The following is a 404,136-nucleotide window of genomic DNA, read 5'->3' as shown; positions in this document are numbered from 1 at the left end:
GCTGGTTTATTGATGGCCGCTTTTTCAAACGCCGGGCAGATCAGCAAATTGGTAACGGCAACCACTTCGGCTGTGGTAGGCAGTGGTGGTAAGCTAGAGTAAAAAAGGTGCGGAGCACGGCTGTTACAACAATAACTACTACCACTACAACTGATACCATGAAGACGGATGCAAAGCAGGGGAGTATTAACGCGGGGAATTTGAGGATTTATCAGCCCAACGAGTTTGGCGATCATACTTCACTGCAATTGCCTAATCATCAGTATACTACTTATCTGCTCAAGGAGCGGGGCATATTGTATCAGCTTAACTTAAAAGGGAAGACGTTGATAAGTATGCAGGTAAACGGGAAGGCAGTACCCGCTGAAAGTCTGGTAGTTTATCAGCCGGTGATTAACCAGATGCTGAACAAACAAGCTGAAGAGCCTGCCGAGTTAAAAAGTATCCGTATGGCAGATGAACTGGCCCGTATAGATAACCAGGCCAAAGTATATGATGCAAAAGCCCGGCTTGCCGATGCGGCAGCAGCAAAACAAAAGGCACGCCTGCAAAGAGAAGCCGCTGTTAAGCAGATAGCCCAAGTCAAACCGGTTGCCGAAGTCCGCGAAAAAGCCATCGAAGCAAGGGGTTTAGCCATAGCCGATTCTATCAACCAAACTATTTATGTTGACGCGGCTAACCTTAAGATTCAGGCTTATGCGGCCCGTGCTAAAACCCAGCCCAATGCCGAGCCAACAGACCGCAAACTATTGATTGCCGAATTGATTAAAGACGGCATTATTGATAAGGCCGATAACCTGTCGTCATTCAAATTAAGCACTCGCGAGTTTATTGTAAATGGCAAAAAACAACCCGAGGCCGTATACCAAAAGTTCAGAGCTAAATATGTGCGGGCAACAGGGCATAACGATTGGAGCTGGTACTATAATTACGATACCACAACCGAAACGAAGTAGACGATGGTCCATAGTCGATAGGCCATGGTCCATGGTGTCTTGTCCTAAGTTAAATGCCATGGTGATTTGCGCGCAAAGACACAAGGCGCAATTTGCTATCAGCTGATAGCGTACGTTGCCTTATAGCCTTACTCAATGTAAATGAGAATACAGGTTCGATTTTATTTCGTCGCCTGCCAAGCCCTTCTCACGGTAATTGCGCTATGGCGATGCCTTGAATTGAAATTTTAATGCCAAATGATACCACCGATGCTTTAGTCCTCTAATAGCTTCCTAAAAACAATACCTATGCAAATCAAATTAACAGCTTTTTTAGCTGCCTGGCTAACTATTGCCTCAATTGTAGCTTTCGTGCAAACTGGTGCCAGCCTATCAGGCCAGGTACTTGGCGCTGATGGTAAACCTGCCGATGCGGCCACCGTGCTGCTGGTGCAAACCCGCGATTCGGCGGTGGTGAAAACAGCCCTGGCCAATGTTGCAGGCAAATACCTTTTTGAAGGCCTTAAGCCGGGTAACTATCGCATATGGGTCACCATGATGGGGTATCAAAATTATAAAAGCGAAAATATAATAGTTGAAAAGCAGCCGCTTGTAATGCCGCTTATTAATTTGCAGCATAGCGGCACCTTGCTTAAAGCTGTTGCCATTACGGCGCAAAAGCAACTGATAGAGCACCAGCCCGACCGTACCGTGGTGAATGTGGATGCGCTGATAGGCAATGCCGGGGCAACGGCTTTGGATGTGTTAGAAAAATCGCCGGGGGTGATTGTTGATAACAATGGCGCCATCAGTCTGCAAGGAAAAAACAGCGTTAAAATATATATTGACGATAAGCCCACCTACCTGTCGGGCGCCGATCTGGAAAACTACCTCCGCTCGTTATCCGCCTCTACCATCAACCAGATTGAATTGATGACAAACCCACCCGCCAAATACGATGCGGCAGGTAATGGCGGTATCATCAACATCCGCACCAAACGTGGCAAGGCCAAGGGTTTTAACGGCGGCCTTAGTCTGAGTTATTCGCAGGGTAAATATGGCAAAACCAATAACAGCGCCAATTTTAATTATCGCGATAGCAAAATCAACCTGTTTGGCAACCTGAGCTACAGCACCGGCAATAATTTTAACGATCTGGATATTAACCGCTATTTTGAAAACGCCGATGGTAGCCTGCAATCTAAATTCCTGCAGAATTCATTTATCCGCCGTACTTCCAAAACCTACAATGCCAAACTGGGTCTTGATTATTACGCCTCGGCCAAAACCACCTGGGGGCTGGGCCTTACGGGTTTGCTTAACCCCGGCGATGAGCACACCATTAATACCAGCCGCTTGCTTAGTGCTCAAAATACGCCCGATTCTACCATTGTAGCCAATAACGCCGAGCACCGCAGTTTTAAAAACGGTGGCATCAACCTCAACTACCGCCACCAATATAATGCCGGGGGGCCTGAGCTTACCGCCGATCTGGATTATCTGCGCTATGATAATACCCTTAGCCAGGGCTTTGACAATTCGAGCTACCTGCCTAACGGAATGCTCATCAATCATGACCTGTTAACGGGGGCGCTGCCATCGGCCATTGACATCTACGCCGCCAAAACAGATTATACCCATCCGCTAAAAAGCGGACTAAAACTGGCCGGGGGGCTTAAAACCAGCTATACCCAAACCGATAATATAGCCAATTACTTTTATACCGTAAACCAGAACACCACGCCCGACTATGATAAAACCAACCATTTTATTTATAAGGAAAACATTAACGCCGCATATATCAATGCCAGTCGCGATTTTAAAAGGCTATCGGTTCAACTGGGCCTCCGTTTTGAAAACACGGTATCCAAGGGCCACCAACTGGGCAACGTGCAAAAGCCCGATTCGGTTTTTAAGCGCAATTACAACGGTTTGTTCCCCACCGTATACCTGCAATATAAGCTGGATACGGCTGGCAACCAACAGATAAGCCTGAACTATGGCCGACGGATAGACCGGCCGTACTACGAGGACCTGAACCCTTTTTTGGCCCCTCTGGATAAATTTACTTACTATACCGGCAACCCGTTTTTAAGGCCTGCTTATACGCAAAACATCGAACTGTCGCACACCTATAAAAAAATAACCACCACGCTGAGCTACAGCAAAACCAGGGATAATGTTGACGAAACCATCGAAATTGTAAACGGTATTTATTACAGCAGGCCGGGCAACCTGGGCAGTACCGTGGTTAAGGGCATCTCGGTTGATGCCAGTGTGGACCCTGCAAAATGGCTTAGCCTGCAGCTGTTTGCCACCGCGGTAAACATCCATACCCGCAGCGATTTTTATAACGGCCCCCTGGATACCAAAGGCACCTACTACTTTGTAAAACCTATGCTGCAGTTTAAGTTGCCGCGCGACTGGACAGCGCAGTTAAACGGCCTATACCAAAGCCGCGTTACCTCGGCCCAGTTTGTAACCGGCAACATGGGCAGGGTAAATGCCGCCCTCTCCAAAAAAATATCGGCCAGTACCACCCTTAAATTGGTGGTGAACGATATTTTTTACACCAACGTAAACAGCGGCGACATTAACAACCTGGCCAATACCCGCGCCGACTACCACAACCTGAGCGATACCCGAACGGCGGTACTATCGTTAAGCTACCGCTTTGGTAAAGCCATTGCCAACCAGCGCAAACACGAAAGCACCGGGGCCGAAAGCGAGCAGAACAGGGTTAAGAATTAGGGTGGGGGGAGTAAGAGGCAAGAAGTAAGAGGCAGGAGGTAGGAAGCAAATAACTTCCGCCATAGTTGGTGTCCCACCAACTATCCGTATGCTTTTTATGTCCCATCAACTGCGCCTCAATAAAATTTTAGAATTAAGCTTAGTTTTGACTTTTAAAATCCATACCTTTGCGAAAAATTATTTCTTGAAAATCAGTACATTATCAATAGCCTCATCTTCAACGACAATAATCAATACCCTTAAAATCTCATGAAAAAAATTGTCGACTACCGAAAGCTTTTAGGCGTAAACGAAGCAGCCGAATTAAAAGAATTAAAAACGATCTACCGTAATTTGATGAAAGACTGGCATCCGGATAAATTTCAGGACAGCCACGATCAAAAGCTGGAAGCCGAAGAAAAGAGCAAAACCATCATCGAGGCTTATCACTTTTTGGTAAGCATAGCTCCCGAAACCCGCCTGCAAAACCTTGATCATTATACCCAAACTACTACCACATCAAACATTGCCGATTTTGAATACAAATCGCAAACCCTGCAAATCACCTTTTTAGATGGCAGCGTGTACGAATATTTTGATGTGCCCAAAGCCACCTACGTTAAGTTTATCAATGCCGATTCGCCGGGCCGTTTTGCCCGCAGGCATATCTTTAACTCGTTTGTATACCGTAACATCAGCAAACGCGAAGAAGCAGTAGCTTAAGCTGCAGTAACAACAACGCTATAAATTATTAAAGCCCATACCCGAACGTTTAAGTTTAGGTATGGGCTTCTTTATGTTTTAAAATATTGCTTTTTTGTCTCAGCAATCTAAGCGTTTTTGCCTTCAACTTTTTGCATCTCGTATCTATCGTCAAAAAGTTTTCTGCATCTAACCTCATGCTCATAATGGAGTTGTTAAGTTGTTGATTTTCTCTCCATCATGTCATCCCGACGCAAGGAGGGACCTTTTACGCGCGGTAAGTATGCAGCATATCGGGTGCGCTGATTGTCAATGTGCTATATTTTCTCAGACAAGCAGTATTCTTAAATTAAAGCATCGTCCCGCTCAATCGCTGCGGGAAGGGGCTTGTTACTTTTTGTCTTGATACAAAAAGTAACCAAAAAAATCAAGACTGCCCGATCCTTCCGCCCGCAGGCCAGCTCCCGGCCCGGCGTGCAGTCTGGCCTCTGCCCGCTTTTTCTTGTACTCCAATAATTACCGAAGGTGCAAACGTTATCCCTATTTTTTCCGGGCACCCGGTGACTTACTCAGGATAACAGTTTTCGCAGAAAAAATGGGTGTCATGCTGATACTTCGTCAGGCTCAGTAGTCGAAGCACGGTGTGGTAGCCTCTATAAGCGGCATTGCATTGTCAGTTCATCCTTCACAAACCGCCTATTTTAAATCTCGCAATCACATAGCTTAAGAAGCTTTTCAAACGTCATCCCTTTTTTTTCCGGTTAGCCGGGGACATCCCTTATAACTACCAAAAACGCTATAAAATATTAAAGCCCATACCCAAACGTTTAAGTTTAGGTATGGGCTTCGTTATGTTCTTAAAATATTGTGTGTTTATCTCAGCAATCTAAACGTCTTTGCTTTCAACTTCCTTCAAAAAAGCTTCCAGCATCTAAGCTCCTGCTTCCTGCCTCTCACTTCTTGCTTCTACCCTTAATTAGCCATCATCTTTAAAAACGTAGCCAGTTTGGCTTTCATTTCGCGGCGGTCAACAATAAAATCTAAAAAGCCATGCTCAAGTACAAACTCTGCGGTTTGGAAACCTTTGGGTAAATCCTTTTTAATGGTTTCTTTAATTACGCGTGGGCCGGCAAAGCCAATCAGCGCGCCGGGCTCGGCAATGTTAATATCGCCCAGCATAGCGTACGATGCCGTAACACCGCCCGTGGTAGGGTCGGTTAATAACGATATATAAGGTATTTTGGCCCGCGATAACAAGGCAAGTTTGGCCGAAGTTTTAGCCATCTGCATCAGCGAGAAAGCCGCCTCCATCATGCGGGCGCCGCCCGATTTGGATATCATCAGGAAGGGGATGTTATTGGCAATGCAATAATCAATGGAGCGGGCAATCTTTTCACCTACAACCGATCCCATCGATCCACCTATAAAGTTGAAGTCCATACAGGCAATCACCAGGTCCTGCCCGTTAATTTTACCATGCGCCGCGCGAATGGCATCCTTCAGGCCGGTTTTTTCCATGCTCTCTTCCAACCGCTCGGTGTATTTCTTGGTGTCCACAAAATGCAGCGGATCGCCCGATATCAGGTTGCCAAACAACTCGGTAAACTCATTATTATCAAACAGAACCGAGAAGTATTCTTTCGACCCGATCCTCAAATGATAATTGCAATAGTGACAAACATATTGATTTTCTACCTGCTCAGAGTAGTGAAGCGGCTTTTTACAATTCGGACACTTGTTCCAAATCCCATCCGGCGCCTCTTTCTTTTCTTCGGTAGTAGTTATAATCCCTTTGGATTCTCTTTTAAACCACGCCATTACTGTTTCTTTCTCTTTCAATTCACTGCAAAGAAACAAATTTTTTTACTTACTTTATCAGTTCCTTCAACATTGCCCCGGCCTAAACCACAAAATAAAATACAAAGTTAAAAGCAGCACAGCATGTGGGCGTTGCCTCCGGCCCCCGCTGTACGCTCATACAGCGCAGGCCTTAGCCACAGGGCCGGTATCCGCTACCATCGGTAACGCGGGGATTTGGTTATTAGAGGTTACTGGGTTATTAGGTTATTGAGTTATTAAGTTAGCTGTAGGGGGGATTTAATAAAAAGCCTGTTTTTCAATTAACAAGCATCAGATAGGGGGCACCTCCGGAGGCAGTCCGCATCGCAAAATTGCTATAAACAGGATGCTCCTGCCGGAGCAAAAAGGCACTTTACTTGGTTAGGAGTGGCCTGCTTATAGCCGGGGAAGATTGTTTTTAACTACGGCAGGCGCTTTCTTGGTGGAGGGTGGGGCGGCAATGCCATTAAGTTAAGAATTTGATTGCTGATGAAAATTATAAAAAAGTCGCGCAAAGGCGCCAAGACGCTAAGAAACGAGCCATAAAAACTTCGCGCCTTCGCGTCTTGGCGTGCAAAATCCATAACTTAAATAGCTTTGAGGATGGAGGCCGAATTGGTGATACGTTGGCGTCAAGCCATTGCTAACTAACACAGTATGAATGCGCCCAATATACAATTGACTCTTTCACGCTGGGAGAGTACCACAAGCATTCCAGATTATAGTTTTTCTATTTCCTCGATAGTAAGCTTTGTGAATTTTGAGATCTGGGCAGCGGGAATACCGTCACGTTTCATTTCAAGGGCAATTTCTATTGCTTTTTGATATTCACCTTCCAATTTACCTTCCAATTTACCTTCCAACTTTCCTTCCAATTTTCCTTCCAACTTCCCTTCCAATTTTCCTTCCAACTTCCCTTCCAATCTACCTTCCTGTTTGGCCTCTTGGCGGGCATAGTCCAGTACGTTTTGATTGTCCCACTTATATTTCATGCTGCTGTCGTACATGGTAGCTACAACTTTTCTATTTCCTCGATAGGTAACTTCGTGAATTTTGAGATCTGAGCGGCAGGAATACCGTCACGTTTCATTTCAAGGGCAATTTCTATTGCTTTTTGATATTCACCTTCCAATTTTCCTTCCAATTTACCTTCCAATTTACCTTCCAACTTCCCTTCCAATTTTCCTTCCAACTTCCCTTCCAGCTTCCCTTCCAATCTACCTTCCTGTTTGGCCTCTTGGCGGGCATAGTCCAGTACGTTTTGATTGTCCCACTTATATTTCATGCTGCTATCGTACATGTTTTTTTCCTCCTTTGTCAAATTACTGTATTCAGCAATGTTGAATAGTTTTTCAAATATGGGTTTCCGCAGGTATAAAGGGATCTTGTCCATCTGGCTCATATTTTTTAGTACATAAAGCCATTTTTCCAGATCGGTTTCCAAATCGGCACCCTCTTTTACAAATTTACTTAATTCTATGTAAGTGTAGCCCAGCTTATCGTAAAATATTTCGCCGGTATCCCTGTTACACAGGCAAATATCGTGCAGATATTGCGCATCCCGGCTAAGGGCTAAAGTAAAATCTTCTAACAAGGCCACCAGGTATACTTCGGTTAACTGGTAGGCCCAGTTACTGCGCCTGCCTTTGGGGGCCTGGTTGCTGATGAGGCGCGAGGTATAAAACAGTGCCCGCTCTTTAAAGTTAACCTGCCTGCCACGCTGCACCTCGATGATGAATTGCTCGCCCTCGGCGCCTGTGCAAAGCAGATCGAAGATGGCCGCGCCTTCGTCGCGCAAGTCGCCGGGATGTTCGTTCTTGTTGTAAACCAAATCAACAATGTGTTTGCGGCCGCGGAACACTTCGTTTAAAAAGGCAATCAACAGATCCTTATTGGGTTCGCTGCCAAATATTTTTTTAAAGGCGAAATCTACCAGCGGATCGATGTAGCGCCCGGTATAGGGCATGGTGTTTTGAGGCATAGCCAAAGATAGGTTTTACATTTTTTGCCCGCAAATGGGGGCAGGTGGTTATTGGGTTATTAAGTTGCTGGTTTACTGGTCGACAGCGTAATAATAAAAGTTATTAGGTTATTGATTTACTGGTTATTAAGTTGCTGGTTTAGCTGACGACAGCGTAACGATAAAAGTTATTAGTTTATTGAGTTATTACGCTACTAAGTTGATTGACTAAATAACCACCAATAACTTCATAACCCAATAACCAGTAACCCAATAACTCAGTAACCCAATAACCATTAACCAATAACACCGCACCCCAACTAAAATGACCACCGTCATGTTTTTATTTAATTTTGGTGCTGATAATAATTTACTATTTTTTTTAACTTCGGAACGAAAACAAAAACTTGAAACATGGACATAAAAAATTATAAGGGCGTATTGCATGGCGACCAGGTGCAGGAGCTTTTTGAGGCTGCTAAAAAGCATCAGTTTGCTTTACCTGCTGTAAATGTTATTGGTACCAACTCCATTAATGCGGTTATGGAAACTGCTAAGGCTGTTAACTCGCCGGTTATCATTCAGTTATCGCATGGTGGTGCGCAATTTTACGCTGGTAAATCGTTAGATAACTCTAAGCTGCAAGCCTGTATTTTAGGTGCTGTATCTGCTGCCAAGCACGTACATTTATTGGCCGAACACTACGGGGTAGCTGTTATTTTGCATACCGACCACGCTGCTAAAAAGTTATTGCCCTGGATTGATGGTTTGCTGGATTATGGCGAAAAATTTTATGCCGAAACCGGAAAACCTTTGTTTTCATCGCACATGCTCGATTTATCTGAAGAGTCGTTACACGAAAATATTGAAATATCGGCCAAATACCTGGAGCGTATGGCTAAATTGGGGATGACGCTGGAGATTGAATTGGGTGTTACCGGTGGCGAAGAGGATGGTGTTGATAATTCGGACGTGGATAGCTCACGTTTATATACTCAGCCAGAGGATGTAGCCTACTCGTACGAGGAGCTATCGAAGGTTAGTCACCGTTTTACCGTTGCTGCTGCTTTTGGTAACGTGCATGGTGTGTACAAACCGGGTAACGTAAAGTTGCAACCGGTTATTTTGCATAACTCGCAGGAGTATGTTAAAAAGCACTTTAGCCTTGAAGCCGAAAAACCAATCAACTTTGTTTTTCACGGTGGCTCGGGCTCAACCCAGGAAGAAATCAGAGAAGCGATATCATATGGTGCCATTAAAATGAATATTGATACCGATATGCAATGGGCGTTTTGGGAAGGTATTAAGGATTACTATCAATCAAAAGAAGGCTACCTGCAAACACAAATTGGTAGCCCGGATGGTGCGGATTCGCCAAACAAAAAATACTACGACCCACGCGTTTGGTTACGCAAGGGCGAAGATACTTTTGTTAAACGCTTAACAGCTGCATTTGAAGATTTAAACTGCCTTGATGTACACAGCAAGTTGTAGTTAAAATAACATTAAAACCAGAAACGTCGGCAACAACGCCGGCGTTTTTTTGTTAATGATTAAAATCATTAACTTATGGGCAATCATAATAAAAAAAATTTCTTCGAGCGTTTTTCTAACTGGGCTACAACGGCCACGGGCAGCTCAACGGCTTTTATATTGGCCTCGGCCAGTATTGTGGTATGGGCGCTTACCGGGCCAATATTTAGTTATTCAACCACCTGGCAGCTCATTATTAATACAGGCACCACTATTATTACTTTTTTAATGGTGTTTTTGATCCAGAAATCGCAAAACAAGGATTCAAAGGCCATCCATTTGAAATTGAACGAGCTGATAGCCGCCCACCAGGGTGCCAGCAACCGGATGGTAAATATTGAGGATATTACGGAGAAGGAGCTGGACCAGTTGCGTAAATTTTATATACGTTTATCTATTTTAGCTAAACAGGAAGAAGAGCTGGGTTGCACGCACTCGATAGATGCCGCCGATGACAACCATTTAAATAAAGCGGAGCGGATTAATTACCACCGCGAGAGGGAAAATAAAAAACATGCTGCTATTAGTAAATAAGGTTACGGCCCCGGCCGATTTGGAAAATGTATTTGCCATTAGGCGGGAGGTGTTTGTGGGCGAACAAAACTGTCCGCCCGAGTTGGAGTGGGAGTTTGAGGATGAATCGATACACTTTTTAGCTACTGTTAGTGGCGTGCCTGCTGGTGCCTCGCGCTGGCGCAAAACCGATAAAGGTTATAAGTTAGAGCGTTTTGCCGTACTGGCCAAATTTAGGGGCGCAGGTGTAGGCCAGGCCCTGGTGCAGGCCGTTTTAGATGATTTACCGGCTGATGCACACTATGTTTACCTGCACGCCCAGGTACAGGCCGCAAGCCTTTACGAACGTTTTGGCTTTAAAAAAGTTGGCGAAGAGTTTGAGGAAGCGGGGATAAGGCATTATAAGATGGTGATGTAGGTTGAATCGTGATTGCGAGGCGGAACGACGAAGCAATCTATAAGCTATACAGGGCGAACCTACAGAGCTGCTCTGCCTATGTAGAGGTTGCTTCGTTACTCAATGACGGGTGTTGTTGTTGTTTTTGTCTTAGAACCAATACAAAAAAATCGTCATTGCGAGGAGGGACGACGAAGCAATCTCTAAGCTATACAGGGCGAACTTGCAGAGCCGCTCTGCCTGTGTAGAGATTGCTTCGTACCTCGCAATGACGGGTGGAGAAGGTTGTTTTGATTGATAGACAATGACTTAAAAAAAAACGTGATTGCGAGGCGGAACGACGAAGCAATCTCTAAGCTTTACAGGGCGAACTTGCAGAGCCGCTCTGCCTGTGTAGAGATTGCTTCGTCGTACCTCCTCTATGACGCGTGGTGGTTGTTATTGCGTGAGAAAAGTCTCCCCTACCGGGCATATGCGTCAACCTAACACCTTACATTATTGGAGAAGATGTTTGCGCGATTAATTTCACTTGTCTTTTTCTTGTTTGGGAAGATTAGTTTTGGCTTTCTTTACACGTTTTAGTACGAAGCTATTTCTATCTTCTATCAACCATTCCATTTCTTCGCCTTTTTCTAACAGGCAAGCATCGGCAACTGCTGCCGGGAAGTTTACATAAAACGATTTGGTGCCTCCTCGCTCAACTTTTTGAACTTTTACTTTATATCCCATTTTTTTTGATTAATTTACATAGTATATATACTATGTAAATATAAATTATTTTACCCATTAATCAAAAAGACATAATGAAAAAGGTCGATTTTTTAGCGTTGCTAAATGCCATGAACATTGGTGCTGATCAAATAAAGAAAATAGCAATTGATACCGGATTTCTGATACGGAAAGGTCTTATAGAGCCTGCCGATATTTTATATGCCATTTGCTGCGCGGCCACGCATGGAACGGTTAGCTTTAATGATCTGGCGGCAAAAATAGATGCGGAAACTACTGTTTCTGTAAGTAGGCAGGCAATTGCAAAAAAGACAAGCAAAGAATCATGTGTGCTTTTTTTAAAAAAGATACTGGCCCTTGTTATTATCAGTAGAATCGGAAAGGAAGAAATCGATTCATTGCGCAGGGCAGGTAAATTTAAGCGTGTTTTAGTGCAGGACAGCACAATCATTAAGTTGCCCCTTTAGTTGTTTTGCTTTTTTTTCCGGGGTCTCCAAACGCCCAGTCCCAGTGTTTGTAATGCCCGGATCAAGTGTGTTTACGATTTGATAACTGAAAGCTTTATTTATTTTACCATCGATTCTTATACTAAGAACGATCAGGAAGCCGCCCCCGAATTAACAATAGAAAAGGGCGACCTTGTTATTCGGGACAGGGGGTATCTAACCCTTAAAGAAATCGAGAGGCATTGGACAGCAGAAGCGGACTGCATATACAGGCATCAGAGTAATATAGTACTTTTAGACAGCCAAACAAAAGAAAGAATTAACCTGCTCACCGAATTACAATCAAAAAAACAGCTTGATTTTGAGGTTACTTTAAATAATGAAAAAGGTACAAAAATCAGGATAGTCGCCTTGCCTGTAAGTGACGAAATTGCAAACAGGCGCAGGATGAAGGCTAAGAAAGAGGCCAAAAAGGAACCGGGTAAAGAGTGCCTGGCCCTGATGTCATGGTCCATTTTTATGACTACCATTTCCAGACAGGACGCAGATTATAACTTTCTTTTCAAAGTATATAGCCTGAGGTGGCGGATTGAAATCATATTCAAATCCTGGAAAAGTAACATGGAGTTTTCTAAGATCCATAATGTTTCGAAAAAACAACTGTCACTTATCCTTTATGCGAGATTTATCATGATCATCATTTACATCCAGTATATCTTTTCGCCTGCCAGAATGATCATCAAAAAACATCAGAAAAGGGGCTTGAGTATGATAAAAGTAGTCCGGTATCTCATAAAAAATGCCTCTAAAATAATACAGGTCGTTAAAGCCATAGAAAGTTATAAGGGCAAGATAGGATATCATCTAATTACTTTAGCCAGGTACTGCTCCTACGATAAAAGAGTCAGACCCAATTTTGAACAGGATTTCGATATTGCCTTTTTACCTTAGGTTGACGCATATGCCTACCGGGGGAGATTATGCACCTTGGTTTGTTTTGGTGTGCATGAGCGCTACGCGGTTTAGAGGGGGCTCAATACCCATGCTTATGCAGCGGTTTCCCCGTGCGGATCTGGATTTTTTTGTCGCCTTTAAGGTAGGCTTGGTATTCGGTGGCGAAGGCCTGGGTGAGCAGGTAGCGTTTGGCATCGCTGGGGTGGCCAAATTCTTCGTAGCTTACTTTGGTTAGGGGGTGCTGTTTCTTGGTTTTTTTGAGGGTGCCGTCGCTGTCTTCAATGGCGTATTGGTAGTCGTGGAGCGAGCGGCGGCAGTTTTCGCCGATGATGATCTGCAGGCCGGGGATGCGCCCGGCGTAAATCTGGTTGATAAACCCTGCCGATTGCACAATGGAGGGGTTGGCGCTCTGCATGCGCAGCGTAGGTGCGTAGGGTTGCAGCAGCTGCAAAATACGGGTGAAAAAGTTTTCGCCTTTCTCGAGCTTGGTATCTTGCTTGATGGAGGTGCGGTCGCCGTAAATGTACAGGCCCTTTACGCGGGCTGGCGGGTAGCGACTGGCAAACTCGGCGCAAACATGGTGTACACGGTTGCGCGGGTCTTCCAGGCAAATCTCGTCAATCTGGGTGGCCGTTTTGCCCTCAATTTGCCATACCAGGCAGGTGAGGTAGGGGTTTACGTTCTCGTCCCAGCTCAGGTGCAGGGGCAGGGCCTCGTTCCAGTTCACCCGGGCACTGTTGCGACTGGCGTTAAAATCCTTCCAAAACTCGCCGCCGGTGCGCAGCTTGCCCCAGTTGCCCAGGCCGTAAATTTGGTAGTAGTTGTAATCGCTGATCTTATCGCGCTCAAAATCGGCAATGGCATGCTGGTCAACAAACTGCGGGCCCACAATGTAGCGATTGTCCAGGTAATTGGTTTTCAAAATCAGCAGGTTACCCGGCTCGTTGCGCCACATCCCGCTGATGTTGCTTTCTATGGGCTGTAGCACTTCCTGGTCGAAGATGTGGTTCTTGATCCAGTGATCCTCGCTCACGGGGTTAAAAATACCGATGATCTGCTGGCCCAGCTGCCCCCGCAGCCGCTTGCGGATCTGCTTGTAGTCCACCTCGTCAAACTGGCTCACCTCTTCCAAAATCACCTTCTTAAAATTGCTGATCCCCTTGATCTTTTCGCTGTCGTCCAGTCCGCGGAAACGGATGTACGAGCCGCTGGCCTTGCACAAAATATAGTTTTGCTGGATGCTGAAGTAAGCGCCCAGGCCCCAGTCGGCAATCAGGTTTTTAAAATCCGAGTAGATGCTGTCGCGGATGTCGACCCCGTATTTGCGCAGCACAAAGGTGTTTTGGTTGGTCTGCTCCAGCATCCGCACCAGCGTAAGTTGCACCACCGAGTAGGTTTTACTGGCCGACGAGCCGCCGTAAACCCAGATAAACCGGATCTGGTTGTCGTCAAAGGCCTTTAACAAGTGCCAGTACACGTTGTTAAAGAGGTTGGGGTTAAAGGTGATTTTGATTTCGTTCATGGTGGGGGAGTTGGAAGGTTGGAAAGTTTTAAAGTTGGAAGGTTGGAAGGTTTTTATCGGGTTGTTGGTTATTTGTTGTGAGTTGAGTTGTTGGTGAGGATATTGGCAACTTATGCAAACATCCTCCTTTCACCACCCTGTCATCCCGAGGTACGAGGGAACTTTTGCGAGCAATAAGTCTGCTGCAAAACAAGTAAGCGCAAATGGCCTCTCTGCTTCACCACCCTGTCATCCCGAGGTACGAGGGAACTTTTTTGAGCGATAAGTATGCATAACAAGCATTTGCAAATGGCCTCTCTGCTTCACCACCCTGTCATCCCGAGGAACGAGGGAACTTTTTCGAGCGATAAGTATGCTGCAAAACAAGCTTGTGCAAATGGCCTCTCTGCTTCTCCACCCTGTCATCCCGAGGTACGAGGGAACTTTTGCAGCGATAAGTCTGCGATCTAACAAGCACTTGGGAATGGTCTGTAGTAAATTCTGGCAAAACGTTCCTTGTGGCTTACAATAACGTGGGTTTAAGTCGCTGATCATCAATGCGTATTATTGCTCTGGTAATCAGTATTCTTAATTTACAATATCGGCCCGCTCAAACGCCGCGGGAAGGGCTTTGTTCTTTTTGTCTTGATACAAAAAGAACCAAAAAAATCAAGACTGCCCGATCCTTCCACCCGCGAGGCCAGCTCCCGGCCCGGCGTGCAGTCTGGCCTTTGCGCACTTCTGCCTCTGCACCAAGAAATCTACGAGGTTCAAACTTCATCACTGTTTTTTAGGCTGGCCGATCGGTTGCTTGGATGGCAAAGTTTTAGGTAAAGGTGCAGCCAGATAAAAAACTCATTTAACGACTAACCCGCTAACCCAATAACCAATAACCAATAACCAGTAACCAATAACTCAATAACCAATAACCCAATAACCAATCAATCCCCATACCCAATCCTAATCACGTTTTGCGGGGCCGATTGTTCGTTGTCCTTTTTATAGAGGCCGTGCATTTTGGCTAATTTCTCCTGGGCATCCAGGGCCGAGTACATCTCGATGCTGTAGCCCCCGGTTTTAGAGTACTTGATCGATTTTACTTTGCATCTCTCTTTATCGGCCACCACGGCCTCAATATCCAGCTGCATTTCGTTACTCAGGTAGGGCTCGCCATCCACAATGCGGGTGGCGTTGGGGTTTTTGTCGAGCTCAATTTTAAGGCGGGCAATATCACGCTCCAGCGCGCGGATGGCGGTGTCCAATTGCTTTTTCTCGGTCGCTTCGGGCTGTATGGAGTTCAGGTATTCGGTTTCAATGTCCAGTTGGCATTGCAGGTTATCAATCAGTTCTTGCAGGCCTTTGGTCACCTTGGGGATCACTATTTTTTGCACCGGCCTAAAGTAGTCGGTTAAGTTGCCCTGGGCGGTATCGCTAATCAGCTTGGTAAGCTCGGCGGCCGATATAGCGTATTGGTTTAGCCGCTCCTCAATATACTGCCGCACCCTTGGCCGGTTATAAATCTGGTAAGGCGAATTTCTCGATGCGTACCCCGCCTGCGCCGCCGCCCGGCTCTTGTTCAGGTGCGTGAGGTAGCTATCCGCAAAAAGCTTCTCCCGCGGACTAAGCAAATCTTGATCATCGTTTTGCATAAAGGGTAATAATTTATCTCAAAGATAAGGTTTTTAATAAATTATAACTAATGTTTTGTTTGGGAATAATTGGTGGAGCGGTTGAAAAGTTGTAAGGTTGTAAGGTTGTAAAGTTGGCAGGTTTTAAAGTTGGCAGGTTGAAAAGTTTTAAGGTTACAGGGCTTTAAGGTTTGATTGAGGGCTGGGCTATCCAATCGGGAGTGCTTCCTGCTTCTCGCTTCTTGCCTCTCGCCTCTGGCTTCCAGCTTCCTGCTTCTGGCTCAACAGGGCGTTGCCTCCGGCCCGCGCTTTCCGTTTATACTGCGCAGGCCTTAGCCACATGGCCGGTATTCACTGCAATCGCTAACGCTGGGGGAGGGGGCATTGATTGATTAATTGATTGATTGAATCCCAAAGTTGATGTCCCCACCAACTCTTCGTATTTCTTTAGTTAGCGCACAATTTGTTTTTGCCTATGCATGCTTGCTGCGCTTTACGCTCATGGTTTAGTTGTCTTGCTTTTTTTTTGCCTCCTGCTTCTTACATCCTGCCTTCTTGCCTTCGCTCACCACTCTGTCATCCCGAGGTACGAGGGACCTCCTATGATGAAATATGCAAGGTAAACGAGGCAAAAGGGCTTAAAAAGGGGTTATAACACGTATTGCTTAAATGTTTTAAATATTTTTGGTCAAAGCATGGCCCTGTTTGTTTAACTTTCCAGTGCAAATCAAAAGAGGAAACAGGCGCTGCTGAGGAGCAACCTGCCAGCAATATGATTTGCTGAACCACGGATAAAGGCCTCTGTCAAAGGAGGCTTTTTATTTATCCTGTTCACTGAATGGCTAAAAAAACCTTCACGAATTTTTATTTTAATGCGTTGATAAATGACCAGCTAACCTCCTATAAGCAGACACTTTGCAGGCTGCAGGATCGCGTTCAAATTATTTGGATAAAAGGGCAACCGTAACCTTTTGTATAGCAGACACCTTTCGGGCCGCAGATCCCTCGCTTCGGTTTGCCCATTTCATAAAAAAACCAAACCGGCTTTATCAGGCATTTGTCCTTGTGGACTTATTTGACAACCGAAGTTACGTAAGGTTTTTGATTCTTCATAACGAACCGTATCCGGTTGAGCATTTTTTTAGCTATCCTGATGATGGCCTTATTCTTTTTCATTTTTTTGCAAAGGTTATTGAAAGCCAGCGTCATGGCCGGGTCGAGCCTGACAGCTATCCAAGAGGCCTCGATAAGCTTCTCCCGTAATTGATGATGAGCTCTTTTAGTGAGCCCCAATATGATTTTTTGATCGCCGGAACTATGCATATCCGGTACCAAGCCTATATATCCACACAAGGCATCCAGGGAATCAAAGCGTTCAATGTCGCCGATCTCTGTGACAAATAATAAGGCGGTAATCTCGCCTATACCGGGGATGGTCCGGATCAGTTTTATAATTTGTTGATAACGTGGCTGCCTGGATAGGGCTCTGACTTCCCTGGTGGCTGTGAGTACCATGATACGGGTCTGCTGGTATCCCTGTAGCAGAATATCCAGGTTGATCCGTGCTGATGAAGGCAAGCAAAGGGCCTTGAGCAGGCAGATATAATGATTCGACCAGTATTTATCGGTGTCTACCGTCACCGACTGGTCCTGGAAGTTAAGCCATCCTTTTATTCGGTTCTTATAGCGTGTCTGATCTTTGATCATTTGCTGGTAAACACGGATAATACCGCGGTCATCCTGTTGCTCGATGCCAGGCACGAAGATACCTTTCAGGGCTCCTTCACTTAATGTTTTACTGAGTTTCCGGCAATCGACCGTATCTGATTTGCGCTGCTTTTCCTTGTCTGTCAGCGGGACATCGGCAGGATTTACGACGATGCAGGACATCCCCAGCTCACTAAACTGTCGCTGATAGCCAAAGCCGCAAAAACCGGCTTCGTAAACGAGCCTGTAATCGGCCGAAGGATAGTTCTGTTGTAGATGCCCGCTTAAGGCCTTAGGTGAAGGTTCCTGGGAAAACGTCTTTAGCTCCATATGGGTGCTGCGAAGGCTGACCTTCCAGGACTTCTTGTGTACATCTATGCCAACAAAAATAGTTTGTCCGCTAAAATCTAATTGTGTACCTTGTTTCATGAGTTCTTGGTTTAAAGTGTTTGTTAATGGTTCACTATTAAGCTACAACCTTTTTTTCAAGAACTCTTTTACATCATCTATCGAACCATTTCATACATACGACCTTTTGCGAGCGATAAGTATACTGCATAGCAGTGGCTCGCAACCCCGTTTTAACCAGCTTTGACAACTTTTTAAAAGTTGTCAAAGCTCTCGCCACCAGGGAACTTTTGCGAGCGATAAGTATGCTGTATAACAAGCCTGCGGAAAGCCTAAAGCAGACCTGGCCCGCGCAAAAGTATGCGGCATAACAATTTTTCGTAGATCCGTTTAACTCTTGCCACCCGGGAACTTTTGCGAGCGATAAGTTTACTGTACAACAGGCCCGTACAAAAGCCTGAAGCAGATCTGACACGCGTAAAAGGTCTCCCTCCAGGGGACATATTTTAGAGCGATTTTGCCAGCGCCGGAGCGCCACGCCGCAAACCCTTACTTCTCCATGTTGTTTAAAACAATAGCCGTTGTTTTTTGCGATATCTGGCCGGTGTAAGCTTTTGGTTGGCCTGATGTTTTGTTGGGCGTAAAGATAATTTGAAAGCCATCGCGCTGGTTTGCAGCCGGGGCCAGGCCCTGGATGGCGTAGGTATCTAAATATTCCGCATTGTTGGTGGCATCGCGGTAACTGATACCGATGGTATCTATGGGTTGCAAATTAGCCGTGGTGCGTATTAAGCTTAGCTCATTTACAAAATAGTAGTTACCATTATAGGCTATGGGGTTGCAGGTGTTTGCCAGCTCAGCAGGGTACTGTAAAACACTGTTGTTTTTAAGGTTGATGATGTAGCCGTTGCCTCGGTTAAAGCCATCCTCGTCAAAAAAAGTAAAGAGCGAAAAAAACAATTGATCATGGCTCAACAAAACCTTGCTGATGTTAACTATCGAATCGCGCTTGAAGATGAGCTTGCCACCCTGGGTAATTTTTAACTGGTAGGTATCTTCGCCACGTGCGGTTACTTTTAAGGTAAGTCCGTTTTTAAAGCGCAGGATATTATCGTCATCAAAAGGCAGGGGCATGTTTTGTTGTTTGGCGTGGCTCACTTTAAAAATGGCTGTATCGACGGGCTTTACAAGCTTGTGTTTGGCTGTATGATGAGCAGGCTGCGGCGCGGTAGCGCTGGGCTTTGTTGCCGGATGGCAGGCTATTGTAAAAATAAGGAAGATGCTGAGATGTATTGGTTTGGGTTTCATGGGATGATGACAAGGAATTGTTTAGTTTTCGTGCTAACGTTTTTTGAAGGAACTATTTGATGACATGGTAGCACTTAATGGCCGCCAAACAAATAAAAAGTATAATACTTGCTAAAGGCCAATAATTTACTTTACCAATTGCGAAATTGAGCCTAACTATTTTGCGACGATTATATAGCAATAACCAGATCAGGCATCCGGCCGATAAAAACAACCCAATATCATAATCGTGATACTTGATGCTCAATGCCGATAATAAAATTGTAAAAAACAGCAAGATGATGTTATACGCTATGGTTAGATACCAGCCGGCTGCTTTAAGCCTGATGTATAAGATGATACTTGTTAAACAGCCAACCCAAAATAAACTTTCGAACAAAATTTCACCTAAGGGCTTTGGGTATCCAGACGTATTGTATTGATAACCATGGTTTTGTGGGTATTGAACTAAAAAAATAACGCTTTTATAAAGAGGACCAATTAATAGGGCTAACATGAGTATCCCGTTTATCAATATTGTTTTTTTTCTTGAATTAAAAGCAGCCATTGTTGTGATCGTATTGCCGTGTTTAAGTTAAGTGAATTTATTTGATTGTACGGCTATATTTTAAATCGGAGCCGAAAATTGATTGATCTTTTTTCGCCATTGCCGGTGTTTCCATTAACAATTGTATATCAGTTACCTGCCGCCAAAGTTGGTGAGGACACCAACTCTCCGTATTACTTATTTACCGCACAAATCGCTTTTGCCGATGCACGCTCGCTGCCTTGCTTCCTGCTTCTTTTATCTTGCTTCTTAATTTCTGCCAAAGTTGGTGTCCCCACCAACTCTTCGTATTGCTTATTTAGCGCACAATTTGCTTTTGCCGATGCACGCCTGCTGTATAGCAAGTCCATGCGGAAAGCCTAAAGCAGATCTGGCACGCGCAAAAGTTCCCTCCGGTCGGGATGACAAAGTTTTAGAACCGCCTCACCACCCTGTCATCCCGAGGTACGAAGGAACTTTTACGAGCGATAAGTCTGCTGTATAACAAACCCGTGCAAAAAGCCTAAAGCAGATTTGGCACGCGCAAAAGTTCCCTCCCTCTGGTAGGGATGACAAAATTTGAGAACTCAAAAAATCAGTGTAATCAAAAAAATCATCCTTAAATCAGTGGTCAGTCTACCCGCGTTAACGATTGGCGCGGATACCGGCCCCGTGGCTAAGGCCCGTGCAGTATGAGCAGAAAGCGTGGGCCGAAGGCAACGCCCAGATGGTGGGAGAGGTGTCCATAGTCGATGGTCCATAGTCCATGGTGAGGAAGCTGTAATCCGTCTCTCTATCAATAACCCAATAACCCAATAACCACTAACTCAACAACCAACTTTCCAACTTTAAAACCTTCCAACTTTCCAACTTCTTCCCTCCGAAAAATATTCCCAAACAAAACATAAGTTATATTCAATTAAAATTGTTTATATTTGTTTCCATAATAACAGCGCCTGTACAGCGGGGTGCGCCTCACATTAAAATCGAAACTTCATTTTTTAAACAATTAAGTAATGGCTTATTTAATTTATGCCGACTTTAAAAAGTCTATCCAGCTGGCTAACCTGGCGCAGGTGATTGGCTCGGACGCGACTATCATTAACTCGTGGATGCTGGCCGCTCAGGAGAAGGTGACATCGTACCTAACCCAGAAGTACCAAACCGAGCTGGAGTTTACCGACACCCGCGTTTGGGGTGCTTCGCTAAGCTACCAGGCTGCCGACAGGGTGTACCTTGACGCGCCTGACTATGATGCCAATACTGCCTACACGCCAGGCCAGTACGTGGTAAATACCAATAACTTTTACCGTTGCCTGGCCGGTACCACAGGCGTTTTTAGCCCGGCTAATTGGCAGTTGGTTGGCCCCCGCTACGCGCTGTACTATGTGGCTTATCCGCAGCCGCGGTTTAACATTGGCGCCGCTTATAACAAAGGCGACCGGGTGTATTACCAGGGCAAGGTGTATACGGCCTTGCAGGCATCGGCAGTGTACAGCGACAGCTACTTGCTACAGGTGGGCAAGCTGCAAAATATACCGCCGGTTAATAGTTTCCCCGGCGCGCCGGGTTATAACCAGTGGGATGGGGGCGAGCCGTACGCGGTGCCAGCCGGTACGCTGATTACCGATACCGCTTTTTGGACGCCGGGCGATAACCGCAGCCAGCAGATGCTGCAAATTATGGCCGACCTGGTGCTGTTTTACGCTCACCAGCGCATTAGCCCCATGAGCATACCCGAACTGCGCAAGGAGAATTACCGCGAGGCCATTAACTGGCTGATTGATGCCGGGGAGGGTAATATTACGCCCAATTTGCCGCTCAGGCAGCCCTTTGCGGGCAATAAGATCAGGTACGGTGGGTCGGTTAGGTCGCAATACAATTATTAACAAAACAGCCTTATGGGAATACGAGTAAAAGCAACAAAAAACAATTTGCCGGGCCTGGGCTATGCCAACCCCATGCAGGGTTTGGCCGATGGGGTTAACGGCTTGGCCGGTAGCAGCACCCTGCCCGGCGCGGTAAGGCATAACCTGGCGCGCTATATGGCGCCGGTGCAGCTGATGCGCCTTAAAACCGATGTTAAAATGTGGCGCGATGCCATTACCGAGGCCGAGCTGGCCTATTACCCGCAGCGCATTAAAATGCAGCGCATGTATTTGGATACCGCCCTTAACGGCCATGTAAAGGCTTGTACCTTAAAGCGAAAGCGTTTAACCACCTTACGGCGCTTTGAGCTGCAGGATGCCGATGGCAAGGCGCTGCCGGAGGCTACCAAGGCGCTGGCCGAGTGCCAGTGGTTCCTCAACTTTCAGAACTATGTGCTTGACGCGATTTTTTACGGCTACTCGCTTATTGCGCTGGGCGATATTATTGATAACGACCTGCCCGACCTATCTATTGTAAAACGCTGGAACGTAAGCCCCGACAGGTTTAACGTTACGGCTTACGATTATGCCGTTGTTGGGCAGGATTTTAGGGCCGATGAGGTTAAAAACTGGCACGTATACGTAACCACCCCGAGCGAAACCGGCATAAGCCCCTGCGGCTACGGCTTGTTTTACAACGTGGCCCTGTACGAAATTTTTCTGCGTAATCTGCTGGGTTACAACGGTGATTTTGTGGAGCGCTTTTCCATGCCCTACGTACACGCCAAAACCACCAAGCAGGACGAAACCGAACGCGGCGAACTGGAGCAGGCCGTAGCCAACATGGGTGCCAACGGCTATGCCATTACCGACCCGAACGATGATATTGAATTTTTAGAGGCCGCCCTGGCCGGCACCGGCTGGAATGGTTACGACAACCTGGAGCAACGCTGCGAAAAAAAGATCAGCAAGCTGATTTTGGGCCACTCGGACGCGATGGACAGCACGGCGGGCAAATTAGGATCGGAGCAGGGCGGTAACGAGAGTCCGGTGCAAAAGGCCTTATCCGAAGTGCAGATTGAGGACGGCCGCATGATGGAGAACGTAATTAACAAACAGCTGTTCCCCAAGCTGGCCGCCATTGGCCAGATGCCCAAAGGGGTTAAGTTTGTATTGCAGAACAACGACGAGGTGCAGGAAACCCTCACCCGCCAAACCAGCAACGCCCTTAACCTGGCCAAAGTGGCCCAAACCCTGAAACAGGCCGGACTGGAAATTGATGCGGACTACTTTACCGAGCTCACCAAGATCCCTGTAAAACGGGATGAAAAATAAATCTGCGGATTTTAATATTCCAAAATAGTATATTGATTATATTTGTAGCACAGCAAATGACAATGATAAAAAAAGGCCCTTACAAACCCACCGGCAACATAGCCGTTGATATGGTAGCCGCCTGCATTAACCATTACACCCGGCAGGGCAAGCGGGTAGCGTACATCCGCTTAGATGCCATCCACTGGACAATGTTTAAAGGCTACGTGCTGGAAACAACCCCCGGTTGCGAACTGCCGAACGACGAGGTTGATTTTGACGGCGTAACAATAGCCAAAGGCAGCAGCCTGCAAATTAAACCCCTGTATTGGGAACTGGCAGCCGAAGCGCCGAAGGTGTATTTGATGAATTGATACAGTAAAAAAAGCGGCGGCCCGTGCGATTCCCCTCTCGAGAGCATAGCCGTCAACTTTAGAAAAAAAAGGGATAAAATTTTTTTAGAGCAAGAATCGGAACTGCAAAATTGCAGTCATTATTCGAGCGAATGAGTTCGGAACTATTTGAACCAACGGTGTTAGATGGCCTGGCCCGTAAAACAGAGGCTATACAACGCAAACGAAAAGTGGGAGGCAAGGAACTATTGGATATGGCGTTATTTGATGGAGATCAATCGTTTAACGGCATGAGTATGCAGTTAATGCGGAGGGATGGGCTTGATATTTCGAAGCAGGCATTGCATCAAAGACATCACAGCAATATGACAAAGTTTGTACAAGCCGTTTTTGAGCAATTAATAGCAGTTGAGTTACCGCAAGAGCAAACACAGGGCTTGGAGATCCGTATCAAAGATTCTACCCGTTTCGCGTTGCCGGAAGTTATTGCAGAGACATTCCCCGGAACAAAAGGAAGTGGGATGAAAGCGGGAGCATCTGTACAATTTGAATTTGAAATCAAAAGTGGTAAAAGCGATATCAAAGTAACTCCGGCCAACGCAAATGACCAGGGTGAGAGTCATCTGGACAAGGCATCAATTCAGCCGGGGGTATTATATATGAGAGATCTGGGTTACACTCACTTGAGTTATATGAACAATATTAACAAAGTCAAAGCTTTCTTTATTAATAAATTATGTCCGAAAACAACGATTTATCTATTAAAGGACGACCAATACCAAAAGTTAGAGTTGTCGAAACTACAAGGCATAACCGGCGTATTTGATCAACAGGTATATATCGGAGCTGATAAGATGCCGGTAAGGATAATAATAGAACCGGTAAGTGAAGAGCTCAAGGCAAGGCGGATAGCCAATACTGAAAAGTACAATAAAAAGAAAGGCAGTACCACCAGTAAGGGATTCAAAGAGCGGGCAGGGTTTAACTTTATTGTTACCAACCTGGTGAGCGAAAAATATAGCGCTGAATTGATCCAAAAGTTATATCACCTGCGATGGCAGATAGAATTGGTTTTTAAAGCATGGAAGTCGTTTTTAAAGATACACACGTTCCCCAAAGGAAGTTCGGATCGTATAACCAGTATATTATACAGTAAGTTGATCTGGGCAGTTTTGAGTTGGAAAATATGCATGGCTATCGGTAAGATAGGTCAAATTAGTGTTTTAAAGGTGCATCGACTAATCGCTTCTACGAAAGAAGAATTGCGAGCGCAGCTTTTAGGGATATGCTCAAAGTGGTTAGCTCTGTTGGAGAAATTAAACTTAAAGCACCTTTCAAAAGAGCACAGAAAACATAGGTTAAAAATAGAAGAAATTGTAATAAGTATTTGATTATTAGATATTTAAATACTATATTTAGATAGTTAAACAAAAATAAGAAAGGCGGGGTCATCTAAACCTCCCCGCCTTAAAAAACGAAAAATATGAGAGTAAAAATACATAGGTTTGCCCATGCGGGCAAACCGCGCCTAAAAATTAAATAACTGAAAATCAACAATATATGAGTACAGCTACTTAAATTGACGGCTATGCTCTCGAGAGGGGTGGAGGGGTGTGTTCTATGCGAGCGATTATAAAGCGCAGAGATTTTGTACTATAATATCCTGTTTGTTAGTGTATTATCGGTTTGGTGCGAATAGGTCATCAACTTGTAAGCAATCAATTTTAACTTAATGATGTTGGTCGTGGGTACGACACATATCCGCTGTATGATGCTACATTTTTTGAATTGCGATTATAAAAAAGCGAAGAAGTGGCGTACCTGACGGCACGCAAACTCCATTTCGCCAATATGCTACCGAGCTTTAACCCCCGATGGGGTTTTACTTAAAAAGATATGGGTACACGGTAGCCTACCGGGGAGGGTTGGGTGGGGCTTCTTCACTCGGCGATTGAGCGTGCCGATGCTATAAATTAAGAATACTGATTATCGGATAAAAAATAGCAAATTGATAATCAGTGCACCTAATCTAATGCATACTTACCGCTTTTAGAAGGTCCCTCCTTGCGTCGGGATGACATGATGGAGAGATATTTATCATTGAAAATCAATGACTTAACAGCATTTCATTATAAGCTCTAAAGAAGATAGCGTTTTGATCAAAATCAGGGCGGCGGAATTAATTAACGCTTCCATAACTGATAAAACTCAGCCTATCCGTTCCCGTACCCCGGAAAGACGACAGCCCCGAAGCGAGCTGAACGCTATACTCTAATTTTTGCGCATAAGTTGTAGGCGGTTAATAAGCAAACAGAAGCAACAAAATTGGTTTCATCGGGTTTATTTTTTGGCAGCTTGTAAATTCAGTTTCAGGTTAACGCCTCCTGCTCCAAATTTTAACTGTTGCGAGCCTAAGCCGTCGAGCGGATATTTTAAAAACGGTTCAATAATCAGGCGGTTTGTTTTGCCCAGCGGATACCCTATACCAAACGAAACATTGAGGGTGCGGGCAAAATCAAACGTGTTTAACATGTTTTCGGTTTTGGTGTTTTGTGGCAGCGGGTTTGATAGCGCCGATGCCGACGACAGGGCCGGGTAATTGTAAACAAACTGATAGGTTTCGTTAATATACGTGCCCGAACTTACACCTGCCGAAATGTAACTATCACTTTTGCCAAACTGATATTTTAAATTTAGCGGGATATCCAAAGCCACCAGGCTGGCCTGGTAGTTTTGTAGTATAGGGCTGGTATTTTGCGCAAACGCCACATAACTACCAGTTACAGGAGCCGCCGCTGCCGAAAGGTAGTTACCATTTCGGGGCTGCTCAAGGCTTGCCCTTAAATAAGAATTAGCGTTTTGCGGCAATGCCGATTTATAATTTAACGAGTTTTGACTGATAGCTACACCGGTTAACAATTTAAGGTTACCGATAATCCTGATCTCTGACGACATACCCGCGCCTACATTAAACTCATTATCGCTGCCCTTGGCGTAGTTAAAATAAGTGGCCGCATACAGGCCAAACTTAACCCTCTTGCTGGCCTCAGGCTTCTTCAATTCGGGTTCTTCACCTTTTCGCATGGCAAAAATTGATTTGGCCGGTGCCTTAACCATCGATTTAGTTGCCCTGCCCGAATCGGCTTTGGCAAGCGTATTAGCTGTAACCAGGCGTTCATCCGTTTGCGTGTTGCGGGTATCGGTACCTTTAACTGGCTGCTGGTTTGGTGTTTGGTTATCCTTGTTTTTATTGTTCAGCTGTGCCAGTACCGCGTTCGCTTGCTGCACAGCGGCTTTGCTGCCGTATACCGGCTGCGTGCTGGTGTTGCTTTTGTTGCCGCCTGTTATCCTGTTTCGAGCGCGGCTTAATTGATTTTGAGCCTTTGTTTTTGCCGCAGCATACCGGGCAACACCTTTGTTTGGTTTGGCGGCTGTTGTATCATTAAAGCTTTTAATGTGGCCTGTATTACCGGAGGCTTTTGCTATCGCACTGCTGCTTTGGCCATGGTATTGATTAATAGGGTTATGTTTTACAGGTGTTTTATTGATAACCAAAGCCGCGTTTTTCGTCGTCGTGTTTTTACTGTTTAGCCATATCCCTACGCCTAAAAAAACCAGCAAGAGTGCGGCAACCGACCCCCACCACAGCCACATCACCGGGCGGCGCTTTTCTTTCTCCGGATATTTTTCGCGGAGAAGCAGCCAGCCCTCATTGGCCGAATCATCTTCGTAATGATCGAAGAGCTCCGTTATGCGGCTTTTAAGCTGGTCGTCAAGCTCTTCGTTCATAGTTTTTTTCTGCTTTGCTGATCATCTCTCTCAGTTTTTCTTTGCCACGGCTTAAATACACGCGCGATGAGCTTGCCGGTATAGCCAGCATCAGGGCTATCTCATCGTGGCTATAACCGTCAATCTCGAATAAGTTAAAAACTACCCGGTGTATCTCGGGTAGTTTATCCAGTAATTTGAGAATATCACCGGCACTTAACAAATCAATTACCGATGCCGTTTCGGCTGCCATATGCTGTGCAAGTTCCAGGTCGGCCGTCCAGGCATGTTTTTTTTCTTTCCTGGTTTTATCAATCGCTGTGTTTACAATAATTCGCCGCAACCAAGCCTTAAAGGGCCTGTCGGCGCTAAAGGTGTTTAGTGAATTAAAAACTTTAATAAAACCGTCGTTAACTACCTCCAAAGCATCATCGCGATTGGCGCAATAACGCAAACCAACCCCCATAGCATAGCCATAGAAGTGCTTATAAAGCATTTCCAATGGTTTTAGATCACCAGTTTTACATTGCCGAATTAGTTCTTCTTCGGTAATGCCAGGGGGTAGCTGCATTAAGTCTGATTAATATTCTTTTAACTAATTTCTTTTTAAATCATATTGATATGCTAAGGTGTCGTTACCGGCTGCTATTTGAAAAACAGTGCCGTTATAATAATATTGATATAAGCCGTTTAAATGAATTTTTGCGGGATTATTGGATGTAGCCGTACTATCCTGAAATTGGATATAAATAGCATTTAACTGGAAAGCGCCATGGCTGCCGGCATGTACGGTTGCTGTATCGCCGGTTACTTTAAACAGGCCTGCAGTGGTTGTAGTTAATAAAATATTGGCTCTTAAAGTATCAATAGCGCCCGATTTTTTTTTGTGCAGCGATGTAAATTTACCCGCGAATGTACCGCTCGGTACCGGCACCGGCGTCGACTCGTTTTTGTTGCTTGCGCAGCCGCTCGCTCCGGCAACCACGGCAAGTAATAAAAGTTTAAACGTATTTTTCATAGTTGTGTATTTGTAACCCTTACGTTAGCAACTATGAAAACGCTACAACTTGTGTAACTATTTTTATATTTTTTTTGCTTCCTCCCAAAACAGGTCCATTTCGGCGAGCGTCATGTCTCGTAATTGCTTGCCGCTTTGGTGCGCCTTACTTTCCAGGTATTGAAAGCGTTTGATGAACTTTTTATTGGTTTTCTCGAGCGCATTCTCCGGGTTGATATCGATAAAGCGCGCGTAATTAATTAACGAAAATAGCAGATCGCCAAACTCGCCTTCGGCTTTCTCCTGGTCAATTACCTGGTTATCAACAGCGTTAAACTCATCCCTGAATTCGCGCATTTCCTCTTCCACCTTATCCCAAACCTGGCTTTTTTCTTCCCAGTCGAACCCAACGCCACGTGCTTTTTCCTGTATGCGCGATGCCTTTACCAGTGCCGGTAGCGAAGCCGGTACACCCGCCAATACCGATTTATTGCCTTCCTTTAACTTTAACTGCTCCCAGTTGCGCTTTACATCTTCCTCGTTTTTTACCTCCACATCGCTATAAATATGCGGGTGGCGGTGTATCAGCTTCTCGCAGATGCCGTTTAACACATCGGTAATATCAAAGGCCCCGGTTTCTGATGCTATCTTGGCATAAAATACCAGGTGCAGCATCAAATCGCCAATTTCTTTTTTTACCTCCTGCAGGTCGCCTTCCAGTATCGCGTCAGATAGCTCATAGGTTTCCTCAATGGTAAGGTGGCGCAAACTCTCCAGGGTTTGCTTCATATCCCAGGGGCAATTGGCCCGCAGGTCGTTCATGATGCTTAAAAGGCGTTCGAATGATAGGGCGGGCGTAGAGGCTGATGCAGGCGGAGTTAGTGGCATAAATTTAATAGGTAATAATTAAAGATAGATAAGTAATAGACACGAATTTTAATAGGCACGAATTTCACGAATTAAAACGAATTTTCACGAATAGGATTTTCACGAATTTATACGAATAGAATGATATGAATGGGGCAATAATTGAATGAGTGCTAAGTTCAGAAACTATCCGTTGAAATTCAAATACTCAAAAAAGGAATTCGAGAAAATTCGACCCCATTCGTGAAATTAGTGTCTACTTAAAAGAATTCAAGAAAATTCCATCCCATTCGCGAAATTCGTGTCTATCTAAAAGAATTCGTGAAAATTCGTTTTAATTCGTGAAATTAGTGTTAATTAAAATTCGTGCTAACTCAGTTTCGTTCCTCTCAGCATTTCGCGTTTGCCGGCGGCGCCGGGTACTTTTTCTATTTTGCAGCCCAGGGCTTTGAGCTGGCGCTTTAGGTTGCCGGTAATGGCGTAGGTAACAAATACGCCACCGGGTTTTAAAAAACTGATGGTATGGTTAATGGCTTCGGTGCTCCACATTTCGGGTTGATTGGCCGAGGCAAAGGCATCGAAGTAGATGATATCGAATTGCTGGCCCGACTGAAAGTCCATCAACGTGCTGTGCGCCGTTTGTAATTGGATAAAGGAGTTTAAGCTCACCCGATGTTTCAGCGAGGTTTGGTAATCCGTTGTAAACGAAGTCCATAAACCAGGCGATACGTAATCTTGGTAGCCGGTTTGGCTGATCATTTGCTGCGTTAAAGGGTATGCCTCAATGCCTACATAGTCCAGGTTAATTTGATGCCCGATGCAAAAATCGGCGCTGAGCAAAAAATTCAACCCCGTGCCCAACCCAACTTCCAATACCGAAACAGCTGTTAGTGCCCCATCTGCCAAAAAATGTTTTAAGCCGGCGTTTAAAAATACATGCTCACTCTCTTGCAGCGCCCCATTACGCGAATGGTAATTTTCGCCCACCTGCGGGTTATAGATGGTTTTGGAGCCGTCGGCGGTGGTTACAATGGTTAGTTCGGGGTTCATTGGCTTTTGTGTGTAGTCCATAGTCGGTGGTCCATAGTCCATGGTTGATGTGGTGAGTTAGCGTTGGTTGGTTTGTAGTCCATGGTTAATGCGGTGAGTTAGCTTTAGTTGGTGGGGAGTCCATAGTCGATGGTCCATAGTCCATGGTTGATGCGGTGAGTTAACGTTAGTGATCGTATTTGCTTTGTACGGAATCATATATCTACGAAAAACATCCATGGACCATCGACTATGGACCATGGACTACCAACTACCAACAAAAGGCCTCATCAATGCACAAACTCCGTAATCTCTTCACCCATATCGTAAACCGGGGCTGTTTCAATAGCGGCGGCAATCATGCTGCTGCCTGCTGCCGAGCGGTAGCCTGCTGCGCAGTGTACAATAATGGGTTTATCGGTTGGTATCTCGGTTATCCTGTCGCGCAGTTCGGGTAGGGGGATGTTAATCGCGTTAGCAAAAATTGGCGTATCCTTAACCTCGCCTGCATTGCGGATATCTACAATGGTATAATCGCCGGGGTTACGTTTAAAGTAATCGCGGTCAAAATCGGCACTCATTTGCAGGTTGCTTTCCGGAATTAATAAAATGCCCTTGATGTTGCCCTCGTAACCTATTTTGGCCGCCTTGCGGATCATCACCTGCAGGGTTTCTTCGTTGTCGGCAATTAAATAGAAAGCCTCACCGGGGTTAATGATAGATCCCAGCCAGGTTTCAAATTTTTCGCCATTTTGCAAATTAATTGATTTCCGGATATGCCCATGCCTAAAATCGGCTTTGGGGCGGGTATCAATAACGGGCACACCGGCCACTAACTCATCAGCGTTAATATGCGGAACTGCTTGAATGCTTTCTTCGAGCGTTGCGGCTCCCTGCTTATTCAGGTCTACATCAAAACCAAAGTAGCGGGGTATAAAAGGCTGGTCTTCGGTTAATATTTTTACAAACTGCAGCTCATCCATCAATTGCAGCGCATAGTTTTCGCGCAGTTCGCGGCCAATGGTGCTTTGCAAATCAGGGCTCATGTTTTTACCGCATAACGATCCGGGGCCGTGTGCGGGGTAAACCGCCACATCCTCGGGCAGGGTCATTAATTTTTGGCGGGTGGATTGGTACATTTGCCGGGCAAGCTCTTCTTTTTTCGCGGTAATATTGCCAACGTTTTCGCGCAGGTCGGGGCGGCCAACATCGCCAACAAATAAAGTATCGCCGGTAAAAATAGCCTTTTGCAGGCCCAGGTCGTCTTCCACAATAATGCAGATCGAATCGGGCGAGTGGCCGGGGGTATTAATGGATTTAAGCGTAACATCGCCTAACTCTATCCTGTCGCCCTCATCAAAAGTTTGATGCGGATAGGCCGCGCCAACCAGTTTACTCACATAAATAGTAGCGCCGGTGGTCTGGTGGATCTCCAGGTGCGAGCTTACAAAATCGGCATGTGGGTGGGTTTCAATTACTGCTACAAGCTGTGCGCCGTGTTCGGCAGAAAAATCGTAGTAGGGTTGCGGATCGCGGGCCGGGTCGATAACCGCCATTTTACCCTGGCTGATAATGGCATACGAGCCATGCGCCAAACCCTTATCGTAAAACTGATGAATAACCATTGTGCACAAAGATATAGGTTTTGCGCTTGCGATAAAATGTTTAAAGCGGCGGCTAAATGATGTGAAATGGAGATGACATAAAATGGCGATTATCGTCACTAATAATTTTTTCTAACTCGTTTGCCCCGGAAGCCACCTGCCATTGCAATTCAACCCAGATAAAAAGTTGATATATTTACGGCCAGGGCCATCCCTATGGGCATGCCTGTAAGCAAACTGACATGGTTAACAGGCGTATTTGCACACTTAAATTTAAAATATGTTGTTGAGAACTTCTATAACTTTGATGTTGTTTTTATCCGCTATCGCGGCTAATGCTCAGGATTTGAAATGGATACCCTTTAAATGGACCGGCGATACTGTTTCCAGAAAATATTTTGACAAGGCTTCTATAGTTATCCCCGTTAAAATAGAAAACATCCCAGCCGATTTCAATATGCAGTTTGATTTGGGTGCAGTGAGAACCGTAATTTACGGCAATACTATTCAACCTTATTTAAATGCTTATCCCGATTTAAAAAACAAAATAGACACATCGAAAAAGTTTTTAATTCAAGGTGAAAATAATCCGATGTTCACCAACATGATGCTCCGGATGGGCACTGCCTCGTTTAAAGGTATCGACATCGGTTATTTCAAAAACTTTGGCGGCAAAATGAGCGGGGATTCGATACATTCTCCTACCGAAAAACATATTGGAACAATTGGGCCCGATCTGTTCCAAAATCATATTCTGATCATAGATTATGTACATCAACAAATTGGTGTGTGTGACGAATTACCCAAGCAATACAAATCGGCAAGTTTCCAGCCCTTTAAAAGTGACGATGGAAGGCCAAAAATCCCGTTGCTTATCAATGGTAAAACGGAGTATGTGATGTTTGATACCGGATCCAGCATTTTTACATTGCAAACAACAAAAAAGGATGCGCTCCAGACTGCCAACCCTAAAATTGTAGATTCTTTAGGTGTATTCAGCTGGGGGAAAAAGTTAATGTATTACGGTGTCAAAATAAATAAACCAATAAAGTTTGGCAAAAAGGTACTTAACGGTTCGGTGATATACTATGACGAGCAGGAAACATTTCAGAAATTTTACGAGTTTGTGAAAATCTGGGGTTTAACAGGGAATGCCTTCTTTTTAAAGAACACTGTCATCATTGATTATAAAAATAAACTTTTTGGAGTATTATAGGTACCTCTTATGGCAAGCGCCACGCCTTAGGGGAATCATCCTTGTTTAAAGGGGGACGTGGGATTGTTTAGACGTTGATTGTAAGCCCACCTCTCTAAAACTTTGTCATCTCCTGCTATGTGTGTTTCATTATAAGTGCCATCCCCCGCGGGCGGGAAAAATGCAGATGACGTTTGAACCTCGCAGACTGTTAGGTGCAGTCAGGCTTTTGCCGGCTTTTTTTCTGCATATAATAGTCTTTAGGTTCAAACGTAATCCCCTTTTTTTGTGCGCGTAAGGTGTCATCCTGATACCTCGTCAGGTTGAGTAATCGAAGGACGTGCGGCATGGCCCTGTACATTGTTTTTTTGATGTGGCTATATACACTACCAGGCTCACCAAATATATTTACGATTCATAACGAACTAAGCTCTACTTATGCAAGTATGTGCATGTATAGAATGTGCTTGATTATGAATGCGATATCGTCTTCTTTACAAGGTTGAGCCAATAAAGTCATCCACTCAATCATTTCATACTATCCTTCTTATCTTTATAAGTATCGTTATATTTATCCCTTATTATCAGAAAAGAAAAAAGCTTGCCATTAATTATGCGCTATACTTACATCACTATGCAAAAAATAAAAAAAATCGTCCTGTTGTTATGTGCGGTGCCCTGCCTGGCTACGGCCCAAAATACACCGGCTGTTAATGTTTTACTACAACACTCAAACCAGCCTATAGCTTATGACCAGGTGAATGCTTCGTTAATTAAAACTGCGCTTGCAAAAACAATCGCGCTATCAAACAGCCGCATCAGCGCTATAACAGCTATCCCGCCAGGAAAACAAACCTGGGCCAATACCATGGAAGCTTTTGATAATTTGCAGTACGAGTTGGGCGATCTGGGTGGTAAGATATACCTGGCTTCGGCAACTTACACCGATGATGATACCCGAAACGAGGCTAATACGGCGGCAGAGCAATTGCAATCGTACACCACTGGTCTGTTTTTAAACGAGCCCCTGTACAAAGCCGTTAAACGTTTTGCGGCTTTACCTGCAGCGGCGCAGCTCAGCAGCAGTCAGAAACTGTTTTTAAAGGAAACCCTGATAGGTTTTGAGAACAACGGGATGAAGCTGGATGCCGATGGACGGAAAAAACTGAAGGCTACTAACGATAAAATAATTGCGCTGGGTGTACAATTTGATAAAAATATAGCCGAATATAAGGACAGCATAACTTTTGATAAGTCTGACTTGCAAGGTGTACCCGAAAAAACCGTGGCTCCATGGGCCCTGCCTGATGGTAAATACATGATCAGGATAAACGGCCCCAATTTTAACGATATCTTAAAATATGCCGATAAAGAGGATACCCGCCATGCCGTGTACCTTAAATACATGAACCGCGCTTACCCTAAAAACATACAGGTATTGGATAGCCTGTTTTATTACCGCCAACAGTTGGCGCAGCAGCTGGGTTTTAAAACCTATGCCGAATATGCTTTGGTTGATAAAATGGCCGGAAAGCCGCAAAAAGTGTGGGACTTTTTAAACGACCTGCGCGATAAGCTGAGCCCGCACGTAGGCCCGGAACTGGCCGAATTGGCTGAGCTAAAGCATCAGGATCATCCGGAAGCGCAGGCAGGTATCCAGGCCTGGGACATAGGCTACTATCGCAAAAAATTATTTGATACCAAATACAAGCTTAATACCGACGAGATTAAGGAGTATTTTGAAATGAACAGTACTATACAGGGGATGTTTACGGTTTACCAAAAGCTGTTTAACCTGCGCATTGTTGAGGTAAAGGGCGTGCCGCTCTGGTATGCTAAAGTAAAAGCATACGAGCTGTATATGGACGGCAAAAAAATGGGCACTTTTTATTTAGACCTATACCCGCGGCCTAACAAGTATACCCACTTTGAAACCGCCAACATATCGTTATATCATAAAACAGCCACCCAGGAGATTTTACCCGTGGGCACGCTGATCTGTAATTTCCCCGAAGGTACAGCCACCGAGCCGTCCTTGTTAAACCATGGCGATGTAGTAACACTGTTTCATGAGTTTGGGCACTTAATCCACTTCCTGCTTTGCCACCCGGCCATCGCGTCGCAAAATTCGTTTGCCACCAAGGGCGATTTTGTGGAAGCCCCATCGCAGTTTCTGGAAAACTTTTGCTGGCAGTACGATGTGCTGAAGCTTTTTGCCCGCAATTACAAAACCGGCGAAATGATGCCCAAAGCTTTATTTGATAAACTGAAGCAAACGCAAACAGTTGGCAGCAGCATGGCCAACATTAGCCAGGTATATTATGCCAGTCTGGATTTTACTTACGAGGACCGTTACGCCGCCATTAAAGGCCGCGACATTAACGATGTGTCTAAAGAACTGTCAGCCATGACGAAGGTGCCTTTTGCAGAAGGATCGCATTTTATTTGCAGCTTTGGCCATTTAAATAGTTATGGCGCCAATTATTACGGATACCTGTGGTCGAAGGTGTTTGCGCAGGATATCTTCTCGGTGTTCGAGAAAAATGGCGTGATGGATACCGCTACAGGCATCCGCTACCGTAAAGATATTTTAGAAAAAGGAGCAACCGTACCAGAGGCCACCATGCTGCGCAACTTTTTAGGTCGCGAACCTAATTCGGCAGCGTTTTTAAGGCTTTTGGGGATTAAGTAATTATTGAATTATTGAATTATTGAATTATTGAATTATTGAATTATTGAATTATTGAATTATTGAATTATTGAATTATTGAATTATTGAATTATTGAATTATTGAATTATTGAATTATTTATTCCTTTAACCCCATCTCAAACGATGTCATCCCGACACCGTAGGGGGGACCTTTTACGAGCGATGAGTCTGCTGTATAACAAGCCCACGCGGAAGTCTACAGTATACCTTGCACTTGAAAAAGCTCCCTCCCTCCGGTCGGGATGACAAATTTTAGAGCGGATTAAAAAGGAAATTCGGTAAAATTGATTTTGTATGGTTAGATTGAATTGTGCTGATTATCAATTTCTTTAAAACCCCATCTCAAACGATGTCATCCAGACCGGAGGGAGGGAGCTTTTGCGAGCGATAAATCTGCGGCATGCTTGTTTTTGAGCGATCCTTCAGAAATCAAAACAAATAAGCACGCGGGGCGTCAAATTACTAAAGTTTTTCTACTACTGAGATAGGGAGCTTGGTGAATTTGGCTATTTGTTCATTTGGGATGCCTTCTTTTTTCATTTCAATGGCAACCTCTACAGATCTTTTATATTCACCTTTCTCAATACCTTTCTCAATACCTATTTCAATCCCTTCTTCACGGCCTTTTTCTATACCTCTCTCTTCTGCAAAAGCTATCGAGTTTTCATAATCCCATTTGGCTTTTAAACTTGAATCGTACATTGCTTTCTCCTCCTTCGTCAGATTACTTAATTCGGTTATTTTGAATACCTGCTGAAAAATCCGTTTGTTTAATACAGCGGGAATTTAACTTCAGAAATCAAAACAAATAAGCACGCGGGGCGTCAAATTACTAAAGCTTTTCTACTACTGAGATAGGGAGCTTGGTGAATTTGGCTATTTGTTCATTTGGGATGCCTTCTTTTTTCATTTCAATGGCAACCTCTACAGATCTTTTATATTCACCTTTCTCAATACCTTTCTCAATACCTTTTTCAATACCTATTTCAATCCCTTCTTCACGGCCTTTTTCTATACCTCTCTCTTCTGCAAAAGCTATCGAGTTTTCATAATCCCATTTGGCTTTTAAACTTGAATCGTACATTGCTTTCTCCTCCTTCGTCAGATTACTTAATTCGGCTATTTTGAATACCTGCTGAAAAATCCGTTTGTTTAATACAGCGGGAATTTTTTCCAGGTGGCTCATATTTTTCAGTAAATAGAACCAACGGTCAAGGTCGGTTTCTAACTCTTCTTCTGTTTTAACAAAATTAGGCAATTCTAAAAACTTATAACCCAATTTATTGTAAAATATTTCGTGCGTATCGGTATTGGTGAGGGCTACGTTATGTAGATAACGATCTGGGTTGCCGTTTTTAAATTTGAACTCCAGTATGGCTATCAGGTATAGCTCGTCCAGTTGGATATTCCAGTGGCTCTCGCCTTTGGGCAGTTGCTCATTGATGAGGCGCGAGGTATAAAACACAGCCCTGTCCTTAAAGTTGCGCTGCTCGGCTTTTTGCATCTCGATGATGAATTTCTCGCCGTTTTTGCCCGTGCAATGCAGGTCGAAAAATACTTTCTTGATTTTATCGGTATCGCCAGCGTATTCGGTGGGGCTGTAAGTTAAGTCGGCAATTTCCTTTTGGCCCACGAACAGTTGATTTAAAAAATCGATCAATATATCCTTATGGGGCTCGCTTCCAAACAATCGCTTAAAACCAAAATCACTCAAAGGATCAATAAAGCGGCCAATTTTTTGTTCCATGTGGGTTAGAAAATTAATAGTTCATGGATGATGTGCATGGCTAAAAATAACTATTCCGGCGGAATTGATCAGGAAAAACAAAAATTAAAATTCAACAATGCTGGATGTTAATGTTCCACTAACAGGAAGTGGAGTTTGGTAACCCCTCAATTCAAAGTAATTTTGATCATCATTCAAAAAAAATACTCATAATATTTGTTTCGTACGAAAAGTTTTCTACCTTTGAATTGTGATGAATAAAGAAGATCAAAATAAACAGATTGAACCTACCCGGTCGGAGCTGGAGATATTGCAGGTTTTATGGGAGAAGGGCCCCTCAACTGTACGCGCCGTTAATGATGAGTTGCTGAAGCAAAAAGAAGTGAACTATACCACCACGCTTAAACTGATGCAGATTATGGCCGACAAGGGGATTGTTAAGCGCGACGAGAGCCAGATGAAACACATTTACAGCGTTGCCGAAGAAGAACAAAAAACAAAGGCGCATTTGCTGGATAAATTTGTTAACTCGATGTATAAAGGCTCGGCAAGTAAACTGGTGATGCAACTGCTGGGCAACAAAAAAACATCCCCGCAGGAGCTCCAGGAAATTAAGGATCTGTTAAACAAGCTGGAAGAATAATTGATTAACCCACTCAAAAAAAAACTGCCATGAATTTTTCAACTGTAAAAGTACTACCGGATGATGTGATGAAAGCGCTTTGCAATACTTTGTTGCATTCGTTATGGCAGGGCTTGTTGCTTGCTGCCATAGCCGCGCTAATTATAGTTTGTACCCGTAAACAAACTGCGGCAAAGCGGTACAACCTGTTGTTAGTTACATTGGGCTTGTTTGCTTTGGGTATAGGCCTTACTTTTGCCATTGAGCTAAAGGGCGCTTCTGCTGGCCTTAATACGCCGGGTATTGATCAAACAGCAATTGCGGCTAACAATCATCCGGCGCAGCCGATTACCAACCCGGTGTTGGCTCCGCTTACTTTTACAGATTATTTAACGGCTTATTTTAACCGCAATACGCAAGCGGTGGTGCTTATTTGGCTTATTATTGTTTGCGTGCGCAGCCTGCAACTGGTTACCGGGCTGCACAGTCTGTATTATTTAAGGCGCAAAGCCATTGCCCCGGTTGATGGGGTATGGCAAAGCCGGGTGCAACAGCTGGCTTTGCAGTTGGGCATAAGGCAGGTGGTGGGCATAGCGCAATCGGGCCTGGCCCGGGTGCCGATGGTAATAGGGCATTTAAAACCCCTGATATTGATCCCTGCGGGGATGATAACTGCGCTGCCACCTGCAGAGGTAGAAGCCATCCTGATCCACGAGCTGGCACATATCCTCCGGAAGGATTACCTGGCCAACCTGCTGATCAGCCTGATGGAAATCCTGTTCTTTTTTAATCCGGCGGTGTGGTGGATCACCTCCTTGATCAGGGCCGAGCGCGAAAACTGCTGCGATGATATCGCGATAGCCCAAACCAGTAGCAAGGTAAACTACATCAGGGCGCTGGTATCGTGCCAGGAGTACCAGTTATCGGCACCGGCCTACGCCATGGCCTTTGCCCGCAAGCCCAATCATCTGTTAAACAGGGCAACGCGGCTGCTGTCTAACAGCAACCAATCATTAAATCTTGCCGAAAAATCGTTGCTGGCTTTTGGTTTGGTAGCCGCTGGTTTATTGATGGCCGCTTTTTCAAACGCCGGGCAGATCAGCAAATTGGTAACGGCAACCACTTCGGCTGTGGTAGGCAGTGGTGGTAAGCAGAGTAAAAAGGTGCGGAGCACGGCTGTTACAACAATAACTACTACCACTACAACTGATACCATGAAGACGGATGCAAAGCAGGGGAGTATTAACGCGGGGAATTTGAGGATTTATCAGCCCAACGAGTTTGGCGATCATACTTCACTGCAATTGCCTAATCATCAGTATACTACTTATCTGCTCAAGGAGCGGGGCATATTGTATCAGCTTAACTTAAAAGGGAAGACGTTGATAAGTATGCAGGTAAACGGGAAGGCAGTACCCGCTGAAAGTCTGGTAGTTTATCAGCCGGTGATTAACCAGATGCTGAACAAACAAGCTGAAGAGCCTGCCGAGTTAAAATTTCCTCTTCATCTTCTGACGACATCAGTGGGAAAAACTCGGAATCTTCGTTTATTATCGGTAAAGCGTTCTTAAAATCAAATGGATCAAAACTCATGGAGTATCCTGTTATATTTAGTAAATAACGTCAAGTTGTCAGCCTGTTTTATAAAATCAGGCAATTATTTGTAGTTTTTGACTAACTTACGGTTAATGTGCTAATGTTTCAAGAGCTGTGCCAAGCTTTTATCCATCGGCAATAAATGTTAATTATTTTATTTAGTACTATTCATAATAATTTGGTACGAAAAGAGTTTACTACTATATTGAACGCCTAATATAGTTTTACCCCTGATGAGATTATCAGTCATTCTGTCTTTGTTAATTGTTTCTTCACTTGATGTCGCGCAAGCTCAAAACGCATATGTAAAATTAGGTCAACAGGCTTTAATGGACGGCGATTTTAAGCAAGCTGTGCGTCACCTGGAAAAAGCCTGCGTGGTAGATTCAACAAATGCAAACGCTTTGTGGATGTTGGGATACTCATACTATCACAGCGAGAATTACAAAAAAGCCATATCAACGTATTGCAAGGTGGTAGAAATAAAACCTACCGATTGCTCTGCTTATTACTACAGGGCCATGGCAAAAAGCTATTCGGCAAGGGATGTGCAGGCCACGCCGGCCGATAAAGAGAAATTTTTATTAGGGGCTATTGTTGATTTAACCAAGGCCATTACCATTAACCCCCAGGATATTAAATTTTACCAGAACCGTGGAATATTTTACCGGGAATACGGGATTTTTAAACTACAGAAAACCAGTAAGTTTTACGATAAAAACCGTGGCGTTAACTCGCTCAAAGCTTCCGTAGCCGATCTGGAAAAAGTATTGGGCGATAATCCCGACCGTAAGGATATCAGCACACAGCTCGATCTGTCAAAACAACAGTTGGCCATAGCGGCCCGATAAACCTGCTAAAGGATTTTATTTAAACTTACCTGTTATTTCGTAATTATTTGCACCCAATATCTTAACCGATTGGTGTTTTTCTATTTTATAAAGCGAATCAGGATAATAGCTTAAATTTTCTTTGGTTTGGTAAAGCAGGTTTTTGGTGAAGTTAACTATGCGGATGCCGCTCACCTGCTTAGCCTTTAAGTGGATTGAGATGTAACGGGTATTCAGGTTAGTATCCACAGCCCTATAAACAATGGAATCGTTATTAGCCGTTTTTTTGTAACTGTCCCGCCAGGATGGTTTGTTGATATCCGATTCTGTAAACAGGGCCAGTTCGCGTTGCCAGTTTTTAATGGCTACATCTTTTTCTTCGGGCTGGTTGTTATAATTAACCGTTTTTAAAATCAGGCGCTGTTGTTTGCCCAGCCTTTGCGCCTCGGCGGTAAAATAAGCCTTCAGATCAAAATACGGAGGCCTGCCATCATGGCTTACAACAGGTTTGCAGTTGCTAAAAAGTAAACAACTGCAAACCATTAAAGTTAAATTACGTGCAGGTATTTTATACCAATACATTCTCGCTCATTTGTTCGGGGATGGGCACACCTAATATTTTTAAAATAGTAGGGGCAATATCGCCTAATTTACCATCTTTAATTTCCTTGTAATCCTTATCAATTAATATACAAGGCACCAGGTTGGTGGTATGCGCCGTGTTTGGGGTACCGTCATCATTAATCATAAATTCGGCATTACCGTGGTCGGCAATAATAATAAAAGAGTAGCCGTTGGCTATGCCAGTTTCAACCACCTCTTTGGTACAGCTATCAACCGTTTCGGCGGCCTTAACTACGGCTTCAAAAACGCCGGTGTGGCCAACCATATCGGTATTGGCAAAGTTAAGGCAAATAAAATCGGCCCACCTGCTTTTTAACTCAGGGATGATGGCATCGCGGATACCTTCGGCGCTCATTTCGGGCTGCAGATCATAGGTAGCTACTTTAGGCGAAGGGATAAGCAAGCGCTTTTCGTTGTCAAACTCCTTTTCGCGGCCGCCCGAGAAAAAGAAGGTAACGTGCGGATATTTTTCAGTTTCGGCAATCCTGATCTGAGTTTTACCGGCATTCTGCAAAGTTTCGCCCAGCGTTTGTGTCAGGTCGTCTTTAGTAAAAATCACCTGTACGTTTTTAAAAGTTTCGTCGTAGGTGGTCATGGTAATATAATGCAGGTCCAGTGGGTGCATACCCTGCTCCGGGAAGGGCTTCTGAGTTAGGGCCTGGGTAATTTCGCGGCCGCGGTCGGTACGGAAATTAAAGCAGATCACTACATCGCCATCCTTAATTACAGCGATAGGCTCGTCCTGGTCGTTTGTTTTTACTATCGGCAATATAAATTCGTCGGTAACACCTTCGGCGTACGAGTCTGAAACTGATTTTAAAATGTTATGTGTTTTAGTGCCTTCGCCGTTCACCATCAGGTCGTAAGCTTTTCTAACACGTTCCCAGCGGTTATCGCGGTCCATAGCATAATATCGGCCAATAGCCGATGCCAGTTGCACGTTGGTATTGCTGATGTGGTTTTCCAGGTCGGTGATGTATTTAACACCGCCGTTAGGGTCGGTATCGCGTCCGTCTAAAAAGGCGTGTATATAAACGTGTGGCAATTGGTAACGCCCGGCAACATCGCACAGGCCCTTTAAATGTTTAATATGCGAGTGTACGCCACCATCGGATAGTAAACCTATAAAGTGTACATCCTTATTGTTTTCTTTAGCATAGTTAAAGGCTTGTTTAACCACAGGGTTCTCGTCAAACTCCTGCTCTTCAACCGCTTTATGGATGCGGCCCAGTTCCTGGTAAACTACCCTGCCTGCGCCCAGGTTCATGTGTCCAACTTCCGAATTGCCCATCTGGCCCGCCGGTAAACCAACCGACGTACCCGAAGCTTGCAATTTTGAATGCGGATATTGCTGAAGCAAAGAGTCAAAATAAGGCGTGTTTGCAGCTAAAATAGCGTTTGATTTATCGTTACGGCCATAACCCCATCCATCCAGGATAATTAAGGCAACTTTTTTATTTGTATTTTCCACGCAGCAAATATAGCCGATACTATTAATTTTTGTATATTTAAATAGTGTAACAACATTAAATTTATCAATTAGTTAGTAACTGATGATGATCATTTTTTAAGCCAATTTATGTTATGAAATTGCTCTGTTTTTTGTTTGTTTTTTCGTTGCTGGCTGCCCAGCCCAAACCGGCGGATCCGGTTGAAAAAACTTTAATTTTACTGAAGCAAAGCAGTTGGGCCGAGCTTTGCAAGGCCTTTGCGCCTAATATTGACCTGGCTATTATGGAAGATGGTAACACCTATACCAAAGAACAGGCTACGGCAAAAACAAATGCTTTTTTTGCAAAAAATGAGCCTTTTACGGTTAAATTGATCCACCGGGTAGACTCAAACCCCGATTATAAGTTTGCCGTGTTTGTTTTAACGGGCAAAACGGGCAGCTACCGAACGTCGTGCTCGGTGCGTAATAATAATGGTTTGTTGCAAATCAATGAGTTACATATTGAAATGGAAAAGATAAAGTAGTTGAAAGTATTTTTTTACTTTTGATGCTTTAAGAAAATATAAATTGGACATACCTGCAATTCGCAAACTTATTGCATCCTACCTCGCGGAAGACGTAGGAGACGGCGATCATACCTCGTTAGCTACCATAGCTGCGGGTACCCAGGGCAAAGCCAAGTTACTGGTTAAAGAAAACGGTATTTTGGCTGGCGTGAGCCTGGCGGTTGAAGCTTTTAACGTGATTGACCCCGCCCTGAGCGTTGAACTGTTTTTAAAAGACGGCGACCCGGTTAAAACGGGCGATATAGCCTTTAATGTACAAGGCAGTGTACACAGTATTTTAAAAGCCGAACGGCTGGTATTGAATTGTATGCAGCGCATGTCGGCCATTGCAACGCAAACCCATCAAATTGTAGCTTTGTTGCAAGGTACCGGCACCAAAGTACTGGATACCCGCAAAACAACACCCGGCTTTAGGCTTTTTGAAAAGTGGGCGGTGCAAATTGGAGGCGGTGTTAACCATCGTTTTGGTTTGTACGATATGATACTGATTAAAGATAATCATGTTGATTATTCGGGCGGAATTGCTAATGCCATCAACAATGCCCGCCAATATTTGTTAACTCACCATAAACAACTTGATATTGAAATAGAGGTGAGAAACTTTACTGAACTGCATGAGGCTATTAAAGCCGGTGGAATACAGCGTATTATGCTGGATAATTTTACCATACCCGATCTCAAAACAGCTGTTGAAATTATTGACGGCCAATACACTACAGAAGCATCGGGCGGAATAACCATTGAAAACGTACGCGCTTATGCCGAATGCGGGGTTGATTATATTTCAATAGGGGCCTTAACCCACTCGGTTAAAAGCCTTGATTTGAGTCTGAAAGCTGTTAATGCATAAAATAATATGGATAGTACAACGGCAATTAGTATTATTGTAGTGAGATGATTTCAATATATTCGATTTCAGCGCTCATACTGGCCTATTTATTTGGATCAATACCCACGGCTGTATGGATTGGGCAGGCTTTTTACAATGTTGACGTACGCGAGTACGGCAGTGGTAACGCTGGTGCAACCAACACATTCAGGGTATTGGGTAAAAAGGCAGGCATCCCTGTGATGCTTATCGATATCCTGAAAGGCTGGACGGCCACCAACCTGGCTTATTTTATAGGTATATCAACCACGGGCGCTTTCCACTCCACCGCGTTTGTTAATTTTCAGCTCGCCCTGGGTATTACCGCCGTAATGGGCCACCTGTTTCCAATTTTTGCGGGGTTTAGGGGAGGTAAAGGCGTGGCTACATTATTTGGAATGGTTTTGGCTGTACACTTGCAGGCGTCTTTGCTTTGCGTAACGGTATTTATTGTTGTTTTATTAATTACACGGTATGTATCTTTAAGTTCCATACTGGCCAGTTTTACATACTTAATAGGGGTTACATTTATATTCCCGTTGTATATTAAATCGGTTGTTATTTATGGCATGTGCATCTGCGTACTGATATTGGTTACCCATCAAAAAAATATCGAGCGTTTGTTAAAAGGCAAAGAGTCTAAAGTTAACCTGTTTAAACGTAAAACAACCTGACATGAATTTTAAGCCTTTACTAATTGGAGTTGTTGCCTCAACTCTGTTTGCGGCGTGCACCACAGTACCATTAACCGGAAGAAAACAATTTAATGCCGTGAGCGATTCGGAAGTGAATCAATCCGCGGCTCAAAGCTACAGCCAGTTACTGTCTGACCCTAAAACTACCGTTATTCGAGGTACAAGCGATGCCCAGCGTATTAAAAATATAGGGATCAGGCTATCAACAGCCATCGAGAAATATTTAAAAGATAATGGCTATGGCGATCAGTACAATTTTAAGTGGGAGTTTAACCTCATCCAAAGTAAAGAGGTAAACGCATGGTGTATGCCCGGCGGTAAAGTGGCGGTATATTCGGGCATTTTGCCTGTAACCCAAACCGATGCCGGTTTAGCTACCGTACTGGCTCACGAAATAGGCCATGCCATAGCCCACCACTCTGCCGAGCGCATCTCGCAGCAAATGGTTGCACAAGGCGTTGGTGGTATTTTAGGCAGTGCATCGTCAACCTCCAACAACAGCACGGTATCGGTTATCAATCAATTATATGGCGTTGGCGGCCCGCTGGTATTGCTCAGCTACTCGCGCAACCAGGAGTCGGAGGCCGACAGGCTGGGCCTTACCTTTATGGCTATGGCCGGGTATGATCCGCATGAAGCTTTAAACTTTTGGCAACGCATGGCCAGCCGCAGCCAGGGAAGCTCAACCCCCGAATTTTTGAGTGATCACCCTTCGGACGCACGCCGTGTGGCCGATATTGAGAGCCGCATTCCCGAAGCCATGAAATATTACCACCGTTAACAGATATACTAACGGCGGTTAACTACATTTGCAATATGGCTAAAATTAAATTTTTGACCGCCCAGTGGAACAACCTCCTGATGCTGAATTACGAGGTTGACCCCGAGATATTAAAACCCTATTTACCACCGGTAACCGAGCTTGATTTATGGCAGGGTAAAGCCCTGGTAAGCATGGTAGGGTTTTTATTTAAAAACACGCGGGTGTTTGGCGTCAAATGGCCTATGCATGTTGATTTTGAAGAGGTTAACCTCCGCTTTTATGTTAAATATTTTGACGGCAAGGAATGGAAACGGGGCGCCGTATTTATTAGCGAGCTGGTACCGCGGCGCGTAATCAGCGTTATTGCCAACAGCCTGTATAACGAGCCTTACCGCGCCCTGCCCATGCGCCACAGCATTACACCGGTGGACGCCAACCATACCGAATACTTATACGAGTGGATGCTCAAAGGCAAGTGGAACAAATTGGGCGCCGTAGTTAACAACCAAAAATCGGCCATTAAACCCAGCAGCGCCGAAGATTTTATTTTTGAACATTACTGGGGATATAATAAATTAAGAGATAACAGCACGCTTGAATACCAGGTTGAGCATGTATCGTGGCAGATAAACGACGTTAAAACCGCAGTTTTTGATGCCGATATTGTTGAATTGTACGGTAAAGAGTTTGTACCCTATTTAAGTGCGAAGCCTTACTCTGCCTTTTTTGCCGATGGATCGGATATTGCGGTCAGGGTTGCAGGTAAGGTGACGGACCAGCTCTAAAACTTTGTCATTTCGAACGAGGTACGAGAGAGAAATCTTTTTGAGGCGTCAGGTATGCTGTTTGTTTTGTGTATGTTCCTGGTTTGCAATAAACTGTTTGTCTGGCGTATACTTATCGCACGTAAAAGGTACCTCGCTCCGCTCGGGATGACATGGTGGCGATGCCGCGCTTCGACTACTGAGCCTGATGAAGTATCAGCATGACACCCCTTCTTTTGATTCGATATCCATACTTAGCCCTTTTGTTCGCAAAGGCTGTTATCCTGATGCTTGGGTCAGGCTCAGTAGTCGAAGGACGGTACTGCGTGGCTTGTACGAGGGGTTTGATGTGGCTCCGTAAGGTAACGTGACATTCCATTTCTGTGCGTAAAGGCTGTTATGCTGAGTATCCCACCGGGCCTCAGTCCGGAAAAAACAGGGATGACATTTGAAACCTGTAGGCTATTTTGCGCAGACAGGAAAAGTGCGCAAAGGCCTGACTGCACGCCGGGCCGGGAGCTGGCCTGTGGGCGGAAGGATCGGGCAGTCTTGACTTTTTGGTTACTTTTGTGTCAAGACAAAAGTAACAGCCCTTCACGCGGCGATTGAGCGTGCCGATGTTATAAATTAAGAATACTGATTATAAGAGCCAAAATAGACGTTTTGATAATCAACAACTTAACGATACGTGATTATAAGCCTGTCGAAGCACCGTATGGCCCCTATACGAGGTGTTTTTGATTTGTCACTATCAATGGCACAAATTAAACCTATGAGTGAGAAACCTTTACCCCATCCACGCAATACACTCAAACATTTTGGGGGTAGCGTTATTCAAGTTGCCAGCCTGATAGAGCGATGGTTACAATAACATCGGGCCAGGTTTCAAATGCAGCAAGTTTGGCCTCAACAGGTAATACGTCCGTTTTAACCCATTTGTATTGTTTCATCAGGAAGATACTGGCCTGATATTTCAGTTTGGTACCGAAGGGGTTGATCACTTTCAATACCATTTGCTGGTGCTTTTTTCCTTCCTTGTGCTGATCAAAACTAATGGTGATTGTTTTTTCAGGATTTACGATCGATTTTACGCTCTTTACAGCCTTTAACTCATGATTAACGAAGTCGGCTTCCAGGTATATTTTTTCTCCCGGATACATCTGGACGGTATTATCGGGCAATACATAGGCCGATTGCTTAATATCAACCGCATAAAAATTGGTATCATTAACGGCTAACGTTAGCTTAAAAGCATCGCGGGTCGGTAAATTATTATCCTGCGCATAACCGGTGGTTTTAATAAGCAGGAATGCTATAATCAGCAAAAGTGGTTTCATTGTTTTTCGTTTTTATGTTGCCCCAGCACCTCTAATATCGCTTTGGCTTTTAAAAGGCATTCTTCGTACTCCTTTTCTGCATCGGCATCATGGGTGATGGCGCTGCCTACCTGGAAAGACAGATATTGATTGCCAATGTTATACAAAATAGTGCGGATCACCACATTAAAATCAAAATCGCCATCGGGGGCAAAATAACCTACAGCGCCCGAATAAACCCCGCGTTTGCTGCGCTCATACTGGTCCATTAGCTTCATGGCGCTTACTTTGGGTGCCCCCGTCATGCTGCCCATCGGGAAGGTGTTGCGGATTACCTCCGCATCCGATAAGTTTTCGTCTTTTTCACAAACAATTGTCGATATCATCTGGTGCACCTGCTCAAAGCTGTAAATACCGAATAGCTCTTCCACCTTAACTGTTCCGGGCTTAGCAGAGCGCGTCAGGTCGTTGCGCACCAGGTCAACTATCATTACGTTTTCCTGCTGCTCTTTAGGGTGCTCTTTCAGGCTTTGTTTTAATGCCTCGTCTTCGGCTTTATTGGCGCTTCTTTTAGCTGTGCCTTTAATGGGCTGCGATATTAACTGCTTATCCCGCTTAGCCAGAAAACGCTCGGGCGATGCCGATAGGATATATTGATCGTTCAGCTTAAAATAACAGCCAAAAGGGGAGGGCGAGATCCTGGTAAGATGGTTGTAAACTGACAAAGGGTCGATCAGAACGTTTTCGGCATAAAACTCCTGGCAAAAATTGGTTTCGTAAATATCGCCCCGGCTGATGTGCTGCTGTATGGTGTTAACGGTTTGGATGTATTCGGCGCGGCTAAAACGGGACAGCAGATGCATCGCGGCTACCGGAGCTGTTTGCTCAAGCTCTTGCTGCTCAATTTGTAATAGCACTTGTTCGCTATCGGCAGAAATTAATTCAACCTCGTTATTTTTAATGATGATGACATGTTGCGGAACAAAAAAATAAATATCCGGGAACTGAAGATGATCCGGATTGCGGGAGGATACCTGTTCTGTTTCGTTTTTAAGATCATAGCCCAGGTAGCCCAGCACCCAGCCGGGATGTTGCTTTCTGAACAGATCTAACTGATGAAAAGCCTCGCCGCTTTGGCATACCAGTTGATGCTGAACGCCCACGGCAATCAGCGTTTCAAATTTGGAATAAGCGCCGCCTAAGTGGTTGGAGCTAAGGCAGGTGGCAACATCAAAAGTATTGGCCCATTGCAAGGCTTTCTGCTTAAATTGTTTCAGATCAATTGTATGCCCGGATAAATTCATTATTAAAAATAAAAGGCCGATATGCTCGGCCTTTATCAGGTTATTTTAATCATCACTGTGTTTCATCTTCATACCCGGCAAATTTTTATCGTCAGCGGAGTATTTTTTCCCTTTACGGGGATGAGATGGCCAAGCGGATATTAATGTAAAATCAAAGTCTGTTTTCTGTCTGGCCCTACAGATAGATACTGAATTGGCACTTCCAGCTCTTTTTCTAAAAAGTCGATATAATCTTTTAGTTTTTGAGGGATCTGGCCCAGCTCGGTAATACCGGTGATATCCTCGTGCCAACCATCAATTTCCTTGAATACAGGTTCAGGGTGTACGGTGCAAATATCATAAGGCATATAGTCTATCGTTTCGCCCTGATAATTGTAGTGGGTGCAGGCGTAAATTTTATCAAAACCGCTTAATACATCGGCCTTGGTCATCACCATTTGGGTTACACCGTTCAGCATAATGGCGTATTTTAGTGCAGGAAGATCTATCCATCCGGTACGGCGTGGCCTGCCTGTTGTGGCGCCAAACTCGTGGCCTATCTGGCGCAGTTCTTCGCCCATTTCGTTATCTAACTCGGTAGGGAAGGGGCCGCCGCCTACACGCGTGCAGTAAGCTTTAAATATACCTATAACCTCGCCAATTTGTTGCGGTGCAATACCTAAACCGGTACAGGCGCCAGCGGTGGTGGTATTTGATGAAGTAACAAAAGGGTAAGAGCCAAAATCAATATCCAGCATGGTACCTTGCGCACCTTCGGCCAAAACTTTTTTACCTTGTTTAATATAGCCATTCACCAGGTGCTCCGAGTCAACCAGCGGAAACTGGCGTATCAATTCTATCGCTTCAAAGAAGGCAGCTTCGCGTTCGCTAAAATCAGCCACTTCGCCATATAAGGCTTGCAGCATAGATGTATGTTTATCGGTCAGCTTTTGGTAGCGCTCTTTAAAATCGGGCAACAAAATATCGCCTATGCGTAAACCATTGCGGCCGGTTTTATCCATATAAGTTGGCCCTATACCTTTTAAGGTCGATCCTATTTTGCCATCGCCCATTTTCTTCTCGGATGCGGCATCCAGCAGTTGGTGGGTAGGCAATATCAGGTGAGCCTTTTTGGCTATCATCAGGTTGTTTTTGGCCAGCAGATCGTGCCCGGCATCCTTCAGCTTATCAATTTCGCGTTTCAGGGTAATCGGGTCAATTACAACGCCGTTACCAATCAGGTTTTGCGTGTTGTTAAAAAATATCCCCGATGGGATGGTATTCAGTACAAACTTTTTTCCGTCAAACTCTAAAGTATGCCCGGCATTTGGGCCGCCCTGAAAACGGGCTATCAAATCATAGTCGGCGCTTAAAACGTCCACTATTTTGCCTTTACCTTCATCGCCCCATTGAAGGCCTAATAATACGTCAACAGCCATTATTTATTTTTTATTTTTGTAGTAATTACCAATTGCTTCAATTATTACCTCTTTAACTTTGCTCCAAGTCATCCCTTCTAAGCATTCAGGATCAATGGTGTTTTCAGCATCCTCGAAGTAAACAATCGATCTAAATTACCGCAAAGGTATCATCATAACTGTATCTGTCATGATAAAATTGAAAAAGATCATTGATCGAATAAGTTTGAAGCAGTTTTGCTACATCCCAAAAATCTTTTTTTACTCCCCGGCCTTTAACCGCATTGAGCTTCAAAGCTATCAAATCTTTGATATCAGCAAACGGAATTTGATCTATTATTTGTATCGGGTTTAAGAAAGGGTCTCTAACCGAAACAAAATCAACTTTTACATTTTGAATAATGCACTGGTAAATGTGTTTCCTGTCATTAGTAGTAATGATCCTACCAAAAGCATCTTCCAGTGCAGGAATCAAGGTGTCTTTTTCAATAGGTTGGTCCGTAAACAGGTCTAAATCGATTGATTTTCGATGACCAAACAGCAGTGATAGCGCAGTACCGCCAACCAGCCTGAATTGTTTTAATTCCGGTAGGCTAACAATCTGTCTTAGAAGTCCCAGTGTTGCCGGTTCAACTGTTTCTTCTCGTAGCATTTAAAATCGGTTGGTTTAACTTTAAACAGAACGCAGCAAAAATTTATACTTATATCTGATAACCAATTTGCTTGCAATGCTAATTTACCCACTTTTTTAAACCCGTAAAATTTCAGTAAATTATCAAAATCTTCGGCTTTGCCTCTTTCTATCACCTTTTCAACAACGTGGGCGGCATTTTTCTCATAGTCGATCTTATCCATATCAACGTCCCAAAACGCTTGTTTGCTTAATATGGGTTTATCAGCAGTCATCGTTAATTCCGCCTGTCGCAAAAGCCCTCTTTCAATTTGGCGCAATTGCCGTACAGGTTTAGCGAGTGATGTTTGATTTCGAATTTAAGCAGTTCGCCCATCATCGACTGGATCTGCTGGATACGCGGATCGCAAAACTCAACTACTTTACCACAATCGATACAAATAATATGGTCGTGCTGTTTATAGCCGTATGATTTTTCAAACTGGGCCATGTTTTTGCCAAACTGGTGTTTGGTAACCAAATCGCACGATACCAGTAGCTCCAGGGTGTTGTAAACCGTAGCCCGGCTAACGCGGTATTTTTTATTTTTCATGTGGATGTATAACGATTCCACATCAAAATGGTCCGAACGCGAATAGATCTCTTCGAGTATCGCAAAACGCTCGGGAGTTTTTCTGAGATTTTTATTTTCGAGGTAAGCCTCAAAAATTTTTTTAACCATTGCTATGGTTTCTTGTACAGGCATTGATCAAAATTTTAGCAAGTCAAAGTTATTAAATTAAGTCCAAAGTTTTTAGTTAATCGTGAGGTGGTCCATAGTCGATGGTCCATAGTCCATGGTCCATGGTCGATAGTCCATGGCGTTTAGGACTAATTGAAAGTCCTCGGTCGATGGTCGATAGTTCATAGTCGGTGTTCTATGGACTATGGACCATCGACCATCGACTAAAAAACACCATGGACCGTTGTTCACGACGCTTTCTCCACCGCCGAATCAAAGCGGGTTACGGAGGTGATGCCTTTAACCGCATTTAACTTTTTAATCAGGTTGTCCAGGTGGTTGGTGTCGTTAACGTAAACCATAATGGAGCCTTCAAATATCCCGTTATCGCTATCTACGGTAATGGAGCGGATGTTTACCTTAAAATCGTTGGATATTACGGTTGTCAGTTTATTAATTAAACCAACATCATCAATACCGGTAATACGCAGGCCGGTTAAAAAAGCCAGTTCCTGCTGGTTGGTCCACCGGGCCTTTACAATGCGGTACCCGTAGTTCGACATCAGTTTGGTGGCATTGGGGCAATTGGTGCGGTGTATCTTAATCCCCTCGCTCACGGTGATAAAGCCAAAAACATCGTCGCCGGGTATCGGGTTGCAGCAGTTGGATAATTTGTAATCAATCCGCTGCATATCCTCGCCAATCAGCAATATATCGCTGTCTTTAGCCTTAATGCTGCGCAGCATATTCTGCACCTGGTCGGTTTCAATTTTTTCGGGCGATTTGATTTCGATGATCTTCTCCGATGCCACAAATTCCTTCAGGTCCTTCATGTCAATCAGCCCTTTGGCCACGTTAACAAAAAGGTCCTGGGTGGATTGCAGCTTGAAAAAGTAACTCAGTTTATAAATATTATCAGAGTTGTAAGTGATTTTGAGCGATTTTAGCTTGCGCTCCAGTATCTCCTTACCATCTTCGGCAATTTTACGTTTTTCTTCTTTTAAGGCCGATTTAATTTTGGCTTTCGCCTTGGCCGTAACCACAATATTCAGCCAGTCTTCCTTAGGTACCTGTTTGCTCGAGGTAATAATTTCAACCTGGTCGCCGTTTTGCAGCTTGTGGCCCAGCGGTACCAGCTTGTGGTTTACTTTAGCGCCAATACAGCTTGCGCCCACATCCGAGTGTATCTCGAAGGCAAAATCAAGCGCGGTAGCATTCAGCGGCAACTGGATCAGGGCACCCTTCGGGGTAAAGATGAAGATCTCGTCGGAGAAGAGGTTCATCTTAAAATCATCCAGAAAGTCGAGCGCGTTCGAGTCGGGATTTTTCAGCATATCCCGCACCTTTTGCACCCATTGGTCCAAACCGCTATCGGTTGATGATTCTTTATATTTCCAGTGCGCGGCAAAACCTTTTTCGGCAATTTCATTCATCCGCTTGGTGCGTATCTGTACCTCAACCCATTGCCCGCGCGGGCCCATTACCGTAGTATGGAGCGATTCGTATCCGTTGGCTTTGGGCGATGATATCCAGTCGCGCAGCCGGTCGGGGTTGGGGCGATACAGGTCGGTTACAATAGAGTAGGCCTTCCAGCAGTCCGATTTTTCGTTTTCGGGTGTACTATCCAGGATGATGCGTATAGCAAAAAGGTCATACACTTCCTCAAACGGGATGGATTTTTTCTTCATCTTATTCCAGATGGAATGGATGGATTTTGGCCGCCCGAATAAATCGGCATGCAGATCCTGGCCTTCCAGCACCTTGTGTACCGGCTGGATAAAGGAGTGGATAAATTTTTCGCGCTCGGCCTTTTTCTCGTTCAGTTTGGTTTTAATAAACTGGTAAGTTTCGCGCTCGGTGTACTTCATCGACAGATCTTCCAGTTCTGACTTTATGGCATATAAGCCCAAACGATGTGCCAACGGGGCATACAGGTACACCGTTTCTGATGATAGTTTGAGCTGCTTATCACGCGGCATAAACTCCATAGTGCGCATATTGTGCAGGCGGTCGGCTAACTTAATGAGTATCACCCGCACATCATCGGCCAGGGTGAGCAGCATTTTACGGAAGTTTTCGGCCTGTAAGGAGCTATTGGTATCAAATACGCCGGATATTTTGGTTAAGCCATCAATAATTTTGGCTACCTTTTTACCAAATTCGCGTTCAATATCTTCCAGGGTAACGTTGGTATCTTCAACCACATCGTGCAGTAAGGCGCAAACAATAGAGGTTGTACCCAGCCCAATTTCTTCGGCGGCAATTTGCGCCACGGCTATGGGGTGGTAAATATAGGGCTCGCCCGATTTACGGCGCATATCCTGGTGGCTCTCCAGGGCCATATCAAAGGCCTTGCGTATCAATCGTTTATCACCTTTTTGCATGGTTGGTTTACAAGCACGCAATAAAGCACGGTATCTTTTTAAAATCTCATTCTTCTCAGCTTCCAGGTCTATCACTAATTCTTTCATTCGGGGCCTTCGGTATAAATTTTGTACAAAGCAATTTAATTGCAACAAACTATTAATTATAGCTTTAATATATCAAACTCAAAAAAATAGCATTAATTTTGTAATAGTAAAAATATGAAATTTATCGGGTTTTTATTAGTGTTTTGTTGCTGCCTGGGAATATCAAAAGCCCAGGAAGTTAAACCGCGTAAACCAGTATTAGGCAAAAATGATACCATAAGAGTTGCTTCGGCCATACTTGACAATGAGTATGTGCCCTGGCTGGTAGCGCCCGAAACTGTTGTTAGGGATGCGCGTGTGTTTAAAACCGTTGACGACCGCAATAATTATTTCCGTTTGCGTTATAATGTGCTGAAGGTTGCGCCGTATGCGGTGTATGCCGGTAACCGTTACAGGCAGCTGGAACGCGATATTGCGACTACTGCCGATAAGAAAAAACAAAAAGAGATGGTGAAAATTTGTGAGAAAGAGATCAAGGATCTGTTTAATCACGAAATAAAAAATATGAGTATAACCCAGGGCGAAATATTAATTAAATTGGTTAACCGTGAAACCGGCGATACCAGTTACGAATTGGTAAAAGAGCTAAAGGGAGGAATAAATGCGTTTATGTTTCAATCGGTGGCCCGCATATTTGGCCATAACCTGAAACAAACCTATGATCCGCAGGAAGAGAGTGATATCGAAGGTATACTTAATTCGGCTGGTTATAAATACCACAGAAATTAATAAATGGATGATCAAAGTATTTACCAGTTTAACGTTGAAAAGTTAAACGGTGAGGAAATTAGTTTGGAGCGATACCAAAACAAAGTTCTTTTAATTGTTAATACAGCGTCGGAGTGTGGCTTTGCGCCGCAACTTAAAGACCTTGAAACCCTGCGTAAAGATTTTGAAGGCAAAGACTTTGAGATCCTGGCCTTTCCGTCGAACGATTTTGGCGGGCAGGAACCCCTGGATGGCGAAGCCATCAGCACTTTTTGCGAGCTGAACCATGATACGCATTATACCATTTTTAGCAAAATCAGGGTGAGGGGGCAGTACGCGCATCCGCTGTACAAATTTTTGGCCGATAAAAGCCAGAATGGCCACGTCAAATCAACCCCGAAGTGGAATTTTCATAAGTATTTAATTAGTCCGCAGGGCAAGGTGGTCGACTTTTTTTACCCCTTTACCAAGCCAACTTCATCTAAAATAAAAAAGCGGATAGAACGCTTACTTTCTTCGCCTAAATAATATGCTCAAATTAGATATTCTTGTTATTGCCGTACACCCCGACGATGCCGAATTAGGCTGCTCCGGAACGATATTGAAACACGTTGCCCTTGGCCATAAAGTTGGCATAGTTGATTTAACCATGGGCGAATTAGGTAGCCGTGGTTCTGCCGAAATACGGATGCGTGAAGCTGCGGCAGCAGCCGAAATAATGGGCCTCGATGTGAGAGAGAACCTGCAACTGGCCGACGGATTTTTCCAGAACGACCAGGAGCATCAGCTCAAGGTAATATCGGCCATCCGCAAATACCAGCCCGATATTGTGATTACCAACGCCTACCACGACAGGCATCCCGACCATGGCCGGGCCAGCGAGCTGGTGGTAACATCTGCATTTTTATCAGGCTTGCGTAAAATAGAAACTTATGCCGATGGCGTGCTGCAAAACGAGTGGCGGCCCAACCTGCTGTTGCACTTTATACAGGATGTGTATATTAAACCCGATATTATAGTAGACATTACGCCGCATTGGGATAAAAAGATAGCCAGCATACAAGCCTACGGTTCGCAGTTTTACAACCCCGCCTGGGAAGAAGAGCACCAAACGTATATCTCATCGGCCGAGTTTTACCCCATTGTAGAGAGCCGTGCCCGCGAGTTTGGTAAAATAATAGGCAGTAAATACGGCGAAGGCTTTTTATCTAAAAGAATATTAGGGGTTGATAACCTGTTTAATTTGAGGTAAGCGTTGCTGGGTTTGTAGTGGTTAAGCTCAATAGTTTCACGCTAAGGCGCTAAGACGCAATTGGATTTTGCCGTTTTTTATAAACAAGCCCATGTATAAAGTGCTAACCTGCAACATAATTGATTTTTCGGTTTAATTGAATGTTTAAATTATGATACTCGAAGTAGCAATATTGCAAGTTAAAGCCAACCAGGCAGCCAATTTTGAACATGATTTTAATATAGCCAGCCAGTATATCAGTTCGATACCGGGGTATCTTCGGCATAACCTGCAAAAATGTATCGAGCAACCTAATAAATATATTTTGCTGGTAGAGTGGAACACTCTCGAAGATCATACCATTGGGTTCAGGCAATCAGCCGCTTACCAAAACTGGAAACAATTGCTGCACCATTATTACGACCCATTCCCTACAGTTGAACACTTTGAAAGCGTATTTCAAAATCCACTGTAGTTTTCAGTATACTCATATTCTATCTGCGCTTTATAATCGCTCGCAGAGTACACACCCCTCCACCCCTCTCAAGAGGGGAATCGCACAGGCTTTCGCTTTTTTTTGTATATCTTATTGATAATCAGTATTTTTTTTAGTTCCCCTCTTGAGAGGGGGCGAGCCGGACGGTGCGGCTGCGGGGTGTGTTTCGCCGTGCGACGAACTCTGCAACACGATGTTAACTGCTTAACTTAATAGCGTTGGGTCCGGAGTGGGTGTTCTATACGAGCGATACAGCGTGTAAAAAGCCCGCAAAGTTAGTCGTGCGGCGAAACACACCCCCTGCCACTGCGCACCGCCAGGCCCGCCCCCTCTCAAGAGGGGAGCCTGAAAAAGGGAAAAGCGGCGGGAAAGCGCGATTCCCCTCTCGAGAGCAGGGCTGTTGCATTTAAAAGAAGAAGGATTTAAATTTGCAGAAAAAAGAGTATGGACAAGGGCATCATAACCTATTTGCAGAAGTTGCCAGACGTGCGTAGAAAGGCTGGTCAGCGGCATGACCAAACGTTTATTTTGTTATTATTTGTGATGGGGACGATGAGTGGTTATTACGGCTATCGTGCTCTGGGTGATTTTATAAAGCGTAATCAAAAAGATCTTTTGACTTATTTCACTCCGAAAAAATCCCGTTTGCCTACGTTTTATACCGTGAGGCGTGTACTGCAGAATTTAGATTTTGAAAGTTTAAGCGAAGTTTTTTATCAATGGGCCAGTCAGTATACAGAAATCAATAAAAATGAATGGATGAATATAGATGGCAAAGCGATCAAAGGGACAATGAGTGATTATGCGCTTGAAAAACAGCGATTTGTAAATTTGGTGAGTATCTATAATGGGAGCCGTGGTCAAGTATTAGCCCAGGGTCTTGTAGACAATTCAAAGGAAAGTGAAATTCCGGTGGTACGCAAGCTTATTGCTGAACTGGGATTGGAAGGGGTAACGTTTACGCTTGACGCCTTACATTGCCAAAAAAAACAGTTGAGCTGATAATAGGTACGAATAATGATTATATGATAGGCGTAAAAAAGAATCAAAAGGGCCTTTATGAAAAAATAGCGGCGCTGACATCGGATACAGCAAAGGTTTGCAGCAAGTTCGTTGAATTGGAGAAAAATAAAGGACGTACAGAGCGCAGATCGGTATGTATATGCCCGGCGCCAGAAGAAATCAGTAAAGCCTGGATAGGCGCCAGTCAGGTAATCAAGGTAGAGCGTTGGGTAAAAGACAAAAATAAGATCAGTGAGGATTGCGCATTCTATATCAGCAGTGTGAGGGAAAATGCACAATTGTTATGCTATGGAATCAGAAGTCATTGGGGGATAGAGAATAAGCTACATTGGGTAAAGGATGTCACGTTTAAAGAGGATGCCTCCCGCATTAGAACTTCTCATGCACCAGAAAATATATCGGTGTTTAGAAACATCGCTATTAACGTTTTCAGAGCTCATGGCTTTCAAAATATAGCACAAGCACAAAGACTCGTTTGCAATGACATCGGCAGATTGAAACAATTACTCACTTAGAATGCAACAGCCCTGCTCTCAAGAGGGGAGTCTGAAAAAGGAAAAGCGGCGGCCCGTGCGGTGAGGGGCGGAGGGGTGTGTCCTATACAAGCGATTGTAAACCACAGCCTGCGTCTTTTGCCTCAGATGCGAGCCAGCCCACTTTTCAGCATCCATCCCAAAAAAAATTAAGCATCAAATAGATTCCAACCGCAAAACCCAATAACCAGTAACCCAATAACAATTAACCAATAACCCAACAACAATTAACCAATCCCACCAACCCGCCAACAAAAAACCCAACTTGCTGTTTAAAACTGAAACCAATTATAAATGGCAAATGTGTTTTCAAAAGCGAAGGGGCTTTTTCGCCTGTTCCATACCATCGATATCGACCAGATCAGCACGCTGGCATCCAAAATTGATTTAGGCGAAGTAATGGCATCCGTTAGTAAAATGGACGACAATCAATTGAACAGTGTAGTGAAGATGCTGAAAAGCGGGCATCACCAGCACGAACTGCCGCCCATTGAGGGCGATTTTTATCATTTAGGCCATACACTTAGCCCGGAGCAACGTGAGCTGCAATTGAAGGTACGCGCCTTTATGGAAACCGAAGTGAAGCCCATTGTTAACGAATACTGGTTAAAGGCCGAATTTCCGTTTCAAATTATTCCCAAGCTTGCCGAGCTGAACATCTGCGGCTTAACCTACCAGGGCTATGGCGGTGGTGGCCAGTCGTTTTTAATGGAAGGTGTATTGGCGATGGAAATGGCGCGGGTAGATACCTCCATCTCTACCTTTTTTGGCGTGCAGAGCGGTTTGGCCATGGGCTCCATTTACCTATGCGGATCAGAAGAACAGAAGCAGGAATGGTTGCCCCGGATGCAGCAGTTTAAAGCTATAGGTGCCTTTGGTTTAACCGAGCCCGAGGTAGGTTCGGCAGCTGCCGGGGGCTTAACTACAACAGCCAAAAGGGATGGCGATACCTGGATATTAAACGGGCAGAAAAAATGGATAGGCAATGCAACTTTTGCCGATATACTGGTAATTTGGGCGCGGGATGTGGATGATAACCAGGTGAAAGGGTTTTTGCTGAGAAAAGATACTCCCGGTTTCAGCGTAGAGAAGATGCACGATAAAATGGCCCTGCGGATTGTGCAGAACGGCATAATTACGCTAAAGGATTGTGTGATACATGAAACCGACCGGCTGCAAAATGCAAACTCGTTTAAAGATACGGCCAAGGTATTGCAAATGACCAGGGCCGGTGTTGCCTGGCAGGCCGTAGGTTGCGCCCGCGGCGCTTATGAAAGCGCGCTTGATTATACCCGCAAGCGTAAACAATTTGGTAAACCGATAGCTTCGTTCCAACTCATCCAGAATCACCTGGTGGAAATGTTATCTAACCTTACGGCGATGCAAACCCTGTGTTTCAGGCTATCGCAACTGCAGGATGAAGGCAAGCTTAACGACGAGCATGCATCATTAGCCAAGGTTTTTTGCTCGTTACGTACCCGTGATGTGGTAAGCAAAGCCCGCGAAGTGATGGGCGGGAACGGAATTTTACTGGAGTATGATGTGGCCCGTTTTGTGGCCGATGCCGAAGCGATCTACTCGTATGAGGGAACTAAAGAAATCAACTCGTTAATTGTGGGCAGGGCCATTACCGGCTTTAGCGCCTTTGTATAAAAAAAGCCGGTATATGGGGATGTATACCGGCTTTGTAATTTTTTATTAAAATTTTACGTAATCAAACCGGTTGTTGTCGGTATTTCTTTCACGTTTCAATTTGCTTTCGTTTGAAAGTTTAAGCAGGATACCAGATAACTCTGACGTTTTAAAATCAGAATCATATTGTTCTTTACAATAATTAGCAATAGCGGCTATTGATCTGGGGACATCAAAAAAGTCGGTATGGATAATTTGATTTAAAATTTTTGTAGCACCAGGTTTTTTACGGCCCCTGATGCGGCTGTCGGCTCCATCATCTTCGCCTGATTCGCCTTTCAGCTTCCTGTTACGGCGTTCTTGCATTTTAGCAAAATCTCCGTCGGTATCGTGCCTTTCACCTTCCATAATACTATCAAGCAGCCTGTCAATAATTTTAACCTGCACGGCTTCTGATCGGAATGCGTTTACAACTTCTGAAATTTCTAACAATTGTTTTCTTAATTTTTCGGTGTGTTTGCTCATGACAATTAGTAATTTGTTGATTATTAGTTATTTGTGTTTAAAGAACAGCTTCTATGTATAAAACGGGGATATGAATCATACATATTCAGCAATTATACTACTAATCAACGTTTAATATCAGTAAAATTGTTATTATAATAAAAAAAATTACATAAATTTTATCTAAGGGTAACCAGGGTATAATATTTTAATTACAACAATATTTTTTTCATCACTTCCAGGCCTTCATTTATGTGATTTTGAGTCATGTTGAGTGCCGGCCTAAACCGGATGGTACGGCTGCCGCAACCCAAAAACATCACATTATGCTGTAAACCATCGTAAATAAATTTATCGCGCGTTTCCCTGTCGGGGAAATCAAATGCAGTTAAAAGTCCACGCCCGCGTACATTGCTTATGATATTGTATTTTTCCGACAGGGTTAATAATTCGCTTTGTAAATAATCGCCGTTTATTTGGGCCTTGCTGCAAAGGCCGTCTTCCTTTATAATTTCTAATATTTTAGTTGCGCGCACCATATCCACCAGGCTGCCGCCCCATGTGGAGTTAATACGCGATGGAATATTAAAAACATTATCGGTTACCTCATCCACCTTTTTGCCTACCAGTATGCCGCAAACCTGCATCTTTTTGCCAAAAGCTAAAATATCGGGCCTGGCGTTTTCGCCAAAATGCTCGTGACACCAAAATTTGCCGGTAAGGCCAACGCCGGTTTGTATCTCATCATAAATCAGCATGGCCTCGTTTTCATCCGCCAGGTGGCGTAACTGCTCTAAAAACTCCCGCCTTACGTGGTTGTCGCCGCCTTCCGACTGGATGGGCTCAATAATAATGGCGCAAACATCATCTTTATTATCTTGAAAGGCCTTTTTAATCTGCCCTATCGATATAGCTTCTCTTTGCAGCAAATCTTCATGACCTGCATCCGTAACCGGGAAACGCATCACCGGTACAGATACCCGGGGCCAGTCAAACTGGGCGTACCTTTGTGTTTTTTCGGGCGATGTATTGGTGAGGCTCATGGTATAACCTGTGCGGCCATGAAAAGCGTTTTCAAAATGGATCACTTTAAAACCTTTTTCGGTGCTGTATCCCCTGGCAAAATTTTTCTGCACCTTCCAGTCCATCGCAACTTTAAGCGCATTTTCAACAGCAAGGCCGCCTCCCGAAATAAAAAAGGCGTGGGGCAGGTATTCGGGTATGCCCACCTCGCCAAAAATTTTGATAAACTGTGCGTATTGCGTGGTATAGATATCTGAGTTGGATGGGTTGGTTAAGGCCGCCAGCATCAGGCTTTTTTTAAACTCTTCATCGTTAACCATTTTGGGATGGTTGTAGCCCAGTGGAACCGATGCAAAGCAGGTAAAAAAATCAAGCAGGGTGCGCTTATATTTTGAATCGTAAATGTACGCGCCCTGGCTTTTTTCCATATCAAAAATAAGGTCGAAGCCGTCGGCCAGAATATGTTTTTCTAAAACGGAATGAACATTGGCAGGTGTAACAGATAGATTATACATACAATAGTAGTTTTTCAAATCTATCAAAAACCGTTAACTAACGCAAATTTGGGCATATTTGAACCGGTCACTCAAAAAGTAACTTTAAACTGTTTAAACTTACTTTTTGTACCAAACCTTAATGCCGGTATAAATATATTTTGATCCGTTGTGTATAATTTGATCTTGTTTTAAACAGGTTTTTGCATAATTTAAACATTAAACTTGCCTGTCATCCCCAATAAACCCAAAATTCCGCCGGTATGAATGGCCAATATATGGCTGCCGGGTTTAAAGTGGCCCTTCGCTGCCAGATCAACAAGGCTGTACATCATTTTGCCGGTATACACGGGTTCTATCAATATCCCGGTTGATGCCACAAACCGTTCAATAAATTGGATTAACTCCGGGGTTGTTTTGGCATAGCCGCCAAAGTGATATTCGGTGTGCAAACTGTAGGGCAGGGGATAGGTTAAATATCTTTCCATTTCGGTGGCTATAAAGGCGCCGTTTTTAAAAACCGGTATAGCATGCAAATGGGTGTTCAGTTGGTGCTTGCCTATTCCGTTCAAAATTCCGGCTGCAGTAGTGCCAGTTCCGCAGGCGCAAAAAATATCATCGTAGGGCTGTATTAGTTCGTCCAGCAGTTCGCTGCAACCCAGGGCTCCCTCTGCTGACGCACCACCTTCGTCAATAAAAAAGGCCTGCTCATCGTTACCAAAATGCCGGTTAAATAAATCTGGTTTGTGGCGGTAGCTTTCCCTGTCGGTAAAAATTAATTTCATCCCGTGTAAACGGCACAAAAATAAGTGCGAATTGTCAACCTCTTCGCCCCGTACAATGCCGGTGGCCTTAAAACCAAATAAGGCCGCCGCCGCCGCTGTGGCTAATAAGTGATTGGAGTATGCGCCGCCAAAGGTTACCAGGTGGTTTTTATTTTGCTCGAAGGCCTTTTTTAGCACGTATTTGAGCTTGCGCCACTTATTGCCCGATATTAATGGATGAATCAGGTCGTCGCGCTTAATAAAAACATGGAGGTCGCGTTCGGTAAAAACCGGGTGATTGATTTTTTGAACCGGACTGTAAATTTCAAGATCTATCAAAGGGCGTAATTTTTAGGTTGGGAATTTATAGTAAGCATTAGTTCAATAGTGGTTTATAATGATACATTCTTAAGTTACTGATTATCAATGCTGTATTCCTCTCCATTATGTCATCCCGACCGGAGGGAGGGATCTTTTGCGCGCGATAAGTATGCAGCATATCGGGTGCGCTGATTGTCAATGTGTCTATTTTGGCTCTTACAATCAGTATTCTTAATTTAGAGCATCGGCCCGCTCAAACGCCGCGGGAATGGCTTTGTTCTTTTTGTCTTGACACAAAAAGAACCAAAAAAGTCAAGACTGCCCGATCCTTCCGCCCACAGGCCAGCTCCCGGCCCGGCGTGCAGTCAGGCTTTTGCGCACTTTCTTTCTGCACCTAACGGTCTGCGAGGTTCAAACGTCATCTCTGTTTTTTTCCGGTTGGCTGGGTCCATTACTTGTCGTGACGTTCTTTTTCTGTGCGTGAAGGCTGTCATCCTGAGGCCCCTCGAAGGACGTGCGGCATGGCCACGCACGACGTGTTTTTTGATGCGGCTTATTCATTGTACTTACTCCCCACTCCCGGCTAAGAACCCCACCCTCAAAACTAACATTTTTTTATATTGATTATAAACTTAGCAAATTAAGTATTTTTGCGGCGATGAACCAGGAAGCTGAATTATTTGAGCAGGAAGAGCAGGACCTGTATGAGCATTTACGGATAGTGGTGGATAAGGGCCAGTCGTTGCTGCGGATTGACAAGTTTTTGATGCACCGGGTTGAAAACGCGTCGCGTAACCGCATTCAAAACGCTATTGAGCTGGGTAACGTGCTGGTTAACGATAAGGCCATTAAATCGAGCTATAAAGTTAAGCCGCTGGACGTTATTTCGGTAGTGTTGCCGCATCCGCCGCGCGATACGGAGGTTTATCCGGAAAATATTCCGCTGGATATTGTTTATGAAGATGATGATGTACTGGTGGTAAACAAGCCGGCCGGCCTGGTAGTGCACCCCGGTTATAATAATTACACCGGCACGCTGGTTAACGGTTTGGTATACCACTTTCAGCAATTGCCTACCCTGCCCGGCAACGATGGGCGGCCCGGACTGGTGCACCGCATTGATAAGGATACTTCTGGCTTGTTGCTCATCAGCAAAAACGAGCGCTCCATGACCTGGCTTGCCCGGCAGTTTTACGAGCATACCATTGCCCGCAAATACCTCGCCCTGGTATGGGGCGACCTGGAAATCGACGGTACCGTTACCGGCTATATAGGGCGCAGCATCAAAGACAGGCGCGTAATGTCTATCTACGATGATCCCGAAAAAGGAAAATGGTCTGTTACCCATTACCGGGTTTTGCAACGCATGACGTACGTTACCCTGATTGAGTGCGAACTTGAAACAGGCCGCACACACCAGATACGTGCACACATGAAGCATATAGGCCACCCGCTTTTTAGCGATGCTACCTACGGTGGCGATCATATTTTAAAGGGTACGCTGTTTAACAAGTACAAACAGTTTGTTGAAAATTGCTTTGCCCTGATGCCCCGGCAGGCCTTGCACGCCCAAACCCTGGGCTTTGTACACCCTACCGCCCGGAAGCGCGTCCATTTTGAAGCCCCTTTGCCTCAGGACTTTGTGGCGGTGTTAGAGAAGTGGCAAAAATATATGTCGTCGCCAGCAGATCAAATTGGTTAATTTTGTGTTACAAACTGTTAAATGACTCCAACTTTTATCAATTATAACGGCGAAATTTTACCGGCTGATAGTAAGCTGCTCACTATTGGTAATCGTGGTTTTAAGTACGGCGACGGTTTGTTTGAAAGCATGCGCCTGATGAAGGGCCGCTTGAAATTTGTTGACCTGCATGCCGAGCGCCTGCAAAAAGGGATGAAAGCGCTGCATATCGACGGCTACTCGCAAATGGATGCTTACTTTTTAAAAGAGAAGGCCGAAGAGTTAGCCAGCCGCAACAAAGTAAAGCATGGCCGCCTGCGTTTAACCGTTTACCGGGATGCCGAAGGTTTGTACACGCCCACGCAAAATAAAATGGCTTACTGCCTGGAGCTACAACCCGTTGATGAGCCCCGTTACTTTTTAAATACGCGCGGCCTGATTATGGATATGTACCAGGACATGCCCAAGCCAGTTAATATTTTATCAAACTACAAAACCTGCAACTCCCTTTTATTTGTAATGGCGGGCCTTTTTAAGGCTCAAAATAAACTGGACGACGCCTTTATCTGTAATCAGTATGGTTTTTTATGCGAAACCATTAGTGCCAACGTGTTTGTGCTGTACCAAAACCAGCTATACACCCCGGCCCTGAGCGAAGGCTGCATAAGCGGCGTAATGCGGCAGGTGGTAATGGGGCTGGCCATAGCAAACAACATCCCGATGATTGAGGCCCAGCTGGACCCCGAGATACTCAACCAGGCCGACGAGGTTTTTTTAACCAACGCCAGCCGCGGCATACAATGGGTAATGGGCTTTGGCCGCAAACGCTATTTTAACGAAACCAGCAAGTTGCTGATTGATGAGTTGAATAAGGTGTAGGTCCGTTTTTCTGACGATGTAGTCCGCAGAAGGAGGTGGGAAGAATCCTGTAAAGGTTTATTATTTAATAGCTGATTACCAAATCAGGAACGCACTTCACCACCCTGTCATCCCGAGGTACGAGGGACCTTTTGCGAGCGATGAGTGTGCGGCATAACAAGCATGCGAAGGAAGCCTATAGTATATCTGTCGGGCGTAAAAGATCCCTCCCTCCGGTCGGGATGACATCGTTTTAGAGAGAGGAAAAAAATAGCAAAGTCGATTTTTATTTATCTATAGTTGATTACCAAATCAGGACTGCACCTCACCTCAACACCCTGTCATCCCGAGGTACGAGGGACCTTTTGCGAGCGATAGTGTGCGGCATAACGAGCGTGCGCAGAAGGGCCCCAGTATACCTGTCAGGCGTAAAAGGTCCCTCCCTCCGGTCGGGATGACATCGTTTTAGAGAGAGGAAAAAATAGTGAAGGTTGATGTTTATTATCTACAGCTCATTACCAAACCGCAAACGCACCTCACCACCCCGTTCTCTCTTATAGGGATACCATGGTTTTAGAAATCGCTTCCAATATCCCGTCCCAAAAATCAATACGGGCCTGGAGTGCTTCTTTTACGGCTTCGGTAGCTTGTTGCCAGCGGCTTTCATCGTCGGCGCAAAGTTCGGTGGTCATTTGGTAGGCCAGTTGCGAGTGGTGGTCGCCGTCAACTTCAATGTGCCTTTCCAGGTAATACAGCAGGGTATCTACCTTTCCTGGAAATTGTTTGCTGATCTCTTTCACCATGCTGATGAACATGGAAGGGATCAGGTCTTCGCGACCGAAGGTAAATACGGCAGCCTGGATATAGTCGGGCGTGTGGTTAATTATGTTAAAGGTATGTTGCACAAATAACCGGGCGGGGGTAAAAATTCCTTCCTCATTAAGCGCGGCGTCAACAGGTGTGCCGACGTTAAGTCCGCGCAGCAAATTACTGATGGCCAGCTCGCTGCAACCCGCTTGTTCCATCGCTTTTAAATAAAGCTCAAAATGGCTGGTGCGGTTACCATGCTGATCGATATCGCTTTCTTCGCCAGCCACAATTTCGTTAATTAAATAACGGGTATTGGCGCTGCCTACCGGTATCCAGGGGATGTTAACGCAGGTAAGTTTTTGTTGTAACGATTTCAGCAGCGACATAAAATCCCACACGGCAAAAACATGATGCTCCATAAAGATGCGCAGATCATCAATAGTGCTGATGCTTTTATATAAGGGATGGTTGATCAATTGATTGCGCAAGGGTTCAATTTCTTGATTAAGCTGCGCTATACGTGTATTTAAAGCCATGGAATAACAAATTACAGTTTGCCGCAAAAATCGTACATTATTCTGAGATTACACCGATTATAATATGATTTCACCGATTAGATTTTTTGGGATTACACCGATTGTAAATGTGATTTCACTGATTAGATTTTCTGGGATTACACCGATTGTAAATGTGATTTCACTGATTAGATGATTTTTGATTACAGGGATTTAGGAAGGCATATATTAATTGATGATCTCCAAGATTTGCACTAACGGTAAACCGCGTAGAATCACCAAACCATCCCATCGGTGTAATCACCAAATCGAATCGGTGAAATCAAAAAATAAAATCAGTGTAATCCCCAAAAATTATAATCTTACGCCGCGCAAAAACTCTTCAATGCCCATGCGTTTTTTGCCTTCCAGTTGTACATCTGTGGGGCATATAAAGCCATCGGTGCAGGCAAATTTTAAAAAAGTTTTCTGGTCGGTTAAAAAGCCACCGGCTGATATGCCGGGCTCGCTCATTTGCTTATCGGCCTTAAATATCTTGAATACTTTGCCGTTCAGCACTGTAAAGGCCGTAGGATAGGGGCTTAACCCGCGGATCAGGTTATACACACTTTCGGTAGATTGCAGCCAGCTTATTTCGCAGGTTTCTTTAAATATTTTGGGGGCGTGTTTCAGTTCAATGCCTTCGGCTAAAGCTTGCTGGGGCTGTTCCTGGTAGTCGCCGGTTTCAATGGCTTTAACGGTTTTAACCAATAAGGCGGCTCCGGTAGCCATCAGGGTATCATGCAGGTCGCCGGCGGTATCGGTTTCGCTAATGGGTACGCTCTCGGTAAATAAAATATCGCCGGTATCAATTTCCTGTTTTAGAAAAAAAGTGCTTACGCCGCTCTGTTTTTCGCCATTAATAACCGCCCAGTTAATAGGCGCGGCCCCACGGTAATGCGGTAATAACGAGGCATGCAGGTTAATGGTGCCTTTGGGCGGCATGCTCCATACCACTTCGGGCAGCATCCGGAAGGCTACTACCACCTGCAGGTCGGCTTGTAAAGCCTTCAGCTCGGCTAAAAATTCGGGGTTCCGCAGTTTTTCGGGTTGCAAAACTTTGAGGCCGTTGTTTACCGCGTATTGTTTTACCGCCGATTCGTTTATTTTTTGCCCCCTGCCTGCCGGTTTATCAGGCGCGGTTATTACAGCCACTATATTGTTGCCCGCCTTAACCAGCGCATCTAACGATGCTACTGCAAACTCCGGGGTGCCCATAAATATTATCTTCATCATTGTGTGTTAAATAGTGGTTATTGTTTATGAGGCTGTTATTGGTTATTATGTTATTGAGTTATTAGGTTGTGTGGCTATGTTGTTTCGGGTTTGATATTTTGATAAAAAACGCGTGATGTAGTTAACAAAGCTTCCTCAACTGCCGAACTCGTTATGAACCAACAAAAAAATCCGCATATTTGCTAAAGTACAAAAAAAACGTTTCCTGTCTTGAATTTTGCTTCTTTCATAGCTTCCCGCATTTCGTTCCGCTCCAAGCGTACCTTCTCTAAATTGATAGTGCGCATTGCCATTATTGGTATTATGCTCGGTTTGGGTGTGATGATACTTTCTGTAGCGATAGTGAAGGGTTTTAAAAGCGAGGTGCGCGAGAAGATCCGCGGCTTTGCGGGCGATATCCAGGTTGCCAAGCTCGATTTAAATGCCTCGTTCGAAAACTCGCCCATTACCGCTAACGATACCTTTGTAAGCCGGTGCAGGGCCAACAGGCAGCTGGTGAGCATAGCGCCTTTTGCTACCAAAAACGGCATCATCAAGGCCAATAACGAAATTGAAGGCGTGGTGATGAAAGGGATAGATGAGCATTACAACTGGGCTTTTATCAAGGCGATGCTGGTAACGGGCACCGTAATTAACTTTAAAGATCCGGTTGATGCGCAGAAGCAGATCCTGATATCACAATACACCGCTAACCGGTTAAAGCTTAAAGTTGGTGATGATTTTTTAATGTATTTTGTACAGGAGCCTTTACGGAAACGTAAATTCAGGATAGTGGGCATTTTTGATATCGGCGTAGAGGAAGTTGATAAAACCTTTGTGATTGGCGACCTCTCGTTGATTAAAAGGCTCAACAACTGGAACGATAACCAGATTGGTGGCTACGAGATACGGGTGACCGATTTTAACCAGCTAACCAATATTAATTCGGCTATCGGCAATATCATCCCGGTGGCCTTGCGCTCGGTTACCATTACCGAGAGCTACCAAACCATTTTCGACTGGTTGCAGCTATTGGATGTTAACACCCGTATTATATTGATATTGATGTTATTGGTGGCGGTAATTAACATGATATCTGCCCTGCTGATCATGATCCTGGAGCGTACCAGCATGATTGGGATGTTTAAAGCCATGGGCGCCACCAACTGGACCATCCAGAAAATATTTTTAACCAATGCTTTCTTCCTCATCGGCTTCGGCCTTTTGTTAGGTAATGTGTTTGGCCTGGGCCTGGGCATGCTGCAGTTTAAAACACACCTGTTTAAGCTCGACCAGGCATCCTACTACATGAGCTTTGTGCCCATCCAGATCGACTGGCAGGATATTGTGTTCCTTAACATCGGTACACTGGTTATCTGTTTGCTGGTGCTCATTGTTCCGTCAATGCTGGTGAGCAGCATATCGCCGGTTAAGGCCATTAGGTTTAAATAATTCCTGGTATTAGCCGCCGATAGATGTGGAGTTAAATTTAGTGATCTTACATTCACTGATAGAATGATTTTCATGACAAGGGCTCAGCTAACAAATAGCTGTTAAAAAATGGCCTGCCTGAATTTTGTAAATTTTATTTTGTCGCGATACTAAGTATTGCGACAAAAACTCATCCAAAAGTGTCGCAATAAATGGGTATTGCGACAAAAATGTAGGTGTTACGCGCTAATCCGCCAATCTCTCGGTACCCCTTTTAATTTAATGTATCGTAATCAAATTAGGGTTCTTGCCAGCACGACCATCACCGGGCTATGAGTGACAGACCCGGCCATTTGAAAAAAAACAGGGATGACGTTTGAACCTTATAGATTACCAAGCGCAGATAGGAAAAGTGCGCAAAGGCCTGACTGCACGCCGGGCCGGGAACTGGCCTGTGGGCGGAAGGATCGGGCAGTCCAAAGCCGCCCGTAGGTACGCTACCATTATTTAAGCAGTTCACTCAGGTTGCAGAGTTCGTCGCTCGGTGAACACACCCCTGCAGCCGCAATGCCCAGCCCACCCCCTCTCAAGAGGGATCTGAATAAATCGCTCATTATCAATGTAATATAAAAAAAAGCGGCGGCCCGTGCGATTCCCCTCTCGAGAGCATAGCCGTCAACTTTAGAAAAAAAAGGGATAAAATTTTTTTAGAGCAAGAATCGGAACTGCAAAATTGCAGTCATTATTCGAGCGAATGAGTTCGGAACTATTTGAACCAACGGTGTTAGATGGCCTGGCCCGTAAAACAGAGGCTATACAACGCAAACGAAAAGTGGGAGGCAAGGAACTATTGGATATGGCGTTATTTGATGGAGATCAATCGTTTAACGGCATGAGTATGCAGTTAATGCGGAGGGATGGGCTTGATATTTCGAAGCAGGCATTGCATCAAAGACATCACAGCAATATGACAAAGTTTGTACAAGCCGTTTTTGAGCAATTAATAGCAGTTGAGTTACCGCAAGAGCAAACACAGGGCTTGGAGATCCGTATCAAAGATTCTACCCGTTTCGCGTTGCCGGAAGTTATTGCAGAGACATTCCCCGGAACAAAAGGAAGTGGGATGAAAGCGGGAGCATCTGTACAATTTGAATTTGAAATCAAAAGTGGTAAAAGCGATATCAAAGTAACTCCGGCCAACGCAAATGACCAGGGTGAGAGTCATCTGGACAAGGCATCAATTCAGCCGGGGGTATTATATATGAGAGATCTGGGTTACACTCACTTGAGTTATATGAACAATATTAACAAAGTCAAAGCTTTCTTTATTAATAAATTATGTCCGAAAACAACGATTTATCTATTAAAGGACGACCAATACCAAAAGTTAGAGTTGTCGAAACTACAAGGCATAACCGGCGGTATTTGATCAACAGGTATATATCGGAGCTGATAAGATGCCGGTAAGGATAATAATAGAACCGGTAAGTGAAGAGCTCAAGGCAAGGCGGATAGCCAATACTGAAAAGTACAATAAAAAGAAAGGCAGTACCACCAGTAAGGGATTCAAAGAGCGGGCAGGGTTTAACTTTATTGTTACCAACCTGGTGAGCGAAAAATATAGCGCTGAATTGATCCAAAAGTTATATCACCTGCGATGGCAGATAGAATTGGTTTTTAAAGCATGGAAGTCGTTTTTAAAGATACACACGTTCCCCAAAGGAAGTTCGGATCGTATAACCAGTATATTATACAGTAAGTTGATCTGGGCAGTTTTGAGTTGGAAAATATGCATGGCTATCGGTAAGATAGGTCAAATTAGTGTTTTAAAGGTGCATCGACTAATCGCTTCTACGAAAGAAGAATTGCGAGCGCAGCTTTTAGGGATATGCTCAAAGTGGTTAGCTCTGTTGGAGAAATTAAACTTAAAGCACCTTTCAAAAGAGCACAGAAAACATAGGTTAAAAATAGAAGAAATTGTAATAAGTATTTGATTATTAGATATTTAAATACTATATTTAGATAGTTAAACAAAAATAAGAAAGGCGGGGTCATCTAAACCTCCCCGCCTTAAAAAACGAAAAATATGAGAGTAAAAATACATAGGTTTGCCCATGCGGGCAAACCGCGCCTAAAAATTAAATAACTGAAAATCAACAATATATGAGTACAGCTACTTAAATTGACGGCTATGCTCTCGAGAGGGGCGGAGGGGTGTGTTCTATACGAGCGATTGATGGAAATGGCAAGGGGCGAAGGGGTGTGTACTATGCGAGCGGCATAAAAAAGGCCAGTCACCAATTTATCTGTAATGATGCGCCCTTGCTGTTTGTTATTTAGAATATATCCAAATAAAACTTGACACCTATAAAGGGTTCTTTTACTTCGCATTTTTTGTAAATTCGCCCAAACCTTAAAAAGTGGCCTTAAAAATCCACTTTTTATTTACTTTCACCCATAAAATCAATATAATGGCTTTTGATTTAGATATGATTAAAAAGGTTTACGCCAGCCTCGGCAGTCGCGTCGAAGCAGCCCGTAACACGGTAGGTAAACCCCTTACTCTTACTGAGAAAATTTTATACACCCACCTTACCGAAGGCGCAGCTACACATGCTTACAGCCGTGGTGTTGATTATGTAGATTTTGCACCAGACCGCGTTGCCATGCAGGATGCTACGGCGCAAATGGCGCTTTTGCAATTTATGCAAGCAGGCCGCCCGCAAGTAGCCGTACCATCAACCGTACATTGCGACCACCTGATACAGGCTAAAATTGGTGCCGATAAGGATTTGAGCACAGCGAAAGATCAAAATAAAGAAGTTTATGATTTTCTGGCCTCGGTGTCGGATAAATATGGTATCGGTTTCTGGAAACCGGGTGCAGGTATTATACACCAGGTGGTTTTAGAAAATTACGCTTTTCCGGGCGGAATGATGATCGGTACCGATTCGCACACGCCTAACGCGGGTGGTTTGGGTATGGTTGCCATTGGTGTTGGCGGTGCCGATGCCTGCGACGTAATGGCCGGATTGCCCTGGGAACTTAAATTCCCTAAGCTGATTGGTGTAAAATTAACCGGAAAAATGAGCGGCTGGACATCGGCTAAAGATATTATTCTGCGTGTGGCAGGTATCCTGACTGTAAAGGGTGGTACCGGCGCTATTGTAGAGTATTTTGGCGAAGGTGCACAATCGTTATCGGCAACTGGTAAAGGTACCATTTGTAATATGGGTGCCGAAATTGGCGCTACTACTTCTATTTTTGGTTATGATACCAAATCTGAAGCTTACCTGCGCGGTACTGAACGTGGCGATATTGCTGACTTAGCTAACGCGGTTAAAGAACACTTAACCGGCGACCCTGAAGTTTACGCTAACCCCGAATTATACTTTGACCAGGTTATTGAAATTAACCTGAGCGAGCTGGAGCCGCATGTAAACGGCCCCTTCACACCGGATTTGGCTTGGCCTATTTCAAAATTTGCGCAAGCAGTTAAAGAAAACAACTGGCCTACTAAATTAGAAGTTGGTTTGATAGGCTCATGTACCAACTCATCTTATGAGGATATTACCCGCGCGGCTTCTATAGCCAGCCAGGCCATCAGCAAAAACATCAAAACATCGGCCGAGTTTACCATTACACCGGGTTCTGAGCTGGTACGCTATACCGTTGAACGCGATGGCTACCTTAAAACTTTTGAAAGCATGGGCGGCGTTGTATTGGCTAATGCCTGCGGCCCTTGTATTGGCCAATGGGCTCGTCATACCGATGACCCTTCGCGCAAAAACTCGATCATTACTTCGTTTAACCGTAACTTTGCCAAACGCCAGGATGGTAACCCCAATACCCACGCGTTTGTGGCTTCGCCGGAGATCGTAACTGCTTTTGCCATTGCCGGCGATTTAACTTTTAACCCGCTTACCGATTATTTAACCAATAACGATGGCGAGCAAGTTAAATTTGATGAGCCTATGGGTATTGAATTACCTGTTAAAGGTTTTGCGGTAGAGGATGCCGGTTATCAGGCCCCTGCCGAAGATGGCAGCACTGTTGAAGTGAAGGTTGATCCTAAATCAACCCGCCTGCAACTGCTTGATCCGTTTGCTGCCTGGGAAGGTACCGATATTTTAGGTTTGAAGTTGCTGATCAAAGCTAAGGGCAAATGTACTACCGACCATATATCGATGGCCGGCCCATGGTTAAAGTTCCGTGGCCACCTGGATAACATATCAAACAACATGTTAATTGGTGCCATCAACTATTTTAACGACAAGGCTGATACCGTTAAAAATGAATTAACCGGCGAATACGGACCAGTACCGGCTACACAGCGCGATTACAAGGCCCATGGCATCGGATCGATCGTAGTGGGCGATGAAAACTATGGCGAAGGTTCATCACGTGAGCACGCGGCTATGGAGCCCCGTCACCTTGGTGTTAGAGCTATCCTGGTAAAATCGTTTGCACGGATACACGAAACCAACCTTAAAAAACAAGGTATGCTGGGCCTAACCTTTGCAAACCCTGCCGATTACGATAAAATATTAGAAGATGATACTTTTGATATTATCGGCTTACAGGATTTTACTCCTGGCAAACCTTTGCATATTGTGATACACCATAAAGGCGGCTTAACCGATACCATCGAAGTAAACCATACTTACAATGCACAGCAAATCGAGTGGTTTAAAGCCGGTGGCGCTTTAAACATCATCCGCAGGCAACAACATGCTTAATTAAGCTGATGCCGAAAGGCCGTAGCTTAAAGCGCTAATATTTAAAAGCTCTCCGGTATTCCGGGGAGCTTTTTTTTATAGGCCCTTTATTTAATGTTTAAACATTAAAAATCAGTACTGGTACGTATAGGAAACGCATTTTGCATTAAATACATTTGTATAACCTATACCTTATCACTATGAAAAACAATATTTTAAAAAGTGGTATACCCTCCAAAGCGGGTATACTGCTTTTTTTGATATCCGTTTTTTTTATTACAGGCTGTAACATCAATAACCCTGGCCAAACATTACCTAAAAACCGCTCGGCCACACCTGCAAAACACAGTTACGGAGAAATTTCTACTAAAAAAGAAAGCATTGATATTTTGCAGAACAAGCAAAACCCGGCACCATCCTTACACGGGGATTTGAGGTTCCGGTCGCTCGATTAGGCTGTGCACCTGCCCTACCCGTATAATTTAAAGGCCAAAATTATAGCAATGATAACCATAACGCTTACAACGATGAGCTTCGTTGCATTGTTGATTTTGACAGGATATCGTATCATAGCATCCAGAACTGATGAGGTAAGTCAATTAACAAGGTTGCAGGCTTTTGCAACGGGTGCAATCTCCCCTTATCAATAACCTGCAACATGGGTTATAAATGTATGCTAATGATAAAACTGGTTTAAAGCCGGCCCATAAACTTTGATGGCTGATAGGATAGCTAAAATAATCATGGCGATAATGATAATAAATGTTATTACCTGGTTTATCTTGATGGTATAACCTAACATGGCGTTGAAATTTGTTAAACAAATATGCGGACAAAGCAATGGCAATAAAATGACGCAAGGCATATCTCAACCTGATATCAGGCAGCTAAATCAACACTAAAAGAGGCTTTTCCGGAGGTAGTGAGGCCATTTTTTGCACAGGAGCTTTGGCTGCGGACCGGCCAATATTTTGTGGTAAAAAAACATTAGGCGACGGGCTATTTTGTTTACATAATCATTGTATATTTAACTTAAACGTTAATCAATACCAATGATATGGAATCGTTATCTCCAAATATTTTCGTAAAGGATATTCGCGCCAGTATCCAATTTTACCAGTTATTAGGCTTTAATCTCATCGCAAGCGTACCGGAAGAAGGAGACAACTTTGTCTGGGCTATGCTGATGAACGGCAATGTGACGTTTATGCTGCAAACCTTTGAAAGCCTGGGAGACGCCTTACCCGAGGTAAACCGTACCGATGGCGGATCGCTTTTGTTGTACATTAAATTGAAAAACATCCGGGATTTTTTTGAAACTGTTAAAGATCAGATTACCATATTACATGGCCTCGAAAAAACCTTTTATGGGGCTACAGAGTTTTCGGTGAAGGATATTAACGGTTACGTATTAACTTTCGCAGAAGATGAATAAGTTGACTTTAAGTAAACCTTTCGCCCATCGTTACGTATAACAAAGCAACCTCGAGAATTTTTAAATTCTTAACCGCGTAATTAAGCTTGTTAAACTATGATAGCCCTTAAGCAAAAGCGCTTTAACGCGCATATGTTTTTTTTTACAATTTTGCTATCTTGTTTAGTCTGCTTTTTAAATCCGCGCAATTGCTCTGCGCAGGTTCCGGATTTAAAGTTTAAACACATTAGCACCGAGCAGGGCCTTTCGCACAGCGATGTCGACGCTATTTTTCAGGATAGCCGGGGCTTTATGTGGTTTGGTACGCGTTATGGCTTAAACCGCTACGATGGTGTTAAAATTATTGTTTATAAAAACATCCCTAATGACGACAGCAGCATTAGCGACAATACCATTCGTACCATTTGTGAAGATAAAAACCATCAGCTATGGATTGGTACCCGTAACGGACTAAACCGCTTTAACCAGCGCACCAATAACTTTACCCGCTTTAAAAACGATCCGCGTCATAACGGAAGCATAAGCAGCAACTTTATTACCCATATTTGCCTGGACAAGAATCAAAATTTTTGGTTGGGTACTGCCGGTGGTGGCCTCAACTTGTATGATGATAAAAAAAACCAGTTCATCAAATTCCGCCATCAAACCGGCCAGATCAACAGTTTAAGTAACGATACTGTTAACTATATTTTTCAGGATAAGGCGGGCAGCTTATGGATAGCTACGCAAAACGGTTTAAACCTGTTTAATACGATAACAAAAACATTCAACCTTTACCAATATGCCCCGGGCGGCGCCCAAGGCAACAATTTAGTGGCCATAGCCCAGGATACGGCAGGCAACCTTTGGCTGGGTAGCAAAGATAATGGGGTTTTGCTGTTTAATTTAAAAGCCAAAACATTTAAACAGATAAAACACGATGACCGGGATCCGCTAAGTTTAGGAAGCGATGTTGTAAAAAGTATTTTAGGCGATAAGGCCGGCCATATTTGGATTACCTGCATTAACGGCGGCTTAAACCGTTATAACAGCGTAAATAAAAACTTCAGCAAATACCGTGACGATCCTGGCAACACGGCCAGTTTATCGCAAACTTCCGCATCGGCCATATTTGAAGACAAACAAGGCAACCTGTGGGTAGGCACCCACCGCGGCGGCGTTAACCTGTATGCTCCCCAGGCGGCCAAATTTAACCTGTACCGCCAAAAGCAAGATCCTCAAAGCATTAGTTATAATGATGTAAAAACACTTTGCCAAGATAAAAACGGTAACATTTGGGTGGGTACAGACGGTGGCGGATTGAACTTATTTGATCGCAAAAAAAACACTTTCAGGCACTATCAGTTCAACCCTAACCTTCCGGGTACCATCAGCTCGAACGCGGTAATGGATATTTTGCAGGATAGGGATCAAAATATCTGGGTGGGTACCTGGAGCGGCGGCTTAAATCTTTTTAACCCGCAAAGCGGAACTTTTACAGCATTTAGAAACAACCCCAAGAATAAAACTTCCATCAGTTCAAACTTTATTCAAAAAATTTTCCAGGATAGTAAAGGCAACCTGTGGGTGGGTACTTATTTTGGCGGGCTTAATTTGCTTGATGCCAAAACACATCAATTTAAACATATCACCCAGGATGCAGACGGCCTTACCCACTTATCGGGCAACAACGTTTTAGCTATTGGCGAAGACGCGGAAGGCCATGTTTGGTTTGGAACCGACGATGCAGGCCTGAACTGTTATAACTTAAACACCAAAAAATTCTCGCATTATTTTAATCAGGGTGATGTGCCGTCTGATATCAGGGTAATTTTTACCGATCATAAAAAACGCTTGTGGATAGGCCAGTTAGGCTTATACCTGTTTAACACCAAAACAAACAGTTTTGAGCTCTATACCAAAAAAGGCGGCTTGGCTACCGAATTTATCAAAGGCATTATTGAAGACAAGCATGGCCGCTTATGGATCTCTACCTCTAACGGACTAACACAGTTGGACCCGGAAACAGCATCGGTCAAAAAATACGGTATACGCGACGGCTTGCAGGGCCTGGAATATGAAACAAACGCGTACCTGAAGACCAGCGACGGCGAGTTCTTTTTTGGTGGAACCAGGGGGCTTACAACTTTTTATCCCGATCAAATTAAAAGCAACAAGTTTGTGCCGCCGGTGTATCTTACCGGTTTCCAAATCTTTAATAAAAGCATCGTTGCAGGCGGACCTCACTCGCCCTTAAAAACCGAGATCAGCGTTGCCAAAGAGATTAATTTATCGTACAGTCAATCGTCCATATCGTTTGACTACGCGGCCCTAAACTACGTTATATCCGAAAACAACTCGTACGCCTATAAGCTGGATGGCTTTGATACGGGTTGGGTACAGGCGGGACACTTAAAAAGGGCATCGTATACCAATTTAGACCCTGGCAATTACACATTCCGGGTGAAGGCATCTAATAACGACGGCATCTGGAACGAAACCGGAACAGCTATCCTGGTAACCATCACACCACCCTTTTGGGATACCTGGTGGTTTAAAATAGCAACGGCCATGGTTATACTGGGCGCAGCTTATGCTTTTTACCGCAGCCGCATTAACAGCGTTAAAAAACAAAAAAAAATACTCAGAAAACAGGTAGCCGAGCGCACAGCAGAAGTGGTACAGAAGGTTAACCAGCTTCAGGAATTAAATGAAGAGCTTCAGGTACAATCGGAAGAGCTGCAGGCACAAGCCGAAGAATTACATTCGCAGGCCGAAGAGCTCAATTCGCAATCGGAAAACCTCCATTTACTGAACGAGGAGCTTAACAAACAAAAGATACAGGAACAGGCCGCACGCCTTGAAGCCGAAAAGGCCAACCAAGCCAAAAGTGTGTTTTTAGCCACCATGAGCCACGAGATCAGGACGCCGATGAACGGCGTGATCGGGATGGCATCGCTACTGGTTGAAACGGATTTGAATACTGAACAGCGGGAATATGCCGAAACGATTATCACCTGCGGAGATAGCCTGGTTAACGTGATTAACGATATCCTGGATTTCTCGAAAATTGAATCGGGTAAGATGGATATCGAGCATATTGATTTCGACCTGCGGCACAGCATCGAGGAGGTAATGGATTTGTTTGGCCCCAGAGTGGCTTTACGTGGCATCGATCTGATTTATGAAATTGATTATAACGTGCCCCGCCAGATTATAGGCGATAGCCTAAGGCTGAAACAGGTGCTCATCAACCTGATCAACAATGCCATTAAGTTTACCGAAAAGGGCGAAGTTTTTGTGAAAATATCCCTGCTCAAGCAAGATGATCATGGTGGGATCGACCTGGCTTTTACCGTTACCGATACCGGCATAGGTATACCCGAAGAGAAACTATCCAACCTGTTTAAGCCGTTCTCGCAGGTGGATTCGTCAACTACGCGCAAATACGGAGGCACCGGCCTGGGCCTGGTTATCAGCGAGCGGCTGGTTAAACTGATGGGCGACGAAATTTGGGCTGAAAGTAATTTTGGCAAAGGCTCGGTTTTTAGTTTTTCAATTAAGGCCGAAATCAGTACCGCGCAGCTTAAACGCATACAGGTATCTGTAAACATGGATGGGCTTGAGGGTAAAAAAATATTGGTTGTTGATGATAACCAAACCAACTTAACCATTTTAAAAACACAATTACAGCAATGGAAACTGATACCGGTTACGGCATCATCAGCCAAAGAGGCCCTTGCAATTTTAGCCGCCGACAACAGCTTTAACCTGGTGATAACCGATATGGAAATGCCGGATATGGATGGTGTAGGGCTTGCCAAAGCCATTAAACACGTGCACAGCAACCTGCCTGTTATTATGCTGAGCTCCATTGGAGACGAAAGCAGTAAAAAAAATCCCGGCTTGTTTGCATCGATATTGGTTAAACCCGCCAAGCAGAGCCAGTTAAGTAAAAGCATTAGGGCCGAGCTTGGCAACCAGCGGGAAGAAAAATCAACTGAAGAAAAATCGGCCAATACGCTGGAAGGGGGTTTCTCACTGCTGCACCCGCTGAGTATTTTAGTTGCCGAAGATAACCTGATCAACCAAAAACTAATTCAACGTATACTGAATAAGATGGGCTACACCATTGAAATAGTCGCCAACGGTTACGAAGTGCTCGAGCAAATGATGCTTAAAACCTACGACGTAATTTTAATGGATGTGCAAATGCCCGAAATGGACGGCTTGGAAACCACCCAGTTGATACGCAAAGGAAAGTTTAAACAGCCCTTCATCATTGCCATGACGGCCAACGCCATGCTTGAAGATAAGGAGATCTGTATCAGCGCCGGCATGGATGATTACATTGCCAAACCGATGAAACTGGACGAACTGGTTGCCTTACTGAAGCATGCCTGGTTAATGATCAGGGAAAAAGCGAATTAGGCTGTAGTGGGAGTTCTGAGTAGGGAGTTCTGAGCCATGAGTCTGGAGTTCTGAGCCTTGAGTTCTGAGCCATGAGTTCTGAGTCTTACGTTCTGAGTCTTGAGTCATGAGCCAAGAGTCATGAGCCTTGATGTATGAGCTTTGAGGTATTTTGATCTATGTAATACTGATCCGGCCACAAAGTGCAGGCCTGTGCGATTCCCCTCTTGAGAGGGGCGGAGGGGTGTGTTCTATGCGGGCGATTGATAAAAATGGCAATGCTGCGTCGTTTGTCGCGTGGTGCCCCCTTGCAGCAGCAGGGGAAATTAAAAACAAAGCGCGGGAAAGCTCGATTCCCCTCTCGAGAGTAATGGAGGGGTATGTTTCTGCACGTGTGTACTATGCCCCCCACCTTACTGCCCTTTGGTCATGATAAACATGTAGGTAATGGCACCTATCACCATAATGGCCAGCACAATTAAACCGGCTACACCTTTCTTTTTATCCTGGCGCATCAGCCAGATTAAAAAGGCGACAAGCGGCAACACAAAAATACCAAAGAAGATTAACGAAGGAGCACTCATATTTATTTAATTAAAAGGCATACGCGCCAAAGGAGCAACATTTTGCCCCACAAAATCATGGTTGAGGTATTTATAGTGCCCGGCAATGGCAATCATAGCGGCATTGTCGGTACAGTACGCAAATTGGGGTATAAAGCAATTCCAGCCCATCTGGCTCCCTAAATCGGTAAGGCCCTGGCGCAAACCGGTATTGGCCGATACACCGCCGGCTAAAGCAATATTTGTAATGTTATAGGTTAAAGCAGCTTTTTTTAACTTGTTGAGTAAGATGGTAACGATGCGTTTTTCTACCGAAGCGCAAATATCATTCATCCGCTTTTGTAAAAATTGCGGGTCGGCGGCTACCTCATCCCTGATAAAATACAATATCGAGGTTTTTAATCCGCTGAAGCTAAAGTTAAAATCGGGGATATTAGGCTCGGGAAATTTAAAAGCATCCGGATTACCCAGTCGGGCATATTTATCAATCAGCGGGCCGCCGGGATAAGGCAATCCTAATATTTTGCTGGTTTTATCCATAGCCTCGCCCGCCGCATCGTCCATCGTTTGGCCCACAATCTCCATGTCGAAATAATTTTTTACTAACACTATTTGTGTATGCCCGCCAGATACGGTAAGGCACAGAAATGGAAAATCGGGCTTAGGATGATCAATAAAATGGGCCAGTATGTGCGCCTGCATATGATTTACCTCAATTAAAGGCAGCTTTTTTCCGAGAGCAAAAGCCTTGGCAAATGATACGCCTACTAAAAGTGAACCTAAAAGTCCGGGCCCGCGCGTAAAAGCTACCGCATCAATATCATTTTTGCTTACTTTTGCGTTTAATAGTGCTTGTTGTACTGCGGGAATTATATTTTGCTGATGTACGCGTGAAGCCAGTTCGGGCACAACGCCGCCATAGGCTGCATGAATGGTTTGGTTGGCAATTACATTGCTCAAAATTTCGCCATCAACGCAAACGGCAGCAGATGTATCATCACACGAAGACTCGATTCCTAAAATAACAGGCACAATAGAAAAAATTAATTTTGCAAAGTTATTAAAAAACTACTCAATATAACGCTCTGGATCTTTTTGATATTGATATTGATCATCAGTATCCTACTGGCTGCACTACAGTACAAGCCTGTACAAACGTGGGCGGCAAAAAAGGCCACGGCTTACCTATCCAAAGAGCTGGGTACAACCGTTTCAATTAAAAGCCTTTACATAAAACCATTTTCATCCATTGTGTTGGAGGATCTTTTTGTGTTAGATCAACAAAAGGACACCCTGCTCCGAACGCCTCTGCTTACCGTGGAACTGGCAAACTTCCACATTTTTAGCAGCATCAAAAAGCGTGTTATTGATTTTAAGGTTATCCAACTGGATAACGGGTCCTTTTACCTCAAAAAACTAAAGGACAGCTCTACCAACCTCTCCTTCATCATCAACCATTTTAAATCTAAAGATACCGTAAAAACCAAGGGTAAACCCTGGACCATCAATTTTGAAAAACTGGTAATCAATAATTTACGTTTCCGTTATAAAAATTATTTAAGCAACGAAGTAAGCACACAGCAGGTAAACTTTAACGATGTTGACGTACAGCAATTTACAACCGTACTCACAGACATCGACTTAAAAAATCACTTGTTTAAAGCCAACATTCACGATCTGAGCCTGAAAGAAAAAACTGGCTTTTACGTAAAACATTTTGTGGCCAATGCCACTGTTGATACCAACCAGATATTGCTGAAGCAGTTGTTTATACAAACCAACCGCTCGAACCTGAAAAACTATTTCAGGATGAGGTTTAACTCGTTTGATGATTTTGACGACTTTGAGAACACGGTAAAGATGGATGCCGACTTTAAAGAATCGCGCATATCATCATTAGATGTAGCTTATTTTACCAATAGCCTGCAGCAAGTGTATTTCGACCTGGGCATTGATGGCCGCATCCAGGGACTGGTAAATAACTTAAAAGCCAAAAAGCTAACGGTTACCGCCGGGCAGGCCACCTACATTAAAGGCGATTTTAGCTTGAAGGGTTTACCTAACTGGGATAAAACCTTCCTTGAGTTGCAGTTTGAACAAATAGCTACCAATAAAAAGGACATTGACCTGCTGTACAGCCGCTTTACAGGCAAAAAAAACCAGCACGTGCCCGATATTATAGCCAAGTTTGGCAACATCAACTTTAAAGGGCAGTTTACCGGTTTCCAAAACGATTTTATAGCTTATGGCGAGTTTAAAACCAGGTTGGGCAGGTTTAACTCGGATATTAACTTAAAGCTGGATAAAGCCAATGTGCCAAGCTACAGCGGCAAACTCACTACCTTTGATTTTAACATTGGCGATTTGCTGAACCAGGATATACTGGGCCGAACCACTTTAACAGCCAATATTAAAGGCAGGGGCACCGAGCTTAAACAGCTCACAGAGCAGCTTGATGCAAAAATAAAATATTTTGATTTTAAGGGCTACCGCTACAATAACCTGAGCGTAAACGGCACCTTTGAAAAAAAGAAATTTGATGGAAAAGTTTTAATAAACGACCATAACATCAACCTCGACTTTAACGGTAACGTTAATTTAAACCCCGCGCTGCCGGTATTTAACTTTACAGCAGCTATTAAAGGAGCCAATCTCAATAAATTAAAACTATACAAGGATACCATTACCGTAGATGCCAATTTAACCAGCAATTTTTCGGGCAATAACATCAATAATATTGATGGCAGCATCCTGTTAAAAAACATCAGGCTGGTAAAACCCCATGCCGACTTCCTGGTTGACTCAATTTATTTTGCTGCCAGCGGCAAAGAGAAAGACCGCCAACTCATCTTACGGTCGGACATAGCCGATGGTGGCTTAAAAGGTAATTACGACCTGGCATCGCTCCCGGCCTACTTTAAAGCGGTAGCCAAAAAATATATCCCATCGTTAGCCATACCCGCGGTGATTGTAAAACCCCAAAATTTTGAGTTTAATTTAAAAATCAAGAACCTTAACCCGGTAAGTATATTATTTGTACCGGCTTTAAAGTTAACCGACACGGCTACCTTCCAGGGTAAATTTAACTCGGTGGATAGAACTGCAATTTTAACAGGCTCGGTTAAAAGCTTTAAATATGATAAAATTGTTTTTCATGATCTGATTATCGATGAAAACACGACTGATGATATGCTGGATCTCAACTTATCGTTGAGCAAGGTTGACCTCACCGACAGCCTGTTTATTAAAAACATCAACATTACCAATTTTTTAAAGCGCGACAGCTTAAATTTCAACATTAAGCTATCCGATAAAAACGCCACCAACCAGTTGGATTTGTATGGCCTGGTGCAGTTTGGTAAAGATACGACGGCCAAGTTATCCCTACTACCATCAGACATCATCTTAGAACATAACGTTTGGAAGTTAAAAGACCAGGTACGGATCAGGTTTCTGGCCGGGGGACGCACCCAGATTGACGGGCTCGGAATTTCAAACGGCAACCAAAAGGTAACCATCGACGGCTTTTTATCGGCAGACCCTAAAGATATACTGGGCGTCAATTTCAGCAAATTTGACATGGCAACACTTAACCAGTTAAGCAGGCCCTTTGGTATAGCTTTAAAAGGCGCCTTAAACGGCGATGTTAAACTTTCGGCAGTAACTACGCAACCGGGCATCGAATCAAACCTGGCCATTGATTCGCTGGCATTTAACAAAACATTAATAGGTAATGTAAAGTTTGTAACCCAGCTTGATAACATCAACAAGGTGTTGAATACCAAAATCAACATCATGAACCGCGGCCTCGAAACCTTAAATGCCACCGGTACTTACAACCTGGCCTCGGCGGATAACAGCCTGGATTTTAGCTTAACCATGAACCAAACCGAAGCGGTTATTATTGAGCCTTTTGTAAAGAGCCTGATATCAGACTTAAAAGGTGCCCTATCATCGGACTTAAAACTGACCGGAACTTTATCCAAGCCGTCCATCAACGGCAACTTAACCTTTGTAAATACGGGGCTAACGGTTAATTACTTAAAAACACCTTATGTAATTAACGATAAGGTTACGGTAGAAAACAGTGTGGTTAAAATTAATAACCTGGTATTAAGGGATAGCCGCGGCGGCGAAGGTGTAACCAATGGTACTGTTGACCTGACTGAAATTTCGAACCCTACTTTAAACGTTACACTTAAAGCCACCAACCTGCTGGCGCTCAATACTACCTTTAAGGATAACCGCATTTATTACGGTACCGCTTATGGCACAGGCAACTTTAGCTTTGTTGGCCCTATTGATAATATGCGGATAGATATCAAGGCAAAAACCCAGGACGGCACGGTATTCAATATCCCGTTAAACACATCGAGCAAGGCCGCCGAGTACGATTTTATCCGCTTTGTTAGCTCGAAAGATACCACGAAGCTCATTAGCCGCGAAAACTCGTTTAAAGGGGTTACCTTAAATTTTGAGCTATCGGCCGATGAAAAAACAATTGTTAAAATAGCTACCGACTACGGCCTTTTAACCGGCAGTGGTACGGCCAACGGTTTAAGCCTAAAAATAAACAGCCTTGGCGACTTTGATATGTACGGCGACTTTTTAATATCTACCGGCAAATTTGAATTTACCGCGAAGGATTTTATCACCAAAAATTTCCAGGTAAACCAGGGCGGAACTATTCGCTGGACAGGAAATCCGTCAAATGCGGAAATCAATCTAAAAGCTATTTACGAGGTTAGAACCAACATTGCGGCACTTTACCAGGCAGCGGGCCTACAATCGCCAAAAGAAAACCAGCAGGAGTTGGTGCAGGCCGAACTGATCCTGACGAAATCGCTTACGCAACCACAGTTTGATTTCGACTTTAACTTCCCCACCGATCCGTCTATTAAAGACGAACTGGGCACCTATCTTAACGATTATACCAATCGTAGCCAGCAGGCTTTGAGCTTAATTGTACGCCGAAATTTTGCTTCGGGAACAAGCAGCAACACCTTAACCAGCCAGGTTAGGCAAACGGCTCAAGATGCGTTGAGCGAGTTTGCTTTCAATAAGCTGAATAGTTTTATCGCTCAATCCAACATTAAAAACTTCGACCTTAACATCCGCTCCACCAGCGATGCCAGCGCGTCGCTGCATTTTTTTAACGACAGGATATTAATTAACGGTAGCTTATACGATGCGCAGGGCAGCAATGAACTTTTTGGCAATAACCAAAGTTTGTTTAATTCGAACTTTAGTAACCTGACCAAAGATTTTGGCGTACAGTACCTGATTAAAGCCGACGGAAGCCTTTTGGCCACTTACTCTTACAGGGTATTAAATAGTACAACCCTCAATACCATTAACCAGCAGTTGGGTGTACAGTATGTTAACGGCCTGGGTTTAGTTTACCGCCGTGATTTTGATACGTTTAACGAATTTTTTAAAAATATCTTCCGCAGAAGAAGAACACCGCCCAAAAAGAAACCGGTGAACAATACAAACAGCAATCCGGCTATAATTAACGACAGATCTGACGAATAGGTTTTTTGAGTCGGGAGTCGGGAGTCTTGAGTCTTGAGCCGGGAGTCTTGAGTCGGGAGTCTTGAGCCGGGAGTCTGGAGTCTTGAGTCTTGAGCCGGGAGTCTTGAGGCGGGAGTCTTGAGCCGGGAGTCTTGAGGCGTTTAAGTTCTGAATCCTGAAAATCTTAAAGTGATGGGCTCTATGACGAATAGTATGGGGTATAATAGTTTTAGTTTGTCGACTGGCATTCGAAGCCTTAATTTATAATAGAATACGCCCATTATCTTTTCTGATGATAAGCTATTGATTTTCAATGATAAATACCTATCCATCATGTCATCCCGACGCGAGGAGGGACCTTTTGCGCTCAGCAAGTCTGCAGCATATCAGGTGCGCTGGTAATCAATGTGCTATTTTTGCTCCAACAATCATTATTCTTAATTTAGATCATCGGCGTGCTCAGTCGCCGCGGGAAGAGGCCCCACCCAACCCTCCCCGGTAGGGAGGGCTTAAAAAAGGTTTGGTGTGAATGATTGCTAACGCAAATTGTCTTGACACAAAAGGTAACCAAAACCGCCCGTAGGGAGCTCATGAACACCTTAAAAAAAACAAACAATAGGTGAATAACGTCAAGACTGCCCGATCCTTCCGCCCTCAAGGCCCAATCCCGCCCGGCGTGCAGTCGGACATTTGCGCACCCTGCCTGTTCACCAGAGAAGATCACGGAGGTTCAAAAAGCTATCCTTATTTTTTAGGGCTGGCCGGATCTGTTACTTGTAACCAGTTGCGTAAAATCGGTGTATATCGCCCAATGTCTACCAGGGACAATACACACCGACCAGAATTCCCGATTAGGAACTAAAGGCTCTGACCTCTCCACTCCAGGCTCCAGACTCCGAACTTCAGACTCCGAACTAAAAATCAATGTTTCAGCAAAATAGAATGGCCCATTTTATCGCGTTTGGTTTCCAGGTAGTTTACATTATGTGGGTTAGGCTGAATTTCCATCGGCACGTTTTCTACCACCTCTAAGCCGTAGCCTACCAGGCCTGCGCGTTTTTTGGGGTTGTTGGTCATTAAGCGCATTTTGGTAATGTTAAGGCTCCTTAAAATCTGCGCTCCAATGCCATAATCACGCTGGTCCATTTTAAAGCCCAGCTCCAAATTGGCATCTACGGTATCAAAGCCGTTTTCTTGCAGGCTGTAAGCTTTTAATTTATTAACCAGGCCTATGCCACGGCCTTCCTGGTTCATGTACAGGATAACGCCTTTACCCTCCTGATCAATCAATTGCATAGCTTTGTGTAACTGCGGCCCGCAATCGCAACGGCATGATCCAAAAATATCGCCCGTAACGCAAGAGCTATGTACCCTTACCAAAATAGGTTCGTCTGGCTCCCAGCTACCTTTTACCAGGGCCAAATGGTTTTCGCCGGTATCCAGTTGCGTATAGGCAACCATATCAAATGTGCCCCATTCGGTAGGTAACTTAACTGATACTTCCCTGCGGATAAGCGTTTCGTGACCTAAGCGGTAAGATATCAAATCCTTAACAGAGATGATCTTCATGTTAAACTCCTTAGCCATTTGAAGCAGATCGGGCAAACGGGCCATTTCGCCGTCGTCTTTCATAATCTCGCAGATGAGGCCCGCGGGTTCAAAACCTGCTAAAACGGCCAGATCAACTGCCGCCTCGGTATGCCCTGCCCTGCGCAGTACACCACCATCCTTAGCTATCAGCGGGAATATATGCCCCGGCCTGCCCAGATCTTCGGGTTTGGTAGCAGGATCGATAAGGGCAAGGGTAGTTTTTGAACGGTCGGTAGCGGATATGCCTGTGGTACATCCCTCAAGCAAATCAACAGATACCGTAAAATTAGTTTCGTGCGAAGTAGTATTGTGGCTCACCATTTGCGACAGCTCCAACTCCTGGGCCCTTGCAGCGGTAACCGGCGCACAAATTAAGCCCCTGCCATACCGTGCCATAAAGTTAATAGCCTCGGGCGTTGCATTTCGCGCAGCGGTTAAAAAATCACCTTCGTTTTCGCGGTCGTCATCATCAACTACAATGATAATTTTACCGGCCTTTATATCTTCTATTGCTTCAGTTATGGTATTTAACATATTACAAGGGGTATAAAAATATTAATCATGAACAGCCTTTATTAAAGCTATACGGATGATTATGCATCAAAGTTAATTAAGTAAATAAATTAACGGGTCGGTTTATTGTAAAATCGATCAGGGGTTATCTTGCATCATTTTACTGGTTATCAACATATTGCTTGTTGGATATAACAATTCATCAAAAAAAATCGTTCCGTACCTTTTTATCTCCGTTTAATGCCTACCAATGTCCCCCTCGTTAAATAGCCATGCTTAAAACAGGTGGTAATTCCCTGCTCCCATCCACAACAGGTATAGCCTTGGTTTAACGGCTCTCCTTACGTTTAAACAGATTGGCAAAAAAGCGTTTGTAAAGCTCCATATCAAACAATACTGAATCGTTAGCGGCCTTGTACGACAGGAATAAGCCTATGGGTGCAAGCACAAAAATAGCCACCCAGGTGCCCAATACCGGAGAGATATTACCATCCTTGGCCGATTTCTCGCCGATGGTTGATATGATATAATAAATGAGGAAGAACACCACCGAGATAACAACCGGCAGGCCAAGCCCCCCTTTGCGGATAATAGCGCCGAGCGGCGCCCCTATTAAAAACAGCACCAGGCATGCCGCCGAAAGCGTGAATTTTTTTTGATACTCTATCAAATACCGCCGCAATATCTTATCATTCTCGATATAAGTATCGCCCTTAGGCTTAACAATATCTTTAAGTGACCTTGCTTCATTGCCCGCATTGGTTATGGCGTTGATCTGATCGGTAACGCTTCCGAGGGCCTCTAACACATGTTTATGCGGAATAACCGGCAGCTTACGCGGCGCAGGCTTATGCGGCATGTTAAAGTACTTGATATACGCGGTAACGGCACCCAAATTTTGTTCGAGGCCAAGGTTAACGCCCTTTTCTACCGAATCGCGCGAGTAAAGCAATTGTTTTGAGCTCAGCATCTGGAAGGCCTTGCTAAATTCGTTTTGCGGGGTACGGTTAAATTTAAAGGATGACAGGTCCATCTTTACTTCGGTTTCCTTAAACCGCAAGCGCATCAGGGTTTCGCGTGGGTTATAACCGCCATTACTGCTGGCATCTTCTTCGTAACGCACTCCATCTTTAAGCTTAATAATTAAAAAGGCGTTATCAAAGGATTTAAACATCCGGCCCTCCTTAGCAAAAATAACATTATTGCCACTGCTACTGGCCCCGGTAGGCTGCATAGAGGTACTGCCCCCTGCCCTCTCATAAATCATTACGCCGTGCAGTAACTGCCCGTCGGGATCTTTCTTTTGCACCCTTACCGAGTAGCCCGGAAAACTGTTGTTAAATACGCCTTCTTTAATTAACGATGCCGATTTTTGTTTGCGGGCATCATATAACAGTGAGTAGAACTTTAAATTGGCTACCGGCAGCATATAATCCGAAAAAGCGAAGGCCGCTACGCTCAATGCAGCTACTACAATAACCATGGGGTACAGCGCCCGGCTTAACGATATCCCGGCAGACTTGATAGCCACCAGTTCGTAATTTTCGCCGAGGGTACCATAAGTCATGATGGAAGATAAGAGTACCGACAGCGGGAGTGCCATGGCTACGTTGGTGGCCGAAGCATACATCATTAACTCTAAAATGGTGTACCACTCAAAGCCCTTACCAATCAGGTCGTCGATGTATTTCCACAGAAACAGCATCAGCAACACAAACATCACAATGAAAAAGGTAACAATAAATGGCCTGATGAAAGCCTTGAGTATTAATAAATGTATCTTTTTCACAATACAAAAATAGGGAATTATTCCCTGTTAAGCCCCCAGTACACTTATCAAATATTCTATTTGATTATCCCAAATTAATTTGCGGTCGGCAATGTTTTCTTCGGTGGCAAAATCAGTAATGCCCAGCGCCACATCGTTGGTTAACTCATCCTGCAAAATTTCCATCTCAAAAAAGCATTGAGGATCGTCGTCCAGCCATCTAAATCTGACAGACTTATTCTCTTTTATACCCAGCAATTTGGCCTTTTGCTCCTCATCATCCCAGGTAAAAGTATAAACTTGCTCCCTTACATTAACATCGTCGGCAAACCATTGGGCTAACCCATTTGGCTCAATTAAAAAGCTGTATAATATTCTTGGAGAGGACTTTATTTCGTATTCAATATTAAATTTTTTCTTTTCCGACATGATGAGCGAACCGTGTATTTTTAATCAAGATGTAAATGTTAACATTTTTTCTAAAGAAAACGAATTTTTACTATATTTGCAAACCTTTTTTAGAGGGCACCAGCACGAAAGCTTGAAAGACTTAAGCATGCAGGTAAAAACCTTTAAAACAACCCGGCGGGGTAGCTCAGATGGTTAGAGCGTAGGATTCATAACCACGGGGTGTTTGAAATGAAATGGCTTAAAATGAACTAAAATGGCGTTTCTCACTGCATGCAGTAATCATAAAACACCATCAAATCACAGATTAATCCAGTCAAACCGTTAACAAAACCGTTAACAAAATGCGACCTTTGAACGGGGCGTGGAAACAAATTTATTCACTTAAAATGTTTTCACATGGCAACCGCAAAAATTGTTACATGGAGCCGGGCAGACAAAAACGCCCAGTTTCCCATCGGAATTAAAGTATCACAAAACGGTATTCCCGCTTATCTATTCGAGGGTAATGCCCTTGCTTCCCGCGATCTTTGGGATGCAACAAAACAGCAAGTCAAGAAATCACATCCGCACCATATGCGGCTGACAAATTTCCTGATAAAAAGACTTGCAGAAATCAACGAGAAAATTCTCGAATTTGAAACCGACAGAAAACGCTATTCAGCGGAAGATGTTGTCAATGCCATAAAACCCAAGCCGATACAAGAGCCACCTCCGGCACCGAAGCCGCCTCTGTTCAAAGATGTAGCAGATAATTATCTCCAAGAGCAAAAAGGCTTAGGCAATTACGATGTTTGGAAGTCTGACCGAAGCAAACTGAAACGCTTTTATGAATTTGCTGGGGAAGATGTTACGTTCCCTAAAATAACGGTTGAATATTTGCGCCGTTACACGTTGTTCCTGCGCACTGGCCGCAACCTTAACAGGAAGGAGGGCCATACACCTTTAAGTGATCGCACAGTTACAAATCACCTGCTTGTGATCCGCACCATGTATAACCGCGCCAAAACTGCCGGATTGGTCGGAAACAAAACCTATCCGTTTGGCGGCAAAGAAAAGATTATCATCAAATTCGGCAAGACCGAAAAAATCGGTCTGAACGGCGATGAAATCAACCAACTTAAGCAATATCAATTTTCGGCACAACACACGCATTTACATGATAGCCGGAATATTTGGCTGGTGTGTTTTTATTTTGCCGGGATGCGCATCACAGATGCGCTGCTGTTAAAATGGTCGGATTTTCAAAATGGCCGCTTTTATTACACGATGTCCAAGAATGGCGAGCCGGGTTCGCTGCCAATCCCTCCTGTCGTGTCAGCCATTATCGAAGAATACAAAACCGCAGGCCATGCGCATGACCTTGTGTTTCCTTTCCTGAAAAATTTGGACGGCCTTGATAATCGTTACATGGTAAGGAGGCGCATTAATTCTGTCACAAGATTGATCGGTGAACACATGGGCTTAATTATGGGTTTGCTTAAAATTAATAAAAACGCTTCCCCGCATAAAGCCCGCCATGCCTTTGCGCAACGCGCCGAAGAAAAAGAAATCCATCCTAAAGTTCTGCAAAAGATGTATCGCCATGAGAGCATCACCACGACAATGCAGTACCAATCTAATTTCTCGCACAAAAAAGCCGATGAAGCATTAGAGGCGGTGATAGATTTTTAGTTATAAATCAAGTAAATAGGATAATCATAGACAATTATCCTATTTACTTTTTAATGTTTTAATGGTACATTTGCAATAAAGGTAAAGACCATGAAACTCGTAATCGACATAGCTGATAACAAAGCAGATAGCTTTATGGAAGTGCTTAAAAGCTTTTCCTACGTTAAAGCTAAGCCTTTGTCTGCGCCGGATGCTGCGGTACTGGAAGAATTAACCCATATTAAAAAGGCTTTCAAACTTGCCGATAAAGTAAAGGCAGGCAAGATTAAAAGCCGTCCAGCTTCAGAATTATTGAATGAACTATAATGTTCGTACGATCCAGCCGTTTGACAAACAGTTCAAACGCTATCTAAAAAAATATCCCTCACTTAAATCTGAACTGGCAACACTAATTGGCCAGCTTGGTCAAACGCCTGATATTGGTACGCCTATCGGTCACGATTGTTATAAAATTCGTGTCGCCATTGCTTCCAAAGGCAAAGGAAAATCAGGCGGTGCAAGGGCTATCACCTGTGTAATGGTCAAAGATGCAGAGGTTTATCTGCTCTACATGTACGACAAGTCGGAACAATCGACGATAACCGATAAAGAATTATTGCAGTTATTGGATTATATAGAATAATCGTTATATCACCCTAAAAACAAAAACGTGCCGCAGGACGTAAGCCACAAAAGCGGGCCGGCCTCTACGATATATAGAATTTAGATACCTGTTTATGTGTTGTACAATAACAGTGAAATTTAATTTCCCTACCCCATATCTGCCATAGCTGCTAATTAAAGAATATACGAGGTGGGAGAAAGTTAATCTTTAATATATCTCTTGGATATATATATGATGTAATAATTGGTATCAAAATCTTTCATGCGACTGACTGAAAATAAGACTTTCATATTACCCTTGTAGTATTCAATATCCAGCGATCCGGCATCATCTGTTTCAGTTTTTCCGATTTTATATCCTAACTGTTTAATAGAATTTTTAAATGCTAAATAATCGCTTCGTCGAGTTGTGCTGAAAGTTACATTTGGATAAAACCCAAGTGAAGTACTTTTGCTTATTGAAATATTGTCCTTATAATCTTGATAATGTTTTTTAAAAATGATGCTATAGGCAGTCCTTTCATCGCTGACAGTATCTTTTCGATCGTAATCAAATCCTTTTTTTGATAGGTAATCTTCAATATTACCTAAATCATGATTTAAGACATACGTAAGATCGCTATAAGTTACGCGTTGTGCATTGCAAATCAATGTACCAAAAGACATCAAGATAAATAGAGAAAATACTAATTTCATTGGGCTCAAAGGATGTGTTACTTAATTTATGGCTTACTCCATGCCACAAGGACTATACTCAACTTGTAAAATTCTTGCTTGTGGAATTTGACGGTTAGACAACTAAAATGGCTTCGCCAATAATTATCGCCTAATATATAAAAACGCATGGGGTAATTACGCCTGCGTTTTATATATTTATTGCATGGCAAGAATGTTTGAAAGCAAGTTTGATAGGTTCTTATATGGGGATAAACAATCCGATTTATTTAAAGCTTTTAATGATAAAGCGCAATTAATAGAAGACAATTACAAAGCTTACTTTGAGAGACATTCCATTTTCGAATTAATTAGATTTCAAATTGAAGATTTATCGAAACCAGCAATAGAGATAGATGATGACGGTATTCCTGATTTTATCGTTCAGGAAATAGGAGCCGCATTTACATCTACTTTTGGAAGGTAATATTTGCAATTCTCTTTTAGCCATACAAAGAACTATATATCCGTAACCAATTCCTATATGTGCAATAACTGCATTCGCTCTTGCGCTTGCAATTCGTAGTATTTGGGAATAAAGCGATGATAAAGACTGCATTGCGGGTCTTTCCCGTCAACTCTATAAACCGGACAACCGCTTGTACAAACGGAGCGATAGCGGCATTTTTTACAATCGTCCGATTTTGCATCTTCGTGATGTTCGCCGCTTGCAATCATATCCACAAGATCTAAACCTTCATCAAAAATAGACTGTGCTTGTGTACTATCGTCGCCAAATTGCACATGGCAATATTTAAACGATCCATCAACATAAATTGCACCGCCGGAAAAACCCGATGCGCATGTTTGAAAGCCTAATTCATTCGGTTTCAAGTCACAAAATTGGTAGCGTTTGGAAAATTGCCAGCCGTTCGCAATAGCTTCCTGCATAATAGCGTATGATGCGGAAAGATATTCTTCAAGTAATTCCGCATGTATTTTTTCACCTTTCACAATAGAATACCGAAACGGGATATCCAAGGCAATAAGATAGCGGGTTAGTTCAGGCAAGCCCGTTAGGTTAAGGTTGGTTATCACCGTATTGACCGACACGGCAATGCCATTCACCAATAATTTGCGTAAATTGTCGTGAACAATGCCAAATGAACCACAACCTGAACGGAAACTTCTTGTTGCATCGTGTATAGTTTCCACGCCGTCCAATGACACGCCGTAACCAATACAGTATTGCTTTGAAAAAGTAATTATTTCATCGTTCAGCAAGGTTAGGTTGGTTACAAACCCGACATCGAATTTGCATCCGGCATCGGCTAAAGCTTCTTTGGCTTCCGGGATAAAGGTTTTCCAAAGATTGAACTGCCCCATAGGTTCGCCACCGGCCAAACGCAACCTGATATGTCGGATACCTTTTACTTGTACCGCTTCTAATAATTTATGTAGCAATTGTTGTCTTACGACTTCCGTCATTCCCTTGCCAGTGTTCAGCGTAGAGATATAACAATAACTACATCCAAGGTTACAAGCGTTTGTTGTATGTATCCAGAAATTCAGCGATTTCGGGGCGGCTGGTTTTTGCGGTACGCTAAAGATATCATCAAAGCCGATAATTTCGGTTTGATTTAATAACAATAGAAATTTCTTCAACGCTTCGCTGTCTATCCCGCATCGTTTCGCAATGGCTTGTAAATCATCCCGGCCATTAACTGCCTGTAAGATTTCAAACTGGCGGCGGTTTAACAACCGGAATGAATTGGGGAAAGAACAATTTACCGCGTAAGCATAGTCATCACTGACGGGATTTAGCAGAAGTTCAGGCGATTTACGCGGCACCATGTTTATAATTGTTTGGGATCAAGATTTAATTGCTGCAATCGTAATCAGGTTTTAAAATTTCAGTGTAACCGGAGCAATTGCAATCCTGGCTAAGGTTTTCGGCAGCTTCATATCTGTTATCACAGTCATTATACATTACCGGGGCAGATTGTAATGCCGAACGGCCCGGTAGGTTGATTAACGCAACATCATCAAATAGGATGTCATTGTTGTTTGTTGTTAGCATGGCTTATTGATTTAAATTGTTTGTAATTCTTTTTCCTGCTTATTTATTCGGGTCAGTAATGTGTGGACGGAACTCGGATGCCATTTACCGCCGAAGCGGAAGGTAGGTACGCCTTTTCTGTTCAGTTCATCGCAAACCGCACGGCATGTAACAATGCCCCGTTTTTTCAGCTTTTGTATAATCGGTAACATCCCACGCGCAAAATCTTCCGCCGCCTGTTTATTGGCCACGGATAAAAACAGCTTGCCGTTTTTGCCAAGTTCAACGCCGCGGTTCTTTGCAGCCCTCAACGCTTCTTTTGTTGTTTCGCTGATCCGCTGGCGCTGGTCTTCGGCAACCGCTGCCAGAATATGGATCGTAAAACTGTTCGCGTGGGGATTATCCGCCACCTTGACTTCCACCTTTGATTTCACAATCCCGGCGATCTGCTCCACATCCCGGCCAAGACGGTCAAGCCGTGCGACAATCAAAGTTGCCTTGTTATGCCTGCACAAATCAAGTGCGTTGAATAAGCCTGCTCGGTATTTCCGGGTTGACTTCACTTCGATCACTTCCGTTACCAGATGATAATCATTCGTTTTGCAATATTGCTCAACGACAAATTGCTGTGCTTCCAGTCCTAAACCGCTTCTGCCTTGCATGGCCGTCGATACGCGGTAATAAGCGATTGCCTGCTTCATGGACTTTCTCTTTTGCTCACCATTAAACCATCGATTATATTTGAATAGAATTCGGTTAAAAATCGCTTAATGGATTTTCAGAATCTTTTGCAAATCAATAATTTGGAATTTGAGCGGAGTGGGAAAAACCGGGCTTTTTGTCCATGAGTTAAGGATGGTTTGGTAATAAGCAAACTCCACTTAAATTTTTATCACAGGGATGGCAGGAATGGCCCTTGCGCTATCAATCCTCGCTTTGTTAGCGACATTCTATCAAGCGTACTTACAACGTGTGCATAATGAAAAATCCGTCAAGCCCTTACCACAGATCGATTTGCGTGACCGCGAAAACACATTATTTATACGTATTCAGAATAATGGTGTTGGCCCGCTGATTGTCGATAAACTGATATTTACGAAAGAGCAGCAAGACTATCCAAGGATTCAGGATTGCATCACCATTGATCCCACGGAGTATAATCAGATAGAGATTACCGAAACGAACAAGAAAATTGTCATCCCCGGGGCATTTCTGGAAGTGTTTTCAAAAATATTTGATAAGGAAGATAGCGGAACAATGGTTGCCCTGTTCCGCCATGAGCTTTCAGTATTAACCCTGAAAGTTGAAGGTCGTGATATTTACAACAACAAAATTTCTATCGAAAAAAGCCTGCATTGGTTTGGCAGGCACAACTAAGAGCTTTCAGATTTCCTGCTGCTTGTCGGGATTGTGCTGCGTTTGTTGTTCCCTTGTTGCTTTGACCTGCGCAAGAAAGGCGGCACGTTTTTGTTCCTGGCTTTGTTCGCCTGTGCCGGATGATTGTTCCTCAACAACTTTAAATTGCACTTTTGGTGCCTCTTGCTGATAAGGATTTTGCGCTTTTAAAGTTTCGATATTTTTCTTTTCATGGCTCCGTACAGCTTCTTGGTGTTGTTCGCGTTCTTGCTGGCGCTTTTTTGCATGGTCTATCATGCCCATAAATTTTTCGCCCTGTTTTGTAAATTCTTTGTCGCTGGGCTGGTTCGGATCAGGCCCTTTATAGCCGTGTTGTTTTGCAACACTGTAAGCGCGTTGCTTGAAGCGGGTATCAATAGCCTTTAACCCCTCATCATAGTCCAATTTTTTATTTTGGCCTGTGGTGCGATTAAAATCATTTAAATATGCCGATTGCGTGGCATGTTTTCCCGGATATTCTTCCCGTTCCATGTGGAAATCACGCGATAGCTTTACAAAATCAGCATAGCCTTCATATTCCATTTTATCCAGATAATCCTGAACAAAGGGCGGGATTTTTTCTGTTTCATCATTCATAATAATTGAATTTAGGATTTTTTACTGATATAATACCTTATAAATAAGGGGGATATTTGGATGTATAAATACGAACTTTCTTTTTGGGATACACTTAAAGATAAAGACGGCGTGTTGTTATCCTCAAAATATTTCTACGGCGATAAATATTCCGATGACTTTTTGTTTCACGATCCAAAAAGCCTGCCACGCTTCGGACATCTTGCCCGTAAAGCGTTGATGCACTATTTGGGCGATCATTATAATCCGCACAAAGACGCCACTATTCATGAGCCATTTATACGTTTGCTCATTAAAGGTTTTATCGAATACCGGATCGCGCATAAGACAACCGACTATGACCGGGAGTTTATCGACAACTTTCTCAAAAAGGTAATTGGCGACCTGTACGGCGTTCCCCTTGAATACGATCAGAAGCGTATTGATCAGGGCATTTTGCCACCGTACAGGGGCGTCCTGCATGATGTCGGGCCACAATAGCCTTAAACTTCATATTCTATGTTGCAATTAGATTGTTGTTGCCGTTGATCCTGTATTTTTTGCAAGAAAGCCTGCCTGTGTCCGGTTTGTTCTTGTTTAGACATCTGTTCTGCTGTTTCCGTCAATTTAACCGCCGGGGTTGGTTCTGCAATTCCGAAACGTTTTTGTTGTTCTTCGCCGTTTTCGCTCCATTTGGCTTTATGGGCGGCGTAATCCTGTTTCACGATTTCTTTAATAGCATCCGGCATTTTCTTATAGCTGCCAAACGCATTGACCATTTTAGCATAGCGGCGGTTTAGATCCTGCTGGGCCTCCTGCGCATCTGCGTGAAAATTCAGCCATGCTTCTTGGTGCATGTTGTTCATGTCTGCCTCAGTTGGTGTCCATGTGGTTGTGGTTTCATTTGTTTCCTTTTCCATGATTGAAAAATTTAAAGGTGAATAATAATTATGTTGGTTTATAAAATTGTGCGGCTTCGATAAAACCAAGCATTTTGTCCGGTGGCTTTCGTTCCTGCTTTGCCGTAACTTCTTTCGCTGTAACAAACTCCTGTTTCAGCGTGGAGCGCTGTTCCGTGGCATTTCCTCTGAATGAAAAACATACACGTAAAGCAATGATAAAAGACAATGTGATCTCACGCGTTAGTGAACGGTTACGTTCTCTAACATCCTTAATGTTCTGCAAAAAGTTCTGCCGCGCGTCATGCTGTGCGGCGGTTTCAAGGGCAGGTGTTTTAGCAGAATCGCCTGAATGATCTTCTTTGCGTTTATCTGGCTCATCAATAGCGCGCCGTTGTTTTGCGGCCTGCATTTCCCGGATGGCTTCTTTTTCTTGCGGCAATTCCGTTTCGCCAAAACGTTCTTTTACGTCTTGGGTCTTTATCCCGTCCAGTTTGCGCACCAGGTCAAACCCTATACCATCAGAATCCACAACACGAAACGGCCTGTCTGTGCCTTTGGCGATTTTGTAACCGCTGGCCTCAGCTTGTTGCATAAATTCGCCTGCCGTATTGGTACGGTTCCATATCTCCGTTAGGGTCTGTTTATGATGGCCGCGGTTCTTATTCTTCTTTGGGGTCGGCTTGTGGCCAAACTCTTTTTCTATCTGATCCCGGGCCTCATCATGTGCCTTATAATTATCTTTGTAAGTCGCCATAGTACCACGCTCATGGTTATAACGCTCATAAACGATATGTGCGTGAACCCGCCCATTTCCAAGGTCATGCAAAACAGCACCATGCCGTTGGTCTTCATATTCCAATTTCTCCGTAAGGATTTCCACTGACCTAAGCCATTCCTCTTTGGTCATGACACGATCTATTAGTGTGGTATCCTCGGGATTTGGATTGATATAAGCATGATAAGAACTATTTTTGCTGCGGGTTAACTCACTATTTAATTCGACACTATACAAGAAGTCCATAAATTCTTCCTGCGTTGCATCTTCTCGCCCGTCTAAATGAAGGATTGTTATTCGTTCATTTTCGCCCGGTGCAAAAAAATATCTGCCTAATTGTGGTGCATTACCCCTTATTTTTCCTGCTACGAACATGTCTGATAACCTCTAATATTTCCTCCGTAAGGCGTGTTATTTCTTGTAAGGTGCGGTTGATAAAACCCGGATCAACTCGCGCCGATATACCAGTTTTTATCTCGATGTTTAATGCTTTGGCAATCTGATTAAGATTGCTACCTTGTTTTCCTGTTTCTGCCAGCAAACGGATCAGCGTATTCCGGTCAATACCAGAATTACCATTATCCGCTTTTTTGCGGATGTAGTCGCTAATGCTTAATCCTTCCCGGTCGGCGTTCTCTTTGATTATCTTTTTTTCAGCAGGCGTCACTCGAAAGCGGAAAACCGCATCGCGTTTTTCGCCGCCATTTTTCGGCGTGCGTTTCATCTTCTTTTCCATTTTTTTAAAGAGGGTCAAGGGAGAATCTCTCCCTTGCAAGGCGGGTTTTGTGGTAACAAAACCATGTCTTGCGTTATGATACTAAAGTATCATAACCGTGTCGGTCAGTCAATAATACGGTCTGTGTCAATACGTGTCTTGATGGTTCAATATGATAGATATTTAAAAAATATTGATCGATCCATCTGCCTGTTGCAGAGAAATTTGGAAAAAATATTATTAAGTATTATTTTGCGGCAACCTTAGATTATTACAATGTCGAATAATCCAATCAAACAAGGTTTGGATGTATCCGGCGAAGAAATACAGGAATTATTCCGTTCCGATCCCAACCCTGAAAGGTTGCCGAAAATCGGTTTGTTTCTTCTCGGGATATTACTCACACCGATTACCCTGACCGGGGCGTTGCTCGGCTATGGCAGAGCCTATAACCGTTTTTTAAAACCGCGCGATATTTATCCGCGATTGTACAGCCTGCCGCCAATCGTTCGCGTTGCAATGCTTATCGGTGCCGGGCTTATTTGGCTTGCCATTATCGCACTTGTGATCGTGATCCTGACATTTTCCGGTGCCGTCCGCTCTGTTCATAGTGCCGCCGTCATTGGTTATCTGCTGGTCAACCTGATTTTTACACTTATCGTTTATGGCGTATTCGCTGGTTGGCGCAACGCGATAGATGATATTGCCATTGAGTCCCGGAAATTCGGCACCGCACGTTTTGCACGGCCTGACGAACTCACCGAGTTCAACGGGCCGAAAGGTTTTTACATTGGTGGCGGTTTTAGCTTCCCGGATAAAGGCCATTTACTAACGGTCGCCGGAACGCGCGGCGGCAAGGGCGTAAATTTAATTGTGCCGAATCTGCTCGGCTTAGGTGGTTATGAAGGTTCATTTTTGGTAATTGATCCGAAAGCGGAGCTGGCGGCGATATCAGCGCGTTACCAGCGCGAAAGCGGTAAGAAAGTTGTTATCCTAAATCCATGGGATTTATTGTCCGATAGTGTCGGGCAATCCAGTACATACAACCCTTTGGATATTCTATCCGATAAATCCAGCCCGCATTTGGTTGATGATGCCGACATCATTGCCGAGATGATCGTACCTGTAGAGAAAGACGATAAGAATAAATTTTTTACTGATAATGCACGAAGCATGTTTTCAGGGTTGGTATTGCATCTTGTAACTACATACGACCGGGATGAGCGAACATGGGATAAGCTTTGGAAATGGGTTAGGTTATCCGGTGATGATTGGGATAATTTGCTGGCTGATATGGCCGTCAATGTTGACCCGGTTAATGGCGAAGCTGTTCGCACGGCAGCGAATGCCATTCTCCAATTAATGAAGGCAGGAGATAAAACCTTCGGCAGTATCTTGGCGACATTGATACAATGCACTGATTTTTTAAAAAGCCCATCTTTGCAAAAATCGATGGCACCGGGATTTGACCCGGCAGTATTAAGCGATGGCAATACCATTGTATATGTCGTGATACCAGTTGATAAACTGCAATCACATTCCCGGTGGCTACGGCTCGTAGTTACCACCTGTATGCGTGCGGTAGTGCGCAAACCGAAAAACCGCGTTTGTTTCCTGCTGGACGAATTTGCAGCCCTTGGATATTTACCTGAAATCGAAAATGCGCTATCAACTTATGCCGGGTTTAACGTCACCGTGTGGCCGATCTTGCAATCGCTTATTCAACTGAAAGGTATTTATGGCGATAAGTGGGAAGTGTTTGTTGGGAATACGGCTGTGAAACAGTATTTTTCAGTGAACGATAATTTTACGGCGGAATACGTTAGCAAGGCCATAGGGCAAACAAGCCATGTTACTGGGATAAAATCATGGCTTGGCATGAAAGACCCAAAGGCCAATGCCCGGCCATTGGTTTCGCCGGACGAAGTTCGGCGCGGATCGGGCGATAATATGTTTGTGTTTATTGGCACGAAGCCGCCAACGCTATTTGAAAAGAAGCCTTACTATCAAATGGTAGAATTATTTGGAAGTGATGGTAAAGCAAGGCATGATAAGAACCCTTATTTATAAAGATGCATATTGAATCGTTATATATAAATGGTTTTCAGGTGAACATAAAATATTACTTCTAAATTTTAAATAACAATTATTTATTGATCGAATGTAAACTGTTTCTCTCCATCGGGACCCATTTTTGTTTGAACTTCTGGTTCATCAATTTCATCCTCGCCGCTTTCAATATTTGGATTTTTGTCGGCACGACCTTTGAAAATATCTAAATAGAATCCGGCAGTTTTGTCTTTCTGCCAATATTGCCATCTTGACAAGCGCATAGGCCCCCATTCGGAGATTGTGATAATGTTAGGATCGTACTGAACAGCATTTGGTTCGATTAATGGTTGTGCATGATAAGCTTCATTGCTTGATGTTGAGTCACTTCGACCACTTGAAGAACTTCCACCACCTGCACCGTATGCAGAAGAATGGCTTGTATTTGTTCCCGATGTAGTCGATTGAGTATAAACTTTGACCGTCTTATTGCCGATTCGTTTGGAAATATATTCCTGCGTAACTTGATCCGTTACGCCAAACGCTTGTAAAACGCGAGCATTACCTAATATCTGATGAGTACCTTCTGTTTTATAAATTTGATCAAGTTGCGATAAACTTTGAGCAAATATCCAAAGGCGCATCCTGTATTCACGGGAATAAGCCAATGACTCTATGACTTCGGGAAATATCCCCATAGTTGGAAACTCATCCAATAGATAATAAACCCAAGCTTTAGGCTTCGCTGCTGGTTTTGAATTGGCACGTAAACAAAACCCTACAATAAGGCGACTAAATGTTGCAAAACCCTCTTTATTTTGTATAGGTTGGCATAGATACAATGTTATTCCCCCGTTTTCCAAATCATTGGGATCGAAGTCTGATTTCTTCATACAAGCCTGTAAAGACGGATTGCTAAGCCATTTGATTGAACCGTTTGCAACACTTCTTACCGATGTAAAAGTTTGCTCACTTTTTAGCATCATGTTAGTGAACCCGCTTGCAAAATCAGAAACTGCTCCATCTAATGTATCATTCAATATCATCCCTTCAAACAATTCATTGAAATCTCCTGTAAGCATTATTTTATAAAATGTAACTAAATTTCGTCTTCCGATATAACCTGCATCGGTCATAATGTGCATTAAAATAGCTTGGACTAAGTTTCTTGCATCTTGATTCCAAAATTTTTCGCCGTTTGGATCATCAGGAATTAATAAATTCGCAATCTGCGAAGTACCGTTAAAAATATCTTTTTCAATGTAGTCCAGCGGATTAAAATGAGAGGAAGCAATGCCGTGTGTTGCCCGATTTGCTTTTTGCAAATCCATCGGATCAATGATGACGACTTTATTTCCCTGTTTTTGCTGAAAACGTGCAGTTATACATGCATTTGTGCCTTTAGGATCAAAAACTACAAATGAATGTTTATAACTTTTTCTCTTCCACAATAAGTTAGGGATTATCAGCGCCCCACCTTTGCCTGTTCCGGGAGGAGCAATAGATACAAGGTTGCCCTCTTTATGATGGAAAAAACCGCCCCCTATCCACAATCCCTCAAAGCTTGGCTCACCATCTTTTATATCTGTTAGTTGGTTTTTACGTTCATCGCTTATCCAATGTGCCGCTCCATGTGATGTAAACTGCGGTGCTTCTACATGGTCGCCAGTAAACATTATTGAAATATCATCTCGTTCTTGATTTTGCTCTCCGTAATTACTGTTAGATTTGGCCTGGTTAGATTTAACAGGAGCTTGGTCATGCTTATTGTAATAATAGGCTACTAACAAGACCCCTGCACAAATACCAAGTAAAGGAGAAACCACCATAGGAAATGTTCTATCCCAAGTGTTACAGCAATGACTTGTAAACGCAGCAACACCATACATTAGCAGATAAATAACCCTTAACTTATTCTTTCCTATTATTTCGGTACTGAAATTTCGTTTAAAAATATCATCACTACCATGCAATTTGTAGTAAGCAATGCATCCACCGATTGCAAAAGCAAAGATGTTTTTTTCATTTATGGCGTAAAATCCCATAGGGAATAGTGCTAACATAAAGTTGAGCAGCCAAGAAATTACCGCTGTTAAAAGCCCTAATTTAACGATGTGCCAGATAACAATTTTGATAGGAGTCATTGTGATAATATTTAGCGCATTATACAAAAAATATTTCTTGTTTCAGTGCGAAAACATTTCAAATGTTGTTTGACAATCATATATTTATATGCAAGAATACCAATAAACATAGGAGTAGAAATGGACATTTTAAAAATAGCAGATGATGAAATCATTTTAAAACTAAATCGTCATGAATTATCTTTAGTAGCATTGGCTACAGATGCGGTATCAAATCAGTTTGAAGATATATCTGAATATCTACTTGATTACACAGAGCAAGATGTTGAAAAATTAGCAGACGATTTTAGCTACGTTAATAAGCAGTACGCAAAAAAAATATCTAATGAGGATAGTTTATAATCCGAACGATGTTTCTAGGGAAATAGCGAGTCACGACAATTTCAAACACTTTCATAGGGATGGAAAAAAGTGGGCAAAGCACGGCATTCATTTCGAAATTGGAAACTTCGAAAAACATGTCGCGAAAGTATTATCGGATAAAGAAACAGTTGTTCGGGCTGGACTAAAATCTAGAGACTTTTATTATAGCGAAAAGTATAAATCTACAGTAATTGTTGATTATGGGGGGAAAGATAAAGGGACATGCTACTATACAAAAAACAAAAATAACTTTAATAATATAGTATTAGAAGACAATAAACAAAGAAAATTATTGAAGCTGCAACTTCCTAAGGAATTAAAAGGCGGTCATAAAGCTCTTTATGATTTAAAAAGTATAAGAAAAAAAGAAAGGCAATTAAAAAATAACTTTAAAACCTTTAACAAGACTGGTCCAAATGCACGGAAACATCGTGCCACCAAGACATTAGAAAAGAAGATTAAACGCAATTCCGAAAAAAATAAAAATCAGTATAAAGCTAAAGAGAAATTAGCTGACCGTAAATTAAAAATAGAGCAGAACAAGCAAAAGCAAGCGCAAGCAAGGTTACAAAATGAGCGTAAAAAAGTATTGATAGCAGAACTTCATAAAAAGAAAGAGCAAGACGCTAGGTTAAAGCTGGAAGCCCAAAAGAAAAAGGAAGCAGCTATTGCTAAAGAACAGGCTATAAAAAATGCTCCACAAAAATCCGATGAAATGAAGAAGAACGAACAAAAGAAACAATTAGATATTGTCCAGCAAGAAGCATTGGAACGAGAACAAGCGCGCCAAAGGAGATTGAGGGAACTTGAAGAGGCTCGTTTACAAAATCAAAAGGATATAACAAAAGGGTATCATAAATAGGCCCTTTTATCCGTTTTATTATTCCATTCATTATAATCATCTCCATCATTGATTTGCCTTTACGATTCATGTATAATTTATAATCTGCTGAAAAGTAGACTTAGGGTAATTGTTGGGGTAAAGGACAAGCTATAAAATAAAGTTTGCTCTTTTTACAATGATTTGAAGGGATATATTCAACCCCGGTCGGGGCTACCAAATTTTAATTCACAAGATGCCACAAAGCATCAAATATTTGTTTTGAAACAAATAAATAGTGGGTTGACATTTAGGAATATATACCTATACTTCATAATATGCCACGTGAAAGCGGGTAAAAAATGGGGTAAAAAATCTGCGTAAGCATCCCCGACAGTTTCCAGTTTGTAACATTCTGTACTGAAAGGAGAGCGCTATGCTCCTTAACGATTCGTCCTGCAAAAATGCCAGGGCAAAAACTAAAACATATAAACTTAACGACGGTGAAGGGTTGTGGCTATTTGTCAATCCGAACGGAAAAAAATACTGGCGATATAAATACAAGTACAACGGGAAAGAAAACACGCTTTCCTTTGGTGCCTATACTGAAGTTTCTTTACGGGATGCAAGGGATAAACGAGATAATGCAAAATCCGATTTGAAAAATGGCAATGACCCAGCAATTTTGCGAAAGGGGGCAAAGCAATTAGCGGCATTCAACAATACTCAAACCTTTGAGGCCATATCAAGAGAATGGCATACACAGTATATCAATAATTGGTCGCCAAAACAAGCCGCTCGAATTTTGCGAAGGTTGGAAAATGAGTTGTTTGATGATTTAGGTCGTTATCCGATAAACAAGCTGCCTCGTAAAATATTTTTGGTTTGTGTGCAGAAGGCGGCAAAAAGATCGCCAGAACTTGGCAAACGATTACTTGGCTACTGCAAACAAATTTTTGAATTCGCTGGTCTAACAGATCGGCTTGATAAAGATTTGACTTTGGGTGTTAAAGCAGCATTACCTAAATATATTTCAGGTCATTTTGCTTGTATTGAATTAGAGCAATTACCTGATTTTATAAAAGCAATCTATGCCCCGCCTCCTAAACAACATAAATTAGCTAATCAAGCCGCACGATTGGCAATGTTGTTTGGATGTCGAACGATGGAAATGCTAAAATCAGAACGATCAAAATTCAATCTTGATACGGCTATGTGGATTATTATATCTGATAATGTGAAAAAATCAGCCGAACAAAGAAGAATAAAAAGAGATCATCTTGTTCCGTTACCTAAGCAAGCTATAGAGATAATTTTAGAACTTGATAGGGAATACGGGGAAAACAGGAAATATCTTCTACCAAGTCCGGTAAAAGAAAATCAGCCGGTTTGTAAGAATATTATACTGAGCGAACTTGACCGCTTAGGTTACAAATCGGTAATGACTACCCACGGCTTTAGATCGTTATTTATGAGCGTTAGTACTGAAAAACTGAAATACAGGATGCGTATAGTGGATCGTCAATTAGGGCATGTTCCCAAAGGCGAAGTGCTTCGCTCATACGATAGAGCCAAATATTTAGATGATCGTATAAAGCTCATGCAAGATTATGCAGATTATCTTGATAGCTTATTTAAACCACAACAAACTGAAAGGAACAATCATGGAAATTCATCAAGGTGTCGGTCAACCGTTTCGTATCACTACAGCAATGGTACTTCGGCAGTTGAATTTGAGTCTCTCAACACTCAACAGGCGTATCAAATCCGGCACGTTTCCTAAGCCCCACAAAGATGATGGCGGTCGCCTCAATTACTGGAATACGGATCAAATAAAAGATTATCTAAAAAGCCGTAATAAGGATTTCCAAAAATAAATTAATATGGCCCTGCATTTTTGCGGGGCCATGTTTATACATGGGATCATCCCAAGTAGCACCGTCTTAGCCTAAGTCCTTTTAAATTTTGAAAAGGTTGGTTTCCGGCAGGAAGCCCATACCCCCAATAGTTCTCTTATATCTGCTGATCGCAGATACAAGTATTACAGCGTTGTTTACCATAGCCGCAAGATTATCTTCTTAGGAAACGTGATAGATAGCAGCAAAATAATTAAAGATGAAATAAGGTAGCCCCAAGCCGGATGAGAAAAAAGATATATTAGTGCATTTTTCAAAACAAAAAACATAAAATAATTTTATTGCTACTCCCAGCTTTTGCCAAGTAATTTAAATTATCCTGCGTAAATTTTGTTTCGTAAAGCCAAGATTTTTGTCGAATTTCATTTCGGTGATTATAATTAAAAGGTATCATTACCCATCGTTATTAGACAGATATCTGACATGCTTACAACCGCTTTTGAAGCCTATGCACAATCACTACGTATCTTACTTGAAGCTGTTTGGCGATCCAATACATTAATTCTCGTAGACCCGCATGAAGCTTGCCTCCTGATGACACACAGAGACACACAGTAGACCAAATTTCCATTTTTTTACCGGCAATATTATCATTTTTTCCAGTTTGGATAGTCAATTAAACTAACTAGCTCTTCAAATATAATTCGTATTTCAGTTTTGAGATTATCAATATCTACTTTTTTTGCGGAGAAGCGTTTGCTATGAACACTAGAATCAGCAAGCTTCTTAATCTTGGGAATATCTTCGCGAGTGATTTTTGTTAAATGCCAATTATTTTCCGAAACAAGTTTTGAAATCAGGTCACTTAAAAAAAAGTAGCCGCCGTTCCCGTTTTTTATTTTGCTTTCTATACCGTGTTTTTCGAATAGCTCGATAATTAAAGTTTCGAGAAGCTTACGTAGCATAAAGAAACATGAGTTATATAGAGCAAAGTCATATGCACATGAAGCTTCTGTTGCAAAACCCGTTAAATAGCCTCTCGTATTTTCGAAAATGCTAAGTGCAAAAAGGTTATTTGAAGGTTCTGGAACAAACTCTTTTTGTATAACCTTCTCTATAAGCGCCCTGGTGTTACTCTCAAGACAGTAACCAGAGTTTCTTTTCAAGAATTTCTGACCTTTCGCTCTTTTCGAATACTTACTTAAATAACTAGAAATATTAGAATAGGGACTTAAATGTAAATCATTGAAACACTCGCTAATGTCACTTGCTTTGAATTGAGATACTTCAGTTTCGAATAAAATATAGTAAGCAAACAAATCAATTTTGTCGCTAGCAGACAAATCATTAAATTCTGGAATTTTTTTAACGAAAGATGAGATAGACATATATTATGACTTCGGTAAATTATCTGCTACGAACATTGCCCCTAATGAGGTTAAGTTGAACTTATTATTATCATCTTTATCAATCAAATTAGATTTTGGACCTTTTAAATTAATTAAAACTTGTTGTAAAGCATTCGGTACGTTTTTCGTTACTACTTTAAACATGTACATAATCTCTTCAACACTAGCGCCGTCTGAATTTTTATGTTCTGCATACCAATTCAAAAACACCAAAACTTCTTCATTTTGAGATTTTGGAGCTTTTAAACCATAATAACTTTTTAAAGCACTAATCTCGGCAAGCGCAAACTTCTGATCGACAAAGTTAACGCCTGTTTTAGCTGAGGATTTACCTTTAGAAGTTTTAGTTGCTTCTTTAGCTGAAGTTTGTTCGCTATTGCTTTTACTTGCCCCACCTTTTTTTATTTTTCGTTGTGTTGGGTTTGAAACGGACTTACCTGCTAGAATATCAGCAGCTTTATTCTTGCCTTTTTCTAATATTATAAAATTTGTTGCGTTAGTTGATTTAATATACTGGCTGGTTACAAGGCTCTTTATATTATTAGATAAGTTTGCAGTTCTATTTGCATCCTTCCTGTCAGTTTCTTCGTAAAGTTGGATTAAATTTTCCTTTGTAAATTCCTTTGACCCAAAGCCCGAACCATAAAAAGCATAAGTGAGTAGCCACTCAGTTTCAGATTTAGGCAGATCTCGCAATTTTACATCTTTTAAGATAGGATAATCTTGGTTGCCGACGGTTTCCGAATAGGCATTTGTCGTATCGTCTAATTCAATCAATCCTCTACTAACGCTTGAAACCCCTTTTGGCGACATAGTCGGGGCATTAGCCGTTATATTTACTGTAGATATTATGTGAGATAAAATATTTTCATTGAAGTTTTTGAATTCCTCTTTTACGACATCTTGGTTCCCTTCAACTTCAAATTCTAATGCGTGAAGTTTAAATTTCATTTTTAGCGTTTCCATGTATATTCTCTCAAATAAGGTTTGATAAGTTCTTATATGAGAGCAATTTACATGTTAATTGCCTTACTTGCAAATATAGGTTCTTCACAAAGAAATTTCGGGTCGGACATAAGGTAAATTCTGTATGTAAACTTGTTGATAGTAAATCTATTAACAGCTTATCATTTTTAAGTGTTGCTAATTGTTAAAAACAACAATCTTATAGGTTTAATACAAAATTTCTAATGGCAATGACAGGATACAGCTTTGATGACCTATGTTATTACACATATTAGATTGCTACACATAGCCTGATAAATTGTATCACAAAATTATATAACCTTACCTTTCTCGTTCACGAGACTGCTCACGACCTTTTTGTGAAACTTCCCGGATGCGTTCCAACTCGTATTGCCTTGCTCCACCAACCATGCCTTTAAATCGGTCATCTTCATCTTTAGCTGATAGAATTTGTTGCGCAACTTCGGGCATTTCTTTTTTCAGTTTGTACATCTGATTAAAGCCTTTGATGTATTCCGGCGATGGGTCTTGTTCTTCTTCCATTGTTAAAAGGTTTCGTAGGTAAAATCTTCAATAAAATCGCGGATGCTGTCGGCATCGTATAAGATGATTTTTTTCTCCGGCTGGCTATAACGGATTTTTCCCTCATCGCGGAATTTTTGCAATGTGGTCTTGCTGGTGATGCGTAGCATCTTCATAGCTTCCTCGCCGGAAACCCATTTGTCGCCTTGTGATGGTTTAGGTCTTTTGCTGTCGATGTAAGCTTCGAGCTTATCGATCATTGCAAAGAAAGCCCGGTCTTCAAAACAGATAACTTCCATACAAGCAAGGTAATAAGTTTTTTGATGAGAACAAAAGTGAAAAAGATTATAAAATAAAGGTCGTAATTCTTACCTTTGCGCTCCACGCACCGAAAGGCGCACCGTTAACAAAACCGTTAACAGGTTTGGATGCTGAAAAAAGCCTATTATGTTTCAATTCATAAAAAGCTGAATATCAGCAAGAAAAACAACCCGGCGGGGTAGCTCAGATGGTTAGAGCGTAGGATTCATAACCCTAAGGTCGGCAGTTCGATCCTGCTCCCCGCTACATTGATAATCAGGCTTTTAGGTGAAAACTTAAAAGCCTGATTTATTTTCATGTCACGTATGTGTCACGCTTTCCTAAACATTGTGACACGCCGGATTTTTTTGTGACAGGATTTTTCCTTACCTTGTTATCACCAACCTGTCACCCAATGGAAGTTATTTGTTTGCAAGATGAAGCCTTAAAGGCTTTGATTGATAAAGTTGTCGCCTACGTTAAAACCGAACATGGGATTAAAAAAGAAAAATGGCTTACACCCGAAGAAGCCATGAAAGCGTTAGGCATTACCAGCAAAACCACCTTACAGAAATATAAGGACGAAAAGCAATTTACGTGCGCTGAATTATCGCCGCGTAAATTTATGTATGATGCCGATTCCATCGAAGCATTTAAACAACGTAAATCCCGTGATACATTTTAATCATACAAGTATGGAAGAAGATTATATTACCTCTGAAACTGCATCCGCTTTTAATGCTGGATATATATTGCAAAAGCATGAGCCACAGTTACTGGACAAAATCTTGCAATCAACAGATAAGCAGAATGAATATATAAACGCATTATCAACAGGGAAAAAGCAACAGGAACGGGAAAAGATAGTTGAACAGCAGCAGGCAATCAAAACAAGGAGCCAACAAAAGAAACAAAAGCGATAAATCTGCTATTCGTTCGTTTATCAGTATGTTTGTAAATAATCAAATATTATGTTGAAGCCTTTAACTCAGTTCATTTGTGATCATTGCGGTCATATCATTGAAACTCCCGAAAAAGCGTATCTCGAGTGGGAGAACATTAATGATAAAGAGGGAAAGTCTCGCGCAACGAATTTTAAAATCGTTCACCATGATGCAGAAACTAACACTTTTTGTTCAGTAAGGCCAAGTACAGCTACTTTAAGTCTCGAGAAATTTACAGGTCCAGACGGCATAGGAGCATTGTTAAGTTTTTACGATCAGGGTGAATTTGTAGAACCGGTCTTTAGCGTGCCGAGGGCGTTAAATTTGAGGGAATTTACTGACATATTTAGACGCTTGACCATCCCTTTTTACGAAGAGGGTAGACAATATTTACAGTTTGCGTTTGATGATGGTTTCATAAGTTCAAATCAATACGGAATTTACAGGCCTGAAAAATTGCAAGCGTTTATCGAAAAATATAGCCCAGCCGTTCAATGACAATCAATAATTAATATGAGCATTTTTGATAAAGTGGTTAAAGAACCTTGTAATGATTGCAAAGCACTTGTTGGATGTGGTCGATACGATCGACCACATTGGAACTTGAAATTAACAGAATTTAAACCTGTAGATTCAATGTTCGGTGCTGTTGATGAAAGCTATTATAGTTGCAGAACTTGTGGAAAAGAGTGGTTGCATGAAACTGGAAATTATGGACAAGGATGGGTCGAGTAGTTTAATTTCAAGAAAAAAATAATAGTCAGACGATTTAATAAAAAGCGGGGCAATAAACCCCGCATTTTATTAAACAACTAAATTCAAATTATGCATGTGCCACGCATTAAAATCTTCATGGCCGCTATAAGTTTTATTCATCGGCTTATGTGTTAAATCTTCTTCCGTCTTGAAAAAAGCTGCCATCGCTTCCGTAGCTTTTTGACCTGATAGATCGTTATCAAACCATGTGGCCGCCATTCTATACCCATAACCTTTGATATAGGCCGTTGCGTAATTCAGACAGGCCAGCGAATTCAAAATGATTACATCATGTTCATGTGTTTTTTTGATGCTTATATAAGTCAGGTAATCCATCATGCCCTCAAATAGATGGATATCGTTGGATTTCGGTTTTGTGCCGCGTACAAACGTAATATACTTTTTGCGCACGCATCCTTTAAAGTACGGATTGCGTATCTCATATCCGTTTTCTTCGTTTCTCAAACCGAGGGCATAAAAACACTTTCCTGTTTTTTTATTTGAAACGTAGACCTGTTTCAAATGACGTTTTGCTAATGCCACGTCAATGCCTCGTTTTTCAAGGTACTGGACCAATGCCTGATGCTTGATTGCCGTTACCGATTTCAGGACAAGCGTTTTGTCCGTTTCGGTGCTGCCAGCAACATCATAAGGTACAAAGGCGATATGTGTGCTTGCGCCGATCATATTGCCCAGCCAGCGCAACGCATCCGCAACAGTATCATTCACACCGCTTTGGTTCAGATGAAACCGCACGAGGTCGATACCATCCCCATGTACGCCATCACCCCAATCGTGCCAACGGTTGGTTTTATAGCATACTTGGAAGCTTGCCGTTTTCTCTATCCGACGCGGGGATAAGTACCAAGCATCCTTGTCGGAATACTTAACAGGGTAACAGTTGATTTTTTCCAGAATTGAAGACAAGGGGATACACTTAGCTTGTTCAATGTTCATACGAAGCTCCAAATTAATAAAATAGAATATGGCTGATGTACAAAGGCGCTTAAGTTTCGCTTGGTTTGTTGAGCGATACATCAAGGAACCTGTCGAGTTCAGAACGGCGATATCGTACTGATCTCCCAATTTTCAGATAAGCGAGATTGTAACGCTTGGTGCAAGCCCATACGGCTAATGTGCCTGGTGTTACGCCGAGGTAACGTGCAGCTTCTTTTCGGGTGAGTATTGGGTCATGATTTTCTTTCGCTGTCATAAATGTCCTTTGGTTAAAGGTCAGTAATAGGATATAATACCTATCGAGCAGCGTTATATATTGAATATATTCCTATTAGTCAAGCGAAACAGTGTTACGTTAATCATAAACAATCATGATTAATTTTAAGGTATAATGAAGGGCATCAACTACACATGCGATTGTATTTGTTGCAATCTTATAAAACGATAATGGGGAAATAAGAATTCTGGCATTACCAGCATAAAATAAACTATGCCGCTTATTAAATATGCTCCACAATATTCGTATGTTTACTATTACAACCTAATTAACCTCACAGTTTAGAAATGACAATTGATTTTAGCGATGTAAATTCTGGCGCAAAATTCCACCGTGCCGACCTTCATATTCATTCTTTTGGTGAAGAAGGCTCTTTCGATGTTACAGATAATACTATGACTCCACAAAATATTGTGGATACTGCGATATCAAAAAATTTATCTATTATTTCTATCACCGATCATAATGAAATCGGTAATGTAAAGGTTGCATTGGCTCATGCTGAAGGAAAAAACATTCTCGTTATTCCTGGTATAGAAGTTAGTACAACCCAAGGCCATTTGTTGGTTTATTTTGAAGATTATCTTAGTTTAAAAAACTTCTATGGTAGGCTTAGTATTGCGCCTAATCGCGAAACTTGCTCACAAAGTATAGTTGATTGTTTGACCATCGCTCAACAGTTCGGCGGCATAGGTGTTTTAGCGCATATAGAATTAACCTCTGGCTTTGAAAGCGTAATAAATAGGTTCGGCCCCCAAATGGAAGCAGTTATCTGCCATCCAACCATCGTTGCGTTAGAAGTTTCTAATAAGGAGAATTCAATCAATTATACCGATGCCGATCTTAACGCGGATAGAAAACGATTAATTAATCTTCGAAGACAAACCTTATCCTTAAATAATGACTGGCAATTTCCAGTTTTAATGTCTTCAGATTCGCACATGTTGTCCAAATTGGGATTAAATGCCGAAGGTAACAAGAGGCTTACCAGAATTAAGATGGATAGCCTTTGTTTTCATGGTTTTAAAGTAGCGTTACAAAATTCGACATCCCGCATAATGTTGGAAGATTTAATTCCAGAAAGAACCCCCTGCTTTATCGGCGTTAAAATTGATGGAGGCTTATTAGACGGCTTGAAAGTGCATCTAAATAAAAATTTGACTTGTATCATCGGGGGGCGAGGTGCGGGAAAATCTACTTTGCTTGAGTGTGTTCGTACTGCGTCGGGTAATAGTTCAGGTTCGAATATTATAAATAGTGACGTTTGGCCGGATAAAATTTCTCTACTTTATGAGGATGAAGCAGGACAGTTAACTTATTTGTCGCGTGAGAAAAATGGGATAGTAACAAATACTCAAGATCCTATCAATGGAATAACTACTATAGATATTGAAACGTATGGCCAAGGAGAAACAGCAAATACAATTCAATATAGCGATGAAAATCCAACCACCTTGCTGAGTTTTTTGGAAAGCTTTATAGAGTTCGGTTCATTGAAAGATGAGCAAGATGAAGCAAGACAAAAACTTATAATTAATCAGGGTGAGATAGCAAAGTTAAGGGTTGAAGTCATTAATATTCCAGAAGTAGAAAAACAAAAAATTTACCATGAAGGAAAATTAGAACAGCTCAAAAAAGATAATGTTGGAGAATTAGTTGTCTATCAATCTGCTCTATTGCAGGAAAGGACGATTCGTACAAATATCATCACTGATCTTAAGAGGCTGATTGACCAATATAAAGGCATTTTGGATGACAGCTCAGTTTTTCAGTCCTTCGCGAAGTTAGAAGATAAAGATATAATCGTTGGCAAAGAAAACTTCACCAAAGTAAAAGAAATCGTAAATGAGTTTTCTGTTATTGTAAGCTCAAAATCCTCCGAGTTAAAAGGTTCGCTTAACGGAAAGATTGCTGAATTGAGAACGCAGTTAAATGATTGGGCCAGTAAGGAATCTGGTATATTAGCAAATATTGATGCGAAAAAGGCAGAATTGGCAGCTCAAGGAATTCCATTTGATATCGGCCAGATTAATCAAATAGCGTCAAGTGTTAATCATTTTCAAGAGAAATTAAAAACATTGTTATTAAAAAAGAATGACCTTGATGTGTTGCTGAAACAACGAAATGGATTAATTCAAGAACGAGCAGCCTTGCTAACAAAAATTTATAATCTACGACTCGCCTTCGGCATAAAAATAAAAGAAGATTTAAAAAATTCCGTAGATGGTTTTCTTGTAGACCTTAAGTTTCATGAAGGCAAATATTCTCCATTGTTTGAAGAAGCAATAAGATCACTTATGCAGTGGCGAACAGTACAAGTACCAAAAGCAAAGTTATTAAGTAGATTTATTTCACCTTGCGAATTCGCGAAAGCCGTTAAAAAAGGCAACTTAGATACCCTCAAAACGCTCACCAACAACGGAGCAAGGGTGTTTTCGGACAATGAAATTGAACAAATTCTGTCAACATCCAAGGCGAATTTTGCTTATGAAGAATTCGAAAGTACCATAGTTGAAGATTTGCCAGTGTTAACTGTGACAAAAATGGTTGACCAGCCTGATGGCAGTAAAAAACCAGTTTCCAGAAGTATTGCCCAATTATCTTTAGGACAACAACAATCAATTGTTTTAGCGATTTTGTTGCATTCTAATAGCAAGAAACCTTTATTGATAGATCAACCTGAAGATAATTTGGATAGCGAATTTATTGCTAAGCATATTGTGCAGAACTTGAAGAAAATCAAAGAAAAGCGACAAGTAATTATTGTTACCCATAACGCTAATATTGCCGTATTAGGTGATGCTGAACTGATTATACCTCTTAAAAGCACAAGCATTAAATCGCAAATAGTTGGCATGGGTTCTATAGATCGCGCCGAAACGAGAGCGATTTGTTGTGAGGTATTAGAAGGTGGCGCGCAAGCATTTAAAAAGCGGAAAGAAATTTATGGCTTAGATTGATAGCCCTTTCAAAGTCTAATCACTACAGCCCATTTTATAGGAATAATTATCCATCACCATTAATGTACATTAACATCAAAAACTAATTTCAACATTTATAAACTTCAAAAAAGAATTCTAACTCGTAGCGTAAGAAAAGGCTTGCAGAGCATGCGTTTTAGTGTATAATTTGATGATATACCCGCCGGGTATAAGTGAGGGTACCGGATAAAAATGACATTGAAAAATTCTATCAGTGTTAGGAATATAAAAAGTGGTTTCAAGAGTCTATTCTCTCCACCATTTTTAACAACATATATTCCTATCAGTCTAAAAAACCCGTATAAAAGCGGTGTTTTTTGGCACTTTACATTTAGGATTATATACCTATACTTATCCAAATTAACAACAAAAAAGGGTATAAAAAAGGGTATCAATGATACCCTGATAAATTCGATACCCTCATTTATTAAATATCTTATTGTAACTAAAGGAGGAATTCGTGTCACTTAACGACATGGCTTGCCGTTACGCCAAGCCTCAAACCAAACCTTATAAACTGTATGATATTGAAGGGCTTTATTTACGAATCATGCCTAATGGTAGCAAATATTGGCGCTACAACTTTAAATTTCATGGAAAATCGAAAACGTATGCAATAGGAGTATTTCCCAATGTTTCGTTAAAAGAGGCACGTAAAATTTGCGATGAAGCAAAAGAAAGCATCAAAGCTGGAATCGATCCAACGATATTAAAAACAAAAGCAAAGCAACTGGCCGCGTTTAATTCCGATCAAACCTTCGAGACAGTTGCAAGGGAATGGCATCAACACTATTACAAAACATGGAGTGAAAAACATGCTGATTATATTATCCGACGTTTAGAACTGCATGCGTTTCCGCACATAGGCCGTTATCCACTAAATCAGTTAACTCCACAGATCATCCTCACTTGTTTACAGCGCATTGAAAAAAACGCGCCGGAGATCGCAAGGCGAGTGTTACAAATGTGCAGTAAGGTTTTTCAGTACGCATCCTTAACGGGGAGGTTAGATAAGGATTTAACTTTCGGACTAAAAGGGGCATTTAAAAAATACAAGAAAGGCCATTATGCAGCGATTGACATTAGTGAGTTACCGGAACTGTTAGCCGCAATTAACAGCAATGAAGCCCGAGCCTACAAGCAAACAAATTTGGCTATAAAATTATTGCTTTACACATTTGTCAGAACAGGCGAATTGATAAACGCTAAGTGGTCCGAGATTAATTTTGCAAACGCTATGTGGACAATCCCAGCCGAACGAATGAAAATGGATTTGACACACTTAGTGCCGCTATCAAAGCAAGCTTTATCGGTGCTGTACGAACTTAAAGAATTGACAGGGCACCGCGAATATTTATTTCCCAGTATTCCCTACCCACGCAAACCAATGTCAGATTGCACCATTTTAAACGCCCTAAAACGTATGGGTTATAAAAACCGTATGACAGGCCACGGATTTAGAACTTTACCATTGGGCGTTGGTAAAGAGATTTTGAACTATCCGCATCATGTTATAGATAGACAATTATCACATGCTCCAAAGTCTAATAATGACCGTGCATACGATCGCGCTACATTTTTGCCTCAGCGAAAACAATTTATGCAGGAGTACGCTGATTATCTTGATAGCTTAATTGGAACAAAATCAAAGAAAGATCTTGCGATTACCTTAACGGAAGCACATAGCTATAATTTGGGTTTTCTATCGATGAGTTATAAAATAAATCAATAAACATTTGTATGCCTCTCTCATAATGAGATTATATCCTACAAGAATGTATTATTCCAATTGTTAACAAAGTCATCAATTGGAAGGCTGTTTATCTGCATCTTCAATTTTTAACTTCCTAATAAATTCTTCGACTGTACCTTTGTTCCAATCTTTAATAGCACCATAAGCAAAGTAAACAGTGAGAGCAAATGAACTAATACAAGCAAATAGAAATAGGCTTTTCCAAATAATAGGCTCGATCCCAAACCCCGTCTTAGTAAATTCCGCTGTCGCTAATGTTGCTAATAAAGTAATGAATATCCCTAATGGGGCGAGCCAATCAATTTTCCTTTTTATAACGTTATGATGTGCGATCAGTAGTAACTCAACTTTATCCATATTAGTTAATATGAACTCTTGTTTAATATTTTTGTAAATAATTGAGTGCTGGATTACATCGTTGTTAACATCAATATGAAGATTGCTATCCACCATTTCTACTGATTTAATAATCCTAAAACACCAAGAGCATGTTGGCTTGTAAAGCCACAATTATTGCATATCAACGCAATGGTTGGAATAGTTGGCCCACCAAGAACCATCCCACCTTTTAAATCGAAGTTTAGAATATTATTAAAGTATCCTTCAGCCAAACTAAAACCCTGATTGCTACACATAGGTCATCGCAAGTTTGGGGCTTTAGCCGTGATTTTTTGAATGATTTTCTGCTTTTCAGCTTCTGGAATTGAATTTGACATGATTTATAATTTAATATTGAGTTCTGGTACATAAATAATAAATATTGTCCTGCACCAAATATTATTTTGATTCTATGTTGGAGGCCATAGTAACAACAAGCTTTTAGTCCTAATATTAAATACCTCAAAGAAATTCGTAAGAAATTTTCAGTTCAGTTTTTTGGTAGTATTCAATGATTTATATAACGTAGAATGTCCTGCTTTTTGTTGGTTCAACTGTGGTGCATCTTTTTTTGATAGCACATTTAGTTAGCATTTAAACCAACTAATTTCAAGGCGGCAGATCGACAATAACATGAATCTTTTTGCCCGATGCTCGCCGCAATTTATCCGGCGTTACGTTACTGAAATTTAGTAGCGTTAAATATTAACTGCTCTTTTGATTTTTTTTTCTTATCAAAATAGTTAATCGCGTTACCGTTTTGGCCAATGGTAACATCACTGTATGCCGGGTTAATTCTGAAAATTTCCGCAATAAGAATTACATTGGTAAGATCACGTTTTTTGTAACATGGTAAAATTTTATAAAAATCATTATCGGATAAATTTGCTACTTCGTTCAATGTATATACATTATAATTTGCATTGATAAAATCGCCATGTGCAAATTCATGTGAGTTGTAAAAAACTGAAAATTCACTTTTGTTCAATTTACAACTCAACTCGGGAAATATATTCCAAGCTATTAAAACGGTTATCAATAAACACAATAAGAGTTTTTTCAATTTAAAAAGACCTTAATTCTACTTTTCGTGTAAGGTAAATGAGGCAGAACACCTACTTATAGGATTACCTGATAAATCATTTACAGTAAAGTAATATATGTAAGGCTGTGGGTAAACATTTCCTATTACCCTTACAAAATTCTCTAGTTGGATAAGTGAATTTAATAGGTCATACAACAACATTTAACCTGCATAATGAAGAGTAATAGTTATTGTTCACCAGGTTCACGAATTAATATCACACACTGTATAAATGTAGATTTATTAAAGAATGATACCGAATTAAACGGCTCATTTGTATCCGCGAATAATATATCCTTGTGTTCTCTAATTGTAGCAACAATAATTTCAGCCTTAGCTTCCTTCGTGTTAATAACATTTGGAACTAATTTATGGATTTGGCTTGTTGAAAGCCGATTTATAATGGCTAAAGACTTCGTTATATAATTCTCAGCGCTTAAATTTAAAAAATCATCTTTTAAAATAAGTTTTTCAAGTTCATCATGACTCACAGTTGCAGTGTTAGAAAATCTACAGCACACAATGAAAATTGCTAATGTTAAGATGATGATACTCTTAAAACGCTTCAATAAAATAACCTCTTAATTATCGATTCAGAACTATGCCTGTTGATGTTAATGTCTCCAAAATATTACCATGAATATCAAAAGTTTTAAAGATGTAAAGATCAACATATGGAATACTGGAGAATTTGCCGCCCAAAACCGTATTATATTCCCAGTATGCTAATTGATTACCAGTACCGGTTGATTTTCCGAATAGCATTGTTTGACCAGTGCTTACTGTAGTAACCGAAAGGGTTGAGGCTAAGTTAATTCCCGAAGAGTTATAAACATTAGCAAAGCCATAAAACATTACGGGATTACCAATGTAACCGAAGCTTGGTGATATAACAGCAGTCCCAGAATTATCCCTATTGATCAAAATTTGCGAATTATTTTGATCGAATACGTTTATAAGGGCATTTATATTAGCTCCAGGTACATTAGGTAATGATACTTTCTTGACACCAGGATCATAAGTTAAACTCGGTTTTGTGTTTGATAATGGCGTTCCTTCTTCAAGTAGAGACATTAGTTCCAATGAAATCATATTAGTGAAATAAACTCTCATTACCTGATTATAACCTTGATAGCCAATCGCTCCGTTTTTTAAAAACATGCCAGATAAATCATTGTTAATCGCGGATTCGCAAGCATCTATAAAAACTAATGAGTTTGGAAATTTGTCCGTTAAAGTATATTTGATGTATTCAGGTGATACACCAAAATAATGAACATTATTGATAAGATTAACAGATTCTCTTACCAGTAATCTTTCACCCAATTCAATTTCAGACAATTTTTTTTCATCATATATTTCACCTGTTGCAATGGTAGTAGAGGGAAATACACCTAAGAAATTATCTTGTGCGGTACCGTGGGTTTTAATATAAATTACGCCATATTTTTTTAAAAAGTCACCTCGAAATTTATCAAGCGTCGCTAAATTATCTGGAAATATATCTACTGAATATCCGGCATTAGCTAAAATAGTAGCTATTGCGTATAAATCTGATTTAAAAGAAGCTTCAAAAGGAGCGAGAATAACTGCCTTTTTGATTGTTGGTATAATTGCAGGATAATTGCGACCTCGCGATACTTCAGAAAATGTTTGTATTGGATTTACTGCAGGACTATTATTTATTTTTATGACAGGGTCTAAGCGGATGTCGTCTTGAGTTTTAATAATTAAGATGATATTTTTCCCATCAGTTTGTTGTACGATAATAGAAGAACCAGTTTGATTAGGAAAAGCATTTTTCACATTTTCAACTTTTTTTATTTGGTCAGCAATTTTTTGAGGATCAATAAGAATTTTATTTGTTATTAATTGATTAAAACTATCGTTAATGATTTTAGTGCCGTCTAATGTAATTCTATTTGTGATCTTTTCAGATGCAATAAGTTCATTATAAGTAGTTGGAGTATGAAGTGGTGTAATTTCAATTATTGTTTCTTGGCTTTGCTTTTTGCTGCAGCCGTTTAAAATTATTGCAATGCATATTGAACTTAAAATAATTATCTTATTCATAACTAATCAATTGTGTTTAAATATAAGGATTTTTATCAGCTCTATCATCCCATTCCGTCACTTCATAATAAGGCAATTTATCTACATAGGTCGGCGGCAGATTATTTATAAACATGAATATCCGCTTGCTTGATTCCCGCCTTAATTCGTCAGGTGTAACCAATGCCCGTTTATTTGTTTCCGGTTCATCACCATTGTTGCCTTTTTTAACTATTGTATGCGAAGTTTCGCCAATAGCTTTACTAATATAATCAGCAGAAAAATTATCGTTGATCGTAAAATATTGCCGTATGGTACAATTAGCAATAAACGTTTCCCAATTATCTTTATACAAATTCTTTAACTGGATAAGCGATTGCAGAATAGGCCACACCGTAACGTTATACCCGGCATAGGTGCTCAGTGCCGTTTCAATTTCCGGCAGATAGCCTAATGCTGCAAATTCATCGAGGAGGAAAGTTACACGGTTTTTCGGTTGCCTGATAACCGCACGCATCATGCTCGTAACGATCAAGCGTAAATATCGACCATGTGAACGGAGTTTGTCGGCAGGGATGATAACATACAGCGTTGTTTTGCCATCTGCCAGCGTTTCAGGCTTAAAACCACTTTTTAGCGATTGTTGCAACGCAGGAGATTTAAGAAAATCCGTTGCCTGTAATACATTGGCAATGATACCGCCGAAAGTATCATCGCCAGCAGATTGAAGCTTCAATATTTCATGGGCGGCATTTTTAACAATAATGCCGTTTACCGGAACATCACAAACACCCATATCTTGAATAAGCTTATCCCAATCATCCGAAACCAGCCTTACCCATTCCCACAATGTGGTAAGGGTCTGGTTGTCTTTCGGCTGTGACGTAACAAGGTGCAGTAATAGGCCACTTACAATTGTTCGGGCAGAATCCGTCCAAAATTTATCCCCGCTTCCAGCCTCAATCGGCACGATCATTTCGGCGATCACTTGCACATCATCCACCAAATGCGGGGAATCGAGTTTAAGAATATCGAGAGGATTGTAGGTTTGGGTTTCGCCTAAATCGGAACCAAATAAATCCCACGGATTTAGGATAATAACTTGTTGCCCGATAGAACGCTGATATTTTTGGGTGATATAAGTATTTTCCGCTTTTGGGTCAATGATTACCCAGCTTGTTTGCACTTTCCCAGCCCCTAATAAATTAGGAATTATAATATTGGTGCCTTTACCGCCGCGCGTTCCCGCCACAGTCAGGATATGGCCTTTGTCGTCAAACAAATGGCCGTTGCCGATATAGAAACCTGTATCGTTCCGTAATGTATAAAGTTCGTCATTATGAGCAAACCGAGCCGAGCCGAATTTATTGCCCTCTGCAATGGCACTATTAATTCTACGCTGCCATAGTTTGAAAATCCCAAATACAATGAGGGTAATGGTTGTGTTGATTACCAAATAACCAAGAATAAGTCCTTTGGTATAATTGCCAGCGGCAAACACCGGGATTGCAACAATAAACAGTGCCAGCATTAGCAACCAAAAGACAATTGCCCCTAAGATCATCGCCAATCGTGTGATAGGCCGCATCGGCCATAAATACGCCCTTACAGACCGGCCATCAAAAAAGCGCCTATATGCCCGAACATAACCTAATAACGATCCTGCCAGCGATATAGGCGTGAGCAGAACCCCAACGAGGAAAACGAAAACATTATTCCGTGCTTCGTAATTCGCCCTAAATTCTATAAGCGTATCAAATTCGGCTTTGGTAATGCCCAATCGGCTAAAGATATCATCATCGTCACTTTTATTGGCCGCTTGTTGATATGGATTGCGGTTTGGTATCGGCGGCACCGTGTTATTTTTTTCCGGTGGAATATCTGAGGCATCGTTTTTATCGTCTGTAGTATTCTTCGATGGCGCGTGGCTATATTTTGGCTCCTTTCGGGTCTTCCCGAAATGAATATAAAAAGGCTTTATATTCTCATCGTCTGGCTTTTTTTCGTCGCTCATAAATAATAAGGTTTAGGAATTGTGGCGCCGTAATATAGGGAAATAATATCTGCAAGTATTATTTTTTCTTTTACAGGCATAACTCTTTTTACCTTTAGATGCACCGCCATTGTTTGTAATGCATATATGCGATTTTTCCTGAAAAGTTCGCTCTGAATACGTATCTTGTAGTCGTGTTGCAAGATGTGGGTTGTAGCTACAAAAACCCTTACGGGTAATTTCCGCACAACCCAAACTTGCAAGGGGGGCGATGCATCCCCCCTTAACCCCCCTTACCAAAATTCAAGAGCAAAATGGCAAGACCTGAAAAACTGGATGATGATAAGCGTGAGCTTATGATACGCTTGCGCGTAACCTCATCCGAGAAATCACAAATTTGGCAAAATGCCAAAAACGCCGGGTCAACGCCGAGTGATTTTTTGCGTGGCTTGGCATTGAATGCCAAGCCGTCACGTACCGTGCCGACACCAGACCGTGAATTGTTGCTCAAAATTTTGGCAGAGTTAAACAAGAACGGCAGCAATCTTAACCAGATTGCCCGAGTGCATAACCGGATGCGTGAAGATGGCGAACCTATCAACATCTCCGAACATGCCATGAACAGCGCCATTTACGGTGTTGATACATTGGTAAAACACCTAATGGAAATTTTAGGAAAATGATCTTACGGGTAGATATTCGCGGCAATGGTGCGCAGCTATCAAATTATTTGATGGCTTTGGGCGACAATTCACAGGTTGAAATCTTGGAGATCGATGGCCGTGAAACGTCCGATCTTGATTACCTGTACCAAACTATTATCAGCATGGAACTTAATTCGGAATTGACCAAAACCGATAAGGCTTTTTTCCATGCGCAAATCAATCCCGCCTACGGCGAGGATAAGGCCATGACACGGGAGGATTGGTATCTGGCGGCTGATATTCTCGCAAAAGGTACGGGTTACGAGAACCAGCGCCGTGTCATCACCCTGCATACCAAAAAAGGCCGCACCCATGCGCATGTGGTTTGGGAACGCTATAATCATGAAACAGGTAAGATGATTGACAATAAGAACAGCAAATACAAAGCTGATGCCACGCGATCAATTATGGAGCAGGCTTTAGGTCACAAACAAACCCCATATCGAAACCCTCACCGCTTTGACCTTAAGCAGGCCGCCACCGAACTATGGAACAAAACCACCACAGGAGCAGAATTTATCAAAGAAGCTCGAAAGGCTGGCTACATGGTTGCTGCTGGAACCGGAAACCGCCCTTTTATGATTGTGGATGGCACTGGACGTGCCTTTGACCTTGTGCGGCAACTGGACGGGGTTAGGACGAAAGAAGTCCGCGCCCGTTTGCGCCATGAGCCCTTGATAACAGATAAGCAGGCCATTGAATTAATGCGCGAACAAAGCAGCAAATCCGGCAAAACAGAACAGCAGAAGCAGGAACAAAAACCATCTGCCACGAATATCGCCAAAGATTTTGCCGATAACCGTTCAGATGGAACCAAGGAAGATGCGCAGGTTACCAACCAGCGCAAATTTGACCAAGTGTTTGAAGAATTTAAAGCAGCAAGTAAAGAAGCTACCAAACCAGCCGAACCCGATAAAACCGAACAGGAACGCAAACAGGAAGCAGCACAACAATTTGCTGAAAACAAATCAAAGACCGTTAACCAGCCAACGCCACAGGAACTGGAACGGCAAAAAATCGTTGCCGAACAGGAGCGGATTAAGCAACGCAGTTTACAACGTAAACGCCATCGATAATTTAATAAATTCCCTATCTTGGAAGTAATAATTACTTCTAATGGATTTAACCGAACTATTTGCCAAGCAACAACAAGAAATCGAAGATTTTAAAAAATTGCGTGATGCAACATGGTCTAATTTAAAAAAGGAACATGAAACATTAACCGCAGCGTTTGGCGGCAGGGCAAACATGCCGGAAGAATACCGCAAACGCATTGATGGACAGGTAGCGGATTTTAGCAAAGAGTGGTCAATGCAAGGCGGCACGCGCCATAATGATATTGTTGAACAACATGCTAAACAGCGCGAGGCCATTACAGGGAAGAAAAGCGAAACGCCAGCTCAGGCCAAACAGCAGGAAAAAGATATGATTTCCGAAAAACAAAAAGACCTACAAAAAATAATTGCCATGCAGCAAGCAATCCGTATTAAAAATGAGCAAAAAAAGCGGAAGAGGTAATTATATAAGTAAGGTTGGCTGCCTAAGAGAAGATTTGGTAACTATCTCGCTTTCTCTATCGCCGCTTTTAATTTGTCAGGATTGACTGGCTTAGTTACTATATCAATTTCACCTAAATTTAATCCCTCGAAATCACTGATAAAATGCGCAGTCACGAAAATTACCGCGATATGTGACGGCAAACGGTTCTTTACATCAATGCCGGACAGCTTATTCATATCCATATCTGAAAGAACGAGATCAACATTGCCTAAATGTTCAATTTCTCTTAATGCATTTACCGGATTGGTATTGGTGCCAACTAATTTGACGTTAGGCATTTCACTAATGTAAAATTCCAGCATATCAATATTATGTTGTTCGTCATCTATGATATAGCAATTCATATTTTACTGATTTAAGAAAGACCAGGCACATTGCTTGGTCTTTCTGTTATATTAATTAACGGGGAAACCAATTACGGCAATATACAAAATGTTGCCGTCTTAATAATGCGGCCATTCTGGCCCTAACACCGAAACGGCCATATTTACAGGAATATAAGCCGCCTTGATTGCTGTTAGCGTCGGTGTGGTTGATGGTTTCGTTGTGAAGATCACTTCTAAACTCCCATCATAAAATCCGTCAGAGCTTAGGAATAACCGCATTTGATTACAGCCGAATATTTTAGGGTCAAGTCCTGCAACCCTCAAAAACACCTTGCTTGTACTATCCGCAGGGTCAACAACCTGATTTAAGCCGCCTGTTTTGATATTACCGAATATCGCCGCATAGCTATAATCATCAAGCTTGGACACCGTAGCGTTGTTGGCGTTCACCCATTCAATTTTTAGATTTTTCGTTGCACCCAAACTCCCGCTATTATTGAATAACGCCCTGAAATAGAGGCTGCGTAAATCAGGATTTAATGGTTTGCTATTCGCAACGTCCCAAACTGATTGCCCCAGTGATATAATTTGGTCTTGGGTAATATAGGGATTGGCGGATTGCGGTGCTGCAATTTCTACATCCGTTATATTTATGTTCCCCGTAAAAAGCCCTTTGATAAACGTAGCCCCATAACGCGAATTGGTTGCACCGCTTGGCCGTGTAAATGTTAAATAGGTTAAATTATTCTGATAGCCTGCCCATCCGGGATATTTGGCCCAAACGAGTTTATACATCACTAAATTTAATTGGTTATAGCCTGTTTTAGCTTTATCAAAACCTTTCAGTTTAATTACGGCCGCACTGGCGCCAGTGGTATCAGTTGGGACAGTGCCGTTATCAATAACCTTGTCGGCATAACTTAAAACACCGTCAGGGCCGTTGGTCAGACCATCCGGCACCGAACCGAAACTTGTATTCGGCATTTCCATCGTATAGCCGGTGCCAGCCTTTAATACGACACGGTTCCCGCCGCCGAACAAGTCAGCAACGGTAATTTTGAAATTGGCATCAACGCCAAGCATGATACGGCTTATGGCGATTGTTTTAACAACATAGCCATTTGTATTGCCTGTGCCGCCTGTAGACCCAGTGCTTCCTGTACTGCCAGTACTACCAGTTACCCCCGTGTTGTTAGCTGGCGCAGGGTCGTTTGATTTACCGCCACCGCAGGCAGCAAATAGAATGCTTATAGCGATTATTAAATAAGATACTTTTCTTTTCATGGTTAATTGAATTAATAGAAATCAGGGCCGCCCGCTTTGCGGATTGCGACACATAAGCGTTGTGAAAATTCAGGTGCTTTACCGTGACCACCCGAAATAGTAATCCGGTGAATAGGCTTTTTGAAATCATCCATTGATATCTCGACCATTCCAATCGTGGAGCGTATGCCGCCGCCGGGCTGGGTTACAGTGTTGATACCTGTAACCTTTTTGACATCATAAACTTTACCTTTAATGGTAATGGTGCCTGGCTTAAAATCAACACGAACGCCAGCTTGTTGAAAATAATCATCGTTTGCAGTTACTATATTGCTTGTGAACATCCTGATAAAACGATAAACAGCAAAAACGATAACAAGTAGAAATAGGATTGTAAGAAGAAAATTCATGGTTGTAGGATTTAAATTTATAATGAGTTATTGGTTACTAATTATCAGTCAATGCCGAACGCAAACACATCGACGGTTGTAGAATTGGCAACAGGTTTACCCGAAAAGAAATATTCGCCCGCCGCAAGCTTGTTGGTGAATACGAACTTATAAAGGCCGTTGCCAAGTTGCACGGTATTGAACGGGATGGTATTTTTAGGCGCTTTAACACCGCTGAAAACACTCATGGACATGGCGATTGCGCTTCGTTTCTGGCCGTCAACTTTCAACTTATAGAGCACCAGTTCTGGTAACGGGTTGTTACCCGTATTGATAACGAAGGAAACGGAATCCGCACCGTTGAGGCGGATAGGGGATTTTGCGCCATCTATATCGTAGAATACTTCCGCACCGCCGTAACCGAAGGCTTTGTTTTTCGTGCGCATGCCCGAAGAGGCCTTTTCGATAGGTTTATAAGCATTACCCGCATTGTCAAAGTAATAAGGGTAATTCAGTATTTGTAGGGATAGGCTTGCTTTCCGGCCTTGTGGCATTTTGGTTGTTTGCATAGCGGCGACCGCGGGGGGAGCGCCGTTTAATTTTGACATCATTGCATTGATGACAGCGCTATTTACCCCTGCCTTTTTTAATTCAATCAGTTTGACGGTTGATAAATCAAAATTGGATTGCGAACTCGCGATCTTTGAAAGGATAACATCGTCACCCAATCCCGCTTTGCTCAATTCGATGATAGAAGCATCGGTTAGCGTTTCTGAACTGGCGGCATTTTTTTTGACGGTTTTTTGTTGCGCATGGCAAGGCAGGCTTATGATACAAGCCGCCGCAAGTAATAAAATTCTTAGTTTCATATGGGGCTGATTTTATAATTCAAATCTATTAAATAAGATTTTAATTTAGGCACGCATGCCTAAATTTTATTTGTGTAGGTGCGTCACATTTGCTTATGGCTTTGTCATGGGAAAATGATGGTATAATATTATTCGGGCAGAATGTCCGTGCGTACAGGAAAGCAAAAAAGCTTTCGATGCAAGCTCTCGCGCATTTAGCTGAAATAGAGCTATCTCAAATTTCAAGAATAGAAACAGGGAAGATTAACCCCAAGCTTTCAACCATTTTGATAATTGCCAAAGCTTTGGATATTTCCCCAAATGAATTATTCACAAAGGGGTAAGTTTTTGTACATTTATCCTTGTGTTTTAAGCTATCAAAGATTTTTAACCATTACATTGTCGTACATGGAAACTATTAAGTTAGATCCACTCAAAGCAGAAATAAAAACACTCGTACTGGGTGGAAAGAAGCTAACTAAATCTATATTTAGACAAATAGAATTTAGGGATTGCGTTGATGAGAGAATGAATTTCACAGGCGATAAATGTTTCGGTTACGTCAAAGATGGCGAGCATCGTTTCGTTTTATGGTTGTATAATGGCAATTTAAGAAAAATGGGGCTTTCGCCATACATGCGTCTAAAAGAATTAGAATATGATAGCACCACACTAGATATTGAGCTGTTTGTGTTTAAATGCAAACTTGGATACTATGCGACCGAAGAAAGAGGTGGCTATACTATTGAATTTAAAGAAGGTGAAAGACAAAAATATAATGAATTGGTAGTTAAGGTTAAGAAATTAATTTCCGAAGTGATGGAAAACCAAATATTCTTATAATTTCAACGGCTATAATCATATTTATACTGAACAAATTGTTAGCCAGCAAAAGAAAAAATATTAATTACCTTTTGTAATCATATTTCATCATGTCAAATTCCAAAGAAAACCGCATTTGTGGTAGTGTGAATGTTTACGAAATAAAACCATTAAAGGGGCCTGATCGATTATTGCGTATGCATGTGTTAATAGAAAAGGCTTGGATGATGAAAGATAATATCAATATGCTTGCAGAATTATCAAAAGCATTAATCTATACCTATCATGGGATTGCTATTGATTTTCCAACGACTGCGCTTTTAGAAGCATTACCCACAAATGAACGTTATCGTCATATGAGATACGGGGAACAAATAAATGGCATATTGGGAATAGAAATTTTATTTATGCGTAACAGCGATAGTGTTTTCACTATGCGTTATTACACGGAACACATAGAATTTGAACGAAATTTAGGCGATGTAGATAATTATATAAGCCGCAATAAAATAGATATGAGTGAATACGAACCTAAATTTACGCTTAAAGATATGAGGGAAGGTATTTCAGTTGAGCCAGTTTCTATTAAAATAAATTATACAAAACCTTCCAATAAAGTAAAATAATTCCTCATCAACTACAATCATCCACTGCTTCGATTGAGCTAATTTATTATCATTGAGGCTTCATTCAATTTTATCCTGATATAATCAAAGAGCCGCGAAGACTGCGTTGGCATCTATTGTGTTGACCGTTCTTTGCTGTGCAGCCGATGCCGCGTAAGTTTTTGGGATATATAATATCTTATAAGTTGTAAAAGTAGCAATTGCGGCATGGGTTCCACCATACGTACGACATGCGCAAATAATATCATCACATTTGGCAGCCACTAATGTATCTAAACGATCATGCACTAAATCGTAGCTGTCCCCAGCACTTGTGATACCGAGTTTGAGTTTTCCTTTCGTGTAAATTTCCAGAAAGTCTTTCCCGTATACTTTTCTGCTGCCCGCCAGTAAAGTATATCCATTTGTGGCTAAAATTGACGGTAACATACCAATTGTTGTTGACTTGCCAGACTCGGCCCGTCCTTTTAAAGCGATTATTTTGCCCATTGTGATTTATGATTGAATGATAAATATATGATTTATGTATTCGAATGGGAAAATAAGTTATAAATAAAGTATATCAATATCGGAATAAAAGATTACATACGATGACTATTGCAAGCCACCGTATATAATAGGCCTATAAAATTTTAGGATTGTCTTAGGTGTCACTTGCGACTTTCTTTTTCACTTTATCTAATACCGTGGCAAGTGCCTTATCTGTTTCCTTATTGATAAAGTTACCCATATATTCCATCGTCGTCGTTATTTTAGAATGCCTAAATATTTTTTGAAGCATCACAAGCGGAATGTTTTCGCCCGCAAGGTTGCCAAATGTGTGGCGGGCAATGTGCAACGTCAGGCGGTGGACAATTTTGGCCGTAGGGGCGACGTTTTTTCGCAACCATTTATCCACCCGTACCACGCTGTCATTGATAATCTTCTCAACTAAAAACTCGTCGTTGAGGTTTTTTATCTGCTTAAGTTCAGGAAAGATAAAATCATGCGCATTGCGGCGGTCATGTTCATATTGTTTCAGGATGGTAAACACGTGCGGGTCAACCTCAATCGTTCCGGCGACATTGTTTTTCCCCATGGTATAATACAAGCGGTTTTCCCTGAAATCCGACCACTTCAACCGGAAGATATCCGAGGCACGCATCCCACCAAAATAGAAGGATATCAACCATAAGTTGCGGGCATGGTTATGGTTAGGATTGGTAAATTCCGCATCTATGATGCGTTGCACATCTTCTGCATCCAGCCCGATTTTGGCGGCTTTGGGTATTTTGATGGAAAGGCCGTTTTTACCGAACGGATAATATTTCTTTTCAGTGGCACCGTTTTCTATGGCTTTGCTGAATACCGAGCGAATAATAACAATGTGGTTTACGACTGTCCTTTCACCTATAGGGCGCTTTTCCTTGCCAACGGTGCGGGTGGAACGTAACCACACTTTATAGCGTTCCAATAGTGCAACGGTTATATCATTGAACGCGATATCATTGCCATTCAAAAACTCTTTGAAACGTGCGATGCGGGGAGTGTTAGCGTTATATTCATTAAAGTTGCCTGTCGCTTTCAGGTCATTCATAAAGGCTTCGGCTTGGACGAAGAAACTGCCGCCAGTTTTCGGCTTTATTTTCTTCATAAGCGTTCGTGATGAAATCTGTTCATCTACCGTTGAAGCATCTATCGCCGTGTTGTTGGCCTCGGCCAGCTTTTTCAGCAGGTAATTATTCAGTTTTGTTGCATTGGGGTGTGATTTTTTAACCTTGCGTTTTTGCGCATCCCAATGCTCATGCAACAGGTTTACGCCGATATGCGAGATTGAGGGTTTGCCGTCTTTCAGAACCTTTAAAACAAGCGGAGAAGTACCATCTGCAAGCAATGTTTTGCGAAGATAAAATTTGATTGTTGCCATATCCGTGTCACGTATGTGTCACGCAATTTACGAATTTTCTTGGATTTTATTGTTATATATTGGAGAAAAAAGTGCATTTTTAGGCCATTAAAGCACATTTTATATCAAGATATATTAGTATCCTTAGGATTCATAACCCTAAGGTCGGCAGTTCGATCCTGCTCCCCGCTACTGAAAATCAGCCTGTTACGATAAAAAGTAACAGGCTTTTTTATTTTGGTACAACATAGGTACAACATTTTTGGGAACAGCATTTATTCTTTTTTTTAACAAAAAAAGTGACTGTGAAAGCGGCTTTGCCGCACAGAAAAAATATCCCCTCCCCCATTCACCATTTCGCGCCTGGTATTTACAGAGCCGCAGTCATCAAACTTTAGCCTACAAAATAAGTTTCTAAAGGCCATTACGACGACATTAGTTAATTTTAATAAAGACAAAAATGGCTTCAACTTCAAGAAAGAACAGGAGCTGCAACATGCTTCTGAGCTCCCGGTGTTGTCATAACTTTTGGGGTTGGCGTCCTGCGTAAAGAAGATGGTGGCGGCCGGAATACCAGCTATGCGCTCAAAACCATCTAAATAAAAAACCGCTGCATAACCTGCGGCGGTTTTATCGAACAACAATTAAGGGGAAAAGGGCTCAATGCAGCCGTTAATTTTTGGCAGAGAAATGAGCAATTTGTCAACGTCAATTACTTCATCCTGAGCCATATAAAAACTGTAAGCCATTCTTTTGATTAGCGTGAAACAACCGGAACCGGGCACCCGGGATTTGGTGTTGCAGAGATACGCGGCTGGTGAAGTCGCCCAAGCTCCCCCATCTCCGCTTCTTGCGCAACATAAATACCCGGCTTGAATACGCCACATCCAGGCGCTTGGGTGAAAAGTGGTTTTTCCTCACCTAATTGCGCATTATCGTAATCACCTCGCCAAGGTTCGGCCGGGAAATGTTTTGCCATAAAAACATCAGTGTAATGGGTAGCGTCTTGTTCCCGGGCAGGACATCTATCCATAGCCATGACATAATGTTCCGCCCGCAATTTTTCATAAAATTGTGGATCTGTAAGTAGAGGATAGGTAAATGAACCTTTAGGTACTTTGGCCAAATCTGCCAGTTTCGTTAACAACTGTTGAGAATCATTTTGAAACTCTTTGTCAACAATGTCTCGTGCCTGATCACGCGATAATGTCGAATCATTGTGCATTAAACTGTCCACATGCTCTAGATAATATGTATAGGCTGCTTTCGTTACTGATTTGCGTTGATCGGGTGTGAGATGATCGGAAACCAGCATTTTATGTTGATCTATGTAAGCGAGAACAGCTTTACTAACGTTGAAATCAGCAAGGTGAAACATCTCATGCACTATCACGCCAGTAAGAGATAAATGTTGCGGGCCCTGTGGGGTATTCACAGTGACTTTTTTGATTTGATCAAGGTTTAAAAGAAGATTATTTGCGTCAAACATCGGCGCAGCCGAAGACCCAAATAATTTACTCGTATCGGGCTCAATGGTAATCGGCCCTTTACAATTAGCATATATCATTTCGATTAGTTCTTCGCCGTCCTTGCCAGTGGCGGCAATATCGTTCAACGCTTTTTCGACCAGTCCTTTATTTTCTTTAAACCTATCAGAAACTCTAATGTAGTTTTTCCAGTTAAAGGAAGAATCGGCCATATTGCTCTCCGGTTTATTAATAATGTAGCATAATGGAAGAACATTAATTTTTTATTAATGAAGCTCGTTCCAACATCTAACATAAAGCAGATTTTTATATGACTGAAAGGTTCGACCTTTAAATGATTTCATCATTTGGCGATCAACCTGTTACATATAGAGATGCCGATTGGCCTCAAAAGATGCGCGATAATTTGGTGTTTAATTGGGGATACTGCTGGAAAACCGCCCACCGTCTTTAAGCCATATGTTTATTTTGGAGACTGCACGCGAGACTAGCAGCTTCGCGCCATAAAAACGGCAATTCCTTCAATCTCGTTAAAAGATTTCATTATCTCCGCAAAAAAAACGGAGATAATGGATTCTCTTTAGGGCCTGAAAGGCATAGGCCCAAAATTGCAGGGTCAATTTTTCACTGCATACTCGAAATAATCTAGGTTGATAGCGAACAATGCCCACATTTTGCCATTCCATTGCTTAACATCTGTGTGAAATTGATCGGTGATTGCCTGCTCTAATTTATTGTAAGATTCTTTATCAATCGATTCAGTCAGCGTTAGCATCAAGGCAGCCGTTAAACCAAACGCATTAAAAGGCTTCACCACATCGCCATCATCGGGCGCGATTAGATCATTAAAATAAAACCCGCCCACCCCTCTTATCAACCGAACGGACGTATGGATATCACGATTGAACACGTGATCCTTGCTGATAAAAGTAACATCGACATAATCATCATGCACATCATAGGTGCCGCTTTCGTAGTCATTGGAGACATGCGCGGCCTGACATAAATCCTTCACCCCTTTGGAATAAAAAAAATCCTGCATTTTCTGCGCAGAGGCTTTTGGGGATGTGGTAAAAAACCCGGCAACAATAAGCAGGGTAAGAGCAAAAGGCTTCGCTTTTAGACGGTTCAAAACAATGGGTAATGCTGCCTGATTTCGATTTTTTGTTTTCATATTTTTTTATTTATCTGTGTCATTACTTTGTGAACCGTGCCCACGTGCCATTATTCCGATTGCTGCCGTTAGGTCGGAATCTTCAGCCGGTTCAGTTCGTCGGTGATCGCGCGCACCGTTTCAAAACCATTTTTCAATAAACCGCGGATCGTCGGCAGCATCGCCAATGCGAAGCGACAGCGATGGCGTCGATCACTTTTGGAATCTTATCCGGTATTTGACTGAATGACGTCAGAGGCGGTAAAAAACCAAGCAGAGATACCAGCATTCCAATTATTATAGGCAATTCAACGACATTCGAATCATTGATAAAACGATGTAATGTTAGCAAACTGCCCATTGATAAAAAAAGGTACTTTTACGGTATTTTTTGAGATTATATATTTTGATTAATGCAGAACCGGCAGAAAACTCACTAACCTGTAGCATGCAAAAAGCTTCAAAGGCCGTTACGACGATATTAGTTACTTCCAATAAAGACAAAAAGTAGCTTCATGACACGACCTTTTTATGTTTACCTTATGTGTCGATCATAACATCCTTTTTACAGAACTGCCTGAATGCATAAGAACTTGATTGAAGCCAGTTCATTTTACCGGCATTTTGCATGCAAAAAAAATCCTTTCGCGGTGACCGGAAAGGATTGGGAGAAATCAATAAGGGGAAGGGATATTGTAATACGCAGTAATTAATGGTTCACATAAACCCATTTACCATCAGGGCCGATATAGAATGACACAAAGCCGCCCTGATGCTGCAACTGATTCTGGTGGCTTGCGTTCTGATCGTTGTGCGGAATTTGCTTTTTTTGAAGGTGATTTTTTAGCCATGTGTAAGCATCCACCCCAGCAGCGCCTGCGGCTGCGTTGCGCATAAATATTAGCACTTCTTCGCCATGTTTGGCAGCGACTGTAATGAATCGTTTCATAATGATAAATTTAAATTGTGAATGAATAAATACGGTTGTTATTGGATAATTCTGAATTAGCTTCCGGCGGAAAGATTCTTTTGAGTTGCCTGGATTACGGCATTTGCAAACGCTTTCACGCCGCCATGCTCCCGGTAATAATCGGGGAGTAATTGCTCCAACACATCGTAGCGAGCACGTTGCGCTGCCATTCCAAGAAATCTTAACGTTGAGGGGGATTCTTTTTTCATAATGGTCAAATCTTCAGGCTCCCATCTTTTATAAGACTTAACCCATACCGTACGCTGACCATCCGTGTGATAATCCTGATCTTCGCAGTAGTAGGCTTCTTTAATTGAGTTTATGGCCGCTTGAATTTTGGGATTCTGCTGCGCCGATACCGTTCGGGCCGATAGCATCGTTATGACGAGTAAAAATGCCCGGGTAAGGATAAAAGACTTCGCTTTTAGACGGCTCAAAACATTAGGTAACGGTGCCTGATTTCGGTTTTTTGTTTTCATATTTTTTTATTTATCTGTGTCATTACTTTGTGGACCGTGCCTACGTGCCATTTGCTGCCGTTATTCCGATAGGTCGGAATCTTCAGCCGGTTCAGCTCGTCGGTGATCGCGCGCACCGTTTCAAAACCATCTTTCAACAAACCGGTGATCGTTGGTAGCATCGCCAATGCGAAACGATGCGACAGCTCACGGTTTTCCTTTGATAAAACATAGCGCCCATAGGTTCCAAGCTCGACGCCTTTGGCCTTCGCGGCCTGCAATGCGAGTGACGTACGTTTGCTAATCTGGTCGCGCTCGTGCTCGGCAACAGCCGCCATGATATGCATGACGAATTTCTCGCCGGTCGGCACATCAATCGCCTTAAAATCGATGCCCGCTTCAAGCAGACCAGTAACAAAATTTAGATTCCGGCTCATCCGGTCGAGTTTTGCCACCATCAACGTCGCTTGCCTACGCTTGCATTGAAGCAGCGCGCTTTTTAAGACAGGCCGGTGGTTATTCTTACCGGATTCTATTTCGATATATTCCTTTTCCAGGGAATAATCATTGTTCGTCGCGAAATCCCTTACCGCCTTGACCTGCGCTTCTATCCCTAAGCCGCTTTCCGCCTGCCGCCCGGTTGACACTCGGTAATACGCGATTGCCTTTTTCATATTTCTTGTTTTTCGCAAAGGTTAAAAACACCACTGCGCCAGACAATCCGTTATGAAGTAAACCAACGTTTACCTTTGAACAGAGCTATCGTCCAATTCAGTAATATTGAGAAAATCACTATCGTGGAAGTTGATGTTTATCAACGAATTATAGCTTTAAGGAAAAAATAAAAACGTCCGCTTGTGGTTGGGTTTTGTTCGGAAGCATACGTTGGTTTACACATGAACAAATTTTTTATGAAATATTTTCGCTTCGTTTCAAACGCAGGCTTTGAGCATTTGATTCTCTGCTTAACCCATCTGCTTTGATGTCGGTTTCGGCTTCTGACCAACTAACGGTGAAGCCACATCGTTCATGGTGAGTTTATCGTTCGCCGATTTGGGGTTCTCATCAAAATCCGCCATTGATACGCTATTATTTATAGATGTATTCTTATCTATCCCCGCCAAATCCCTATCCACCGCCTGATGCCGATCATCACTTTTCTTCTTCGCATCCTCGAACAGCGGCTTCGCTTCCGGGTGCTTCGCCATCTGCGGCTCCGCCTGTAACAGCATCGCGTCATCAACGGCATCGAGTTCTTTCTGTTTGGCGATGTCACGCGGGTGCGTTTTCAGATATTCCATCAATTCTTTGTGTTTGTTCCAAAGCCCATCATTCAAGTTGATGCCAGCTTTCCGCATCTTCTCGAAATCGTCGTCGATATCTTTGTTGTCCGCTTCAATCTGCTGCCACAGCTGCGCTTCTTTTTGCTGCGCGCTCATCCCCTTATCGCCAGCGCCATTTACCGCGGCGGCGGCTTCCGACAACGCCGCCGTGAGCGCCGCGCGCGAAAGCTTACCATTTCCCAAAGCACCCCGCAGTTTGGTGAGAGCCGCCGATAGTTTGAGCGCGGCGCTGTCATCCAGGTTGCCGCCGTCGAGTAATTGCTGGATATTTTCGACAACCGTTTCAGCCTGCTGCTTTAAATCCTCCACGTCATTTTTACCGGAAGAGGTTGTGTCAAACGACACCTGTTTGAGATTTTCCAACGCGCCGGAGGCTAATACAGCCGATCTGGCTTCGTCCGTTAATGCATCATGATCGCCCGCGTTGCTCATCACCTAACCTTTAGCCCCTTTTCTTTGAAGTATAACCGACAATCGTTAACAATTGATAAATTACCATCCATTTATTTTAATACGGCATATAAATTATTATTTTTAAAGGATATTTAACCTTACCAACTCTCAATCCAATGGAAGTCATCTGCTTACACGACGAGGCGTTTTACTCCCTCATCGAGCGCGTTGTCGAGCGCATCAAGGAAAAACAGAACAATATGTCTGTCAAATGGATCAGCGGCGAGGAAACGATGAAAATACTGCGCATCACCAGCAAGACCACCCTGCAAAAGCTCCGCGACGAGGGCAAAATCCGGTTCTCGCAGCCGGAGAAAAAAATCATCCTTTATGATATCGACTCGATCAATGCGTATTTAAATAAACACAGCTATTAAAAATTACCCGTTATGGACGAACAGGAACAAAAATATATTGATGGGTTTAATAGCGGCTATTTGCTGGCGAAACATGAGCCCACACTGGCCGCGCAAATTACCAGCAGCCCTAATGAGCACAACCCTTTTTTCAGCGGACTGGTAAGCGGCAAGGCCGAATATGAAAGAGAAGTGCGTGAATGGGCCAAAGGCTTTTCGCGCGGTGGCCCGGTTCAGGATGACAGGGATAAAAACCGGGATCGGTAACAGCATCGCGGAGGAAATGCGGAGAATCGACTATTTAATCTCCGCACATTATGCGGAGATAAGCAAGATACACGCAAAAAGCGAGTTCTCAAGCATACCTTCTGTCACTTTGCTGTAGGGAAAAGATGGTAGGGAAAAGCCACAATAGCGCCGACAGCGCTAAAAAAGAAACGGAATAATTGTTCTGATGGCCATTGAAAACCACAATTTTAAGTTGTAAGCCCGCCGCCCTTAGTAGCCTATGGAGTGGTATAACATTGCAGATCATCAAAAATTATCATCAACAAATAACACAAAAAGGCGTCTTAGTGATCGAGCGCATCAACCTCGTTTCTATTACTGAAAAAATTTGCTGCGATGAAAAATGCCGATACCCGCAGCTTGCTTTACGGATACTTATCCATGTCATGGCGGGGATGGATACCGAAGGGAAAATATACATCAGCGCAAGGCGACTTGCGCATGTCCTGGGTGCCCACTACGATACCGTTACAAAATGCATTAAGTACCTGCGTGAAATCGAAGTCCTTCAAAAAGAAGTTTGCTAATATCCGAATGCTACTTTGTGGTACGGAACGACATTCACCGCATAGCTTCGATAACAAATTGCATCCGACACAATCCAGTAAAGAACACCCAAAGCCATGCTATGCGCGAGTATAAACATGAGTAGATGTAGCGTAGGCCGGCATGCTTTCAGCCACCATTAAAGGTTAGAAAGAATTGTCCGGCTTCAACCCGTGGAGCCATCCGCCAATCCAGCACAGCCTACAACAATCTACGTAATCCAGGCTGACACAGGCCCACAAAGCGATTAGCCATCCCACCAGATATCCATTAATCTGTTTACATCCGCAACGGAAGTGAGTAGATTTATGAGTAGAATTATTTGCGGGAATCTATTTTATGGCACTCACAGAACTTGCGATTAAAAGCTTCAAGCCGAAGGCCAAGCTCTACCGTGTGGCCGATAGCAGCGGGCTATGTTTAGAAATTGCTCCGTCAGGCAGCAAATTATGGCGCTGGCGTTATTATTTTAACGGCAAGGCGCAGATGTTCGCACTCGGCAAATACCCTGCAATCTCCCTCTCAGAAGTCAGAAAAAAACGTGATGCCGCCCGCGAATTATTAAATGCAGGAAAACATCCGGGTCGCGAAAAGAAAATTCAAAAACTGCGCAAAGCTCACGAGATGGATAATACGTTTGAGAAAATTGCACGGCGCTGGCTCGAAGTCAGAGGCGAGGGAAAAAGTGAAAGATACAACACGCAATCTCTGGCAAGGATGGAAAGGCACGTTTTCCCCCTAATAGGTGGATTACCCCTTGTGGATATTACCATTCCAGACGTGGTGGAAGTTGTGGAAACTATAGGAAAACGCGGTACGATAGAGATCGCCAACCGCATGAAACAAGCCATTAACCAAACATTTCGCTATGCTTCACAACGCGGGCTTTGCACGCATAACCCCGCTGCCGATTTGCGTGATATTCTGCCCTGCTCCGAAGAAAAGCACCATGCTTGCGTTTCGCCAACTGAACTCCCCAAACTACTACGCGCCGTTGAATCCTACAATTCAGATCAGGCAAGAATCGCCATGCAACTATTGGCGCTCACTTTTGTAAGAACCGGCGAGCTGATCGGCGCACAATGGGACGAGATTGATTGGGATCGGCAGGAATGGCACATCCCTAAAGAGCGGATGAAAATGAAACGACCGCATGTGGTGCCGCTCTCCACGCAGGCCATTGCCCTGTTACGCGAATTACAAACGCGTACCGGACAGCGCAGCCATGTCTTCTACAGTGCGGCCAGCAAGAATAAACATATCAGCAACGGAGCCGTGCTCATGGCACTGCGGCGCATGGGTTATCGCGGGCGCATGACCGGTCATGGCTTCCGCACAATGGCAAGCACCATCCTCAATGAAAAAGGATACGCGCCGGATGTCATCGAGCGCCAACTGGCGCATGAGGACAGCGATAAAATCCGGGCGGCCTACAACCGGGCAGAATACTTGCCCGAGCGTAAAAAAATGATGCAGGAATACGCAGATTACCTGACTGCCATTAAGGACAAAGCCAGAGAAAACAAAATCGCCGACATGAAGGGGCAGCGCCTAAAGCGTATAGCATGATGATGCATTAGCATCCGGCATTGTACATTCCACAGAAGGATTGCCATGATTTTCTTTTTGGAAGTTTTGCCCCGATTTTTTTTATGGCAAAACGCCGCCGTCGCCAAGACAGCGACATCAACCAGAAAGGAAAGACGATGCACAAGATCATGCGATTGCCGGAAGTGATTTACAATACCGGCCTGGCCCGAAGCACCATTTATCAAAAGATCGCCGCTGCCAAATTCCCCGCGCCCATCACGTTAGGCCCTAAATCGGTCGGCTGGTTGCAAAGCGATGTACAAAACTGGATTCAGGAAAAGATCAACCAAACGCAAACCAACAGAGCCTAACCATGTCTAAAAACGCCAAATCGCCAAAAGAGCAGGTTTCCCACTATGGAAAGAAGCTTTATTACGTCAACCCGTCCCTGATCGTGCAAAAGCCGAAGCCCGACAAAAGCGAGCCTCAATTTTTATTTGAGGACGTCGAAGACGATCACGACAAATAAACCGGGCCTCCCTGAAAGATCGCGGAGGGCTGGCGGTTTCTTTTGCTACTTTTCTTTTCCGCCGGAAAAAAGAAAAGTAGTCGCCGCATGCCAAAGCATGAACTTTGCAGTCCATGCTATAGAAAACAATAAACCGATTAGCTTCGTGCGCGTCAGCGACCCAGTCGATTACCGCTTTTACGCTTCAGGTTTTCATCGCGTATCGTTTCGCTACCGTACTTGCTTCGGATGGCGTCAAGTGATTTGCCGCTCGATCTCGCGGTCTTATATTCGGCAGTACGGAAATACCATGCCTGCTTTTTAGAAGCAAAAAAGAAGCCCGCCTTTTTTAAAACATCCCGTACGGGGTAGGTATTGCCGGTCACCCAAATCCAATGACCAACAATTTCGATGGTGACGCCGAGCAGGTGGGCAATGTTTTCAATGGCCTGCCGGTAGGCTTCCGACGAGAGTATCTCGTGTTCCGTTTCCTCCTCGCTAAGCCCTGCCCCATTCATGATCCTGGCAGTAGCGAACGCATATTCCCGGTTGATTTCCTGCATGACGGCCGTATCGCCACCTAAATCCGGATGATGCTGCCGGGCCAGTTTTTTGTAGGTTGCCTTCACCTCCTGGAGGGTCCGGCATTCATGGAACCATTGCACCGGTCAGGAATGATAGTTTCCGTAAAAATTCTTGCAGGTGGTCCTGCCGTTAATTGCCTCGTTTGCGCTCGCACCTCCCTGCAACTCCGCGCCATTCTGATTTTTTAAATCCATTTTCTTGATGGTGTTTAGTGATTAAAAAAATGTTTCTACCCAAACCATTTCGGCATACGCCTCAATTGGTCTTTGATAGAGGCAGAATATTTGCGCGGGGGGCGGGCACACCAGGCTGCCGCAAAAAATACGACCCGGAGCACAGCGCAGGCGTGGAGATTTTTTAAGCGGCACTCTGCATGGCCTTGTGTGCCGAAGAGGGATAAATTTGCCTCGTCAAAGGCCAAATGAAATCAAACCAACAAAAAATGCCATATAAAATCCTGGCTGAGCCAGCCAAAAAAGAAATGCCGATATCGGTTTAAGGGGGACTGCCTTCACGGTTACCGTTACCGTGCGCGGCACCCGCAGGGCTTGGTTCCTCTTAAACCGCCTTCTTCCCGTGGTGGGAAGTGCAAGTGCCTTGCTGCCGGTAAGCGGGAAATTTGTGGGTTAAACGAAGTGTACGATCAAATTCGGGATTGCTGGGTTGGCACCGGCAGCAAGACTCTTGTAGCGCGGCCGGAAAAATCGCGGAACGAAAGAGCGGAGTAAACGCAGCGAATGAGTGAGGCGGTTTTGACGGCGTGGGAAATGCATTAGCGGAATTAAACGATATGAGACTTGCTATCTGTAAGTAAACGGACATTATAAGGCAACTGATCATCTGGGGATGAATATAGCTGCACGAATCACGTATGAAGCCAACCTTCCCGCGTATTAAATTTTCTTAAAGCAACGATCAAAATGAATCAGACAAATAAAAAGCTCAATATCCCACCGCTAAAAATCAGGCGTGCACGCGAGTTAAATAAGTTATTTTAATTCGAAAAAATATCATTCGTATTTATAAATTATACGATTTTTTCTATATTTATAGAACTAAAACTATTACAATATGGAACGCAAAGAATTTATTAAAATTACCTCACTGCTTAGCGCCACTGCAATTGTTAATCCTGAATCGCTTTTTGCTCAATCTTGGATAATCGACATCCTTGAGGAATTAGGTAAAGCAATTTTGGTGGAATTATCTAAAGAACCTATAGAAGATTTTTTGCGAGAAATCCTTGGGCTGCCGAAAATGGCGAAGGATATTAAGAAAAAAAATGATGAATATGCTAAAGATAATACTTTTGAAAAAAACCAATCTTATCTCGTAAATAAATCTATATTTTATCCTGTTGCATCAAACCAAAATTATAATCGCACTGGACGATATATTGTCCCATTCTATCAATATCAGGATGATCAAACTTATAACCATATTGGCGATTTAGAAAAACACGAGGCTGAAACAATGGCGTGGGCTGCGAGGCATCTCCATTTTGATGAAGGTATTGATAAGGAGAGAAACACTAATATTATATTGCCGAGTAAGATAATATACCAAAGAAAATCTGACGTTAAACTTGAAACGAAATTTATTAATAAGGAAGGTGGCCAAGTAATACTACATAAATTTAAACATTCTCAATATGCCAGTTGCTCAATTCAAACAAGTTCGTATTCCCCTAACACACCAAAGTTATTACCGAGTTTTCCGCTACTTACATAAAAAGTGCCAATATTGGCTTTTACTAAGTGGTATTCTTTCGTGTTTCAGCGGCTGTGTTGGAACGCAAAATTCCGTCAAAAATTATCCAGACACCGTCGCGGTAGATAGTACCCAAAAAGCTCCTGTTGATAGCTTTAAAAAAGAAAATGATGCGATATTAGAAGAATATAAACAGTACGTGGCTCAGTCAAAGCCAAACTCAGAGGTTTTTCTAAGCGCAATATATCTAAGTAAATTTAAAACGCTCAATAGCCTTGCTGAGATTGATTCCTCAATGCAAAAATTTACTACTTTTAAGTCTACCTACAAGACCTTACCACCCAATTCAACAATTTATGCTATATATCCTGATCGCGATACTTCAACCTATCAAATTGTAGGAGATCAACTAACTATTAAGAATACGGATGCTTTTTGGCGTTTATATCATTTTTGCATCGTGATAATGAACGATACCGTTCCAGCGAACCCTACCTATTAACCTTTTCTTAAAAAGTATGATTTTGATAGAGGAACGGCTATAAAAAATTTATAAATTAGGAGACAAGGCTATGAAAGACAAAAGGTACGATTCTTCCGTCAATGTTATTTGTTCTCAAAACGGATTTATTACGAAGATTGAGTTTAAACGACCAATCTCATCAAACGGCAAAATATGGGAACAAGATATATATTCTTGGTCAACAAAAACAAAAGCTTATCATAAAGAGAATTCGATAATTGAAAGAAATTTTCTGAAGGAAGAGAGTAATTTGGGCTCTGATAAATGCATATATTCAGAAAAACTCAATATATCGATGAAACAAGCCCATACAGAGCTAAAAAAATCTCTACTGGATATGAGTTCGCATTTCCATGTGGATATTAAAATTTCAAATCACAAAGTGAATTACGATGAGTTCTGCAAAAACCTCGACAAAAGTGAAGCAATATTTGAAGCACATACTCTTCTTAATAAAGGCGTTTCAAATTCTCAATTCGCGCAACATCAGCATGTAAAAACAAAATTATCTTCTACACGGAAAATTTTTCTTGAATAAAATTCAACCACTTAAAAAGGCATTTAAGGATCACTCAATGTCTTGATAAATTATACGCTCTGAACCGTAACGATATAGCAACCGTGTCTCGCCCATCAGCGTAAAACTCATTCCTAATTTGGTGGTGTGGTTGACGAGTAATTTGCGCATGGAAGCGGTGGGTGCAACCTTAGAGAGCTTAACCTGCGGGAATGGCTACCCTTTAATCAACCTGGGAAGTGCAAGCGCCCTGCTGCCGATAAGCTGGAATTTTTTTTGGGGGGGGGTAAACGAAGCGTGCGATCAAATTTGGGATCGCGGGATTGGCACCGGCAACAAGGCTCTTGCAGCGCGGCCGGAAAAATTGCTGAACGAAAGAGCGAAGTAAACGCAGCGAATGAGCGAGGCGGTTTTGACGGCGTGGGAAATGCATTAGCGGATTGAAGCGGCATCCTTCGAAGAAGATACAGCGGAAAGCCCGACCCTGACCCCGATGAAATCGCGGGCAGGGTAATGCCCAAAATTGGTTTTGTATTTAAACTCTAAACATCCTTATAGGCGCTATAAGGGAAGATGTCTGTTCTAATTAATATTCTTGTTTATTACCGACATAGTTATCTTAGTGGTACTACCAACGGCAATGGACGGTTGGTTTATATCAAAGGAAAAAGATGGTTGGCGTGTATCTTCGAGAAAAGTTCCGTCTGGCATTGTAGCAGAGACTATTAATACAGGAATGGATCGGTCACTAACTCTAAGTCGGTTATTCGTAACAGGAGTAGCCATAGTAGGATGATCGAAGCTAAGGTATTTTTCCATGTCCGAAGTAAATCTTACAGTAACACCAGGCACAGTCTGGCCTTTAGAGTCATAGACTGTTGCTCCCAAAAAATATTCAGCGTATACAAATGATGGTTTTGGCCCGCTTGCAGCAAAAACGAGATTGATTCTTAGTGATGTTAATAATGTGTATTGCGATTGGGGGTTGGTAAACCGAAAGACTTTATACCCCCTGCCGAAAAGAGATTTAAGTCCATCGTCATCCGGATTCATGGCGACCGGTCCATGCTTTATATCAGAATTTGTTTTGCAGTCATTTTTGGGTTTACCAAAAGAATTCAAAATTATTCTACTGGATTGGTTGCTAATTTGGCTATCAAAAACCATTCCCATATGGTGACCAGCCCGGACCACTATATCACCTTCACGGAGGTCATACTTTATATTGAGACCCTTGGTAATATCAATGGCCTTAATGCCAGAATAAATGGTCGATTTATCTAATGCAGAATTCCAGTTGCTTATATTTGCATACCCGCCAGTATTCATTCTGGCAATAAGTAGTCCCGCCCTATTAAATACTTGGTAGATTAAGCCGGAGCAATCAAGGCCATATCTCGCCACGTCACAGTTGCAGTCAGTTTCATTTGGATCTTCACTGCATTGATGCTGCTGATTAATATCACTAGCGTACCAAACGTAAGCAAGCCTATCTTGTCCGACCACATTTGGAAACTTAGTATGAAATTCTGCGATCTCCGACGGATATCGCAGGGCCAGATCAAAAGCAGCTCTTTTGCATTTATTGATCAAATCATTTAGAGCTGAGCCAGTGGATGTAGATTGCTGAGATTCAGATTGTGTTTTCAACAAATTATTGGATTGGTTGAAATTTAATGGGTGGGTCTTTATCCATTCGTCAAGGCTGCCACCTTCTATTGTTTTTAAGTCTGAGAGTCGCCAAGTTGAATCAATAGGAAAGCTTTCCCATAATTGATATTCACCATCGGCTGTTGTGAGCCCTACTTCTTTTTCCTGCGTAACTTTATCGTCTGTTGCTGAAGGGAGTTGTTCTTTTTTTTTGCAGCCAATAAACAAAATAATTATGGAAGCAAACAAGATTGTATTAAGTGACTTATAATTTCTCATTTATTGATGGATTTTGCTTTAATCTGGCTGATACTGCGTTTTTGGCTCATTAGAAGATTTGTCAAAATTAAAATTTAAAGGGTGCGACTTAATCCATTCATTTAAATTACCGCCTTCAATTGTTTTTAGGTCTGAAGATCGGGTTTCAACTACGGGAAAGCTTTCCCATAATTGATATTCGCCGTCGGATGTCGTGAGCCCCACTTCTTTTTCTTCTACCTGAGGATGGTCAACCCCCATTATTAGGTCCAGAGATTAAGTTACAGGATTGGGTGTATGGAGGCATGAAGGAAGGGGCCGAAGCGTAAGCGTAGGCCCCTTCCTTCATGCGGGCCAGCGGTGCGGGTGGCTTGTACCCGAGACTGGTGTGGGGACGGATGTGGTTATAATGATGCCGCCACTGTTCCAGGATCACCTGGGCTTCCTTCAGTGTATGGAACGTCTCCGCGTTTAGGCACTCATCGCGCAGGCGACCATTGAAGCTCTCATTATATCCATTCTCCCACGGGCTGCCGGGCTCGATATACAAGGTCTTGATGCCAAGTCTTTCCAGCCAGGATCTGATCGACTTGGCGGTAAACTCGGAGCCGTTGTCGGAACGGATGTGATCGGGAACGCCGCGAGTTGTAAATAACTCTGTCAGCACCGACATCACATCGTCCGATTTTAAACAGTAGCCCGTTCGTAAGGACAGGCATTCACGCGTGTATTCATCCACCACCGTTAATGTCCGGATCTTGGTTCCATCCGTGAGACGCTCCGCCACGAAGTCATACGCCCATACATGGTTGGGCCAGCATGGACGCAGCCGGATGCATGAGCCATCATTCAGATACAAGCGACCTTTCTTCTTATGCCGCGTTGGAACCTTGAGGCCCTCCTGCCGCCAGATCCGTTCCACCCGCTTGTGATTGACGACCCAGCCTTGCGTGCGCAGTAGCGCCGTAATCCGTTTGTAGCCGTAACGACCATACTGCCTGGCCAGAGTAATAATATCGGCGGTGAGCGCTTCTTCATCATCTGCTCGTATTGACTGTCGCCGCTGTAATCCACGACTTTGCCCCAGAGCCGCACATGCCTGCCGCTCTGTGATCCCCAGCTTCTGCTGCGCATAGATCACAGCCTCCCGTCGCCGCTCGGGACTGGTTAGAACTTTCCCGTCGATACTTCCTTCAGGATCAGATTATCTAGCGTCAGATTCGCAACGGCGCGCTTTAACCGCGCATTCTCCTGCTCAAGCTCCTTCAGGCGCCGAGCCTGATCCAACCCCAGTCCGCCATATTCTTTGCGCCACCGGTAATACGTGTTCCCCGTGACATCCAATGCACGCAACACATCCGCCATGTTCTGCCCTTGACCAAGCAGCACTTCAGCTTGTCGTAAATACCCAATAATCTGCTCAGCCGTATATCGCTTCCTTGCCATTAAAATACTCCCTATCCATGGTCCTTAATCTATCCAGACTAACTCTGAATGTGGACCTATTTATAGGGGGCGGCTCAAGGAGAAGTTTGCTGGACTATTACTGAAGGGTTTTGTTCTGTGCACCCAACAAAAAACGCGAGTGTCGATGCAATCAAAATAATGTTAAGTGAGAGAACAGTTTTCATTTTATCCCATTGCTAATTATCAATATTAGAAAGGTAATAGCTTTAAAATTTGCGAACTGCACGTATATTTGAAGGCGGATAAACAGGTGCACCGCCCCGAGCATTCCCATCAACCGAATAAGATGATCCATTACTGAAATTCAGAAATGAAATCGCTATGAACGTTGCACCTTTTCCAGTACCATAATAGTCTGGATCGGGATTAACTATCCAAGTCGATGAAGCATAATAATTCGACAAAAAGCCACCTACAATGTCTTTTTGTTTATATAATTCGGCCAATTCGAGACTCGATGGCAAATACCAATCCGAATAACCGCCACCTTTGTAATTCGAGCACAGGAGAGCGACTCCTTTAGCCGCAGTATTTGAACTTATTAATTTTTGTGTGTTCGTTAAACCACTGTAAATTGCAGATTCATTACCAGTAGTAGTTACATTTCCTGTCTCCGGTATGTCATGCGGAATTGTATAATTAGTACTTTGATCTTGTGTTGCAGCTATGAGTCCGTGCTGATTAGTATTATCTAAATAAAATAGGCTACCACCGAGCATTTGGTCACCAATTGCGACTATGCGAACGATCTGATAGCCCGTTTTCCAATACGGGTTTGATAAAGCCTTAGAAAGAGAAATAGCGTGCACTCCTCTTTTTGGCCCCCAGTTGTTCATCTGATCTTGCAGCGAAAGAGGTACCGGCGTCCCGTGTGACGAAAAAACAACCCAGCCCTTAGTTGAATTACTTAACATTCCAATATGTCTTTTGCCTGGCCAAATTATATAGTCACAATTTTTGAATTGGTCAGGACTTAACGCTCCAAGATTACAAACTCGCATACCAGTATAAGCAGTTTTTTTTGCTAATGCTTGTCTTAGCGCTCCTTCAAAAGTGATGGAGATGCAATCAGAAATTTGCACGCCGGCATTTCTTGAAAGATTAATCATTAATCCGGAACAATCGGTACCAAAAACGGAATATTTTCTATGTAGCAAATTTCCATCAGGAGGCGGAAGCCTGTGCCCGTAATCACGCTGACCATAGCTATAGGCATAGCCCATATGCTTGGGACTAAGTTCACCATCATCAGGGTGAGTTACAAAGATTTTTTCAGCACTAAGTTCAACCACATTAACCCACATGTCGTCAATCAGTAGATCTCTGGCCAATGCCGTTAAAGATTTATTGGTTCCGAGAGTGGTAAGTATAGGATTTGTAAATTGAACTTTTTCGCCTTGTTGAATTATTGCAGCATCTGGATACTTTGGTGTGCCATCAGAAAAGAAAATATCATCGTGCGAAATATCTACACTGATACTATCCATGAAGTCGGCATCTTCCGGGCTTAATCCGTCACCTGCTATATTTAAAGTTGCGTTAAAATCGTCAGTAGGTGATGCCGGAGATTCATCATGACGCTTACATGCAGATTGCATAAAGAGAAGGAATATCAAGCAGATCAGGAAGGAAAACTTATTTTTCACGTCGATATTTTTTGATAGGACAAGATACCAAAAAACATTATTATAGTCAGCCAATTATTTCTTTATAATTCAATCATTTTCTGATTTTTCGACAATCAACTTATTTGTGTTTGGCGCACCAGCAGGGCGGGTTATCTCTTCAGATTTTAGATCAACACTAATGCTATCCATAAAGTCGGCATCTTCTGGGCTTAACCCATCGCCAACCTTCGAATCCTCCATAAATTTTTTTGTAGCAACTAATGAGTGCGACGTATCATTAATTTGAAAAGCCGCTAAAAGCAGGATGAAGTATGTTATATATAGCCTCACGACATTTCGCTTATCCATCTTTGCACTCGCTTTATAAGTGAATCATAATATGTACTGCAAGGCCTCACGCCTGGAAACAAGTTAATTACAACGTCATTACTGTTTATGTACTATAAAGAAAAAGCAATAAAATATATCAATAAGTCTAACTAATAAACATTAATAGCGCTAAGGCTAATTATCGAGGCTCTGTCGATCAAGGCTCGTAGTTATTTTTTTTCGCTGTCTGCTCGAAACCGTACCGGGAATGTCCGTCCGATGTAAATAGTTCATCATAGGCGGGGTTTACACACTTAATTTTGTCCAAAACGAATCCGTCTCTGGGTCAGAGCGTCTACAGAGTATTGATAGGTGCGCGGCGGCAGCTTCAGCTTCTCATGAAAAGGACAGGATCAGCCCCGCCTACGCCGCGAACGATGCGGTGAGCAATACGTAATCTCAGGCAGTCCCCCGATAGCCATTTAGCTATAGCGGGCACCGGCAAATAGAGGAAACAGCCCATCGCCTCGCGACAATTGTGCAGGACAAAGATGCTGGTTTCCGCATTGGACATATCACCAGCGATAAGGGCGGCGTAACCCTCAGCCATGCAGAAAAAGGCCTTACGAAAATACCATATCAAACCACGTTAATCCACGTCAGACCAAAATTTTGCAGAGTCAAAAACGCGTCGTAATATGCAGGAAATCAGGCAGAAATGTTACGCATAACCATGAACAAATCCGCTTCCGGCGCTAAGAAATATTACTGCGAGCAGTATTATAAAGAGGGCCATTCGGCGGCGTTCAGCTATTACGGCGAAGGCAGAGAGCTGATCGGTAGATGGGGTGGAAAAGCCGCCGAAAATCTCGGCCTGACCGGCAGCATCGATAAAAAAGCCTTCGCGCAATTATGCGACAATATCAACCCGCTGACGCGCAAAACCCTAACGGGGCGGAACGACACCGACCGCACGGTCGGCTATGATTTTACGTTCAATGCCAGCAAATCGGTAAGCCTCGCTTACGCCTTTGCGGATGAGAGCGACAAACGAATCATTCTCAGCGCGTTCCAATCCGCCGTGCGCGATACGATGACGGATATCGAAAGCGGCATGCAGGCGCGTGTACGCGCGAAAGGAAAGAATGAAAACCGCGTCACCGGCAATCTCGCCTACGGCGAGTTCACCCATTTTACCACCCGCCCGATTGATGGGGTGCCTGACCCGCATTTGCACAGCCATTGCTTCGTGTTCAATGCCACGTTCGACGGCGAGGACCAGAAATGGAAAGCCGGGCAGTTTCAGCAGGCCAAGCAGGATGCGCCTTATTACGAAGCCATCTTTCATGCAAAGCTGGCGCAGCAATTACAGCAGGCCGGTTACCAGGTCGCCCGGACGAAGAACGGGTTCGAGCTGACCGGGATCGACAAGCGCACCCTTGAAAAATTCTCGCGGCGCACCCAGGAGATCGAAGATTATAGCCGCGAACACGGCATTACCGATGACACGCAGAAAGCAAAGATCGGTGCCAAAACACGCGAGGCCAAACGAACGCCGCTTTCGACGGAACAACAGGAAAGCGCCTGGCATTCCCGGCTCACGGCAGATGAGCAAACCGCCCTGCTCCGCCTTAAACAACAACCTGCCCCAACGAAAGACGAAGAGGCCGCAAAGCGCGCAGTGCAATTTGCCTTAGACCATCGTCTCGAACGCAAATCGGTAGCGAGTGATAAAGAAATTTTGGCCATGGCCATTAAATCCGCCATTGGCGAATCCTCGCCGGAACAAGTCCGGCAAGCGTTCAGACAGGAAAGCAATGTTCTGTCCGTAACCGAAAAACTCCGCACGTTTATTACGACGAAGGAGGCATTGAAGGAAGAAAAGCAACTGATTCAGCATTGCATCGCCGCCCGCAATAAATTCCGGCCCATCCATGAACACTACGCGCCGCAAAACCCACTGCTCAACCATCAGCAAAAAGCGGCGGTGAAACACGCGCTATCCTCGACGGACGGGATCGTCCTGATTACCGGCAAAGCCGGAACCGGAAAAACCACGCTGATGAAAGAAGTCCAGCTCGGCATCATCGAAAGCGGCAAACAAATCTTTTCGTTCGCGCCGTCGAGCGAAGCCAGCCGGGGCGTGCAGCGCAGCGAGGGGTTTGCCAATGCCGACACGGTGGCGCGGCTCGTGCAGCAAACCAGCCTGCACCCCCAATTCAAAAACCAGGTGATCTGGATTGACGAAGCGGGCATGTTGTCCAACAAGGATATGAACCGCGTCCTGGCGATTGCTCAGGCGCAAAGCGCGAGGGTAATCCTTTCCGGCGATACGAAGCAGCATACCAGCGTGGAACGCGGGGACGCCATGCGCATCATCCAACAGGAAGCAGGCATTAAGCCGGTCACGGTGAGCAAAATCCAGCGGCAAAAGAACATGGCCTATAAAGAAGCCGTGCAGCATCTATCCGAGGGCAAAGTAGAGCAAGGGTTTAAAAAGTTAGACCGGATGGGGTCCATCCAGGAAATAGCGGACAGCACGCAGCGCGTGAACGCGGTTGCTAATGAATATTGTACCGCCACTTATGGCGGTAACGGCCCGGCGAAAGAAGTGCTGGTGATCGCCCCCACCCATGCCGAAGGCGAGATCGTCACCGATAAAATTCGGGAAAAGCTCAAAGAGAATCACCTGATCGGCCAGGAAGACCGGACATTTGAGATACTCAAAAACCGTCAACTCACCGAAGCAGAAAAACAGCAGCCGGAAAGTTACAGATTGGGGGATGTGGTGATCTTCCACCAGCATAGCAAGGGCGTAAAAGCCGGGGAAAAACTAAAAGTATCGCAGGCGGATGAAGCAGGCGTGCAGGCGGTGGATGCCGCCGGGGCCGACTACCATCTCGCCCTCGCCGAATCCAAAAAGTTCTCGGTCTTTGAACCACGGCCATTAGCGATCACCGAGGGCGATAAATTGCGTATCACGGCTAATGGTAAAAGCAATGAGGGCAAACACCTGTTCAACGGCTCGGTTTTCCAGGTCGAGGGATTCGATCCCGAAGGCCAGATTCAGCTTTCCAATGGCTCGACCATCGCGCCGGATTTCGGACATTTCAATTTGGGCTATGTGTCCACCTCCCATGCCTCGCAAGGCAAAACGGCAGATCAGGTCATCATCTCGCAAAGCTCAGCCACCTTCAAAGCATCGTCGCTGGAGCAATTCTACGTCTCTGTCTCACGCGGACGTGAGGCCGTATCTATCTATACCGACGATAAAGCGCATTTGTTGGATGCGGTCAGCCAATCGGCAGAGCGCCTATCGGCCACGGAACTGATGACCAAACGCCAGGAACAGGTTCAGGCAATGAACCGGTTGGCGTATCCCGGAACGGAAAACACTTCGCATCACTACGATTATTTAACCCCACAAATCGCAACCCATGGACTTCAGACAGCGGCTCGAACAGAGCAAAATCCATCGCATCAGCGTTAATTCTTCCGCCGAGCAGGAAGAAAATATCGCCTCCCCGTATTTTATGACAGACCGGAGTAAAAACCCGGTTTGTCTTGAACTGCGCCTGTCAGACGGTAGCCGCAAGGCTCTTCCGTACACCTATTTCACGGAAATTAATTTTGAAGTGGATATGGGTATCGAAGTAGTGACCACGCAAAAACGTATTAGGATTACTGGTCGGAACCTCATGGCATTGTACGAATGCCTGGTTACCTACCGTGTTCGCTACGTACAGGCAGACATGGGAAACGATGCGCAGGAAGATGGGCTCTTTGTTTCGGGAATTGGGTTGGAAGATTTATAATGAACGGCAACCCGTCAGATTTCTATTGATCCTTATTCCCCCAAATTATTTAGCGATACCTTATGCGAGGCACAGCAACATTTATATTTTATGAATTTTATATTAAATTATTTACACATCCTGATTTATTGAAACTTAATATTTATATTGTGTTTAAATCTAAATACCTACCAAAATGGCTATTACAAATAATAACGACTTCACCCTCGCAATCACAGGCAAAGACTTAAACAATCCTAATAAACATATTGCTGTTAAATTAGAGATCTTAACAAGAAATGCGCTAATTGACCACTCTGGTCTACTTTTAGCATTTAGGAACGATTATGGCATATATGTATTTCATAATGGTACACATACTAAACCAGAAATGGCGCAGAAAATATTGGATGCTGCAAAAAAAGTAAATCCGTTAATATCCTCAGGAACATTAGGTGGAGCGGGTATGCAAGCGGGATTATCACATAATAAGAATACAGCAATTATAGGTGGAATCGCAGGTGCAATATTGGGATATTCTCTGCCAAGTATTGTAAGTTTCTTCGACCAGAAAATAAGTCCCGACGAAGGTTACTATCGCGATGGGCGCTTAGTTTATCCTGACAAGATATATTTAAACGTTAACTAATGTAATGTTATGGGCAGAGTTAGAATCGTTCGTGGGAATGAAATGTTTTGCCGATTTTCTCACATGAATGTTTTTATTGACGGGAATAATGTTGGAACAGTTGAATATCTTGATTATAAAGACTTTAGAGTTAGCGAAGGTAATCATAGTTTACATATAGAGCTTGGCGGATTTGTTAGCATAACAATGATGGTAGTTGTCGAGGCTTCTAAACCTACGATATATTCAGTTAAGTTGCCTAAGCGCACTTTCGCATGGAAAGAAGTGTTAGTGAATATTTTTTCCGGTAAAAGTAATATCGAATTTACGCCTATTGGAACTGATTATCGTGCAGAAAAGTACACTTAGTATTAGATTTTCCATATCAGCTTAAACCCTACTCATTAAATGGGGGTATGGTTCACGTATAGTCTTCTCTCCTCAATAAATTAGAAATAATTAAAATACTGTAATAAAACTGTAACAATCTTTGGCTATAATGCGACCAGCAAGATTAGGAGACTGTTCCATGGCTAATGACCCCAGATTAGCTACCGATAAAAAACCGACTTTTTTTAATAATTCGCTATGGATCGGTGTGCTCGCGGGGGTATGCGGCGGTGAGGTTGGTCAGATGTGGGGAATAGGCGGACTTGTTGGAAGCTTAGGATTGGGCGTTGCTGCCGGATGTGTGGGTGCCGCCATTGAAAAGAAGGGCATGGAGCATGATCTTAAATACGGTAAAGAAGTAAGAACACCCACCATTTGGAACAAGGATTTAGCCTTGTGGGGACTTGCGGGAATGGCGATAGGCTCAGTCTTGGAAACGTTAGTTCCGACACGCGGTATTCTTAGGTCAATAGCAGCTGCCTGGTTTACTGTTAATGGAGCTGAATGCGGTAAACGCAGGATGGAAGAAGATTATCAACGCGCAAAAGAGGATGATCAATGCAGGTCTATTCTTACTGGGAAAAAGAATAATGCTATAAAAGACGCCACTACTATCAACGCTAAGCAAGAAGAAACCGCGATTAAACCTGATAAAAAGTTTCAGAAAAAACTACTCAATGAACGGCTTGAAAAAGATAAGGTTGAGATGACGCTTTAGACGAATTTCTCAATTAACGCGCGCTACGTGCGCCAATCTTTTCCCTATTCATCTCTTCAATAATCGCCGTCAAATCCGGATAGGGCACGATAATGTGTGGCACAAAGGGCTGTTTTGTCTGCGCATCTTTTACAGGCTCTTTCTTTTTCCCGCCCGTTTTTTCCGTGGTCCCCTTCCTCAATTCCCGCATCATCTCCGCTTCGATCCGCCCATCCTGGAAATCGAGCAATTTATTTTTTTTCGCCATCTCTTTCCATTGCGCGTAAATTAAGACCGCAAAACCTGAAATATACAGCCAAAGACTTTCGACACTGGAAGACACCCAGGCGAAAAAAAACACAATCGCAGGTTCGATAAACATGCCGGTAAAAGCGGCCTTGTCTGTAATGAGCTTAGGAAAAGGCTTGCCTTTGCGCAATGCTCTCGGGAGCATATAAAAAAACAGCCATAACAAGGGAGCAGCGAGGATATTTAAAATCCACGCCACTATATTGGCTAACCATTGAAAGTTTGGTGTGCCATCATCGTAAGAATGCAAAGGAATATTGGCCTGGTTACGCCATTTGATCTTAAACAAATGGTAACAGCTGAACAATAAATAGAGCAACATGGTAGCCAGCATATCTTCTACCGCCCCTTTGACCCTCACGGCATAGCTGTAGGAGTAGAAAGCGCCGTGGGGACCTAAAATAGGCCATACCAGCTCCTGTATGGTTGGCATAATTCTGTAGGCTACCCCCTGCATTGCTGTAAAGGCGACCATCAAAAAAAAGCCCGCATAAAAATTGACTGGCGTAAACCAGCGTTGGCCGAAATCCCGCCGTAAAAATACTTCCACGGGAATCGTAAACCATCCGAGTACGAGCATGATCAAACCCATGGTGCGTGAGGACTGCGCCCACCTGTTGATTCCAGTGACATTCCGGGATTTATCGATTTTATCTTCGTTGCTGAACGGTTTGGTTATGATTTTATGCGCCATATTGTTTGAATTTTGCTACCAGATGCGTCTTTTCATTCGACCAGATACGCCCGTTCTGAAAGATAATGGCCTCGACCACGCGGTCATTCAGCGCACCGCCTTTGCGTAATTTGGTAAATGACTGCGGCGGTACGTCATAATCAAAGCTTTCATTGCTGCCGCTGCTCATATTGAAAAAGTCGGCCCCGTAGCTTTCCCCGGATGTTTGCCTGATCTGCCAGCTACGTCCGATCACTTCCGCCGCCTGCTCGTTCGTCATCGGGTCGCTGTTGGCGTGCCATATCTTCGTTTGCAGGTTGCCCATGAGCGAATCCACCCGGTATTTGCTTTGCGTGCCGCCCATCACCGCGTAATAGTTCGGCAGGTTTTGCGTCAGGTAGACCGTGCAGGCGCGGGTACTGCGAGCCGTTGCCTGGAACTGCATGTCGTATTCCGTCACGAAATTTTGCGCCTCGTCCACCCAAAGGAAAACCGGAACGGTTTGATTGGTGGTCGCCCGGCGTTCCACCGCCTGCTGCCAGAGATATTTATAGACCACCTGCGCCGCCCTGCCCGCCTCGCCAAATTCCTTTACCGGCAGGTTCAAAACGATCACCACGCCCCGGTGGGTTAATTCAGGGTAGGCGATCTTGCGCCGGTCCTCGGGCATTTCCGAAAACAACATGCGGAAGGGCCTGCGTAGAAAAATGTCCATCATCGTCGTGAGCGTCGATAAAATACTGCTGCGCGTTTTATCGGCAAGGTTGGGGTATTCTTCTAACCAGAACGATGCCGTGCTATCGAAATCATGCCTTGTCCATTTATTGAGGTCCTTTCCGTAGCCTTCCAATAACAGTTTCCAGCACAGGCTTTTATTTTTCCATTCGTCCGTATCGATCTGTGCGAGACTGATCGGCGCGGACAGGATCACGTCATGGATGAGCGGCACAGACACCGTGCCTCGCGCGATCATGCAAAGGTCTATCGTATTACGTAGTAATTGCTGCATGGCGCGTTCCCAATACGGGTCGCTGCCTTCGCTTTTGGAACTTCGATCAATGGCCTCGTAAATGGTGGTAAAGAGCCTCACCAGGTTATCGGTATAACCGGCTCCCTCCCCTTCGCGTTCGATCTCGTATTGCAGGAATGGAAAAACGAAATTACCCGACCCGTCGAAGATCAAAAGCTGTTCGGCCCGCCCGGTTTCGCGGGCGTAGCGTTTCCAGTCGTCCAGCACGTCTTTTTTGGCGCACAGCACCAAACCGCCGAAGCCGGAGCGCAGGAACGCGCGGGCAAGCGCCTCACCGCTGCCGCTGGTTTTCCCGGAGCCTATGCCGCCGAAAATCTGCACGCCTTCGCAGGCATTGCCGATGGTAAAATCTTCTTCGTCGTTGAATTGATAAATGGTTTGGTCAAGGTTGAAATCCATCGGAGCGATAAATTTAATTCAACCCAATATAAAAAATATTATTTGTGTTTATAAATAATATTAAAAATTATCGGCTCATGGCCTGCTCCTGCGGGTCCTGTTGCGGTGCTTCGTAAGCTTGCCGCGCCATGGCGCGGTCTACCGCATTCGGATTGAGGTAATTATTACCCCCGCCTTGCTCAATACTTTCGATGGTGGATTTGAACTCAGGATTAAGCGCTATAGGTTCGGTATTCACCATACCATGCATCGGCGGAGTGTTCATTGGAGGCGATACACTATCAACGCTTTGCATCGTTTCAGCAGGAATCGAGCGCTGTGCTTCTTCAATGATCTGCTCGTTGCGCGCTTTGATCGTGGCGGCATCCCCGGACGGGGAATAGGCCATTTGTATATCGGCATTGAGGATATTGCGGCGGGCTTCCCCAATCGTCGCCATCGCCCGTTCGCGTTGCTCGGCGCTTGCCCGGTTTAACGCGTCTTCTACTGCATTTGCCATCGCTGTTTGATTTGCTTTGGCTAAAGATACTATTTTTTAATAAAAAAATATCGGCCCAATAATAGTAGGTCGATACTTGCAGTGGATTTAAAAAAGATAAAAATGCCTCCCGTTGCCGGGAGGCATGGAGAAACGTCTTAGGCGTTCGGAAAATTAATCGTCGCCTCGATCTCTTCCAATTTCCGGTTGCAGGCTTCATAAATAAACTGTGACACCAGACGGATCAAACCGGGTGTGGTCGTGATAAAACGCCGTTGCTTATCATCTTCGATAATTAATTTGCAGCCCTGATAGGGATTCTCTTCCAATTCGTCATGTTCAGTCGCCAGGTTTACTTCAAAATCTTCCAGCTGCTGGATGCGGCCAATCAGGTTATTGCGTTGGATACTCCTTCGGTACAGGTCTTCGACAAGCTTTAATTTGCTTTCCAGGCTCAATACCGGTTTGGGAGCTGCGGCGGTTTCTTTCGGTTGTTCTGCGGATACCGGTTGGGCGATTGCTACCGGGGCATTGGAATCTGCGGGCGTGTCCGGTTTGTCATTGGGGGCGGTTTTCTCACTCGCCGAGTTTTTGGTGCCAGGCTTTTTCACATCAACAGGTTGTGAAACGTTCTTGTTGTTCTCTTTGGCAGCGCCATTCTTTTCGGCCACGCCATTTTGGTTTTGAAATTCCATTTTTTGATGGGTTTTAATGTTTAAAAATCTGTTAAGCATCAAGCCCAATTCAGCAACAGCTTCATTGACTTTGATAGAGGCAGAGTATTTGCGCGTGGGGATGGCAGGCAAGGCTGACGCAAAAAAAATACGACCCGGAGCGTAGCGCAGGTGTGGAGATTATTTTTGTGGCACTCGCCCTGGCCTTGACTGTCGGAAGAGGTATAAATTCGCCTCAATCAAACGTCATGGAAGCGGTTGATATGACCGTGAAGACAACAGGGTTTGATAGTAAAATGATTGAAGAATGGAAAAATCGCAAACGGTGGCTGGCCTATGAAAGTCGCATGAAGAACGACGATGAACCCATGCAGATTGATCGTTAAAATTGGGCATGATGCGAGGATAAAGAGATTGATTACAAGGATAAATCCAAATATAATTGAAGTGCATGGACAGGCGATATGGGCTCCTATGAAAGAATCGAAACAATCGAATATCATCAACCTTCCCTATCAATTGGCTGAGCCGAAGGATTTGCAGGACTGCGACGATATCGGGGTTTTTAGTTTTCAGTTGCGCCTGCACGGTGTCGAGCAAATCCGCTTAATCCAATCGGGACGATTGGCGCCGACCCCGGATGTGGTGAGGAATTTAAACTCTATCAACGAACTATTAAGAGAGTTCGGAAAACCGGAATTGCCGTTGGAGTTCCTGGCGGATAAACCGTGACCGGTCAGCATGTCGGCTAAAGAATGGTTTCATCCAAAATACCATGACTATTCGCCATTCAAACGGAAAATAATCATACTATTTTTCCGTTTGCGCTGAGTTAGATGCTATTGAGCATATCCTTTAACGCCTCGTACATCTGCTGATGCTTGGCCGCGTTACTTTCTTTCAAGCGCTGTAAATGGTGTAGCTTCCATGCGACAGAAGGAAATTTTGAAAAATCATACCTGCTCCAGTCCGGTGTCAATCCCTTTACGCTTAGTAGAAATGCTTTATCGTCCGGCATCAGGTTGGCGTGAATAACCCGAATAAGTTCAGCACGCGTGGCTTCATATTCTTCGTAGCTAAATGCCTCGTCACTCATCCCGTCAAATTGATTGGCCAGTGCTGACCGCTGATCTTGCAAATTAGGCTGTAGAATTTCCCTGATCGGCCTGTCACTGCCTAACAAGGATAGAAAGAAACCATGCTTGACCTGCGGTGAAAAACGCTCATTGGCCAGTAAATATTTTACGTCGAATAAATCCCTCGGATGCTGACGGTCCAGCGCCGCGCAAATCTTACCGCCATAAAGTTGGCCGACAGGCACCAACCGAATGGCACAAAACGCGTCGAAATCTTCCTGGGCTTTTGCGCATAGCTGCATTTCCACCGGATCGCTGATGGTTCCGCGCCCCACTAAACTCACTTCTAATTTGATATCGGCCCCCTGGACCGAGATTTGCAGCTTGGCGGCGTCCCTGCGGTGATTGACACGCACACCGCGCATCGTTCGTTCGATGCTGGCTTTAATGCGCTCCAACGCTTCCGCGATATGCTGTAGCGATGCAGCCCTGTCTTCAATCGGGAGATAGGTCAGGTCGATATCGACCGACAGGCGCGGCATGTCCCTGACGAAAAGATTGATGGCCGTGCCACCATGCAATGCAAAGCAGGATTCCCTTGCCACTTCCGGTAAAACATTCAGTAGCAGGCTGACCTGCCTTTTATACGCTTCGTTCATGCTCTGCTAATTCTTTGGGTACGGTTATTTGATAGCGGTCGATATAGGCCCCGTTCTTGACAATACTCCGTTTGCCACTTCCCAAATCAACTTTTTCGAGATTCAGAAATTTAGTCCAGTGATGATTCGCTTTTTCCGCAAGAAAAAGGAACAGGCGTTTTACTTTGATCGAGCCGCATTGTTCCAGCAATTGCTGAACCTGCCCAGGTTTCAGATTATTGAGCCCTTCCATTAGCTCGTAGCATTCCATCAGCGCCATTTTTTCAGGCGCGAGGTACAAACACTCCATCAGCGCGCGCGCAGCGCCGGAAACCAGGATAGAGTAACTTTTCACCTCCACTTCGGCCATGCCTATATCCGGTGGTAAAAATGAAGATTGATGGTATTCCACCGCCACGCCCCAGTCATGGTTGAGGAACCAGGTGGGCAACCTTGCGTTACTCTCGCCGAAAACCGTCACCTTCTTTTCCGATAAGGAAAGATAATGCGCTTTACCCAAAAGCGACAAAGCCGTTCGTCCGCCAGGATGTACGGGCAAATGACTTTGCCTCTGCAAAGCATAGATCGCGCCCTGGTAGCCCACGGCATCGCCATTGCGTATCATCGCACCCGTGCCGATAGATTGCAGCCATTGGCTCCGGCGGTAGGCCTTTTGTAGATCGAAGCTATAACCCTGCTCGGCAAGCCAAGAGGATTGCACCACTACCCCGCCGGGCAATGAAGATAATAGCTGGTTTATTTTTGTCTGCATATTGGTAGTCATGATACCATTATAGTATAAATTACAAACCTTAACAATGCTAAAGGTTTATAATAAAACACACAAAGGTATATAAAATACCGAAATTCAACCAGAATTAAAACTAAGATCACTTTTAAGCGATGGTCCCTTTTCGGCTCACTTGCAAGCAAGCATCCTTGTAAATCTAAAATCCAATATTATAATTACAAGGATACGCATTGAACGATAAAACCGGATTTTCAAAATCCGACCACCGCGTCCAAAGCATTATCTGCTTCTTCATGAATAAAATTCGACTGATAGCCCATCGTCGTTTTGATATCGCTGTGCCTGTATAAATCCTTCAAAACCTGGATGGGGATTTTATTGCCGGAAATATGGCCGAACGTGTGCCGGGCAATATGCATGGTCAGGGTTTTGGTTATTTTTACATCCTTATGGATCGCGATTTCTCCCAATGCCGTATTGAGCCGCTTGGTCGCATAGGAAATTTTGCGTTGAATGTGGTAGGGCTTGTCCAACGTATCAAGCACCTTGAGTTCCGGAAAAATAAGATCGTGCTTCATTTCCTGATGGCGGTACTGGTCGAGAATAGCGAAAACTTTCTGGGGTACTTTGAGTGACCCGACCTTCAGGTTTTTTCCCATCTGGTAATAGAGGCGCTCGTTCTGAAAATCCGACCATTTTAACCGGAGGACATCGGATACACGCATCCCGGCAAAATAAAAGGATGTCAGCCAGATATTGCGCGCGTGATTTTCATAGGAATCCAACGGCAATTCCAGCGCTTCAATTTTCTGCACATCCTCCACGGATAGACCCACTTTTTGGCTCTGCGGAAATTTGATCGCAATTTTCCCTTTACCAAAAGGGTAATGTTTCTGATCGACAATATTAGCCGCAATTGCCTGGTTATAAATCGTGCGAATCAGGATGAGGTAGTTCATCATGGTTCGCTCGTTCATCTTCACCACCCGCTCGCCAATCCTGCGCTCCCTCTTCAGCCACGCGGAAAGCTTGGCCAGCAAGGGCACATTGACCTCCGGAAAAGTCACATCCCTGTTTCCCAAAAATTCCTTGATCGCTTTGATCCGCGATTGCTCGGTGAGCACGCGATTGTATTTTCCCTGCGTCCGCAGATTTTCGACGAATATATCGGCCTGGGCAAAAAACGATGTTGCCGCCTTTGGTTTTATTTCGGCGGTGACCAGTTTTGATGAAATATCTTTGTTGTGGGTTTCGAGCTCGAGCAAGGTATCGTTTGCCTCCGCCGTTTTGGTGAGGATCAGATGATTCAGCCGCTTTGAATTGGGATAGGATGTTTTAACTTTTTGCCCTTTAGCATCCCAATCTTTTGCATGAAGGTGATGGCCTAAATGAATGAAGGATGTTTTGCGGTCTTTGGTTACCCGGATCGCCAGCGGATAGGTGCCGTCTTTGTTCGCTTTTTTGCGTAAAACCACTCTAAGTGAAGCCATAAAAATCGGATTTAAAATTGAGGCCTATTCTGTTGTTTTTATCACCTAAATATAAGCATAATCTTTGATATTTGGGTACAACATAGGTACAACATTTCGTGATTTTTTATGATTTTACATGTTGCAACATGAATCAAAAACCGCGTTTCTGAGCCATATAGGCACATTTTGGTTCATATCAATTCATGTTTTTCGCAATTCATAACCCTAAGGTCGGCAGTTCGATCCTGCTCCCCGCTACTTGAGCAGAAAAGTGATCTTCGAGGTCACTTTTTCTGTTTTCAAACGCGCCTAACTCCTTGTTTTTCAGATAGATTACCTCAATACCTTCATTGACCCGAACAGTTCGATATTTGCTTCCGTCATACCAAATTTTCTCCGGGAACACCGCATTGAACAGCCTCCTTTTGCCCATGGAATCGTAAGTTTTCCAATAAATTTGCAATTTTGACACATTTTCGACCGCTTCATGGAGTACTTTATCGATCTTTTGCACCCCTTCTGACATCTCGCCTAACTTCTTTTCCAGGCCAACCATCTCCGCTTCACACTCCGCTTTGTAGATTTTATAATCGGCAGCGTCCGTCTCTTCCATATAATATTTTTTCCGGGCCACACTCAGCCGGACATTCACCTCGGTGATCTGTTTCAACAGGTCTTTACGACTGCTGGAAAATGCCCCATGTTTGTTGGCATTCTGATATTCGACCAATAATTCATTTTCAAAGATCTCGGCTCTCTCCGGCCTGATGGTAAATCCTGCCAATACCTTTTCAAATTTTTCGTTGGCATCTTCCGCCTTAAACCGCACTTTACATTTATGCTGGCAGTGGTAATAATTATAATAGGCACTATAGCCTTTCGAGGCGCTGCCGGTCAGCATCCGCCCGCATTTCGGGCAGATCAATAGTCCCCGCAGCGGCAGTTTATCGATCGACACCATTTTGGCACCGTACGCACCTTTGGCACGGCTGGTCAGGATATCCTGCACATCAAAAAAGAGTTTATCGGAAATGATACCTTCGTGTTGCCCTTGTACCAGGTAGCCTTCTTCCTCCTTAAACTTTGGCACCTCGATCTTCCCGCAATAGACCGGGTTGCGGATGATGTTCCAAAAATGAGCGCTGCCACATTTGAACCCGCGCTCATTCGCCTGTTTACGTACCTGTTCTGCGGCATAATGACCATCCACCAACTGCTGGAATATCCAGCGGATATGTTCCGCCTCCTCTTCTACGATGGAGATATATTTCCGGCCATATTCGGTGATCTTGTTTTCATAGCCCAGCGGGGCGACACCCATATAACGGCCCTCTTTACGTGCCCTGCGCATCCCGTAAAAAGTATTCAATGCCCTGCGGTCGTTCTCTACTTCGGGCGCGGCCAGGTAAAAGGCCATCATGATCTTATTTTCCGGAATAGAGGGATCGAGGGGCTGTTCAATGGCTTGCGGCTCAACACCCAGTAAACGCAATTTGCTGATCATCATATAGGCGTCCCCAGCGTTCCGGCTGAACCGGTCCCACTTGGTGAAGAGGACATGATCGACCTTACCTTTACGTTTTTTCAGATCGGTCAGCAGTTCCGTCCAGGCCGGCCGTTTAAAGGTTTTCGCGGAATAATCTTCCATGACCACATCGATGACCTGGATGCTGTTGATCTCGCAATAGCGCTTCAAACGTTCCTGCTGGTCGCGCTGGGAATACCCCTTATCGGCCTGCTCGTCGGTACTCACCCGCACATATAAATAGGCTGTTTTCATTTCTTAAATTGTTGCTGCACTACCAATTTAGCCAATTTCCGGAAGGTTTCCAATAGCTGCCTCGCTTGTTCTATCGTAATAATTTCGCCTCCTTTTCGCAGGATCTGCACGACATCTTCGGGTGTATAGGGCCTTCTTTGCATGGTCGCTCTCGTTAAAAGTTATCAAAGAACGAATGTGCGTGCCCGGTGTAAAACAAATTGTAAGTTTAGCTTTCAGCACTGGGATTTAAACTCCTATGATGTCATTGGTAATGATTTTATTAGCTAAATTTACATACACAATTATAAACCACATTGGAAGAATTGACTACAAGGATCAGTTATGAAAAATCAACATTACTGGCGCATTTCGACGAAACTCTACCCAAAAAACTGATTCAACCGGCTAAAAGAAATGATCAGGATGAACCTGACGTAGGAATTAAATCTTATACGTTTAAAGACTATCATTTTTCAGGAAGTTACCAGGGCTTTCTTTTTAAAAGCTGCAAATTCGTTCACTGTACGTTTGAAGACGTTTGGGGTTTCTTTCTCTATTTCAAAAAATGCGAGTTTACGGATTGTGAATTTAAAAACTCCCGGTTCTCTCACGGACAATTCGGCTGGACAGAACTTTCATTCTATAACTGTAAATTCCGCAATGTTCAGATCGACGAAGGAGATATGGACAATACCATATTTGAAAAATGCGATTTTCATAAATTCGAATTAGCGGAAGACTTATTCAATGTACATTTCGTTTCCTGTGAATTCGAAGCTTCGATGTTCAGGTCATTCAGATATTATCCGCCGGGAACTGAAATTGAAGAAGATACCAAAGATGTTACTTTCGATAGCTGCCGTATCATGGATTGCTATTTTAACACTGTAGATTTGCGCAACACTTCCATTATAGATTCCACCTTATACTTTTCCGTTTTTCAGGACTGCACCCTCAATGACGAGACCATCGAAATCAGAGACATTGAAATTCGGCCGGTATATGCCTCGATGGATTTTCAGACCATTCTCAAAAGTGATCTAAACAACCCGGAAATTTTAAAAGCTTATTTCAATATACATGCATTCGATTATAAAGAGAAGATCGCTCAGATCTCTTCGCAAACCGATTACAAAAAGATATTCATCTCTTATAGTTTTAAAGACCGCGCATTCGCAGCAGCACTCGATGATACTTTAAGAAACTTCGGCATAAAAACTTTTTTATGGGAAAAGGATGCGCCCGGTGGTCAGTACCTGGAGGACATCATGACCAAGAACGTATGGGAACATGAGATCTTACTTTTCATCGCCTCTGAGCATTCCCTAAAAAGCAAGGCCTGCCAATTTGAATTATCGACAGCTCGTCAAAAACAGGAAGAACTCTGGAAAAATATCTTTTTTCCCATCCATATAGACCCCTACCTTTTCGAAGTCAAACAAAACCAGATACGTCCTATAGAAAAATCGCCCGAATACTGGAACAACATTCAAGAATTAAAACGGGTTAATTCGCTTGATTTTAGCCAGGCAGCAAAACTGTATTTGAAAGACCGTAAATCGTTCGACAAGTTTATTTTAGATAAAATCGTTAAACAAATTCAATCGACTTGACCTGCCTGTTTTATAAAGCGACGGTGCGAGAGGTACCGGCTATTCGTCAGCGGGCACATCTATTTTCAACGTTTGGCGAGAAAAACCACAGCTTCGGGGAAACTGCATTTTTGCACGTTCATGACCAGCTTAATTGCGTTCCCGCCGCTGCCGCCTTTGAAACATTTATAGACCTGTTTATCCGGGGAAACGGTAAAGGTAGCACCAGTGCCGCCATGTAGGGGACATGGGCCGGCCAGGCTGTTGCCCTTGGGGATCAGTTCCGTAAACTCCGCAGCCAGTTCCGCGATGTCGGTCTTGGCCGTTACGTTATCGACAAATGCCGGTGATATCATCGTTCCTATTTTCAACTATAACGCCTCCCGGCCAGTAATCGTGTGCCTTTAGGCCCTCCATCACAAGGAGATGTTTCGTTCTGACCGGAAAACTTTAGAATGCAGATACAGATATTCGAGCCCTTCGGGATGATCATGCAATGATTCTGCTACCAGCCTCGACATGCTTCGGTCATTGGCATTTTCCTGTAGCATGATCTGGTCCAGGTAGGATAAGAAATAATCCAGGCTTTTTTCCGGCAGGGGTAATTCGCCATCGGTACCGTAAAGTTGCAGGCCGCGGTCGGCGGCGATCTGTTCACATAAATAAGTAACCATTACGCTGCGCTGGATCATGACCTCATCCGCCCGGATATCATAACTGTATTCCTGGCTCGCTTTCTCGATCGTCCGGAATACGATCCGGTCCGGCTCCAGCCGCTGGGCATTGGCGGTGATCTCAGCGGACTTTTCCAGCGACCACAGCACGCCGAAAACATGATAGCCCAGGACCGCCGCCCGGAGCGTATAGGTCATCGCAGCCCGGTCCTCACCACACAGGGAAAGGCTACTGAATACCGCGAGCAAGTCACAAATGATTTCTTCCCGGAACCATTCATTGAAATTGGCTGCGATATAATCGGTAAATGGCTGTAGGGCCGATGCGTTCAGGCGGATAACGTCTTCATATATTTCAGGCTTAAAACGGCGGTAATAATGCCCCAGCTCGTGGTTGACCAGGAAGTTTCCCATGATGCCGGCGAGCTTATCGGCGACGATCTTCCATTTCGGGTCTTCATTCGCCGCATGAATGACCGGTATCATCCGGTGTTGTTCGTATAACAGGGTTTCCAGGAAAATAGCGCGGGAAAAAGTATTGTTATATTTATGCAACAACTGCTCGGCAAAGAACTTTTTAAGGTTATAGCGGATCAGCGGGTTGAATGTCTGGTGATCGATTGAACCCCGGCTCATTTCGAACTGCCAGGCCAGGATCAGGTTATATGCAAAAGAAGAAAGGTAGGTATTCCCGATCAGCAGGATGCCGCCCTCCACTTCCGTTAACGTGGAATTGATCCGTTCATCATATAAACTCACGAACATGAAGCCTTTACCGATCTCGGCCTCCAGGTCAAGGAAATCGTCCGTATGCGAATAAGCCGGGAACTTGGCGAAAGGCCGGGTAAGCCGGATCACCCGGCTGGCTTCCTGTTCGGTCATTTCACTTCAGCTTTTGGCGGATCTTTTCGATAGTACCTTTTTCGCCAATTTCGATGATCTCATCCGCCGAAAAACCTTCGAAGGTGACCTCCTTGTCTTTGATCCGGACCTTGCCCGACCGAATGGTTTTCTGATGGGCCTCATAAAATTTGAAAGCGCGCTGGATAACGGGCAGTGATGCGGCGATGATGGTCAGGATGATCGTGCCGTCAAAACCGCTAGACCGCATGGTTTCGTCAGCCGCGAACGTTTCGTTCAGCTGGGCAAGTGTGGCCTCATCGGCCGGATAAAATTCGATCACTATTTCCGGGAAATCTGCATTCATTTTTAAAGTATCTGGTTGACTAAAAGTACGAATTCCGATGAATATATGGCCGGCTTTTCAAGCTTGTCTGCGCGGCCGCTTCCCTTTCGGTTGCCTGACCTTTTCATAGCTCCGCTGCTGATGGGGCAGTTCATGACTTACCCGTGGGCGCCGCTGTTTGTCCGCCAGGCGCACGCCGAGGGTGCGGCCTTCCAGCGTCGAGCCGTCCAGTTCTTTGATGGCCAGGTTGGCGCCTACTTCATCTAAAAAATCGATGAACGCATAGCCTTTACTGGACCCGGTCTCCTGATCGGTAATGATCTTGACCGCGGCCACATCGCCGAAGTCGCTGAAAAAAGTATGGAGGGCCGCTTCATCCATTTCCTTGGGAAAGCCGACGGTAAAGAGCTTGATCATGAGCAGGCAAAGATAAATAATTTTCAGTGCAGGTTAGCGGACTTACAAAGCCTGGTGGTGGCTTTGCCCACCTTTGGGCATGAACGATCAGGTACCCTACATCAAACCGCACCGGCGTCAGCCCCGCGACGCCATCCGAAAACTCCTGCAAAGTTTCCCCCTCCCGGCGAAGTCGGCAGACCCAGGCGTTCCGCAGGAACAGCAAACCATTTTTAACCCGCAAAAGCGCGCGGTTTAAGCGCTTTTGCAAACACGCCAGTGTTTCGCAAGATGTACGTTTGTCCACACAAACGGTCTTCGGGCACGGCCCGAATTTTTCCGCGGCGGAACTTGCGGAAACGGCTAAAGCCAAAATATGAGCAGACCAAAAGCAACTTTACGTGACCAGCTTTACAGTTACCCTGTCCGCACCCGGGTGGATAAGGCCACACAGGAAAGGCTGGAAAAGCTGCTGGCCGAAAGCGCCTGCCAGTCCCTGGCTGAGGTGGCAAGGAAGATCCTGGCGCAGGAAAAAATCTTATGCCTCTACAAGGATATTTCGATGAACGGCGTGATGGAGGAGCTGACCTCGATCCGCAAGGAACTGAAAGCCATCGGCGTTAGTCTGAATCAGGTGACCAAAGCTTTCCATTCCAGTAAAAGTGAGAACCAGCGGGCCTTTTATGCGCTGCGACAAACGGAGCTGGCGAAAACAATAGAACAGAAAACCGACCGCTTACTGGTGCTGGTCGCTAAACTCACGCAGAAATGGTTGTAAGGATCGTCAGCGGGAAAAGCATCCGGGGCCTGCTCAATTACAATGAGCGCAAAGTGGACGCCGGGCAGGCGGAACTCTTAATGGCGAGCCGTTTCGGGAGCGAACTGGATGATCTGGGCTTTAACGAGAAATTGAACCGCTTCGAGCATCTGACCGACCTGAACAGCCGGGTGAAAACGAACGCTTTGCATATCATGCTGAATTTCGCGCCGGAGGAAAACCCGGCGGATGAATTGTTGCAGCAAGTGGCGGCTACCTATATGGAACGCATCGGCTTCGGGGAGCAGCCTTACCTGGTCTACCGGCACCATGACGCGGCGCACAGCCATTTACATATCGTAACGACCAATATCCAGCCGGACGGTAAACGCATCGCGGTGCATAATTTGGGCCGTACACTGTCGGAGCAGACGCGCAAAGAACTGGAAGTAGAATTAGGACTGGTCAAAGCGGACGGGCGGCAGCTCAAAAACATCCTGGGCATCAAAGCGGCCGAACCGGAGATCGCGCAATATGGCAGGACGCCGACCAAGCGGGCCATCGCCAACGTGGTGACCGCCGTGACGCAGAGCTATCGCTTCACCTCACTGGCGGAATTGAATGCGGCATTACAGCAGTTCAATGTGCTGGCTGACCGGGGGCCGGAAGACAGCGCGATGTATGAACGTCAGGGGCTGGTCTATTCCCTGCTGGATAAACAGGGGCAGCGGATCGGCATCCCGATCAAGGCCAGTGCGCTGCCTTATCAACCAACTTTAAAGAACCTGGAAAAACTATATGCGCCCAATAAACAAAAACGGGAGCCCAAAAAGGCACAGCTGCAAAAAACCATTGACCAGGTGTTTGGAAAATATCATCAACTCAGCAAAGCGACATTCATAAAAGACCTAGCGAAAAGGCAGGTCAGTGTGGTTTTCCGGCAAAATGAGCAGGGTTTTACCTACGGGGTAACCTTCGTGGATCATCGGAACAAGACGGTTTTCAACGGCAGTGACCTGGGCAAGGAATATAGCGCCAAAGCCTCGCTGGAAAAGCTGGCTACTTATGACCACCCTAAACAGCCGGGCCAGCAGCATAGCTTCCAGCCGAACGACAAGCAAATGCCGGAAGCACTCGAACCGTCGACCGGTCAAACGGAAAGCCTGACCGGGCAGCTGATCAAAGACCTCCTGGGCCGCGGCGCGCAGGATTTCATGCCCATCATCCCGCAGCAAAAACGCAAAAAGAAAAAACGTAAAACTTTATAAGTATGCAAACCGGAGAAGACATCACCGCACTACGAAAAATATTGGATATGACCCGATTGTTCAGCCTGTTCGTGCTGGCCATCCATTTTTATATCTGTCTGTATCCCGCCTTTGCCGGCTGGAACTGGACGGCGGGCATCACCGACCGGATCGTGGGCAATATCGCGCGTACGGGCTTATTTAATAGCCTGATGAAACCTAAATTGTTCGCGCTACTCTTACTGGGTATTTCCCTGGTGGGCGTTAAAGGGCGGAAGGAAGAAAAGATCGATGTGAAAAAGCAATCGATCTATATCAGTTGCGGACTGCTGCTCTATTTATTAAACGGACTGGCGTTTTATTGTTCAGCGGTCAACACGGTGGCCGTGCTCTATATGCTGATGGCGGTTAGCGGTTACCTGCTGATCCTGACGGGTGGGGTAAGATTGTCGCGCTTATTGAAAGTCAAGTTGGATAAGGATGTCTTTAATAAGGAGAACGAGACCTTTCCCCAGCAGGAGGAGCTATTGGAAAACGAGTATTCGGTGAACCTGCCGACGGAATACAACCTGAAAGGCCGGGTCCGCAAAGGCTGGATCAATTTCATTAACCCCTTCCGGGGCTTATTGGTGAGCGGTACGCCGGGCGCGGGTAAATCTTATTTTGTGATCCGGCATGTCATTACCCAGCATATCAAAAAAGGCTTTACGATGTTCCTGTATGATTTCAAATACGACGACCTGACGCGGATCGCTTACAATACTTTGCTGAATAATTTAAGCGCCTACCCGGTCAGGCCTAAATTCTTTGTCATTAATTTTGACGACCTGAGCCGCAGCCACCGCTGTAACCCGCTTGATCCGGCAGATATGGAGGATATCAGCGATGCGACTGAGGCGTCGCGCACGATCATGCTGGGGCTGAACCGGGACTGGATCAAAAAGCAGGGGGATTTCTTCGTAGAGTCGCCGATCAATTTCCTGACGGCGGTGATCTGGTACCTGAAAAAATACCGGGATGGCCGCTATTGTACCCTGCCGCACGTGATCGAGCTGATGCAGCGGGATTATAAGGAACTGTTTGAGGTGATCCGCATGGAAAAGGAGATCGAGGTTTTGATCAATCCTTTTGTATCCGCCTTTCAGAATAACGCGACCGACCAGCTGGAGGGCCAGATCGCCAGCGCCAAGATCGGGCTGGCGCGTTTGTCTTCGCCGCAGCTGTATTATGTATTATCCGGCAATGACTTTACGCTGGATGTGAATAACCCGAAGGAACCGAAGGTCATCTGCGTGGGTAATAACCCGGCCAAACTGCAAACTTATGGGGCGGTGCTGTCGCTGTATATTTCGCGGGCCATTAAACTGGTGAACCGCAAGCACCAGCGTAAATGCAGTTTGGTGTTCGATGAGTTCCCGACCATTTTCTTTAATAGCATTGACAGTTTGATCGCGACGGCGCGTTCGAACAAAGTGGCGACCACTTTGGGGATACAGGATTTCTCGCAGCTGAAAAAGGATTATGGGCGTGACCAGGCGGAGGTGATCATGAATATTGTGGGTAATATCGTCAGCGGGCAGGTGACCGGGGATACAGCCAAGCAATTGTCGGAGCGGATCGGCAAGATCGTGCAGGAAAGGCAGAGCGTGTCGATCAATAGTGATGATACGTCGACCAGTAAGTCTTCGCAGCTGGATTTCGCGGTGCCGGCTGCCAAGATATCGGCTTTGTCTTCGGGGGAGTTTGTGGGGATGGTGGCAGATGATCCCGATAACCCGGTGGAATTAAAATCTTTCCATGCCCGGGTGATCAATGACCATGCGGCTTTGAAACTGGAAGAGGATAGTTACCGGCCGATGCCGGTGATCAAGGAGGTGAACGAGGATATGGTGGAGGCTGCGTATCAGAAAATCAAACGGGAGGTAGCTGATCTGGTGGCGGATGAGCTGACGAAACAAAAAAAGGTACAGGAGGCGATGGGCGTCCAGCACGCGGATCATCAACAGGAAGAACCGGCCGTCAAAAAAAGGAATTCCAAGAAAAGCAGTAAGCCCTGGTCGGCTTGAGCATCTACTTAAAAATCCGCCGCGAAAACGTTTTTGGCTGCCGGGGGTAGCTCTCCCCGCCAAAGGATCGCGTTGTTCTCAAACAAATAAGGCAAGCCTTTGCCGGAATTGTCTTTCAGTACCTGTTGTGTGGACGGAATCGCAAAAACGCTTTCGATCTGCTCTTTGATGTTGCTTTCGCCGGAGGTTTGCTTCAAACGGTGATGGTAATAAAGCTCGCTGTATTTCAAAACGCTTTCCCCGTCGATCTTCAGGTCTTTAACCCCGAGCATCGTACCGGCCCAGCTGGTTTCTACTTCTTCCACGATCAATTCGACAGTGACGTTTGAGGTGTTGCCAGGCAAAACAAACAATTCCCCCAGGTGATGCTGGAGCTCGCGGTTGATAAATGCGATCGCCTCGGTGTAATTAGCATCTGTCTGGAAAGCAAAAACATCGCTTAATAAATAGGATTTCAGGTTATGCCCGCGGAACGAACCCTGGCTGTCAAAGTAGATTTCGTAAAACATGCCGGCAACGATATGGGATTTTAACTTGAATGCCATGTTCAGCCGGCTCAATTTATTTTCGATCAGGTCTATGGCGGAATAAGCGCCACCTGTCGCCGATTGATAAATATTTCTACCCAGCACGAAAAGGTCATTGTGGTAAAGACGGCTATTGTTGCCACGGTTCACATATTCCGCCAGTTCGTCAATGGCAGGGTTTTGGGTATACCAACTATGCGATTTTAACTTTTCAACGATATCGGCAATCTTGGGATCCACAAAACTGATATACGTTGCATCGGCCAGTGCAGCTTGCGCATAGGGTTGCTTCCGGGCAACGGGTGCCGGTTCTGTGTCAAAGGGCTCAGCCGCTTTCTCCACGGGGCTGGCTGTTGCCTCCTCCGACGGCAATTCCTCGGGAACGGCGAATGTTTCGCCAAGTTGCTCCTCCACTGGACCTTCGGTTTCCTCAGCTAGGGTACCTGAGCTATCCTCCATGGCAACCGCTTCTTCCTCTTCTTCCTTGGCGGTCTCCTCCTCTTTGACCAGTTGCAGCGCACGGGCGACGTTCAGCAGGTCCTTACGATTGTCTTCGATCGCTATTTTAGTCAGAGTCTCCAGATTGATGATGTAAAGCTCCTCGGAATAGGTAGCCAGCCGGAACTCATAGATCAGCCTGGGGTCTGCTATCTTCAGTTCCGGTTCATTGTTGGATACCCGCCGGCCTTTGATTAGTAATTGGTAAGGTGCATACATCCAGTCCGGCTTTTGGTCGTTGGTCAGGATCAATACTTTTTTGCGGTTCCGCGCTTTGCAAAAGGCCAGGATCTCCTGCCAGATGATCAGGTCGCCATAAGCGTTAAAGTCTTTGTGCCCATCTTCGAAGCCGGGGGGAAGTTCTGTGCGAAAACGGTGAGCCCCATAATTGCCGACCGGCTCGACCATGCTGAAGATATCGCTTTCGATGACCGTGCCCTCCAATACTCTTTGCAGGTCTTCGTTGATCTTGACAATATAGTCCGATTTGCGGCTCCTTAACGGACCGGATACTTTTTCCAGTGTCGTGCTGACCTTGTCCAAGTCCTGGATATAGGCTGGCCGGTCAGCATATTTGGCCAGTTTGAGGCTTTCTTCGTCGACATGCATGGACAGGAACTTGCGGACCTCTTTAAATTCCTTGATAATGGTTTTCAACTTATCGCCGGTACTCAGGTAATCCCCGGTCCGTTTTCGTACGAACCGTTTGGTGTATTCGTTCAACGCCCAGGTCGGAGTTTTTAAACGGTCCTTTTGGGTGAAGGTCTCCATCCAGTCCAGCAGCTCTTTTCTCGCGTCGGCATTGAGTTTAAAAAAGGTGGCCAGGATGTTCGTGTCGATAAAAAGCACACATTCATCATCGAGCAGCAGGGCTGAGATCTTCTGGAAATACAGGTCTTTATCAATGACGGTTACCGGGAATTTCATGTTCAGGATGTGCAAATAGCGGGGCTAATGTATGTTTTTTTCTGTAATAATGGGGTATTTTTACGGGTGATAGGATGAGGTAAAAAACGGGCGCGGGTCGCGCCCGTTTAAGCAATTCATTGGCCAAAACCGGCCCATAAAGAACGAGATGTTGCCTCACCACCTTGGTGAGGATCAAAGCTAACCCTGAGGATCTCAGCCCGCTTGTCCATCCGTGTCCGATCTTTTGTCAGTCTGCAAGGCCTGCCGGAATGCGGTGGGTGATTGCCCGTTATGCTTTTTGAGGAAATGGTTGAATTGCGCCATGTCCGCGAAATCCAGCTCATAGGCGATCTCTTTGATGCTGAGCGGGCTTTCGGCCAGCAGGCGTTCGGCTTCACTGAGCAGTTGCTCGGTGATCCATTCCTGGACCAGTTTGCCGGTAGCGCGTTTACAAGTCTCATTAAGTTTACGGACAGGCATCCCCAATTGACTGGCGTAAAACGCGGGCAGGCGCTCTTTGTGGAAATGTTCCTGGATCAGCGGGAGCAACTTTTCTGCGACGGCATAATTGAAGCTAACCTTGGGTATCTTGTTGACCAGGCGGTAGGCATTGGCGACGTGCAGCAAAATGGCGTAGAGGTAGGTCTGCGCGATGCTCAAGTTATGTTCGGCTTCCTGTTCCTGCTGAATGAACTGGGCCAGGCTTTGCAGAGCATGGGCAGTGGCCGGGATGATGTCGGTATAGCATTTTCGGCCGGCTGGCAGGAATAGCGGCAGCAGCTTTTCTTCGGGGTGGCGCTGAAAGAACAGGCGCAGCAGCCAGGGTTCGAGCCGGATGAGCCAGCCGGTACCTTGCCAGTCGATCTGTATACGCTGCCCCTGCGGCAGGAAAAAGATGCGCTGCGGCTGAATTTTATAATGTTTATAGTGGATTTCCAGGTCGCCTTTACCGCCTCTGATCCAAAGGAGTTGTAAATGGTCCCTTAAAGTGTCTATGCCGGCCGTCTTATCGATGCCCGCGCTGAGTTTTTCGATCCGGATCTGTCTTTCCATGGTTCGCTTTGTAAAAGGAAAGCGCGGGCCATGACTGTCCCCGAACGGTACGACCAAGCACCGGTGCAAAAACAAGCCATGCCCGCGCGCTTACCGCTGGCATACACTTGTTTCCCGATGCTTTATCAAAATTTGGTCGTTTTATCGGCAGGAAACGGTATACTGAATATCTTGACCGGCCTCGCAGCCGGTACGTTTTATTTTCAAAAAAGCGCCTTCCCGCTCCCGGAAAGACGCCACTGATTCATTAACTCACTCAAAAAAAACATACCCGCGGCTACTCGACCGCGGGATTATGCTCACATCATTAACGCATTCATTAACTATTAACTGACTTATAAAGAACGAAAGAGTATTGTTAAAAGAACCCGTCCAGTTCATCTCTGCCCTGGCAACGGTTCCATATCATTTTTATGATGACAAATAGCAGGATGATGATCAATAAGCCCAAACAGCCAAATGTAAGATCGTCGCCCAGGTTCATTCATCTTATCCTTGTTTAGTATTCATTTACTTGGCCATTATTCAATTCTTAAGACTATTGTACAACCCGCCTGAATTAGGCTGGGTTCCACGTTGCCTGTTTTCATTTCAACTTTTGTTGCCAGCATATTGCTTGCTGATCACTTATGCCAAAGCTCTTTAACTCCCGCTAATTCCGGTGGTCAAAAACTGCTGATTATTGGTTAAAAATTCATGCTGTTCCTAAACTCCGTTGGTGCCAGTCCGGTATGTTTTTTGACGAACTTGTAAAACTGGGCCATATCGGCGAAGCCTAAGCTGTAGGCGATCTCCTTGACGCTTAAGGCTGTGGTCAGCAGGAGTATTTTACATTCCAGTACCAGGCGCTCGGTGAGCAGTTGGTGTACGGTTTTGTTTAAAAGTCTTTTGACCAGGGTGTTCAATTGGGTGATGGTCATGCACATGCGGTCGGCATAGAAGGATACGGTCTGTTCGGTCATAAAATGGGTATTGATCAGTTCCTTTAATTTACGGACCTGCGTCATTTGCCCCGGCAGTTCGCCGGGTTCGGGCTGCCTGACCTGTTTGGCGGCGTAGAGCAGGATGAGCATGAGGTAATGTTCGGCCATGGCGATGTCGCTGTCGAAGGTGCCGGCCAGTTGCCCGACGAGTTCGTCAACGTTGCTGCCCATACGTGCGGACAGGTCGGCGAAGGGTACGGAGCCGAAGTAGTTCAGAATCTCTTCGCGGCGGTTACCGGTGAGCAGGCTTTCTTCAAAGAGGATGAGCCAGCCTTTGGCGCTGACATTGGCCATGCGGTGCACTTGTCCCTGGAGGACGAGGAACAAACGACCAGGGAGCAGTTCGTAGGTGGCAAAGTCGATCTCCTGCCGGCCGTAGCCTTCGGTGACCCACAGGAGCATGACGAAGGCATGGCGGTGCGGCAGCGCCGAGGTATGGTCTCCGGTGCTGTCTAAGGGCAGGACCCTGATCCTGCCGCCGCCTATGATCTGCTGAAATACCATGATTAAAAAGGCCTCCCCGTTGGGGGAGGCTCGTTTTCACTTATAATTAACTATTAACTAAAACATTTATTTTCGACTGGCCTCAAAACCACATTGCAGCCACTTTAAGTATTCCCCAGTATCGGGTGTATAACCCACCGGTGTATTCAGCAATTTTTCATCTTTGCTGAGCAGGACGTAAAGTGGCTGGGTGACTTGTTTAAAGTTGACCGATTCCATGGTCGCATACAGGTCACCCACGCTTTTGATCTCTTTTTTACCGTACATGAATTGCTGATCCAAGGGCAATTCTTTACGGTCGTCTACATAGAGAGAAATCAGGACAAAATGTGATCTGATATAAGCCGCGACTTCCGGTTTTGTCCAGACGTTTTCTTCCATTTTACGGCAGTTGACGCAGGCCCAACCGGTAAAATCCAACATCAGCGGCTTGCCTGTTTTTTTGGACAAAGCCAATGCTGCTTGGTAGTCATTCATGACATCCGGTTTGATGCCGCCCTCATGTGTTTTGTTATGTTTAAACAGGCTATAGCTGGTCGGTGGCGGGAAGCCGCTTAATAGTTCAAGCGAGGATTTGTTGAACAGACCGGCACCTAAATAGATGGCGAACATCAAAACGATACCGCCGGATGCGATCCGTCCATATCCGATCTTTTTGCGACCATTCAAATTGGCGCTCCTTTCAAAGGCCCCCAATAAATAGGCGGCCAGTAGCATAGCGATTAAAAGCCAAATCCCGATAAATACTTCACGGGGCAAGATACCCCAATGGTCGACCAGGTCGGCATTGGACAAAAATTTAAAAGCCAAACCCACTTCAACAAAGGCAAGTGATTTCTTAAATACGGCTAACCAGCCGCCACTTTTTGGTAGCGCTTTCATCCAGGATGGGAACATGGCGAATAAGGTAAAGGGTAATGCGAGTGCTAAACCGAATCCTCCCATTCCCGCGGTCAAGGCCCAGGCTCCAGAACTTGAAGACAAGGAACCGACGAGCAAACTACCCAGTATCGGCCCGGTACAGGAGAACGATACTAAAGCTAGGGTAAGCGCCATAAAGAAGATGCCTGCTATGCTACCGAGGTCACTTTTGCTATCGGCCTTATTGGTCAGTTTGCCTGAAACGGTGATTTCGAACAGCCCAAAGAACGACAAGGCGAAAAACACGAATACGCCGAAGAAAAACAGGTTTACCCATACATTGGTCGACAGGGAGTTTAGCAGTTCGGGTTTTAATCCGCTGATCAAATGGAAGGGCAAACTACCCAACAGATAGATCGATATGATGAATATGCCGTATAGCATCCCGTTCTTGATGCCACTTGCCTTATTTACGGATTGTCCGCTAAACCAGGATACGGTTAAGGGGATCATGGGGAACACACAAGGGGTTAATAATCCCAGCAAGCCGCCTGCAAAACCCAATAAAAATATCGCCAAAATTGAGTAATGGCTTTCTGACTTTCCAATACCACAATTTGACAAAGGTTTAGATATTTCTAAAGAAGTTATGTCCAATACAACATGGCTGGATTTATTATCTGCATCTATAACTAAATTGAGAGTATCGGTGATGGGAAGAAATTTTTGACCTTTAGAGGCAAAACCACTAAGTAATATGTTTAATCGCCCAGGAATACTTCCTTTGAAATGAAGTAATTGAGAAAAAGCAAAATGCCCCTTAAATACGGCAAGTGGCACGTTATTGAATAAATCATCATTTATTATAACTGGAGTGCAACGTTGCTTGGGTGACCCAAATTCAATTTCGGCATTATTGACTTCCATTTTAAGACCATTGAGTCCGATTGACTGATTGTCTTGACTATAAACAATCCATCCTTTATTGATTTCCCCCCTAATTTCAACCTCAACAACGTTCTTACTCCACTTGTTAGATTTTACTGAAATTCCAGATACTACCTGTGCATAGCCGTGATCATAAGAGAGAAAAAAACAAAAAAGTATTAAAATCACGGTTTTCATTTGACTAAGCTGATTAATTCCAATTCAAAGATCAAAGTTGAATAGGGAGGTATATCGTTCGTTCCGCCCACCCCATAACCTAGCTGATATGGGATAAAAACACGAAATTTAGAGCCGAATGGCATTAATTGCAATATCTCTTTCCATCCCTTAATTACTTGGTTAATTTTGACAATAACGGGCTGCCCTCGATCATAAGAGTTGTCAAATACCAAACCGTTGACCAACTCCCCCTTATAGTTTACTGTTAAGACATCTTCCGGCTTAGGGATTTCACCTTTGCCAAGCTTGATTATTTGATATTGTAGGCCACTCGGTGTGACGATAACATTCTCCTTTTTTTGATTCTCGAAAAGAAAGCGTTCTCCCAATTTGATATTGGCCTCATATTTACTCTTCCAAGCCGCGGATTCAAAAAGTCTAATTAAATGCCTGGTAATGGAATCCGGGTATCTACTTTTTAGTACTATACCATCTTTTACTCCCTCTAATAATAAATCGAAATTTAATTTTTCGACCCCTTTTGAGGCTAGGCTTTTCCCCAACATATTGCCATACAAATAACTAACGGTATCTACATTTTGACTTTTTGAAATCTTTGGGAAGATCAACATGGCTACAAAAAATACAATGCAAAAAATTGACAAGTAAATGCTATTCGGAAGGTTCATCCTATTAAAATTATTCATGACCGACCATCCATGCCGGGGCAGGCTTCCCCTTCAAATAATGGTCAAAAAATTCTAATTGCTTATTCGTGTAATCAACTACATTCTCTTTTTTAACCAAATTGTGCCCCTCGCCATTGTATGCCAATAGATAACAAGGCTTTTCATTCCTTCTTAAGGCATTAAATAGCTCAATACCCTGATACCAATCCACGGTGCCATCTTTATTGCCAACTTGAATTAATAAGGGCGTATGAATGTTTTTTACCTGGTAGACGGTTGAGTTCCGTACATAAGCTTCGGGAAGATCATAATTAGGTCCGGCAAGCCGCGCTTGTCCCATTTCAAACAAGCCAAGCGAAGAGTTGTAACTATTATCGTCCCATCTAATCCCCAAATACATACTCGTCATATCTGTAAGTGGGGCACCAGCAATGGAAGCCTTAAATAAATTTGTTTGTGAAATAATGAAACCAGCTTCATATCCACCCCAACTATGCCCCATTAGTCCTATATGGTCTTTATCAACTGACGGATTTTTTATAATTTCTTTTACAGCTTCAATTACGCATTCGGCTGCAGAAATTCCAGGATCACCAGTTCGCATTACAATGTCCGGTTCAAAGACAAAATAACCTTGATATTTAAAATTATTTTTATCGTAAGGATTCAACTTATTAGGTAAAGCAAAATCGTGAAGCATTTGAGACCGCTTTTCATAAATTTTACATACTACCGGATATTTTAAACCCTGCCTAAAATTAAATGGATAATAGAGCGCCCCATGTAACTTTCTTCCGTCTTTCAGTTTGAAAGTTATTAGCTCACTTTTTCCCGGGTGTTCTTGCTGGTAAAAAGAATTTGTTTGATACACAATGTTTTGACTGGAGAAATCTTTATCGGTAATAAATAAACCGGGCGATCGATCCGCATTTTCTTTAACAAAGGTGAATTCATGAGTCCTAGCTGAAATAGTCACATCTTTTACCGCGCAATTTTCAAAGATTAGTGGCTTTAATTCAAATTTATCTAACTTAAAAAGACCAGTATATCCCGACTCAACTCCTCTCGCATCCAAATAAATGGATTGTTCATTTTCAATTATATAATCAGGCCCACTTAATTTCGAGACCTTAAAGGCTATGCTTCGATCTTTAAAATTTGTGAGATTAAAATATCGGACTCCGTCTACTGTACAACAATAAACGTTCATCTTACTATTGACATACACCTTTTTAGAATCTTTACTCCAGAAAATATCGGAAATCGGCGCGATTGCTTTAGGCGTATCATAGTCTTCATCCCAAAAAATATCATTAATGTTTTTCGTAATACAGGTATGGGCTTTGGTTCTAAAATCGTAAACATAATATTGCTTGTTCAAGAAGTAGCAAAATAAATTTCCATCAGGAGAAATGCTCGCTATCGACTGCAGGGTGATATCTCTACCCCCAAACATTTTTTTATGGAATAGTTGCTCTATTTGCCCATTTTTAAGGTTTACAACTTCCACATTTGATTCATTGCCGAAAATTTCTTCGTAGTTCCTTTTAAGAGCGATGAAGCGAACTGCAAATTGACCTTTGACCGGGACTATAGCGTTAAATAATGCTCCTATGCTAGCAACTTTACCGCTCTTTAAATCTAATGATAAGAAGACAGTTTCAGTATTCGTAAAATTACTCTGCTGCATCTTAAAATTAATTTGAGAGACATCCCGCTCTTTTTTATCCCAACTCCATATCCGTAGCGCATCGGGCTGTCCGGATATCTTACGTTTACTATTTGTTGTGTCTGCCCTGTTTGCCAATAATAGGATATTATTAGGATCGCTATTGGGTAAATCATGGTTAAGCGCCTGATGAGGATTAAAATTAATTCCCGGTATTTTAGGCAAATTAATTTCAGTAAGCTTTTTATATTTTACAAAATACAAATATGCCGTGGCATTTAATTGTTGACTTGTTACAAACGATAGGGTCTCGCCATTCTTGTGGTAATTCAACTCTGTAAGCGACTTTGTCGTATTAAATATCATTACCGGATTCACGGCCTTTTGATTAATATAGAAAAGACTATTAGAATGGGAAATCGAATCTTCAACTGAAAAAAAAGCATTTTGGCCGTTGCTATCAAATACAAGCTCTTTAATCTTATATGAAATAAGGTGTTTTTTAAAATTGCTCGGTTGCACTATTTCAAGGCTGTAGTTAACACCTTGATATAATTCATTAACAATCAATAAATTATTTCCAAAAAATACAGCTGTTTGTACATTGTCAAAATCTATATGGCTACGATTCGTTAGCCTAATTAATCGATATCTTTTTTTTGAGGTTTTTATCAATACATATTTACTATCGTTTGAAAGGAGGGGCAGCTCCGGGCATTTACCCAATTCCGTTGTCGTTTTTAATTTATTGTTTCGCAAAAACCCAAAGAGCGCTGCACCTTTTTGCACAGTAAAAACCAGCCACTTTCCATCCGGAGATATTCTTTTTTCACCCAATTGCTCCCATAACGAGTCAGGAATAGCCATGTTATGAGCCTTGGCCCCATGGCCACAAATATTTGATAATAATGCAACTAAAATTGCCACTCTAAGTGCTGATTTCATCTTTTCGTTTACTTTAACTCGAATGAAATTTTTTGTTTCGCGGGTGGCATACACTGGCTTTCGTTGCAAACCATAAAACTGATCACACCACTAATCGAGGTCTGAATTTTGCTTTTAACTTTAACCAATTGGGTAAAGTCTACTGAATCCCTGTAGGACAAAACATAAACATTAAAAACGCTATTATATTCCCTCTTCCTATTTCCTATTTCTTTGACAGTACCAATTAATCCGAGCATCGGATTAGGATTGAATATGATTTTTGTGGGTACCGGCCCACCTTTGGGCGAATCCTGGGCGTAAATATGCCATGAATCTGCTAACTCCGCTTTCATATGTATTTCATACATATCATTTGAAACTTTTAGACATCTAAAAGTCCATTCTACCTGTGCGATACAACTCGATGTTAAACACGCAAGAGCGATAGTGAAAATTAATTGCTTCATATTCCTAGAATATTAATTTGATAAAATAACACCCTGAAGTCCCGACTGCAGCTTTTTCGAGTTAGTTGAAATGATAAAAGGCGCATCAGGCTTAAATACCCTTATCAAACGGCTCTTTAAACTTAATAAATGGGCTTTTGAATTCTGATCAGTGTATTTCGGTAAAGCTTTATCTATTCGAATAATCATCGTATTTATATGCGATTGAATAATCGGGTAGAAATCAGTCCTGCGAAGATTTAGGAACTCGTCTTTTTTGCTAATATCTGTCGGTACAAAATTCGCCTGGGTAATTAAACGATCAACATAGGCTTTTTGAAGAGTACGCCGGTAAACATCAATTGCTACCTTTCCGGTGAACTCCTTGAAGATCCCAGCCTCTAAGTCATCGAGAAGATCATCGAAGTAATAAGCTTCTTGCGGCTTCGCCAATTGAAAAGTGAGCATTTGTTCAAAATTCGTCGGGGAAACCAAGTTGTTTATGACCTGCTCTTGTAAAAAACCGGATAGTTTAGGCCCAGTTCCGCCTACTAAAGAGAATATTTGTTTGTTCATTAGCCATGTTGGTGTATCAAAAAGTTGTTCCTGTAAAAATTGAACAGCCCGCTTTTGTTTCAATTTTGGGATAAACGTTACCACAGTTCCGGCCTGTTCACTGCTTATGACGGTAGTTTTTGTCAAGCCGATATTATTCAATACATGAAAAAGGTACCGCTGATACTGCCCAATTACCTGGTCATTCATTTTTTGCAAATTGGAATAATCAGAATGCGGTTCCATTGTCCATTTCAATAAGTTATTCATTACCACTTTAAGGTTCTTTATACCATATTCTCCGGCTTTCATCGCATCGTCTCCGAGATCTTCAGTTTGTCTACGCGGATCTGTCACCAGCAAACCTGTTTCAGCACCAAACCAAAATCTATTATCCGTTTTTAGTTTGGATACTATCCAATTATCCATGAATTTAGCTTCTTGTTCTTTTGAAGTTAAATCAGGCAGCCATCTATACCCCCACTCAATCGCCCATTTATCATACATGCCAATGCGTGGAAATAAATTATTTTGACTGATCTTATCCTGTGGTTGCGCGACATAATTGAAACGCGCATAATCCATTATTGAGGGGCAAAACCCATTTTCTGTTAAGTATTTTTCATCCCGTAATTTTTCGACCGGTACGGTGGAAGACGCACCCATATTATGTAATAAACCCAATGTATGCCCCACTTCATGGGAAGAAACAAATCTGATAAGCTGGCCCATTAATTCATCGCTAAAATGCATAGTCCTTGCCTGTGGATCATTCGGTCCGGCCTGCACCATATACCAGTCGTGTAATAAGCTCATCACATTATGGAACCAACTGATATGCGTTTCCAATATCTCACCCGTCCTGGGATCATGGATATGCGGCCCCATCGCATTTGCCATAGCGGATGGCTTATAAACGACAGCATTATGCCGTGCATCATATAAATTAAAGTCAGGGTCATTTTTCGGTGCTTCAAGGGCGTAGATGGCGTTTTTAAAACCCGCTTTCTCAAACGCTACCTGCCAGTCGTTAATTCCCTTTATCAAATAGGGCACCCATTTTTTGGGTGTTGCGGGATCTATGTAATAAATAATCGGTTTTTTTGGTTCGACTAATTCACCATTTAAATACCGTTGTTTATCTTGCTCTTTAGGTTCAAGTCTAAATCGTGTGATCATCTCTGTCCGCTGTTGGTCATTTATTTTGTCGAAATCCGTAAAGGATTCTGAAAAATACCCAACCCTCGGATCAGCTGTTCGTGGCTTCATAGGTTCCAGCGGCAGCAAGACCAAAGAAGTGTTTATTTCAAATGTTGCGTTCGATTGTTCCACCTTAAACGTCTTTACCGTTTGAATTTCTACATTGATCGGCATCGATTGAATGGCTTCCAAATATGATTTGTCCGCCTGATAGCCTCCTAAACTGAACTTTGTCTTATCTGCTGCAGAAAAAAAGAACAGTGGATTGTCGCTATTTAAAATTTCGTTGACATCTATCACAACAGAAGCAGAATCTTTGGCGTAGGCTTTAATATCAAAAGCCGCAACAATTGGCTGCAAGTTTGAATTGGCAAGGCTTTTATACATACCATTCAACGTGGTGTCGCTGGCCCTTTCGCTATAAGAAATTTCCCTTATAAAAACTTTGTCGTTTCCGCCAAACTCAAAACGGATCACCCGGCTTCCGATCAAATCCCCGGCATATCCTTCATATTGATTGCTGGGCCGTATACCGGTTGCTCCCTTTGCAATCCTGGTAGTGACTAGAATATCCTTGTTTAAAACTGCTTTTGAAATTTCAAAATAATAATGATTGTCAATAATATGTACCAAAATTAAACCGGAATCAGACTTGGCTTTCGATGTGATCACTTCTTTATAAGGTTTAACTGACCCCGTTTTGGCTTGGCCCAGCAGACCTCTCTTGGTGCTATCGTTAATTGCAGTAGCGACTATTGACAACCCGGTAGTTTTCTTGTCGCCGTGATGAAAAATAGAACATGACGACCACGATAACACGAAGACAAAAAGAACAATGAGAAAGAAATTCTTGTAAATCTTAAATTGTAGCTTATCTAAACTACCCATATCGCAACATTTTTTAAAACATTTCATAATTATATACCTAAATGAGGGACTTATGCTTTTGGCTTTAACACCTTTTGCAATCTTTGATAAATGAATAATAGATGAGCTTTGGTCAAGGGATCTTCGCATTTCGGTAAAGCAATTTTAATCCTATCCCTCAAGCTAATCACATTGCTGAGTATGGTCGGATAGAAGTCAGACCTGCTGATATCGGCATACTCCTCTTTAGCGGTGCCTGCAAAAGCCCAAAAAGCGTTTTCCGGTTTATATTCGATCAACAAAAGCAGCTTATCAGCATAAATTTTTTGCAAGGTCCGATCTGAGTTTTCAATACTTCGAGGTGTTTCCAGCTTAGCCCAAATGGAGCGATCCAAATCATTTAACAATTCGCAATAAGAATACTTGTCTCTTTGATTTAAAAATCCATGCACTATTGCCCCATCATATCGCTTGTAATTTAAAATATAGTCAACTACCGACGATTTAAGCGCCGTTACCGCGCTATCAGCTTTAGTATTTGTAATTGTTAACAGGCCGGTATCAGTAATCCACTTTGAATTTTCAAATAATTGTTCGGAAATAAAGCGGAGCGCGCTTTTTTGTCTTAATTTTGGAACGAAGTTGATTACAGGTTCACGAGAGCTATTCGTTTGCGGAGTTTGCGTAATTGCTTCAATATTGAATAATGCATGGTTAATATACCTTCCATACACTTCTATAATTTTGTTATAAATCACACCCAGATACCAATAATCAATTTTTCCATTAGCAGTCCAAATTTTCAACTGAGCGAGCAACTTCTTTAAGTTATTGATGCCCAACTCACTCGCCTTAATGGGATCGTTGCCTAGGTCGAACATTTGGTTCCTAGGGTCGGTAACATTGAATCCGTATGGCTCGCCGAACCGATATCTATCATCTTTACTCAATTTCTGAGATATCCATTTGTCAAAGTACTCTTTTTCTTTACTATCGCTTTCCCATTTGGGAAACCAACGATACCCCCATTCCACCGCCCATTCATCATATATGCCAATTTTAGGGAACAGTAGATTGGTTGGTATATTATCTTCGGGCTGTAAGACATAATTTGTCCATACAGGATCTAAAATGGAGGGTGAAAACCCATATTTTTCAAGGTAAGATCGACTTCGAAGACTATCTACTTTAACCGAAGAAGAAGCTCCAAAATTCATTTGCAGACCTAAGCAAGTTCCGACCTGCAGTGAACAAGCGCCCCTTATAATCCGGTTAATTAGCGAGTCTGATAAATTCATTCCCCGTATGCTTGAATCACGGAGAGCGGCGCCAACGAAAAATTCATCCCGAATCGAAGTATACACATTATAAAACCAATCAATGTGCGATTCCAATATTTCCCCTGATCGAGGGTCTACAACGCGCCGTCCACGTGTTGCAGGAAGTGTTGATGCCTTAAATATAATAGCGTTATGAAGCCCGTCATAGATATTAAATGATGAATCATTTATAGGTGCTTTTAGCGCATAGATAGCTCGCTTAAACCCAGCATGTTCAAATGCCTTTTGCCAATCATTGACACCATCCATTAATGGTTTTACCCATTTTTCAGGTGTTGCAGGATCAATATAAAATATGATCGGTTTTTTAGGCTCCACCAGTTCACCTCTTAAATATCGCTGCTCATCATTTTCTGTTGGCTCCAACCGAAATCTTTGAATAAACGTTTTGCCTACAGCAAACTGCGGACTATCGAAATCTAAATAAGCAATGCTGCTATATCCAACCCTGTTATCTGAAAGCCTGGGCAACATAGAATTGGTAGGGAGAAGAATCAGTGACGTTATAAACTCATTGGTTTTAACCCCCCCTTTTAAACTCGTAAAAGTTTTTAAGGTCAAAATCTCGACCTTGTTTTCAAATACGCTAACTGATTCAACCTGTGATTTATCTTTTTGAAAATTCTCCAAGCCAAAACTATCCCTTGATCTGAGCTGCACCGATAATAAAGGCTCATCATCAGAGATAAATTTAGTTATTTCGAACACAACCGACGACGAATCTTTATTGAAAGTTTTGATGTCAAACGAGGCAACAATGGGTTGTAAATTGGAGCGTTTAACAGCCTCTCTTAAGCTATTCGCAGTACTATCAGTAGCACCTTCATTATTGCTAACTTTTCTTAAAAATATTTTCCCCTCAACATCTTTTGTAAACCGGACAACTTCTGTAACCAGCTGATCTCCGTTATAACCGAGCAATTGCTGAAATGGTCTAACCCCTGAGGCCGCTTTCGCAATCCTGGTAACTAACAGGAAATCTTTCTGAAGCAGATTAACGGGTAGCTCTAAGTAATAACTTTCTCCGATTTGATGCGTATTAATGAGACCATGACGCGTATGTGCATTTTTTAGTAAATCCATATAAACCTTCCCGTTTTGGTTGCGCAGGCTATCGGAAGTTACAGGAACGTTTTTCTTTTGTGCTTTTTCTTTCACTATGAAACAGCTGCTCAAAGCCATAAAAAAAGACAGCAATAACAAGTTTATCCTCATATCAATATTTAAAGAAAGTTAAATGGCACTGTGCTAATTGCTAGCGGGCGAGAAGGCGATAAAGTCTAAGGACCTATCCTGAACTTGTAATTCCAGATTATATTGATTCAACAATTTTCTTAAATCATCCATCGATGTTAAATCCTTTGGTATCATCATATTCAATGGCTTAAGGTCTGGCCACCCTGTTTCATTAATAATTAAAAACGGTTTTGCTTCAGCCATTCTATTATGATACATTATTTTACTTAACCTCTTACCAGATTCATACTCCCCTATGATATCGTGAAATAGATAACGCAAACCGTAATTGGAATACTTAATAAAAACATCTTTTCCAACTTTAACTTCAGCAGGTTCAATATTTTTAGACTTGTCTTCCGGTGTTTTTGAAGATACTTTATCCTCGCCACGCTTTGTTAAGATATAACAGGGCAAGGTTGTGGTTTGAATAGCAGCGGTCAACTTCAACTTGGAATACAAGTAACCATTTAAGTCTTTAACCATTAAATCCTTTTGTTCTTTTATGGATGTGCTCAACGGTAAGATTTGTTCATAACAACATGATGCTTTTAAAATATCATCACTCGTCACCTCTGCATGTAAGTCCGATCCGGACAGGACAAAACTATTGGCCAGGCGAGAGAAGTTATTCGTTATGCGGGCCGTGTCGGCCGCTATCGGTAGGATTATAAATTGTTCTAGCCCACCAGAATTATACACAATATGTTTTCTTTCGATTTGTTCTAAAACCTGAACTCCCAAAGAACTATGTTCAAAAATGTTTAGTAGTGGATAATTAATGTAGGATTTCCTTGTCGTTTTTGTTATGGAGTCTTTCGCGCTCACCAAGGAAAATCTACCCAGATTATTATTATATGCCGAAAAAAAAGCCCCATAGACTACTGGAATATCGGTCATATTTCCAAGATACTCATAATACGGCCGACGGGATTTACCAAATCCGAAATTTGGAGACATATTTATGTCATTCATGGAATAAACGTCTTTATCATCTATAATATCCTGTATCTTTTGTGGGTAAGTACCTTCATGCCCACCCAACGATCTAATGATACCATTTTTGTCAATGATTACATGAAATGGTATGCCACGGAATGTCCAAAGTTTGGCCCATTTCGAATTATAGTATTCATCCAGACTGCTTAATGTCTTTTCTAACACGATGGAGGGTAAAGTGGATGCGCTCTTCAAATCTTTCGCATGCCTTGCTTTTAAAAACCTGGCTCCTCCAGAATTGATTTCTTCCTCAGACTCATTAGTGTTTATTAAAAAAATTTGAATTTTATCGCCAAATTGCCGTTGTAGTTCTTCCATTCGCGGGATATTTGCTATGCAAGTCGCGCAGTCAGTGCCCCAAAAATCTAAGATAACAACCTTACCTTTTAGTTCAGAAAAATGGGTTTTACCAGTTGTGTTGTTTAAAATTTTGCCAAAAGGGATATCAGGCATTTTATTGCCTACCGTTAAATTGTGAATCCCATATTTATTAAACCATTCGTCACCGATTTTTTCTCGCCAGTGCCCTTGTGCAACAGCAACAATAGAGACTAAGACCATCATTAGGGAAACGCTCAACTTTTTCATAATCAGTATTATATAAAATTAAAAAAACGGGCACAATAATTCCAGTTAACCATTGGCTAAAACTTATTGTGCCCTTAAAATACCAGTCTTTTACCTGGGGTTTTGTACTATCCCCCGTTTGATGATCTCGTCAGTCGGTATTTGCATGACCCAGCGGTTATCATTAGGTGGCAACGTATATATTTTGCCATTGATGATACGTTTTAATGTAATGGTAGAGTCTTCCAAATTGTATCTTCTCAGATCCGTCCAACGTTGGTTTCGAAATACAAGTTCTTTTCGACGTTCAATTCTGATTTTTTGTAAAGCATTAGATGCATCAGAGGCAACTAAATCGACATATTTACCAGTTGTCCAACGTGTTTTCAAAAGCGTATTTAAGTCAAACATCGCAGAAATAGAGTTGCCGTTTTTGGCGTAACACTCTGCCCGTATTAATAGCAATTCACTGGTAGTCAATCCACTGAACGTCCCCCAAGTTGCTTTTTGACCTGCATAGGAGCCCCAGAAATAATATGTACCGGCTTTGGCTCCGGTATTTGCATTAAAATATACTTTTTTCCTTAGATCATCCTGTGAATAGGATTTATATAAATTAGAATCCACCTTACACTTGTCGTTTTTTAATAATTGCGCTGAATTATAACTGTAATATATCACTTCAACGTTCGGAACCTTAATTGGAGGGCTTTGAACAGGAATCAATCCATTATAGTTTAATAAGGCATTTTGCTGATCAAGTGCCATTTTAGCGTACGTTCCAGCATTTGTATAGTCGCGCATGCTTAAGTAAACACGTGCAAGCTCCGCATATGCGGCTATCTTGCAAGGTCTGGTAATAACTGAACTTCTTACAGGTAATAATTCTATGGATTGTTTCAAATCATTTATGATTTGATCGTAGGTTGTTTGGACCGAAGCTCTTCCAACAACTTCATTAATGTCTGCACTTTGCTTAAGCAATAATCCTGGATCTGTTGCTGCTGTAGATGAAAACGGTTTACAATAAAGTTGCGCTAATTCAAAAAAGCTATAGGCCCTAATAAACAGGGCACTTCCCTGAATCTGGTTATACAAAGCTGCATCACTTGGTGCGGATTCTACCAGAGGTAAATAAGTCAAGGCCAGATTTGAGTAATACACAGGGCTTGGATAGGAAACATTCCAAGGTAGTCCGTAGGGTATAGCATCCTTGTTCCAAGTGTAGTATTGTGCGTCACTTATATATTGATTATAGTCTGATGCAGTGAGGTAATAATTGTCAGCTAAGGCTTCCCCAAAAACAGCTGAGGATTCATTAATCCGTGCTGAGTTATCTAATAAAGCTTGAAGGTCGCTAAGCGAAGAGGGAACATTTGCCAACTTATCTGGCTTTTTGTCCAAAAACTTTTTGCAGGAAGTTATGCCGCAAAGCACTACCACGATAATTAGAATAAATTTATAATGATTGCAATATTTATTGAATTTCATGATTTTTACAATTAAAAATTAACATTTAAACCAGCTGTTAAGGTCTTTATTGGTGCAGTGAAGCCACCATTCCCGCCAACAAAATCCGGGTCGTAATTTGTTTTAGCGGCTTTCCATAAAATTAGATTTAGGTTATTTGCATATAAGAATGTTTGCAAGTGATATTTTTTAGATGAAAAGTTGCCAATACTAAAATCATAAGCCAGTCTTAAATCTTGTATTCTAATATTGTCGGCCTTTTTTACTGTAATCTCGGAAAGTTGATAAAAGGAATTTTTACTACTTGTATTGCCGCTTGCCGGATAACTCATTGAAGGAATATTTGTAATTAATTCGTCTCCCGGTTTTTGCCAGCGATTATAATAATCCGCTGAAAGAAAATTACTATTTACTGCGTTGACGTAGTCCAGATCCATTACTGGCTCTCTAAAGAAATATTTAAACCTCGCTGTAAGGTTAAAGGATAAAGTAAAACCTCTATAGCTTATATTATTTCGAATAAAACCTGAATACAAAGGAATGGAAGAACCATGAAACACCTGATTTTGGATCGAATCTGTTGCAATTAAATTATAGTTATTGGATATCTGTCCTTGATAATAACCTCTCGGATCACCAGTTACAGGATCCAATCCGGCCCATTTATAGCTCGCTAGGCCGTAGGCAAGTTGGCCAGGAACAGCATTAACCGAATATCCCGACAAATCTCGGACAGTTATGGCCGTTGGTTTGTCGATTTTCGTAACGATGGTCTTAGCGTAACTTAATCCAATATTAGTCGACCAGCTAATCTTTCCAATCGTATTGACCGAATTTATATTCAGATCAAAACCACTCCCTTTTAAATCGGCGGCGTTTATCGGTGTAAAGTTTACACCGGAAGAAATCGGCAAGTATTTATTGGCAATAACATCAGTGGATTTTTTACTGTAAACTTCAAAGGTTCCACTTAGCCGACCTTTAAACAACTGATAGTCGATTCCAAAATTCAGAGTAGCATTTTGTTCCCATCTTAAATTTGGATTGGGTGGTTGGTTTGCAGAAGCATAATCTAAACCAGTTAAGATAACGGGATCTGAGGAACTGAAAAATGTAAACTTTCCAGATAGTCTATTATTAACGTTTCCGGTATAACCAAATGAGCTACGTAGGCGTAAACTTGCTACCCAGTCCACTTTAAAATATTCCTCTTTGGAGATATCCCATGAACCACCGACTGACCATAGTGGTTTCCACTTGTTATTAGTACTAACGCCAAATACGTTAGCACCGTCACGCCTGGCGCTTCCAAACAGCGTGTATTTATCTTTATAACTATAAGAAACATTTCCCAAAATCGAAACAATCCTATTTGTTAATGATTCCTGTAAGAGGTTTACTGTTGAAATTTGAGCAGAAGCACCGGGAGATGCACCATAAAAAATCGGATAATAATCTGCGTAATTCAATACTTGAGTAACGGAACCCGTGTTTTCATTGTAACCATACAGCCTTTGAGCGCTAGTTAAACCGTAAATATTGGACAATTCCGCTCCAATAAGTCCCGTGATGACATTGTCCCCGTTCCAAGCTTTATTGAAATTCAGCGTACCTCTGACATTATTGGATATATTTTCAGAATTACTTATATCAACAATTCCGCCATATGGAACCTGATATTTTGCGATTCCAGTTACATTCGGTAATGTAAATCCGTTGATGGTATTCCGTGTTGAGTAGGTATTTAAACTTTGAATGTTTTCAGATGAGCCTGTGGCAACCGTGTACTGATACTGAATATTAGCTTTTAACCAATTGGTGACCGCGTATGATGTCGCGACATTAAACCTTGTAAAATAACTTTTTCGGGTGTTGTCAGCGTTCCTGATTTCATCTAGTGGGCGGTAATGCCAATCAAGTAACTTGCCACCGCCAACGGTATCAATATACGCTAGCCGATAAGTATTAGCAATCGCTGCTGGGCCCCCGTTATTATCCACCAAGCTTGCGTACGGCGCTGTCGTAGATGGCAGTTGAAGTGTATAACTTTTAGCCAATCCTTGGGAGTAATTAATACCAAATTGCAGTTCCAGCTTTTTAGACACCTTGTAGGTAGTATTACTATTAACAGTAAACTGTTGATCTGGCTTACTGCCAATAGTACTATTTAGTGTATTGTTATAACCAAGTGAAAACTGATACGCTAAATTATTGCTACCACCGGTCAAGCTAGTTTGATATTGCTGCCTAAGCGGATTTCTATAAACATATTTGTTAAGATCATTCCTTAAATCATGACCTCGAAGCGCATTGATTTGTGCAGCCGCATCTGTTAAAGAAAGACCGTTTCGGGTTTGAGCAAGAATTTCAACAACAGGGGATAATACCGGGCGATCATCTGTATTATTGATATTGCTATCATAATAGCCCTTGTTAAAAAGCATCTGTTCTATGTCTATAAAATCCGATGGGCTAACGGTTGGAAAATAATCCAATTTTTGTTTTTCATCAACCGAGACATTTGAAGTTATCGAAACGCGCAATGGTTGATTTAATTTCCCACGCTTGGTTGTGATAACGATAACGCCGTTGCCAGCTCTGGTTCCCCATATAGATGCTGCAGCCGCATCTTTCAAAACAGTTATGTTTTCTACGTCGTTCGCGTTGATCGAATTAATATCAAATGCGTCCTCCATAGGAAAATTATCAACAACAATCAATGGCGAGGTCGGCGTTTGGCTTACCCCCAAAGTACTGATGCCCCTAACCTGAATAGGAAATGCCGCCCCACCTTTTTTATTAAACAACAGTCCTGTTACAGTTCCGTCTAAGCGATCAATAATGCCCATTCCTGCGCGCCGCGCATAATTCGCACTATCTAATTGGGAAAATGATCCGACAAAACGCTCTTTAGAAATTTTTTGATAGCCGGTGGAAACTACAACCTCGGATAATTTTGCGTTACCTAATTCAAGTGTAATATCCCCCATTTGCGCTTTAGTAGGCAACTCAACCGTTATGTAGCCGATGAAACTGATCACCAGCACAGATTTATCATCAATATCAAGAAAATGAAATTTTCCGTCTGCACTTGTTATTGAGATCAGTTTTGTCCCCTTAACGACCACTGTGGCTCCTTGTAACGGGCTCCCTTTTTCATCAATTACACGGCCATCTACCGATATTGGTTTTAGTGCTTCGCCCAGAGACTTCTCAGGGGTCTTCACCTTTGGAGACACTACCACGACCTTATCCTTGATCACATAATCTAAGGGTTGATCCTTAAAAACCAACCTCAGCGCCTCCTCCACGTCCACTCCCGTCACATTTACATCTACAGGCTTCGCCTTATCCAACGTCGAATTCGTAAACGCAAAATCATAACCACTCTGCTTGCGGATATCCCGCAGCACATCGACCAGCAAAGCCTGTTTCTTATTCAAAGTGATCTTTTGTGCAAAGGAACTTGCACTTACCTGTAGAATAGCCGTGATCAGTAAAATGACAGTGAGCCTCATCGTTAACAGGATTTTAGCCGTACTCCCCTGAAAGATGCAGGGTCGTACAAATTTTTTAGGGTAAAAATTGTACATTTGTTTTAAGCATGGTTTTAATGCGCCTGCCCCCATTGTCAAGATGTCCAGGGCAAACGCAGGTTAAATAATTTAAACAATTAGGAGAGGCCAGCTTTTAAGTCATTCCGGCCTCGAACCCGGAATGGCTTTTTTTTGTGACCATGTTGCTGGTAAACGTTATTGCATCACCGTCACGCTCCTTCCTTCCACTTTGAAGCGGACTCCTTTGGTAGATTCTAAGCTTGCCAGTACCTGGCTGATGTTTTTGAAGCGCGAGATCGCGACCTGGAAACCCTCGGAAGAAGGTTTACCTTCATAGGTCACGTCGATATCGTACCAGCGCGCCAGTTGCCGCATGATCGTTTGGATATTTTCGCCCTTGAAGACGAAGTCTCCGTTATGCCAGGCGGTTTCCAGTTCCGTATCGGCTGTTTTTACGGTCAGGCCTTCAGCGTTGAAGATGCTTTGTTGACCTGGTTTAATAAATTGCTCGCTATGGTTCGCAATTACTTTTACAGAGCCTTCTAAGAGTGTGGTTCTTGTTGCGGCTTCATTGCTGTAACTGTTCACGTCGAAGTGCGTACCCAATACTTCTACGGTTTGGCCTTTGCTCAGCACCCGGAAAGGTTTGGCTTTGTTGTGGGCGACTTCGAAATAGGCTTCGCCGGTCAGTTCGACTTTTCTTTCCGGACCATTAAAGGAGGCCGGGTATTTCAGGGATGATTCGGCGTTCAGCCAGACATGGGTGCCGTCGGCCAGGACCACGTCGTACTGTTCTTTGCGTTTGGTGGTGATGGTATTATATAAGGCTTCGGTGGCGTTGCCGGAATATTGTAGCTGGCCGTTGGCCGTTTTGTTGATGGCGACCTGGCCCTGCATGGCGATCTGCCCTTTGGGTTTGCTGTTCAGCACGATCTGCTGGCCGTTGCTAAGGGTCAGTGTGGCGCTGTTCGTGCCAGGGGTCACGTCATGTGTTTGGGCGACTTGTTTGGTTTGTTCCTGATGGAAATAGCGGTAGGTGCCGAATGACAGGGCTAATAAGATAGAGGCGGCAACCGCGTAACGGCGCCACATCGGGCGTCGGTTGTTTGGTGTTTCTTCCAAACCGGCGCGCTCCAGGGTGCCCTGCCATAGTTCTGCTTTCAGCGTCGGCAGGTCCTCTTCAGTGTCCGAATATATGGTTTGGCTCCCCTCCAGGAGATACCAGCGTTCGAGCAGGGCTTTTTCTTCGGCGCTGGCTTTCCCCTGGTTGTATTTTTCTACTAGTGCTGCTGCTTCCTGTGTGGTCATGCTGTTAATACATGGTGTATTTATAGATAAAACAGCCCAGGATGGCCTTGGGGGTAGATGGATTTAAAATAAATTTAATGTTTTGTTAATCTTGGCGGGATCAGCGGAAGAAAAGCAGGATGGCGATGCCGGTCCCGGCGTCCCTTAAGCGGGGTTTGAGGATCTTGAGGGCGTTTTGTACCTGTTTTTTGACGGTCTGGTCGGAAAGGTTCAGTTGCTCGGCGATCTCTTTATGAGAGAGGTTCTGTTTGCGGCTGAGTTCGAAGATCTCCCGCATTTTGGGGGGCAGTAACTGGATCTCTCTTTCTACGGCGGCTTCGAGGTCGCGTTCTTCGAGGTGCTCGATGGTGGCGGTGCTTTCTTCGGTTGCGAAGCGGGCGATGGCGTTGAAGTAATCGTGCCTGGTCTTGTGCTGGCTCATCAGGTTGAAGACGCGGTTCCGGGCGGCGGTGTAGAGGTAGCCGGATACGTTGGTGTCTTCGGTGAGCAGGTGGCTTTTCAGCCAGAGCGTGCTGAAGATCTCCTGGATGAGGTCTTTGGCTTCTTCCCGGTTCTTGATCATTTTATAGGCGTGGGCGTACATGATGCTCCAGTAACGGTCGTAGATTTCGGTGAACGCGGCCTGGTCGCCCGACTTCAATAAGTCGACCAATTCCGGGTCGGAAAGGCTGCGGTACGTGCTCATGTCGGGGAAAACAATTAGCTAATTTAGCAAATTGTCTCCCCATTTCAAAATATTGCTTTTAAAAGCGAACAAATGGCAGGCGTTTGACGTATGGCGGGCTGCTCTTTTGCTTCATGAGTTGATTGATGAAATGATGCCTAGGGCGGTGCCTACTTTGGTGAAGGCGGCCACGGCCCGGTCGAGGTGTTCCTGTTCATGCGCGGCCGATAGCTGTACCCGGATGCGGGCCTGGCCTTCGGGGACGACGGGATAGCAGAAGCCGATGACGTAAATGCCTTCTTCCAGCATGCTTGCGGCAAAAGCCTGCGCTAGTTTCGCGTCGTAGAGCATAACGGGGACGATCGGGTGGGAACCGGGCCTGATATCAAAGCCGGCGGCGGTCAGCTGTTCCCGGAAATAGCGGGTGTTGTTTTCCAGTTTGTCCCGCAAATGGGTGGAAGCCAATAGCTGGTCAAGGACGGCGATGCTGGCCCCGGTGATGGCGGGTGCCAGGGTATTGGAGAACAGATAGGGCCTGGAGCGCTGGCGCAGCAGCGCGATGATCTCTTTGCGCCCGGAGGTAAATCCGCCGGATGCGCCGCCCAGGGCTTTACCCAGGGTCCCCGTCAGGATGTCGACACGGTCCATGACCTGGTGGTGTTCGTGTGTTCCCCGGCCGTTTTTGCCGAGAAAGCCGGTGCAGTGGCTTTCGTCGCTCATGACCAGGGCATCGTAGCGTTCCGCCAGTGCGCAGATCTCGTCCAGCCGGGCGATGGTGCCGTCCATGGAAAATGCGCCGTCGGTGACGATGAGCCGGTGCCGGAGGTGCTGTGTGGACTGGAGGTGTTTTTCAAGGTCGGCCATGTCGTCGTGCAGGTAGCGGTAGCGTTGCGCTTTGCATAAACGTATCCCGTCGATGATGGACGCGTGGTTCAGCTGGTCGGAAATGATGGCGTCTGTTTCATTAAAGAGGGGCTCGAAGATACCGCCGTTGGCATCGAAGGCGGCGGCATAGAGGATGGTGTCTTCCGTGCCGAGGAATTCGGATAGTTTGCGTTCCAGGGTTTGGTGGATATCCTGGGTGCCGCAAATGAAGCGGACGGAGGACAGCCCGTAGCCATGGGTGTCGATGGCCGCTTTGGCGGCTGCGGTGACGCCGGGCTGGTTGGACAAGCCCAAGTAATTATTGGCGCAGAAATTCAGCACGGTTTTACCGTTGACGGTGATCTCGGGGCCCTGGGCGGAGCTGATGATCCTTTCGTTTTTATAGAGGCCGGAATCCCGGATCTGGTCGAGTTCCTGTTGCAGGCGGTGTTTTAAGGTGTCGTACATGGGCGGTGATGGATTAGCTATGGTGTTGAAATGTGGTGGTGGCGGCCTGTTCGCGGAGGGTTTGCAGGGCCTGGTTGCGGATCTGCCGCACGCGTTCCGCGCTGATCCCCAGCAGCGGGGCGATATCGATGGGCGGCAGGGCGGTTTTCCCGTCGAGGCCGAAGGTCCAGCGGATCACTTCCTGGTCCCGGGAAGTAAGCGTGCTCAATAATTGGCGGACTTCTTGTTGGTTGGAAAGGACCATCAGTTCATGGTCGGTCGCCTGTTCGTTGCCGGGCAGGACATCCAGCAGGTTGTTTTCGTCTTCGGTACGGAATGGCGCGTCGTAAGAGGCGGTCCGGGTCGCGAAATAAAGGGCGTCGCTGACCTTATCTTCGCTCGTTTCCAGGTATTCCGCCAGTTCATTCGTGGTGGGCTGTCTTTCCATCTGTTGCTCCAGCAGGGCCAGGGCTTTATTCATTTTGGTGATGTCCCCGACCTGGTTCATGGGCAGGCGGATCATGCGGGAATGTTCGGCGATGGCGGATAAGATACATTGCCTGATCCACCAGACGGCGTAGGAGATGAACTTGAACCCTTTGGTCTCATCGAATTTTTTGGCGGCTTTCATCAGGCCGACGTTGCCTTCGCTGATCAGGTCGGATAAGGGCAGGCCCTGGTGCTGGTACTTTTTAGCGACCGATACGACAAAACGCAGGTTGGTTTTGGTCAGGCGGTCCAGTGCGGCCTGATCGCCGAGCCGGATCTTTTGGGCCAGGACGACCTCCTCTTCCGCGCTGAGGAGGTCTGTCCTGCCGAGTTCGTTCAGGTAGGTTTCCAGCGACTGGCTGTCGCGGTTGGTAAAGGAGGGCGTGATCTGGAGCTGTCTCATGGTTCGCTGAGTTTGGTAAATACGTACTGGTCCTGGTCATGATGGGTTTGAACGGGGGGCGCTGGGGTTTGCCGCCGTTCCTGCAATTGCTGCAGCATCTCGGTCACCATCGCGTTGAGGTCATAACCGGGTTTCCAGCCCCAGTCCTGCCGGGCGGAAGCGTCCTGGATACTGGCGGGCCAGCTGTCGGCGATGGCCTGCCGGTAATCCGGTTCGTATTGGATGTCAAAAGCCGGTAAGCGCTCCCGGATGGCGGCGGCCAGGTCGCAGGGCGAAAAGCTCATGGCGGCCAGGTTATAGGAAGTCCGCACCCGGACCTGTTCTTTCGGCGCCTCCATCAGTTCCAGGGTGGCCCTGACGGCGTCGGGCATATACATCATGGGCAGACAGGTATCTTCTTTCAGGAAACAGCGGAAGGTTTGCCCGTCCAGCGCTTTGTAAAAGATATCCACCGCGTAGTCGGTCGTACCGCCCCCGGGGGGTGTACTGTGGGAGATCAGGCCCGGGTAGCGCAGGCTGCGGACATCGACGCCGTGTTTTTCAAAGTAATAGTTGCACCAGTATTCACCCGAGCGTTTGCTGATGCCGTAAATGGTATTCGGCTGGATGAAGGTATCCTGCGGGCAGAGGTGTTTGGGGGAGCCCGGGCCGAAGACGGCAATGCTGCTCGGCCAGAAGACTTTGTCCAGGCGCTGGGCGGCGGCGATCTTCAGGACGTGGATCAGGCCTTGCATGTTCAGTTCCCAGGCCGCGTGGATGTTTTGTTCCCCGCTGGCCGAGAGCATGGCGGCCAGCAGGTAGATCTGGGTGACCTTTTCCCGGCGGACCAGATCGGCCAGCGCCCCGAAATTCAGCACGTCCAGTTGTACATACGGCCCCTGGACGGTGTCCTGGGTATGGCGGTCAGCGGCGATGACGGCATGGCTGCCGTGTTGTTTGCGTAGCGCGGCCGTCAGTTCGGTACCCAATTGCCCGAGCGCGCCGATCACTAAAATTTTGACAGGTTTCATATCGTTGGTTTATGGTGGTTCATCAGTAAGCCGTAAGGTATTTTGGGGTCGATCCAGCTCGATTTCGGCGGGAGTACTTCGCCGGCATCGGCGACGGCGGTCAGTTCGCTGACCGCCAGGGGGCAAAGCGTAAAAGCGATGGCTCCCGGGTGGGCGTCCAGCAGGGCGTTGATCTCGGGGAGCGCCTGCTCGCCGCCCAGGCATTTGAGCCGGGGATCGGTCTTCGGGTCCTTGATACCGAATACCGGGGCGAGGACGTATTGCTGTAAGATCGCGGCATCAGTGGCTCTGCCGGGGCTTTGATCCTGGTAGGTATGGGGTCTGGCCAGCAAATGGTACCAGGTGCCGCCGAGGAAGAGGCCAAAGCGGTGCGGTTCCCGTGGCTGGATGCTCCGGTCGCTTCCCTCGCCCAGCAGGTCAAAATGCCGCATCAGTTGCTGGAGCAGGGCGCCGGGTGCTGCCGGAACTTCGGGGAGCACGACGCGGTCATATTCCCGGATCCTGAGTTCGTCAGTGGAAAGATACAGGGAAGAGATATCCGGGAAGGGTGTTTGCGCGGCCGATTCGAATCGGTGATGCCCGTCGGCGAGGTAAACCGGCCCGACTTTTTCAAATGCTTTGACCAATTGTCGCACCAGGTCCGGCGCTTCGATCTTCCAGAGGCGGTGCAGACCCAAATGATTACCTAAAGTCGAATGCGGCCCGCTTTTGGCTTGTGCGATGAGCCGGTTGATAGTGGGGTCCGGGGCGTAAGCGAGTAAGACAGGGCTGCCTTCCAGTCCGGTGGCTAACCGGTAATTTGTTAAACGCCGCACGCTGTCGCCAAAGGTCAGTTCGTGTGTCCTGATGGTGCCGTTGGTATAGTTAGAACGGTCGGTGACCGCCCAGATGCCGGTTTGTTTACAGGCAGGGCTTTCCACTTCGTAGACGTAGATACCGGGCTGTTCATCTTGCAAGAGGGTGCCGTTTTCCAATAAGTGGCGCAGCGTTCCGTTGATCGCGGCGAAGGCTTCGGCCTGTCCGGCCTGTGTTTCGGGGCGCAGCCGCGCGCCGGTTTCCAGCAGGGTCTTCAGGGGCGGTAACACCTCGCCGGCCACCGAAGCGGTCTGTGGCTTGGTCAGGACCAACTGGTCGGCGAAAACGGGGTTCGGGCGTATCGCCCGGAAGGGTTTGATCGCCGCCATCAGATCTCCAGGGCCTGGTCGTTGGAAAAATCACGCAGGGCATTCACCAGCGCGGTCACACTCTCATAGGGCAGGGCGTTGTACAGGGAGGCCCGGAAACCGCCGACGGTACGGTAGCCGCGGATGCCGACCAGGCCACGCCGGGCCGCGAAATCCAAAAAATGCGGTTCAAGTGCTTCGTTCCGGATCTTGAAGGTCACATTCATCAGGGATCGGTCGGCTGCCGGGGCAAGTCCTTCAAACAGCGGGTTGCGGTCGATCTCATCGTACAGGGCCTGCGCTTTGCATAGGTTCTCCCGGGCGATCAGGTTGACGCCGCCTTTCTTTTTCAGCCATTGCAGGTTGAGCATGGCGGTATAGATGGCGAATACGGGCGGTGTATTGTATAGGGAGCCGTTGTCCCGATACACGCGGTAATCCAGCATGGAAGGAAGCGGATGCTTGACGCTGTCCAGGAAAGTGTTTTTGGCGATGACCAGGGTCATGCCCGCCGGGCCCATGTTCTTTTGCGCGCCGGCATAGATCAGGGCGAAGCGGCTGACATCGATCTTCCGCGAAAAAATATCGGAGGACATGTCGCAGATGACCGGCACCGGGGTTTCCGGGAAACTGAACATTTCCGTGCCTTCGATGGTATTGTTGCTGGTGCAGTGGAAATAGGCTGCTGAACCGGGTATAGTATAGGTTTTGCTTTGTTTCCAGTCGATGGTTTCCACTTTACCGAACAGCTTTGCTTCTTTGATGGCCTTTTGCCCGAAGTATCCCCCGTCCAGGTAAACCGCTGTTTTTGGGCTGCCTTGTGAAAAATTCATAGGTACCATACAGAACTGCAGGCTCGCCCCACCCTGTAAGAACAGGACGCTGTAATCTTCGGGCACGTCCAGCAGTTCGCGTACCAGTGCTTCCGTGTTTCGGATCACTGCTTCAAATTCAGGCGAACGGTGCGATATCTCTAAAATGGATAAACCGGCCTTGTCCCAATGCTCCACGGCATCGGCGGCTTGTTTTAAGACGGTTTGCGGTAAAATGCAGGGCCCCGCCCCGAAGTTATGCTTGCTGGTTTTGCTCATGTTGGTTGAAGGTTTTACAGCGGGTTGGCTTCCGCGATCGTGGTGTAAAGTTTCAGCCTTTTAGTTATTAATGCTATACTTGCGGCACACTTTGGTTAAAATAGCTAAGATGCGGCAGGCACGTAGTTATTTTAACTAAGCATGAACCAATTGAACTGACTTTTTCTTTCAAAAATGCTTTTTGGCCACCTTGCTTACACGAAGCCGGTTGGTGCGGAAGCGTATTTTTGCTTAACGTTTTCACAGACAGGCGCCGGGAGTAGCCTGCACTGCCGTTTATTTTTTTTATCTATACACTAAGTTATGGTGAACTTCCCGACAACGAACAACAAAGCGGTACAGGTGATCAAACCCCTTGATGATATCGACCGCAGGATATTAAGCTTGCTGCAAAAAGATGCAGAAATGACGGATAAAGAGATCGGCGACAAGCTCAGCCGCAGTATTACGGCCATCCGTTCCCGGATCAAACGGTTAAAAGAAGAAGGTTATATCCACAGGTATACGGTATTGCTTGACCCGGCCAAGATCGGGCGCGGCCTGCTCGCTTATACCCAGATCACGCTGAGCAAGCACAGCCAAAAAGGGCTTACGGATTTCCAGCAACAAGTGGTGCTGTTACCCGAGGTCACCGAATGTTACCACATGAACGGCACCTATGATTTCCTGTTGCGGATCGCGATCCGGGATATGGAGGAATACAACAAGGTGCTGATGGCCAAACTTTCCCGCTTAAAGAACGTCCGGACCATGCATACTTTTTTTGTCATGTCAGAACTGAAATATGAAACGGCGTTCGAACTGAGTTGAGGTATGGGACGGGGATAGTCAAGGATGGAAAATGTCAAATTCAACTGGCGTTTGTCGGCGGTTTAATTCCTGCTGGCACCATAACGAAGCATACTATGCCTTTGGCTAAACCCCCCTTCAATACCCCCAGCTTTTTAATAACTGGTCCACGTCCGCAGAATATGGGGAAATGATATTGGTCAGTTTATTCCGCAGTGCATAACGGTGTTCCTGTCCGTAGAATTCTTCCGGTGATGCCGCGCCGGTGCGTTGCTGGATCAGCTCGACCCTTTCCGGGTCGCAGCGCAGGTAAAACAGCCGCCAGGTTTCCACTTCCCTGATCAGGACCGGCAGGTATTGCGGTGTTAAATTCAAGGTAGCCAGGAGGCCTTTGGCGCTTTGGGCGATGTCCTCATCATCCATATCCTCGCAATGATACATGGGCCGCTCGTTCATTTCCTTTGCCACTTCCTGGTGCTTAAGCAGTAACTGATCGTAATGATATTGGTAGGGGTCCAGTTCCAGCGCTGTTTCCAGTTTTTGTCTGGCGGCTTCCAGTTCCTGATCGTTAAAATCAAGCTGGTAATGGTAATGCATCCGACCGATCTTCAGCAGTTCCAGGCCATAACACAAAGCGGCGTACGCATGCTGCTGATAGCCCAGCTCAGAAAAAAGATTGGTCGCTCCCCATATCAGTTCGATATGATTCCGGTAAATACCGTTCTCATGCGGCTTGATGTGCTGCAGCATGGGGTAATTACCGACCAGGTCCAGGTCATGACCGAGCACAGCTTTGGCCCGCAGGTCGATGACCGAGGCCATTAACAGTTTATCGTTTTCGGTTTCGCCGGCTTTGAACAAACGGTCGAGGGTAGCGAATAAAACGGTTTCCAGGGTTTTGATCGCGACATCCTGTACGTTTTGCTGATCGGTCATCCCGGGTATTTTTGACCACTCGCGGACGAAAAGCGCCCGGTAATGTTCTTTCCGATAAAGATTGATCAGCAGCAATAAATTCTCCGCGTTCCATATCTCCAGGAGTTTCCTGGTGCCGGGCTTGACCTCGAGCTGCTGAATGCGTGTAAATAATTCCGCGATGGTTTGGCCGGCCTTCGGCGGGACCGGCACCCCTAACGGGGTATTTACCAATTCGTAATAGGAAATATTGATCTCCAGCATGACCAGGTTTTGCGCGGAACTGGCCTTGGCTTTCAGCGCTTTTATAGCGGTCAAAAAATCAGCAGTGCTGATCTCATCAAGGGTCAGGCGTGTTTTGAGGTCGCTATAGTGGGTAACCAGCAATTCATCTGCTGTCAGGTCGCTGCGCCTTTTTACCTTAGCCATATAAAAATGAGCCTCAGCGTATTTGCCGACCTCGCCATAGACGACAGCGGCGATGATCAATAAATGTTTATCGGCAACGATCTCCTGGTTAGTGATCTGCGTGATCATTTGGTAGAGCAGCGGCAGATCATGATAATCCTGGAGAAAGGACATCCCATGCGCCAGCAGCAGGCGCTTGATATCATCCGGGTTACGGACATCGTAAGTTGGCTGGCCGGGTTTGGCGATCGTGGTGTAATTGTATCGTGCCCCGTAAGAGTTCAGGATGAGCTCCGCGCTTTTGAAGCGTTGGGTAAAATAAGCATGTATTCGGGCGGCCTTTTCGTCGTCCAGCAGCTGATCGACCGGGATGCGGATATTCACCTTATCGTTCATGTGCCAGTCGTCGTTCGGCCGTTCCTCTGCCAACCGTTTATAGACAGCATCTGCGAAATCAAAGAAACAGCGGTCTTGCTGTACATCATGCAGCACGATCAGCCCCGTGCCGATGGGCCGGTTCAGCAGGTAGGCCAGCCGGGAAGTTTCAAAGGGATAGGAAATATATTCCTTACCGGCGACGATGACCGGGTTTTCAATGCTTTTTAACTGGATGCCAAACCGCCTGTTGGTCGCGTTACTTGCGCTGTCGATCAGTTCTGCATCAAAATCACAGCCTTTATCGGGTACATCCGTCCGGCATATCAAATTGTTCAGTTGGTTCAGCGAACGTTTTAAACTGGTCTCGGACTGTTCACTGAATTTAGAATAGCGGTCTACATTGGGAAGTTCGAAAAAACTCATGGTTGCAAAAAAATAAAAGTACGGATTAAAAGAGTACCGACGCGAGAGCGATGAAGCAATGTTTTACCGCATGGGTTCTTTATTTTGTACGGCTTTTCGGTGCTGCCTGATGGTTCAGACGGGCGGCACCACATGGTCGTTTCATTTGCCGCCATATTTCTCAATAAAGGACTGCCTGGATACGACCTGCAAATAGTAGAGGATACCCGGGTGGCGGTGCTGCTTGCGCGAGCGTAGCCAGTACAGCTGGTCCGTACCAAAGTCCAGGAAAACCGGAGCTTCCGAGTTCAGCCAGGCCTCGTTCTGCCATTTCCAGTCAAACAGCCGGAAAAGATCCCCGGATCGCTGCATGAGCGCTTTGACCTCTGCCAGTTCCGGATCCCGGAAACTGAGTACCCGGTCCGCGTCCCAATCCTTGTCGTGGGCCGGGTTGCGGAAGAACATCAGGTTCTCCGGCACGTTCATCGAATAGCGGCCGGTCCCGATGATGCTGAAATTATCCAGCAGCGGTGACCGCGGGTCGGGAATATGGCAGCGCCATTCAAAATTCTTTTGAAAGCGTTGGGCATCCACGATCCAGACCAGCTTTTTGTAGAAGGCGTTGCGGCTGCCCAGCTCGGTCACAGAGATGGGCGAATGTTGGAATTCCAGGGTAACACCGCCGGGGGTGTGTACGTCTGCGCGGTGGATCTCCCCGGTTTCCGGGTCGGTGAACGGTACTTCCTGCCAGGCTTCCGGGAAACGGGCTTTCCATGCCCGGTGCCAGGGGGTTTCCGGTTCAGACCAGATATCGCAGTCCGGTAAATGCTGGTGCGCCCAATGGTGTACCTTGACCTTGCCGCAGCGGGCAATGACCGCATTCCCACAGGCAGGGCAGCTGCCCTGCAGGCCGGCGCTTGCCGATACCCTTACCCCATTAACCAATGCGTATTCCATAAGTGAAGATACAAATATATACAGCAGCGGCGGTCAACGGGTGTGTCGGCGTTCGCCGCTCAGAGAATCCCATGCTTATTTATTAATTTGCAGGAATTTCCGATAACATGAACGACCTGATCCCGACCATTAGCTCCCTGAGAAAAGCCCTTTCAGATCTTGACCAAGCGCACGCGCAGGAACTGGTGGCGCTGTCCGAAAACCTGGCCGCGGCAAAAGAGTTTGAAATTTACTTTGAACGTTTATGGGTCGGCGGCTGGGCGAGAAACGATTTTAACCACTATCAAAACCCGAATAGCCAGCATCAAACCATCCAGGTCGAAGCAGATTACTTTTACGAATACATTGCTAAGAAAGCAGGTGTTGACGTTGTCGCTCTGGGTAGCCGAATCACGGAGATCACCGCCGGTTTCAGGAAATTTCAAAAGCACCTGGTTACCGAGCTTTCCGTGATCCGGGATGTAGAAAAATTCAATAACGAGGTCGGCATCCTGGACAAGATCGGTGATTTCAGGTGGGGTTTTGACAGCAATACCTTTATCAAGACCCGGATACCCAACCATATGCCGGTCTATGACCTGGGGATATTGAGCCGCGGCGGGTTAAGCGTACCCTCGCATATCCAGGTCTGGGGATATCTTTCTTCCCTGCAAACACAGGCGGTGGCTCCGCGTAATTTTAACGACATGGTCGTCCAGTTACTGCGGCAGCTGGAACTGAAATCCCCCCAGCGATCCGGTGCCAGGACCGACTACACGGAAAAGATACTCGCTGATATTTTTGAGAACTTCCACCCGTTCTGTACACAGTTGCGTAACAGGCACAATAGCCGGGCGGCTTTTGACCTGACCGATGAATATGATGTGCAGGACCTGATCCATGCCATTCTCCGGCTGCACTTTAAGGATGTGCGGGAAGAAGAATATACGCCCTCTTATGCAGGGAGTTCGACCAGGGTTGACTTTTTATTAAAAAACGAACAAATCGTGATCGAGGTTAAAAAGACCCGCCAGGGCCTGGCCGATAAGCAGGTCGGTGAGCAACTGATCCTGGATGCGGTGCATTATGCTAATCATCCGAATTGCAAAGGGTTGATCTGTTTCGTTTATGACCCGGAAAGCAGGATCAAAAACCCCAGGGGACTCGAGGAGGACATCCGTAAACTTTCCAATGACAGCATGCCCGTAGAGTTATTTATCCGACCCTGAGTAAATGCCAATGTTCTATTAGTCGTTATAATATTGCTTATATTTATGGAAATTTAGCCACTATCAACCTTCTTTTCATACATGTCCAATCACTTTAAATGTTTTCTGTCGGCATCTTACGAAGCAAATGTTACCCTCGTAAGTGAAATTCTGGAGGAGCGGCAGATCGAGGTTTTTGATCTTTACGAACATGCTATCGGGTCGTCCTTTCAGGAAATATTAAAAAGAAAGCTGCGGCAGGCGGACTTTGCCATTTTCGTCATTACGCCGAACAATAGAAATGTACTTTACGAGATCGGTGTCTGCGAAGGCCTTGGCAAAGAATATTTCGTGATTGTGGACAAGAAAACAGAGGTGCCGTTTTACCTGGAGAACCAATTGTCGCTGACAGCCAACCTGGAGGATAAGGACTTCTTAGGTTTGGCGATCGACGCGTTTTTGCAGGAATGGAAAAGCAAGAAAAGAAAACCGACGAAAACGCCGGCGGCGAAAGGGAAGCGGACGGAAGCTTATAATGACGTGGTGCTAAGTTGTTGATTATTAAGATACTTTTTGGAGTGTCCAACCTAATTTAGCTGCATCTTTTTGCAGTCGCGCGATCTTCCTGGCCAATTGTTTCTCTGGATCCTGTGCTATTTTCTTCGGATCATAAGGCTGTTGTTTAAGTACCATATGGTAAAAGATGACGGCTAGCTTTCTGGCTATGGCCTTGATGGCTTTTTTCTTTCCCCGCGTTCCTGCCAGCTTTCTGTATTGTTGGCCTAAAGGGCCTTTGTTTTGCCATAAACTGAATGCCGCTAGCCGGAATGCCTGCGAAGCAGGATTATGGGTTACCCGCTTTTCATGACCTACAACCCGCCCGCCGGTTATCCTTTGACGTGGAGAGAGGTTCAGCCAACTGGCGAATTGATTGGCTGTAGGCCATTTACTCATATCGGTTCCTGTGACCGAGAGTATCGTGAGCAGTCCGATCTCATCCAGCCCATCTACCTCCGTCAGGTCAACCCCCAGGATAGCCAGCAGATAATCCTTCAGATTGAAATGATATTGGTTCTTCCTCACCAAGCCCTTTTTTTTTCGATGGGTTTGGTCAAAGCATCATCCTTTTGATGCACCAGCCTTTGAAGAGTTCCTTCAATATAGGTTTCGTAAGCCAGCATCTGTTTTTTTTGAAAGTCGAAGGCCTCCAGGTTCAATCGGAGCATCGTGACCAAATGAGGTCGGTAATCTCCTTTGAGTGAACTAAGCAGATCCTCAGGGCTGGCTTTCAATAGCGCATGATTGACCTGGGCCAATAACGTATCAGGATCGGTTGCCCCGGCGGCTATCAGGCGCAACAATTTCATACCAGCCACCCCTTCTATATCACTGATCAGGTGCTGGAATTTCACATTCATTTGGGTGAGGTTTTTTTGTATCCGGTTCAGTGTATCGCTTTTCTGATCCTTACAGGTGTCCCTTCCATGAATATATTGCCGCAGTTCACGGTAAGGCTCATCGGCGATATGGGAATGGCGCAGCATCCCGTAAGAGAGGAGTTGATGCAGCCACTGAGCATCATTTACATCTGTTTTTTGAGCTACGTTACGATAATGGCTAGGGTTAATCAGGGTGACACGCATGCCGAAATCCTCCAGGATAGTGAACAGTGTCATCCAGTAACTGCCTGTGGCCTCCATCCCCACTTCCTGTACGCCTGCTGTTTTTAACAGGGCAGCGAGTTCATGAAGGCTATCGGTAAAGCTGTCAAATGGCCTCACATGCGACAATCCTTCTCTATCCGTATAAGAGACTACCATCAGCATGCTGCCTACATCGACCCCTGCCGAACGCGGATATATCAGCTCGAAACGTTTCATCTTGATCCCGGCACCGCCTTGCGGTAGGGTTTTCTTCTTGTTTTTCTTAGCTTTGCTCATTGTTTTTTTTAAGAAACAGGGCAAGCTCTGCCACTCTAAAGGTGTTTAAGCTTATAAGCGCGGTGAGCCTTCTCCGAAAAGAGGGTTCCCATAAATATTTTTTGCAAAGAGTGACAGTCCCAAACTTATAAACGGGCTCTGGTCGGCCCCAAAGTATCATGCGGGGTGTGTAGCTTGCCTTGTTCTTTTTTCAAGTTTAGCCTTTTTTTACGATAAACGTCATCCCTATTTTTTCCCGGTTGGCAGGGTCCGTTACTTATAACGACGATATTAAGGGCGTTTTCCGGTCGCTGCTTGCACAAGCCAAGGCACTGCGGCAGGGACCCGCAAGTCACACGGAACTGGAATATATTATTGAAGAAATATTCCGCACCTTGAGGTTTAAATATGTGCAGCAACTGCAGGCCCGTGATCACGGGGTGGATTTTGCCGTTTGGAATGATCAGCTGGGACGCTTGCTGGGTAACCCGATCATCGTAGAAGTCAAAGCCGGCGCGTTGACGCTGGCGAAGATAGAGCATTTCACCCACCAGTTAATGGTCTATGCAGAAAAGTCTGATTCCTCGCTTGCGCTATTATTTTATCTCGATCCCAAACGTACCAAATTCGAATGGAACTTTAACCTCAAACCACTGATCCTGGCTTTTGATGTAGAGGACTTTTTAAATAGTCTGCTGCAGGATTCTTTCGAAAATATTATTCTTTTTCAACGTAACCGAATCGTTCACAACAAGTAAAATGGCTAATTATTCCCAAGCGACCATCCGCCGGTTACTGCACGAATCGGATACCGCCCCTAACAGCGATGTCAAAGGCGACAAGCTTGAAACACTGGTCAAATATTTATTTGAAAAAGTTCGGGGAGTAAGTTTTCATAAAAAAAATGTGCTGGACGGTGTCCGGGCCCACGAACTGGATGTTGTTTTCAAAAACGACAAACGCATCTCGGACCTTTATTTCTTGGATTTTGCCATCATTACGGAGTGTAAAAATACGGCGAGCCGCCTCGGAAGCAACGAGGTCCGCTGGTTCATCAGCAAGCTGGTCGACCGTGGCTTTTCGGCTGGCGTTTTGATCTCGCTTAGTGGGATCACGGGGGCCGCCGACGGCGTCAGCAATGCGCATAGCGAAGTGTTGCATGCGATCACCCGGGATGGGGTTTCGATCCTTTTGCTCGACCGCGCGGAAATATTATCGCTGGCTACTACTCAGGACCTGGCGGACCTATTGTCCGAAAAAATATTGAGCCTGACCATAGAACGGACCGTTTGACGGCCAAATCAGCTTTGAAACCGGAGTTTTAATTGCTGATCGATATAAGCCTCGTATTTTTCTTCCTTTAAATTTTCGATCGCCAGTTTTTGGACATCCAGGACGTGGAAACGGTCATTTTCGATAGCATCGCCAATGGTGCCTGCGGTCGATTTGCCGTAAAAACATTCGATGATGATGAGCAGCCGGTTAAAGGGGTGCGGGTAATCTTTGGTTTCCGGTCCTTGGAGGTCGTACTGGACTTTAAACAAACCGATCAATGCCAGCAAAATCCGCTTGCGGTCCTGTTCGGATACCTCGCCATAATATTTTTCTTCGCGTAGCAGGAGCGCAAAACCGACCAGGTCAGCGTAATGTTCGCGCTGGTAACTCAGGTTCGGATAATCCACGCTTAGTTTTTGCTGGTTAGCGTCCGGTTCCAGGTCACCGTTGAGAAAGTGCGCGATCTCGTGGTAAGCCAGCAACTTTTCCTGCGTGGTCAGTGTCAGGTAATGCTGGAAATCCAGGTTTTCTTCCAGGATGATCAGGGGGCCGAGCGGTAATTTGGTCAGCCGGAAATGCGCGTAGGTTTCGGCAAGCATTTCGATGAGCTGCAAGCGGGTTACTTTTTCGTCCGGATACCTGGAACAGGACACGACCCTGCCGGGGTAGTGGACTGCCAGTTCCAGTTTACCCAGTTTGTGCAAAATGGTAATGAGCGATGAGCTGATGAACAGGGCGTAAAAACGCTGGTCCGGCGATCGTTTGATGCGTGCATACATGCGGCGGTTATCGGCGGTCGTGTAGTGAAACTGAGCTGCAAATTCCGCTTGGATATCTTCGGGGAGACTGGCGCAGAACATCACCTTGTGCATATCTAAAATGTGCTGGTACTTTGTCCTCGTCGGGGTAAATTCAGCGTCAAGGTCATACCTGATCAATTTGATTTGTTCTGCATATTGCGCACGTAACATGGCTTTCCTTTCTTCCAGATCATCCGGTTCGGCGCTGTATTCGTATTCTTCTGTTTTGATCAGGTCCGCATATTCTTTGGCGCTGTTATACATTGGGCATTGTTTAAGGATAAATCAGTTGATGTCTTGATATCAGCCATAAGCTAACGTTTTTTCTTGGCTACATATTCAAAATACAGTTCCTGCGTACTGGCCAGGAAATCTCCGTGGCTGTTTAGGGTATCAACATCAGAAAATGTATCGACAATGACTCCCTGTTTGTACGGGTGGATGATTGTTCCCTGTAAGTTATCAAAAATGCGGTTGAATTCTTCCTCCATATCGGACCGGAGGACGGCTGACTTAGATATAACGATGTAAAAATAAAATGAGTTGACCGCGATCAGCCGTAGCAAGAAGTTCGGTGTAGGCCCGCCGATCTGTATCTCACCGCAACGGGCTGATGACGGGTAAAATTTTTTCCCCTTTACCATTGCTGGCTGGACAATATCTAATTTGATGAGAATTTCTTGGTGTATACCATTACCGGTTAAAATAAACTCGCGATATTTCTCAAAATCATTGTACTCACGGTTGACGGTTCGGGAAGAGTTATAGGTTATCTTGAGCAAGCTGCGCAACAGCAAATTATAATCATATTCGAACTTAAAAGGGGTCAGATCTTCTTTGTAGGTTTTAAAATATCCGTCATATAACGAACAAAAGTAAGCGTCCAGCGGTGACAATTTGATATTATTACATGCAGCACAAACATCTGCGATCACTAAATCCCCGGCAGTAAATAGTCTGTTGTTTTTTAAATAGTTGACCTGGAGTTCCGGCATTCGGGTGATCAAACAACTCGGCCAAATATGCTCCCTGGTCAACTTGACTTCTTTCTTACAATAAGCGCATTTTCTGAGTTTAGGCATCCCGCAAATATACCTGATAAATCTTCAGGTTGTCATGGCTGGTTTCCTAGGTACACTCATTATCAGCAAAATAAAAGCATGATAATTTGTTAAACCAAAAAAAATCTCTACATTTGAAAAAATTATTACCGTTTTTCGGTAATTAAAATTATTAAAATGAACATCAGTTACGGTTCAAATAAGATCAAGAAGAAGCTGAGTTCCCTGGCTGAAATAAAAAAAGCCTACGGTACAATGGCCAAAAAAGTACAGAACAGGTTGGATGATATTGAAGCATCTCCTAATCTGAAAGTACTCATGCAGATCCCTGCCGCTAACTGTCACCCGCTGTCCGGTGACATGAAAGGCGAATGGGCATTGGATATATCAGGCAATCACCGGATGATATTCGATATCAACCATGACCCCATCCCCCAGAAGGATACCGGGGGAATTGAAACCATTGAAGTGACAGACATTAGGATTATCGAAACCACAGACTACCATTAATCCAAGCAAAAACAGACATGAGCAGCAATATAAAAATAGAAAGAGAATTGTTAACCAAGCCCGGAGACACCATTTTAGAGACCATCGAGTATCTGAAAATGAGCCAAGCGGAACTGGCTGACCGGATGGGGAAAACTCCCGGGAAGATCAATGACCTCATTTCAGGAAAAGCACCTATAACGATCAATACCGCCCTGCAATTGGAAAAAGTGCTGGGTATCGATATGCAGTTCTGGTTGAACCGGGAAATGCATTACCGTGAAAAATTAGCAAGATTAGAACAGGAAGAATTCTTAGAACAATGCTTGGACTGGCTGAAAGAACAGCCGATCAAGGAGCTGCAAAAGTTCGGTTACCTGAAAAGCAGCAGCGTTGGAACCGGGATGGTCGAAGAATGCCTGCAATTTTATGGCGTGGTTTCGCCTGTGGAATGGGAAAATGTTTACATTGAAAACTATGCACAGACCAGTTTCCGGAAAAGCCCCAGTCATAAAACCTTACTCAGTAGTATGGCAGCCTGGTTAAGGATCGGCGAACTGAAGCTGAGGAAACAACAATTCCCGGAGTATAAAAAAGACAGTTTTAAAAATGTATTGCAGGAGATCAAGACCCTGGTGGAAACACAGCCTGAAGATTTTCCGACGACTTTACAAGCGATGTGCCAGCAAGCCGGGGTAGCGGTTATTTATTCCAATACCCTACCTAAAGCGCCGATCAGCGGGGCTGCGCGCTGGGTTGGCGGGACACCGCTGATCCAGATTACCGATCGGTATAAGACCAATGACCATTTTTGGTTCACCTTTTATCATGAAGCCGGTCATATTTTACTTCATGGAAAGAAGGACATCTTTATCGAAGAGTTCGAGGGCGTGGAAAATGACACCGAAAAAGAACGCGAAGCGAATGATTTTGCGCGTGACTGGCTATTGCCGGACACCTTCTTAGCGGAGATCGATAATCAATCCGTAGATGAAAAGGCGGTGAGAAGAATCGCACGAAATTATGCTACCCATCCGGCGATCGTGATCGGCCGCTTACAGAATTTGAATATGGTCCCGCATTATTTTGGGGCGAACTTAAAAGTAAAAATCAATCTCGATTATTTCATTGAGCATTAGTCCATTTAATTCAGTTTGTCATGAGTATACCAACTTATATACCGGTTTTCAGATTACGTCAGGAGGAAAAAAAAGTGCTGACCACTTTTGATTTTGGCAGTGATATTTTTCCCTATGTAGAGATCTTCAAGGAATTTGAGCGGCTTCCGCCTAAACCAAAACCTGGGAAACCAAAAAAGGTTCGGGAACCCAAACATTTCAACGAGATTTATATCCCCACCCTGAACAGTATCAAAAGTGAAAAGGTCTTTGTCGATCTTCCTATTCATCTTAATCAGTCCAGAAAGATGAAAAAAGAAGTTTTAGAGTTTTTACGCGGGGTGGTCAGCAAAAGGAAAGTTCGCACCGATTATCTTTTGAGTTTGAATGTGCTTCGCAGGAAGATCATCCCGGTGATCAGCTCTTATTCGCAATTGACCGGTGAGCCCAATTCCATTAAGTTACAGGAGGCTGACCTGCGGGTTGTATTTCCGACTGTTGCATTCAGAACCTCTGAAAAGACTTTTACCAATGACATCAACCAGGTTAGCGCGGTGGCGCAACGTGAAGATTTTTTAATCGTGGATTTAGAGGATTATTGCCTTTCGGACAAGGATGATATGGCAACGATCCAATTCATGATTGATCATTTGAAAACCTTTGATAAATGCCATGTTGTGTTGCTACGTAATTGTATCTATAACAGCATTAAAAACTTTGAGTTGGAACACGGTGAAAGAATTGAAGTAATCGATAACAGCTTAATGAACCGCTATGACCAGCTTGGAGCGGATTGTTTTGCAGACTATGCGGGTATCAAAAAAGACAAAATAGAAGGTGGCGGGGCTATCAGCCCGGGATTTATTTTTTATGACGCGGTCCAAAATAACTTTTACGGGTATAAAGGTTCCGAGAAGCGAGAACTGAAGGATTTCGAGAACATTATTGTTCCCGCTGTATTAAGGTCGGATGCTGCTGCAAGAATGCAAAGTAATGAACTTGAATATCTTTCCGTGGAGAACAAAGGATGGAAAATGATCGAGGATATTTGGGACGAAGAGGAAAGCGGCAAAAATCAAGCTAAGTTTAAGAGAATATCGATGGAACATTATTTGCATTGTATCCGCACAAAGATCCAGGATGGTTATTTTGTGCTTTAGCTATAAATGTGCGCTGGCTTGATGTTTTTGTTAAAAAAGAACTGGATGTCGATCGGCAATATATCATTGGAATGTTCGACGATGAATTCCCACCTGCTGCGATAGCGTTCTTTTAAAGCCAGTTTGAATAAATCGTTGATTGTATCTGTGTTGTTGCTGATCAAAATATCTTCTTGGGCGAACGTGCCAAAAGATTGAAATAATTCCTTTTTGGTCAGCAGGGATAATTGTACAGACGGGTTGAGATGCTGATTTAACCTAGGTTTACGGTAAAAGCTGTGCTGATCTTTATCCACGGTGATGATCCCGAAATTTGCGGGTATCATGTCAATGCATTTCTTCAGATGGCGTTCATGGATCACTAAATTGTTGAATTCGAAAGCGGATAGATAATCAACGGACTGCTTAGCCAATTTGTCTAAATTATCAAGATTGGATTTGATCTCAAAACTGGTAGTGAAACCATTGATTGTTAAAAAGTCCACGCGGCTGCTTTTAACTTTGATCTCATAAGCTGCGACCACGTTCTTATTATGAAATTCCTTGAACAGTTCATACTTTAGTACTTGTTCCCCCTCATAACTGAGTAAGATTAAATCGTTTAGTTTCTGATGCAATTCCAATTTGCAGCATTTGCTAAAGTTATTTCCCGGATAGATCATTAAAAGCAATTGCCTTAACTTCGGGCCGTAATCTAATGTATTATAACATTTGACAACTTCCTTAACCGCCTTATAATCAATTACTGGCTGCTGATTGAATTTTCCCATGAGTTTGAGTGTAAAATAACTCAAAAAACTAAGCTTATAGAAATTAATTAACTATTATTTTTAGCACCTGGTAAGGATATAACATTCAATTATAGTTCGTCGAGCTTTTTTTGCTCCTCGTCAGAAAAACGAACGTGTTCGGACAGGTCCTTGACCATTTTCCGGGCGAATACCGCGCTTTCGGAATCGCTCCTCATCACATCGTCTTCGCCGAGGTCGGCCTTTTCGCCATAGATGGCTTGTTTTAGGTCGCGCCGCTGATGCAGCTCGCTGATCTTTTCATCGACCTTCTCTACCATGGTATAGTCAGGTGTGCCGCGTTCGACCAGGTCGAGGAAGTCTTTATAGGGTGCCAGCTTCACATTCATGACCTTTTGCATGGTCTCTCCCCATTGCCAGAGTTCCTGGACGGTATAATCCGGGTTGTTTTTTTTGGCCATGTACATGACCATGGCCAGATATTGTTCGGGCGTGCCGTTCCAGCGGCGTCCGAGTCCCAGCAGTTTCGCTATAAATGACAGGAATCCCATAAGTATTGATTGATTAACACAAAGTTAAATATTTTGCTTAATTAAAGCTACCGGCAGGGATGCTGCCGGTAGCTTTGGTGTTATGGTTTTTTATACGGCAGCCAGAACCTTTCACTGTGAAAGATCATGTCGTGCCATTCCCAGATGCACCAGGGTTTGAACGTAAAGGTGCGGAAAAGGCGATTATCGCCGAGGTCTTTATCCGGGTGTTTACATAAGAAGGTCGCATAGCGCCGGACGATGGTTTCGTAGGTAAAACCTTTCCCTCCTTCTTCGCTGTCGGTATACGTGTTATCACTGTTGGCGTAGGTATAATCCTCCTTGAGAAGCCAGGCTACGGGGGTATAGTTCGTGAGAAGAAAGAGGGCTATGAGTACCCAAAGGCCATATTTAAGTTTCGTATTCATGGTGTTATCCTAAGTTAAGCATTTTTAATTACATGGTCCATGCGTGGCCGGGCCGGTTCCACCATTGGTATTGACGCCGGGCTGGCCCTTCATATTGTCGATGCTGTTGCCCAGGCCGGCCGGGGTTTCCGCAAGGTGGGGCACATGGTCAGGTGTGGGCAGCCCCACGGTGGTGTAGGCGTTTGGCAGCGTAATCCCGGCGTAAGCGCAGGCACTGACCGCATAACCGGTGCAGTTGAAATCGGTGAGGTCATAGGCGGGCAGCGGGCTGTTGATGTAATTGATCAGGTTAGCGAACTGGACGGCGTCGACGTTATACGTGATGCTTGCATTATAATCCAGCTGGCTATTGTCTACCAGTTTGCCTGGGGCGTGTATTTTATCCTTACCGCTGGCGTCAGGATAAAAGCCGATGACCTGGGTGACGGTCTGTCCGCCGCCGGATTTGGTGATCCCGATGGCGGTGTGGCCGACCGAGTTGGGGCCGTAATTGAAGGTCGTGCCCGGAAAAGGCTCCTGGACATAGATGGTCACCTGCATGGTGGCGTTGGTATTCGGTACGCTGCCGAAACAATCGGTGTAGTTCTTGGGGTTGATCTTCGGGTGGTCCTCACCGGGGAGGTTGGACGGTTCGGGTGTCGGGTCCGGTGCCGGGTCTGCGGATGAACCGCCGCCGCCGCCATAAGGATCGGCTGAAACGTCACCGCCGCCGCCACCGCCGTAATCGGGATAATAACCGTCATCATAGATGCTGTAACTGCAGATATTTTCGGAATAGACGGTGAAAATGCCGTCGGCGTCAATGTAGCTGCTGTCATACCATTCGCAGTCCGCGCTGATGGCCACCATGAGGGTCCGCAGTTTCGGATCGGCGCTGGTGGTGGACGTGCCTGCCGGCTTTGGTTTGATTTGGCCGATGGTTTTACCCTGACTGTAGATCAAGCCGCCGGTCAGTTGGTGGTGCTGATCGTAGACGAATACCCGCCCGGTAAAATCTTTGGTCTCGGCTTTGCCTTTCCGCTGCAGGTAGATGAGGTCAGGAATGATCTCCAGGATTCGGGGTTTGATCGCCCCGGTACTGTCTTTGATAAAGGCGAGCTTACGGTAGCCGAGTTTGATGCCGTTATAGGTCGGTTGTCCTTTGACCTTGACCAGCCAGTAGTTTCCTTTTTTGACATTGACCGAACGCAGGTTAGCCAGGTCGGGGTTGAGTTTTTTGATGTTAAAGGGTTTTAAGCCCAGGCTGTTGGTTTGAATCGTTGTGGTCGAATCCGGTTGCTGATTGTACCAGTCCGTGACCGCTTTCAGACTGAGGGTTTGCTGCGGGTTGGTTTGGATAGTTGGTTGGGTATTGTTTTCCTTGCGGCAAGCCATGGTAAGCGTGAGCAGCAGCAGGATATATTTCGTGATCTTTTTCATAATGCTGGTTTGTCATTTTTTAAAAAATTGATAATTGTCGCCTTTTAATTGGCGGAGACGTGCTGGCCGCGGATGCGGCAGAGGGCCTCGTGGCTGACGTTGAGGTGCGAGGCGACCATCCATAGGGGCACCCGCTGGATGATGTCGGGGTGCATTTGCAACAGCAGGTTATAGCGGTCAATGGCGGTGCCATTCCGCAGGAGGTTGGTCCTTTGCTCACTGGCGATGTAATACTTTTCAGTGAGGATGCGCCCAATGAAATTAAACTCGGGGAAGTCGGCGTAAATGCCCTGGACCTGCGCCCAGCTAAGCGAAAGGATGGTACTGTCTTCGAGCACCTCGATGGTTTCCGAGGCGGGCTGCTGGGTGTAAAAGCTGTAGACGGAGATCATCATATCTCCTTCACGCATGAACCAGGTGGTACATTCCTTTTGCTTGTCGGTGAGGTACCAGGCACGGGCCAGGCCTTCGACGATAAAGTAGATCTTCCGGCAGGTCTGGCCGGGTTGCAGTAAAATGTGCTTTTTAGGGTAATGTGCTTCTTCGAGGCATTCGGCGAAGCGCTGCTGGAGTTTGCCTGACAAAGGCTGGATCAGGTTCAGCGTTTGCAGCAATAAAGTAGCTTCCATAAGATTTGTTCAATTGATAATATTGATAACTATCAACGTCCCGTTTTCCTTATGAGGCCAACTTTGGATTAATAAATTGCTTGTGAGTTAAAACCAGCCATCGGGCAAAAGGTTTTGACGCCGCGAGTTTTTGTGGACATTAATTCAATTGTACCTATGGAAAATGTAAAAGACTTTGAGGAAATGTATGTGGAACTGGAAAATCAATTAGGCCTGATCGCGGAGCGGGAACAGCGCCCGCTGCAAAAAATGGTCGCCACATTAACCGCTATCCGGGCGGTCTTGCAAGACTTGCGGGAAAAGGTTTTGGCGGCCGGTTTTGATGGAACAGCGGCCGAGATCAGCTTTTTTAAAGTGACCAAGCCGCGCTTTTTCAGTTTGCAGATCTTAGAAACGGAGCTGTACCATTTGGAGAACTGCCGCAAGGCCGTGACACTGGATGAGCTGCGCAGCTATTACGGGGATGAGCTGAAAAGCATCGGCCGGTTTTTTAACCAGTATGCTTTTCAATATGAGTATTACCGGATGAAGGCGGATGAACTGGACGGTTTATGTTTCGTGCGGGGCGCGGCTTTGCAGAGTATGCTGGTAACGGACCTACCGGATAATGACCCGGAGTTTACCACGGCCTGGGATTATTTGTTCGCGAAATTCCGGGCTTTAGAGATGCTGCGTGACCATATCCTGCATTTGCTGGAAGGTTTGAACGGGCAGGGTGCTGACCTGGGTTTTATCCGGCCGGGAAGAAAAGCGGTGCCGCTGAAGTGGACGGGCGATACAATCCACGCGGTGGAGCTGGGCTATAGCATTTGGGTATCCGACCAGGTCAATGGCGGGGACGCGGAACTGGCGGATGTGATGCACTGGCTGAGTACCACGCTGGATGTGGACCTGAGCCGATATACCCGTTTGTTCGTAGAGATCAAGGCGCGAAAGATCTTAAGTAAGACCAAGTTCCTGGACCTGATGAAAGATGCGGTCATGCGTTATATGAACCAGGGCGATGCGTATAAGCCGGTGCGGAAGGCGAAGCGAATTCCTTAAGCTATTTTAAGATTAGCCGGCGTGGATTATGCCGGCTTTTTGCGCTTTAAAGAGATAGGACAGGTCGGCCTTGTCTACTTCCCGTTTACTCCCCATATAGGAAGAGATCATGCCACCGGCGATGCCGATCGCTCCGGTAATGACCCCCACAACAGGATTGACTGGTGTGCTGACAATGCCAGCTGCGGTAAGGGTCGCAAATAGCTTCGGACTTTCCAGTTTGAGCAAGCTTTCAAATGAGGTGAAAACAGATTTGATTCCTCCGTCTTTCATGGTCTTTTGGAGGTCATGAATGCCTTTTTCAATACTTTCCCGGGCGTCGATCAGCACTTCCAATAATTGTTCTTTGGTCTCCGCCTTTCTTATTTTCTCCTGGATGGCGCTTAAGTATTTTCGAAATTGGAAAAGTTCATCTTTTCTGTCTTTTTTAAATTGGATCACCTGTTCTAAAGTGGCGTCAGGGCCGGGAACAGGCAGCACGCGGTCAAGTAATATCGCAAAGGCCGGCATCTTTTCTTTGGTCAGGTTAAACCCGATATGCTCGTACTTTTTAAGATCTGTTGATGGGATGACCAATTCATTTTCGGTGACCTTTGCAACATATTGCGCCAAAAAAGACATGTACAATAAAGCGACCGTTTCATCTGTAGCAATTCCCAGCCCTCCCTGACCTTTGATCAGATGCTCTTGCTGAAGATGGTATTTAATATTCATCGTCAGCTTTTGCTCAAATAAAAAGCCGGGCTGATCTACCAACTTTTTATTTGAAAGGGCCTTGAATTCTTCACTAGTGGTGGCAGAAATAAAGCGTTGTTCAAATTCCCCGAATTCCTGTTGATAGTCAGTTAGGACCTTTTCGATTAAAACAGGTTTATAGATCTCCTGATCATAAAGTTCGCGAAGATCATTAGGCATGCGATCATCACTGATGGAAGTATAAGGTACTATCGTAGAAACAGTGTCTGCATAAAGCAAAGCAGACAATAGCCATTCTTTATGGGGAATGTCAATTGAGGGGTAATAGAGTAGATTGCGTTGCATTTTTTTAAATCAAAGCGATTTTATTAAATTATTTTTCCTTTACCATCTTGACAAGATCGATCAGTTTTGTAAAAACCTCGGTTTCCTGGTTAGCCAGTTTTTGGACTTCGATGATTTGAGTCGTTTCCCCCGTTTTAAGAATATTAGGCTGTTCACTATTTGAATACTTAGCCTTTAAAATTTCCAGCAGACTTGCATTGTTCTGGTGTTTTTCAATAAGTGCAAAAGTATCATAATCTTCCTGACGCCGCCTTTTCGCCAATTCATAATATCTGTACTCCTCTAAAACGATCCGATATTGCTTCAAGAAAAAAATGGCGATAAATTCGATAAAAAACAGCGACCCAAACCTGGGCAGTAGCCCCAGCAATTCCTGCCCAATATTAGCCGGAGCTGTTTTAGTATTATCACTAGCGGCAAGGCCGGAATTGTAAAAAATGAATACTCCGGAAAATGCAATGATACACCCGATCATTAAATAGATGCCTGAGCGTGAAAATAATTTCTCAGCAATCCTGGCGCTTTCGCCTATATTCTTTAATCGTAAGTCCTCGCTTTCGGCTGTTTTAGCAACCACCAACGTTTTGAGTCCTTCTGTCGCTGTTTCGGAAGGCGTGGTTTGTACCGGTATTTCTTTAACGTTTTCTGTTGTAAACGGAACGCTATGATTGATGAGATGTAATTCCCTTTTATATTCTCTGCGTTTGATCAACCCATATCTAATGCTTCGCAATGGATAATATTCGAAAATCTGCTTATACATATAGGCACCAAGTATGATAATACAAGATCCTAAAATATAGTAACGATTAATACTGATAATGCGACTAATTCCTTCACGGGTTCCAAATTGGAAAATATCCATGATGGGTGATATAGAAACCAAAAGTCCCAGGACAACCCAAAAATAAAACTCTGAACGGAGTATTCGAAAAATGAACGGCTTGGTGCTTATTATAAAATCATTTTCTTCCATAATGCAATAAGGTTATCACGCTAAATTAATATTTAATTTATAATACCAAATAAAATGTTGCTGGTATTATTCTGATTTGTAAATAATTATAAAAATATTTCCGACCATTATCCAGACTTACCAATATCCCTTAGCCATCCCCCAACCTTTGTCCTGTCGCTGCAATGCCGCAGCGGGCTAAAGAAGGTTACTATGATACTTATGAAATTTATCGGGTCGCATTATCTCCTTTTCGCGGCCCTGGCCCTGGCCGTCTGGTACGGCGGGGTTTTGTTCACTTTTTACCGGAACGAGGCGAAGAAGCTCTATGCGCAACAATTCCCGAAACCGGAAACGCCATTGCCGACGGTGCTGGCTGACGATGAAGAATTCGACCTGATGGGCGCGCCGGCCGAGGAATACGGGGTGTCTACCGTTTTGGCACATGAGGTGCGGTTTATGCAGCGCAAGACGATGATCCCGGACGAGGAAATGCAGGGGCTGATCCCGGATGTGCTGGAGGAGATCAAAAAGGTCATCCAGACGGTGGAAGCCGAGGAAGGTGACAAGGCGGATTTTATCAGTTTGTTCAAGCTTATTACTGTAAAGTACCCTCGCTTGGCGGAGAGTAAACATTTGCCGGACATCAATGACTGGCTGCGGGAACATTGTCCTTTCGGGTTGGACGAGGACGAGTTAGCCGGTCTCTGGGCGTAATCTGTGTAATCATTTTAAAAATCAGTGTATCATACTTATGAAAAATCATATTCCCTATTCCCCTAAACAACAGGCGCTGCTAAAAACCTTAATGTTTACTGCGGCGATGATCGCCGTCCAGTCGGCTTTCAGCCAGGATGGCGCGGCGGGTATCAACCAGGCGACCTCGCAGGTCAAGAGTTATTTCGATGCGGGCTGTAATTTGATGTATGCCATCGGTGCAGTGGTCGGTATCATTGGCGCGGTGAAGGTGTTCTCGAAATGGAATGCTGGGGAACCGGATACCAATAAAGTTGCGACGGCCTGGTTCGGATCCTGCGTGTTCCTGGTGATCGTGGCGACGGTGCTTAAATCCTTCTTTGGGCTATGAGCAGCGTCTATCAAATTAACAAAGGCATCAACAAAGCCATCGAGTTCCGCGGGCTGAAGGCGCAGTATATCGGCTATTTGGCCGGAGGGTTGGTGGGTTTGTTGCTGCTCTTCGCGGTGCTGTATATCTGCGGAACGAGCGTACTGGTTTGCTTGCCGCTGATCCTGGGCCTAGGTACGCTGCTGTTCACCACGGTGTTCCGGCTTAGTAAGAAGTACGGCCAGCATGGGCTGATGAAGCTGCGGGCCAAACGGCAGGTGCCGGTGTCGCTTCAATTCCGCAGCAGACGTTCATTTATTCAATTATTAAAACAAAAGGCATGAATTTCGAGCGTATCAAACCGTTATTTAAAGTAGAGCATGGAGCGATCATTTCGGCTTGGGGCGATATCACGCTGGCTTATGAACTGGAGCTACCGGAGATCTTTACGCTATCGGGCAGCGAGTACGAGGCCTTCCATCATGCCTGGTGCCGGGCGATCCGTTTGTTGCCGGAAGGCAGTATCGTGCACAAGCAGGATTGGTTCGTCCGTTCGCGGTATAAACGGGATGGGAACAGTGCCCGCAGCTTTTTATCAGCGGCATCCGAATGGTTCTTTAACGGGCGTGCGTACCTCGCGCACCGCTGCCTCATCTATATTACCCGGCAAGCGGCTGACCGCAAGCCGGCCAGCAGCGCTTATTCAGGACTATTGCGCAAAAGCATCGTACCCAAGCAAACCGTCAATCCCACCTTTTTTAATGACTTTATGGAAAAGGCCGGGCAGTTCGCGCGGATTCTGTCGGACAGTAGTTTTGTGGGGATACGCCAGCTTTCGGATAAAGAACTGACAGGGAGGGCCAGGGTTCCGGGTATGGTCGAGCAGTATTGTTTCTTGCTGGGTGCGGATGAGCGGCCACTATTGAAAGATGTGCATTTCAAGGATGAATTGAAGGTTGGCGACGAGTTTGTCAAGCTGTTCACTTTAGCGGATGCGGAAGATCTGCCGGGCTGGTGCGGTAGCCGGATCGATTATGATAAATATTCGACGGACAAGACCAAGTTCAGCATCGGCTTTGCTTCGCCTTTGGGTTTATTGCTGGACTGTAACCATTTGTATAACCAGTATATTTTTATCGGGGATCCGCTGAAAACACAGAAGCTGCTGGAACAAAAAAGGCTGCGCCTGCAATCGCTGTCGGCTTATTCGCGGGAGAATGCTATCGCGCGGGATGCGACCTCGGACTTTTTGAACGAGGCCATTGGTGAGCAACGCTTGCCGGTCAAGGCGCATTTCAATGTGCTGGCCTGGACCGACGATGCAAAGCAGGTGCAGGAGCTGAAGAATTTGGCGGGTTCGGCCATGGCGCAAATGGATGCCGTGGCACGGCTGGAAAGCGACGGCGCGCCGCAGATCTGGTGGGCCGGGATACCGGGGAATAGCGCGGACTTCCCAATGAATGATACGTTTGATACCTTTTTGGAGCAGGCGACCTGTTTTTTTAATCTGGAAAGCAATTATAGGTCTTCGAAAAGTGGGTTTGGTTTGCGGTTGGGCGACCGCTTATCGGGCAGGCCTGTATTGGTGGATATCTCGGATGAGCCGATGAAGAAAGGGCTGATCACCAACCGCAACAAGATGATCCTGGGGCCATCCGGTTCGGGTAAATCGTTCTTCACGAACCACATGGTGCAGAGTTATTTCGAGCAGGGTGCGCATATTGTTTTGGTGGATGTAGGGCATAGTTATAAGGGGCTTTGCGACCTGGTCGATGGGTATTATTTCACCTATGAGGAAAGTAACCCGATCCGGTTCAATCCATTTTATGTGGCTAAAGGTGATAAGCTGGATATCGAAAAGAAAGAAAGCTTGAAGACGCTGCTTTTGGCGCTTTGGAAAAAGGAGGATGAGAGTTTCGGGCGGTCGGAATATGTGGCGATTAGCAATGCGGTGAAGTTGTATTATGAGCATCTGGAAGCTCATCCTGATTTGTTTCCCTGCTTTAATACTTTTTATGATTTCCTGGGTAAAGAGTTTGCGGTGGTACTGAAAGAGAGTTCGGTCAAAGAAAAGGATTTCGACCTGGGGAATTTGTTGTATGTGCTCAATCCTTACTACCAGGGCGGTGAATTTGACTACCTTTTGAATTCTACCGAAAACCTTGATCTGTTAGGCGAGCGCTTTATCGTATTCGAGCTGGATAATATCAAGGACCACGCCATTTTATTCCCGGTGGTCACGATCATTATCATGGAGGTTTTCATTTCCAAGATGCGTAAGCTGCCGAAGGATGTCCGCAAGGTGATCTTAATTGAAGAGGCCTGGAAGGCCATTGCCAAAGACGGTATGGCGGAATACATCAAGTACCTGTTCAAGACCGTTCGCAAGTTCTTCGGCGAGGCCATCGTGGTGACGCAGGAGGTGGAGGATATTTTGAGCAGTCCGGTCATTAAGCAGGCCATCGTCAATAACAGCGACTGCAAGATCCTGCTGGATCAAAGCAAGTACCAGAACAAGTTCGACCAGGTCCAGGAATTGCTGGGCCTGACGGATAAGGACCGGGCGCTGATCCTTTCGATGAATAAGGCGAATGACCCGCAGCGCATCTATAAGGAGGTTACTTTCTCGTTGGGGCCTTCCACGAAAGTTTACCGGGTGGAAGTATCGCCGGAACAGTATTATGCTTTTACGACGGAAGCATCGGAAAAAGCTAAAGTTCACCAATATGCCAAACGCTTCGGCAGTATCGAGGCGGGTATCCGAAACCTGATCGAAGATCAAAGCAAAACCAAATTCTTATGAAAAACTACCTCATCATTATAGTGGTCGTCATCGGATTTTATAGCTGCCAGACACCCGCGGCGAAGACCAAAAGTTTTATACCGGGTACCTATGTCAGCAGTGCTTCGGGGGAATTCAGTTCCGCGCAGGATACGCTGGTCATTAACCGGCTCGATCAATCCCATTATCAATTGCTCAGGCGAACAGGCTACCAGGCTATCCGCAAGGGTAAAAAGTTGCCGAAGCGCCACCAGTCCAGAGAACTAGAAACGGTCTGGGACCCGCTCAAACAGGACCTGACGGAAGAAAAAAGCGGGCTGGTCTTTCGCTTCGACGCGGAAAAAGGCCGGCTCTATGTCGGTAAGGCCAGTTACCGCAAGATCAATTAACAGAATTCAAAACCATCATTTATGAAATCAATTTTCAGTGCCCTGAAAGGGTGCTTAGGAGGTGCTATGGAACAAATAAAAAAATACATGGTCGTGCTGCCGTTGTCTACAGTGACCGTTTTTGTGACGTTGCCGCAGGGTGCCAACGCGCAGTTCGTCGTTGGCGAGGTCTTACAGCAGACCGTCGGCCGGGTGATCCGGGCCATTGACCTGGAAGTACAGCGCATGCAGAACCAAACGATTTGGTTGCAGAATGCGCAGAAGGCTTTAGAGAACCAGCTGCATAAAGCAAAACTGGCCGAGATTTCCGGCTGGTCGGAAAAGCAGCAGGAACTGTACGGCAATTATTATAACGAATTATGGCAGGTCAAAGCCGTTATCAGCGATTTCGAACGCATCAAGAACATCACGGAAAAGCAGGCCGCGCTGGTTAGCCAGTACCACCGGGCCTGGGGTTTGCTGCAATCGGATAAGCACTTTACGCCGGATGAACTGGGTTATATGGAAAAGGTTTATTCGGGTATCCTGCAGCAAAGCGTGACCAACTTGGACGAGGTGCTGGTGGTCATCAGTGGTATGAAAACGCAGATGGATGACGCCAAGCGGATGGAACTGGTGGCGAAGGCTTCGGAGCGCATCGACCAGAACTGCGCCGACCTCAAAAAGTTCAATAACCAGAACATGGTGCTGAGCATCCAGCGGGCAAAAAGCCTGGACGAGGTGGAAACTTTAAAGCGGTACTATGGCATCGATTAGGAAAATAGTCTTCTTGTCCTTGCTGCTTTCGGCTTTGAGCTTTCAGCTTTCGTATGGTCAGACGTTTGCGGAATGGTTCTCCCAAAAAAAGACGCAGATCAAATACCTGACCCAGCAGATTGCGGCTTTGGAACAATACGGCGCCTATGTGAAACAGGGTTACCAGATCTCACAAAATGGGTTGGGCGGTATTGGCAGCTGGGTGAAAGGTGAGTTTGACCTGCATAACAGCTATTACCGTTCATTGCGGACGGTCAACCCTTATATCCGGAATAACCCGAAGGCGGATAGTATCGTTCGGATGGCACAGCTCATTCCGGGGCAATTTGACCAGGTGGCCCGTTTGTCCTTGCCTGCTGATACCCGCAATTATGTTAATTCAGTTAAGGCTTCGGTGCTGGCGGATGTGGATCACGATGTAGCGGAGCTACAAACGGTGCTGAGCGAACATGTGGCCATGACGGATGATGAGCGGCTGAAAAGATTGGATGCCATCGAAGTTAGGGTGCGGGACAAGCTGGTATTTACGCGCTCGTTTTGCAGCCAGGTCAGGGTCATGTTCAATCAACAGCAACGGGAATTACAGGACATACAAACGCAACAAAGTATTTATGAAAACATTAAAAATTAGCGTCCTGCTTTGCTTTTTGCTTTGCGCTTTCAGTTTTGCGCCGGCCAAAGCCCAGGATCAGGACCTGCAGCAATTATTGCTGGATATTGAAAAGCTGACGCAGTTCAAAGCGATCCTCTCGGATATGCAGCAGGGTTATTCCATGCTGACCGGCGGGTACGAGACCGTAAAGAACCTGGCCAAGGGCAATTTCAATCTGCATTCGGTTTTCCTGGATGGCCTTTTACAGGTCAACCCCGAAGTGGCGAAATACGCAAGGGTGGCGGATATTTTGGCCAATGAAGCCAGTATCGTTTCGGAGTATAAAAAGGCTTATGGGGCTTTTCGTTCGAGCGGCCGGTTTTCGGTAGAAGAACTGGACTATTTAGGCCGGGTCTACGGACAGCTGACCAGCGAGGCGCTGAACGATGTGAATGAACTGGCGGATATCCTGACGGCCTCGAAGTTGCGGATGAGCGATGACGAACGGTTATCGGCCATTGACCGGATCTATGCTTCGGGCAACAATAAGCTGGTGTTCCTGCGCTCTTTTAACCGGCAGGCCAATGTGCTGCTGGCCCAGCGGCAAAAGGAAAGTAACGATGTCACTAACCTTAAATCCCTTTACCCATGAAAAAATTAGTTTATCTACTGCCATTGCTGCTTTGGAGTGGGATGGCTTCCGCCCAGGATATTACCAGCAGTTTAAAAGGCATGCAGCCAGTGCTGGATGGCGTCTATAACCAGATGCTGCCCCTTTGTTCGGGGCTGATCGATACTGCGCGGGGTATTGCCGGGTTCGGGGCGCTGTGGTATATCGCTGCCCGGGTCTGGAAACAGATCGCTAATGCCGAGCCGCTGGATTTTTACCCTTTGTTACGGCCTTTCGTTTTGGGCATGGCCATCCTGTTATTCCCGTTGGTGATCGCGCTGATCAATGGTATCCTTTCGCCTGTGGTGACAGCCACCGGGAACATGGTCAAGAACTCGGATAACAGCATTGCTTTGCTGCTCAAGCAAAAGGAGGATGCGATCAAGCATAGTTCGGCTTATGAAATGTATGTCGGCGATGATGGAAACGGTGACCGTGAAAAATGGTATGGCTATACGCATCCCGATGATCCGAACGATAATAACGAGGGTACTTTTTCCTCTTTAGGCAATGATATCAAGTTCTGGATGGATAAGCAGGCCTATGCTTTCAAGAACAATATCAAGGCCTGGATGTCGGAAGTGCTGCAGGTCTTGTATGCGGCCGCGATACTCTGTATCAATACGATCCGCACCTTTTTTATGATCGTGCTGGCCATTTTGGGGCCGCTGGTATTCGGCATATCCGTCTTTGACGGGTTCCAGAATTCGCTGGTGCAATGGCTAACGCGCTATATCAATATCTTTTTATGGCTGCCGATCGCTAACATCTTCGGGGCGATCATCGGGCAGGTGCAGCAGCAAATGATCAAGCTGGACATCTCGCAGATCCAAAGCGCGGGCGATACCTTCTTTAGCCCGAATGATACGGCTTATTTGGTGTTTTTAGTCATTGGCATCGTGGGTTATTTCTCCGTACCGACGGTAGCCAATTATGTGGTGCATGCCCATGGCGGCAATGGCCTGATGATGCGGATGAGCACCATTGCTGCGGGTGGTATCTCCACGGTGACCAATACCGCAGTACAGGGCGGCGCGGCTGCCGGGGAGCGCATGGGACGCGGTGTGGGTAATATGCTCAATGCACCGCGCAACTTTTGGGAAGGTTATTTAGGGGCCGGCGATAAAGGGAATTATCAGAAAGACAAATTATCGGGCAAGGACAATTAAAAGCTATCATCATGTTTACACACTTCAAAAATATCGAAACATCTTTTCGTCATATCCGGCGATTCAGCTATGTGCTGGTTATCCTTTGCGCGCTGATCAGTTGCTTTGCGGTCTATTCGAGTTTGCGTTATGCGGCAGATTTCCGGTCACATATTTATATCCTGGCCAATGGCAAAGCACTGGAGGCCGTTACCTCCGACCGGAAATCGAATATCCCGGTCGAGGCGCGGGACCATATCAAAGTATTCCACGAGGCCTTTTTTAACCTCGACCCGGATGATAAGCAGATCCGGGCAACGGTGACCAAAGCCCTTTATTTAGCGGATGAAAGCGCGAAAAAGGCATTTGACGACCTGCAGGAAAAGGGGTATTACAATAGCCTGGTGTCCGGTAATGTCAGCCAACAGCTGACGGTGGATAGCATCAGTTTGAATACCGTGACCTATCCCTATGCTTTTACCTGCTACGCAACCGAAAAACTGATCCGTTCGACGACGGTTACGGTCCGAAGCCTGGTCACCAAAGGCGATTTGCGCAATGTCAGCCGCAGCGATAATAACCCGCACGGGTTCCTGATCGAGCATTGGGAAACCATGGAAAACAAAGACCTGTCCACCCAAAACCGCCAGCCATGAACCTGTTCAGACGCAAACCAAAAGTGCTTAGCCCGCGGACCGCCGAAGCAGCCGAACGCTGGGTAAATATCCTGCTTTTACGGCAAAGACAGGTGGCTGACTGGCTCGGGCGTAAAACCGCCTATTGGGACAAAGCCTCCAAGATCATCGCCCTGTGCTTATTCTGCCTGGTATTTGGCGGGATCAGTTTATGGCTCCTCTTAAAAACCATTTTATAACCCCTTAATCCTTTATTTATGCAAACAACATTAGAAAAACTCAAGGAGCACCGTAAAATGTTGCTCATCCTACCACCGCTGATCTTAGTGATGGCGCTGGCCGCTTTTTGGGGCTACCGGCAAATGAACCCGCCGAAAACGGTGGTGGATAGTAAAGGGCTGAATGCCAGCCTGCCTTCGCCTGACCTGAAAAGGCCACAGCCCAAGGACAAAATGGATGCCTATGACCAGCAAAAGCGGGATTCGGCACGGCAACATTCTGGCTCATTAGCTAATCTGGGCTGGGACACAGTGGTGCAAAATTCTGGCCCTTTACATGGCAAAGCACAGGCAGATGCCAATGAGCTGGCCATTAACCAGCGCTTATCCCAGATCAGGACGCAGCTGGCTAAACCGCAGGTTAGTTCAGCACCGGTGGCCGTTAACCCGGATAATGAGCAGTTGGCCAGGCTGGAAAAGTTGCTGAAGGAAAAACAGAACAGTTCCGCGCCGGACCCGCAAATGGCGCAATTGAATACCATGCTGGATAAGATCGCGCAGATACAAAACCCGGCTTTGGCGGTGAAACCTGCGGTTAAATTACCAGCAGAAAAGGATACGGCTTTTAAGGCGATACCCGCCCTGATCGACGGTACACAAAAGGTCGCTCCGGGCGGTGTGGTCAGGTTGAAGCTAAAAGACACGCTGCGTATTGCAGGTCTGCTATTGCCTAAAGGCCAGCAATTGTTCGGGGCCTGTTCGGTGATGAACCAGCGTTTGCTGCTGGAGATCAAAAATATCCGCCTGGGCAACGCGATCATCCCTGTCAGCCTGACGGTCTTCGGGCTGGACGGCCTGCCGGGGATTAATGCGCCGGAAGCGGAACTCGGCGAAGCGGCGGGCAGCGGCACGGCGAACGCGCTGGATAATATGCAGTTCTTAAGCATGGATCAAAGTTTAGGGACGCAGGCGGCGACGGCGGGGATATCGGCGGCCAAAGGCTTGTTGGGCAAGAAGGTCCGCAAGATCCGGGTGAAGCTGCATAATGGGGAAACCGTCTTGCTGCGGGACAATAATGTGAAGCATTAGCGAAACGCAACCATGTACCTGGAAACCCAACATGCACAAGAAGTTGCAAACTCGATCACCCATGCGCTGGAAGCGGGTGAAAAATACGTAGTGTTCAGCCAGCGGCCTTCAGAAGTGAGTTTGCACCCGATGCACCTGGAATTCTTTAAAGATAAGGGTGATGCGCTGGATAGCGCGGATGACCGGGAATTAATGGGCGGCGGGCTTGGTTTTGATGACTACCCGATCTATTGTGTAGCGGCTGGTGAATTACTGGAAAAGGTGTTGGCCGCTAATCCTGAAGTAAACTTAAATAACCGAACGATGAATTTAGGCAATCCTACCGAAGCCATGGAGACGCTGCTGGAAAAAGGTTATCATGAAACGATCGCCCTAAGGGTCGGTGCCGGCCTGGCTGACTTTAACGATTCACCGATCTGGCCGGATAAATATCCGCTCGGCCCGGACAAGCTTTATATCGAATGGGACTTTAGCCTGCGGGAGGGCGACCGGGTGCACCACGCGCCGCTGACCATCCACCTTTTACAGGTCCCGATCAAACATGAACTACTGCAAGGGATCGACACCCGCGAACTGGATCAACGTATGGCGGCCATTGACTGGGATCATCCGAACCTCAGCCGCGATGCGCTGAGCGCGATGGCCGATATCAATAAACTTTCTTTTAGTAATGACGGGCGCAGTGAGGACGCGGCCGATAGGCTGGCCGTCAAACACTGGTCCTGGGCAGCACCCAACGAAGGCAATCTCTATTTAGAGGAAAAGAAGCAGGAATTCCTGGTAAGTAAAACCTACCATGACCTGCCCCAAATAGCCAGGGCTCACCGCGAGCTGACCGAACTGATGAACAACAAACAAATTGATCACTTAAACGAAAAACGTATGAATCTGAACAATCTGGAAGACTTGAGGGGAGAACTCAAAACATTGAAATTCAGCCCCGAAGTGGCTGATCAGTTGGAAGCTAAAATGCGACCGCTGCCGAACTATTTTGTGCTCAAAGACCAGCTGCCGGGCGACCAGGGGCCGGTCAACTTTACCCTGCACTTTAAAAAATCCAACCAAAGCGATTTTTATAATATGGGTAAAGTTGACGTGACCGCGGGTAAGGCGCCGGTACTGCCGCCCGACCAAAGCTATATGGTGAGCACGCAAGACCCGGAGAAGGCCGATAAAACGCTGACCAAGCACTTTGATAATGCGACCGACGCCATCGAGTTCTTTAAAAAACAGAAGGGCACGTCCGAACTGGGTGTAGGTGTTGATGCGGACAGTAAGCAATTGCTGGCCAGTAAAGAGAATGGCAAGGACATCTACCTGAACAGGGAATTCGCGCCGGTATTCAACACACCGCCGGTTTCGCAGACCTTTTACCCGGAAAAGGGCTACGGCTTTACGGCAGAGCAATGCGCTAACCTGGTACAGGGCCGCACCGTGTTCCGAGGGGATATGTTGACCCGCCAGGGCGAACCCTACGCCGCCTGGATCAAACTGGATTTCGATCAGGCTAAAGACGATTACGGCAACCGGAAGCTGAATAATTACCATGTGCCGCAATATGGTTTTGATATCGACAAAACCCTGGATCGTTACCAGATCAAGGAACTGGCCGACCCGGCGCAGAAGGCGGAGCTGATCAAATCATTCGAGGCGGGTAACCGTACCGACGTGACCACGCTGAAAGAAGGTAAAGAAGTGGCCATGAAAGTGGATCTTTCCGCCCGTTACAGCAGCCTGGATTTCTTTGATGACAAGGGCCGCCGCGAAAAACGGGAACAGTTCGAAAAACCGACGCACCTGGAACTCGGTCCGAAAAAAGGCCTGGCCCAGAAAGAAGATCAGCAGCAAAGCAAAGGCCGCAAACGTTAAGGGCGGCCTGTTTGTGCTGTTGAATTATTAATTTATTTTTAACCCTTTAAATAAAAACAATCATGAAGAAGTTCGAAGAATTAAAGACCCTGCTGGCCGAAGCAGAAAAAGACGCCGAAAGCTTTTACAACAAAGCTAACAAAGCAGCCGGCACCCGTTTAAGGAATGCGATGCAACAACTGAAAGTGGCCGCCGGTGATATCCGCAAGGAAGTCACCGATATCAAGAACGCGGCAACGAAATAATTATAAGCATGTTTTTGAAGGAGCCCTGCCGGAATTCGGCGGGGCTTTGTTATTTTTACGTGTCAGGAAGCAAAATCAACCTTTAAAGCCATTACGATGTCTGATCTCCGATGGATGCATATATTCGGTCCTATTTACACCATTAACCAGGAAAAAGGTTACCGCACTACTCGGTCTTTTGACTATGATATGTCGCTCGATTTTGGTGAATGGGAAAGGATCGTCCAGATCGGCACCAGGTGTGTGTCGGTTGATCCGAAGGACATTGAATCTTATTTTTTCAGGTCATTGGCCTTTTACCAGCTTGGCCAGAAAGCAAGCGCGGTCAATGACGCGAATACCGTCCTTCATTTAATGAAATGGAAAGACGTGTATTTGGTTCAGGGTGAATTCTACGAAAAATTTAAAAAAGACACCGTGGCTTTGATCTGTTATGAAATCGGCTACGCTGTCTTTAAGTCAGTAGATTACTTGGTAAAAATCGCCCGTCTCAAAAATCAGTCCGGCGACTATGCCGGCGCGCTGAAGTCCTGCGAACTCTTATTAGGATCTGACCCGCAGGCTTTCCGGGGTTATGTTAACCGAAGTAAAGCTTTATGGGGTTTGGCCAGACATAAAGAGGCGATCGCCGATCTATTTACCTGTATCAGGATGAACCCCTACTACGCGGATTCATACGCCAATCTCGCAGCTTATTCTTTTTCCAAAAATGAGCTTCGGGAAGAAGCGATCTGCCTGCTGAGAATGGCGCTAAAACAGGAGCCTAACAATTCCGGTTTTTGTTTTGCTTTGGGCGATCACTATGCCAACTGGAAAAAACTGACACCCCTCAGCCAGAAATTCATTACAGATGTTACTGTCGACGATACTTTAAAAGCATTTGTCGATGACCGTGCATTTGCGGACCGGGACCAAATAGCCCGCGGCTATTACGCCCATTCCTTTGCCAGTTTGTTCCAGACTATTCAAACTGAAATGGATACCATGGGCGATCATATTCAGGTTTCGATGTTCATCGGAAATGCGAATCATCTTTTCGACCTGCTTAAAAACAACAGCATTTACTTTTCTGAAGTTAACTCATTCCCGGATAAGGTCAGCGATTGTCCATTATTGAACCCCGCCAACCAGTCCCATTTGGCGGTCAATATCTCGTATAACAACGTACGGGTCAGGTGCTGTTCATCGCTGAATAAACCGCAAGAAATTGCAAGCAGCGTCGCGATGTGGGACAGATATGCCAATGGGCACCGAGGGCTTTGTTATACGCTGGAAATCCCTAAAACATGGCTTTTGAAAAATAATATTTATGCCGGTAAAATAACCTATTTGGAAGAACCGCCGCCACTGAGGGCCGACACTCCCGAGCAGGTGATCAAGGATGGCTTATTTGTTAAACATCACGGGTATCAGGATGAACGCGAATTCCGCTTGGTTCATTTTGGGAAATTCCCCCACAACGATGGGGTGAAGTTCCACTTTCATAGCGGGAAGGCCGAAGACGATGCGATTAAGATCAAAGCCATCTATTTGGGCAGCCATATGAGCCATGACCATAAACAACTGCTGGCAGATATACTCTTTGATTACCCCGATCGTATCGATACTTTTGGAATGTCCGTTGCTAAAAACGGCCAGCTTGAATTCAGTACCTTTTGACCTTTGACATTTACGGCGTCCTTGATAAATTTCCTGCTACTTTGTCAAAGTCATCTTTGATGTGCATCAGCAGGATCAGAACCGCCTGTTTCAGGATACCCTGGTTCTTTTCAAAAACATAATTATACGCGATCATGTCCTCCAGCTGGTCGTGATAGACCTCGTCGTTGTATGGGTAAAGTTGGTAACTGCTGATCATCGCCAGGGTACTGTCCTCCAGGTCGCCGCGGTGCGCAATCCGGTCACGGAGCGGACGGATCTTTTCGAAACTTTCGTCAAAATAATCAAGGTAATAAAACAGCTTGTTTGTTTGAACAGCAGGATGTTTTCTGACCTTTTTCTCCAGCCCGGGCGATTGGCTATGACCCATCCGGTAAACCACGTTCAGCAATTGCAGCGTGATATCCTTTAATTTGGGCAGGCGGAAGAAGTAATTCTCCAGCATGTACTTCAGGTAGTCGCCGCGGTCGACCCGTGTCATTTTAAAGGACTTAATTTTTGGCTTGGCAAATTCGATCAGCTTAATCGTCATATCAATATCCCAGAAGCTTTGCGATAGGTTAAACAACACGTCATTTACCGCTTTCATATAAAGCGCATATTCGCTGGTCTTTTCATGCTTGTCTAACAGAATCGCCGTGGTGACGCGCTGTACCTCTTGCCCCAAAAGCGTAATAAAAAGGGATTGCGCGTTCCAGTCCAGTTGGCTGATCGCCTGCTCATCGATTTCCTGATCGTCTGTCATTGCTGAAGGTGTTGGCTAACAATATTAACCATTTATGTGGAAAATAAATGAAAAAGGGACACGTTATCTTTTGTAATTTAGTATTAGTCACCCCATCAGGCGTATCATGAAAAACAGCCCGGATCTATTTGAGCACTTGCAAAGCGATATCCGTTTACTAGAAAACACTTTAGCCGTTTTCGCCGATCAGGACCATATCTGGCCGGGTGCCGATATGGATACTGACGCGCTGCATGAATTCGCGGAAGACCTGCACCGGCTCGCCTGGGAATGCCTTGCCATCGCGGGCCGGAGGGATATGCCGCCTTATCTGGCCTACGACACGGAACACCTCTGGACGACCGATTATGGCGTATTGATCCGGCTAACCAGGACATGGGTCCAAAATTGTGATGAAAACCTGATCCGGGAATACCGGGACCTAACCATTGCCGAAGACCAAACGATCACGCTCCTGCAGCAACTCCATTCCGCGATGATCGGCCATGTTTATTTCAGGCACCCCGGCATGGAATCAATTCCCGCACATGAAATGCGGTTTTATAGTTGAACACCCCGGCCGGAACTCGTTAAACCGAGCTTTTGCCGATCTACCCCTAATTCCAACCTGCCGTAAGGCAATTCCTGCCAGGTTTGCTCAAAACAATAATAGCGCAGCCGGCCGTCACTTTCCTGATAACAACCGGTGCAAAAGTTAAAGTTAAAACCAGCCTTGTACAGTTTTTCTTTATCAATTAAAAAGGTTACTGCCTGGTGCTTATTAAATGACCGCAATAGCAAATGGTTGTTTTTCAAAATGGCAATGATCGTCACTTCGGTATAGTCCGCCGTTTCGGCTGCCAGCCGCTGTTTCTCGTGCCGGTTATAAGTATTCCGGCAAAAATCATTACAAAAACGCTGGTCGACACGCCCCAGCAGCTTCTTACCGCATTCCCGGCAAAGCCGCTCGGGTTTATCCCATATTTCTTTTTTTTTGACCATAGCCACAAAAACTATTATCCGATCTGTTTAACGAAAATCGGGTAATTCTGTTTCGTACCGAATAGATAATTAAAGGTTCAGGAGCTTTGTCTGGACATCAAAACCATTGTGCTATGTTCAACAATATCATTGCCAGCGAAAGCTTCACACATTTTAAAACCACCTATTTCTTTGACTATATGCAGGCGCGGAATGAGCGCAAATACATTGCCATCACCTGCAGCAAAAAAATGGATGACGGAAAATACAACCGCAGTTCCGTCCAAATCTTCGAGGATGATTTCGAATTCATGCTCTCCGCCCTCAGTTCGCTGTTCCACCATGCCCAACACGCTTCTGCCTTCCAACCATCTGACAAAGAAGCTAATGGCATTAAAAGTTGGGAGCCGGAATCCCGGCCAAGGGAAAAAATGCTGGAACAAGGGCGGCAGGCGATGAGCGACGCCGAACTGTTAGCCATGCTGATCGGTTCCGGATATCCGGGTGTAACCGCCGTGGACCTGGCCGGTCAGATCCTTTTAAGCCTGGACCATGACCTGAACCGACTGGCGGACCTCAGCACAGAAGAGTTAACCGTATTCCAGGGTATAGGTTTAGCTAAAGCCATGTCGATTCAATCGGCGATGGAACTGGCGGTCCGGGTAGCCGCTGCCAAACCGGTGTTAAGGCGGTTAAAGGCGGTCAACGGTTAAGCATGCGCTACTGCGCAAGCCGTTTCGCACCTGCCGGCACGTCTCCTTCGTCGCGACCGCCAGCCGCTCAACCGCTTTTACTGGTTTAATCGCAGGAAGCCAGCGGCGCGGCGGCGCCGCAAGCTTCCTGTTGGTAAGGTCTTGTTAGATGCGTTTTTAGATCGTTCTTTATTGTTTTTGTCTACGATGGTTTCCTGAGCCACGCCGCTTGCGGGCGGCTTTTTTTATGCGCAATATTTTAAAGCGCATTCTTCGCTGTTTATTAAACAAAGTTCTCAAAAGCCAGCCAGACGGCAAGCCCGAGCCTCCGGTTTTGTAAAAAAAATCTTCCTCCAATTTCAAAGGCTGCCGCTATCGCGGCGGGTGGTTGGGAGCGTATTTTTTTTCCAAAAGGCTTGCCTTACTGGCGGGCTTATTTAGGTGAGTTGCTTAATAAAAAGCGAGCGAGCGCTATGCGAGCTGGCTTTAAAAACAAACGAAATAAAAGCAACAAACCATGAAAACAGCAAACGGCAGAGACCCGCCACAGCGGTAAAATCGGACAGAAGACAAACCTATCGCATGGCAATTAAACAATTTAAAAAACATCAAAAATTTAAGAAAATGGAAACTTTAGTTAAAGATAAAAAGGACGAAAAAGTAAATAACGCCCCAAAAACCAACCCCGTTACCGAGGAAAATAAGAACCCAAAATTTGTATCGGGCAATCCCGTTAACAAAGACAGCAGCAAACCCGCCGAAACGGAGAAGCCAAAAGAAGAACCCAAAGCCGAACCCGCCAAGACTGCGGAACAGCCACAGGCAGAACATGCAAAACCGACACCGGAAGCCGAGCAGGTTAAACCGCAACCCATTCAGCCCGTGCTGAATTTAGAAGGCACTTTAAAATTGGTGGAAGAGTTACACCGCAGGAAGATACAGCGTGATAAATTGATTGAGACCATCAATAATTTAGATGGCTTTGAGTTCGACCTGAAAGAGGAAATGGACGAAACAGGCGGTAATATCTATCAGGGCTGTACTTTGACGATTGAGGACGATAACCGCCAAAAATTCACCACCAAGAACCCGACCATTATCTGGACAGTTTCGCAGATGGTAAACCGCCTTTGTGTGGACAAACTGGCTGAAATTGAAGCGGGAATTATTATCCCTTCCAAATAATTAATGGACAACGCCCCCGATAGTAAAAGTATCGGGGGCGTCTGTTTTATAATTCAAAGAATTAAAAAGTAAAACAATGATAGAGATTTTCATCGAGTTGACCAACCAAATTTTTTGGGAGGGTTATGCGGAACAATTAGCGGCATCTAATCCTACGGCTTTTCAAATGGAACTGGCGGAATTTACGGACTGCTATAATTTATAAACCTATCAAATTTAACATCATGGCACACGATATTCATTTTAACGAACAGACCCAAAAGCATAGTTTCTTTTCGGTCAAAGAAAAGGCATGGCACGGATTGGGGCAGGTTATCAGCGATTACCCCACCAGTGAGGAAGCCATCATCCACGCAGGGCTAAATTTCGGGGTGGTCAAACGCCCGAATATTCACCCCCTGCCCAGCGGTATCAATATCATTTCAGATAACAGCTATTTTACGTACCGTACCGACACGGAAGCCATTTTGGGCGATAAGGTCGGGAGTGATTACGAGGTGGTGCAGAATACCGAAGTATTCCAATTTTTTGACGGCATTGTCGGCGGAAAAAATGGGATTTTATACGAGACCGCCGGGGCGTTAGCGCAGGGGGCGGTCATTTTTGTGACTGCCAAACTGCCCGACTATATTAAAGTGGGGCGGGATGATTGTATCGAAAAATATTTGCTGCTCACTTCTTCGCATGACGGCACCGGGAGCATTACGATTGCTTTTACACCTATCCGTGTAGTTTGCCGCAATACTTTAAACGCCGCTTTGCGTAACCATACCAATTGCATTAAGATACGGCACACCGCCAGCGCAACCGACAAATTGAAAGAAGCGCATAAAATGCTGGGTATCACCAACCAGTTATCGGTGGAACTGGAAGCCATTTATAACCGCTGGACAAGGGTACGCATTACCGACCCTGAATTAAAAAGACTGGTACAGTTAGCCATGTCGCCGAACAAGGAAACCACCGAGAAATTAAGGACAGGCAAGGACGAAGAACTATCCAGCCACTTTAACAATATGGTTTCGTCAGTGATGGAATACGCTTTGGTCAGCCCAACCCAGCAGGAAATCACCACCAAAGGTACTTTGTTCGGGGCGTTCAATGCCGTTACAGGTTACTTTCAAAACGTGCGCAATTTCAGGGACGAAGAAAGCAAATTCAAATCTATCATGTACGGCAACGCCTTGCAGAAAGGGCAATCCGCCTTTAACCTGTGCGAGGGTTTTGCCAAGCATGGCAACGGGATTTTATTCAATTAAGGTTTTACACGGGCGGGTAAAACCGCCCTCAATTTTTGAATGATGAAACACGAAAATATTTTAAAGATACTGGACGTGCATTACAGCGAGTTCAGTAAAGATTTTATAGGGTTTATTGCCAAGCAACAACCGACCTATAAAGACAGGATTTTAGAAGAAGACTTGTTTAACCCCGATAACATCCGAGAAGATAACGAGGAAATTCCCGAACAAATTGAAACGGAATTATTGCAGGTCGATAGCCTAATGAAAACGCATGACTGCGGTTATTTCAGAATTGTTTATACTTAATTATTGGTTATGCAAAAGCCGATAAACCTAAGCGGTGTGCTGGTATTCCCGCACCCGCTTACCCCAGCGCTAAGTTTTGATTTGCGGATAACCAAAGCAGAAGCGGAACGCTTATTGACCCAATACCCGAACAAATTACCTTTTGACATTATGTGCAAGGAGTACGGGGATGACGATGACTGGATAGGTTTGACCTTTGAAGACATCGACCCACTAACACAGCGTTTAGGGGATGAATACGAAACTTTTGAAATATGGTATCCCGAACCGATTGACAACCAAGAATAATTAAAATTATTATGAGCTACTTGATTTTAGAGTTGCATGGCGGCCCCGAATGTGCCGCCATTTGCACCGACCCGGACGGCAATAATTTGGTGTTCGATGATTACGCCGAAGCAGAAAAGGAAGCCGCCGACTGCCAGGACGGGCGGGTTATAGAAATATGAACCATAAAACGGTAGTAGCCTGGTCAGCAATGGCCGGGCTTTTTTTGTCAAAAAATTTTCCTGCTTAGGTGCTATTTAGGTCCGGTGAAGCGTAGTGAATTCATGTTATATTTGGAGAAAGACAAGTATATAATGACAAAAGTTTCCCGATGTTATCAATGTGATGAAACTGCTACTACTGTTGAACATGTGCCAGCCAAATGTTTTTTTCCGAAAGGTCAAAGGGATAATTTAATTACAGTGCCATCCTGTAGGCAGCATAACAATGACACTTCCATGGACGATGAATACGTAAGGGGGATCGTCTCGTCGGCTAATGGAACTAATAAAACCGCAGTCGACCAATGGCGGGGACCGGTACGCCAAAGCTTTATGCACAGTCCCAAGTTGTTCCTTAAAACTTTTGAAACGCGAAAAGACAATGCATTTTTTCATGACCGGGACCGGGTTGATCATTTGATGATCAAAATCGCCTATGGCCTTTATTTTCACGCCTTCAAAAAAAGATGGGCCTCTATTCCAGCACCATTTTATAAACAGTTTTATGACGAGGATGGCATAACCGATTTTGAATCAAGATTGCCAGGTTATAGAGATGCCGGATATCACACAGTACTTGCTGGGGCAAACCCATCTGTATTCAAATATTCCTTTTCAGAAGCTGACTTTAACGGCGAACCTAATGTTTCATTGAAGTTGATTTTTTATGAAGGCTTTGAAGTCCTGATCATGCCTGTGAAAACGTCTGAAGTCCGCCCAGTATTGGTTTTTAAATAACGAAGGTAAATTAATCCGGTAGAGCGTTTTCTACCGGATTGATTATGCCCAAATTTTGGCCTGATAAAGTTTTCAAGCCTGATCTTCAGTCTCAACAGCAAGTGCAATGACGTGGTGAACCAAAAATGCATCAATCAAAGAAAGTGCATAATCACTATCGATAGGCAACATATCTGGTGTCAACAGTATTTTATCGAGGTAAAAGGTGTAAAGTGAGTTTAGATAGTTGTTCTGCGCGTCTTTGACAGAGGTTCTTGCATCAAGCCAGTCTGTAAGGTTAGTCACTCCTTTTTTATATTGTAAGTCAGTCGTCCTGAATACAGACTCCGCCAGCTCAATATTGCGTTTGTCGCTTTCCAGGTTGCTTTGCGCTTTGACCAATTTTGTGATCGCGCTCTGGTATTCCACCGCATATTTACCGGAGTCCAGTTTGAGATTCTCCAGCGCGTTCATGCTTTTATATTTGGCCTGATTATATTGTGCGTTCCGCTTATAAAAATTGAATAAGGGTATGGATAGTTTTAATCCGACGGCAGAGTAAGGGTTCAAATGATTGAATGCCGGACCTATGGTAGTTCCATAGCCATATTCGCCATATTTGGCGTAGCCGGTCAGCGTGGGCAGAGCCCCTGCCTTGATCCGCTTTTGATCGATGTTGAGCAACTGAGAATTAATTTCTGAAAGCTGATAATCCGTCCGATTTTCAGGAGAAAAACGAGTGGCTTCAACGTTGGTAACCGGAGGATTTGCGAGGTTCTCCTGGGCAACGGTATCAACGGGCAGTTCAGTACTGATCGGGAAACCCATATCATATTTAAGCTGGTTCCGCGCAAGAGTCAGGTTGCTTTCGGCAACACGGATCTGTGATACCGCATTATTGTAGTTAACGGTCACCCTATCCAGATCTTTTTGCAGCGATATACCCTTCTGCACCTGTAGTTGTGAAATCTTCATCTGCTTGTAGTAGATTTCCAGGTTACTCCTTAACAGCCTGAGCTGTTCACGGTAAACATAGGTTTGATAGTAATCATTACCTATATTGTAGATGACCGTTTCTTCATTTTTTTTGATATTCAGGTCAGCTTGCTGCCTGCTGTATTTATTGGCTTTGAGCCCGGTAAGCAGTGACTGGTCAAAAATTGTCTGATCAAGTTCGGCGACGCTATTAGTGTTATACCTTTGTGTGAGGGATATTCGAAGGGGATCCGGACCAAATATTCCTGCCGGGATGATGGATTGCTGAACTTTTAAATTATCATCAAAAGAGCTGCTTACATTCAGCGATGGCAGGTAAGCAGCAAGTGCTTCCTTCGCTTTGGCATCGGCGGCCTTTTTTTCGTTTTCATAGACTACACTACTGCGGTTATTTTTCAGCCCATAAGCAATGCAATCCTTCAAATTCCACTGTTGCTGGGCAAACAGTTTAAACGGAAGGATACAAATAAGTATTAATATCAATTTCACTTTCATGCTGCATTAAATTCATTTTACCATTTACGCCTCATCGGAGGCGTGGTAATTGATTTGTTGCAGTAAAACTACCCGGGCAATGCTTTCAATGGGGGCATTTTAAAATGAAGTAGCCAAAAAGAACAATGAAGTGATCACTTCATCAAAAAATCGTTTCTTTTTCAAGAAATGTGTCGAAGCAAATCTTACCTGGAGCTTATTCTTCCATCCATTTAAAAAAAAGCTGGGCCTTGATTCTGCTGATGATGATCTTTTCCGGCGTCTCCGTATGCATAATCACGTAGAGTTTACGGTTAAAATAATGCTCAATATTCTTGATCGAATCGCGGTTGATGATAAACTGCCTGTTTGCCCTGAAGAATTGGCGGGGATTGAACATAGACTCCAATAGCTCAATAGTATAGGGTACGGGATAACTGTTGGCATTTAAATCGTGGAGGTAAACTGAGCCAAAAGCAGCGTAAACGAACTGGATGTCGGTTATACGTAAAGGGATGATCTTTTCCCGGTAATTAACCAGGATGTTCTGTTTGTAACCGGTGGTCATTTCTGCCACTACCCTCCGCAGGTTATTGGTGTATTGATTGTGATTTAACAGATGGGATTTAAACCGCAAATACTTTTCCATGCTTCTATGCAGCATTTCTTCCTCAAGGGGTTTCAACAAATAATCTATACCGTTTGATTCGAACGCCCTGATGGCATATTCATTGAATGCTGTACAAAAAATAACGGGGGCCTCGATAGTGATCTCCTTAAAGATTTCAAAGCTTAATCCATCTCCAAGCTGAATGTCGGAAAAGATCAGCTCTGGCGATAAATTTTCATTTAACCATTTGATTGATGAGGACACCGAAGGAAGGATGGCTTCCACATTAATTTCACTGTCCAACTGGTGCAACATGCCAACTAACTCGGTCGCAGTTTTCTTTTCATCTTCGATTATTACAACTCTCATGGCTTTAATAACGGTAAAGTAACTTCGAAATATCCGGCAGAGTCACTGATCTTCATCGGCCGGTCAATTAATAATTTATACCTGTCGAAAATATTTTTGAGGCCGGTACCCGTCCCTTCCTCAGGCGTTTTCTTAAGCTGCAAATTATTGGTCACGATGAGGGCCGGCGAATGGTCGGTCCTTATAGAGATGTGCAAGGGCTGATCAGGTGAGATGATGTTGTGTTTGATCGCATTTTCCAATAATAACTGCAGGGAGAGCGGCGGGATCAGCAGCGTTAGATCACCGTCAGGTACATCGATAGTAACCTGCAGCGTTTCTTCAAACCGCTGATCCATAATATAGAGATATGATTTGATAAAAACCAACTCATCTTTCAGGGGCGTAAGATAATGTTCATTAAAATTCAGCACGTAACGGTATACAGTTGCCAGCTGAACGATGTAATTCTTGGTGGCCTGGTCGGGAGCAATCGTTTTTAGGGTGCTTAATGAATTGAATAAAAAATGCGGGCTGATCTGCTGCTGTAATGATAGAAGCTGCGCCCGGAGATGAGCCCGTGCGAGAATCTCGTTTTCGAGTTTAGAATTCTGCAAAGCATTGTTGGTATGTATGCTGTAAAAAACAACATAGGAAATAATGCTCGCCAAAAATGCGCCCAGGAAATGTACCAAAAAGTCAGAAAAGGTTTTAAAACCGACTCCATTTTCAAAGAGCGTAGTTCTGGGTAAACAAGCATAAAGAACACCAGTCAGAATAATCGCAGAAATGGTAGCTAAAAGATTACTCAGAAAATGCTTTGCATAATTATTTAGCCAGGGCAATTTGTGCAGTAAGAAAAAGCCGTGGATCAGCCAGCAAATTAATAAGGACAAAGCTATTTGCAGGACATATTCCGGGTATTCCCACCATTTGATTTCCACAGTATTATTGTGGCGAAGCAATGTGCTCAACAGCCCAACCATAGCTAAAATGCCGGTTACTATAAAATACCATTTGAACTGATAAGCTCTGAGCATATATTAATCTAATTAAACCTGCAATTAAATCGTAACGCGTTTTTAACTGGCCAAATCGGCTTGCAAAAGCACTAATCAGCATCATGAATTTTAAACCTGTCAGGGTTCCGATTTCAGAGCAGAATTACTCCCGGTAGTCATCAAAATGTAATAAGCGGCGACCGGGAGAAATTTACATGATAAGCTTTTCGACATTATTTGCTTATATGCTCAAAGGTACGTAAATTTGTTTCGTACAAATACAAAACATGTCAAATATTATTAAAGACGAAGAAATTCAGGAGCAACTGGTTAAGGCAGCGAAGCAGTTATTTGAGCTTCACGGTTTTCGCAGGGTAACCATCGACGACATCGCCAAAGCTATCGGAAAGGCCAGAAGTTCGTTGTATTATTATTATAAGACCAAAGAAGAGATCTTAGATGCAGTGATAGCAGCCGAGATCAGGGAACTGGTAAAGCTGATTGCTATCGCGATCAGCGAGGCAAAAACCTCCGAAGAAAAAATCAAAGCATTTTTCCTGACAGACCTGCGCACTATACTTGAAAAAAGAGGATTCTTTAATGCCCTGGATGAAGGCATGAATGCCGGTGAGCTTTCAGGATTTCAAAAAACCAGGTTCGCAGTCTATCAACAGGTCCGGTTACAGGAAAGCACCTTGCTCCGCCAGATCATTACGGAAGGTATCGGGCGCGGAGAGTTAATGGAGTTGGGGCAAAAAGAGAAAGAGGACTTCATATTTGTTATTTTAAGCAGCCTGCATGGCATGAAGCGCGAAATGGTGATCAAAAACGAATTTGGCAACATGGAATCCTCGGTAAATTTCCTTGTTCATTCCCTTATTCATGGATTGAAAAAATAAAAACTATATAATAAATAAAAAAATTTGCGCCGGTTTAAACATTTAGGCACAATATGCTGATAAGCTTATGAACTTAAATACAAAAAAAATAACCAATGTTTTCCGGGCGTTCCGTAACCGCAACTATAGCTTATTTTTCAGCGGGCAGTCGGTTTCGCAGATCGGCAGCTGGATGCAGCGTACCGGCGTAAGCTGGGTGGTTTATACCATGACCCATTCGGCCTTTATGCTGGGCCTCACCATATTTGTATCACAGTTCCCATCTTTTATTTTTTCCCTTCTGGGCGGGATTGTTGCTGACCGTTACAGCCGGTTCCGGGTATTGATGGCCACTCAGATTGCCTCAATGATACAGGCGGCGTTGCTGGCCTTATTAGTGTTTACGCGTCATTATACTGTTTGGGAAATATTGTTACTGAGCGGCGTTCTTGGCGTGATCAATGCCTTTGATGTACCGGCAAGGCAACCACTGATCCATGATATGGTTACAGATGAGGCAGACCTGCCCAACGCACTGGCGCTGCAGTCTTCAATGGCCAACCTGGCGCGCCTTATAGGACCCGCAATTTCGGGTTTGGTTCTGGTGAAATTTGGTGCGGGCGTGTGTTTTCTGCTGAACGCGCTCAGTTTTGTAGCGGTGACCATATCCCTGCTGCTGATCCATCTACCGGCTTATGTGCCGCCACCAGTAGAACAAAAGATGAAAACTGAACTGAGCGAGGGTTTAAATTACCTGAAAAAAACGCCCTCGATCACGATGATCCTTTTGATGCTTTGTTTTACCAGTTTACTGGTGCTTCCCTACAATACACTAATCCCCGTATTCGCGAAGGAGATCTTTAAAGGCAATGCCGCGACTTTTGGTTACATCAACAGTTTTGTCGGCGTTGGCGCCATTGCAGGATCGATCTTTCTGGCAGCTTTAAAAAAGGACGCGGACCTTCAATTTATCTTATTGGTAAACACGATCATTTTCGGGATAAGCCTGCTGGCTTTTTCACACCTGGTCAATTTTCCATTGGCCATGGTGTTTTTCGCAATGTCCGGTTTCGGCATGATGTCGCAAACCACGATCAGTATGACCCTTATCCAGCTGTATTCAGCTAAAGAAATGAGGGGGCGTGTAATGGGCTTTGCCGCGATGGCATATTTCGGCATGCTGCCGTTAGGCAGCTTGCTGATCGGGACCTTATCCCAAAAAATAGGAACACCGACAACTATCCTTTGCGAAGGTATCGTAACCCTGGTTATTGCGGCTTGCTTTTCAGGGTTTTTAACAAGCGGCCGGCGGAAATTAAAAGGCAAAAATCAATCAAATTTTAATAATTAAACAAATTTAATATGCACTGGTATCATTATTTCAGCGGTTTTTTGGCAGGGATGTTCCTTTCCAACTTTGTTCCCCATTTTGTTAAAGGCGTCTGCGGCGATCCTTTTCCCACACCATTTTCCAATCCTCATGGCAGAGGACTATCCACACCGATTGTGAACGTGCTATGGGCCCTGTTCAATTTAACAGCAGGTTTTCTGCTTTTCCGGTTCGGTAAAGTAGCTGCTGATGATAATTTATCTGTCCTCATCTGTTTTATCGGCTTTATCTGTATCAGCGTGATGAGCGCTATGAACTTTGTACATAAAGACAAAGCGTAGTTTTCGAAACCAATTTCATTCTGCAATAAAAAAGAAAGTAGAACATGAGGCAATAATATCCAACAATGCTGGCCATGGATATGCAGCAGAATGTTAGGCGAAATACCAGGGCGCTTCGCAATTGTGACTAAACATGAGCGGAAGCGCCCTTATAATGCCGTTAAGCATAATGGGCATGGTGAATCACAAACTGAGATAAAAGCTTATGTAATAGAAAACGATTAGCCCAGCAGGAAGTTTCTTTAGCAATAACCTGAATGGCGCTGAAAGCCCAGGTAGTAAGCGTAAAGTAATATTTACAGATCTGTATCAAAAAACTCTTCAATGTAAAAAAGTCCGAATTCTACCCACTCTGAGGAGCAAAGGTGGGTTAGCTGACCGATGTATTTATTTACCAAATGGTAAATAAACTGCCCGCAATAAAATCGATATTTAACTTATGGAAGAGTTCATCAATTACATATTGAAGTTTGGCAATCTGAATAAGCAGCAAACTGATTTCCTGATCAGCAAAGCAAAAACGCTGGAACTTCATAAAGATGAATATTTTTCAGAAGCCGGAAAGATCCCCCGGCAGGTTGGATTTCTACTGGAAGGGGTAATCCGTTTCTGCTATTACAACAACAAAGGCGAAGAGATCACTTATTCATTTAGTGAAGAGAATCACTTTGTTTCGGACCAGCAAAAGTTTGAGGCACAAGTGGTAGCTTCTGAGTATATACAGGCTGTTACCGATTGTAAATTGCTTGTTTTTTCAAAGAAAGATTGGGCCGAGATCGGAAATACAATAGTTGGCTGGGAAGCTATCAAAGGTCTGATAGAAAAAAATTGTTTGTTAAAAACGATTGAAAGAGAGACTGTAAAATGAACTGTGTCAGTTAAAAATTTGGATAGAATTTTTAACTTAGACATAGTAGAATGAACAAAAACAACAATTTCGATTTTGAAAGTTTCAAACGAGAGGCGATCAAGGGGATGTACGCTGGTAAACCCCTTAACGGAGAAAAGGGCATCTTTGCGCCTTTACTGAAACATTTTTTAGAAGCAGCGCTTGAGGGCGAGCTAGAAACCCATCTACAGGAAGAAAAAGCCGCAGGCTTATCCAATCGCCTTAATGGTAAAATCACGAAACGAGTTAAGAGCCTTTCGGGCGAATTTGATCTGCAAAGCAACCGGGACCGGTCTGGCAGCTTTGAACCTGTAGTGTTACCAAAGCGACAAGTGATTATAACCGAAGAACTGGAAGAGAAGGTAATCGGCTTGTATGGGCTTGGCCTGAGCACACGGGATATTTCCAAACATATCATGGAAATATATCAAATGGATATCTCTGCAACTACCTTATCCTCTATTACAGACAAAGTTATCCCAGCCATGAACGAATGGCGGCAGCGGCCACTGGAATCGGTTTATGCATTTGTATACCTGGACTGTATGCACTATAAAGTACGTGAAGGCAACGGCGTAATTACCAGGGCTGTTTACAATATTCTTGGTGTTTCCCTTCGTGGGCAAAAGGATCTGTTAGGCATGTATTTATCAGAAAGCGAAGGCGCTAAGTTCTGGCTATCGGTTTTGACCGATCTAAAGAACCGTGGTTTGCAGGATATGCTAATTGCATGCATAGATGGTTTAAAAGGCTTTCCCGAGGCCATAGCAGCCATCTTTCCAAAAACGGAGATACAGACCTGCGTTGTTCATCAGATCCGTAATAGCTTGCGCTATATTGCCGAGAAAGACAAGAAGAAATTCATGGCTGATCTTAAGCCGGTTTACCAAGCCATTAATAAAGAACAGGGCTACGAAAATCTGATTTCCCTGGATGAAAAATGGGCTAAAAAGTATCCGGTTCCGGTCGGGTCGTGGTACAATAACTGGGAAAACCTGTCAACTTTTTTTAAGTATGATGCACACATTCGCAGAGTGATCTACACAACTAACGCGGTTGAGGGCTTTCACCGCCAGGTACGCAAAGTAACTAAAACAAAGGGCGCATTCACATCAGATACAGCCTTGTTAAAGCTGGTATATCTGGTAGTCCAGAATATCTCTGAGAAATGGACAATGCCAATGCACAACTGGAGTTTGACTTTATCTCAACTTTACATTATGTTTGGCGATAGGATAGCTGGTCACCTAAATAACGGATAGATGTTGAAATGTGGGAAACTGAAGGAGTTTCCCACATTTCAACATCTTAAACAATAACAAGTTTATTTTTAGTTGACACAGTTTAGTTTACACTCCCCAGCACCCTATAATTGATTTTTTAATTAACCGATAATTTGCATCATCATGAAAAAACTTCTTTTCATCACCGGGCTGTTTATACTCTTCAGCAGCTTTTCTATATTTCAGGCAACGGCACAAACTATTAATTTTACCGAAGATTTCTCTAAGTACGAGATCGGCGCAAGCCCACGCTGTATTAAAACAAACGGCGCTGCGACGGTTGCCCACCCTACAGGCCAACAAGGTAAATGGCTGTTACTTCAAGATAACATAACCTATAAGCTTAACAGACCTGTATCTCTTCCTAAAAGCTTTACTTTCGAGTTTGATATACTGGCCAAGGCAGAACAAATCAAAGATATGTCGCCAATATCGTTCGGTTTTGTGAAAGACAATGCTGCCCGTGAGTATATCAGCAACGGCGGGGCTTTTGTTCAGCTGCATTATTATGATGCAGACGCTGTTAACATAGGCAACTATGATTTAAAAAAGGAGGCAAACACAAAGTTTGATCTTTCGGCAACAGCTAACCGCCCGTTACATGTTAAGTTGGTGGTAAGCGGTAATCAAATGGCTGTTTATCTGGATGACACCAAATTGGCAGACACATTGCTGTTTCAGTCCCAGGCAGGCCGGTATTTTTATATCAGCGGCCCTAATCAATCTGAACATGGTGCAAAGTTATTTATCAGCAATTTTAAAATTGCTGGTTCGTGATCAATGTAGGTGGCACACTTAAAATTTAACCTCTAACTAAAATGTTACTTATGAAAAAATTACAAAAATTACCTTTACTGCTAACGTTGTTTTCGCTGATTATGACGGCGTGCAAAAAAGACAAAAAAGATGATAGTACAACCACCGGGCCGTTAGGCCCCAATTACCCGCAGGTAATAAACACCATTGTAACGCCCGCTATTATTGACACCCTGAAAAAACAAGGCATGGTGATAAACGATGGCCTAACGCCACCCAATATTAATGGTATATTTTTGTTCAGCCCGGCTTATTGCACTTTTGATAACTCTGGTGGCAACGGCAAAGGTTATACTTTTGACGATTATAAACTTCAGTTTAAAGACCAGAATACAAACCAATATACCGTTAATTTAAAATATAAAGATGTAAGTAACGGCCAGGACAATGCCAGCGACGGCACGGCTACCTATATATCAGGCCAAAACAACCTATTCACCGTTTTCGCGCAAGCTAAGGGCACAGCGTCGGGCATCAACTATGTTGCGCTTGATGTTATCAGCGGCCAGGCACAGGGCACAGCGCTTAAAAATCTGGTTTGGAGCCATTACCTGGTTTCAAAAGACGGGGATGCAAGTAACATCCTTTTGGTACGGGCTGGCACAACAAGGATATTTACCGACAGAGACGGATCGTCAGATGCTCAAGCCACCTTCGATTTTCTGCCTAAGCAGATACAAAACGCAGTAACAAAAACTCTGGCAGGATCTATTAGCGCTGCAAAGTAGCTTATGATCACCAATAAAAAGAGAGGCTGTATCATGAGACCATGATGCAGCCTTTTAAAGGCGATTTATCATCTGTTGTACAATTGTTTTATTGTTTTTTTAATATCAACAAGATGCGATCAAAATGAAAAACCCCTTTCAGATAGCCCTAAATTCATTTTGTTAAACCCTAAAAAACTATGATTCAATAAAATCTTCGCACTCTTATTACTTATCCTCTTAAGGAACGCGCTTAGCTAATAAGCAAACCATGCCCGGCGCCTGTTCCGCTCAATTGATCACCGAGTTTTTAATCACTAACTTAAACCAAGTCACCCATTGTAATCACCGCCTTCCCGATAAACTTACCTTTTGGCACCTCCGTGTAAGCTTTGTTAAATGAATAAAAAGGATATACCCTACTGACCACTATAGCCATCCCCTGCTCTGCATAACCTGTAAGTTCGGCCATATATTCCGGAGAAGGTTTAAGCATCAGTAATTTATATTTTTTACTTGAAAACAAGTTGATGAAAAAAGAAACGACGATTTCTTTTGGACCGGGGGCTGTATGTATATAGGCGGACGAATGCTTCATGATTATTTTAGCTTCGCTAAAAGGCATTTTGCCTGATAGGTCAATAACAATATCATATTGTTTGTTTCCTTTTAAAATATCTTCATTCTGGTAATTGACTACAAAGTCAGCACCCCAATCTTTAACCGCCTGGATACCACTATCGCCTACTACGGTGGTTACTACGGCGCCTTTCGTTTTTGCGATTTGAGTAGCAAACATGCCGATGCCACCTGAAGCACCATTGATCAGAATTTCGTCACCTTTTTTTAACCTTACCAAAGTGTTAAATATCTGCAATGCGGCAGCGCCGACGACGGGCATAGCCGCAGCCTGTTCGAAAGAGATATTTTGCGGCTTAATGGCTATATCTTTTTCTTCGACTGAAATATATTCGGACAGCGCCCCACCTTTAAAAACATCCAGTATACCAAATACCTCATCACCTTTATTGTATTTAGTAGTAGCTGTGCCGACTTCTTCAACAACGCCCGAAAAATCAATACCGATGCCTTTGGGGAATTTACTTCCCGACATTAATTTCATTTCGCCATTGCGTATTTTCCAGTCCAGCGGGTTAATGGCTACCGCTTTAACTTTGATCAGCACGGTGGTTTCCTGAACGGTAGGAATTGGAACCTCTGCTATCTGCAATACTTCCGGGCCGCCAAATTTGGAATAAATTAGTTTTTTCATTTTGTTCTGTTGATATTGCCACTGTACATACCGTCTTTAAATACCCTTGCATTACGATCAGTTACAAATAGTATTAGATTGCAATCCTCAAAGGCTTTAAGTAGAATTCTCTCATCTTCAATAACCAGGCTTTCTCCTTTTTGGATATTGATATTTTCGTTGACGCCGAGCGATCCGTCGAATACATAGACCAGGCAGGTGGCATCTGTAATCTGTAACACCGGTAGCGATTGCTGTTTTCCTTGTTCTAATTTCATATCATAGATCCAGGTACTGCTCCTGATCTGTAAAGGAAAAGCATCACCCTTGCCAGCGACCGCCCGCCAATCATTGAGGTTTACAGCATCCGGAAACTCATGAAACTGTACCTTGGGCTTCAGACCGCCAGTTTCGGGGCGAATAAATATCTGTAAGGCGGTAAGCACGCCACCCTGCGGTAAAACGAGTTCTTCGTGCTGGAACTTCGAACCGGCATTCATCATCATCAGTCGTTTATTGGTAATGACTTCGATATTCCCTTCAGTGTCCTTATGTTCAACTACGCCACTTCTTAGATAGGTCAGTATCTCGTCATTCTGATGCGGGTGCATGGGTACTAAAGTGCCGGGAGTAACGGTGGCCTGGTCAATCCTTCCAATGGTACCGATACCCGAATCTTCGGAGCCCATTCCTTTACCTGGGAAAAGAATCTCAATGCCGAAGCCGCCGTTTTTCTTGACGATCTTTTGCTGGTTTGAAATGATTTGCAACATGATTAACTGTTTAATTTATGTTTTAAAAAGTTGCTGGCTTCCTGCATCGCCTGTTGCCCTATCGAACCTGTGCCAAAAAATCCATGCACGTTCTCATAATTTTGATAAATCGTAGCTACGCCTGCTTTTTGCAGTTTATCAGCGTAGGCTTTCCCTTCATCTCTCAGCGGATCATAGTTTGCCGTCATAATCAATGCTGGCGGCAAACCCGAAAGGTCAGCTGTTCTTAAAGGTGATGCCTCATCGGATTTAGACGGATCGGTTAGATAATTATCCCAAAACCATTTCATCATTTCGGCAGTCAACACATACCCCTCCTTGTTTTCTTCCCACGAAGCATGATATGATGAATAGTGATCTGTAACTGGATAAGTTGCAAACTGGGCTTTGAGTGCGACCCGAGCGGCCGACAGTTTTTGAGCCACCCAAATAGCCATATATCCCCCGGCGCTATCGCCGGCAACAGCCAATTTATCGCCAATGCCGTTGTAGTTTTTCGCGTTTTCAATCATCCAAAGCGTAGCCGCAACTGCGCTTTCCGGCCCTTCGGGGTATGGATGCTCCGGCGCCAGTTTATAATCTACCGACATTACCACAGCATCTGTATTGGCGCATAGCTGGCGGCAAATTTCGTCATGTGTATCTAAACTTAGCAGTACGAAACCGCCACCATGAAAATAAGCTATCACCGGGAAGGGGCCGCGGCCTTTGGGAATGTAAATCCTTACGGGAATCTGATCTTTTTCAATGATGGTATTGATCACCTGTCCAACCACTGTCGGGTTCGGGTTTGCCGGAGCCTGTTTCATCAGATCCCGGGTTTGTTGAGGTGGCAAAAGGTTTAACTTATCAAAGCCGTGTGCTTCTGCGTCGGCAATTGTTTTTTTTACTTCTTCGGATAGTGCCATTGGATTATTTTTTAAAGTTTGAATATCTTTTTATTGCTAAATGATAGGTCAAAGGTCGGCAGGAGACGAATTTTAAAATAGCGCGTTAAGTCAGAAAAATAGTCCGATCCGCCTGAAGGGCACTGAAAAAGTTCATACTTATCAAAAAGAGCCTATTTTCGTAATTGAAACCGGGCTCTTTTCTTTGATTTATTCGGGTCAGGTTTTTGTATAAACGATTCTCAAAACCTCTATTTTAGGTTTAAAACAAGCGTTTTTAGCCTAAAGGACTTTTTCAGTGCCTTCTAAACGCGTCCCTGCTTTCTAATGTGTACTATTTAAACTGTCCGAATGTAGGAATGATATCAGTCAGCAGGATTTGCATAAGCTTTCCACCGTCTTCGCTTTCCCATCTGTCAGTCAATTCGGTAATCAGCTGGTTGATCACGTTGGTGCGAACGCCGTGTTTTTCCCATGTCGCTCTGGCAACATCATCAGCTATCTCTGTTGGAGAACCTCCCGCGTCTATAACTACCTGCACATCAAAACCTTCTTCTACCATTGAAATCGATGGATACACGATGCAAACATCATTGGTTAGCCCGGCCATAATAACGTTCTTACGTCCATTTCCTGCTTTTAAAACTGCGTCTTTGAAATTCTGGTCATCCCAGGCATTGGTGATCCCGCTTCTTTTTACCCTGTTCGCATATTCTTCCGGTAATATCTCTTGCAATTCAGGCACAGTTTGTCCCTGCATGTGATCTTCCATGCTCGTGGTAAGCACGATGGGCATACCAAGCGCCCTGCCGATCTTAGCCAATGCTTTAGCGCGGCTGATGATCATTTCCTTTGGCCGGTTGGTAGCCATGGTAATCGTTCCTACCTGGTGATCGATGAGTAAAATGATCGTGTCGTCTTTTTTAAAATGTTTCATAGATCGTTTATGTTTGAATTGAGGAACCATAACCCCGCATCAGGAATGATCAGCGTGTATTGTCCATAGTTACGGAGTTTGTATGAATACGTTACTTTTGGTCGAGGTAGTTAGGGGGGTATACAATTTGCCCATGTTTTTCCGCGATGGCCTGCAATTTTTTTATGGATTCCGGGTCCATAGGCGGCGGCGGAAGGAATTCACCGGCAGCTACCGGCTCCCCTATTTCTTCGAAAAATTCTTCTAACCCGGCAGGTACAACTGTACAAAGCAAATGAGCCAATTGATCACTTACATTTTTAAAGTAATGCACCACGCCGCCTTCAGGAATAACTACAAATGAACCTTTTTTGGCAGTATAATTCCCGGCTTCAGAATGAACCTCCACCTCGCCATCGACGATATAGAAAGATTCATAGAAATTTGAATGAGAATGAGGCCCAGGGCCACTTTGAGGGGGTATCAGCATGTCGATAGTAGCAAAGGCACCGTTGGTTTGCTTACCTGAAACAAGTACGCGATAATTATCGCCTACAATCGATAGTATTTCCCCGCCCGTAGGGTCTACTGTAATTGGTGATGGTTTTGAATTTTCCATATGGGTAGTGTTTAAAATATTCGTGATTTATCTATTATCAAATTTAACTTAAGCACCAAGCATAGCCTACAAAAACAATAGTCGAAAAAGTCGCTATACGTCGGTTTTTTTAGAAAATAGTCCGATCAATCGCAAATTGATACTGCTGATTTAATATATTTAACGGATTCATTGTCTCTGCTATCAAAATGACACAAATATTTGAGTAATGGTTAAACCCGAACGGTTGATGCCTGTAGAATTCGAATTTCAAGTCATAAAAAACTATCATTTTTTGACAGCGTTTGCCAAACATTTCAGCACAATTGTGGAAGGCGACAAAGTACATCTGCCACAATGGTTGGGCGACGGGTACATCCAGCACATCAGGCTGGATGGCATGGCCCTGTTTATTCATAACTATAAATTAAAACATGATCTTATTTTAAGGCGGCAGGCTATTGCAAACACCGAAAGTATAACGCTAAAATTTGACCGGTCTAAATTCCTGTCAAAATACAGTCAGCAACAACATGATCCTTTCTTTGATGATTTAACAGGATTTGAAGTGGAAATTGGAACGTGTAACTTCAATACTGAACTAAAGATACCTGCAAACAAACAAATCAACTTTCTGATCATCGGCACCTCGCGTAGCTATCTAACAGGTTTACTCAACTCTGAAAACCGCTGTACAATTTTAGATTTAGTTAAAACCCAGCCGTCATTTGTTATTTATGATGTCATTCTTCCTGAAATGGATCATGTTATAAAGCAAATCATCAGGATCAATGGCGCTACAGAACTGCCGATGTTACTTTACAATGCAAAAGCACAGGAGTTGATTTATCATCTTTTTAAAAACTTATTTAAACGCCCCGTCATCGCTCCGGTAAATGTTAAACGGGAAGACGCCGAAAAAATTTATCTTGTCCGTTTGGCCATACTTAAGAATTTAAATAGTTGTCCGCTACTCCCGGAACTGGCTAATTTGTCAGGTTTAGGTTTAACCAAATTACAAAAGCTCTTCACGCAGGTCTTTGGACAAAGCATTCATCAATATTACCAGACCATGAGAATGATACAGGCGGCCAGCCTGCTCAGTAACCTGTCTGTATCAGAAACTGCTTATAAGCTGGGCTTTACCAATCTTAGCCATTTTACCAGGGTATTTGAACGGCATCATCAACTAAAGCCTAAACAATTTAAAAGCCGTTTGACAGGAGATACTATTTCACAATCGTAGTTTCCTTCATCTATTCAATGAACATTTATTGCCTCATCCGGCCAAATGCAACTGCTTTGATTTCTATAAAAGCACCACAATCCTGTAGCTGAATTACTTCTTTTGATTATTGATGTATTTATACTCTATGGTTAATCCTTCATAACCATAAGCGTCTGCCTTCATTTCCTGAATAGCGGTATAACTTACGGGATGAACACCTCCAAGCAAGGAACTTAAGGACTTGTGAACAGCCTCAATATAATCAGCCTTATCAACCTTAAGGTTAGTAGAATCCGATATTTTGATATGAAGATGGAAACTTTTTGTTTTTAACTCCGCCAGAGAAACAGAATTAACGAACCACAGGTAATCCGGCACGAATGAAACCGTGATTACGGTAACCTCGGGCTTTTTCTTTAAAACTTCTTTTGTAAGACGGCTGATCTCGGTGACGAGTTGTTGCGCTACAGCGGGATTTTCCGGGCCGCTTACTTTTAAATCGATTATTGGCATACTTCAATATTTAATGAAGTACAAATTTCCGTTTAAACCTGGCCTTATTTATTGATGCATGTTAAGAGTTTGATCCGGCTCAGCGATTCAGGCTTTACACCTAAATAAGAAGCAATATGATATTGCGAAACCCGCTGCTCAATTCCCGGATATAATTGCAATACATTTTCCAGCCTTTTAGCAGCGGTATTCTTCAAAAATGAGGTTTCCCGTTTACATTTTCTGATAAAGAATGTTTCCGCTATGTATTTACCCAGTTTAAGCCATTCATTATCATGTGAAACCAAGGCATGATATTGCTCCGATGTGATGTAAACTACATTTACGTTGGTCAGGGCCTGGATGTTACAATTGGTAGGACTGGATGTTAAAAAACTGGTATAAGCGCTTACAAAATCGCGCTCAAAATAAAAATCGTTGTTGAATTCGGTTAATTCATCTCCGCGTATAAATGAGCGCATAGCCCCTGAAACCACAATCCCGATAAATTGCAGGTATTACCTTCGGTAATCAGGAAGTCTTTTTTGTTTAATGATTTGCGAAACATAAGCTGCCTGAATTCTGCGACGTATCGCTCATCCAGTTCCACAACTCCCCTGAGCACGCTGTCCAATACGGTGCCTTCTTCAACCAAAAGACTTTCTTTATTCATACGGGTAATTATAGCACATATTAAAGATAAATAACAAATGATTACTTTTCTATGTTACCAATTATGTAATGATAAAAATATTTTCATTATTTTATTTTAATACTTTTACTTATGGCTAAAATTGTTGAATTAAAAACGCTCTATGAACATATAGACAATACAATAGGCGAAGCGACAAGTAACCGTGCCGGCCACATCAATATCTTCAAAATAGATGATCTTCATCTGCCGACAAACAGAAAGCCCAATTATACCAGGCGAAGCTTTTACAAGATCACCTTAATTACCGGCGAGAATAAAATCCATTATGCTGATCAATGTAAACATATAAACGGAACGGTTTTAATATTTACAAATCCCAACGTTCCTTATTTTTGGGAAACGGTGAGTGAAAGGCAAACCGGCTACATAGGCATCTTCACAGAGCCATTTTTTAACCAGTTGGGAAAAATAAAGGAGTACCCGGTTTTTCAGCTTATCGAAGAGGCTGTAATTCCATTGAGCGGGAATGAAGCTAAAATCTATACCGAGCTATTTTCCAAAATGTATAACACCCTGTATAGTAATTATCCCTTTAAATATAACCTGTTAGGCCATTTACTAATGGAAGTAGTTCACGAAGCCCAAAAAGGCTATTTATTTAAAAAAGGTACAAGCCATGGCGCTAACGCTGCCGAAAGGCTGAAAGACGCTTTCACAGGGTTATTAGAGCGCCAATTTCCGATAGAACTCAATTACCAGCTCATAAACCTAAACTCCCCGTCTGCATTTGCCGGCCAGCTCAATGTTCATGTAAACCATTTAAACAAAGTGTTAACTACAGTTACCGGGCGTACAACTACCCAATGGATCAATGACCGTATAATACAGGAAGCAAAAGTATTGTTAAAAACCACCAACTGGACGGTTTCGGAAATCGCGTATAGTCTGGGCTATAGTGAGCCTAATCAATTTTCCGCTTTTTTTAAAAACAAGACAAATATCAATGCCACCGATTTTAGAAAGAAAGTTAATGATTGATTTTGATAGATAATGGTTTCTTTTTAATAACCTGCATGGTTTCAGTTTACTGACCTTTGCTTAAAAAAAAGTATGTGGACAAAAGCAAATATCCCTGATCAAAGCGGTAAAACTATTATTGTTACCGGCGCTAATACCGGCATCGGCTACGAAACTGCGCTTGCCTTATACGAAGCAGGGGCTCATGTAGTGCTGGCTTGCCGAAGCATGGACAAAGCCATAGATGCGCAAACGAAACTGGAAGCGCTTGACGGAAAGGGCACACTGGAAATCTCGCAACTTAATCTAAGCGACCTTAACGATGTTAAGAAATTTGCAAATCAGTTTTTGAAAAGCCATAAACAATTGGATGTACTGATCAACAATGCTGGCGTAGCGAACACCGGTGAAAATGCGCCGGATAGACCTAAGACTGCCGATGGCTACGAGGAGCAATTTGGAATTAACTTTTTGGGGCATTTTGCGCTTACAGGTTGTTTATATCCTTTATTAAAAGCCACATCGGGTGCGCGTATAGTTACCGTGAGCAGCAATGGTTACCAAACTGCCCATATTGATTTTAATAATCTGCGATCCGAGAACAGTTACGATGCCATGAGGGAATACCGGCAAAGTAAATTGGCTAACTTAATGTTTGCCATAGAACTTGACCGAAGGATTAAACAAAGCGGAGACAGTGTTTTGTCCATAGCTGCTCAGCCTGGCGCCAATAAAACTGAACTGGTAAGACACATGACCGACAAGGAGATTGCAATCGGGAAAGAGCGTATCGGAGAATTCATGGAGCCTTGGCAAGGCGCCTTATCTTTACTTTATTCAGCTGTTTCACCTGACGCGCTTGGTAGTAACTTATATGAGCCAGACCAGGGCGGGTTTCGCGGATACCCAACGTTGTCTACAATAAAAGAAAATGCCCTTGACCAAGTAACCGCAACTAAACTTTGGGATTTAGCAGAAAAACTTACCGGGGTTGTGTACCTGCAATAACTCAAAAATAGCTTACCGGGGTTTCACCCTCAATGACCAAATCGACATAAGCGATTCGCAAAATGTGCGATATTGGACAAAGATGGCCCGACCGGTAAATTTTTCAAGAACGGAGGTGAGGTCCCCTGGTAAGGTATTCTTAAGAAGTGGCTATCCCTTTCGAGATAGCCACTTTCTGTTAGCAATCGCACGGATTATTTTGATTGAAATCTTTAGCCTCTAATTTCATTATAAAGCCGCTGATTTCCAGCATCCGCCATAGTCGTTTCTGTTATGAAATCCGATTTTGGCGTACGAACCTTTTTCATATTTAATAACCAATCCTTCTCCTCATCCCTGTAGCCTAAGGTCAAAATCACCGAGCTTTTATAACCGCTTCCGGTAAGTTTCAGCAATTCATCGAGCGCTTTGGAATTGAATCCTTCCATGGGTGTTGCATCTACCTTTTGTTCTGCAGCAGCAGCTATGGCCATAGCAAAAGCGATATAGCTTTGTTTTGCTGCGTGGTGAGCTTCCCATTCTTTACCTTCCGTAGCATAAAGATTTAATATGATTTTTTTATAATCGCTCATCGTTGTGCGGGGTAAATTCCGTTCATCCATGATGTAGTTGAACACTCTTGAAACTTTCTCATCAGTATATTCATCCCAGGCAGCAAAAACTAATAGATGTGAACAATCTGTGATCTGGCTTTGGTTATTGGCAATAACTTTTATTTTTTCTAATAGGGCCTTATCCGAGATCACAATAATTTTATAAGGCTGTAAACCGGAAGATGATGGGGCCAAACGGGCAGCTTCTAAAATATAATCCAATTTTTCCTGGGGTACTTTTGCACCGTTCATTTTTTTAGTGGCGTAACGCCACTGTAGATTTTCAATTAAACTCATGTCGTTTTTTTTTACAAAATTAGAGACAGCCAATTAAAAAAAGTAACTTTGTGACAAAAAGTAATAGTGACATTTGAGTAACCTAAGTAACATTTAAGTAACCAGATCGCATGGAAAAAGTAACTTCAGACTATGTATCATTAGATGATTGTGAAAAGAGAATAAGGGCCATTGATGACACGATGGACATCTTGAATGGTAAATGGAAAATTTCAATTTTATCACGTCTCCTTTATAAACCTTTGCGTTATTCAGAATTATTGAAAGCGGTTAGCGGGATATCGGGTAAAATGCTTAGCCGGGAACTACAAGAATTGGAAATGAATGGACTTATTAATAGAATAGTTGCTTCAACCAAGCCCCTGTCTGTCAGTTACGAAGTAACAGCATACGGCCTTTCGTTAAAAGTTGTGGCCGATAGCATAGCGGACTGGGGGCTAAAACATCGGGCGCAAATTATTAAATCCGGTAAATTTGTGCTTGAAAACGAAGTAAAGGATCAATATTAAATTGAAGTTAGAGCGGTCAACTATTCTGCGCGACGCAGCCAAGATCCACCTGTATTTACAATCCTCAAATCAACCATTATCAAAAACATGTTAATAGAGTTTGTTACCCAACCACAGTTTAATTTTTTGACGGCCTTTGCTGAAGCCTTAAAAGTACCTGTGGTTAATAATGACCTACAAATTCCATCTTCCCTTGGCGAAGGCTTTGTACGACGCATTGATCTAAATGATGACTTCCGCTTGCTGATACACCGCTACCGGCTAAACCAGGAGCTGATCTTAAAACGAATAGGTTCAAACGAACCGGCAAGCTTCATTAGCGTAATTTTCTATAACAATGAAGAACCGGTAAGCTTGATTACGGATGATCAGGAACAACATAGTTTTAGCCGCTATAACGATATGGCGATCCAGATCGCATCCAACAATTTAGACTCAGTGATCACTTTTCCGGCTAATACAGAGATCTATTTTACCGTAATAGGATTGAGTGCCACGCGCCTTAAAGGCTTGTTGGAACTTAATCGTCCTGATTATTTGATTGATACCATTGTTAACCCCAAAGAATCTTTTCTTTTCTATGAAAGTATGGGGACCGAAACACAAATGATACTCAAACAGCTATCAGAGCCGCAGTCAGAGAACGGGTTAGCTGGCTTTTACTATCGACTTAAAGCGGAGGCACTACTCTATCAGGTGTTTAATCAGCTGCACAACCGCCAGTCTACCAGACATAGCCCAGTTAACAAAGCCGATGCAGAAAAGCTTGCTATCATCCGGAAAGCTATACTCAGCGATCTTAGTCAACCTCCCAGCCTGCCTGATCTGGCTAAATCAGGTGGCCTAAGCGAAACCAAAATGAAAGATCTTTTCCGGCAGGTATTTGGCGATAGCATTTACAATTACTATCAAACAGCGCGGATGGAAGAAGCGGCTTACCTGCTCCGCCATAAGAACTATTCGGTGAGTGAGGCGGGCTATCAGTTAGGCTTTAGTAATTTGAGCCATTTTACCCGCTTATTTGAGCGGCACCACCAGCAAAAACCTAAAAAGTACGCATCAGGCGGATAGGACTATTTTTCAGGCGAAGCGCGCTATTTAAAATTTGGCATCCTTGCGACCTTTGATATATCATTTAAAACATAAAAACAAACGATATGAAAAAGTTACTTATGCCCTACAATAGCCAATCCCTGAATTTGAAGAATCATTTGGTGATGGCCCCCATGACCCGCAGCCGTGCTATCGGCAATATACCAAACGCCCTGATGGCAGAATACTATGGCCAGCGCAAAGGAGCTGGTTTAATCATTACCGAAGGCACCGCCCCTGCCCCGGAAGCATTGGGTTATGCCCGTATTCCGGGTATTTTTTCACCAGAACAAATTGAAGGCTGGAAATTAACAACAACCGCAGTACACCAAAACGGAACCAAGATATTTTTGCAATTGATGCATACCGGTCGTATCGGCCACCAGGCTAACCTGCCTGCGGGCGTACAGGTGGTAGGTGCATCAGCTATTGCAGCAGCCGGACAAATGCATACAGATACCGCCGGTATGCAGGATTACCCGGTGCCGGTAGCTTTATCGACCGAGGGTGTACAAGATGTGATCAGTGGATACGTAACAGCTGCTAAGAATGCTATTGCCGCAGGCTTTGATGGTGTGGAATTGCACGCCGCAAACGGTTACCTCATTGAGCAGTTCCTGAACCCGAATGTGAATGACCGTACAGATATTTATGGTGGCACCATCGAAAACAGAAGCAGGTTTGCCCTGGAAGTGGTGCAACGTGTAGCGGACGCTATCGGTAAAGAAAAAGTCGGCGTCAGAATCTCGCCTAATTCCACTCTTGGCGACCTTCAGGCTTATGACGCCGATGCTACAGAGGAAACCTATATACATTTAAGCCGGGAGTTTAACCGCATCGGGCTTGCCTATATACACATCAGCATTAATCCACAGGTGCCTGCACAAACGCTAACAGCTATCAGGACTGAATTTGTGGGAACAATTATTTACTGTAACACTTTTACTGCCGAAAAAGCGGAAGCTGAATTAAATAAAGGAGATGCGGACCTCATCGCCTTTGGCAGGGCTTTTTTAGCAAATCCTGACCTGGAACAACGCATCATCAACGGAGCAGAATTGAACGCACCCGATTTCACCACCTTGTATACACCAGGCGCTAAGGGTTATACAGATTACCCGGTTTTATTCAACTGATCCTTTCCTGGTAATTGCTTGCCGATTTAAAGATTCTGATCTCATACATGTCAATAAGTTCCCGGCAGTATCTTCTGCCGCCGGGGACTTATTAGTTGTTCTTACTGACGTTTATTCCTATTTCTTGAACTCTCCAAAATGCCAGAGTATCCCGGATGGATCATGTAAAAAAAATTCTCTGCCCCAGTGTTCTACCCGGATAGGTATAAGCTTAACCCCGGTATATTTGCTGCTCAGGTTTAAGGATAATAGCATGTCCCAGTAACGTCCAACATTTTCCACTTCTAAAAACACCATGGTATTATCTATCCAATCCTTCACAAAAGCATCCTGCAAATAAAATCCCAGTCCATCCTTTTGAAATAGAGACATGTTGGCGTTCAATATAATTTCCTGAAAGCCAAGGTCATTATAAAAGTTTCTCGACAAATTAAAATCCTTTGCACCGATAAATGGTCTTATTGATATCGCGTTCCTTTCCATATTTGCGCTGATTGGGTTTAGTTATTTGATCCAAAAGTGGATATTATAAAACCATAATACAATTGATTCAAATCAAGAACTGCTATTGCTTTTCACAAATTTCTCCCTAACCCGGCTTAAAGTCTCGGGTGTAATCTTAAGAAATGAAGCAATAAATTTCAAAGGAAACTTTTGCAGCAATTGAGGCTTGTTTTCAAACAGATATTGATACTTCTGCAATGGTGTAAGGGAATGGTCAAAAAAATAAAGTCTCGAAGTGGCCTGTTCTATAATCCTGTTCAACTGGAGAAACGCCTGCGACAGGCCAATGAGATAGTGGATTGATGCTATACTTATTTCCAACACCTCACTTTCGGTGAATGCAATAATGGCACTTTCCGATGGCGATTGGGAAACAAAACTTTTGTGGTTCAAAACCCAGTCATTTTCCACATGCAGATCCAGGATGGATTTTTCGGATCCAGGTTTTGGGTTGCATTGAATTACAGCACCTTTTATCATAAAAAAAATGGCATTGGCTATGTCGCCATCCCGGAGCAATAACTCCCCTTTGTACACCTTTCTAAACCTTGCTTCCTGCTCAAACAGGATAATATCGACATCACTGTACTGGCCGGTTGTTTTTAAAGCGTCTGAAAGTATATATTGCATCTCGTTCCCAATAAGTTGATCTTATTTCTAAATTTATCACAAAAATAAGGTATTGATTTTAGTTTTACAGTTTGATAGCATCCCGATAGGGTTAAGTCGGCACATACTTGATATCAAATTCGGATCAACAAACATGCTTATATTACATAACCGGGCCATACTTGCCTGTTTGGATGTAATTCAGCACTTTTGTCCCTCAATAAATTGATAACGTAAATAATTACAACATGGAAAAATTCAATGCTTTAAAAGAGTTGGTTGCACAAGCTGAAAATGACGCAGCAGCTTTCTACGATAAAGGCAACAAAGCGGCAGGAACAAGATTGAGAAACGCAATGCAACAACTGAAGGTAACTGCAACGGAGATCAGGAAAGAAGTAACCGATAAGAAAAACGAAGGAAAATAAGCAATCAATTGTTTTGGGAAAGCCTGCAGATTGCAGGCTTTAATTTTTTCTGTTTTAAATGCGTTTGAGAGTGTTAAAGCTATGGCGCTAAAAGCAGTAAATTTCGGATTATCGTAACCCAATAACTGACAGATTTCAATACCGATCATGGAATTTTTCAGAATTGAACCACATCCGCAACTCAAGAGGCTTATTGAGTGTTACTGGGCCGTCATTGATTCTTCAACCACGGTTAACTGTCAGAAGATTGTTCCGGATGGGTTTACAGAAATTATTTTCCATTTCGCAGATCCTTACCGCACAGATATCGGCGGCACCTGGTGCAACCAAGCCCAATCCTTATTAGCCGGACAGCTAAAGCGTTATTTCCATTTACAAAATACAGGCACCTCCGGTATGGTTGCCGTAAAATTTAAGCCACAGGCCCTGGCGCAGTTATTCGGTTTGGACATGTCTCACCTGACCGGGAAAATCATTGATCTGGAATCATTTGATTCCATGGCATTAGCCAGGCTGAAAACCGTTACACTACCATTTACCGGCGAAGCTGATCTTAAAGCAAAACTCGACCTGTTTTTCCTGGAGTACCAGGAGTTACCGGTTAACCCGATAGAGATGGCTCTGGACTTGATATTCATGAATAATGGCCGGGTTACCGTAGCAGACATGGTCAGGATTGCCGGCATCAATGAACGCAAGCTGGAACGCTTGTTTAAAAAACAAGTTGGCCTGAGTCCTAAGTATTACGCCCGGATAATCCGTTTTAACTACATCTTCCAGCTGATCAGGCTTAAAGAGGTAACCTGGAACGAAATCGTTTATAGGGCGGGGTATTACGACCAGCCCCATTTCATCCGTGACTTTAAAGCCTTTACCGGTGAGGACCCCTCTGCTTATTATTTCGACAAAGAAGATTTGGCCAATTTTTTTCTGAAGAAATGAGTCAAAGTGTCGGTTTTATACAATACTGATAGCGGTATGGACAGTATGTTTGTCAGAAAAACTCATGAAAATCCACCAAATTATTTTAGCACTACTGCTGCTTTCCAACCCTGTGCAAACCTACAACCAGACGAAAACAAAACCAAATCTTAAAAAATTAAACTGGTTGATTGGCTCCTGGACACGAACCAATGCAAAACCTGGCGAAACAGCTTCTGAAACCTGGAAAAAGGTTTCCCCCGAAAAATTTATCGGATTAGGCATCACCATGAAAGGAGCCGACACCGTATTTTCAGAAAAACTGCAACTGCTGGTTAAGGGAAATGCACTATATTATGCAGCGGATGTTGCCGAAAACAAAGAACCAACCCTTTTTAAACTAACCGACATGACAGCCAATGGATTTGTTTGTGAAAATACCGCTCATGACTTTCCAAAGAAAATTGTTTATAAACGGTCGGGCAACACCCTGAAAGCAATCATTTCCGGAGATGGAAAAAGTATAGATTTTAATTTTATTAAGAACACTAAATGAGTTGATTCTTTACACTCGACTATAACTCCTCCCTCATGTGCCATCATTTGTAATTTTTTTACTAAAACGATAGATCATTTCTGCCGCTCTTGCTAACGAATATATACAATGATCGTAAAAACTATGCCCATTCTATTTGTGGCTGTCCTTGAAAATATCATATGCCTAATGAAGTGTTGTGGGTTGATTTTCTTTGTAATCTCATAGCTTAACAATTTCAACAATAGGTTAACCCTGCCTTAATGTATTAATGTTCTTTCGTTCCTACTTTTGAGCGAAAGAACATTCCATTATGGAATTTAAAGATTTACCAGACCATATTCTTATTGATGAATGCCGGACTGGTAATACCAAAGCCTTTGATATCTTATTTGAGCGTTATTTCAATAAACTGCATTTCTTTTCTTTAAAATATTTAAGGGACCGGGCTTTAGCCGAAGAAATGGTGATAGATATCATGATCAAGCTTTGGGAAAAAAAAGACGATTTCACTTCCGAATTGTCCATTGGGCCTTATCTTTTCAGGGCCATGAAAAACAAAATTGTTGATCATTATCGTAAAAAAGGTCTGGAAACTGTTCTGTTAGAACAATCCCATGAGGAGCTATCCATAACTAATTCAACCGAGCATCGCCTTGCCTTTGAATAATTACATAAAATATATCAAGTTAATTTAGAAAAACTCAGCCCGCAACGCCGCAGAGTTTTTGAGCTAAGCCATTGGCGGCTTTGCCGGGCAAAACGGGCAGATCACTAACGATCTCAACGCCGGGAAAACACAGGTTGATGTGGTACACAACGATTTTAGCATGCCCAAGGTATTACGTGGAAGCCTGGCGCTGGATTATAAAGATCAAAACGGGTTTAAATATACCATTGAAGGCATCTATACCAAAACAATCAAAGATGTGGTTTTTAAACAAGTCAACCTGACCGATAACCCAACGTATTTTGCTTATGATACCGCCGCTACCCAGCGTAAACAACCGATCTTCCCGGGGCAAAATTCAAGGAACCCGCAATTTGCCAATGTCTATGAAATGTCTAACACCTCGCAAGGTTACCGGTACAGCATCACCGGCCAGGTTGCTAAGAATTTTGATAACGGCTTCGGCTTTTCGGCGGCTTATACTTATGGTGAGTCAAAAGATGTGTCTAACGGCATCCGCAACTCCTTTGAATCCAACTGGCAATTGAACCAGGCGCTCAATCCAAATGATCCGCAACTGGCTAATTCCAATTTCGATATCCGGAACCGAATTGTGGTCAGTGCCAATTATCGTAAGGCATGGAATAAACTGTGGGTGAGGAATTTTTCCCTGTTTGTAACCGCACAGTCGGGGAGCCCGTTCACTTATGGCTTTGTGAATTATACCCCTCAAAATACCCCGCAGCAAATAGGGCTGGCCTATATTCCGGCCAAAGGAGAAACGGTTAACTTCTTTGCCGCTACACCAACCCAAACCGCCCAACAACAAGCCGACGCGTTTGATCAGTTTATTGATGGTAACAAATACCTGAGTTCAAGAAGAGGCGGTTTTACAGAACGTAATGCCGCCCGTACGCCATAGAATAACAACGCTGATTTTCATTTTGCCCAGGACATCAACTTTAATACCGACCAGAGTACATCCAAATTACACACGCTTACCGTCAGTTTAGATATCATGAATTTCACTAATCTGATCAATAAGAACTGGGGCAAGGTGTATTTCTCGCCCAATACCTATAACTCTATATCAAGCGTAGGTTTGGTGCCTTATATACCGGCGAAGTCGTCTCAAGGATACCCCCTGTACCAGTTTGTTGATCCGGGTAAACCTTATTCGGTTGATCCGTTAGCTTCAAGGTGGCAAATGCAATTGGGTGCGAGGTATACTTTTTAACTTATAAAACGAGTTTTGGAGTTGTTGATAGACAACCTTTTTACCGAGCTTAAGCAGCAGATCATTCAATACGTAAAATTAAAGGCAGTGCAGAAAATGCCTGCCATTTTTAAAAAGCTTTCGTAATGGAGAACACGTATTGGAGCATACTAATTTTATCGATTTTGGATGTTGGTATCATGCTTTTAGGCTACCAGTTAGATAAACATTACCACAGGCAAATATGCGAACCATTTACAATCCGCATTTTTTTTATAAACAAAGGTTATGACGAACCACTAAACCGTTTTTTATTGAGTAAAGGCGGGGTATTAATTTTGAGCGTGATGCTTTTAGTGACGATGATGCTATCGAAGATCGGTTCATGAAGCAGGTTAAAGAAAATTGGCGGGCAGGGATATTATACTCAAAAGATTAGCTATTTAGTACAATGGCAGCCCAGAATCTTTTAATGCTAAAGTCAAAGCTTTCAGAACTACTAAAACTATCTTTTTCATTTTTATCAAATTTATAAAGTAAAGGTAGTTTAACCTCACAACTCGTGGTTTGTTGAAAGGTACAAGTTTGTATGCTGAAAAGGCCAGCCTTTGGACGCTTTGTCTGAAACGGGACGGCTTTTGTCCTTTAAAGTTCGGCATCTTTTAATTGATTCAGTTCTATACCCTGTCTGATTCGGGTTGATTTTATTATTTTTGAAACTATGAACCCAGGTGTAAAACAGGATGAAAGGATAGCAAAAATGAGCTTTGCTTCGGTGTACCCACTTTACCTGACAAAAATCGAAAAGAAAGGCCGGACCAAGGCAGAACTGGATAAAGTGATCCGCTGGCTGACCGGCTACGATGACAGCCAACTCCTTGAGTTGTTAGCAACAAAAGCCAGCTTAGAGATCTTTTTCGGCCGGGCCTCCCTTCATCCCCATGCCGACCGTATTACCGGAACGATCTGCGGGTACCGCATTGAGGAGATTGAAAATCCTTTGACCAGGAAGGTGCGTTATCTGGATAAACTGGTGGATGAGCTGGCCAAAGGAAAACATATGGAGAAAATATTGCGGTCTTAAGCTCAAGCACGCGAAAGGATACGCTCAGTGCCGACAAACGGATCACAGAGGCGATCATGAACATGCCCTCAATCCCGATAGGAGAGAAAATATTTTGCTGATGCCGCATGAATTCAAAAAATTCCGAACGTTCTGTACAGGAATATAGGAGAGCGAGAGCAAAAAGGATCTTTGCACCGCTGATGTCCGCCTAATTCAATAACCGATGCTAATAGATTATCTTCAGAAAATTAAAAGTCTTTATCTGTCCATGCACACACACGAAACACTATTAAGTTAGTAGGAATAACGAAGTGCGTTTAACAAGGTTAGTATCCATCACCGGCAAATTACAATCGAAGTACATAAGAAAGGTTTCCTGTAATATTCTTAAATTCGGTCATCAGGATAATATAAATTAATGATCTTTAGTTTTAATGCAACGCCGGAGTTTGATTTCATAACTTATTTTGCCAGGCACATCGGGGCAACGGTAAATAATGATTTGTTGGTCATTCCTGATCATGTTGGTAACGGATTCATTCGTAAACTGGCCTTTGGTCCCGAATTCAAGGTCACTATGCACCACTATGTGCTAAAGGATGACCTGATCATCAAACGCAGTACCTCCGGCCTGGGTAACGAACTGATCACCATCTTTTTTTACAGCAACGAGCAAATGCTCGGCATAGCGTTTGACAATAATCCAAATATTCAGTTTTCCGAGCGCGATGATTCCGCCATCCAGGTAACTTCTAATAACCTGAGCTCAACCATACGCTTCCCCGCAGGGCATACAATACGTTACGTAGTAATCGCTATTATGCCGTCCTATCTGAAAACAATATTGGCCTTGAATAAACTGAATTCTACGCTCGAAACCATAACCAATCCTGGTAATACATTTCTCTATTTTGAGAACATGACGGCTGAGGCCAAATTGCTGCTCAAAAACTTAAGCGCGGTGGATATGAGCGATGGCTTAAGCCAATTCTACATGCAAATCAAGGTACAGGAGCTGCTGTACCTGCTTTTTCAAAAGCTATCTAAACGCGAAAGCTTACCGCATCAAAACATAAACAGTGCGGATGCGGCCAGGCTTCTTCATATCCGTAACGAAATTATCAATGATCTGAGCACGCCGCCGGTTTTGCCTGAGATGGCACAAATTGCGGCCATGAGCGAGACCAAACTCAAACAGCTTTTCAAGCAGGCCTTTGGCGATACGATTTACAATTATTTTCAGCGCGCCCGGATGGAAGAGGCTGCTTTTTTGTTGAAGCAAGGTAAGCGGTCTGTGGCTGAGGTTGGCTATGAACTGGGCTTTACCAACCTAAGCCACTTTAGCAGGTTGTTTAAAAAACATTACGGCTTTACACCTAAGCGTTATTCGTCCCAGGCTTAACTTCTTCGTCGTATCGGACTGATTTTTTGCCTTATCAGGCTATTATCAGCTTACTATTAGGCGCAATTTTACTTTACAAACTAAAGATAAGCAAAAATGAAAAAGTTATTTATGACCTATAGCAAAGCCGCACTCCAGTTGAAGAATCACGTCGTGATGGCGCCAATGACCAGAAGCCGTGCCATCGGCAATGTGGCCAATGAATTAATGGCCACCTATTACCAACAGCGCTCAGGTGCCGGACTCATCATCACCGAAGGCACTTCACCCAGCCCCGAGGGTTTAGGCTACCCCCGCATCCCGGGTATTTTTAATAATGCCCAGGTGGAGGGGTGGAAACTGGTAACCAATGCGGTTCATGAGGGCGGCTCCAAAATATTTCTACAATTGATGCACACCGGCAGAATAGCCCACAGTTCCAATTTGCCAGAAGGCCATCAGGTTGTGGGTTTATCCGCTATTAAAGCAGCGGGCGAAATTTATACAGATACCGGCATGTTGGAATACTCGGCCCCAACAACATTGGATGAAAAAGACATAGCCCGTATTATACAAGACCATGTTAAGGCTGCTGAAAATGCCATAGCCGCAGGTTTCGACGGCATTGAGTTACACGGGGCGCACGGCTATTTATTAGAGCAGTCTTTAAATCCGCATGTCAATAACCGTACGGATAACTATGGCGGATCAATACAGAACCGCAGCCGCCTGACGCTGGAGATCGTACAAAAAACAGCAACCTCCGTAGGAGCAGATAAGGTTGGCCTGCGCATTTCACCTTTTTTAACGTCTAATGACATGCCCGCTTATGACGAGGTTGAAGTACATGAAACCTATGTTAATATTGCCCGGGAAGTAAAACAGATGGGCATCGCGTACCTGCATATTTCAAACAATCCGGGCATTCCCGAAAAAACACATCATGGCATTCGGGAGGCTTTCGCTAACACCATCATCTATTGCAACGGGTTTACGGCAGAAACTGCTGAAGCCAAGTTACAGGATGGTTCAGCTGATCTGGTCGCCTTTGGCAGAAGCTTTTTGGCAAACCCCGATTTTATGAGGAGAATAGAAAAAAACGCCCCCTTGAATGAGCCGGACTATAACTCGCTTTATACGCCAAGCGAGGAAGGCTACACTGATTACCCCGTACTCTATTAATTTTTACCGTTTAAAAAACGTCAGATTAGCTGGCAGCTTCATTACCACTTAAAAACAATTAACAAAATGAAAATCACAACAACAGGCTCATTGGGAAATGTAGCCAAATCATTAGTAAAAAAACTGATCGCAGCCGGACATAAAGTAACCGTAATCAGCACAAAAGGCGGCCGAAAAAATGAAATTGAGGCTTTGGGTGCAAAGGCAGCTATCGGCTCCATCAATGATGAAGTGTTTTTGACTGAAGCTTTTAGCGGTGCAGATGCAGTTTATACCATGATGCCACCATCAATGGGGTCAGGTAATATGATACAGAATATCGCTGATGCGGGGCAAGCTTACGCGAATGCTATTAAAGCGGCAGGCGTAACGCGCGTAGTCATGCTGAGCAGCGTTGGTGCCGATGCTGCTGAAGGTACCGGCCCGGTACAAGGTGTTCATCGTGTTGAAGAGATATTACAGGAGTTAGCCGGCGTGAATGTGACCATTTTGAGGTCAGGTTTTTTCTATATTAACTTTTTGAGAGATATCCCATTGATCAAAAGCAAAGGCATCTTCGGTAACAATTATAGCGGTGATGACCGGTTGGCCCTTACACACCCTGAAGATCTTTCGGCAGCGCTTGCAGAAGAATTACAAGCTGAAGGAAACGGCTTTGAAGTGAAATACGTTGTGAGTGATGTTTCGAGTGGTGACGAAATATCAGGATTGTTCGGCCAGGCTATTGGCAAACCGGAACTGGTTTGGACACAAATTCCCGATGAACAACTAAAACAGGGTATGCTTGCCGCAGGATTGCAGCCGGAATTAGTCGGCCTGATCGTCGAAATGGGACAAGGCGTAAGGGCAGGTATCATTACCAAAGACTTTTTTGCCAAGGGAGCAAAGGTTACTGGTCAGATCAAGCTGGAACAGTTTACTGAAGAGTTCAAAGCTGCGTATCTACGTGCTTAAACCTTATTTGTATATAACAACCCACAAAATCATGGAAGCAAACAAAATCGAAATTATAAAGCCAGCCGTCAGCATTACTGTAAACCGTAAACGTTCCTATCGCTATCGGTGTTGCATTCAATTAACCGGTGGGTGCCTTACCGAATTTTCTCTTAAAGGAATGTGAGAAGTGCGACAGGCTTTCAAAGCCCAGGTCAAGGTAAATAGCTGATGGCTTTTGATGCTTGATCTCGATGAGGTGCTTTGCTTCGTGTAGTCGCTTATCCTGTAACCACTGACGGGGCGGAGCACCAAATGTCTTCAAGAAATCCCGTTTAAAGGCAGCCAGGCTGCGGCCGGTAAGTTGAGCAAATTTTTCGACAGGGACATTAAAATGAAAGTTATTGATCATGAACTTTTCCAGGTCGATCTTGTGCGGTTCTGAAAAGTCGAATAAAAAGTTACGAAGCACCGGCATGGCAAGCATGAGTAATTTAACCCCTTCCTTTACCTTCAGGATACCCATTTCATCAGTCATCTCCGCTCCGGAGCTGCGCGCGTATGGAACAATAGACTGAAAATACCCCTGCAGGAATTCGTTAGAAGGGATCAGGATATTTGGCGGACCGACGTATTTCCGGTCCGCTTCGATCTTTTCTTCTAACACAATTCTGCGCAGCAAGTCCTCCTGCAGGGATATCACTATCGTTTCATAGCTTGCGCCGGGCAGCGGTGTTTTGGTAATTGTGCCAAGCTGGTTTTTACCGATCAGCAACATTTCTCCTCCGGTCATTGAAATGGTTTGCGCGGAGGTTTCCAGCGTAAATTGTCCTGAAACCTGCAATATCAGGGTGTGGTGGTTCCAGAAACATGCTTTCTCTTTACGCTCGGCAGAGAGGTAAGAATAGAAGATCACTCCCGGAAGAATTTCTGCTGGACTGGTCATTTTAACGTTGTAAATAGGTACCACCCTGTATGGCGCCTGTTGCAAAAGTAGCGTTTAAGGTTTTCATTTCTTCCGGCGTAAATACAATGTCCATTGCAGCGATATTTTCCGGTAAACGCGACCTGCGACTCATGCTTACTAAAGGCATGATATTGTCGCCCTGTTCTTTTACCCAGGCAATCGCAACTTGAGTTGGCGTATAACCTTTATCAGCAGCCAACTCCTTTAATACCTCAACCTTTTCCAGGTTATGTACCAAGTTTTCTCCTTGAAAACGAGAGAAATGGTTGCGGTAATCATTTTCGGCAAGTGGAGCTTTCATTTCACCGGTCAATAGGCCTTCTGCGGTATTGGCGAAAGCTACTACACTAATGCCCAGCTCTTTTGCAGCCGGTAGCAGGTCGCTTTCTATCCCACGTTCAGCCAGTGAATAGCCTATTTCCAGCGCGCTGATGGGGTAAATTCCATTTGCTATACGAAGTTGGTCAGCCGTAATTTCTGATACGCCGATATGACGTACTTTACCTTCCTGAATCAGTTGGGCAACCGTACCAATAATATCTTCTACCGGCACGCTGCCATCCATTCGGCTTGGCTGGTAAAGGTCAATGGTTTCAATACCCAAACGGGTAAGCGAGTAATTGATAAAATTTTTAATGGCTATAGGGCGAAGGTCCATCCCCAGCCACTGGCCATTATGAAATATGGCACCAAATTTCACGCTGATAAAAGCGTCGTCTCGCCTTCCTTTAATGGCTTTGCCTATCAGCATTTCGTTATGACCAGCACCGTAAAAGTCGCCGGTGTTCAAAAAATTAATCCCATTATCCAGGGCTTCATGGATAGTAGCAATGCTTTCTGTTTCATCTGGTGTAAGTCCGCCCCAGATAGATGACATGCGCATACAGCCCAAACCAAGTTTAGATACCAGTGGGCCATTTTGTCCCAGTTGAATTTTTGTAATGTTTTTCATCATGCAAATATCACTGTTAATTGTTTATGATACTTGCTTGTATGGCTCATATAACTTGACTACAAAGCTCACTGAACTTTTTTTCAATAGTCTATAGTGCTATTCCGATTCTTTCAAAACGAACTTTTTTGTGTCCGAATCAATAGCTTACAAATGGTTTGCCCTTCAAAGCACTTAGCAGCATATACAATGCAAGCAAAGCATATAATAATCCCGCAATCAAAGTGCCTGTAGTTGTTTTGAGTACATACCATGATAAAAGGGGCAGTAATTGTAACGCATGCATACCAATAAAGTGAGCAATACGCAGATCGCCATATTTCCTGCTCCAGTTTAATACCGGCACAACCTCCTCCCCTTCCGGGCCTCCAACAGTATGTGATTGCCTGGCACCCATGGCAGCACCCTGAAAAGCAAAGAAAACGAATAAAAAGATGCCTATCCGTATGCTTAGTACATAATAATCAGGCAGATCAGGAAAACTGCTCATGCAGAAAAGTATACCAATATAACCAGTCCAGAGGGTTGCCATGGCGGCGGCAATTCCCATTAGGGCTGTTAAAAAGCTGTACACCGCAGAACTGGTGTTGTAATGAGAAAGTTTGCCTCTGCCTGCTTGTAAACTGATATAGATAATTTCAAAGCCAAGCAGCAGTATAGTGGCCCAGTCGTATAAATTGACAGCAATTGGCGCATGCAGATGATAAGAAAACCAGCCCATCGTCCAGGAAAAAATTCCGATAGAAAGCGCAAACTTAAATGGCTTAAACCAGGCATTGGCTCCTCTTATTTTACGATTTGTAATTTGGGCTAACCCTAAAAAGATCACCGCACCGACGACATTGCAGTAGCCGAAAATAAATAAGGGCTGGTTTCGTAATTCAAGAAGTCGCAAAAACTGCATTACAATCAATTGAATGAAGCCCTGAATGCCAAAGGCGAAAGGTTGGTTTTCGCTTTAAATAACTTACTGAAGGATTGCAAATGCTCAAATCCTAACTCATAAGCAATCTCACTTACGGATAAATTACTGGTAGATAAGCGCTCTTTAGCTTTTTCTATCAATTTGACATGGATATGCTGCTGAGTATTTTGCCCGGTTAGTGCTTTGAGCAATTCGCTTAAATATCCCGGCGACAGGTTTAACTGGTCTGCAATGTAGCTTACCGGCGGTAAACCATTTTTTGGTAAAGCATCACTGTTAAAATAGGTTGATAAAATATCTTCCACACGGCTGATAATCTGACTATTGGAAATTTTCCGGGTGATGAACTGGCGCTGGTAAAAGCGTTCAGTATAGCTGAGTATCACTTCAAGTTGAGCAATGATCACGCTCTGGCTAAATTTATCAATATTGGAATGATACTCCTGCTCAATGTACCTGGCAATACCGGTAAGCATAGTTTCTTCTTTATCAGAAAGATATAATGCCTCTGCTACCGAATAACCAAAATACTCGTATTGCTTGATAGTTTTCGCCAGGTTGGTGCCCCATAAAAAATCAGGATGGAGAATGATCATCCAACCGGAGGCATGATTGTCTGCTTCCTGATTAATTTCCAGTGTCCAGAGCTGTCCGGGTGCCATGCAAAACAACACCCCTTCATCAAAATCGCAGTCTTGCTGACCGTACCTGATCCGGGCGTTAAAATTTCGTTTGAGCGAAATACAGTAAAAATCAAAGATCAAACTAACCGGCCCCTCTATGGGCGGGGGTTGAAACGAACCGACATTAATCAAGCTAACCAGCGGATGCTCTGGCTTGGCCAGGCCCAGCAGCCGGTGATATTCAGTAATAGATTTGATTCTGTAAGGTTGCATGCTTGTGATTAAATATAGGGATTTACTGGTTATAAATAGCGACAAATTCTTTGGCGAAATCTTTCATTTTTGTTTTGCCCATCACTTTGGGTTTATGGCGGTAATAATCTTCATTCACTAACCCGTTGTGCATACCGGCATTCATATCTACCACAGCCATCGCCCTTGACTCGGGCATCCCAAACATTTTTAAGCCACCCAGCATATCCTTGTCGCTCATCAGCGCCCATTTCAACCAGGGCTTGCCAATCGCTTCCCCTATGGTTTTGGCTATCTCATTACAAGTCAACTCCTCACTGGCGATATAACGGAAACTTCTTATGGTAAATGGCGTGGTCAATTCTTCGGCTATCGCGGTCGCGATATCTACGGGAGCAACCCAGGGCATTTTATCTTCAGCGCCGTAGTTGGCTGCAATCACCCCGGTTTTACCTGTCAACAGGGGCCAGAAGCCCGAAAAGCGAAGGGTTAAAAATAATCCCAGCAATCCTTTTCCTTTAATCGTATCCTTGAAATCTTTTAAATTAGTGTAAAAGCCCACAGGCCGGGCATGCTTAATGATAACATCTGCAGGCAATTCTTTAAACAAACTCTCGGCCAGATAGTGAAAAGCAAGTAAGCCATTTCCCTTATCGGTATGCGCACCAATGCTACTCAAATGTACCACCTGTTTTACACCGGCAGCCCGTATCGCCGTGCAATAGTTGCCAATTTGCCGCCTGGTTGTCGCCATCACGTCCAGTTTCTGGTCGAAATAATCAAATGGCGGCAGCATGCAGTAAACAGCATCTGCACCAGTAAATGTATTTGTTAAAAACAGAACATCTTCGATAGTACCGATAGCCGCGTTAGCCCCAATTGCCTCAATAGCTTTCTGTTTCCCGGGCTTGCTGCTTATAACGGTTACGGCGTGATCTTTCTCTATCAATTCCTGGGTTAGCGGTTTGCTGATGTTCCCTAAAGAACCCGTAATAATGATTTTCATGATGTTGTATCCTTTTTTGTGTGATACAAATGTCAGCAGCAAATTAAGCAGCGGTTTATCCTAAATCAGGTTTCTGTTAGTCAAAAGCTGGTACTTCCGGTTGATCTTGATTTGCCTCCATTCGCCAAACCTGGTCCAGGTGTACTCAAGCGGAACACCAAAACCACCAAGCAGCTTTGGAAACCTGGAAGAAGATTTCGTCGGATAATTTACGGAGCCAGTATATCCGTGAAAGAAGCTGACAGGGTATTTCCAGAAACTGGAACTGATGATTAAGAGCACCGTGTTATATTATGTGGCTGCAAGTTGCCGAAAACAAAAACCAATGTTTTTAAAACTAACCTGAATTAAAGCCACCCGATTCGTTTGTAAAAATAACGATCATGAATTTCTTAAGAAAATCGTTTATTATCGGTCTGGCAACACGCTTAAAATAACTATTTGCGGCGGTGCAGAAAGTACAGATTTTAATTTCAAAGCTAATTTCGCCAATGAATATAATCGCCTTAGAAAACTATAACATGCGACAAAATCCCTTAAGATGCATCGTAATAAAAAGTCACAGCCAAAATCGAGAACTTTCCAAATAAAGCGGACAGGATTTAAAGTTAGGCCCCTATCTCGGCAGCCTAACTTATGTAAATGGTAAATTTATCTGAACTATTTTGATTTTGTTAATATTACAGACATCGGTTCGCGACCGCCCATTCCTGGCATTTTCAGTGTTATGGTGTTGTCATCTTTTATTTTCCCTCCAATTTTCATCACATTATCCATCAAATTGATCGAGAACGAAAGGCTGTCTCCCTTAATTACACCATCTTTAATCGGGATAACAGAGCCGTCGGGCCCGGTTGTACCTCCGGTTAATTTTTCACCGTCAACCTTAAAGTCATAGGAGATATCAAACTGATCCGCTATTCTTCCGGTCCAGTGCCCGGTAATGTCGGCGGCAAAACAAACGGTAACGATAGCCAATATTAATATGGCTGACAATAAAAATTTCTTGGTCATAATACGTTAATTTAAAATAGGTTAATAAATTCAGATGAGATAATACTATTAAATAGACGTTTAATTTTTACCAATCAAAAATGGAATAGATATACTGGCTAAAAGGATAGACAAACGGCTTATTCTGATCGACAGAACTTCAAAAACACTACCTGTATAATTTAATATCCACCTGGCAGTAGTTGAGCTATTCCCGGCGCTTTCGTCGGCACCAAGGCCTGTTCAAAAGTCTTTACAGTTAGGTAGGAAAGCGTCCTGAATTGATCCGCATGACGAAAAATAACGAGATCAGCCCGCTGTCCGAGATATTTGCCGTTGCACGCAAATTGATCATCATCAAGGCTGGCAAATCAAAAACACGATGAATGTTGAGAAGCAAACAATGCTTGCGGGAAGAGTTTGTACCTATCCTTAAGTTTGATCACTGTATCTAAATTGCCCAATGCTAACGGTGCCTGGTAAAAATACAAGTCGGAAACGAACATATACCTACCTGCCCATACCAAATGACGGGAGCCCTCAACAATAGAAAATAAAAAGGCATATCAGCCAATCAAATAACTGGCCGGGTAACTCGCCGATTAAAACACCTGGTTATATCACACCTGCTCGGCCAGCAAATCGCCAATACTGATATGAAACAAGGCGCATATCTCGGTCAGCGTTTCCAGTGTCAGGTCCCGTGTACCCGATAACCAGCCCCGCAGCTCATTCATTTCCACCCGGATATAGTTCCCGAATTGCAAACGATTTAAACCGGTTTCCGTAAGCAAATGTTCAATGCGGGCAGCCAGCGCCAAACGGTGTTCACGGTGCAACAGATCAGAAGCGCATACTTTGTCTAAAAGACGACCTAATAAGGTCAAACTGTTTTCTGTTCTCATAGCGTAGTATTAAAGATGAATTTACAAGATAGTAAAAAACAAGCTTCCATCCATAGCTTTGTTGAAAACTTAATATTTTTTTAATTATATGTTTATACTGATTTTATGCCCTAAAATCGACCACTGCTTACAATATAATTGCGCCCCGGTGAAACTTAATCCTTCGCCAACGCTTATCCAAGCCTATGACAACTATCAAAAATGTTCAGTCACTCAGTGCAGAAAAGCTGTTTGACGTATTAAAAACGGAATTTGCAGCTTATATCAACAACAAGCTTGGTTCTAACCTGTCCATCGAATACGCACATGTGTACGATGAAATCAATGTATCCTTCACCGAGGTGATCGAAGGACCGGCGCTTAACATTACAGTTACCGGGGATGAGCTAACAGTTACGAAGATGACTACCGATGCGAATTATAACACAGACATGTTGGAAGAAAACTTAATTGGTTTTTTGGAGGAGCAAGCGGGCTAAGCCACCACTTTTCTAAATAACTTTTCTGTGATGGTTAAATCAATTCTGGCGCATTGGTTATATTGATCGCTACGGCAGAGTCCATAACGTTGCACCCGGAATACTTGCCCCTGTTTTGATGCGGCAAACCAGCCTGGGGTGATGGATCAAGATATAAGTAATAGAGCTAGCATGATCAAGCATGCGCCCAAATCGACAAAGTTCGGCATTAGCAACATTGCAGAAGATAGCGCCTTCTTTTCCCAGGTTTTAATTAAAACGTAACATCAAATCGTCGCCGGTTTAATCAAATAACATAATTTGCGCACACTCCTCCCGCCGAATGATGACCATTATTCGGCGTTTTTTTATTTGCTTTTTTTGTAAAAAAAACGATGGCTACGGAAAATGCGCTTCGGATGCGGGTCTCTGCTTTACAGCAAGACAAAGCTGCAAATCCACCGGTTTGTAGTCTTATTGTCGTTCATACACTGTCTAATAATAAACATTCACCTTCAAACAAAAAACTGAATAAAAAAAGGAAAATATTGGGATATTTACCTTTCCATCAAACTCTACTTTTAGCTTATCTTAATCCCGATATCTTTCACGGAGCTTCAAAAATTTCTTCTCATAATAATGATAAGAAATATAACTGATACAAAATAGTACGATTATCGAAATCAACGAAAACGCTAAATCCACCGGAAGCTTATTTGAAAAACGCTGAATTAAACCGCTTGAATTAAAGAAATTGAGGCCAAGTGTGAGTGGTTGCTGCCAAATATAAATGCTGAAAGACAATACCCCTATCAACTTCACCCAAGCATGATTTAAAAACCTGTAAAAGATGCTGTTGTCAACCTCCAAACACATAAAAACTACGTAAGCAAATGCAAAACATTTTAAAATATTTTTTACGTTGCCAAACCCCTCAGAAAAAAAGGTTAAAAGGAGGATTAAAAAAAGTAAACAAACCATCTTAAAAGTTTTCTGCTTGAAATCGGATGAAATTTTGCCCTTAACAATCAGAATGCAAAACAGGGAACCGATAGCTATCCCTTGAAATTGATTTAGAAAAGATATGATCAAGTATGTCGCTCCTGTACTGTCCAGACTTTTAAGAAATTCACCATTAAAATCTAAGATCACCCCGAACGCTATTAGAAATAATAAAAAGCAGATGTAGACATTGATATTCTTTTTAAGAATTACAGGAAAAAACAAGTAAAATTGTTCTTCTACAGAAAGCGACCAATAGTGTGTAGTAAGATGGTCCAATTTCGTAGAGCCCCAAAAAAAATTTCTTATAAATAAAAAAGAAGCCAATATATACAAAGGATTTAATTTTAAATGCAAAATAAAGTTCAGTGCAACTACACAAACCAAGTATAAATACGCAATTGGAATTATCCTAAAAAAACGCCTGATATAAAAATTTTTCAAGGAAATATTTCCTTTTTTCACCTGCTCCTTTAGCAGTAAAGTAGTTATTAAAAAACCACTAATTACAAAGAAAAATTGTACTCCCAAGTTTGCAAATGCGTGAAAGTTAAATCGTGTGTGGTAAGACATTAAAATGTGAAACACAATAACTATTGTAATCGAGATTGCTCTAAAGCCGTCAAGCGAAGGGAGATAGGCCTGTTTTAATATGGCAGGAATTTCTGCAATGGGTGAGAATAAAGAGTACGATGGCTTTTTAATGTTTGTATTCATATATCAAGTAGTTCATCGCTAATGTAGTATATTCTATACATTTTTGAAAATATTTATCACTATTTCAGTGAAATCAATAAAAATGCAAATCTGTCTTCCCAAGATGTCTCACCTACCGCAGCGTCACCGTTTGTGATCGCTGCATTCCAGTCCCTGTCATAGGTTTAAGATAACAAGCACCAAAAATCATAACAATTTAATAATTAGTGCATTAAACACAGAAGAACATACCATAGGGTGAGAAAAAAACTTAATTGGTTATTCGTATTACACTAAAAAAGTTTTCCCTTTCGCCAATCCTGCAATACCATCCTGGCATGAAATGAATGATGGCGAATTGATTGAGCTGAAATTTCTTCTAAAACAGCAGCAGCTTTTTGGTCATTTTGTTTTATTAAATAGGATGCTACCCAAAGTTTAACACTTAAGTCGTTATATGCAAGTAATTCCTTTAATTTTTCAATTTCACCTTTTTCCTTTAAATATGTTACCGCACTATTGATTACAGCATAATTTAAATTAGCCGTTTTATAATCACCTGTTTGTGTTGCTTTTGCATGTTTTTGTGAAGATTCGATTATCGAATTAACTGCTTCATCAAGATTATTAAATGTTTTCATCTGATATTATGGATACAAACCAAAATGCATCAATTTTGACTTACCTACCCTTTTACGCCACTTGTGGTCTTTAGGGCGCCATAATCTAACTCTCATTATGAATATTTGTATGTTATCACTATACAAATATTCATAATCATTTTCAAAATGCAAGCCGTTAGCGCAATTAGCATTACGAACTGTTAATTAGCGTGATGACTGAAAAACAGCGACTCTTGCGGTAGGGATGGTGAAACCACTAATACCAAGCATCCAAAACTACATTACAAGTGATTCCATCAGCAATACCCCACCTACAATAATACTTAGAATCGCGATTATCCCAAACTGAATATATTGCGGCATCGATTGTCCATTCCAGTCCGTTTTATCAGAAGCTGCCCTTCTCTTTTTAACATCAAAAAACATAAATAACCCAACTGATAAAAACGCAGTCGCTAAAAAGAAAAGTTTGAAATCCATATACTGTTTTTTGTCCGGGGCTTTTAGTTTATTGCCGCTAAAAAAGGCTCCAATTTAAGTTTATTTGATAAGGTGCCCTTTTCTTATTTGTTATGTCTTGTGTACTCGGAAAACCATCAATATAAAATACTGATGTAAGTTTTTATGATTTAGCATTGGCATAGAAACACCTTTGGCTGGAGTTTATAATCCAATGACCAACGAATCCCATAACCAACATCACTCCGCCCTCAAACTTTTCACCGGATTGGCTAATGCTGCCCTGATACTTTGATAGCTCACCGTAAGCAGCGTAATCAGGATGGCACCTAAGGCAGTGGCGGCAAATATCCACCAGGTGATGGTTGAGCGGTATTGGTAATTTTGCAGCCAGCCCTGCATAAAATAGTAGGATACCGGTATCGCTATCAATAGCGAGATGACGATGAGCTTAACAAAATCTTTAGAAAGCAGGCCCCACAGGTTCAATACCGAAGCGCCCAGTACTTTACGTACGCCTATCTCTTTGATGCGCTGCTCGGCCATAAACGAAGCCATGCCGAATAAGCCAAGGCAACTGATCAGGATAGCCAGGCCGGCAAAGCCGCTGGCTAATTTGCCTACGCGCTCTTCGTCGCCAAATTTGCGGGCGTATTGCTCGTCGGTAAACTGGTAGTTAAAGGGCTGCGCCGGGTTATATTTTTTAAATACCTCGCCTATGGTAGCCAGGGCCTGGTGCGTGCTGGTACGCGGGTTTATTTTAATGTTGATGATGGGTTGGGCGTTAGGATCGCTCACGAATACGCTGCGGAAAACGGGCGAGTAGGGCGATTGCATCACCATATCTTTAATTACGCCGATGATATGAAAATTTTTGCCGTCCCAATTAACGGTTTGGCCAATGGGGTGCTTCAGGCCCATAAAGCGGGCGGCTGTTTCGTTCAAAATGATGCCTGTAGAATCGGTAAGGAAATTTTCAGAAAAATCGCGCCCGGCAGAAACCTGCCAGCCAATAGTTTTGCCATAGTTATGAGAGGCATAAACAACGGCAAAGTTGCCCTGAACCGATGCGTCTTTCCCCGACCAGCTAAAACCGTTATCGACCTCGTTAACGGAGGTAATTTCTCCGGATGACTCGGCCATGGCCGAGATAGCTCCTGTATTTTTTAACTCCTGGCTAATGGCAGCAAAATTTTTATGAATATCATCTGTAATAACGGATACATTCAGCAGCCCATCGCGGCTGTAACCAACCGGGCGGTTCTTGGTGAACTGTACCTGCCTGAAAACCACCATAGTGCCGATGATAAGCACCACCGAAATGGTAAATTGTACAATTACCAGTATTTGACGTGGCATGGCGGCCAAACGCCCTACCTTGAATGTGCCTTTTAATACCTTTGCGGGCTGGAATGACGATAAGTAAAACGCTGGGTAAAGCCCGGCAATTAAGCCGGTGAACACAGTAATGCCGGCCCCGGCCAGCCAGAACAACACGTTGCCCCAAAGCAGGTGCATTTGCTTACCGGCCACGGCGTTAAAATACGGCAGCAGCAATTGCGCCAGCAGGATGGAACATACAAAGGCAAACACAGCCACCATGGTAGATTCCATAAAAAACTGCTTAACCAACTGGCTCCTTAACGAGCCGATGGCCTTGCGGATGCCTACCTCCTTCGCTCTCCGCTCCGACCGGGCAGTGCTCAGGTTCATAAAATTGATGCAGGCCAGCATTAACACAAATAAGCCGATAAGGCCGAACAACCACACGTATTGGATGGCCCCGCCAACGTTTACACCATTTTTAAATTCGGCATATAAGTGCCAGCGAGACATGGGAAGCAAAAATATCACCGGCTTAAAGGCGGCATCCGCAGGCCTTACTTTTTTGAGCTTAACATCCTTTATTTTGGCCGATACCTGGTTAAGATCTGCATGATCGGCCAGTTGTACAAACGTGAGGAACGAGTTGTTGCGCCAGGGGTTAGTTGCTTTCTCGCTCCAGTTATTGTTATCAATAAAAAGCTGCCAGGGGGCTATAAAAGTTAAATCATTAAAGTCCGAATTTTGAGGCAGGTCCTGGTAAACGCCGGTAACCGTTACATCAAATTTATGATCTATCCGGATCCGTTTATTCATCGGGTCGGCGTTGCCAAACAATGCCTTAGCCGTACTTGCCGATAGGATAACCGATTGCTTATCGCGCAAACCCGAACGCGTGCCATTCAGCATTTTTAAGGATAGGATATCGGTAATTTGCGGCTCCATATAGTTGCCGCTTTTGGTAATCTTTTGCTCGCCAAAAGCCAGCAGGTGGTCATGGTTCCACGAAGCCGTCACCACGTATTTAAAATCGCCTCCGTAACTTTTTCTCAGCTCGTCGCCCATCAGGTACGGAACCGCGCTTTGCGTGCCTACCTCGCCATTAAAAGTTTGGTTTTGTTTCACTACCGCTATGTGGTTATAATTAGGGATAGCCTGGTTATAAGTTAATTCGTCGTAAATCCACAAGCCAATAAGCATAGCCACCGCCATGCCAACACCCAGGCCGGCAATATTCAAAAAAGAATGTATTTTATTGCGCGATAAATTCCGCCAGGCAATTTTGATGTAATTTTTGATCATGGGCGTGGGTTTGCTGTTTATGTAGCCAAATAAGGTTAAATCTGTGCCAAAATAATAATAAATTCATTATCAGTATTTTATAATAAATTACAGTAGCTGTATTGTATCGAAAACGAACAGGGGGATGTTCGGTTTTAGTATGGGAAAGGCCATAGGCCCACCGAAACCCTCCCCGTAGGCTACCGTGTACCCATATCTTTTTAAGTAAAACCCCATCGGGGTGAAAGCTTGGTAGCATATTGGTGAAATGGATTTTGCGTGCCGTTAGGTACGCAACTTCTTCGCTTTTTTATAACCGCACTTCAAAAAAACAGCGCATCACACGGCGGATATGTATCGTACCTGCGGCACGAAACGTTTTGTGATTGATCATTTCTACCGAGCTTTTACTCCTCCGGAGTATTTTTAATGATACCCAAAAGATGTGGGTACACGGTAGCCCGGTAGTGAGGGCTTTAAAAAAGGGAAGGCTCCCCAACCGCGGGAGATTATGCACTTTGGTTTGCTTTTTGGTGTGCATGAGCGCTACGCGGTTTAGAGGGGACTTTTGGGGTTTGCATGGGCGCTATGCTGTTTAGAAAGACCTTAATTAAATTAATTTATAATTAAAAACATATCGTAAAATGACTTGTTCTTTATGACAACAAACTACTAACAACATTTTACCGCTATGAACGAACAAGATAAAATTACCCGCCGCCAGGTTATCGGCGGCATTGGCACTACCCTGGCAGCCGTTGCTGTGGCGCCTGCTTTAGGAGCATCGGTAGCGCCCCCAAAAGCTGAAAACACGCCAGCATCCGGCCTGCAGGATCCTACTACCAAATATCCTAAGCCTCCGTTTAACGGCCAGTCACAACCCTGGCCCGGCCTGGCAAGTAAAATGGACCCACGGCCGGACCATGGCGAGAAAAGCTATAAGGGTTCTGGCCGTTTAGCAGGTCGCAAGGCTTTGATTACCGGGGGCGACTCGGGAATGGGCCGTGCGGCTGCCATAGCCTACGCCCGCGAAGGGGCCGATGTGGCCATTAACTATTATCCTACCGAAGAACCGGATGCCCGCGAGGTAATTGCACTGATAAACGCGGAAGGCCGCAAAGCCATTGCCATTCCCGGAGATTTGCGCGACGAAGCTTTTTGCGTAAGACTGGTAGCCGAAGCCGTGAGCGGACTGGGCGGGCTTGATATTGTGGTGAATAATGCCGGGCGGCAGCAGTCGCACCAATCCATACTGGATATCTCTACCGAGCAGTTCGACTGGACCATGAAAACCAATATTTATGCGCCCTTCTGGATTATCAAAGCCGCCTTGCCACATTTGCAACCCGGCTCGGTAATTATAGGCACCACATCCGAACAGGCTTATGACCCTACGCCCGACCTGTACGACTACGCCCAAACCAAGGCCGCTACCATGAATTACGTAAAATCGCTGGCCAAGCAACTGGGCCCTAAAGGCATCCGTGTTAACGGCGTAGCCCCTGGCCCAATCTGGACGCCGCTACAAGTAAGCGGTGGCGCCAGTCAGGAAAAACTAAAAAACTTTGGCGGCCAAACGCCGCTGGGCAGGCCGGGCCAACCCGCAGAACTGGCTTCAATTTATGTACAATTAGCCGCCAGCGATGCCAGCTACGCCACCGGGCAGGTTTATGGTTCATCGGGCGGTGCAGGGCAGCCGTAGGGCCACCCTCTTAAAATCCTCCAGGCAGGGCTAAAAAAAGAAACGGCTTCATCAATATTGACGAAGCCGTTTTTGCTGGCAGCAGTTATTTGTCAAAAAGGTTTACCCCATCAATTTGCTGCGTTTTTAAACAGATTGTGTGCGCCGCTTTCTTCGTAAAATGCTTTACAATCTTTAATATTCAGCATATCATTAATGGCTTTCGCTTTGTCGGTGCTTTTATCGTAATAAGCTTTGCAAATCTGGTAGCCTACCCAGTAGCCTAAATCAGCGGGTTTATCGGCAGTTTCCTGGTTGGAGTTGGCTATCCAGTTATAATTGCGTTTCAGGTACATTTCCTTTTCAAAATCAGCCCATACGCGTTGCTCTTTGCCCTTGGCCCAAACCTGCAAACGCTCGTTAATGCTATGTCCCGAAATCAGTTCGCCAATAAAATCGGCCATACCTTCTACCAATACACCGCATAAAAGGGATGTATCCCGCTTCAGGCCACCCTGGTTAAAATGGATCAATTCGTGCGCTATCATCCCCGGCAGGCCGGATAGCTTTCCAAAATTGTTATTTTGCCAAAGCGTGAGCTCACCTATCGGTATATCGGGCGTACGTACACTCTGGTCTAAACCGATCAGCAAACCGTTATCGGTAGATGTGCCGCCTGATGTAAAGGCGCCCATCACAAAATAAACATCCGGAAAATTTGCAGCCGGGTACAGTTGTTTCAGTTTCACAAAGCTGGCTATCATTTCTGGCTTTTGCTCATCCACCATCAGCGTATTTTTGCGGATGGCTGCATAAAATTTTGGTTTACCATCATGGGTGTCAACAAAGTTTTTCACGCTTCCTACCTTCAGGGCAAAATAATCCTGCAGGCCTGCGGTACCTGCATCTACGTAATACTTTTTATAAATGGCTATGCGGTGCGCCGTGTCCTTCTGCGCCAAATCGTATGCCCTCCAAAAATTTTTGATGTCGGTTGTAACCAGTTTCACTTTCAGCGGATCATTTGTACCGGTCTTCATTTTTTCAACCCGGGCAAGTAATGGGGCCCATTCGGGGCGGGTATGCAGCAAAGTTAAATCGGCATCTACCTTGAGGTTCGCCCCGTCTTTGTAGCCATTTTCAATCGCTTTGTTTAGCAAAGCTATGGCGCTGTCGGCTTTTCCGCTTAAGGCGTAACAGCAGGCGGCATTGTAATATTCGTTCCGTTTTGAAGCTTTAAATTCTCCAACATTGGCAGCAAGCAAATAATAACGGCCGGCTGCAGGATAGTTTTTTGCCTGATATAGACTGTCGGCTTTTCTTTTGGGGTTGTTTTGCGCAAAAGTGCTTGTGCCAAATAACAACAGGAGTGATAGGTATCTGAGTTTTAACATACCCGAAAATAGAAAATTATTTAAATAAAAGAGGCGACGGGATAAAGGGGCTTTGCACGCAAAGACGCTAAGGCGCAAAGTTTATCTCTTGTTTCTTAGCGTCTTTGCGCTACTCTTTTATAATTTTCGCTGGCGCACACCTGTGGCGTGTGCCTTAACAGATAAAGTATAAGACTATGAAATATAAATTAAGCACCCTTCACTAAACAATAGCTATCTAACGTAATCCATTTCCCATCGGCCATCTCCTCAATCAGGCTCACACGGTCGAAGCTAAATTCGAGGGGCAGGGTATGCCGCGCTATCTCCTCAAATATTTCATCGGTACAGGTTGAGTTGCGGGGATGCATCAGCGTGATGTGGGGCTGATAGATTCTCGGGGTGGCTACAAGGCCTTGTAGCGCCATGCCGCGGAGCGCATCAAATTGCAAATGGTCTCCCTTAACAGGAAGAAGTACGCCTTTGCCTGCTTCAAAACGCAGGGGCTTGTCAAAAAACATTTTTACGGGGTAATTGAGCCGGACTTTTTCCAGATTCCTTTTTACTTTTTCCAGGTCTGCGATCTCGTCCTCCCGGCATAAGGTAACATGCGCGGCAATCAAACTGAATTGTACCGGGTTAAAACGTTTGCGCAATTGCTCAATAACGCTGTTATCGCGGATAAATAAAGTGAGTTGTTTTCTGGGCATGCCTTTTTACTGGTGTTTGATTTTATTTAAAATCATAAGGCCGCTAATTTCCGGTGAATAATCCAATTTACAAAAAGCCTTAAAACAGCAAAGCCCCCTGATGGGCAGGGGGCCTTTACTAACCAATTATAAACCTAAATTATGAGAAGACTTTTTAAAGAAATCAGCACCTCTGCTGATTTGATGGTGTAAAATTAACACTATTAATTTAATCTGCAAATTTTTATTTGTAATATTTTTGTCATATACAGATAAAACTTTCAATTAGAATAGCACTTCGCTGCCATTTCGATAACGAATTTAACATATCATTAACACTTTTCAAAATCAGTCAGCAAATTTTTTAATTTTTCTGCCAAATAATCCGACTTTTTTGTTAGTAATGTTATCTTCTTATCTTGTTGATTGTCAATAACTTAAATCAATAAAAAAAGCTCCGATAATTGTAACAAATACACTTTTTCCCAGTCTCACAATTAACAGATTTTAACACCTGCCAATTAATTATTGAGTATATTCAATCTTTCAATTAAACTAAACTTCATGAAGATTATTTCATTCCTTGCTATCTTTTTTTTTATTAGTCTTCAAAGTTTTTCGCAATCGGCAATAATCAGCGGCACCATTACCGATCAAAACAGCAAACCGGTACCCTTTGCAACCATCTACATTAAAAATACTACTAAAGGCACTTCGGCCAACAGCGAGGGCAAATATCAGCTCCAGTTACCGGTTGGCAGCTACCAGGTTTTGTTCAGGGCCGTTGGTTTCAGGCAGGAGAGCCGCAATATCGACCTGAAGGCTAACCAGGTTATTAACGTAAGCTTAGCGGCCGAATCGTACCAGTTAAAGGATGTGGTGATCCGTGCCGGAGGCGAAGATCCGGCGTATGCCATCATCCGTAAGGCCATCAAAAAGCGTAAAACATACCTTAACCAGGTAAGCGCCTATAGCTGCGAGGTTTATATTAAGGGCCTCCAAAAGCTACTGGCTGCCCCCAAAAAGTTTATGGGTGCCGATATTGAAAAGATGGCACGCGAAAACGGCCTCGACTCTAACCGGAGGGGGATTATCTACCTCTCGGAATCGCAGTCTAAATTCACCTTTATGCAGCCCAACCGCGTACACGAGGAGATGATCTCGTCCAAAGTATCGGGCCGCAATAACGCCTTTAGTTTTAACCGCGCATCAGACTTGAAAGTTAATTTTTACGAAAACCTGCAAGATTGGGGCGATTTAAGCAACCGGCCCTTTATATCGCCCATTGCCGATAATGCCTTGTTTTATTATAAATACCAGCTATTAGGCACCACGCTTGAGAATGGCGAGCTGATTAACAAGATCCGCGTTACGCCCCGCCGCGGTTACGACCCGGCCTTTGAAGGCGTTATTTATATTATGGAAGATAGCTGGCGCATTTACGGGCTCGACCTTTACATGACTAAAAAGGCTAATATCAACTTTGTGGATACCCTGAAAATTAATCAGCAGTTTTTCCCGGTGAGCAAAAACGTATGGATGCCTGCCTCGGTGCGGTTTGATTTTACAGGCGGTATTTTTGGTTTCCGCTTCGGCGGATATTTTATATCCGTCAACAAAAACTACGATTTAAACCCGGTGATCAATAAAAAAGAATTTGCCGAGGTGCTGCGCATTACCAAAGAGGTGAACAAAAAAGATTCGCTATACTGGGATAAGGCCCGGCCGGTACCATTAACCAACGAAGAAACTACCGACTACCATAAAAAAGAAGCGCTGGCGCTTAAACGGCAATCAAAACCCTACCTGGATTCGCTCGACCGGATTAATAACCGCTTTAAACCCGGCAAACTGCTTTGGGGCAGCGGTTATAATTACCGCAACCGGTTTGAAAAAGAATATTATCACTTCAGTTCCCTGGCATCATCCGTATTGTATAATACCGTTGAAGGTTTCGCGCTGGATTATGGTGCATCGTACAGCAAACAGATTGACAGTGTAAATAACCGTTATCTGCGCCTTGGCGCAAAGCTGCGCTACGGATTTTCAAATAAAATGGTGCATGGCAGCGTAAACGGCACCCTGCCGCTGGATGAGTTTACCTTAGGTTTTAACGCGGGTACTGATGTATTGGACATGAACAACCAACACGCTTTTAGCGGGCCGGTAAATACCCTGTTTAGTTTACTGGAGCGCCAAAACTACCAGAAGTTTTACGATAAGCAATTTGCCAATGTTTCGCTTTCGCGGAGGATAACCGGCGGCTGGTTGGCCAGTTTTTCAACCGAGGTGGCTAACCGCAACTGGCTTAATAATACAGCTAACTATTCGTTTTTTTATAAAAACGACCGGCAGTTTACCTCTAACAACCCACTATCGCCCAATACCAACGATGCGCTTTTTGCCGACAGCCGCGCATTTAAAATTGGACTGCGCACTACTTACGATTTTAGTAACCAGTACGAAACCTATCCTTCGGGCCGGCTATACCTCCCCTCTCCGTATCCTACCGTGGGGCTAACGTATACCAAAGGCATCAAAAACATCTTCGGCTCGGATGTGGATTATGATTTTTTGTCGGTTGATGTAGCCAAGGCGGATATGCCTTTGGGGCTTTACGGCAAAACATCGTTTTACGTAGCGGCAGGTAAATTTTTAAATGCCAGCCAATTGTTTTATACCGACTATAAACATTTCTCAGGCAATTCGCTCATTGTATACGAGCCGGGCGCCAACAAATTTTTACTGCTCGACTATTATAAATACAGCACCGGCAGCGAGTACCTGGAAGGCCACCTGGAACATAACTTTTCGGGCTTTATTACCAATAAGCTCCCGCTGATCAGGAAGTTAAAACTCCAGGAAATTGTTGATGTAAACTACCTGGCCACGCCCAACCTCAGAAATTATGTTGAACTGGGCTTCGGCCTGCAATACCTGGCTTTCAGGGTGATGTATGGCGTATCGTATATGGATGGAAATAAGGTAAGCAATGGTTTGCGGATAGGGATTGGGATAAGGTAGCCAAACCCTGCGCGGAAGGGATTGCTTCAAAAGATGTGCCGTTGTCACATCGGCAACCCTTTTGCAGAGCTTGTATAAGTTGCCGGTGAGGGCACCGGCAACTTATTAGGAAAATTCATCACCCTAAAAAATGTCATTTCGAACAAGGTATGAGGAGAAATCTTTTGCAAGCGTAAAGTCTGCGAATTACTTTGAATTAGCCGGGCCGGGCAATCTTGATCTATACAAGGTTATCTCCGTATAGGCTCACCTGCTAACATTACAGGTCAATCTTACAAATCCAACAACGCTTCTTTAATATTCCGCTCTACCCGTTCCAAAACATTCCCATCAGCAGGTTTTACAAATTTCTCACCGATGATCTGCTCGTATAGCTCTATATAACGTTCCGAAATGGAGTTTACCTTATCGGCATCCATTACAGGCACCTGTTGACCGTCTTTGCCCTGGAAGCCGTTCTCAATCAGCCATTGGCGTACAAACTCTTTTGATAGCTGCTTTTGCGGTTCGCCATTTTTCTGGCGTTCTTCGTAACCTTCTTTATAAAAATAACGGGACGAATCGGGCGTGTGGATCTCATCAATCAGGTAGATCTGGCCGTCAACATTGCCAAATTCATACTTGGTATCCACCAATATCAGTCCTTGCTTTGCCGCCATCTCCGTTCCACGCTGAAATAACGCGCGTGTATAGGCCTCCAGTTGAATGTAATCGCTTTCGGATACTATTCCTTTGGCCAATATGTCCTCTCTCGAAATATCCTCATCGTGCCCCACAGAGGCCTTGGTAGTTGGTGTAATAATGGGCTCGGCCAGTTTATCATTCTCCTTTAAGCCTTCGGCCAGGGTAACACCGCAAACAGCCCGCCTGCCAACTTTATACTCGCGCGCGGCGTGCCCCGCTAAATAACCGCGAATTACCATTTCAACCTTAAAGGGTTCGCAAATGCGACCGATGGTTACATTAGGGTCGGGTACAGACAATACCCAGTTAGGAACAATATCAGCCGTGGCTGATAAAAATTTAGCAGCAATTTGATTCAGCACCTGCCCTTTGTAAGGGATAGGCTCCGGTAAAACAACATCAAACGCCGAGATGCGGTCGGTAACTACCATAGCCAGGTATTTATTGCTGATAGTATAAACATCCCTAACCTTACCCTTGTAATAATTGGTTTGGCCAGGTAAATTAAAGTGTGTTTCTTTTATCGAATTCATTTTTGATTATTAGGTTAATGTGTTATTAGGTTATTGTGTTAATGGGTAATTGCAGTACTATAACTCAATAACTAATAACCCAATAACTATTTACTGTATATCCCCGTAGGCTTCTAAAATCTTCCTCACCAGTTTGTGGCGTACCACATCCTCGCCGGTAAGGTAAATAATATCGATACCCTTAATGTCGGTTAAAATACGCAATGCCGTATGTAAACCCGACTGTTGCTTTTTAGGCAAATCTATCTGGGTAACATCACCGGTAACAATAAATTTAGCCGATGGGCCCATACGGGTTAAAAACATTTTTAACTGCATATCGGTGGCGTTTTGGGCCTCATCCAATATCACAAAGCAATTATCCAGCGTACGACCGCGCATAAATGCCAGGGGCGCAATTTCAATTGTCCGGTTTTCCAGGTACAATTTAAGCTTATCGGCAGGTATCATATCATCCAGCGCATCGTACAATGGGCGCAGGTACGGATCTATCTTTTCCTTCAGGTCGCCCGGTAAAAAGCCCAGGTTCTCCCCTGCTTCAACCGCCGGGCGGGTAAGTATAATACGCTTAATTTCCTTGTTTTTAAGCGCTCTTACAGCCAACGCCACTGCAGTATACGTTTTACCGGTACCAGCAGGCCCTATCGCAAAAAGGATGTCGTTTTTTTCAATGGTATCTACCATGCGGCGCTGGTTGGCTGTTCGCGCCTTAACCATAATGCCGTTCGGCCCAAATACGATAACCTCTCCTGTGGTAGATTTATCTGCCGGAGCATCGCTGGCAGGCCTGTCCTGGATCTTTGATCCCAGTATCCGCCCCAGCTCATTGGTATCAAGGGTTTCGTATTTTTCTACATGCTGTATCAGCTTACTCAGCTTTTCTTCAAAAGCGGTTAGCTCATTTTCATCACCCAGTACTTTAATTTCGTTACCCCTGGCAACAATTTTTAATTTTGGATATTGTTTTTTAATGATCTCAAAATGATCGTTATTAGGCCCCCATAACACGGCGGGGTTGATGTGCTCAATAGTTAATTTAAGTTCGTTCAAGCGATGTATTTTTTAGTTTGGAGTTTTTTATTGAATTAAAAATTGAATATTTGTACCCGCTAATGCGTTTACAAGGTTAGCAATAATATTTAAAAAAATTAATGGCAATTATAACTTTAACTACTGACCTGGGCGATAAAGACATTTATCAGGCCGTGCTTAAAGGTAGTATATTAAAGTTAATTCCAACAGTAACTATTGTTGATATAACACATTCTGTTGCCGCATTTAACACACAACAGGCTGCTTTTATTTTAAAGAACAGTTTCCACTACTTTCCTGACGATACCGTACACCTTATCGGTATCGATACCGTGTATAATGCTTATACCAAATACCTGGCCATCCGCTATCGCAATCATTACTTTGTTGGTGCCGATAACGGCATTTTTTCGCTGATGTTTGACCGGGAAGCCGAGGAATTAGTAGAGATTAACATTATGCAGGATTTAAAGTTTTTGCATTTCCCCTTAGCCGATATTTTTGTAAAAGCTGCCTGCCACCTGGCGCAAGGCGGCTCGCTACAGCAAATAGGATTACCCATCAACACGCTGGAGAAAAAGATGAACCTGCAACCAGTGGTTGAAAAAAATGTAATCAAGGGCAGCGTTATCTATATCGATTCATTTCAGAATGTGATCACCAACATCACCAAAGAGTTTTTTAACAGCGAACAAAAAGGCCGCCGGTTTGTACTATACTTTAAACGGAACGAAACGATCAATCACCTGAGCTGGCATTATAACGAAGTACCCGAGGGCGAAAAGCTTTGCATGTTTGGCATAAGCGATCACCTGGAAATTGCCATTAATAAAGGCAACGCGAGTGGCTTGCTGGGCTTAAACCTGGGCGACAGCGTGATTATCGATTTCCAATAACCCGCAATTAAACTATGAAAACATTTTTATTGTGTCTGTTGATGGCGGCATCCGTTTCGGCTGCGCATGCCATTAACCCCGACTCGCTGGCTTACCAGTTACAGCGTAAAAAAATAAACAGCCTGCTTGATCAGCGCAGCCAAAAATTTAGCCAGTACTCGCAAAGCCTGAATACCAAAACAGGTATTTTTGGCTGGCAGACCAAAAAAGATATTCGCCGCTCGGGCGAGATCCTGATGGACATTGCCCATACCGACGAGAATATATTTAAAGAAATTAAAAATTTGCTGGATTATAAAACCTTCCAGGCAACCCAGGTTGTTGCCCAATCGCACGAGTCAGAAGACCGTGTGACGAATTACATGGTTACCATCAATAAATTGCGGCAGCAGAACGATAAATTAAAGCAAGAGCAAAACTTACGCGATGATGAGTATCGTAAAACCAAAACGATTTATATTATTGTTATCTTGCTGCTCATTGCCACGTCAATTTTTCTGTTTTTCAGCAGAAATAAAAGCCGCGTCGGTTAATTAAATTAAATTTGTAGATTATACATTTTTGAAAACATTGAATGGCCAGAGGACGAGGACAATTAAATAGTGGCAATACCCAGGCGGCAGACTTGCCTAAAGCTAAACTGAACAAGCAAAGCTTGCAAAACTTAGGCAAACTGCTTAGTTACGTTAAACCTTATCGCTTTAAGTTTGCAGGCGCTATGCTATTCCTGCTGCTATCAAGCATAACAGGGCTGGCCTTCCCTAAATTGTTAGGCGGACTGATTGACGCCGCTAAGGGGGATATTAAGCAGGGCGTTTTACCGCCCAATTTAAACACCATAGGCTTAATTGCTTTTGTAATTTTATTTATACAGGCCTTCGTTTCGTTTTTCAGGGTAACCTGGTTTGTGCAAATTGCCGAGAATGCACTGGCCGACATTAGGCGCGATACTTATTTTAAGCTGATTACCCTCCCGATGAATTTCTTTTCCAACCGCCGGGTGGGAGAACTGAACAGCCGCATTTCTGCCGATCTGTCGCAGATTCAGGATGTGCTCACCACTACTTTTGCTGAAATTATCAGGCAAGTAATCCTGATGGTGGGCGGAATTGCCATGATGGCTATCGTGTCCGGCAGGCTTGCACTCATCTTACTCATTATTTTACCCATCATTATCCCCTGTGCCATATTTTTTGGCCGGTTCATTCGCACGCTCTCCCGCCAGGCACAGGATCAACTTGCCGAATCAAATACCATTGTTGAAGAAACCCTGCAAGGCATAGCCAGCGTAAAAGCGTTTGTTAACGAAGCTTTTGAAGCGGGAAGGTATGATAAAAGCGTAAGGCAGGTGGCTAAACTGGCCGTTAAAGGTGCCAAATTCAGGGGATTATTTGCATCGTTTATCGTATTTTGTTTATTCGGAGTAATCGTTGGCGTAATTTGGTATGGTGCTTTGCTGGTACAATCCGGCAGTTTAAAGGTTGGCGAGCTTACTCAATTTGTATTATACGCCATCTTAGTTTCAGCTTCGTTAGGTAGTTTACCCGAACAGTATGCCAACATCCAGAAAGCGGTTGGATCAAGCGAGCGCGTTGTTGAGATTTTGAATGACCAGGGTGAGCCTATCGACATCCATGAAACCGACAATATCGTGACCGAAAAAATTGAAGGTAACCTTTCTTTTAATAACGTTAGGTTTTACTACCCTTCCCGTCCAGAAATCGAGGTGCTTAAGGGGATTTCATTTAACGCGGTTGCGGGTCAAAAAGTGGCGATTGTTGGCCCAAGCGGATCGGGAAAATCAACTATGGCGGCATTGATTTTACAATTTTATCATCCGCAAAGCGGGGAATTATTATTTGACGGAAAAGCAGCTTCGGAATATTCGTTAACAGATATCCGTAACCAGGTGGCCATCGTACCGCAGGACGTGATGCTGTTTGGTGGCACCATCCGTGAGAATATTGCCTACGGAAAGCTAAGCGCTACCGAAGAAGAGATTATACAGGCCGGTAAACGTGCCAATGCGCATGATTTTATTACAGGTTTCCCGGATGGTTATGAAACTATTGTAGGCGAACGCGGCGTAAAACTTTCTGGCGGGCAACGCCAACGTATTGCCATAGCCAGGGCGCTTTTAAAAAATCCTTCTATTTTAATTTTAGATGAGGCCACCTCGTCGCTGGATTCCGAATCGGAACGCCTGGTGCAGGAAGCCTTGGAAGAGCTGATGAAGAACCGGACTTCGATTATCATCGCCCACCGTTTATCAACCATCCGCGAGGCCGATCAGATCATCGTGCTGGAAAAAGGACTGATCATTGAAAGCGGCAACCACGAAGAATTATTGAAGAACGAACAGGGCTTGTACCGTTACTTGAGCGGCTTGCAGTTTGAGGTTTCGTAGAGGTGAAGTCCATGGTCCATGGTCGATAGTCCATGGTGAATAGTCCATAGTCGATGGTCCATGGTCGATAGCCAATAGTCCATAGTGAATGGTCCATAGGTAAGGTCAATTATCGATTAACTCAGCGTTTACGGCGCTGTAGTTTGGTGCGGCTGCATCCGGGATCAAACAAAATGGATATTTGCCCGTAATAGGCTTAGTGTCCTATTTTTTATAGAAACAAAATATACAGGTTCCGCCATATCATCAATTGATGGATGAAGCGTGAACCGGAAAGAGAACAATGAAATTAACTATACACGGCGCGGCCCAACAGGTTACCGGGAGCATGCATTTGCTGGAAGTGGGCCAATATAAAATATTAGTTGATTGCGGATTAGATTGCGAGCGCGACCACCATGTGATGCTAAACGAAAATTTCCCGTTTAACCCCGGCGAAATTGACGTTGTGATTTTAACCCATGCCCATATCGACCATTCGGGAAATTTACCTACGCTGGTGCGGATGGGCTTTAACGGGCAAATTTTATGTACCCCTCCTACTGCAGATTTAACAGAAATACTGCTGCTTGATTCCGTGAGCATATTTATGCGCAAGGAACAAACTTCGCGTAAGCATAACCGTAAACGCCCCGGACAGGGCAGACAACCACTGTACTTGCAAAAGCACGTGATGGATACTGTTGACCGTTTTATTACCATCGGTTTTAACCGCCCCTTCCGCATCAATGGTGATATTGAGCTAACCTTTATACCCGTAGGGCACTTATTGGGCGCTGCAGCAGCCGTTTTAACGATAGACGATAATGGCACAGAAAAAACAATAGCCTTTACAGGCGACCTGGGCCGCAAAAATTACCCCGTACTGAACGACCCGGAGCCATTGCCACCGGTTGATTACCTGGTTTGCGAATCAACCTACGGCGGGAGGTATCATACCAAAGACAAAACCATCGACGAAACCCTGGTAGAGGTAATTGACAGGGCTTGCGTTAAAGAATCGGGAAGGTTGATTATACCGGCTTTTAGCATTGGCCGTACCCAGGCTTTGGTGTTCTCGTTAAATAAAATATTCAGCAAAGGTCTGCTCCCCCCCATCAAAGTTTTTGTGGATAGCCCCATGGCCAGCATAGCAACAGGCATCTTCAGAAAACACCATGGCCTACTGAATGAGGACGCCCAGGATTTTTACCACAAGCTGGGTGACGAATTTGAATTTGAGAACCTGACTTACGTTGAAAATTTAAAGGATAGCCGCCAGGTATCTAACTATTTTGAGCCTTGCATTATCATCTCATCAGCTGGCATGCTGGAAGGTGGCCGTATCCAGGATCACCTGTACAATAACATCCAAAATTACTATTGCACCATTCTGTTCATCGGGTACTGCGCCAAAGGCACATTGGGCCACCGGCTACTGCGTGGCGACCCTATTGTACATATTAAAGACCGCGACCTGGCAGTTTATGCCACTATTAAAAAGACAGACCTGTTTAGCGCCCACGGCGATCATGATGACCTGGTCAATACCGTTAAGCAACAAAACAGCCAACAACTTAAAAACGTTTTTTTGGTACACGGTGAAACTGTGAGTATGCAGGCCATGGCTGATACGTTGGAACAAGATGGTTATAAAGTAACTATTGCCGAAAAGGGATTGGCTTACGAGTTCTGATGTAAAGTGTAAGTAAGATTAATCTAAGGCACAAACAGATGGCTGAGTTTTTCAACCGGCCTTGTATAATTTTATGGCCATATAGTTAGGTCCCCTTGCAGGATAATGCTATTGAAGAACATTTAATTCGAGCCTTAAAACTAAAACCGACATATTAGGCTAAGCATCTCAAAAAATGAGATTTTAACTTAACTGGGCTGTTCAATTGCTGAAATAATCGTTAAATTTGTTTATTAAAGGAGGTCGAATGAAAACTAAGCTATCAAATAACAGTTTCTTCAGAACCCATAAGTCATTTTCTGCCGAGGAAATTATGGCTGCAGGTGGTGCTATGGCCTTCGGAATTAAATCGGGTAAAGACAACTATAAATTGATTGAGGCATTAAAGGCTGTTCCTCCGATAGAGCCGTTCAGTGATGATGAGTGGGCTCAAATCTTACGACAACTCAAAGATTCTAAATATTGAATTTATTGTTCGACACGAACATTGTTCTGATTTGCATCCGGTCAGATAATTATGAAGAAATCCTTCGCTTTGTCAACCCACAAAATGTTCCGGTTTATATTTCAATTGCTACTGAAGCTGAAATAAAATCAATTGCCATACAGAACAATTGGGGTATGACCCGGCGCCTAAAATTGGATGCTTTTTTAGATCAGGTAAATATAGTGGAGATCGGCCAGGCATTGATGAACGCTTATGTTCAAATTGACAGCTTTTCACAGTGTAGAAACCCGGCATTTAAAATGTATCCTTTCCCAACTCATAGAAATATGGGTAAAAACGATTTGTGGATAGCCTCACTGCTGCGCTGTTAGGTTTAAAATTAATTACGACGGATGGTGATTTTGATCATTTAGATGGCGTTTTTTTTGAAGTGCAAAGAATACTGCCGGATAGATTTTCTTTTTAATTTACCGGATATGGTTATTGATTAATAAATATATCCATGCGGGCGCAGGTACCATTCAATATCTTCAACAAGTTTGCCCCATAAATGCGGTAAAAAAACAATTCGTTTATTGGAACAGTTGATATCAAATAAAAAATATTAGGTTATTGTTTTTTTTCCTATTATTATAGGCAGATACCACCCTGATACCGTATGAAAAAAAGCCTACTATCACCATTATTCAGATTATTTGTCTTATCGTTATTTGCGTTATCATCCTGCGAAAAAATTCCAGGACACGCAGTTGTCCCGGTTACACAAACCACAACCAATAACAACAACGGTAGCAGCGGCAGTACAACAGGTGGAGGTACCACAACAACTGGTGGTACTGGTGTAGGCCCCGTTGGCATCGGCGCAACCAATACCGTTATTTTTCAGTTTAACGGAACTACTTACACCTGGGCCAGCCCCAATTATTTTATGGGTTTAAACGAGGTGCCAATCAATCCTGCCAGCTCGGGCAAATATTCAACAACTATTTCAGCTTTTGATGGGGTTGGCAAATCTATAATTATAGGTTATAACGCTACCACCGCAGGAACTTATTTGGTAGATATGTTTACGATAACCATGTCTGGTGTTGATTTAGAGCAAACTGGGTTAACAAAATCATTATACACCAAAGTAACGGCAGAAAGCATCCATATAATCAATACCGTGGGATATTATGCCGCGGGAAGCGTAAAAGGCACTTTTGATGGATATGTTACCAATACAAATAGCTCAACTAACGATTCCGTCAGAGTTTCGGGCTCGTTTAATATCTCCCAATAAGGTTTACATCATTCATCCCATGAAAAAAAATTATACTTCACAATTCATTAGCTTATTGGCTATAGCAGTGTTGGCCCTATCATCCTGCGAAAAAATACCGGGACATACTGTTGCCCCTTCTACATCAACCTCAACAAGTACAAGTAACGGCGGCTCTGGCGGTACTTTTTCTTTAGGTTCGGGCACTGTTACATTTCAAATTGATAATGGCACCACCTATACCTGGACCTCACCCGCCTACCTTACCTCGTTTGGGACTACCATCGTGCCGGGCTCAAGTACACGCTCAACGCTAATTACAGCAGCGCCGAAAGATGTAAACCTGGCGCTAACTACCAGTTTTGATTTAAGTTTCAGTGGAACCACACCCGGAACTTATCCTATGAATGGTTGGGGCGCGGGTGTCAACTTACCCAACCTAACGTTAACAGCAGCCGGCGGATCAGAAGTTGTTAAAGTAACTACTGCAAGTATTACCCTTACATCTGCCTTATATGGTACAGCAAAAGGTACTGTAAGAGGTACTTTCGACGGGAAAATGTATAATACCACTACTTATGACTCCGTAAGAGTTTCCGGATCATTTAATATAACCCAGTAAAACAGAAAAGGGCCAGGAAAATTCCCGGCCCTTTTCTGTTTATATTCAATAGTGGCTTACTTGTTAAAGTACCCTATAATCAGGTTAGCCAGCTCAACGCCAATCCGTTCCTGGGCTTCGTTGGTTGCCGCGCCGATGTGCGGGGTTAAGGATATCTTAGGGTGTTTCAAAATCTCTTCGCGCGGTGTAGGTTCGTTATCGAACACATCTAAACCTGCAAAGCCTACTTTGCCGCTGTTTAAGGCTTCAATTAAGGCAAGTTCGTCAATAGTACCACCACGTGAGCAGTTAACCAGGCCAACGCCTTTTTTTACTTGTGCAAGCTCTTCAGCACCTAATACCGGTTTATCTGTAAAAGGAACATGCAGACTGATGAAATCGCTTTGTGCAATTACTTCTTCTTTGGTAGCCACTTTTACCGATGCTTTAACTTCAATTCCGCCTCCTAAAACCAAATCAACTTCGGGGTTAAAAGGAAAAAGATCATAAGCCAAAACATCCATACCTAAACCTATGGCAGTTTTAGCCACCTCGCGGCCTATGCGCCCAAAACCCAAAATACCAATGGTTTTACCACGCAATTCGATGCCTTTGGCATAAGCTTTTTTAAGATCGTTAAACTTACTACCGCCTTCAACAGGCATTTTGCGGTTACTATCATACAAAAAGCGTACTCCTGTAAATAAATGACCGAAAACCAATTCGGCAACAGACAGTGATGATGATGCAGGTGTGTTAAATACGGCAATGCCTTTTTCTTTGGCATAATCCACATCAATGTTATCAACACCTACGCCACCACGCCCAACTAATTTAAGGTTAGGGCAGGCATCCATCAACGCCTTGCGCACCTTGGTGGCACTGCGAACGGTGATGGCATCATATTCGTTTAATTTTGCAGGCAATTCATCCTGCGGGATATTTACGGTGTCAACCAAAAAGCCGGCTGCTTCTAAAAGCGCCTTTCCAGCCGGATCAATACCATCGTTAGCTAATATTTTGATCATTTTGTTTTTGTTATTGGGTTACTGGTTACTGGTTATTGAGTTATTTGTTATTGAGTTAATGGTTACCTGGTTATTGGTTATTGGGTTATTAAGTTATTGGTTATTGACTCTCGCTCATGTTGAGCCATTGATTTACTGTCGTTTGGTTTATAGGAAGTATAACTTAATAACTTAATAACTTAATAACTTAATAACTTAATAACTTAATAACTTAATAACTTAATAACTTAATAACTTAATAACTTAATAACTTAATAACTTAATAATAACTTAATAACTTAATAACTTAATAACTTAATAACTTAATAACTTAATAACTTAATAACTTAATAACTTAATAACTTAATAACCAACAACTCAATACACCTAATAACTATCTGTTTTTTTCTGCAAACTCCTGCATGGCATCAATCAGCACATGTACGCTGGTGATAGGTAATGCATTGTATATTGATGCTCTGAAACCACCTGCGCTGCGATGACCTTTTACACCTACAATATCCTTTTCTTCGCAAAGTTTAAGGAAAGGTTTTTCGTGTTCAGGATTTTCGGTTAAAAAGCATACGTTCATCTTAGAACGATCTTCGGGCACGCATACGCCTTTAAATAAAGGGTTACGATCAATCTCCGCGTATAAAGCGGCAGCTTTAGCATCATTTTCTTTTTCGATAGCCTCTACCCCACCCTTAGCCTTTAACCAGCGCAAAGTAAGCATGGATACGTAAATGGCAAATACCGGAGGTGTATTGTACATCGATCCGCCTTCAATCTGGGTTTGGTAGTTCAGCATGGCCGGTATTTTACGGTCAACTTTACCCAATATCTCGTCCTTAACAATCACCAAGGTGGTACCTGCGGGCCCCATGTTTTTTTGAGCGCCAGCGTATATCAAACCAAAATCGGCCACGTTAACCTTACGGCTGAATATATCTGAAGACATATCGCAAATCAATGGTACTGGCGACTGTGGGAACTGGTGCAACTGGGTGCCATAAATGGTATTGTTGGATGTAATATGCAGATAAGCAGCATCGGCAGGAATTTCAAAATCTTTAGGGATCGATTTGAAATTATTTTCTTTACCGGTGGCCAAAACCTGTACATCGCCAAAAAATTTGGCTTCTTTGATAGCCTTGTTAGCCCATACACCACTTTCAACATAAGCAGCTTTTCCGTCAGAAGGCAACAGGTTATAAGGCACCATGGCAAATTGCGTACTTGCGCCACCTTGTAAAAACAACACAGAATAACCTTCGGGCACGTTAAACAATTCTTTCACCAAACGAACGGCCTCATCTAAAACAGCCTCAAATTCAACAGAGCGGTGCGATATTTCCAGAACAGATAATCCTATCCCATTCAAATTTAATACGCCCTCTGCGGCTTGTTTTAATACTTCGTTTGGCAAAATGCCTGGTCCGGCACCAAAATTATGTTTCATATTTATATAATTTATTTTAGTCAGCTTACCTGTTTTAAAGTTTCACCTTAAAAACTATAGACTTTGTATATTATTATTGTGTTTAAAATTTAGATGCTGTATTAAGAGCATTTCAATTTTTACGCCCCGAAGGTAAATAATTTGAAATTGTATAGCTACTGATTAAAAAAAATATTTAGTTAACGCCAATGTCATGGTGTTATACTCCATCATAGCCTCTTATACAATTGATTTAAGCGTAGCAACAGCAGCACTTGGATCATTAGCCGAGAACACCGCATTGCCCGCAACTAAAACATTTGCACCGGTGTTAATCAATTGAGCAGCGTTACCTGCATCAACTCCGCCGTCAATTTCGATATACAGTTCCGGGTTACGTAAAGCACATAACTTTTTAAGGTCGGCTATTTTTTTGTAGGTGTTTGATAAAAACTTTTGCGCACCAAAACCCGGATTGACTGACATGATCAATACCAGGTCCAGGTCTGCTATAATATCGTCAAGCAAAGCAACTGGCGTGTGCGGATTAAGCGCCACTCCCGCCCTGCAACCCAACTCCTTAATTTTATTGATGGTTCGGTTTAAATGCGTACAGGCTTCGTAATGTACGGTAATGCCATCAGCACCCGCGTTTTTAAACTCTTCCAGGTACCTGTCCGGGTCAACGATCATTAAATGGACATCCAATGGTTTTTGAGCAAATTGCTTAATTGCTTTAATTACAGCGAAACCGAATGATATGTTGGGCACAAAAACGCCATCCATTACATCTACATGTATCCAATCAGCCTGGCTTTGATTAAGCATATCAATATCCTTTTGCAAATTGGCAAAGTTAGCTGTTAATATAGAGGGAGAAATCAGGTGATTCATGCGGCCAAACTTACACAAAATTTCGGGTATCATAGCCTTTTATCAGTGCGGATAGCAGGGCAAACGCATTAAAAAAGTAAGAGGAGGCTCCTACGGAGCCAAAGCAGGTTAAAGGCCTCTTTGCTATAAACAGGCCAGTCCGCTGGAGTCAAAAACAACCGTTAAAGAACTCCGGCAGGAGCTCCCTGTTTATATATAGGGAACAAAAAAAAGAAAGTTTTGGCTCCGTAGGGTGCTCCCTTGTCAGCAGGATTCCGTTATGATGATAACTGTGCCTGCTATCTGCATACAGGGCAAACGCATTAAAAAAGTTCATTTGATTTTATTGACGCAAAAATCCCTTTTCAGGCAATTCTAATACTACAAGCAGGGAAATCGGGGCCACCAGCTGAAGATTTGCATAGCATGTAAATAAGGGAGGCTGCGCTGCTGAAAGTTAATCGCAATTTTGCAGCAGATCGTAATATTTTTTCATTAATACGGTGTCGTAGTCAACCAGCGATTTGTAGGCTTCGGCCACTAATTCGGTGAGAATTGACGATCCTAACTGCCCGGCACCATTGGGGATATCGTCGTAATATTTAATCAGATCCTTTACCCTGATAATCTCATACAATAACTGCTCGATCAAATCTGTTTGGGCACTTTTGCGCGCAGGATCCGCCGACGAATTATTTAAGAAATTTAAAGGATCATTGGGCGTTTGTATCATTATATTCAATAGGAGCGGATATTACGTATACATTTACTCATAGATAACCTTGTTAAAAAGGAACGGAAAACAAAATTGTTTGATGTTTTTTAAAAAAGCACTTTTAAACCCGCCAATGGCGCTTTAGGGAACTAATATAAAAGAAAAAACCCTCGTTTCTGAGGGTTTCTTCTTTTATTATTGATACAAATTAGCTTTGAGCAGGCGCATCGGTACGTGGTGGGCGCGGCAATAGAGCTTTTCTTGAAAGCTTTAACTTTCCTTGCTTATCCACATCCAACAGTTTCACCCTAACTTCATCGCCAATTTCAAAAATGCCATCCATTGTTTCAATGCGTTTATGGTCAATTTCCGAAATATGCAGTAAACCATCTTTACCTGGCATAATTTCAACAAAGGCACCAAACGGCATGATAGAACGAACTTTACCTTCGTAAATTTCGCCAACTTCCGGCTTAGCTACAATCTGGCGGATACGGGTAACCGCTTTATCGATCGACTCCTTGTTATCGCCAAATATCTGGATGATACCTTGATTATCTTTTTCTTCGATAGAGATGGTAGCACCCGATTCACGTTGCATTTCCTGGATAATTTTACCACCGGGACCAATAACGGCACCGATAAATTCTTTATCGATACGCATGGATACAATACGTGGCGCATGCGCTTTATAATCATCACGTGGAATGTCGATGGTTTTCTTCATTTCGTTCAGGATATGAAGACGGCCTTCTTTAGCCTGATCTAAGGCCTTTGATAACACTTCATAAGATAAACCATTGATTTTTAAATCCATCTGGCAAGCTACAATACCTTTTTCGGTACCGGTAACCTTAAAGTCCATATCACCTAAGTGATCTTCATCGCCCAAGATATCCGATAAGATAGCGTATTTGGTTCCTTCGGGATTGGTAATCAAGCCCATGGCTATACCTGATACAGGTGCCTTGATTTTGATACCTGCATCCATCAAAGCCAGTGTACCTGCACAAACCGTAGCCATTGATGATGATCCGTTTGATTCTAAAATATCAGATACGATACGGATAGTGTATGGGTTTTCGTTTTCATCAGGCAATACCTGTTTTAACGAACGCATAGCTAAATTACCGTGGCCAATTTCGCGACGGCCAGCTCCCCTGTTAGGGCGAACTTCGCCGGTTGAAAAACCAGGGAAATTATAGTGAAGCAGAAATTTTTGGTAGCCGTTAATAAACGCGCCATCAATCATTTGCTCATCATCCTTTGCACCCAAAGTAACCGTAGTTAACGCTTGTGTTTCGCCACGGGTAAACACGGCAGAACCGTGAGCAGCAGGTAAATAACCAACCTCGCTCCATATAGGGCGTATTTGGGTAGTTGTACGGCCATCTAAACGCTTACCTTCGTCTAATACCAGGTTACGTACGGCATCATACTGCACATCGTGGAAATATTTTTTCGCTAAAAACTTGCTTACATCATCGGCATCTTCACCTAAAGAAGCAACAACTTCTTTTTGTAAATTTTTAAAAGCCTCAGAGCGCTCATCTTTTGAAGAAGCCGACGCAGCAATGGCGTAAACTTTATCGTAAGTATCGGCAAAAACCTGTTTCTTTAAGTCTTCGTTACTATGCTCGTGGCTGTAAACGCGTTTTACTTTTGCTTTAGCAACCTCGGCAGCTAGTTCAACCTGGGCCTGAACCTGGATTTTGATAGCATCGTGTGCAAATTTGATAGCCTCAACCAATTCAGCTTCCTGAATTTCGCTGCACTCACCTTCAACCATGTTAATATCGCTTGCAGAACCTGCAACAATAAACTCTAACGAAGCGCGCTCTAAATCGCTAACGGTTGGGTTAATTACCAACTTGCCATCAATTTTAGCTACACGAACTTCTGAGATAGGGCCGTTAAAAGGAATATCAGAAACAGCAATAGCCGCCGAAGCTGCTAAACCTGCAAGGCAATCAGGCATAATGTTTTTATCAGCACTGATCAAGCTGATCATCACTTGTACATCGGCATGATAATCATCAGGGAATAATGGACGTAAGGCGCGGTCAACCAAACGCGAGATCAAAACCTCGTAATCTGATAAACGTGCCTCGCGGCGTAAAAAACCACCAGGGATACGGCCAGTAGCAGCATATTTTTCCTGATAATCAACAGATAGTGGTAAAAAGTCAACACCTTCTTTAGCTTCCGGAGTTGATACTACCGTAGCCAGCAACATGGTGTCGCCCATTTTTACCACAACCGAACCATCGGCTTGTTTGGCCAATTTTCCTGTTTCGATCTCAATGGTGCGGCCGTCACCTAAATCGAATACTTTTTTAATTGCGTTATAACTCATCTTTTTTTTATTATGCTGCACTTTTCATCTTTTGAGTACAGCGATTATTTTTATGGTGTATTATTATTTGCACAAAAGTAAAAAAGCCATCTGCAATTGCGACGGCTTTTTATTAAAATGCGAAAATATTTACTTAATGATGTCGCGAAGCTCTAAAGCTTTGATGATAGCACGATACCTTGAAATATCTTTTTTGTAAAGGTAGGCCAGCAATGCACGGCGTTTACCTACTAATTTTTGCAGTGATAACTGGGTAGAAAAATCTTTTTTGTTTTTCTTTAAGTGACCGGTTAAGTGAGCAATACGTGTGGTGAATAATGCTACTTGTCCTTCTGCTGAACCTGTATCGGCCGGTCCGGCGCCGTGTTTTGCGAAAATTTCTTGTTTCGCTTCTTTACTTAAATACATTACCTGAATAATATTAAAGTGTTAATAATTTTTGTTAATTGTGGCGCAAATGTAGTATTTGTTTTTAAGTTATGCAAGGTATCCCAATAATAAAAGGCGACTACCAACCGGCTCAAATAATTGTTTTAAAAATTCGTCAAAAATCAAACTATTATGGCACTAAAATTGACAGTTTTTATAGCACACAATAACCATCATTTTTCTTTCCAAATTGTATAACTAATTCCATGTCAAAAAAAATACTTGCTGTTGATGACGACCCATACATCTTGGATGCATTGGTTGAATTACTACAATATTCGGGATATGATGTGAATACCACACCGAAAGGCGATGAAGTGTTCAATAAAATAGACGAATATAAACCAGATATTATTTTACTGGACATTATGCTCTCTGGAATGGACGGTAGAGATATTTGCAGGCAAATTAAAGCCGACAAACAAACAAGTGGCATACCAGTCATCATGATATCTGCTACACCTAATTTAACTCAATCGGTGTTAGAATCGGGAGCCAACGATTTCGTCTCCAAACCTTTTGATATCTTTTTGCTGTTAGATAAAATTGAACAGCAATTGCTTAAAGCGTCCTGATGTAGTTTAGAAACAGCTGCATCGCTTCTTTTTTTCCTGGTGTTACATCAAAGTCTATTTTATGCATCAGGTAATCTTCCACATCAAAATTTGCAACCTTGGGTAACTCTTTAAAAAGCTCGGCTCGGCTATCCAACCCTAATTTCAATGCTTGGTTAAGCTCGGTAATAAACGCCTCAGGTATAGGCTTGTTAGCTATCCAGCCGGCAAACATAAAAGGCAAGCCGGTAAACTTCTGCCACTCTTCGGCCAGGTCATACACGTACTCATATTGATCTTTCTTACCAAAAGTTCTGTCTCCAATTTGCACAAAGGCCGTAAACTGATCGGTTGAAACGCTATAGTCATTCGCATCGATTAATAACTCGGGGCTTAACTTCCAATAATTTTTCAGCAATACCTTAGCCAGGTTATTGGACGAGCGCGATTGCGGATCTAACTGCAAATATCTGGCATCCTCAATTTTACAATTGCTGAATATAAACACAGAATTTACTGCGCCAACGGCGCCAATGCAATAATCAGATACAATTTGCCAGTTGGGTATGTTCAACACTGCGGCAACCGGTATCAGCCCGATATCAACCACATCATCAATCAGCTTCTGGGCACAGTCTGCCGGAGCATCTAAACTTAATTCAATTTGATCAAGAATACCGGAGTGTTGTAAGCCGTATAAAAAGGGTTTGGTATTGGTATAACTAACAGCGGATATTTTTATTTTTTTCACAAGTCGGGAGCCAGATGTTTCAGATGGTCAGCGTTGTTAAACTCTGCTATTTCAAATTGGTTACCATCATAAGTAACCTTGTATAATACAACATTTTGATGCGGAAACTCGTCCATACGCGTTAAACTGATGCCGGTTAACAGGCATAAAAACAAACGCATGGCACGCCCGTGCATACAAATTAATACATTTTTTTCTTCGGGATGGCTCATGATCACGTTGAGCGCTTCTTTTTGCCGGGCCTGTAGTTCATTCGGGCTTTCGCCACCTTCAAACTTTTGATCCAGATCCCCGTCTACCCATTCGCGCATAATTTGCAAAAAGGCGGCCCTGTTACCGGGAGTACTCGGTTGCCCCTCGTAAATCCCCCAGGCTAACTCGTCCAGCCCTGACAACTTATCGTAAGGGATACCGGCTTCAATAAACTCGTGCACGGTTTGCTCAGTGCGTTTTAGGCAAGAGATATAAATTTTATCGAATGGCACGTTGTGGTAAGCATCGTAAAAGGCTTTACCCTGGATAATCCCCCTGTCATTCAGTTCGGCATTAATTCCGCGGCCCTGGATGATTCCTTTTTTATTGAAATCAGTTTGGCCGTGGCGAATTATATACAGTGTTTTTACTATCATTTATTTCATGATGATCAATGTGTTTAATTGATCACGGGCAATTTATAAAATTGAGGTTTAGGCTCGTCGGCAAATTCAAAATCATTATAATCAGTTACCACGTGATATAAGGTATCGCGCTCAATAGGATGCCTGCCCACCTGTTTAATCAGCTCAACCAATTGTTTGGTAGACATTCCGGGATTTTGCTCTTCAGCCCCCGCCATCGAATAAATTTTGGTGGTATCATCCAAAGTTCCATCAATATCGTCTACCCCAAAATTAAGCGAAAGCTGTGCCGTGTTACGGCTGATCATGGCCCAATAGGCCTTGATATGATCAAAGTTATCCAGGTAAATGCGGGCGATAGCATAATTCCGCAAATCTTCAACTACGGTTGACTCGGGAACATTTGACATCTGGTTATCCTGGTTACGGAATTTAAGCGGAATAAAGGTTTGGAAGCCGCCGGTTTTATCCTGCAACTGCCGCAACCTATCCATATGATCTACCCGGTGCCAATATTGTTCGATATGGCCGTACAACATCGTTGCGTTTGATCGCATGCCCAGTTTATGCCATTCCTCATGGATCTGCAACCATTGGTCGGCAGTACATTTATCTTTGGCTATCTGCTCGCGTATCTCCGGGTGAAATATTTCAGCACCGCCGCCCGGCATCGATTCCAAGCCGGCATCCTTCATCAGGCTCATACCGGTAGCATAATCAATTTTGGCTTTCTTAAAAATATAATGGTATTCAACCGGCGTTAATGCCTTAACATGCAGTTCGGGCCGGTGTTGTTTAATACGGGTAAATAACTCGCTGTAAAATGGCACATCGTACTGCGGCAGTACACCGCCAACAATGTGTACCTCGGTAACCGGCTCGCCATCATATTTCTTCACTATATCGAGCATCTCTTCCATGGTATACTCCCAACCTTGCGAACGCTCTTTAATTAAGCGCGAATAGGAGCAGAATTTGCAATCGTAAACACAAAGATTGGTAGGCTCGATATGAAAGTTGCGGTTAAAGTAGGTTTTATCGCCGTGGCGCTTTTCGCGGATGTAGTTGGCTAAAGTACCCAGGTAAGCCAGTTCGCCTTTTTCGTACAAAATAACGCCCTCGTCAAAAGTAATTCGTTCGTTATTGTAAACCTTTTGGGCGATAGCCCTGAGTTCGGGCAATAAAAGCGGGTTATTCAATAAGACAGTTAAAGATAGTTCGGAGTCCATTGTAATTCCTTTGCCTGCAAAAGTACGATAAAGGGGACAATTTTTTGATCATTTTGATGTAACAAAGAAATTGGCGTTAATTTAGAATCAATCTGTAAATTAGCGTAAAACATATATGATCAAAGTCTACAGGTACGTTATCTATGCAATATTAATAATTGGAACATGTGGCTGCTATATGTACAAGCCGTCCTTTACATTACTTGATTATACATGGAGCAGTAGTTGGCAATATTCATATTCGCTAAAAGTGGACGATCAGGGAAAAGCCTTTTTGCGAAAAAACAATTTAAAAACCGACAGCTTTTTTGTCAGGACAAAAATCAACCTAAACGAGTTAAATATCCTGATGAAAGAAATCGACAAAGCTAAACTCGATTCTCAATATATTCAAGATAACATACAAGACGCGCCTTCTTTTAAAGTTATGATATATCCAGAACGAGCTTTACCATCTCAATATAAAGTTTACGGTGATAATTACCCCAGGCAATTAAAAAAACTTGAAGATTATTGTCGAATGCTATCAGAAAAACAAGGGTGGCTCTATTTAAAAGATACTATCATCGATTTTGAAAGCCGAGAAAAGCAATTTCAGAGCCATGTTAAGGGTATACATTTTCCTCCTCCCGAAGAAAAACAATAAAATTAAGAGCAGGCTATCACTTCAGTTTTGACAGATTTATTATCCTTGCTTATCAAAGCCATAAACAATTAATATCAGCACACTTTAACACGCGGTAACTATCCAAACCTTGTAAACATCCACTACACTATAACAGGGCAAACGCATTAAAAAAGTAAGAGGAGGCACCTACAGAGCCCCAACAGCTTAAAGGCCTGCCTATAAACGGGCGACTCCGCTGGAGTCAAAACAAACCGTTAAAGAGCTCCGGTAGGAGCTTCCTGTTTATAGCAGACAAAAAGAAGAAGTTTTGGCTCCGTAGGCGCCCCCTTGTCAGCAGGTTTTCCTTTTTGCGCCAATAAAATCAAATGAACTTTTTTAGTGCGTTTGCATTGAGGTTAGATGGCAGGAGAAGCATTCCATCCAAAGCATCAAACACATCGCCACATTCGCTCATATTATTCACACGCAGCAATTTATTGTTAGCACATTCACCCGCCATTCCTTATTTTTACCGGTCAACATAATGCCGATGAAAATAGAAACCATTGCCATACACGCCGGTAACCACGCCGACAACAATACAGGCGCGGTAATACAGCCTATCACTACCTCAACCACGTTTATCCGCGAGCAGGGTGAGTATCCGGGTGGCTATATTTACAGCAGGGCAAGCAACCCCAACCGCACCTCGCTGGAAAACGTGCTGACTAAACTGGAAGGTGGCGCTGATGCCGCGGCTTTTTCATCGGGCAATGCCGCAGGTATGGCCGTTTTTCAATCGCTCAAGCCCGGTAGCCACATTATTGCGCCGGACGATATGTACCACGGCTTGCGCAATTTGCTTAAAAATGTATTTGCGGGTATTTTAGAGTTCGATTTTATTGATGTAAACGATCCAACCATTTTGCAAGATCACATCAAACCCAATACTGTTTTAATCTGGCTCGAAACACCTTCAAACCCTTTACTTAAAATCACAGATATTAAGCAAGCCGTAGCCATTGCCAAACAGCACCAATTGTTAGTGGTTTGCGATAATACTTTTGCTACCCCCCTTTGCCAGCAGCCTTTAGCTTTAGGTGCCAACCTGGTTATGCACTCGGCCACCAAATATTTTGGCGGTCACAGCGATATTATGGGCGGCGCTTTAATTACAGCCGACAAAAACGATTGGTGGCAAAAAATACGGCAGGTGCAGGAAATGGGCGGCGCCATCCCCTCCCCTCAGGATTGTTATATGCTGGTACGCAGCATTAAAACCTTGCCCTACCGCATGAAGGGCCATGTACAAAATGCACAGCTACTGGCCGAATTTTTAGAAAAACATCCAAAAGTTGAACGGGTAATGTATCCGGGATTAGCCACGCATCCGCAGCACGCCATAGCCGCACAGCAAATGCAAAGCTTTGGCGGCATGCTTTCCTTTTGTGTTAAAGGCGGCGCGGATAAAGCTGCTAAAGTGGTTAACGCCCTGAAATTATTTACCCAGGCCACCAGCCTCGGCGGCGTTGAAAGCCTGATTGAGCATAGAGCGATGATTGAAGGGCCGGATACCCAAACACCTAAAAACCTGCTCAGGGTATCTGTCGGGTTAGAGAATATCGACGACTTGATAGAAGATATATCACTGGCTATCAACACGATATAAAATACATCAAAATATTGTTTTGCATAATAGATGATTGTATCCTATATTTGAAACATTATTTGGTAGCGATACCAAGATCATGCCCCTCAAAAGGTTTGATTTATAAAGAAGTGGCGAGAGATCAGGCTCATTAACCCACTGGCAACCCTCCGGAACGGAGAAGGTGCCAAATCCTGGCCCGGTGAATGGATCATCGGGGAATATAAATGTACAACCATGAAAATACTGTTGTTGCTTTTAGATTTTTTTAATTACCGGAAAGATTTCCGTCGCGAGTATGTGTTGGTTGCTATCTCAAATAGCCCAATGTGTATGTGTTGCTTGTTAAGCTGCTAAACGACGGGAAGCGCCTTTTTCAATTACTGAAAAATTGGTGTACAATTTCCAGGGGTGCGGGCACCCTTTGAAATCATTCATCTAACATCCAAAAATTAATTCTGAAAACTTAAAATTCAACATCCCATGTCAACTCAAAAATTTGAAACACTACAATTACATGCAGGTCAGGAAGTAGACCCTACAACAGGCTCACGCGCTGTGCCTTTATACCAAACTACATCATACGTTTTTAAAAATGCCGAGCATGGTGCCAACCTGTTCGCGTTGAAAGAGTTTGGCAATATCTACACCCGCATCATGAACCCCACTACCGATGTGTTTGAAAAACGCATTGCGGCACTTGAAGGTGGCGTTGCTGCCTTAGCCACAGCATCGGGCCAGGCGGCGCAGTTTATTGCCCTGAACAATATATTACAGGTGGGCGATAACTTTGTAAGCTCTCCGTTTTTATACGGTGGCACTTATAACCAGTTTAAAGTAGCTTTTAAACGTTTAGGGGTAGAAGCGCGTTTCGCCCACGACGACAGCGCCGAAAGCTTCGAAGCACTGATAGATAGCAATACCAAGGCGCTTTACCTTGAAACTATTGGCAACCCCGGCTTTAACATTCCTGATTTTGAAAAAATTGCCGCGCTGGCCAATAAATATGATCTGCCCTTAATAGTTGATAATACATTTGGCGCAGGTGGTTATTTGTTCCGCCCTTTAGAGCATGGCGCTCATGTGGTGGTTGAGTCGGCCACTAAATGGATTGGCGGCCATGGCACCAGCATTGGCGGCGTTATTGTTGATGGCGGCAACTACAACTGGGGCAACGGCAAGTACCCACAATTTACTGAGCCTTCCGAAGGTTATCACGGCTTGGTTTTCGCTGATGTATTTGGCGTTGGCGGCCCCTTCGGCAATATCCAGTTCATCATCCGTGCCCGGGTTGAGGGTCTGCGCGATTTCGGTTCATCGCAATCGCCATTTAACTCTTTCCTGCTCATCCAGGGTTTGGAAACTTTGTCTTTACGCGTTCAGCGCCATGTTGATAATGCGTTAGAACTTGCTAAATGGTTGGAAAATCATCCGCAGGTAGCCAAAGTAAATTATCCGGGGCTCGAATCATCGGCACACCATCAATTGGCCAAAAAATATCTTAAAAATGGATTTGGCGCCGTATTATCTTTCGAGATTAAGGGCGAAAAAGAAAATGCCGGTCAGTTTATCAACAGCTTACAACTGGTGAGTCACCTGGCTAACGTGGGCGATGCAAAAACCTTGATCATCCAACCATCGGCCACAACACATCAGCAATTATCAGATACGGAGCAGGCCGCCGCCGGTGTTACCCCAACCCAATTAAGGGTAGCCGTAGGCATTGAGCACATTGACGATATTAAGGCTGACTTTGAACAGGCTTTTGCCAAAATTAAACACCTGGAATTAGAGGAAGCATAAAACTGATGTAATCCCTCCCCCTCTTCCGGCGAGGGGGAAATAAATAAAAAATTAACAAAAACTGCTCCTTTTAAAAGAGCAGATTGAGGTAGGCCCTGATGAGCGCAGAAATATTTAAATATTCAAAAACATTTACCCTGGAGTGCGGGCAGAAGTTGCACGGGCTGCAAATTGGCTACCATACTTTTGGTAAACTCAATAAAAACCGCAATAATGTGATCTGGGTTTGCCACGCGCTCACGGCCAACTCGGATGTGCTGGACTGGTGGGCAGGCTTGTTTGGAGAGAATAATCTTTTTAACCCCGAAGAGCATTACATAGTTTGCGCCAACGTTTTAAGCTCACCTTATGGGTCAACCAATCCGTTGAGCATTAACCCGGTTACCCAACAACCCTATTACTTGGCGTTCCCGCAGGTTACCATTCGTGATATGGTGCACGCGCATCAGCTGCTGGCCGATCATTTAGGTGTCGATCAGATCAAGGTTTTAATTGGCGGTTCATTAGGCGGCCAGCAGGCTATGGAATGGTCTATCATTGAGCCCGAAAGGATCAATTACCAGATCCTGATTGCTACCAACGCCAAACATTCGCCCTGGGGCATCGCCTTTAACGAGTCGCAAAGGTTGGCCATTAGTACCGATCGTACATTTTACGCCAACCAGCCCGATGGCGGCAGCAAGGGGTTAAAAGCGGCACGCAGTATGGCCCTGTTATCCTACCGGGGATATGAAACTTACCAGGCTACCCAGCAGGATGATGATAACGAGAAGCTGGATAATTATAAATCATCATCGTACCAGGGCTATCAGGGCGAAAAACTGCTTAAACGCTTTAACGCTTACAGCTATTGGTATTTAAGCAAAGCGATGGATTCGCACAACGTGGGCCGTGGCCGCCAGGGTGTGGAGCAGGCTTTGAGCCAGGTTAAGGCCCCCACATTGGTTATCGGCATTAAATCGGATATCCTGTTCCCCGTTTCGGAGCAGCAATATCTGTATCAGCATATCCCCAACGCCGTTTATTCGGAATTTGATTCGATATACGGGCACGACAGCTTTTTAATAGAAACAGAAATATTAACAAAAACAATCGAGTCCTTTTTAGGCAACAACCTGAACGGGAAAGTGGTTAAAATGCAAACTGCATAATTTTTAAGATGAGTAAAAAACTAAGGATCGGTATTTTTGGCTTCGGTGTAGTGGGCCAGGGATTATACGACATTATTAAGACGAAACAACTGAACTTCGAGATCGTAAAATTCGCGATCAAAGACCCTAACAAAAAGCGCACTTTACCCGCTGAACTGTTTACGACCGACCGGGACGAGATACTGGACGACCCGGAAATTAATACGGTGGTTGAGTTGATCAATGATTCTAAAGCAGCCTTCGAGATTGTTAAAAAAGCTTTAACATCAGGCAAGAATGTAGTTTCGGCCAGTAAAAAAATGATTGCCGATAACCTGGAAGAACTCATCTACCTGCAAAAACAATACGGCACATCGCTTTTATACGAAGGTGCGGTATGCGGCAGTATCCCCATCATCCGTAACCTGGAAGAGTATTACGATAACGAATTGTTGCATTCTATCAGCGGTATTTTTAACGGCTCTTCCAATTACATTTTATCCAAAGTTTACAACGAGGGCCTGGACTACGATACGGCGCTAAAACAAGCGCAGGACCTTGGTTTCGCCGAAACCGACCCCACATCAGATGTTGGCGGCTTTGACCCTAAATACAAACTTGTTATAGCAGCCGCGCACGCTTATGGCGTAATTGTTAAGCCCGAAGAGGTGTTGAATATCGGCATCCAGAACCTATCCACCTACGACCTACAGTACGCCAAAGAAAAACGCCTTAAAATTAAGCTGGTGCCTGCCGCTAAAGAGCTCGACTCGCAGCATGTAGCCTTATTTGTAATGCCAAAATTTGTAAACAGCACCGAGTTTTTATATAACGTTGATAACGAATACAATGGCGTAGTAGTGCAGGCCGCCTTCGCCGATCAGCAATTCTTTTTCGGTAAGGGCGCTGGCGGCCATCCCACTGGCTCGGCTGTATTATCAGATATAGCAGCTTTGCGCTACGATTACCAGTACGAATACAAAAAAACGCACGAAAAGAAAGACCTCAAGTTTACCAACGATATCGAGCTGAACGTTTATGTACGTTATGACGATGAAGAACTGATTGAGGCGCTTAACTTTGATTACATCCACGAACGTTTTTATTCCGGTAAATTCCGTTTTGTTATAGGAACTATCAAATTACAAAATCTAATCGCCAACCAACACCGTATATTAACTGAGAATGCTTTTGTTGCCTTTGCAGGCGATTTGAAAGATGTGAGGTTAAGTGTGATGGATGATGTGGCAACTGAAGTTTTATAGGTAGATTTCTTTAGTTGTCCGGGAGGCTCCTTGTTTTACAGGGAGCCTTTTTTTGTTAAACACTTTAAGCTATAACAACCGACTAATTTTTCGAAATTGGCAGCAAAGCGATGCTTCTGTTAACTACCACAAAAACCAATTTGAATTATTTATTCCTACAACGTACATATATTTTATATGTTTGTAACACCAAACTTACATTCCCTTTGTTTTGATGCTAACGATAAAAAAACTGTTCACCAACAAGTATTTTGTATTAACGTTATGGTTTGGCTTAAGCTTTATAGCGGCCATTAAAGAGCTGTTGATCCACCAGATCAACAATTACAAAATATATAAGTATACCTTCTACAACCTCATTCATCAGCAAAATCTATTTTCCCCGTATCCGCAGTTTTTTGAGGATAAAAACCACTACGGGCCAATATTCGCGCTGGTTATAGCCCCCTTTTACATGCTACCCGATGCAGTTGGCGTATTGTTATGGAGTACTTTTAACACTTTTGTATTGTACAAAGCCGTTACGCTGCTGCCCATTGATACCAAGAAACAGGTTGCCATATTTTTAATTTGCGCCCACGAGCTCATGACGGCGTCGTTCAGCGTGCAGGTTAATCCCTTTGTAACCGCCATCATCATCCTGAGCTTCGTTTTCATCAAAAAAGAAAAAGACTTTTGGGCGGCCTGCATGGTAGCCCTGGGTACTTTTATTAAGCTGTATGGCATTGTGGGGCTGGCTTTTTTCTTTTTTTCGGAGCATAAGCTCAAGTTTACTTTAAGCATGGTGTTTTGGTCGGTGGTGTTTTTTGTTTTTCCGATGTTGTTTTCGTCGCCACAGTTTGTGGTGCAGTGTTACCAGGACTGGTATCATAGCCTGTCCGACAAGGATATACAAAACTCCACCTCAACCATGCAGGATATTTCGGTTAAAGGCATGGCGCGCCGCATTTTTGATGTACCTGCCCTATCCAACATCTGGTTCCTGGTGCCCGGGATTATTTTGTTCTTCTCATCGTACATCCGTTTTGATGCTTTTAAAAATGTAAATTATCAGTTGCTGATATTGGCTTCTACCTTGATATTCCCTATTATATTCAGCAGCAGTTCCGAGTCTCCAACGTATATCATCGCCTTTGTTGGCGTGGCTATCTGGTTTATTAACCTGAACAGGCCGGTTACGTCTTTTGAATGGTTTTTGCTTATTTTTGCCATCGTGATTACCAGTTTTTCTCCATCGGACTTGTTCCCCAAATATCTCAGCACGCACGTTACCAAAAAATACGGACTAAAGGCTTTACCTTGCCTGATGATCTGGCTTAAAATAGTTTATGAAACATGGACAAGGCGCATTGAACAGCAACCTGCAGCGCCTATAGCGGTAACAGCATCATGAAAAGGAAGATATCGGTAGTTGTACCCTCGTTTAACGAAGAAGGCAACATTGAACTTTTAGCTTCCCGGTTATTGGTTGCCCTAAAAAATTTCCCCGCTTACAATTACGAGGTTATTTTTATTGATGATGGAAGCTCAGACCGAACATTAGATAAGCTAAAATCGCTGTCGCTAACGGATCCTAACCTGTTCTACCTGGAGCTGTCGCGCAATTTTGGACACCAGAATGCATTGAAGGCAGGCTATGATTTTGCTACCGGGGATTGCATCATCAGTATGGATGGCGATATGCAACACCCACCCGAACTGATAGGTCAGTTTATTGAAAAATGGGAAGAAGGTTACGATGTGGTATACTCCTGCCGCGAATACCAGGATGACGCTACCATATTTAAAACCAAAACATCGGATATTTTTTACAAGATGATTAACTCGCTGTCGGACACCAAACTTGAAAAAGGGACGGCCGACTTCAGGTTGATTGACCGTAAAGTGGCCAACGTTTTAGTTCAACTGAATGAAAATGGCTTGTTTATGCGCGGCCTCATCAAATGGCTGGGCTTTAAGCAATATGCTATCCATTACCAGGCCGATCCCCGTTTTTCGGGTAAAAGTAAATATACGCTAAGACGGATGGTAAAGTTTGCGGTTGAAGGTATAACTGCCTTTAGTGTAAGGCCCTTATATATAGCAACCGGTATCGGATTGTTTTTCTCCTTAATGTCCTTGCTATACATCCCCTATATTCTCATCAGTTATTATTGCGGTCACGTGGTTTCGGGATGGTCGTCAGTATTGGCATCTGTGGTGTTTTTCGGCGGCATACAATTGATGGTATTAGGTATCATCGGCATGTACCTGGGCAAGCTGTTTATGCAGGCCAAGCAGCGCCCTAACTACATCATCAGATCAACAAACCTCGAAAGCCAAAAGCATGATCCTGTTAAGTTTTGATATTGAAGAGTTTGATATGCCGTTTGAGTACGGTAAAGAGATTGCTTTTGATGAGCAGTTAGCCATATCAACCGAGGGCACGCTTAAAATACTGGCTATATTAGCCAAAAGAAACATTAAAGCTACATTTTACTGCACCGCCAATTACGCGCTGAACAAGCGCGATATCATAGCTAAAATAGTAAACGAAGGGCACGAAATAGCTTCGCACGGTTATTACCACTCCGACTTTAAACCCGAGCACCTCCAACAATCTAAAGATGTATTGGAACAACTATCAGGGCAAACCGTTAAGGGCTACCGAATGGCCCGGATGATGCCTGTGGATGAGCGCGAAATATTTAAGGCCGGTTATCAATATAACTCATCTATCAACCCTACCTTTTTGCCGGGCAGGTACAATAATTTCGGCAAACCTCGTACCTGGTTTCATCAGGATGGTGTTTTACAATTGCCTTCTTCCGTTTCGCCATTGGTACGGTTCCCGCTTTTCTGGCTCTCGTTCCATAACCTACCTATGGGCATGTTAAAATGGCTATGTACGGTAACCCACCGCAAAGACGGCTATCTTAACCTCTACTTCCACCCCTGGGAATTTACAGACCTGCATAAACCTGAAAAATTTGGTTTCCCCGGGTATGTGGTAAAAAACACCGGCGTCAATTTTGAAAAACGGATTGACACCTTTATTGCGTGGGCGCAACAAAAGGGCTACGGGTTTGCAACCAGCGCTGAGTTTGTGGAGAAGGTTATTGGTTGATAGTTATTTAGTTAGAATGATTGAATATAGTGAACATCCTCGTAGCATTAGCAAAAAAAACGAAGAGGCCAAACTGCACGACGAGCCAGGTGTTGGCCGTCGGGTGGAAGGATCGGGCAGTTTTGACTTTATTCACCTGTGTTTGTTTTTTTTAAGGTGTTCACGAGCCCCCGCTGGTCTGCATTTGGTTACTTTTTGTGTCAAGACAAAATTGCCATAGCAGTCATTCACGCCAAAAACAAACACCAGTGGATAACTAACAAGGCCCTTCCCGCGGCGTTTGAGCGGGCCGATGTTGCAAATTAAGAATACTTACTTTCTGAGCAATGATAGCACATTGATCATCCGTGCACCTAATATGATACATACTTACGGCTTTTAGGAGATCCTCCTCGCGTTAGGATTGCGAGGAGGGAAAAGGAGAAATCTTTTGCTTTAGATAGACACATAGGCAAGCAGGCCTTAAACAGCCTCGGCTCGCGCAGAAGATTTCTCCCTCCTATCGAAATGACATCAAAGGGTAAACGTTATTTAGTTATTATTGGGCTAAATCACGAAGGGATTTAACCTCGTTATGGGCAGTCCTTAACAATTCCTTTTGGCGGGTTATAATTTCCCTTAAAAAGGCAGGTAAGTGCTCCTCTTCCAATGCACTTTTGTAGGCACGTTGCGCTGCATCTTCTCCGGCTTCGCAATTAGATAAAACAGCTTTGCGGTCGTGACCAGTAAATACTGCTTTTACGTCCATCCAGGCACGATAAAGTTTGCCGCTGCCAGTGGTTCCGGTTTCCATATCCTCGCCAAAAGCTTGAATTTCGGTACCGAGTTCCATTTTGCATTGGTGGCTTTCCTGGATGTAACGGGTGAACAAAGGCCTTAAATCGGCATCCTCATCTGTTGTTTCTTTTAATGCGCGCTCATAACCTTCTATCCGATCGTTATTGATCAAAACTAAATCGTTCAAGGTGTCAACTGTTGCTTCTTTGGTTTCCATAGTGTTAAATGTTTATATAGATACAACCCAGAAACTATTGTAATGTTTAGTTAAAAATTAAATTAATACGAAAATTCAGATCATCAGGCTTGAAATAAACTGGGGCACTATTCTTTTTTTATTGGCCTGCTCAAAAGCGTAAGCCAGGGTAATCAGTTCGCCTTCGTTGTAGGCCGTCCCCAAAAAAGAGAAACCTATGGGCAGGTTGTGCACCGCCCCCATTGGCACGGTAATATGTGGGTACCCTGCCATAGCTGCCGGTGATGAGAAAGAAAAACCGGTATCATAATCGCCATTGGCCAGATCAATGCAACAGGCCAAGCCGTTAGTTGGCCCGGCAATAGCATCCAGGCGGTTAGCCTTTAAAATCGAATCAATAGCGTTGCGCGATGTGCCGGTTGTTTTTTTCAAAGCTGCCAGGTATTCTTTACTTTTAAGGCCGCCTTTGGTTAAGGCAAGTTCCAATGTTTCCTGTTTAAAAAAAGGCATGGCTTTGGCGGCATTCCGGTTATTAAAATCAACCACCTCTTTTAAACTTTTTACACGAGCCCTGGCTTTGGCCAGGTAGCTATCTACCCCATCTTTAAACTCATATATTAAAACGGTAAACTCCGCTTGCCCCACATTTTTGAGTTGCTTTAACAGCTCAACCTCCACAACGGTGGCACCCTTTCTTTTTAAAACCTCAATAGCATTTTGTATCAGGGCCACTACGGCATCGTTACCTTTTAAAAAGCTTTTCTCGATACCTATACGTTTGCCTTGTAAGCCGTTAACATCCAGGTAAGTGGTGTAGCCGCCCTTGGCTTTGCCCAGGCTGCTTGCCGTTACAGCATCTTCGGCGTCAACACCGGTTAAAGCGCCTAACAGTATGGCAGCGTCTGTTACGGTACGTGCCATTGGCCCGGCGGTATCCTGTGTTTTAGAGATGGGGATAATGCCCGAACGGCTTAGCAAACCCACCGTTGGTTTAATACCCACAATGCTGTTTACCGAGGCGGGCGATACTACCGAACCGTCGGTTTCTGTGCCGATAGCTACCGCGCATAAATTAGCCGCTACGGCACTACCCGAGCCGGAGCTTGATCCGCTGGGGTTTCGGTCAAGTATGTAAGGCATTTTGGTTTGCCCTCCCCTGCTGCTCCAAGCACTTGTTGACCGGTTGGACCTGAAATTGGCCCACTCGCTTAAATTAGTTTTACCCAACAATACAGCCCCCGCTTTGCGCAGTTGCTGAATAATAAAAGCATCTTTAAAAGCATAGTTGCCCTCAAGGGCCAGTGCGCCGGCCGTGGTGGTCATTTTATCGCCGGTATTAATGTTATCTTTAATTAACACCGGTATGCCATGCATAGGGCCGCGTATCTTCCCGGCTTTACGCTCTTGATCCAGTTCATCGGCTATCTGCAATGCTTCGGGGTTCAGCTCAATTACGGCATTAAGGCGGGGGCCCTTTTTATCAATGGCATCAATCCTTTTTAAATACAGCTCGCAAATAGAACGCGATGTATACGCGCCGCTTTTCATTTTTTGCTGCAAGGCATCAATGGTAATTTCATTCAGCACAAAATCGTTGTAAGCAACTGCGGGTTGATGTTCCTGAGGTTTTTCGGGCTTCTTCTCGTCTGCTGGCGCAGGCGTATTGCAAGCGGTATCCCCTACCATCAAAGTAGTGAGCGCTAAGCCCGCTATCGAACCGGTTTTTAAAAAATTCCTTCTTTTCATAACATGGTTAAAAAAGAGGTGTAAGGCTTTGAGCGCCCAGGCTTGAGTATGAAGCCATCAATCAAAATTCCGGGCTTTTATGCCACAGAATTCAAAACTTTAAACTAAGGCCTAAACAACCCGTATTGGCAACCTGGCACCTGCATATTGGTGATTAATTAAAAGTAGCAATTTGAAAATGAATATTTAATTGCTAAGTCAAAAAAAAATCTAATTATCTCCATTGCGTAACTTATTATGGTTCTTTGTGCCCATTATGCCTACTACTAACACCAACCACCCGCAGCTTACGCCCTTAACCTTATGGGTAATTACTATTGCCACCGGGCTTATCGTTGCTAACCTGTATTACAACCAGCCGCTGCTGAGCGAAATTTCTAAAACATTTAACGTTAGCGAAGATAAAGCCGGGCTGATATCCATGCTTACGCAGATGGGGTATGCAGCCGGTATGTTATTTTTGGCCCCCCTGGCCGATAGGATGAAGCGCAAACGTTTAATGATGATTGATTTTGCTTTTATCCTGATCTCGTTAGTGGCAGCCGGTTTTGCGCCCAACATCAACATATTAATTGAAGCCAGTTTTTTTATAGGTGCCTCATCCATGATACCGCAGCTGCTGGTGCCTATGGCGGCTCATTTGGCAACGCCTAATACCCGCGGCAAGGTAGTGGGCCAGGTAATGAGCGGTTTGCTCATTGGCATTCTGTTATCCAGAACGCTGAGCGGCTTTATTGGCGAACATTTTGGCTGGCGTGCCATGTTTTTAATTGCCGCCGCGCTGATGCTGGTGACCTGGATATTCCTGTTTTTACTTTTGCCCGAGGTTGAACCTGAATACAGCGGCAACTACGGCTCGCTGATGCGCTCGATGGTTGATTTGTTTAAAAACGAACCTAAACTGCGGCTGGCCGCCTTTCGCGGCGCCTTTGTATTTGCCTGTTTCGGCGCCTTTTGGACCACTCTTACCTTTTTGCTCAAAGAACCCCAGTTTAATACCGGCAGCCAAACCGCAGGCTTGTTTGGTTTGGTAGGTGTGGCGGGCGCGCTTGGGGCATCGTTAATGGGCCGGGTGAGCGATAAAACCGACCCTTATTATGTTACCACAGCTACCATTGCAGCAGTTATTTTGGCTTACGTGGTATTTTACTTTTCGGGCTCAAGCCTGGTGGGTTTGGTTATCGGGGTTATATTGCTCGATATGGGTGTGCAGGGCACCCATATATCCAACCAAACCACGGTATTGGCGCTGCATCCCGAGGCACGCAACCGCCTTAACACGGTTTACATGGTAACGTATTTTATTGGGGGCGCTATAGGTACCTATCTTGCCAGTCATTTTTGGGCAGCGTACAAATGGCCGGGGGTATGTATTATCGGTTTATTATTATCATGCATTGCTTTGGCTGGGCATTTGCTGTGTAAAAAGATAGCGATGGCTAAGGGTTAAGGGCGCAAACCGCAGGGCTGCACCGGCTTATGTGGATGCTTGGGAGCCTGTGTTTGCCATAGAAGGAGTGCCTAATAAATTATAATATCTCTTGCTAATTTGCCGTTCGGGTAATTCGGCTCGCTTTTTTTAATAAAAAATACCAGGCTTAATCGTATTTTTTTATTGTTAAATTTGTGCTATGGATTACATCAACATACGAGGCTTCAAATCCATTAAAGACGTAAACGTTAAGCTTTTACCCATTAACATTTTAATAGGTGGCAATGGTGCAGGTAAAAGTAATTTCTTGTCTTTCTTTGAGTTTTTAAACCAGGCTTATCATCAAACCTTAAAAACGTATGTAGCTTTAAACGGTGGTATAGAAAAAATGCTTCACCAGGGAGCTAAAACCACAAATGAAATTGCTGTACATATATCTTTCAATAACCAGGCGGATGGATATTCGTTTCGGGCCCAACGCGGCGAAGATTCATTGATATTTACACGGGAAGGTTTGTGGAACAAAGGTGAAGAGTTAAATATTGACGATCATAAATCCGAAGCGCAGATTAAGCTTACCCCTTGGAATAGAGGAGAAATAATTAGAAAACAGCTGGATGGCTTAAAGAAATATCATTTCCATGATACAGGCAAAAATTCGCCGTTCAATAATACCAGCCACATTGGAAACGATAGTTACTACCTGTACGAAAGAGGCGAAAATTTGGCCGCTTTTATGTATGGAATACAAAACCGTTACCCTATAGTTTATAACCGCATCATTAAGACGATTAAAAGCATAGCGCCCTATTTTTCTGACTTTTATTTCCAACCCAATACTGAAGGGTATTTGAAATTACAATGGCGGGATAAATACTCGTCGACAGTTTATGGGGCAAGTGATTTATCCGACGGGACGATTAGGTTTATTGCTTTAACAACACTGTTTATGCAGCCAGCCTTACCTGGCAACATCATTATTGATGAACCGGAGTTGGGGCTTCATCCCTATGCGATAGCGAAACTGTCGGGTATGATTAAAAGCGCGGCTGCAAAAGGCACACAAGTAATTATTGCCACCCAATCGTCCGATCTGGTCAATCATTTTGAGCCGGAGCAGGTGCTTACCGTGGACCAAATAAACGGAGAAAGTAAATTTACAAGGCTAAAAAAAGAAGAATTGGAATTGTGGCTGGACGAGTACGCTGTAGGCGACCTATGGGAAAGAAATGTAATAGAGGGGGGCCAGCCTCAGTGAGAAGAATTATTATAGTTTGTGAAGGGCCAACTGAAAAAGAATTTTGCAAAGATGTTCTTCAAGCTTATTTTAATCCAATTGGAATATTTTTGCATACGCCATTGATAAAAAAGTCGAAAGGTGGCATAGTTCCATGGCAGGCTTTGAAAAGGGAACTTGAGAATCATTTAAAACAGGATCAGGAAGCGATAGTTACAACATTGATTGATTATTATGGGATCCAGCCGAAACATCAGTTTCCTGATTGGGATGGATCATTGGAGATATCAGATAAATACAGTAGAATTACTCATCTGGAAAATTCAATGCTGCAAGCCATTTCGCCCCCCTTGCAGAGCCGTTTTATCCCATATATTCAACTGCATGAATTTGAATGTCTGCTTTTTAATAATATACAAGCGTTTGAGGATAATTTAGGGGCCGATGAATTTAGTGATAAATCGGAACTCATTAACACGCTCAACCAGTTTCCAAACCCCGAATTGATCAACGATACTCCTGATAACGCTCCATCTTATCGTCTCAACAGATTAATTATTGGCTATAACAAAGTAGTTTACGCCGCTATCATCTCTCAGTCAATTGGCCTGCAAAATATCCGGAATAAATGCCCACGGTTTAACAGATGGATACAATTGCTGGAAGCTTAAATTCTATTTCAATACCCAAATGTGTGTCTTGAGTAAGGCAAACGGACACATTCCGCTTCATGTCAGCACTTGTACAACCACCTACGCAACTGCCACCATTTTAATGCCACAGCGCCATGGCGTGTTTCACGTAAATCTGTGTTATACAATCCCCCATTTGTATAAATTTTCCAGGGGCAGGGGACATAGCTTTGTGTTATAAATAATTAAGAAAAACAATCATGTCAAAAGTAATTTTTATAACCGGAGCCTCACGCGGCTTTGGGAAGCTATGGGCCGAGGCCTTTTTGAAACGCGGCGATCACGTAGCTGCAAGCGCCAGAAACCTGGATGACCTGAACGACCTGGTATCGAAGTATGGCAACGCTATTTTACCGGTTCAGTTAGATGTAAACAGCCGCGAGCAGTGCTTTAAAGTGGTTGAAAAAGTGAACGCGCACTTTGGTCGAATTGATGTCCTGATTAATAACGCAGGTTACGGTTTATTTGGCGCTATTGAAGAAACCACAGAGCAACAGGCCCGCGACCAGATGGAAACTAACTTTTTTGGCTTACTGTGGATGACACAGGCTGTATTACCACTGATGAGGGCACAAAAAAGCGGACACATTATTCAGCTATCCAGTTTCCTGGGGCTGGCTACCTTACCGGTGCTTGGGCTTTACAACGCTTCGAAATTTGCGGTTGAGGGTTTAAGCGAAACGTTGTCGCAAGAGGTGAAGGGCTTCGGCATCAACATTACCCTAATTGAGCCTAACGGATTCTCAACCGATTGGTCGGGCGCGTCGGCTATACAAACCGAAGCTACAGATACTTATGCACCTGTTAAACAAGCTTTTTTTGAGGCCGCCACACCCGATAGCTGGGGCAAACCCGAAGCTACTGTTGACGCGGTATTGAAAGTAGTTGACAGCGCCAACCCGCCGCTGCGCCTGCTTTTGGGCAAAATTGCCTACCCGGCATTAAAAGAAACTTACCAGCAAAGGTTGGCCTTATGGGAAGAGTGGAAAGATGTTTCGGCAGATGCCCACGGCCACTAAAAAATAAATGACATTAACCCGATACGGCAAATGGCATTGGTGCTTAAATTAGCACGAATGCCATTTGTTCAATACATTCCTCATGAAGCACTACAAAAACTTAAGCGAATTGCACCGCGACAACGGATTTCCACCACCCGAGCACCCCTTAATCAGCATATACCAGTGTAACCAAACCTGTAGCATTGGCGACAGGGCCTTTACCTCCGATTTTTATATGATTGGCTTCAAGAAGCTTAAATCGGGCGTTATTAAATATGGCCGTACCCGCTATGATCATGATTGCGGCTCCATGATGTTTGTGAAACCAAGGCAGGTAATTGAGATGACGGGGCTTGAAATGGAAGAAAACGGCTTTTTAATTTTTGTGCATGAGGATTTTTTGGCCGGGCACATTCTGCATTCGGAAATTAAGGAATACCACTACTTTGATTACGAAACCAACGAGGCCCTGCACCTTTCGCCAAAGGAAGAGCAGGCCATTTGGGCGCTGTACGATGCCTTATCAACAGAATACCAAAACAACCAGGACGAGTTTAGCCGCGAGCTGATGCTAACCAACATTGGTGCCATGCTAAAATATGCCCAGCGCTTTTATAAGCGGCAATTTATAAACCGCACCAGCCTTTCGGGCAAAACGGTTTCTAAATTTAACGAGGCTCTTGGAGCCTATTTCAGCAAGGGCCTGTTACAAACTAAGGGGCTGCCATCTGTCAACCTGATGGCCGGGCAACTCAATTTATCAGCCCGGTACCTGAGCGACCTGCTGAAACAGGAAACCGGAAAAACGGCCATCGAGCTGATCCATATTTTTTTGATATCTGAAGCCAAAAATTTATTGATTGGGGCCGATCAAAGCGTGGCCGAAATTGCTTACCATTTGGGATTTGAAAACATGTCGTACTTTTCGCGCTTATTTAAGCAGGAAGTTGGCCTTAGCCCGATGCAATTTAAAAAGCAGCGTTTGAATTAGGTATTGCCGTTAAATTATACCAAACACTAATGCACGCCTATGGCGTGTTTGCCCTAATAAGTCGATGAAACGAATATAGGCCGCTTCTATCGGCTGTCAAAACACACGCTACAAGCTTGAGCCCACATTGGGAGTAAATTTAGCCTTACTCCCCAAGCGTTATTGCGCGCATTCAATCCGGCCGACCGGAAAAACAAGGATGACGTTTGAAACCTTGCACACCGGGCCGGATTTGCCCTGTGGTGGAAGGATCAGATCATCAAGCTAATACCCATAAAATAAGTTTAAGCAACATCTGTGCAAAGGTTTCAAAAAGCTCAAAGGTCGCTGTTCAAGTCATGTCGATGATTGACACCGACAAGATAATTTGCTATCTTAAAATGGTTTTAGCTAAAGGTCATCATACAACCTTTACCGGTGGTATTAAATTTTTAGTTATGCGTGAATGGCAAAAATAAATTTCCCCGTTCTCGGAGATGATAAGATCGGTTTGCGGTATAGACCATCCATGTCAACTTCGTTGGGGTGAATACTTCGTTGTCGACGAAACAAAATATTTAACTCTGCGGTAATTTACAACCCTTGTTAAAAGCGATACTTTGCAAAAGTGGATTATCGTTTTAACTATTAAGTTTTTCCTCCAATTAACACCAGGATAATCGGGTTAGATATAGTTCGAGCTTTTAATCAGCATGATGACCATTAGTGAATAAAAAAGTTGGGGCCGAATATGCTGCCGTGTTTTCAGTTAAGATTCTTCAAAGTTTTGGCCGAAACCTAAAATTTGTTTTGATATAGCCGATTTGAAAAATTAATATTGGGTTAATATTGAAAATGGCCCTTTGCAATTACTTTTGTTAAAATTTTGCGGGTTAGTTATGTCAAGAGCAATTCAGAATTTGCCAGATAAAGTATTATTAGCTAAGCACCGCAACGGGGAAAGAGGCGCATTTGATATTTTATTTAAGAGGTATTATCAATCACTATTTAATTACGCTTATAAGATTTTAGGGAATTTTGAAATTGCCGAGGAGCTAACAATGGATGTGTTGTTAAGGCTTTGGCAAAAGCAAAATGAAATCATATTAGAGGGTGACATACAACCGTACCTTAAACGTTCTGTTAAGAATGCAATATTCAATCATCACCGCAAAAAAATACTTGATACAATAACGATAGACGAATTTATACCTCAAATTATTCAGGCCCCCGGCGCCGCTGATGATACGCTTAAACACGACGACCTTCAAAAACTATATTTGAAAAAGCTGAGTGAACTAAGCCCCCAACGCCAGAAAGTTTTCAGAATGAGCAGAGAAGAAAACATGACCTATGCTCAAATTGCAAAAAAACTCGATCTTTCAGTAAACACAGTCGAAAATTATATGGTGGCTTCGCTTAACTTTTTTCGCAAGCATCTCAAGGAATATGCTGACCATATTGTCATTCTGATTATTGCATTGTTGTTTCCCTAACATCCCAGATAATTAGCCTTTAACATTTCATCTTTTAAGACTTGGAACTGCAAATTCGCTTTTGTGGCCTCGTTTGGTTTGTGCATTTATCTAAAATAGTTGGCACCTAAACCGCGCATTGTTTCTCCCCAAATTATTTTTTAAATTTTTTTTATTCAGGCGTAGGTGGTGCTTAACTAAAATGGTGTTTTTATGATGGAAGCACTATGATAATGGACTCAGAAAACAGCAATAAAATACTGATCAGGAAATACCTCAATCAACAATGCACTCCGCAGGAAATGGAGAAAGTTAAAAAATTGATGGGGCTTCCAAATGTACAAGAGCTGTTTGATGAGGTATTGGAAGAGAGTTGGACGGGCCTCACTCCCGAAGATCATACCGATCAGAGCCATCTCGATCAGCAATTGCGTAAATTCCATAAAAAAGCGGGTACTACTCAAATTTCAGATCATCAAGTGGAAACCCAATTACCTGTTGTAATCTGGTTACGCAAAAACCGCAGATTTCTTTCACATGCTGCAGTATGGCTTGTATTGACGATGAGTTGTATCGGTTACGGCATTATACGATACCGAAAAAGCCAGTTGATGGTTATGCGTGAGATGGCTAATCCGTACGGACAACGATCTGAAATTATTTTACCCGATAAATCTGAAGTCTTTTTAGGTGCAGGCAGTAAGCTTACCGTTCCGGAAAAATTTACTGGTGATTTACGGGAAGTCAAACTGGAGGGAGAGGCATTTTTCCAGGTAACTAAAAATCCGCTTAAGCCATTTGTTATTCACACCGGCACTGTACAAACCAGGGTGTTGGGCACATCATTCAAGATAGAGGCATTTAACAACAAACCGCTTGTAGTAGCCGTAGCAACGGGAAAGGTTAGGGTTGACCGTTATTGGGGCCACAACCATCAATCGCTTGCTATCCTTACGCCGGGGCAAACAGTAACTTATAACGAGGGAAAAAGCATATTAGGCACTATTGCAATTTATGATGTACTGTCATGGAAAGACGGCAGACAGGTGTTTAAAAACCGGCCGTTAAAAGATATAACAGATGTGCTTGAACGGTGGTATAATGTTAAGTTTCAATATCTAAACGTCAAAAAATCCACCGACCGTATCAGTATAGTCTTGCAATCAAAATCGCCCTTATTGGATGTAATGGATGTATTAAGCGCTACCGGTCACTTTAAGTATGTGATAAAGGGAAAAAAAGTCACTATTAATTAACCGCTTATTTCAGAAAGGATTGAGTATGTACTAACTATTACAAATAACATTCCCCACCAAAGGCGGGGAACGCATTTTACAAATAAACCGTGTGAATTTCCACGTCCTCCCGGTTTACAGCAAGCCGTATCCTGATGGATACGGGATTTAACAGATTATCGCCTTGCGGCGACTAACCCGTAATGTTCAAAAATATGCAAAAAGGATCAAAACGATATCCTTCAATACCATTTATTATGAAATGTTCTTTTATTGTTATCTCGGTACAGCTTATTTTCATGAGTATGCTGCTCGCCAGTAATGTAAAGAGCCAAAATCTTGATCAAAAAATAAACCTCCGGCTTCAAAACGTTTCTGTTGCCCAGGGCCTGTCAATAATTGGTGAACAAAGTAATACCCTGTTCTCATTCAGAGAACAATCTCTTCAGGATAATCTTAAAAAAGTAACACTGCTTGCCGACGGCATTACGGTTAAACAAGCTATTGAGCAATTGCTAAGTAACACAAATTTAGACTACAAAATAGTAAAAGGCTATATAGTTGTTGACATTAAAGCCGTGCCATTAAACATTACCGGTATTGTAGTTGATGAAAATAGTAAAGAGACCTTAATTGGTGTAAGTATTAGGCTTAAAAACGGCCTGTTAGCAACCTTGACCGATGTTAATGGACGTTTCCGCATTAAAGTTCCTGAGGAAGGTGCGGTACTTGTGGTTTCTTATATCGGGTATCAAACCAAAGAAATCAAAATAGATGCGGCCCATAAAGAACTGTCTATTAATCTAAAAAGATCTTCAACCCAACTGAGCGAGGTAACCGTACAGGCACGGAAGAGGGTTAATACTGAAGTAGCAGTTTTAGAAGAGCGTAAAAATGCCGCTATCATTCAGGACGGTATATCAGCCCAGCAGATCGAAAGAACAGGAAGTATAACCACTACCCAGGCTTTGCAAAAAGTGACCGGGGTAACCGTTACAGACGATAGGTACGTGGCCATTAGAGGATTGGGAGACAGGAGTGTGATCGGCGAATTGAACGGTGCGCGCCTGTCGTCGTCAGATCCCGACCGGAGCGCCATTCCTTTAGATCTTGTTCCGGCCGCCTTACTCGAAAACATCACGATCTACAAAACCGTAACGCCCGATAAACCGGCGGACGCATCAGCAGGTATTATCGAATTAAAAACCAAATCGGTGCCCGATGCTGAGATATTTGAAGTAACGGCCCAGTCTGGATTGAATTCCAATATTGGCATCAACGGCAATTATCATAGTTTTACGAATAGTGATATGGGCCCCTTTGGTACCAGGATCAATAATAAAAACCTGAGTAATGATTTTAAAGCGCTGGCTACTCAATATCCCGGTGGGGTAGATCAGATACAGGGCGTGATTGCTAACAGTAATCATACTAACGGGGGCAACCAGGAAGTGGCACGCATCAACACCATAATGCAAGGCTTTGATCCGGTGCTTACAACCCACCAAATTGCCGCGCCACTAAACCAGTTATATACCATAAGCTACGGTAATAGTTATAATGTTTTCAAAAAGCATACATTGGGGGTTATACTGGCAGGCAACTACTATAGTCGCACCACCGAGATCAGTAATGGCGATTTAACCCAGTATAGTATTTACCAGGGTGTAATTACCGGCAATCCGGATGTTTACAGTCCGCGTAACATACCCAATTACATTACCCCCAATAATTTAAACCTGGGTAAATACCAAACCTACAAAGAAAATACAGGTGTACAGACCCTTAATTATGGTGTACTGGGCGGGCTTACTTACCGTTTCTCTCCAAGGCACGAAATCAGTATGCAATATTTAGGCAGCTGGGGGGGCGAAACCGAAGCAACAAGTTTGAATGGAAGTTATGATTATGCCGCTTTGCCAGGTACAGTTGGTAGTACAGTATATTCATTAAAACAAACTTACCGTACTTTAAACACATTCGACTTGCAGGGCGAGCATAAATTTTTTAATGGTGAGTATTCTCCACGATTAAGTTACAATGCGTCAACCTCGAAGTCAACACAAAATAACCCCGATTATCGGTTCGTAAATTTAATTGATTATATGCCGCGTGCAGGCGGCATCGTTAATTCTGTTTATACGGCGCATTTATATGCCCTGGCCTCTGGGTATGTAAACGGATTTGGAGCCTTTGGTACAATTCAGGCCGATCCGAATGGCAGGCGCTGGCGTACCCTGGACGAAACCAACTATAATTATAAGGCCGATCTGTCCATACCGTTTAAGTTATTAGGCCTTCACCAGGAGTTTAAAACAGGGGTAAATTATCTTTTCAGGAAGCGCGATTACTCCGAGAATGTTTTATTTCTGCCTGGCTCCAATTATACTCCGGGTGCACAATCCCCGCTTTATTATACAGAGGGTAATCTTGACCGTTTAGTGAGCAACGACATTATCGGCACTAAACCCATACCCGCCGGCCAGAGCGAGGGTGCGGCACCCATACCGGGGTTTTTATATAACAGCCAAAAATCACCCAATAACTACAAAGGTTACTACGAAACGAACGCCCTTTATGCCATGTTGGATTTCAAAGTGACAAAAAAATTGCGTTTAAGCGGCGGTGTACGTTTTGAAGTAACCAATATCGGTTCATCGGTAGATACATCGGGCGTATTTATCGATCCTAAGGTTACCAATTTGCCGCCGGTATTTATTAACCCTAATGCCAATTATAAAACCCAATATGACCCGTATTACTCGGCTAATGCTACGTATACCCTAAACGGGGATATGAACTTCAGAGCAGCCTTCAATACCACGCTGGCCAGGCCCGAATTACGGGAGCTAACCAATGTTTTTGAGTTTGATGCCTTCCAGGGAGGTTTGGTAGTGGGTAACCCTAAGCTGGTAAATCAATCTGGCAAGAGTTTAGATTTTCGCTGGGAATGGTTTCCTGATAAAGGAGAAGTGTTTGCTGTATCTGTATTCGGCAAACAAATAAAAAACCAGCTGATCAAAGTATTTAATCTTAAAACCAATGGCCTCGCTGCAACTTACCCCGAGTTCCCGACCATACAGTTTCAAAATGACCCTAATACCGGCAAGGTATACGGTATCGAGTTAGAGGTAGTGAAAAACCTGGGGAACCTATGGGACCGGTTGCACAATATTTTCCTCGGTTCTAACTTATTGCTGGCGCAAAGCGATATCAAAAAATCGACCGAACGCTATGAAGCCAACCGCTCCCTCGATCGTTATACACCTAAAAACAGCCCCTTATTTGAGCAGGCCCCTTACTCCATCAACGCTTGGATAAATTACAATAACACCCGCTCAGGCACAGATCTTACAGTTACTTTTAATGAGATCGGTGAGCGTTTGGTGCAAATTAACTTAACCGGCGAACCCGATCTTTATACCCAGCCTGTACCTGTGCTTGATTTTATTTTCAGCCAGCGGCTTACCAAGCGCTTGCTGTTTAAAGGATACACTAAAAACATTCTAAACCCTGCTGTTAAAACGGTATATGCCGACCCCAACACCGGAGGCAAATGGTACGGCAACGAATACATTAACCGTAGTTACCATAAAGGCAGTGAAATAATGTTTGGTTTCACTTATAAACTCTATTAACGATGAATAAATTATTATCAGGTTACCAGCAAATAACCTATATTTTATTTTTTAGCCTGGCTATAATCATAGGTTTTGCCGGCTGTAAAAAAATAGCCCCCGATGTAGTAAAGGATAACCGCCTTGTTAAAGGCAGCCACCCGGCATCATCTTCCCGGATTGTTAATTTTTGGCTATATAGCCAGGTAAATGCCAACGGCGTGCAATTAACCGATTCGAGTTATTTGAGTAGCGATGTTAAATACACGGGCAAAGAATATTTTCCAAACAAGTTCGGGGTCGAAAACATCTGGCCTATCCCGCTGGATCTTCTTAAAGCTGATGGCACCATAGATCTGAAATTTGGATTCACCAAAGATCTGACGTCGCCTTACGTGGGTACCGTCGTTCCCCCTGCATTTTCGGTTAAGCCGGATGCTGCCAAGCCAATGGATTATTATCTGTTCGCTGCCGGTACTCGTTTTATTAGCGGTCAGCCGCCGCTCTACGCAGCCGTAGAACGATCCATAGTACCACCTTCAAAGCCCGGTTATTTTAAAGTAAGGATAGCCAATTTTTGCGAATCTATCCAAACATCACCGGCGCCGCTTGCATCGGCGCTTAAGGCAGGTGCAGTGCAGGAAGACCTGACCGGACCTATAACGCTCACTTATGCGGATGGCACTCCTGTTTCGCCTGCTACCACTAACATTACAACAACGCAAAGAACATCCGACTATATTGAACTCCCTTACGGTACCTATCAGTTTAGAATGCTTACGCCGAACGGAAGGCAGATACCGGGAGCAGGTACTTCCCTGGTAATCCATCCGCCTACGTCCGCTGTTGATGTGGGCAAAGCCCCGGCAAATACCACCACCAATTTGGTTTACGCGCCTATCAGAACTTACCAGCCAGGCGGTGTATACAGCCTTGTTGTTACGCCATACAATTTCAATTATTTATCAGATGCAACCAGTGTTTCGGCAGGTCTCTATCAAAACGCTTATCATGTAATTACCGATGTGAACGAGGAGCCCAATAACAGCTATTGCCGTTTACAAGGGGTGAATGCTCTATCAGGTAATGGTGCCGTTAGTTTCCGTTTAAACGGAAAAGAACTGGCAAGCCAGATAGCTTTCGGCCTGGCATCGCCTTACGGGGTTTACACAACCGGCGATTATAAGATTGAAGCCTTAAACGCATCGGGGCAGGTATTGGCCGCAGTTACCCAACCGCTTAGGGCTGCGCAAAACTATACGGCCTGGTTATATGGTGATACCAAAGGCAACGCTCAAATTTTACTGGTGCTTAACGATTTTACTGGTGATTTTCCGTTCAGCAAACGTTTTTATAATTTTTCGCCCGATGAACCCTATTTCACCTTTACACTTGCAAACGGGCAAATTTACAATGGTAGCGCTAATAACCTCACGCTGGGCACGGCAGGTTCGGCTATTAGCGGTTCGTACCTTCCTGATAACCCTGCCTATCAAATTTTTCCTTACCGTTCTACCCCTAATGCAGTTCCCGGAACCTGGGCTATGGACATTGCGGTGCTGAATAGCAGCAGCTTTGTAGCCAACAGTGCATTATACACAACACCCGGACGGTTGGTACCTAACAGCGAACCCGGATTTTACAGTGTTGCCCTTATCGGGCGGCTGGGTAATGCGGTGCCCGCAGATAAAGAAAGAATAATCGTAGTAAAACATAACCAATAATGAGCAGAAAAAACATTAACTATGGTGCCTGGCTTGTAGCTTTTAGCATCATGATAGCCATTGCGAGCTGTAAAAAGGTAGAGTACACTACCATCAACAATCCGGCGTATGTGCGGGTTTTTAACGATCTGAACTATACGCAAAATTATGCCGATAAGCTCGCTAAATACCCGGACCTCTGCATGATCATCAACCCGGTACTGGCCTCGGACGGTACACCAACCGGCGGTGATGTTATAGCCGATTTTTTGGATAAGCGGGCGCCTTATGCGCCGCCTTATCCATCGCATTCAGGTAACAGTACATCGTTGCAGAATCCCGAATATCCGAGTAAGGCCAATGTGCTGGTAGGGCCGATACTGAACGGGTTCGACCTGAGCAGCTGGGCTCAAATGCCATCGGGTAAATTAAGGTTCATGTTTTTTTATCGCCCGTACAACGAGATCCCTTTTTTCCAATTGGATAGGCAATTGCAACAAGATGTGTTGTTAGACACTACCCTTAATCTGGATGCTCAGGAAGTTTATACGCTCCATGTGTTGCAGAGGGATTATGTTACTAAAAAGAAGGGGGTTATTCTTAGAAAGGAAACATTTCAAAAGCTGCCCCTTGCCGATACGCTGGCTTACGTCAATTTTTATAATTATAGTTCCAAGGGTTATTGGCAGGCTGATGAAAGCCAGAAACCCACTGGTGGAGCTAATCTGCTTCGCTCATTTAAATCGGGCGTTAAAGATGAAATGAATATTTACATGAGCATTTATAACGGGCAGGTAACACCAGTTAACCCAACAAATTCTCCGGTAATTACGAATTACGACCGTAAATATATCGGCCGGTTGATACGGGATGCCGATGGCAGCCAGGTAAACCCTTATGTTAGTTTCCCCATATGGGTAGCGCCTAAAGCCGATAGTATTAAAACGGATATTTGGCAGCGTTTTGATTTTCTGGCCCCGGGTTTAGATATCATGAATACCCCTTACAGAACTGTCGGTACTAACGTCAATTATTCCACATATGGTAATTATGCAGCAGTGAACTGTTTACTAAACGGAACCTTAACAACTACCACGTTAACGGCTAATACTTATTTCCAGAACGCCACCATGGTACCAAATATGTTGGTCAACATAGCATCGGGCACTCTAAAATCAAAAACCTTTGCTACTATAAATACCATCGAAGTTATCAATAGCAATGTTTACCTCATGACGGTACAACGCAAATACCCGGCACCAACCTTTTAAGCGTAAAAAAAATTTAAAGCATTAAAACATGAAAATAAAACAAACAGTCGAACAATACACAGCGTATTTAGCGATCGTATTTTGCATGCTGCTTGCAGCCTGTAAACACGATAACTATAATATAAGTACACCCAACGACAACATACGGCCGGCAGCCGACTTTTTAAGAAATAATTTTGATTACAGCCTGTTTTATGCCGCCATTGATTATACCGGCCTTACCGAAACATTAAATGGCCCCGGGCCATTCACTGTACTGGCGCCTACCAACGCGGCATTCAATGCATTGGGTATTCAATTTCCAAGCGATTTTAAAAAGCTTAACCGCGATAGTTTGCGCCAGGCTATGGCTTACCATATTATTACCCGCGATTTAACAACAGCCAATATGCCGGTAAACGGGGTAGATGTACGCTATCAAACGCTTGCCGGCCCTAAATTGTACGAAACTTCTGCCAACCTGGGCCTAACAGGTACAGTGTATAATAAATATTATTTTGACGGCTGCCTTGCAAGCAGCACAAATATCCATTTAGCCAACGGTACTTTACATGCCCTTAGTAAAGTAATAAAACAATACCCGGGCAAAACCGTACAGGCCTGGCTGGCTGCCCGCCCCAATTACAGCATATTTGTATCCGGACTAAAAAAATTCGGCCTTTGGGATGAATTGGCAACTACAGGGCCCTTTACTATTTATGCACCCAATAATACAGTACTTATAGCTGCCGGCATAACCCAGGCCGCCGTTGACGCGTTGGACCCAACCAAATACAACGGACCGAGACTTTTTGGCGCCTATATTTTGTATAACAAATTTTATTTTTCTACCGACGTTAGCGAATTTGTAAGCATCAATAGTGACCTGTCCACTACATTCACCGTTAGGAATGACGATAGTATTTTTAAAATTGAGACCAATTATTTAACTCTATCTAATACAGCCGGTGGATGGTCCTACAAATTAAACCTCTATTCGTTTCCTGTTATAAATATGGATCATCTTTGCGACAATGGCATTGTGCATAATTGCGATGGTGCATTTGCGCGCCCTGCAGACGCCTTAAAACAATAATTTTTAGGAAATAACAAAGACAAATAAATATGAAAAACTTTAAATTATATATGATAGCTTGTTTGCTGGCCGTATTAGGTTTAGCAGGCTGCCAGAAACAGGAGTTTACACCGCCGCCCATAGGCGAAAAGGTACCTTACCAGGATACGTTGAACACAACCTGGCGGCAGGCACTGGCGCAATCTGATGCCAAACTGTTTTACCAGGCATGGCAACGCAGCCATATGGACTCGCTGATCAGAACGTTGAACACTACTGGGCAAGCTAAATTTACCGTACTGGCCCTAAGCGATGCCGCTTTACAGGCCGGTGGCTACGATGCGGCTAAAATACAGAGCATGCCCGTGCGGGACCTGGATACGTTGCTTACCTATTATACGCTGCGCGAAAGAATTACGCCGGCTACCTTGGCAGCAACGAACGAGAATTATATTGCTTACAGCCTTTTAACACGCGCGCCATTAAAGGTAACCTCAACTACCACGCTCAATACTGGCGCCACTTTTGTCCCTTATGTTTATAAGCAGTATCTGCAATTAAAAAATGGTAAAACATATGTAAACGGTAAAGTGGCTGGCAGCGGCAAATCAGCAACGGCAAAAGATGGGTGCATCTTTTTTTTGGATAACATGGTTTTTAAACCCACTAAAAATATACTCCAGATCATTCAAACCGATCCGCGGTTTAGCATGTTCCTGGCTATTTTAACCTATTCAGATCAATTGGCAAACGATACCATAACAAAAGTTGGCAGAGTGATGAATAACAGAGCCGTGCCGTTTGATAAAGAATTTAGCTGGACACCTAAATCCACCCAAAACTACGTTTACTTTACTACCGCCTTTTTACCTACCAACGACGCGTTTATAGCAGCAGGTTTTAACACACTTGATGATCTGAAAAAATTTGCCAGGCGCGGGAAGCCAACCATTGTAACAGGCACCGGAAATAACAAGACATTATACGGCTTTTATGCTATTGATTCTTTACTAACTTATCACTGTTATTGGGGAATGCGTTTATATAATACTGGCGCGATTTTTCCAGGTTCGCCTTATACCAGTGTTTATGGTGATTATAATGCTCCGGTTATGTACAGCAATATACTGGATAACAGCATAGTGCAAAACTATGTTATAATTAACAGCTTGGCTTATCCGCCGGCTACGGGCCCTAATTATACATACTACGTACCTTTTGATTTTTCGCGCAATGCCAGTGGTAATATACAGATGAGGGTAAAAGGCTCTGAAGCTACCCCCGCCACCATAACCGAGGCCGACATTTATACCCTGATGGGCCCCATCCACGCGGTGGACCATTTGCTTATTCCGAAAGGTTTTAAAATACGTTAAAAATGAGAACAGAAAAAAAATACTTCTTTACCCTTAATTTAAGATCTGCCTTTTTGTATATCCTAAGCTCATTGGTGTTGGCATCATGTACAAAAAGCGGTACTACAATTAAGGTGGATAACAATAGGATAACCTATGTATTGTTAGATAATTTTAATTTATCAATATTCAATACGGCACTCAAGCGGTCAGGGGGCGATATCCTGTTAAAGCAGGATGGCCCGTTCACCGTATTAGCGCCAACAAACGCGGCAGCAAACTCCAGTATTTTAACAGGTGATGTTACCACTGTTACACGTTATTCCTATTACCATATCTTAGACGGTGCACTTGACATTAATAAGCTTCCGTTAAAATTTAATCAGGATGTAAGTTCGCGCGGTAACAAGTTTTTGGTCACCCGCTGGATTAAGGGGGTGGACACGGTAGTAACGTTCAATGGGGTAAGGGTAATATCCAAAAACGTGAAGGCTTCCAATGGCTTGATCAATGTTTTAGCTAAAGTGCTTATACCTTACAATTATTCTACCTTAGGTGACGCACTTGCCGACGACCAGACTATGACCCTTTTTTATCAGGCAGTTGTTTCTGCAGGCATGCTCCCAACTATAAACGGCACAAGTAACTACACCATTTTTGCGCCAAATAACGCCGCAATGATCAATGCAGGATACACTACTCTGGATCAGATAAGTAAAACGGCCCCGGCAGTGTTACAACGATTGGTTAAAGCCCACATTGCAACCGACAGGCATTTTGTTTACGATTACATTTTGATTGCCGATGCTACAAATATTACCTCACAAACCATGCTTGACGGTACCGTTAATACGATTACATTGAAGCAAAATTCAACTGTAGCGGGGGGATATAGCGGTATCTGGATAAGAGGAAATTTAAACGGGGGGAATATAGAGATTGATAAAAGCGATATTATAGCCGGTAACGGTATATTGCATAGCATTCAGGAAACTTTAAAAAATTGATGGTAAGCAGCCATTGGTATTCAAGGGTGTTTATTAACACTCTTGAATAAATTTAAACAGAACGTACAATTATATGTCAGTATGCGCGATAAGCCCTTGCTCCGGGCCCGAATGTAAAACCTGACCTCATTCTTACATGGCTAACCGGTGTTAACGGCAGGCAGGCAAGGCACAGTTCGGACTTGTAATTAGCCATTAAATGGCCACCACACAATATCCTATATGGGACTTTAATTCAAAAAAAATTAAGCCCTAAGATTAAGCTCTGCGGGCTTTTCTGTAGTAAAATTTGTTAGTTTTATATTAAGAACTAAACACATATGACAAAGGAGGAATACAAGCAGAAATTTACTGATGAAGATGCAGTAGGTTGGCTTGCAATTGACCATGAATTTGAAAAACTTTATCCTAAACAAGAGCCTAAACATTATGGAACAGTAATTAAGTATATGCTTGGCGGCGAAGAGCCACTGGATGGGTTAAGCATTTATGAAAGTGCCAAACAAGCTAATCATTTCCACATTGTAAGTTACGGTTTTTCAGAATTGTATTATGATGAAGAAAGTGCAGGCGAAGAGTTTAGCAAATGGGGATTTGAGTTGACATTTCGTATCAAAAAAATAAATAGCGAAAAACCAGAAGATCAAATTTGGGCACTAAACTTAATGCAAAATTTAGCAAAGTATGTTTTCAAAAATAACAAATGGTTCGAAGAATACCATACCATTGATGCCAAAGGCCCCATCAGGCTTGATTATGATACCGATATTACAGCACTCGTATTTGTGAACGACCCAGAATTGAATGTTATAGAAACCGCGCATGGGCAAGTTCAGTTTTTGCAAATAGTTGGAATTTCAACAGAACAATATGAGGCGCTTAAACAATGTGAAACCCAAGGTGACCGAGCAGATTTTATTTCTCGATTAAAGATTGAAAATCCATTATTAATTACTGACCTCAATAATTAATATTGATCGTGTGCCTGTGAAATTGGTCTCCTTATAGCACTCAATCAAAGTAATCAACAAAGAAGGGGTATCGCTACCCGCGGGGTATACCTTTACCGGAAAGGCCAAGATTTAGCTGATGCCGGATTTTAACGGTACGGATTGGCCAATACCAATATTTTATTACCCTCAACTCTGAAACGGACACCCAGGGTGATCTTTAAAACTTCGAGCAAGTGGTTTAAATCTTTTGTTTTGGAAAAAGATCCTGACAGTTTCATATTTTGTATTGCCGAAGATGTAAAAACAACTTCCATATCGTAGTGCCTGGCAATTTTAGGTAAAACTGTTTGTAAACTTTCCTCGTTAAAAACGAATAAATCGTTTTTGGTTTGCCTTACATCTTTGGTATCATCTGTTAAACCGGATAGACTCTTTAACGGTATTTTTTGAACAGGTTTATGCAAATTGTAATAAATAAAACTTCCTGTAGTGAAGATAATAAATACCCAAAGTGTAGCAACTATCACCGTAGTGTACTTTTTTGATTTGAACATTGAGGAACCCTCGGTTTGATCCATAACGTTTTTTAGTATAAGGCAAACATAAATCGACGACGTTTAAAGTTAACTATTTTATAATAGTTACAAAAACGAAAGGTTAATATAGGGCGGTTATTAACTATTCAGGCGTGTTTGGTTTGGCATGAACCATTAGACTTTGAAGAACGAATTTGCCTAAGTAGAGATTGCTTCGTACCTCGCAGTGACGCTCGAAAAAAGGAGCTCGTGACAGTGATAATCAATTACATAAACCTATAATTGCGGGGAGAAACAACGAGCTTAAAAAGAGTTGATTACATTTCTAAATGCTGGTTAGGCCTGCCCTTCTTGCGTTAGTAATTGAAACGGATACCTGCCCTGTGGCTAAGGGTAGCGCAGTATGAGTGTAAAGTACGGGCCGGAGGCAACGCCCTGACATTTTACCCCAAGGCATTCAAATAACTGGCAGCCACTTGTTAAGAGACGCCAGTTATTTGAATTTATATTTTATTGTGCGAATGGCCTGCGCCGTTTACTCTTTAACAGTAGTTAAATCAAAATCGATGCCGCCAGGGTTGCCTGTTAGTTTACAGATCATCGGAAAATCCGGGTTATTCAATATCCATATTTCGGCTTTGCCGTTGGCGCTTACCGCATGGAAAACATCGGCATCTTTACTATTGATCTGGTAGGCGGTGGTGCTTGGTTTAACGGTAAATTTGATATTATTAAGGGCAAATGTTTGATTTTTAACAAGATCGGCCAGGGTGCTTTTTGAGATGAACATCAGCGTTTCATCGTCTTTAAATTGGGTATCCTGGTTGGGTGACGGTTCTTCCAAACGCATTTTGGTACCGCTCTCTAAAGCTTTAACAGGTATTAAAAAACTGCCGCTACCCAGGCCGGGCAGATTCCATTTAATTTTCATCGGCTCGTTTACGGAGATGATATTTAATGTTAACGGTATTTGCTGCCCGCTATTGGTAGCAATTACGTTGTAGTTTAATGCGCTGCCTACGCCTATTTTAGGTATAAATTTTTGAGCGTAAATTATATTGCCGCATACAAGCGCCAATGCCAGTAGTATTGTCTTCTTCATATGATAAATATAATCAAATTTATGGTATGATTATCCGCCAGGGGCGCCTGATAGTTTTTTTCCTGAGGTAAAGTTAAGCCAATGTTACCTAATATAATTGAGCGTAAGATCGGCGCCAAGGGTACCGTTTTTAGTTTTGCAGATGAGCGGAAAATCCGGGTTGTTTAATATCCACATTTCGTTTTTACCGTCAGCAGATATAGCATGCACCACATCAAGCTCTTTGTTATCAATTTTAATTGGCGATGTTTCGGCTTTTGTAACCGTGTATGTTAAATCGTCAAACTCCATGGTTTGGCTTTTAGCCATGCTTTTAAAGGCTGTTTTTGAGATGAAGGCCATGGTTTCGGCATCCGATAGTTTGGTTACCTCGTCGGGCTGGGGCGCTTGCATAAACATTTTTTTACCGTCTTCAAGGCTTTTGGCTGCCATTACATAGGTGCCTGTGCCGTATTTGGAAACCTCCCAGGTCATTTTTACTGAATCGGCAATGCTGTTTACGTTTAGCAGAAAGTTAATCTTTTCGCCGTTCATGGATATGGTATAGCCCATTTGTGTACCGGCATCAATTTTAGGAACGTATTTTTGAGCAAAAACACTAATGCCGCTTAACAAGGCAATGGCCAAAACGCTGATTTTTTTCATGCCTAAAATTCGGCAGTTGATATTAACTGGAAATTAAAACAATGTAAGCATTTTGAGGGGCGGGGAAGCGGGAAGCAAGAGAGGGGATGCAAGAAACAAGATGCAGGACGAAAAAACAGATGCATCTTCTTGCTTCCTGCTTCATGCTTCATGCCTCTTGCTTCTCGCTTCTAACTTACTGCACGCTAATCAAACTCAGGTCCATCCCCTGGGCGTTATCTTTGGTTTTACATATGAGCGGAAAATCGGGATTATTCAATATCCATATTTCGCCTTTGCCGTTAACTGCCACTACGCGTGTTACATCCCAATCGCGGTCTTTTAACCTAAAGCCCAAGCTATCATTTAGGGCCACCTTATATTTTAATCCATCGTACTCAAAAGTTTGATTTTTTAACATATCATTGTAGGCATCTTTAGATATGCAGGCAAAGGTTTGATAGTCGGGCAGCTTGGTTATCACATCGGGTTCGCGAGTATTGGTTTTGGTGCCTTTACCGCTTTGCAGGGCTTTGGCGGTCATTTCAAAAGTACCGGAGCCATAGCCGTCAATATTCCAGTCGAATTTTGTGGGGTTACCCAGGCTGTTAAAGGTGAGCACCAGGGGCGCGTCCTGGCCGTTTTGAGTTAAAGTATAATTTATAACAGAATTGGCCTTAATTTTAGGATTCAGCTTTTTTTGAGCGAAAACAGCGGTGCCAAGTACCAGTAACAACATTGAAAGCGATATTTTTTTCATCGATAATTGATTGTGATTTAGTAGTATAGACAGTTTATGAATCAAAAAGTTCAATTTGTAGCCGGATTATTATCCGGCATTGTTTTACCTGCCCTTGCCTGGCTTATTTTTGATGTTGTATTTAAAAACGCTGTCCTGTTGAATAAACCGGCCATCCCTTATTTAGCATGTATAGCTATTAATTTACTGGTTTTGCGTTACTTTATACGTCATGGCAAACCCTCGGTTGGCTACGGTTTAATGACTACAACTTTTGTAATAGCCATTATGATATTTAAATTAAAAGTTTAATATGCGATATTACCTTGTTGCCGGCGAAGCCTCCGGAGATTTGCACGGCTCCAACCTGATGAAGGCGCTTAAAGAACGCGATGCGCAAGCCAGTTTCAGGTATTTTGGGGGCGACCTGATGAAAGCCGAAGGCGGCGATCTGGTGAAGCATTATGCAGACATGGCCTTTATGGGTTTTGTAGAGGTGGTGATGAACCTGCGTACCATTTTAAACAATATGAAGGCTTGCAAGCAGGATATTTTAGCCTGGCAACCAGACGTGCTGATATTGATTGATTTCCCCGGCTTTAACCTAAAGATAGCCGATTTTGCTAAGGCCAACGGTTTATTGGTTTGCTACTACATATCGCCGAAGGTATGGGCCTGGAACCAAAAACGGGTATTAAAAATTAAGCGGATAGTCGATCATCTGTTTTGCATACTGCCCTTTGAGGTTGAGTTTTATCAAAAATGGGGTATGCAGGTTGACTATGTGGGCAACCCTTTGTTAGATGCTGTTTCGGCATTTAAACCGGATGCCAGCGCTGTAGCTAACCACAACCTGTCGGGCAAGCCCATCATAGCCCTTTTACCTGGTAGCCGCAAGCAAGAGATAAGCCACCTGCTGCCCCATATGCTTGCCGTAGCCGCGCATTTTAAGCAGTACCAGTTTGTAATTGCGGGAGCACCATCGTTTGAGCTGGCGTTTTACCAACAGTTTATGACAGCAGAACAGGTACCTGTATTGTTTAACAATACCTACAATTTATTAAACAATGCCCGGGCGGCTATTGTAGCCTCGGGCACGGCCACTCTGGAGACAGCCCTTTTTCATGTACCGCAAATGGTGGTTTATAAGGGCAACCCGGTATCTATCGGTATAGCGCGTATGGTTATCAGAATCCGGTTTATATCGCTGGTGAATTTAATTATGGATAAGCTGGTAGTGAAAGAGTTGATACAGGCCGATTATACTACCGCAACCGCCGCCGCCGAACTAAACTTGTTACTGAACGACGAAGCTTATCGCGCCGCGATGCTAAAAAACTATGATGAACTGGATGTACGGATGGGTAAGCCAGGGGCATCGGCAAAAACTGCCGCTTTGATTATTAAATATGCTACTGTTAAGTCAAGAGTACTTAGTCCGGAGTGTTGAGTTAAAATTGCTGGTTTAAGTATTAATGCCTTTGGGTAAACGACAGCCCACATTTTATTATTGACCTACAAAACAATAAACCCCGGCTTGTGAGCCAGGATTAATGTTTCACCAGGTAGATGGTGATGTTAGAATAGGTAGATGTGTATAATAGTTAGGCAGCCGATAAGCTGTCTGTTTTGATCCCTTGCTGTATATTATTGATAAATTTAGCCTGCGAAGCGCGGATGGCACTTAAATCTTCCATTAAAAGTCTTTTCAACTCATTGTCGAAACGGTCAACTAATTTGCTTACTGAGGTTGGCTTGTAGGTTTTCATTTTATTGTGTTTGATGGTTGAATATTTTTATTAACTACTGTTTCTTTTCCTTATCGATATGATCCTTCTCAGTCAGGTTATCTTTTCTGCGTTTGGCTTCTTCGTATAAGCGCTCAATCTGTTCCTTATCGCGGCTATCGCTTGCGGCCTCGGGGTTTAAAGGTTCTTCCCACTCTTTTTCTGCTTCGTTTTCCGGATCATGGTTAGCTACTATCATCATGCTATATATGTTTTGTGCTTGATGAGCATTATGCCAATCAAATGCCAAAGCTGGCCAGTCCTGTTAAATTTTATTAATAAACACCACGGCGGTGGTTGAAGCCGTTTAAATACGGCACCAATAGCCTCGGGGTATAGCGCGGTTTAGCAAAACAGTTTGCTAAATGCTACAAACTGTCGGGTATCACGGTCATACCAACGTAAAATAGAGCTACAGGAATTGTAAAGAAACACCGGGTTTAAACAGTAGAGTTGGGTGAAATCCTATTTACTCTTAATCACTATCGCATTAATCATCTCGTCCAAATCTTCAGCACTTTGTTTAATCATCGGGAAATAGATCTTCTGTATATCTTCCAGGTTTTCTGTCTCCATAATTTGCACCAGGCCTAAAATATTGGCCAGGGGTCGCCTCACCAGGTGCGATTGGCTGTAACCGATCTCTTCCAGCTGCTGGTCCTGTTTTTTAATGATCTGTCCGGCTTCCGTTAAGCTGTCGTTTAGCCTGTCCAGGGTCTTCAGCTGCTTTTCCTTCTGCTCGTTAATATTGGTGCACGATCCGAACCATAGGGTAAGCCTTCCGCTGATATCTTTATACGGCACGGCGCGTATCAGGTACCAGTAATAGGCCCCGCCTGCGGCTTTAATCTGAATCTCGACCTCAAATGTGGTGTTAAATTTTAACGATTCCTCCCATCGTTTGATCATTTTATCGCGCCCTAACGGGTGAAATAACCTGAGGAGGATAAAATTATTCAATTTTTCGGCCCGGAGCCGAAACTCCTGGTAAAAGCGCTCGTTTACAAAGTTAATGGTACCATCCTGCAAGGCTGTCCAGATAATGTTAGGTATCATATGGCAAAGCGTTTCAAACCTGCGCTTGCCTTCCTCTGCCTCTTTTTTTGCTGTCATCAACTCAGCTTCGAGCTTTTTCCGGTCGGTAATCTTAATCAGTATCGCATTAATAACATCGGTATTCCCCCCGGCAGATTTTGTCGTTATGGCATTGCACAAAACCGGAAAGGATCCGTTTTGACTTAACACATCAAAGTTAATTTCGTTAACACTCCCCTCGCGCAGCAACAAAGGCATAATTACCATTTGATAATATAGCCTGCTGCCCACACTGAGCAGGTTATTAAATTTTTGTTTATAAAGCACCTCCTCCTTTTCCAGCCTCAACCAGTTGAGCAATGTTCTGTTAATGCTGATGATGGTTCCGTCGTTGTAAAATGACAGGTAACCGCAGGGGATATTGTCATATAAAAATTCGGTACTTACCATTTTGATACTTTAGCCATCCCTAACAAGGGTTAGTTTTGTATGTACTCCCTGATCGCTTTAATCACTTCAACAGGAGCACTCAAATGAGGGCAATGGCCTGATGCATCAAGTTCTTTTACCGTATTTTCTGGAGTATTCTCATTAATGTATTTCACTGCAGCTGGTGTCGCCAATATATCTTCGTCACATATCAGCGATAGGCTGGGTACATTAACGTGGGGTAAAAAACGCCGGTTGTCCGACAAAAATGTGGCCCTTGCAAAGTTGCGCGCCACTTCGGGGTCGTAAATAATCCAGTCTGCGGTATAACCCTCGCCCAGTTCGGGCCTGTCGGGGTTGCCTATCACCGCAGGCGCCATGGCCCTCGCCCAGCCCTGGTAGTTGTTATCCATCACATCAAAAAGCGAGTCCAGCTCAGCTGGGTTTAGCCCCCCTGCATAATCACCATCGTTAATATAGCAGGCCGAAGGGCCTAAAAATACCAGCTTCTTAAAAAGGCCAGGTTTCTCCAACGATGCCAGCATGCCCACCATGCTGCTAACGCAGTGCCCTACAAAAATGGCATCTTTTAAGTTGAGCGCTTCGGCTATATCCAGCACATCGCTGGCGTATCCGTTCAGGTTGTGATATTTGGCTTTATCATATGCAGATTGGTCCGACTGGCCCGACCCAACAAAATCAAAAAGAACAACCTTATAATCGGGCGCAAAAGCTTCATAAATATATCGCCATGCATTTTGGTCGGCCCCGTAACCGTGGGCAAAAATAATGGCGTTCTGGCCTTCGCCAAATACTTTTACATTGTTTCGTTTTAAAACATCTATATCCATTGTTATTGGTTAAATATAATCACCTTCAACATTGTTCTACAGGGCACAGGTCAGGCTGCCGACCTTAAAATCACCTGCAACTAATGGGCCACGCAAATCACCATAGGCATAAATACCTGCTTATAAAGATAAGCATATTTAAAAGTTAAACCACAAAAAAACCCTTTCAGTTACATGGCTTACACCTTTACGGTATCATAACATCAAACATATGCGCTTTCACCTTTATATTTTATCAATTTTTAAGCCAGGCTAATCCCTTGTATTTCAAGTTTTATTTTTATTTTAACACGTACCTGTTTATTGGCTTAATTTTTATGGCTAACCAATAAACCTCAGAATATTTTTTTTTCATGAAAATAGCAACTTATAACGTAAACGGTGTTAATGGCCGCCTGCCAGTGCTACTCCGCTGGCTTAATCAAACAACGCCTGATGTGGTTTGTTTGCAGGAGCTCAAGGCCCCGCAAGAAAAATTTCCGGAGCAGGCCATAGCCGATGCCGGCTACCAGGCCATTTGGCACGGGCAAAAAAGCTGGAACGGCGTAGCTATATTAACCCGCAACCTGCAAATTAAAGAAATTGGCCGCGCCCTGCCCGGCGACCCGGAAGATATGCACAGCCGCTATATTGAGGCCGTAGTTAACGGCATCCATATCGGTTGCCTTTACCTGCCCAACGGCAACCCCGCCCCCGGGCCTAAATTTGATTATAAGCTGCAATGGTTTGAAAGGCTTAAAAGCCACGCCGCCAGCTTGCTGGCAGCAGGCACACCAGTAGTATTAACCGGCGATTATAATGTAATGCCTACCGAGCTGGATGTGTACAAACCCGAGCGTTGGCTTGATGATGCCTTGTTCAGGCCCGAAACAAGAGCCGCCTTTAAGGATCTGGTTGACCAGGGTTGGACAGACGCCATCAGGAAACTTTATCCCAGCCAAAAGATATATACCTTTTGGGATTACTTTCGCGACGCCTACGGCCGCGATGCCGGTTTACGCATAGATCATTTTTTGCTTAGCCCCCAACTGGACGGCCGCCTGCTTGCCGCCGGGGTTGACCGCAATGTACGCGGCTGGGAAAAAACAAGCGACCATGCACCCGTTTGGATTGAACTGGCGGATTGATAGGTTTGCATGGAACTTAACTTTATTAAGGTAACATTTTTTTGTCTGGCAACAAACATATGGGTTCCCTTTGCCTAACAATTTATGCTAAACAAATCGCAATAAGGCCGTTGCCTGCGGCCCGCGCTTTCCGCTCATACTGCGCGGGCCTTAGCCACATTGGCCGGTATCCGCTACTATCGCTAACGGAAACGATGAGTTTTACTGGAAGTGTTCACTAATTTTTCATAATCCGAAACCGGCACTTAATTGCAATGCGGCCACAAACCAACTGAATGGGTATTATACCTATTTACTTAATAAAATAACAACACAACCTGATAAACCTTAACGATTAAGTACAAGCAACCAATCATCAACCAGCTTACCTACATTCAAAACCCTTTTCGTTCTATGAACATTACTTAAATTTTGCTAATATTGAATTTACTAATATTAACTGCATGGCATTTAGGTTTAAAGTTTTGCACGTATGGCAAAAAACGTTGGGCTTAGCTGACGAAATCAACAAGCTAACCAAATCATTTCCAATAGACAACCTCAAAGTAATTGCTCCCCCAATAATGCTCGTGGCCAACGCTACCGTACCTGGTGAAGCTAAAGGCTTAAATGGCCAAACTAAAGCAGGTTTGGAACAATTTCTCAGAACATGCGCTCAAATCGGCAATAGATCATAGGCCAAAATATAAGATACAATCAGTCACCATGAATCATGCTCTACCAAATATAACATCCATTACAACTAAATAACAAACGCATCTATGTCGCCAGCAATACTCCTCTCCTTTATTATCGGTTACTTTTTAGTACTTATCCTCATCTCCTACCTCACATCCAGAAAATCGTCTGACAACGATACGTTTTTCGTAGCCAACCGTAATTCAAAATGGTACCTGGTAGCCTTCGGGATGATAGGTACCGCCTTAAGCGGGGTAACCTTTATATCTGTACCCGGAAAAGTTGGCGCGCCCACCGGCGATCAGTTTGAGTATTTTCAGTTTGTGTTGGGTAACGCTGCCGGGTTTATTGTAATAGCAACCGTATTGCTGCCGCTATATTACCGCTTAAAACTAACCTCCATCTACAGCTATATTGAGGGTGCGCTGGGCACCTGGAGTTATAAAACGGCGGCAGGGATATTTTTAATCAGCCGGGTTATAGGCTCGGCGTTCCGTTTATACCTGGTGGTTATTGTGCTGCAAAAATTTATTTTTGATAGTTACCATGTACCTTTTGCGGTTACGGTGCTCATCTGCTTGTTGCTCATCTGGTCGTACACATATAAAGGCGGGTTAAAAACCATTATTATTACCGATAGTTTGCAAACATTTTTCCTGGTATCGTCGGTTTTCTTATCTATCTACTTTATATGCCGCAGCCTGAACATGAATGTTTTTGAGGCTGCCGATGCCATTAAAAACAGCAGTTACTCGAAAATATTTTTCTTTAACGATCTTTTAGCCAATAAATTCCATTTTGGCAAGCAGTTTATGGGGGGCTTGTTTATTACCATTGCCATGGTGGGTTTGGATCAGGATCTGATGCAGAAAAACCTAAGCTGCAAAAACATCGGCGAAGCACAAAAAAATATGTTCAGTTTTACCGGCGTTTTTGTAATTATCAATATCTTTTTTTTAAGCGTAGGTGCCTTGCTGTATATGTACGCCCAAAAGTATGGTATAACCGTACCCAAAACTGACTACCTATATCCTACCCTCGCTTTAAATTACCTGGGCCTTGTGCCGGCTGTGGTGTTTATGTTTGGCTTAACGGCTGCTACCTTCGCTACTACCGATTCGGCATTGACGGCGTTGACAACATCATTTTGCGTTGACTTTTTAAATTTCAACAAAAGCGAAAACGTGAATAGCAAGGCCATGGTAAGGGCCCGGCACCTGGTACACATTGCCTTTTCGGGGCTCATGTTTTTAACCATCATTATTTTTAACGCCATTAATAACGATGCCGTAGTAAGCGCCATATTCAAAGTCGCCTCGTATACTTACGGCCCGCTACTCGGCCTATATTCGTTTGGCCTATTTGTAAGCCGCAGACAGGTAGAGGATAAACTGGTACCGTTTATTTGTTTGATATCGCCCGCTGTGTGCTACTTTTTAAGCCTGAATTCAAAAACATTATTCGGCGGATACGTATTTGATAACGAATTGATCATTATTAACGGGTTGATCACCTTTGTGGGGCTCTGGATAACATCAAGCAGGAAGAAGGAGTTGGTTGCTGGTTAGTTATTTGGAAGATATTCGTGAACTACAAACACCGCTCGATCACCAGGGACTATGGACCATGGACTATCGACTATTGACCATGGACCATAAATAACATCCGCTAATTCTCAACCAAAACAACTATATTTACACCCTTTTGTGAAGAAATATGACAAGTGAAGAAAAAATCAGACACGCGTTTGAGAATAAGAACTGGCAGGAAATTAAGGTAACTGATAGCTGGCAGATATTTAAGATAATGGCCGAGTTTGTTGACGGCTTTGAGAAGATGGCCAAAATTGGCCCCTGTGTTTCCATATTCGGGTCGGCACGCACCAAAAACGAGAACCCTTATTATAAAATGTCGGAAACCGCAGCACGTTTATTAACCGAACGTGGTTATGGCGTTATATCCGGCGGTGGTCCCGGCATTATGGAAGCTGCCAATAAAGGCGCTTACGAGGCTGGCGGTAAATCGGTAGGTTTAAATATTGAGTTGCCTTTTGAGCAGTTCCACAATAAATATATCGACAGGGATAAACTGATGGAGTTTGATTACTTTTTTGTACGTAAGGTAATGTTTATGAAATACTCGCAAGGCTTTATAATCCTGCCCGGCGGCTTCGGCACCATGGATGAATCGTTTGAGGCTATTACGCTGATCCAAACCGGTAAAATTGCCCGTTTCCCTATCGTTTTTGTAGGCACCGACTATTGGGGCGGTTTATTTAAGTGGGTTGAAGATAAAATGCTGAATGCCGAAAACAACATCAAGGCCGACGATCTGAACTTGTACCGTGTAGTTGATACTGCCGAAGAAGCAGTTGAGCATATCTTCAGGTTCTATGATAAATATGTACTGAAACCGAATTTTTAATCAACAATATGTATTCAAAATAGCCATTGCCCAAATACGGCAATGGCTATTTTGTTTTACTTAAGCTCCGCTACAGCCTTAGCTTTTGCAACATAAGGCGTTGCAGCTATATCCACCATACTTGAAACTTCGTCTACCAAAGCATCGGCTGATCCGGCGAAACCAATTACCTTAAACCTGATATTACCATCTTTATCGATCACGAATTTAGTAGGTATGCCACTTACTTTATAGGCGCTAACCACTTTCGATTGTCTGCCATCACTTCCTTTTTCGTCAATGAGCACCTGCATATCGTTATACTTGTTATCGGCCACAAACTTCTTCACCCCGGTAATAAAATCCGCATCAGTTTCCCAGGTATCAATAAACAAGAATACAACACCGGGATTGTTTTTATATTTATTTACAGCCATTTGCATGGCTGGTAATGATGCCTTACACGGGCCGCACCAGGTGGCCCAAAAATCAACTATCACTACCTTACCCTTTAAATCCTGCAGGGCAATTGTTTTTCCATCTAAATCCTTAATTGTAAAAATAGGCGCAGGTTCATTAATAGCTTGTTTAGCTATAGCCTCACGGTTTTTTGCCGTAGCTTGCTCGGTCAGTGCAGCCAGGTATTCATCATAGCCCGCATCGCTGCCTTTCACTTTAACATATTCGTTTTTTAGTTCGCTCCTTACATCCTTTGAGCCTTTTCCAGTTTTTACCAATGTTTCAAAAATATCCATCGCTTCCCGGTTGCTGCCCAAAGCAGCCACTATCAAAGCATAGTGCTCACTTACTTCAGGGCCTTTAGAAATTTCGTAAACGGGCTTCTGGTAAGCAAGCGCTTCCTGGTATTTCCCCTGCTTGTACAATATAAACGCATAGGTGTCGGCGTAAATGCGATAAGTTTGGTTGGCAGCCTTATTCCAGGCAGTCAGGGTATAAGCCTGCGGTTTGTTTTGCGTCAGATTTTTCCGATCGTTATCGGCCATATCCAATGCTTGTTTAGACAATTGCTCAGCCTTAACCAGATCGGTTCCCTTTTGAGCCATCTCGTACGCAACGCTGTTTAACATAGGTGCCAACCTCTTTTTGTCAGTTATCTGCCCGGCATAAACATCAAATTGACTATACATCCCACCTTGCACATAAGCCGATGCCAGCATCAATTTCATATCATCAATTCCAATCAACCCTCTGGCAGATTGCTCTGCAGTATATTTTTTGGTGTAGGCATCGTATAAACGTTGCTTTTTTTCGACATCCTTCTCTTTATAAAAAGCAAGGGTGGCATCATTCATCACCAGCGCTCCATCCGGGAATTTATTTTTGATAACTGTTGTCATAGAATCCGACTGGGACCGTTTGTTTAAAAGCGCAAAGTAAGATTGTACCTTCATGAGGTCCCTTTCGTTATTGCTTTTTAGCAAAAGGGCAATTTCTTGTTCAATTTGCTGGTCAACACCGGGCCTTTTGGTTAATATTAAATAACGATAATAACTCAACTTGTAAGAATTTTCGTTTTCAGGATAAAGCGCAAATTCTTTTTCATACATTTTAATGACTTCAGAAGTATCTTTTTTGATGCCGGTATAATAATTACCTAAACTGCCATAAAAGGTAGCTTCGGCTGCGTATGCGCCAGATACCGGTTTACCGTCTTTATATACCGGCCATATAAATCCTTTCTGGTCGTTTTTATCTTTTTCAGTTCCTTTATAAAACTTAAAAAAGAAAGCTTTTGTATCCGCCGGAATTTGAATTTTACCTATCCACCCGGTGCCTTCACGTTTCATATCAATATCCTCAACCGCCGTACCTTTACCCATATAATAAATTTCTGCCGCTATAGCGTCCTTACCTGTTAATGGAGAACCCTCGGGGTTATAAGTAAAAGTAATGGTTTGGCCCGCGGCAGGCCTATTGTTTGATAGCGACAGGCGGTTATCCTGCGCGGTGGCGTATTGCAGGGCAAACAGCCCCGGCAAGGCGCAAAGCATGGCGATGAATTTCATAGGTAACTAAGTTTATAGTTAAATATACTACTTTATTGATCATAAACAAATTATAATTTATTAATATTTTAAAGATTGATATTTGATCATTCTTATTTATTTTGCAAGCATGGATCAACCAGTTAAAACAAAGCGCCCGGCGGCGTTGGGTTTCATTTTTATCACGTTGCTTATTGATGTTACGGGTTTCGGAATCATCATACCCGTTTTCCCCAAACTAATCCAGCACCTGGTTCATGGCGACCTGAGCACAGCTGCCCGGTACGGAGGCTACCTTACCGTTGCCTATGCCGTTATGCAATTTTTATTTGCACCGGTAATTGGCAACCTGAGCGACAAGTACGGTCGCCGCCCGGTTTTGCTCGGATCACTTTTAGGGTTCGGGGTGGATTATCTTTTTCTGGCCTTTGCCCCTACCATCTGGTGGCTGTTTCTGGGCCGTGTTATTGCCGGCATCACCGGGGCAAGCTTTACCACGGCTACCGCCTATATAGCTGATATCAGCACAAACGAAAACCGTGCGCAAAACTTTGGCATGGTGGGCGCCGCCTTTGGCATGGGCTTTATTATAGGCCCTGTTTTGGGTGGCGTTTTAGGAAACTACAGTACGCAACTGCCGTTTATAGCGGCCTCGGCCCTGGCCTTGTTAAATGCCCTGTACGGGTATTTTGTGTTGCCAGAATCGCTGCCTGCGGATAAGAGGCGAAAATTTGAGCTAAGCCGCGCTAACCCGATAGGCTCGTTGGTGCAATTGGGCAGATATCCGGCTGTTTTAGGTTTAATTACCTCGTACGTGCTTATTTACCTGGCAGCGCAATCCGTACAAACCGTATGGACATTTTATACGATGGAGAAATTTAACTGGAGCGAAGCCTGGGTTGGCTATTCGTTAGGTTTTATCGGCTTGCTGGTTGGGGCCGTACAAGGTGGGCTTACCCGCTTAGTTATCCCGAAGCTGGGTAACCAGCGAAGCGTTACCTTGGGCTTATTACTCTACAGCATCGGCCTGATCTTGTTTGCTTTTGCCAGTAAAAGCTGGATGATGTTTGCATTTTCTATCCCCTATTGCCTGGGCGGTATTGCCGGACCGGCTTTGCAGGGCATTATTACGGCCGAAGTACCGGCTAACGAGCAGGGCGAGCTGCAAGGAGGCCTAACCAGCTTGGTAAGCCTTACCTCTATTGCGGGGCCGTTTATCATGACTACCCTTTTTGCTTATTTCACGGGCAAAAATGCGCCGCTGCAATTTCCGGGGGCTCCATTTATGCTGGGGGCTATTTGTATGCTTTTAGCCACCGTTTTTGCCGTACGCAGTTTTAAACGGAATATTGCTTAATGCCTATTTTAAACCAGGCAACTTAACTGCGTTTCGCAAGTAATCAGTACCTTTGCGGGCCGCTTTACAAGGGGCCTTATGAAACAGCTTTATACCAAATACAAACCTCATTACCGCGATAATTTAAGCCTGGCCATACCGGTTGTGATATCACAACTGGGCCACATGCTGGTGCAAACGTCGGATAGCGTGATTATCGGCCATTTTGCAGGCACCACGGCCCTGGCTGCAGTTTCGCTGGCTGGCAGTGTTTTTATGGTGATCCTGGTAACTGGCCTGGGTATATCTTACGCCATAACGCCTTTAATAGCTCAGGCTAACGGCCGTAAAAATTACAGCGAATGCGGGCAACTGCTTTTTAACAGCCTGCTTATTAACCTGTTTACTGCCCTTGTACTTTTTGGGGTGGTGTACTTTGGCTCGCGGCTCGCGCTCGATAACCTGAACCAGGCGCCCGAAGTGATTACCCTGGCTAAGCCTTTTTTGTTGTTGCTGGGAGTATCAATCGTCCCCCTGATGATATTTAATACCTTTAAGCAATTTGCAGAGGGGCTTGGCTTTACCAAACAGGCCATGAAGATCTCCATCTGGGGAAACCTGCTTAATATTTTCCTCGGGATAATTTTTGTAAAGGGCATGTTTGGCATTACACCAATGGGGGTACGCGGGGTTGGGTACAGCACCCTGATTGACCGTTGTGTGATGGCCACGGTAATGAGCCTCTACGTTTTAAGATCGGCCCGTTTTAAGGTTTATTTAAAAGATTTTGCCCTGCGCAGCTTTAGCCGTGTGCGCAGCTGGCAGTTGTTGCGATTGGGCGCTCCGGTTGCCATGCAATATACCTTCGAGATCAGCGCTTTTGCAGGCGCCAATATTTTGATAGGAACCATCAGCGCCGTTGATCAGGCGGCCCACCAGGTAGCCATCAGCCTGGCCTCCATCACCTACATGATGGCCAGCGGCCTGTCGTCGGCAGCGGCCATTAAATCGGGCAATAACTTTGGCGCCAAAAATTTTGCGGGCCTAAGGCTCTCGGCCATATCAAGCTACCACATTGTATTAGGCTTTATGTCGGTAACGGCACTGATCTTTATGTTTGGTAACCATATTTTACCCTGGATCTACACCTCCGACCAACAGGTAATTCAGGTAGCCGCGCAGTTACTTATCCTGGCCGCCATATTCCAGTTGTTTGATGGGGCGCAGGTTGTAGGGCTCGGCATTTTACGCGGCATGGGCGATGTAAACTACCCTACCCTCATCACCTTTCTGGCTTATTGGGTACTGGGTTTACCTTTTGGCTATTGGTTGGGCTTCCACCTGCACTTAGGCGCAATTGGCGTTTGGTGCGGCCTGGTGCTGGGCCTCGGGGTAGCATCGTTACTGCTGTTTGCACGGTTCCAGGTGATTAGTAAGCGGATTAGCCTGTAGTCCATGGTCGATCTATAGTCCATGGTCGATAGACCATAGACCATGGTTTTGGCTTTCGGGGTAGGCTATGGTCGCTAAAAACTTAAACTGCGGGGCTATATAGTCCATGGTCGATAGTCCATAGACCATGGTTTGGGCTTTCGGCATACTATGGTCGATGATCCCATGGCCACTGAAAACTTATTTAACTTGTATATAGGCTATCGACTTTTTACCGTGGACTATGGACTATCGACCATGGACCACTCATGGGCCATCGACTTTTTACCATGGACTATGGTCTATCGACCATGGACCACTCATGGGCCATCGACTTTTTACCATGGACTATGGTCTATCGACCATGGACTACTCATGAGCCATCGACTTTTTACCATGGTCTATGGACTATCGACCATGGACTACTCATGGGCTATCGACTTTTTACCATGGACTATGGTCTATCGACCATGGACTACCCATGTGCCATCGACTTTTTACCATGGTCTATGGTCTATCGACCATGGACCACTCATGGGCCATCGACTTTTTACCATGGACTATGGTCTATCGACCATGGACTACCCATGTGCCATCGACTTTTTACCATGGTCTATGGTCTATCGACCATGGACTACCACCTCCCCCCTCAAAAATAAAGTTCATCCGCTACTTTAAAAGTATTGCAGTGCGCTTCTACAATATCTTTAATTTGCGGTGAGTAACCGCCGCCCATACTTACCTGGACGGGGATTCTATTTTGCATGCATTGCTCAAAAACAAAACGGTCGCGGGCTTTGCAGGCCTCTTTGCTCAGGGCGAGTTTGCCTAATTTATCACTTTCTAAAACATCAACTCCGGCCAGGTAAAATATAAAATCGGGCTTTTGCTGTTCGATTAATTGGGGAAGGGTATTTTTGAGGAGGCTTAAAAACTGATCATCCGAAGTACCATCGGGCAAGGGTAAGTCCAGGTCTGATTTTTCCTTACGGGATGGGAAATTGTTGGCGCCATGCATCGAGAAAGTGAATACACGGCTTTCGTTTTCAAAGATCTGCGCCGTGCCGTTCCCCTGATGTACATCTAAATCGACAATTAAAACGGAGGTTGCTAATTTTTCTGCCAGCAGATAGTTGGCAGCAATGGCCTGATCGTTCAGCATACAAAAACCCTCGCCCCAATTGCTACCCGCATGATGCGTTCCTCCGGCTACATTAAAGGCGACACCATGTTCAAAGGCAAAATAACAGCCGTCAATAGTACCTTTAGCAATCCGCACTTCCCGCTCCACTAAACGGGCAGATAAGGGAAAACCGATACGCCTTTGCTCTTTAGCAGACAAGGTTAAATCGCGAAGTTGCTCCCAATAATCTTTTTGGTGACTGAGCAGGATAGTAGCTTCATCAACAGCATCCGGCGAAAATAAATTATCGCTGGTGATAACCCCTTCGTGCAATAGCTGCTGCGGTATCAGTTCATACTTCAGCATCGGAAAACGGTGCCCCTCGGGAAGCGGATGTGCATAAATTGGATGGTAAGCTATTTTCAGCATAAAGCTTTTTTAAACAACGTGTTTTCAAACACAAACAAAATACATCATATCCCCGGTAAAAAATCGATATTAAACCAGATGCCCGGTTAAATTTAAGGTTACTTTTGCCCCTTGTGAATGTATTCAAATCCTGCTCGACAATAGTTGTCGGTGGGGACACCGACAAGGGGAGTAAGGACAAAATGACAACGGAATGCGCTTGCAGAAGCCGCCTCACCCGTTGTCGGTGTCCCCACCGACAATAATGCAAAACATGCGCAAAGATACTTGTCGGTGGGGACACCGACAAGGAGAGAGGGTGGGGATGTCGACAAGGGCAAGAAGGTTACTCTGCAAAAAACTGAGTGACGCTCCCAGCCAAAAGCTTTCCGGCTAAATAAACATCTTCAAACGAATTGTATAAGGGTATCGGGCTCAGGCGGATCACATCCGGCTCGCGCCAGTCGCCCAAAACACCGCCTTCAACCAGTTGATCAAATATCGCTTTACCGTTATCACAGACAATGGATAGCTGGCAGCCGCGCTCATTTTCATTTTTAGGGGTGATGATTTTAAACAACTGCTTTTGATGCGCCGTGTTGATCCCTTCTATCAGATATTCCAGGTAGCCGGTAAGCAATTTGCTCTTTTTACGAAGTGGCTCAATGTAACCAGCTTTTTCAAACACATTTAAAGACGCTTTATGGGCCGCCATTAAGAGCAACGGACTGCAACTCACTTGCCAACCTTCCGCGCCTTCCTGAGGCTTAAAACCAGGCTTCATTTCAAAACGCTTATCCTCCCTGTATCCCCACCATCCGGCAAAACGGTTCAGCTCCTTATTTCCAAAATGTTTTTCGTGAATAAAAGCACCGCTGATGCCGCCCGGACTTGAGTTCATGTACTTGTAAGAGCACCAACAGGCAAAGTCGACCTGCCAGTGATGGAGCTGTAGCGGAACGTTGCCTGCGGCGTGTGCCAAATCAAAACCTGCGTATGCCCCAACCTGGTGCGCCGCCTGGGTAATCTGCTCCAGGTCATAAAACTGCCCGGTATAATAATTAATCCCACCAAACAGCACCAGGGCCAAGTCATCTGCATGATCATGAATCGTCCTGATGATATCCTCAGTCCGCAAGGTATCTTCTCCCGCCCGCGGAAATACTTCGATAATGGCGTCGTCAGGTTGATAGCCATGAAAATGTACCTGGCTCTCGATGGCGTACTGGTCTGAAGGGAAGGCACCGCCCTCCATCAGTATTTTATATTTTTTTGCTGTGGGCCTGTAAAAGCTAACCAGTAAAAAATGAAGATTTACGGTGAGGGTATTCATGGCTACTACCTCGGTATTCAGGGCACCCACTATGGCCGCTAAAGGTTCTGTTAATTTTTTGTGGTAATGCATCCAGGGGCTATCCCCTTCAAACCAACCTTCAACGGCTAAGCTACCCCAGTTGCTTAACTGCTCAGCAATTACGCCGGCAGTAGCTTTGGGCTGCAAGCCAAGTGAATTACCGCAGAGGTAAATCATATCCCGACCGTGATGCTGGGGGATGATAAATTCGTTTCTAAAACCGGCAAGATTATCTTGCTCATCTAATTCGCGTGCAAAGGCTAAAGTATTTTGATAATTCATTGCCCCAATGATACGAAATTAGGATATTCTGCAAAAATGGATTACGCCATGTAGCATACCGGGGTATGCAATTTGCAGCTTAATTGGTACGGCCTGATAGCTAACCAGAGATCAGCTACCTACCTCCCCGACCAATTACTTATTGGGTTTGCTTACGTAAGGATTGCCCTTTACAAACAAGCGGTAAGGTAACAAGGCATCTTCGGCGGCGTAACTTACGCCAACTCTGGGCACGGCTTTGATCTCATCGTTGCTAAAGGATAGCCCGCGGTCTTCAATCCAGATCACGTCGCCCTGTAAATCAAAACCGTTTATTTTGCGGGATATGCCGAGGGCTTTAGCAACCGAGCCTGGCCCGGCTGTGATATTGGGCTTGAGCATCGGCATATCGCGCCTCAACAGCATTTCTTCAATACCATCGGTAGGTACAATAGCGCGGATGAGCACCGCGTGGGGCTTGCCTTCGCCTGAGGTTACGATGTTAAACATTTCGTGAATGCCGTAACACAGGTAAACGTAACTGACGCCGCCATGCATAAACATGGTTTCGGTACGTGGCGTCCGCCTGTTGCCGTAGGCATGCGATGCTTTATCGATAACCCCATTGTAAGCTTCGGCCTCAACAATATAGCCACCGGTGACCATACCGTCAATTTTAGTGAACAGGTACTTGCCCAACAAATTGCGGGTGATGGCTAACACATCGCCATGGGTATAAAAATCGACAGGCAATTTCATGATTGCAGGATCCCCCTGATTAAGCCGCTAATCTCAGCCGCGCGTACGTACACCATCAGGTGATCACCTTTGGGTACAACAATGGCGTCTTTAATTTTGCGTTGGTGAAATACCAGGTCGGCTTCGCCGATAATATGATTGATTTTTGATGAAACCGGATTGCCGCTCCAATCCAATACGGCGTGCATGGCCCAGGTTAAAAATTCCGCGTCGGAATCTTTGAGCATCGAACTAAAAATCTGCCCACCTTCGCTACCCGGCCGCTGCCCAAAAACAGGCATCAACACCAGGCCGATTGTCTTAGCCAATTTACCCGATACCAACACCTGAGCAGCCCGGCTTCTGAAAAATTTAAAATACCGGGGAGCCTCATGCGCCGACTTAATGCTTGAGATGATAATGGCATGCTTTAACTGCACCTGCCTGGCCACCTCCACGGTAAGCATGCCGCCCAGAGATACGCCGATAACGCTCGATTGAGGCACGATGCCAAACTCTCTGATCAGCCTTGCTGCATAAGTGGCTAAGGTATCGTGCGGGCCCGGCTTTATCCAGGGTATGGCCACCACATCAAACCCGGAAAGATCCAGCTTACTGAAGAGCCGCTCATCGGCACCCAAGCCGGAAATTAAAAACAATTTAGACATGGAATTTGATTAGCCTTACCACCCGTTCAAGATACAGCGCATCCGTCTGGTCAAATTGATCAAGTTCCTCGCTGTCCACATCTAATACCCCTACCACCTGATCTTGATCATAGAGCGGCACCACAATCTCCGACCGCGACAGGGAACTGCAAGCGATATGTCCGGGAAAAGCATCCACATCAGGCACCACCAAAGTTTGGGCTTGTTGCCAGGCTGCCCCGCAAACGCCCTTGCCTTTGGCTATCCGGGTACAAGCCACCGGGCCCTGAAATGGCCCTAAAACCAGCTCGCCGTTTTTAACCAGGTAAAACCCCACCCAAAACCATTTGAACTGCTCCTTTAAAGCCGCGCAAACATTAGCCAGGTTAGCTACCAGGTCGGCCTCGCCCTGAAGCAGGGCTTCAATTTGAGGGATGAGTGATTGATATTGCTCCGCTTTGGTAGCGGAAGTAAGGATGGTTAAATCGTCTGCCATAAAACAAAAATAAGAAAATGCTTCAATGTGCAGATGTGAGAATGTGCAGATGAGTAAATGGAGAAAAATGTGAGAATGTTAGAATGGGCAGATGAGATAATGTGAGGGGGATGTGCTAAATAGAGAAGATGAGCGAATGTGCAGGTGTGCAGATATGCAAAAAATGAGAGGAGGTTGGGCCAGTGCGAAAATTTGCAGCTGGGAATATGGCAGGTCGGAGATTCAGCGCCCACTTTACCCATTGATAAAAATTTGCACATCTACCATTTGTACATATGCGCATTTACAAATCTGCACATCGAACAGATTTGCACATTGAAAGCATTTATCAACAAACACAAGCTTATCCGCTTTTAATTTTTTACTTAGCTTTTAATGATAGTTAGTTTAACCATTATCCGTTACCGAAAGGCGCTTGTGCCAGCTGCCTTGATGGCCATGGCCTTGCACCGCCTGCCGATGTTTTTTTGCCGGGGATGCACCTTTTGGAAATTATTAGGTTGCGGACATAATGGCACATTTGACCTGCAACCTGATTGGCAACAATGGGGGCTATTAGCAGTATGGAACGAGCGAGAAGACTTTGATCACTTTTATAAAAAATCATTCGTATCCAGTTGGTGGCGGATGCTTGCTTACGAGCAATGGACAGTACTTTGCGAGCCCCTGCAAAGCCACGGAAAATGGGACGGACAAGAGCCATTCGGGACACCGAATACCACCGGTTACAACGGGCCCATAGCTGTGCTTACCCGAGCAACTATTCATTTGAACAAGGTAAAAAATTTCTGGTCGAACGTGGACGACGCTGCCGAATTATTAACCAGCTCGCCAGGCTATATCACTTCGATCGGTATCGGTGAGGCGCCGGTCTATAAGCAGGCAACTTTCTCTATCTGGGAGAATTTAGAGGCAGTAAAAAACTATGCTTACCGCTCGCCAAAACATGCTGAAGTGATCAAAAAAACGCGAGAAGAAAACTGGTACAAAGAGGAGCTATTCGCCCGGTTTAAACCCGTGGAAACATGGGGAACCATCAACGGCAAAAATCTATTGAAAGACATCGTTAAATAAATTTAATAACATGAGAATAATTGCAGAACTACCGCATCCCGAATTTAAAATATCAATTATGTCGATGAACCAAAAATTCATCATCAAACTGGAACAAGGTTCGCTTGAACAAATTTATAAGATACCGGAAATGGACTTAACCGACGGAGTGAATAGCGTATTTGAGTTGCTGGACGATGCGTTTTTAAAGACTGTGGGCGAACGGTTTCTAACGATGAGAAGGGACTTTAAAGACAGCTTTTACAGGTATAACTATTAGTTTATTAATAAAACGACAACTAACTAATTATCAATAAATTAAACACAAAAAAACAACCAAACAAAATTAAATTTGGCTACAATCAAGTTCTACACACCACCACTCCTTTAAATCTCATTAATTTATTTAAGTAAAATAATATAATTTTCTGATTATCAATTAAATATAAAACCGTACCAAATATAATTTTGCGCTTAAAAACGACCTAAAACGCATCCTTCAGTACTATTCGTACCTATTTAAACAAGTTACTTGATTAGCTAAAGCTACTAAATATATCCCTTTAAAAAGCAAGATGATCGTAGGTGATAAGGCTCAATAAATAAATGGCCGCTGGGGTTAATATTTAAGCGGCTCCTTACTCCAATTTTTATATTTTGTATACTATTTCCAGAAACAATAGCCTCCCACCCCCAGCCTTAGCATACCGTTAGAAAAACCAATAAAGAGGAGGTTAACACGACAATCAAAGAAAAATTTCTGGCTTTAAAAAAATCAGGTCATATAAAACGACTATGAATTTCCATTTAAATATTGAGTTTTATGGCCCGAAAAAAACTGCCAACGTGTACAACAATCAGGATAGCTTGAATTAAGTATGAAAGATTTCTCCTGCTTTTTAAGAACGAAAATTTGCAGTTTAACTACGTTGTAAGCCGATTTTAAATAGCTAAAAAATATCGTTCAGGCCAAGGTCACCTTTATAAAAATGGAGGTCAAGGGTTATTATTTTTAAATAATTAGCCAAACTTGAGTAGCATATTGCACCCATAAAACAATGCTAAAAAGAATGTAAATTAGAATTTATTTCTGATGAAAGATTTTAAAAAAAATTAAATGTCTTTTTTTTCAACTTGTTATCTATGATAAAATAATTACTTTACAAAACCAAAATCAATTTTTATTAATAAAAAGAAACATCAAATAAGCAGTTAAATCTTGAAATAAAAGTAAAATAAAAGTAAAATAGCATGATAGAAAATGTAAATCATATCACCAAAAATTATATTTTTTTACGATAACTAAATAAAAAAAAACACATCATGAAACATGACAAAATAGCATTTATTTTTTAATTAATTAAAATGAATTCATTTGATAAATCAAAATTAAACACCAAAAAAAGCATGGTTTTAAAAGCCAAATTTTTAATAAATATAGTTTTTAGTTAGCAAATTTTATTTTTTTAAACGTCTCCATCTTACCCAAAGATCGTATATCTGTAAAGACATCATCCAAATTTTATCCACATTTAAGTGAGTTAAAATCAGATTAGATAACAAAATTTATTTCTGGTTTAATTGAATTAATTTCAATTTTATCGCATAATAACAACTTAAATTAAGCCTAAAATCAAATTTAGATTATTTACAAATGAATACATGAGTACCTATTATACGCTTATGTATAAGGGATAAAAAAACACAACCACAACTACTCTGTTTAAATCTTTGGATATATAATTGGATAATTTAAAGAGCATTTATTCCATTTAAATTGATACTTAGGTATGTGATCGGACATAAAAAAGGCCGCGTCACCTGCTTAGTGACCGGCCTCAAATTTTTATAATACCCCCTACTGAACCTTGCTACTTTAGTTATATTTTAATCCAAGTTTATGATTAGTGTAGTCAAGCATATACTCGTTGTTCAGAAAGTACTCAAGGCTAATGATGGATACGTTACTTCCAGATGATGATGGATTTTCAACGTAGGTTAAGTTTTCGGTAGCACTTACGCTGTAACTATAATTAAAATTAAAAGTTGTTGTTATGGATACCGCTGTGCTGGTAGGTAGCAAAGTCATGGTACTGGCTGCTGTTTTATCTTCCAGATAAGTGTATGGCTCGGTGCCTGTATCGAATACGGTGTACGCCGACGATACCGATTTACTACCGTAAGTAAAGCCTGCTGGTACAGTAACTGAATAGCCGTAACCGGCATATTGACTAAGCGTGTGCATGGTGAAGCCGGAAGAAGAGCTAAGGTCTGACGAGGTAAGCCCAAGTGTAAGTACATCTGCCACAAAGGTGCCATTTAACGAAAAATTATTTGTTCCTAAGGCAGCCATTTTAAAGCCCTTAGTCAGGCCGGTTCCAGGGTCAAAATAACTAAACGGACTGGTTATATAGGCGCCATTATTAAACGTTACATCATATTCGGAATTAACGCCAAAAATATCGAACGTGCCTGTACTCTCCATCTTGCCGGCACTATTGGTACCCTTATAGTATAAAAAGAAAGGCAACCGTTTTACGGTAATACTGCCGCCGTGATCGCCAACGGTTACTGATGCATAAGCCAGATTTCCGTATACTGTTTCTAAAGTACTTTTATCGGCTCCATACTGAATTGTTGAGGTTTGATTGGTTATAGTAATGCCATTAACTACTGTAGAATCACCGGTAAAATTGAACCCTGTACTTGTGATCATGGATGCAGGCAGAATTTCGTGCGCATCAATCACCATACCTCCAGACCCGGTATCAAATATCAAGTACTGGTTTACCGTTTGAGTACCTATTTTAGGAACAGCAATAAAAAGCAATTTGTAAATAGATGAGTCGGCCTCATACAGGCCAATTTTGGTAGGTGTAGCGGTGGTTACAGTTGGTGTTACCGAACCGCCCGAACTATCCTTTTTACAGGAAGGCAATGCAAATAATACACAAAGGCTTAGGATTGCCGAAGAATAGCGGATATTTTTTTTCATAAGTAATATTTACAGTAATTTATGTACGTGCTTACGGTAGCGCCCCAATATCTATTGGATTAGTTAATGGCGACATCGTTGCGGGAAGGCCTCTTATCGATTCAAAAACTTCCGAAACGGGGCGTTAAATACAACTTGTTTAGCATTATTGTTTATGGTGATGGTGGCTAATGCGGTGTCTTTTGAAATGAACGGCCCGGTTGCGGATCATCTGTGCAAAAAGGGCATTGCAACTAAAGGATAATAGGAGTACGACTGATGTTAATTTAAAAATTTTCATAAATATGGTTGGTTTAACAAGTACAAGTTTAGCTTAAATAAAGCGATTTCGTTTCGGGTATATAGAAATTCGCATTTTAATCTCTACATACAAAATAAAGTTGTGTAAATGAAAACGAGATGAAGTAAAACGATAATACCCATCTCCATTGTACGTTGGTTGCTGCTAAACTGCCAATGAAAGCGTATCCAAACCAGGTGGTATCATAAAGTCCCACTGAAGCGCCTCGATATATGATATAAATTTACCCATTCAGGCCACCCAATTTGCTCCCATCACCTATCCGGCATAATTTAGTTTGCTGATTATTTATTCTGTTTTTTGCCCCAACATTTTAACAACCTCCATGTTTTTTGTATCTAAAACAAGGTTCACCGGCTTCTGTAACGCTGTTGAAAAGGCACGGTAATAACACAGGTTCAGTATCCGCTTACCGAATTGAATATTCTTTAACTCATCGGCATAGGTTTTGAAAAACAAATAATTGATAAACGAAGAAGGATCGTTACGGTTTAAATTAAAATCGGCGCTAATAGCGCTCAGAAAAAACTGACCGCTGATAAACTTAATACCACCGCTTTGCTTATCAACAGCAACCAGAAATAAGTGTCCCGGGTTAATACCTGATAGCGTCATCATAATCTTATCCTTATTCTGAAACTGCATACCATTCATCGTAATACGGTAAACATCGTAAGTATTGATAGGATAAACTAAGTCGGTTTTTTCAATCACCATCCCCATACGGGCGTCCGCATCGGGTAACACACTCTCATAAAAAAAATGATCTGTTGCCGAAAACGGTCTATCACCAGCATTGGCTAACACATGTTTAATTTGGTAAGCAGCGATATTTTTATAAACCTTATTGTAAATGAAGGTATCGATATGGTTCAGATCATCAAATTGGGCGTATGCGTATTGACCAATAAAGAGCAATAAAAACAGAGCCGCATTTTTTTTCATAATTAAACTTCCATCTCTGGTAAATTTAATAATTAAGAGGTTAATAATCAATAGCAAATTCAATTTTCAGCTGCTGTGTCCTCTTGATTGACTAACTTATAAACGCACCGCAGATACATCTCAACCTGCTTGTAATTACAATACTGCTATTTTTATCATGACCTTTATTCAAAAATTGCTTAAAGATCCCACCTAAACCCTCCCGGCGCCTCACCGGAGGGCATTTGGCGGGGCTTTGGTATGCACAAGCGCTGGTAAATTAACATCACGCCGTTAAAATCTTAGTGCACAGCGCATATCAAAACCCGACGTTAAAAGTTAAAAGGCAGCTTTATTTTGAGTAAACGGCATTAATTCCTGATATAAATTGACCGGGCGTTTCGTTAGGAAAGCCGTCCCAGGTTTTCACAACCTTTCCATTTTCGTCTACCAATAATGTGTATGGAAATTTGCCCTCTGGGTTATATTGATCGGCTAAAGCTTCGTTCAATTTTGTTTGTTCCTTGCTCAATTGATTTTTCTTCTGCCGAGGAAAATCGGCCCTGACCAGCACCAGGTGATCTGCAGCATAGCTTTCAAATTCGGCTGTTGCCAATATCTCTTTACGTAAGCGGATGCAGGGTCCGCACAAGTCAGACCCTGAAAAATTAATCAATATCAGCTTATGTTTTTGAGATGCTTCCTTTTTTGCTTCGTTAAAGTCTCCCAGCCAGGTAACAGAAGGGGCAATGATTAATAAACAGATAATAGATAATACCTTCATAAAAACTATTGATCAATATTTTATTTAAAACTAAAACTGGCCGATATGACATCAGAGGCCAGGCCGGTAGTTTGCGAGTAATGGCCGTACCGTATTTCCATATCGTGCAGATTTTGCCACCCTAAAACACCCTTGGGGGGCGCTATCCGGATACCGGCCCCAAAAAAGCTGCTCTGAAATTTAGAATAGGCGTAATTGCTGGTATAATACTCCTCGCTTACGGTATGTACGCCATAAGGAGCAAAATATTTTGCCGCCGACTGGGTATAATACCGGTAGAAAGGCGATATAGAAAAGAACGGCGATATTTTATAAGGCACTTCCAGATTAATCGTATTGGAATTAGTGCCCCAATTATCAGTATAATAACGATAATAAGAGCGGATGATCAAATTATCACCCATAAAATAATTGAGCCTGAAACCTAAAGGCAATTTAAACCTCGACGAGGGTAAATGCTCGATGGTATCTTTCCCAGTGGTGAAATAAACCCGGTGAAAAGGCAGGCTCAGATAACCATCCTGGCCAACTACATCCAACAGAAACATCATTTGCAACCTCGAATTGATCATCTGCGAGTAAGACAGCGAAGCTGTATAGGTATTACGCGGACTTGAGGGGATGCTCGCTTCGGAACTGCCGCCCGAACTGCTGCTGCCGCTTGCGCTGGTTACAATTGTTGTTGTAGTGGATACTGTAGTTTTTGGAACAAACTCGGATGGGTAAATCAGCGTTACCTGGTCAAAATACCCCTGTAGCTTGGCATTGAATTCGCCGTTTTTGCTGGGGGTTTTCAATGAGAAATGAACATCCGCGCCAAACGATTTATAATTGTATTCGGTAGAATAATAGGTACCTATCCCAAAACTATTGCCGGTATGTGCTTTTTCAATAGTCCAATCAAACGATGGGTAAATGCGGCTGCCCCCGGTTTTAGAAGCCCCGGTGGTTGATACAAAAGCAGCCGAAGCCGATGTATGATGATCAACACCAAGAGCCGCCGAAATGGTATTTTTATTATTGTTATTGCCAAACCAAACCAATTTAAGCTCTATCCCGTTAGCAAAATCAGTTACCTTTTCGGTACCTATACCACCCGTAATAGGCGAGTGGTTGCCATCCTGCGTATAATAGCTGGACACGATGTTAACCTCATCCAAACGTAAACGCCGGGGATCGTAATCGCTACTATCCTGAACGGGAGTATATAAACTAACTACCGGCCTGGTAAAAGCGGTATCCCTGCTGGTATTTTTCAATTGGGCCTGAGTACTTAAACGGCAAATAAAAGTAAACCCGATAACAGATAAATATATCTTTTTCATTTACCTGTAATTAATTGCAACCGCAGCCACCACCAGTTTTACCGCCGTTAGCACCAGAAGCACTTTCGCGGTAAGATTGAAAATTCATTTCATTTTTTTCAACCCTACGGTTGCCTAATACCATTTCAGAGTCGTTAAGCCGGCTCTTTTGGTATTCTTTCAGATGCGTACACGACGTAACTCCTAAAGCTAATATCATACAGGCCAATAGTTTAATCACTTGCTTTTTCATTCAGGGGGTTATTTTATGTTAATGTTTTTAGACGTGTATAGTCTGTTATCGTCGTCAATAATTACAGCCTCTATGCCATTAATCTGGTTAACCATATCAAGGCCGGCGTTAATCCCCATAATCATTACCGGTGTAGCCATGGCGTCGGCAATCTCCGCATTGGTTGTAATAATGGTTACACTTTTAATACCGGTAACGGGCAGGCCTGTACGGGGGCTGATGGTATGCGAATATTTTTTACCGCCAATCATCACAAATTTTTCGTAGTTACCAGATGTGGCTACCGCCATATCAGTAATGTTCATGTATGAAAATATATCGTGTGATGAATCTGGATTTGCTATACCCAAAGTCCATTTTTTTCCATCAGGCTGTACGCCCCAGGTAGTTAAATCGCCGGAGGCATTTACCACACCGCTTATAACACCCTGTTGTTGCATAATTTGCTTTGCGCGTTCTGCTGCATACCCCTTCCCTATCCCACCAAAACCTATCCGCATTCCGGCTTCACGTAAAAAAACCGAGCATTCGTGCTCATTGAGAATGATATTTTTAAAATTGATTAACCGCACCATTTTTTGCGCGGTATCCCTGTCGGGAAGAGAAGTCATCTTTTGATCAAAGTTCCACAACCGTTTGTCGATGGATCCATAGGTAATATCGAAGGCTCCCTGGGTGAGTTCGGATATGCGAATGGAACGCCGGATAAGGCCGAAGGTTTCGGCGCTTACCTTAACCGGAGCAATCCCGGCCTGCTGGTTAATTTGATTGGTTTCACTATCGTCGCTAAATGTAGTGAGCAACTTTTCTATCCGTTTTATTTCGTTGATACCGGCCTCTATCCTATCGTTGGCCCAACTTTCATTATCGGCAACAACACTCAGCTCAAAATGGTTACCCATCAGTTTACAGCTTCGTTTAAAAATAAGGCGGCCTGGCATCATTGTTCTATTAGGGATTGCTTACAAATAATCTATCATAACGATTATTTGCTTACATAACAATATTACACTTAGATTATGAAGATAAGATGAAATTAAAGCTATTTACACCGCTATCAATCACGTTATTATAAGCCTTCTTTCTTCGTGATTCCTAATTTTTTGTAAGCTCTAAAAAATGTATATTTTTAGGGCTGGTATGGAAGAAAAAAACAACAAGAAAACGATTTGGGCGTGGTGCATGTTCGACTGGGCCAATCAATCGTATAATATGGTTATTACCTCAACTATATTTCCGGCTTATTTCGTAGCTGTTACCGCGAATGCCAAAACGCACGACATGGTTTCGTTTTTCGGGCATCAATATGTTAACACGGTGCTGTCAAACTACATATTAGGCTTGTCTTACCTCATTGTAGTTGCAATTCTGCCCATCCTTACTTCAATTGCCGATTATCGTGGCAACAAAAAACTTTACTTGCAATTATTTACCTGGTTGGGCAGCCTGGCCTGTGCAGGCCTCTACTTTTTTAAACCCGGAAGTGCGCTTGAAATACCCATGATCTGTTTTGGCTTGGCTTCCATTGGCTACTGCGGTGGCTTTGTTTTTTACAATTCGTACCTGCCGCAAATAGCCACCGTTGACCAACAGGACGCCGTAAGCGCCAAAGGCTTTATTTATGGTTATGTAGGCAGTATAGTGGTGCAATTAATTTGTTTCCTGGTGGTTTTAAAGCCCGAATATTTTGGCATTAAGGATGATTCGTTACCGGCGCGCATATCGTTCCTGATTGTATTTTTTTGGTGGATTGGGTTTAGCTTTATAGCTTTCAAATTATTGCCTAAAGGCGTACCCAATGCCGGATCACATAATTACAACGTATTTACCGGAGGGTTTAAAGAACTGGCCAAAGTGTTCGGTAAAATCAGGAAGATGCCTTTGTTGAAACGTTTTCTTTCTGCTTTCTTTTTCTATTCGGTAGGTGTACAAACCATTTTGCTGGTTGCCGCCAACTTTGCCGCCAAGGAGCTACACATGCCCGATGACTCGCTGATCTCGATCATCCTTGTTATACAGGTTGTTGCCGTGCCAGGCGCCATGATAACGGCCGCGGCATCTTCAAAATATGGTAATGCCAAAACCCTGGCAGGCCTGGTCGCTGTTTGGACATCACTTTGCTTAACTTTTTATTTTATTTCCAGTTCGCAACAATTTTATGTTGCTGCGGTAATTGTTGGTGTGGTAATGGGCGGCGTTCAGTCATTATCGCGATCCACCTATTCAAAATATCTTCCCGAAAACATTCCGGATACAGCATCTTATTTCAGTTTTTACGATGTTACCGAAAAACTTTCTATTGTGGTGGGGTTGTTTTGCTTTGGATATGTAGAATCACTCACCCATGAAATGCGCGATTCGGCACTGGCGCTTGATTGCTTTTTCGCTGTAGGTCTGGTGCTACTGATCGCGCTTGTGATTGCCGAGAATAAAACAGCAAGGGTTGCTGCTTCTATAAAAGGCTAAGAATTTTTATCAATAGAAGCCAAAGGCTGCCAAATTAAAAGCCAAAAAACAATGGTATGATCGGGGCTTCTTACCATCAAAAAGCTAAATGTAATGCAGTACTTTTCGATACAATTCATCGGGTAAAAAGGGCTTAACCATAATGTCATCTATCCCTGCCTCCTTCACCTTTAGCTGTATCTCGCCTGGCAGATTAGCGGTTAGCGCAATAATGGGGATGCTTATACCTTGTGCCCTGATATTCCGGGCAGATTCATAACCATCCATTACAGGCATATGTAAATCCATTAATACCAATTGATGTTTACTAATATCCAGTTTATTCAGGGCTTCCAAACCATTGGCAGCTACATCAATATCTGCGCCCCAGCGTTGCAAAAACTTTTGGGCTACCAGCACATTCATCGGGTTATCTTCAACCAATAAAATATGTATGCCGGTAAAAGGCTTGTTATCTTCTTTGGGCAAATTATCCTCTTTTTTTAGCTGCTCAACAGTTTTTATACTTTTCAAGAATGTTTGAATAAAGTAAAAAGTAGATCCTTTACCCTCTTCGCTTTCCAGTTGCAAGGTTGAATTCTGGAGCTCTAAAATCCGTTTAGAGATGGCTAAACCTAAACCTGTTCCGCCAAATCCCCTGGAGGTGGATGAATCAGCCTGGGTGAATCTTTCAAAAATCAGCTTTTGCTTGTCTTTTGAAATGCCGATGCCGGTATCTTTCACCCAAATACTTAAAGTAACGTCATGTTCGGTTTGGCCTTTTACAGTTATGCCCACTTCTACTCCCCCGGCCTGGGTAAACTTAATGGCATTATGTACCAGGTTACTTATCACCTGGAATAAACGGGTAGGGTCGCCGATTACTTTGTTGTTCAGGGCGCTGTCTACCTGCAATTTAAGTCCTATGCCCTTGTCGTTGGCCGAATTTTGTAAACCTGCTACGATGTTGCCTGCAATGGAGGCAATATCCATCTCGGTATGTTCAAATACAATTTTTCCGGCTTCTATTTTATTATAGTCTAAAATATCGTTCACAATGGCCAGCAAATTGTTAGCGGAGAAGAGCATCACGTCCAGGTGCTCCACCTGGTCGGGCCGTGGATTGGTTTTGAGCAGCAAATGGCTCATGCCTATCACAGAGTTTAGCGGCGTTCTGATCTCGTGGCTCATTGTACTTAAAAACTCACTTTTAGCCTTAAGCCCCTGCTCCGCCTGGGCCCTGGCCCGCTTAAGTGCGAACGAAACCCGATGCGACAAAATTAACGACTGTAAAAAGAAAAAGCTTACATAGCCCGCAAAGTTGAGCAGTTGCAAAGGCCCGATGATAGCCCAATAGTGAAACAACGAAATGCTGAATACCACCATTAACGAAAAAGAACTTGCCAGGGCATACCCTGAGCCCGGCCGCTTGTTTCTATAGGCCTTGATATAGACGTACGGTATAAAAACGAGGCAGAAAACAGTTACTATTAAAAACGGATTAATTAATTGTGTAAAGTAAAGCGGCGGCAAAACTGCCGAAGCTGCACTAAACAAAAAGCAAATTGAGCCTATAACATACACAATGGGCTTATAGATGTCTCGTGGATATAAATAAAGAGTATATAACCCAAATAAACCAATGCCTGCAAACAGGCTAATGTATTCCAGCCTGATGGTAACGTACCAGCTGATATCGGGCAAAATGGTATGCAACTCATAATTATTAACCCCTATAATGCGGTAACTGTAAACAATGGAATACAAAGAGAATAACAGGATGGCTTTATCCCGGTTACCGAAGATGTACAGCCCCAGAAAAAACAGCCCTCCCATAAATAAGCAGCCTGTTAAAAGCAAGTCGATGGCCTCAGACCGGCGACGGCTAAGATCGATCATTCTTCGTTCGCCAATAACAATAGACTTGCTTATGCCACCTTTGCTATGTACAAAATTGGCAATTTGAAGCACAACTTTCAGTGTATCCACTCCCGTAGGTACATCAACGATGTTATTCTGCCAATGAGCCTCAAAACCTTCCGGAGTATTACTAACTCTGCCGTCTTCGGCTACCATTTTACCATTAAGATACAAACGATAGGCACAATAAGCATCAGGAACTGATAAACTCAAAGGTGGAGTTTTTGACGGCAACAATACTGTTAACTGATAAGTGGCATATCCAAAAGATGGCAAAGTTTCGCCCCGTAAACTAAAGCCGTTCCATTTAAAAGGGAAATCAACTATACAGGCATTATGCTTTGTTGTATCGTTGGGATTGATTAATTGATGCCAATAAAAACACCATTGCCCATCGAGCGGTATTTTTTCAAAGAAGGACTGCCTGCGCAAATCTACTACGCCTTTTTTTGCTAAGGGCTGCGTGTTGGCGAAACCAACAGCCGTTAAACAACAAAAAAGTAATAAAAAAGCATAAAGAGACTTCCCGATCTTCATTTAAAATAAGATAAACAAATAAATATCATCAACCGGTTATGTTGATAAACGCCATATTTGCCGCGATAAATATAAGCTAATAAAAAAGTATTTTACAGCTGTCATATCCTGGAGTTGAAGGCCTATATCGCCGTTTACAGCAATCGAGACCTATCTAAGTCGTGTGCTAAACAAGCTAAACACCTTTCAAAACTGACAAGTTTGCCGATATGTCAGCCTGTAGACACCTGTCATCGATGAAGTTAAGTGCCAAATATTTCAAATGTCATACCAAATGACAAATTGACAAATATTTTTTTTTGCTGCTTTTTTGATGAATTTTAAACCGATTAAGATATTTATAATTCAATAATTACCTCACCTGCATAATTTAAGTTTCTATCAGCGGAAAGAAATGCCAATTTCAACATATTCCCTTACTTATAAGTATGTGTTTGAAATTAAATCCGTTTTTTAAAATCAATATTTACACTTTTCTATTCAACTATATCTCTTTTGTTTTTGTTGATTCAGATACATCGATTATCTATTTTTTTGTTGTTGTTTTTTAGATTAAAAACCATCGTTTTCCAGGTGATTTCCAATCGATTACAAATAAAAAAATCAGGCTTTTTTTGTACTTCATAACCTCATTTTACTATGGCACGTAATGTGTGCGCATCTACGAAAGAAAGATGAATATCATCATTCTGAAGACCTTTAAAGTTTAGTTATTAATTATTTAAAAATCACAATTATGTTAGTTGTATTAGAAATTGTTTTATTGATCTCTGCTATTTTGTTACCATTGTTTGCTCCAGAAAGAGCCTAATTACAGAGTATAATTTATATTTGACGGGCAGCCTTTGGGCCGCCCTTTTTTTTGGACTTAACGCGGCCACATCATGTATTTATTCTTGCTTTTAAAACATTATTGTTTCACTTTGGATCGAATTTGCAAGCTTAATTTTAAATTTTTAACCAGCCAGTAATACTCATCCTCGGCTTATTGGCGAGCAATACTTCGTGTGTTAGTTCTGCACTCTTAAAAAAAACTCCTTTTTTGTTTACAGGGCTAATGCTTTGCAAACCTTTTTGATGATGTATGCACAGTTCGCCTCCATCACTATTTTTCCAGCCAGCATTCAAATACATAATCATGGAGTATTGCCTGCTCCCGTTATTCTGAAACTGATCAAGGTGTTTTGTATAAAAGCTCCCCTCCTCGTACAAGGCATAATGAAATTCGTAACCGGTAATACCGGCATAACAGGTACGGTTTAAATAGCTTACAAAGCTGTCCATCAAATCAAAAAAGTTATTTTCGTGGGGGTCGTTATGCTTCCTGTCGAGCCAATAAATTTTGTCGCTTCTAACCAGGGTATCGTGCGACACGTTGGTATCATTGCCTGTACCTGCAGCATTCATTAAGTTTGCCTGGTACAAGGTCTTTAAATTATTTTTGAGGTGCCCGGCGAGGTCATCAGTTAAAAAATTTTCGGCTATACCAACCTCATCCGCAATAAAGCTATCTATCAGTGTATTAAAAATCTCCTCTAACTCACCCAACCGATCCGAAGCCATGTTGGTGAAGGTAGTTTATTTAAATGGCAATAAACAAGAGTACTCGTTTATTAATAGTGATCCAACAATTATGACAATTCAAATGGGGGGACAGTCGCTTTTTCTTATCTTGTGGCAACAAAACAGATTCTAACTACGGATTTACTTTGTTTATATTGTATCAATTATGCCATACATTACGCGTACTGAAGTAGCGCTAAGCAAAACCAAACTATCCCTATCGCTTTTAGGCTGTGTTGCATTTGTTGCTATCGGCATATGGTTGTTTTCAGCTGCACCAAGCATAGCCGCCTATCCAATTATCTTTTGCCAGGCCCTGGGTATCATCAGTATAGTTTTCTTCGGGTTTATAGGTGTGTTCATAGCCCGTAAACTCCAGGATAACAAGCCGGGACTTATCATTGACGAGGAAGGGATTACTGATAATTCAAGCGCTGTAGCCGGTGGCTCAATTGTATGGCGGGACATTAAAGATATTTATGTAATTGAAATTGGACGGCAAAAACTCATGATGATTGAGGTGGTGAATCCTGAAAAATACATTGAGCGCCAAGCCCACTACCTTACAAAAAAAGCTATGTTGTATAACCTTAACCGCTACAATACACCGTTGAGTATCACTGCCAACGGCCTCAAATGCGACTTTGAGGATTTATACCGTTTAATTAAGGATAACCTGGAAATTTATCTTAACCATGAGGATATACGATGAATATTTTTGCAGAAACAGAGCCGCTGATATTACGCGAATTACTACCCACCGACGAAGCTGGCCTATTTGAATTGGACTCCGACCCTGAAGTGCATCGTTATTTAGGGCGAAATCCACTAACCAATATACAGCAAAGCCGAGATGTGATCGCTTTTATACGCCAGCAATACATTAACAACGGTATTGGCCGTTGGGCGGTGATAGAAAAAACCACTGGCAATTTTATAGGCTGGTGTGGGCTTAAGCTCACAACCGAGATGGTGAATAACCACATCAATTTTTACGATATAGGCTACCGCTTTATTAAGCGTTACTGGGGCAAAGGCTATGCCACCGAGAGCGCCTTAGCCGCCCTGAATTATGGCTTTGTTCAACTTCAGTTAAACGAAATTTACGGTATGGCAGATATCGGCAACGCGTCGTCAAACCACGTGCTACAAAAGATAGGGCTCAAATTTGTAAACACTTTTGATTACGATGGCGATCAATGCAACTGGTATCAAAGCACGCCGCTTACTCTACTTTAAAACTAACGCCTCAAAGTCATTTCCGTTACCAGGCGGGGCAACGCCATTCCGTTAAGATTTTGCATGCAAAGAAGCTAAGTCGCAAAGTTTTTATGTCTTGTTTCTTAGCGTCTTGGCACCTTTGCAGGCTTATTTTATAATTTTCATAAGCAATCAAACCCTTAACTTCACGAGATTGGAGCCGGGGGGCTCATGCTCATAAATGCCATCACTCTTAAAAACTCCTCGTGTAAAGGTGCTTGTATTTGCAACTGCTCACCGGTTACCGGGTGCGTAAAGGATAGTTGCGTTGCATGGAGCAGCATGGTTTCCATTCCCCAGCGCTCTTTAAATAATTTATTTTGCTTATTGCAGCCATGTGTCCGGTCGCCTATGATGGGATGGAATATATGGCTGAAATGCTTGCGTAACTGGTGCATACGGCCCGTTTCGGGTTGTGCTTCTATCAGCGAGTAGCGCGAGGTGGGATGGTTACCCAAAGGCACCTTCAGTTCGGCGCGTGCAAGGGTTTTATAGCGGGTAAAAGCATCTTGCAAAGTACCGTTCTCTTTACGCAACGGGTAATCAATTTCCTGTTCATCAGGCGTATGCCCTCTAACAAGGGCAAGATATTTTTTCTTCACAGCATTTTCCATAAACTGGGTTTGCATCAGTTTCTCTGTTTCCTTATCCAGGGCAAACAACAATACCCCACCCGTTTTACGGTCAAGCCGGTGAGCCGGAAAAACATGGCGATTCAGTTGGTCGCGCAATATTTGCAGGGCAAACTCGGTTACATCATGTGCAATGGACGACCGGTGCACCAGTAATCCGTGTGGTTTATTGATGGCCACCAAATAATCGTCGTGGTAAATAATATCAAGAATGGGCATTACCCGCGAAGGTAAGCATGCTCAACGGAAATAATCAAAACTTGCCGGTTTAATTGCATTAACTAACCGAATATTGGTCCACCGTACTAAAAGCCGGGCTTAGCCGTTAATATCCCAAAAACTTATTCAAAGGCACAGGGCCGATATATGCGCCTCCATACCTATATTAGCGTTAAAATTAATCAGTTAAATAGCTACAAGTCCCTTATCATGAAAAAAATCTTACTTTCAGTATTACTTCTGGCCTCTATCAACCTCGCTACGCAGGCGCAGGCCATCCCGTCCTTCGCATTTGGCTTAAAGGGCGGCTTAAATCTTTCTAAATTTTCAACCAATAACACTTTAAGCAGCGATAACCAGGCAGGTTACCTTGCCGGCGTATGGGCACGCGTTGGCGCGCTGGGATTCAACTTCCAGCCCGAATTATACTATAGCAGCAAAATAGCTACAGTAACCAGCGGCGGCGAAACTAACACCGTTAAATTAAACAGTATTGATGTGCCTTTACTTTTTGGCATGAAGGTAGGCACCCTTGGTATTGGAGGTAGGTTTTATACCGGTCCGGTGGCTTCGTTCATCATTAATAAAGATCAAAGCTTTGGCAATGCCGTTGGCAACGTTGCCAAATTGAACTTTAAAGACCAAAATCACGCCTGGCAATTTGGTGCCGGTGCCGATTTTACCAAATTCTCGGTTGATCTGAGGTACGAGCTGGGTTTAACCAACCTCAACGGCTATGATCAAAAATTGAACTTGTTTACCTTAACAGCCGCCTACACTATATTTTAAGCAGGCATACGGCCTTTTTAAAACAAGGCTGAAATGCAAGGAAAAAGCCGCGTAAATAACATTACGCGGCTTTTTCCTTGTCACATATTCTTCCAGTTAAATTATCGCGTTCTCAATATCATCATGCATGGTAGCATATGGATCTGTTTGTGCTTTAAACTGTGTTACCAGCTTATCTGTAAGATTAAGCAGGGTATCAAACTGCACAACCGCTGTATCAACCAGGGCTTCGCCCAGATTTTGCAAAGATGAACTTATTTTTTCACGGTTCTCCCTTCCTTTGCCCGGCGCAAATAAAAGTCCTAAGGTAACACCTGCAGCTAAGCCTGCAAGTAAGAATACCGCTCCTTTTGAAGTGTTGCTCATATTAGTATAAATTGTATCTTAATAAATTGGTTTACAAAGCCCATCAAGCGAAAGGCGTTGCAAATTACTAAATTTTATAACGTTTTCCGAAATGCAACAGTACATTTTGCATCTCCTATTTTATGTAATAATAACGTAAACCCGGGGTTAATGTTTCCCCAAAAGCCTAAAAGTGCGTAAACGCAACATTGCCAAATAGTAAGCAACAAGCACTTGCCAATTTAAAATTGATATTATCCAAACACCCCACAATTCCCGTCATCAAGTCACCCAACAAAATAAAATCATTTTAAATAAAAAACCCCGGCGCTTGCCAGGGTTCCCGTAGTTATAACGGTAATCTTTCAAACTTGCGCTGTAGCTTTAAGCCACTTTCAACTTTTTTAAATCCGACTTATCAAATTTTTCCAAAGCGTAATCCAATGTAACTACCAGGCTTTTCACATCCTTTTTAGATGGAAACTCAAACATGGCATCTATCATAATGGCTTCGCAGATGGAACGGAGGCCACGGGCGCCTAATTTAAATTCCATTGCTTTGTCAACAATAAAGCTCAATGTCTCCGGCTCAAAATCAAGGCTAATCCCTTCGTATTCAAACAGCTTTTTATACTGTTTCAACAACGAGTTTTTAGGCTCTGTTAAAATATTGGCTAAAGCCTCCCTATCCAGCGGGTTAAGGTAAGTTAACACAGGTAGGCGGCCTATCAACTCGGGTATCAGACCAAACGCTTTTAAATCCTGTGGGGTAATGTATTTGTAGAGGTTTTTCATATCAACCTCATGGTCTTCGTTTTTAAATTTATAACCCACCGTTTGGGTGCGCAACCGGTTAGCAATTTTTTTCTCAATACCATCAAAAGCGCCACCGCAAATAAATAGTATATTGCTGGTGTTCACCGTAATCATTTTCTGATCGGGGTGTTTACGCCCACCTTGTGGTGGTACATTAACCATAGTGCCTTCAAGTATTTTTAACAATGCCTGTTGTACACCCTCGCCCGATACATCACGGGTAATAGAAGGATTATCACTTTTACGGGCAATTTTATCCACCTCGTCAATATAAACAATACCGCGCTCCGCAGTAGTTACATCGTAATCAGCGGCCTGCAATAACCTGGTTAAAATACTTTCAACGTCCTCTCCTACATACCCGGCTTCGGTTAATACCGTTGCATCACAAATACAGAAAGGTACATTCAATACTTTGGCTATGGTTTTTGCCAGCAGGGTTTTACCTGTACCGGTTTCACCAACCATAATAATGTTTGATTTTTCTATCTCAACCTCGTCCTTATCTACTTTTTGGTTCAAACGCTTGTAGTGGTTATACACCGCAACTGATAACACCTTCTTAGCATCATCCTGGCCTATAACGTATTGATCCAGGTGAGCTTTTATTTCAAATGGTTTCAGGATAGTGGCCGCCAGATTAGGATTTTTAACCTTGCGTACCTTCATTTCTTCGGCTAATATTTCGTTGGCCTGGTTCACACACTTATCACAAATATGAGCATCCAAACCAGCGATCAGCATCAAAGAGTCCTGCTTTCCGGCTCCACAAAACGAACACTTGATCTCTTTGCTGTTTTTATTCATCACCATTAGTTTAGTTATCAAAAATACAATTTATTATTAAAAATGTCATTGTAAAATTGACAATATCAATCCACAATGACATTTTTAACCTTTTACGCCCACCAAAAAAACTTTAATGGTGTACTAATTACACTAATCAACCCAATTCAAGGTTAATAGTTTTAATTAATTTTTTGCGTTGCCTCTTAAAATCTCATCCACCATACCAAATTCTTTGGCTTCTTCGGCAATCATCCAGTAATCACGATCAGATGCATCCCAAACTTTTTCGTACGAGGCACCACTGTGATCGGCAATAATCTGGTATAACTCCTTTTTCAATTTGGTAATTTCATGGTAGGTGATCTCAATGTCAGACTGCTGACCCTGAGCGCCTCCGGATGGCTGGTGAATCATCACCCGCGAGTGTGGCAATGCAGCACGTTTACCTGCAGTACCAGCACAAAGTAATACAGCGCCCATTGAGGCCGCCATACCGGTGCAAATGGTAGCAACATCGTTGCTTATAAATTGCATTGTATCATAAATACCTAAACCGGCATAAACCGAGCCACCTGGCGAGTTGATGTAGATCTGGATATCACGTTTAGCATCGGCCGATTGTAAGAACAACAACTGCGCCTGGATGATGTTGGCATTGGTATCATAAATAGCATCACCTAAAAAGATAATTCTATCCATCATCAAACGCGAAAACACATCCATTTGAGCAACATTTAACTGGCGCTCTTCGATAATATAAGGCGTCATGCTGGTTGGGATGCGGCTGCTCTCAACACGTGATATAAAGCCATCAACAGCAAGGCTATTGATGCGATGGTGCTTTACAGCATATTTGCGAAATTCATTTTTGTCGATATTCATAGTTTTTAGTGGTTATGGCTGGGTACTAATATATAGCACTCAGGTGTAATTGTTATAGCAAATTAAAATTTTTTAATTTAATTAATTGTGGGTATTGGGTCATTTTGATTGAGGTACGTTGATGTTACTTTTTACACGCCTGGCTAATTTGATATAATAATCTCAAATTGGGGTAAATACTCATTTGTACTCCCAAATTGCAAATCAGGTTGGCGTTGCCTTCGGCCCGGGCTATCCATTACAAGTCCTCGCTCCTCTCCGGGCTTTTCACTGCTATCCCTAACGCGGCATCCTTCATAGCTACGCTGATATTACTAATAAATCGCCCCTCTCCAAGCGTCATTACGAGGTACGAAGCAATCGCACGGAGACATGTTCGCCCTGCATAGTTCGAGATTATTAATTTGTGTTATTTTTTATTGGTATTAATGAGCTCCCTTCGGTCGGTTGTCTTCGTTCCTCGCAATAACACTTTTATAATGGCCGTCAAAAACTTAAGAAGACCTCACATAGCGTAAAAAGCAATCTCTACGTAGGCGGCGCGGAACTTTACGTAAATCCTGTATAGCTTAGAGATTGCTTCGTCGTACCTCCTCGCAATGACGAGTTGGAGTAAAAAGCATATGTTTTAAAAAGCAGATGCCAGGCATGTGCCCGGCATCCATTTAAAGTCATAAAGTACTCCCAACAACTGGGAGCATATAGCAGGGAGAGCCAGCTTAGGCCGGCAGTTTAGCAAATTCCTCGCTGCTTATTTCCTTTTTATCCAAGGTTACAACGGTTTTCAAATAATCTAAAGTTTTTAAAGCCTTTAGTTCTTCAAAAATTTTGTTGCCGTTCTCTTTGTTTTGCAGGTATTGTACCGTGTACTGGCCTAATTGCTCATCGCTTAAAGGCTGAGGGCTATACATGCGAAACTGGGCATCCAAACGTTGTTTTGCAAGGGCAAATACTTCGTCGTATTTAATTTCAATTTCGTTATCCTTAACAATCTTGTTTTCAATCAAGGTCCATTTCAGGTTTTTAGCAAAATTGTCGTAATCTTTATCCAGATCTTCCTGAGTCAGTTTATCGTTGGTGGCTAATAACCAGCGCTTTAAAAACTCATCAGGCAATTCAAAATTAACTTTATCCATTACCAGGTTATAAAGGTCATTTTGTAACCTGCGGTCACTGTCCTGAACCATCATACCTTCTACCTCTTCGGTAATTTTGGCTCTAAATTCTTCTTCGGTGGTTACTGTGCCTTCACCAAATAGCTTGTCAAAGAACTCCTGGTTCAAATCACTTTCTTCCAGGCGGTTTACATTTTTAACGGTTAACTGAAAATCCGACTTTAAATCGGCAGCCTCGTCTTCTTCAATTTTCAATAGAGCGGCAACTTTAGCTGCATCATTATCAAAAGCCTTTTGAATATCAAATGTAATTACATCATCTTTCTTTAAGCCGATCAGCGAAGCTTTAACTTCTTCGTTTTTGATCTGGTCTAAGCGGATAGATGCAGTATTGCTAATTCCATCTTCAAAAACAGAACCATCTGCTGAAAGTTGCTTCAACTCGCTATAAAGTACGTCATCATCTGCCGATACGTCAGGATTTGTCATCTTGCCATAGCCACGGCGGATGTTTTTGATCCTTTCGGCCAAAGTAGCCTCATCAGCCTTAATTACGTATTCGGTAGCTTTATCTTTCGACGATATGTCGATCGTAAACTCAGGCGCTACGCCCATTTCGTAGTTAAACTCAAAATTATCGGTAAAATCCCAATTGAATTCTTTCTCGCGATCAATCTTTGGTAAAGGCTGACCTAACACATCGATATTATTCTCACTGATATAGTTGGTTAACGAATCATTCAGCAGGCTATTAACTTCTTCAACCAAAATACTTTTACCGTACATCCGCTTAATATGCGACGGCGGAACCATTCCCGGACGAAAACCCGCTATTTTAGCTTTTTTTGCCTGGTCTTTAATTGTTTTTTCAACACGCGGATTATAATCTTCGGGCTGTAGCGTAATGGTCAATATTGAATTTAGGTTGTCAATTTTTTCCTGTGTAATGTTCATTTTTTTGGTATTCTATATCGTTTACAAAAAATTTGCAGAGGCGTTTTAAGTCCCCGTAATTAACCAAAACTTTTTTTCCGGTTTTGGAGGTGCAAAGGTATTAATTTTTTTTATTTTTTAATCTGGCGGCTGCTTGTTAATCGGGCAGAGCAATTACAATGCTGCATTAGGACTTAACCCCGGTGCTTTGCTGCTAAAGGTTGGATAATATCATCAATGATATACCTGTTGCTAAATATTAAAGCTGTTTAATAACGAATTGGAGATCCGGCCCAAATAATACCATATGCTACTGATCAATGGCTTGCAGTACGCGGGTAAAATTACCGTTGATGATAAAAATTGTAGTAGCCCGGACGTGACCTTTTTTGTCTTTTTTATAGGTATAGGTATGCCGCACCTGCCACCTTTGCTGGCCTGAATTATCTTTTGCACTTTTATTTATAGCATTAAGGGCGCGTTCTATCGAATCAGCCTTAGCCTTATACAATGATCTATCCGGTGCTTTTGATAATAACAACTTCGTGCTATCAAGTTGCCTCAGCAGCCGCGATTTTGCTGCACTATCAGGGGATAAACCCAACCAGGGTTGCGGTTCGTCAAAAATTAACGGACGATAGCCGCGGTATTTCAAACTTGTTTCGCAATAGCGATCTATAAGTTCGCGGGCTTTTTCGTTTTTCGACTGCGAGCAAGAAGCAAGAGTCAACACAGCTACGGCTAATATTCTAATCGTTTTCAGCATCCTATGTCCAGACTTGAAGTTTATATCCAACCTATCTTTACCATATAAAAATACGTGCTTCAAATGATATTTCAGAGGGGACTAAATTTTGATAATGGCAAAAATTCAGGTTAATAAGCTTAATATTTTAAAATAATGATAAAATATGAGGATTTTAATACTAATTGCTTCCTCAGGATGGTCAACTAATCGCATCAACAGGCTAATTATTTACCGTCCGAGGATGTATCAAATAGACGCACTAACGGGCGAAAATCAAAAAACCCCTGCCATAGGTTGGCAAGGGTTTCTTTTTTATAAGCTGATACTTATCGGCTAATTATTTTTGACCAAATTCAGCGTTGGCATCCAAAGTAACTTCATCGCTCAATACACCTGAAGGAAAACTTGCACCGATATTGAAGTCGCTACGTTTGATAACTCCGGTTAATTTAAAACCAGCAACCGCTTTTTTGCTCATTGGGTTCATCCCGGTGCGGGCAATGGCATCTAACGAAATAGTTTTTGTAACACCATGTAAGGTTAAGTTACCTACAACTTTGTAATTGTTACCGCTTACTTTTTTAAATGATGTACTTTTAAAAGTCAATGTAGGGAATTTAGCAACATCTAAAAACGAGTCGCCTTTAATGTGCTTGTCGCGGGCGTCATTATCAGTCGAGATGCTGTTTGCATCAGCAGTAAAATCAACTGTGGCATTGTTAAAATCGTCGCCGGGGGCAGTGATGGTAGCATCAAAGCTTTTAAAAGAACCTTCAACATCAGATACCATTAAGTGGGTGATGCTGAAACCTAATTTTGCGTGGGCTTTGTCCACGGTCCATGTTGTTGGCGCAATGGTTTTAAAGGCTAATAAGAAAGCGGAGATTGATACCGCGGCGATCATTGTAACTTTTTTCATGACTTTTTTTGTTTGATTTTTGTTTACTAATATATACTTTATCAATTAATTCTGATTTGTTATCATCTTAATTTGATTTCAAAGGTATAAAAGAAATATACATGTTACAACACATAAAAGCCAAATATGATATTAACGTGAAAAACATCACATCACACGAACTGGTTAACAGCGGCAGCATCCAAAATACTACTTTAATAACCAACAGTTTACATTATTCGGCCTTTTTAAGATAGCAGCTTGCTAAAGGCTAAATCATGGTGCGAAAGGTGAGATTAACCCGCGGGTGGCTTACTTTTTTAGTTTTGGGCAAAGCATGCTGCCAGTTGGTTTGTGTGGTGCCTTTCATCACCAGTAAACTCCCATGCTCCAACATCACCGACCGGGTTTCTTTATTTACTTTATGTTTTAAGCTAAACTTTCGTTCGGCGCCTAAGCTTAGCGATGCGATGGTGGTATCTTTACCTAAGGATTTTTCATCATCGCTGTGCCAGGCCATACCTTCGTCGCCGTTATGGTATAAATTTAACAAGCATGAATTGAATTTATCCCCGGTTAAGCCTTCCACTAAGTTTTTCAGTTCCAATAATTCCGTGGTCCAGGCCAGAGCTTCCTTGGTTGTTCCAGAATAGGTATAGCTATAGCCATCATTGCCGTACCAGGCTACCCTCCTCTTGGTAATGATATGCTTGCCAAAAATAACTGCTTCATCATTCTTCCAGGCCACCTTATCCAGCAAGGCACCGAGGTATTGGTTCGCTTTGGCTTGATCAAGCACAGGCCCGTAGTAATTAACTTCGCCGTCAAAAGGCAGAATATTGATGGGAAACTCTATATCGAACAAATTCATCGGTACAAATTTAGGGCTCCCGCCCGAAGAATAAAATCCGTTTCTTGCGGATGAGTACAACAATTGATGATGAAACTAAGGGCGGACGTGCCTGCGCACAGTTGCGTCGCCACTACTTATAACAAGTTTAGTTATAAGCCAGGCATGGTACAAAGTAGTATCAAAACACATTGAACAGCGCTACGCTCCACGTCCTTCGACGGGCTTATAAGGGCGTCTTCTTAAGTTATTGAAAGTAACGAACCCCGCCAACCGGAAAAAAATACGGATGACGTTTGAACCTTGTAGATTGTTAGGTGCAGAAAGATAGTGCGCAAAGGCCTGACTGCACGCCGGGCCGGGAGCTGGCCTGTGGGTGGAAGGATCGGGCAGTCTTGACTTTTTGGTTCTTTTTTGTCAAGAAAAAAGAACAAAGCCCTTCCCGCGGCGACTGAGCGGGCCGATGATCTAAATTAAAAATACTGATTATTGACGCAATAAAAATCATTGATAATAAACAACTTAAGAAGACGTCATTATAAAAAACCAAGCAATCGCGAACAATACAGAGCGAGCGTTCCTCCGTGGTTGCTTCGTTCCTGCCGATGACATAGTTTAAGATGCTTTTTAAAAGTCATCCCTGTTTTTTCCGGGCACCCGATGGCTTACTCAGGATGATAGCTTTCGCGCCAACAAAACAGGCTTTACACTGTACATGGTGAATTTATATGGCCGCTCTGCACAAATATACACGTTGCCCCACACCTCATTAAAAACATTTAAACGCCCTTATCCAGCAAAGCGTCCCATAATATCTCCGCCGGATGCAGCGCTTTAACCGCCGTGCCATCTTTAATTTGATGGCGGCAGCTGGTACCTGCGGCAGCTATCAGCACACCTTCTGTCGCTGCCCTAACCTGTGGGAACAATACCAACTCGCCTACTTTAACAGAGATATCGAAATGTTCTTTTTCATACCCAAAGGAACCGGCCATTCCGCAGCAGCCGGACGGGATGAGTTCAACCTTGTAATTTTGTGGTAACGATAATATGGCTTGCGTTGGCAATAGCGCGTTCAATGCTTTTTGGTAACAATGCCCGTGCAATTTAATCAACTTGGCCTCGGTAGTAAATTGCTCCCTAAGCACCCGCTTTTGAGCAACCTCGCGCATTAAAAACTCTTCTAACAAAAAGCTATTTTTGGATAATAGTTGCGCCTTCTCCTGCAATCCGGCAGAGGCGAGGTCGGGGTATTCATCCCGGAAGGTTAAAATAGCCGAAGGCTCAATCCCGACCAACGGCGCATCGGCACTCACTACATCACCAAGCATCCTGATGTTTTCTTCTGCTATTTGTTTAGCCTTGCGCAACATACCTTTTGATAAATAGGTACGGCCACTCTCCAGGTGCCCAGGTATAACCACTTCATAACCGAGGGCGGTCAGCAGCATCACGGTTGTTTTGCCTATTTCAACATCGTTATAATTGGTAAACTCGTCGCAAAACAAATTAACAACCGGCAATTTTACGGTGTGGTACCGGTTAGCTCTTCGTTTTTTGTCCCAATCTTTTTTCCAGTTGCGCAATGTTTGTTTGCCTACAGCGGGTAATGACCGCCCCTGTGCAAAGCCAGCCAACTTTTTAATTAAGCCGCCGGTAAATTGCTGCGAGATGATATAATTGTATAACGACGGCATCAACGAAGCCATTTGTTGCATCTTGGTAAAATTGCCAATCATCCAGGTACGGAATGGCACGCCGTTGGCATCGTAATAATGCTGCAGAAACTCGGCCTTCATTTTGGCCACGTCCACGCTCGATGGGCACTCGGATTTACAGCCTTTACAGCTCAAACATAAATCCATCACCTCTTTAATTTCTTTGTGATTAAAAGGGTTGCTGTTTTCTGATACGGTTAAAAACTGGCGTAAAATATTGGCACGGGCGCGTGTGGTATCCTTCTCCTGAAGGGTAGCCATATAGGATGGGCACATGGTTCCGCCGGTTACATGCGTTTTACGGCAATCGCCTGAGCCGGAACATTTTTCTGCTAACCTCAGGATCCCTTCTTGCTTGGAGAAGTCGAATATCGTCGGGATGGTTTTGCCCTTATGCTTTGCTTCGTAACGCAAATGCGTATTGATGGCGGGCGTATCTACAATTTTGCCAGCGTTAAAGATATGATCCGGGTCGAAAGAGCTTTTCACCTGCTTAAAGAGATCATAAACCTCCTCTCCCATCATAAACGGAATAAACTCGCCGCGCAAACGTCCGTCGCCATGTTCGCCGCTTAACGAGCCGTTATATTTTTTAACCAGTACTGCGGTTTCTTTTAGCACGGTACGAAACAGCGCCTGCCCACTTTCAGTTTTCAGATCTATCATCGGCTCAACATGCAGTTCACCGGCTCCGGCATGGGCGTAATATGATGCATGGAGCTCATGCCGTTTCAGCAGGGCCTGCAAATCGGCAATATAGGCGGGTAAGTCCTCAGGCGATACGGCACAATCTTCTATCAAGTTAACCGGCTGCTTATCGCCCGGTAAATTGCGTATCAAGCCTAAGCCAGCTTTACGCACATCCCAGGCCAGTTTAGCTTCGTTTCCGCTCAATACGGGATAGGCGTACCCTAAACCGGCCAGCTTTAAATCGGCAATCAGCGCTTCCGACCTTTGCCTTACTTCATCAGCATCATCCCCCATAAACTCAGCCATTAAAATAGCCTCCGGTTCGCCCTCTATAAAAAAGCGGTTGTGTTGGTAAGTGGAGTGCCCCTTGGTAAAATCCATAATGTAGCGGTCAACCAGCTCGGATGCTACCGGTTTATGCTTCAAAATAACCAGGTTGGCCTGTAGCGCTTCCTGGAGGGAATTAAAATGGACGCACACCAAATTATCCATGGCGGGTGGCAAGGGTAATAAATTGAGCTTGGCTTCGGTAACAAAGGCCAATGTACCTTCAGACCCGGCCAGGAGCTTACACAAATTAAAGGGCTTGCCAGGCGTATCGCGAAGCAAAAAATCAAGCGCATAACCGGTATTACGCCGTGTTAATGTTTTTTTGGGATAGTTTTGATTGATGAGCGCTACATTCTTAGCATTGGTAACCAACTCGTTTACCTGCTGATAAATTTTACCTTCCAAGGTATTCAAGGTTAGCTTGCCCTGTAATTCGGCTTCGTTTAAAGCTTTAAGTTGAACCACTTCGCCATTGCTTAAATATACTTTGGCTTCGAGCAAATGATCGCGGGTATCACCCCAGGCGATAGAATGTAACCCGCAGGAGTTATTTCCGATCATCCCGCCTATCATGGCCCGGCTGGATGTAGAAGTCTCGGGGCCAAACATCAACTGGTATGGCCGTAAAACCGCATTCAGGTCATCACGCACTATGCCGGGTTGCACGCGCACCCACTTTTCTTCGGTATTAACTTCTGTTACCTGTTTAAAATATTTCGATATATCAACGATGATCCCGCTGCTAACCACCTGGCCGGCTAAAGAGGTTCCGGCGGCACGCGGCACTAAGGTTATTTTATGCCGACCTGCAAATGCGATTAATAAACTGATATCAGCCTCCGTTTTAGGTACGGCAACGGCCACAGGTTTTTCCTGGTAAACGGAAGCATCTGTTGAATAAACCCGCTTTTGCGCTTCGTGCAACACAGAGTTATCAAAATAAAGCTCTCCACTAAATTGTTTACTCAGTGCGGAAAAAGAATCAGTCAAGTCAATCATACTTCAAATTTAAGCAGATGCCCGGAAAGCGCTAACATAAAATGAACAAAGCTTGACTATTTAAGTTAGATAAGATGACGATTTGTTGCGGATTATTATGTTAAACGGTTATATAAACCATGAGGTGTAATTTATATTTCTTGAATATTGAAATATATCCGGGCATTTGCCGTCTAACGATCAAATAATTTGTAAATATTAGCACATCAATGAAATACCGTCTACTCCTAATTATTTTGGCATGGGTTATTGCCGACATTTATTTTTTCCAGGCATTTAAAACCCTTACCACTAATGCCCTGGTGTTATCTGGCTATTGGATGGTAGATGTTTTGTTGGCTGTTGGCGTTGTATTGTTAGCAGGCCTTCGGGGAGCGAACCGCGAGTCGGCCCGGTTGGTTTCCTGGTTAATGGCCCTGATGCTACTCACCCTGATACCTAAAATATTAGGCACCCCTGTTTTGTTACTGGAGGATATTACCCGCTTGTTCAGGCATTTTCCGCCAAGGCTCCCCTGGGTAAGCGAGTTGGCCATGTTGGTTGCCATCGCCGTCTTCGTAAGCCTGGTATACGGAATTACAGGAGGCAGGCATCATTATAAGGTACACCGTATTACCTTAAAGTTTGACGATCTGCCGGATGCATTTGATGGCTTTACGCTTACCCAATTATCCGATATACACGCGGGTAGTTTTACCAGCAAAAAAGGGGTTGAAAAAGGTATAGCCATGGTTAATGATCAAAAAAGTGATTTGATATTGTTTACCGGCGACCTGGTTAATAACCGCGCTTCTGAAATGGATCCGTGGATAGCATCCTTCGCCAAATTACAGGCGCCACTTGGCAAATATTCGGTATTGGGTAACCATGATTATGGCGACTATGTGCAGTGGGAAAGTAAGGAAGCACAGGCCGCAAATTTAAGTCGCTTAAAAGCGGTACACCCGCAGATTGGCTTCAAATTATTACTCAACGAATCAATTACCATCGAGAAAGATGGACAATCTATTGTTTTGATCGGGGTTGAAAATTGGGGCAAAGGCGGCTTCCATAAATACGGCAGCTTAACCCAGGCAGCAGAAAACGTACCCGACGAAAAATTCAAGATCCTGCTCTCGCATGATCCCTCACACTGGGAAGCGCAAACGCTTGATCATTTAAAGCATATTAATTTAACGCTGGCCGGGCACACGCATGGCATGCAATTTGGCATCGAATTGTTCGGCTTTCAATGGAGCCCGGTGAAATACATTTATCCGCAATGGGCCGGTATTTATCAAAAAGGCGACAAATATCTGTACGTTAACCGAGGCTTTGGATATTTAGGTTTTAAGGGGCGATTGGGAATTTGGCCGGAGATTACGGTAATTACACTGAAGAAAAAAACAGTTTAATATGTTGAGGTAAAGCATAAAATGATGGCTCCGTTCTTAAAAAAACGGAACCATTATTTTAGCATGTCTTAGCTTTTGTCGGCTGTTAATTGCTGCCTTTGATCAAAGGGATCACTTTGGTGCCTATCAACTCAATCGAACTCATCAATTGATCATGCGTTAAGCCAGCATTATCCATCTGAAAAGTAAACCTGTCCACTCCGCCCAGGGCCTCGCTATGTCTCAATAGCTTTTCGGCAACCTGTTCCGGCCCTCCTACTACTAATACACCGCGTGGAGCAATCAACGAATCAAACTGTGCTTTGGTTACAGGTGGCCAGCCACGTTCGCGGCCCAGTTTGGTCCATAGTTCGGCATATCCCGGATAGTAGTCGGCTATAGCCTGTTCCGTTGTTGACGCTACATAGCCAGGCGAATGTAAACCTACCTTGAGCTGATCGGGCCTAAACCCTGCCCTTTGCCCGGCCTCGCGGTACAAATCAACTAAGGGACGAAAGCGGTGTGTTTCGCCGCCAATAACGGCTACCATCAATGGTAATCCCAGGCTTCCGGCCCGGGCAAACGATTCGGGTGTGCCGCCCACACCTAACCATATGGGTAATTTTTGTTGTAAAGGCCTGGGGTAAACCGGCAGATGATCTAAAGCGGGGCGAAACTTGCCCGACCAGGTAACGTATTCGTTATCGCGGATGTTTAACAACAGATCGAGCTTTTCTTTAAAAAGTTGATCGTAATCATTAAGGCTAAAGCCAAACAAAGGATAGGCTTCTACAGATGATCCGCGGCCAACAACAATCTCGGCCCTTCCTTTGGAGATCAGATCCAGCGTAGCAAAACTTTGGTATACCCTTACCGGGTCGGCGGCGCTTAAAACCGTAACCGCGCTGGTTAAACGGATGCGCTTTGTACGTGCTGCAGCGGCAGCCAGTATAACAGCAGTAGCCGAATCTAAAAATTCCTTTTTATGATGCTCGCCAATGCCAAAAACATCAAGCCCGGTCTGATCGGCCAACTCAATCCTCTCCAGCAGTTGCGCCATCGCGTCAACACTGCTCAGGCTATTATTAGTGCCGTACATTGCCGAGGCAAAGCTGTCTATTCCTATTTCCATTAATATTTTAATAAATCTCCGCTTATAAGGAGCATGATAAAACTTAGCATGCAGTTAGTCCCTTACATTAGTTAAGGGACTAACTGTACACTATCCTGTGATCTGGTAGAGCAATAAATTGTTGATTAATTCAACTTCCAGTCGGGCCTTTCAAAGTGGCAAGTGTACCCATATGGATTTTTCTGCAAATAATCCTGGTGCTCCACTTCCGCATTCCAAAAATCGGTTGCCGGAACCACTTCGGTAATAATTTTACCCGGCCAAACGCCCGATGCATCCATTTCCGCTATCAAAGCGTTCGCTATATCGCGCTGGGTTTCATTCATAAAAAAAATTGCAGAGCGATATGATGTTCCGATATCATTTCCCTGCCTGTTGCGTGTTGTTGGATCGTGGATCTGGAAGAAATATTCAAGAAGCTTCCGGTACGACAAAACTGACGGATCAAATGTAACTTCTATTCCTTCGGCATGCGTTCCATGGTTGCGGTAAGTAGCATTCGGAACATCGCCCCCGGTATAACCCACCACGGTTGAAGTAACACCGGGCAAATGTCTGATCAGTTCTTCTACTCCCCAAAAGCACCCACCGGCCAAAATAGCTTTTTCAGTATTCATAATAATTTTAACTTTCTTTTTATTTTAATAAAGGTATAATACAAATAGATAAATGACAATAGCGCACGCCATGCGATCGCTATAAATGGCACGGTTTAGACAATCGGTATCGCAGTTTACTTCATCAAACCTCCCTTTAACATATACGTTCCTGCTCGGTATCATCAAAAAGAAAGGGCAATTTTCAGCGTGAAAATTGCCCTTTCTTTTTCTAAGGAATAGAATTTAATATGCTGTTTTGCAACTACCTGGCAAACATCTGCCGCGGTGGTAGCTGCTTATGCATACCTTACCTTTTATTTAATAAAGGCCATCGCTGCTTTTCCATCAGGATTACTTAATGTAAATCCAAGTAACCTGGAAACAGTTGGCGCAACATCTTCCAAACCTATCGAATCCAAAGCCACGCCGTTTTTAACACCGGCACCGGCAATAATAAAGCCTGTTTGTATTTCAGGCACATCGGGAAAATAGCCATGCGCGCCACCCTTTTTAGGGCCTACCAGGTTACCTGTATTGCTATCCTGAATATATACGCCTTTGGCTGCAGCCAAGGCAAACATGGCGTGTGGGTCTGCCCCAATTTTGTCCAGTTCGTCGCGCTCTACAATTCTAAACATTTGTTTGTATTCGTCCGGAATTTCGGCTAACTTCTTCCGCACCCTTGCCAATGTTTTCAGATCCTTATTATCCCTAAGCTGGAAAAATGCCGCCCCACCTGCTGATTGAAATTTAGCAACAGGCTCTTCTGCCCCCACCTGGCTGTCTATACCAATTTCCTTTAGCCAGATATTGGGCGACAGCGTTTTATTAATATCTAAAAATCCATGATCGCCGGTAATAATAATTGTGGTATTATCGGTTAAACCAGCCTTGGCAATGGCATCTATGATGTTCATTACAGCATGGTCCGCAGAGGCTACCGCCTTAACCACACCGGCACCGGTACGGCCTTCTTTATGCTCGGCACCGTCTACCCCGGCAATATGAAAGCTTAAAAAGTTCGGTTTGTATTTCACAATCATATAAGCGGCCATACGGCTGTTGTTTTCGTCCATCGCCAACGAACTTAAATTGAGGTCTTCCCCCGGCACGTTACCTATGGCATATTGCTCCATTTCTTCTAACAAACCTTTAGGAGTTGCATAGGCCGAAATTGCACTTTTGCGGTCTGCCATATTTGTTTCCGACCAAATTTCGGGCAGATTGTAATCTATTTCTGCTCCAACCGATACCGGCCAGGATACCGAGGCCGATTTTAATCCGGCTTTTCTTACCGCTTGCCAAAGGGTTTCTGCTTTAATTTTCTTACTCTCTGTTGTCCAAACATATTTCCGCTGATCGTCAGGCATCAAATTATAGGTAATTCCATGCTTTGCCGGAAATGTGCCGGTAATCAGCGTAGTATGCGAGGGGTAAGTTACGCTTGGGAAGATACACCGTACACCTTTAGCATACGATCCTCCTTTCATCAGGGCCTGCAAATTAGGTGCGGGCCAGCTTTTATCCAGGTAAAAATCCGGCCTGAAACCGTCAATACTAATCAGGATGACGTGCTTAGCTGCTTGTGAAAAAACATCGGTAGTTAAAAACAATGCCGTTGCAAGGCTGATTGCCTTAAGTCTATTTTGATATTTCATTGCTTAATTAATAAAGGGGAAAATTTCTTTTGCTGTTTTATTGCTTACCAGTACTTTATTCATATCGTACTTCATGGTTACCACACCCGTTGCGGTATTATTTGTAAAATCATCCATGCCTTTACCCAACGGAATAAAGGAAGGGATCTGGGCAACCATATCCGCCGCCTTTACATTGGGGTTATTCAGTTGCTCGGTTTGTGATACCGGGAATTTGATACCCAGGTCGGTCATCCTACGGCCTTCCGAGATAAATATCTCCTGCCTCATCCGGTAAACCAGGTATAACAAGGCATCTTGCGTAGTGGCGGCATTGATATCATCGGCGGTAACCTTGGTGCCCGATATGGTAGCAATAGTGATATTGCCTGCCTGGCGGTTTAATACATAACCAGAACGCTCTATATCGTTGGCATCAAATTTAACCTTCACTGCCGTTAACGGATAATCTGTACGGTTGCCGCCATTGCGGGTTTCTTTTGCGTCGTTCAATGATGCAGTAGCGCGGTTGGCAATCACCTGGGTAAGTAAATTTTTCAGCGTTGTTTGTGCTCCGGTTAAATCATTTTGAGATACCTGCACTTCGGCTACAATAAGGTACGCTTCTTCGGATTTGATATAGCTCACCGGTTTCTGATCCAGGGCAACGGTACCTGTGTTATAATATTTAGGATCCAGGAAGTCGAGTCGCGGAAGCGGCGCAAACTCATTGTTGGTTGAAGAGAAAATATAGGTTTGAAAATCGTTCGGCGCAGAATTTGATCCGTCAAAAACCTGTTGTTTCAATAAAAGCGGGTTCGCCATAGCTGCTGTAGCAAATGCTTTTGCGTTGGTGGCATCGCCCATATCGTAATAAACCCTTGCCTTAAGCAGCGTATAAGCTAACTTCTCGGTAGCATCAGGTTGAAAAGCAATAGCCTGATCCAAAGCGGTTAGCGCAAGTGCATAATGGGCCGCCGGGTTTAATACCGGGCCCTTGTCTGTACCGGGTAAGCCAACAAAGAGTTCGCCGCTCAATACATGCGAGTAGGCATTAAAAAAATACATTTCTGCTTTTTGAGCCGGTGTGGTGGTGGCATCGGCAGTTACAACTTTTGATATACCATATTCCGAAGATACCCTTAAACGTTGGATAGCCGATTGAATAGAATTTACATCTAAGTCATAATTATCGATCTGAGGGATATCAAATACCTTGTTGCTCAAGGTCCGGTTGTTGTAATAGTTATCAGATACAAGCTCCGTATTAACAATCACCTGGTTTAAGGTTAGGGCCATTTGCCTTCTCAGCCCGGTTAACCAGGTGGTTGATACGTTGGTGGTTGTTAAATAAACATCATCAGTAATATTGGGGTTATCTACCTTGCAACCGGCTATAAAGGCACAGGCAACAACAGCCATTAAAATATTTTTTATATACGTTTTCATTTTATTTCTATTAAAAATTAACCCTTAGTGAAGTGAGGAATTGCCTTGGGGCCGAATACGTTGAGTAAGAAATACCACCGGTAGTTGCGCCATTTTGGCCTTGCGAGCTGCCGCTGATGGTTGCTTCAGGATCAAAGCTGGAAGTTGCGAAGTTGAGCGGGTTAACCACCGAGAAGCCTAAGTTTACGCCTCTAACCGCTCCCTTCCAGATTTTGGGCTTAAAGGTATAATTTGCTCCAATGGTTCTCACTTTAATAAAGTCTGTTTTTTCTACAAAGCGGTTAGTGATATCCAGCCACCTTGTGCGACCGCTTTTGTCAATTTCCGCCTGTGGTATACCTTCGGTAGAGGCACTGTAGTAAAACCTGAACTGCCTGTCGAAGGAAACGGCGTAGGCACCTTTCTGGTAATCGGCGTTGGTGAAGAAATTAAATGACTTATACTGAAAATTCAATCCCATGCTGCCGAAAAGGTTGGGGATGGTTGTTCCCAGATCTTGCTGGGCAGTAGTACTGGTTATCAATCCGGCTGAGTTAAATACGGCATAGTTACCACGGATATAACCTACGGGGTAACCTTCCTGAACTACAGTTTGGACGGTACGGGCACTAAAACCGTTAATGTTAAACGCTGCTGCACCACCCGAGCTCAACACCATATTGTACAAGGTATTTACCGATAAATTGAACTTTAAACTATAATCAGCGCTTTTTAAAGGCGTTAAAACAGTATTGAACTCCAGGCCACGATTTAAAATTTTACCTACGTTTTGCAGTTGGCTGGTTTCGCCGGTAGACGGTGCCGGCGGCACTACAAACAAGGCATCATTGGTAATGGAATGATAGAAACCCGCCGACAGGATAACCCTGTCATTCAAAAATCCCAGATCAACACCGGCCTCGTAGGTGGCAGTTTTTTCGGGCTTTAAACTGGCATTTCCCGGTTGCCCGAAAGAAGCAGCCTGAGCTCCGTTAAAGCCAACAAAAGCTATGGTCCTCTCGTTAGCAAAAGCCGTTGGAAAATTACCCGCCAGACCATAGTTACCGCGCACCTTGGCCGATGACACTACCTTGCTGATGGCATCAAAATATTTTTCGGCACTTGGTATGTAAGAAAACCCAACCTTTGGATAATACTGCACGCCTATGTTTTTACCAAAGGCCGAGTTACCATCGCCACGTAAGCCAAGGTCCAGGAAAGCTTTATTTTTATAACCTACGTTTTCCTGCAGGTAAACGCCATAGTTAACTACTTTTAAATAATACTCGTCGCTGGTTTTTGTAGCCGCTATGCCAATGGTTTGCGCACCATCCCTGATGTTGGATCCCAGGTATTCTATCTGATGATCTTCATTTCTGAATAACTGTGTGCCGGCTGTAGTAATAAACGAAAAATCATTGATCTTGGCTGTGTACTGGCCGTTAAGCTCAAAGGTTAAGCCTAAGTAATTACGATCATAGTTATCGATGCTTCCCTGATCGGTAATGTTGGTATTGGTAGTGTATGACAGGTATTGATTAGTGGTTACAACCTGCTGCGTTTGTGCGCGGTAATCCACCCCGCCGGTTGCTTTAAAGGTCAGGTTTTTTAATGGCTGATATTTAAATACCTGTGATGTTTGAAACCTGTTAACGCTGATGCCGTTGTTTTGCAAACTCTCGGCCTCATCAACATAAGTTTTGATAGCGGCATATTCGGCATCGGTCAGGTTGTCTAAATCATTTTTAAATTTAGGACCTGTGATTGCCGATGCACCGCTTTCGGCAAACCATAAACCGGTATAACCACCCTGGTTACCATTACGATTGCGCTTGTACCGGTTATTGATATAGCTGAACGAGCTTTCGTAAGTAACTTTAGAACCCAAATTGGCCCTTAAGCCTGTACGCAGGTCAATCCGCTGGTTACTGTTCTGATCGTAGATTTGCGTGCCAGTGCTGTTTTGGTACCCGCCCGAAAAGCTGTAGCCAAAGTTACTGTCGCCGCCATTAAGTGAAAGGTGATGCTTTTGATAAAAGCCGTTTTCAAAAAGCAGGTCTTTGGTACGCTTAAAGTGCAGGTAATCCGCAGTTGGCGTTTCCACCCCCATTTGAGTTTCCAAAGTGATGTCTGTTTTATCGGCACCACCTTTTTTGGTAATAATTTGTATCACACCATTTGCCGCGTCAGATCCGTATAAGGTTGTGGCTGCACCACCGTTTACAAACTCTATTTTCTCGATATTATCCATCGGAATATCTGAAATTGAACTGATAGCCGCGCCGGTGGTACTACCGCCGCCTAAAGTTGCCTTCGTATTCAAATTATCCATCCTTACCCCATCAACATAAATTATTGGCGTTGAACTGATGAAAGCAGAATTTACGCCCCTGGAGCGGATGATTGAGGTAGCGCCCGCCTGGCCGCCCGTTAACCTGATTTGGGCGTTAGGCAATTTAGCTTGCAAAAGCTGGTCGATCCGCTGCGCCGGAATGTCCCTTAGGTCTTTTTCACTAATGCTAACCACATTGGATGATAGCCTTCGTTTGCTGATATCCATACCCTGGCCGGTAACAACAACCTCATCTAAACCCAGGTTATCTTCTTCCAACTGGATATTTATTGAAATACTGCCGCTGTTTCTGGCAACTGGAACCTCTTTAAGCTTATACCCGATATAGCTAAAAGAGATGGAAACGTCTTCTTTATCCTGCGGGATAGTAAGCTTATAAACACCTTTTCCATCTGTTTGCGTACCCGATAACATCCCTTTAACCTTTACGTTTACGCCGGGCAAAGTGATGCCAGTGCGCTTATCGGTTACCACGCCATATACACTCATGGCTGCAAATACGCGCTTAACATCAATAATGATGTATTTATCGCCTATTTGCTTCACTTCCAGGTTGGAGTTCCCGGTGATCTGTTTCAGGATATCGGCTACCGATTTTTGCTTCACACTGATATTGACCAGAGCGGCATCCGGCAGGTCATTGTTTTTGTATCCAATGATAAAAGGACTTTGTTTTTGAATCAGATCCAGTACTTTTTTTAAAGGAAGATCCTTTGCCGTCAGGTCTATTTTCACTTCATTCATTGACTGGCCTGCGGATGTACCGGCATAAATCAAGGCGTTTGAAAGGAAGAGCAGGGCTATTGTTAGCTTCATTTTTAAATTAAAAAAGGGCCATAACGGGTGTTTGCAACCCGGATAATTTTTTTGCATATTTGATAAATTTTTAATGTTTTACACGATTCATTGGAAATACCGGGCATTGCTGCAATGCCTGGAAGAAGCCGGAAGTGTTAGCGCATTCCCGGCTTTTTTATATTTTTAAGTTTTTCTACATAGGGCTTTATTTTATAGTGATTTGATTATCCGCGTAAACAAATTTCCGCCTGGTAAGTACCGACAGGGTTTGCAGTACCACCTTCATCGATTCCTTACCGAAACTAATGGTATACCTGTCCTTCAAATTAGCGGCAACCGTATTAACAACTTTAATGTTATAATAGCGTTGCAGTTGCCTGGCTATATCGCTGATGGTGGCATTGTCGATATATAGTTTGTTGCTGCTCCAGGCAGTAAGCAGTTCGGTATCTTCAATTTTTAATTCGGTGTTTCCTGTGGCTTTATAGAAACTCAGCGTGGCGCCTTTGGTCATGCCCTGGGCGAGAATTTTGTTGTGCCCATTAACCATGCCGGATACTTTTACTTTACCGGTTAAAACCGCAACCTTTATTTTTTCCAGGTCAGGATAAGCGTTAATATTGAAGGAGGTTCCAACAACGCGGGTTTCCAAATTTCCGGAATGGATGAAAAAGGGTTTGTCGGGATTTTTGGCAACTTTAAAAAATGCCTCTCCAATCAGCGTTACATCGCGGCGCTTGTCACCAAAATCTTTCGAGATCACCAACTTACTCCCAACGTTAAGCAACACCTCAGAGCCGTCGGCCAGGTGAAGTTGCTTATGCTCTCCCCTACCCGTAAACAGCACAATCTCTTTTTTTGCAGACTCTCTTAACGCGGTAACGCGACTGTAAATCACAATACCCGCAGTTATCAATAACAGGCAGGCGGCAGCATATTTTAGGTAATGCGGCCTCAACCAATGGTTACTGCCGGTAATTTTACGCCTTAAGTAAAGCTGAATGCTTTGTTTTAATTTATCCTTTAATACCGCATCGTTCAGTGCGGGGTCTTGCTCATCGCCGACACCTAAGCTTTGGTACCATGAGTTAACTGCTTCCTGCTCTTCAAGGCTGGCTTGGCTGTTGATATATTTTGTAAGGATAGCTTTTAGCTCCTGTTGGTTCTTTTTGTTTGACATCACTACAATAGATATCACACCCAACAGCCGGAAGTACTTTAAGCCAACATTAACAATACATCAATTATTTGTAATGCAGCATCGCAGCGAGCGCCACCACCAGGTAAGCACTATGGTCGGAGTTGTACTCCCCCAATCTAAACCGGATTTTCTGCAATGCGCTGCTGATGTTGTTTTTAACTGTTTGCTCTGAAAGGGAAAGTTTTTGAGCTATTTCTTTTATAGTTAACTCTTGCTCCCTGCTTAAACGGTAGGGCACCTGCAAACGTTCGGGCAGGCTGCTTACCTCCGTATCAACCAGTTGCTGAAGTTCTTTAAGTAAAAAAGGGTCGTCGGTTTTTATGCCAGAAGGGCTGTTGATCGCTAAAGATAAAACGGCTTCATCGGCCACAGTAATTCCGGGGCGTATAAAGTAATTGATTACCGCATATTTGGCTGCACTGAATAAGTAAGGCGCAATTTGGCCATTTTGAGCAATAACTATTGTAGCCCTGTTTTTCCATAAGCCCAAAAAAATGTCCTGAACAATATCTTTTGCATCGTCCTGGTTTTTAATCTTCATCCAGATATGGCGGTATAATTCTTCCCAATACCTGTCTACCAATGCCGTAAACGCTAAATGATTATCATTTTTAATGAGCTCGATTAAATTATGATCAGGGGCCTGCTTCATACCAGGGCAAAATTACAAGTGAAGCATAAACTCCATATTAAATTTATGTACTTTATTAGGCTGATGCCGGGCTTATCCGTTGCGATGAAATCCCTCAGCCGAAACTATTATTGTAATTATTGATCACGGTTGGCTGCCTCAGAAATCCGGCATGGTAGTTTATTTGTTTTTGCAACCGGGTGATTGAAATACAGGACTGAATATGAGCGGCAGAGCCGGACGCGGCCCATCAATTTAATTAACCCCCATTACAAAACAGGATATTATTTTTATGATGAGTTGATTGTTTCTCACCTTCATTTCAGGATGGTGTAAAACATAGCCACAGCTGCTGCGGCCATGGCAAAAAAAGTAAACCATAATAATGAGCTGGATAACCAACCGTTTTTATATTGCCCCATTATCTTTTGGCTACTCGCAATCCGGACGATCAGGAACAAGAGCGGTACAGCGGCAACTCCATTTAAAACAGCCGCATACACCAGCGCCTTAACCGGGTCGATACCAATAAAATTGATGAGGAGCCCAATAATAGTGGCTATACAAATAACAGAGTAAAAGGCTGGTGCCCTTTTAAATTTGAGGTTTAAACTGGATTTCCATTTAAAGGCTTCGCACACGGCGTAAGCCGCGGATCCGGATAGTACAGGTACGGCCAGTAATCCGAGCCCGATAATGCCGACAGAAAAAATGAGCTTTGCTAAAAAGCCGGCATTAGGAAAACTGTGTACCAAGGGCTCTAACGCTTTAGCAGCGTCTGCTGCGGTTTTAACATCGGTAACGCCGCTTTTATGGAGCACCGTGGCGCCCACTACAATAATACTCCAGGTGGCAAATTCAGAAAACACCATCCCGAAATTATTATCGATGCGCATTTTTTTAATATGCAGCCAACTAATTTGTGGTTTGCCGTGGAATATCCTACCTTCCTCGCGCTGTTCCTCCACTTCCTGCGAAGCTTCCCAGAAGAACATGTAGGGAGAGATGGTTGTACCTAAAACACCAGTGATGATGAATAAAAAAGCAAAATTAAACTCAAAATGCGGGATAACGGTGGCCTTCAAAACTGTGGACCAGGGTTGATGTACGATAAATAGGGTAAGCGGGTAAGCAAGCAGTGTGATAGCCAGCCATTTTAAGATCTTTGAATAGGTACGATAAGAGGTAAATATCTCTAACAAAAGGATAACCACCGTAAAAAGCAAAGTCAGCAGGATGAATGGAGCAGGCACCAGTAACTGTGCGGCAGAAGCCATAGCACCAATATCGGCCCCGATATTGATGGTATTAGCAATTACAACCAGCGCAACAACCGCGTATAATACCGTTTTGCTGTAATGATCTTTAACAACTGAGCATATTCCTTTTCCGGTAACCAAACCTATCCTTGCGCAAGCTTCTTGTACGGCCGTCATAAAAGGTAACATATACAAGGCCGTCCATAGCTGGCCGTAACCAAATTGTGCTCCTGTTTGCGAATAGGTGGCTATACCTGACGGGTCATCATCTGCAGCACCCGTGGTAAGGCCGGGGCCCAAAATTGTTAAAAATTTCAGAAAGCGATTTTTCTGAACTTTGCCAGCTTGTTCAGGTTCTGTATGCGCGACGTTACGATTTGGTTTCAATGTTTTATTCTTTAGCATTGTTTCATTCTATCTAACAGATGGAAATATCCCCCTAAAGTAGCGACAATCCGCTTATCTATTCTCCTCATAACAATTCCTATGGCAATAAAAAAGCCGCGCAGATACAAAGCTGCCCATCCATTAATCCACGAAGTCCGTTTGAGCCTTTTCAGTAATGTCGCACATCAGTTTCGATCCTATGTTTGTACCCGCGTTTTTGCCATGCAGTAATTACATGC

General features: G+C 43.7%; 389 protein-coding genes, 1 tRNA gene, 3 pseudogenes and 1 riboswitch. Of the genes and pseudogenes, 191 read left to right on the top strand and 202 right to left on the bottom strand.

What is annotated here, in order from left to right; genetic code table 11:
- Nucleotides 1–158 precede the first annotated feature (158 nt).
- From MUCPA_RS28940 to MUCPA_RS28930, 3 genes are all read left to right on the top strand, one after another.
- Nucleotides 159–956 (top strand): hypothetical protein, encoded by a 798-nt coding sequence (locus tag MUCPA_RS28940; protein WP_008511365.1) that lies wholly within the window; start codon nt 159–161, stop codon nt 954–956.
- A 288-nt stretch (nt 957–1,244) separates the two neighbouring features.
- Entirely contained in the window at nt 1,245–3,686 is a 2,442-nt protein-coding gene (locus MUCPA_RS28935) for a TonB-dependent receptor (protein WP_008511363.1), read from the top strand.
- Between the two features lie 249 nt (nt 3,687–3,935).
- Nucleotides 3,936–4,388: a KTSC domain-containing protein gene (locus MUCPA_RS28930; RefSeq protein WP_008511361.1), complete on the top strand. Its 453-nt coding sequence runs from the start codon at nt 3,936–3,938 to the stop codon at nt 4,386–4,388.
- Nucleotides 4,389–5,339: 951 nt separating this feature from the next.
- On the opposite strand, the gene accD is transcribed toward MUCPA_RS28930, so the two are convergent.
- The 3 genes and pseudogenes from accD to MUCPA_RS28910 all read right to left on the bottom strand — a co-directional run bounded on the left by accD (nt 5,340) and on the right by MUCPA_RS28910 (nt 8,187).
- Nucleotides 5,340–6,185: an acetyl-CoA carboxylase, carboxyltransferase subunit beta gene (accD, locus tag MUCPA_RS28925; RefSeq protein ID WP_008511360.1), complete on the bottom strand. Its 846-nt coding sequence runs from the start codon at nt 6,183–6,185 to the stop codon at nt 5,340–5,342.
- Nucleotides 6,186–6,925: 740 nt separating this feature from the next.
- A pseudogene (locus tag MUCPA_RS39670) lies at nt 6,926–7,213 on the bottom strand (Rpn family recombination-promoting nuclease/putative transposase); the annotation flags it as partial.
- 5 nt (nt 7,214–7,218) lie between these two features.
- A complete protein-coding gene (locus MUCPA_RS28910; protein ID WP_008511358.1) occupies nt 7,219–8,187 on the bottom strand; it encodes an Rpn family recombination-promoting nuclease/putative transposase in 969 nt (322 codons plus the stop codon).
- 393 nt (nt 8,188–8,580) lie between these two features.
- Between MUCPA_RS28910 and fbaA the strand changes: the two genes are divergently transcribed.
- The 3 genes from fbaA to MUCPA_RS28895 all read left to right on the top strand — a co-directional run bounded on the left by fbaA (nt 8,581) and on the right by MUCPA_RS28895 (nt 10,630).
- Entirely contained in the window at nt 8,581–9,660 is a 1,080-nt protein-coding gene (fbaA, locus tag MUCPA_RS28905; protein WP_008511357.1) for a class II fructose-bisphosphate aldolase, read from the top strand.
- A gap of 75 nt (nt 9,661–9,735) precedes the next feature.
- Nucleotides 9,736–10,233 carry a low affinity iron permease family protein gene (locus MUCPA_RS28900; RefSeq protein WP_008511356.1) on the top strand — a complete coding sequence of 166 codons (498 nt, stop codon included), beginning with the start codon at nt 9,736–9,738 and terminating at the stop codon, nt 10,231–10,233.
- Complete coding sequence (locus tag MUCPA_RS28895) at nt 10,214–10,630, top strand: GNAT family N-acetyltransferase (protein WP_008511355.1); 417 nt, start codon at nt 10,214–10,216, stop codon at nt 10,628–10,630. The genes MUCPA_RS28900 and MUCPA_RS28895 overlap by 20 nt, the downstream gene beginning before the upstream one ends.
- A gap of 504 nt (nt 10,631–11,134) precedes the next feature.
- Here the strand turns inward: MUCPA_RS28895 and MUCPA_RS28890 are convergent.
- Nucleotides 11,135–11,338: a hypothetical protein gene (locus MUCPA_RS28890; protein ID WP_008504097.1), complete on the bottom strand. Its 204-nt coding sequence runs from the start codon at nt 11,336–11,338 to the stop codon at nt 11,135–11,137.
- Nucleotides 11,339–11,412: 74 nt separating this feature from the next.
- On the opposite strand from MUCPA_RS28890, the gene MUCPA_RS39025 reads away from it, so the two are divergent.
- The gene (locus MUCPA_RS39025; RefSeq protein WP_040626617.1) at nt 11,413–11,805 is read left to right on the top strand and encodes a hypothetical protein; all 393 of its coding nucleotides are present in this window, start codon (nt 11,413–11,415) and stop codon (nt 11,803–11,805) included.
- Nucleotides 11,806–12,735, top strand: a complete 930-nt coding sequence (locus tag MUCPA_RS39020; RefSeq protein WP_083839390.1) for a transposase — start codon at nt 11,806–11,808, stop codon at nt 12,733–12,735.
- Between the two features lie 82 nt (nt 12,736–12,817).
- Here MUCPA_RS39020 and MUCPA_RS28875 read toward each other — a convergent pair whose 3' ends face one another.
- From MUCPA_RS28875 to MUCPA_RS28850, 4 genes are all read right to left on the bottom strand, one after another.
- Nucleotides 12,818–14,260: a PBSX family phage terminase large subunit gene (locus MUCPA_RS28875; RefSeq protein ID WP_008511354.1), complete on the bottom strand. Its 1,443-nt coding sequence runs from the start codon at nt 14,258–14,260 to the stop codon at nt 12,818–12,820.
- 920 nt (nt 14,261–15,180) lie between these two features.
- Complete coding sequence (locus MUCPA_RS28865; RefSeq protein WP_008511353.1) at nt 15,181–15,888, bottom strand: terminase small subunit; 708 nt, start codon at nt 15,886–15,888, stop codon at nt 15,181–15,183.
- A gap of 1,050 nt (nt 15,889–16,938) precedes the next feature.
- Nucleotides 16,939–18,003: an IS110 family RNA-guided transposase gene (locus MUCPA_RS28855; protein WP_008503956.1), complete on the bottom strand. Its 1,065-nt coding sequence runs from the start codon at nt 18,001–18,003 to the stop codon at nt 16,939–16,941.
- A 468-nt stretch (nt 18,004–18,471) separates the two neighbouring features.
- Nucleotides 18,472–19,230, bottom strand: a complete 759-nt coding sequence (locus tag MUCPA_RS28850) for a hypothetical protein (RefSeq protein WP_008511352.1) — start codon at nt 19,228–19,230, stop codon at nt 18,472–18,474.
- A gap of 625 nt (nt 19,231–19,855) precedes the next feature.
- Between MUCPA_RS28850 and MUCPA_RS28840 the strand changes: the two genes are divergently transcribed.
- From MUCPA_RS28840 to MUCPA_RS28820, 5 genes are all read left to right on the top strand, one after another.
- Entirely contained in the window at nt 19,856–20,140 is a 285-nt protein-coding gene (locus MUCPA_RS28840; protein WP_157544004.1) for a hypothetical protein, read from the top strand.
- A gap of 632 nt (nt 20,141–20,772) precedes the next feature.
- Complete coding sequence (locus MUCPA_RS28835) at nt 20,773–21,645, top strand: carbohydrate-binding protein (RefSeq protein ID WP_008511350.1); 873 nt, start codon at nt 20,773–20,775, stop codon at nt 21,643–21,645.
- A 12-nt stretch (nt 21,646–21,657) separates the two neighbouring features.
- Nucleotides 21,658–22,959, top strand: coding sequence for a phage portal protein family protein (locus tag MUCPA_RS28830; RefSeq protein ID WP_008511349.1), 1,302 nt, complete (start codon nt 21,658–21,660; stop codon nt 22,957–22,959).
- Between the two features lie 56 nt (nt 22,960–23,015).
- The gene (locus MUCPA_RS28825; RefSeq protein WP_008511348.1) at nt 23,016–23,312 is read left to right on the top strand and encodes a hypothetical protein; all 297 of its coding nucleotides are present in this window, start codon (nt 23,016–23,018) and stop codon (nt 23,310–23,312) included.
- A 131-nt stretch (nt 23,313–23,443) separates the two neighbouring features.
- Entirely contained in the window at nt 23,444–24,682 is a 1,239-nt protein-coding gene (locus tag MUCPA_RS28820; protein ID WP_008503844.1) for an IS4 family transposase, read from the top strand.
- Between the two features lie 949 nt (nt 24,683–25,631).
- Here MUCPA_RS28820 and MUCPA_RS28815 read toward each other — a convergent pair.
- From MUCPA_RS28815 to MUCPA_RS28790, 6 genes are all read right to left on the bottom strand, one after another.
- Nucleotides 25,632–27,080 (bottom strand): hypothetical protein, encoded by a 1,449-nt coding sequence (locus tag MUCPA_RS28815; RefSeq protein ID WP_008511347.1) that lies wholly within the window; start codon nt 27,078–27,080, stop codon nt 25,632–25,634.
- Nucleotides 27,064–27,630: an RNA polymerase sigma factor gene (locus tag MUCPA_RS28810; protein WP_008511346.1), complete on the bottom strand. Its 567-nt coding sequence runs from the start codon at nt 27,628–27,630 to the stop codon at nt 27,064–27,066. The genes MUCPA_RS28815 and MUCPA_RS28810 overlap by 17 nt, the downstream gene beginning before the upstream one ends.
- A gap of 24 nt (nt 27,631–27,654) precedes the next feature.
- Entirely contained in the window at nt 27,655–28,077 is a 423-nt protein-coding gene (locus tag MUCPA_RS28805) for a hypothetical protein (RefSeq protein WP_008511345.1), read from the bottom strand.
- Between the two features lie 63 nt (nt 28,078–28,140).
- A complete protein-coding gene (gene mazG / locus MUCPA_RS28800) occupies nt 28,141–28,944 on the bottom strand; it encodes a nucleoside triphosphate pyrophosphohydrolase (RefSeq protein ID WP_008511344.1) in 804 nt (267 codons plus the stop codon).
- A gap of 348 nt (nt 28,945–29,292) precedes the next feature.
- Nucleotides 29,293–30,015, bottom strand: a complete 723-nt coding sequence (gene mnmD / locus MUCPA_RS28795) for a tRNA (5-methylaminomethyl-2-thiouridine)(34)-methyltransferase MnmD (RefSeq protein ID WP_008511343.1) — start codon at nt 30,013–30,015, stop codon at nt 29,293–29,295.
- Between the two features lie 227 nt (nt 30,016–30,242).
- Nucleotides 30,243–31,577 (bottom strand): MBL fold metallo-hydrolase, encoded by a 1,335-nt coding sequence (locus MUCPA_RS28790; RefSeq protein ID WP_008511342.1) that lies wholly within the window; start codon nt 31,575–31,577, stop codon nt 30,243–30,245.
- Between the two features lie 259 nt (nt 31,578–31,836).
- Here MUCPA_RS28790 and MUCPA_RS28785 point away from each other — a divergent pair, with 259 nt between their 5' ends.
- Both MUCPA_RS28785 and MUCPA_RS28780 read left to right on the top strand, forming a co-directional pair.
- Nucleotides 31,837–32,772, top strand: coding sequence for a hypothetical protein (locus MUCPA_RS28785; protein ID WP_008511341.1), 936 nt, complete (start codon nt 31,837–31,839; stop codon nt 32,770–32,772).
- 613 nt (nt 32,773–33,385) lie between these two features.
- Nucleotides 33,386–35,443: a M3 family metallopeptidase gene (locus MUCPA_RS28780; protein ID WP_157544003.1), complete on the top strand. Its 2,058-nt coding sequence runs from the start codon at nt 33,386–33,388 to the stop codon at nt 35,441–35,443.
- A gap of 481 nt (nt 35,444–35,924) precedes the next feature.
- Here the strand turns inward: MUCPA_RS28780 and MUCPA_RS28775 are convergent.
- A pseudogene (locus MUCPA_RS28775) lies at nt 35,925–36,248 on the bottom strand (Rpn family recombination-promoting nuclease/putative transposase); the annotation flags it as partial.
- Between the two features lie 46 nt (nt 36,249–36,294).
- A complete protein-coding gene (locus MUCPA_RS28770; protein WP_008511334.1) occupies nt 36,295–37,209 on the bottom strand; it encodes an Rpn family recombination-promoting nuclease/putative transposase in 915 nt (304 codons plus the stop codon).
- 232 nt (nt 37,210–37,441) lie between these two features.
- On the opposite strand from MUCPA_RS28770, the gene MUCPA_RS28765 reads away from it, so the two are divergent.
- The 3 genes from MUCPA_RS28765 to MUCPA_RS28755 all read left to right on the top strand — a co-directional run bounded on the left by MUCPA_RS28765 (nt 37,442) and on the right by MUCPA_RS28755 (nt 40,257).
- Nucleotides 37,442–37,831: a BlaI/MecI/CopY family transcriptional regulator gene (locus tag MUCPA_RS28765; RefSeq protein ID WP_008511333.1), complete on the top strand. Its 390-nt coding sequence runs from the start codon at nt 37,442–37,444 to the stop codon at nt 37,829–37,831.
- Nucleotides 37,832–37,860: 29 nt separating this feature from the next.
- Nucleotides 37,861–39,381, top strand: a complete 1,521-nt coding sequence (locus MUCPA_RS28760; protein WP_008511332.1) for a M56 family metallopeptidase — start codon at nt 37,861–37,863, stop codon at nt 39,379–39,381.
- A gap of 258 nt (nt 39,382–39,639) precedes the next feature.
- On the top strand, nt 39,640–40,257 hold the full coding sequence (locus MUCPA_RS28755; protein ID WP_008511331.1) for a tetratricopeptide repeat protein: 618 nt from the start codon (nt 39,640–39,642) through the stop codon (nt 40,255–40,257).
- A 15-nt stretch (nt 40,258–40,272) separates the two neighbouring features.
- On the opposite strand, the gene MUCPA_RS28750 is transcribed toward MUCPA_RS28755, so the two are convergent.
- A complete protein-coding gene (locus tag MUCPA_RS28750; protein ID WP_050982178.1) occupies nt 40,273–40,818 on the bottom strand; it encodes a hypothetical protein in 546 nt (181 codons plus the stop codon).
- Nucleotides 40,805–42,331 (bottom strand): 2,3-bisphosphoglycerate-independent phosphoglycerate mutase, encoded by a 1,527-nt coding sequence (gpmI, locus tag MUCPA_RS28745; protein ID WP_008511329.1) that lies wholly within the window; start codon nt 42,329–42,331, stop codon nt 40,805–40,807. Before gpmI ends, MUCPA_RS28750 begins: the two co-directional genes overlap by 14 nt.
- Nucleotides 42,332–42,444: 113 nt before the next feature.
- On the opposite strand from gpmI, the gene MUCPA_RS28740 reads away from it, so the two are divergent.
- The 5 genes from MUCPA_RS28740 to MUCPA_RS28720 are packed head-to-tail and all read left to right on the top strand — an operon-like array spanning nt 42,445 to nt 45,990.
- The gene (locus tag MUCPA_RS28740) at nt 42,445–42,837 is read left to right on the top strand and encodes a DUF4783 domain-containing protein (protein WP_008511327.1); all 393 of its coding nucleotides are present in this window, start codon (nt 42,445–42,447) and stop codon (nt 42,835–42,837) included.
- A gap of 43 nt (nt 42,838–42,880) precedes the next feature.
- Complete coding sequence (gene nadC, locus MUCPA_RS28735; protein WP_008511324.1) at nt 42,881–43,729, top strand: carboxylating nicotinate-nucleotide diphosphorylase; 849 nt, start codon at nt 42,881–42,883, stop codon at nt 43,727–43,729.
- Nucleotides 43,730–43,773: 44 nt separating this feature from the next.
- A complete protein-coding gene (gene plsY / locus MUCPA_RS28730; protein ID WP_008511323.1) occupies nt 43,774–44,421 on the top strand; it encodes a glycerol-3-phosphate 1-O-acyltransferase PlsY in 648 nt (215 codons plus the stop codon).
- A 1-nt stretch (nt 44,422) separates the two neighbouring features.
- Nucleotides 44,423–45,223, top strand: coding sequence for a M48 family metallopeptidase (locus MUCPA_RS28725; RefSeq protein ID WP_008511322.1), 801 nt, complete (start codon nt 44,423–44,425; stop codon nt 45,221–45,223).
- Between the two features lie 35 nt (nt 45,224–45,258).
- Nucleotides 45,259–45,990, top strand: a complete 732-nt coding sequence (locus MUCPA_RS28720) for a YqjF family protein (protein WP_008511321.1) — start codon at nt 45,259–45,261, stop codon at nt 45,988–45,990.
- An 809-nt stretch (nt 45,991–46,799) separates the two neighbouring features.
- Here the strand turns inward: MUCPA_RS28720 and MUCPA_RS28715 are convergent.
- From MUCPA_RS28715 to MUCPA_RS28685, 7 genes are all read right to left on the bottom strand, one after another.
- The gene (locus MUCPA_RS28715; RefSeq protein WP_008511320.1) at nt 46,800–47,306 is read right to left on the bottom strand and encodes a hypothetical protein; all 507 of its coding nucleotides are present in this window, start codon (nt 47,304–47,306) and stop codon (nt 46,800–46,802) included.
- Nucleotides 47,303–48,589, bottom strand: coding sequence for an anthranilate synthase component I family protein (locus MUCPA_RS28710; protein ID WP_008511318.1), 1,287 nt, complete (start codon nt 48,587–48,589; stop codon nt 47,303–47,305). The genes MUCPA_RS28715 and MUCPA_RS28710 overlap by 4 nt, the downstream gene beginning before the upstream one ends.
- A gap of 140 nt (nt 48,590–48,729) precedes the next feature.
- Entirely contained in the window at nt 48,730–50,007 is a 1,278-nt protein-coding gene (locus MUCPA_RS28705; RefSeq protein ID WP_008511317.1) for an adenylosuccinate synthase, read from the bottom strand.
- Nucleotides 50,008–50,137: 130 nt separating this feature from the next.
- On the bottom strand, nt 50,138–50,638 hold the full coding sequence (locus MUCPA_RS28700; RefSeq protein WP_050982177.1) for a nucleotidyl transferase AbiEii/AbiGii toxin family protein: 501 nt from the start codon (nt 50,636–50,638) through the stop codon (nt 50,138–50,140).
- Nucleotides 50,593–50,892, bottom strand: a complete 300-nt coding sequence (locus MUCPA_RS28695) for a DUF6922 domain-containing protein (protein ID WP_040626603.1) — start codon at nt 50,890–50,892, stop codon at nt 50,593–50,595. The genes MUCPA_RS28700 and MUCPA_RS28695 overlap by 46 nt, the downstream gene beginning before the upstream one ends.
- Before the next feature lie 2 nt (nt 50,893–50,894).
- Nucleotides 50,895–51,362, bottom strand: a complete 468-nt coding sequence (locus MUCPA_RS28690; protein WP_008511312.1) for a Fur family transcriptional regulator — start codon at nt 51,360–51,362, stop codon at nt 50,895–50,897.
- 224 nt (nt 51,363–51,586) lie between these two features.
- Nucleotides 51,587–53,809, bottom strand: coding sequence for a RelA/SpoT family protein (locus MUCPA_RS28685; protein WP_008511310.1), 2,223 nt, complete (start codon nt 53,807–53,809; stop codon nt 51,587–51,589).
- 114 nt (nt 53,810–53,923) lie between these two features.
- Here MUCPA_RS28685 and MUCPA_RS28680 point away from each other — a divergent pair, with 114 nt between their 5' ends.
- The 6 genes and pseudogenes from MUCPA_RS28680 to MUCPA_RS28650 all read left to right on the top strand — a co-directional run bounded on the left by MUCPA_RS28680 (nt 53,924) and on the right by MUCPA_RS28650 (nt 59,453).
- Complete coding sequence (locus tag MUCPA_RS28680; protein ID WP_008511308.1) at nt 53,924–54,538, top strand: DUF4294 domain-containing protein; 615 nt, start codon at nt 53,924–53,926, stop codon at nt 54,536–54,538.
- Nucleotides 54,539–54,541: 3 nt separating this feature from the next.
- Nucleotides 54,542–55,045, top strand: coding sequence for a glutathione peroxidase (locus MUCPA_RS28675; protein ID WP_008511306.1), 504 nt, complete (start codon nt 54,542–54,544; stop codon nt 55,043–55,045).
- A gap of 1 nt (nt 55,046) precedes the next feature.
- Nucleotides 55,047–55,769 carry a bacillithiol biosynthesis deacetylase BshB1 gene (gene bshB1, locus MUCPA_RS28670; RefSeq protein WP_008511304.1) on the top strand — a complete coding sequence of 241 codons (723 nt, stop codon included), beginning with the start codon at nt 55,047–55,049 and terminating at the stop codon, nt 55,767–55,769.
- Nucleotides 55,770–55,920: 151 nt separating this feature from the next.
- Nucleotides 55,921–56,223: an antibiotic biosynthesis monooxygenase family protein gene (locus tag MUCPA_RS28665; protein ID WP_008511303.1), complete on the top strand. Its 303-nt coding sequence runs from the start codon at nt 55,921–55,923 to the stop codon at nt 56,221–56,223.
- 465 nt (nt 56,224–56,688) lie between these two features.
- A pseudogene (locus tag MUCPA_RS39625) lies at nt 56,689–57,782 on the top strand (ISAs1 family transposase).
- A gap of 312 nt (nt 57,783–58,094) precedes the next feature.
- Nucleotides 58,095–59,453 (top strand): acyl-CoA dehydrogenase family protein, encoded by a 1,359-nt coding sequence (locus MUCPA_RS28650; protein WP_008511301.1) that lies wholly within the window; start codon nt 58,095–58,097, stop codon nt 59,451–59,453.
- A gap of 45 nt (nt 59,454–59,498) precedes the next feature.
- Here MUCPA_RS28650 and MUCPA_RS28645 read toward each other — a convergent pair whose 3' ends face one another.
- The 3 genes from MUCPA_RS28645 to MUCPA_RS28635 form a co-directional block, all read right to left on the bottom strand.
- Nucleotides 59,499–59,957 carry a hypothetical protein gene (locus MUCPA_RS28645; protein WP_008511299.1) on the bottom strand — a complete coding sequence of 153 codons (459 nt, stop codon included), beginning with the start codon at nt 59,955–59,957 and terminating at the stop codon, nt 59,499–59,501.
- Between the two features lie 191 nt (nt 59,958–60,148).
- Entirely contained in the window at nt 60,149–61,474 is a 1,326-nt protein-coding gene (lat, locus tag MUCPA_RS28640) for an L-lysine 6-transaminase (RefSeq protein WP_008511297.1), read from the bottom strand.
- Nucleotides 61,475–61,665: 191 nt separating this feature from the next.
- Entirely contained in the window at nt 61,666–62,556 is an 891-nt protein-coding gene (locus MUCPA_RS28635; RefSeq protein WP_008511296.1) for a 1-aminocyclopropane-1-carboxylate deaminase/D-cysteine desulfhydrase, read from the bottom strand.
- A 640-nt stretch (nt 62,557–63,196) separates the two neighbouring features.
- Between MUCPA_RS28635 and MUCPA_RS28630 the strand changes: the two genes are divergently transcribed.
- Both MUCPA_RS28630 and MUCPA_RS28625 read left to right on the top strand, forming a co-directional pair.
- Nucleotides 63,197–64,240 carry an RluA family pseudouridine synthase gene (locus MUCPA_RS28630; protein ID WP_008511293.1) on the top strand — a complete coding sequence of 348 codons (1,044 nt, stop codon included), beginning with the start codon at nt 63,197–63,199 and terminating at the stop codon, nt 64,238–64,240.
- 21 nt (nt 64,241–64,261) lie between these two features.
- Nucleotides 64,262–65,098 carry an aminotransferase class IV gene (locus MUCPA_RS28625; protein WP_008511292.1) on the top strand — a complete coding sequence of 279 codons (837 nt, stop codon included), beginning with the start codon at nt 64,262–64,264 and terminating at the stop codon, nt 65,096–65,098.
- A 533-nt stretch (nt 65,099–65,631) separates the two neighbouring features.
- Here MUCPA_RS28625 and MUCPA_RS28620 read toward each other — a convergent pair.
- Together MUCPA_RS28620 and fmt are read right to left on the bottom strand one after the other, a co-directional pair.
- Nucleotides 65,632–66,423 carry a DUF3050 domain-containing protein gene (locus MUCPA_RS28620; RefSeq protein WP_008511291.1) on the bottom strand — a complete coding sequence of 264 codons (792 nt, stop codon included), beginning with the start codon at nt 66,421–66,423 and terminating at the stop codon, nt 65,632–65,634.
- Between the two features lie 333 nt (nt 66,424–66,756).
- On the bottom strand, nt 66,757–67,674 hold the full coding sequence (fmt, locus tag MUCPA_RS28615; protein WP_040626601.1) for a methionyl-tRNA formyltransferase: 918 nt from the start codon (nt 67,672–67,674) through the stop codon (nt 66,757–66,759).
- Nucleotides 67,675–67,887: 213 nt separating this feature from the next.
- Between fmt and MUCPA_RS28610 the strand changes: the two genes are divergently transcribed.
- The 5 genes from MUCPA_RS28610 to MUCPA_RS28590 all read left to right on the top strand — a co-directional run bounded on the left by MUCPA_RS28610 (nt 67,888) and on the right by MUCPA_RS28590 (nt 74,260).
- Entirely contained in the window at nt 67,888–69,108 is a 1,221-nt protein-coding gene (locus MUCPA_RS28610; RefSeq protein WP_008511288.1) for an ABC transporter permease, read from the top strand.
- A gap of 733 nt (nt 69,109–69,841) precedes the next feature.
- Nucleotides 69,842–70,516 carry a hypothetical protein gene (locus MUCPA_RS39005; protein ID WP_040626599.1) on the top strand — a complete coding sequence of 225 codons (675 nt, stop codon included), beginning with the start codon at nt 69,842–69,844 and terminating at the stop codon, nt 70,514–70,516.
- A gap of 28 nt (nt 70,517–70,544) precedes the next feature.
- A complete protein-coding gene (locus tag MUCPA_RS39000) occupies nt 70,545–71,081 on the top strand; it encodes a transposase (RefSeq protein ID WP_040626597.1) in 537 nt (178 codons plus the stop codon).
- Between the two features lie 477 nt (nt 71,082–71,558).
- The gene (locus MUCPA_RS28595; RefSeq protein WP_008511286.1) at nt 71,559–73,826 is read left to right on the top strand and encodes an aconitate hydratase; all 2,268 of its coding nucleotides are present in this window, start codon (nt 71,559–71,561) and stop codon (nt 73,824–73,826) included.
- 179 nt (nt 73,827–74,005) lie between these two features.
- Complete coding sequence (locus MUCPA_RS28590; RefSeq protein WP_008511284.1) at nt 74,006–74,260, top strand: hypothetical protein; 255 nt, start codon at nt 74,006–74,008, stop codon at nt 74,258–74,260.
- Between the two features lie 221 nt (nt 74,261–74,481).
- On the opposite strand, the gene MUCPA_RS39350 is transcribed toward MUCPA_RS28590, so the two are convergent.
- Nucleotides 74,482–74,607, bottom strand: a complete 126-nt coding sequence (locus MUCPA_RS39350) for a hypothetical protein (protein WP_008511281.1) — start codon at nt 74,605–74,607, stop codon at nt 74,482–74,484.
- A 255-nt stretch (nt 74,608–74,862) separates the two neighbouring features.
- Between MUCPA_RS39350 and MUCPA_RS28585 the strand changes: the two genes are divergently transcribed.
- Both MUCPA_RS28585 and MUCPA_RS28580 read left to right on the top strand, forming a co-directional pair.
- Entirely contained in the window at nt 74,863–75,240 is a 378-nt protein-coding gene (locus MUCPA_RS28585) for a VOC family protein (protein WP_008511279.1), read from the top strand.
- A 96-nt stretch (nt 75,241–75,336) separates the two neighbouring features.
- On the top strand, nt 75,337–79,650 hold the full coding sequence (locus MUCPA_RS28580; protein WP_008511277.1) for a hybrid sensor histidine kinase/response regulator: 4,314 nt from the start codon (nt 75,337–75,339) through the stop codon (nt 79,648–79,650).
- Nucleotides 79,651–80,042: 392 nt separating this feature from the next.
- Here MUCPA_RS28580 and MUCPA_RS37960 read toward each other — a convergent pair whose 3' ends face one another.
- Together MUCPA_RS37960 and tsaD are read right to left on the bottom strand one after the other, a co-directional pair.
- The gene (locus MUCPA_RS37960) at nt 80,043–80,213 is read right to left on the bottom strand and encodes a hypothetical protein (RefSeq protein ID WP_008511274.1); all 171 of its coding nucleotides are present in this window, start codon (nt 80,211–80,213) and stop codon (nt 80,043–80,045) included.
- A 6-nt stretch (nt 80,214–80,219) separates the two neighbouring features.
- Nucleotides 80,220–81,224, bottom strand: a complete 1,005-nt coding sequence (gene tsaD, locus MUCPA_RS28575) for a tRNA (adenosine(37)-N6)-threonylcarbamoyltransferase complex transferase subunit TsaD (RefSeq protein ID WP_008511273.1) — start codon at nt 81,222–81,224, stop codon at nt 80,220–80,222.
- A gap of 75 nt (nt 81,225–81,299) precedes the next feature.
- Here tsaD and MUCPA_RS28570 point away from each other — a divergent pair, with 75 nt between their 5' ends.
- On the top strand, nt 81,300–85,727 hold the full coding sequence (locus tag MUCPA_RS28570) for a translocation/assembly module TamB domain-containing protein (RefSeq protein WP_040628271.1): 4,428 nt from the start codon (nt 81,300–81,302) through the stop codon (nt 85,725–85,727).
- 900 nt (nt 85,728–86,627) lie between these two features.
- Here the strand turns inward: MUCPA_RS28570 and MUCPA_RS28565 are convergent.
- The 3 genes from MUCPA_RS28565 to MUCPA_RS28555 form a co-directional block, all read right to left on the bottom strand.
- Entirely contained in the window at nt 86,628–87,830 is a 1,203-nt protein-coding gene (locus MUCPA_RS28565) for a bifunctional 3,4-dihydroxy-2-butanone-4-phosphate synthase/GTP cyclohydrolase II (RefSeq protein WP_008511269.1), read from the bottom strand.
- A gap of 307 nt (nt 87,831–88,137) precedes the next feature.
- Nucleotides 88,138–89,598 (bottom strand): LptF/LptG family permease, encoded by a 1,461-nt coding sequence (locus MUCPA_RS28560; protein WP_008511267.1) that lies wholly within the window; start codon nt 89,596–89,598, stop codon nt 88,138–88,140.
- Nucleotides 89,599–89,625: 27 nt separating this feature from the next.
- Nucleotides 89,626–90,006 carry an START-like domain-containing protein gene (locus MUCPA_RS28555; RefSeq protein ID WP_008511265.1) on the bottom strand — a complete coding sequence of 127 codons (381 nt, stop codon included), beginning with the start codon at nt 90,004–90,006 and terminating at the stop codon, nt 89,626–89,628.
- Between the two features lie 378 nt (nt 90,007–90,384).
- Between MUCPA_RS28555 and MUCPA_RS28545 the strand changes: the two genes are divergently transcribed.
- The 3 genes from MUCPA_RS28545 to MUCPA_RS28535 all read left to right on the top strand — a co-directional run bounded on the left by MUCPA_RS28545 (nt 90,385) and on the right by MUCPA_RS28535 (nt 92,281).
- Nucleotides 90,385–91,659, top strand: a complete 1,275-nt coding sequence (locus MUCPA_RS28545; RefSeq protein ID WP_008511262.1) for a site-specific integrase — start codon at nt 90,385–90,387, stop codon at nt 91,657–91,659.
- A 90-nt stretch (nt 91,660–91,749) separates the two neighbouring features.
- Nucleotides 91,750–91,965, top strand: a complete 216-nt coding sequence (locus tag MUCPA_RS28540; protein ID WP_008511260.1) for a hypothetical protein — start codon at nt 91,750–91,752, stop codon at nt 91,963–91,965.
- Nucleotides 91,955–92,281 (top strand): type II toxin-antitoxin system RelE/ParE family toxin, encoded by a 327-nt coding sequence (locus tag MUCPA_RS28535; protein ID WP_008511258.1) that lies wholly within the window; start codon nt 91,955–91,957, stop codon nt 92,279–92,281. Before MUCPA_RS28540 ends, MUCPA_RS28535 begins: the two co-directional genes overlap by 11 nt.
- Before the next feature lie 182 nt (nt 92,282–92,463).
- Here the strand turns inward: MUCPA_RS28535 and MUCPA_RS28530 are convergent, their stop codons facing one another.
- The gene (locus tag MUCPA_RS28530) at nt 92,464–92,958 is read right to left on the bottom strand and encodes a hypothetical protein (RefSeq protein WP_008511256.1); all 495 of its coding nucleotides are present in this window, start codon (nt 92,956–92,958) and stop codon (nt 92,464–92,466) included.
- A gap of 184 nt (nt 92,959–93,142) precedes the next feature.
- Here MUCPA_RS28530 and MUCPA_RS28525 point away from each other — a divergent pair, with 184 nt between their 5' ends.
- Nucleotides 93,143–93,403 carry a hypothetical protein gene (locus MUCPA_RS28525; protein ID WP_008511254.1) on the top strand — a complete coding sequence of 87 codons (261 nt, stop codon included), beginning with the start codon at nt 93,143–93,145 and terminating at the stop codon, nt 93,401–93,403.
- 53 nt (nt 93,404–93,456) lie between these two features.
- Here MUCPA_RS28525 and MUCPA_RS28520 read toward each other — a convergent pair whose 3' ends face one another.
- The 3 genes from MUCPA_RS28520 to MUCPA_RS28510 are packed head-to-tail and all read right to left on the bottom strand — an operon-like array spanning nt 93,457 to nt 95,676.
- Nucleotides 93,457–94,770, bottom strand: a complete 1,314-nt coding sequence (locus tag MUCPA_RS28520; RefSeq protein WP_008511252.1) for a radical SAM/SPASM domain-containing protein — start codon at nt 94,768–94,770, stop codon at nt 93,457–93,459.
- 25 nt (nt 94,771–94,795) lie between these two features.
- On the bottom strand, nt 94,796–94,996 hold the full coding sequence (locus MUCPA_RS28515) for a hypothetical protein (RefSeq protein ID WP_008511250.1): 201 nt from the start codon (nt 94,994–94,996) through the stop codon (nt 94,796–94,798).
- Nucleotides 94,997–95,007: 11 nt separating this feature from the next.
- Entirely contained in the window at nt 95,008–95,676 is a 669-nt protein-coding gene (locus MUCPA_RS28510) for a recombinase family protein (protein WP_008511249.1), read from the bottom strand.
- Nucleotides 95,677–95,875: 199 nt separating this feature from the next.
- On the opposite strand from MUCPA_RS28510, the gene MUCPA_RS28505 reads away from it, so the two are divergent.
- The gene (locus MUCPA_RS28505) at nt 95,876–96,352 is read left to right on the top strand and encodes a hypothetical protein (protein WP_008511247.1); all 477 of its coding nucleotides are present in this window, start codon (nt 95,876–95,878) and stop codon (nt 96,350–96,352) included.
- A gap of 6 nt (nt 96,353–96,358) precedes the next feature.
- Here the strand turns inward: MUCPA_RS28505 and MUCPA_RS28500 are convergent, their stop codons facing one another.
- Nucleotides 96,359–96,967: a hypothetical protein gene (locus MUCPA_RS28500; protein WP_008511244.1), complete on the bottom strand. Its 609-nt coding sequence runs from the start codon at nt 96,965–96,967 to the stop codon at nt 96,359–96,361.
- 60 nt (nt 96,968–97,027) lie between these two features.
- On the opposite strand from MUCPA_RS28500, the gene MUCPA_RS28495 reads away from it, so the two are divergent.
- On the top strand, nt 97,028–97,447 hold the full coding sequence (locus tag MUCPA_RS28495; RefSeq protein WP_008511242.1) for a hypothetical protein: 420 nt from the start codon (nt 97,028–97,030) through the stop codon (nt 97,445–97,447).
- Between the two features lie 2 nt (nt 97,448–97,449).
- Here MUCPA_RS28495 and MUCPA_RS28490 read toward each other — a convergent pair whose 3' ends face one another.
- Genes MUCPA_RS28490 through MUCPA_RS36495 form a run of 3 tightly spaced genes read right to left on the bottom strand, consistent with a single transcriptional unit; the run spans nt 97,450 to nt 99,359 of the window.
- Nucleotides 97,450–97,866, bottom strand: a complete 417-nt coding sequence (locus tag MUCPA_RS28490; RefSeq protein ID WP_008511240.1) for a hypothetical protein — start codon at nt 97,864–97,866, stop codon at nt 97,450–97,452.
- A gap of 28 nt (nt 97,867–97,894) precedes the next feature.
- Nucleotides 97,895–98,998 carry a relaxase/mobilization nuclease domain-containing protein gene (locus MUCPA_RS28485; protein ID WP_008511238.1) on the bottom strand — a complete coding sequence of 368 codons (1,104 nt, stop codon included), beginning with the start codon at nt 98,996–98,998 and terminating at the stop codon, nt 97,895–97,897.
- The gene (locus tag MUCPA_RS36495; protein WP_050982174.1) at nt 98,970–99,359 is read right to left on the bottom strand and encodes a plasmid mobilization protein; all 390 of its coding nucleotides are present in this window, start codon (nt 99,357–99,359) and stop codon (nt 98,970–98,972) included. The genes MUCPA_RS28485 and MUCPA_RS36495 overlap by 29 nt, the downstream gene beginning before the upstream one ends.
- Nucleotides 99,360–99,614: 255 nt before the next feature.
- Between MUCPA_RS36495 and MUCPA_RS28475 the strand changes: the two genes are divergently transcribed.
- Nucleotides 99,615–101,408 carry a type IV secretory system conjugative DNA transfer family protein gene (locus tag MUCPA_RS28475; protein ID WP_008511235.1) on the top strand — a complete coding sequence of 598 codons (1,794 nt, stop codon included), beginning with the start codon at nt 99,615–99,617 and terminating at the stop codon, nt 101,406–101,408.
- Between the two features lie 80 nt (nt 101,409–101,488).
- Here the strand turns inward: MUCPA_RS28475 and MUCPA_RS28470 are convergent, their stop codons facing one another.
- Nucleotides 101,489–103,531 carry a type IV secretory system conjugative DNA transfer family protein gene (locus MUCPA_RS28470; RefSeq protein WP_008511233.1) on the bottom strand — a complete coding sequence of 681 codons (2,043 nt, stop codon included), beginning with the start codon at nt 103,529–103,531 and terminating at the stop codon, nt 101,489–101,491.
- 120 nt (nt 103,532–103,651) lie between these two features.
- Here MUCPA_RS28470 and MUCPA_RS28465 point away from each other — a divergent pair, with 120 nt between their 5' ends.
- From MUCPA_RS28465 to MUCPA_RS28455, 3 genes are all read left to right on the top strand, one after another.
- A complete protein-coding gene (locus tag MUCPA_RS28465) occupies nt 103,652–103,873 on the top strand; it encodes a hypothetical protein (protein ID WP_008511232.1) in 222 nt (73 codons plus the stop codon).
- Nucleotides 103,857–104,756 (top strand): flotillin family protein, encoded by a 900-nt coding sequence (locus tag MUCPA_RS28460; RefSeq protein WP_008511229.1) that lies wholly within the window; start codon nt 103,857–103,859, stop codon nt 104,754–104,756. Before MUCPA_RS28465 ends, MUCPA_RS28460 begins: the two co-directional genes overlap by 17 nt.
- Before the next feature lie 394 nt (nt 104,757–105,150).
- The gene (locus MUCPA_RS28455; protein ID WP_008511227.1) at nt 105,151–106,497 is read left to right on the top strand and encodes a tyrosine-type recombinase/integrase; all 1,347 of its coding nucleotides are present in this window, start codon (nt 105,151–105,153) and stop codon (nt 106,495–106,497) included.
- A 723-nt stretch (nt 106,498–107,220) separates the two neighbouring features.
- On the opposite strand, the gene MUCPA_RS28450 is transcribed toward MUCPA_RS28455, so the two are convergent.
- From MUCPA_RS28450 to MUCPA_RS28435, 4 genes are all read right to left on the bottom strand, one after another.
- Nucleotides 107,221–107,958 (bottom strand): hypothetical protein, encoded by a 738-nt coding sequence (locus MUCPA_RS28450; RefSeq protein ID WP_008511225.1) that lies wholly within the window; start codon nt 107,956–107,958, stop codon nt 107,221–107,223.
- Nucleotides 107,959–107,961: 3 nt separating this feature from the next.
- Nucleotides 107,962–108,945 (bottom strand): hypothetical protein, encoded by a 984-nt coding sequence (locus MUCPA_RS28445; protein WP_040626591.1) that lies wholly within the window; start codon nt 108,943–108,945, stop codon nt 107,962–107,964.
- Nucleotides 108,946–109,266: 321 nt separating this feature from the next.
- Entirely contained in the window at nt 109,267–109,488 is a 222-nt protein-coding gene (locus MUCPA_RS28440; RefSeq protein WP_008511222.1) for a hypothetical protein, read from the bottom strand.
- Nucleotides 109,489–109,490: 2 nt separating this feature from the next.
- The gene (locus MUCPA_RS28435; protein WP_008511221.1) at nt 109,491–109,766 is read right to left on the bottom strand and encodes a helix-turn-helix domain-containing protein; all 276 of its coding nucleotides are present in this window, start codon (nt 109,764–109,766) and stop codon (nt 109,491–109,493) included.
- A 194-nt stretch (nt 109,767–109,960) separates the two neighbouring features.
- Between MUCPA_RS28435 and MUCPA_RS28430 the strand changes: the two genes are divergently transcribed.
- The 5 genes from MUCPA_RS28430 (at nt 109,961) to MUCPA_RS38415 (ending at nt 111,446) form a co-directional block, all read left to right on the top strand.
- Nucleotides 109,961–110,034: transfer RNA gene (locus MUCPA_RS28430), tRNA-Met, on the top strand.
- A gap of 148 nt (nt 110,035–110,182) precedes the next feature.
- Nucleotides 110,183–110,452: a MerR family transcriptional regulator gene (locus MUCPA_RS28425; RefSeq protein WP_008511218.1), complete on the top strand. Its 270-nt coding sequence runs from the start codon at nt 110,183–110,185 to the stop codon at nt 110,450–110,452.
- A 10-nt stretch (nt 110,453–110,462) separates the two neighbouring features.
- Nucleotides 110,463–110,690: a hypothetical protein gene (locus MUCPA_RS28420; protein ID WP_040626589.1), complete on the top strand. Its 228-nt coding sequence runs from the start codon at nt 110,463–110,465 to the stop codon at nt 110,688–110,690.
- Nucleotides 110,691–110,738: 48 nt separating this feature from the next.
- Complete coding sequence (locus MUCPA_RS28415) at nt 110,739–111,209, top strand: hypothetical protein (protein WP_008511214.1); 471 nt, start codon at nt 110,739–110,741, stop codon at nt 111,207–111,209.
- 15 nt (nt 111,210–111,224) lie between these two features.
- On the top strand, nt 111,225–111,446 hold the full coding sequence (locus MUCPA_RS38415) for a hypothetical protein (RefSeq protein ID WP_169316214.1): 222 nt from the start codon (nt 111,225–111,227) through the stop codon (nt 111,444–111,446).
- A gap of 69 nt (nt 111,447–111,515) precedes the next feature.
- Here the strand turns inward: MUCPA_RS38415 and MUCPA_RS28410 are convergent, their stop codons facing one another.
- Together MUCPA_RS28410 and MUCPA_RS37255 are read right to left on the bottom strand one after the other, a co-directional pair.
- Entirely contained in the window at nt 111,516–112,424 is a 909-nt protein-coding gene (locus MUCPA_RS28410; RefSeq protein ID WP_008511213.1) for a toprim domain-containing protein, read from the bottom strand.
- Between the two features lie 49 nt (nt 112,425–112,473).
- Nucleotides 112,474–112,680, bottom strand: coding sequence for a helix-turn-helix domain-containing protein (locus MUCPA_RS37255; RefSeq protein ID WP_008511211.1), 207 nt, complete (start codon nt 112,678–112,680; stop codon nt 112,474–112,476).
- Between the two features lie 308 nt (nt 112,681–112,988).
- Here MUCPA_RS37255 and MUCPA_RS28405 point away from each other — a divergent pair, with 308 nt between their 5' ends.
- Complete coding sequence (locus MUCPA_RS28405; RefSeq protein WP_008511209.1) at nt 112,989–115,661, top strand: TrlF family AAA-like ATPase; 2,673 nt, start codon at nt 112,989–112,991, stop codon at nt 115,659–115,661.
- Nucleotides 115,662–116,142: 481 nt separating this feature from the next.
- Entirely contained in the window at nt 116,143–117,414 is a 1,272-nt protein-coding gene (locus tag MUCPA_RS28400; RefSeq protein WP_157544002.1) for a tyrosine-type recombinase/integrase, read from the top strand.
- A gap of 72 nt (nt 117,415–117,486) precedes the next feature.
- Here MUCPA_RS28400 and MUCPA_RS28395 read toward each other — a convergent pair whose 3' ends face one another.
- From MUCPA_RS28395 to MUCPA_RS28375, 5 genes are all read right to left on the bottom strand, one after another.
- Entirely contained in the window at nt 117,487–117,888 is a 402-nt protein-coding gene (locus MUCPA_RS28395) for a hypothetical protein (protein WP_008511206.1), read from the bottom strand.
- A gap of 604 nt (nt 117,889–118,492) precedes the next feature.
- Complete coding sequence (locus tag MUCPA_RS28390) at nt 118,493–118,876, bottom strand: hypothetical protein (RefSeq protein ID WP_008511203.1); 384 nt, start codon at nt 118,874–118,876, stop codon at nt 118,493–118,495.
- Between the two features lie 209 nt (nt 118,877–119,085).
- The gene (locus MUCPA_RS28385) at nt 119,086–119,466 is read right to left on the bottom strand and encodes a hypothetical protein (RefSeq protein WP_008511201.1); all 381 of its coding nucleotides are present in this window, start codon (nt 119,464–119,466) and stop codon (nt 119,086–119,088) included.
- Between the two features lie 16 nt (nt 119,467–119,482).
- Nucleotides 119,483–120,970, bottom strand: coding sequence for a hypothetical protein (locus MUCPA_RS28380; protein ID WP_008511199.1), 1,488 nt, complete (start codon nt 120,968–120,970; stop codon nt 119,483–119,485).
- Nucleotides 120,971–120,986: 16 nt separating this feature from the next.
- Entirely contained in the window at nt 120,987–122,963 is a 1,977-nt protein-coding gene (locus tag MUCPA_RS28375; protein WP_008511198.1) for a type IV secretory system conjugative DNA transfer family protein, read from the bottom strand.
- Between the two features lie 293 nt (nt 122,964–123,256).
- On the opposite strand from MUCPA_RS28375, the gene MUCPA_RS28365 reads away from it, so the two are divergent.
- The 3 genes from MUCPA_RS28365 to MUCPA_RS28355 are packed head-to-tail and all read left to right on the top strand — an operon-like array spanning nt 123,257 to nt 125,164.
- Nucleotides 123,257–123,625 carry a plasmid mobilization protein gene (locus tag MUCPA_RS28365; RefSeq protein WP_008511197.1) on the top strand — a complete coding sequence of 123 codons (369 nt, stop codon included), beginning with the start codon at nt 123,257–123,259 and terminating at the stop codon, nt 123,623–123,625.
- A complete protein-coding gene (locus MUCPA_RS28360; RefSeq protein ID WP_008511195.1) occupies nt 123,622–124,722 on the top strand; it encodes a relaxase/mobilization nuclease domain-containing protein in 1,101 nt (366 codons plus the stop codon). Before MUCPA_RS28365 ends, MUCPA_RS28360 begins: the two co-directional genes overlap by 4 nt.
- Before the next feature lie 40 nt (nt 124,723–124,762).
- Nucleotides 124,763–125,164 (top strand): hypothetical protein, encoded by a 402-nt coding sequence (locus MUCPA_RS28355; RefSeq protein WP_008511194.1) that lies wholly within the window; start codon nt 124,763–124,765, stop codon nt 125,162–125,164.
- Nucleotides 125,165–125,205: 41 nt separating this feature from the next.
- On the opposite strand, the gene MUCPA_RS28350 is transcribed toward MUCPA_RS28355, so the two are convergent.
- The 4 genes from MUCPA_RS28350 to MUCPA_RS28335 form a co-directional block, all read right to left on the bottom strand.
- The gene (locus MUCPA_RS28350) at nt 125,206–125,550 is read right to left on the bottom strand and encodes a LytR/AlgR family response regulator transcription factor (RefSeq protein ID WP_008511192.1); all 345 of its coding nucleotides are present in this window, start codon (nt 125,548–125,550) and stop codon (nt 125,206–125,208) included.
- Between the two features lie 99 nt (nt 125,551–125,649).
- Entirely contained in the window at nt 125,650–126,816 is a 1,167-nt protein-coding gene (locus tag MUCPA_RS28345) for a hypothetical protein (protein WP_008511191.1), read from the bottom strand.
- A gap of 11 nt (nt 126,817–126,827) precedes the next feature.
- Nucleotides 126,828–127,205, bottom strand: a complete 378-nt coding sequence (locus tag MUCPA_RS28340) for a hypothetical protein (RefSeq protein WP_008511190.1) — start codon at nt 127,203–127,205, stop codon at nt 126,828–126,830.
- Nucleotides 127,206–127,249: 44 nt separating this feature from the next.
- Complete coding sequence (locus MUCPA_RS28335) at nt 127,250–128,053, bottom strand: hypothetical protein (protein ID WP_008511188.1); 804 nt, start codon at nt 128,051–128,053, stop codon at nt 127,250–127,252.
- A 95-nt stretch (nt 128,054–128,148) separates the two neighbouring features.
- Here MUCPA_RS28335 and MUCPA_RS39620 point away from each other — a divergent pair, with 95 nt between their 5' ends.
- From MUCPA_RS39620 to MUCPA_RS28320, 3 genes are all read left to right on the top strand, one after another.
- Nucleotides 128,149–128,376, top strand: a complete 228-nt coding sequence (locus tag MUCPA_RS39620; protein ID WP_008511186.1) for a helix-turn-helix domain-containing protein — start codon at nt 128,149–128,151, stop codon at nt 128,374–128,376.
- 64 nt (nt 128,377–128,440) lie between these two features.
- Nucleotides 128,441–128,875 carry a hypothetical protein gene (locus MUCPA_RS28325; protein ID WP_008511184.1) on the top strand — a complete coding sequence of 145 codons (435 nt, stop codon included), beginning with the start codon at nt 128,441–128,443 and terminating at the stop codon, nt 128,873–128,875.
- Between the two features lie 89 nt (nt 128,876–128,964).
- On the top strand, nt 128,965–129,480 hold the full coding sequence (locus MUCPA_RS28320) for a hypothetical protein (protein ID WP_008511182.1): 516 nt from the start codon (nt 128,965–128,967) through the stop codon (nt 129,478–129,480).
- Between the two features lie 84 nt (nt 129,481–129,564).
- Here the strand turns inward: MUCPA_RS28320 and MUCPA_RS28315 are convergent, their stop codons facing one another.
- The 8 genes from MUCPA_RS28315 to MUCPA_RS28275 all read right to left on the bottom strand — a co-directional run bounded on the left by MUCPA_RS28315 (nt 129,565) and on the right by MUCPA_RS28275 (nt 137,208).
- Nucleotides 129,565–129,969, bottom strand: coding sequence for a hypothetical protein (locus tag MUCPA_RS28315; RefSeq protein ID WP_008511181.1), 405 nt, complete (start codon nt 129,967–129,969; stop codon nt 129,565–129,567).
- A gap of 154 nt (nt 129,970–130,123) precedes the next feature.
- Nucleotides 130,124–131,386: a site-specific integrase gene (locus MUCPA_RS28310; protein ID WP_008511179.1), complete on the bottom strand. Its 1,263-nt coding sequence runs from the start codon at nt 131,384–131,386 to the stop codon at nt 130,124–130,126.
- A 736-nt stretch (nt 131,387–132,122) separates the two neighbouring features.
- Nucleotides 132,123–133,064, bottom strand: coding sequence for a hypothetical protein (locus MUCPA_RS28300; protein ID WP_008511174.1), 942 nt, complete (start codon nt 133,062–133,064; stop codon nt 132,123–132,125).
- A gap of 404 nt (nt 133,065–133,468) precedes the next feature.
- The gene (locus MUCPA_RS28295; protein ID WP_008511173.1) at nt 133,469–134,026 is read right to left on the bottom strand and encodes a hypothetical protein; all 558 of its coding nucleotides are present in this window, start codon (nt 134,024–134,026) and stop codon (nt 133,469–133,471) included.
- 688 nt (nt 134,027–134,714) lie between these two features.
- Nucleotides 134,715–134,954: a hypothetical protein gene (locus tag MUCPA_RS28290; RefSeq protein WP_008511172.1), complete on the bottom strand. Its 240-nt coding sequence runs from the start codon at nt 134,952–134,954 to the stop codon at nt 134,715–134,717.
- Between the two features lie 56 nt (nt 134,955–135,010).
- Nucleotides 135,011–135,454 carry a hypothetical protein gene (locus MUCPA_RS28285; RefSeq protein WP_008511171.1) on the bottom strand — a complete coding sequence of 148 codons (444 nt, stop codon included), beginning with the start codon at nt 135,452–135,454 and terminating at the stop codon, nt 135,011–135,013.
- Nucleotides 135,451–136,107, bottom strand: a complete 657-nt coding sequence (locus tag MUCPA_RS28280) for a recombinase family protein (protein ID WP_008511169.1) — start codon at nt 136,105–136,107, stop codon at nt 135,451–135,453. The genes MUCPA_RS28285 and MUCPA_RS28280 overlap by 4 nt, the downstream gene beginning before the upstream one ends.
- Before the next feature lie 291 nt (nt 136,108–136,398).
- The gene (locus MUCPA_RS28275) at nt 136,399–137,208 is read right to left on the bottom strand and encodes a hypothetical protein (protein WP_008511168.1); all 810 of its coding nucleotides are present in this window, start codon (nt 137,206–137,208) and stop codon (nt 136,399–136,401) included.
- Nucleotides 137,209–137,345: 137 nt separating this feature from the next.
- Between MUCPA_RS28275 and MUCPA_RS28270 the strand changes: the two genes are divergently transcribed.
- The 6 genes from MUCPA_RS28270 (at nt 137,346) to MUCPA_RS37955 (ending at nt 140,478) form a co-directional block, all read left to right on the top strand.
- Nucleotides 137,346–137,606 carry a helix-turn-helix domain-containing protein gene (locus MUCPA_RS28270; RefSeq protein WP_008511166.1) on the top strand — a complete coding sequence of 87 codons (261 nt, stop codon included), beginning with the start codon at nt 137,346–137,348 and terminating at the stop codon, nt 137,604–137,606.
- Nucleotides 137,607–137,618: 12 nt separating this feature from the next.
- Nucleotides 137,619–137,852 (top strand): hypothetical protein, encoded by a 234-nt coding sequence (locus tag MUCPA_RS28265; protein ID WP_008511164.1) that lies wholly within the window; start codon nt 137,619–137,621, stop codon nt 137,850–137,852.
- 257 nt (nt 137,853–138,109) lie between these two features.
- Nucleotides 138,110–138,400 carry a hypothetical protein gene (locus tag MUCPA_RS28260; RefSeq protein WP_157544001.1) on the top strand — a complete coding sequence of 97 codons (291 nt, stop codon included), beginning with the start codon at nt 138,110–138,112 and terminating at the stop codon, nt 138,398–138,400.
- A 358-nt stretch (nt 138,401–138,758) separates the two neighbouring features.
- On the top strand, nt 138,759–139,988 hold the full coding sequence (locus MUCPA_RS28255) for a tyrosine-type recombinase/integrase (RefSeq protein ID WP_008511162.1): 1,230 nt from the start codon (nt 138,759–138,761) through the stop codon (nt 139,986–139,988).
- 137 nt (nt 139,989–140,125) lie between these two features.
- Nucleotides 140,126–140,320 carry a helix-turn-helix transcriptional regulator gene (locus tag MUCPA_RS28250; protein ID WP_040628249.1) on the top strand — a complete coding sequence of 65 codons (195 nt, stop codon included), beginning with the start codon at nt 140,126–140,128 and terminating at the stop codon, nt 140,318–140,320.
- Nucleotides 140,321–140,322: 2 nt separating this feature from the next.
- A complete protein-coding gene (locus MUCPA_RS37955) occupies nt 140,323–140,478 on the top strand; it encodes a hypothetical protein (protein WP_008511157.1) in 156 nt (51 codons plus the stop codon).
- A 152-nt stretch (nt 140,479–140,630) separates the two neighbouring features.
- On the opposite strand, the gene MUCPA_RS28245 is transcribed toward MUCPA_RS37955, so the two are convergent.
- Complete coding sequence (locus MUCPA_RS28245) at nt 140,631–141,086, bottom strand: J domain-containing protein (RefSeq protein WP_233276805.1); 456 nt, start codon at nt 141,084–141,086, stop codon at nt 140,631–140,633.
- A 1,027-nt stretch (nt 141,087–142,113) separates the two neighbouring features.
- Here MUCPA_RS28245 and MUCPA_RS28240 point away from each other — a divergent pair.
- The 4 genes from MUCPA_RS28240 to MUCPA_RS28225 all read left to right on the top strand — a co-directional run bounded on the left by MUCPA_RS28240 (nt 142,114) and on the right by MUCPA_RS28225 (nt 144,180).
- On the top strand, nt 142,114–142,773 hold the full coding sequence (locus tag MUCPA_RS28240) for a hypothetical protein (RefSeq protein WP_008511151.1): 660 nt from the start codon (nt 142,114–142,116) through the stop codon (nt 142,771–142,773).
- Nucleotides 142,694–143,254, top strand: coding sequence for a hypothetical protein (locus MUCPA_RS37950; protein WP_157544000.1), 561 nt, complete (start codon nt 142,694–142,696; stop codon nt 143,252–143,254). Before MUCPA_RS28240 ends, MUCPA_RS37950 begins: the two co-directional genes overlap by 80 nt.
- A 70-nt stretch (nt 143,255–143,324) precedes the next feature.
- Nucleotides 143,325–143,813: a hypothetical protein gene (locus MUCPA_RS28230; protein ID WP_008511150.1), complete on the top strand. Its 489-nt coding sequence runs from the start codon at nt 143,325–143,327 to the stop codon at nt 143,811–143,813.
- Nucleotides 143,814–143,961: 148 nt separating this feature from the next.
- Entirely contained in the window at nt 143,962–144,180 is a 219-nt protein-coding gene (locus MUCPA_RS28225) for a hypothetical protein (RefSeq protein ID WP_008511148.1), read from the top strand.
- Between the two features lie 194 nt (nt 144,181–144,374).
- Here the strand turns inward: MUCPA_RS28225 and MUCPA_RS28220 are convergent, their stop codons facing one another.
- The 5 genes from MUCPA_RS28220 to MUCPA_RS28195 form a co-directional block, all read right to left on the bottom strand.
- The gene (locus MUCPA_RS28220) at nt 144,375–145,721 is read right to left on the bottom strand and encodes a C40 family peptidase (protein ID WP_008511146.1); all 1,347 of its coding nucleotides are present in this window, start codon (nt 145,719–145,721) and stop codon (nt 144,375–144,377) included.
- An 18-nt stretch (nt 145,722–145,739) separates the two neighbouring features.
- Complete coding sequence (locus MUCPA_RS28215; RefSeq protein ID WP_008511144.1) at nt 145,740–145,961, bottom strand: hypothetical protein; 222 nt, start codon at nt 145,959–145,961, stop codon at nt 145,740–145,742.
- Nucleotides 145,951–147,146 (bottom strand): IS3 family transposase gene (locus MUCPA_RS28210; protein ID WP_085983328.1). Its coding sequence is split into 2 segments (ribosomal slippage): nt 145,951–146,871 and nt 146,874–147,146, totalling 1,194 coding nucleotides; the frame shifts between segments, so codons are not numbered across the junction. Before MUCPA_RS28210 ends, MUCPA_RS28215 begins: the two co-directional genes overlap by 11 nt.
- Before the next feature lie 227 nt (nt 147,147–147,373).
- Nucleotides 147,374–148,867, bottom strand: coding sequence for a hypothetical protein (locus MUCPA_RS28200; protein WP_008511139.1), 1,494 nt, complete (start codon nt 148,865–148,867; stop codon nt 147,374–147,376).
- A gap of 15 nt (nt 148,868–148,882) precedes the next feature.
- Nucleotides 148,883–149,143 (bottom strand): hypothetical protein, encoded by a 261-nt coding sequence (locus tag MUCPA_RS28195; RefSeq protein WP_008511137.1) that lies wholly within the window; start codon nt 149,141–149,143, stop codon nt 148,883–148,885.
- 679 nt (nt 149,144–149,822) lie between these two features.
- On the opposite strand from MUCPA_RS28195, the gene mobF reads away from it, so the two are divergent.
- From mobF to MUCPA_RS28165, 5 genes are all read left to right on the top strand, one after another.
- A complete protein-coding gene (mobF, locus tag MUCPA_RS28185; RefSeq protein WP_008511134.1) occupies nt 149,823–152,594 on the top strand; it encodes a MobF family relaxase in 2,772 nt (923 codons plus the stop codon).
- Complete coding sequence (locus MUCPA_RS28180) at nt 152,542–152,919, top strand: hypothetical protein (RefSeq protein ID WP_008511133.1); 378 nt, start codon at nt 152,542–152,544, stop codon at nt 152,917–152,919. The genes mobF and MUCPA_RS28180 overlap by 53 nt, the downstream gene beginning before the upstream one ends.
- Before the next feature lie 175 nt (nt 152,920–153,094).
- Nucleotides 153,095–153,547 (top strand): hypothetical protein, encoded by a 453-nt coding sequence (locus MUCPA_RS28175; protein ID WP_008511131.1) that lies wholly within the window; start codon nt 153,095–153,097, stop codon nt 153,545–153,547.
- Nucleotides 153,548–153,556: 9 nt separating this feature from the next.
- The gene (locus MUCPA_RS28170) at nt 153,557–153,895 is read left to right on the top strand and encodes a PEGA domain-containing protein (protein ID WP_008511128.1); all 339 of its coding nucleotides are present in this window, start codon (nt 153,557–153,559) and stop codon (nt 153,893–153,895) included.
- 160 nt (nt 153,896–154,055) lie between these two features.
- The gene (locus tag MUCPA_RS28165; RefSeq protein WP_040626569.1) at nt 154,056–154,634 is read left to right on the top strand and encodes a hypothetical protein; all 579 of its coding nucleotides are present in this window, start codon (nt 154,056–154,058) and stop codon (nt 154,632–154,634) included.
- A 13-nt stretch (nt 154,635–154,647) separates the two neighbouring features.
- Here the strand turns inward: MUCPA_RS28165 and MUCPA_RS28160 are convergent, their stop codons facing one another.
- The 4 genes from MUCPA_RS28160 to MUCPA_RS28145 form a co-directional block, all read right to left on the bottom strand.
- Complete coding sequence (locus MUCPA_RS28160; protein WP_008511125.1) at nt 154,648–155,616, bottom strand: hypothetical protein; 969 nt, start codon at nt 155,614–155,616, stop codon at nt 154,648–154,650.
- Nucleotides 155,606–157,024 carry a type IV secretory system conjugative DNA transfer family protein gene (locus MUCPA_RS28155; protein WP_008511122.1) on the bottom strand — a complete coding sequence of 473 codons (1,419 nt, stop codon included), beginning with the start codon at nt 157,022–157,024 and terminating at the stop codon, nt 155,606–155,608. The genes MUCPA_RS28160 and MUCPA_RS28155 overlap by 11 nt, the downstream gene beginning before the upstream one ends.
- 67 nt (nt 157,025–157,091) lie before the next feature.
- A complete protein-coding gene (locus MUCPA_RS28150; RefSeq protein ID WP_008511121.1) occupies nt 157,092–157,523 on the bottom strand; it encodes a hypothetical protein in 432 nt (143 codons plus the stop codon).
- A gap of 137 nt (nt 157,524–157,660) precedes the next feature.
- On the bottom strand, nt 157,661–158,197 hold the full coding sequence (locus MUCPA_RS28145) for a hypothetical protein (RefSeq protein ID WP_008511117.1): 537 nt from the start codon (nt 158,195–158,197) through the stop codon (nt 157,661–157,663).
- A gap of 227 nt (nt 158,198–158,424) precedes the next feature.
- Here MUCPA_RS28145 and MUCPA_RS28140 point away from each other — a divergent pair, with 227 nt between their 5' ends.
- Together MUCPA_RS28140 and MUCPA_RS28135 are read left to right on the top strand one after the other, a co-directional pair.
- Nucleotides 158,425–158,562, top strand: coding sequence for a hypothetical protein (locus MUCPA_RS28140; protein ID WP_008511115.1), 138 nt, complete (start codon nt 158,425–158,427; stop codon nt 158,560–158,562).
- Between the two features lie 88 nt (nt 158,563–158,650).
- Complete coding sequence (locus MUCPA_RS28135; protein ID WP_008511113.1) at nt 158,651–158,908, top strand: hypothetical protein; 258 nt, start codon at nt 158,651–158,653, stop codon at nt 158,906–158,908.
- Nucleotides 158,909–159,008: 100 nt separating this feature from the next.
- Here MUCPA_RS28135 and MUCPA_RS28130 read toward each other — a convergent pair whose 3' ends face one another.
- The 5 genes from MUCPA_RS28130 to MUCPA_RS37945 form a co-directional block, all read right to left on the bottom strand.
- Nucleotides 159,009–159,911, bottom strand: coding sequence for a nucleotidyl transferase AbiEii/AbiGii toxin family protein (locus tag MUCPA_RS28130; RefSeq protein ID WP_008511111.1), 903 nt, complete (start codon nt 159,909–159,911; stop codon nt 159,009–159,011).
- Complete coding sequence (locus MUCPA_RS28125) at nt 159,895–160,674, bottom strand: type IV toxin-antitoxin system AbiEi family antitoxin (RefSeq protein ID WP_008511110.1); 780 nt, start codon at nt 160,672–160,674, stop codon at nt 159,895–159,897. The genes MUCPA_RS28130 and MUCPA_RS28125 overlap by 17 nt, the downstream gene beginning before the upstream one ends.
- Before the next feature lie 218 nt (nt 160,675–160,892).
- Nucleotides 160,893–162,131: a site-specific integrase gene (locus MUCPA_RS28120; protein ID WP_008511108.1), complete on the bottom strand. Its 1,239-nt coding sequence runs from the start codon at nt 162,129–162,131 to the stop codon at nt 160,893–160,895.
- A 199-nt stretch (nt 162,132–162,330) separates the two neighbouring features.
- Nucleotides 162,331–163,893 carry a recombinase family protein gene (locus MUCPA_RS28115; protein ID WP_008511107.1) on the bottom strand — a complete coding sequence of 521 codons (1,563 nt, stop codon included), beginning with the start codon at nt 163,891–163,893 and terminating at the stop codon, nt 162,331–162,333.
- Nucleotides 163,890–164,036, bottom strand: coding sequence for a hypothetical protein (locus tag MUCPA_RS37945; RefSeq protein WP_008511105.1), 147 nt, complete (start codon nt 164,034–164,036; stop codon nt 163,890–163,892). Before MUCPA_RS37945 ends, MUCPA_RS28115 begins: the two co-directional genes overlap by 4 nt.
- 153 nt (nt 164,037–164,189) lie before the next feature.
- Between MUCPA_RS37945 and MUCPA_RS28110 the strand changes: the two genes are divergently transcribed.
- The gene (locus tag MUCPA_RS28110) at nt 164,190–165,488 is read left to right on the top strand and encodes a toll/interleukin-1 receptor domain-containing protein (RefSeq protein WP_008511103.1); all 1,299 of its coding nucleotides are present in this window, start codon (nt 164,190–164,192) and stop codon (nt 165,486–165,488) included.
- 65 nt (nt 165,489–165,553) lie between these two features.
- On the opposite strand, the gene MUCPA_RS28105 is transcribed toward MUCPA_RS28110, so the two are convergent.
- The 4 genes from MUCPA_RS28105 to MUCPA_RS36490 are packed head-to-tail and all read right to left on the bottom strand — an operon-like array spanning nt 165,554 to nt 167,744.
- The gene (locus MUCPA_RS28105) at nt 165,554–165,838 is read right to left on the bottom strand and encodes a CHC2 zinc finger domain-containing protein (protein WP_157543999.1); all 285 of its coding nucleotides are present in this window, start codon (nt 165,836–165,838) and stop codon (nt 165,554–165,556) included.
- 45 nt (nt 165,839–165,883) lie between these two features.
- Complete coding sequence (locus MUCPA_RS28100) at nt 165,884–167,023, bottom strand: hypothetical protein (RefSeq protein ID WP_008511100.1); 1,140 nt, start codon at nt 167,021–167,023, stop codon at nt 165,884–165,886.
- 1 nt (nt 167,024) lies between these two features.
- Nucleotides 167,025–167,348 carry a hypothetical protein gene (locus MUCPA_RS28095; RefSeq protein ID WP_008511098.1) on the bottom strand — a complete coding sequence of 108 codons (324 nt, stop codon included), beginning with the start codon at nt 167,346–167,348 and terminating at the stop codon, nt 167,025–167,027.
- 57 nt (nt 167,349–167,405) lie between these two features.
- Nucleotides 167,406–167,744 (bottom strand): RNA recognition motif domain-containing protein, encoded by a 339-nt coding sequence (locus MUCPA_RS36490; RefSeq protein WP_008511096.1) that lies wholly within the window; start codon nt 167,742–167,744, stop codon nt 167,406–167,408.
- A 355-nt stretch (nt 167,745–168,099) separates the two neighbouring features.
- Between MUCPA_RS36490 and MUCPA_RS28085 the strand changes: the two genes are divergently transcribed.
- The 3 genes from MUCPA_RS28085 to mobC are packed head-to-tail and all read left to right on the top strand — an operon-like array spanning nt 168,100 to nt 171,793.
- The gene (locus MUCPA_RS28085; protein ID WP_008511094.1) at nt 168,100–168,501 is read left to right on the top strand and encodes a plasmid mobilization protein; all 402 of its coding nucleotides are present in this window, start codon (nt 168,100–168,102) and stop codon (nt 168,499–168,501) included.
- Nucleotides 168,492–169,748, top strand: a complete 1,257-nt coding sequence (locus MUCPA_RS28080; protein ID WP_008511092.1) for a relaxase/mobilization nuclease domain-containing protein — start codon at nt 168,492–168,494, stop codon at nt 169,746–169,748. Before MUCPA_RS28085 ends, MUCPA_RS28080 begins: the two co-directional genes overlap by 10 nt.
- A 2-nt stretch (nt 169,749–169,750) precedes the next feature.
- Nucleotides 169,751–171,793, top strand: coding sequence for a conjugal transfer protein MobC (gene mobC / locus MUCPA_RS28075; RefSeq protein ID WP_008511091.1), 2,043 nt, complete (start codon nt 169,751–169,753; stop codon nt 171,791–171,793).
- A gap of 8 nt (nt 171,794–171,801) precedes the next feature.
- Here mobC and MUCPA_RS28070 read toward each other — a convergent pair whose 3' ends face one another.
- The 19 genes from MUCPA_RS28070 to serC (MUCPA_RS27975) form a co-directional block, all read right to left on the bottom strand.
- A complete protein-coding gene (locus tag MUCPA_RS28070; RefSeq protein ID WP_008511088.1) occupies nt 171,802–173,745 on the bottom strand; it encodes a PIN-like domain-containing protein in 1,944 nt (647 codons plus the stop codon).
- 195 nt (nt 173,746–173,940) lie between these two features.
- Complete coding sequence (locus MUCPA_RS36485; protein ID WP_008511087.1) at nt 173,941–174,780, bottom strand: AraC family transcriptional regulator; 840 nt, start codon at nt 174,778–174,780, stop codon at nt 173,941–173,943.
- 686 nt (nt 174,781–175,466) lie between these two features.
- Nucleotides 175,467–176,267 carry a helix-turn-helix domain-containing protein gene (locus tag MUCPA_RS28055; protein ID WP_008511083.1) on the bottom strand — a complete coding sequence of 267 codons (801 nt, stop codon included), beginning with the start codon at nt 176,265–176,267 and terminating at the stop codon, nt 175,467–175,469.
- A gap of 66 nt (nt 176,268–176,333) precedes the next feature.
- A complete protein-coding gene (locus MUCPA_RS28050; RefSeq protein ID WP_008511081.1) occupies nt 176,334–178,253 on the bottom strand; it encodes a protein-disulfide reductase DsbD family protein in 1,920 nt (639 codons plus the stop codon).
- The gene (locus MUCPA_RS28045; protein ID WP_063747586.1) at nt 178,250–178,867 is read right to left on the bottom strand and encodes an FKBP-type peptidyl-prolyl cis-trans isomerase; all 618 of its coding nucleotides are present in this window, start codon (nt 178,865–178,867) and stop codon (nt 178,250–178,252) included. The genes MUCPA_RS28050 and MUCPA_RS28045 overlap by 4 nt, the downstream gene beginning before the upstream one ends.
- A gap of 67 nt (nt 178,868–178,934) precedes the next feature.
- Nucleotides 178,935–181,538 carry an alpha/beta hydrolase family protein gene (locus MUCPA_RS36480; RefSeq protein ID WP_008511077.1) on the bottom strand — a complete coding sequence of 868 codons (2,604 nt, stop codon included), beginning with the start codon at nt 181,536–181,538 and terminating at the stop codon, nt 178,935–178,937.
- Between the two features lie 8 nt (nt 181,539–181,546).
- On the bottom strand, nt 181,547–181,987 hold the full coding sequence (locus MUCPA_RS28035; RefSeq protein ID WP_008511075.1) for a protein-disulfide reductase DsbD domain-containing protein: 441 nt from the start codon (nt 181,985–181,987) through the stop codon (nt 181,547–181,549).
- 12 nt (nt 181,988–181,999) lie between these two features.
- Nucleotides 182,000–184,609 (bottom strand): zinc-dependent metalloprotease, encoded by a 2,610-nt coding sequence (locus tag MUCPA_RS28030; RefSeq protein ID WP_008511074.1) that lies wholly within the window; start codon nt 184,607–184,609, stop codon nt 182,000–182,002.
- A gap of 50 nt (nt 184,610–184,659) precedes the next feature.
- Nucleotides 184,660–187,086 carry a zinc-dependent metalloprotease gene (locus MUCPA_RS28025; RefSeq protein WP_169316213.1) on the bottom strand — a complete coding sequence of 809 codons (2,427 nt, stop codon included), beginning with the start codon at nt 187,084–187,086 and terminating at the stop codon, nt 184,660–184,662.
- A gap of 90 nt (nt 187,087–187,176) precedes the next feature.
- Entirely contained in the window at nt 187,177–188,751 is a 1,575-nt protein-coding gene (locus MUCPA_RS28020; protein WP_008511070.1) for a TlpA family protein disulfide reductase, read from the bottom strand.
- A gap of 90 nt (nt 188,752–188,841) precedes the next feature.
- Nucleotides 188,842–190,221 (bottom strand): RagB/SusD family nutrient uptake outer membrane protein, encoded by a 1,380-nt coding sequence (locus MUCPA_RS28015; protein WP_008511068.1) that lies wholly within the window; start codon nt 190,219–190,221, stop codon nt 188,842–188,844.
- Between the two features lie 11 nt (nt 190,222–190,232).
- Entirely contained in the window at nt 190,233–193,643 is a 3,411-nt protein-coding gene (locus tag MUCPA_RS28010; protein WP_169316212.1) for a SusC/RagA family TonB-linked outer membrane protein, read from the bottom strand.
- 309 nt (nt 193,644–193,952) lie between these two features.
- Nucleotides 193,953–195,065, bottom strand: coding sequence for a FecR family protein (locus MUCPA_RS28005; RefSeq protein ID WP_008511066.1), 1,113 nt, complete (start codon nt 195,063–195,065; stop codon nt 193,953–193,955).
- Nucleotides 195,066–195,165: 100 nt separating this feature from the next.
- On the bottom strand, nt 195,166–195,750 hold the full coding sequence (locus MUCPA_RS28000; protein WP_008511065.1) for an RNA polymerase sigma factor: 585 nt from the start codon (nt 195,748–195,750) through the stop codon (nt 195,166–195,168).
- Between the two features lie 111 nt (nt 195,751–195,861).
- The gene (kbl, locus tag MUCPA_RS27995) at nt 195,862–197,061 is read right to left on the bottom strand and encodes a glycine C-acetyltransferase (RefSeq protein ID WP_008511064.1); all 1,200 of its coding nucleotides are present in this window, start codon (nt 197,059–197,061) and stop codon (nt 195,862–195,864) included.
- 13 nt (nt 197,062–197,074) lie between these two features.
- Nucleotides 197,075–197,932 (bottom strand): sigma-70 family RNA polymerase sigma factor, encoded by an 858-nt coding sequence (locus MUCPA_RS27990; protein WP_008511062.1) that lies wholly within the window; start codon nt 197,930–197,932, stop codon nt 197,075–197,077.
- Complete coding sequence (locus MUCPA_RS27985; RefSeq protein WP_008511061.1) at nt 197,929–198,942, bottom strand: NAD-dependent epimerase/dehydratase family protein; 1,014 nt, start codon at nt 198,940–198,942, stop codon at nt 197,929–197,931. Before MUCPA_RS27985 ends, MUCPA_RS27990 begins: the two co-directional genes overlap by 4 nt.
- The gene (locus tag MUCPA_RS27980) at nt 198,939–200,126 is read right to left on the bottom strand and encodes a DUF1015 family protein (RefSeq protein WP_008511059.1); all 1,188 of its coding nucleotides are present in this window, start codon (nt 200,124–200,126) and stop codon (nt 198,939–198,941) included. The genes MUCPA_RS27985 and MUCPA_RS27980 overlap by 4 nt, the downstream gene beginning before the upstream one ends.
- Nucleotides 200,126–201,196, bottom strand: a complete 1,071-nt coding sequence (gene serC / locus MUCPA_RS27975) for a 3-phosphoserine/phosphohydroxythreonine transaminase (RefSeq protein ID WP_008511057.1) — start codon at nt 201,194–201,196, stop codon at nt 200,126–200,128. Before serC (MUCPA_RS27975) ends, MUCPA_RS27980 begins: the two co-directional genes overlap by 1 nt.
- 303 nt (nt 201,197–201,499) lie before the next feature.
- Between serC (MUCPA_RS27975) and MUCPA_RS27970 the strand changes: the two genes are divergently transcribed.
- Nucleotides 201,500–202,006: an Lrp/AsnC family transcriptional regulator gene (locus tag MUCPA_RS27970; protein ID WP_008511055.1), complete on the top strand. Its 507-nt coding sequence runs from the start codon at nt 201,500–201,502 to the stop codon at nt 202,004–202,006.
- 117 nt (nt 202,007–202,123) lie between these two features.
- On the opposite strand, the gene MUCPA_RS27965 is transcribed toward MUCPA_RS27970, so the two are convergent.
- Complete coding sequence (locus MUCPA_RS27965) at nt 202,124–204,109, bottom strand: DUF4365 domain-containing protein (RefSeq protein WP_008511054.1); 1,986 nt, start codon at nt 204,107–204,109, stop codon at nt 202,124–202,126.
- Between the two features lie 141 nt (nt 204,110–204,250).
- Complete coding sequence (locus MUCPA_RS27960; protein WP_008511053.1) at nt 204,251–205,045, bottom strand: competence protein CoiA; 795 nt, start codon at nt 205,043–205,045, stop codon at nt 204,251–204,253.
- Nucleotides 205,046–205,152: 107 nt separating this feature from the next.
- Here MUCPA_RS27960 and MUCPA_RS38715 point away from each other — a divergent pair, with 107 nt between their 5' ends.
- A complete protein-coding gene (locus MUCPA_RS38715; protein WP_008511052.1) occupies nt 205,153–206,253 on the top strand; it encodes a PD-(D/E)XK nuclease domain-containing protein in 1,101 nt (366 codons plus the stop codon).
- An 81-nt stretch (nt 206,254–206,334) separates the two neighbouring features.
- The gene (locus tag MUCPA_RS27950) at nt 206,335–206,790 is read left to right on the top strand and encodes a TIR domain-containing protein (RefSeq protein WP_008511051.1); all 456 of its coding nucleotides are present in this window, start codon (nt 206,335–206,337) and stop codon (nt 206,788–206,790) included.
- Nucleotides 206,791–206,793: 3 nt separating this feature from the next.
- Here the strand turns inward: MUCPA_RS27950 and MUCPA_RS38995 are convergent, their stop codons facing one another.
- Both MUCPA_RS38995 and MUCPA_RS38990 read right to left on the bottom strand, forming a co-directional pair.
- Nucleotides 206,794–207,315: a transposase gene (locus MUCPA_RS38995; RefSeq protein WP_233276804.1), complete on the bottom strand. Its 522-nt coding sequence runs from the start codon at nt 207,313–207,315 to the stop codon at nt 206,794–206,796.
- Nucleotides 207,312–208,172 (bottom strand): IS110 family transposase, encoded by an 861-nt coding sequence (locus MUCPA_RS38990; RefSeq protein ID WP_040626560.1) that lies wholly within the window; start codon nt 208,170–208,172, stop codon nt 207,312–207,314. Before MUCPA_RS38990 ends, MUCPA_RS38995 begins: the two co-directional genes overlap by 4 nt.
- A 239-nt stretch (nt 208,173–208,411) precedes the next feature.
- Here MUCPA_RS38990 and MUCPA_RS27935 point away from each other — a divergent pair, with 239 nt between their 5' ends.
- A complete protein-coding gene (locus MUCPA_RS27935; RefSeq protein WP_008511048.1) occupies nt 208,412–208,909 on the top strand; it encodes a restriction endonuclease in 498 nt (165 codons plus the stop codon).
- Between the two features lies 1 nt (nt 208,910).
- The gene (locus MUCPA_RS27930) at nt 208,911–209,444 is read left to right on the top strand and encodes a restriction endonuclease (protein ID WP_008511046.1); all 534 of its coding nucleotides are present in this window, start codon (nt 208,911–208,913) and stop codon (nt 209,442–209,444) included.
- 8 nt (nt 209,445–209,452) lie between these two features.
- On the opposite strand, the gene MUCPA_RS27925 is transcribed toward MUCPA_RS27930, so the two are convergent.
- Together MUCPA_RS27925 and MUCPA_RS36475 are read right to left on the bottom strand one after the other, a co-directional pair.
- A complete protein-coding gene (locus MUCPA_RS27925) occupies nt 209,453–210,490 on the bottom strand; it encodes a hypothetical protein (protein WP_008511044.1) in 1,038 nt (345 codons plus the stop codon).
- A gap of 50 nt (nt 210,491–210,540) precedes the next feature.
- Complete coding sequence (locus tag MUCPA_RS36475) at nt 210,541–211,308, bottom strand: hypothetical protein (protein WP_008511043.1); 768 nt, start codon at nt 211,306–211,308, stop codon at nt 210,541–210,543.
- Between the two features lie 156 nt (nt 211,309–211,464).
- Between MUCPA_RS36475 and MUCPA_RS27915 the strand changes: the two genes are divergently transcribed.
- From MUCPA_RS27915 to MUCPA_RS27905, 3 genes are read left to right on the top strand one after another with little or no spacing between them, the layout of a single operon-like run.
- On the top strand, nt 211,465–211,797 hold the full coding sequence (locus MUCPA_RS27915; RefSeq protein WP_008511041.1) for a type II toxin-antitoxin system RelE/ParE family toxin: 333 nt from the start codon (nt 211,465–211,467) through the stop codon (nt 211,795–211,797).
- 17 nt (nt 211,798–211,814) lie between these two features.
- Nucleotides 211,815–212,915, top strand: a complete 1,101-nt coding sequence (locus MUCPA_RS27910; RefSeq protein ID WP_008511040.1) for a HigA family addiction module antitoxin — start codon at nt 211,815–211,817, stop codon at nt 212,913–212,915.
- Nucleotides 212,916–212,935: 20 nt separating this feature from the next.
- Complete coding sequence (locus MUCPA_RS27905) at nt 212,936–214,054, top strand: beta family protein (protein ID WP_008511039.1); 1,119 nt, start codon at nt 212,936–212,938, stop codon at nt 214,052–214,054.
- Here MUCPA_RS27905 and MUCPA_RS27900 read toward each other — a convergent pair.
- From MUCPA_RS27900 to MUCPA_RS27880, 5 genes are all read right to left on the bottom strand, one after another.
- A complete protein-coding gene (locus MUCPA_RS27900) occupies nt 214,051–214,824 on the bottom strand; it encodes a sce7726 family protein (protein ID WP_040626558.1) in 774 nt (257 codons plus the stop codon). The two genes, MUCPA_RS27905 and MUCPA_RS27900, sit on opposite strands and share 4 nt — an antisense overlap.
- Before the next feature lie 89 nt (nt 214,825–214,913).
- Nucleotides 214,914–215,354, bottom strand: coding sequence for a hypothetical protein (locus MUCPA_RS27895; protein ID WP_008511037.1), 441 nt, complete (start codon nt 215,352–215,354; stop codon nt 214,914–214,916).
- Nucleotides 215,355–215,434: 80 nt separating this feature from the next.
- Nucleotides 215,435–215,761: a hypothetical protein gene (locus tag MUCPA_RS27890; protein ID WP_008511036.1), complete on the bottom strand. Its 327-nt coding sequence runs from the start codon at nt 215,759–215,761 to the stop codon at nt 215,435–215,437.
- A 24-nt stretch (nt 215,762–215,785) separates the two neighbouring features.
- On the bottom strand, nt 215,786–217,180 hold the full coding sequence (locus MUCPA_RS27885) for a hypothetical protein (protein WP_008511034.1): 1,395 nt from the start codon (nt 217,178–217,180) through the stop codon (nt 215,786–215,788).
- A gap of 44 nt (nt 217,181–217,224) precedes the next feature.
- Nucleotides 217,225–217,809 (bottom strand): Crp/Fnr family transcriptional regulator, encoded by a 585-nt coding sequence (locus MUCPA_RS27880; protein ID WP_008511033.1) that lies wholly within the window; start codon nt 217,807–217,809, stop codon nt 217,225–217,227.
- A gap of 156 nt (nt 217,810–217,965) precedes the next feature.
- On the opposite strand from MUCPA_RS27880, the gene MUCPA_RS27875 reads away from it, so the two are divergent.
- Nucleotides 217,966–218,853, top strand: coding sequence for an RteC domain-containing protein (locus tag MUCPA_RS27875; RefSeq protein WP_040626556.1), 888 nt, complete (start codon nt 217,966–217,968; stop codon nt 218,851–218,853).
- Between the two features lie 12 nt (nt 218,854–218,865).
- Here the strand turns inward: MUCPA_RS27875 and MUCPA_RS27870 are convergent, their stop codons facing one another.
- Both MUCPA_RS27870 and MUCPA_RS27865 read right to left on the bottom strand, forming a co-directional pair.
- A complete protein-coding gene (locus MUCPA_RS27870; RefSeq protein ID WP_008511030.1) occupies nt 218,866–219,894 on the bottom strand; it encodes a DUF6236 family protein in 1,029 nt (342 codons plus the stop codon).
- 28 nt (nt 219,895–219,922) lie between these two features.
- On the bottom strand, nt 219,923–220,870 hold the full coding sequence (locus MUCPA_RS27865; protein WP_008511028.1) for a hypothetical protein: 948 nt from the start codon (nt 220,868–220,870) through the stop codon (nt 219,923–219,925).
- A 201-nt stretch (nt 220,871–221,071) separates the two neighbouring features.
- Here MUCPA_RS27865 and MUCPA_RS27860 point away from each other — a divergent pair, with 201 nt between their 5' ends.
- The 15 genes from MUCPA_RS27860 to MUCPA_RS27790 all read left to right on the top strand — a co-directional run bounded on the left by MUCPA_RS27860 (nt 221,072) and on the right by MUCPA_RS27790 (nt 233,967).
- Nucleotides 221,072–221,566 carry a hypothetical protein gene (locus tag MUCPA_RS27860; protein WP_040626553.1) on the top strand — a complete coding sequence of 165 codons (495 nt, stop codon included), beginning with the start codon at nt 221,072–221,074 and terminating at the stop codon, nt 221,564–221,566.
- 37 nt (nt 221,567–221,603) lie between these two features.
- A complete protein-coding gene (locus tag MUCPA_RS27855) occupies nt 221,604–221,936 on the top strand; it encodes a DUF4134 domain-containing protein (protein WP_008511026.1) in 333 nt (110 codons plus the stop codon).
- Entirely contained in the window at nt 221,933–222,259 is a 327-nt protein-coding gene (locus MUCPA_RS27850; RefSeq protein WP_008511025.1) for a DUF4133 domain-containing protein, read from the top strand. The genes MUCPA_RS27855 and MUCPA_RS27850 overlap by 4 nt, the downstream gene beginning before the upstream one ends.
- Complete coding sequence (locus MUCPA_RS27845; protein WP_008511024.1) at nt 222,256–224,718, top strand: TraG family conjugative transposon ATPase; 2,463 nt, start codon at nt 222,256–222,258, stop codon at nt 224,716–224,718. Before MUCPA_RS27850 ends, MUCPA_RS27845 begins: the two co-directional genes overlap by 4 nt.
- A complete protein-coding gene (locus MUCPA_RS27840; protein WP_008511022.1) occupies nt 224,715–225,086 on the top strand; it encodes a hypothetical protein in 372 nt (123 codons plus the stop codon). The genes MUCPA_RS27845 and MUCPA_RS27840 overlap by 4 nt, the downstream gene beginning before the upstream one ends.
- A gap of 21 nt (nt 225,087–225,107) precedes the next feature.
- Nucleotides 225,108–225,842: a hypothetical protein gene (locus MUCPA_RS27835; RefSeq protein WP_008511020.1), complete on the top strand. Its 735-nt coding sequence runs from the start codon at nt 225,108–225,110 to the stop codon at nt 225,840–225,842.
- Complete coding sequence (locus MUCPA_RS27830) at nt 225,829–226,473, top strand: hypothetical protein (RefSeq protein WP_008511019.1); 645 nt, start codon at nt 225,829–225,831, stop codon at nt 226,471–226,473. Before MUCPA_RS27835 ends, MUCPA_RS27830 begins: the two co-directional genes overlap by 14 nt.
- Nucleotides 226,454–227,086 carry a hypothetical protein gene (locus tag MUCPA_RS27825; RefSeq protein WP_008511018.1) on the top strand — a complete coding sequence of 211 codons (633 nt, stop codon included), beginning with the start codon at nt 226,454–226,456 and terminating at the stop codon, nt 227,084–227,086. Before MUCPA_RS27830 ends, MUCPA_RS27825 begins: the two co-directional genes overlap by 20 nt.
- Nucleotides 227,083–228,273: a conjugative transposon protein TraJ gene (traJ, locus tag MUCPA_RS27820; RefSeq protein WP_008511017.1), complete on the top strand. Its 1,191-nt coding sequence runs from the start codon at nt 227,083–227,085 to the stop codon at nt 228,271–228,273. The genes MUCPA_RS27825 and traJ overlap by 4 nt, the downstream gene beginning before the upstream one ends.
- Before the next feature lie 11 nt (nt 228,274–228,284).
- Nucleotides 228,285–228,908, top strand: coding sequence for a conjugative transposon protein TraK (gene traK / locus MUCPA_RS27815; protein ID WP_008511015.1), 624 nt, complete (start codon nt 228,285–228,287; stop codon nt 228,906–228,908).
- Nucleotides 228,905–229,126, top strand: coding sequence for a hypothetical protein (locus MUCPA_RS27810; protein WP_008511013.1), 222 nt, complete (start codon nt 228,905–228,907; stop codon nt 229,124–229,126). Before traK ends, MUCPA_RS27810 begins: the two co-directional genes overlap by 4 nt.
- Nucleotides 229,127–229,144: 18 nt before the next feature.
- The gene (locus MUCPA_RS27805; protein ID WP_008511012.1) at nt 229,145–230,194 is read left to right on the top strand and encodes a conjugative transposon protein TraM; all 1,050 of its coding nucleotides are present in this window, start codon (nt 229,145–229,147) and stop codon (nt 230,192–230,194) included.
- Nucleotides 230,195–230,206: 12 nt separating this feature from the next.
- Nucleotides 230,207–232,063 (top strand): hypothetical protein, encoded by a 1,857-nt coding sequence (locus MUCPA_RS36470; RefSeq protein WP_008511010.1) that lies wholly within the window; start codon nt 230,207–230,209, stop codon nt 232,061–232,063.
- A gap of 62 nt (nt 232,064–232,125) precedes the next feature.
- Nucleotides 232,126–232,308 (top strand): hypothetical protein, encoded by a 183-nt coding sequence (locus MUCPA_RS27795; protein WP_008511008.1) that lies wholly within the window; start codon nt 232,126–232,128, stop codon nt 232,306–232,308.
- Between the two features lie 189 nt (nt 232,309–232,497).
- A complete protein-coding gene (locus MUCPA_RS27790; RefSeq protein ID WP_157543996.1) occupies nt 232,498–233,967 on the top strand; it encodes a tetratricopeptide repeat protein in 1,470 nt (489 codons plus the stop codon).
- Between the two features lie 10 nt (nt 233,968–233,977).
- Here MUCPA_RS27790 and MUCPA_RS27785 read toward each other — a convergent pair whose 3' ends face one another.
- The gene (locus MUCPA_RS27785) at nt 233,978–234,712 is read right to left on the bottom strand and encodes a Cthe_2314 family HEPN domain-containing protein (RefSeq protein WP_008511005.1); all 735 of its coding nucleotides are present in this window, start codon (nt 234,710–234,712) and stop codon (nt 233,978–233,980) included.
- Nucleotides 234,713–234,818: 106 nt separating this feature from the next.
- Between MUCPA_RS27785 and MUCPA_RS27780 the strand changes: the two genes are divergently transcribed.
- Complete coding sequence (locus MUCPA_RS27780; protein ID WP_008511003.1) at nt 234,819–235,262, top strand: hypothetical protein; 444 nt, start codon at nt 234,819–234,821, stop codon at nt 235,260–235,262.
- Here the strand turns inward: MUCPA_RS27780 and MUCPA_RS36465 are convergent.
- On the bottom strand, nt 235,253–235,693 hold the full coding sequence (locus MUCPA_RS36465) for a hypothetical protein (RefSeq protein ID WP_008511002.1): 441 nt from the start codon (nt 235,691–235,693) through the stop codon (nt 235,253–235,255). The two genes, MUCPA_RS27780 and MUCPA_RS36465, sit on opposite strands and share 10 nt — an antisense overlap.
- Before the next feature lie 113 nt (nt 235,694–235,806).
- On the opposite strand from MUCPA_RS36465, the gene MUCPA_RS36460 reads away from it, so the two are divergent.
- The 8 genes from MUCPA_RS36460 to MUCPA_RS27745 all read left to right on the top strand — a co-directional run bounded on the left by MUCPA_RS36460 (nt 235,807) and on the right by MUCPA_RS27745 (nt 240,325).
- Entirely contained in the window at nt 235,807–236,385 is a 579-nt protein-coding gene (locus MUCPA_RS36460; RefSeq protein ID WP_008511000.1) for a UPF0758 domain-containing protein, read from the top strand.
- Between the two features lie 603 nt (nt 236,386–236,988).
- Nucleotides 236,989–237,549 (top strand): hypothetical protein, encoded by a 561-nt coding sequence (locus MUCPA_RS27765; protein ID WP_008510999.1) that lies wholly within the window; start codon nt 236,989–236,991, stop codon nt 237,547–237,549.
- A gap of 76 nt (nt 237,550–237,625) precedes the next feature.
- Nucleotides 237,626–237,754 carry a hypothetical protein gene (locus MUCPA_RS39345; protein WP_008510997.1) on the top strand — a complete coding sequence of 43 codons (129 nt, stop codon included), beginning with the start codon at nt 237,626–237,628 and terminating at the stop codon, nt 237,752–237,754.
- A 19-nt stretch (nt 237,755–237,773) separates the two neighbouring features.
- Complete coding sequence (locus tag MUCPA_RS27760) at nt 237,774–238,808, top strand: DUF932 domain-containing protein (RefSeq protein WP_008510994.1); 1,035 nt, start codon at nt 237,774–237,776, stop codon at nt 238,806–238,808.
- A 39-nt stretch (nt 238,809–238,847) separates the two neighbouring features.
- The gene (locus MUCPA_RS27755; RefSeq protein WP_008510993.1) at nt 238,848–239,099 is read left to right on the top strand and encodes a hypothetical protein; all 252 of its coding nucleotides are present in this window, start codon (nt 238,848–238,850) and stop codon (nt 239,097–239,099) included.
- Between the two features lie 9 nt (nt 239,100–239,108).
- Nucleotides 239,109–239,387, top strand: a complete 279-nt coding sequence (locus MUCPA_RS27750; protein WP_008510992.1) for a hypothetical protein — start codon at nt 239,109–239,111, stop codon at nt 239,385–239,387.
- A gap of 11 nt (nt 239,388–239,398) precedes the next feature.
- A complete protein-coding gene (locus MUCPA_RS37935; protein WP_008510991.1) occupies nt 239,399–239,548 on the top strand; it encodes a hypothetical protein in 150 nt (49 codons plus the stop codon).
- A gap of 276 nt (nt 239,549–239,824) precedes the next feature.
- Nucleotides 239,825–240,325: a hypothetical protein gene (locus tag MUCPA_RS27745; protein WP_040626545.1), complete on the top strand. Its 501-nt coding sequence runs from the start codon at nt 239,825–239,827 to the stop codon at nt 240,323–240,325.
- Between the two features lie 72 nt (nt 240,326–240,397).
- Here the strand turns inward: MUCPA_RS27745 and MUCPA_RS27740 are convergent, their stop codons facing one another.
- The 3 genes from MUCPA_RS27740 to MUCPA_RS27730 form a co-directional block, all read right to left on the bottom strand.
- Complete coding sequence (locus MUCPA_RS27740; protein WP_008510988.1) at nt 240,398–241,795, bottom strand: TolC family protein; 1,398 nt, start codon at nt 241,793–241,795, stop codon at nt 240,398–240,400.
- Between the two features lie 196 nt (nt 241,796–241,991).
- Complete coding sequence (locus MUCPA_RS27735) at nt 241,992–242,753, bottom strand: LytR/AlgR family response regulator transcription factor (RefSeq protein ID WP_008510986.1); 762 nt, start codon at nt 242,751–242,753, stop codon at nt 241,992–241,994.
- The gene (locus MUCPA_RS27730; RefSeq protein WP_008510985.1) at nt 242,750–243,772 is read right to left on the bottom strand and encodes a sensor histidine kinase; all 1,023 of its coding nucleotides are present in this window, start codon (nt 243,770–243,772) and stop codon (nt 242,750–242,752) included. The genes MUCPA_RS27735 and MUCPA_RS27730 overlap by 4 nt, the downstream gene beginning before the upstream one ends.
- Before the next feature lie 248 nt (nt 243,773–244,020).
- Here MUCPA_RS27730 and MUCPA_RS27725 point away from each other — a divergent pair, with 248 nt between their 5' ends.
- The 7 genes from MUCPA_RS27725 to MUCPA_RS27695 all read left to right on the top strand — a co-directional run bounded on the left by MUCPA_RS27725 (nt 244,021) and on the right by MUCPA_RS27695 (nt 249,998).
- The gene (locus tag MUCPA_RS27725; protein WP_008510983.1) at nt 244,021–244,632 is read left to right on the top strand and encodes a TetR/AcrR family transcriptional regulator; all 612 of its coding nucleotides are present in this window, start codon (nt 244,021–244,023) and stop codon (nt 244,630–244,632) included.
- A 67-nt stretch (nt 244,633–244,699) separates the two neighbouring features.
- Nucleotides 244,700–245,962, top strand: a complete 1,263-nt coding sequence (locus MUCPA_RS27720; protein WP_008510982.1) for an MFS transporter — start codon at nt 244,700–244,702, stop codon at nt 245,960–245,962.
- A gap of 11 nt (nt 245,963–245,973) precedes the next feature.
- On the top strand, nt 245,974–246,282 hold the full coding sequence (locus MUCPA_RS27715) for a hypothetical protein (RefSeq protein WP_008510981.1): 309 nt from the start codon (nt 245,974–245,976) through the stop codon (nt 246,280–246,282).
- Nucleotides 246,283–246,721: 439 nt separating this feature from the next.
- Nucleotides 246,722–247,150, top strand: coding sequence for a Crp/Fnr family transcriptional regulator (locus tag MUCPA_RS27710; RefSeq protein ID WP_008510980.1), 429 nt, complete (start codon nt 246,722–246,724; stop codon nt 247,148–247,150).
- A 50-nt stretch (nt 247,151–247,200) separates the two neighbouring features.
- On the top strand, nt 247,201–248,433 hold the full coding sequence (locus tag MUCPA_RS27705) for an IS256 family transposase (RefSeq protein ID WP_008504193.1): 1,233 nt from the start codon (nt 247,201–247,203) through the stop codon (nt 248,431–248,433).
- 144 nt (nt 248,434–248,577) lie between these two features.
- Nucleotides 248,578–249,231, top strand: coding sequence for a hypothetical protein (locus tag MUCPA_RS27700; RefSeq protein ID WP_008510979.1), 654 nt, complete (start codon nt 248,578–248,580; stop codon nt 249,229–249,231).
- A gap of 50 nt (nt 249,232–249,281) precedes the next feature.
- Nucleotides 249,282–249,998 (top strand): hypothetical protein, encoded by a 717-nt coding sequence (locus MUCPA_RS27695; RefSeq protein WP_040626542.1) that lies wholly within the window; start codon nt 249,282–249,284, stop codon nt 249,996–249,998.
- Between the two features lie 301 nt (nt 249,999–250,299).
- Here the strand turns inward: MUCPA_RS27695 and MUCPA_RS27690 are convergent, their stop codons facing one another.
- The 5 genes from MUCPA_RS27690 to MUCPA_RS27670 all read right to left on the bottom strand — a co-directional run bounded on the left by MUCPA_RS27690 (nt 250,300) and on the right by MUCPA_RS27670 (nt 254,424).
- A complete protein-coding gene (locus MUCPA_RS27690) occupies nt 250,300–251,250 on the bottom strand; it encodes an NAD(P)-dependent alcohol dehydrogenase (protein ID WP_008510977.1) in 951 nt (316 codons plus the stop codon).
- Nucleotides 251,247–252,002, bottom strand: a complete 756-nt coding sequence (locus MUCPA_RS27685) for a pirin family protein (protein WP_008510976.1) — start codon at nt 252,000–252,002, stop codon at nt 251,247–251,249. Before MUCPA_RS27685 ends, MUCPA_RS27690 begins: the two co-directional genes overlap by 4 nt.
- Before the next feature lie 2 nt (nt 252,003–252,004).
- Nucleotides 252,005–252,910, bottom strand: coding sequence for an alpha/beta hydrolase (locus MUCPA_RS27680; RefSeq protein ID WP_008510975.1), 906 nt, complete (start codon nt 252,908–252,910; stop codon nt 252,005–252,007).
- 313 nt (nt 252,911–253,223) lie between these two features.
- Entirely contained in the window at nt 253,224–253,826 is a 603-nt protein-coding gene (locus MUCPA_RS27675) for an isochorismatase family protein (protein WP_008510974.1), read from the bottom strand.
- Between the two features lie 91 nt (nt 253,827–253,917).
- Nucleotides 253,918–254,424, bottom strand: coding sequence for a cupin domain-containing protein (locus MUCPA_RS27670; RefSeq protein ID WP_008510973.1), 507 nt, complete (start codon nt 254,422–254,424; stop codon nt 253,918–253,920).
- 229 nt (nt 254,425–254,653) lie between these two features.
- Between MUCPA_RS27670 and MUCPA_RS27665 the strand changes: the two genes are divergently transcribed.
- Complete coding sequence (locus MUCPA_RS27665) at nt 254,654–255,649, top strand: helix-turn-helix transcriptional regulator (protein WP_157543995.1); 996 nt, start codon at nt 254,654–254,656, stop codon at nt 255,647–255,649.
- 93 nt (nt 255,650–255,742) lie between these two features.
- Here MUCPA_RS27665 and MUCPA_RS27660 read toward each other — a convergent pair whose 3' ends face one another.
- Genes MUCPA_RS27660 through MUCPA_RS38710 form a run of 3 tightly spaced genes read right to left on the bottom strand, consistent with a single transcriptional unit; the run spans nt 255,743 to nt 256,796 of the window.
- Complete coding sequence (locus tag MUCPA_RS27660; RefSeq protein ID WP_008510971.1) at nt 255,743–256,144, bottom strand: tautomerase family protein; 402 nt, start codon at nt 256,142–256,144, stop codon at nt 255,743–255,745.
- A 44-nt stretch (nt 256,145–256,188) separates the two neighbouring features.
- Nucleotides 256,189–256,605, bottom strand: a complete 417-nt coding sequence (locus MUCPA_RS27655) for a Crp/Fnr family transcriptional regulator (protein WP_217220342.1) — start codon at nt 256,603–256,605, stop codon at nt 256,189–256,191.
- Nucleotides 256,575–256,796: a hypothetical protein gene (locus tag MUCPA_RS38710; RefSeq protein WP_217220339.1), complete on the bottom strand. Its 222-nt coding sequence runs from the start codon at nt 256,794–256,796 to the stop codon at nt 256,575–256,577. Before MUCPA_RS38710 ends, MUCPA_RS27655 begins: the two co-directional genes overlap by 31 nt.
- Nucleotides 256,797–256,907: 111 nt before the next feature.
- Here MUCPA_RS38710 and MUCPA_RS27650 point away from each other — a divergent pair, with 111 nt between their 5' ends.
- Entirely contained in the window at nt 256,908–257,816 is a 909-nt protein-coding gene (locus MUCPA_RS27650) for a helix-turn-helix domain-containing protein (protein WP_008510968.1), read from the top strand.
- A 72-nt stretch (nt 257,817–257,888) separates the two neighbouring features.
- On the top strand, nt 257,889–258,803 hold the full coding sequence (locus MUCPA_RS27645; RefSeq protein ID WP_008510966.1) for an oxidoreductase: 915 nt from the start codon (nt 257,889–257,891) through the stop codon (nt 258,801–258,803).
- Between the two features lie 212 nt (nt 258,804–259,015).
- On the opposite strand, the gene MUCPA_RS27640 is transcribed toward MUCPA_RS27645, so the two are convergent.
- On the bottom strand, nt 259,016–259,693 hold the full coding sequence (locus MUCPA_RS27640; protein ID WP_008510964.1) for a nitroreductase family protein: 678 nt from the start codon (nt 259,691–259,693) through the stop codon (nt 259,016–259,018).
- Between the two features lie 110 nt (nt 259,694–259,803).
- Between MUCPA_RS27640 and MUCPA_RS27635 the strand changes: the two genes are divergently transcribed.
- The 3 genes from MUCPA_RS27635 (at nt 259,804) to MUCPA_RS27625 (ending at nt 262,430) form a co-directional block, all read left to right on the top strand.
- Entirely contained in the window at nt 259,804–260,202 is a 399-nt protein-coding gene (locus MUCPA_RS27635) for a winged helix-turn-helix transcriptional regulator (protein ID WP_008510963.1), read from the top strand.
- Nucleotides 260,203–260,289: 87 nt separating this feature from the next.
- Complete coding sequence (locus MUCPA_RS27630; protein WP_008510962.1) at nt 260,290–261,273, top strand: AraC family transcriptional regulator; 984 nt, start codon at nt 260,290–260,292, stop codon at nt 261,271–261,273.
- Between the two features lie 86 nt (nt 261,274–261,359).
- Nucleotides 261,360–262,430 (top strand): alkene reductase, encoded by a 1,071-nt coding sequence (locus tag MUCPA_RS27625; protein WP_008510961.1) that lies wholly within the window; start codon nt 261,360–261,362, stop codon nt 262,428–262,430.
- 117 nt (nt 262,431–262,547) lie between these two features.
- Here the strand turns inward: MUCPA_RS27625 and MUCPA_RS27620 are convergent, their stop codons facing one another.
- Together MUCPA_RS27620 and MUCPA_RS27615 are read right to left on the bottom strand one after the other, a co-directional pair.
- A complete protein-coding gene (locus MUCPA_RS27620; protein ID WP_008510960.1) occupies nt 262,548–262,913 on the bottom strand; it encodes a VOC family protein in 366 nt (121 codons plus the stop codon).
- 72 nt (nt 262,914–262,985) lie between these two features.
- Nucleotides 262,986–263,564 (bottom strand): Crp/Fnr family transcriptional regulator, encoded by a 579-nt coding sequence (locus MUCPA_RS27615; RefSeq protein WP_008510959.1) that lies wholly within the window; start codon nt 263,562–263,564, stop codon nt 262,986–262,988.
- A gap of 227 nt (nt 263,565–263,791) precedes the next feature.
- On the opposite strand from MUCPA_RS27615, the gene MUCPA_RS27610 reads away from it, so the two are divergent.
- The 10 genes from MUCPA_RS27610 (at nt 263,792) to MUCPA_RS27565 (ending at nt 271,896) form a co-directional block, all read left to right on the top strand.
- Nucleotides 263,792–263,971: a hypothetical protein gene (locus MUCPA_RS27610; protein ID WP_008510958.1), complete on the top strand. Its 180-nt coding sequence runs from the start codon at nt 263,792–263,794 to the stop codon at nt 263,969–263,971.
- A gap of 147 nt (nt 263,972–264,118) precedes the next feature.
- Nucleotides 264,119–264,913, top strand: a complete 795-nt coding sequence (locus tag MUCPA_RS27605) for a helix-turn-helix domain-containing protein (protein WP_008510957.1) — start codon at nt 264,119–264,121, stop codon at nt 264,911–264,913.
- 64 nt (nt 264,914–264,977) lie between these two features.
- The gene (locus MUCPA_RS27600) at nt 264,978–265,448 is read left to right on the top strand and encodes a DUF6265 family protein (RefSeq protein WP_008510956.1); all 471 of its coding nucleotides are present in this window, start codon (nt 264,978–264,980) and stop codon (nt 265,446–265,448) included.
- Nucleotides 265,449–265,740: 292 nt separating this feature from the next.
- Entirely contained in the window at nt 265,741–266,097 is a 357-nt protein-coding gene (locus MUCPA_RS27595) for an RNA polymerase sigma factor (RefSeq protein ID WP_040626540.1), read from the top strand.
- A 160-nt stretch (nt 266,098–266,257) separates the two neighbouring features.
- Nucleotides 266,258–267,019, top strand: a complete 762-nt coding sequence (locus MUCPA_RS27590) for a hypothetical protein (protein ID WP_050982168.1) — start codon at nt 266,258–266,260, stop codon at nt 267,017–267,019.
- A gap of 96 nt (nt 267,020–267,115) precedes the next feature.
- Nucleotides 267,116–267,334 (top strand): hypothetical protein, encoded by a 219-nt coding sequence (locus MUCPA_RS36455; RefSeq protein WP_050982167.1) that lies wholly within the window; start codon nt 267,116–267,118, stop codon nt 267,332–267,334.
- Between the two features lie 700 nt (nt 267,335–268,034).
- Nucleotides 268,035–268,397 (top strand): DUF2200 domain-containing protein, encoded by a 363-nt coding sequence (locus MUCPA_RS27580; protein ID WP_008510953.1) that lies wholly within the window; start codon nt 268,035–268,037, stop codon nt 268,395–268,397.
- Nucleotides 268,398–268,797: 400 nt separating this feature from the next.
- Nucleotides 268,798–269,781, top strand: coding sequence for a helix-turn-helix domain-containing protein (locus MUCPA_RS27575; RefSeq protein ID WP_008510952.1), 984 nt, complete (start codon nt 268,798–268,800; stop codon nt 269,779–269,781).
- A 96-nt stretch (nt 269,782–269,877) separates the two neighbouring features.
- Entirely contained in the window at nt 269,878–270,942 is a 1,065-nt protein-coding gene (locus MUCPA_RS27570; protein ID WP_008510951.1) for an alkene reductase, read from the top strand.
- Nucleotides 270,943–271,008: 66 nt separating this feature from the next.
- Nucleotides 271,009–271,896 carry an NmrA family NAD(P)-binding protein gene (locus MUCPA_RS27565; protein WP_008510950.1) on the top strand — a complete coding sequence of 296 codons (888 nt, stop codon included), beginning with the start codon at nt 271,009–271,011 and terminating at the stop codon, nt 271,894–271,896.
- Nucleotides 271,897–272,017: 121 nt separating this feature from the next.
- Here the strand turns inward: MUCPA_RS27565 and MUCPA_RS27560 are convergent, their stop codons facing one another.
- The 8 genes from MUCPA_RS27560 to MUCPA_RS27530 form a co-directional block, all read right to left on the bottom strand.
- Nucleotides 272,018–272,821, bottom strand: a complete 804-nt coding sequence (locus MUCPA_RS27560; protein WP_040626538.1) for a helix-turn-helix domain-containing protein — start codon at nt 272,819–272,821, stop codon at nt 272,018–272,020.
- Nucleotide 272,822: 1 nt separating this feature from the next.
- A complete protein-coding gene (locus MUCPA_RS27555) occupies nt 272,823–273,797 on the bottom strand; it encodes an aldo/keto reductase (RefSeq protein ID WP_008510948.1) in 975 nt (324 codons plus the stop codon).
- Nucleotides 273,798–273,933: 136 nt separating this feature from the next.
- Entirely contained in the window at nt 273,934–274,698 is a 765-nt protein-coding gene (locus MUCPA_RS27550) for a hypothetical protein (RefSeq protein WP_008510947.1), read from the bottom strand.
- A 5-nt stretch (nt 274,699–274,703) separates the two neighbouring features.
- Complete coding sequence (locus tag MUCPA_RS27545) at nt 274,704–275,615, bottom strand: helix-turn-helix domain-containing protein (protein ID WP_008510946.1); 912 nt, start codon at nt 275,613–275,615, stop codon at nt 274,704–274,706.
- A gap of 22 nt (nt 275,616–275,637) precedes the next feature.
- On the bottom strand, nt 275,638–276,600 hold the full coding sequence (locus MUCPA_RS27540) for an SDR family oxidoreductase (protein WP_008510945.1): 963 nt from the start codon (nt 276,598–276,600) through the stop codon (nt 275,638–275,640).
- Between the two features lie 60 nt (nt 276,601–276,660).
- Nucleotides 276,661–276,882, bottom strand: coding sequence for a hypothetical protein (locus MUCPA_RS38400; RefSeq protein ID WP_169316211.1), 222 nt, complete (start codon nt 276,880–276,882; stop codon nt 276,661–276,663).
- Between the two features lie 378 nt (nt 276,883–277,260).
- Complete coding sequence (locus MUCPA_RS27535; protein WP_008510944.1) at nt 277,261–277,614, bottom strand: hypothetical protein; 354 nt, start codon at nt 277,612–277,614, stop codon at nt 277,261–277,263.
- A 599-nt stretch (nt 277,615–278,213) separates the two neighbouring features.
- Complete coding sequence (locus MUCPA_RS27530) at nt 278,214–278,498, bottom strand: helix-turn-helix domain-containing protein (protein WP_008510942.1); 285 nt, start codon at nt 278,496–278,498, stop codon at nt 278,214–278,216.
- A gap of 185 nt (nt 278,499–278,683) precedes the next feature.
- Here MUCPA_RS27530 and MUCPA_RS27525 point away from each other — a divergent pair, with 185 nt between their 5' ends.
- Complete coding sequence (locus tag MUCPA_RS27525; RefSeq protein WP_008510941.1) at nt 278,684–278,977, top strand: hypothetical protein; 294 nt, start codon at nt 278,684–278,686, stop codon at nt 278,975–278,977.
- A gap of 374 nt (nt 278,978–279,351) precedes the next feature.
- A complete protein-coding gene (locus tag MUCPA_RS38395; RefSeq protein WP_169316138.1) occupies nt 279,352–279,615 on the top strand; it encodes a hypothetical protein in 264 nt (87 codons plus the stop codon).
- Here MUCPA_RS38395 and MUCPA_RS39615 read toward each other — a convergent pair.
- From MUCPA_RS39615 to MUCPA_RS27510, 4 genes are all read right to left on the bottom strand, one after another.
- Nucleotides 279,548–280,531 carry an acyltransferase family protein gene (locus tag MUCPA_RS39615; protein ID WP_394330571.1) on the bottom strand — a complete coding sequence of 328 codons (984 nt, stop codon included), beginning with the start codon at nt 280,529–280,531 and terminating at the stop codon, nt 279,548–279,550. The two genes, MUCPA_RS38395 and MUCPA_RS39615, sit on opposite strands and share 68 nt — an antisense overlap.
- A 416-nt stretch (nt 280,532–280,947) precedes the next feature.
- A complete protein-coding gene (locus MUCPA_RS27515) occupies nt 280,948–281,295 on the bottom strand; it encodes a hypothetical protein (RefSeq protein ID WP_008510939.1) in 348 nt (115 codons plus the stop codon).
- 258 nt (nt 281,296–281,553) lie between these two features.
- Nucleotides 281,554–281,757, bottom strand: coding sequence for a hypothetical protein (locus MUCPA_RS37930; RefSeq protein ID WP_008510938.1), 204 nt, complete (start codon nt 281,755–281,757; stop codon nt 281,554–281,556).
- A 219-nt stretch (nt 281,758–281,976) separates the two neighbouring features.
- On the bottom strand, nt 281,977–284,361 hold the full coding sequence (locus tag MUCPA_RS27510) for an ABC transporter permease (RefSeq protein ID WP_008510937.1): 2,385 nt from the start codon (nt 284,359–284,361) through the stop codon (nt 281,977–281,979).
- Nucleotides 284,362–285,031: 670 nt separating this feature from the next.
- Between MUCPA_RS27510 and MUCPA_RS27505 the strand changes: the two genes are divergently transcribed.
- A complete protein-coding gene (locus MUCPA_RS27505) occupies nt 285,032–286,042 on the top strand; it encodes an SDR family oxidoreductase (RefSeq protein WP_008510936.1) in 1,011 nt (336 codons plus the stop codon).
- A gap of 110 nt (nt 286,043–286,152) precedes the next feature.
- Here the strand turns inward: MUCPA_RS27505 and MUCPA_RS27500 are convergent, their stop codons facing one another.
- Nucleotides 286,153–287,415 carry a tetratricopeptide repeat protein gene (locus MUCPA_RS27500; protein ID WP_008510935.1) on the bottom strand — a complete coding sequence of 421 codons (1,263 nt, stop codon included), beginning with the start codon at nt 287,413–287,415 and terminating at the stop codon, nt 286,153–286,155.
- 188 nt (nt 287,416–287,603) lie between these two features.
- The gene (locus MUCPA_RS27495; RefSeq protein ID WP_008510934.1) at nt 287,604–288,104 is read right to left on the bottom strand and encodes a 2'-5' RNA ligase family protein; all 501 of its coding nucleotides are present in this window, start codon (nt 288,102–288,104) and stop codon (nt 287,604–287,606) included.
- A gap of 543 nt (nt 288,105–288,647) precedes the next feature.
- Here MUCPA_RS27495 and MUCPA_RS27490 point away from each other — a divergent pair.
- Nucleotides 288,648–291,107 carry a DUF5686 and carboxypeptidase regulatory-like domain-containing protein gene (locus tag MUCPA_RS27490; protein ID WP_008510933.1) on the top strand — a complete coding sequence of 820 codons (2,460 nt, stop codon included), beginning with the start codon at nt 288,648–288,650 and terminating at the stop codon, nt 291,105–291,107.
- A gap of 272 nt (nt 291,108–291,379) precedes the next feature.
- Here the strand turns inward: MUCPA_RS27490 and MUCPA_RS27485 are convergent, their stop codons facing one another.
- On the bottom strand, nt 291,380–292,324 hold the full coding sequence (locus MUCPA_RS27485) for a phosphoribosylaminoimidazolesuccinocarboxamide synthase (RefSeq protein WP_008510932.1): 945 nt from the start codon (nt 292,322–292,324) through the stop codon (nt 291,380–291,382).
- Between the two features lie 90 nt (nt 292,325–292,414).
- Nucleotides 292,415–293,374 carry a PhoH family protein gene (locus tag MUCPA_RS27480; protein ID WP_008510931.1) on the bottom strand — a complete coding sequence of 320 codons (960 nt, stop codon included), beginning with the start codon at nt 293,372–293,374 and terminating at the stop codon, nt 292,415–292,417.
- A 101-nt stretch (nt 293,375–293,475) separates the two neighbouring features.
- Between MUCPA_RS27480 and MUCPA_RS27475 the strand changes: the two genes are divergently transcribed.
- The 8 genes from MUCPA_RS27475 (at nt 293,476) to MUCPA_RS27440 (ending at nt 300,665) form a co-directional block, all read left to right on the top strand.
- A complete protein-coding gene (locus MUCPA_RS27475; protein ID WP_008510930.1) occupies nt 293,476–294,252 on the top strand; it encodes an SAM hydrolase/SAM-dependent halogenase family protein in 777 nt (258 codons plus the stop codon).
- Nucleotides 294,253–294,266: 14 nt separating this feature from the next.
- Nucleotides 294,267–294,785 (top strand): hypothetical protein, encoded by a 519-nt coding sequence (locus MUCPA_RS27470; protein WP_008510928.1) that lies wholly within the window; start codon nt 294,267–294,269, stop codon nt 294,783–294,785.
- 41 nt (nt 294,786–294,826) lie between these two features.
- A complete protein-coding gene (locus tag MUCPA_RS27465) occupies nt 294,827–296,659 on the top strand; it encodes an ABC transporter ATP-binding protein (protein ID WP_008510927.1) in 1,833 nt (610 codons plus the stop codon).
- A gap of 283 nt (nt 296,660–296,942) precedes the next feature.
- Nucleotides 296,943–298,334: an MBL fold metallo-hydrolase gene (locus MUCPA_RS27460; RefSeq protein WP_008510925.1), complete on the top strand. Its 1,392-nt coding sequence runs from the start codon at nt 296,943–296,945 to the stop codon at nt 298,332–298,334.
- A 247-nt stretch (nt 298,335–298,581) separates the two neighbouring features.
- Entirely contained in the window at nt 298,582–298,800 is a 219-nt protein-coding gene (locus MUCPA_RS27455) for a hypothetical protein (protein WP_008510924.1), read from the top strand.
- The gene (locus tag MUCPA_RS38390; protein WP_169316210.1) at nt 298,797–299,153 is read left to right on the top strand and encodes a type II toxin-antitoxin system VapC family toxin; all 357 of its coding nucleotides are present in this window, start codon (nt 298,797–298,799) and stop codon (nt 299,151–299,153) included. Before MUCPA_RS27455 ends, MUCPA_RS38390 begins: the two co-directional genes overlap by 4 nt.
- 287 nt (nt 299,154–299,440) lie before the next feature.
- Entirely contained in the window at nt 299,441–300,064 is a 624-nt protein-coding gene (locus MUCPA_RS27445) for a hypothetical protein (protein ID WP_008510922.1), read from the top strand.
- Nucleotides 300,065–300,083: 19 nt separating this feature from the next.
- Entirely contained in the window at nt 300,084–300,665 is a 582-nt protein-coding gene (locus MUCPA_RS27440; protein ID WP_008510921.1) for a hypothetical protein, read from the top strand.
- Between the two features lie 56 nt (nt 300,666–300,721).
- Here MUCPA_RS27440 and MUCPA_RS27435 read toward each other — a convergent pair whose 3' ends face one another.
- From MUCPA_RS27435 to rpsO, 6 genes are all read right to left on the bottom strand, one after another.
- Nucleotides 300,722–301,672 carry a D-2-hydroxyacid dehydrogenase gene (locus MUCPA_RS27435; protein ID WP_008510919.1) on the bottom strand — a complete coding sequence of 317 codons (951 nt, stop codon included), beginning with the start codon at nt 301,670–301,672 and terminating at the stop codon, nt 300,722–300,724.
- Between the two features lie 373 nt (nt 301,673–302,045).
- The gene (serC, locus tag MUCPA_RS27430) at nt 302,046–303,113 is read right to left on the bottom strand and encodes a 3-phosphoserine/phosphohydroxythreonine transaminase (RefSeq protein ID WP_008510918.1); all 1,068 of its coding nucleotides are present in this window, start codon (nt 303,111–303,113) and stop codon (nt 302,046–302,048) included.
- Between the two features lie 219 nt (nt 303,114–303,332).
- A complete protein-coding gene (gene rpe / locus MUCPA_RS27425; protein ID WP_040628180.1) occupies nt 303,333–303,986 on the bottom strand; it encodes a ribulose-phosphate 3-epimerase in 654 nt (217 codons plus the stop codon).
- 436 nt (nt 303,987–304,422) lie between these two features.
- On the bottom strand, nt 304,423–304,698 hold the full coding sequence (locus MUCPA_RS27420; protein WP_008510916.1) for a hypothetical protein: 276 nt from the start codon (nt 304,696–304,698) through the stop codon (nt 304,423–304,425).
- 190 nt (nt 304,699–304,888) lie between these two features.
- On the bottom strand, nt 304,889–307,036 hold the full coding sequence (pnp, locus tag MUCPA_RS27415) for a polyribonucleotide nucleotidyltransferase (RefSeq protein ID WP_008510915.1): 2,148 nt from the start codon (nt 307,034–307,036) through the stop codon (nt 304,889–304,891).
- 129 nt (nt 307,037–307,165) lie between these two features.
- A complete protein-coding gene (gene rpsO, locus MUCPA_RS27410; RefSeq protein ID WP_008510914.1) occupies nt 307,166–307,444 on the bottom strand; it encodes a 30S ribosomal protein S15 in 279 nt (92 codons plus the stop codon).
- A gap of 227 nt (nt 307,445–307,671) precedes the next feature.
- Here rpsO and MUCPA_RS27405 point away from each other — a divergent pair, with 227 nt between their 5' ends.
- Nucleotides 307,672–308,040, top strand: coding sequence for a response regulator transcription factor (locus tag MUCPA_RS27405; protein ID WP_008510913.1), 369 nt, complete (start codon nt 307,672–307,674; stop codon nt 308,038–308,040).
- On the opposite strand, the gene MUCPA_RS27400 is transcribed toward MUCPA_RS27405, so the two are convergent.
- The 3 genes from MUCPA_RS27400 to mqnE are packed head-to-tail and all read right to left on the bottom strand — an operon-like array spanning nt 308,027 to nt 310,616.
- A complete protein-coding gene (locus MUCPA_RS27400; protein WP_008510912.1) occupies nt 308,027–308,770 on the bottom strand; it encodes a menaquinone biosynthetic enzyme MqnA/MqnD family protein in 744 nt (247 codons plus the stop codon). The genes MUCPA_RS27405 and MUCPA_RS27400 overlap by 14 nt on opposite strands.
- Nucleotides 308,767–309,399 carry a histidine phosphatase family protein gene (locus tag MUCPA_RS27395; RefSeq protein ID WP_008510911.1) on the bottom strand — a complete coding sequence of 211 codons (633 nt, stop codon included), beginning with the start codon at nt 309,397–309,399 and terminating at the stop codon, nt 308,767–308,769. Before MUCPA_RS27395 ends, MUCPA_RS27400 begins: the two co-directional genes overlap by 4 nt.
- Nucleotides 309,400–309,422: 23 nt before the next feature.
- A complete protein-coding gene (gene mqnE / locus MUCPA_RS27390) occupies nt 309,423–310,616 on the bottom strand; it encodes an aminofutalosine synthase MqnE (RefSeq protein ID WP_008510910.1) in 1,194 nt (397 codons plus the stop codon).
- Nucleotides 310,617–310,866: 250 nt separating this feature from the next.
- Between mqnE and MUCPA_RS27385 the strand changes: the two genes are divergently transcribed.
- The 8 genes from MUCPA_RS27385 to MUCPA_RS27350 all read left to right on the top strand — a co-directional run bounded on the left by MUCPA_RS27385 (nt 310,867) and on the right by MUCPA_RS27350 (nt 320,175).
- Nucleotides 310,867–311,262, top strand: a complete 396-nt coding sequence (locus MUCPA_RS27385; RefSeq protein ID WP_157543994.1) for a hypothetical protein — start codon at nt 310,867–310,869, stop codon at nt 311,260–311,262.
- A gap of 511 nt (nt 311,263–311,773) precedes the next feature.
- Nucleotides 311,774–312,892 carry a trans-sulfuration enzyme family protein gene (locus tag MUCPA_RS27380; protein WP_008510904.1) on the top strand — a complete coding sequence of 373 codons (1,119 nt, stop codon included), beginning with the start codon at nt 311,774–311,776 and terminating at the stop codon, nt 312,890–312,892.
- 97 nt (nt 312,893–312,989) lie between these two features.
- A riboswitch (SAM riboswitch) is annotated at nt 312,990–313,101 on the top strand.
- 253 nt (nt 313,102–313,354) lie between these two features.
- Nucleotides 313,355–314,674, top strand: coding sequence for an O-acetylhomoserine aminocarboxypropyltransferase/cysteine synthase family protein (locus MUCPA_RS27375; protein ID WP_008510902.1), 1,320 nt, complete (start codon nt 313,355–313,357; stop codon nt 314,672–314,674).
- Between the two features lie 98 nt (nt 314,675–314,772).
- Nucleotides 314,773–315,825 (top strand): homoserine O-acetyltransferase family protein, encoded by a 1,053-nt coding sequence (locus MUCPA_RS27370; RefSeq protein ID WP_008510901.1) that lies wholly within the window; start codon nt 314,773–314,775, stop codon nt 315,823–315,825.
- A gap of 8 nt (nt 315,826–315,833) precedes the next feature.
- On the top strand, nt 315,834–317,069 hold the full coding sequence (locus MUCPA_RS27365) for a homoserine dehydrogenase (RefSeq protein WP_008510899.1): 1,236 nt from the start codon (nt 315,834–315,836) through the stop codon (nt 317,067–317,069).
- 214 nt (nt 317,070–317,283) lie between these two features.
- A complete protein-coding gene (locus MUCPA_RS27360; RefSeq protein WP_008510897.1) occupies nt 317,284–318,462 on the top strand; it encodes a glycosyltransferase family 87 protein in 1,179 nt (392 codons plus the stop codon).
- On the top strand, nt 318,459–319,415 hold the full coding sequence (locus MUCPA_RS27355) for a glycosyltransferase family 2 protein (RefSeq protein WP_008510895.1): 957 nt from the start codon (nt 318,459–318,461) through the stop codon (nt 319,413–319,415). Before MUCPA_RS27360 ends, MUCPA_RS27355 begins: the two co-directional genes overlap by 4 nt.
- Complete coding sequence (locus MUCPA_RS27350) at nt 319,396–320,175, top strand: polysaccharide deacetylase family protein (RefSeq protein ID WP_008510893.1); 780 nt, start codon at nt 319,396–319,398, stop codon at nt 320,173–320,175. The genes MUCPA_RS27355 and MUCPA_RS27350 overlap by 20 nt, the downstream gene beginning before the upstream one ends.
- Nucleotides 320,176–320,713: 538 nt before the next feature.
- Here MUCPA_RS27350 and MUCPA_RS27345 read toward each other — a convergent pair.
- Entirely contained in the window at nt 320,714–321,169 is a 456-nt protein-coding gene (locus tag MUCPA_RS27345) for a PA2169 family four-helix-bundle protein (RefSeq protein ID WP_008510891.1), read from the bottom strand.
- A 75-nt stretch (nt 321,170–321,244) separates the two neighbouring features.
- Entirely contained in the window at nt 321,245–322,894 is a 1,650-nt protein-coding gene (locus MUCPA_RS27340; RefSeq protein ID WP_008510889.1) for an amidase, read from the bottom strand.
- Between the two features lie 223 nt (nt 322,895–323,117).
- Between MUCPA_RS27340 and MUCPA_RS27335 the strand changes: the two genes are divergently transcribed.
- The 15 genes from MUCPA_RS27335 to MUCPA_RS27265 all read left to right on the top strand — a co-directional run bounded on the left by MUCPA_RS27335 (nt 323,118) and on the right by MUCPA_RS27265 (nt 341,914).
- Nucleotides 323,118–324,344, top strand: a complete 1,227-nt coding sequence (locus MUCPA_RS27335; protein ID WP_008510887.1) for an MFS transporter — start codon at nt 323,118–323,120, stop codon at nt 324,342–324,344.
- A gap of 181 nt (nt 324,345–324,525) precedes the next feature.
- Entirely contained in the window at nt 324,526–325,584 is a 1,059-nt protein-coding gene (locus MUCPA_RS27330; RefSeq protein WP_008510886.1) for an AAA family ATPase, read from the top strand.
- Nucleotides 325,545–326,234 carry a DUF4276 family protein gene (locus MUCPA_RS27325; protein WP_008510884.1) on the top strand — a complete coding sequence of 230 codons (690 nt, stop codon included), beginning with the start codon at nt 325,545–325,547 and terminating at the stop codon, nt 326,232–326,234. The genes MUCPA_RS27330 and MUCPA_RS27325 overlap by 40 nt, the downstream gene beginning before the upstream one ends.
- Nucleotides 326,235–326,455: 221 nt before the next feature.
- Nucleotides 326,456–327,274 (top strand): SDR family NAD(P)-dependent oxidoreductase, encoded by an 819-nt coding sequence (locus tag MUCPA_RS27320; protein ID WP_008510882.1) that lies wholly within the window; start codon nt 326,456–326,458, stop codon nt 327,272–327,274.
- Nucleotides 327,275–327,356: 82 nt separating this feature from the next.
- Entirely contained in the window at nt 327,357–328,247 is an 891-nt protein-coding gene (locus tag MUCPA_RS27315) for a helix-turn-helix domain-containing protein (protein ID WP_008510880.1), read from the top strand.
- A 242-nt stretch (nt 328,248–328,489) separates the two neighbouring features.
- Entirely contained in the window at nt 328,490–328,705 is a 216-nt protein-coding gene (locus MUCPA_RS27310) for a hypothetical protein (RefSeq protein WP_169316209.1), read from the top strand.
- A gap of 384 nt (nt 328,706–329,089) precedes the next feature.
- Nucleotides 329,090–329,722: an RNA polymerase sigma factor gene (locus tag MUCPA_RS27305; protein ID WP_233276803.1), complete on the top strand. Its 633-nt coding sequence runs from the start codon at nt 329,090–329,092 to the stop codon at nt 329,720–329,722.
- Nucleotides 329,723–329,934: 212 nt separating this feature from the next.
- The gene (locus MUCPA_RS36450) at nt 329,935–330,957 is read left to right on the top strand and encodes a FecR family protein (protein ID WP_008510876.1); all 1,023 of its coding nucleotides are present in this window, start codon (nt 329,935–329,937) and stop codon (nt 330,955–330,957) included.
- 236 nt (nt 330,958–331,193) lie between these two features.
- Nucleotides 331,194–334,574, top strand: a complete 3,381-nt coding sequence (locus MUCPA_RS27295; RefSeq protein ID WP_008510875.1) for a TonB-dependent receptor — start codon at nt 331,194–331,196, stop codon at nt 334,572–334,574.
- 2 nt (nt 334,575–334,576) lie between these two features.
- Complete coding sequence (locus MUCPA_RS27290) at nt 334,577–336,277, top strand: DUF4397 domain-containing protein (RefSeq protein ID WP_008510873.1); 1,701 nt, start codon at nt 334,577–334,579, stop codon at nt 336,275–336,277.
- On the top strand, nt 336,277–337,527 hold the full coding sequence (locus tag MUCPA_RS27285) for a hypothetical protein (protein ID WP_008510872.1): 1,251 nt from the start codon (nt 336,277–336,279) through the stop codon (nt 337,525–337,527). The genes MUCPA_RS27290 and MUCPA_RS27285 overlap by 1 nt, the downstream gene beginning before the upstream one ends.
- A 28-nt stretch (nt 337,528–337,555) precedes the next feature.
- Nucleotides 337,556–338,602, top strand: coding sequence for a fasciclin domain-containing protein (locus MUCPA_RS27280; RefSeq protein ID WP_008510869.1), 1,047 nt, complete (start codon nt 337,556–337,558; stop codon nt 338,600–338,602).
- Between the two features lie 29 nt (nt 338,603–338,631).
- Complete coding sequence (locus tag MUCPA_RS27275) at nt 338,632–339,957, top strand: hypothetical protein (protein ID WP_008510866.1); 1,326 nt, start codon at nt 338,632–338,634, stop codon at nt 339,955–339,957.
- Nucleotides 339,958–339,959: 2 nt separating this feature from the next.
- Entirely contained in the window at nt 339,960–340,943 is a 984-nt protein-coding gene (locus tag MUCPA_RS27270; RefSeq protein WP_008510864.1) for a fasciclin domain-containing protein, read from the top strand.
- Between the two features lie 320 nt (nt 340,944–341,263).
- Complete coding sequence (locus tag MUCPA_RS27265) at nt 341,264–341,914, top strand: suppressor of fused domain protein (protein WP_008510863.1); 651 nt, start codon at nt 341,264–341,266, stop codon at nt 341,912–341,914.
- A gap of 128 nt (nt 341,915–342,042) precedes the next feature.
- Here MUCPA_RS27265 and MUCPA_RS27260 read toward each other — a convergent pair whose 3' ends face one another.
- The 4 genes from MUCPA_RS27260 to MUCPA_RS27245 form a co-directional block, all read right to left on the bottom strand.
- The gene (locus MUCPA_RS27260; RefSeq protein ID WP_040626524.1) at nt 342,043–342,474 is read right to left on the bottom strand and encodes a DUF4974 domain-containing protein; all 432 of its coding nucleotides are present in this window, start codon (nt 342,472–342,474) and stop codon (nt 342,043–342,045) included.
- 493 nt (nt 342,475–342,967) lie between these two features.
- Nucleotides 342,968–343,534: a hypothetical protein gene (locus MUCPA_RS27255; protein ID WP_008510861.1), complete on the bottom strand. Its 567-nt coding sequence runs from the start codon at nt 343,532–343,534 to the stop codon at nt 342,968–342,970.
- A gap of 84 nt (nt 343,535–343,618) precedes the next feature.
- The gene (locus tag MUCPA_RS27250) at nt 343,619–344,179 is read right to left on the bottom strand and encodes a hypothetical protein (protein ID WP_008510860.1); all 561 of its coding nucleotides are present in this window, start codon (nt 344,177–344,179) and stop codon (nt 343,619–343,621) included.
- Between the two features lie 175 nt (nt 344,180–344,354).
- Nucleotides 344,355–344,918 (bottom strand): hypothetical protein, encoded by a 564-nt coding sequence (locus MUCPA_RS27245; RefSeq protein WP_040626521.1) that lies wholly within the window; start codon nt 344,916–344,918, stop codon nt 344,355–344,357.
- Between the two features lie 36 nt (nt 344,919–344,954).
- On the opposite strand from MUCPA_RS27245, the gene MUCPA_RS27240 reads away from it, so the two are divergent.
- Both MUCPA_RS27240 and lpxB read left to right on the top strand, forming a co-directional pair.
- Nucleotides 344,955–345,209: a hypothetical protein gene (locus tag MUCPA_RS27240; protein ID WP_008510858.1), complete on the top strand. Its 255-nt coding sequence runs from the start codon at nt 344,955–344,957 to the stop codon at nt 345,207–345,209.
- A 1-nt stretch (nt 345,210) separates the two neighbouring features.
- A complete protein-coding gene (gene lpxB, locus MUCPA_RS27235) occupies nt 345,211–346,347 on the top strand; it encodes a lipid-A-disaccharide synthase (protein ID WP_008510857.1) in 1,137 nt (378 codons plus the stop codon).
- Between the two features lie 154 nt (nt 346,348–346,501).
- Here lpxB and MUCPA_RS37925 read toward each other — a convergent pair whose 3' ends face one another.
- The 4 genes from MUCPA_RS37925 to MUCPA_RS27220 form a co-directional block, all read right to left on the bottom strand.
- Complete coding sequence (locus tag MUCPA_RS37925; RefSeq protein WP_008510856.1) at nt 346,502–346,666, bottom strand: hypothetical protein; 165 nt, start codon at nt 346,664–346,666, stop codon at nt 346,502–346,504.
- 34 nt (nt 346,667–346,700) lie between these two features.
- Nucleotides 346,701–346,886 carry a hypothetical protein gene (locus tag MUCPA_RS27230; protein WP_157543992.1) on the bottom strand — a complete coding sequence of 62 codons (186 nt, stop codon included), beginning with the start codon at nt 346,884–346,886 and terminating at the stop codon, nt 346,701–346,703.
- Between the two features lie 263 nt (nt 346,887–347,149).
- On the bottom strand, nt 347,150–348,169 hold the full coding sequence (locus MUCPA_RS27225; protein WP_008510854.1) for a PAS domain S-box protein: 1,020 nt from the start codon (nt 348,167–348,169) through the stop codon (nt 347,150–347,152).
- A 29-nt stretch (nt 348,170–348,198) separates the two neighbouring features.
- Nucleotides 348,199–348,999, bottom strand: a complete 801-nt coding sequence (locus tag MUCPA_RS27220; RefSeq protein WP_008510853.1) for an alpha/beta fold hydrolase — start codon at nt 348,997–348,999, stop codon at nt 348,199–348,201.
- A 353-nt stretch (nt 349,000–349,352) separates the two neighbouring features.
- Between MUCPA_RS27220 and xth the strand changes: the two genes are divergently transcribed.
- From xth to MUCPA_RS27200, 4 genes are all read left to right on the top strand, one after another.
- The gene (gene xth / locus MUCPA_RS27215) at nt 349,353–350,126 is read left to right on the top strand and encodes an exodeoxyribonuclease III (protein WP_008510852.1); all 774 of its coding nucleotides are present in this window, start codon (nt 349,353–349,355) and stop codon (nt 350,124–350,126) included.
- Between the two features lie 443 nt (nt 350,127–350,569).
- Complete coding sequence (locus MUCPA_RS27210; RefSeq protein ID WP_008510851.1) at nt 350,570–350,803, top strand: four helix bundle protein; 234 nt, start codon at nt 350,570–350,572, stop codon at nt 350,801–350,803.
- Nucleotides 350,804–350,887: 84 nt separating this feature from the next.
- Nucleotides 350,888–352,372, top strand: coding sequence for a sodium:solute symporter (locus MUCPA_RS27205; RefSeq protein ID WP_008510849.1), 1,485 nt, complete (start codon nt 350,888–350,890; stop codon nt 352,370–352,372).
- 148 nt (nt 352,373–352,520) lie between these two features.
- On the top strand, nt 352,521–353,228 hold the full coding sequence (locus MUCPA_RS27200) for an LOG family protein (RefSeq protein ID WP_008510847.1): 708 nt from the start codon (nt 352,521–352,523) through the stop codon (nt 353,226–353,228).
- Nucleotides 353,229–353,284: 56 nt separating this feature from the next.
- Here the strand turns inward: MUCPA_RS27200 and MUCPA_RS36445 are convergent, their stop codons facing one another.
- Nucleotides 353,285–355,234, bottom strand: coding sequence for a redoxin domain-containing protein (locus MUCPA_RS36445; RefSeq protein WP_008510846.1), 1,950 nt, complete (start codon nt 355,232–355,234; stop codon nt 353,285–353,287).
- Between the two features lie 109 nt (nt 355,235–355,343).
- Between MUCPA_RS36445 and MUCPA_RS27190 the strand changes: the two genes are divergently transcribed.
- A complete protein-coding gene (locus MUCPA_RS27190) occupies nt 355,344–356,570 on the top strand; it encodes a TCR/Tet family MFS transporter (RefSeq protein WP_040626517.1) in 1,227 nt (408 codons plus the stop codon).
- A 78-nt stretch (nt 356,571–356,648) separates the two neighbouring features.
- Complete coding sequence (locus MUCPA_RS27185) at nt 356,649–358,001, top strand: MATE family efflux transporter (protein ID WP_008510844.1); 1,353 nt, start codon at nt 356,649–356,651, stop codon at nt 357,999–358,001.
- Nucleotides 358,002–358,013: 12 nt separating this feature from the next.
- On the opposite strand, the gene MUCPA_RS39340 is transcribed toward MUCPA_RS27185, so the two are convergent.
- The 6 genes from MUCPA_RS39340 to MUCPA_RS27160 form a co-directional block, all read right to left on the bottom strand.
- Nucleotides 358,014–358,148, bottom strand: coding sequence for a hypothetical protein (locus MUCPA_RS39340; protein WP_262492969.1), 135 nt, complete (start codon nt 358,146–358,148; stop codon nt 358,014–358,016).
- Nucleotides 358,149–358,629: 481 nt separating this feature from the next.
- On the bottom strand, nt 358,630–359,532 hold the full coding sequence (locus MUCPA_RS27180) for a histone deacetylase family protein (protein WP_008510842.1): 903 nt from the start codon (nt 359,530–359,532) through the stop codon (nt 358,630–358,632).
- A 325-nt stretch (nt 359,533–359,857) separates the two neighbouring features.
- Nucleotides 359,858–361,147: a kynureninase gene (kynU, locus tag MUCPA_RS27175; RefSeq protein WP_008510840.1), complete on the bottom strand. Its 1,290-nt coding sequence runs from the start codon at nt 361,145–361,147 to the stop codon at nt 359,858–359,860.
- 135 nt (nt 361,148–361,282) lie between these two features.
- Nucleotides 361,283–361,885 carry a DNA-3-methyladenine glycosylase gene (locus MUCPA_RS27170; RefSeq protein WP_008510838.1) on the bottom strand — a complete coding sequence of 201 codons (603 nt, stop codon included), beginning with the start codon at nt 361,883–361,885 and terminating at the stop codon, nt 361,283–361,285.
- On the bottom strand, nt 361,882–362,532 hold the full coding sequence (locus MUCPA_RS27165) for an alpha/beta fold hydrolase (protein ID WP_008510836.1): 651 nt from the start codon (nt 362,530–362,532) through the stop codon (nt 361,882–361,884). Before MUCPA_RS27165 ends, MUCPA_RS27170 begins: the two co-directional genes overlap by 4 nt.
- Nucleotides 362,525–363,007, bottom strand: coding sequence for a GAF domain-containing protein (locus MUCPA_RS27160; protein ID WP_008510835.1), 483 nt, complete (start codon nt 363,005–363,007; stop codon nt 362,525–362,527). Before MUCPA_RS27160 ends, MUCPA_RS27165 begins: the two co-directional genes overlap by 8 nt.
- Before the next feature lie 375 nt (nt 363,008–363,382).
- Between MUCPA_RS27160 and MUCPA_RS27155 the strand changes: the two genes are divergently transcribed.
- Both MUCPA_RS27155 and MUCPA_RS27150 read left to right on the top strand, forming a co-directional pair.
- The gene (locus MUCPA_RS27155) at nt 363,383–364,081 is read left to right on the top strand and encodes a DUF3291 domain-containing protein (protein ID WP_008510834.1); all 699 of its coding nucleotides are present in this window, start codon (nt 363,383–363,385) and stop codon (nt 364,079–364,081) included.
- A 10-nt stretch (nt 364,082–364,091) separates the two neighbouring features.
- Complete coding sequence (locus MUCPA_RS27150) at nt 364,092–364,340, top strand: hypothetical protein (protein ID WP_008510832.1); 249 nt, start codon at nt 364,092–364,094, stop codon at nt 364,338–364,340.
- 1,596 nt (nt 364,341–365,936) lie between these two features.
- Here MUCPA_RS27150 and MUCPA_RS27145 read toward each other — a convergent pair.
- From MUCPA_RS27145 to MUCPA_RS27120, 6 genes are all read right to left on the bottom strand, one after another.
- Nucleotides 365,937–367,055, bottom strand: coding sequence for a pepsin/retropepsin-like aspartic protease family protein (locus MUCPA_RS27145; RefSeq protein WP_008510830.1), 1,119 nt, complete (start codon nt 367,053–367,055; stop codon nt 365,937–365,939).
- A gap of 589 nt (nt 367,056–367,644) precedes the next feature.
- Nucleotides 367,645–368,301 (bottom strand): hypothetical protein, encoded by a 657-nt coding sequence (locus tag MUCPA_RS27140; protein WP_008510828.1) that lies wholly within the window; start codon nt 368,299–368,301, stop codon nt 367,645–367,647.
- Nucleotides 368,302–368,632: 331 nt separating this feature from the next.
- On the bottom strand, nt 368,633–369,064 hold the full coding sequence (locus MUCPA_RS27135) for a thioredoxin family protein (RefSeq protein ID WP_008510826.1): 432 nt from the start codon (nt 369,062–369,064) through the stop codon (nt 368,633–368,635).
- A 20-nt stretch (nt 369,065–369,084) separates the two neighbouring features.
- Nucleotides 369,085–370,389 carry a DUF3570 domain-containing protein gene (locus MUCPA_RS27130; protein WP_008510824.1) on the bottom strand — a complete coding sequence of 435 codons (1,305 nt, stop codon included), beginning with the start codon at nt 370,387–370,389 and terminating at the stop codon, nt 369,085–369,087.
- 10 nt (nt 370,390–370,399) lie between these two features.
- Nucleotides 370,400–370,621 carry a DUF4266 domain-containing protein gene (locus tag MUCPA_RS27125; protein WP_008510822.1) on the bottom strand — a complete coding sequence of 74 codons (222 nt, stop codon included), beginning with the start codon at nt 370,619–370,621 and terminating at the stop codon, nt 370,400–370,402.
- A gap of 8 nt (nt 370,622–370,629) precedes the next feature.
- A complete protein-coding gene (locus MUCPA_RS27120; RefSeq protein ID WP_217220336.1) occupies nt 370,630–371,523 on the bottom strand; it encodes an FAD:protein FMN transferase in 894 nt (297 codons plus the stop codon).
- A 238-nt stretch (nt 371,524–371,761) separates the two neighbouring features.
- Here MUCPA_RS27120 and MUCPA_RS27115 point away from each other — a divergent pair, with 238 nt between their 5' ends.
- On the top strand, nt 371,762–373,087 hold the full coding sequence (locus tag MUCPA_RS27115; RefSeq protein WP_008510819.1) for an MFS transporter: 1,326 nt from the start codon (nt 371,762–371,764) through the stop codon (nt 373,085–373,087).
- Between the two features lie 84 nt (nt 373,088–373,171).
- Here the strand turns inward: MUCPA_RS27115 and MUCPA_RS27110 are convergent, their stop codons facing one another.
- Nucleotides 373,172–375,523, bottom strand: coding sequence for an ATP-binding protein (locus tag MUCPA_RS27110; RefSeq protein ID WP_008510817.1), 2,352 nt, complete (start codon nt 375,521–375,523; stop codon nt 373,172–373,174).
- Between the two features lie 948 nt (nt 375,524–376,471).
- Nucleotides 376,472–377,086 carry a 2OG-Fe(II) oxygenase gene (locus MUCPA_RS27105; RefSeq protein WP_008510815.1) on the bottom strand — a complete coding sequence of 205 codons (615 nt, stop codon included), beginning with the start codon at nt 377,084–377,086 and terminating at the stop codon, nt 376,472–376,474.
- A 166-nt stretch (nt 377,087–377,252) separates the two neighbouring features.
- On the opposite strand from MUCPA_RS27105, the gene MUCPA_RS27100 reads away from it, so the two are divergent.
- Together MUCPA_RS27100 and MUCPA_RS27095 are read left to right on the top strand one after the other, a co-directional pair.
- Nucleotides 377,253–377,798, top strand: a complete 546-nt coding sequence (locus MUCPA_RS27100; RefSeq protein ID WP_008510813.1) for an STM3941 family protein — start codon at nt 377,253–377,255, stop codon at nt 377,796–377,798.
- On the top strand, nt 377,795–378,325 hold the full coding sequence (locus MUCPA_RS27095; RefSeq protein WP_008510812.1) for a GNAT family N-acetyltransferase: 531 nt from the start codon (nt 377,795–377,797) through the stop codon (nt 378,323–378,325). The genes MUCPA_RS27100 and MUCPA_RS27095 overlap by 4 nt, the downstream gene beginning before the upstream one ends.
- 167 nt (nt 378,326–378,492) lie before the next feature.
- Here the strand turns inward: MUCPA_RS27095 and MUCPA_RS27090 are convergent, their stop codons facing one another.
- The gene (locus MUCPA_RS27090; protein ID WP_040628157.1) at nt 378,493–379,191 is read right to left on the bottom strand and encodes a pseudouridine synthase; all 699 of its coding nucleotides are present in this window, start codon (nt 379,189–379,191) and stop codon (nt 378,493–378,495) included.
- A 216-nt stretch (nt 379,192–379,407) separates the two neighbouring features.
- Here MUCPA_RS27090 and MUCPA_RS27085 point away from each other — a divergent pair, with 216 nt between their 5' ends.
- Complete coding sequence (locus MUCPA_RS27085; RefSeq protein ID WP_040626514.1) at nt 379,408–379,986, top strand: porin family protein; 579 nt, start codon at nt 379,408–379,410, stop codon at nt 379,984–379,986.
- Nucleotides 379,987–380,082: 96 nt separating this feature from the next.
- Here MUCPA_RS27085 and MUCPA_RS27080 read toward each other — a convergent pair whose 3' ends face one another.
- From MUCPA_RS27080 to MUCPA_RS27055, 6 genes are all read right to left on the bottom strand, one after another.
- Nucleotides 380,083–380,352, bottom strand: a complete 270-nt coding sequence (locus tag MUCPA_RS27080) for a YtxH domain-containing protein (protein ID WP_008510806.1) — start codon at nt 380,350–380,352, stop codon at nt 380,083–380,085.
- 363 nt (nt 380,353–380,715) lie between these two features.
- A complete protein-coding gene (clpX, locus tag MUCPA_RS27075; protein WP_008510804.1) occupies nt 380,716–381,954 on the bottom strand; it encodes an ATP-dependent Clp protease ATP-binding subunit ClpX in 1,239 nt (412 codons plus the stop codon).
- Between the two features lie 165 nt (nt 381,955–382,119).
- A complete protein-coding gene (gene clpP, locus MUCPA_RS27070; RefSeq protein WP_008510803.1) occupies nt 382,120–382,818 on the bottom strand; it encodes an ATP-dependent Clp endopeptidase proteolytic subunit ClpP in 699 nt (232 codons plus the stop codon).
- 719 nt (nt 382,819–383,537) lie between these two features.
- Nucleotides 383,538–384,887: a trigger factor gene (tig, locus tag MUCPA_RS27065; protein ID WP_008510802.1), complete on the bottom strand. Its 1,350-nt coding sequence runs from the start codon at nt 384,885–384,887 to the stop codon at nt 383,538–383,540.
- Between the two features lie 289 nt (nt 384,888–385,176).
- Nucleotides 385,177–385,632: a hypothetical protein gene (locus MUCPA_RS27060; protein ID WP_040626508.1), complete on the bottom strand. Its 456-nt coding sequence runs from the start codon at nt 385,630–385,632 to the stop codon at nt 385,177–385,179.
- 319 nt (nt 385,633–385,951) lie between these two features.
- A complete protein-coding gene (locus MUCPA_RS27055; RefSeq protein ID WP_008510795.1) occupies nt 385,952–386,533 on the bottom strand; it encodes a YceI family protein in 582 nt (193 codons plus the stop codon).
- Nucleotides 386,534–386,634: 101 nt separating this feature from the next.
- Between MUCPA_RS27055 and MUCPA_RS39335 the strand changes: the two genes are divergently transcribed.
- Nucleotides 386,635–386,769: a hypothetical protein gene (locus MUCPA_RS39335; RefSeq protein WP_008510793.1), complete on the top strand. Its 135-nt coding sequence runs from the start codon at nt 386,635–386,637 to the stop codon at nt 386,767–386,769.
- A 14-nt stretch (nt 386,770–386,783) separates the two neighbouring features.
- Here the strand turns inward: MUCPA_RS39335 and MUCPA_RS27050 are convergent, their stop codons facing one another.
- Both MUCPA_RS27050 and MUCPA_RS27045 read right to left on the bottom strand, forming a co-directional pair.
- Complete coding sequence (locus MUCPA_RS27050) at nt 386,784–387,383, bottom strand: alpha-ketoglutarate-dependent dioxygenase AlkB family protein (protein ID WP_008510791.1); 600 nt, start codon at nt 387,381–387,383, stop codon at nt 386,784–386,786.
- Between the two features lie 758 nt (nt 387,384–388,141).
- Entirely contained in the window at nt 388,142–391,099 is a 2,958-nt protein-coding gene (locus tag MUCPA_RS27045; RefSeq protein WP_008510790.1) for an FAD-binding and (Fe-S)-binding domain-containing protein, read from the bottom strand.
- A 209-nt stretch (nt 391,100–391,308) separates the two neighbouring features.
- On the opposite strand from MUCPA_RS27045, the gene MUCPA_RS27040 reads away from it, so the two are divergent.
- Nucleotides 391,309–392,493, top strand: a complete 1,185-nt coding sequence (locus tag MUCPA_RS27040) for a metallophosphoesterase (RefSeq protein WP_008510788.1) — start codon at nt 391,309–391,311, stop codon at nt 392,491–392,493.
- Between the two features lie 85 nt (nt 392,494–392,578).
- Here the strand turns inward: MUCPA_RS27040 and MUCPA_RS27035 are convergent, their stop codons facing one another.
- The 8 genes from MUCPA_RS27035 to MUCPA_RS27000 form a co-directional block, all read right to left on the bottom strand.
- Entirely contained in the window at nt 392,579–393,604 is a 1,026-nt protein-coding gene (locus MUCPA_RS27035; RefSeq protein WP_008510787.1) for an LLM class flavin-dependent oxidoreductase, read from the bottom strand.
- A gap of 125 nt (nt 393,605–393,729) precedes the next feature.
- Nucleotides 393,730–394,221, bottom strand: a complete 492-nt coding sequence (gene msrA / locus MUCPA_RS27030; RefSeq protein WP_008510785.1) for a peptide-methionine (S)-S-oxide reductase MsrA — start codon at nt 394,219–394,221, stop codon at nt 393,730–393,732.
- A 296-nt stretch (nt 394,222–394,517) separates the two neighbouring features.
- A complete protein-coding gene (locus tag MUCPA_RS27025; protein WP_008510783.1) occupies nt 394,518–395,861 on the bottom strand; it encodes an alkaline phosphatase family protein in 1,344 nt (447 codons plus the stop codon).
- Nucleotides 395,862–395,864: 3 nt separating this feature from the next.
- Nucleotides 395,865–397,289 (bottom strand): hypothetical protein, encoded by a 1,425-nt coding sequence (locus MUCPA_RS27020; RefSeq protein ID WP_008510782.1) that lies wholly within the window; start codon nt 397,287–397,289, stop codon nt 395,865–395,867.
- A 10-nt stretch (nt 397,290–397,299) separates the two neighbouring features.
- Complete coding sequence (locus MUCPA_RS27015; RefSeq protein WP_040628153.1) at nt 397,300–400,437, bottom strand: TonB-dependent receptor domain-containing protein; 3,138 nt, start codon at nt 400,435–400,437, stop codon at nt 397,300–397,302.
- 187 nt (nt 400,438–400,624) lie between these two features.
- Nucleotides 400,625–401,599: a FecR family protein gene (locus tag MUCPA_RS27010; protein WP_040626506.1), complete on the bottom strand. Its 975-nt coding sequence runs from the start codon at nt 401,597–401,599 to the stop codon at nt 400,625–400,627.
- Nucleotides 401,600–401,663: 64 nt separating this feature from the next.
- Nucleotides 401,664–402,272 carry an RNA polymerase sigma factor gene (locus tag MUCPA_RS27005; RefSeq protein WP_008510779.1) on the bottom strand — a complete coding sequence of 203 codons (609 nt, stop codon included), beginning with the start codon at nt 402,270–402,272 and terminating at the stop codon, nt 401,664–401,666.
- A 296-nt stretch (nt 402,273–402,568) separates the two neighbouring features.
- The gene (locus MUCPA_RS27000; protein ID WP_008510778.1) at nt 402,569–403,915 is read right to left on the bottom strand and encodes an NRAMP family divalent metal transporter; all 1,347 of its coding nucleotides are present in this window, start codon (nt 403,913–403,915) and stop codon (nt 402,569–402,571) included.
- Between the last annotated feature and the right edge of the window lie 221 nt (nt 403,916–404,136).

The organism is Mucilaginibacter paludis DSM 18603 (genome assembly GCF_000166195.2).
Classification (GTDB): domain Bacteria; phylum Bacteroidota; class Bacteroidia; order Sphingobacteriales; family Sphingobacteriaceae; genus Mucilaginibacter; species Mucilaginibacter paludis.
This window is presented reverse-complemented; position numbering and strand designations above follow the sequence as displayed.

What these genes read in the sequence shown, in the direction of transcription:
- MUCPA_RS27960 (WP_008511053.1), bottom strand. Translation starts at nt 205,045, where the DNA reads ATGGAATACGCATTGGTTAATGGGGTAAGGGTATCGGCAAGCGCCGGC.
- mobC (WP_008511091.1), top strand. Translation starts at nt 169,751, where the DNA reads ATGCAAACCGGAGAAGACATCACCGCACTACGAAAAATATTGGATATG.
- MUCPA_RS28680 (WP_008511308.1), top strand. Translation starts at nt 53,924, where the DNA reads ATGAAATTTATCGGGTTTTTATTAGTGTTTTGTTGCTGCCTGGGAATA.
- MUCPA_RS28755 (WP_008511331.1), top strand. Translation starts at nt 39,640, where the DNA reads ATGAGATTATCAGTCATTCTGTCTTTGTTAATTGTTTCTTCACTTGAT.
- MUCPA_RS39350 (WP_008511281.1), bottom strand. Translation starts at nt 74,607, where the DNA reads ATGTTAGGTTATACCATCAAGATAAACCAGGTAATAACATTTATTATC.
- MUCPA_RS28435 (WP_008511221.1), bottom strand. Translation starts at nt 109,766, where the DNA reads ATGGAAGTTATCTGTTTTGAAGACCGGGCTTTCTTTGCAATGATCGAT.
- MUCPA_RS28580 (WP_008511277.1), top strand. Translation starts at nt 75,337, where the DNA reads ATGATAGCCCTTAAGCAAAAGCGCTTTAACGCGCATATGTTTTTTTTT.
- MUCPA_RS27270 (WP_008510864.1), top strand. Translation starts at nt 339,960, where the DNA reads ATGAGAACAGAAAAAAAATACTTCTTTACCCTTAATTTAAGATCTGCC.
- MUCPA_RS27035 (WP_008510787.1), bottom strand. Translation starts at nt 393,604, where the DNA reads ATGGAAATAGGAATAGACAGCTTTGCCTCGGCAATGTACGGCACTAAT.
- MUCPA_RS28820 (WP_008503844.1), top strand. Translation starts at nt 23,444, where the DNA reads ATGAGTTCGGAACTATTTGAACCAACGGTGTTAGATGGCCTGGCCCGT.
- MUCPA_RS28415 (WP_008511214.1), top strand. Translation starts at nt 110,739, where the DNA reads ATGTTGAAGCCTTTAACTCAGTTCATTTGTGATCATTGCGGTCATATC.
- MUCPA_RS28625 (WP_008511292.1), top strand. Translation starts at nt 64,262, where the DNA reads ATGACTCCAACTTTTATCAATTATAACGGCGAAATTTTACCGGCTGAT.
- MUCPA_RS28780 (WP_157544003.1), top strand. Translation starts at nt 33,386, where the DNA reads ATGCAAAAAATAAAAAAAATCGTCCTGTTGTTATGTGCGGTGCCCTGC.
- MUCPA_RS27750 (WP_008510992.1), top strand. Translation starts at nt 239,109, where the DNA reads ATGCAAAAGCCGATAAACCTAAGCGGTGTGCTGGTATTCCCGCACCCG.
- MUCPA_RS38415 (WP_169316214.1), top strand. Translation starts at nt 111,225, where the DNA reads ATGAGCATTTTTGATAAAGTGGTTAAAGAACCTTGTAATGATTGCAAA.
- MUCPA_RS28685 (WP_008511310.1), bottom strand. Translation starts at nt 53,809, where the DNA reads ATGAAAGAATTAGTGATAGACCTGGAAGCTGAGAAGAATGAGATTTTA.
- MUCPA_RS28175 (WP_008511131.1), top strand. Translation starts at nt 153,095, where the DNA reads ATGGCTATTACAAATAATAACGACTTCACCCTCGCAATCACAGGCAAA.
- MUCPA_RS27205 (WP_008510849.1), top strand. Translation starts at nt 350,888, where the DNA reads ATGTCGCCAGCAATACTCCTCTCCTTTATTATCGGTTACTTTTTAGTA.
- MUCPA_RS27745 (WP_040626545.1), top strand. Translation starts at nt 239,825, where the DNA reads ATGGACGATGAATACGTAAGGGGGATCGTCTCGTCGGCTAATGGAACT.
- MUCPA_RS27830 (WP_008511019.1), top strand. Translation starts at nt 225,829, where the DNA reads ATGGCATCGATTAGGAAAATAGTCTTCTTGTCCTTGCTGCTTTCGGCT.
- MUCPA_RS27455 (WP_008510924.1), top strand. Translation starts at nt 298,582, where the DNA reads ATGAAAACTAAGCTATCAAATAACAGTTTCTTCAGAACCCATAAGTCA.
- MUCPA_RS27500 (WP_008510935.1), bottom strand. Translation starts at nt 287,415, where the DNA reads ATGTTAAAACTCAGATACCTATCACTCCTGTTGTTATTTGGCACAAGC.
- MUCPA_RS27130 (WP_008510824.1), bottom strand. Translation starts at nt 370,389, where the DNA reads ATGAAAAAGATATATTTATCTGTTATCGGGTTTACTTTTATTTGCCGT.
- MUCPA_RS28360 (WP_008511195.1), top strand. Translation starts at nt 123,622, where the DNA reads ATGATCTTACGGGTAGATATTCGCGGCAATGGTGCGCAGCTATCAAAT.
- MUCPA_RS27125 (WP_008510822.1), bottom strand. Translation starts at nt 370,621, where the DNA reads ATGAAAAAGCAAGTGATTAAACTATTGGCCTGTATGATATTAGCTTTA.
- MUCPA_RS27650 (WP_008510968.1), top strand. Translation starts at nt 256,908, where the DNA reads ATGGCTAAAATTGTTGAATTAAAAACGCTCTATGAACATATAGACAAT.
- MUCPA_RS28890 (WP_008504097.1), bottom strand. Translation starts at nt 11,338, where the DNA reads ATGGGATATAAAGTAAAAGTTCAAAAAGTTGAGCGAGGAGGCACCAAA.
- MUCPA_RS27610 (WP_008510958.1), top strand. Translation starts at nt 263,792, where the DNA reads ATGGAAAAATTCAATGCTTTAAAAGAGTTGGTTGCACAAGCTGAAAAT.
- MUCPA_RS28290 (WP_008511172.1), bottom strand. Translation starts at nt 134,954, where the DNA reads ATGAAACGATTCATTACAGTCGCTGCCAAACATGGCGAAGAAGTGCTA.
- MUCPA_RS28425 (WP_008511218.1), top strand. Translation starts at nt 110,183, where the DNA reads ATGGAAGTTATTTGTTTGCAAGATGAAGCCTTAAAGGCTTTGATTGAT.
- MUCPA_RS27225 (WP_008510854.1), bottom strand. Translation starts at nt 348,169, where the DNA reads ATGGTAAGTACCGAATTTTTATATGACAATATCCCCTGCGGTTACCTG.
- MUCPA_RS27050 (WP_008510791.1), bottom strand. Translation starts at nt 387,383, where the DNA reads ATGAATTTGTTCGATATAGAGTTTCCCATCAATATTCTGCCTTTTGAC.
- MUCPA_RS36450 (WP_008510876.1), top strand. Translation starts at nt 329,935, where the DNA reads ATGGACTCAGAAAACAGCAATAAAATACTGATCAGGAAATACCTCAAT.
- MUCPA_RS27990 (WP_008511062.1), bottom strand. Translation starts at nt 197,932, where the DNA reads ATGAGACAGCTCCAGATCACGCCCTCCTTTACCAACCGCGACAGCCAG.
- MUCPA_RS28280 (WP_008511169.1), bottom strand. Translation starts at nt 136,107, where the DNA reads ATGAAAAAGGCAATCGCGTATTACCGAGTGTCAACCGGGCGGCAGGCG.
- MUCPA_RS27850 (WP_008511025.1), top strand. Translation starts at nt 221,933, where the DNA reads ATGAGCAGCGTCTATCAAATTAACAAAGGCATCAACAAAGCCATCGAG.
- MUCPA_RS27885 (WP_008511034.1), bottom strand. Translation starts at nt 217,180, where the DNA reads ATGAAAAAGATCACGAAATATATCCTGCTGCTGCTCACGCTTACCATG.
- MUCPA_RS28055 (WP_008511083.1), bottom strand. Translation starts at nt 176,267, where the DNA reads ATGGTATTTCAGCAGATCATAGGCGGCGGCAGGATCAGGGTCCTGCCC.
- MUCPA_RS28865 (WP_008511353.1), bottom strand. Translation starts at nt 15,888, where the DNA reads ATGCAAAACGATGATCAAGATTTGCTTAGTCCGCGGGAGAAGCTTTTT.
- MUCPA_RS28765 (WP_008511333.1), top strand. Translation starts at nt 37,442, where the DNA reads ATGAATAAAGAAGATCAAAATAAACAGATTGAACCTACCCGGTCGGAG.
- MUCPA_RS27865 (WP_008511028.1), bottom strand. Translation starts at nt 220,870, where the DNA reads ATGGAAGAAAATGATTTTATAATAAGCACCAAGCCGTTCATTTTTCGA.
- MUCPA_RS27950 (WP_008511051.1), top strand. Translation starts at nt 206,335, where the DNA reads ATGTCCAATCACTTTAAATGTTTTCTGTCGGCATCTTACGAAGCAAAT.
- MUCPA_RS27735 (WP_008510986.1), bottom strand. Translation starts at nt 242,753, where the DNA reads ATGAGAGTTGTAATAATCGAAGATGAAAAGAAAACTGCGACCGAGTTA.
- pnp (WP_008510915.1), bottom strand. Translation starts at nt 307,036, where the DNA reads ATGAGTTATAACGCAATTAAAAAAGTATTCGATTTAGGTGACGGCCGC.
- MUCPA_RS27115 (WP_008510819.1), top strand. Translation starts at nt 371,762, where the DNA reads ATGGAAGAAAAAAACAACAAGAAAACGATTTGGGCGTGGTGCATGTTC.
- MUCPA_RS28365 (WP_008511197.1), top strand. Translation starts at nt 123,257, where the DNA reads ATGGCAAGACCTGAAAAACTGGATGATGATAAGCGTGAGCTTATGATA.
- MUCPA_RS28180 (WP_008511133.1), top strand. Translation starts at nt 152,542, where the DNA reads ATGGACTTCAGACAGCGGCTCGAACAGAGCAAAATCCATCGCATCAGC.
- MUCPA_RS28240 (WP_008511151.1), top strand. Translation starts at nt 142,114, where the DNA reads ATGGAACGCAAAGAATTTATTAAAATTACCTCACTGCTTAGCGCCACT.
- MUCPA_RS27570 (WP_008510951.1), top strand. Translation starts at nt 269,878, where the DNA reads ATGAAAAAGTTATTTATGACCTATAGCAAAGCCGCACTCCAGTTGAAG.
- MUCPA_RS36455 (WP_050982167.1), top strand. Translation starts at nt 267,116, where the DNA reads ATGAATTTCACTAATCTGATCAATAAGAACTGGGGCAAGGTGTATTTC.
- MUCPA_RS28875 (WP_008511354.1), bottom strand. Translation starts at nt 14,260, where the DNA reads ATGAACGAAATCAAAATCACCTTTAACCCCAACCTCTTTAACAACGTG.
- MUCPA_RS28145 (WP_008511117.1), bottom strand. Translation starts at nt 158,197, where the DNA reads ATGGAATTTCAAAACCAAAATGGCGTGGCCGAAAAGAATGGCGCTGCC.
- MUCPA_RS28470 (WP_008511233.1), bottom strand. Translation starts at nt 103,531, where the DNA reads ATGACTCCTATCAAAATTGTTATCTGGCACATCGTTAAATTAGGGCTT.
- MUCPA_RS27625 (WP_008510961.1), top strand. Translation starts at nt 261,360, where the DNA reads ATGAAAAAGTTACTTATGCCCTACAATAGCCAATCCCTGAATTTGAAG.
- MUCPA_RS27460 (WP_008510925.1), top strand. Translation starts at nt 296,943, where the DNA reads ATGAAATTAACTATACACGGCGCGGCCCAACAGGTTACCGGGAGCATG.
- MUCPA_RS36465 (WP_008511002.1), bottom strand. Translation starts at nt 235,693, where the DNA reads ATGGTCAAAAAAAAAGAAATATGGGATAAACCCGAGCGGCTTTGCCGG.
- MUCPA_RS27730 (WP_008510985.1), bottom strand. Translation starts at nt 243,772, where the DNA reads ATGCTCAGAGCTTATCAGTTCAAATGGTATTTTATAGTAACCGGCATT.
- MUCPA_RS28485 (WP_008511238.1), bottom strand. Translation starts at nt 98,998, where the DNA reads ATGTTCGTAGCAGGAAAAATAAGGGGTAATGCACCACAATTAGGCAGA.
- MUCPA_RS28595 (WP_008511286.1), top strand. Translation starts at nt 71,559, where the DNA reads ATGGCTTTTGATTTAGATATGATTAAAAAGGTTTACGCCAGCCTCGGC.
- MUCPA_RS27680 (WP_008510975.1), bottom strand. Translation starts at nt 252,910, where the DNA reads ATGGCACTATCCGAAGAAGTAAAAAAAACAATTGCCGACGCAGAAGCA.
- MUCPA_RS28460 (WP_008511229.1), top strand. Translation starts at nt 103,857, where the DNA reads ATGAGGATAGTTTATAATCCGAACGATGTTTCTAGGGAAATAGCGAGT.
- MUCPA_RS28930 (WP_008511361.1), top strand. Translation starts at nt 3,936, where the DNA reads ATGAAAAAAATTGTCGACTACCGAAAGCTTTTAGGCGTAAACGAAGCA.
- MUCPA_RS28935 (WP_008511363.1), top strand. Translation starts at nt 1,245, where the DNA reads ATGCAAATCAAATTAACAGCTTTTTTAGCTGCCTGGCTAACTATTGCC.
- MUCPA_RS27295 (WP_008510875.1), top strand. Translation starts at nt 331,194, where the DNA reads ATGAAATGTTCTTTTATTGTTATCTCGGTACAGCTTATTTTCATGAGT.
- MUCPA_RS37925 (WP_008510856.1), bottom strand. Translation starts at nt 346,666, where the DNA reads ATGAAAACCTACAAGCCAACCTCAGTAAGCAAATTAGTTGACCGTTTC.
- MUCPA_RS27475 (WP_008510930.1), top strand. Translation starts at nt 293,476, where the DNA reads ATGGCAATTATAACTTTAACTACTGACCTGGGCGATAAAGACATTTAT.
- MUCPA_RS27055 (WP_008510795.1), bottom strand. Translation starts at nt 386,533, where the DNA reads ATGAAAAAAGTTACAATGATCGCCGCGGTATCAATCTCCGCTTTCTTA.
- MUCPA_RS27580 (WP_008510953.1), top strand. Translation starts at nt 268,035, where the DNA reads ATGAACCCAGGTGTAAAACAGGATGAAAGGATAGCAAAAATGAGCTTT.
- MUCPA_RS28565 (WP_008511269.1), bottom strand. Translation starts at nt 87,830, where the DNA reads ATGTTAAATACCATAACTGAAGCAATAGAAGATATAAAGGCCGGTAAA.
- MUCPA_RS39620 (WP_008511186.1), top strand. Translation starts at nt 128,149, where the DNA reads ATGGCTTTGTCATGGGAAAATGATGGTATAATATTATTCGGGCAGAAT.
- MUCPA_RS28140 (WP_008511115.1), top strand. Translation starts at nt 158,425, where the DNA reads ATGGAAGCGGTTGATATGACCGTGAAGACAACAGGGTTTGATAGTAAA.
- MUCPA_RS28620 (WP_008511291.1), bottom strand. Translation starts at nt 66,423, where the DNA reads ATGGCTTTAAATACACGTATAGCGCAGCTTAATCAAGAAATTGAACCC.
- MUCPA_RS27145 (WP_008510830.1), bottom strand. Translation starts at nt 367,055, where the DNA reads ATGAAAAAAAATATCCGCTATTCTTCGGCAATCCTAAGCCTTTGTGTA.
- MUCPA_RS27190 (WP_040626517.1), top strand. Translation starts at nt 355,344, where the DNA reads ATGGATCAACCAGTTAAAACAAAGCGCCCGGCGGCGTTGGGTTTCATT.
- MUCPA_RS27550 (WP_008510947.1), bottom strand. Translation starts at nt 274,698, where the DNA reads ATGCAGTTTTTGCGACTTCTTGAATTACGAAACCAGCCCTTATTTATT.
- MUCPA_RS28585 (WP_008511279.1), top strand. Translation starts at nt 74,863, where the DNA reads ATGGAATCGTTATCTCCAAATATTTTCGTAAAGGATATTCGCGCCAGT.
- MUCPA_RS28345 (WP_008511191.1), bottom strand. Translation starts at nt 126,816, where the DNA reads ATGAAAAGAAAAGTATCTTATTTAATAATCGCTATAAGCATTCTATTT.
- MUCPA_RS28490 (WP_008511240.1), bottom strand. Translation starts at nt 97,866, where the DNA reads ATGGAAAAGGAAACAAATGAAACCACAACCACATGGACACCAACTGAG.
- MUCPA_RS28070 (WP_008511088.1), bottom strand. Translation starts at nt 173,745, where the DNA reads ATGAAATTCCCGGTAACCGTCATTGATAAAGACCTGTATTTCCAGAAG.
- MUCPA_RS27395 (WP_008510911.1), bottom strand. Translation starts at nt 309,399, where the DNA reads ATGATAGTAAAAACACTGTATATAATTCGCCACGGCCAAACTGATTTC.
- MUCPA_RS28555 (WP_008511265.1), bottom strand. Translation starts at nt 90,006, where the DNA reads ATGTCGGAAAAGAAAAAATTTAATATTGAATACGAAATAAAGTCCTCT.
- MUCPA_RS36495 (WP_050982174.1), bottom strand. Translation starts at nt 99,359, where the DNA reads ATGGAAAAGAAGATGAAACGCACGCCGAAAAATGGCGGCGAAAAACGC.
- MUCPA_RS27345 (WP_008510891.1), bottom strand. Translation starts at nt 321,169, where the DNA reads ATGGAAACCAAAGAAGCAACAGTTGACACCTTGAACGATTTAGTTTTG.
- MUCPA_RS28045 (WP_063747586.1), bottom strand. Translation starts at nt 178,867, where the DNA reads ATGTTGATCTTCCCAAAGATTTCAAAAAGTCAAAATGTAGATACCGTT.
- MUCPA_RS27200 (WP_008510847.1), top strand. Translation starts at nt 352,521, where the DNA reads ATGACAAGTGAAGAAAAAATCAGACACGCGTTTGAGAATAAGAACTGG.
- MUCPA_RS27560 (WP_040626538.1), bottom strand. Translation starts at nt 272,821, where the DNA reads ATGACCAGTCCAGCAGAAATTCTTCCGGGAGTGATCTTCTATTCTTAC.
- MUCPA_RS27635 (WP_008510963.1), top strand. Translation starts at nt 259,804, where the DNA reads ATGGAAAAAGTAACTTCAGACTATGTATCATTAGATGATTGTGAAAAG.
- MUCPA_RS28405 (WP_008511209.1), top strand. Translation starts at nt 112,989, where the DNA reads ATGACAATTGATTTTAGCGATGTAAATTCTGGCGCAAAATTCCACCGT.
- MUCPA_RS27360 (WP_008510897.1), top strand. Translation starts at nt 317,284, where the DNA reads ATGCTAACGATAAAAAAACTGTTCACCAACAAGTATTTTGTATTAACG.
- MUCPA_RS27100 (WP_008510813.1), top strand. Translation starts at nt 377,253, where the DNA reads ATGCCATACATTACGCGTACTGAAGTAGCGCTAAGCAAAACCAAACTA.
- mqnE (WP_008510910.1), bottom strand. Translation starts at nt 310,616, where the DNA reads ATGGACTCCGAACTATCTTTAACTGTCTTATTGAATAACCCGCTTTTA.
- MUCPA_RS27405 (WP_008510913.1), top strand. Translation starts at nt 307,672, where the DNA reads ATGTCAAAAAAAATACTTGCTGTTGATGACGACCCATACATCTTGGAT.
- MUCPA_RS27925 (WP_008511044.1), bottom strand. Translation starts at nt 210,490, where the DNA reads ATGTATAACAGCGCCAAAGAATATGCGGACCTGATCAAAACAGAAGAA.
- MUCPA_RS28115 (WP_008511107.1), bottom strand. Translation starts at nt 163,893, where the DNA reads ATGAAAACAGCCTATTTATATGTGCGGGTGAGTACCGACGAGCAGGCC.
- MUCPA_RS27605 (WP_008510957.1), top strand. Translation starts at nt 264,119, where the DNA reads ATGGAATTTTTCAGAATTGAACCACATCCGCAACTCAAGAGGCTTATT.
- MUCPA_RS27265 (WP_008510863.1), top strand. Translation starts at nt 341,264, where the DNA reads ATGACAAAGGAGGAATACAAGCAGAAATTTACTGATGAAGATGCAGTA.
- MUCPA_RS27845 (WP_008511024.1), top strand. Translation starts at nt 222,256, where the DNA reads ATGAATTTCGAGCGTATCAAACCGTTATTTAAAGTAGAGCATGGAGCG.
- MUCPA_RS39340 (WP_262492969.1), bottom strand. Translation starts at nt 358,148, where the DNA reads ATGCCGAAAGCCCAAACCATGGTCTATGGACTATCGACCATGGACTAT.
- MUCPA_RS28855 (WP_008503956.1), bottom strand. Translation starts at nt 18,003, where the DNA reads ATGAAACAAGGTACACAATTAGATTTTAGCGGACAAACTATTTTTGTT.
- MUCPA_RS27060 (WP_040626508.1), bottom strand. Translation starts at nt 385,632, where the DNA reads ATGCTGAAAACGATTAGAATATTAGCCGTAGCTGTGTTGACTCTTGCT.
- MUCPA_RS27670 (WP_008510973.1), bottom strand. Translation starts at nt 254,424, where the DNA reads ATGGAAAATTCAAAACCATCACCAATTACAGTAGACCCTACGGGCGGG.
- MUCPA_RS28420 (WP_040626589.1), top strand. Translation starts at nt 110,463, where the DNA reads ATGGAAGAAGATTATATTACCTCTGAAACTGCATCCGCTTTTAATGCT.
- MUCPA_RS28940 (WP_008511365.1), top strand. Translation starts at nt 159, where the DNA reads ATGAAGACGGATGCAAAGCAGGGGAGTATTAACGCGGGGAATTTGAGG.
- MUCPA_RS38710 (WP_217220339.1), bottom strand. Translation starts at nt 256,796, where the DNA reads ATGAATAAAGAAAGTCTTTTGGTTGAAGAAGGCACCGTATTGGACAGC.
- MUCPA_RS27970 (WP_008511055.1), top strand. Translation starts at nt 201,500, where the DNA reads ATGGTGAACTTCCCGACAACGAACAACAAAGCGGTACAGGTGATCAAA.
- MUCPA_RS27285 (WP_008510872.1), top strand. Translation starts at nt 336,277, where the DNA reads ATGAGCAGAAAAAACATTAACTATGGTGCCTGGCTTGTAGCTTTTAGC.
- serC (WP_008511057.1), bottom strand. Translation starts at nt 201,196, where the DNA reads ATGAGCAAAACCAGCAAGCATAACTTCGGGGCGGGGCCCTGCATTTTA.
- MUCPA_RS27575 (WP_008510952.1), top strand. Translation starts at nt 268,798, where the DNA reads ATGATCTTTAGTTTTAATGCAACGCCGGAGTTTGATTTCATAACTTAT.
- MUCPA_RS27985 (WP_008511061.1), bottom strand. Translation starts at nt 198,942, where the DNA reads ATGAAACCTGTCAAAATTTTAGTGATCGGCGCGCTCGGGCAATTGGGT.
- MUCPA_RS27530 (WP_008510942.1), bottom strand. Translation starts at nt 278,498, where the DNA reads ATGAGAACAGAAAACAGTTTGACCTTATTAGGTCGTCTTTTAGACAAA.
- mazG (WP_008511344.1), bottom strand. Translation starts at nt 28,944, where the DNA reads ATGCCACTAACTCCGCCTGCATCAGCCTCTACGCCCGCCCTATCATTC.
- MUCPA_RS27495 (WP_008510934.1), bottom strand. Translation starts at nt 288,104, where the DNA reads ATGCCCAGAAAACAACTCACTTTATTTATCCGCGATAACAGCGTTATT.
- MUCPA_RS27615 (WP_008510959.1), bottom strand. Translation starts at nt 263,564, where the DNA reads ATGCAATATATACTTTCAGACGCTTTAAAAACAACCGGCCAGTACAGT.
- MUCPA_RS28320 (WP_008511182.1), top strand. Translation starts at nt 128,965, where the DNA reads ATGTCAAATTCCAAAGAAAACCGCATTTGTGGTAGTGTGAATGTTTAC.
- MUCPA_RS27655 (WP_217220342.1), bottom strand. Translation starts at nt 256,605, where the DNA reads ATGCGCTCATTTATACGCGGAGATGAATTAACCGAATTCAACAACGAT.
- MUCPA_RS28785 (WP_008511341.1), top strand. Translation starts at nt 31,837, where the DNA reads ATGTTGTTGAGAACTTCTATAACTTTGATGTTGTTTTTATCCGCTATC.
- MUCPA_RS27040 (WP_008510788.1), top strand. Translation starts at nt 391,309, where the DNA reads ATGAAATACCGTCTACTCCTAATTATTTTGGCATGGGTTATTGCCGAC.
- MUCPA_RS28675 (WP_008511306.1), top strand. Translation starts at nt 54,542, where the DNA reads ATGGATGATCAAAGTATTTACCAGTTTAACGTTGAAAAGTTAAACGGT.
- MUCPA_RS27105 (WP_008510815.1), bottom strand. Translation starts at nt 377,086, where the DNA reads ATGGCTTCGGATCGGTTGGGTGAGTTAGAGGAGATTTTTAATACACTG.
- MUCPA_RS27140 (WP_008510828.1), bottom strand. Translation starts at nt 368,301, where the DNA reads ATGAAAAAAAATGCGGCTCTGTTTTTATTGCTCTTTATTGGTCAATAC.
- MUCPA_RS27700 (WP_008510979.1), top strand. Translation starts at nt 248,578, where the DNA reads ATGAAAAAACTTCTTTTCATCACCGGGCTGTTTATACTCTTCAGCAGC.
- MUCPA_RS28350 (WP_008511192.1), bottom strand. Translation starts at nt 125,550, where the DNA reads ATGAATTGCTATATCATAGATGACGAACAACATAATATTGATATGCTG.
- MUCPA_RS27705 (WP_008504193.1), top strand. Translation starts at nt 247,201, where the DNA reads ATGAACAAAAACAACAATTTCGATTTTGAAAGTTTCAAACGAGAGGCG.
- MUCPA_RS28505 (WP_008511247.1), top strand. Translation starts at nt 95,876, where the DNA reads ATGGCAGGAATGGCCCTTGCGCTATCAATCCTCGCTTTGTTAGCGACA.
- accD (WP_008511360.1), bottom strand. Translation starts at nt 6,185, where the DNA reads ATGGCGTGGTTTAAAAGAGAATCCAAAGGGATTATAACTACTACCGAA.
- MUCPA_RS28810 (WP_008511346.1), bottom strand. Translation starts at nt 27,630, where the DNA reads ATGCAGCTACCCCCTGGCATTACCGAAGAAGAACTAATTCGGCAATGT.
- MUCPA_RS27905 (WP_008511039.1), top strand. Translation starts at nt 212,936, where the DNA reads ATGAGTATACCAACTTATATACCGGTTTTCAGATTACGTCAGGAGGAA.
- MUCPA_RS27690 (WP_008510977.1), bottom strand. Translation starts at nt 251,250, where the DNA reads ATGAAAAAACTAATTTATTCCAAATTTGGCGGCCCGGAAGTATTGCAG.
- MUCPA_RS27160 (WP_008510835.1), bottom strand. Translation starts at nt 363,007, where the DNA reads ATGGCAGACGATTTAACCATCCTTACTTCCGCTACCAAAGCGGAGCAA.
- MUCPA_RS28095 (WP_008511098.1), bottom strand. Translation starts at nt 167,348, where the DNA reads ATGAATGCAGATTTCCCGGAAATAGTGATCGAATTTTATCCGGCCGAT.
- rpe (WP_040628180.1), bottom strand. Translation starts at nt 303,986, where the DNA reads ATGAATCACCTGATTTCTCCCTCTATATTAACAGCTAACTTTGCCAAT.
- MUCPA_RS28050 (WP_008511081.1), bottom strand. Translation starts at nt 178,253, where the DNA reads ATGAAAACCGTGATTTTAATACTTTTTTGTTTTTTTCTCTCTTATGAT.
- MUCPA_RS27505 (WP_008510936.1), top strand. Translation starts at nt 285,032, where the DNA reads ATGAACGAACAAGATAAAATTACCCGCCGCCAGGTTATCGGCGGCATT.
- MUCPA_RS27870 (WP_008511030.1), bottom strand. Translation starts at nt 219,894, where the DNA reads ATGCAACGCAATCTACTCTATTACCCCTCAATTGACATTCCCCATAAA.
- kbl (WP_008511064.1), bottom strand. Translation starts at nt 197,061, where the DNA reads ATGTACGACACCTTAAAACACCGCCTGCAACAGGAACTCGACCAGATC.
- MUCPA_RS27005 (WP_008510779.1), bottom strand. Translation starts at nt 402,272, where the DNA reads ATGAAGCAGGCCCCTGATCATAATTTAATCGAGCTCATTAAAAATGAT.
- MUCPA_RS28835 (WP_008511350.1), top strand. Translation starts at nt 20,773, where the DNA reads ATGGCTTATTTAATTTATGCCGACTTTAAAAAGTCTATCCAGCTGGCT.
- MUCPA_RS27465 (WP_008510927.1), top strand. Translation starts at nt 294,827, where the DNA reads ATGGCCAGAGGACGAGGACAATTAAATAGTGGCAATACCCAGGCGGCA.
- MUCPA_RS27375 (WP_008510902.1), top strand. Translation starts at nt 313,355, where the DNA reads ATGTCAACTCAAAAATTTGAAACACTACAATTACATGCAGGTCAGGAA.
- MUCPA_RS27315 (WP_008510880.1), top strand. Translation starts at nt 327,357, where the DNA reads ATGAAGCACTACAAAAACTTAAGCGAATTGCACCGCGACAACGGATTT.
- MUCPA_RS28770 (WP_008511334.1), bottom strand. Translation starts at nt 37,209, where the DNA reads ATGGAACAAAAAATTGGCCGCTTTATTGATCCTTTGAGTGATTTTGGT.
- MUCPA_RS27835 (WP_008511020.1), top strand. Translation starts at nt 225,108, where the DNA reads ATGAAATCAATTTTCAGTGCCCTGAAAGGGTGCTTAGGAGGTGCTATG.
- MUCPA_RS28355 (WP_008511194.1), top strand. Translation starts at nt 124,763, where the DNA reads ATGGATTTAACCGAACTATTTGCCAAGCAACAACAAGAAATCGAAGAT.
- MUCPA_RS28265 (WP_008511164.1), top strand. Translation starts at nt 137,619, where the DNA reads ATGGACGAACAGGAACAAAAATATATTGATGGGTTTAATAGCGGCTAT.
- MUCPA_RS28515 (WP_008511250.1), bottom strand. Translation starts at nt 94,996, where the DNA reads ATGCTAACAACAAACAACAATGACATCCTATTTGATGATGTTGCGTTA.
- MUCPA_RS27445 (WP_008510922.1), top strand. Translation starts at nt 299,441, where the DNA reads ATGAAAAAAAGCCTACTATCACCATTATTCAGATTATTTGTCTTATCG.
- tig (WP_008510802.1), bottom strand. Translation starts at nt 384,887, where the DNA reads ATGAACATTACACAGGAAAAAATTGACAACCTAAATTCAATATTGACC.
- MUCPA_RS28310 (WP_008511179.1), bottom strand. Translation starts at nt 131,386, where the DNA reads ATGGCAACAATCAAATTTTATCTTCGCAAAACATTGCTTGCAGATGGT.
- MUCPA_RS27120 (WP_217220336.1), bottom strand. Translation starts at nt 371,523, where the DNA reads ATGGGTAACCATTTTGAGCTGAGTGTTGTTGCCGATAATGAAAGTTGG.
- clpP (WP_008510803.1), bottom strand. Translation starts at nt 382,818, where the DNA reads ATGAATATCGACAAAAATGAATTTCGCAAATATGCTGTAAAGCACCAT.
- MUCPA_RS28540 (WP_008511260.1), top strand. Translation starts at nt 91,750, where the DNA reads ATGAAACTCGTAATCGACATAGCTGATAACAAAGCAGATAGCTTTATG.
- rpsO (WP_008510914.1), bottom strand. Translation starts at nt 307,444, where the DNA reads ATGTATTTAAGTAAAGAAGCGAAACAAGAAATTTTCGCAAAACACGGC.
- MUCPA_RS27600 (WP_008510956.1), top strand. Translation starts at nt 264,978, where the DNA reads ATGAAAATCCACCAAATTATTTTAGCACTACTGCTGCTTTCCAACCCT.
- MUCPA_RS28000 (WP_008511065.1), bottom strand. Translation starts at nt 195,750, where the DNA reads ATGAGCACGTACCGCAGCCTTTCCGACCCGGAATTGGTCGACTTATTG.
- MUCPA_RS28740 (WP_008511327.1), top strand. Translation starts at nt 42,445, where the DNA reads ATGAAATTGCTCTGTTTTTTGTTTGTTTTTTCGTTGCTGGCTGCCCAG.
- MUCPA_RS28750 (WP_050982178.1), bottom strand. Translation starts at nt 40,818, where the DNA reads ATGTATTGGTATAAAATACCTGCACGTAATTTAACTTTAATGGTTTGC.
- MUCPA_RS28195 (WP_008511137.1), bottom strand. Translation starts at nt 149,143, where the DNA reads ATGGATAAGCGAAATGTCGTGAGGCTATATATAACATACTTCATCCTG.
- MUCPA_RS28650 (WP_008511301.1), top strand. Translation starts at nt 58,095, where the DNA reads ATGGCAAATGTGTTTTCAAAAGCGAAGGGGCTTTTTCGCCTGTTCCAT.
- lat (WP_008511297.1), bottom strand. Translation starts at nt 61,474, where the DNA reads ATGTATAATCTATCTGTTACACCTGCCAATGTTCATTCCGTTTTAGAA.
- MUCPA_RS27795 (WP_008511008.1), top strand. Translation starts at nt 232,126, where the DNA reads ATGAAGAAGTTCGAAGAATTAAAGACCCTGCTGGCCGAAGCAGAAAAA.
- MUCPA_RS27275 (WP_008510866.1), top strand. Translation starts at nt 338,632, where the DNA reads ATGAAAAACTTTAAATTATATATGATAGCTTGTTTGCTGGCCGTATTA.
- MUCPA_RS38715 (WP_008511052.1), top strand. Translation starts at nt 205,153, where the DNA reads ATGAACGACCTGATCCCGACCATTAGCTCCCTGAGAAAAGCCCTTTCA.
- MUCPA_RS28325 (WP_008511184.1), top strand. Translation starts at nt 128,441, where the DNA reads ATGGAAACTATTAAGTTAGATCCACTCAAAGCAGAAATAAAAACACTC.
- MUCPA_RS27895 (WP_008511037.1), bottom strand. Translation starts at nt 215,354, where the DNA reads ATGGGATTCCTGTCATTTATAGCGAAACTGCTGGGACTCGGACGCCGC.
- MUCPA_RS36485 (WP_008511087.1), bottom strand. Translation starts at nt 174,780, where the DNA reads ATGGAAAGACAGATCCGGATCGAAAAACTCAGCGCGGGCATCGATAAG.
- MUCPA_RS28030 (WP_008511074.1), bottom strand. Translation starts at nt 184,609, where the DNA reads ATGGGTAGTTTAGATAAGCTACAATTTAAGATTTACAAGAATTTCTTT.
- traK (WP_008511015.1), top strand. Translation starts at nt 228,285, where the DNA reads ATGTTTACACACTTCAAAAATATCGAAACATCTTTTCGTCATATCCGG.
- MUCPA_RS28715 (WP_008511320.1), bottom strand. Translation starts at nt 47,306, where the DNA reads ATGAAACCACTTTTGCTGATTATAGCATTCCTGCTTATTAAAACCACC.
- MUCPA_RS27630 (WP_008510962.1), top strand. Translation starts at nt 260,290, where the DNA reads ATGTTAATAGAGTTTGTTACCCAACCACAGTTTAATTTTTTGACGGCC.
- MUCPA_RS27710 (WP_008510980.1), top strand. Translation starts at nt 246,722, where the DNA reads ATGGAAGAGTTCATCAATTACATATTGAAGTTTGGCAATCTGAATAAG.
- MUCPA_RS28250 (WP_040628249.1), top strand. Translation starts at nt 140,126, where the DNA reads ATGCACAAGATCATGCGATTGCCGGAAGTGATTTACAATACCGGCCTG.
- MUCPA_RS36460 (WP_008511000.1), top strand. Translation starts at nt 235,807, where the DNA reads ATGTTCAACAATATCATTGCCAGCGAAAGCTTCACACATTTTAAAACC.
- kynU (WP_008510840.1), bottom strand. Translation starts at nt 361,147, where the DNA reads ATGAATTATCAAAATACTTTAGCCTTTGCACGCGAATTAGATGAGCAA.
- MUCPA_RS27740 (WP_008510988.1), bottom strand. Translation starts at nt 241,795, where the DNA reads ATGAAAGTGAAATTGATATTAATACTTATTTGTATCCTTCCGTTTAAA.
- MUCPA_RS27685 (WP_008510976.1), bottom strand. Translation starts at nt 252,002, where the DNA reads ATGTTGCAAATCATTTCAAACCAGCAAAAGATCGTCAAGAAAAACGGC.
- mnmD (WP_008511343.1), bottom strand. Translation starts at nt 30,015, where the DNA reads ATGGACTATGGACCACCGACTATGGACTACACACAAAAGCCAATGAAC.
- MUCPA_RS27855 (WP_008511026.1), top strand. Translation starts at nt 221,604, where the DNA reads ATGAAAAATCATATTCCCTATTCCCCTAAACAACAGGCGCTGCTAAAA.
- MUCPA_RS27370 (WP_008510901.1), top strand. Translation starts at nt 314,773, where the DNA reads ATGAGCGCAGAAATATTTAAATATTCAAAAACATTTACCCTGGAGTGC.
- MUCPA_RS27915 (WP_008511041.1), top strand. Translation starts at nt 211,465, where the DNA reads ATGAACATCAGTTACGGTTCAAATAAGATCAAGAAGAAGCTGAGTTCC.
- MUCPA_RS28825 (WP_008511348.1), top strand. Translation starts at nt 23,016, where the DNA reads ATGACAATGATAAAAAAAGGCCCTTACAAACCCACCGGCAACATAGCC.
- MUCPA_RS27805 (WP_008511012.1), top strand. Translation starts at nt 229,145, where the DNA reads ATGCAAACAACATTAGAAAAACTCAAGGAGCACCGTAAAATGTTGCTC.
- MUCPA_RS37955 (WP_008511157.1), top strand. Translation starts at nt 140,323, where the DNA reads ATGTCTAAAAACGCCAAATCGCCAAAAGAGCAGGTTTCCCACTATGGA.
- plsY (WP_008511323.1), top strand. Translation starts at nt 43,774, where the DNA reads ATGATTTCAATATATTCGATTTCAGCGCTCATACTGGCCTATTTATTT.
- MUCPA_RS27110 (WP_008510817.1), bottom strand. Translation starts at nt 375,523, where the DNA reads ATGAAGATCGGGAAGTCTCTTTATGCTTTTTTATTACTTTTTTGTTGT.
- MUCPA_RS27320 (WP_008510882.1), top strand. Translation starts at nt 326,456, where the DNA reads ATGTCAAAAGTAATTTTTATAACCGGAGCCTCACGCGGCTTTGGGAAG.
- MUCPA_RS27180 (WP_008510842.1), bottom strand. Translation starts at nt 359,532, where the DNA reads ATGCTGAAAATAGCTTACCATCCAATTTATGCACATCCGCTTCCCGAG.
- MUCPA_RS27510 (WP_008510937.1), bottom strand. Translation starts at nt 284,361, where the DNA reads ATGATCAAAAATTACATCAAAATTGCCTGGCGGAATTTATCGCGCAAT.
- lpxB (WP_008510857.1), top strand. Translation starts at nt 345,211, where the DNA reads ATGCGATATTACCTTGTTGCCGGCGAAGCCTCCGGAGATTTGCACGGC.
- MUCPA_RS28705 (WP_008511317.1), bottom strand. Translation starts at nt 50,007, where the DNA reads ATGGCTGTTGACGTATTATTAGGCCTTCAATGGGGCGATGAAGGTAAA.
- MUCPA_RS27210 (WP_008510851.1), top strand. Translation starts at nt 350,570, where the DNA reads ATGGCATTTAGGTTTAAAGTTTTGCACGTATGGCAAAAAACGTTGGGC.
- MUCPA_RS27490 (WP_008510933.1), top strand. Translation starts at nt 288,648, where the DNA reads ATGAAGATTATTTCATTCCTTGCTATCTTTTTTTTTATTAGTCTTCAA.
- MUCPA_RS27245 (WP_040626521.1), bottom strand. Translation starts at nt 344,918, where the DNA reads ATGAAAAAAATATCGCTTTCAATGTTGTTACTGGTACTTGGCACCGCT.
- MUCPA_RS28815 (WP_008511347.1), bottom strand. Translation starts at nt 27,080, where the DNA reads ATGAACGAAGAGCTTGACGACCAGCTTAAAAGCCGCATAACGGAGCTC.
- MUCPA_RS27535 (WP_008510944.1), bottom strand. Translation starts at nt 277,614, where the DNA reads ATGACCAAGAAATTTTTATTGTCAGCCATATTAATATTGGCTATCGTT.
- MUCPA_RS27025 (WP_008510783.1), bottom strand. Translation starts at nt 395,861, where the DNA reads ATGAAATATCAAAATAGACTTAAGGCAATCAGCCTTGCAACGGCATTG.
- MUCPA_RS28455 (WP_008511227.1), top strand. Translation starts at nt 105,151, where the DNA reads ATGCTCCTTAACGATTCGTCCTGCAAAAATGCCAGGGCAAAAACTAAA.
- MUCPA_RS27875 (WP_040626556.1), top strand. Translation starts at nt 217,966, where the DNA reads ATGGAAAATGTAAAAGACTTTGAGGAAATGTATGTGGAACTGGAAAAT.
- MUCPA_RS28495 (WP_008511242.1), top strand. Translation starts at nt 97,028, where the DNA reads ATGTATAAATACGAACTTTCTTTTTGGGATACACTTAAAGATAAAGAC.
- MUCPA_RS28020 (WP_008511070.1), bottom strand. Translation starts at nt 188,751, where the DNA reads ATGAAAAAGTTGAGCGTTTCCCTAATGATGGTCTTAGTCTCTATTGTT.
- MUCPA_RS37255 (WP_008511211.1), bottom strand. Translation starts at nt 112,680, where the DNA reads ATGACAGCGAAAGAAAATCATGACCCAATACTCACCCGAAAAGAAGCT.
- MUCPA_RS27525 (WP_008510941.1), top strand. Translation starts at nt 278,684, where the DNA reads ATGACAACTATCAAAAATGTTCAGTCACTCAGTGCAGAAAAGCTGTTT.
- MUCPA_RS28285 (WP_008511171.1), bottom strand. Translation starts at nt 135,454, where the DNA reads ATGAAAACAAAAAACCGAAATCAGGCACCGTTACCTAATGTTTTGAGC.
- MUCPA_RS27045 (WP_008510790.1), bottom strand. Translation starts at nt 391,099, where the DNA reads ATGATTGACTTGACTGATTCTTTTTCCGCACTGAGTAAACAATTTAGT.
- MUCPA_RS27790 (WP_157543996.1), top strand. Translation starts at nt 232,498, where the DNA reads ATGTCGCTCGATTTTGGTGAATGGGAAAGGATCGTCCAGATCGGCACC.
- MUCPA_RS27595 (WP_040626540.1), top strand. Translation starts at nt 265,741, where the DNA reads ATGGAATTTAAAGATTTACCAGACCATATTCTTATTGATGAATGCCGG.
- MUCPA_RS28215 (WP_008511144.1), bottom strand. Translation starts at nt 145,961, where the DNA reads ATGGGGGTTGACCATCCTCAGGTAGAAGAAAAAGAAGTGGGGCTCACG.
- MUCPA_RS27645 (WP_008510966.1), top strand. Translation starts at nt 257,889, where the DNA reads ATGTGGACAAAAGCAAATATCCCTGATCAAAGCGGTAAAACTATTATT.
- MUCPA_RS27325 (WP_008510884.1), top strand. Translation starts at nt 325,545, where the DNA reads ATGGGAAAGAAATGTAATAGAGGGGGGCCAGCCTCAGTGAGAAGAATT.
- MUCPA_RS39025 (WP_040626617.1), top strand. Translation starts at nt 11,413, where the DNA reads ATGAAAAAGGTCGATTTTTTAGCGTTGCTAAATGCCATGAACATTGGT.
- MUCPA_RS28725 (WP_008511322.1), top strand. Translation starts at nt 44,423, where the DNA reads ATGAATTTTAAGCCTTTACTAATTGGAGTTGTTGCCTCAACTCTGTTT.
- MUCPA_RS27540 (WP_008510945.1), bottom strand. Translation starts at nt 276,600, where the DNA reads ATGAAAATCATTATTACGGGTTCTTTAGGGAACATCAGCAAACCGCTA.
- MUCPA_RS28300 (WP_008511174.1), bottom strand. Translation starts at nt 133,064, where the DNA reads ATGGCCGATTCTTCCTTTAACTGGAAAAACTACATTAGAGTTTCTGAT.
- clpX (WP_008510804.1), bottom strand. Translation starts at nt 381,954, where the DNA reads ATGAATAAAAACAGCAAAGAGATCAAGTGTTCGTTTTGTGGAGCCGGA.
- MUCPA_RS39005 (WP_040626599.1), top strand. Translation starts at nt 69,842, where the DNA reads ATGAGTTCGGAACTATTTGAACCAACGGTGTTAGATGGCCTGGCCCGT.
- MUCPA_RS28500 (WP_008511244.1), bottom strand. Translation starts at nt 96,967, where the DNA reads ATGAATGATGAAACAGAAAAAATCCCGCCCTTTGTTCAGGATTATCTG.
- MUCPA_RS27900 (WP_040626558.1), bottom strand. Translation starts at nt 214,824, where the DNA reads ATGGGAAAATTCAATCAGCAGCCAGTAATTGATTATAAGGCGGTTAAG.
- MUCPA_RS28545 (WP_008511262.1), top strand. Translation starts at nt 90,385, where the DNA reads ATGGCAACCGCAAAAATTGTTACATGGAGCCGGGCAGACAAAAACGCC.
- MUCPA_RS28295 (WP_008511173.1), bottom strand. Translation starts at nt 134,026, where the DNA reads ATGAAAACAAAAAATCGAAATCAGGCAGCATTACCCATTGTTTTGAAC.
- MUCPA_RS37960 (WP_008511274.1), bottom strand. Translation starts at nt 80,213, where the DNA reads ATGAGTGCTCCTTCGTTAATCTTCTTTGGTATTTTTGTGTTGCCGCTT.
- MUCPA_RS28335 (WP_008511188.1), bottom strand. Translation starts at nt 128,053, where the DNA reads ATGAAACTAAGAATTTTATTACTTGCGGCGGCTTGTATCATAAGCCTG.
- MUCPA_RS28805 (WP_008511345.1), bottom strand. Translation starts at nt 28,077, where the DNA reads ATGAAAAATACGTTTAAACTTTTATTACTTGCCGTGGTTGCCGGAGCG.
- MUCPA_RS36470 (WP_008511010.1), top strand. Translation starts at nt 230,207, where the DNA reads ATGTACCTGGAAACCCAACATGCACAAGAAGTTGCAAACTCGATCACC.
- MUCPA_RS27330 (WP_008510886.1), top strand. Translation starts at nt 324,526, where the DNA reads ATGGATTACATCAACATACGAGGCTTCAAATCCATTAAAGACGTAAAC.
- MUCPA_RS27255 (WP_008510861.1), bottom strand. Translation starts at nt 343,534, where the DNA reads ATGAAGAAGACAATACTACTGGCATTGGCGCTTGTATGCGGCAATATA.
- MUCPA_RS27910 (WP_008511040.1), top strand. Translation starts at nt 211,815, where the DNA reads ATGAGCAGCAATATAAAAATAGAAAGAGAATTGTTAACCAAGCCCGGA.
- serC (WP_008510918.1), bottom strand. Translation starts at nt 303,113, where the DNA reads ATGAAACATAATTTTGGTGCCGGACCAGGCATTTTGCCAAACGAAGTA.
- MUCPA_RS27380 (WP_008510904.1), top strand. Translation starts at nt 311,774, where the DNA reads ATGAAAATAGAAACCATTGCCATACACGCCGGTAACCACGCCGACAAC.
- MUCPA_RS27715 (WP_008510981.1), top strand. Translation starts at nt 245,974, where the DNA reads ATGCACTGGTATCATTATTTCAGCGGTTTTTTGGCAGGGATGTTCCTT.
- MUCPA_RS28535 (WP_008511258.1), top strand. Translation starts at nt 91,955, where the DNA reads ATGAACTATAATGTTCGTACGATCCAGCCGTTTGACAAACAGTTCAAA.
- MUCPA_RS28160 (WP_008511125.1), bottom strand. Translation starts at nt 155,616, where the DNA reads ATGGCGCATAAAATCATAACCAAACCGTTCAGCAACGAAGATAAAATC.
- MUCPA_RS38395 (WP_169316138.1), top strand. Translation starts at nt 279,352, where the DNA reads ATGGCTACGGAAAATGCGCTTCGGATGCGGGTCTCTGCTTTACAGCAA.
- MUCPA_RS28120 (WP_008511108.1), bottom strand. Translation starts at nt 162,131, where the DNA reads ATGGCTTCACTTAGAGTGGTTTTACGCAAAAAAGCGAACAAAGACGGC.
- MUCPA_RS28410 (WP_008511213.1), bottom strand. Translation starts at nt 112,424, where the DNA reads ATGAACATTGAACAAGCTAAGTGTATCCCCTTGTCTTCAATTCTGGAA.
- MUCPA_RS28720 (WP_008511321.1), top strand. Translation starts at nt 45,259, where the DNA reads ATGGCTAAAATTAAATTTTTGACCGCCCAGTGGAACAACCTCCTGATG.
- MUCPA_RS28085 (WP_008511094.1), top strand. Translation starts at nt 168,100, where the DNA reads ATGAGCAGACCAAAAGCAACTTTACGTGACCAGCTTTACAGTTACCCT.
- MUCPA_RS28440 (WP_008511222.1), bottom strand. Translation starts at nt 109,488, where the DNA reads ATGGAAGAAGAACAAGACCCATCGCCGGAATACATCAAAGGCTTTAAT.
- MUCPA_RS27230 (WP_157543992.1), bottom strand. Translation starts at nt 346,886, where the DNA reads ATGATGATAGTAGCTAACCATGATCCGGAAAACGAAGCAGAAAAAGAG.
- xth (WP_008510852.1), top strand. Translation starts at nt 349,353, where the DNA reads ATGAAAATAGCAACTTATAACGTAAACGGTGTTAATGGCCGCCTGCCA.
- MUCPA_RS28510 (WP_008511249.1), bottom strand. Translation starts at nt 95,676, where the DNA reads ATGAAGCAGGCAATCGCTTATTACCGCGTATCGACGGCCATGCAAGGC.
- MUCPA_RS27010 (WP_040626506.1), bottom strand. Translation starts at nt 401,599, where the DNA reads ATGTCAAACAAAAAGAACCAACAGGAGCTAAAAGCTATCCTTACAAAA.
- MUCPA_RS28790 (WP_008511342.1), bottom strand. Translation starts at nt 31,577, where the DNA reads ATGGTTATTCATCAGTTTTACGATAAGGGTTTGGCGCATGGCTCGTAT.
- MUCPA_RS28850 (WP_008511352.1), bottom strand. Translation starts at nt 19,230, where the DNA reads ATGAAACCCAAACCAATACATCTCAGCATCTTCCTTATTTTTACAATA.
- MUCPA_RS28665 (WP_008511303.1), top strand. Translation starts at nt 55,921, where the DNA reads ATGATACTCGAAGTAGCAATATTGCAAGTTAAAGCCAACCAGGCAGCC.
- MUCPA_RS28270 (WP_008511166.1), top strand. Translation starts at nt 137,346, where the DNA reads ATGGAAGTCATCTGCTTACACGACGAGGCGTTTTACTCCCTCATCGAG.
- MUCPA_RS28525 (WP_008511254.1), top strand. Translation starts at nt 93,143, where the DNA reads ATGGCAAGAATGTTTGAAAGCAAGTTTGATAGGTTCTTATATGGGGAT.
- traJ (WP_008511017.1), top strand. Translation starts at nt 227,083, where the DNA reads ATGAAAAAATTAGTTTATCTACTGCCATTGCTGCTTTGGAGTGGGATG.
- MUCPA_RS27725 (WP_008510983.1), top strand. Translation starts at nt 244,021, where the DNA reads ATGTCAAATATTATTAAAGACGAAGAAATTCAGGAGCAACTGGTTAAG.
- MUCPA_RS27420 (WP_008510916.1), bottom strand. Translation starts at nt 304,698, where the DNA reads ATGATACAAACGCCCAATGATCCTTTAAATTTCTTAAATAATTCGTCG.
- MUCPA_RS28340 (WP_008511190.1), bottom strand. Translation starts at nt 127,205, where the DNA reads ATGAATTTTCTTCTTACAATCCTATTTCTACTTGTTATCGTTTTTGCT.
- MUCPA_RS27765 (WP_008510999.1), top strand. Translation starts at nt 236,989, where the DNA reads ATGGAAACTTTAGTTAAAGATAAAAAGGACGAAAAAGTAAATAACGCC.
- MUCPA_RS27260 (WP_040626524.1), bottom strand. Translation starts at nt 342,474, where the DNA reads ATGGATCAAACCGAGGGTTCCTCAATGTTCAAATCAAAAAAGTACACT.
- MUCPA_RS28910 (WP_008511358.1), bottom strand. Translation starts at nt 8,187, where the DNA reads ATGCCTCAAAACACCATGCCCTATACCGGGCGCTACATCGATCCGCTG.
- MUCPA_RS39615 (WP_394330571.1), bottom strand. Translation starts at nt 280,531, where the DNA reads ATGTCTTACCACACACGATTTAACTTTCACGCATTTGCAAACTTGGGA.
- MUCPA_RS28225 (WP_008511148.1), top strand. Translation starts at nt 143,962, where the DNA reads ATGGAAGCGGTGGGTGCAACCTTAGAGAGCTTAACCTGCGGGAATGGC.
- MUCPA_RS27755 (WP_008510993.1), top strand. Translation starts at nt 238,848, where the DNA reads ATGATGAAACACGAAAATATTTTAAAGATACTGGACGTGCATTACAGC.
- MUCPA_RS37935 (WP_008510991.1), top strand. Translation starts at nt 239,399, where the DNA reads ATGAGCTACTTGATTTTAGAGTTGCATGGCGGCCCCGAATGTGCCGCC.
- MUCPA_RS39345 (WP_008510997.1), top strand. Translation starts at nt 237,626, where the DNA reads ATGATAGAGATTTTCATCGAGTTGACCAACCAAATTTTTTGGGAGGGT.
- MUCPA_RS28100 (WP_008511100.1), bottom strand. Translation starts at nt 167,023, where the DNA reads ATGACCGAACAGGAAGCCAGCCGGGTGATCCGGCTTACCCGGCCTTTC.
- MUCPA_RS28275 (WP_008511168.1), bottom strand. Translation starts at nt 137,208, where the DNA reads ATGAGCAACGCGGGCGATCATGATGCATTAACGGACGAAGCCAGATCG.
- MUCPA_RS27165 (WP_008510836.1), bottom strand. Translation starts at nt 362,532, where the DNA reads ATGTCTAAATTGTTTTTAATTTCCGGCTTGGGTGCCGATGAGCGGCTC.
- MUCPA_RS28530 (WP_008511256.1), bottom strand. Translation starts at nt 92,958, where the DNA reads ATGAAATTAGTATTTTCTCTATTTATCTTGATGTCTTTTGGTACATTG.
- MUCPA_RS38990 (WP_040626560.1), bottom strand. Translation starts at nt 208,172, where the DNA reads ATGAGCAAAGCTAAGAAAAACAAGAAGAAAACCCTACCGCAAGGCGGT.
- MUCPA_RS27665 (WP_157543995.1), top strand. Translation starts at nt 254,654, where the DNA reads ATGCCTGTAGAATTCGAATTTCAAGTCATAAAAAACTATCATTTTTTG.
- MUCPA_RS27280 (WP_008510869.1), top strand. Translation starts at nt 337,556, where the DNA reads ATGAAAATAAAACAAACAGTCGAACAATACACAGCGTATTTAGCGATC.
- MUCPA_RS27760 (WP_008510994.1), top strand. Translation starts at nt 237,774, where the DNA reads ATGGCACACGATATTCATTTTAACGAACAGACCCAAAAGCATAGTTTC.
- MUCPA_RS28315 (WP_008511181.1), bottom strand. Translation starts at nt 129,969, where the DNA reads ATGGGCAAAATAATCGCTTTAAAAGGACGGGCCGAGTCTGGCAAGTCA.
- MUCPA_RS28520 (WP_008511252.1), bottom strand. Translation starts at nt 94,770, where the DNA reads ATGGTGCCGCGTAAATCGCCTGAACTTCTGCTAAATCCCGTCAGTGAT.
- MUCPA_RS27555 (WP_008510948.1), bottom strand. Translation starts at nt 273,797, where the DNA reads ATGATGAAAAACATTACAAAAATTCAACTGGGACAAAATGGCCCACTG.
- MUCPA_RS27135 (WP_008510826.1), bottom strand. Translation starts at nt 369,064, where the DNA reads ATGAAGGTATTATCTATTATCTGTTTATTAATCATTGCCCCTTCTGTT.
- MUCPA_RS27095 (WP_008510812.1), top strand. Translation starts at nt 377,795, where the DNA reads ATGAATATTTTTGCAGAAACAGAGCCGCTGATATTACGCGAATTACTA.
- MUCPA_RS27000 (WP_008510778.1), bottom strand. Translation starts at nt 403,915, where the DNA reads ATGCTAAAGAATAAAACATTGAAACCAAATCGTAACGTCGCGCATACA.
- MUCPA_RS27880 (WP_008511033.1), bottom strand. Translation starts at nt 217,809, where the DNA reads ATGGAAGCTACTTTATTGCTGCAAACGCTGAACCTGATCCAGCCTTTG.
- MUCPA_RS27825 (WP_008511018.1), top strand. Translation starts at nt 226,454, where the DNA reads ATGAAAACATTAAAAATTAGCGTCCTGCTTTGCTTTTTGCTTTGCGCT.
- MUCPA_RS27015 (WP_040628153.1), bottom strand. Translation starts at nt 400,437, where the DNA reads ATGAAGCTAACAATAGCCCTGCTCTTCCTTTCAAACGCCTTGATTTAT.
- MUCPA_RS28035 (WP_008511075.1), bottom strand. Translation starts at nt 181,987, where the DNA reads ATGAAGCAATTAATTTTCACTATCGCTCTTGCGTGTTTAACATCGAGT.
- MUCPA_RS28375 (WP_008511198.1), bottom strand. Translation starts at nt 122,963, where the DNA reads ATGAGCGACGAAAAAAAGCCAGACGATGAGAATATAAAGCCTTTTTAT.
- MUCPA_RS39000 (WP_040626597.1), top strand. Translation starts at nt 70,545, where the DNA reads ATGCCGGTAAGGATAATAATAGAACCGGTAAGTGAAGAGCTCAAGGCA.
- MUCPA_RS27085 (WP_040626514.1), top strand. Translation starts at nt 379,408, where the DNA reads ATGAAAAAAATCTTACTTTCAGTATTACTTCTGGCCTCTATCAACCTC.
- MUCPA_RS28150 (WP_008511121.1), bottom strand. Translation starts at nt 157,523, where the DNA reads ATGGCAAATGCAGTAGAAGACGCGTTAAACCGGGCAAGCGCCGAGCAA.
- MUCPA_RS27780 (WP_008511003.1), top strand. Translation starts at nt 234,819, where the DNA reads ATGAAAAACAGCCCGGATCTATTTGAGCACTTGCAAAGCGATATCCGT.
- MUCPA_RS27675 (WP_008510974.1), bottom strand. Translation starts at nt 253,826, where the DNA reads ATGAAACATTTTAAAAAAGACGACACGATCATTTTACTCATCGATCAC.
- MUCPA_RS27485 (WP_008510932.1), bottom strand. Translation starts at nt 292,324, where the DNA reads ATGAATTCGATAAAAGAAACACACTTTAATTTACCTGGCCAAACCAAT.
- MUCPA_RS27220 (WP_008510853.1), bottom strand. Translation starts at nt 348,999, where the DNA reads ATGGATATAGATGTTTTAAAACGAAACAATGTAAAAGTATTTGGCGAA.
- MUCPA_RS27695 (WP_040626542.1), top strand. Translation starts at nt 249,282, where the DNA reads ATGAAAAAATTACAAAAATTACCTTTACTGCTAACGTTGTTTTCGCTG.
- MUCPA_RS28645 (WP_008511299.1), bottom strand. Translation starts at nt 59,957, where the DNA reads ATGAGCAAACACACCGAAAAATTAAGAAAACAATTGTTAGAAATTTCA.
- MUCPA_RS28760 (WP_008511332.1), top strand. Translation starts at nt 37,861, where the DNA reads ATGAATTTTTCAACTGTAAAAGTACTACCGGATGATGTGATGAAAGCG.
- MUCPA_RS28710 (WP_008511318.1), bottom strand. Translation starts at nt 48,589, where the DNA reads ATGAATTTATCCGGGCATACAATTGATCTGAAACAATTTAAGCAGAAA.
- MUCPA_RS27890 (WP_008511036.1), bottom strand. Translation starts at nt 215,761, where the DNA reads ATGAATACGAAACTTAAATATGGCCTTTGGGTACTCATAGCCCTCTTT.
- MUCPA_RS28130 (WP_008511111.1), bottom strand. Translation starts at nt 159,911, where the DNA reads ATGAACGAAGCGTATAAAAGGCAGGTCAGCCTGCTACTGAATGTTTTA.
- MUCPA_RS28475 (WP_008511235.1), top strand. Translation starts at nt 99,615, where the DNA reads ATGTCGAATAATCCAATCAAACAAGGTTTGGATGTATCCGGCGAAGAA.
- MUCPA_RS28395 (WP_008511206.1), bottom strand. Translation starts at nt 117,888, where the DNA reads ATGGTGGATAGCAATCTTCATATTGATGTTAACAACGATGTAATCCAG.
- MUCPA_RS28450 (WP_008511225.1), bottom strand. Translation starts at nt 107,958, where the DNA reads ATGTCTATCTCATCTTTCGTTAAAAAAATTCCAGAATTTAATGATTTG.
- MUCPA_RS27840 (WP_008511022.1), top strand. Translation starts at nt 224,715, where the DNA reads ATGAAAAACTACCTCATCATTATAGTGGTCGTCATCGGATTTTATAGC.
- MUCPA_RS36445 (WP_008510846.1), bottom strand. Translation starts at nt 355,234, where the DNA reads ATGAAATTCATCGCCATGCTTTGCGCCTTGCCGGGGCTGTTTGCCCTG.
- MUCPA_RS27170 (WP_008510838.1), bottom strand. Translation starts at nt 361,885, where the DNA reads ATGAAATTGCCTGTCGATTTTTATACCCATGGCGATGTGTTAGCCATC.
- MUCPA_RS27185 (WP_008510844.1), top strand. Translation starts at nt 356,649, where the DNA reads ATGAAACAGCTTTATACCAAATACAAACCTCATTACCGCGATAATTTA.
- MUCPA_RS36480 (WP_008511077.1), bottom strand. Translation starts at nt 181,538, where the DNA reads ATGAAATCAGCACTTAGAGTGGCAATTTTAGTTGCATTATTATCAAAT.
- MUCPA_RS36490 (WP_008511096.1), bottom strand. Translation starts at nt 167,744, where the DNA reads ATGATCAAGCTCTTTACCGTCGGCTTTCCCAAGGAAATGGATGAAGCG.
- MUCPA_RS28080 (WP_008511092.1), top strand. Translation starts at nt 168,492, where the DNA reads ATGGTTGTAAGGATCGTCAGCGGGAAAAGCATCCGGGGCCTGCTCAAT.
- MUCPA_RS28255 (WP_008511162.1), top strand. Translation starts at nt 138,759, where the DNA reads ATGGCACTCACAGAACTTGCGATTAAAAGCTTCAAGCCGAAGGCCAAG.
- MUCPA_RS27965 (WP_008511054.1), bottom strand. Translation starts at nt 204,109, where the DNA reads ATGAGTTTTTTCGAACTTCCCAATGTAGACCGCTATTCTAAATTCAGT.
- MUCPA_RS27860 (WP_040626553.1), top strand. Translation starts at nt 221,072, where the DNA reads ATGAAATTTATCGGGTCGCATTATCTCCTTTTCGCGGCCCTGGCCCTG.
- MUCPA_RS27150 (WP_008510832.1), top strand. Translation starts at nt 364,092, where the DNA reads ATGAGAATAATTGCAGAACTACCGCATCCCGAATTTAAAATATCAATT.
- MUCPA_RS27020 (WP_008510782.1), bottom strand. Translation starts at nt 397,289, where the DNA reads ATGAAAACGTATATAAAAAATATTTTAATGGCTGTTGTTGCCTGTGCC.
- MUCPA_RS27660 (WP_008510971.1), bottom strand. Translation starts at nt 256,144, where the DNA reads ATGCCAATAATCGATTTAAAAGTAAGCGGCCCGGAAAATCCCGCTGTA.
- MUCPA_RS27545 (WP_008510946.1), bottom strand. Translation starts at nt 275,615, where the DNA reads ATGCAACCTTACAGAATCAAATCTATTACTGAATATCACCGGCTGCTG.
- MUCPA_RS28135 (WP_008511113.1), top strand. Translation starts at nt 158,651, where the DNA reads ATGAAAGAATCGAAACAATCGAATATCATCAACCTTCCCTATCAATTG.
- MUCPA_RS28445 (WP_040626591.1), bottom strand. Translation starts at nt 108,945, where the DNA reads ATGGAAACGCTAAAAATGAAATTTAAACTTCACGCATTAGAATTTGAA.
- MUCPA_RS27565 (WP_008510950.1), top strand. Translation starts at nt 271,009, where the DNA reads ATGAAAATCACAACAACAGGCTCATTGGGAAATGTAGCCAAATCATTA.
- MUCPA_RS28900 (WP_008511356.1), top strand. Translation starts at nt 9,736, where the DNA reads ATGGGCAATCATAATAAAAAAAATTTCTTCGAGCGTTTTTCTAACTGG.
- MUCPA_RS27355 (WP_008510895.1), top strand. Translation starts at nt 318,459, where the DNA reads ATGAAAAGGAAGATATCGGTAGTTGTACCCTCGTTTAACGAAGAAGGC.
- MUCPA_RS37950 (WP_157544000.1), top strand. Translation starts at nt 142,694, where the DNA reads ATGCCAGTTGCTCAATTCAAACAAGTTCGTATTCCCCTAACACACCAA.
- MUCPA_RS27590 (WP_050982168.1), top strand. Translation starts at nt 266,258, where the DNA reads ATGCCCAAGGTATTACGTGGAAGCCTGGCGCTGGATTATAAAGATCAA.
- MUCPA_RS28230 (WP_008511150.1), top strand. Translation starts at nt 143,325, where the DNA reads ATGAAAGACAAAAGGTACGATTCTTCCGTCAATGTTATTTGTTCTCAA.
- MUCPA_RS27470 (WP_008510928.1), top strand. Translation starts at nt 294,267, where the DNA reads ATGAAAACATTTTTATTGTGTCTGTTGATGGCGGCATCCGTTTCGGCT.
- MUCPA_RS28220 (WP_008511146.1), bottom strand. Translation starts at nt 145,721, where the DNA reads ATGAGAAATTATAAGTCACTTAATACAATCTTGTTTGCTTCCATAATT.
- MUCPA_RS28590 (WP_008511284.1), top strand. Translation starts at nt 74,006, where the DNA reads ATGAAAAACAATATTTTAAAAAGTGGTATACCCTCCAAAGCGGGTATA.
- MUCPA_RS27515 (WP_008510939.1), bottom strand. Translation starts at nt 281,295, where the DNA reads ATGAAAACATTTAATAATCTTGATGAAGCAGTTAATTCGATAATCGAA.
- MUCPA_RS27350 (WP_008510893.1), top strand. Translation starts at nt 319,396, where the DNA reads ATGATCCTGTTAAGTTTTGATATTGAAGAGTTTGATATGCCGTTTGAG.
- fmt (WP_040626601.1), bottom strand. Translation starts at nt 67,674, where the DNA reads ATGAAGATAATATTTATGGGCACCCCGGAGTTTGCAGTAGCATCGTTA.
- MUCPA_RS27250 (WP_008510860.1), bottom strand. Translation starts at nt 344,179, where the DNA reads ATGAAAAAAATCAGCGTTTTGGCCATTGCCTTGTTAAGCGGCATTAGT.
- MUCPA_RS27340 (WP_008510889.1), bottom strand. Translation starts at nt 322,894, where the DNA reads ATGAAAAGAAGGAATTTTTTAAAAACCGGTTCGATAGCGGGCTTAGCG.
- MUCPA_RS27440 (WP_008510921.1), top strand. Translation starts at nt 300,084, where the DNA reads ATGAAAAAAAATTATACTTCACAATTCATTAGCTTATTGGCTATAGCA.
- MUCPA_RS37945 (WP_008511105.1), bottom strand. Translation starts at nt 164,036, where the DNA reads ATGCAAAGAAGGCCCTATACACCCGAAGATGTCGTGCAGATCCTGCGA.
- MUCPA_RS27980 (WP_008511059.1), bottom strand. Translation starts at nt 200,126, where the DNA reads ATGGCGGCGATCAAACCCTTCCGGGCGATACGCCCGAACCCCGTTTTC.
- MUCPA_RS28630 (WP_008511293.1), top strand. Translation starts at nt 63,197, where the DNA reads ATGAACCAGGAAGCTGAATTATTTGAGCAGGAAGAGCAGGACCTGTAT.
- MUCPA_RS28125 (WP_008511110.1), bottom strand. Translation starts at nt 160,674, where the DNA reads ATGACTACCAATATGCAGACAAAAATAAACCAGCTATTATCTTCATTG.
- MUCPA_RS28155 (WP_008511122.1), bottom strand. Translation starts at nt 157,024, where the DNA reads ATGGATTTCAACCTTGACCAAACCATTTATCAATTCAACGACGAAGAA.
- MUCPA_RS28165 (WP_040626569.1), top strand. Translation starts at nt 154,056, where the DNA reads ATGGCTAATGACCCCAGATTAGCTACCGATAAAAAACCGACTTTTTTT.
- MUCPA_RS27365 (WP_008510899.1), top strand. Translation starts at nt 315,834, where the DNA reads ATGAGTAAAAAACTAAGGATCGGTATTTTTGGCTTCGGTGTAGTGGGC.
- MUCPA_RS28005 (WP_008511066.1), bottom strand. Translation starts at nt 195,065, where the DNA reads ATGACCACACAGGAAGCAGCAGCACTAGTAGAAAAATACAACCAGGGG.
- MUCPA_RS27155 (WP_008510834.1), top strand. Translation starts at nt 363,383, where the DNA reads ATGATAGTTAGTTTAACCATTATCCGTTACCGAAAGGCGCTTGTGCCA.
- MUCPA_RS27080 (WP_008510806.1), bottom strand. Translation starts at nt 380,352, where the DNA reads ATGAGCAACACTTCAAAAGGAGCGGTATTCTTACTTGCAGGCTTAGCT.
- MUCPA_RS27785 (WP_008511005.1), bottom strand. Translation starts at nt 234,712, where the DNA reads ATGACAGACGATCAGGAAATCGATGAGCAGGCGATCAGCCAACTGGAC.
- MUCPA_RS36475 (WP_008511043.1), bottom strand. Translation starts at nt 211,308, where the DNA reads ATGCCTAAACTCAGAAAATGCGCTTATTGTAAGAAAGAAGTCAAGTTG.
- MUCPA_RS27435 (WP_008510919.1), bottom strand. Translation starts at nt 301,672, where the DNA reads ATGATCAAAATATTAGCTAACGATGGTATTGATCCGGCTGGAAAGGCG.
- MUCPA_RS27290 (WP_008510873.1), top strand. Translation starts at nt 334,577, where the DNA reads ATGAATAAATTATTATCAGGTTACCAGCAAATAACCTATATTTTATTT.
- MUCPA_RS28830 (WP_008511349.1), top strand. Translation starts at nt 21,658, where the DNA reads ATGGGAATACGAGTAAAAGCAACAAAAAACAATTTGCCGGGCCTGGGC.
- MUCPA_RS27930 (WP_008511046.1), top strand. Translation starts at nt 208,911, where the DNA reads ATGGCTAATTATTCCCAAGCGACCATCCGCCGGTTACTGCACGAATCG.
- fbaA (WP_008511357.1), top strand. Translation starts at nt 8,581, where the DNA reads ATGGACATAAAAAATTATAAGGGCGTATTGCATGGCGACCAGGTGCAG.
- MUCPA_RS27640 (WP_008510964.1), bottom strand. Translation starts at nt 259,693, where the DNA reads ATGAGTTTAATTGAAAATCTACAGTGGCGTTACGCCACTAAAAAAATG.
- msrA (WP_008510785.1), bottom strand. Translation starts at nt 394,221, where the DNA reads ATGAATACTGAAAAAGCTATTTTGGCCGGTGGGTGCTTTTGGGGAGTA.
- MUCPA_RS28695 (WP_040626603.1), bottom strand. Translation starts at nt 50,892, where the DNA reads ATGACTGCTGATAAACCCATATTAAGCAAACAAGCGTTTTGGGACGTT.
- MUCPA_RS27620 (WP_008510960.1), bottom strand. Translation starts at nt 262,913, where the DNA reads ATGGAAAGGAACGCGATATCAATAAGACCATTTATCGGTGCAAAGGAT.
- MUCPA_RS28465 (WP_008511232.1), top strand. Translation starts at nt 103,652, where the DNA reads ATGGACATTTTAAAAATAGCAGATGATGAAATCATTTTAAAACTAAAT.
- MUCPA_RS39335 (WP_008510793.1), top strand. Translation starts at nt 386,635, where the DNA reads ATGTTACAACACATAAAAGCCAAATATGATATTAACGTGAAAAACATC.
- MUCPA_RS28700 (WP_050982177.1), bottom strand. Translation starts at nt 50,638, where the DNA reads ATGCTACGAGAAGAAACAGTTGAACCGGCAACACTGGGACTTCTAAGA.
- MUCPA_RS37930 (WP_008510938.1), bottom strand. Translation starts at nt 281,757, where the DNA reads ATGGATTTCAAACTTTTCTTTTTAGCGACTGCGTTTTTATCAGTTGGG.
- mobF (WP_008511134.1), top strand. Translation starts at nt 149,823, where the DNA reads ATGTTACGCATAACCATGAACAAATCCGCTTCCGGCGCTAAGAAATAT.
- MUCPA_RS27720 (WP_008510982.1), top strand. Translation starts at nt 244,700, where the DNA reads ATGAACTTAAATACAAAAAAAATAACCAATGTTTTCCGGGCGTTCCGT.
- MUCPA_RS27240 (WP_008510858.1), top strand. Translation starts at nt 344,955, where the DNA reads ATGAATCAAAAAGTTCAATTTGTAGCCGGATTATTATCCGGCATTGTT.
- MUCPA_RS27810 (WP_008511013.1), top strand. Translation starts at nt 228,905, where the DNA reads ATGAACCTGTTCAGACGCAAACCAAAAGTGCTTAGCCCGCGGACCGCC.
- MUCPA_RS28015 (WP_008511068.1), bottom strand. Translation starts at nt 190,221, where the DNA reads ATGAAATTCAATAAATATTGCAATCATTATAAATTTATTCTAATTATC.
- MUCPA_RS28170 (WP_008511128.1), top strand. Translation starts at nt 153,557, where the DNA reads ATGGGCAGAGTTAGAATCGTTCGTGGGAATGAAATGTTTTGCCGATTT.
- MUCPA_RS28895 (WP_008511355.1), top strand. Translation starts at nt 10,214, where the DNA reads ATGCTGCTATTAGTAAATAAGGTTACGGCCCCGGCCGATTTGGAAAAT.
- bshB1 (WP_008511304.1), top strand. Translation starts at nt 55,047, where the DNA reads ATGCTCAAATTAGATATTCTTGTTATTGCCGTACACCCCGACGATGCC.
- MUCPA_RS28690 (WP_008511312.1), bottom strand. Translation starts at nt 51,362, where the DNA reads ATGCCTGTACAAGAAACCATAGCAATGGTTAAAAAAATTTTTGAGGCT.
- MUCPA_RS28380 (WP_008511199.1), bottom strand. Translation starts at nt 120,970, where the DNA reads ATGAATAAGATAATTATTTTAAGTTCAATATGCATTGCAATAATTTTA.